Here is a 461,373-nt window from a genome sequence, read left to right on the forward strand (position 1 = left end):
CTCCCATCTTTGTCCTTTCCAAAAATGTATCCGCCATATCCGCTCATCACACTTTCTGCATAATAAATTTGATCGAATAGGGCTAAAAAGCCAAATTTACTGCCATCAGCAGTCTTTTTGGAATAGTCGTACCACTCTTCCAGCGTTTGGGGCAATTCCTTTTCTGAGATGAGATCTTTGTTGTAAAAAAGCACAGTCGTTTCGACCGCTTTTGGCAGTCCATAAAGCTTTTGATCTACCATTTGAGACTGAATGGAAGCGTCAGTATAAAGTGATTGAACGTCTTTTTTGACATGTAATTCCTTGAGTAATCCTTCCGTGACAGCGGTTCCGATTTGGTCCCCTGGCATTGTTAATACGTCAGGGCCTGTGCCGGCCGGTCCGTCCATTCGCAAATCTTCAATCTGCTTGGCATACGGTTTTTCAACGACTTTGACCTTCACATCATGCTCTTTTTCAAACGCAGCAACGGCGTCCTTAATGCCGATGCTCTTTTCTTTATCCTCCCATACAACAAGCTCTGACCCTTTTGAACTCGATTTGGCGCTGCTGCTTTCCTTTGGGCCGCAAGCCGCCAAGGATAAACTGACAGCTGCGCAGAGCATGTATACGGAACACTTTTTTGCCATTTTCATTGATTGTCACCCTTTCGGTAGGAATGAAAGCGCTTTAAAGATAATATAGCACGCCTGAGAAAATGTGTAAACAAACTATTTACCTTATAGAGTAAATTTTTTTACCTAAATAAAAAAATGACTTAGTGTCCTAAGTCATCCTTAATTCATACTCTTCCTGACGATTAATTCCGCGCCCACATATAATGTTTTTACCGTTCTTCTCTTGTCCTGCACTTGTTCAAGCAGTAATTGAACAGCATTTTTACATAATTCATGTATATCAATATGAAACGTCGTCAGAGGAGGCGAGACATACTTCGCGAAGCTGATGTTGTTGATACTCACAATGCTTACCCTGTTTGGTATGGCAATTCCTTTTTCGTTCAGGGCTTGCAGACAGCCCACTGCAATCGGGTCCGCTGCAATCATAAAAGCAGTCGGAAGCTGATCGCCTAATGTGTCGATCGCTGCTGACATCAGGCGGTAGCCGTTTTCTACAGAGAATCCGCGATGACAGAAAATATAGCGCTCGTCCAGCATGGCTTTTTCCCTCATATAGGATCTGAAGGTTTGTTCACGGATGTCCATTTCATCCTGATTGGTATTCGGATTTTTGTATGTGCCGCCGATAAAACCGATGCGCTTATGCCCCTTCTCAGTCAGGATGTTTACCGTCTTCCTTGTCATTTGTGCCAAATCGGGCCTTACCGAGTCAAAATGATCGGGATCAGGAGTTGAATCGATGAACACGCCGTTTTCAGTGAGATTTCTGAGGAAAGCCAGCTCTTCATCTGAAAATGTGCCAACGGCAATAAACCCTTCCGTATGTTCAGGAATGCTCTCGATTCCATCCGCTATTTTATAAGTGGTCATATCGACATTGAATGCTTTCGCCAGTTTCTCTACTTCTAATCTCATCGTTTTAAAATAGACATCTTCTAATTCTTCTTTATCTGTCAGCCAATATAAAAACGCAATATGTTTCACCAGCGGCCTTACTGTTTTTTTGCGGTAATTGAGCTTTTCCGCCGCTTCATAGATTTTCTCCCGTGTCTCATCAGGAACAGAAAGGCTTTCATCGTTATTTAAAACGCGGGAAACGGTTGAGATTGAAAATCCCGCTTCCTGCGCGATATCTTTAATTGTCGCCATTGTATCTGCCTCCATTATTCAGCTCGCATTGTTTTAGTAAAATATTTTACTTTCTTTATCACAAATGTCAAGTGCACAAAGCCCTCTGGCTGCCATGTAAAAAGACTGAACCATTTGCGGCTCAGTCTCAGTTGTTCGTATCATTCGGAACCGGCGGAATTGCCCGGGAAATGAGTTGGTTATTGCACATTTTCCTCGAAATATCCCGAAAGCACATCTTCCACATTCGTCAAATGCGCCAGCATGGCGGCTTCCGCCTCTGCACCGTTCCCTGCAGCCACAGCATTGTAAATCCGTTCGTGCTCCTCATACAGCCGCTGAACGGAGGTCTTCTTGGAAAACAGCCAGATTTTCCTCGTTTCCCTCATTGTTTCCAGCAGCAATGATGACACGTGATTCATCAAGTGTTTAAGAAGTTCATTTTGAGAAGCGTCCGCAAGCGCAAGATGAAATGCAAAGTCTGCTTTCTCTCCCAGCTCCCCGTCCGCTTCAATGCTGCCCATTTCCTTTAGTGCATCCTGAATTCTTTCGAGATCTGCTTCTGTCCTTTTTTCAGCCGCTAGTGAAGCCACGCCGATTTCAAGCAGTTTTCTGACCTCGAGCAGCTGCTTGATGTCCTCTTTTTTCATCAGAAGGGCCGCTGAGAGCGGCTGAGAGATTTGATTGAGCTCAAATTCCTTCAGATACGTGCCTTCTCCCTGTTTCATTTCGACAAGCCCCATCGCCTTTAGCGCAGAAAGTGCTTCGCGAACCGCTGAACGGCTGACTTGAAAGCTCTCAGCAAGCGCCTGAACAGAGTCCAGTTTATCCCCCGGCTTCAATTCGCCGTTTTTGATCATATCTAATAGGGCATCCGCTACTTCTTCATATATTTTTTTTGTTTTAATCTGTTTGTATTTCAATGCAATTCACCCCGTAACTTGTAGGTCTGGCTGTTTACGATCTATTATACTCTGTTTTGTGGGACGCCAAAAGATTTTGACTATTTTGTCAAAAAGTCTTGTACTTTGATTTTTTTCAAAATATAATGCTAGGTAACTGGTCTTATTACCCAGTCATCAGATGATCATATCATCTATAGAAACCGCTTACATATGGCGCCAGTTTATGTTTCAAGGAGGGGTTTGGGATGCAATGGACACAGGCATATACGCCTATAGGGGGAAATTTGCTATTATCAGCGCTTGCCGCACTTGTACCGATTATTTTCTTTTTTTGGGCACTCGCGATTAAACGGATGAAGGGGTATACAGCAGGCTTGGCCACATTGGGAATCGCCCTTATCATTGCTGTATTGGTTTATCGGATGCCGGCGGAAAAAGCGCTGATGTCCGCGACACAAGGAGCCGTATACGGATTGTTGCCGATCGGCTGGATCATTGTGACGTCTGTTTTTTTGTATAAAATCACTGTGAAAACGGGACAGTTTGATATCATTCGCAGCTCTGTTCTCTCGATTACTGATGACCGACGGCTTCAAGCTCTCTTGATCGCTTTTTCATTCGGGGCTTTTTTAGAAGGGGCAGCAGGCTTCGGAGCGCCGGTCGCCATTTCTGCCGCGCTGCTGGTCGGTCTCGGCTTTAATCCTCTTTATGCTGCGGGGATCTGTTTGATCGCCAATACGGCGCCGGTTGCCTTTGGGGCGATTGGGATTCCAATTACAGCCGTAGAAGGGCCGACAGGGATTCCGGCGATGGAGATTTCGCAAATGGTCGGGCGGCAGCTGCCGTTTTTATCCGTATTTATTCCTCTTTATTTAATCATCATCATGAGCGGGTTCAGGAAAGCCTTGGAGATCTGGCCGGCGATTCTCGTATCTGGTGTTTCCTTTGCTGTTGTTCAATATCTCAGTTCCAATTTTTTAGGGCCTGAGCTGCCCGATGTTTTGTCAGCTCTTGTTTCAATGGCTGCACTTGCTGTGTTTTTGAAATGGTGGAAGCCGAAAACAACATTCCGGTTTGCCGGTGAACAAGAGTCGGCCGCCTCAATTGAAACGGCGCGCACAAATCCGGCGGCGCCTGCATACAGCGGCGGACAGATTTTTAAGGCTTGGTCGCCATTTCTGCTGCTGACGGCGATGATTTCCGTATGGGGCATTCCATCTGTCAAATCTGCACTAACCGGGCATTATGAAGGCTCTGCGGTGTTCTTGAAGTGGCTGAATGCTGTTGGAGAAAAACTGACTTTTGCCCCCGGTGTGCCTTTTTTGAACAATCAGATTGTCAATGCTGACGGTACGCCGATTGAAGCGGTTTACAAGTTGGAGGTGCTTGGTTCGGCCGGCACCGCGATATTGATTGCCGCAGTGCTGTCAAAGTTCATCACGGCGATTTCGTGGAAAGACTGGGGAACCGTTTTTAAAGAAACAGTCCAAGAATTGAAGCTTCCGATTTTGACCATCGCTTCTGTCGTTGGTTTTGCCTATGTCACCAACTCCTCGGGAATGAGCACGACACTCGGGATGACACTCGCGCTGACAGGTTCGATGTTTACCTTCTTTTCGCCCGTTCTCGGCTGGCTCGGCGTCTTCATTACCGGTTCGGATACTTCCGCCAACCTGCTGTTCGGCAACCTGCAGAAAGTCACCGCATTATCAGTCGGCATGGACCCCGTTCTGTCTGTGGCCGCCAACTCTTCAGGAGGTGTCACAGGAAAAATGATTTCGCCGCAGTCGATTGCGGTGGCGTGCGCCGCGGTAGGACTCGCCGGAAAGGAGTCAGATCTTTTCCGCTTTACCATTAAACACAGTCTGTTTTTGCTGCTGCTCGTTTGTATCATCACCTTTTTGCAGCATCACGTATTCAGCTGGATGATTCCTTAAAAAAATCCTCCCGTCTAGGGAGGATTTTATTTATATCGCTTTCTCGCTGCTGATGACGGAATATTCATTTGATCGCGATATTTTGCCACGGTGCGTCTCGAGATTTGGATGCCGTGTTGTTCATACAGCAAATCGACAAGCTTTTGATCTGAAAGCGGTTTTGTTTTGTCCTCTTGATTGATCAGGTCTTCAAGATGCATTTTGACTGCATAATTCGACGCATCTCCCTCTCCTGAAGCCTCGGCTTTTGCTGAGAAAAAGAGTTTCATCTCAAACAGCCCGTAAGGCGTTTGTATTGTTTTCCCTTTAATGGCACGGCTCACAGTTGATTCATGAAGGCTTAGACAGTCCGCCACCTCTCTGAGAGTCAGCGGCTTCATTGCGCTTCGCCCTTTCAGAAAGAAATCCTTTTGGCGTGTGATCAGTTCATTGATAATTCTCGTGATTGTCTGTTTTCGCTGCCGCAGCGCGCGGCTCAGCCAGCGCCACTCCTGATATTTCGCAGATAAATAGGAGACAGTATCCTGACAGGAGCCGGATGATAAAAGCGTTCTATACTGCGGATGCAGATCGATCTCGGGAAACGAGCGGGTATTCAGTTCCGCTGCAATGTGCCCGTTTTTTACGGTGATAAAAATGTCAGGCTCAATATACACATCTTGCTCTGGCCGGGCAAACAGAAGGCCAGGTCTAGGATGAAGAGCCGCGATATCATCTGAGATATCTTGAATGGTATGAAGCGGAATTCCCGTCTCTACTGAAAGCGCTTTCCATTTTTTTTGCGCAAAAGCATCAAAATGAGCTGAAACCAGCATTTCCGCTTGTTCATTTCTGTTCGGCAGCCGCTGTAATTGAAGAAGGATGCATTCCTGCAAAGATCTCGCACCGATTCCAGCCGGTTCTAATGACTGGAGTTTTGCCAAAACAGCCTCCGTTTCCTTAGCCGATACAGATAGGCGCCGTGCTGCCTCCTCCACATCTTCTTCCAAGTACCCGTTTGAATCAAGCGAATGAATCAGATAATTAAAAATCTTTTTTTCAGTGTTGGTCAGATTCATATCGAGTGACTGCTGTTTTAACGCATCCTGCAATGTTTTTTGCGGATCACTTAATTGAAGGCCCGCTTCCTGTGCATTCATCCTGTTTTTGTTTGTTTTATGGTAAGATAGTGGCGGTGTGTCTGTTTCCTTTCGTTCAATAAGAGGGTTTTCCAGTGAGAGCTCATCAATGTACTCGGCGAGTTCTGCCGAATGATAGCCAAGCAGCGTGATGGCCTGCCTGAGCTCCTGTGTCAGTTGAGGCTTTAATACTTGTACTTGCTGAAGTTTCATATCCATCTTGCTCACTCCCCTTTCTTCATTGTACATGATTGAGATCACACCGTATACATTTATGAAAAAGGAGCTGCCAAAGAAATGTCTGAACTTTTTTCCGTCCCTTATTTTATTGAGAATTTAAAACAGCATATTGAAATGAATCAGTCTGAGGATAAAATCCACGCGATGAACAGCTACTACCGTTCCGTCGTCTCAACACTAGTGCAGGACCAGCTGACAAAAAACGCAGTTGTCCTGAAACGGATTCAGCATTTAGATGAAGCATACAACAAAGTCAAACGTGGAGAATCAAAATAAACCTTCCGCTCACATGTGAGCAGGAAGGTTTTCCTTCTTTGAGGCGTGCTGGATGAGCCGGGTGCCTGGCACTCCTTCCATCCAGGTATGAAAGTAATTGGCGTTTTTCCCATAGGAATTATCAATGACCGTGTTTTCTTTTTGAAGAAGAGAGGACAAGATGTGTCCGTGCAGCCTTGACGTTTCCACCGATTCGTAACGGCTGAAAAACCGAATGGCTTTTTGGACGATATAATTCGTGTATTTTCCCCATATATACGCAATGGGCAAAGGGTTGCCTGCTTTTTTGTTCAGGACGTTCAGCGTTTGGAGAAAAGCAATCGTCCGGCGGTCTGAAGCTGACAGCATCGTGCGCCAGTCGTAGCTTTCCGCTTCTGCGTGTTCCTGAAGCTCTTGGTTTGCTTCATGATCTGTTCGGATAAATCTCAGCTTTTGATTGGACGGCTGCTGCGTGGGAATGACCGGATACAGCTGATGAGCCATATCAGGCAGAAGCTGAATCTGATTTCTTGAAAAATAAGACTGTGCCGTAGCATAGGAGGCTTTTTCCCTTGTCATGATGTGAAGGTTCGCATGCTTAGAAAATATCTCTGCCGTCCGTTTGAGGTTGTCTTTGTTTTGAAAATAAATCGATTGCGGCAGGATCACAATTTTGTGGTTCGGATAGGTGTGGACGATTTTCTCTCTAAAGCCTTGATAATACGGATACAGATCCCCGAAGTTTCCGCCTCCCTGGCAGACGATGATGAGATTAGGATCCAACTTTCGCCCGACTGGAAAATTGTCAGGATTCCAGCGTTTTCTGACCCGAATCCCGTGTTCTTTAAAGAAGGCTTCTGTTCCTTTCATAATAAATAAATCCCCTACATTCCCATATAGAGGATAGTCAGCATATATAATCTCTGATTGTTTCGGAATGACCTCGAGCAGCCCGGACAGTTTCTGTTTCAGGCTGATCATCGAATGCTTGCTGTCCATTTCTTCACCTCGGCAGTTTGGAATAAGTGCAGTAGCACTTCAATGACCCGGTCTTGCTCATCTTCTGTCATATTGGACCCCGATGGGAGACAGATTCCTCGCTTGAACAAATCTTCGCATACGCTTCCTGTATCTTCATGAGAATAAAATAAAGCCGGATCGAACAGCGGCTGGGTATGGAGCGGCTTCCACAGCGGACGGGCTTCAATGTTTTCTTCAGCAAGACGTTGAACTACGTCATATGGGCTGATTCCGTTATCAAGTGTGAGCGTGGTGAGCCAGCGATTGGATATGCCTGCTGCGTACTCCGGCATAAAGCGGACGCCGTCTATGTGACCGAGCGCATTTTTGTATCTCGTGAAAATGGCCCTTCTTTTTTCCACTCGCTCATCCAGCACCTCAAGCTGGGCAATGCCGACGCCGGCTAAGATATTGCTCAGCCTGTAATTATGTCCTATTTCACTGTGCTGATAATGAACAGCCGGCTCTCGTGCCTGCGAAGCGAGAAATCTTGCTTTTTCAATTGCTGCTTCATCATTTGAAACGAGCATCCCTCCCCCTGATGTGGTAATGATTTTGTTCCCGTTAAATGAAAAAATGCCGAAGCGCCCGAAAGTTCCGCTTTGCTTCCCTTTATAGACTGTGCCGAGAGATTCGGCTGCGTCCTCAATGACAGGAACTCCGTATGCATCACACAGGCTTACGATTTCATCCATTTTCGCACTCTGCCCATATAGATTGACGGCAATCACCGCTTTTGGCAGTGTTCCATTTCTTTTCGCTTCCTCCAATGCTCTTTCAAGGGCTGTCGGCGACATATTCCACGTATCAGGCTCAGAATCAATAAAGACGGGCACCGCTTTTTCATATAAAATCGGATTGGCGGTTGCTACAAATGTGAAGGACTGGCAAAACACGCTGTCACCTTCTTTTACCTCAAGTAAACGCAGCGCGAGATGAATCGCCGCCGTTCCTGAGCTGACCGCAGCTGCTGCTTTTACACCGACTCGTTCTGCAAGGTGTTCTTCAAATGAATTCACGAGCGGCCCAAGCGGCGCGATCCAGTTTGAGCGAAAGGCTTCTGAAATATAGTGCTGCTCCCTGCCGCTCATATGAGGGGGAGATAAGTAGATTTTTTTATGCATAGAATCATCCTTTGTTTGATGTTTGAATAGAAGAAATGATGCGTGCCGGAGCACCGGCCGCCGTTACCCTGTCCGGTATGGGACGGATCACCGCGGAGCCGGCTCCAACAATGCTCCAAGCCCCGATTGTGATCTGCGGTATGACGGATGCACCGGTTCCGACGTGAGCGCCTTCCTGAACGGAAACCGCTCCTGACAGCGTGGCACGCGGGGACAGATGAACGTAATCGCTGATTTGATTGTCGTGCTCTGCCACTGCACCCGTATTGATGATGCAGTGGGCGCCGATGCGCACATCCGCCTGAATGATCGCGCCCGCCATAATCACTGTCCCTTCCCCAATGACAGCCGACCTGCTGACGATGGCTGACGGGTGAATCAATGTAATAAAATCGTCTTTCCTCAGTCCCAGTCGCTCCGCCAGCTGTTTTCTGACACCGTTATTTCCAACAGCAATCAGAAACAGCACATCAGGAATGAGCCTGCGCAGTTCAGTAACGGCTTCCGGCGGTCCTGTGTACCATTCTTTTCCGCCTTCGAACGTTTTGAATTTATCATCCAGCACTGCGGCTAAGCGCGTATCTGAGCGGGTGTTTATCAGCTCTCTGATCACCTTTCCGTGACCGCCGTCACCCACAATGGCCACATTTTTCATGAGGACACATCTCCGCTTCCGGTAAACCGTTCCGCGGTCACATGATTGGTTTGCTGAATCCCTTCTGAAACAAGGACCTTTCGCACCGTCAAACATAAAATTTTCAAATCGAGAAAAAATGACCGGTTGTCAACGTACCAAACATCTAATTCAAATTTCTTTTCCCAGGAAATCGCGTTTCTGCCATTGATTTGCGCCCAGCCTGTGATACCCGGCTTCACCTCATGGCGCCGTGCCTGTTTTTCTGTATAAAGAGGCAGATAGTCCATCAAAAGCGGCCGCGGCCCGACAAGGCTAAGATCGCCCTTCAGGACATTCAGGAGCTGCGGAAGCTCATCAATGCTCAGCTTTCTGATCAGCCTGCCCGTTTTCGTCAGCCGGACTTCATCGGGCAGCAGATTTCCCTCACTGTCCCGTTCATCCGTCATTGTCCGAAACTTATATAGGGTGAACGGTTTGCCGTGCAGGCCCGGCCTTACTTGCTTAAAGAAGACAGGTGATCCTATTTTCAGCCTGACAACGGCGATGGTGAACAGAATGATCACACTCGTACAGCACAACAAAAAAATGGCGGCCGTCAGATCAAAAAGTCGTTTCAGGATCAAAGATTCACAGCTCCTTTCGTTTTTCGAAACCGTTTTAATACCAGCTGTCTTTCCTCTTTTGTACAAACGAGCATAAAAGCGAAAACAGCGTAGCAAAAGCTGACTGTCACTCCCGTCGCTATCAGTGACGGCCAGCCGTCAATCTTCACAACGAACTGAATTGCCTTACAGACCGTCCAGGCAAACACAGCGGCTGAAAGAGGCCCGATGATGCCTTTAAAGAACACGTGCTTTTTGTAGCCTGTAATGCGGGATACGTAAAGCGGCGTAAAGATGGCATTTTTTAAAATAAGAGAAATGGCCCCTGCCAATGTTATGCCGTACAGACCGAGATGAGCCGGCCCGCTCAGCGTGACCGCCAGCACCACATTCACCGCACCTAACAGCAGGGTAACAATCGCCGGTGTTTTTTGTTGATTAAAAGCGGTCCATATATAAAACAGCGGCATAAAGGCGAGGCTGACAACCAAGTATCCGGCATGAATAAATAAAAGCGGTGCTATCGACGAAAAGGACGGTCCGAGCCAGATTGTCAGAAAAGGTCCCGCCAATCCGCCCAATAAGGCAGCAGGAAGTGCAAGCAAAAGACCATTGAGCCTTACTGCCTTATTGGCGTAATTCATCAATCCTTCCATATCGCCTTTTGAATAATATGAAGTCATGATAGGCGCAAACAGGGATGCGACCGTTCCGGCCAAGCTGCGCAAAAGCAGCGGAAACTGGATAATCGCCGCGTATTTCCCGGATGCGGACGCCCCCAGCATCAAATTGGCGGTTAACAGATCAATCTGCAAAAAAAGCAGGACGCCGATTTGATTGACGGAGCTCCATGCGCCAGCTTGAAACAGCTCCTTGCTTGTGCGGAATGAAAGATCCTTCATACGAAACGAAAACCACGGAATCAGCTTTTTGAAGAAATAGAAAGACAGCACAGACGCCATGACAGCACCAGCTAAAGCTGCAAGCTGGATCTGCCAGATTTTCGGCGCAAAGCATGCAAACAGGAGCAGCACAGACAGCACCCGTATAAGCATTTGCACCGCCTGAATGGAACTGGTGATATAAAGGCGGTTGGCATAAAATGGTGCAGCGCCGAAGCCCGCCATCAGAAATGTTAAAATAAACAGCACACTGCCGATTAAAATCGACAAACGCACATCAGCCAAAAGCGCTTGCGGCACATTCATGACGCGGTCAATAAAAAAAGCCGAACCCGCAAGCGGCAGCAAGAGCAGCAATGAAATCAAAACAGAGGCCGCTAAATAATTGCTGATATACGCATTTGCTTTCTCCCGCTCTCCCCTGTGGGCAGCAACAGAAAAGAACCGAACGACAACCGAGCTGAGCGCCACGGTAATAATCGAAAAGTAATTAATCACATTTTGTGTCAAGTGAACAAAGCCAAACGCTTCCACACCGAGCGTTTTGACAATAAAAGGCGTCATCCAAACCGATAGGAAAACGGACAAGAGAAAAGCCGTGAGATTAGCGCTGAAGTTTATTGTGAATTTCATGCTTGCTTCGCACTGCCTTTCATTGTCCCCCGATGCTCGAAAAACAGCTTGATGAGAAAAGTGAGCCGCCATTTACACAGTGCTAATACCAAGCGCTCTCCTCTTAATAATTTCTCATGCTGAAACGGTGTATGTCTGACAGCCTGTCGCACCATGTCATAGGATAAAATCTGTCTGATCTTCTTTTTGATGTCTTTCGGCGAATTCGGAGAAGCACAGGCATTTGCCAAAAGCATCGGAAGCTGGTGCCTGCAAATGTACACATTCAAATCTTCTTTGCATGCGCCTGCTAAGCCGTAGTGATTGTAGAATGCGATTTTAGCCTGATATTGTTTTTGAAGATGTTCATCCATCGCCGGCTTATAAGGAATTTCTGTCAGGCTGTTCGGGTTTTCACGATAGATGTACAAGCCTTCATCCAGCATTTTCACCCGCTCCGCTTCGCAAAAAGCGGACAAATTGAAGGGAGAGTCTTCAGCAAAACGGATGTCTTCATCAAACATCAGATTCGCCCTATCAAAAAGCTCACGGCGGTAAAGATAACGCCATACATACCAGATAAATCTCGTTTCGTGAGCATGTTTAAGCTGTTCAGTCATTTCTGGTTTCGTCAGCACGCGGTTTGTCTCAAGCTGCGGCGGCACATATGTCCGCCTGTCCGATGACTGCTTGTAAAAACCGCATCCGACGATGTCGAGCCGATTTTGCTCCGCTTCTTCAGCCAGCCTCTGGAACATGGCGGAAGATGCATAATCGTCTCCGTCTACAAAGCCAATATAAGTGCCCCGCGCGGCCTTTATTCCCGTATTTCGCGCTGAACTAAGTCCGCCGTTTGCCTGATGAATGACCCGGATTCTCGCATCCCGTTTTGCATAGTCCTCTGCAATTTCGCCTGAACGATCCGGTGTTCCATCATTCACGAGGATGATTTCAATATCAGAAAGCGTTTGGCAAAGCAAAGAATCAATGCACTCCCCTATGAATGGTTCAACATTATACATCGGGACAATAATGCTGACGAGCGGGGTCATTGCGCTTCACCGCTGATTTTGTCACGCAGACCTTTAAAATACACATCTCTCGGAAAGCCTGCACGGGCTGTTTCTTTTGTTAAAAGCTCATTGACTGCGGCTGTTACGCGCTCTGGCTCCGGATGTTCTATCAGCTTCATGAACGGGATGTCTTTAAGCCATTGATAGCCCTCCATCACCTTATGGTCAAAGGAGCGAATGACAACACACGGCGTTCCTGTCAGCGCACAAAAAATCATGCCATGAAGCCTGTCAGTGACGACTGCTTCTGCGCTTTGCAGCTTAGACCACAGCGCTTCAAGTTCTTGTTCGCGTGTATCGCGGCTGACCCGGCGCCCGATCGTTGTCGTAAAGGATTTAATCTCGCCGAATTCCTCAAATAGCGCAGCCTTGACCCGGTTCCTCTGGTCCTCCTGAAGCACGCTTTCCTGATCCTCGCGCAAACACATATAAACCCCTTCGCGTTCTGCGGGGGTCTTGCTTCTGTCTAAATACAGCACCATGTCCGGCTGCTTCAAAATTGTCTTTTCTTGAAAATGCTGTTTCATAAATTGATACGTTGTTTCATCCCGTGCCATGAGCAATAGGCCGGGGTGCGCATTATAAATTTTCTGTGCCCGTTTCAGCTCTTTGCGCCCCTTTTTCGTGTCAGAAAAATGAGCCGTTGCCGGAAGCTGGACAACCCGATAGTCACGGAATGTTTTAATGATGAAGCGGCGCGTCCACTCCTCATAACGGTATAAATCCCCCATATTTCCGCCGCCGATGATAAAGACCATATCCTCCGGATGGCGCGAGCGGATCAGGCTTTTTGCTGATTTGTAAATGTCCTTCATATCAACCTCGACGATGTCAAAGTCCGGGTATTCTTGCTCAAGAAATGCCTTGCTGGCATAAGCAATTGCGTGATCTCCCAAATTGTCATGGGACGGCAGCAGGGTCAGTATGATTTTTTTCTGATGTGCTGCGGCCTTTACCGGTTGATCTGCCGCTCCCAGCCAATATTGGGACGGGTATTTGACCTTTAGCAGCAGCCATTCTGCAAAATTGATTTTCAACGATTGTAACGACATGTTCTCACCCTCTGTTTCTCATTTTGTACTCGATCACCCGCTGATACACAGCCGATGCCATAGCGACGAACGGAATCATTCTGTATTTCGCCATCAGAAGCAGGCATGACCGTTTTGCGTCAAAAGGAGCGGTACCCGTTTTTGAAAGACTTTCTTGAAACACCGGGTCCGCGCATATCACGCCAACATTTCTAAGCTTTTCAAACAGCCGGCGGCTGCCGCTCGTTTTCCATTCATTCAGCATACAGATGCTGCTGTGAAGAACGATAAAGGTATCAAGCTCCTTGCGATACTCCTCCAGTTTGTTGTTCTCCTGTAAAAACGCCGCATTCGCCTCATACAGCGCAAGTCCTGATTCAAACAATTTTTTCTGATAGCGCTGCACAATGGAGGAAAGGTGAATTCGGTAATGATAGAGCGGCGTTTTTACGTAGGAAACTGAGCGAGCGAAAAAATGAGCCCTGAAGCTGAAAAACTGATCCTCGACATGCTCCAGCTCGCCTCGGAGCGGAAACGACAGCCGATGGGCTTCAATCATGCTTCTTCTGTACAGTTTGTTCCATGAAAACCCTCTGACCTTCCCTTCGAATAACGCCTTGATATAGTGCTCCTTCGGCTGATCCTGATAGGTTTGGGCAATGTCTGAGTCCATGGTTTTGCCAGTGTCCTCAAACTCTGCGGCGTAATTGCAAATGACCAGATCAGTTTCTTCGCCTGCTGCCCGGAGCATCTGCTCGCAATAATCAGGCTCAATCCAATCGTCTGAATCGATAAACGCGATAAATTCGCCGCGTGCTGCCTCAATGCCTTTATTCCGAACCGCACCGAGACCCTGGTTCTCTTGATGAATCACCTTGAACCTGTTGTCCATATTGGCGTATTCTTCTGCGATATCCGGGCTTGCGTCTGCTGAACCGTCATTAACAATGATGATCTCTATATTGTCCACTGTCTGGTTCCGCAGTGATTCGAGACACGTTCTGATATATGTTTCTGTGTTATAAACAGCGACTAACAGACTAACCGCAGGTGTTTCCATAATGACCGGCTCCTCTTGCATAAATTACCGGGAAAAAATCGTTCTGTAAGGCAGAACGGATGAATCAACCGGCATAAGCAAATAACTGTAAAGAAAATAACAAACAACGATAGCGATATAGATAAGGGCGTTCGATTTTTCATCAAATATCCTGACGAAATAAGGGACTAAGATCATTTGATACAGACCGAAATAAATATTGAATCTGGCAAAAATCACGTCCTTTGTGGCCAAAAGGCCGAACAAAAAACCAAGCAGGCACAAATTAACGACAATATCGATTTGCGGCCACAGACTCCGTAATCGTTCTTTATAGCAAAATGCAAGGAACAGCGGCAGAACCAAAACAGCGATTTTGATCACATTCATTCCATTTGTGTTCGTCATGAGCCATTTTTCATAATGGCTGTATGAGCTGTTTTCAAGTACAACGACAAACACAGAAATAAATTTTTGATATAAAAATGTCATTCCGAGAAATAAAGCGGATAGGCCGAATATCGCCGGTGACCAGGCTTTTCTTCTGACAATAAAGTACACTGGAATCATAATCAGCGCCGACGAATGAAAGAGCGAGCTGACCAGCACAATCAGGAAATATCGCTTCCAGTTCCCACTGATGATATAACGGATCGCCCAAAACAAAGCAGCTGCCACCATGTATTGCCTGATGCCGTTAAAAGACGCGTAGTAATGAAAGGTTCCCAAAAACAAAAAGACACTCAGCTCAAACGGCCTGCCATAGTCGGCGAGTGTCTTCATAATAAAACTGTAGGTCACGACTGCCACCGTAAAATACATGATTTGAGGATCTTCCGTGATGAAATTCATCAGCCAAAGGAGTGCGGTAAACCCCGGATCTGTCGCTGTTTTCGCTGTGCCGAAACCGAATATCTGCCACACATTTTGATAATCGCCCGCCAATTCGTACAGCAGCGTGTACGTCTGAAAATCCGTGCCGACTCGATAGCGGAGACCTGACACGAGCACAAGTGAAGCGAGCGGAATCCAGATCAAAAGCTTATTCGGCCGATACCCCGTGGCAAGCGAATCGTCACGGCCGCCGCACATTTTAGCGAACCAAGACCAAATAAATACAATCCCCATATTGACGGCATATACAATCATCGGTTATGGTCCTTTTCCGTGCTGATGTTGTATACATTCAGCAGCGCTCCTACATTTTGCTGTGCATCGTAGCCAAGTTGAGCGAGTGTTTCTTTGATGAACTCACGCTTCGGCCTGCCTGCGGCGGCCGCCCTTGCAATGGTTTCAGCCCAGACGCTGATCGGCTCAGAAAGACTTAATCTTGTGACAAGCCCGAGACCGGCGTCGACTTTTTCTGTAATGCTGTCTGAAATGATGCATGGAAGCCCCGACGCCTGCGCTTCCACAAGCACAACCGGCAAGCCTTCGTACAGAGACGGCATGACAAATACATCGAATGTTCGCATCAGTTCATGGATCCGTTCTTCCGTGCCTAAAAAGAGGACGTCTGATAGCAAATTCTGCTGCCGCGCCTCCTCCTCTATCTCCCCGCGCAACGGCCCGTCTCCCGCCAGAACGAGCTGAAAGCGAACGCCTCTTTCCTTGAGATGTGCGGCAAGCTTCAGCAGGAACGCGTGGTTTTTCACTTCATGAAACCGGGCCACATGGCCAATGATGAGCCGGTCGGCTGCAATGCCGCGTGCTGCTTTTTCTTCATCAGCCGCCTGCCCATTTGGGGCGAACAACTCAAGGTCAATCCCGTTAGGAAGAAGGTGAACACGCTCCCGCTCCATGTTGGACTGTCCAAATAAAAACCTGCCCGCATCCTCTCCGCAGGCACACAGCGCTGTCGCATTTGCCAAAATGAGCCGCCTGAACACGAGCAGCTGCAAGCGATCCTTCCAATTGAAGCCGGTCTTCCAAGACGTATTGTGGGAATGGCATACCCTGATCGGCACTCCGGCGAGCCTTGCCGCAAGGGCGATAAAACCCGTTTGGAAATCCGTGTGCGCATGAACGGCGCTGAACGGCCCGTTTTCTTTTATCGCGTTTCTCACATTCCTCACAAATGTAAGGGGATTGCTTTGCCCAATGCTCGGGACATAAAAAAGCCGCCCGCCTAAAGATAAAATCTCTTCATCGTAAGCGCACGGATCATTTCGATACGTTAAAAAATCAAATTGCACTTTGCTTTTGTCCATTTTCCGATATAAATTCATCACCATGGTTTCCGCGCCGCCCCTGTTCATGCCACTGAGAACATGGAGCACGCGTTTTTGGCTGCTATTCATGCTTGACAAGCCCTTCCTTTTGGTTCATTACTCTTTTTTTGTGGTAGCGATTCATCACGGCTGGAGGCATAAACGCGCGGATTAACGGTTTTGCGATATATATGTAATCAGATAAAGGAAGCTTCAAGCGTCTGCACGCCTGATAGACAAGAATGGCATTGTCGATTGAATACGTAAATGACCGCCGTTTGAATGCATCGCTGTCTTCCCTCACTTTATACAAGGCTTCCTGAAGATTATAGCCTCTGAAGCCCTCTTCAAAAAAGCGAAGCCACAAATCAATATCTTCCATTCGTCTCGTCCGCCGCACCGACCGGTAGCCTTTCAGCGTGCGATAGGCACTCGCTCTCATCATAATCGTGCCGTGGCAAAATGGGGTCCCTTTTGCCATGATGCCCGGCTCCGGAACAGAAGGCAGAATGCGGGTGCCTCTTACGCCAAATTCATCAAACACAAGCATGCCGGTGCCAACCACCTGATAGTGTCGGTGCTTTTCTAAAAACGCGACCTGCTTTTCCAGACGGCGCGGAAACGAAAGGTCATCTCCGTCCTGACGTGCGATATAATCGCCTGTCGCATGCGAAAGACAATGATTTAATGATGCGGCAAGCCGCTTATTTGTTTTGTTTCGAATCAGTTTGATGCGGTCGCTGTAATGAGCGGCATACTGCTTCGCGATGCGGAGCGTGCCGTCTGTTGACGCATCATCGCACAAAATCAGCTCCCAATTTTTATAGGATTGGCTGAGTATGGATTCTATGCTTTCTGCCAAAGTGCGTTCGCAATTATAAATGCCCATAATGACAGAAACTTTCGGTCCTGAGTTCATACGCTTTTCTCCTTTGTATCCATATCCATGTACGCGGAATAAATATCTGCCATTTCTTCCACCGTTCGCGCCTCCGAGAAGCGCAAGGCTGTTTTTCGGCCTTCCTGTCCCAGCTTTCGGCAGAGCTCCGGCTTATGGTAAAGCTGTTCAATCCGGCGGGCAAAAGCAGCACTGTCACCGATTTTGACCAGAAAACCGTTTTCTCCGTCGCGGATGATTTCCCGATGCCCGCGATTATCCGTGGCGATCGCCGGTTTTTCTGCCGCCATTCCCTCAAGCACATTCATGCCGAGGCCCTCTCTAATGCTGGATGCGACAGATACATCCGCAAGCTGAATCAGCTCATGTATGTCGCTGCAAAAGCCGTAAAAACAGACATTGGCGGAGGCGCCAAGCTTTTCAGCCAACGTTCGATACGTTTGTTCCATTGCCCCTTCCCCGGCAAACACAAGGCGGAGCGAGGGAATTTTTTCTTTTAGCAAGGCTGCGGCTTCAATTAACAGCTTCTGGTTTTTGTTCAGATTGAGCTCAGCCGGATAAACCAATATAAAATCATCTTCACGGAATCCGTGCTTTTCTCTGAGTCTTTGCTGCTCTATCGGACTGACAGGCCGGAAACGCTCGGTGTTGACGCCAATGCCGTGAATTTTCTGCGTCCTTCCGCCCGGCCTTTGAAGTCCTTTCGCCCGTTTATAATCCTCTTCATTAATCGTAATCAGGCAGTCCGTATATGCTGAAAGCCATTTCTCGACCGGATAATAAAGAAGCCAATTTTTCATTGGTGCTCCTTTGCAGAAGTGAAATCCGTGCGCTGTATACAGCACCTTTGTTCCGTGCCGCCGTGCCTGCCTCGCCGCCAGTCTGGCGAGAACGCCGCCGACCGGTGTATGGCAATGGACAATGTCGTATGCATAGGTGTCAATCACTTTCTTCAACTGCCTATAAACAGCCAGGTTCTGAGGGTCAAAAGGTGACCTGCGAATCGGGATGGAGAATTTCTCATCCACATACGGCAGCTTGGTTTGTCCGTTCGCGGCGACATGAACCTCCCAGCCCATTTGTTTGAACCATTTAAAATAAGGGAGGTGAAAGGCCTTAAAATGATAATCAACAGTCGCGCAAAACAATATCTTTTTCGTCATTTTCACTCCCCCTAATGAACGCTGGCAGCCGTCATTTCTTCTGATGTATTGATTGCCGCAAACAGCCTCGCTCTCAGGTCGGCTTCCGGCAGCTCATGAAAATCCTCGATAAAGCGCATCAGCACCGGCCAATCGCCGTCCACCGCTTTACCGATGTGAATTTTTGGAAATATTTGTTCAGCATGGACTTCATTTTTGTTCAGTAATTCTTCATACATTTTTTCGCCCGGACGAATGCCTGTGAATTCGATTGGAACCTGCTCAGTCGTGTAGCCGGACAAATGAATGAGGTTTTTGGCAAGATCCACAATCTTTACGGGCTCTCCCATATCGAGAACGAAAATCTGACGCCCTTTCGCCAGTGCCCCAGCCTGAATCACAAGCCTTGATGCCTCGGGAATCGTCATGAAATAGCGGGTCATTGCCGGATGTGTTACTGTCACCGGGCCGCCTTTTTCAATCTGTTTTTTGAAAATCGGAATGACGCTGCCGCGGCTCCCGAGTACATTGCCGAAGCGAACAGCGACAAATTTGGTTCTGCTGACTTTCCCAAGATTCATAATAATCATCTCTGCGAATCGTTTTGTCGCCCCCATTACATTGGCTGGGTTCACCGCTTTGTCCGATGAAATCAGCACGAATGTCTCTGTTCCCGACATATCGGCTGCTTCCGCGACATTTTTTGTTCCGATAATATTGTTTTTGACCGCCTCTTCAGGATTATGTTCCATTAAAGGCACATGCTTATGGGCAGCTGCATGATAGACAACATGCGGCTCGTATTTTTTCATCAAGGTAAACATTTTATCGCGGTCCTGCACATCAGCGATTTCCGTATGGAACACAATGTGTTTGCCGAATCGTCCGTTCAGCTCTGTATAAATCGAATGAATGCTGTTTTCCCCATGGCCGAGCAGAATAATTTCCTTAGGCTGAAACGCGCTGATCTGGCGGCAGATTTCCGAGCCGATTGATCCGCCCGCTCCCGTGACGAGAACTGTTTTTCCTTTGATGCGGTTCGAAATTTCGCTAGTGTCGAGGGTTACCGGCTTTCTGCCGAGCAAGTCCTCAGCTTTTACATCTCTGATTTGTCCGGCAGTTCGTGTGCCAAGCAGCATTTCATCAAAATGAGGCATAATTTTAATGCTCACTCCGGTTCGCACACATTCTTTATATAACACCTGAAGCTCATGGGTGCGGAGTGAAGGAATGGCAATAATAATATAATTAATTTTGAGCTTTTGCACCGCAGGCATGATACTTTCTTTTCCGCCGATTACGGGCAGCCCCATAATTTCTAATTTATGCTTCGTTTGGTCGTCATCAATAAAAGCGACAGGTATGATATCAGGTTCATCTTTCGAAAGCAGCTGCCTGACCATCAGAGTCCCACCTGAGCCCGCCCCGATAATCAGCGCGCGGGACGAGGCGCAGCGTTTTTTCCTGATGCTTTCGTTTAATACTCTGGATAAAATACGGGTCCCTCCAATAGACAAAAGCTGAAGCACCCAGCACGCGGTTAACAGACGGAAGAACATCGTATGATACACAGCATACTGAATGATACCGGTCACAGCGGCGGAAAGCGTAATGCCCTTAAGCAGGACGATCAGCTCGCCAAGTCCGGTGTATGTCCACACCTGTTTATACTGATTGAACAGGAAAGCACACACATGATAGCTGAGGAGCAAGCTGACAGCGGTAAGCAGTAATGCTCCGGAGTCATAAAATTGATAGGAATCTTTTAAAAATTGATATCCTGCAATAACTGAATTTAAAACGAGGTAAGTATCCAGCGCAATAATCATTGACAGTCTTCTCCGGTAACTCAACCTTTTCCCCCCTAATTCTTTTATCGGTTTAGCTGCGGCGGTTTTCGTCTCTCCAAAAAATCGGCAGCAGCTAAACCGACAATACGTCCTATGTATATATGAGATAAGTGGGCATTTAACCCATCCTCACGCCCCGCCAGCGACGACCAGCATCTAAGGCAGCAACTTCAGCTGCCCACAGCAGAGCCGAGTGCCTCCATTGATACAGGTCAGGAGACATCACCTTTACAAAAACTAGTAGGAATAGTGTTCCGATTTTTTCATTTTCTTTTTGTTTAAAAGAGCGCCTAACAGCTTCGCATTGGATTGTTCCAGTGCATCTTTTGCTTTCAGAACGGTATCGGTTTTTGTTTTTCCGCTTAAAACGACGAGCACGCTGCCGTCTGTCTGATTTGCTAGAATCTGAGCATCTGCAACAGCCAAAAGCGGAGGGGAATCAAAGATGACGAGGCTGAATTGTTCATAGATCTCAGATATTAAATCTCCCATTGCTTTTGAAGACAGCAGTTCTGCCGGGTTTGGCGGGGTCGGCCCGCTTGTCAGTACATATAAGTTATCGATCGGCGTCTTTTGCACCGTCTCACTGAGTGAAGCATTGCCGACCAGCACATTTGTCAGCCCGGTTACATTATCAACCTGAAACGTCTGATTGATGGTCGGCTTTCTTAAATCGGCATCCACCAGCAGTACTTTCTTTTCCTGCTGCTGCGCAAAGACAGCCGCAAGATTCGCTGCACTGAACGATTTACCTTCACCAGGCACAGAGGAGGTGACGAGGATAGATCGCAAGCTGGTCTGGACAGATGAGAACTCAATGTTTGTCCGAATGGTGCGATATTGTTCCGCAACAACTGATTTATTGTGTAAAACAGATATTTGAGCCAAACCTCGCCTTGCTTTCTTTTTTCTAAAGACCACTCGCTTCACTCCCCGAAATGTTTTATCCCGCGATTCCGCCCTTTGTGGACATCAGGAACGGAGCCTAAGCATGGCAATCCGGTTCTCTCGCTGAGCTGCCGTGCGCTTTTGCACGTATCATCGAGAAAATGCAGAAAAAATGCCAGTGTAATGCCGCCCATGACAGCAGCGCCAAAAGCCATGACCATATTTCGCAGCCTGGCCGGCTTGATCATCGGGCTTTCAGAAGCCTTCGCCTCTGATAATATATGTACGCCTTGTACATTCATTCTTTCATCTACTTCTTTTTCAAACTTGTTCACTAACGTGTTCGCAATCTCAGCCGCTTTCGCCGGATCGTGATCCTGGACGGCAACGTTGATAATTTCTGATTCATTTTCACTGCTGGTGATTACTTTTCCTTTCAGCGAGGAAGCCGATTCAGATAGGTGCAATTCCGCCTTAACTTCTTCCATCAAGGCAGTGCTTTTCATAATCGATTGGAACGTGCTGCTATACTGAAGATTTCGCTGGATGTCACTGAGATTCGAGTTTTCTTCACCGTCTGATTCATGAACCAGCACCTGTGTCGACGCCTGGTAGGTCGGTGAAATGACCTTAAATTGCACAAAACCCATCATAAGGGTGACGCCGATTGTGATGAGCAGAATCAGCACGAATCTGTGTCTGACAATCGCATATAATTCTTTGAAACTCATATTCTCATTCATGTATTCATAGCCTTCAGCCTTCCCGCGGCTGGCTTCCCGCGCCCCTTTCTGTTAATGATTGGATTATAAAAGAAAACGTTATTATTTAAAAATTGCAAAATAAGCCAATAAGTTCTCTTTAGAGAACAAAATCATGATTTTCCTCTAATTTACTGCACTTCCCTTATTATTTTAAATTTTATAAAGAACGAAAAATTCCTTATAATGAACGAAATAACGACAGGAATAGAGGAGAATTTCATATTATGATTGGAAGAATTATCCGTTTGTACCGTAAAAGAAAAGGCTATTCTATTAATCAGCTGGCTGTTGAGTCAGGCGTATCCAAATCCTATTTAAGCAAGATTGAAAGAGGCGTTCACACGAATCCGTCCGTTCAATTTTTAAAAAAGGTTTCTGCCACACTGGAAGTTGAATTAACAGAATTATTTGACGCAGAAACAATGATGTATGAAAAAATCAGCGGCGGTGAAGAAGAATGGCGCGTACATTTAGTGCAAGCCGTACAAGCCGGGATGGAAAAGGAAGAATTGTTCACTTTTACGAACAGACTCAAGAAAGAACAGCCCGAAACTGCCTCTTACCGCAACCGCAAACTGACGGAATCCAATATAGAAGAATGGAAAGCGCTGATGGCGGAGGCAAGAGAAATCGGCTTGTCTGTCCATGAAGTCAAATCCTTTTTAAAAACAATGGGAAGATGATGATCGGTTAAAGGGCTAACGTTCGCATCTTCAGGGGAAATCTGTTTATAATGGGGGAAAAAGGGAGAGAACACAATGACTCATCAAATAGTAACGACTCAATACGGCAAAGTAAAAGGCACAACGGAAAACGGCGTACATAAGTGGAAAGGCATCCCCTATGCCAAGCCGCCTGTCGGACAATGGCGTTTTAAAGCACCTGAGCCGCCTGAAGTGTGGGAAGGTGTCCTTGATGCCACAGCGTACGGCCCTGTTTGCCCGCAGCCGTCTGATTTGCTGTCACTGTCGTATGCTGAGCTGCCCCGCCAGTCCGAGGATTGCTTGTATGTCAATGTATTTGCGCCTGACACTCCAAGTCAAAACCTGCCTGTCATGGTGTGGATTCACGGCGGCACTTTTTATCTCGGGGCAGGCAGTGAGCCATTATATGATGGGTCAAGACTTGCAGCGCAGGGAGAAGTCATTGTCGTTACACTGAACTACCGGCTGGGTCCGTTTGGCTTTTTACATTTGTCTTCGTTTGATGAAGCGTATTCCGATAACCTCGGACTGCTTGACCAAGCCGCAGCGCTGAAATGGGTGCGAGAGAATATCTCAGCGTTTGGCGGTGATCCCGATAACGTAACAGTATTTGGAGAATCCGCCGGCGGCATGAGCATTGCCGCGCTGCTTGCTATGCCTGCGGCAAAAGGCCTGTTCCAGAAAGCGATCATGGAAAGCGGCGCTTCCCGAACGATGACGAAAGAACAAGCGGCAAGCACTGCGGCTGCCTTTTTACAAGTCCTTGGGATTAATGAGAGCCAGCTGGACAGATTGCATACTGTAGCAGCGGAAGATTTGCTAAAAGCGGCTGATCAGCTTCGGATTGCAGAAAAAGAAAATATCTTTCAGCTGTTCTTCCAGCCCGCCCTTGATCCGAAAACGCTGCCTGAAGAACCAGAAAAAGCGATCGCAGAAGGGGCTGCTTCCGGTATTCCTCTATTAATTGGAACAACCCGTGATGAAGGATATTTATTTTTCACCCCGGATTCAGACGTTCATTCTCAGGAAACGCTTGATGCAGCGCTCGAGTATTTACTAGGGAAGCCGCTGGCAGAGAAAGTTGCCGATTTGTATCCGCGTTCTCTGGAAAGCCAAATTCATATGATGACTGATTTATTATTTTGGCGCCCTGCCGTCGCCTATGCATCCGCACAGTCTCATTACGCCCCTGTCTGGATGTACAGGTTCGATTGGCACCCGAAGAAGCCGCCGTACAATAAAGCGTTTCACGCATTAGAACTTCCTTTTGTCTTTGGAAATCTGGACGGATTGGAACAAATGGCAAAAGCGGAGATTACGGATGAGGTGAAACAGCTTTCTCACACGATACAATCAGCGTGGATCACGTTCGCTAAAACAGGAAACCCAAGCACCGAAGCTGTGAATTGGCCTGCGTATCATGAAGAAACGAGAGAGACGCTGATTTTAGACTCAGAGATTACGATCGAAAACGATCCCGAATCTGAAAAAAGGCAGAAGCTATTCCCTTCAAAAGGAGAATAAACATGGGGAAAACAGGATACATTGGTGCTGCCATTGTTGTGGCAGCTTGTATCATTATTTTGTCGGCTGTGGTATGTTTACGGGACACAGTCTATTACCAGCCTATGCGCTGGACTGGCATCATACTGTTTTTCGCAGGAATTGTGATGGTTCCCGCATACTCAGCAAAAAAAACCCGGAAAAGAGAAGTAATTCTCTTTTCCGGGTTTTTATGTTTATTATAATCTTCCCGCGCGAATATCGTCTGTCATTCCCTCATAAGGAGCCTTCGAAATCACTTCTTCGTTGTCGACTCCTTCATTTTTCAGAAATGTAATTTCCGCAAATTCAGGTACAACGTATTTTGGATACGTTTCATATTTTTCGCGGGATTCTTTCATCAAATCAATGTGATCATTTTGGTAGCAAACCGTAATTTCAGGATGTTCATGCACCCATTTCGGGAAGAAAATAATGCCATGCATGCGTTTTTCATTTGGCATAAAGTTTAATGAAACATCCGTGCCAGTCGGCTCTGTCCAAGACACTTTATATACGCCTTCTGTCAGTTTGACAATATTCACTTCCTGATCCCGAACCCAGCGTCCGGCAACCATTCCGCTATGAATTCTATAATCAATTGTATGGTCGTTTTTAATATAAATCTCGTATTCCCATCCGTTTTCATACGTATAAATCATGTGGCTTCCGATAAAGTTTTCCATCTTACACACTCTCCTTAGTCTTTTACTGTACTTCATAAATGTCTAGTCGAACGTAATCAGGGGTTCTTTCTGCGGAACCGATAAACAAGCGGTCATGGAGCCATTGATAGACTTTACTGCCTGTTTCAAACGTCGGTACCGTACGAAAATAAACATGCTCCGGATCAATGATTTCCCCGGCTGCCGCTTGTTTTCGAAACGGCTCGCTGACTTGCCGTATTCCATTGTTTTCAATGTAAATCAGTTCATGATCTGCTGTTTCAATCACATACCTGGCAGATAAATCGGTTCTGCCGTCAGTGCGAATCATTTGTGAATCGGCACCGCCCGGCAAAATATGTCCCTTTACTTCCCCGGTTATTGTTCCCGAACGAATCGGAATGAATCGTCTCAGTCCCAGGCCTGTCTCACCAATCGTAATAGGCGGATCAACCTTGATTTCTAAAGAGGCGAATGGTTTTAAAACCGGCTTCTTCACGAGAACCACCTCACCTTCAGAAAAAATCATGTAACTATTTACATGTTTACTTTAACACCATTGCAGTTAACTGTCAAACAATAGGAACATAAAAAAACAAGGACTGTTTGAAGACAGTCCTTGTCTGAAGCTAGCTTTGATAAGCAAGATATGTGCTGACAGTGCTTTTGGCAAGACAGGCAGAGGAATCTATAATCGGAATCTCACTTTGAATATGATCTAACACCGCATTTAAATCCGTGCAGGCTGAAATGATGATGTCTGCATGCTGACTGATTTCTTCATATAGCGTCTGCCACAATGCTTGTGTATGCTGCATATGATTTGGCTGTTTGATTGCGGCGATAAGCTGGTTCACAGCCTGCTGCCAATAGTCCTTGTGAACAACTTCTTTTCCATTTGCCTTCAGAACTTTTTGGTAGATGGCGGATTGGATGGTTGGCTCTGTTCCTAAAACCACCGCTTTTTTTGCGGGATGCGGAATCTCTTTTATCGTTTCCTCAACGATATGCAACATAGGAACCGACAATGCCTGTTGAATCTCTTCATAGTAGACATGCGCCGTATTACAAGGCAGCGCAATGAAATCAACGCCTGTTTTCTCGAGCTTTACCGCCCCGTCGATAATCGCTTTTTTCATCTCAGCATGGTCAATTGGACGATCTGCATAGAAGGGTGTCGGGCATGAATAGATCATCATGTGCGGGTAGTCAATATCGTTTGAAGCCCCATACAGCTTCTGACAGTAATCAATCACCTTATCAATAAACGGCGAGGTCGATTTCGGCCCCATTCCGGCTAATATTCCGATCATCAAATTCATTCCTTTCTACTTCGTACGGACCGCTTCTTCCTCTGAGCCATCCTCATAGAGAATAAAGCTTTTCGCAGCATCCTCACCTAATGTAAACTCGACTTCAACAGACAATGCTCTCAGAAAGAAACGGGTTTCCGAGGAAGGAAATAACTCCAGTCTCAGCTGTCCGGCGATCTCCAAATAAAGCCGTTCATTCTCGGCAGTCACCTGTGCAGCCGTCCCATCCTGCAACAGGTAGCCGCCAACATAGCGGCTGTATATCGCCGTATCAATTGCTTTTTTCTTTTTATCAGCAGGACGTTCCGGGACCTCATATGGCTGGCCAAATAGAATATGTTCCGCCGCCTTCAGAATCGCTTGTTCATATTCAGTATCCTCTTCCTTATTACTCAAATAGATCAGTGTTTTACGATGATCGATATATCGGATCATCAACGTCGAATAGCCAGGCCATCCTCCGCTGTGGCTGACAATCCGCCCTTTTTCAGGACTATTTTGCAGTACCCAGCCAAAGCCATAATCAATTGTTTCTCCATTGTTGAGGCGCACTGGAGAAAACGCGGATTCCTTAGAAGCCTTGCTGATGAAATCGTCCTCATATAAAGCCTGATCAAATCGAAACAAATCGCTTGTGACAGAGTTCACCGTCCCATCTCCCTGTATGCCATCGAGATACACAACATAGTTCGTTTCCTCCAGCTCATCAGGGAGGACGTATGTTTCGGAATGTACATCATACACATATCCATATGCATAATGATCAATTCGCTCAGGCGAAAGCCTCCTGTTATACACTCTTGTTTCATTCATGCCTGCCGGTAAAAAAATACTTGTTTTCATAAAATCCGCATAGCTCATGCCAGATGCTTTTTCAATGATAACCGCCAGCAGCACATACCCCGTATTGCTGTACATCCAGCCTTCATTCGGTTCAAAATAACCAGATAGCCCCTCATTCATCAGCATATCGACAATATCCTGATTCACCGCAATCTTGTGCGGATCCCAATTGGCAAAAAACCAACCCATATAATCAGGAAGCCCTGACGTATGGTTCAATAAATGCCGAATCGTTACACCCTGGTACGGAAAACCGGGCAGCCAGCGATCCACTTTATCTTCATAGCCAAGAATCCCCTTCTCCTCCAGCAAGATGATTCCCAATGCTGTAAAAGGCTTTGACAAAGACGCTAACTCAAACAAAGAGTTGGTTTGCAACGGGCGTTTTTCCGTCATTTCCGCATAACCAAAAGAGTGATGATATATAATATCGCCACCCTCCGCAGCCAGAACCGTCCCGTTAAACTGATGTTTTTCGCTTAATGTCTCAAATAACGTCTGAAGATGCTTTCTTTTATTCTGCTTCATTCCTCCACCTCCCATATCTCTGTACGTTACTAAGCTACTAACGTTTCAAATATTTTGAAGATAATAAAAAAAGCTGATCAATCCTCAAACAGGAAAAATCAACTTTAATATAGCGGTATTAGATCTGTATGAATCAAAAAATCCCCTTTTATGAAGTCGGGGAAGGAACTCTAGCGGCTGCAAAATGGGTTCTCGTAGTCGCTTGAATGACTCCGGCGGCAGTACTCCTCATTGCAACTGTCACCGTATCTCCGGCGTTTAACTGAAGAATTTCAGTTATTGCTACGACTGCCGGGATGTTCCCTGCTTGAGATTTGTTATTTCCGCCTACTACATTTTGATTTACGAGAAATACGACTTCTAAGTTGAAGTCAACAATTGCATTCGGTTGAAACTCAACTGATGCATTAAGAGAATACACGCCTGCTGTTCTCGGTGAAAATGTAGATGTGTTAGGGTTATATTCATTCGCCAAATCAAATTGCACATTTTGAAAAAAGACTCCGGCAGCTGCATTTGCAGCCACTGACAGATTAGTATCGCTGGTGGCTCGGAAAGCAGAAATAGGCTGGTTACTATTTGCTGTAATTGGTGCGAAGAGCTGGTTTTGTTGAGCTGGTGGGGTATTTCCATTTCTGCCTTGCATGACACTTGGTGATAAAAGAGGTTCCGGTCGATCGTTCCTCTTAATCCATTTAGTTGGACGTGGCGGCATAACTTTTTCCTCCTTATAAGCCTTACGCTTCTATCATTTGTTTGCTAGTGAATACATTATTATATTGATCGTTACAGACATTGAAACGGTATCTGCCCGACTGTACTCAAAAATAGAAATAACAGCAGCATGTTCCCAAAACAGATTACTGTTTCTGATCCAAGAGGCATGCTGTACTAAGGCATTAGCTAACCTTATATGAAAGACCTCAGTTAGAGATCCTTTTTAACCCATCACATACACCTGCCGTTCACTATTATTTAGTGAAATGAGATATTATGATATTTTCTGAATTGTGATTAAAAAGGCAACTTTATGCCCATGCGACAGATTTATAAAAAATCGGAGAATGAAAAGAAACAGATAGATATTTTAGTTCTTTAGGCCTGTAGTCCGCAAATCCTTTTATGATTTTCTATCAAACAAAAGAGGAAAATAGACCAGTTGCAATCCAAACGAGAGTCTAATAGAATGAGGTCGAAAAGTAAATCGAGCGGGTTTGTTACTGATAAAGCAGGCAAGACCTAAAATGTGTAAAGGGCAAAGTGTATACTTTGACGTCACCCCTTACATATTTTAGGTCTTTTTTTATTGTGCGTAACTAACTTGCCATCTTCAAACAGGAGGGCTGGAAGAAGCAGACCGCTAACACAGTACATAAAAAAGGAGACATGAACGATGAACATCAAAAAGTTTGCAAAACAAGCAACAGTATTAACCTTTACTACCGCACTGCTGGCAGGAGGCGCAACTCAAGCGTTTGCGAAAGAAACGAACCAAAAGCCATATAAGGAAACGTACGGCATTTCCCATATTACACGCCATGATATGCTGCAAATCCCTGAACAGCAAAAAAATGAAAAATATCAAGTGCCTGAATTCGATGCGTCCACAATCAAAAACATCTCTTCTGCAAAAGGCCTGGACGTTTGGGACAGCTGGCCATTACAAAACGCTGACGGCACAGTCGCAAACTATCACGGCTACCACATCGTCTTTGCATTAGCCGGAGATCCTAAAAATGCGGATGACACATCGATTTACATGTTCTATCAAAAAGTCGGCGAGACTTCTATTGATAGCTGGAAAAACGCTGGCCGCGTCTTTAAAGACAGCGACAAATTCGATGCAAATGATTCTATCCTAAAAGACCAAACGCAAGAATGGTCAGGTTCAGCCACATTTACATCTGACGGAAAAATCCGTTTATTCTACACTGATTTCTCCGGTAAACATTACGGCAAACAAACACTGACAACTGCACAGGTAAACGTATCAGCATCAGACAGCTCTTTGAACATCAACGGTGTAGAGGATTATAAATCAATCTTTGACGGCGACGGCAAAACGTATCAAAATATACAGCAGTTCATCGATGAAGGCAACTACAGCTCAGGCGACAACCATACGCTGAGAGATCCTCACTACGTAGAAGATAAAGGCCACAAATACTTAGTATTTGAAGCAAACACTGGAACTGAAAATGGCTACCAAGGCGAAGAATCTTTATTTAACAAAGCATACTATGGCAAAAGCACATCGTTCTTCCGTCAAGAAAGTCAAAAACTTCTGCAAAGCGATAAAAAACGCACGGCTGAGTTAGCAAACGGCGCTCTCGGCATGATTGAGCTAAACGATGACTACACACTGAAAAAAGTGATGAAACCGCTGATTGCATCTAACACAGTAACAGATGAAATTGAACGCGCGAACGTCTTTAAAATGAACGGCAAATGGTACCTGTTCACTGACTCCCGCGGGTCAAAAATGACGATTGACGGCATCACGTCTAACGATATTTACATGCTTGGCTATGTTTCTAATTCTTTAACTGGCCCATACAAGCCGCTGAACAAAACTGGCCTTGTGTTAAAAATGGATCTTGATCCTAACGATGTAACCTTTACTTACTCACACTTCGCTGTACCTCAAGCGAAAGGAAACAATGTCGTGATTACAAGCTATATGACAAACAGAGGATTCTACGCAGACAAACAATCAACGTTTGCGCCAAGCTTCCTGCTGAACATCAAAGGCAAGAAAACATCTGTTGTCAAAGACAGCATCCTTGAACAAGGACAATTAACAGTTAACAAATAAAAACGCAAAAGAAAATGCCGATATCCTATTGGCATTTTCTTTTATTTCTTATCAACATAAAGGTGAATCCCATATGAACTATATAAAAGCAGGCAAATGGCTAACCGTATTCCTAACCTTTTTAGGAATATTGCTGTTTATCGACTTATTTCCAAAAGAAGAACATGACCAAAAAACAAAAACAAAACAGAAGCCGGACTACCGGGCGGCATATCATTTTACGACGCCGGATAAATGGAAAAATGACCCTCAAAAACCGATCTATTTTGATGGCAAGTATCATTATTTCTATCTATATAACCGGGATTACCCAAAAGGCAACGGCACAGAATGGCGCCATGCCGTCTCAGAGGATTTGGTGCACTGGACCGATGAAGGCGTGGCGATTCCGAAATATACAAACCCGGACGGTGACATTTGGACCGGTTCCGTCGTGGTTGATAAAGAGAACACAGCCGGCTTCGGGAAAAATGCGCTTGTCGCGATTGTGACACAGCCCTCAGCCAAAGACAAAAAACAGGAACAATATTTGTGGTACAGCACAGACAAAGGAAAATCATTCAAATTCTACAGTGGCAACCCCGTTATGCCTAATCCGGGTACAGACGATTTCAGAGATCCGAAAGTCATATGGGATGACCAGGATAACAAATGGGTCATGGTCATGGCTGAAGGATCAAAAATCGGCTTTTATGAATCCGATAATCTTAAGGACTGGCATTACACAAGCGGATTCTTCCCAGAACAGGCGGGAATGGTGGAATGTCCCGACCTCTACATGATGCGGGCAAGCGACGGAACGAATAAGTGGGTTCTCGGTGCCAGCGCGAATGGCAAACCGTGGGGCAAACCAAATACGTACGCCTACTGGACCGGAAGTTTCGACGGAAAAGAATTCAAAGCGGATCAGACTGAAGCCCAATGGCTTGACTATGGCTTCGACTGGTATGGCGGTGTGACGTTCGAAGACAGCAAAAGCACAGATCCATTAGAAAAGCGGTATGCGCTTGCCTGGATGAACAATTGGGATTATGCCAACAACACCCCGACAATGAAGAACGGCTTTAACGGCACAGATTCTGTCATACGCGAACTCCGGCTGAAGGAGCAGGATGGAACATACAGCCTCGTCTCACAGCCGATTGAAGCTTTGGAGCAGCTGACTGTTTCAACTGACGAAATAGAGGATCAGGATGTGAACGGATCAAAAACATTGTCGATAACAGGTGATACGTACCAGCTTGATACGGATCTTTCTTGGTCCGAGCTAAAGAATGCAGGCGTCAGGCTCAGAGAATCAGAAGACCAAAAACGCCATATTGATGTCGGTATTTTCGCTGAAGGCGGCTATGCTTATGTCAATAGAGCAGCCACAAATCAGCCTGACAAAAGCAATACCTATGTCGAAAGCAAAGCTCCTTATGATGTAAGCAAACGTAAGGTGCATTTGAAAATACTTGTCGATAAAACAACGATAGAAGTATTTGTTGGCGACGGGAAAACCGTTTTTTCAAATGAAGTCTTCCCAAAGCCTGAAGATAAAGGAATTACCCTTTATTCTGACGGCGGCACAGCCTCCTTCAAGAATATAACAGTGAAACACTTTGATTCGGTTCATGAATAAAAACAGGGGCAGCGCAGGCTGCCCTGTTTTTTTATTAGGAGCGGTATTCTCTGTTACATATTGGGCATTGTAAGAAATATAAGGCTGGTTTCAAAGGAGGAAGCGAATGTCTAAACAAGGAAATTTTCAAAAATCAATGTCGCTGTTTGATCTGATTTTGATTGGGATGGGAGCCATCTTTGGATCAGCGTGGCTGTTCGCTGTCAGTAATGTCGCTTCAAAAGCAGGGCCCTCCGGCGCTTTTTCCTGGATCCTCGGAGGAGCCATTATTTTGTTAATCGGGCTCGTATATGCAGAGCTCGGAGCCGCTCTGCCCCGTACCGGAGGCATCATTCGATACCCCGTTTATTCACATGGCCACCTTGTCGGCTACTTAATTTCGTTTGTCACGATTGTCGCTTATACAAGCTTGATTTCAATTGAAGTGACAGCTGTGCGCCAGTATGTGGCCTATTGGTTTCCCGGCCTGACCATTAAAGGGTCTGATTCGCCGACCATTTCCGGCTGGATCTTGCAGTTTGCCCTATTATGCTTGTTTTTCCTGCTAAATTATTGGAGCGTCAAAACCTTCGCTAAGGCGAATTTCATCATATCGATTTTTAAATATATTGTGCCGATTACCATCATTATTGTACTGATCTTTCATTTTCAGCCGGAGAATTTATCTGTTGAAGGATTTGCACCGTTTGGGTTTACAGGTATTCAGGCTGCAATCTCGACAGGCGGCGTCATGTTTGCGTATCTCGGCCTGCATCCGATTGTATCTGTAGCAGGTGAAGTCCAAAATCCAAAACGCAATATCCCGATCGCTTTAATCATTTGCATCATCGTTTCAACCATCATTTATACTGTTTTGCAGGTCACCTTTATTGGTGCAATCCCGACAGAAACACTGAAACATGGCTGGCCGGCAATTGGCCGGGAGTTCTCATTGCCGTTTAAGGATATTGCGGTCATGCTCGGATTAGGCTGGCTTGCAACGCTTGTCATTTTAGACGCCATTCTGTCTCCCGGAGGAAACGGGAATATCTTTATGAATACGACATCCCGCCTTGTTTACGCCTGGGCGCGTAACGGCACATTATTTGGCATATTCTCAAAGGTCAATAAAGATACGGGGACACCCCGCGCTTCGCTTTGGCTTTCGTTTGCCCTGTCTATTTTCTGGACACTTCCCTTTCCTTCGTGGAATGCGCTCGTCAATGTCTGTTCAGTCGCGCTCATTCTTTCATATGCGATTGCACCCATTTCTTCAGCCGCGCTGAGGGTCAACGCGAAGGACTTAAACAGGCCGTTTTATTTAAAGGGAATGAGCATTATCGGGCCGCTTTCCTTTATATTTACAGCGTTTATCGTGTACTGGTCAGGATGGAAAACAGTCTCCTGGCTGCTCGGTTCACAGCTCGTGATGTTTTTGATCTATCTCTGTTTCAGCAAATATACGCCTAAAGAAGATGTCAGCCTTGCTCAGCAGCTGAAATCAGCCTGGTGGCTTATCGGGTTTTATATTATGATGCTGATCTTTTCCTACATCGGTTCTTTCGGACATGGTTTAGGGATTATCAGCAATCCCGTCGACCTCATTTTAGTCGCGATCGGCTCACTTGCGATTTATTACTGGGCAAAGTATACCGGGCTCCCAAAAGCCGCCATTGATTACGATAAATAAAGAAGCAAGAGGTTTTCTTGCTTCTTTATTCTTTACAAACATACATACACGCGATAAAATGAATGAGAGTCAGTCATTATTGGAGGTGTTCCTCATGCCAAAACAAACATCGGGCAAATATGAAAAAATTCTGCAGGCGGCCATAGAAGTCATTTCTGAAAAAGGCCTCGACAAGGCTTCTATTTCTGATATTGTCAAAAAGGCCGGCACTGCCCAAGGAACATTCTATTTGTATTTTTCATCTAAAAATGCCCTCATACCGGCCATTGCAGAAAATCTTCTCACCCATACACTTGATCAAATCAAAGGTAGGCTGCATGGGGACGAGGATTTTTGGACCGTTTTAGATATATTAATTGATGAGACTTTTCTCATTACAGAACGCCATAAGGATATTATTGTCCTCTGTTATTCCGGGCTTGCGATCGACCACTCCATGGAAAAATGGGAGACGATCTATCAGCCTTATTATTCCTGGCTTGAAAAAATCATCAACAAGGCCATTGCAAACCATGAGGTAACGGAAGGTATCAATTCAAAATGGACGGCCAGAACGATTATCAACTTGGTCGAGAATACTGCGGAACGATTCTATATCGGATTTGAACAAGATGAAAATGTTGAAGTGTATAAAAAGGAAATTTTCACTTTCTTAAAACGGAGCTTAGGCACTGCTTAAAAAATGACTGGGTAACACCGCTCATTTTTTAATGCCCTAAAAATGACTGACGTTCATTCATAAAATAGAGAGGTGTTTCATTTGAATTGGGTTCTTGTTTTTATTGCAGGGCTTTTAGAGGTTGTTTGGGCCTCTTCCCTCAAACATGCTGATTCGCTTTTGGATTGGATCATCATTTTTATCTTAATCGCGGTCAGCTTTATCCTGTTGATCCGCTCTTATCAAAAAATCCCGATGGCCGCGGCGTACACTGTGTTTGTGGGAATCGGAACCGTCGGAACATATCTGACTGGAATTGTTCTGGGCGAATCCTTCTCAGCAGCCCAAATGTTCTTTTTAGCTTTATTGCTGGCTGGCATTTTAGGAATGAAATTATTTACGAAAGAAAGCAAATCTCAGCCGGGAGGTGAACAATAATGGCATGGTTTTTATTAGTGATTGCCGGCATAGAAGAAATTATAGCTGCCATTGCCATGAAATATATAGACGGAACAAGAAAAAAATGGCCGATCATTGTGATGACAGTTGGATTCGGCTTATCCTTTTACTGCCTTTCCCAAGCAATGATGGTCCTGCCTGCCGGAGTCGCTTATGCCGTCTGGACTGGCATTGGAAGCATTGGCGTTTCGGCGATCGGGCTCATCTGGTTTAAGGAGCGGTTTCAGCTTTCACAGGTGATTTCACTTTGCCTTATTCTAGCCGGCGTCATCGGCCTGCGTCTTACGTCATCTTCATAAAATAAAGGCATATACAGCTGTATATGCCTTTGCCATTAAGCTTCGTGATGTTTTTGAAGATGAAGCGGCGGCGGGATGAGCCAGCCTTTGTTTTTTAGCAGCCTTAAGTATTTTGCGCCGGTTGCCGCTTTCGACATATGAAATTGCCCAAACATCATGGCAATATCCTCACGAATCGATTGCCCCATCATTTTACTGCATGTCACAAGACCTGCAGCATTTTGTGCTGCCGCGGAGGCCGCCACATCCGGATCGAGAAACCGTGCGCCAGGCGGAATGTCGTTAAGATCTGCTGTCGGCGGTTCAGGAGAAGCCGGCGGCAGCGCCACCCCGTTTTCTTTCAAGATCGTGCTGACCTGTTTGATTTCATCTTGGCATTTCTCAATAGACTCACGAAGCAGCTTCTTCAGGTCGTCATCACCGACATGATTCAATAGCATTTGGTAATTGCCGACCATTTTATTGCCCGCCATCACATAACTCCATAAGCCGAATACCTCACCATAATGCATCGGTTCATCCTGTGGATTTCCGCTTAAAATACCCATGTTCATCCTCCTCGCAAATTCAATATCGCACACATTCCATAACGTGCCCGAGAGAAGGAAAATTTATGTTGCAGCAAGAAAATTTATGAACCAAAACAAAAAAGACAAGAGCGGCAAATCGCCAAACCCTTGTCTTTCCTGTTGTTCTATTGGACGCGCTCGGAGGGATTCGAACCCCCGACAGACGTGGTACCGGAAACCACCGCTCTATCCAACTGAGCTACGAGCGCAGAATGACTGCGTTATGAGAACGTCAGCACAACTTATTATACGATAATTCCATTCAAATAACAACCCTCTATTTCGAGAGGCCGTTTTTTAAATAGACAAAGCATCTTAATTGGCAATCTGACATACGATGGTTTGAACCCCTGTATTTTTGGGGAAAATGGGAAAAAGAGACGACTTTGCATATCAGGCCAGCTTTTTGTTTGACCTTTATTGACCAAAAATGTATCATGTAACTACATACTTACCTAAAAGGTGAAGGAGGAGCATTATGAATTTAATACCTACAGTCATTGAACAAACGAACCGCGGGGAAAGAGCGTATGACATTTATTCTCGTCTATTAAAGGATCGTATCATCATGCTTGGATCTGCGATTGATGACAACGTTGCGAACTCCATCGTGTCACAGCTTTTATTCTTAGCAGCAGAAGACCCTGAAAAAGAAATTTCTCTTTACATCAACAGCCCGGGCGGCTCTATTACAGCCGGTATGGCGATCTATGATACCATGCAGTTTATTAAGCCGAAGGTATCTACAATTTGTATCGGTATGGCTGCGTCAATGGGCGCGTTCCTGCTTGCAGCCGGCGAAAAAGGCAAACGCTATGCGCTTCCAAACAGTGAAGTCATGATTCACCAGCCACTTGGCGGTGCGCAAGGTCAGGCGACAGAAATTGAAATTGCCGCGAAACGCATTCTCTTGCTTCGCGACAAATTAAACAAAGTCCTTGCTGAACGTACTGGCCAGCCGCTTGAAGTGATCGAACGCGACACAGACCGTGATAACTTCAAGTCTGCTGAAGAAGCGCTTGAATACGGCCTGATTGACAAAATTTTGACTCACACAGAAGACAAAAAGTAATAACACAACCTGCAAGAGCTGCGTCTCTTGCAGGTTTTTTTCATTTCAAGGAATTGACTCCCTTAAACACTTTTTATTCTATACTGCTCCCATTCCTCATGTAACAGCTCAAGCGTCAAATCATTCGTCTGTCTCACAACTAGATCAGCACCAAGCATCGGCTGTCCTTGACCGACACCAACCGCAAACATCCCCGCAGATTTGATTGCAGAAATGCCTGCTTCTGCGTCTTCTATTGCCGCGCAATCAGCAGGGGAAACATCGAGCATCGCTGCAGCTGTTAAAAAGATGTCAGGATCAGGCTTCCCCTTCGCAAGAGTCGTCGGATCAACAATGGCATCAAAATCATCGATAATTGCCAAACGTCTTAAAATCTTAGGAGCATTGCGACTTGAAGATGCTAACCCGATTTTTATATTTTCGTTTTTCAATTGACATAGGAGCCTGCCAATCCCCGGTAAAAGATCTTCCGGCGTCAATTTGCCGATCAACGTTTGATAATCGTGATTTTTCCGATGCATAAGTTCTTGTTTCTCCGCATTTGTATACTTTGTTTCCGCACCGCCAGAGATCAATATGCTTTCAAGTGACTCTTCTCTGCTGATTCCTTTTAGCCTTTCATTCATGTCTCTGTCAAAGGGGATATTGATTTGTTCTGCGATGTGCTTCCAAGCGAGAAAATGATATTCAGCAGTATCTGTTATCACTCCGTCTAAATCAAAAATGACCGCTTTCATATACTAATGCCCATCACAGCTTCATAAGGTTTGAGGCTAATACTCTTTAAGTCAGCCCGCTCCTGCGGATAGTTTGAAATCAGCACTTTCCAACGCTCATAAATCAGTTCTGGAGGCGCTTCGAACAGAGCCTTTTCTTCCGATAAATTCACAACGACAAGAAGCTTTTCCCCTTGATATTCTCGAAGGTAAGAAAAGACCTGCGGATCATTCTCCTGCAGCAGCTGATAATCGCCATATATCATAATCTTATATTGCTTTCGTAATTGAATGAGCTTCTGATAGTAAAAGAAAATAGAATCTTGATCTTCCAAGGACTCTTTCACATTGATAGCTTGATAACGGGAATTTACCGGTATCCACGGGTCTCCGGCTGTGAATCCCGCATGTTTTCCGGCATCCCACTGCATCGGTGTTCTCGCATGATCCCTTCCTTTTATCATCACGGCTTTGACAAACTCTTTTTCTGACATCGTTTTGTTTTCGACGACTAGTTCACGATATGCATTCTTTATTTCAAGATCATCATACATCTCCAGCGGCATATCGCTGTTGACCATGCCGATTTCTTCTCCCTGGTAAATAAACGGCGTTCCTTTCATGCCGTGCAGAACCGTTGCAAATGCCTTCGCACATTCCTTACGCAGCTTCCCGTCATTGCCCCAGCGGGAAATAACCCTCGGCTGGTCATGGTTCTCAAAATACAGGGTATTCCAGCCGACATTCATTAACCCGGTCTGCCACCTTGTCATCGTCTTTTTTAAAGCAATCAAATCAAACGGCTTGATCTGCCATTTCCCATTTGGCGAGTTTTGTTCTGTATCAATATCCATATGTTCAAATGTAAAGATCATATTCAGCTCTTGCCTGCTTGCATCTGTGTACTTTTTCGCCTCTTCAATATCAGAGCCGTTTGCCTCTCCGACTGTCATGCAGTCGTAATGAGAAAGCACTTCCCTGTTCATCTCTTGAATAAACTCATGAAGACGTGGGCCGTTAGAGTGATAACGGCCGACAATATAGCTGCGGCTGTGATCCGTTTCGTAGTCCGGAAAATCGGTGTATTTAGAAATAGAGCCGATCACATCCATCCGCCAGCCGTCAACGCCTCTATCCATCCAGAATCTCATTACATCATAAACTTCCCGGCGAACGGCTTCGTTTTCCCAATTTAAATCAGGCTGTTTTTTCGAAAAGTAGTGCAAATAATACTGCCCTGTTCCTTCATCGTATGTCCACGCTGAACCTGAAAAGATCGATCCCCAATTATTCGGCTCTGAGCCGTCCGGTTTAGGATCTTTCCAAAAATAATAATCCCGGTAAGGATTGTCCTTCGACTTGCGGCTTTCAGCAAACCAAGCATGCTCATCTGATGTGTGGTTCACGACCAAATCCATGACGATTTTCATTCCGCGTTTATGGGCTTCATCAATCAGCTGAAACATATCTTCATTTGTCCCAAACTTTTCATACATGTTTTTGTAATTGCTGATATCATATCCGTTGTCATCCTGCGGGGAATCAAATACCGGGGAGACCCAGATGACATCCGCCCCGAGATTTTTGATGTAATCCAGCTTTTGAATCACACCTTGCAAATCCCCGAATCCATCTCCATTGGTATCATAAAAACTGCGCGGGTAAATTTGATAAACGACAGCTTCTTTCCACCATTCACTCATTAGGCGTTCTCCTTTCACATCGTCCCTGTAGGACAACTGGTTCCTCATAAACGTTCATGTGCAGCGGCTCGCCTTTTACAAGCTCAAAAATAACGCGCTTTTCGTCAACCGTCACATTGATTAATCGGTTTCGATAATTGATGTTGAATGAATATTCGTCCCATTCTTTCGGCAAAAACGGAGCAAATGACAGCGTCTCATTCGCGGTGCGCATGCCTGCAAAGCCATGAACGATTGCCAGCCAGCTACCCGTCATTGAAGTAATATGCAAGCCTTCTTCCGTATCATGATTGTAATTATCAAGATCAAGCCTTGCTGTGCGCTTATATAATTCGAGCGCTTTCTTTTCCAGCTTTAGTTCGGCTGCGAGAATCGCATGGACAGAGGGCGATAGGCTTGATTCATGAACAGTCATCGGCTCATAAAATTCAAAATTTCGCCGTTTTTCTTCCATTGTAAAACGGTCATTAAAAAGATAAATGCCTTGGAGAACATCTGCCTGCTTAATAAAATTGGAGCGGAGAATCTTGTCCCATGACCATTTCTGATAAAGAGGCCGCTCCGCTGGATCTAATTCATCAACTGCTTGCAGGCCTTTGTCCAAGAACGTGTCATGCTGAACGAAAATTTGCAGTTCTTCACTATACGGATAGTACATGTGCTGGATGATTTCTCTCCAGACTTTCAATTCTTCTTCCTGCACATCCAGAAGGCGGCGTTTCTCAGCTGAGATACTTTCGAGACTTTGTAGAGTATACTCCAACGTCCAAGCCGCAATGACATTCGTATACCAATTGTTGTTAACGTTGTTTTCGTATTCATTCGGCCCTGTGACGCCATGGATCATATACTTGTTTTTTCGTTTCGAGAAGTGAACACGGTCGGCCCAAAATCTGCTGACTGCCACAAGTACGTCTATCCCGTATTCTTCCATATAGTCACAGTCGTCTGTATAATTGATATAATTGTAGATCGCATAACAGATCGCTCCATTGCGGTGAATTTCTTCAAAGGTGATTTCCCATTCGTTGTGGCATTCATCACCTGTGAACGTCACCATCGGATAAAGTGCCCCCTTCATCCCCAATTTTGCGGCGTTTCGTTCGGCAGCCTCCAACTGATAATAGCGATACAAAAGCAGGTTTTTCGTCACCTCCGGCTCGGCTGTCGCCAAATACATCGGAACGGCGTACGCCTCAGTATCCCAATATGCGGCACCTCCATATTTCTCGCCAGTAAATCCTTTCGGCCCGATATTCAAACGGGCATCGTCCCCGTAATATGTCGAGAATAACTGAAAGATATTGTAGCGGATTCCTTGTTGTAGCTCCTCATCTCCTTTAATTTCAATGTCCGCTTTTGCCCATCTTTCCTTCCATCGATCAGTGTGCCTCCGTTTTGCTTTTTCATAGCCGTTCTCAACCACATCCGCCAAAAGCTCCTTGGCTTTCGTTAAAAGCTCTTCCTCCCGAAAATCACGGGAAGTCGTGACAATCACAAACTTTTTCAATGATGCCTTCGTTTGATAACTATAGCGATTCTCGACATACATTTCAGTCGTTTTAAAGCTTTCATGGACAAAACCCTCCGTCTCGTTTGCCATTGCGGCTAAAACCGTGAAGCGCGGTGTTCCAAATGGATTTTCGATCGTTTTTGCCGCTAAATGGCCGCTGTGAGAATCAGCACCTTTCGCTTCCTCCTGCCAAAACTGTTCTTGATAGTTAGAATCTTCATTTGCCACATTTCCATCCAGGTAAGGAACAAGCGTAATGACAGCATCTTCCGTCAGGCACTCCGCTTCATAATGAATCGCACAGAGTTCTTTTACAGCCAGGCTAAGAAACCGCTCTGACCTGATTCTGACGGTTTTATCTTGAATGCGGACAACAGCGCTTCGCCGCAGAATCCCCTCTTTCATATTGAGTTCTACCTCAAATGATTCGATTGGGTTTTGATGGAGATCGATTTTTTCACCGTCAACATATAAGCCTATGCCCATAAAGTTCATCGCATTGATCACTTTTCCGAAATATTCCGGATACCCGTTTTTCCACCAGCCGACTCGCGTTTTGTCGGGGAACCACACGCCTGCAATATATGTGCCTTGGTGACTGTCGCCTGAATAGCCTTCTTCAAAATTCCCTCTGACCCCCATATAGCCATTGGCAAGAGACGTCAGGCTTTCCAGCAGACGTGTATGCTCCTTATTAAATGTATTTGTTTTGATTTTCCATTCATCAATCTCAAATAACCGCTGATTTATCATCATTTCCTCCCGAATGTAAGTTTCCATTATCACGGCGGGTTTTGGTTAAATATCTAAATGCAAAAGAGATCATCAAAGTAACGCCACACGAATGGATCATCAATACAGTAATCAAATCAAAATGAACCATGCCGATAGCAGCTGCCGCAAATGCCGGCAGTGCTGATGCGCAAATTGCTATAGAGGCCGCTTCCTTGAATGATGCAATAGAAACCATGTTTGATATTTTTGTGATCCAGAGACCTCCGGCAAGAACAAACGTTAACAAAAGCTGGATCATAGAAACCACCGCATATGCCAGCATCATGATCATCGGCTTATACTGTGCCAACCATAATGTATCGATCAAAACCTCTACATCATGGGCGTTTGGCTTCTCGAGCTTTACGTCCATTTTCGCATAGCCAACAGAAAACCCCGTTCCGTCTTGATCGGTGATCATCAGTTGATCAGGTTGAAATATGATGGCGTTTTCAAATCCAGTTACTTTCAATCGCCCATTTTCACCGCTTGTCTCATATTCATGCTTCATATCGACTGCCATCACATTCTGCCCATCTTCAATCTTCTCAGAGCTCTTCCCGCCTGTTAGTTTTCCGTTCCTGATTTGAAAACCCTGCAATTGGTCAGCAAATTGATCATTAACTCCTTGAATCGCTGACGGCATGAAAGATGAAACGCTGAAGCGATCCATTTTCACAAACGAAACCGCTAACGGCGCCATTAAGCAGGCCGTTAAAAACAGAAAGAGAAAAGAGAGCTGCAGCCAGCTGAAGGTATTCCCGTAACGGCAAACACCTGATGGGGATGCAGCCGCCTTCAGGCAGCGGATGATAAAGCTTTTATTCTCCAGATTCTTCATTGGCATTACCCCTTTGTTCCGCCGGCTGTCAAACCGGACACAAAGTTCTTTTGGAGAAAAAAGAATAGAACGCATATCGGCAGTGCGGCTAGTATGGCACCGGCTGCAAATAGAGCGACTTTTTGCTGCTGCGGATTTGAAATAAAGGATTGTAATCCTACAGCAATGGTCAGCCTTTCCGGTGAGCGAAGCAGAAATTTCGCCAGCAAATAATCGCCAAACGGTGCCATAAACGCCCAAAGCGCTTGCACCGCGAGCATTGGCTTAACAAGCGGCAGAACGATTGAAGCGAAAATCCTCAGATGTCCCGCTCCGTCAATTCGCGCGGCTTCATCAATTTCTCTCGGCACAGTATCAAAATAACCTTTCATCAGCCACGTGTTCATCGGAATTCCGCCGCCGATATAGATCGCTGTTAAAAACCAGTATTGATCAAGTGCGCCTATCAGCATCGCCAAGACATAAAAAGCAGTCAGCGCCGCCATTGTCGGCACCATTTGAATGATTAAAAAGAATATCAGGCTCTTTTTTCTGCCTGCAAACCGATAGCGGCTGTACGAGTACCCGGCAAGTGTCACAATCGTAACCTGCAAAACCATGACCGATAGCGCGATGACAAGTGTATTGCTGTACCAATTGAGATAAAGCGTTTCGTCAAATAGCCGTTTAAAATGATCCAATGTCCAAGAACCCGAAAAATCGAGCTGAAAAGCCGCCGAATTCCCCACACGGAATGCTGATGATGCCGTAATCAGCAACGGATATATAATGACAATACTTAAAAGCGTCAAAAAGAAATACGTACAGATTCTATTAAGTAATCTGGCAGTTCTCGCGTTCACCTACATAACCTCCTCATTGCCAAAAGCATTCGATTTTTTGAAGGCAATCAGTGAAATTCCAATGACAATGAAAGAAATTAACAGTGTCACAGCCGCCGCAACAGAATATTGGGGTGATGTGCCTGTTGTCAGTTTATAAATCCACGAAATTAAGATATCGGTCGATCCGGCCCCGGCTCCCGCACTGCCTGGCCCTCCCTCATTAAATAAATAGATGATCGAGAAATTATTGAAATTAAACGTATACTGAGTAATCATCACGGGTGCTGTGGCAAATAAAATCATCGGGAATGTAATATGCCGAAAACGCTGAATAAAAGTGGCCCCGTCAATCTTTGCCGCTTCATACAGTTCACCTGGAATCGCCTGAAGTACTCCCGTTACCATGACATAAATATATGGAAAGCCGAGCCACGTTTGAATCATAATGAGGGCTGTCTTTGTCCAGAAAGGATCGGTCTTCCACGCAATCGCAGGCAGCTCGACAAACGGCAGGTGATTGAATAGTGGAATCACCTGTGCATTCACCGCTCCTATGCTGTCGTTAAACATGTTGGAAAAACTCATGATTGTAATAAAAGCCGGAACAGCCCATGGAAATAAGAAAATCATTCGAAATATCCGCTTGCCTTTTATAAAATCCTGATTGACGAAAAGGGCCGTCACAATACCTAAAATGATTTGCAGCGTTGTTGCACAGATTGTCCAGATGACCGTCCAGCCCAGTACATTCACAAATGTTTCACGATAGGAGCCAAGGAAAAAAATATTTAAGAAATTTTTAAACCCGACCCAGTCAATCAGACGATTAGGCGGAATATGATAAAAATCATAGTTTGTACATGCAACAAACAGAGTCACCAAAACCGGAAAGATAATCACAAACACCATCATGATATATGCCGGCAGTGTAAATAGATATGGAAACCCTTTATCGCCCGCATGACAGATCATATCCTTGGCTGTTGTATTGACCTCCAAACCCGCCGCTTTCATAGCGGCGGTCTTACGCGAATCATGAATATTAAAGATATAGAACATGAGGAAAATCACCGTCACGATCAATTGCAGCGTGCCTTCAATCAGCATAAACAGCGAGTGGTCTTCACCGGGAACACTTCCCAATGTCATCAATCCGGTTAGCGCCTGTATACCGAAAACGCATAATTCAAAAGCAAACAAGCCTGTGATGGCAAGAAATAAGAGCCCCTTTGACAACTGCTGATTCGCAATCTGCCCAAGTCCTGGAATGATCGATAAAAGCCCTGCCTTTCGTTTTTGCTTTGCAAGTGTGTGATGTTTATTCATTTTTTTCCGCCCTCTATTCTTCCGGACGCTATCCCGCCGTTTTATTTCACATACTTTTCTTTAATATTTTCCTTTATGACGTTTACAGCATCATTCGCTGATGTTTGTGTCGATTTTTTTCCTGAAGCTGCATCAAAAATCAAACTTTCCGCCCCTGTCCATACCTCAGCCATTTCCGGAATATTTGGAGTCGGCGTTGCTGTTTCATATTGTTTAATCACAGCTGACGTCAGTTCATTCTTTTGCTCATCGGCTTTCTTCCTTGCAGCCGTGTTGGCCGGAACTTCGTTTGTATCCTCATAAAAAGCGTAAGCATTGGCATCATTTGCAGCATACTCAAGCCATTTTTCAGCCAGCTCGGGCTCTTTTGTATATTTCGAGGCAACCCAGCCCTTCCCGCCAGCAAAAGGGGCGTATTCTTCTCCATTTGGCAATGTCGGAATGGGAGCCGCTCCGTAGTTCAATTTAGCCTCTTTATAGTTGGCAGCTGACCAAGGACCGCCAATGATCGCAGCCGCTTTGCCTTCTAAAAACATCTGCTGAATAAAGTCGTCTGCGCTTGAATTGTCTTGCATTCCTTTCGGCCAATATGTCTCAAACCATTTCTCCGCATATTTCACCGCTTCTACAGCCCCTTTATTGTTCAGGCCGATGTCCCCGGAATCTGTGCCGTTTTTTCCAAACACATATCCGCCGTATCCAGCCAATAAGCCGTACGACATATAAAAGTCAGTCCATTTTGCTAAAAATCCGGTCGATTTTCCTTTTTCCGAAGCAAACGCGAATCGAGGATCTTCCGTTAACTTTTCAAGGTCTTTAAATGTTTTTGGCGCTGTTTTTAAAAGATCTTTGTTGTAATACAAAATAATTGTCTCAATGACTAGTGGCATTCCGTACACTTTGCCGTCAACTGTCACCTGCTGCATTTCTTTATCACCAAAGCTTTTTGTGTTAGATGGCTTAATATCAAGTAAATGTCCTTGTTGTCCCAAACCGCCGATCCGGTCATATGCAGCAAGCATAACATCAGGCGCATTACCCGCCGGGCCATCAAGAGGAAGCGCTTCTAACTGTTCGAACATTTGCTTTTCAACAATTTTTACTGTGACATCATTCTCTTTTTCGAACTTTGCTTTTATGCTTTCAATGTATTCTTTATACGTTTCTTCGACAGACACAGTCAGCACCTTTTTACCATCAGAGCTTGCTGGATTTTTTGAATTTGAGCAGGCGGCAAGGCCGATTGCCAGGAATGATGCCGCCAATATGGCGAACCCCTTTTTTAAAAGAACCATCTCTTTTCCCCCTTCTATTTACGAAACTATAACAATTGTATTGCCCTATAGAAAGCGGTTACAACAACTTTCGATTTGTTACCGATAACAGAATGTTATACAGGGGCGGCAGCACTCAAAATCAAAAATTCTCCCGGCTGAACGGCAATGACATCGTGATGCTGTAGCGGCTGCTCTGTCCATGCATCACAGATTTTCTTATTCCTTTCAATATTCAACTCTCGTAAACTGACATATTGAACCGCATTCCCTTGATTAAAGAAATAAATCACTATTTTTTCATCAAGAGTCCGTGAAAAGCTAATAAAATCGTTTTGGTCATCCAGCAGATTCCACTCAAGATGTCCTTCAGTCAATAAAGTGCTTTCCTGCTTGCGTAAAGCAATTAACCGTTTCATAAATTGCAGCATGTCTTGGTTTTGCTTCTCCTTTTCCCAAACCATACATTTCCGGCATAATGGATCATTTTCGCCGTCCAGCCCGATTTCCGTTCCGTAATAAATGCATGGTGAGCCTGTCTGGGCAAACATAAAGGCCAGCAACGCGCGTGCTTTCTTCTCATCATTGCCGCATCTGGTCAAAAGGCGCTTTGTATCATGGCTATCCAGTAAATTAAACATCACCTCATTGGCCTGCTTCATCCCATTCATCAAATGTGCATTGACACGGTGAGCCATACGTGAAGCTGAGATCGTCCGGTCAGCAAAGTATTCAATCATAGGCTCTGTAAAAGGGTAGTTCATCGCCGCATGAAATTCATCCCCTCTAAGCCAGGGTTCGGCAGAATGCCAGATCTCACCTAAAATATAAACGTCAGGCTTTTCAGTAGATACAGCCTGTCTGAATGTCTTCCAAAACGCGTGATCCACTTCATTTGCGACATCCAAACGCCAGCCGTCAATGTCAAATTCCCGAATCCAGTACAAAGCAATATCAAGCAAATATTTCTGCACCTCGGGATTAGCCGTGTTTAGCTTCGGCATATCAGCTGTAAAAGCAAATTTGTCATAATTGTCGTCTGTGACGGGAAAAGAGTGAATATGGAACCAGTCCTTATAGCGGGATTGATCTCCGTTTTTGACGACATCCTGCCATTGCGGAGACGCGCTTCCTATATGGTTAAAAACCGCATCAAGCATAATTCTCATCCCCCGCTGATGCAGCTGGCTGACCAATGTACGAAAAAGCTCCGGATCCCCAAAATGCGGATCAATAGAAAAGTAATCCAGCGTGTCGTATTTATGATTAGAAGGTGCGGAAAAGATCGGCGTCAGATAAAAGCCGTTCACCCCTAAATCCTCTAAATAATCAAGCTTGTCAACAATCCCTTGCAAATCTCCTCCAAAAAAATCATTGACGCCCGGGTCCTTGCTCCCCCACGGCAATGCATTCTTCGGTGACAAGTCTTCTCTTCCATTTGCAAAACGCTCCGGAAAAATTTGATACCAAACCGTTGACTTGACCCATACAGGCGCTTGAAATGTATCAGCCTCGTGAACAAACGGAAATTTAAAGTAATAATGAATCGTTTCCAGTGTTTTTTCGTTATAAGGGCATACACCCGAACTTCCGAAAAAGATGTCTTCATGATCGTCTGTTACAACAAACGCATATTGTAAACGCCTAAATGGCGGCACCACTTCAGCAAACCAATAGTCATGCATTTCTGTTGCAGCAATTTTTCTCATCGGCTGCTCGTTTGCCGACCATTTGCCGTCGTTGTACTCATAGGGATCACCCCAAATGAATCGAATGTGATCTGCATCACCTTTTTTCGTCCGAATCTTGATATGCACAGTCCGCCCATCATAAGAATAAGCATCTGTGCTGAATGGCTGGTGGTGAATCGCTGCATATTCCATCATGTTTCCCCCTTTGATTTCCGTTTTATTGAAGCCGGCTCATAGTTTGAAAGTATCATGATGAAATTGTGGGAACAATCCTTTTCACCCTGTTACCGATAACAGAATACGGCGCTTACAGCGTTGATTCTCGTACAATTAACTCTGGTTCAAAAAATAGACTTCCTTGTGCAGCACCGTCTTCATTCATTTTTTTCAGCAACATTTTCGCACAGGCTTCCCCCATTTCAACAACAGGCTGTCTGACCGTAGTCAAGCGCGGCGAGGAGATGCGATCAAGAAACACACCGTCATTCCCGGTAACCGCAACGTCTTCTGGAATTCGCTTTCCAAGGGATTGCGCCGCACGAATGACGCCGAGCGCGATTCGATCAGATGCGCAGACAAATGCGGCCTGATTGTCCATGGATTTCAGCAGTTCTCTTGCAAGGCCTTCACTTTTCTTAGAACTGTTGTCGATCCGAAACATATTTGATTTTTTAAAGCTTTTATTCATCGCCCGTATATACCCCTGTTCTCTTGCACGTTCGAAAGGCTCATCTAAATCAATGCCAAAAAAGACAACTTCCCGCTCCCCCAGCCCCATAACATGGCGGGTTGCCATAAAAGTGCCTTTCTCGTTATTCACATCGATAAAGTCATAGCCCATTTCATTTTGTCCAAATACGACGAGCGGCTTCTCAAACGCTTTTATTACACCTTCAAAATCGTTCTTTCTCAAGCCGGTGGCAATAATGCCGTCACATTGGCCAATATTAAGAGAATTTCTTGTCACAAGCTGGAGAGCATAGTGATTGCGATCCAGCTCCCTGCTGATTCCTGTCAGCAGGTTCATGTAATATGGTTCTGTCGTATCCATTTCCTCAAGTATCAATAGTTTCACAACCTGTGTTCTGTTTTGCACGAGCGCTCTCGCCGCATAATTAGGGATGTAATTCAGCTCTTTCATCGCAGAATGAACAAGCTTTTTCAATTCATCTGTCACCGTCTCAGGGTGATTGATCACTCGTGATACCGTCATTTTCGAAACATTTGCTTTTTTCGCCACATCTGACAATGTTGCCATTTTCATCCCCTCCTTATCTGTGCTTATTATCCAAACTAGTGATAAAGTCCTCTATTACTGTTAAATATACGATGCAGGCAAAAGAGAAATAAAAAAGAGATTTCCCTTAAGGAAACCTCACTTTTTTAAAAACACTCGATTTTTCATGAATTCATACGCTAGGTGGCAGACTCATTCTCTCCACTTCCATGAGAAAGTCTCTTTTTTAAATTTCTGTCCACTTTTTTTCTAAAATCGGATAAGAATAATTTTGCATTTGCTCAATTAACTCATCCGGCCGAGACGAGCTGTGAATCAGTTTTAGGTGCGATTCGTTAGAAAACCCTTCTTGAATGCTGTATTTCACCATTTTCATCATTGGTTCAAAATATCCGTTTACATTGTACAGTCCGATTGGCTTTTGGTGGATGCCGATCTGTGCCCAGCACAGCACTTCAAATAATTCTTCATATGTACCGAAGCCGCCCGGCATCGAGATAAAGCCGTCCGCCAGCTCGCTCATTTTAGCCTTTCGTTCATGCATCCCGTTTACTTCAATCAGCTCAGTCAGATTCTGATGGACAACCTCCCCGCTGAACAAACCGCTCGGCATGACCCCGATTGCAGTTCCGCCGTTTTCCATAATCGCGTCGGCAATCGTGCCCATCAAGCCGACGCGGGAGCCCCCATAGACAAGGCCGATTCCCTGCTCAGCCATATACACGCCAAGCTCTGCCGCTTTTCTTTTATACGCTTCATTTCCCCCAGGGTTTGATCCCGCAAATACACAAATGGTTTTCATCTTGTCATCTCCGCATCTATATATCGTGTTAAACATTCAAAAACACACTATATATTGTCCCATCTTCATGTGATAATATCAATATGAAATACATAAAGAATGCAGGAGTGATGAGGTTGCAGCTGGCTGATGCAGAAAAATGGATGAAAGAGTTTTACGAGAAACGAGGCTGGACAGAATACGGACCTTTTATTCGCGTCGGTTTTTTAATGGAGGAAGCCGGAGAACTGGCCCGGGCTGTCAGGGCGTATGAAATCGGCAGAGACCGGCCGGATGAGAAAGAATCGTCACGCGCTGAGCAAAAACAAGAATTGATTGAAGAAATGGGAGATGTCATCGGAAATATCGCCATTCTTGCTGATATGTATGGTGTCTCTTTAGAAGACGTCATGAAGGCCCACCAAGAAAAACTGACAAAACGATTTGAGCATGCATAAAAAAGCGGCCGCGATGGCCGCTTTTTTTAACCTGTGATTTCATCATGGTGATCAAAGAAATGCTGCTTTCCTATTTTGTGAAAAAGGCCTGTTTTATGCAGCAGCTCCTTCGGCTGCGATTGCAATCCTACAATCATCAGCTTTCCATTGTGGCGCTTAATTCGATTCATAATGTTCCCAAGCACCGCTTCAGCTGACGTATCCATATAGTGCACCTTATTCATGAGCAGAATGAGGGTTTTCGGTTTTTTCTGTACATGCTCCAGCAATGACGATTCAAGGGAATCAATTGATCCGAAAAACAGCGGCCCTTCTATGGCATACATGCTGACAGATGGATCTTCTCTCTTCGCCAGAACAGGATGCGATTCCTGATTGTGGATGCGGGTCGCTTCGCTCATTCTTCTGATAAAGAACACAAATGCAAGCAGCAATCCGGTTGCCACACCGATGATTAAGTCAAACAGAACCGTAAGGGCGAAGGTCGCCGCCAAAATAAAGGAATCAGCATTTTTCAGTCTCAGCATGTTTGCGACTTCCTTGCGCTCACTCATATTCCATGCGACCACCATCAGAATCGGTGCCATACTGGCGAGCGGCACATGGGACGCATAAGGCGCAAATACAAGCAAGACAAGGAGAACGACTACGCCGTGAACGACGCCGGAAACTGGGGAAACCGCTCCGTTTTTTATATTGGTCGCCGTTCTCGCAATCGCTCCTGTAGCCGGGATTCCGCCAAACAGGGGCGCTGCCATATTCGCAATCCCCTGGCCGACAAGCTCCTTGTTGCTGTCATGCTTTGAGCCCTTCATGTTATCAGCAACCATTGCGGACAAAATCGACTCAAGTCCTCCAAGAAGCGCGATGACAAGCGCAGCCGGAAACAGCATGACCATTTTATCCAAAGTAAGCTCGGGAAACTGAAATTCAGGCAAATGGCGGGGGATTTCTCCATAAGTTGACCCAATCGTTGCCATGCGGTCAGGGAAAAAGACAACCGCGACCACTGTGGAAATAAGAAGCGCCAACAAAGCGCCCGGCACTTTAGGCATCACCTTGGCGGACACAAGCAAAATGACGAGCCCGATCACAGCTGTCAAAATGGCATACACGTTAAAGGTGCCGAGCTGCTGCACAATTTCAAACATGTTGTGATGAAAGTTCTCATGTTTTTCAACATTTCTCAATCCGAGAAAATTAGCGATTTGTTCCGTAAAGATCAGCACGGCAATTCCGGCTGTAAAACCGACGATAACGGGTTTGGGCACGAATTTCATTATTTTTCCGAGCTTAAACAGCCCAAACAGTACCAGCATCACTCCTGCCATAAACCCCGCAATCAGCAGATTTTCCAAGCCGTATTGCATGATAATGCCGAATAAAATCGGGACAAAGGCGCCCGTCGGACCGCCAATCTGATATTTTGATCCTCCAAACAAAGAAATACAAATCCCTGCTATAACAACAGTGTATAGCCCATATTCAGGCTCGACTCCCGAGGCAATGGCAAACGCCATTCCTAAAGGAATTGCCACGACACCTACTACGATACCTGCAATCAAGTCTTTCTGAAATTTCTGCAAATTGTATCCCTTGAATCTCCCTGAGAATCGCATATTTTGTTATAACCTCCCTTATGAGTGATTGTTTATAAGCTCAGTTTCATAACCGTTAATGACCACATCAAGTTTTCCTGTTTCAGGATGAATGACAAGTCCGTGAACCGGCACTTTTTTCGGAAGCAGCGGATGATTCTTAATCATGTTCACACTGTGGGAAACGCTTTCTTCCACGCTATGAAAACCGGTCAGCCACGTTTTCAAATCGAGTCCGGCACTTGTCAGCAAATTCAGGCAACTATCCTCCACCCCGCGTTCCTTTGCTTTCTCAAGAATCGAGGACGCATTCAGCCCTGACATTCCGCATTCATGATGGCCGACAATGCATACCTCTTCAGCCTGCAATTCATAAATCGCGACCAGTATGCTTCGCATCACGCTTCCAAATGGGTGAGAAACGATGGCTCCCGCGTTTTTTACAATTTTAGCATCACCGTTTTTAAGCCCCATTGCTTGCGGAAGAAGTTCTGTAAGCCTTGTATCCATACAGGTGACAATGACGAGCTTTTTCGAAGGAAACTTTGTCGTTTTGTACGGTTCATACTTCTTCTCACTGACAAACCGCTGATTGTGTTCCAAAATTGATGTTAAAGAAACCATTTGATTCATCTCCCATCCATATGATTTTGCAAGCCTTCTTACCCAGCTTACAGTAAGGAATTATAGCATAGGAATAAGCCAAGAAAAGGCTTTCAGAAAAAGACACTATAATTGGACTGTAGAATCAAAACATAAACATTTATATCTTTCAAAGATAATAAAATTTATATTTAATGAATCCTATAATCCGGCTGCAGCTCGCATATTGATGATTTGTCTGACAAAAAATATGGGTGAATTCTGATAATTAAAAAACTTTTTTAAGCAGATTTAGCTGTTCGATCTTCATTTTAAGTTCAAAAGAACCAGAAACTAAAAAAACGCAGCTATATTTTTAACACCTATTTATTTCCGATATAATGAAATAGACAACAGCCATAAAGGGGGAGCCTTGTTGAAACCATTTGTATTTATCACAAAACCGATTCCTGAAGAGATTGAAGCATTCATCGGTGAACATTGCCGTTATGAAGTATGGCAGGAGGATACGCTTCCGAGTGACGTGCTATTTGAAAAATTAAAAGAAGCGGAGGGGCTTTTAACATCAGGGACGTCCGGCCCGTCAATCAATCGTGAGTTGCTGGAACACGCGCCTAAGCTCAAAGTGGTCAGCAACCAATCAGTAGGCTACGATAACTTCGATATAGAAGCAATGAAAGAAAGAGGAGTCGTCGGTACTCATACACCTTATACACTGGATGACACAGTTGCAGATCTGGCTTTTTCACTGATTCTGTCTTCCGCCAGACGTGTTGCCGAACTGGACCGTTTTGTCAGAGCAGGAAAATGGGGAACCGTGGAAGAGGAAGCGCTTTTCGGAATTGATGTTCATCATCAAACGTTAGGCATTATCGGCATGGGCAGAATTGGAGAACAAGCAGCGAGACGCGCCAAATTTGGTTTTGATATGGAAGTGCTTTATCATAACCGACATCGCAAACAAGAAACAGAAGACAGCATCGGCGTTAAATATGCAGAGCTTGATACATTGCTGGAGCAATCTGATTTTATTCTTCTCATTACGCCGCTGACTGATGAAACCTATCACATGATAGGAGAACGTGAATTTAAGTTGATGAAGGATTCAGCAATTTTCGTCAATATTTCCCGGGGAAAGACAGTTGATGAAAAAGCACTGATTCGCGCTCTTCAGGAAGGCTGGATCAGGGGAGCCGGCTTAGATGTATACGAAAAAGAGCCTGTCACGCAAGATAATCCGCTCCTGCAGCTGGATAATGTCACGCTGCTTCCTCATATCGGTTCAGCAACAGCTAAAGTGCGCTTCAACATGTGCAAACAGGCCGCCGAAAATATGATCGCAGCCATTCAAGGACAAACACCGAAAAATCTCACAAGAGAATTTCAATAAATCAAAAATCCGGTCTGATAACAGACCGGATTTCATATTACATACGCTGAAGAACAGCACGCTTATAAATATGGCGGGTGACGATATAATAAAGAGCTTGGAATACAAAATAAATGAAGATGACAATTACGGCCTCAAGAAATAAATTGGAATTCAGCATATTACTTAACGCTGCATACGCAAAGCCTGCGTGAATCGTACCTGCGATAAATGGGATGAAGAATAAAAATCCTATTTGCTTTCCAAGGATCGAGTGAATCTCTTTGTCCGTAACCCCTATCCTTTTTAAGGCTAACACCTGCACTCTCGTATCTTCTATTTCCGTAAACATCCGCAAATACAGCATGCTTCCTTGCACGATAAAAAACAGCACGCTGACAAACAGACCAATAAACAGCATTAATGCAACTCCCTGCTTCACAATTTGATAACTAGGAGCACGCGTTTGAAAATCAGATGTATGTTCTTTCGGCACCATGTTTTCAAGCTTTTCAGAGACATCCACCGTCTCCTGCCAATGCTCAAGCTCATAACCTACCATTCTCATCTGTTCCTTCAGCGGCACATCCTGTGACAGACTGTCAAAGCTCTTTTCGCTGACAACCAATAAACGGCTGACTCCATCGACAGACATCAATATCCCTTTGTTTTGCTGCTTTTTCATGACGTAGGAAAGGGTTTTTCCTGACTTCATATGAAATGCTGCTGTTTCCCCTTCTCCAAATGTGTCTTTCACCATCATTTGAAAAGAAACATTAATAAATGCTTCATTTTCTTGTAAATGAATAACTGGGAACCCTTTTTCCTTTGCGACTTGATTATAGACTTTTTCTGAAATCAGCAAAGCTTCCGCTTCCATCTTCTTATTTCCATACGGCAAGTCTGACTGAAAAGTGACAGGAATCCCTGTGGCATCCACCTTATACTTGATAACAGCATGAGCTTTTTTCAATGTATTCTCAGCCGTCTCAGGCTTCATGACCTGAAAGCGGGAAGCATCCTTTTCCACCCAGGAAACAGACTGAGGAATGCTTTGCTCCTCCTGCCTTTGTAAATCGGAATAAAACATATAGATGACACCTGTAGCTGTTAATATGACCGCTGTAATGACAGAGGTTAAAAACAGCATGCGCGCATGATCCTTCAGCCTGAATATCATGTTGGAACGCACAATGATATTCGTGCCTTTGTAGAAGCTGTGTTTCTTTCGGTACAGCATGCGGAAAAACGCAACACTGCTTTGTGTAAAAAAGAAATACGTGCCAACTAACACTAAAATCAAAATTGGAAATACCCGAAACATCATGTCAATTGCATTGGCTGTTGCAGATAGATAATAACCGCTGCCAAGACATAGCAAAGACAATACAGTGAGCCATTTCGAATAAACCGGCAAACTTTTCGGCTTTTTGGCCGATTTAATCAGTTCAATGATTTCCAGCTTCCGAATCCGTCCCAGTGATAAAATGAGCAGCGTCTGAAACAGGATGAGAAAGCCTGCAATTGTCATCACAAACGCTTTCGGCACAATGGCAAACGAAATCGGCACCTTCACGCTGAGCATCCATGTCATGATCATAAAAAACAGTTTTGAAAATAACAGGCCTGCTCCAATGCCGGCCGCAATCGCCGCAAGAGAAATAAGTGACTGCTCATAATAAATCATCTTGCGAAGCTGCTGCTTTGATGTGCCAAACAGTGTCAGCAGCCCAAACTCTTTCTTTCTTGCCTGCAAAAACGCTGAATTGGAATATGTGATGAAAAATATACAAAACACAATGATGACGACAAGAGCTGCGCTCAAGCATGTTTTGACAAGGCTTCCGCCATATATATTGTCTTCATTGACATCAGGATGAAAAATAAATGATGTGAAGACAAAAAACACCGAAACGGCAAACACACAGCTTAAAAAGTAGGCCACATACCGTTGCAGATTCCCAAGAATGTTTTTACGGGCGATAGTTCTCAAATTCATGAAAATCGCCTCCCAACACACTCAAGGTATCCAATATACTTTGATAAAACACCTGCCTGTTTGTTCCTCTGTGAATCTCTGAAAAGAAACGTCCATCTTTAATAAAAACAATTCGTTTACAGAAACTTGCTGCTGTGGCATCATGCGTAACCAACAGAATCGTCGCTTCCTTTTCCTCATTCAACTGAGCCAGTGTGTTCATCACTTGCTTTGCCGATTTTGAGTCGAGGTTTCCTGTCGGTTCATCGGCAAGAATGAGCGCCGGATTGTGAATAATCGCTCTGGCACAGGCTGCCCGCTGCTGCTGTCCGCCCGACACCTCATATGTGCGGTGATCGAGAATGTGCTTGATTTGCAGCGTATCCGCCAGTTCATCCAATCGGGCTTCCATTTCTCTCAGCTTTACCTTATCCAATGCAAGCGGCAAGAGAATATTTTCACGAATCGTCAGCGTATCAAGCAGATTAAAGTCCTGAAAGACGAAGCCGAGTTCTCTTCTGCGAAACAAAGCCAGCTCTTGGTCCTTTAACGTTTTCGGCTGAATGCCGTTGATCATCATCTCGCCCTGGGTCGGCTTATCAATGGTAGCCAGCAAATTCAAAAGCGTGGTTTTTCCGCTACCCGACGGCCCCATAATCCCGACAAATTCTCCTTTTGACACACTGAGATCAAAGGCGCTGAGCGCTTGGTATGATATTGTTCCTTTATTTGAATAGTACGTTTTCGATAGGTTCGTTGTTTGCAACACGTTCATGTTCTGCTCCTCCTTTTTCTCTATTATAAAAAGGAAGTCAGCATCCTCCCATCGAACTTTCTTGCAATTCCCCTCCCCAACCTTACAATGCTGTCACATTCACGAGGGTGTCACTTGAAAACACGATGGTCATCACAGTGCCAGCCCCTTCTTTTGATTCCGCATACAGCTTATGGCCGAGACGGCTGCACACCTGTTTTGCTAAATAAAGGCCCATTCCAGTTGCCTCTTTCATGGTTCGTCCGTTTTCTCCGGTAAAAAACGCGTCAAAAATCCGCGGCAGATCCTGCGGCGGTATGCCGATTCCTTCGTCGGCAACCGACAATCGCGTCTCATGTCCCTGTGTTTCAATCCGGATTGTAATAGAGTCTCCCACACCTTGCTTTGAATATTTTAAGGCGTTGAAAAGGATTTGCTCAACAACAAAGGAAAGCCACTTTTGATCACTGGAAATCTGAACGGCATTTGGCGGCACATGTAATGTTGGAAAAAGGCGCCGTTTAATAAACTGACGTTTTTCCTGATTGATCAGTGAACGAACCATTTCTGCCAAATCAAAGGTTTGCGGTTTTACATCAAATGCAAATTCCTCCAGCCGGGCCGTTTGCAGCATCATATCAAGACCGTGGCGAAATCTCTCATTCTCATCCTCCAGCTCCTCTAAAAACGTCGGAAAAGAGGATGAAGTTCCGTTTTTCCCTTCCTGAATCATTAAGGATATGACGGATACCGGTGTTTTCATATGGTGGACCCATTGGTTGGTGAAGGTATAATGCTGTTTTTGCTGATTGATATATTGTGAGAGCCTGCTTTCGTATTGTTGCCCGAGTGCGTTGATCATCTTCGTCCAAAGCGCTTGCTCTCCTGTTCTTGGCTTTCGGGCTTTCAAAGACTGTCCGATGTCATTCGAAGAAGAGGCTTGTTCTGCAAGCTTTTTAACATAGGTGAGAAAGGAAAATTGCCGAACATAATCAGCAGCAAAACCTGCGGCTAAAAGAGTACCGGGCAAAATCCATATGTACATCATATTTTCTTTGGAAGGTTCTGCGCCGCTCTCTACAATGCTTAAATACGCAATCAGCATGGCGGACCCTATCCCTAATAATGAAAATAGAATAATGGCTAAGCGGTCGATGAGATAAGTCTTTAACACTCCGCTTCATCCTTCCGATTGACTTGAAATTGATAGCCTTGTCCTCTGATTGTGGAAATGCAATCTGTCAGTCCTGCATTCTCCAGTTTTCTCCGCAGCCGGTTGACATTGACCGTTAACGTATTGTCATCGACAAAATCAACGTCATCCCATAACGCCTCCAATAGTTCATCACGAGAGACAATTTTTTTATGCTCCCTCACAAAAATCGAGAGAAGCTGGAATTCTTTTTGGGAAAACAAAATCCGGACGCTGTTCCATTCGGCCTCATTCTGATCAGGATAAATCGTTAGCCCGCCAAGCTCCACTATTCTGGATTCCTGCGGCAAAGAGGGCGAGTATTCACCATATGTGCGGCGCAGGACGCTTTTGATTTTGGCCACCACTACCTCTAGATGGAACGGCTTTGTGATATAATCATCGCCGCCATTTTCAATCGCCATTACCTGATTCAGCTCATCGGTCCGTGCCGATATAAAGATAATCGGCGCATTGGAAATGGTACGGATTTGCCTGCACCAATAAAACCCGTCAAAAAAAGGAAGATTGATATCAAGCAGCACAAGATCAGGCTTCATTTCTGCAAATTCCAATTTTATATCATTCAGCTGTTCAGCAATTTTCACTTCATATCCGTATTTTTGAAGATGACCGCCCAGCAAAGAAGCAATTCGCTCATCATCTTCCACAAGCAAAATCCGATACACGTTGATCCCCCTTATATGTACATCACGATGATTTTTCTAGAAGATTCCAAAATTATTATAGCATGTGCGGAATAGTAAATCGGTCTTTTTCTTTTTGTTATGATAGAATGATAAAGGTAAAATTTTCATAATAGGCAGGTGTCGTGATGAAGAAAATCATGCTGTTTCTGGCAATTATGTCAATTCTTTCAGCATGTCAGCCCAACTATACCGGGAAATACATAGAAATTGGGGATACACTAACTGACTATACCAAAGAGTGCTTTAAAGAGAATGAAATTCCTTATAAATACGAAAAGGGAAAACTGTATATCCCAGAAGACGCATTTGATACAGCAATCTACACTTGTTCATAAGAAAAAGCTTGCAGATAACCTGCAAGCTTTTCACGTTACAAAAAATGAGTATTTAATTTCTCTTCAAATTCTGAAGGGCCAATGTCACTTTTTTGAATGTCACTGCCGTTTTCATGAATCGTAAAATGGCGCTCTGACATGACCATCCTTCCGCTCGGCGTCAGCTTTGAGGCAAGCGGGGATTTGTTAAAAGGAGATTTTTCATGAGAGTGAATGATGTCCTTCATGTTATCTAAATCACCGAGATCACTCTCTTCAAGAGTAAAGGCGTACCCGATTTGCCAGCCTTCTCCCTTGTCCATCAGCAGAACATGGCTGCCCTTTTCTGTCTCTTCTCTTTTGATTCGGAATGACCCGACTGGTGACTGTACCGTTTCTCCGGAAAGCGGTATCGGCTGGAGCGCCAGGTTGATGCCGAAGCCGATATCAACGAGGTAATCGCCGTTTTCCGCAGACAGCCATACAGCAGCATGCGTCCCTTCTAGTGCCCATCCCTCTTGATTGCCTGCATAAACCGTTCCTCGAATGAGCTTCACATGAAACCCGGCCTCACGCAAGACAAAATAAAGGAAACCATTTAGATCGTAGCATAGGCCGCCGTGCTGATCTTTGAGCAGACGTCGCCATAGCTCTTCTTTTGTGATCTTATAATTCTCTTTTGCAAGTACGGCACGGTTTTCGAATGGAAAACGGTATGCCATTGCTTTGAGAAAAAGGGGAAGATCGCCGAAGCTGACATGATCTTTCTCCCAGCCAATTTTCTGAAAGCAGTCTTTTAGAAAGTCACTCATTTTTATCACCTAAACTTCTTCTTGAACGTAAGCAGCCAGCTTCTCCAGCGCCTCTTGTTCATCTTCTCCCTGGGCAATCAAGGTAACCTCAGTGCCTGTGCTTACCGCAAGGCTCATCAGCCCCATGATGCTTTTGGCGTTTACTTTTTTCCCATCCTTCTCTAGAAACACATCTGACGTAAACCGGTTTGCTTCTTGTACAAACAAAGCAGCAGGACGTGCTTGCAGTCCTGTCTTTAATCGAACTTCCACTTTCTGTTGAACCATAAGATCTCCCCTTTTCTTTACGGTTATTTTAAAGTGACGGTTTGCCCTGTCCGCAGCTGTTCTGCGATTTCGTCAAGTTTTCTCAGCCTGTGATTGATCCCTGATTTGCTGATTTTCCCGCTTGCTACCATTTCCCCCAGCTCTTTCAGCGTCACTTCCTGATAATCAATCCGAAGCTGCGCAATTTCCCGAAGTTTTTCAGGCAGCGCCTCCAGGCCGATTCTTTCATCGATGTATTTAATATTTTCCACCTGTCTCAGCGATGCGCCGATTGTTTTGTTTAAGTTGGCTGTTTCACAATTGACGAGGCGGTTGACCGAATTTCTCATGTCCCGGACGATTCTGACATCCTCAAATCGCAGAAGCGAATTGTGAGCGCCAATTACGTTTAGAAACTCTGTAATCTTTTCAGCCTCTTTTAAATAGGTAATGTAGCCTTTTTTCCGTTCAAGCGTTTTGCTGTTTAACTGAAACTCATTTAACAGGTCACATAATGAATCGTTATGCTCCTTATAAAGAGAGAAGATTTCTAAATGATACGAGGAGGTTTCCGGGTTATTGACCGAACCTCCTGCCAAAAATGCTCCTCTCATATAAGAACGCTTGCAGCATCTCTTTTTGACCAGCTCTTTCGAAATACTTCGTTCAAACACAAAATTCTCCCCGAGTATTTTTAAATCCTCTAAGATCGCTTTTGCATTTTCTGAAAAACGCACAATATAGACGTTATTCTTTTTCAGCCGCATTTTCTTTCTGACCAGCAGCTCGACCGACACATCATATTGTTTTTTCAGCAATGTATAGATGCGGCGGGCAATCGCCGCGTTTTCAGTTTGAACATCGAGTACGAGATGGCGGTTTGTAAATGATAAAGCTCCATTCATCCGAATGAGTGCAGACAGCTCGGCATTAATGCAGCAGTCCTTCACTTCCAGATTCGTTAATTCTTTTTTTGTTTCTGATGCAAATGACATATAGCCACCTCATTTCAAGGCTTCATTCTTTCAGTAAATCAACAAGAAGAGAGGCCACTTTATGTGTATCGTGACGTATTACGTCATTTTTATACGTTACAATTTGATCTCTGATGACTTCAAGCCCCATCGCTTTCAGCTCTTCGATATCAAAATCAACAGGACGCGCCGATTCCATTTCGTACTTACGTTTTATTTCGTCGGGAATGTCTTCACTGTTCACTAATATCGTATCAATAAAACCGCAGCCCATATGCTGATTGAGCGCTTTCACATGATCAGCAGCGGTGTAATGGAGCGTTTCGCCGGGCTGAGTCATCACGTTGCAAATGTATACTTTTTTCGCCGGCGCCTTTATCACTTCTTCCCCGATTTTTGGGACGAGCAAATTGGGAAGAATGCTTGTATAGAGGCTTCCCGGGCCGATAATAATCAAATCCGCTTCCCTGATCACGTCTATTGTTTCCGGCAGCGGATCAATCTGTTCAGGCGTGAGAAAAACACGCTTAATACGCTGTCCGTATTCCGGGATCGTTGACTCGCCTGAGACCACGCGGCCGTCTTCCATCTCAGCATGCAAAACAACACTGGCATTGGCAGCCGGCAAAACCTTTCCTCTTACATTCAGCACCTTGCTCATTTCAGTGACAGCGTGAAAAAAATCACCGGTTATATTTGTCATCGCTGCCAAAATCAAATTCCCGAGAGAATGGCCTGTTAAGTCATTCCCTTTATTGAAGCGGTGCTGAAAAAGATCTTCAACAAGCGGCTCCACATCGGATAAAGCGGCAAGCACATTTCTGATGTCTCCGGGAGGCGGAATTTTCAGTTCATTCCGCAGACGGCCAGAGCTTCCCCCATCATCGGCAACTGTTACAATGGCCGTGATGTCAACAGGTTTATGCTTTAAGCCCCTAAGCAATACAGAAAGACCTGTACCGCCGCCAAAGATTGCGATTTTCGGCTTTTGTCCCATCTTATTTCCGGCTTCTCTTTTCAATGTCCCGGTGAGTAACATGAGTATAGTAATCCTTTTTGAAATAATCAGCTAAATTCTCGGCTAATGTCACAGAGCGGTGCTGGCCCCCTGTGCAGCCGATCGCAATGACAACCTGGCTTTTTCCTTCTCTTTTGTAAGATGGAAGCATAAAGCTCAGCAGATCAATTAATTTCTCATTGAACTTTTGTGTTTCATTCCACTTCATGACGTAAGAGGAAACCTCTTTATCCTTGCCAGTCAGCGGCCGCATGCTTTCGATATAGTACGGATTCGGCAAAAATCTGACATCAAAGACGAGATCTGCATCAATTGGAATACCGTATTTAAAACCAAATGACATGACATTTACGGTAAATGTCTCTCCTTGGTTTGTCGCAAAGTGCTTCACAATTTTTTCACGCAAATCACGCGGCTTCATGTCAGATGTATCGTAAATGATTTGAGAGCGGCCTTTTAATTCCTCAAGCAGCTCTCGTTCCAGCGCGATGCCTTCAAGCGGCAGGCCAGTCGCTGCCAGCGGATGCGAGCGTCTCGTCTCTTTATATCTTGTGACGAGAATGGAATCCTTCGCGTCCAGGAATAAAATTCGCGGTGTGATCCACGGATTTTCGGCCATTTCATCCAGCGCTTCAATCAGCCGGTCAAAAAATTCGCGGCCGCGCAGATCCATCACGAGCGCAACTTTGCTCATTTTCGAATTTGATTCCTTCATCAGCTCTAAAAACTTCGGAAGCAATGAAGGCGGAAGATTATCGACGCAGAAATAGCCGAGATCTTCAAAGCTTTGGATCGCGACAGTTTTCCCCGCTCCCGACATTCCGGTTATAATGACAAGCTGAATATCATGTGATTCACTAACACTCATCTTTCTCCCCCCTGACTTGTCTTTCTATTTGATGTGCTGCGGGTCTAAACGATAACTGAGCAGCTCAAATTCCGGTGTATACGTAAATGTGCCGTGCAGCAGCCCTTGTCCCTTCATCATAAAATCAAGGATATGGCCGTCTCCAGGGGCCATAGGCAGGTTCTGAATGTCATTGACATCGTGCCACTGCAGTTTGCCTTCCTCTGATTCTGATACATTTTGTCCTGTATATGAATCAGCGACAAACGTAAACATCATCCACTCGGAGACAATGTGGTCACCGTCTTTAATAATAAAGGTAAAAACGCCTTTTAATTGAGGATTTATGATATAGATACCAGTCTCTTCTCTGTACTCTCTGATGACGGAGTCTCTGACTGATTCTCCGCTCTCCATCTTGCCTCCCGGCGCGACCCACCATCCGCGTCTCGGCTTTTGAAGCAGAAGAACTTTGTCATCCGTCTGAAGCACACAATTTGTCACTCTTTGCAAGTACGTCACCTAACCTTCGTCCTGTCATCGTCTCTTTATTATACCGCTTCAAGATGCCTCCCACAATGAAGAGACATTGACAATCTTTTCTTCTATTTTACAGCATATTCATTCCTTAATTCAGATGATTTTGCTGTAACTGGCATTCATCTTTTATTTATGGACAAAAAAAGGACACGGATAACTGGAGAATCCGTGCCAAAAAAGTGTATTCATTATAAAAAGGGGGTCAATTACTTTATTAATCATAACCGAAAAGCATTACACATGTGTTACAGCGGAATTAAAACCCAGTAACGTAATGTGAAACTCGTATGACAGCCCTTTTTATTTTAAGGTTTTCAGCGTTTCTTGGAGCTCTTCGACATAATGCTGTACGCTTTGTGCCGCAATACTTCCGTCTCCTGTAGCCGTTACGATTTGGCGCAGTGATTTTTCGCGAATGTCTCCGGCAGCGAAAATCCCTTCAACCTTTGTCTCCATGCGGTCGTTTGTTTCGATGTAGCCTTCTTCATTCGTAATGCCCAGATTCTCAAACGGTTTAGACAGAGGAAGCATGCCAATGTAAATGAATACGCCGTCTGTTTTGAATTCACTTTCTTCACCGGTTACCGTATCGACAAGCGTTACGTTACCGACTTTGCCGTTTTCCTCATGAATTTCCTTCACGGTTTTGTTCCACAGGAAGTCAACTTTTTCATTATCAAATGCTCTCGCTTGAAGAATACTTTGAGCACGGAGTTTATCACGTCTGTGAACAATTGTTACTTTTGAAGCGAAACGAGTCAGATACACGCCTTCTTCAACCGCGGAATCTCCGCCGCCAACAACAACAAGCTCTTTGCCTTTAAAGAAAGCCCCATCACATACTGCACAATAAGATACACCGCGTCCGCCCAATTCTTTTTCGCCAGGCACACCGATTTTTTTATATTCCGCACCAGCAGCAATGATGACAGCACGGGCTTTATATTCCTTTGAACCGGCTTTGACTACTTTGTACTCTTTGCCGTCAACGACTTCTTTAATATCGCCATAAGCGTATTCAGCGCCGAATTTTTTCGCGTGTTCAAACATTTTGTTAGAAAGCTCAGGCCCAAGGATACTTTCGAATCCAGGATAGTTTTCTACATCTTCCGTATTGGCCATTTGTCCGCCAGGAATTCCTCTTTCAATCATTAATGTCGATAAATTCGCTCTTGATGTGTATACAGCGGCCGTCATCCCAGCAGGGCCCGCGCCGATTATAATCACGTCATAAATTTTTTCTTCTGACACACTATTCACTCCTTAAACCATCTTTTCAAGTTTGGGCTCTTTCTTATATGATAAGAATCCCCATCAAACGTATTCCTTACCCATATCCTATAAAATCTCATGGTGATACGCTATTTTTTTGCTCAACACGATTAAATGTATTCGAAAAGGGTATATGTTAATAAAGAAAGAGCCTTCTGTTTATAGAAGGCCCTTGTCATATTTATTATTGAACAACACGTCTTACAACGCCTTTAAATGCTTTTTTCCAGTAAACGTTGCTCATTGAGTCAACAGATACACCGTGAGAAGTATTGTCGTTTAGGAATGTACCGTTACCTAAGTAGATTCCTACGTGTCCATTCGTTTTGTAAGTGTCAAAGAACACAAGGTCTCCGCGCTTCATATCCGATGCGCTGACAGCTTGTCCTCTGCCAACTAACGTATCAGTTGTTGTTCCGCCGACAGGTCCAAGGTTAACACCTGCAGAAGCGTATGCCCAGCGTACGAATGATGAGCAGTCAAAAATACGGTTGTTGATATCAGACTGAGTGCGTCCGCCGCCAAACTTGTATGGAGATTGTCCTACAATGCTTGAACCAATGCTGATCGCGCCTTCAATTCCGCCGGAGTTGCTGATAACAGTACCGCCTGAATTGCTGTTTGAGCCGCTGCTCTTCTTAGAAGATGAGCCGTTAGACGAACTGTTTGATGAACCGTTAGAAGAATTGTCTGAAGAATCATCAGATGAGCTTGCTTTTGCTGATTCAGTTGTAGCCGTTTGGCTGTCATCTGTTTGTGTTTCATCAGATACTTTTTGTGCTTCTTCCTGCTTTTTGATCAAAGCAGCCGCTGCTTCTTGTTCTTTTTTGATGCGTGCTTGTTCAGCTTCAGTATTTGCTTTTTGATTTGCAAGTTCAGACGCCTCTGATTTTAATTCAGAAATCGCTTTAGCCGTTTTCTTTTGGCTTGCTTTTGCTTCGTCGAAAAGCTTGTCTTTTTCATTAAGCTGTTTATCAAGGTCTTTTTGCATTGTTTCTAATTTAGCCAATGCAGCTTGAACTTCTTTCAGCTTGTCATTCAAATCCGCTTCAGAATCTTCGAGCTTCGCTTTATCCTGCTCTTGCTGTTTGATTAAATCTTTGTCTGCGTCCACAATAGATGAAACCGCAGTCGCACGAGAGATAAAGTCACCAAAGCTTGTTGATCCTAAAAGAACATCTATGTATCCTTGAGATCCGCCGCTTTCCTGTAAAGAACGAACGCGTTTTTTCAGGATTTCATTGCGTTTTTCGATGCGTGCTTCAGTTTCTTTAATCTCTTTTTTCAGTTTTTTGATTTCTTCTTTTGTTTTATCATTTTCTTCTTTTTTATCTTCGATCTTGTTGCTTGTATCAAGCGCCTTAGCGTTAATGTCTTTCAGTTCTTTTTCAATCTTTGATTGATTTTCCTGAAGCTCAGTTAATTCTTTTTCCTTCGCTTCAATGCTGGAAGCAACCTCAGATTGCTTGCTTTCGATTTTTTGTTTCTTTTCATCTAATGTTTCCGCCGATGCAGTTTTACTTGTAAATGGGATCAAAAAACTGCTTGTCCCGATGACGGAAGCCAAACCAAGTGTAATTAAACTCTTTCTCACTTTTTATATCCTCCCTTTTACTGTGAACCTGTCCTCATTTGGAATCGTATTTTGAACATCAAGTTTCGTTCCTCATACTCTACGAGGAATGATGGTTGTTTATGGTTAATTATTCTGTGTATCTCTTATTCTGGTTGTATAGCGTTTATTTCACATCATATGTAAAAAACACTAATTCCTTATGTACGAGAATCATTATACCATCAAGTTTCGACAAATTAGCGATAAATTTTATTACATTTATGTTTCAAACAGATGTCAAGTTACACATCATTTGTCATTTTTCTTAAGCGTGTAAAAAAACTGTCGATATTATTTTCTTAATATAATCTATCAAACAAAAAAAGAGTCGATTAAATAAATCGACTCTTTAAAATTTACTATTCTAGAATATCATCAATATATTTCATATATTTCGTCAAAGTTGCCGGAGAGATGCCGAATCGGGCCGCTGTGTCTTTTTTCGTGTCTTGCTTGCCATGGGCTTCTTTCCAAATATAACAGATGGCTGCTGCCCAGCCTTTCTCATTTTTCAACGGAGCAGCTGCACGAATTTGCTGGATGACATGGAAAACCCAGCAGCTCATGACTTCTGTTTTCATCTCTTCTTTTTCAGCTTGCTCTAATAGTTTGACCGTTTGATAGGCGAAAAGTGCATCCTCTGAAACGTCAGCAGCCGCAGAATTTCCATTTAGAAGCAGCTTTACAAAATGATTTTCAAAAGGAGCGGTTATTCTCTTTGAGCGTATCACCGCTTCAAGATGCTCTGTTTCTCCCTTTGTGCTGCTGATATAATAGGCTGCGAGACGCTGTTCCACAGATGAAGGAAGAGCTTCCCTCCGCTCAATCCAAGGCGCCGGGCGGTCTTCGCCGGGATATTGCGACTCGACTTTTCTCCAGATCGTCTCGGCAAAGTCGGTATGTCCCGTAAAATAAGCAGAGCATGAAAGCCAGTAAAAGAAGGTGTCGTCACCTTCAAAGCCGGTTTTATATAATGATTTGAGCCATTTATATCCGATCTCGTAGCGGCCGACAAGCGCCAAAGTAGCACCCAATTTATAACGCTGCTCCATTAGCATCGGATAGACATTGGAGAGCTGATCACTCAATTCCGCCACTTTTTCGTCTTCTCTTTCATAATAGTAGAAAACGAGAAGATTGCATAAGGCGTGAAGATTTCCTTCATTATGAGAAAGCACTTCATAAGCGGTTTGCTTCGCTTTTACAACGTTTCCTGAATAGAAATAGGCAAGCGCGAGATTGTTGTATGCTGACCAAAGCTCCGGATATTCAGCTGTGATTTCCTCAAGCGCCGCAACCGCTTCAGCAAGCTGGCCGCTTTCCAGCAATGACTTTGCCCGATCCTGTTTCACCAGCAGTTCATCCTGATCATACAAAGAATCCTCAATGCCGTCGTCTCCTAAATCGAGCAAATCAAGCAGACTATCGTTTTCTTCGGCGAATTCACCATCCGGGTCCGCATCAGAATAAGCGGCCGCTTCTTTATAAGCTTCCTGGAAGAGCCCCAGATGGGCAAAGTTATTCGCTTTAAAGTAATGGCACTCCGGCATTTCGGCCTCCAGATTTGCCATGATATAGTCAAGAAGATCGTTCGACTCTTGATACTGGCCCATTTCCGAATAAATGACCGCAAGCTGTGAAAGCATCTCTGAATCCTCCGGCTCCAAATGAACCGCGCGCTGAATCAGTTTGCTTGCCCGTTTTAGATTGCGCTCTTTATACGCTTTCAAGCCTTTATGAAAAAAATATTGTCCATCTTGAAGCAGCTGGACAATTTGTGCGTGATTTTTATGTTCAGAAGTGTGTTTTCCCACAACTACCCTCCGTTTTATACAATATTACCGTCAGTAGTATACCATAAATCGCAAGCCCCTCAATAGTTCAAAAGGAAGGATTGGGAAAATCCCTCCTCTTTTTTATTGGCTGATTCGACCAAAATTTACCCGGCTTTGTTTTCTAAGTCCGCATTCATTTTCAGCTGCTGTTCAGCAAAATCCCTATAAAGACCATGGGAAGCCATTAACTCATGGTGTGTTCCACGGCCGGTAATTTCCCCTTTTTCAACAAACAAAAGCTGGTCCGCATCTACAACGGTAGATAGGCGGTGAGCGATAACAATCGTTGTTCGGCCCTCCATCAGCACCTCAAGCGCCTGCTGAACTGATTTTTCAGATTGGCTGTCGAGACTTGAGGTAGCTTCATCGAGCATAAGAATGCTTGGGTTACGGAGAAGCGCTCTCGCAATCGCGATTCTTTGCCTTTGTCCGCCTGACAGCATAATGCCGCGTTCGCCCACTTCTGTATCAAACTGATTCGGCAGCTCCTTTATAAAATTGAGCGCATATGCCATCTCCGCGGCTTTTTCGATCTCAGCATCCGTCACATCACGTTCTAACCCGTAGCAAATATTTTCTCTGATTGTCCCGGACATTAACGGGCTTTCCTGCGATACATACCCGATATGCTCCCGCCACGATTCAAGTGAATAAGTATCAATCGGCTCGTCCCCCAGCAGAATGGCCCCTGCAGTCGGAGAATAAAAACGTTCAAGCAGCTTAAACAGCGTCGTTTTCCCCCCACCGCTCGGACCGACAATCGCTGTGACTTTACCTGCTTCAATGACAGCGCTGATTTCTTTTAAAATCAGCTGATCAGGCTTGTATCCAAAAGACACGCGATCAAGCTGAATAGGGAGATGCGCATTTTCAATTTGTTTTCCTGTCACTGTATCTTCCTCTTCCTCTGCCAAAATCTCAATCATTCGTTCTGTTGCACCGATTGATTTTTGCAGCTGTGTGAAAAACGTTGTAATCTGGCCCATCGGCATTATAATTTGAAACAAATATAAAATAAAAGCCACGAGCGCTCCCGCCGTGAGTTCGCCTGAAGATACCTGCATGCCGCCATATCCGATCACTGCGACAAGCGCTGCCATTAGCACGAGTGAGATAAGCGGGCCGACAAGTGATTGAACCTTAGCTTCACGAACGCCAAGCTTAAATAATGAGGAAATCCCCATTTTCCCGCGCCCGTATTCGACATCCTCCGCATTTGAAGCTTTGACAAGTCTGATTTCCGGGAGAATTTGATTAAGCAGGCCTGTAAAACGGGCTGTTTCATCTTGCGTTTCCCGTGAAATGGAGAACATTTTCCGTCCAATCGGCACCAAAATAAGAGCGGCCAGCGGAACGACCACTAACACAAGCAGTGTCAGCTTCCAGTTCATAATAAACAAGATTGTCAATGATCCAATGACAGAAATGATGCCTGTAATAAATCCGCTGATATGGGTTGTAATCAATTCTTTGACAACCATCGTATCATTCGTTACACGGCTGACTGTTTCTCCGGAAGCATTTGTATCGAAATAAGAGACAGGCAGCTTAATTAATTTCTTCCATAATAAATCCCGCAGCCCGGAAATGATTTTTTGTCCATTATAGTTAAGCGCATAGGTGGCATAAGCGCTTAAACCCGCCTGAACGAAAAACACCAGCGCGATCAACCCGATTTGCGTGCCTGACAGATTTGACATAGAAAAACCATCGACAAGCTGCTTTGTTAATAATGGAATGAGCAGGCTGACCAGTGTGGTTACAACACTGAGGGCAAGCGCAAAGGCGAGCTTTCCATAAGAAGGATTGGTCCGTCTTACTAAGGAAAAAAAGGGTTTCAATTTACTTTTAGATTTTTGTTTCTGGTTTGACATATATTTTCCTCCTGTTTCAGCGTTCAGAAAGGTGAAAAGTCATAGCAAAAGGATGATTTTTACTCTTTCTCAATCATATCAATGGCGAGAGACTTTTTCAGTATATTTTTGCCGTGATCAAAATAAAAGATCTCCCACTCATTGTTTGAATAGGAGATTTTTTATGTTAGACATCTTTCACTGGCTTCTTTTTTCTGTAGGTCAATGTTACATCCTGCTGTCGCAGGTCTTCTATTATCATTTTGTATCGATCAACTTTTGCAGTATGTTCTTCTTTTATCATCTCAAGGGCGGCTTTTCGTTTTTCGCTATTAGACTCAAGCTCTTTTTTTATTTTTTTTACAATCAACCCTTTTTGCCCTTTGATTTCCTCTTTTAATGAAGACTCAAATTTCTTTGTCAGGCTGAGAAAGTCGTTGATCGGTTGATTGAGAGTGCCCGCTTTCCCCTTCATTTCATCTTGGGTAAGAAACATATAGGTCGTTGATACAATTTCTGTTTCACTTTCTATAAATAAGGAAGTCACTCTTCATATTCCTCCTAAGGCTGAAAATCAAATAACTGAGAAATCATTTCTTCTTTTTCAAACAGCTTTTCAATACTCTCACGGATATTTTTGATAAAATCTCTTTTTTCTGTTGTCTGTTTTTTTAATTCAGCAACAATTCCATCATTTGCAGGAAGCGCACCTGTGTGGAATGATTCATGAACAGAGATTTTCTCCAATTTATCGAATGTGTGGCTGAAACCAGCTGCAAGCCGGAATTGAAGATCGAAGGCATAATGCGAAGGGTTTTCTTCCATATGATGAATCGCCGTGATGATCGCCTGCTTTTTGTCTATAAAGTCTTCATCGATTTCCTGACTGTAAACCTTCTGGTACTTAGAAATCGCATCTTCCATATCTTCAACGATTTTCATACCGTTTTGATAGATTCTGACAGCGGATGAGAGATTGACTTGAATCGTTTCTCCCGAGCCGCTCTTCCCTGTAAAATAAATATCGGAGCCTTTATAGCTGAAGCCTTTTTCCTTTGACAAGGCGTTGAGCATTTGAACGATACTGTGGCCGTCGATGATAAGTTTTAGTGCGTCTTTTGTTTCTGTGTCGAGTGTTTTCAATGAGGACAGAATTGATTTTACGTAGTCAACTATTTCACCAACGTCTTTTAAAGCTTGCATAAATTGGCCATGCTTTAGATGGTCAATGAAATGTTCGTACCGTGATTCTATGCCTCGCATACTCGCATTAATATTCGTTAATTCTTTTTTAATGACTTTCTTTTGCGTTTCATCAATATAACCATTTTCAGCTAACTGATCTACGACCGGTCCGCTGTTTCTCAACAAGGTATGAAGAAAACCTAAAAACGAAGGCAGTTCTTCTTTTATTCGGCCATACATTTGCTTAACATCATCAAAATGCTCATATAGGACACTTACTTTCTTTAAAGCGCCGTCTGTGTTTTTCACTTTTTCAATCAGGTCTATGTCTATCCCGCTGGCTGCCTTTATAAAACCGTTCAAGCCGTCTTTTTCATAGTCATCCTTATATTTTTGAAGGAATTTTTGAATTGACCTCACATCTTCGTCAGGAACCCCATCCATAATATTTCGGATGCCTTTTACACTTGTATTTGTATCTGCCATCTTCACATCACCGAATGTAATGAAATCGGCCTTGCCGCTGACTCCGTACAGCGGGTCGTCTTTTGAGATGCGTTGGGTGATGTTTGCTGTTACGCCTTTGTCTTTGTAATATTGGGTGATGGCTTTTTTAAGGTCATCTTTTGGAATTGAATTTAACTCTTTAAATGTATTCACTTTGAACTTCTTAATCATTGTGTACCTTAAATGATCATCTGCTTTTAATAAGTGATCTACACTTATTTGAGCTCCGTTCACTCCATAAACCTCATCATATTCCCCATCTATTAATTGCACCATTACTTGATTATTATTGGCAAGTGAATGCCCCATACTATACGTTTTTAAACTTTCATCCTTGCCAGCTTTCTTTTTGGCTTCTCTAGTAAACTCTTTCGTTGCATTATATTGGCTATCATCCATTCCAAGAAACAACCCAAAAAAATTATAAGTCCAGTCTTTATTATCTGCGCTACCTTCAGAAATAATTTGCAACTGATTCACTTCGTGCTTCTTATCTACAATATGAATAGCAGTACCATCATAGCCAGATTCTTTATTCTGGTGTACAAGCTCTTTAGATGTATAAATTTCAATATTTTGCGTGAGTTCTTGATGAGTTTCTTCCTTATAGATTCTTCGAATGTCTTCTTCAAAGTCTTTCTTAGCTTCTTGTATTACTTTGGGATCGGAAGAAGCGAATTTCTGTTTATAACCGTATTCTAAATTTATAAGACGTAGTTTTATATTTTCATTTTCAAAAATATTTTTATTTCCCATCTTCCCTCTCCTCTAAATTGAAGGTAACAGAGTTTAATATTTTTTTAACCTTTTTTTCATAGCCTTTTGGATTTTGCTTACATGTCTGTACATTTGCTGAGCAGCTAAACATAAAAGAATATTCCATCCCTAAATAATCTTGTTTTTTTGATTTTATATAACCAAGATAAATATAAGACGGGCTCTCTTGGTTATCAAAGTTTTCTTGTTTTGAAGCAAAATAAATATCCTTATCCTTTGCTTCTATTTTTTCAAATTTACCTTTGTATTCATTTTTACCACTAACAATGTCCAACATGGTCTCAGGGTTGTTTATAAATGATTCATTTTGATAGAACTTTAATGAAGCATTCATTACTATATTCGTTTTATTATTAATACTGTCGAAAAACAGTGACTCGTTTGTCTTTGAAGTTTCAGAGTCGGAATACTCCCCATCTTCCGGAAACAACATCCTAAACCCTTTCAGCTTAGATTCCAGCAAATAATATCCTGGTTCCTCTTCTTTTGTTGACACCATGTACTCTCTCGTTTTCTCGTCCTGAAACGCAGGTACTTGAGGCAGATCCTTGGGATCCATGTCTTTTGGTTTTACCGCTTCTGTTTTATTGTCATTTGTGGTGTTTTTATCATTGTCATTCATACTGCATCCTCCTGTCAGGGCAAGTAATAAGCTGAAGCAAATAAAGATGATCTTTTTCATTACGAACCTCCACGGTTTTTGTGAGAATAGTATTCTATTTTTATATCAAAAATAATTCTATTGACCTGGTTAAGAGATGATTATTTCATCCTTTTTCATGTTACATCATGGCGGAATTTGGATAAATAGGAAATCAGACTCGGTTTTGATCTCCTTTTATTAACTAATCATATATAACACCTCATATAAATCTAAATACCTATTACTTTTTTCACAAAACAAAAAGAGCCGTATCATACGGCTCTTTACTCTTCTTTCTCAGAATGGCGTTTTTTCAATACGTCAAGCACATCATCCAGCGGCAGGGATTGTTCTCTGAGCAGGACAAGCAGGTGATACAGCAGGTCTGCCGCTTCCCATTTGAGTTCCTCGCGGTCCCGATTTTTCGCGGCGATGATGACTTCGGATGCTTCTTCTCCGACTTTTTTCAAAATCTTATCGACGCCTTCACGGAAAAGGTAAGTGGTGTAAGCCCCTTCAGGCATCTCCGCTTGGCGTTCCGCGATCACGCGCTCCAGTTCGTTCATGATGTCGAATCGGCCTGCGGCCTGTTCTTCTGTTTGTTCCTTCGTAAAACAGCTGTAGCTGCCAGTGTGGCATGCCGGGCCGGATGGCTCTACCAGTACGATCAATGCGTCTTGGTCGCAGTCATACCGGATACCTTTGACGGCTTGCGTGTTCCCTGAGGTTTCTCCTTTATGCCATAACGCTTGGCGTGAGCGGCTGTAAAACCATGTTTCCTTCGTTTCCAGCGTTTTTTCGTACGATTCCTTGTTCATATACGCAAGGGTCAGCACTTCTTTGCTTGCCGCATCCTGCACGATGGCAGGAATTAATCCGTCCTCGTTAAAACGCAGTTCATCTGCCTGTTTCATCTCACATTCACCCCGTATTCTTTCAAGTATGATTTTACTTCTTTAATCGATGTTTCTTTATAATGAAAAATTGAGGCGGCCAGCGCGGCGTCAGCTTTTCCTTTTGTAAAAGCCTCAAGCATATGCTGTGCGTTTCCCGCGCCTCCCGAAGCGATAACAGGGACGGGGACAGCTTCAGAAACAAGCTTTGTCAGCCTGTGGTCGAAGCCTTTTTTCTCACCATCAGAGTCCATGCTTGTCAGCAATATTTCTCCTGCACCGCGTTTGACGCCTTCTTTTGCCCACGCGGTGACCTCCCAATCTGTTTTCTTTCTGCCGCCGTGCGTATAGACCTTATATGTGTCAGATTCTTTATCATACTTGGCATCAATGGCAAGAACGATGCATTGAGAACCGAAAAACTCGGCTCCTTCTGCAATCAGCTCAGGGCGGAGAACAGCTGCCGTGTTCACCGACACTTTGTCCGCTCCGGCACGCAGTATCGTTTTCATATCGCTGAGCTGATTGATGCCGCCGCCGACTGTAAACGGAATGGCAAGCTTCGCGGCAACCTGCTCCACAACGTCAACCATCGTCTTGCGTCCTTCATGCGAGGCGGAGATATCAAGAAAAACAAGTTCATCCGCACCTTCCCGGTCGTACACTTCAGCGAGTTCAACTGGGTCACCGGCATCCTTCAATTCGAGAAATTGAATTCCTTTGACAACGCGTCCTTCTTTGACATCAAGGCATGGAATAATCCGTTTTGTGATCATTTGCGCTTCACCCTTTCAAGCGCCTCACACAGCGTAAACTGATTGGTATACAGCGCTTTTCCGATGATCGCTCCAGAGACGCCGTCCGCCTCATAGCGGGCGAGGGCTTCGAGATCCGTGACGGAGCTGACTCCGCCTGAAGCGATCACTGATTTCCCCGTTTCCTTCGCAAGCTCGACCGTGCTTTTAACATTGGGGCCTGACAGCATTCCGTCTGTCGCGATGTCAGTAAAAATAAAGACTTCCGCACCTTCATTGGCTAGCTCTTTGCCCAGTTCAGTTGCCTTAAGGGTTGATGTTTCCAGCCATCCCTCTGTTGAAACAAAACCGTTTCTCGCATCCAGTCCGATTGCAATTTTCTCGCCATATTGTTTCAGCATTTTTTTGACAAACGGAGGGTTAGAAACTGCTGAGCTTCCCAGGATCACCCGATCGACTCCTGCTGATAAATATTCATAGACGTCTTTTTCGGAACGGATCCCGCCGCCGATTTCGACTTTCAGGTTCAGCTTTTGCGCAATCTCAATCACATGGCGGTCATTCACTCTTTTCCCTTCTTTGGCTCCGTCGAGATCAACGAGATGGATCCATTCGGCACCCTCTTTCGCAAATAACGCAGCCATGTCGTACGGTGAATCGCCATATATCGTTTCCTTATTATAATCCCCTTGAACAAGGCGGACACATTTGCCGTTTCTCATATCAATTGCCGGATATAATGTAAAAGCACTCATTTTTTCACCTTCTGTTCTGCTGCCATTTTCGTAAATTGGGTTAAAATAGACATTCCGACCGTGCTGCTTTTTTCCGGATGAAATTGGGCGCCGAAGACGTTTCTTTTTCCGACTACAGCAGGCACTCGCACACCATAATCGGCGCTTGCCAGAAGCGCATTCTCCTCCATCCCATCAATGTAATAAGAATGAACGAAGTAAGCGTAGCCTTGTTCTGTTTCAGACAGCAGCGGAGATTCATTATGAAAAGAAAGACGATTCCAGCCCATATGCGGAACCTTCAGCTTGTTTCCTTTTTCATCTTCTGCTTTTAGCCTGACTGCTTTACCTTTTAGCAGCCTGAGCCCTGAAGCAGTGCCGTTTTCTTCGCTTTCTTCAAATAAAAGCTGCATGCCGAGGCAGATCCCGAGAAGCAGCCTTCCCTCTGAGACCATATCGTGAATCAATTGATCAAGCTTCGTGTAGCGCAAATTGTCCATCGCGTCTCCAAATGAACCGACTCCCGGCAAAATGAAGGCATCAGCTTCTTTCAGCTCCTCCGGCTTTTCAGAAACAAAATACGGCACGCCGACACGTTCAAGCGCCTTTGAGACACTGTATAAATTCCCCATTCCGTAATCTATCACGCCGATCATTTACAGCATCCCTTTCGTTGACGGTATTCCTTTAACACGCGGATCGATCGTTGCCGCTTCATCAAGCGCGCGTCCCAGCGCTTTAAAAACGGCTTCAATCATGTGGTGGGTATTTGTGCCATAATGAACAATGACGTGCAGGTTCATTCGAGCTTCGAGCGCCAGCTTCCACAAAAATTCATGTACAAGCTCCGTATCGAAAGTTCCGACTTTAGCAGCCGGGAAATCAGCGCGCATTTCTAAGTGCGGCCGGTTGCTTAAATCAATCACAACTTGAGCAAGTGCCTCATCCATCGGCACAAACGCCGATCCGTAGCGTTTGATTCCTTTTTTATCGCCCAACGCTTCGAGCAGCGCCTGCCCTAAGCAGATGCCGATATCTTCAGTCGTGTGGTGATCATCTATATCAACATCGCCTTTTGCGTTAATGGAAAGATCGAATTGGCCGTGTTTCGTGAATAAATCCAACATATGTGTCATAAACGGCACATCTGTTTTGATATCCGCTTGTCCCCCGCCGTCTATTGTAAATGCCAGCTCAATATCTGTTTCGTTTGTTTTCCTGACGCGTTCAGCTTTTCTCATTTAGAAATCCTCCGTTCTCTCGCTTCAATTGATCTGGCATGGGCTTCTAGCCCTTCCAGTCTGGCAAAAGCCGCGATGCTTTCGGCATGTTCTTCAAAGGCTGATTGACTGTAAGAAATAATGCTCGATTTCTTTTGAAAATCAGTTACGTTTAATGGACTTGAAAATCTGGCTGTTCCGTTTGTCGGAAGCACATGGTTCGGTCCGGCAAAATAATCACCGACAGGCTCAGGGCTGTATCTGCCTAAGAAAATTGCACCCGCATGTTTGATACTCCCAAGAAAAGCTTCCGGAGACTGTGTTATGATTTCTAAATGCTCTGGCGCGAGTGTATTGACAGTCTCAATCGCTTCTACCATTGTTTCCGCCACATATATACAACCGTAATCTCTCACTGAAGCTTCCGCTATTTCTCTTCGCGGCAAGGTTTCCAGCTGCTTACTCACCTCGGCTGAAACAACCTCGGCCAGCGCTATGGAATCTGTGACAAACACACATGAGCTGAGCTTATCGTGTTCCGCCTGTGACAGCAGATCGGCTGCAATTTCGCTCGGAATCGCTGTTTCATCAGCCAGCACGACGATTTCACTAGGTCCGGCAATCATATCGATATCGACATCGCCGAACACTTCCCGTTTGGCAAGCGCGACATAAATGTTGCCCGGACCCGTGATTTTATCCACCGGCTCAATGGTTTCTGTTCCGTATGCTAACGCCGCAATCGCCTGAGCGCCGCCCATTTTGTAAATGTCTTTTATGCCCAGCTCGGCTGCAGCAACCAAAACTCCAGGAGACAGCAGACCGTCTTTTCCCGGAGGCGTGACGAGAACGATTCTTTCAACGCCCGCTACAAGCGCCGGAATCACATTCATCAAAACAGATGAAGGATATGCGGCCGTTCCCCCCGGCACATATACACCCGCGGAATCCAGCGCCGTCACTTTCTGCCCCAGCATTGTGCCATCCTTTCTGTGATAAAACCAGGAGGATTGCAGCTGTCTTTCGTGATATTCCCTAATATTTTCGATTGCCTGCCTAATCACCTGAAGAAGACGTGAATCCAGTGAGGTGTATGCCTCCTCAAATTCTTCTTTTGTGACCAGCGGGCTGTCTATTTCGATGCCGTCAAATTTCGCCGTGTAGCTGCGAACCGCCTGATCACCGTTTGCTTTAACATCTTCAATAATGGACCGGACCGTCTTTCTTTGCTCTTCCGTTCCGGCATCGATGGAACGCTTGAGAGAAAGCCGTTCCGCTCCGCTGATGGTTTTGATCTTCATTTTGCCGTCTCTCCTTCCACAACGAGAGATAGGCGGGATGCCATTTCGTCAATCACATCGTCTTTCATGCGATAGCTTACCGGGTTAACAATAAAGCGAGAGGTAATGTCACAAATGTGCTCCGTTTCAACAAGCCCATTTTCTTTCAGCGTCTGTCCTGTGGAAACAATGTCCACTATCCGATCTGCAAGCCCAATGAGCGGAGCCAGTTCAATTGAACCGTTGAGCTTAATAATCTCGACTTGTTCTCCCTGCTCTCTGAAATAACTGGAAGCCACATTCGGATACTTTGTCGCGATTCTTGGCGCTACGCCGCTCCAGTCTGTATTCGGAAGTCCAGCGACAGCTAAGTGGCATTTGCTGATTTTTAAATCCAGTACCTCATACACATCGCGTTCCTCCTCCAGCATGACATCCTTGCCCGCAATTCCGACGTCTGCCACGCCATGCTCCACATACGTGGTTACGTCCATCGGCTTCGCTAATATGAAACGAAGATTTTCCTCCGGCACATCGATGATCAGTTTTCTCGAATCTTCAAACTCCTCAGGGAGCCTGTAGCCTGCCTGCCTCAGCAGCCCTGCCGCTTCTTCAAATATCCGGCCCTTTGGCATCGCCATTGTGAGTAACTTACCCATTTTGCTCTTCCTTTCTGGCACCGATAAAATAAGTGACGTTTGCAAAAGATTTTGTCATCTGGTCGATATTTTCTATTCCCGATAAATCTTGAAGAACCACTTTGTTCCCTTTCATGCGTTCTTCATTCGCATAAGCGATGGCTTGCGCCCGCTGCTCTTTGCTGAAAATAACAGCGTCTATTTCACAAGGTTCGTCCTTCATATGAAGGGCTTCAATCAGCCGGTCGATCCGAAGCCCGAAGCCTGTTGCCGGTGCAGGTGAATCAAAATGGCCCAGCAGCTTGTTGTAACGGCCGCCGCTTCCAATGACAAAACCGACATTCTCGGCGTACACTTCAAATAAAATCCCTGTGTAATAGCTCATGTGGCTGACCATATTCAGATCCAGGCGGACATTTTCCGTACATCCGTAATCCTCAAGAATGTCCCACAGCGCCTTCAGCTCATCAACCACGCTTTTTCCTTGCGCAGAATCGACGATTTCTTCGGCACGTCCGCATACTTCTATACCGCCCCGCAGTTCAAGGAGCTCAAGCAGCCTGCTTTTATCAATGGAGGAAAGCGGGAGAGACTTGACATGCTCTCTGTAACCGACGTAGTTCTTTTCATATAAGAACCTCCGCAGCACATCAGCTCGTTCAACGTTCCCGAGCACCTCAACAAACAAAGCATCCGCAATGCCGGCATGGCCGATGGCAATTTTAAAGGATGCCAGCCCAGCGTTTTTCAATGCCCCGACGACTAAAGCAATGACCTCCGCATCCGCACTCGTCGTGCCGTCACCGATTAACTCCACTCCAACCTGCTCGAACTCAGCCGGACGTCCGCCTTCACGCTCCTGAGCCCTGAATACATTTGCCGCATAGCCGACTCTTAGCGGATGACCGTGTTTCAGAAGCTTCGATGCCGCCACCCTTGCAATTGGCCCCGTCATATCCGGGCGAAGCACCAATGTCTTGCCGTCCTGATCAAGTAGCTTAAACAGCTGCTGCTCTTCAATTGCTGACTGGACGCCAACGGTATCGTAAAACTCCAGTGTCGGCGTTTCCATAAATTGATATCCCCATTTATCAATCAAATCGGTTAACGATCGTCTCACCTTTTTTTTCGTTCCGTATAAACCGGGCAGTGTATCTCTCATGCCGTGCGGTTTTTCAAACATAAACATCAACCCGAGCACCTCCGCTGTTATCTTATGAAGGAAAATTCCGAATCCTTTAGTTCGCTAATATGATAATATGTTAGCAGATGAAAGAATGAAAATCAACGCTTAACTTCAGTGAGGATATTTTTAGTTCAAATATCCTTCTCCTCATTATGAAAAAATCATGAACAATGTATTAAAGGTACGTAATATCTCAAATTCTTTATGTTTGGCATGCTATAATACAAATCAAATAGAGAACAAGGAGATAAAGATGAAAACACTGCGAACTCTATGTGTCCTGATGATTCTTTCAGGCGTTATTTTTTTCGGACTTAAAATAGATGCAAAAGATATAGATATTCCTTTTTTGAACAGCCTTAAAAAAGTGGTTTCTGATAGCGATACAGGTGCGAATAGCAAAAAGGAGCTGAAGGGAAGCGCAAAACCGCTGGATGTCATCCTTTACAATCAAATGGACGCACCCCGGCTCTATAACGGCTGTGAAGTAACAAGCCTTGCGATGGTGCTGAATTACGCGGGATACGACGTGACAAAAAACACCCTGGCAAATCAGGTTGCCACAGTGCCTTTGACATACAGCAGCGGATTAAAGGGTGATCCGAATGACGGATTTGTCGGGGATATGGCGAATGGCCCTGGTCTCGGTGTCTACCATCGACCGATCTATCAGCTGGCGAAAACCTATGCGGGAGACAAAGTGTCTGATCTGACTGGAAAAAGCATTTCTGCTGTTTATGAACAGCTTGAAAAAGGCAATCCAGTTTGGGTTATTACGACAGCCAACTTTACGCCAGTTGACAACATGCAGACATGGAAAACACCAAACGGAACGATAGAGATTACGTACAGCGAACACAGCGTCGCCGTTACGGGATATGATGATAAATATGTGTATCTCAATGATCCGTATGGCTATAAAAACAGAAAAACCGATAGAACAAGCTTTGAAAAAGCGTGGAAACAAATGGGCAGCCAGGCCATAGTTATTCAAAAGTAAACGCCTGAAAGCCGCACTATGCTCTATCCTGAGCAAATACGACAATATTCATGCTTTTTGTTTCAATCGGTAAGATCGATTCATTTTCCATTTATCATCCAGAATTGTCTTTACTTTCAGGCTATCTGTTTTTATGATTAAAGCAGATTCAGCCTTGCCCCGATCTATGTGAGAGAAGCCGGTGCAAGTCGCTGACGCTTCTCTTGCAAAAAATGAAAGATATCCGGGGAGGATTTATCATTGAAAAAATTCGTGTCTATCCTATTTATGTTCGGTTTGGTTATGGTGTTCAGCCAGTTTCAGTCATCAACCGCTTTTGCAGCAGACAAAGTGGTTCACGAAACAATTATCGTACCAAAAAATACAACATATGACGGGAAAGGACAGCGGTTTGTGGCAGGGAAAGAATTAGGCGACGGAAGCCAGTCAGAAAACCAAAACCCTGTTTTTCGTGTGGAGGATGGAGCAACCCTGAAAAACGTGGTGCTTGGCGCCCCTGCCGCTGATGGCGTGCACACTTATGGAAACGTTAACATTCAGAATGTGAAATGGGAAGATGTTGGTGAGGATGCGTTAACGGTGAAGAAGGAAGGAAAAGTGACGATCGACGGCGGTTCTGCTCAAAAAGCGTCAGATAAGATATTCCAAATCAATAAAGCCAGTACATTCACAGTGAAAAACTTCACGGCGGACAATGGCGGGAAGTTCATTAGACAGCTTGGCGGTTCAACCTTCCACGTTGATGTGATCATCGACAAGTGCACCATCACAAACATGAAGGAAGCGATATTCCGGACGGACAGCAAAACAAGCACGGTCAAAATGACAAATACACGCTACTCTAATGTCGGTCAAAAATGGATTGGTGTTCAGCATATTTACGAAAACAACAACACTCAATTTTAACAAAAAAAGTCCGCTGATGTTATTCAGCGGACTTTTTCAATCTTTCTTGCATTTCTTCCTTCGTATAGATGATCCTCATCGGATTTCCGCCGACAAATGCGCCGGCAGGCACGTCTTTATGGACAAGTGTTCCGGCGGACACAACTGCGCCATCTCCTATTTTCACCCCGGGCAGAATGGTCGTGTTGGCACCAATCATCACTTCGTCTCCGATCAGAACTGTGCCGATCCGGTATTCGTGAATCAAATACTCATGGGCCAGAATGGTCGTATTGTACCCGATGATTGTATTTGTTCCGACTGAGATCTTTTCCGGAAACATGATATCTGGCATCACCATGAGGGCAAAGGATGTCTGTTTTCCAACCTTCATCCGCAGAAATGTACGGTACAGCCAGTTTTTCATCCCTATAAACGGCGTATATCTCGCAATTTGAATGACAATGAAATTTTTGACGACCTTTAAAAAAGGTACCGTTTGATAGACATGCCACAGTGAGTTGGCCCCCGAGACCGGATGACGATCTGTTTTTCTCACAGATTACTTCACTCCAACGATTTGTAATAGATCACTCATTTTCTCAAGCATAAAATCCGGCTCATGCTTCGCCAGCATTTCTGGCCCTTTAATCGTCCATGCGACTCCTGCCGTTTTTGTACCGGCGTTTTTGCCTGCCAGCACATCATGGTAATTATCACCGACCATAATGGCTTCCTCGGGCTTGCTTCCTAACTGTTTCAGCGCTAACAGCACAGGCTCGGGATCAGGCTTTGCATTCGTCACATCATCAAGGGTGACAACTGTTTCAAAGAATTCGCCGATTCCCGTGAGCTTGAGGCCCATATTGACAGTATCTCTTAATTTTGTTGTCACAATTCCTAATGTAAAGCCGGCTTTTTTTAATGCATCCAGGGTCTCATATACCGTTTCATATTCAGTCACGAGTGAATCATGCATGTCATGATTGTACGCTCTGTACATAGCGATCATATCCTCGCATTTATCAGGGTCCATCGAAGAGAACGTTTCAAAAAGAGACGGTCCGATAAACGCAAGGACATCTTCTCGTTTATACTTGCTCGGATAATAATGCTCCAGTGTATGCAAAAAGGACGCGATAATTAATTCATTCGTATTAATAAGCGTTCCGTCTAAATCAAACAGAATCGTCGTTACTTGTTTGTCACTCATATTGCTTCCTTTCCAACCGCTGAGGGTTTCCACTTTTTCCATGTATGCGCAATAGCCATTGTCAGCAGAACTGCTGTGGTGACACGAATCAAAAGAAGCGGCCAGACCGGTATGCCGAGCGGAATAAAGACAAGTGTATCTTCCACGACCGCATGGCAGGCAACGAGAAATATAAATGCCAATGTCATATCCCGCCTGCTCACACCGTCATCCTCGACAGCTTTGATCATGACACCCGCTCCGTAGGCCAGACCAATCGTCAGTCCCGCCACCATCGTCATAGACGTATTTTTATTCATGCCAAGCAGCTGCGTAAACGGAGACAGCCACCTGGAGAACCGATGCAGCCAGCCTAAATCTCTTAAAAACTGGATGATGATCATCAGCGGTATGACAATTGTCGCCAACTGCAAAACACCAAGTCCGGCTTTCGTTAAGGCTTCTGCCAGCATTGCCAGCCAGCTGTCTGGCGCCACGCTCTTCGCAGCGATAAAACCGTACTGCGCCGTTTCCTGTCCGCCATGCCAAATGAGGTTGATGACGATGGCTGACACAGCGGCTAAACCGATGCGCACGGCCAATATGACGCCAATTCTGATGCCAACCTTTGCGGCAACTGTCGATTCGATAATCAAGTTATGACAGAATGAAAGCATAACAGCTAAAATAAAGACTTCTTTCACAGATAAATCCAATGTTAAAATCCCGGCAATTCCCGCATACAGATTCAGCATATTTCCCAGTACAAGCGGAATGGCCGCTTCACCAGAAAGCCCGAAGAGACCCATTACCGGTGTGATCAGCCGTACAAGCCAATCCATGACAGGGGTATGCTGAAGCAAAGTGACCAATAGCGTTACCGGGAAAATCACTTTACCCAGCGTCCATGTTGTTTGAAAACCTGCTGCAAGACCGGCCAGAAAGATTTTCTTCATCCCTCATCCCCCTTTGTTGACGTCTACTCCGCGTACCGCTCCTTCGAGTATCCGTTGACGCGTCTGAAGATGATGGCTGCCACAGCCAAAACAATCAATACGATTGAAATCACCTGAGCGATGCGAAGTGAATCAGTCAGCATTAAGCTGTCAGTCCGCATTCCTTCAATAAAGTATCTTCCGATTGAATACCAAATGATATAGATCAAGAACATCTCGCCTCTACGCAAATTCGCTCTGCGCAGCAGCAGTAAAACAATGACGCCGACAAAGCTCCATAGTGATTCATATAAAAAAGTAGGATGATAATATTGCCCATTGATATACATTTGATTGATGATAAATTCAGGCAGGTGCAGGTTTTCTAAAAAGGCTCTGCTGACAGCCTCGCCGTGCGCTTCCTGATTCATGAAGTTCCCCCAGCGGCCGATCGCCTGGCCGAGCAAAATGCTGGGCGCGGCAATGTCCGCAAGCTTCCAGAACGAAAGGTTTTTCACTCTCGAAAACACATAACCCGTTAAAATGGCGCCGATTAATCCGCCATGAATGGCAATGCCGCCCTTCCAAATCTTAATGATTTCTCCCGGATGTGCCGCATAATAATCCCATTCAAAGGCAACGTAATAAATTCGTGCGCAAATAATCGCAATTGGAATGGCAAACAGGACAAGATCAATAAACGTATCTTTCTGCAGCCCCCGTTTTTCACTTTCCCTAATCGCAATCCACAGCCCGAGCAAAGCACCGAGACCAATAATGATTCCGTACCAATGGACGGCTAACGGCCCCAGCTGAAATGCTATCGGATTAAGTGGTTCTATCGCTTCATTCATTTAACGCCAACTCCTATTCTTCTTGTTCACCGTCTTCAATGACGTCCGCCAGCTTGTTGGTAAATTGTTCAGCGGCATTCAGCCCCATCCGCTTCAATCTGAAGTTCATTGCTGCCACTTCGATGATGACTGCAAGATTTCGGCCTGGACGGACGGGAATCGTCAGTTTTGTAATTTCTGTATCAATGATTTTCATGGTCTCTTCCTCAAGTCCGAGCCGGTCGTATTGCTTGCCCTGCTCCCAGAGTTCAAGATTCATGACAATCGTGATTCGTTTATTGCTTCTGACCGCGCCAGCGCCAAATAGCGTCATCACGTTGATAATGCCAAGGCCCCTGATCTCAAGAAGGTGCTCAATTAATTCCGGAGCGTTTCCCACAAGAGTATCCTGATCCTCCTGCCGTATTTCAACGCAATCATCGGCAACAAGGCGATGCCCTCTTTTCACAAGCTCCAGCGCTGTTTCGCTTTTTCCGACGCCGCTCTTTCCTGTGATCAGCACGCCGACACCATATATATCGACAAGAACGCCATGAATTGCTGTGGTAGGCGCCAGCCTGCTCTCAAGGAAGTTGGTTAAACGGCTTGACAGTCTTGTCGTTTTCAGCGGCGATCTGAGGACAGGCACCCCATTTTTCTCGGAGGCGTCAATCAGCTCCTGCGGGATGGGCATATCTCTAGAAAGAATAATAGCTGGTGTTACATCAGTGCACAGAGAATCCATTCGCTGTTTTTTCTCCTCTTCAGGAAGCTGTTCAAAGAAAGAAAGCTCTGTTTTTCCGAGAAGCTGCACGCGCTCTCTCGGGTAATATGTAAAATATCCGGCAATTTCAATGCCTGGTCTTGATAGGTCACTCATTGTAATCGGGCGGTTAATTCCTTCTTCTCCGCTGATTAATTCCAAATTGAACTGTTCCATTACGTCTTTTGTGCGAACCTTTGCCACGATATGTTCCTCCTGTTCCGGGCTGCCCCGAGCTTGCTCACAATACTTTCATTTTATCACTTTCAGGCTTGAACCTAAAACAGATTTTATAAAAGGCGGGAAAACACCTCAGCTGGTCTAGATCACTAGTCTGAAAAAGAGTAAAATAAAGGTATTCAAATTCCAGAAAGGCGGATCATCTATGGCAGAGAGTCTTCTTATCAAAGACATTGCGATCGTGACAGAAAATGAAGTAATCAAAAACGGCTATGTCGGAATCAATGACGGAAAAATCAGCACAGTCTCAACAGAACGGCCCAAGGAGTCATATTCAAAAGAGATTCAAGCACCTGCGGATTCCGTTTTGCTTCCCGGCATGATTGACATTCATATCCACGGCGGCTATGGCGCAGATACAATGGATGCAAGCTTTTCTGCGCTCGACATCATGTCGTCAAGACTGCCCGAAGAAGGCACGACGAGCTTTTTAGCCACAACGATTACCCAAGAGCATGGGAACATTTCTCAAGCGTTGGTGAACGCAAGAGAGTGGAAAGCGGCTGAAGAGTCCTCTTTATTAGGTGCAGAACTGCTCGGCATTCATTTAGAGGGCCCCTTTGTTTCGCCTAAAAGAGCCGGAGCGCAGCCAAAAGAGTGGATTAGGCCTTCGGATGTTGCGCTTTTCAAAAAGTGGCAGCAGGAGGCTGGCGGACTGATCAAAATTGTTACACTTGCGCCGGAGGAGGATCAGCATTTTGAACTGATCCGCCATTTGAAAGACGAATCGATTATCGCGTCCATGGGGCACACGGATGCCGATTCCGCATTGCTGTCGGATGCCGCAAAAGCAGGGGCGAGCCATATGACTCATCTGTACAACGCGATGAGCCCGTTTCATCACCGAGAGCCCGGAGTGATCGGAACGGCGCTGGCCCATGATGGGTTTGTGACAGAGCTTATCGCCGATGGCATTCACTCCCATCCTTTAGCTGCAAAGCTTGCTTTTTTGGCGAAAGGCAGCAGCAAGCTCATTTTAATTACCGATTCCATGAGGGCAAAAGGCCTGAAAGACGGCGTATATGAGTTCGGCGGCCAAAGTGTGACGGTAAGAGGACGAACAGCTCTTCTTTCAGACGGAACCCTTGCCGGTTCGATCCTCAAAATGAACGAAGGCGCACGGCATATGCGTGAGTTTACAAATTGCTCTTGGACGGATATAGCTAATATAACTTCTGCAAACGCGGCCAAACAGCTGGGCATCTTTGACCGAAAAGGCAGTGTGACTGTGGGAAAAGATGCAGATTTGGTGATTGTCAGCAGTGATTGCGAGGTGATTCTCACCATTTGCCGCGGAAACATTGCATTTATATCCAAGGAGGCTGACCAGATATGAAAGTAATGGAATGTCAAACATATGAAGAGCTAAGCCAAAAAGCAGCCAGAATAACGGCAGATACAATCAAAGAAAAACCTGATGCCGTTCTCGGTTTAGCGACGGGCGGCACACCGGAAGGCACGTATCGCGAGCTGATCCGCCTGCACCAAACTGAGAATCTCTCATTTCAAAACGTCACTACAGTTAATTTGGATGAGTACGCCGGACTTTCAAGCGATGACCCGAACAGCTATCACTTCTATATGAACGACCGTTTTTTTCAGCATATCGACAGCAAGCCTAGCCGGCATTTTATACCGAATGGAAATGCAGACGATTTGGAGGCCGAGTGCAGACGGTATGAACAGCTAGTCGAGTCCCTCGGCGGCACTGACATTCAGCTTCTCGGCATCGGCAGAAACGGACACATCGGCTTTAACGAACCGGGAACGTCTTTCAAGTCACGAACTCATGTTGTGACATTAAATGAACAAACCCGCCAGGCGAATTCCAGATATTTTCCTTCCATAGACAGCGTGCCAAAAAAAGCACTCACAATGGGAATTCAAACGATACTCTCAAGCAAGCGCATTCTGCTGCTCATTTCTGGAAAAAGCAAAGCGGAAGCTGTTCGTAAGCTGTTAGAAGGAAACATAAGCGAAGATTTTCCCGCATCTGCTTTGCACCTGCATTCCGATGTTACGGTTTTGATTGATCGTGAAGCCGCGTCATTAAGACCTTGAAAGGAACATGCTGACTTATGAATATCAATAAACAATCGCCTATTCCGATTTATTATCAGATTATGGAGCAATTAAAAAACCAAATTAAGAGCGGAGAGCTGCAGCCGGATATGCCTCTTCCTTCTGAGCGCGAATATGCACAACAATTCGGGATCAGCCGGATGACAGTTCGCCAGGCGCTTTCTAATTTAGTTAATGAAGGCTTGCTCTATCGCCTGAAGGGGCGGGGCACCTTTGTCAGCAAGCCAAAAATGGAACAAGCACTTCAAGGGCTGACAAGCTTTACCGAGGATATGAAAAGCCGCGGGATGACACCGGGCAGCAGGCTCATTGATTATCAGCTTATTGATTCGACTGAGGAACTCGCGGCTATATTAGGCTGCGGGCACCCCTCCTCTATCCATAAAATCACTCGGGTGCGGCTGGCAAATGATATTCCGATGGCGATTGAGTCCTCACATATTCCGTTTGAGCTTGCGGGTGAATTAAACGAATCGCATTTTCAGTCGTCGATCTATGATCATATTGAAAGGTACAACAGCATACCGATTTCCCGTGCAAAACAGGAGCTTGAGCCAAGCACTGCCACCACGGAAGAAGCGAACATTCTTGGTATTCAAAAGGGAGCGCCGGTCCTATTAATCAAACGAACAACATATCTGCAGAACGGAACTGCTTTTGAGCATGCAAAATCTGTATACAGAGGCGACCGTTATACATTTGTCCACTATATGGATCGTCTTTCATAAAAAAAAGCCTCCAACCCTTTTTAAGGATTGGAGACATGGCGAAAATCAAACTGGTCTGGTGCTGGACGATATGTCTCTTTTTTCGTCTTGAACTTCCAGATCGGTGATTTCGTTTTGCCGTTAAAACTGTCTTCCACTATAATGTACCAATAATAAACAGACTGCGGTTCAAGATGATCCCAGCGGAATTCAGCTGTATCCCCGCTCTTCACTTGCTCCCGTTTTCCGAGCTCTTCATTGGTATATACGTTACATTCAAAATAATCGGTTTCCACCTTTTTGATTCTTGGTTTCAAATCAAGCGAAAGGGAAAATTCATCCTTGTTGCCATAGGTATCCGTATCATAGTAATTCTTATCCTTTACATACGGAGAATACGTCGATACGTGCACCATGTCATTGGCCTGGTCAAATTGAAGCAAACGCAAATACCCTTGACCGCCTTCTGGCCCGCCCTGATAATCGGCCAGCATTTGATGCACAAGACGATCCGGTTTCCCATCACCATCATCATCCAGCTCATCTGTTTTTCTCATCGCACTATGATAATGCCCGCTCAACACCATCACGACATTCGGGTTCGGCTTTACGATTTCTTTGAATATTTTCTCTCCGATCGGGCTTCTGTTTCCGCTGACCAGCAAATACTCATGAAAAGCTAAAATGGCCATCCGGTCAGGGTGTTTCTTCAGCACCTGATTCATCCACGCGATGTCTTCATCCGTAATGCCCCATCCCATGTACAGCATGATATAATCATTGCCGTTGCTCGAAATCAGGTCATAATGTCCGCGGTTATTTTTATAGGAACCGCCATAATGCAATTTTTTATCAAAACGATCGCTGCCAAAATATTTGCCAAACGCCCTGTAGGAGCCGTCCTTATGCCCGACATCGTGGTTGCCGGCCAGCACGCCGTAAGGTATTCCGCTCTTATCCAGAACGGACATTGACCGATCAGCGTTTTTCCACTGTCTGATATCGGCGGAATCATCTACAATATCACCCGTGTGGAACACATATTTGATATTGAGCTGCTTTTGATTATCTTTTATCCACTCGGTCTGTTTATCAAAAATATGCGGATAGCTTTCGGCGTAATACTGTGTATCAGACATCCAGACAAATGTGTACATATCCTTCGCAGGGGGAATTTCATCCTGTACAATCACATTCATTTTCGACTCCCGTACAAAATCGGCGACAATCACAGACGCTTTTAGCGTAAACGGTTTGTCATCCTTCGCGACGAAGCTGTCAACTGGCTGCCATTCGTTTGTCCGATAATTCCAAGCATACATCGTCACCTTTCTCCCCGGCAAAGAACTGCCCTTCCAGACCGCTTCTGCCAGATCATTCTCATCAATTGATGGATCAACCGTCACTTCAAAGCGATGATAAGGGAAAAGCTCTTTGTTTTCTGTCGATACTGTTTTTCCATCAGCAGCTGATACCCGCTCCAATTCTTGATTCGTAAATGGGGTCTCCCTTTCCGGCACAAAGCTTTTCGGCGGTTCAGTCAGTGACGCGTGCTTAAATATTTTCACATGATTGCGCGCTGTATATTGAAATCCCCTATAAAAACCAACATCCATGGCATCATTCGTCGGATCTTTCACCCGTACAGAAAGCTTGGCCTTATGCGTGTCGGCTTCGGTGTCTATAACCTCCGGCTGGTCCGGATGCTCTCGTTCGGTTTTAAATATCCTCTCAATCACAGTTTTATTGCCCGCGAGATCCGTTGCTGTCACTTTTAGAGAATGTTTTCCCGGCAAAAGGTCAGAAGATGACGTATGATATGGGAGTGTAATGCTTTCTCCATCTAAAGACGCTTCCGCTTCCTCAATTTTGCTCCATTTATCATACATATCCGCCTGCAGGATAAGGTTTCCTTTATACGTTTGCCCCTCGGTGATATTCGGCTCAATGTGAGGTCCTGAATTATCTACCCGTACAACCAGGCTGACATTTTCCTTCCCGTCGCTTGCTTGAATATGGTGAGCGCCTTCAGAAAGCTTTGATGTATCCCACTCCAGCAGCTGTGATGTAAATAGTCCGTCAGGCAGATTGAACTGAAATTGCCAGCTTTTATTTGAGCGCTGATTATCGCCAATAAAGAGTTCCTTCTCAGGGGACACCCTCTGATCCCTGATCACCGTTCCATCTGATAACACCAATCGGGCGTTTTTGACTAAGAAGTCATCACGGTTTTCAGCCGTATCAAACGGAGACACCTTCGAACCCGATCGTATTGTAATACGCTGCAGCTGCTTCCCTTTCCGAAGCAGTGTCTCTGGCAATGGAACAGAATAGGTGCGGTATTTATTTGTTGTATCATCGAACACCTTCAGCACTTTGCCTTCCATCGTTACCGCGTTTTTAAAATAAAGGTTCGTTTTCCTCGTATCGAACGCAAAATATACTTCTTTTTCCATCGCGGGCTCTGTCACTTGTTTTTTCCCGTCAATCCACAGCTTAATGCGGTCAGCTCGCCCTTCTGTCGTGGCTTTGAGAAATTGAGTTCCCGACAGCGTGTCTCTGTTTTCAATATTCATCCGCAGACCGTGCGACTTGCTTGTTTGTTTAATATCAATCATTTTGACCGGCGTTCTCGCTTCATTGATCCCGTCCCCGGCCGCCACATAATACTCTAGCTGATCCTTCCCGATCAATTCAGGCGAATACACAATATAATGGTAGAGATTATCGTTGCGGTCTTTTTCAGCAAGAATTCGCTTAAACGGTTTGTTCTCATCCGTCCGGTAGTAAAAGGCCGCTGTTTTCACTAGACTTCGGTCCCGTATGTCAGCCCGCAGCTCAATGCTTTCAGCAGGGCGGACAGACTTGCGGTCAGTCAAATCCTCAATGACCGGCTTTTCTTTATCGAGCTTGATTTTCCGTTTCTGCTCGGGCACCTGTGCCTGTAATACGGTTCCGGGAGACGGATTCTTTTCCCCGATTGAAATGTTCAGAAGTTCTGCGGTTCCGTTCAACGGATACTTATAAAGCACTGATGACAGCCGGCGCAGCGCATGTTTCCGATAATGCGCAACCGAAATGTCCTTTCCTGTATTCGTTGATATCACAACGGCCCGCGGCCTCGTATTGGCCATACCCTCTGTCTCGTCTATCACCGCGAGATTTTTTCCTTCTTTTAGTTGTGTCTGATAATAACGATTGAAATCCTCTGACGTCAATTCTGGATGCCCGGCAGGCTTCAGCCAGACGACAAACGTTTCGCCGGATGGTATCAAGATCCTTTCATCAGGTCTCCAAATCAGATCGGAGTCAGGCCCTTCTTTTGGATAGCGGTAACGGATATGGTAGTCTTTAAAATCAATCGTTCTGTCAGTCGTATTAAAAATCTCAATAAATTCATAACCGTCTGCGCGTCCTATATTCTTCGTATCAACCGCCAGCTCTGTGATCAGAAGCTCCGGAATATGGGCAAGGTCAGCCTGGTATCCTTCAAGCTTCAGTTTCTTCGTCTCCGACTCCACCCGCTGCTTCCCATTCGACATCACAATGTAATACTCAAGCTCGCTGTTCCAAATCAAACGTTTTGGAATTTGTGCCAAAAACTTGCGGACCGCTCCGGGGGTCGGGTCCATCGGCACCATTTTGTAGCCCAGCTCATTACTTTGTTTATAAAAAAGAAAGGCGGAAAATGCTTGATACGAATTATCGCGAACTTGAGCCTCAATCATTAGATTGCTTCTCATTTCAGCTTTCACATCAATTTGAGGAGGATTTTCAAGCAAGGGTATGTAATGAGGCGTTTGCAATAGTTCCTGCTGTACAACTGGAAAAGCTTTCGATTCATGATGGCCGCCAGACAAAACGGAAAGAAGAGACAGTAATATAGAAGCAATAACCGTGTATTTCCTCATCAAAGCACCTCCCTTTTCATGTATTTTGCGTCTGAACAGGGAAGCTTATGAGTTCATTTTTAAACAATGTCCAATCTGACAAAGCAGATGGTATACGACATATACGTGGGACTGCTGAACAAAAAGCGAACACTTTACTTCACAATTTTTTAAGGAGGCTGCAGAACATGTAAAAAAGCTGCCTTTGCAGGCAGCTTTTTTTATTTTTTTCTAAGCGGCTCTAAAATGCCTTTTTGAATCAGCAAATGGAAGACCGACAGGATAACGGATGCCCATATCGCGGTGCCGAAGCCGTCGATTTGAAAGCTGTCACCCATAATGGACGCGGTCATCATAAGCGTGATGGCGTTAATCACAAACAAGAAGAGTCCAAGCGTCACCATGGTGACCGGCAGTGTAAAGATAATTAAAAGCGGTTTAATCAGCACGTTTAAGATCGATAAAATGAGGCTGGCGATAATCGCTGCCCCAATGCTGCTGATATGGATGGAGTCAATATATCCATCAATGACGATTAATAACAATGCATTGACTAAAATGCTGACTGCCCATTTTACCATGTCATTTCATATCCCTTTCTGACGGGACGATAAAAATCCAAATGATATAAATGAGCAAAACCGGCAAAACACTTGTCATAATGGCTAAGATGACAGTTATGACTCTGAGGAGTGATGCGTCCCAATTGAAATATTCCGCGAGACCTCCGATAACACCGGCGATTTTCTTATTTTTTTCTGAGCGATAAAGCTTATTCATTCGATCACCTCTGTGAGTACTTTAGTTTGATGGCGCCTGTTAGTGATTCTGAGAAGACGGTGATGTTTTGATCATGTGCCTGATTTGAAGTGAACATCATTTCTTTTTGAATGGTATCATTTTTTTCCTTCAGCATCTCAACATCCATTAATTCATGGGACAGCGAACCAAGATTGCTTTTCAGCTCTGCCTTCACTGCGAGATCGTCCGGAATCGCAAGCTCCACACTTCCAGTCGTTGTTTTTGCATAAATGGAGCGGCAGTCTGATTCTGTTACGTTAATCGCAATATTTCCGTTAAAGCTTTGAACGTCAATGGATTCGCTTTTCCCTCGGAGATCGATCAATCCGTTAATGGTTTCCGCTTCTATCGTTCCGCAGCTGTGGCTGGCGAGCTTAATTTGCCCGTTGGCCGTTTCAGCTATGGCTTTTTCGGCTGTTAAGTGCGAGAACGACAGCACGCCGTTTGTCGTTTTCGCTGAGAACTCTTTTACATGTAAATGTTCCCCTCTGACCGGACCGTTAAACAGCTTCACTCGAATCTTATCATACTCCTTCTGAGGAATATACAAAGTGACATTCGTTTTCATCGTCTTTTTCTCAGTACGGATAAAAAACTTATTACCTTTGATTTCACATTCAATATGCTGAAGAAATGCGTGTCTCGCCGCATCCTGGCTATCAGCGCGATATACCTTCGCCTGGCATTCCGCTCTGATATCGTCATCTTCCCAAGGGACGATATTCACGCTGCCGTTGGCAATTTGCAGCTCAACACTGGAAAAGTCAGTATCTTTAAATTGAAAAATGTGCTGAACATCATACGCATGGCCAAAGTTTAAATCAAGGTCAACTTCCTTGACCTTTTTCACAGCAGAATCAATCCAGTCAAACAGCTTGGCTCCTAAAGACGGCTTGCCGCTTTCTTTTTTTGCCGTTGTAAATGGCTCTTCCTCGTCATGAACATGAACTGAGAGCGCTGTGATTTTTTCTTCTTTTTCCTTGTAGTCGCTGTCAAGCTTTTCAATCAGTGTCAAAGCTTCTTGTGCTGTAAGCTTTCCTTCCTCAACAAGCTTAAGGATTCGTTCCTTTTCTTGCTTCATTACGATCTCCTCCCCATTGTCTACTTATGCTGCACGCAGGACCTTAATGCCCTGAATCACATTCCAAATGATAATGCCAATGACAACTAAGAAATAAATAACCGCTCCCCCGATGATTACAAATACAGGAAGCAAGCTGTCTCCATCAATCGCAACGGCTCCACCAAGTAAAGCAATAAAAAGGAACAGCCAGCCGACAAACGGAACAATGTGAGAAATAAGAGAGCGTATCGCATGGCGTTTTGTTTCTTTCTCATTTACAACAAAATAAGCCACAATCGGCACAATGATTGGCGCAATAAACACACTGAAATAACAAAGTGATGCAATAATAGCTTGATTACGGTTCAATTCATTCCACACTCCTATTGTGAATTGTCCATGACAAAAGATCAGGGACGTTTTACTTATTTATACGTTTAAAATCTCTTCAGGTTTCAAATTCATTCTTTAGACATGCTCCGATTTACGGAAATTGGATTTTAAAAAGTTTTAGAAGTAGAATCTTCCGGCTATACCGATTACAATATGTAAAAAGCTTACGGCAACCAAGGAGGCTGGACAAGCAATGGAGAAAGATCCCAGTGACTATACAGTAACACAAGAATCAGTGTTAAAGCTGATTCATGAACAAAAAAGAATGAATCGTGAAATGATCGCCGAGCTTGAGCAGATTCACGGACCCTTCCCGATTTCTCACGATATCCAATATATAAAAGTGCTGCTCGACAGCAGCAACACGCATATTGTTCAAGATTTAATGAGTGTAAGTAAGCAGCTGTATAAGAAGACTTTGTAATTGCGGAAAACATATCATTCATTATAACTGAAACAAAGCTAAAGGTTAGATGACAATATCTTGCCTTTTTTGTTTTGAAAAAACAAGTGATTCCCTGGCTGTCACAAAATGATTGTAACAAAAAAAGCCTGCCGGCACATCCAGTTAATGGACTCTGTCGGCAAGCTGTGACTATCATAAAGAGATAGCCGTTCAGAATTAACGTAACAATTGAAGCACGTTTTGCGGCTGTTGGTTTGCTTGAGCAAGCATCGCTTGAGAAGCTTGAGAAAGAATGTTGTTCTTTGTGAACTCGCTCATTTCTTTCGCCATGTCAACGTCACGAATACGAGACTCAGCAGCAGTCAGGTTTTCACCAGAAGCGCTTAAGTTATTGATTGTGTGCTCTAAACGGTTTTGTACCGCACCAAGTTTAGCACGTTGATTTGAAACACTTGTAATTGCACTATCGATTTTAACAATCTCAGTGTCAAAACTAAAATCATCCGCTGAAACATCGATACCTTTTACTCCTAAAGTTGTTGCATCCATGTTGCCAATTGTAACATTAATATTTTGGCCAGCATTTGCACCAATTTGGAATGTAAATCCTGCTGTTACACTACCGTCTAAAAGTTTTTTTCCGTTAAATTCCGTACGTTGAGAAATTCCATCGATCTCTTCAGTTAAAGCATCCATTTCATCTTTAATTGCAGTTAAATCTTCAGTTTGCTGTGTACCTGTGTTTCCAGCTTGAACAGTAAGTTCACGCATACGTTGAAGGATTGCATGGGTTTCAGTCAATGCACCCTCAGCTGTTTGGATAAGAGAAATTCCGTCTTGAGAGTTTTTAGAAGCCATTTCAAGACCTCTGATTTGTCCTCTCATTTTTTCAGAAATCGCAAGACCCGCTGCGTCATCTCCCGCACGGTTGATACGAAGACCAGAAGAAAGTTTCTCCATGTTTTTTGAGCTCGCACTGTTGTTTGAAGACAAACGGTTTAGTGTGTTAAGCGCTGCAATATTGTGGTTGATTCTCATGTGAAAAATACCTCCATGTGTATATGTTTTTGAAATCAAAGACTTCCTTTTCTTTGATTTCTGGCGTATCAGATTCCAATAAAGCTTCTAACCTATGTAGATTCAGTTATTGCTTAAGGATGCCTTTAAGCCCCTTAATAGGGTTTGTCTGCTTAATTTGGAAATCATCATCCGCCTTTCAATTCATATATCGACAGCAATTTGTAAATGTTTAGGCGTTTTCCCAAAGAAATTTTACCCAAAGACGATTCTAAACCTATTATGCCGTAAAGAAAAAGCTTGCCTGCTAAGCCCAAGGATGGACTTGCTGACAAGCTGTCCCCTCTTAACAGAGGGTTTTAAGATGTAGCTGTTTCTTTCGCTTTCAAGAGCGATTTCATGCGTGTTTTGTCACGTTCGATAACAGGCTTCAAATAACGGCCTGTATACGATTCTTCCACTTCAGTGATTTCCTCAGGCGTTCCTGACGCGACAATGGTTCCGCCCCCGGCTCCGCCTTCCGGGCCCAAATCCACAATGTAATCGGCCGTCTTAATGATATCAAGGTTATGCTCAATAACCAGTACAGTGTCTCCGTTGTCTACCAACCGTTGCAGCACGACAAGAAGTCTGGCGATATCGTCGACATGCAAACCTGTCGTCGGCTCATCTAAAATGTAGAGCGTGCGTCCGGTCGAGCGTTTGTGCAGCTCTGACGCGAGCTTCACGCGCTGCGCTTCTCCGCCTGACAAGGTCGTCGCCGGCTGGCCGAGCGTAATATAACCTAAACCAACATCATAAAGGGTTTGGAGCTTGCGTTTGATTTTCGGGATATTTTCAAAGAAAGAAAGAGCATCTTCAACCGTCATATCAAGCACATCAGAGATGCTTTTTCCTTTGTACGTCACTTCAAGCGTTTCACGGTTATAGCGTTTGCCGTGACACACCTCGCATGGAACGTATACGTCAGGAAGGAAGTGCATTTCAATTTTAATAATCCCGTCTCCGCGGCAGGCTTCACATCGTCCGCCCTTCACGTTGAAGCTGAAACGGCCTTTTTTATAGCCGCGGACCTTCGCTTCATTTGTCTGCGCGAATACATCACGAATGTCATCAAATACGCCGGTGTATGTCGCAGGGTTGGATCTCGGCGTTCTTCCGATTGGCGCCTGGTCAATGTCAATGACTTTGTCTAAATGATCCAAACCTTTAATCTCTTTATGGCTGCCGGGCTTCGCTTTCGCTTTATGAAGCTTTTGCGCCAGCGCCTTATGCAAAATTTCATTAACGAGTGTACTCTTTCCTGAACCGGAAACACCTGTAACTGCTGTAAACGTCCCAAGCGGGAACTTGGCATTCACTTTTTTCAGGTTGTTTTCTGATGCACCTTTAATTTCAATGTAACGTCCGTCCGGCTTTCTTCTTTCAGGAGGCAATGGGATAAACTTTTTCCCTGATAAATAGCTGCCCGTTAATGAGTTTGGATCTTCCATCACTTCTTCCGGCGTACCCGCAGATATCACCTGTCCGCCGTGAATGCCGGCTCCAGGTCCAATATCTATTAAATAATCTGCTGCCATCATCGTGTCCTCATCATGTTCGACAACAATCAGCGTGTTCCCGAGGTCTCTCATATTTTTCAGAGCGCTGATCAAGCGGTCGTTATCACGCTGATGCAGACCGATAGACGGCTCATCTAAAATATAAAGCACACCGGATAAACGCGAGCCAATTTGAGTCGCCAGCCTGATGCGCTGCGCCTCTCCCCCGGACAATGTACCCGCTGCCCTGCTCAATGTCAGGTAATCGAGGCCGACTTTGTCCAGAAAGCTTAAGCGCTCCACAATTTCGCGCAAAATCAAATTGGCGATCTGCATATCCTTCTCAGAAAGGGTGAGATCTTTAAAGAAGGCAAGTGCGTCGGCGACAGACAGTTCAGTAATTTTTCCGATGTGGCGGCCGTCAATCAGTACGGCAAGCGCCTCTTTCTTTAACCGATAGCCTTTGCACGTCGGACAAGACTTCTGAGACATATACTGCTCCATTTGCTCACGGATGAAATCGGAGCCTGTCTCCTTATAGCGTCTTTCAATGTTGCGCAATACGCCTTCAAATTGAATTTCACCTTCGCGGATTTGTCCAAAATCATTTTCATATCGGAAATAAATCAGGTCATCTCCGCTGCCGTACAGTACTTTATCCAGTTGATGCTTCGGCAAATCTTTGACCGGCACATCCATATCAATCCCGTAGTGGGTGCAGACTGCCTCAAGCAGCTGAGGATAATATTGTGAGCTGATCGGTGCCCAAGGGGCGACCGCATTCTCCTTCAATGACAAATCTTGATTGGGGATGACAAGATCGGCATCCACTTCAAGCTTCATTCCGAGACCGTCACACGTCGGACACGCCCCGAACGGACTGTTAAACGAAAACAGACGCGGCTCAAGTTCACCAATTGAAAATCCGCAGTGCGGACAGGCATGATGCTCGCTGAACATCAGCTCTTCCTCACCGATGACATCGATCATAACCCGTCCTTCACCTAAACGGAGCGCCGTTTCCAATGAATCTGACAGCCGGGCTGCCACGCCTTCTTTCACGACAATCCGGTCAATGACTACCTCAATGGAATGCTTCTTGTTCTTTTCTAATTCGATATCGTCGGAAAGCTCGGCCATCTCGCCGTCAATTCTGACTCTGACATAGCCTTGTTTTCTAATCTGTTCAAGCACTTTGACATGAGCGCCTTTTCGGCCCGAGACAATCGGCGCCAGCACCTGAAGCTTCGTCCGTTCCGGATATTCCAGAATTCTGTCCACCATTTGCTCGATGGTCTGGGATGTAATCTCAATTCCGTGCTCCGGACAATGAGGCTTCCCTACTCTCGCATATAAAAGACGCAGATAATCATAAATCTCAGTTACCGTACCGACAGTAGACCTCGGATTGCGGCTCGTTGTTTTCTGATCAATGCTGATGGCGGGAGAGAGCCCCTCAATTGCATCCACATCAGGCTTATCCATTTGCCCTAAAAACTGGCGGGCATAAGCAGACAGCGACTCGACATACCGTCTCTGTCCTTCAGCATATATCGTGTCAAAGGCAAGGGAGGATTTACCTGATCCGGACAAACCGGTGACAACGACAAGCTGATCTCTCGGAATCGTTACATCTATATTTTTCAGGTTATGCGCCCTGGCTCCCTTCACCTCTATCCGATCCATAGCCATTTGTTCATCATCCTTCCGCTTTTAGCTCTAAAAGTAAATCGCGAAGCTCCGCGGCTCTTTCAAAGTCAAGCGCCTTGGCGGCTTCCTTCATTTCATGCTCCATCTGTTCAACGACTTTCTGGCGTTCTTTCTTCGTCATTTTCGACAGCTTCGGCGCGGCTTTTGTTTTGTATTCCGCTTTATCCTCAGCTGCTACTGTGGCACGAATGACATCGCGAATTTCTTTATTTATCGTTTTCGGCGTAATGCCGTGCTCTTCATTAAACCGCTCCTGCTGCTCGCGGCGGCGTTTTGTTTCATTAATCGCAATTTCCATAGACTTCGTTATTTTATCGGCGTACATAATGACGCGGCCTTCCGCATTTCTCGCTGCCCGTCCGATGGTCTGGATCAGCGACCGCTCCGAACGAAGGAAACCTTCCTTATCCGCATCCAAAATCGCAACAAGGGATACTTCGGGGATGTCCAAACCTTCCCTCAGCAGGTTGATGCCGACAAGCACATCGTACTTGCCAAGGCGCAGGTCGCGGATAATTTCAATCCGTTCAAGCGTCTTGATCTCAGAATGCAGATAGTTTACTTTAATGCCGATTTCCTTTAAATAATCGGTCAGATCCTCTGACATCTTCTTCGTCAAAGTTGTCACAAGCACCCGTTCATTCCGCTCGATTCTTGCTTGAATTTCGCCGATCAAGTCGTCAATCTGACCTTCGATTGGACGGACGTCAATAAGCGGGTCAAGAAGCCCCGTCGGACGAATGATCTGTTCGACCATTTCATCTGTATGTTCAATCTCGTACGGCCCTGGTGTTGCTGATACATACACGATATTGTGCATATGCTTTTCAAATTCCTCAAAACGAAGCGGACGGTTATCAAGCGCTGATGGAAGCCGGAAGCCGTGATCCACGAGCACCTGTTTCCGCGCCTGGTCTCCGTTAAACATGCCGCGCACCTGAGGAATTGTCACATGCGACTCATCCACCACGATCATAAAATCGTCTGGGAAATAATCAAGAAGCGTATACGGCGTTGAACCTGGAGGCCGCAGAGTCAAATGTCTTGAATAGTTCTCGATGCCGGAGCAGAAACCCATTTCACGCATCATTTCAAGATCATATCTTGTCCGCTGCTCTAAACGCTGCGCTTCAAGGAGCTTTCCGTTTTCGTGCATGACCTTCAGCTGCTCCTCAAGCTCCTTCTCGATATTTTGAATCGCCTTCTCCATTTTCTCGGCCCGCGTTACGAAGTGGGATGCCGGGAAAATCGCAACATGATCTCGGTCGCCGAGAATTTCTCCTGTCAGCGCATCCACTTCCCGAATCCGTTCGATTTCGTCACCGAAAAATTCAACTCTGATACAATGCTCATCACGGGATGCCGGAAAGATTTCCACTACATCCCCGCGCACACGAAATGTACCGCGCTGAAAGTCTATATCGTTGCGGGCATATTGGATGTCTACAAGTTTTCTGAGCAGCTCATTGCGCTCAATTTCCATTTCAGTCCGCAGTGACACGACCATTTCCCGGTATTCCTCAGGCGAACCGAGGCCGTATATACAAGACACACTCGCAATAATAATGACATCTCTGCGCTCAAACAAAGCTGATGTGGCGGAGTGTCTCAGTTTATCAATTTCATCATTAATACTAGCGTCTTTCTCTATAAATGTATCCGTTTGAGGCACATACGCCTCCGGCTGATAATAATCATAGTAGCTGACAAAATACTCGACAGCATTGTTCGGAAAAAATTCCTTGAACTCACTGTAAAGCTGTCCAGCAAGGGTTTTGTTATGGGCAATCACGAGAGTCGGCTTATTGACTTCTTTAATCAAATTAGACACCGTAAATGTTTTCCCAGTTCCTGTCGCACCCAGCAGAGTCTGATGCTTCTTGCCCTCCTGAATTCCTTTCACAAGCTTTTCAATGGCTTTCGGCTGATCTCCCTGGGGCTGATATTTCGAGACTAACTCAAAGCGATCTTTCACAAAAATAAGCCTCCGTTTCTTTAACGAAATCTTCCTATAGATATAGTAACACAATGGAAAGCAAAATCACTAAAAATACGAACTAAAGTTCGGTGGTTTTTTATTTCCAGCTGTTTTTGTGTATAAAAAACCTGCTTTTAAATCGTAAAAGCAGGTATTCAGTCTTTATATTCATTATGTCCGATTTATTCTTCTTTTTTCTCTGCAGCTTTTTTGGCCATGTACAGTCCGCCAGCCACAAGAGACACAACATCCAATCCTACAATAAAATACGTTTCTGTATAGCCTTTTAAATAAGAGGCAAACAGCAATGCAGCTGTTAAAGCGATCGCCACATAATGATTAAAGGTGACTCTAGTAAATAGAACAACAAGCATAAAAGGGAAAAACATTGCAAAAACGGCTTTTGTAATCAACAAAAACCCTCCTCAGGGATTCTTCATCTGATCTGATTATAGTAAAAAATGAAGAATCGGACAATCGTGCATTCACTCCCTCTCCTACACCATACCCCTTTTCAGCCAAAATCAATCACCATATTTGCATTTTGGTGCCGGCCAAAACTTATTCCATGGTGCCGCTGTTCTAATCAGCGGCACTTTTTTTATTACATCATCAAGTCCGCCGCCAGATTCCGAGAATAAAAGAAAATAGGCATACAGTACCAGTACGGCCGCATTTTTCAGGATAATATAACCAACTTAACTATTCATTTTATTTAGGACTTTCTGCGTTTGACAGCATTTTCCTGAAAACCTACAATTGAATGATAGTGTTCACTATCATTTTTTAAACACAGGCTCCGCAATAAAAAGACTAGAGAGAAAAACAAAATGAATGAAGAAAAGAGGGGTTTCAAATATGTATTCTGTTTTATTTCGCCAGGCAGAAGAGTCCAGCCAGCTGGCTGGAGCAAAAGGAATGAATTTGATTAAATTGACCAAACACGGTCTTCCTGTTCCGGACGGGTTTATTATTCAAACGAATGCGCTCGCACGTTTTATGGAGGACAACCAACTTCAAGAGACTAGTGAAAACGTCGAAAGCGGGATCATTTCCGGAACATTTTCGGTTGAGCTGAAAAATGAGCTGACTAGTTCCTTTTATAAGCTTAGAGAATCATATCGATCCGTAGCCGTGCGTTCTTCGTCTGCCTCGGAAGATTTAGAAGGCGCCTCATTCGCGGGTCAATATGAAACCTACTTAAATATCAAAACAGAGGAAGAGTTTCTGGCTAAAGTGAAAGAATGCTGGGCCTCATTTTTTTCTGGGCGGGTCAGCAGCTATAAGAAAAAAATGAACAATCAAATCGCAGAGCCGTTAATGGGAATAGTCGTTCAGGGGCTGATCGATTCAGAAATGTCAGGTGTTATCTTCAGCCGCAACCCTGTTACCCATGATGATAGAGAGCTTTTAATCAGCGCCAGCTACGGGTTGGGTGAAGCTGTTGTTTCAGGAAGTGTTACCCCAGACACGTTCATTGTTAATAAATCTTCGTTTGAGATTCAGAAAGAAATAGGTGCAAAGGAAATCTACATGGAGTCTGCGGCAGAAGGAATTGCTGAAAAAGAAACAAGTGAAGACATGCACAGCCGTTTTTGCCTTACAGATGAACAAGTGATTGAATTGGCTGAAATCACAAAAAAAACCGAAGACCTGTACGGATATCCTGTCGATATAGAATTTGGAATTGCTGATCATCAAATATACCTTCTGCAAGCTCGCCCGATTACAACCATTGATCAGGACAAAAAAGCGGCAGAAGAAAAACGCAGCTTCATGATTACCGACACTGATATGAATGATTTCTGGCTTAACATGGAGTCTAATATTGAAGGTCCGGTGAGTCCGTTATTTTCATCCTTCATCGTGCCGGCGTTGGAATATGGCTTGAAGAAGAGCATGCAAAAGTTTCCGATTGGTGTAGTTGTTGATGAAGTAAAACTTTATCGCGGACATATTTATTCCAAAAACCAAGGCGGACAGCAGTCTCCTTCTGAAGACTGTGGCAAAGAGCTTTTCCCGATTTTATCGGAGCATATGTATGACATCATCAATCACACATACCTCCCTTTTTACCGGACACTGGACCAGCTCGCACAAACTGAGCATACCGCAGAAAGCGCACTGGATGCTTTTCAAAAACTAAAGGCCTTTTATCTCACGGCTTATGAAGAGCACTTCAATATCGTTTTCCCGCAAATCCTTTTAACAAACAAACTGCAAGCGATGTATCAGGACATTCAAGGAGAGTCCGAAAACGCTCATTTTTACGAGATGCTGACAGGAAAAATGAACAAATCACTGGAAACGGACCGTTGCTTATGGCTATTTTCTGTGGAAGTTCAGGAGAACCCGAACCTTCTGACCATTTTTGAAAACAACAAGCCTGAACAGCTTCAGGAGAAATTAGAACAAACAGATGAGGGGAGACACTTCCTGAAGAACGTCCATGAATTCTTGCAAGAATACGGATGGAGATCTGTTAAAAGTCATGATCTGATTGAACAAATCTGGGTGGAAAATCCGTATTTCGCTCTGGCTAATATTCAAAATTATGTCCGTAATGGCTATCATTTTGACAATGAATTTCAGAAAACGAAAGAAAAACGAGAGAAATTATACAATGAATTCTTGGAAAACATAGAAGATCCCGGTTTGCGCACCGAATTTGACCGCTATTATCAATGGACACTGAACTCTGCAAATATAAAAGATGATCACCACTTTTATATTGACGCCATGCTGGATGCCAAGGCGAGAATCTTTCTGCTGAAGATAGGTGAATTGCTGGCGGAAAACGGTGTCATTCAAGATCGTGAGGACCTTTGGTTCTTATATGACGACGAAGTGGAACAAGCGCTTCTTCACCCTGTATCCCTGCAAGAAAAGGCTGAAAAACGCAGACGGATTTTTCATGAGTATGAGCTGGCCCAAGCCCCTGCCTACCTCGGCACCCCGACAAAAGAACAGCTCAAAGCAGCTGAAGAAATTGTCGGCGCTGTGATAGAGGATGAAAAAAACACAGAGAATCATATTTTTGGCATTGCGGCATCAAGCGGCATTGCGACAGGTCCGGTGAAAATCATTCGGGACGCCAATGAATTTTCTCAATTCGCGCCTGGGGACGTACTCGTTTGCAAGATGACCACACCGCTATGGACCAGCCTGTTTCAAGACGCCAAAGCGATTATTACAGACACAGGCGGCATTTTGTCTCACGCTGCGATTATTGCTCGTGAATACGGCATTCCAGCCGTTCTCGGCACACGCACGGCAACCGAAAGACTGCGAGACGGTGACATCATCACTGTTGACGGAAGCAGCGGCAAAATCACAGTTGTCAACCGGTCCTGATGCGTCCCCCTCTTTCTTATACAAGCGGGGCGGGTGTATACTTGTCCTGCCAGTATATTCGTGAGGTGAAACGTATTGAGACCGACAAACAAGAGAATCCTTGACGCTGCCATGCAGCTGCTCGTCAAAAAAGGATATCGCGCAACAACTACAAAAGAAATTGCAGAAAAAGCAAATGTAAGTGAAGCGACGATTTTCAGGAACTTTAAAAACAAACAAGGACTAGTTGAGGCTTTGCTTTCTCAGCATTCTTCAAACAGAGGCAGCATTTGGGAACAAACAGAAGGGGATTTGTACAAAGACCTGCTTCATATCGGAACCTGTCTCTTGGAGGAGCTCGAACATAGAAAAGATATCATTAAAATCAGCTTTCGTGAACCGGCCTTGTTTCAGGATGTCATTAACCACGTCACTGAATATCCCCAATCTATGAAACAGCTATTGGTTGATTATCTCAAAACAATGGGTGAGAAAGGGGTTATTCAGACAGGAAATGAAGCGGAGAATTCCGACGTATTCATGTCGATTATCTTCGGTTATTTCATTCACCGTCTCCACTTAGGAGACCGGGTCATATCAATGCCCCAGGAAAAAATGCTGGAGCACAGCACAGCTCTATTTGTCAAAGGAATTTCTGCTGATTAACTCCTTGGCATAATAAAAAGGAGGATCCCAATGAGCTCAAGAAAAGAATGGGCGCTGATCGTCTCGCTATTATTGGGGGCCATTCTGGCTCCCATTAATTCAACGATGATCGCGGTCGCGCTCTCATCAATTTCCCATACGTATAACGAGTCCATCGCAAGCATCACTTGGGTGGTTACCGTTTATTTAATCGTGATGGCAGTCACACAGCCGATTGCAGGAAAGCTCGGTGACATGTACGGCAATAAAACAATGTACTTATGGGGAGTCGGCCTTTTTCTAATCGCATCTCTAGGCTGCGCCCTTTCACCGAGTCTGCTCCTGTTAATTGTCTTTCGGGCATTGCAGGCTGTCGGCGGGGCATTGCTTACGCCAAACAGCATTGCCATTATCCGGCATGTTGTTTCTGAAAAACGCCTGCCGAAAGTGTTTGGATTTTTCGGACTGGGCGCGGGACTTGGTGCAGCACTCGGGCCTTTTATCGGCTCTATACTGATTGACAGCTTCAGCTGGCATTCGATTTTTTGGGTCAACATCCCGTTCCTCGCCATTGCTTTATTTACGGCATTAACGATGTTTCCTCAATATAAAGAAAATAAATCTGACGCGCCGCTGGATATCATCGGCTCTCTCTTGCTTGCAGGCAGCATCGTTTCAATTATCCTGCTGACGAAAAATGAGGCTCCATGGGGATATGCGGTATACAGTGTATTGATACTTCTTTTTGTTCCGCTTTTTTTCAGAAGAGAAAAACGTACCCAGCACCCCATCATTGACTTTGCACTGTTTAAAAGCTCAACCTTTACAAATGCGAATCTATCAGTCTTGTTAAGCAATTTGATGATGTATGCCGTCTTATTGATTATGCCGTTATTTATGACGAACCAATTTGGGCTTAATACGTCTAACAGCGGGATGGCGCTTTCTGTATTTTCGATCTTCATGTCAGCCAGCAACTGGGTGGGCGCGCAGCTCCATCACAAATGGGGAGCCAAAAAAATCATTTTTCTTTCATTTGCCATGATGGCTGGTGCGAATCTATTATTTTTGCTGTTAAGCAACTCGCATTCTGTCTTGTTCCTCATGCTCTCTCTTATCCTTGGCGGGCTCGCTTCCGGAGTCGGTCTGACCAGCATGCAGGTTTCATCCCTTGCCACAGTAGACCCCGGTATGTCAGGAGTGGCATCTGGGATTTTCTCGACCTTCCGTTATTTCGGAAGCATCATTTCATCAGCCTTAATTGGCCTGATTTCGGGATATCACACCCTATTTATGATTCTCTTTGCTGTATCCATCATCGGCGTTTTTGTTTCATTGGGCATCAAATCTGATGAAACGGCACGGATAGAAAAAAGCTCAGCGTAACACAAAACAGCCCGGCATCGCATCTTCCTGCGGTGCCGGGCTGCCTTTTATGATCCAGAAGCGGCTGCTTCGTCTTCACGGTCATCCTTTACGAAGAGGATGCCCAATTCATGATGTTCTCCTTCATAAGAAGCTCGCTGGTCAAAACGAATTTCTCCATTCAAACCGATAATTTCAAGCTTCACATATGCACGGTTATGCTGGAGCGCTTCATAGAAATCAGAAACGTTCTTAACCGGTATGCCATTGACTTTCGTAATGATTTCCCCGATTTTCAATTCCAGATCCTCAGCCGGCGTATTGGGGATAATCCCAAGCACCATTAAGCCCTGATCCCTTTTCGAGAAATAAAACGGAGCCGCGTTATCATTCACTCTTTGCTTTATGGACAGAAAAATACGCCCTAACAAAGCAGTACAGACCGCTGCACCCGCAAGCGGCGTCCACAGTAGGCTCGCTGCACCGAGAACTGCGACGGCAAGACCGAGAATACAAACGCGTTTCGCTGTGATCCTTATACTCGTTTCAGGCAGCGATCCCTGTACCCTTTGTCCAAATCCGACAAAGTAAGGAATCCATAGAAAATGGAATGAGCCGCCGGGAACAGTAAACACGGGCCACCAGCTAAGGTGCGATTCTAAACCATTACCGGGCACGAGAAGGAACAGCGGCAAAAGCCAAACCCGGTTTGCCAGCTGCTGTCCGATCGGCAAACCGCGGCTGCTTACGACAAGTGCCGGTGATGTTCTCACATGCGCAGAACGATAAGCAACCGCTCCTTCAGTGATAATCAGCAAACCTAGAAACACAGCCACAGCCGGCCAAACAACTGCAAATCCTTGCGGAAATCTCTCCAGAAAGGGCTCCGCCTGATATATTTGCAGTCCAAAACCTATCAGCATACTCACACTGACGATATATGCAGCAGACATCCAGTTTGCGCGAAGAGTGAACGCTGCCGCTGCAGTGATAACGGCAATAATCGCAAGTAAACCGAGAGGAATCGATATTCCGAGTCCACCTAAAATAACTGACAAAAGAAGACCTGGAATCAGTCCCTTTGTATATGTAAATTTCAGATCATCATAAATATCTGCTATTCTTGTATGAAAGGTTTTTCGTTCCCGTTTGATTCTTACATAGCCGAAAGCCAGGGTTATGATGATAAAAAACCAGAAAAGCGGGTGTAAGAAGAACAAGCCCGCGCTTTTTAACAGTTCAATTCCCCATTGAACAGACACTATCTCTCACCGCCTCAAGCCAAACATGTTACTCATATTCTATCAAATATTAAATGGCTTGGATATCCTCAGGAGAGTTTATCTCTCTTGCGTCATCCACAGCGTGACATTCGATAGTGAAAAATCCTTTAAATAGTGGTTTACATCCACATCCAATAACCCGCTGATTAGATGCATCGACCTTTTTATATCTGTCAGATTAATTCCTAATCGCTTATGGTTTTTCATTAAGTAGTTAAAATAATGTTTGGCGCATTCCTCATTAATGTCATTTACTGATTCGACATTGGTGTAATTGACCAAATATCTGCTGAACAGCATAAGAAGACTTAGTGCTTTTGTAGCTGAAAATGTTACGTCTTGTGTTCTGTCTTTTAATTGTTCCACTAATTCATAATATTTTTTTTCACGCACAATACTTGCCCTCTTCAATTGTGAACCCCCATTTTCTTTATACAGATAAGCACGGGCCAGTATAAGCAGCAGTACTGGAGTGCTAACAAGCATTCTCGCTAACGTTACTCTTTAAATACCTGTCGTTCAGCTGCCATTAACCTGATTACTGTTCTTTTTAGAACCTTCTTATATTGTATGAAGTAAACAAAGACTAGGCAACTTGCAAAAGTTTCATTTTAAATGCATATTAACTCGTTAGAAAGTCTCTCTCATATATTGATATCGGGTAATAACAGTCCTTTATAAATGTTTATTTGTGAAAATTTTTTTAATTTCTTGTCAAAAACTCGTTTTTTATGTGACTTATGATCCATAATCTCTTTAAGTACAAAGAAACAGGAGATGGGATACCATCTCCTTTAATTGACAAATAATGATTTCAATGCTGTTTGAAGCTGCAAATCATTTTTTTCATCTGATTTTTTCTTTTCTATCTGCTGATTTAATGTCTCTGCAGTGCGAGTGTCGATCACACCGGTTTTATTCAGCTTGTTTTGATCCTGAAAAGCCATAACCGCTTTTTTCATGTCTTTGCTGAAATAGCCATCCTCACGTCCCGGATCAAAGCTGAGACCTTTTAACAATACCTGCGCATGCTTGACGTCTTCATTGTTCATGTCCACTTTAAGCGGCTCTTTCAGCTGTAAGGGCCCGGCGGAAAAATAATCAGGCTGCTTAATCGCAATGGTCGGTTCAATTCCTTTCTTATGAATCCAGTTTCCATTTGGCGTCAGCCACTTGTAAAGCGTTAATTTGATGTTGCTGCCGTCCCCCATTGGCACAGCCTGTTGAACCGTTCCCTTTCCAAAAGACGTATCGCCTACAACATCATAATGGCCAGCTTCCTTTAATGCGCCGGCAAGAATTTCTGATGCAGAGGCACTTCCTTTATCCGTAATCACATTGACAGGGTACGCTTTTTTATGGGTCAATGTTGAAAAATAACGTTTTTTATCCCCATTGCGTTCAGCAATCTGAATATACGGCTGATCCTTTGTAACGAAATGCTTAAGAATTTCTTCCACACTTTGAAGATATCCGCCCGGGTTGCCGCGTACATCAATGACAAGTCCTTCTATTTCTTTTTTCTCAAGCTCCCTCAGCGCTTTTGCAAAATCCTCTGCGGTGTGCTCAGAAAAAGTAGAGATGGCAATATATCCGACAGAATGCCCCTGTACTTTTTTCTCTGATGCAAAAACCGTTTCGAGCGGAATCTCAGCTCTCTTGATCCGGAATGACAGCTGCTTCTTCGTTCCAGGCCGCTGAATCTTCATTGAAACGCTGGACCCTTTTTTTCCTCTTATTTTTAACACAGCGTGGTTTAAATCCTTGCCGGCCATCGATTCTCCATTGATGCTGATAATTTCATCATTAGGCTTCAACCCGGCTTTTTCCGCTGGCGATTTCTTGAATGGGGAAACAATAATAATTTTGCCGTCTTCCATGCCAACCTCAGCCCCGATGCCTTCAAATGAGGAATCAAGAGAATCAGAAAATTGCTTAGCTGTCTGCTTGTCCATGTAAACAGAATAAGGATCATTTAGCGTAGACAGCATTCCCTGGATGGCTCCCTCGAGCAGCTTTTCTCTATCTACTTTTTCTACGTACTCATTCGAAATTAACTCATACGCTTTTTCGATTTTGTCCATAGCTTTATCCCGTTCAGAGTCAGCTTGGGCCGTCGCGGGAACTGCTGCAGTCTGGGGCTTATCCATCTCAAGCAGGTTGATTCCCGCATATACACCGGCGCCTCCGAACAGCATGCTCCCTGCTGCTATCACAGCCATTATTTTTTGATTCATCCTTTACTCCTCCTGTATGCCAGACTGTCTTTACCAAAACCTAGAGATAGTATATGTAAAGGATGGAGATTTCATGTAATCATAGAAGAAAAAGAAGGCAAATGAAAAGCCGTCCCGAAAGCGGAACGGCTTTTTCACTTTATACTCGCAGAAACTTGCGGATGGAAGTCAGACTTCCCCATACTCCAATTACTGCGCCGATTGCAATCAGCACTAGCGAAACTTGGAATACAAATGGATTATAAGGAAGAAGAGAGACAAATGATCCTTGAACCTTTGGAACGACCCATCCGATGACGTATTGGTAAGTGCTCAGCACCAGTGCAATCGGAATCACAGAACCAAATACGCCTAGCAGCAATCCTTCAAGGAAAAACGGCCAGCGGATAAACCAGTTTGTCGCGCCGACAAGCTTCATGATTTCAATTTCTTTTCTTCTTGCGAAAATTGTAATTTTAATGGTGTTGGAAATTAAGAACATCGCCGTAAATACCAGGCCGATAATTAACGCGATTCCAATGTTGCGGGAAACGCCGACCACTTTAAACAAACGGCTGACCTCTTCTTTTCCATAAGTGACTTTATAAACATGATCCATTTTTTCAATCTTTTTCGCCACGTTCGGTGTATCATGCGGATCTGTCGTTTTGACGACAAACGCATCATTAAGCGGGTTTTCCTGATCCTTCATTGTCAGGGATTTTCCGCTGTCACCAAAACTGTCAACCAGCTGGTCAAGCTCTTTTTCTTTAGATGAAAAAGTGACACTCTGTATGCCCTTCAGTTCCTTAATATCGTTCTGAAGCTTGTCCTGTGCCTTCTGATCTGCAGTCAGATCAATCAGCACTTTGATTTCAACTTGTTTTTCTGCATTCGTGGCCATGTTATTCAAATTCAGCATAATCACTAAAAACACGCCGACTAAAATCAGCGTAACGGTTACAGCACTAATGGATGCAAATGTCATCCATGTGTTTCTCCCGAGAGATTTAAAACTCTCACGCAAGTGGCGCCCGAGAATTTTAATCATATGAACCATACTCCCCTCTTGACTCATCACGCACAATGATACCATCTTCGATTGCAATGACACGTTTCTTCATGGTGTTTACGATTTCTTTATTATGTGTCGCCATCACGACTGTTGTCCCGCGGTTGTTAATTTCCTCCAGCGTCTTCATGACTTCCCAAGACGTATCCGGATCAAGGTTTCCTGTCGGTTCATCAGCAATGACAACATCAGGGTTGTTCACAATTGATCTTGCAATAGATACACGCTGCTGCTCCCCGCCTGAAAGCTGGTCAGGAAATTGTCGCGCTTTATGCTTCAGCTGCACGAGATCAAGCACTTCAAGCACCCGTTTCTTAATGACAGACGGCTGTTCTCCAATCACTTCAAGGGCAAATGCCACATTTTCAAAAACAGTAAGTTTCGGAAGAAGCTTGAAATCCTGAAAGACAACGCCTATTTTTCGGCGCACGAAAGGAATCTCTTTTTCTTTAATTGTCGCGAGATCTTTATGATTGATTAAAATTTGTCCTTTTGTCGGTTTTTCTTCTCTGTAAATCATTTTAATAAAAGTAGATTTACCTGCTCCGCTCGGACCAACAACATACACAAACTCGCCGGGATGAATGGTAACAGAAATCCCATTGAGCGCTTTTACGCCGTTCGGATAGGCTTTATATACTTCCTTCATCTCTATCATGAAATCACCTAATCTTTTATATCATTTTATCTATCACACGGTCATACTCTTCGAATGCATTCGACAATTTATGACCCATTCATTTGTAAAAAGATGAAAAATCTGAAAGTTCCCTTTTTCAATACACTTCATTATACGTCAAATTTAGACATAATACTATTACAGTTTCTTTTCATTCATATTGTCAAGGCATAAAAACATCCTTGCCGGCACTCGGCAAGGATGTTTTTATCTTACTTTTTTTCTGACAGCCATTTGGCAATAACAGCGGCTTCGTTATCCTCTACAAGCCCCTTTGGCATATTGCCGCGGCCGTTTTTAATAATGCTTTCAATTTTGTGTTCATCGTATTTGCCTCCGACCTCTTGGAGATTAGGCCCTGACACACCTTCTAAATCCTTGCCGTGGCAGCCTACGCAGCTTTGCTGATATAATTCTTCCCCTTCAGATGCAGTGGCTTCCGTCTTGCTGCCGGTGTCTGCCTTCTCTTCTTTTGCATCGTTTGATCCGCAGGCAGCCAACAGAACAGAAAGCGCAAATCCAATCATTAGTATCGATAACTTTGATTTCATGTTGAGAAGCACAACTCCTTTACGATCTCTTCCATATTATAACCTCGTTTAAGCGCGTTTGAAACCCTCGCCCAGCACCTCGCTCGCGTCTGCTACAATCACAAAAGCTGACTCATCAATCTGTTTGACGATTTGTTTCAATTTGGTGAATTCAGTTTGCCCAACCACGCACATTAAAATCGGACGGTCATCGTCAGTATATCCGCCGACTGCAGAAATTTTTGTCACGCCTCTGTCAATCTTCTGTAAGACAGCCTCCTTGACAGCCTGCTCCTGCTTTGTAATGATGAGCGCCATTTTTGAACGATTAAAGCCGACTTGCACAACATCAATGGTTTTGCTGGACACATAGACGCCAAGCATGGCATATAAGCCTTGCTCAATATTAAATACGATCATAGCCGTAACAACGATCATTCCGTCAATGATGGCGAGACACTTCCCCAATGACAGACCGGAGTACTTATGAATGATCTGTGCAGCCAAGGCTGTTCCTCCCGTCGACCCTTTCCCTAAGTACACAATACCAATTCCGATACCTATCCCGACACCGCCAAAAATCGCCGCCAAGAGTTCATGATGAGTGGCGGGCTGAATATCCCTTGTCAGAAACACGACTAGCGGCAAAAACACAGAACCTGCAAGCGTCTTTAGTCCAAATTTCCCGCCGAGCAAAATGACGCCAGCAATAAATAAAGGGATATTAATAATCCACTGTACATACGCTGCTTCAAAACCATATGATTGTAAAATCGTACTGATCCCGCTGACACCGCCGGCGGCAATCTTGTTCGGAAGCAAAAATACATTAAAGGACACGGCCGTAATCGCTGCTCCTATCAATATGTATACATAATCCCGCAAAATCCACAATGTTTTATTCCGTACGTCCATCATATATCCTCCGTTTCTTCCAATGCTCTCCGATAGCATTTTAATCCTTCCCTGATTAGATGTAAATAACACCCAAATACAGTGGTAATATGCTAAAGCAGCAGTGAAATCAAGGATATAAGGAATAAAAAAACACACCCGTATGCATCAGGTGTGTTTTTCAGCTTATGAAAGCTTAGAACGCAGGTAGGCATCAATAAACGTATCAATGTCACCATCCATTACAGCTTGAACGTTCCCCATTTCTGTATTAGTCCGATGATCTTTTACCATGGAATACGGATGGAATACATAAGAACGGATTTGGCTGCCCCAGCCGATTTCTTTTTGTTCACCGCGAATTTCATCCAGCTCTGCCTGCTGCTCTTCAATTCTGCGCTGATACAGCTTGGCCTTCAGCATTTTCATGGCTCTTTCACGGTTTTTAATTTGTGAGCGCTCCGTTTGGCATGTCACAACTACGTTCGTCGGCAAGTGAGTAATCCGAACGGCTGAATCCGTCGTATTGACGTGCTGTCCGCCCGCGCCGCTTGCACGGTACGTGTCAACTTTAATATCCTCCGTACGAATATCAATATCAATTTCATCGTTAAATTCAGGCATGACTTCACATGAAACGAAAGATGTGTGGCGGCGGCCTGATGAATCAAATGGTGAGATCCGCACAAGACGATGGACACCTTTTTCTGCTTTGAGATACCCGTAAGCGTTATGTCCTTTGATGAGCAATGTCACTGACTTGATTCCAGCCTCGTCACCTGGAAGGTAATCGAGTGTTTCTACTTTAAAGCCGCGGCGCTCTCCCCATCTTGTATACATTCTAAGAAGCATAGAGCCCCAGTCCTGTGACTCTGTACCGCCAGCACCAGGGTGCAGTTCTAAAATCGCGTTATTTTTATCATACGGTTCGCTGAGAAGAAGCTGAAGCTCAAACTCATTGAACTCTTTTGTTAATGATTTTAGTTCTTTTTCAAGCTCAAGCTGGAGATCAGTGTCGGGCTCTTCTTTCAAAAGATCATGAGTCATTTGTAATTCTTCGTGGGATTCATTCAATTTTTTATACGAATTGACATAATCCTTTAAACCGTTTGCTTCATTTATAACCGTTTGAGCTTTTTGCTGATCATTCCAGAATTCCGGATCAGCCATTTGTTCATCTAGCTCAGCAATGCGGGCCTCCTTTGATTCGAGGTCAAAGAGACCCCCTAAAGTCCGCTAAACGAGAAGCCATATTTTCGAGCTCTGCTCTGATTTCTGATAATTCCATTTCATTCACCTCATTAAAAGATCCGCAGGCGCCTGCAGGCGCCGCGGTCAGTAAACTTGCCGGGGCGAACTATTCAGTACGGCCGCAGCAATTTTTATATTTTTTCCCGCTTCCGCAGTGACATGGGGCATTTCGGCCGATATCAACCACTTTGCGAACCGGTGCTTTCTTCGCTTTTTTGTTATCGTCGCCTTCTTGCGGCTGATGAGCTGTTGTTTGGCCTTGTACAACCTCTTCACGCTCCAGATTATTTTCAATCTCAGCTTTCATCACAAATTTTGCGACTTCATCCTCAATTGATTCAATCATATGCTCAAACATCGCAAAGCCTTCCATTTGATACTCACGAAGCGGGTTCGTCTGCGCGTAAGCACGAAGGTGAATCCCTTGGCGGAGCTGATCCATCGCATCAATATGATCCATCCATTTAGAATCAACGGCACGAAGAACGATAACTTTTTCGAATTCGCGCATTTGCTCTTTGCCGAATTGCTCTTCCTTCTCATTATATTTTGTGATGATGCGATCCATAATGAGCTCAAGCATTTCATCCGGTTCTTTGCCGAAGATATCGCTCTTCTCAAGCGCACCTTCATCAAGATAAGTTGTGTTGATAAGATCAACTAGACCGTCAAGCTTCCACTCCTCAGGAAGCTCTTCTCTTGGCGTATAGGCTGCAATTGCGCGTTCGAGAGAAGACTTGATCATATTTTCAACGATTTCACGCAGGTTTTCAGAGTCAATGACTTCAAAGCGCTGCTTATAAATGACCTCACGCTGCTGGCGGAGAACATCATCATATTGCAGAAGCTGTTTACGCGAATCGAAGTTATTGCCTTCGACACGTTTTTGTGACGATTCAACCGCGCGTGATACCATTTTGCTTTGGATTGGAGTAGAGTCGTCCATGCCGAAGCGGTCCAGCATCGCCATTGTCCGCTCAGCTCCGAATCTGCGCATCAATTCATCTTCCATAGAAAGATAAAATTGAGTGATCCCCGGGTCTCCCTGACGTCCGGAACGACCTCGAAGCTGATTGTCAATCCGGCGTGATTCATGTCGTTCTGTTCCGACAACAGCGAGTCCGCCAAGCTCTTTTACACCTTCGCCAAGCTTAATGTCCGTTCCGCGCCCCGCCATGTTAGTCGCAATCGTAACTGCGCCTTTTTGGCCGGCCTCTTCAATGATCTGCGCTTCACGTTCATGGTTTTTGGCATTTAACACTTGATGCGGAATTCCTTTGTTTTTAAGCAGCTTAGAAATCAATTCAGATGTTTCAACGGCAACCGTACCGACGAGAACAGGCTGTCCCGTCATGTAACGCTGTGCGACATCCTCCGCAACTGCCTTAAACTTTCCTTCCATCGTGCGGTAAATTAAATCCGGGCGGTCATCACGGACAACAGGCCTGTTGGTAGGGATCGTGACAACCTGCATGTTGTAGATGTTGCGGAATTCTTCTTCCTCTGTCTTAGCTGTACCCGTCATACCGGCAAGTTTTTCGTACATCCGGAAGTAATTTTGGAACGTAATCGTCGCCAAGGTCATGCTTTCGTTTTGAATCTCAAGCCCTTCCTTCGCTTCAATCGCTTGGTGAAGCCCCTCACTATAGCGGCGGCCTTTCATCAAACGTCCCGTGAAGGAATCAACAATAACAACCTGTCCGTCTTCCACTACATAGTCAACGTCCTTTTGCATCGCAACGTGAGCTTTTAAGGCCTGGTTGATATGGTGGTTGAGCGCGACATGCTTCACATCAAAGAGGTTATCGATGCCGAACGCTTTTTCCGCCTTCGTCATTCCTTCTTCAGTAAGCTGTACAGCTTTTGTTTTGATATCGTACGTGTAATCCTTCTCCGCTTTTAACGTACGGACAAAAGCATTTGCCTGTACGTACAGCTTAGTGGATTTGGCAGCTTGTCCAGAAATGATAAGCGGTGTTCTCGCTTCATCAATTAAAATAGAGTCAACTTCATCAATTACCGCAAAATGAAGCGGGCGCTGAACCATCTGCTCTTTATATAGAACCATATTGTCACGCAAATAGTCGAAGCCAAGCTCATTGTTTGTAGAGTAAGTAATATCAGCGGCATAAGCTTCCCGTTTTTCGTCTTTTGACATTGAGTTTAAATTCAAACCGACAGTCAGACCGAGAAACTCGAAAATTTTCCCCATTTGCTCAGCGTCACGGCTTGCCAAGTATTCGTTGACAGTCACGACGTGTACGCCTTTACCTGTTAACGCATTTAAATAAACAGGCAGGGTAGACGTTAATGTTTTCCCTTCCCCTGTTTTCATTTCCGCTATATTTCCGTCATGAAGCGCCACGCCCCCCATGAGCTGGACTTTAAACGGAAACATGCCTGTTACGCGGCGTGAAGCTTCTCGAACAACAGCGAAAGCTTCAACAAGAAGATCATCCGTTGTCGCCCCTTTTTCAAGACGCTCTTTAAATTCAATTGTTTTATGTTTCAACGCGTCGTCAGAGAGATTTTCATAGTCTCCGCGAATCGCATCAATATCGTTAGCAATTTTTTCGTATCTATTCAGCGTACGTTTTGTTGGATCAAACATTTTATTTAAAATTCCAAGCATTTATAACGCTCCTCTATCTTCACATGCCTATTTTAGAGGCATGTATAAATAATTTACTAGTCCATGTATACCTCTCATTATCATATCATACCTTTTGGTATTTCCAAAGAATTTGCAAATAAGAAAAACAAAAACCTTCCGCGGACATCACGGAAGGCTTCTCTTCATTATTCAGTCGGTTCAATTAAGCCATATTTCCCGTCATTTCTGCGGTACACGACATTTGTAAGGTTTGTTTCCGCATTTGTGAAAACAAAGAAATTATGGCCGAGCATATTCATTTGCAAGATCGCTTCTTCACTATCCATCGGCTTTAAATTAAAGCGTTTCTGACGGACAATGTCCAAGCTCTCCTCCTCTTCTATGTCATCCTGAACCGCAATATCTGTATCAGAGCCAAGACCGTTTGCCAATAAATATTTTGGAGAGCCCTGCTCACGGAATTTACGGTTTACTTTCGTTTTATGCTTACGGATTTGACGTTCCAGTTTGTTTGTTGCGAGATCAATTGCGTTGTACATATCCTCGTTATGCACCTCGGACCGAAGCGCCAGATCTGTCATCGGAATCGTAACCTCAACCTTAGACTCCTTGTCATTGTAAAACTTCAAGTTGACGTTCACATCAGCATCCACGCTATGGTCAAAATAGCGCTCCAGCTTGCCGATCTTCCTCTCGACATGATCCTTTAACGCGGGTGTCACTTCAATATTTTCTCCTCTGATGTTATAGTTCATCAAAGAACGCCTCCCTTTTATTAAGGATATGTATCTATTTCTCTTTTACCCTTTACAATTCCTGCTGAAACATAAATCTTTTGTGAAAATTCAGTGAACTTTGTCGAATTTTGTTTGTATTTGCTCTGTTATTGGCGGTTCGGAGGTATATGTATATGCTGATTGAACGAAACAAATACCTCACACACGCCTAATTGATTAAAAAAGGTTCCATACATTGATGAATAGACAGCATCCATTTTCTATAATGAATCAGAAAATGTTCCTTTAAATACTCACAGAACTCATGAGAGGGAAAAGAGAAAGAGACCAATTGATCAAACTCCGCAAAAATTTGGTCAAATGCTTTAACACAAATTTCAGCACACCGCGAATCCATAATGAAGAGAAGTGTTGAATGTGTTGAATCCAAATAAAAAAAGGCTTGGATCAGATCTTGGTAGATCCGATCCCCTTCTGTTTTTGATAAATTCTCTTCAGCATCTATCAAATAACACAACCCCTCTTCGATGGTAAAAAGAAGATGATAATAAGCTGATAAAAGCGTATAATCTTCAATGCTCTTCAAGGCACTCACCTATTTACGCTTGTCATAATATGTGCCGTCAATCGTAATGTTGTTATAAGGGTTTAAATACGTCGTATGCATCACACGTTTTCTTTTCATCTGCTGAAGTTCTGTTGCGATTGACTGCTTCAGTCTTTCCATTTCCTTCACAATCAGCTGATCCCATGTCAAGATAAGTTTCATCTGCTTTCGCTCTTCTTCTGAAAGCGGCAGAGATATCTCCTGAATCAGTTCAGACCGTGTAGCCACAAAGTCTTCAATTTGCTTTAAAAGTTCATCGCTTTCCGGCGTATTTTGTATGTGTGACAGCATACTCTTCGTCTCAGTGTATAGTTGATCTATATTATTCATGCGATCCCGCCTGATCCGTGCCGGTCCTTCCGTTCACTTTGAATGGCTTGTTTCCAAGCATCGCGAAAATCTGTTACATAACCTTCAACCTCAGCCAGCATGCCCGTATCATTTTTGATATTTGCCTGTACCAATCTGCGATACATATAATCGTACATCGCACCCATAGAAGCGGAAAGCTCTATGTTACGGTTAAGTGTAAAATTTAATTCCTGAATAATATTTTGCGCTTTAATCAGATTTTCATTTTTACGTTCCATATCATCATTCTCAATGGCCTGAGCGGCAAGTCTTATAAATTTCAAACAGCCATTATACAGCATAAGCGTCAGCTCACCGGGTGTAGCCGTATTCACTGAATTTTGCTGATAGGCTGTATAAGGATTTTGGATCGCCATGTGTCATCCTCCAAATTACATTTATTGTGCTAGAAGCTGTGATAAATAGGACGATTGTTCGTTCATTTTTTGAATCGCAGAATCCATTGCACTGAATTTTGTATAATAGCGGTTTTCTATTGTGGTCAACCGGTCCTGCATTTTGGTGATATCAGTGCTGATCGTGTTTAAATTTTTACCGATTGAGTAGTCATTGGTTCCCATTGTCGAGTTACCGGCTTTTGCTTCAATGCTTTTCACCGTACTTTTCAGTGTGTCACCGATACGTTTCATAATCCCTTTATCACTATAAGCACTGCTGTTCGACCCACTTGTAAATAAAGTGGCAACGCTTTGCGGATCTTCTTGTATTTTGGCTTTCAGTTTGTCTTCATTAATCTCTAAATGTCCCCGCATTTGGTAAGCACTTGAGGTTGTTATGCCGAATTCTGTCAATTGATAGGTTTTCCCATCCGCATTAACTTGAGTATAAAAGTCAGTCCGCATTTGGTTCGTGCCGGTGCTTATGCTGGTATCATTTTTCAGCAAACCGCTTTTTGCCTTCTCTTCCCAGAGTTCTATCTCTTTATCGGACATGGCTTCTTTTTGTTCACTCGTCAGCGGCGCATAGTCTCTGTATTTTTCTTCTTTCAACTTTTCATTCAGGCTGTCAACCAGTTCATTGTATTTATTCACAAACTCTTTAATTTGGTTGTAAATCCCGTCAACATCAGTAGATACAGATGTGGTAACAGGGCCTGTGGCTGCAGTTGTATTTTTGATCGAATAAGTAACGCCATTCACTGTGAAGTTGTTTGACAGCTTCTCCATTTCAAAGCCGTTGATGGTGACTTTTGCATTCGTTCCTTCTTTGTAAGCAGTAATCTTATTATCAGTGTCCAAAGAAAAACCTAGCTGGCCAGACATAAAATCTGCTGTAGCAGAGTCTGCTGCTTGTATACTGCCTCCTGCACCAGTTGCTTTAGAAGAAAACGCAATGGTTTCCACATACTCTGTACCATTCCAAATTTTATCTTTAAAAGCTGATACTCCTAGATCTGAGCTGTTAAGTTTAGAAATCACATTATCAATCGTATCAGCGCTCGTCACACTAATGTTCACTGTTTTTGCGGCTGTCTCACCAGGCGCAACAACGTTAAATGCCAAATTATAATCGCCTTGTGTGTATCCTGTATAATTGTTTGCCTTATATGTCGCAGCAGTTGCCAAACTTGCTACTTCAATAGTAGATGAAGAGTTTGCTGCACTTGCAGTTCCTGTAGCAGTTAACACAGATTCGTTTGAGCTTGTTACGGTTTTACTCTGAAACGTACTCGGATATGTCAGCTTATTATTAGACATATAATCTTGGAATTCTTTTATTTTCGAGTTTACTTCACGATAGCTATCACGCTGCCATTCAAGAGTCTGCTTTTTTTGTGTTAGCTTATTAAGCGGTGCTCTTTCTGTCTGCATCAGCTTTGATACAATATCATCTATATCCATTCCTGACGCCAGACCTGTTATTCTCGTGACCATTTCAAACCACTCCTAATCTACTTTTTTTCATCTACAAATAACCCAAGAAATTCAGTCATAGCCGCATAAAAATCAAGCCACCGTTTTGGTGGAATTTCGCGGATCACTTCATTTGTAGAGTCCTCTATTACCTTTACATAGTATTCATTTAACTTGTCATGAAGCTCGAACTTCAGATGAACTTGCGAAGGTTCCAAAAGCTTGTTCATTTCCCCCACCATTTCAGCAAGATTGGTATATGAAACTTGATGAACAGGAACCTCGTTATCATTATCTTTCTGATTATGTATTTGAGTATCATAACGATCCCAAACAGGTTGTAACGTAGTGAGCCTTTCAATGTTCAATTGATCATCCCCTATGCCCCAATCTATCGTTTATATCGACTAAATGGAGATAAGATTACACATATTTTTGGAAAAAATTCTTCTGTTTTAGATTTCTTGTTTGGAAATGCATTTATAAAAAGTTAGTGGAGAATCCGGTTATTATATCACGAGTTAGTGACAGCAAGGGGGAAGTATTCGGAGCTAGAAATATTAAATAAAAGACCTTGGCGTTGCCAAGGTCTTTTTTAAAATTAACGTAATAATTGAAGTACGTTTTGCGGTTGTTGGTTTGCTTGAGCCAGCATCGCTTGAGAAGCCTGAGAAAGAATGTTGTTCTTTGTGAACTCACTCATTTCTTTAGCCATGTCAACGTCACGGATACGAGACTCAGCAGCAGTTAAGTTTTCAGAAGAAGCACTAAGGTTGTTAATAGTGTGCTCTAGGCGGTTTTGTACCGCACCAAGTTTTGAACGTTGGCTTGAAACACTTGTAATTGCAGTATCGATTTTAGCGATCTCAGTGTCAAAACTGAAAGTAGCTGATGACACATCGATACCTTTTACTCCTAAAGTTGTTGCATCCATGTTGCCAATTGTAACATTAATATTTTGGGTAGCATTTGCACCGATTTGGAATGTAAAACCTGCTGTTACACTACCGTCTAAAAGTTTTTTTCCGTTAAATTCAGTACGTTGAGAAATACCATCGATCTCTTCAGTTAAAGCATCCATTTCATCTTTAATTGCAGTTAAATCTTCAGGTTGCTGTGTGCCAGTGTTACCAGCTTGAACAGTAAGTTCACGCATACGTTGAAGAATCGCATGAGTTTCAGTCAATGCACCCTCAGCTGTTTGGATAAGAGAGATTCCGTCTTGAGAGTTTTTAGAAGCCATATCAAGACCTCTGATTTGTCCTCTCATTTTTTCAGAGATCGCTAGACCCGCTGCGTCATCTCCCGCACGGTTGATACGTAGACCTGAAGAAAGTTTCTCCATGTTCTTTTGTGCTGCACCATTGTTTGAAGACAAACGGTTCAGTGTGTTAAGTGCTGCGATATTGTGGTTAATTCTCATTGTTTTGTTCCTCCCTGAATATGTTGTTTAGGCACGTCCTTGTGCCTTATTTTTGTAACTGGCGGAGTCATTTGCGCCTCCTTCCGGCTACATCATTAATATCGGATTGTCTCTGATTTTGTTAATACAAAAATAAAAAAATCCTCACTTTTTTTGTGAGGATAATGCGGAGATCACATCGCTGGATAACGCTGCTGCACGGTTATTTTCTTCCTGAATGGTCAAGTAAATTTCTTTCCTGTGAATATCAATATGCTTTGGGGCGTCAATTCCAAGCTTCACTTGATCCCCCTCAACCGCAATCACTTTCACTTCAATATCAGCACCTATTTGAATCGCTTCGCTTATTTTCCGCGATAAAACTAGCATGATTCTCCTCCAATCGGATGCTTTGTCGTATATGAGGAGTCGTGTAAAACGACTTGCTTAGCCATCATGTTCTTGCGATTCACAATAATGGGAGCCAATAAATTAGCAGTAGATTTTTCGAATGGCTCTGCCATAGTCAATATTGTCATGACTTCTACGTCTTGAATATTATCGATATCCAAAAGTTCAGCAGTTGATTCATCAAGGTCAAATTCATAATTCTTAAAAAAGATAAACGGACTTACAACGATGAACGCAAGATTTTCTGAAGTGACGGACTGCAGTGCCACGAATGGAGAGTCTTCTGAAAGCGGAAGTATGACAAATTGTTTTTCTTCTAAAAAGCCTGGAATCCCGCTTTCAAAAAGAATGATTTGTTCTTCTTTTATGTTCATTTGGCCATGGTACTTCGTATGAATGATCATTGTTCACGATCCTTTTCTTTTTACTTTTCGGGTGATTCTTTCGGGTATTCTACATCTATATTTAAATCAGGGTATTGGAGCATGTCAACCTTAACATTTCCTGGCGTATATTCAACAATTGGCTTATGCGGCTCAGCCTGAATAACAGGCTTTCGCGGCGTAATCTGAACATCAAGCTGTGACGGAGTATATTGTATTTTCACCCTAGATAGAGAAGGAGCATAATTTTCACCTAATTGAATTTGGTGCATTTCAGAGTTCCTCCTTGCTTGTGAAGCGATTGGGTTCCCTTTATTTTCAATTCTCATAAGCTCGTCGCCTTCTTCTGCAGTGCGCGCTATTCCCTCCATTACATCCTCATGCCCTTGTTGGGCGGCTTCTTCAATTCTCTTGAATACATGCTTTCTGTCTAATTCTTCCCATGCTTGTGTCTGGTCAATCGTGAGTTTTCCAGGTGTCACCGATATTTCCATTTCCGCACTCGGCTGTTCGATCTCTAGATCAGATTGAGGCTGCTCCATTTTTAAGCTGGCAGGCGTCGTTGTTAAACCAATTTTTCCTTGAACACTATGCATAATCAATCTGGGAATCTGCATCACTCTACCTCCTGAACTATAAAAAAAGCGAACTCCTGAGAGCCGCTTACTTTAAAAAGTCAATCAATGTAGGCTGAACAATTTGCGCATTAACAGCCAGAGTAGCCCTGTGAACGCTTTGCTGCGCAATAAATTCAGTTATTACTTCTTCCAGTTCTACATCTTCATTGTCTGATAACACTTTTGTAGCTGTTTCTTCTTGAGCTGAAAGTCTTGTATTAACCAGTTCAAGACGATTATATCTCGCTCCAAGATCAGATCGTTCAGCGCTCATGCCGTCAGAAAAATGATCAATATCATCTAAAACACTGTCCATGCCATCTAGCGAACCAGAATTTAGTGCTTTCTCAAAAGAATCAAGCATTTCAAATACATTCTGCCCGCTTTCAGAAGTGCCTCCAAAAGCTGACTTTGGATCTGAATTCACTTTCAATGACATATTATTTGATATATTGACTACGACATCAGCTGTATCAGAAATTGTATAAGTTCCGTCCCCGTTATCTGTAACCGGAGGCTTATCTGAATTTGTGCCATTAAAGATATATCTGCCGTTCACTTGTGTATTCGCAATATTTAAAAGCTGTTCCTTTAACTGCTTTACCTCTACGCCAATCGCTTGCCGCTCCGACTCGCCGTTTGTATCATTTTGAGCTTCAACCGCTAATTCTCTGACCTTTGACAAGATGTCAATTCCTTCTGTAATGTTTGTTTCTGTGTTTTCGAGCCAGGTAAAGGCTTGAGAAGCATTGCTTTTGTACTGCTGCACTTGAGACAGTTGCGTATTATACTTTAAGCTTTTCATTGCTACTACAGGATCGTCGGAAGCTTTTGAGATTTTTTTCCCTGAAGAAATCTGCGACTGGAGTTTATCCAGCTTCGAGTAGCTCGAACCGATATATCTCAGTGAGTTTTGCTGTATCATGCCTTGTGTTACTCTCATGTGACTCTACCTACCTTCCTCCAACACCCATGCCGTTGATCACTTTATCAAGTAATTCGTCTTGTAAAGTCACCATTCTTGCAGCTGCATTGTATGCGTGTTGGAATTGAATCATATTCGTCATTTCTTCGTCTAAAGAAACTGCGCTCATTTGCTGACGGTTTATGTCAGCATCATTCAGCTGTGTTTCTGTATTAGACGCCAGTCGATTAGCCTCTTGAGCTTCGATCCCTAGCTCGCCAATCAGACCCGCATAATAATCTAAAACACTAGTTTCTTTACCGTTAATGGTTATTTTACCGGTTAAAACATTTGCTAATTTTGTAGCATTTGCGTTATCGTTGGCTGCACCAGTCAGTGAGAAAGCAATGTTTGCGCCTTTTGAATCTATTATGCTGTCAGCCACTTTGATCTTGCCCGCCGCGCCCTTGGCAGGTTCAGTTTCACCGCCAGTAAAATCAAAAAAGTCTCCACCTTGTTCACCGCTCTTGGTCACACCATTTCTGTGCACTTCATTGAAAGCTTTCGCGAATTCAAGCGCCATATTGTCAAGATCAGAAAGCATTTCCGGGTATACGCCCTTTTCTTGGCCGTCTGCTGTTATATACCCGTAAGACTCTATAAATCCTAAAAGGGATCCCTTGCTGCTAAAGGACTCCGCCTGCACAGCTGTATCCCCGATTGAAATACTTGATACTAACCCAGTTTCATTATCATAGTTGGCTGCAAGTTCTGAAACCTCGTAATTTTTACCGTCCAAAACAGTTCCTAGCGACTGTTTATTTTTATCAAGGATTTCAATTGATACAGTTCCTCCAGCAGATGCAAGTGCATTCCCGCCTGATTTGTTGTAGCTGACTTTGATATCAACCATTGAGGATAATTTATCGATCAGCAAATCTCGCTGGTCATATAAACCATTCGGAAGAAGCCCGACCGGCTCTACTTGTGCAATTTGCTTATTTAAACTGTTTAATTGAGAAAGCAGAGAATTGACATCCAACACAGTTGTATTTAGCTCTGCTTTTAAATTCGATTGGACATTTGTAAGTGATTCAGAAATATAATTAAACGTTTCAGCTACAGCTTGTCCTTTTCGAGCAACAACAGAACGTGCACTTTCTTCATTTGTATTATTCGATAATTCCTGCAGAGAATTCCAAAACGAATTGAGCACACTGTTCAAGCCGCTGTCATCCGTTTCATTTAAAACGCCTTCCATTTGGGACAGCGCTTTGGCCTTCGTGTCATAGTATCCGGCACTGTTGTTTTGAAGACGGTATTGGTAGTCAAGAAAGATATCTCTTATTCTCTCAACTGATTTTCCTTGAACGCCCGTACCCATTTGTCCCGCTGTTTTTTCTGCGTTTTTAGATACAGCAGGGAAATAGTCGGTTGCCTCCAATGAGACCCGCTGTCTTGTATAACCATCAGTATTGGCATTTGCCACGTTATTTGCAGTAGTGCTTAAAGCTGCCTGCTGAGCGCTTAACGCCCGCCTTGCAGTTTCAAGCCCCATAAAGGTAGATGTCATTTTCTGAATTCCTTTCTGCTAAGCTTTTGAATCGAACAGTTTCATTTGGCTGCTTTTCGGCAGCTCAGCTTTAATTGATTTGCTGTAATTGAAGTTATTTTCCTTAGGAACCAGCATATCGTACGAAATAGAGATGAATTGCAGCGCGTCTCTTGTCAGCTGCCTATTCATCTCATTTACTTTTTTCAGACGTCCGAGAACTTGAGAAAGAGATTCGTATAGTTGTTCCAGCTCTTCCTTTTCACTGCCTGAGGTTTTGGCGATACATGCGGAAATAGTATTATTTTCGCTATATCCGAGAAAGGCCGAAGTTGTTTTGATCCGGTCATCTTCTGTCTGCGTGATTGCTTGAATATATTTTTGCTCTTTTGTCAAAATGTTAGAAAGCTCTTTTGTTTTGCCGGCTTTGAGCGCTTCCGTCTTTTCTTCAGACAGCGTGAGCAGGTGCTCATGCAGAACGCAAAGTCGCTTCAATTGTTCAATAATTGCCTTCGCTGACATGGGCTTTCTCCTTTTTTATTGCTTTTTATAAAAATTAATTATATTTTTCGCGATATGATTTGCGTCTACTTTGTATGACCCGTTTTCAATTTGCGCTTTAAGCTGCGCAATTTTTTCCTGTCGTGAACCAGTGACTGCGTCGGATGCATGTTGCATTTCTTTAGCCTGTGATGAAATTTCAATTTTATCTTGAGGCTGTGCAGCAGTTTTTTGCACCGCTTGCTTATCATAATTTTTTTGATATGGATTAACGGATTGTGTTCCAAATTGATTGATTTTCATAGGATTCCTCTCGCTTTCCGTTGCAGTCTTTAAACAATCTTAACCCTTTTATCGACTGCGTTTTCAGTTAGTTTAGGGAATCAGCTGTTTTTGGTATTATAGGCATAGTATGTGTCTTTTTTACTATTTTCTTTCTCGATTTTCAGAGCATCCTCGTGGTTCAAATGATCCATTTGATCCTTAATATCGGACTGGCAAGCCTTGCAGAACTTGCCTTCTCTAATCGATGTCCCGCACCTTTCACAAGGGTATGCCAAATTAGGAAGATGAGTGATCTGAATTCGCTTCTGCCTGATGAATTTCAATATCAGCTCTTCTTCCACACCTGTTTCCTCAGTTATCCGGCTCAAAGTTGATTGCCGGTTTTCCTGTTTTCTTAAAAATTTATAGACAGTCTCAAATGATTTTTCTTCTTCCTTAATACACGCCTGACATACAGTTTGCAGCTTTGTTTTTAAAAATAAAGCATTGCATTTCGGACAATTAGCCAGTTCTCCCATCTTTTTTCTCCTTATTAGATAATATGCCTGTGTCAATTTCTAGTGATTATATCGGCATAAAAACAGAATCATTTAGCTTCTGATCAAGGTAAAAGATGACACTGAAGCGGCTTTTCCTTTTTCTAATAAGCAGCGGGCTGCGAAGTGCAAGGTGGCGCCTGTTGTATAAAGATCGTCTATTAAAATGATATTCATACCTTCTGCTGAATTATTTTTTGTATCAAAAATGCGCTCTGACAGCAGGCGTTCTGTTTTCTTTTTCTTTGACTGTTTCTCATTATTCAGGCGAATGAGGGGATGGTGGGAAGGCCGGTCTAAACATTCTGCCAAGAGCTGTGCCTGGTTAAATCCGCGCTCTTCTTCCCGTTCCTTGCTCAGCGGAATAGGTACAAGAACAAAATGCTTATCGGGGTAAACCTTAGAAAAGGTTGAAGAAAAATCACTTTTAAATGCATTTATGATTTCTGCATCTCCTCTAAATTTAAAACGGGAGAGCGTTTCTTTCATCATATCATTATATGTGTAAACTGAACGGTTTTGACGCAATAGCAAACTGTCTCTGATCCTTGTTCTCCACACCTCGCAATCCCTGCATACGGCATGAACAGATTGAGGTCTGCCGCACAGGGGGCAGATATGTCCTGTGATTTTCTTTAATTTGCTTCTGCAAGAATAACAAACCTTTTCATCAGGCTTTAGTAAAAAAAGGGCTCTCCATGTAACATCTTGAGAAAATTGCGAATCACATAATAAACAGATCAGTTTATGAATGCCTCCTCCTGCTTCGTTTGACATAAATCGCTTGGACTCTCTGAAACTACTGCAGCAGATTCAGCCAAAATGACAAGCATTGCTGTGTTTTTTTGTTTATCTACCAGCTCAGCTTTCGTATATGCGATCTTTTTAAAATCAGTAACGTAGGATGGACTCACTTTGTTTAAAGAAAGTGCCAATACATCGTTTTGGCATACTTGGCAAGTACAGGCCATATGAAGCTGGTCCATATATCGGTCGAGCAGTTCTTTCATTACGATTTCTTTTGAATTGACAAGCATTTTTACAGCTCCTCATCATCGGTTATATGAGTATACTGTACCACGTTTTCAAATAATGGCTAGTCTGTACATTCAACTTTTGCTGCCAATTCATTCATTTCTTTTATATGCTTTCTTGCATCGAGCATACTCTTTGTTTTGCCGAAGTGAAAGAAAATGACATCGCCGTCCGCATATTCTTTATGCCGGCCGGTTCTTCCTGCAATTTGAACAAGTGCGCTTTCCGTAAAGATAGGTGATTCCGCTCCTAGTACACCCGTTTGCACCTTGGGGACTGTGACGCCTCTTTCCAGTATTGTTGTTGTGATTAATAGATCGAGCTGACCATCTCTGAATTGCTGCACTTTCTCCTTTCTATGCTTGTCTTCCGCGTGCACAGATGCGGTTCGGCAATGAACACCTCTAAAGCACGCAGCAGCCTTTTCCAGAATAGAAACGGAAGGAACGAATAAAAAAACAGGCCTCCCTTCTTTTACATGAAACTCTATCCATCTTTTCACCGCTGGCGGAATTTTATTTCGGTTTAATTTCTTCTTCCAGTTTCCACACCATACAAAGCGCGGTTCGGGTAAAGGTTTCCGGTGGTGTCTTGCGGGGATGCGAACTGAATGTAACTGTCCGTTCAGTGCTTTTCTTTTTAATTCTTTAGGAGGTGTTGCACTTAAATAAACGAGGGTGCTGTTTTTCTTTCTTGCTTTTTGAACAGCGAATTGAAGGGTTTGATCAGCGGAATATGGAAAAGCGTCAACTTCATCAATGATCATAACATCGATTGCATCTTTATATCGCAAAAGCTGATGCGTAGTGGAAATCATAAGCGGAGATAGCCGCCCTTTGTCATCGCTTCCTCCGTAAAGCGCTGAAATGTCAGCCCCCTGAAAGGCAGCCTTGAGCCTTGGAGCAAGCTCTAATACAACATCGGTGCGAGGTGTTGCAATACATACACGCAGTCCTTGATTTAACGCTGATTCTATACCAGGAAACAGCATTTCTGTTTTGCCAGCGCCGCAAACCGCCCAGATGAGGAGCTCTTCTTTTTTTGATATTGTTTCAATTAAAACATTGGCGGCTTTTTGCTGTCCGCTTGAAAGCTTGCCGTCCCATGTCAGTTTAATTGACTGCCAGTTTGGTTCACTTTCCTCTTCCCATGAATATAAAGGAACCTCCTCACTCACTCTGCCCATCATGACACAGGAACGGCAATACAGCTCATTCTTTCCAGATGAGTGATAAAAAGAATAATACCGCTGATCAGTTTGGCCGCACCTATTACATCTATATCCCCGTTTATTTATGGATATAGAATTTTCAGCAGTGATATATCCATTCTTGATATGCCATTCAATCATCTCATCGGAAAATGAGAGCTCAGTCCTGAGCAAATGACGGCTTCGAAGCGTCTGCTGCAATTCTCTAGAAAAGGAACTGTTTTTTTCAACTGGCACATTCACATAGCACGCCTCCTTTCGAGACAGTATGCCTGAATGAATATTTTCTGTCCAACTATTAAAATAAGAATATAAAAAAATCTCCGCTCTAAAAACGGAGATTTGGCCTTATTTAAAACACCAGCAAATTCCTAACGCACCTTCACCCAAATGAGTGCCGATTACCGCGCCAAAATAGCTGTTATAAAATTCAACATGAGGATATTTTGCAGAAAGCTCTTCAATGATTTTCGCTGCTTCTTCCTCTCGATTAGCGTGGATAACAGCAGCTCGCATAGGCAACCCTTTACTCGCATCTTCGTCTAAAAGCTCATAAATTCGCGAAATTGCTTTTTTACGTGTGCGAATCTTCTCAAAAGGCACAATTACCTTATTGTCAAAATGAAGGATAGGCTTTACCTTTAGAAGACTACCAATGAAGGCTTGGGCGCTGCTTAATCGCCCGCCGCGCTGAAGATGAGCTAAGTCATCTACCATAAAATAAGCACGAACTGTTTTTTTCATTTCTTCCAGTTCTTTTATAATATCTTCCGGCGATGATGCTCCGTTTTTAATTAATTCAGCAGCTTTAAGGGCATAAAAGCCTTGAGCCAAGCAACTGATCTCTGAGTCAAATGGATACACATCAATATTGTCGACCATCGAATCAGCCGCTGCTGCACTGCTGAATGTTCCGCTGATCCCGCTGGAAAGATGGATACTGATAACCGCATCATAAGACTTGCCAAGCTCTTCATATAGCGCAACCAACTCGCCGATTGGCGGCTGAGAAGTCGTCGGGAGCTCATTATGTTTTTTCACTTCTTCGTAAAAGCTTTTCCAGTCCAATTCAATTTCTTCACGGTAAGTCTCCTCCCTAAAAACAACCTGGAGAGGGACCATATGTATCTGATGTTGTTCACGCATTTCTTTCGGAATATATGCCGTGCTGTCTGTTACGACTGCAATATTCATAGCTTCGATACCTGCCTTATTGCTTTATAACTCTATTGTAAGGGAAACGGCAGCCTAAAAAAAGACCTGCCTAGAAAAAGGCAAGTCTCCTATTATACTATCTCATTTCTACCCAGCCATTTTTAATGGCGACCACAACGGCTTGCGTCCGGTCGTTTACATTCATTTTTTGTAAAATATTGCTTACATGGTTTTTAACGGTTTTCTCACTGATAAACAATGATTCACCAATTCCGCGGTTGCTTTTTCCGTCTGCAAGCATCTGCAAAACTTCACATTCCCGCCTAGTTAAAATATGTAATGGTCTGCGGATTTCAGGGTAAACCTCATGTTGAGGGTGTGCAGAAACTCCGCTTGTTGCAAGACGGCGGAATTCGTTAACGAGGTTATGAGTAACCTTCGGATGAAGGTAAGATCCGCCCTCAGCCACTACTTTAACCGCTTCAATTAATGTATCAGCATCCATCTCTTTCAGCAGATAACCTCTTGCACCTGTTTTCAGGGCATGTGTTACATAATTTTCGTCATCGTGAATTGATAGAATAATTACTTTAGATTCAGGATACAGCTCTACAAGCTGTTTTGTAGCTTCCACACCATTTACGTTTGGCATATTGATATCCATGATCACAACATCAGGATGATAGTGCTCAACAATACGAGCCGCTTCGTCTCCGTCATCACCTTCGGCTACCACTTCAAAGGTAGGTTCAAAATCCAATATCCGTTTAACACCTTCACGAAATAACTGATGGTCGTCGATAATAACAATGTTTACTTTAGTCACAAGCCACGCCTCCTTGTATTATTGTTCTATATACTCTAGCATTCGGTCAATATGCCTTTTGGCTCTATTTTACAAATCATAGTCAAAGAGATAACGGAACCTTAATCATAATAAATGTCCCAAGACCTATTTTCGAATCTATTGTCATCGTTCCTTCCAATAAATCTACTCTTTCTTTCATGCCCAGCAAGCCGAATGATTTGTTTTTCTTCTCTTTCGCTTCCTTCAGGTCGAACCCTTTACCGTTATCTTTTATCATTAAAATCACAAAATCCTTTGTGATCTCAACTTTGACTGTAATTTCTTCAGATTCAGAATGCTTTAGCGCATTAGACACAGCTTCCTGTGCGAGCCTGAAGAGCGCAACCTCAAACTGAGGCGCTAGCCTCTGATCCTCTGTTTCTCCAATGCACTGAAAATGTATTTTGACCTTCCCGTTATATTCCTCGGTTGTATATAGATATTTTCTTAAAGTTGGAATCAGGCCTAGGTCATCAAGGGCCATCGGTCTTAAATCATATATAATCCTTCTCACTTCGTAAAGGGCATTCCGAACATTTTGGCGTAGATTTTTAATTTCTTGGAACCCGTCCTCTGCGCCCCGGTCACGGAAAATCCGCTCGATTAATTCCGATCTCATCATAACATTCGCCAGCATTTGAGCGGGTCCGTCATGGATTTCTCTTGAGACTCTTTTTCGCTCTTCTTCCTGAGCCTCAATAATTCTTAAGCCGAAATCCTGTTTTGCCTGAGCATCAGCAAGAAGCAGTCCAACTTCGCGCAAATCCTGATTCAAGTAGTTGAGCACAACTGTAATTTGGCTTACTAATGATTCTGACCGCTCAATGATTTCCTGAAGCCCTAGCAATCTGCGCTCCAAATCGTCCCGCCGTTCGCGTAATTGCTTCTCACGCTGCTGGATCATCGTCAATTCTACCTGCAGCTTATGGGCTTTTTCATAAGCATTGCGGATTTCCTCTTCACTGAATCTATGAAAATTACGGCTGACCTCGGATAAACGGTTTCTCGCATGGCGGGTTTGCACTTCAAGTTTATCGCCAAGCTCGATCACTTCATACACCTGCTGTTTAATTTGTTTCAGTTCTTCGACCAGCTGTTCATACTGCTGGCGTGACTGCTCCCCGATTTGAAAAACCTCGTCCTTGCTCCCGTCAACGGTTTTCAGCATCTTCATCAAAATAGAATCCAGCACTTTGGAATCCATCTTTGTTTTATTCATAATTTCCCTCCGTCACGGCGTTGTCATATATTTTTATTATAAATGTAATTGATCTGCAAATTATGTCGAATTATAATGAAAGAATGCGTATATTCTAGAAAAAAACATTTTTATATACTATCTACTCTTTATGATACCAAAATACGCACAAAAATTCTAAAGACTGTACGAATTTGTATAGGCAGTCTTTTATGCTTAGCAGGAGGGTCAGCTAGCATGCTGCACAGCTATTTTACTGTGAAAGAAGCAGGAGAACACGAGATTGTTATAGAAAAATCGCGTTTTATCTGTCATTTAAGCCGTGTTTCTACCGAACAAGAGGCACAGGAATTTATACAGAAAATAAAGAAACAGCACTGGAATGCGACTCATAATTGCTCGGCTTATGTTATTGGCGAGAATGATCATATCCAAAAAGCCAATGATGACGGGGAACCAAGCGGTACAGCGGGAGTGCCGATGCTCGAGGTTTTAAAAAAACGCAGGCTGAAGGATACTTGCGCCGTCGTTACACGCTACTTCGGAGGCATTAAGCTTGGTGCTGGCGGATTAATTCGCGCTTATGGGAAATCAGTGTCTGAAGGATTAAATCATATAGGTGTTGTAGAACGGAAGCTTATGCGAATCATGCATACTTCTGCAGATTACACATGGCTTGGCAAGATTGAAAATGAATTAAGGGAGTCACAATTTCTGTTAAAGGAAATCCATTATTCAGAAAATGTTGAATTCGAAACATACGTCGAAGAAAAAGAAACAAACGCTTTTTCTGAATGGATGACAGAACTGACAAATGGAAAGAGTGATATTAAAGAGGGAGAGTTGACGTATCTTGAAAAAGCCGTCAATCACATAAAGGAGACTGAATAATGGCTGAACGCGTTAGAGTGCGTGTGCGAAAAAAGAAAAAGAGCAAACGCAGGAAAATTTTAAAAAGAATTATGTTATTGTTCGCCCTTGCACTATTGGTAGTTGTAGGGCTTGGCGGGTATAAACTTTATAAAACCATTAACGCTGCGGATGAATCGTACGATGCCCTATCCCGCGGGAATAAATCAAATCTTCGCAACGAAGTTGTGGACATGAAGAAAAAACCATTTTCTATTTTATTTATGGGAATAGAGGATTACGCGACTAAAGGACAAAAAGGGAGATCAGACTCTCTTATTGTTGTTACCCTGGATCCCAAAAATAAAACCATGAAAATGCTGAGCATTCCGCGTGACACACGTGTGCAATTAGCCGGTGACACAACCGGAAGCAAGACAAAGATCAATGCCGCTTACAGCAAAGGCGGTAAAGATGAGACAGTTGAAACTGTTGAAAATTTCTTGCAAATCCCGATCGATAAATATGTCACAGTTGATTTTGACGGATTTAAAGATGTGATTAATGAAGTCGGCGGTATTGATGTTGACGTGCCTTTCGATTTCGATGAAAAAAGTGATGTAGACGAAAGCAAACGGATTTACTTCAAAAAAGGCGAGATGCATTTGAACGGCGAAGAAGCCTTGGCATATGCCCGGATGAGAAAACAGGATAAACGCGGAGACTTTGGCCGTAATGACAGACAAAAACAAATCTTAAACGCGCTGATTGACCGAATGTCAAGTGCAAGCAACATTGCTAAAATTGATAAAATCGCAGAAAAAGCCAGCGAAAACGTTGAAACCAATATTCGCATTACTGAAGGTTTAGCGCTTCAGCAGATTTACAGCGGCTTTACCAGCAAAAAAATCGACACATTGAGCATTACAGGTTCTGATTTGTATTTAGGGCCTAACAACACATATTACTTTGAACCTGATGCTACAAATCTCGAGAAAGTCAGAGAAACGCTTCAAGAGCATTTAGATTATACTCCTGATACAAGCACTGGCACTTCCGGTACCGGAAATGCAACAGACGGGACTGACAGCTCAAGCAGTTCTGGCAGCACTGGCACAACAACTGACGGGACGACGAGCGGAAACAGCTATTCGAATGACAGCAGCACAAGCTCGAACAACAGTACAACGAATTCAACAACTGATTCATCCTATTAAAAAATGCCCGGTCCTTTTAGAGGATCGGGCATTTTTACGCAGAAAAAAACTCCGGCACATAAGCCGGAATTTTTAATTCCTTTTCACCAGCCGTTTATAAAACTTTGTAAACGGCTTAAATTTTTCATTCACGAGTCCTGTCACTTCTGCTATGATTTGCATAAAAATAATTAAAATGAAGATAATAAACAAAGAAAGCCAAATTGTGGCACTTTTAAGTACAATCGCACTGATACTGAAAATAAATCCAATTAAATAAATAACTAAGACCGACATCCGATGTGAAAGGCCAAAGGCCATCAGTCTATGGTGAATATGCGACTTATCAGGCGCTGAAATCGGCTGTTTGTTTAATATTCTCCTGATGATAGCAAATGTTGTATCAAAAATCGGTACGCCTAATATAATAATCGGGATAACGATACTGAACAATGTGACACTTTTATACAGGCCTAATAATGAAAGAATCGAAATACTATACCCTAAAAACAGTGATCCCGTATCTCCCATAAAGATTTTTGCCGGATGGAAGTTGTAAAACAAAAACCCCAGCGTGCTGGCAATAACGACTAATGAGAGTGACAGAATGAGCACTTTTCCGCCGGATAGCGCCATGACAGCGATCGTTGACAGGCCGATAACAGAAAGACCGGCAGCAAGGCCATCCAATCCATCAATCAGGTTAATTGCGTTCGTGATGCCGACAATCCATAATACCGTCAGCGGATAAGCCATCCATCCTAACTCAAATCGTTCTGTTAAAAAAGGTACTGAGAAAAAGTCCATTTTTAAGCCGGTGCTTACAATCATAATGGCTACACCTAATTGAATCAAAAACTTAACTTTTGCACTTAATTGATATTTATCGTCAAGAATACCTAACACAATAATGATGAATGCTCCGACTGTAATTGCCGTCATCCTTGTTTCTGTGTAAATACCGGATGCAAGCACGCCTGCAACCACCCCGATAAATATGGCCAGCCCGCCCATGCGGGGCATGATTTTGTCATGTACTTTTCGATTGCTGGGCTGGTCAACTGCACCTATTTTAATCGCAATCCTTTTTACGATTGGGGTCATGATTAAAACTGTCAGCAGCGAGACAATAAACGCAACAACAATGCGGATCATGCGTTCGTCAAGCATAAAGAAGTCTCCTTTGGAATTAAATGAAGTCTTTATTTATATAGAGAACCGTTCCTTCCATTATACCTTCTCCTTAGTTATTATAACAAGCTTCATCAAAAAGAAACACGTATAATCAAAAAACGCGCATCCCAATTTATAGGACTACGCATGTTTTTGAATCCCTGTATATTTCATAATTTGTCTAAATAAGCAATTCCAATCTTGTGTGCGAGCGATGTTTCGGCGCATTTCTTTATAGGTTTCGTCTCCGTTTTGTCCGAGAACTTTTTCACAAGCTGCTATAAAATCAATTGGATGATCACCTTCTACATATTCGTATACATACGGCTTTTGCATTTTTGAGGTTGACGGGAGATTAGAGCCGACGACAGGTTTTCCTGCCGCTAAAAATTCAAATAGTTTCAGCGGAAACACAGCTTGATTATACGATGATTTTTTATAAGGCATGATGCCAATGTCGATAAGCTCCATAAAATGCGGAACTTCTTTCGGATCTGCCGGGCCGGTCCATATGACATTGGGAAGCCTCAGCAGCTCTTGAAACGAAACGTCACCATTGGTGGCATCCGGGCCAACCCATAAAAATGTCCAATCAGGCTTTTGCAGGGCGGCTTCTTCAATCATTTTAAAATCGAGCTTCGGTTTAATTCCGCCGATAAAACCTAACACTGTTCCTTCTCTCCCCTGCAGTATACTGCGATCGGGAGCTTGTTTATTTGCAGAAAACAGCTCATACTCCACACCGTTTTCCACAGTATGAACCTTTTCTCGTCCTGCAGTCAGTTTTTTATCTACTTCCTTGTGAAGATAATCTGATGAACAGGTTATTGAATCTGCTCGTTGTATAATTCTCAGCTCTGCCGATTTAATGACTTTTTGCCGGAATTCAGACAGCAGATTTGATCGGCCGCTGATCGGCGCCGCCCATAGGTCACTGCAGTCATAAATGACCTGATCCCAAGGATACAGCGAAGACAGCAGCGGGAATCCCGGAAACGTGTACCATAAACAGCAACGTTCACCGTTTTCAGAAGCAGGTGCAAGCTCATCGAGTAATGGGGAGAGCTTATGTCTGTAAAAGACATCTGTATATCGTCCGAAACGAAACATTTTATTCTGCAGCAGGTCTTTGACAGCGAATTGCCTGATGCCAGAATGGACTTCCTGAAACTCTTTCCCTTGGGCACGCGGAGCCGGACATACCCAAATAACTTCCTTCGTTTCCTCCTGAGCAGCTAAAAATTCTGCCAGCCGGTGCCTTCTGTATCTCAATTGGTCTTTTCCCCATTCAGCAGTGGCAACGATGACATGAATGATTGCTTCTTTTGTTTCCACCTTCATCACCTTTTCTCTCTGTTTGCGGCTATAATCTTTTTTTCACCGCGTTTTTTGCATATTGAACAAAACACCATGTTGCTTTCATAAAATGAAGCCGTTCGATCTCCCTGTAGACAAACCACGTTTTTTTCGCAGCCTTCCATTTGTTGCTGGAAATTGAGTTATTGACAAGCCGATATTCAGCCAGGCATTCATTCATTCCATAGGCAGTAAATCCTTTTTTTAAAAGAGACAGCCATGTGGCTAAGTCCTGTCTCGTTCTGATATTCGGCATTTGGATCTGTCCCGTTTGCTCCCTGTCAATCATCACCGTCAAGCAGCCGATAATTGTATTTTTCAGGGCGTCATCGTACGTCAGGCTTTCCGGCGCATGAATAAATTTATCGAGCGGGGTCCCGTCCTGCGCCATTAAGCTGTAGCCCGTGAAAGAAAACGCACAGGAGCGCTCCATCATAAACTCAAGCTGCTTTTCCAGTTTGTCTTTTTTCCATTTGTCATCACTGTCCAAAAATGCTACGTAGCGCCCTTGAGCGCGTTCCAACGCTTTGTTGCGAGCAACCGCAGCTCCGGAATTCTCTTCCAAATACACCACATGAATTCTTTCGTCTATTTTTTCATACTGCTGTAAAATGTCGCGGGTCCCATCCGTTGAGCAATCATCCACGATAATCATTTCCCAATGAGGATGGCTCTGATCTAATACCGAATGAACCGTGTCTTCAATATAGTCACGCGCATTATAGGAAGGTGTAATGACAGATACGAGAGGTTTCCAATTGGTCATGATCACATCTCCATCGTATGATTTTAAAAGGATTCCCTGAAAAATTCAGGAATGACAACGAACATAAAGGCAATCGTAAGGCCAATCATAACGCCGAGAACTGCTTTCTTTTTCGGAGACATTCCGCCGCCTGCTGTCTCACTTACGGTTTCGGAATCAGTAACACTTGCCGCTTTCAGGTTAAGCTGTGTGTTTTTGAGCTCATATAAAAATCTCTCTTTATCCACTTTGGAATCCTCGCTCACCGACTCGCCTTCAAGCGCGTCTATGCTGCTGCGGATGACGGCTTCTCTTTCTGCATACAGCTTTTGATCATTTTTGAGGAAGGTGGAGGATATGGCGTTTAAGACAGATTCCGTTCTATCCTTATCCTCGTCGCTATAGCTTAAAGTCAGTAACGATTTGGATTCCGTTTTGATTGTAAGCTTCTCTTTGATCTCTGCTACATCTTCATCCTTTTCATCAGGAAGCGCCTCCTTCAAAAAGGAGTCGCTCTTTAATAGAAGCGGAATCTCTTCTGTGCTGTTATAAACCGGATGATCATAGCTCCCTACAGCCAAAGTATCTTCAGCTGTATAGCTCTTTTGATCAGCAATCTGTGACGGCAGGATATACCCCGCCGCACCTAATATAATTGGCACCGCTATGATCCAAATGATATTTTTTTTTATGCGACGGGCTATTCTTATCAATATATCGTTCATATAAGTCTCCCTGCTTTTTGTAGTCTGTTTATCTGTACATCGGCTCAGGCATTTGTCTGGATCGCCTTAACACATTCACGGCGGCGATGACGAGCGCCATAAACACCCAATGGAAAAATAAATTTGAAACAGAGCTTGGGCTGATACTTGATACCAGGAAACTGACCATAGCGGTAATAAGTCCTTCTGTGATCAGTTTTGACTGATTTTCTAATTTTCTTTCATAAAACTTGTAAAGCACCCATATGAGGTAGGCATAAACGGACAGATATCCCAGCATGATGAACAAGCCAAAATTAGCAAGAATTTCAACAAGCCAGTTATGCACCTCTGCCACATTGTCAGTATCATATACAGCATAATGCTCAAGATAATAGGATACATTTCCTGCTCCGACTCCGAATCCGTATGAATCAAGGAAAAAATGCCAAGCGTTTTTCAGCAGATTTGCCCGAGCCACATTTGATGGAAGCCTGTCATGAAATGAATGTAGCGTCTGCGGGGCCAGAAACAGCTCCCAAAACTTTGAATAGATTTTGCTGGCGAAAAGAACTGCGAAAAGAGCAATTCCCGCCGCCGACAGCCATATAGCCATTTTCTTTAAAACAGGCGGCAATACAATGAAGATGTAGACAGCAATACCTGCAAAAATACCCAGAAGGCTGGCTCTTGAACCAGTGGCAAAAATTAAATACAACGCACAGAGCGAGAGCACAAGGCCAAATGCCTTGATGTATCCATTCTTACTGTTTTTCATCATCGTGATGTAAAAAAAGAAGCTGATGGATAAAAAGGTCGCAAAGTCATTTTGATTAAAAAAGACCGATGTCGGATAATGCTGCTTATACTCCGGTCCGCTGTACAATGTGGAACTCGCAAGATGATGGTGGGTGATATGATTGTAAAAACCAATGATCATCAGAAATACCGTCATCACCAGCCAAATGGCATAAACAATCATCAGCCGCTCCATTTTTTGCACGTACATGACAATAAGATAAATGAAGAAAATTCCCATTGCCAATAAGGCTAAATACTTGAGGCCAACTGTTACCGACTTGGCCCACAGCAGAGAAACAAGGCCATATATAAACCAAAAGGCGAAAAAGAGCAAAATCCCTTTTACTTGCAGCCCATGCCATCTTTCAATATGGGTTCGATTCCGAACCATGCCGAAAATATGAAGGCAACCCGCTGCAATGAGCAGAAGCCGGTAAAGGAACAAACTGAAAAATCCAAGATGAATAGCGAAAAATGCATTATTTAAAAAAGTGCAGGCGATCAAAATATAGATTACAGCCATAAAGAGCCGTTCTTTTGTTGTAAATGCGGTTGCAAGCGTCAGTAAAAACAGGCCAATTGCCAACACCGCAAGCACAGCAGCCATCTGCATGAAACCTATATCTTTGTGGATGGCTTCCAGCAATAGGACGACTCCAAATATAGCAGCGGCCAGTAACGCTAGCGTATGGACCGCTGATCGTTTGATACTCACATGTTTAACCCCTTTCCTGATGTTTCAGGAGCCAGCGGCCGAGCCTAGCAGCCGGCAGCTTCAACCAAGTAACACTTTTTCTTTTTATAAATTGACGCTTCCCAAGTCTTTAGCCAATTCTTCAAGCGGCAAGCCCGGAAAATACTTGTCAGAGGGTTCCGTTCCCCGAACAGCGGGACGGCCGATAGAGTGATAAATGTATCCGGCTGCCTGCATCTCTTCAAGTGAAAATAAATTTCTGCCGTCGATGATGACTGGCTGTTTTAAGAGGGTTTTCACTTTTACAAGCTCCATTTCTTTCACTTCCGGCCAATCCGTTAAAATCAGGCATGCATCAGTGTCTTCAATCGCAGCATACACATCTGTGTAATACTCGACCTGTTCGCCAAGGATCGCTGAAGCTTCAGGAATAGCAATCGGATCGTATGCTTTTACATGGGCGCCCAGCTGCTGCAGCATTGGGATAATATCAAGCGCTGGAGCGGATCTCACATCGTTCGTATTCGGTTTGAAGGCTAATCCCAGGACTGAAATGGTTCTCCCTTTGACGCTTCCCATAACAGTCAAAAGTTTATCTACAATATGAACACGCTGCTTTTCGTTTGTTTCAATGACAGCTTCGATGAGCTTGAATGGATAGCCTGCCGATTTTGCGATTTGAAGCAACGCGGTTGTATCCTTTGGAAAACATGAACCGCCGAATCCAATACCCGCTTTAAGGAACTTTCTGCCGATACGGCTGTCAAGACCAACACCATCAGCAACTTTTGAAACGTCTGCGCCGACTCGCTCACAAATGTTTGCGATATCGTTGATAAAGGAAATCTTTGTCGCCAGAAATGCATTCGCGGCGTATTTAATCATTTCTGCACTTTCTAGGTTTGTTTTAATGACAGGAGCATGGAATGGCTGATGAAGTTCCTCAATGATGGCAGCGGCTTTATGACTTGTTGAACCAATCACGGCACGCTCCATATTCATCGTGTCATGAATCGCTGACCCTTCCCGAAGGAATTCAGGGTTAGATACAACATCAAATGAGTATCTCCCCTTTGAGGCTTTTTGAACGATAGATTGCACCAGTTTCCCTGTTCCAACCGGGACTGTGCTTTTATTTACGATCACTTTGTAGCCGTTAAGATGCTCACCGATTGTTTTCGCCGCCGCTTTGACGTACGTTAAATCAGCTTCACCTGTTTTGGACATAGGCGTTCCGACTGCAATATAAATAATATCTGAGGCCCGAATGGCAGACGGGATATCGTTCGTAAAGGTCAAGCGCTGATCCAGCACATTTTTTTCAACTAAGTCTGCAAGCCCTGGTTCATAGATTGGGATTACCCCATTTTTCAGACTTCTGATTTTTGATTCATCGATATCACAGCAAACAACTTTATTGCCGATCTCCGCAAAGCAAGTGCCTGATACGAGTCCTACATAACCTGTTCCAATGACAGCTATTTTTTTCACAGCGCTCATCCCTCTCCTGTAAAATGATCTTCCTATTTATATTGGTCGCAGTTTCTTACGATTAAACGGACGTTTTCGTGACCGTCTGATACTGATGATGCAAGGCCTTGGCGTTTTTTCCTGCGTCAAATTGAGCCTGCACGGTTTCATACAAGTCATCTGCTATTTCCGACTTCCATATTTGCTCATGTTCGTACCGAGTGATAGCTTCTGCCAAGGCTTGAGCGGATTTCGGTTTAATCAGCAGATGTTGGTGCTTTCCGAATAAAGACGACACTCCGCCAACATCCGTACAAATAACAGGAACCCTTAGCGCCAGCGCCTCAATCACAACAGTCGGCATTCCCTCACTGTAAGAAGGAAGTACGAATAAGTCTGACGCAAGTAAATAGTCTCTTACCTGATGATTGGGGACTTGGCCTGTGACGATATGCCCCTTCTGCGTCAGCGTCGATTTTGCGGGACCATCCCCGACAAAGACTGCCTGAGGTGGGTCCTGCAGCGATTCGATCGCTTCAGACAGTTCAAAAATGCCTTTCTCTCTGACCAGCCGGCCGACATAGACAGCCAGACGCTGATCGAGCGGGAGTCCGAGTCTTTTTCTGATTTCCTCTTTCGTCTCCTCATTCTCCTGAAAACGGCTGAGCTGTATGCCGATTGGCAAAACCGAGCTGTCAAAGCCCGAAAGCTTTTTGGCTTCTTCCTGAAGCTTGTGGCTGACTGCTAAAACAACTGACGCAGAACCTACGGCACGCTTGAAGGCTTTAAACGCTCCTTTGCTGTAATGCGGATAGACATTCACATCACTACCATGCAAGGTCAGGACATAAGGAATTTGCGCTGACTCTGACACGACTGCCGCAGCCCCGCCCGATGGCATGGCAAAATGAGCATGGATCAGATCCGGATATAGGTCGCGCTGTTTCATTGTTTTTAAAACGGCTGATGCGATTCTCCGATGAGGCTGCGCCCACTTCAGCTGGCCGGGAACTGCCCGATAGAAAGGCCGGTAAACCGGTATCCCCTTTCTAATCTCATACTCCGGTCTGGCATCCTTTTTTCGATATGTCTTTTTCAGCATGCGGACAGGCGCTGAATGAAAAGGCCGTGGGCATATCACAGTGATATCAAGCCCGAGTTTTTGCAACTCTTGCACCTGTGTCTCATGAAACACACCCTCTCCGGGTTTCATACTGCTCGGATATACGCTTGTGATCCACAAAATCTTCATGACAAACGTCCTTTTCTTAGTAGTTTGCTTTTCGTTTGAGGGTACGCTTTTACCAAAAGAAAGAGATAGCACAGCGCCCCGGCCGCAACTGAAATGGCCAGCCGCATTTCTGCCTGCATACTGAAGTGTTCGGTACTGAGACTTACACCAAACGCGATGATGCCCATCGCCGCAGTAATCAGAAATGGCTTCATAATCGATTGGAAATAAGCTGAAAGGTTAAGCTTGATGACATATGCCAAAAGCCAGCGCCCGATCAGGAAATTAACAACGCTGATAATGGCATACACCCATGCGACTGTCAGCAGGCTTCCCGTCTGTACAGCTGCAAACAGTGATAATCCGTACAGCAGCAGCACGCCGGAATCCCAATAAAACGCTAAGTCAGCTCTTCCTTTAGCCAGCAACACAGATCCATTTGGATTCATAAGCACTCTTAGTATTCCGACAATCGCCAGAACATTTAGGATCGGAACAGCAGCAAGCCACTTTTCTCCGAAAACCGCTGTGATAAAGGCGTCTGACACAGACACGAGCCCGATTAACAGCGGAAACGAAACAAGCGCCAGCATTTTTGTCATATTCAGAAAGCCTTCTCTGATCACGCTATTTTCATATTTGTTTTTTGCGAAAACAGGGAATGCCACCCGTGTGACAATCGGATTGATCTTCAAAACCGGAATGGTGACAATCTGATAAGCGAGGTTATAAATTCCCAATGCTTCAGCACCAATAAACCGGCCGATCAAAATCATGTCGATATTTGCTCCCAGCCTGTTCACAAGACGGGATGAAAGCTGAAAGGCTCCAAAAGAAAAGAAATCCTTCATGCCTCTCAAATCAAAAACAAAAGCAGGATGCCACTTTTTTCGGTATACAGCCCAATATAAAATCCCTTTACTGGACTGCAGCAGGACTTGAGAAATCACGTACGCCAAAATCGCATCCATCATAAAAACCGCTATCGCTAAATATCCGAATGACAATACATTTGAAAAAATCTCTATTTTGCTTAACGTATTAAAATGCAGCTGCTTTTGCAGCATATACTGATACTGCTGTCCAATTGGCGCGATCAAAAACATAATCGCCAGAATCCGAACCAGAAACACCAGCTCTTCTCTTTGATAAAATCCCGCAATGACAGGACTGCTCACATATAAAAGAACAAACAGCAAAACGCCCGTCATAATGTTAAGCCAATACAATGTTGACAGCTGGCGCTCAGTCGCGTCGTCTCTCTGAATTAATGCTGCGCCAAAACCCATATCGAGCACAATCTGGGCGAAAACTGTAACCGTTGTGATCATGCCGACAAGCCCAAATTCTGTTAAGGTCATCATATTTCCAAGCAGGGCAAACTGAACAATTTGTATGATTGTAATACACATGGTTGAAATACTTGTCCACTTTGCACCACTCATGATTTGTTTTGTAATACTTGGCATCATATTCCCTACTTCTTTTTAAGCTCAGATTGATGGTGAATAATGGAATCCCGTTTTATCTTGCACCATCACCCGTCCAAACTACTTTACAAGTTTTTAACATAATTTTTAATTCTAAAGTGAAAGTCAGATTGCGAATGTAATATAAATCAAATATCAGCTTTTCCTTCGGCGTCATATCGTAACCGCCGTTCACCTGAGCCCAGCCGCTCAATCCCGGTTTAACAGCCAGACGCTGTGTAAAGCCTGGAATCTCATTCTGGAATTTTTCCGTAAATACGGGCCGTTCCGGACGAGGGCCAATCATACTCATATCGCCTTTCAGCACATTAAACAGCTGAGGAAGCTCATCAATTCTCGTTCTTCTGATAAAAGCTCCGATCCTTGTCACCCGCGGATCTTGCTTCTGTGCCCAAACCGCTCCAGACTTCTCGGCATCTATTTTCATGGAACGAAGCTTATACAGCTTAAATGGTTTCCCGCCTTTCCCTACGCGTTCCTGCGTATAAATGGCAGGCCCCGGCGTCTCCAAACAAATCAATATTGAAAATACCGCAATCATTGGCAGCGCAATCGCCAACCCAATGAGCGCAAACCAAATATCCATTACGCGCTTTATTGCCAAATAACGAGCCGTCTTTTCAGATAATGTAAAAGAATGTATTTGCTGAACTGAGAATTCACGACTCACATTCATGCTTTTCTCTGCACTCACTGACACACACCTCACGATTTGTTTGGGATGTTATGATGACCTATGCCAGTCAGTTTAGCAGACGGATGTTAATTGGATGTAAATGGTATGTTAAGAAGTGTGAATTACGTGTTTTTTCTGATAAATGTTGTTAATACTCTTTTACTATTTTATATACAAGTCCTATTTGTTTTAATCATTTCATATAAAAAAGAGACAAATCTGTGATTAGATTTGTCTCTTTCGATTATCTGTAATAAGATACTGTGCCGTCATGAATAGCTTGTGCAGCTTTATCTTTATAAACCGCTTGCTTCAATTTACTTGCATCTGATGCATTAGTGATAAAGGCAGTTTCAACTAAAACACTCGGCATTTTAGAATATTTAATAACATAGAAAGCAGCTGTTTTTACTCCCCGGTCTCTCGTTCCAAGATTAGCCGCTAACTTTGGTTGAATTTGTTCAGCCAGTCTCTTGCTATTTGCGGCTTGATATGTTGTATCGTAGTACGTCTCACTTCCATTTGGTGATGAGCTATCATTAGCATTTGCATGTATACTGATAAATAAATCTGCTTGTGCAGAAGCTGCTTTATTTACTCTCTCCTGTAAAGAATAAAAAGTATCATTAGATCTTGACAGTACTGGGAGAGCACCTGAAGCATTTAGCTTTGTATTGACTCTTTTCGCTATATCAAGATTGACTTCTTTCTCAAGGAGTCCATTGCCGATTGCTCCTGAATCTTGATCACCGTGACCCGGATCAATAAAGATTGTTTCACCTACAACTGGATTCTTTAGCTGATTAGCAACCTTGGTGCTTACGGCAGGAGTGTTTCCGATAATCGTAAAGTTTGACATGTTTTTACTTCCAATAATTTTACGGGCTCCTGTAGATAAATTTTCACCATTTGTAAGGATAAGAGATTGCTTCTTCTTAGCTGCCAGTGTAGCTCCTGCAATAGAGTCAGGGTAGCTGAATCCATTGCTTACATATACGGTGCTTGTTGATAAATTAAGTTTTTGTACGATATTTGCAGCAAGCTCATATCTGTTTGAACCGCTAATTCTTGTAGGAGAAGGTAACTTGTTGTATACCGTATTGCTGATACTTCCAGTGCCTCCTACAACAACGGTACTCGAAATTCCCTTATCTTTTATCACAGACGTTGTCGCACTATTTATAGAGGTTTTATTTGTGAAAAGAATTGGATACCCGTTTTTCGCTGCATAAGGAATGACGGCCGGAGCGTCTGCATATAAGAAGCCATTCAAAATAACAGCTTTTGAAGTCGCACCCATCGCTTTTGCCACCCGTGCAGCCGTATCATAACGGTTGCTTCCTGCAATTCGTTTAATACTTATCCCCAAGCTTTTAATCTGGTTAGCAGTGTTAGATGAAACAGCAGGTGTTCCGCCTACAATAATTACATTTTTAGTCTGCATCTCTTTCAATCTTGTTTTCGTTTCATATGAAAGCTTATCAGAATTAGTGTAAAGCAATGGCGCATTCTTCTGGTAAGCAAGGGGTGCTGCTGAAATAGCATCTGCATAGGAACTCCCACCAACAATTACAGCTGTACTTGCTGTTGAATACATTTGCTTTGATATTTGTACAGCAGTGCCGTATCTATTGCTTCCCCCGACTCTTTTCACTGAATTATCGGCCAAAGCTGTTGGCACAAAAAGTATGAGCCCCAGAAAACACATTGTTAGGACTTTTATATAAGAACGCAATTGATTTCCTCCTTAAATGGCGTTATATCCTAAAATAATCAATAACTTGTCAGAGTTGTACCTGGATAGTAAAATTTCAAAATTGAACTATATGAATCTCCAGCTTCTGCTCTTGCTTTTGCTCCATATTGACTCATTCCGATCCCGTGACCATATCCTTTACCGCTGATTGTGTACTTTGAAGTATCTTTTTTTACAGTCACATAAGTACTTTTAAATACAGTCGCTCCAATCATTGTTCTTAACTCACTTGTTGGTACACTAATGGTTGTAATTTTGCTCAAGTTATAGGAGCCAGTACTGCTTTTAACAAAATACTTCACTTTCATCGATGCTGTTTTTGCACGCTGCCCTTGTGTCGTTCCACTAAAGCTTAAATCGTCAATACTTGCAATTTTGACAGAATCAGCGCTTGTTTCTTTATTTTTCAAGATCCAGTTCTTAACTCCGGAAAGTCTTGCAGAATCAGTTTCAGTCGCTGAAGACCACCAAGAAGAAGGCTTCGTTAAGTCCAAAGATTTCGTATCTAGCTGTTGTTTTGACAAAGTAAGCGTCCAGCCTATTTGAGGATCCTTTGTATCTTTTTTTGCAATCAAGTAAGGTACACTTGACGACCACACTTCATTACTAGCTTCTGTGTAACCACCATTACTGGAAGAATAAGCTGCAGTTATAAGAGATCCATTATATTTCAGAACTTTCCCCTTCGTTTGCTCTACCGCTTTATTGGTATTCGAATTCCAACTGTAGCCACCATAAACTTGAAAAGCGGTTGTATCAGGTACAGTAGTTCCTGTTTTTGTTATTGAGTAGGTTCTTGCAGCGACAGTCTGTGCTTTAAGAGCCTCAAGTGACCAGCTAGCAGGCATTTCATTCGGAATTACTCCTTTTAAGTAATCCTCAAATGGAATATTCTCATTTACCGGTCGGATATATTTAGTAGACTCAATAGAGAAATTAACCGTGCCAAGATACTGCTTTCCATCAAGACTAATTCTGTTTGAAGTAGAATAGTTTTCTGGTTTAATTCTTAGGGAGTTTCCGTAAGTTTTGATGTTTTCAAGGTTTAATTTTCCGCTGTTGATTTTTAGATTATAGGTGCTACCGTCAGCTAAATAAAATTCATCAGCAAGTGAATTTTCAACTTCAGCAGAAATTGAACTGGTACTTCCAATAAAGTCGTATGCATATGTGGCTTTATCTTTCGTTATACTTTTAGCCGCAGCCGGAACGCTATCTTGTTTAATAAATAAAATTTGGCTGTTTTTCTTCGAGGCAAGCGAAGCGCCTATCAGTACGTCTGCATATTTTGTCCCGTTCGTCATTACGACTTTATCAGCCTTCAACTTTAGTTGCTTAATTATATTTGCCGTAAGTTCATATCTGGTTGATCCAGGAATCCTTTGCACAGTTGAAGTTTTTTTAATTTGGTTTTCTACACTATCACTGACGCTAAATGAACTGCCTATAATGATGACTTGTTTTGGCAAATCATAATCCGGAAGCTTGTCTTTCTCTGTAAGCAAAATAGGGTATCCGTGTGCTGCTGCATATGGAGCAATGGCTAAAGCGTCTTGAAATACTCTTCCGGTTACAACGATCGCTTTATCATAGCTGCCCATTTGCTTTGCAATATTTTCTGATAAGACATATCTATTTTTTCCGCTTATCCTTTTCACAGCGCCATATGATTTCAGCTTGTTTTCTACATCTTTTGAAATGCTTCGCGCTCCCCCAATGATTAAAATATTATCAGGGTTAAACTTAGCAATTTGTCTTTCAGTAGTTTTTGTTAACGTGTCAGGCTGAGTAAATAAAACTGGTGCGTTCAGTTTTTTCGCCAATGGAATAACAGGCAATGCATCAATAAAAATATCTCGGTTCACCAATATCACTGTATTAGGATTTTTCCACTGGCTGTTGGATGCAAGAGTCGCAGTTTCGTATCGTGAAGCGCCTGCAAAACGATCCGTAACAGCAACATTATCTCCAGTTACTTTATAAAATCCTGTTGGCGATAGACTGATGCTAGATTTATTTCCAATATAATTTGACAATTTAACTGAGATGTTTGAGTCTGCTGCAAAAGAAACTGATGGAATCAATAATAAGATTGCAGCAAGTGAACACACTATCAATTGTTTGCAAGATTTCAAAATTTCAGGTTCCTCCCTATATCTTAGTTGGCACGTTCAATATCTTTTAACAGAAGCTGACCCTCATCATTTTTTTCATATGTAATCGTGACCTTATCTCCACTGTTAAACTTATCAAGATCACTTGTCGATTCTTCAGTGATATCAAGACTAACCGGCTCATTATCTACTGTTACTTCTATTGTATGAGTATCAGCTAACCCTACATAAGTACCTTCTTTTGTTTCAATGTTACTGTCTGGCGATACATCTTCACCTTGACTCTTTTGACTATTAACCCCGCAACCCGAAAGAAGCAATATAAAGAACAGTAAAGCAATAAATTTTTTCATTTTTTTCACCTCATTATATTTTATCGTCAACCTATTTTATATTTTAAAGAAAAATTAAGAAACAATGAAACTTTTTTTTATAAAAAACGACTATTTTAGGATTTCATTCTTGTATTAAATAGAGTTGTATTTATTGGAAATTTAACTCATAATGAAAGTAATTTAACAGACGAGGTGCAAAGGATGAGAAACGAACGCAGAAAAAAGAAAAAAACTTTATTACTGACAATTTTAACGATAATCGGACTTCTTGTACTCGGAACTGGCGGCTATGCATACTACTTATGGCATAAAGCAGCATCAACCGTGGCAAGTATTCATGAAAGCATTGATAAATCTAAAAAGAGGGATAAAGAGGTCAGTATCAATAAAAAAGATCCTTTTTCCGTCTTAATCATGGGTGTGGATGAACGCGACGGCGATAAGGGCCGTGCCGATACGCTCATTTATATGACCGTTAACCCAAAAACGAATACAACCGACATGGTCAGCATTCCGCGTGACACGTATACAAAAATTATCGGAAAAGGCACAATGGATAAAATCAACCATTCATACGCTTTCGGCGGCACACAGATGACGGTAGACACTGTTGAGAACTTCCTCGATGTTCCGGTTGATTATTTTGTGAAAGTGAACATGGAAAGCTTTAGAGACGTTGTTGATACACTTGGCGGCATTACAGTTAACAGCACATTCGCGTTCAGTTATGACGGTTATTCGTTCGGCAAAGGAGAAATCACGCTGAACGGAAAAGAAGCGCTCGCTTATACCCGGATGAGAAAAGAAGATCCGAGAGGCGACTTCGGACGCCAGGACCGCCAGCGCCAAGTCATCCAAGGTATTATTAATAAAGGCGCTAATATTTCTTCCATCACGAAATTCGGAGATATGTTTAAAGTTGTTGAAGATAATGTGAAAACGAACTTGACCTTCGATAACATGTGGGATATCCAGTCCGATTACAAAGGTGCGCGGAAACATATTAAACAGCACGAACTAAAAGGTACAGGCACGAAAATCAATGGAATTTACTACTACCAAGCTGATGAAAGCGCCCTTTCCGATATTACAAAAGAGCTGAAGGAAAGCCTCGAAAAGTAAAACAAAAAGAAGCTTCGCACAATGTGCAAAGCTTCTTTTTTATTTGCCTGTAAATGAATCCGGTTGTTCTTTCCGGTACCCGTAATGAAACAGCAATTCTTCCACAATCCGGCGAGAAGCCTCTCCATCTCCATACGGATTAGAAGCCTGGGACATTTTCTTGTACTCATCAGGATCAGTTAACAGCTGTTTTGCCAGCCGATAAATGTTTTCCTCATCCGTACCTGCAAGTTTCAGCGTTCCCGCTTCCACTCCTTCAGGCCGTTCCGTCGTATCACGCAGAACAAGAACCGGTTTCCCGAGAGATGGGGCTTCCTCCTGCACGCCGCCCGAATCTGTCAATATAAAATGCGATTTCGCTGCAAAGTTATGGAAATCAATCACCTCTAAAGGTTCAATCAGATGCACTCTGTCAGAATCACCAAAATGCTTCTGAGCCGCTTCCCGGACAACAGGATTCAGGTGCACAGGGTAAACGACTTGTACATCTTCAAATTCCCCTACAATTCTGCGGATGGCCTTGAACATGTTTTCCATTGGCTCACCCAAATTTTCCCGGCGGTGAGCGGTCAAGAGAATCATTTTATCCTCACCCACCTGATCGAGAACAGGATGTGAGTAACCATCCCTAACCGTTGTGTTGAGTGCGTCAATCGCTGTATTGCCCGTTACAAAAATAGAGTCGGCCTTTTTGTTTTCTTTTAATAAATTGTCTTTCGCCTGGCCTGTCGGAGCAAAATGCAAATCAGCAATCGCCCCTGTCATCTGTCGATTGAGCTCTTCCGGAAACGGGGAATACTTATTCCCTGTACGGAGCCCCGCCTCCACATGACCGACAGCAATTTGATGGTAAAAAGCGGCTAGGCTTCCGGCAAACGTCGTCGTCGTATCACCATGGACAAGCACAATATCGGGTTTGATATCTTTAAACAACTCATCCAATCTTACAAGTGCGTTAGACGTAATCTCTGCCAGTGTCTGCCGCTCCTTCATAATGTTCAAATCGAAGTCAGGCTTGATGTGAAACGCATCTAACACCTGATCGAGCATCTGTCTGTGCTGTGCAGTTACCGTTACATAGGAATCTATTTCAGGATATTTTTTCAATTCAAGCACAAGCGGTGCCATCTTGATCGCTTCAGGCCTGGTCCCGAAAACGGTCATCACTTTTAGTTTTTTCATATTTGTCACCTGATTTTCTGCTATAGTAAATAAATTCATACTACATATTCTACATGAAAATGCATCATTTTAAATCATTTCATTCTTGATTCAAATAAAATGCTATAAGTTTTAATATTAAGGATAAAGCTTGTTTAAAAATGGTTTATCCTATATCATAAAAATGTGTAAAAACATAATGAAAAGGGTAAATAGAGAATAGTTTAACCATAAATTTTTTCGATCATAAGGAAGGTGCCTTTTAAATGAAAAAAGTACGTAAAGCGATAATTCCAGCAGCAGGCTTAGGAACACGTTTTCTTCCGGCTACGAAAGCAATGCCGAAAGAAATGCTTCCTATCGTTGACAAACCTACCATTCAATACATAATTGAAGAAGCTGTTGAAGCCGGTATTGAAGATATTATTATCGTAACAGGAAAAAGCAAGCGTGCGATTGAGGATCATTTTGATTACTCTCCTGAGCTTGAAAGAAACCTAGAAGAAAAAGGAAAAACTGAGCTGCTTGAAAAAGTGAAAAAGGCTTCTAACCTGGCTGACATTCACTATATCCGCCAAAAAGAACCTAAAGGTCTCGGACATGCTGTCTGGTGCGCGCGCAACTTTATCGGCGATGAGCCGTTTGCGGTACTGCTTGGAGATGATATTGTTCAGGCTGAAACACCAGGGTTGCGCCAATTAATGGATGAATATGAAAAAACACTTTCTTCTATTATCGGTGTTCAGCAGGTGCCTGAAGAAGAAACACACCGCTACGGCATTATTGACCCGCTGACAAGTGAAGGCCGCCGTTATCAGGTGAAAAACTTCGTTGAAAAACCGCCTAAAGGCACAGCACCTTCTAATCTTGCCATCTTAGGCCGTTACGTATTCACGCCTGAGATCTTCATGTATTTAGAAGAACAGCAGGTTGGCGCCGGCGGAGAAATTCAGCTCACAGACGCCATTCAAAAACTGAATGAAATTCAAAGAGTGTTTGCTTACGATTTTGAAGGCAAGCGTTATGATGTTGGTGAAAAGCTCGGCTTTATCACAACAACTCTAGAATTTGCGATGCAGGATAAAGAGCTTCGCGATCAGCTCGTTCCATTTATGGAAAACTTATTAAACAAAGAAGAAATCTAAACAAAAAGGCTATTGGACAGTCATCCAATAGCCTTTTTTTATTTCAACATCAAAGTCTTCATTATCGACTGCGAAGACCTGATCAACGGCCTGCCGCAAAAATTAATAATCCCAGACAAGCACACTGATTGTAGAGTTAAATAAACTAAATGAAAACATAAATACAAACATGCAGATTAAATAGTAAATATATTGTATTCAATGCAAGCTAAGTAAACACCACTTGCTAAAAGAACAATGACTAAACAATCAGCATTACAAAATAATTAAATAAATTTGAAGCAATTACAACAGAAGGCAGTGAACTGATCGGAAAGTTCATTTTGGCTACCATATTAATCCCTTTAACTACGCTGTTGGATTTATCAAGAATTGTCGGGCTAATAGAAAACCACGGAATCAAACCAGCCAGCATTCAAACGATAAAAGGCACTTCTCCGATACCTGTTATGACCAGCTTACTGTTGCGCATCCCAAATACAAACCAGTACGCCATCATTAGAATAAGGGGATTTAAAACCTGCCATAATACACCAAAATAATTGATTTTTTGGATCTTTCGGTTAAAGAAATTTAAAAGTACCAGTGAATATTGTAACAAATGTTGAGTTTTTTTCACTTTTAAAAAGTAAAGAGAAGTCTCGCAGAACTTCTCCCAACATTTGAAGTGTCAATATAAAACAAACCAACCTCATTTAGCAACTTTATTATTATCTAATTCCAAAATAGCATTATAAATACGATTCCTATTATTTTTATCAGTATATGCAAAAAAGTTATCTACTCTTTTTCTATACTTATCTTCCATACGACTATTGTTTTTCATATAATAGATAACTTTATCCACTAAGCTATTATGATTTTCTAATACATCACCAAACCCCATTTTTTTATAATCATAATAATCAAGTTTAAAATGGTATGACTTTTCGTATTGATAATAAATAACAGGTTTTTTCTCATATGCAAAATCAAACGCAACAGATGAAAAATCAGTAATCATTATATTAGAAGAATTAAATAGCATTTGATAGCTGCTGTTATAGTCGGCAAACTCCACATAATCATGCTTTTCAAAGTCTACAATCTGTTGCTGAATATCTGGGTGAGGAAAAAAAGTTATTTTATAATTATTTTTCTTAGCAAATTCGATTAGCCGTTCATCATTAATCAAAGCATTATACCTAGAAAAATATTCACTATCTTTAAATTTCGGGTTGTACGGTCTTACTCCTTTTGCCTGATCTTTCGGTAATACAATATCTTTTCTCCAAGTCGGCATTATTAGAAGTTGCTTTTCTCCCTCACTCTTCTTAAGATTATCGTATCTCGGAAATCCACCCAACAAAATATTCTCTTTTTTATAGTTGTAATTCCCTTTCACAATAGACCGATATTCAGGTTTGGCAGAAGTGACTAATAATTTGATATTCTTGTTGTATTTGTTTAACCATTCAGAATGATCTGCCATTGTTATTCCGTGCTGTAAAAAGATAAACTCAAAGTTAAATAAATCTCTAAAATAAATCTCCATATTAAAAAATGGATTTACAACCCATATATCTGCATGTGTCGATATTACTTTGGAAGAGGATAAGGTTAAAATTTTATGTCTAAAAGATCTGTATGGTATAACCTTTCCATATTTTTTGATTCTGTCGTAATCCTTGCTATCTTTTTTTATTATAAAGTATTTTTTTACCCCATCATTCTTGTTGATTGCATATTTAAAGAGGTGCTCGGCATTATCATCAGCTTTGTCTTGTCTGTCTATGAATAACCATACTGGTTTTCTATTAAAAATAGTGAAAACATGGTGTACCATTCTTGCCATCAGTGCCTTCTTAATCGCTGATTTTCGTTTTTTTGATTTTTCCCCTGATTTATGTAGGGATTTTAAGAAACGAAACTCTTTTATAAATCTATTTTTAAAATTGTTTTTTTTGAACATTAATTTTTTATAATTATAATAAAAAATATAATCTTTTTTAGCTACATAAGTATTATATAAATCGTTTGACAAACCTGAATACTTGAAAAAACGAAGTTTTGTCAACTTCCTTTTTTTACCCTTAGTTATAAAAAATTCAATATGATGATTATCTGCTAGATGACCTTTGGGAATATCTATTGAAAAACCGGGATATTTTTTTATTACTTCTCCTAAACTTATATAATCATTATGCTGTCTTTTTATATTCTTTGCTTTTATTTTTGTTTCGCCAATTTTAGCATAAAACTTAAAACCTTTAGAATTAAACAGCGAGCTCCAAAAGCCTTCTATGTGAATGGAATCCTCATTTTCTTCTAAAATTTCAATAGTTAAAGTTTGATCCGATAATTTCGAAACAATTTTACCTTCTCTGTATAAATAATAATCCTGTTCAGTTTCTCTTTCATATACATACCTACTATAATTTTCACCGTGCTTTATTTTTAAAGCATGATATAAATAGAAATGGCTGACACTTTTTGTTTCAATGATGACATCGTCGTCAATATACGACAATACTTCTCGAATCAATGTTAAAAATTCACTGTATTCATTTTCGTCTAAAGGTGTTTCACTGATATCCTTAATCAATAATTTCCACTTCAAATCATGCATAACCATATATTGAAGAAATAAAGGTATTTTCTGTTCATGATTTTTTATAATATCGATTAAATTCTTTGAGAAAGTGATAAGTGAATGGTTAAACCAATTCTTATTTGCTTTAGCAGTCTGCATGGCAGATGATCCATCTTCTCTAACTCTATAATGGTATTTTGCCTCTTTAACCAGACCATACTTTTTCTTTTGCGATATGATTAAATTAACTAGTTTGGCATCTTCACCTATTTTACAATTTTCATCAAACCTGATATTTTTCAAGGCATCTTTTTTTATAAATGTAGAACAACAATGAGTTAATATATGATGCGGTTCTTTTTCTACATCCAAAATTCTTGTAGAAGAAAACTTATTATTTAGATTATGTTCTCCAGTTCTTCCTTCTGCAAAAAAAATAGGGATTGCTACAATATCAATTTCATTCTTATGTTCGTCAAAGAAGTTTAAAACATTTTCGAATGTTCCTTCTGAAACTAAATCATCCGGATCCAAAAATTGAATATATCTTCCTTCAGCATACTTTAAACCATAATTTCGAGCACTGCTCACTCCGCCATTCTGTTTCTTTGCATAGACAATGTTATTGGGATATTTCTGAGCATATTCTTTACAAATGATTTCACTTTTATCGGGGCTATCATCATTTACCAGTATTAACTGAATATTCTCAAAACCAACAGTTTGGTTAATGATACTTTCTATAGCTTCAGTGAGATACAACTCAACATTATAAATCGGCATTATAACACTGAAATCATAGTTAAAACTTTTTTCGTTCATAAAAGATTACTCCTAACATAATGTTATATGAATAAGAATTCGGGTAAATAAAAGTAAGAAACAAGAGAGTACTAATTTTTGAAAAACAATTTTAATTTAGTAAAATGTATGAAAAGCATTCCTTACCTTTTTTTAAAAACCCTTGTAAGCAAACTTTTAAAAATGTTCACATGGTTAAGTTCTAAAGAATCATTTGGTGTTTTTAGTACAAAGTCAAATGCAAAGGCCCAAATCGGTATTTTGACAACAAAACCAGCATATCTAAAATCTCTTAATGTATATCCCCATACTTCAATTGTTTTTTTCAGTTCTTTTCGTTTGCATTTTTTTAATCTTTTAAAATATTTTATATATATTCTGTCATTTTCTTTCATCTCATAATACTGGTTAATAAAGTGCCCTGTTAATTCAAGTCTAAGCCCTTTTATTTTTGCCGAAGTAACAGTACATGAACTATGCAGTACTCTTTCTTTTTTTATATTTTCAAGAGCTTCTGTATTTTCTTTTAATAAGTGAAACATAAATTCTTTATAGTACATCGGCATATCTTGTTCTTTTATAAATTGCGGGTCAATAAATTTTAAAACTTTAATAAAATCATCAACAAAAACTCTTTGTTCTTGTTGATCTAAAACAGACTTATAAACATCTCTATAGTTCGGATATAAAAACAGTTTTATATGATATACAATTAAAAATTGCAAATAAGGTAAAACTATATCATATTTGTTGAATGAATCCATCAACAAAGTCATGTAACATTCATTCAACAAATATGTGTACCTTTTTTTGTTAAACCATGAACGATCAACTAAAGAATCCTGTTCTTTCCGTTTTCTATAAAAATACTTTCCTTCTGCAACTGCTCCGTATCTTTTTTCTTTCAGTAATAACTGGTTAAAAAAGATAGCGTCTTCCCAAAACTTTATAGATTCATCAAACTGGACGGTACGATTTAGTGTATGTCTTCTGTAAAAAGTGCCGCCAATATAAAAATGAATAGCTTTATAATCGTTGAGAATATTTATAACTCTTGTTCCTTTTTCAAATCTATTATTTAATTTATGTCCCCCTTCTTTTTCACCTGTGTAATAAACAGGTAATACCGCAATATTTACATGTTCGGAATCACAAAAAAAATCATAAACACTTTGCAGCGCATTTTGAGAGAATGCATCGTCAGAATCAAGAAAACCAATAAATTTAGATCTTTCGCTTACATTTGATAATCCACAATTTCTTGCAGCAGAAGGTCCAGAGTTTTCAATTTTCATGATTTTAATATTATTAGGATATAGATTTTTAAAGGATTCACAAATTTGAGGACTGCTGTCAACACTACCATCATCTATTAATATCAGTTCTATATTTTCCTTAAATCCAATTGACTGGTTAAGGACACTCTCTATTGAACATCTTAAATAATTTTCAGAATTATATATTGGTATAATTATAGAAAACATGTGTTTGTACCTCTTTATTTAGAAGTTAAAGGATCGTTTCAATTACTCTTTTAGAAGCCTTGCCTCTTCTAAATTACAAAATTTATTATAAAAATCCTCATAGTTATGATCTATATAAGGATTATGTAACAACTCTTTTACCGTATCTATAAGTTCTTCACTTGTTTGAAGCAAGTTTCCTGGCGTTTTTTGCTGAAAATTAAAGTAAAAACCTCTGATAGAGTCTCTATAAGCCGGGAGATCATACACAAAAAATACAAGGGTTTTTTAAAAATTCATATTATCAAAAAAGACAGAAGAATAATCCATAATCAATAAATCACTAATTAAATATAAATCTCGAATATCTTTATTTAAAGAAACATCGTTCACAAAATATTTATATTTCCCTAATTAAATTGTTCTGAAACTGGATAATACCATTCTTACCAATAATAACCACAGAGTCTCCAAGGTTCTCTCTTCATTTCCTCTAATCAAATTAAAGTTAAATTTATACTGGCCAGCTTTCTTAAAATTCATTATCCCGCAAAGTTGGTGCATATAAAATTATTTTTCTTTAATTCCTTATTTGATAATGTAGAATGTCATTTCTCGGATAACCAGTTTTCAAAATTTCCTTTTTGAAATACACGTATGAAAGTTTAGTCGAGTAAGCATTAGTGAAATTAAATAACCCCATTTTTTGGCTTCCTGCAGAAATTCTGTTTATACTTTTCAGTTGTGGTTCCGAGCATGTGCACTTCGCCATATCATTATCTAGTTTTTTACAGAGTGCCGTTCCACGTTTGCACATACAATGTGTTTTAGGGTTTTGGATTCCATAAAGGCAGCAGCTGTTTTCAATCCTATATTTAGCTGCAGCCATGTACCAAATCCACTTAAGAGAAAACCTTTTTATAGCAGATATTCGTAAATTGGTAGGGGATTGTAGCTAAACTGTTTCCAGAATAGCTTTCAAATAAAATTAATTTATTGTTTCTCGACAGAAGGACAAAAATTTCAAACAAAACTGAATAAACTCTAACTAGTAAACTTCTGCAATTGGTTATAATAAAAATTTCATCAGTGAACTCCTTAAAGAGTGAAGATTAATATTTACGCAAACAAGAAAAAAAGAAGCAACTGAATTTACTTCAAGCCTCTTTTAGTTAGTACTTCTATAAACTAGCCATATCTTTTCTGATTTGGGTAGTTGAAATGCCTGCTGTTCTTGTAAGGTAAATGGCCTCATAGTATCCCTTTGTAGACAATCGTACGATTAAGTAATCCCAGGTTCTTTTGCTCTTTCCAGTAGCTTCATATGTCCGTAGTGAAATAAATCAAACATTCCGTACGTATCACTTTCTTCATTAGATAACATCACCTTCCAACCGTTTCCAACTGAGCGTGCCAGAAAAAACAAAAATCCTTAACTGATTGTTTATCATTTCGACATATTTTTTACGTTCCATTAATAATAAACAATAATAGCATATGTTCCTATAAAAGTTAAGGCTCTTTAAAAATGTAAATCCTCATCACTTTTTGACAATATCGTTGCATTGATGTGTATTTTTTACAGATCTGATATCTTATCTATACTCATTACAACAAGTTTTCTATTCCGGAAGAGTCAATTCTTTTTGTCGCGTTTTTAAGTGTAATGATTTTCTTTCTGCTGCGTCATTTATTTTGTACGCCCTCCTCATATTAATTCATCGTCAAAACGTGAAGGAATTGTAATACGTAGTTCCTAAAAATTTTCGTGGTAAAATTTAGTGAAGTCTTTATCAGGCTAAGGGACTTTATCTAAACTACGAATTACACATGTTTTTTTATAGATATATAGATGAAAAGGAGGGTTGATATGATATAAACGAAAATCAATTAGATAAAGGAAAAACTGAACACTTCTGAAAAAAGTGATAAGTTTCTTTCACTATATCCGCCAAAAAGAACCTAAAGGTCTCGGACATGCTGTCTGGTGCGCGCGCAACTTTATCGGCGATGAGCCGTTTGCGGTACTGCTTGGAGATGATATTGTTCAGGCTGAAACACCAGGGTTGCGCCAATTAATGGATGAATATGAAAAAACACTTTCTTCTATTATCGGTGTTCAGCAGGTGCCTGAAGAAGAAACACACCGCTACGGCATTATTGACCCGCTGACAAGTGAAGGCCGCCGTTATCAGGTGAAAAACTTCGTTGAAAAACCGCCTAAAGGCACAGCACCTTCTAATCTTGCCATCTTAGGCCGTTACGTATTCACGCCTGAGATCTTCATGTATTTAGAAGAACAGCAGGTTGGCGCCGGCGGAGAAATTCAGCTCACAGACGCCATTCAAAAACTGAATGAAATTCAAAGAGTGTTTGCTTACGATTTTGAAGGCAAGCGTTATGATGTTGGTGAAAAGCTCGGCTTTATCACAACAACTCTAGAATTTGCGATGCAGGATAAAGAGCTTCGCGATCAGCTCGTTCCATTTATGGAAAACTTATTAAACAAAGAAGAAATCTAAACAAAAAGGCTATTGGACAGTCATCCAATAGCCTTTTTTTATTTCAACATCAAAGTCAGTGTATGCTCTTCATTATCAACTGCAAAAGCCTGATCAGCTGTATTCACAAGAAAACGCTTCTTGCTGCTGTCATACAATACATCGCTATCACTCAAGGATAGTGACGCCGGGTAGATAGGAGAAATGTTATGAAAAATAAGCTCTGATGCTTTATCATTCTCCAGCACATAGCTGATTTTTTCATGATCAAAATCCAGCTTCTTTCTGCCGTCAGCTGTATCTCCCTCAGTGTATTCATTCAATTTCGATTGGATGGTGCTACTTCTGTCTCCTAAGAATTTCAGGAAGTGTTCATAGGAAGATGCTGCAGTTTGTGGGATATAAGGCGTAAAGTCAGCAGCCCGCAATTCAGCATGTTTCACGTTTGTTGCAACAGCCCTCTTCTTCACAAAATAAGATTGTCCGTTAAACTGTATTTTCGCTGCTTGTTTGCCTTTTGCAGCTACCGTCACCTCTGTACCGAATGGCAGTGTAACGTCAGCCTTCTGTTTCAAACCCTGATCCTTATAAGCAGCCGCTTTTTCATTTGCTATAAACCCTTGCTTATTGACTGCGGTTAAGCGTTCCTCCGACTTGCCCTTTGCATCGCCATGATGGTTCTTCACTTCATTTTGCGGAATAGCGCCAAACGAAGCAATTGTACGAAGCGGGGCATTAAAGAACATCGTTCCCGCCATGAAGACAGTCAGAATAGACAAAATAGCAATTTGAACAGCATTAGCCAGTGATTTTGGCTTTTTCTTTTTTTTGCGGAGACGGTCAAGCGCTTCAGGATCTTCTTTCTTCCGCTCTTCCGTTTGCTCCTTTTTATATGTCTCTTTTTCTTTTTTCGATAGCTTATTAAACCAGTCAATAAACGCTTTGTACTCTTTCACAACCGTTTTTGTTTCATCAAACATACGAAGCTCGCCATAGTGCATCCAAGCAACGCGGTCACACATCTTTTCAATCTGGCCGATGGAGTGGCTGACAAAGAAAATCGTTTTTCCTTGCTTTTTAAACTCATTTATTCTGTCTACACACTTCTGATAAAACGTTTGGTCCCCTACAGAAAGCGCTTCGTCAATAATTAAAATGTCAGGGTCAATATGCACGGAAATCGCAAAACCGAGACGAGATTTCATCCCGCTGGAATAGTTTTTAACCGGCTGATTAATAAAATCGCCAATCTCGGCAAATTCAACGATGCTGTCATACATATCATCAATTTCTTTATTGGTTAACCCCATCATCAAACACTTGAGCCGGACATTGTCCCGGCCCGTTAATTGGTTATTTAAACCGGCAGCAATCGCAATCAGCGACGGCTGGCCGTTCATTTCAATTTCACCGCTGGTCGGCGGAATAATTTTAGCCAGCAGGTTAGACATGGTCGATTTTCCTGACCCGTTTATTCCTACAAAGCCGATTGTCTCCCCTTCATACACGTCAAAGGAGACATTCCGCACAGCAAAAAAACCATTATCCTTAGCCGGAAAAAACAATCCTTTAATCTTGTCCGATTGTTTTTTATACAAATGATACTGCTTTGAAACATTTCGAAACGAAACTTTTAGTTTCATCGTACAATCTCCTTACGTATTAAAGAAAGTCAACAAACTTGTCTCTGAATTTCATATGCAGGATGGAACCTACTAACAATAAAAGGAATGTGAACAACCAAAAGTACAGCGTGTACTTCATGTCATGGAAAAACCATGCTCCATCTAAGAAGCTGTTCCGGAATCCTTCAATAATATAGAATAGTGGATTCAACTTCAGAACAGGCACTAATTCGGGGTGGCTTTGACCGAGTTTCGCATTAACATCCCAAAAAATTGGCAACAAGAAAAACAAAAGTCTTGTTACGGCCTGCAGCAAAAATTGATAATCTCTAATCAGCACACTGATCGTTGAGTTAAACAAACTAAACGAAAACATAAAAGCAATCATACAGATGAAGTAATAAATATATTGTAACCAATGCACACTCGGGAACACACCATTAACTAGGAGTACAATGATATAAATCACCATCATGATCATATAACTAAATAAGTTAGATGCAATGGCCACGGACGGTAGAGAACTAATCGGGAAGTTCATTTTAGCCACCATATTAATGCGCTTAAATACACTATTTGATCCATCAAGTATAGTTGGACTGATGAAAAACCATGGGATTAATCCTGCCAGCATCCAAATAATAAAAGGCACTTCGCCCGCTCCGGTTGTCACAGGACCGCCCTTTCTAATCCCCATACCAAATACGAACCAGTAGGCCAGCATTTGGATAAGCGGATTTAAGAACTGCCATAAGACACCTAAATAATTCATTTGATATTTAGACTTGGTTTCATAAGCCGCCAATCTTAAAATTAAAGGAAATGACGTTATTTGCTCTCTGAGTATACGCAACAAATCATTCATTTTTTATCTTCCTTAGACTTAATTGTTTTTGGGAATCTTTCTGTTTAAAAATTTGAAAGCACCGCTGATTATTGTAACAGATCCTGCATTTTTTTTCACTTCTCAACAAGTATCTAAAAAGCTGCCGAAATATCGACAGCTATACATTTTATAAAATAACCTAAATTATTCAGCTTTAAATACAGTATTAACAACCTTTTCAGATGAACGTCCTGACTCTAAATAGCAAAACTTATCATAGAAAGGACCAAAAGAAACCGGAAGCTTATAATCAGGCGATGAGATCTGCTTGATAGCCTCAATCGTTTCTTCAGTAGTTTTTACCAAAGGACCAGGAGCTTCTTTTTCAAAATCAAAGTAGAAACCACGCAACTTATCCCGGTAAGTTTCGATGTCAGGGACAAAGAATAGCATTGGCCGTTTTAAATTTGCAAAATCAAAGAATACTGAAGAATAATCAGTAATCAGCAAATCAGAAACCATATACAATTCTCGAATATCCTCATAAGCAGAAAAATCATATGCAAATCCTTCAAAAGGACCTAAATCAAAATTCTCAGCTACCAGATAATGCATTCTTAAGATTACGATATATTCATTTCCAAGCTCTTGTCTAAGTTGATGCAAATCTAAATCGAGATCGAACTTATAACGCCCTTTTGCATAGAACTGATCATCTCTCCATGTAGGGGCATATAAAATAACCTTTTTATCACGAGGAATATTTAACCTACTCTTTATCAATGATATTGTTTCCTCATTATTATCATTATGAAGAAAATCATTTCTAGGATATCCAGATTCAATCATTGTCTTGTTAAACTGGAACGCCCGTGTAAAGATCTCAGTTGAATAACCATTTGGGGAAATCAAGTAATCCCAATTAGAAGCTTCCTTGATAAAATTCCTTTTATATTTTTTGGTGTTTGTACCAGGCATATGGACTTCTTCCATATCCATTGCAAGTCTTTTTAAAGGCGTGCCATGCCATGTTTGTAAATATGTTGTATGACTAGGTTTCGGAATCCATAATGGAAGCCGGCTGTTAACAACCCAATACTCAGCTCTTGCCATAGCGAAGAGCCATTTTAATGAGAGGCGATTAATGTAAGGAATCCCCTTTTCATCAAAAGGCGCTGAATATTGTTTATTTACACTCCAATACATTTTATACTCAGGATGGTTTTCCCGCATATATTCGTAAATCGCTCTCGGATTACAACTGTATTGTTTCCCGTTAAAACTTTCAAAAATGACTGTTTTCCTTTTAACTGGCATTCTGCTAGCCATCACGAATAGAGATTTGTATGTTTTAGTGATTAACTTGTTTCTCATTTTTGTGATCTTTTTTAATTTTGATACTAATCTCTTCTTCTTTCCTTTAATAAAGTATTTAATCCTTGTTTTCAGGCTATAGTCGTTTACTCTGATACCTAGAGTCTGCTTTTTCTTTTTCTTAAAGACTTCATAACGAACTGGTGCGTTGTTTGTTTTAATAATACTTACTAATCCTTTTAATTTGTTTTTTCGATCTCCTAAAACAAGAGCAGTGCTGTTGAACTGAATATCCGTTCCTTCATCGTCATTGCATATATACTCCATAAAAAGACGATAAACATAACGTTTTTCATTTGAGAAAGGAATTTCTTTCAAAGGCACTTTAACTTCAAAATCATACAGTTCCGGAACAAAACCATCTGCTCTCATGTTTTCAAGGCCATGTGTTTTTCTATCTAGTTTGATTGGAAATTTTTCCTCAATAGGTGTTTCTCCACCCTTTTTTAAAATAAGGTTCAAGTTTTTTATCCGATATTGATTTTCGGAACTCAGGTACCCCGCATAACCTGTTATGCTTATTTCTTCAGAGCTAATCTCGATTTGATCAAATCTGATGATTTTGGCCTCTCTTTTCAACTTAATAGAAAAGTTGCCTTTATCAGTTGTATAAGGTAAAATCAAAAGTTCTGTGGTTTGATCGACATGAAAGGCGCGCTCAATTGAATTTACTTCAGCAGAAAGACGCTTCAAGAGTGGTTCCTGCTCCGCACCTTCATATTTTTTTCGAAATTCGACATAAAAATCATATGTTTGTCCCATTTCAACAGGCATAGGCAAAACATGAGCATTTATCTCAGTTTTATACTCTAATGAGCCAGTGTTTTGAAGCGGAAATTCAGATTCCGTTCCTGAACGTCTCTCTTTCAGCTTTAAAAATAACTGGTAATCCTCTAAAAATTGGTGTTCTGAATCAATTGAGATTAACAATTCAAGACTTCCTAAATTGTTTTTCAAGCTTTTCAAAATACATTTAATCACAGTGTTTTCAATCATTACTTTTTTCTGCTCCTCTGTATAAAAGCTCTTTCCTTTTTGCTTCCTTTTATTAGTGTCAACTACTAAGGACATTACCCAAAATATTAACTCTCTTTTATTTCCGTGACCCTCCAAGAGAAATTGCCTTTAACTGTTGTATAGGGCTCTACTCTATAGCCATTATTAGTATCTATACTGTTTCCTGACAATTTTGTTTCTTCACTCGAAAGTCTTCGCATTGTTTTAATATGGCCATTTGCATTGAAAACAATATAAAAATCAATAACTTGGGTTTTATTAGCAGCTATCTTTTCAATATTTACATCTTTTTCGAGATCAATTACAAACAGTTGATCATTTTGTAAGTTTGTTGAAATAATTTCAGCCTTATTCTTTCTGTCCAAGCCCACTAAACTTATTTTTTTAATATCATTATGATCAAAATTCTCAATGTCAATTTCTATTTTAGTTTTATCAAAATCCTCAGTATAGGAACTAATAGAAGGATCTTTTTTTCCAACCTTTTTAGAGAACTTCTCTCTTTCTATTCGCACCTCAATCATCTGATTAAGAGCAAAAGCCCAATTTTCAATATAGTTGGGTCTTGAATATTTTTCAGCCATTTTAAAAGCTTGTTCTGAAAATTTTTGATGAGTACTTTCATCTTTCATCAAAGAGATAATAGCTTGACCCAATTTCTCTATATTATACTGTTCAATGACATATCCATTTGCTTCGTCAGTAACTAAGCTCCTTGCTCCGTAATCATAATCGTATGTTACAACTGGACATCCATTGCTCAGTGCCTCCATATTTGATAGACCGAACCCTTCAAAATGAGAGGTTGAAATGGTTAGCCAAGCTTTTTGAAACTCTGAGTCAGGGTTATCCGTATAACCTTTCAAAAAGACATTGTTCTGCAGTTTGGTATCTTCAATTTCTTTTTTTATTTTTTCGAAATCTTCACCCGATCCGAATATATCAAGTTTTGCTTCAGGAATTTCTTTCACGACTAAACTAAATGCTTTTACTGCATGTATCAGATTTTTCATAGATGCAAGTCTTGAAATAATGACAGCTTTGTATTTTTCACTCGGCACATTCAATACAGCGGGATCAAGAGGCTTATCAATTGTATGCGGAGTAAAGAAAAACGTCTCTTGTTCCCCTGAAATCAATTTAAAATCTTCTAGCTGCTCCTCAGTTATAAAAAAGACAGCATCCAAATTATACATCTGACTAAATACTTCTTTATAGCGACCCTTAATTTGATATTTATTGCTGCCGTAATGCTTGTTATGAATAATTGCTCCATAATAGGAAGAAGGTGATTTTTTCACTTTAAAGACATGTTTGTCTTGCGGTCTGCTGTCCACTAAAAACAACTTAGGTTTATCATTTTGTTTTTGCAGATATTCTATCCAATATTGACGCAGTTCCGATTCATCTTTTACTTTTATCTCATCCTCAAGGGAGTACCAAATAATATGAGATAATTGAACATCTTTTTCTTCATTGTTCCATACATAGAGTTTGTCTAAATATACTTGATTTTGGTCATTAATATATTCCTGCAGATACATCTTGTTTAGCTGCACATCATAATGAGTAACGAGAACTAAGTTTCCGTTCTTCGTATATTCCTCTCTCTTTATGAGCTGGTTTTTATCATTCCAATAGTCGACGTACCGGATAGTTTCTCCATCTCCGTAGTAAACTACAGACATTTCATTGTTCTTCTTACCAAACAATCTTGACACAGTTTTTGCAAATTTCCCCATTCCAACTTGCTTTTTTATCTGGTCAAGGCCTATCCTTTCTTCGTATGATCTTTTCCCATTTGTTCTAACACTTAAAAAATCATCGAATAGATTAATAACACTTGTGAATTTTTTATCAATCTTACCGTTGCTGTACAATTCATCAATTTTTGAAGACAACTCTAAATCAAAACGAAACGTTAAGAAAAAGGTGTATTGGTTACACTCTTCTCCAAATAATTTTGAACGCAATAATAATGATTTCGTCAGACCGCCATAATTACTTGGCAGTCCACCAGAGATAAAATAATAATCCATGTCAGGAATTTGTTTTATATTAGATTCACTCACCGCATGTAAAGACAATTTTTTACTCCCTTTCGGCATCTAGAATATATGATCATTGAAATTTATATCTACCCGGATACTTTAGTCACAAAAATCAATGTAAGCATCAAAAAGTACTTCTTATTTCAATAAGAAGTACTTTAATTAGATATTGAACCAATGATATCAGGATCCTAAATTATAAACCAGCAATTTCCTCTTTGATCTTTGTTGTAGAGATGCCTTCTGTTCTTGGGAGGTAAACAACCTCACACTGATCTTTGAGAAAGTCAAATTTACCTTCCCAGTCATCCCCCATAACAAAAACATCAATATTATGATCAATAATATCTTGCTTTTTTTGCTCCCAATTCTTTTCAGGAATTACTTCGTCCACATATCGAATGGTTTCTAAAATTAATTTACGGTGCTCATAGCTGTGATAAGCTTTTTTTTGCTTTTGTAAATTGAATTCATCCGTTGAAATAGCAACAACTAAATAATCACCAAGCTGCTTTGCACGCTCAAGCAATTTAATGTGACCCCAATGCAGTAAATCAAAAGTTCCATATGTGATAACTTTTTTCATTTAAAGAAACGCTCCTTCCTAATGTTAAACACTATTAAAAACACTACTGACGTTAGCGATTAAATTCTAAAAACCTGTTTGTATTCCTTATATCGACATATTTCTCGTATGTCTTCACTGATCATTAATTATAGCATACCGCCTAAAAAAGGTTAAGTACTCATGAGGAGAAAAACATTCCAAAATATGTAATTTCACTCAGACTCCATTGGCACCAAGGTCTGTTGTTCATTCGTTCATTCAATTGTAAAATTGGAAACATATTTAAATTTAATGTAAAGATAATGTTAATCCTTTGTTGAAGATTTATGTTAAAATATAAGGTAGCTTGATTTTGCTTTTAGAAACTCTCGGTTTTTAACTATATAAATAGAATCTTAAAGGAAGGAGGAGCCAGACATGCAAACAGAGACTATTCACAATATTCCTTATGTTAACAGTAACTTAACATCATTTATCGATTACCTAGAGAAACATTATATTGATCAAAAGATTGGTGCTGTCATTTCCACAGTCAACCCTGAAATTGCATTTGCAGCTATTAAAGATCGGGACTACTTTGATGTACTATCTTCTTCAAACTTCATTTTGCCTGATGGGATCGGTGTAGTCATGATGTCACGTTTGACTAACAACAGGCTTCAGTCCCGAATCGCAGGCTACGATGTTTTTAAAGAACTTCTTGGCGTTGCTAACAAGAAGAAAAAACGCATATTTCTGTACGGTGCGAAGAAAGATGTTATAAAAGGTGTTGTATCCAAAATTTCTTCTGAATACCCAAACATTAAAATCGCAGGTTATTCAGACGGTTATGTTCAAGATCGCACCCTAGTGGCAAAACAAATTGCAAGAGCAAATCCTGACATGGTATTCGTAGCTTTAGGGTATCCTCATCAAGAGAAGTTCATTCATAACTACAGACACTTGTTCCCTAAAGCCATATCTATAGGTCTAGGAGGAAGCTTTGATGTATTTAGCGGTAATGTCAAACGGGCCCCTTCCTGGATGATACGTTTAAATTTAGAATGGTTCTACCGTTTAATCTTGAATCCATGGCGATGGAAAAGAATGCTTAGCATCCCAAAATATGCTTTAACGGTTTTAAAAGAAGAAAAAAACAAAAAAACTTTCTATCCAAAGCCTGAAAAAGATCATACAAAACAGATTTAAAAACGAAAACTTTCAAATAAATGGATGATAAAAATGAAAATAAGATCACTACTGGCGAATTGCTATTTGTATTTTTTATCAGCAATCGCCTTTTTTCTGCAATGGGTGAAACCTGAAAGCAAAGTGACCCTCCTGATCTCATTCGAAGCAAATGCAAAAGCGATTCTGGAGGAATATGAACAAGGACAATACTCTTACAAACTTAACATCCTGTATACCCAACAGGCCTCTTCTATTGCCGAGAGCTTCCCGAATGTAGATGCATATTTAATACAAGAAAAAAACCCTATCCATCTCATTAAAGCTGTATACCTAATGTTTAACAGTAAAGTGATCATAACAGATAATTACTTTCTATTAACAAGTGTGTTAAATAAGCGGAAGCAAACGAAATGTATCCAAGTATGGCACGCAAATGGCTCACTCAAAAAATTTGGTTTGGAAGACATTACAAACATGCAACGGACGAAAACTGATATTAAAAGGTTCCAAAAAGTATACAGTTCGTATGATTATTTAACTGTTGGCTCAGAAGAGATGGCAAATATCTTCAAGAAATCATTTGGAATAAAGGATAACCAATTATTAAAAATAGGTGTACCTTTAACAGACCCTTATTACCGAGAAAACAAGAAAAAAATTTCAGATACTCTAAACATACAAAGAAAAAAAATAATCCTCTATGCACCGACATTTAGAGATTATAATATGCAATCAATTCAATTGCCTTTTACAGAAGAACAATTAATTCATCAGTTAAAAGAAGAATATGTTTTATTTGTTAAGCTGCATCCCGCCATTCAGAACAATATTGATATTAAATATTCCAGTGATTATATTAAAGATGTTTCTAACTATGCCTTGTTTGATCTACTCATGGCTGCAGACATATTAATCACTGACTATTCTTCTGTTCCCTTTGAATTTTCGATTTTAAATAAACCCATTCTTTTTTATACTTATGATTTAAAACTTTATCAACAGAAGCGGGGATTGGTTGATAATTATCTTTCCATAATACCTGGAAGAGCCTGCTATGACAGTGAATCATTAATAAATGAAATTCAAACCCCATTTAATTATTTCAAAATAAAAGTTTTTTCCGATAGATGGAATAAGTATTCTGAGGGGAATTCAAGCCAAAATTTATTAAATTTCATCGAAAATTTAATAAGCTAAATGATGACACTTGTTCAAAACAGAACAAGTGTTCTTTTTTCTCTTGACTACCGAACGTATGTTTGCTTTAATGTAATTAGTTGCTTATGGCAGCAAATAATAATAGAGGTGGTAAATTTATGAGAAAAAAAGAACTGTTTGATTTCACCAACATCACGCCTAAATTATTTACTGAACTACGTGTAGCAGACAAAACCGTACTTCAATCATTCAATTTCGATGAGAAAAACCACCAAATTTATACAACCCAAGTCGCAAGTGGATTAGGAAAAGACAACACCCAAAGCTATCGCATAACTCGTTTATCTCTTGAAGGTTTACAATTAGACAACATGCTGTTGAAACATGGAGGTCATGGTACAAATATAGGAATTGAAAACCGTAATGGCACCATTTATATTTGGTCACTATACGATAAACCAAACGAAACAGATAAAAGTGAATTAGTTTGTTTCCCATATAAAGCAGGCGCGACTTTAGATGAAAATTCTAAAGAACTTCAGCGATTCTCGAATATGCCTTTCGATCATAGGGTTACACCTGCTCTTGATATGAAGAATAGACAGTTGGCAATTAGACAATACGATACAAAAAATAATAAACAGTGGGTGACAATCTTTAACCTGGACGATGCAATAGCAAATAAAAACAATCCTCTTTATACTATTAACATTCCTGACGAACTTCATTATTTACAAGGTTTCTTTTTAGATGACGGTTATTTATATTGGTATACAGGAGATACAAACAGCAAAAGCTATCCGAATCTCATAACTGTATTTGATTCCGATAATAAAATAGTGCTGCAAAAAGAAATTACTGTTGGCAAAGACTTGTCCACTAGATATGAGAATAACTTCCGTGAACCGGAAGGGATCTGTATGTACACCAATCCTGAAACTGGGGCAAAATCATTAATGGTGGGAATTACAAGTGGAAAAGAAGGAAATCGTATAAGCAGAATTTATGCATACCATTCTTATGAAAACTTCATGAATCATGTACCTATGCTTCGATCCCCTTTATTAAAAACCGTGGGGCACCAAGATACACCTCCAGAAAGATTTCAACCATTTATGCAAACCTTCATTTTAGAGTATAATGCTCAAAACAAAAAATGGATGGTTCCGACTTCAGGTTATTTACCATCTTACACATCAAATTTAGTCCGAAATATTACTATCAATGCAGATGGAAACTTGCAAGTCACATTAAATGAACGCTATATTAGTTTACTGCATCAATCGATAGAAGGAGATTTCCGCTTAAAACAAAAGGATATCCGAATGGGATCCTGGTATTTTGCCGGCGGAGAAAAATCAAATGTGCTTGAAATAGGTTTTATGAAAGGGAGTACAAAAATCAAACCTGATGATACAGCCATCTCAAATGCTTCAAGAATGAGTATTTTTATGATTGTTGCGGACAAGATTGAGGTGTGATAAACAAATAGGCTGTAGCTATTTAATAGCTACAGCCTATTTGCAACTTTCTAAGTTTTTTATTGATATTCCGGAACATCAAAGTAAAGTGTATAGCCGTCCAGCAATGAATACAGGCTGTACATGCGGTTTACTTGTTTGTACGCCCAGCCGATGTCTGTTGCGTATTGATGTGTCGCTGTAGCTGACCATCTCATTTTGTACAGTGTGTCCTGATTGTAAGCTGTGTTGTGGATATACGATGAGCCTATGAATTTAGCTCCGCCGATAATGGCCGCTTCTGGTGTGAACCAGCCCTGTTCGTACGCATATTTGGCTCCGTAGTAATTCGGATTGCTGTCGTATGCTCCAATTCCATACATGTTGTATACGGTTTTTCCGTTATAGGTTAATCCATTGGCTAAAGCGGATGTCCCGTTTCCTGTTTCCAGAAGAGCGTGTGAGATTAAATACAGTTCGTTGATGCTATATTGATTGGCGGCATCGATAAATGCCTTTGCTCTCCCTGTCAGGATGCCTTTACCCGCAAGCACTTTCTGATTGACCTCAGTAACGCTGAGGCCCGCTGTCTGTGACAGCTTGAGAAATTGGAAGTAGTATTTGCTGTCTCTGGAAAAGTTATTCGGATCCACGTATTGAACTACTTCATCACTGCTTGCGTTTCGCCAGCCCAAATTGATCTTAGCCCAGCCGTTTATCTGTCCGATGATTTTCACTTTATCGCCTTTTTTAAATTGGCCGATCACGTTTGTCGGGCTGACTTCCGGCGTTGACCGGATATTTAGTACATCAGCCGTAACGGTTGATGTTGCTGTATTAATGTACGTGAGCGATACGTAAGCCGCTCCGTCTGTTTGCGGACTTACTGTCATTTGTTTTTGGACCATATCACGAAGCGAGAGATTGTAATTTGTTTTCATGATTTGCGGGCCGTTTTTGATCTTCACGATAGATGATGTCCATCCGTATAATTGTTTTAGCTTCGTTGATGCCACAGCAGCTGTATCATTGCCTGTGAACTGTTCGTTTACGCTGATTTTATAAAGCGTATTGCTTTTCGTTGTGTAGCTCGGAGTTAAACCTTTTGATTTAAGATAGGTTAACCCATTGTTCAATGCAGTTTTGCTGCTGAGCTGTGTTGTCACGATTTTGTATTGTGTATATGCAGTCTGGCCTATTTTTGATGTTGTGACTGCTATTTTATTTTGTTTGAAAAATGTTAAAACGCGGTCAATCTCTTCTTGGCTGATGATAGCTTCAGTTGTGATTTGGTAGCTGCTCGCAGCTGTCTGACCGGTTTTCTGGCTTGCTGCTGATATATGATTTGATTTGAAAAACGTGAGTGCCTGATTGACTTTCGTTTGATCAAGCAGAAATTCGGTTGTGATTTTAAACGTGTCAGCTATTTGTTTTTTGACGGATTTCGCAGAAGCACTCAGCTGATTTTGCTTTAATATGTTCAAACCCTTTGTGACTTTTGCTTGATCTGATGTTTCTTCTGAGATGAGCTGATATTGATTTTCTGCTGTTGATCCAGCTGCTGTTTTTGCAGCTTTTACTTTTTTCTGAGCAAAGAAGGCTGCTGCTTTGTTTGCTTGCTGCTCGCCTAAAATCTTTGCCGTCGTGATTTGATAAGCTGCAGACGTTGTCGTTTTTTTGACGTTGGATGACGTGTAATGCCATTTTTTCTTTTTAAAGAAAGTGTCTATTTTTTGGAGCTGCTGTTTTGTTATACCCTTCATATTCACGGTATATGATGTGCTTTTTCCAACCTGTTGATAACTGCCGGATACGCCGGTGTTTTTCTTGATTTGGCTGATGGCGTTCTTTACTGTATTCAGCCCTTTGAAATAAGCTGATTGGACATTGTATGACTCAACGGTTGTTTTTTGATTGATGGACTTGTAGCTGCCTGTGATGCCAGTGCTCTGTTTCAGCTGCTGCAATAGAGTCTTGGCATTCGCTTCACCTGAAATGGCGGCAGTTGTGAACGTATAATAGGCTTGTCCTTTCACCGTTTCCTTTAATGATGCATGCAGCCCCGATTCCTTTTGGAAGGCGTTTTTGATCTGCGCTGCTCTGCTGTCTCCCACGATTGTGCCAGACTGAATGGTTGTGACAGACACCGTGTGTGTGATGGGCTGATACGAGCTTTTAATCCCCGTTTGCTTGGCCAGGCTCTGGATAAGCGCCTTGACTTTTGTCTCATCAGCAATGTCTGATGTCATGACATTCATATAGGGCTGAGCTGCTCCGTAAGCTTTTACAGCGCCAGCCACTCCCGTCTCCTGTTTCAGCTTTGCTAGGATAGTGTTGGCCTGTTTTTCTCCGGAGATGGCACCTGACGAGATGGTGACATATGGCTGTTTGCTTCCAACAGGACTTGACGTTCCTGTAATCGATGTCTGTTTGGCGAGTCCGCTCAGTATTGCTTTCGCTTCTGATTCGCTATGAATGCCTGAGGCGGAAATTTGGTAGGTCGTTGTTGTGCCTGAAGCCTGATAGGATGCATCCCAGCCAGTATCTTTTTCCAGTTTGGCGACAGCTTGTGAGGCTTGGCTTTCTGTACTGAACGTATTCGACGGCTCTACTTTATATAGTGAGTAGTCGGTATACGCGGCTGCATGGGCAGAACCAGATATGGCAAAAAAGGCAAGGGACGCGGCGGATAGAAGCATAGGTGCGATTAGTCTCTTTTTCATTCCTTCTCCTCTTTCTTATTCTATGAGTATATAAAACTAGTTTATTTATCGGCACGCGCATGCTTCATTTATAGGTGAATCACTTCCATTTTCTAATAAAAAAAAACTTAATCTCGAAGTGAGATTAAGTTTAAATATGAGACACGATAAGGGTACAAGTTCCTTTTATCGTAAAATCGGGCATTTGAGCCGGCATAATAAAGTGATCGCCTTTTTTGAGCGGACATGTTTCGCTCTCATACATCAGCAAACCGCTTCCTTCTATCACGCTGCAAATCAGAAAGGATTCATCCTGAGCCATTTCAGCTTCGCCATTGATGTCCCATTTATACACCGAAAAATATTCCCCTTGGACAAATGTTTTAATGGTTATTCCTTTTCTTGATTCGGTCGATTCATCAATATACCCGTCCACATGGGGAACGGTGGCCGCATTGACCGCTTTGGCAAAATGAAGCTCTCTCGGACTTCCGTTGCTATCAACCCGGTCATAATCGTACACCCGGTATGTGGCATCTGAATTTTGCTGAGTCTCTAAAACAAGGGCCCCCTTGCACAATGCATGCAGCGTTCCGCTCGGCACATAATAAAAATCACCCGGTTTAATTTTGATTCTTCGCAGCAGGCCCTCCCAGTCACCGCTGTTGATCATTGTGACAAGTTCGGTTTTTGAGCGGGCCGTATGCCCGTAAATGATTTCTGCGTTTTCCTTACAGTCGATAATGTACCAGCATTCCGTCTTGCCGAGTTCTCCCTCTTCGTTTTCTCCGGCATAGTAATCATCAGGGTGAACTTTAATTGACGTATCTTCCCTCACATCCAGCAGCTTTGTCAGAAGCGGAAACCGATCCCCCTCTACGCCGCCGAATACTTCACGGTGCTCTTCCCAAAGCTCGATTAATGTCTTTCCTTTATACGGGCCATTTGCAACAGTGCTCGGTCCTTTTGGGTGAGCGGAAATGGCCCAGCATTCCCCCGTTGTTTCTGAAGGAATACTGTATCCAAATCTATCTCGTAAAGCGGTTCCGCCCCAGATTTTTTCTTTAAACACAGGCGTTAGAAAAATCGGTGATTGCGTCATGATCCGTACCCCTCCCCTGTAAATAACTGATCATCATTTTCCCGGTGCGCCCCTCTTACAAACGCCCGTATAAGCTGTCTTTTTTCCGATGACAACATATGTACAAAGCATCATCTTTTCACTACCCCTTCAAAGAAAACGCTTCCTTTCTATTATATCACGTTGAAAAGAAGCTTTGTTTCAGCCTATTCCTCGATAAGAATAATTCTCCTTTTTTGATACAAATTAATAAAAACCGTCAATCTGTTTATGAAGGAGAGAAACTATGCAAATCGACTCTGATCTCCAGAACAATATAGAAACATTGAAAAAAAAGTTGGGGCAAAATGACGATATCATATTTTATACGTTTTCTTTCGGAGACAGCAGACAGAAGGCGTGCCTGCTGTATATTGACGGTTTGACAGAGAACAAGCTTCTGGCGCAATACGTCATTTCTCCATTACAAAAAGAAGCGCCAGCCAAAAAAGAAGGCCTGATTGAAGATTTATCCGCTTTTTTTTTCGGCTATCGCCACAGTGTTGTTTCCTCGATAAACGAAATTCAGCAGCTCGTTTTTTTGGGCCAAGCGATTTTGCTCGCAGACGGTTACGACGGAGGGTTGGCATTTGATACAAAAACGATAATGACTCGCAACCTTGAAGAGCCTACATCTGAAGTCTTGGAACGCGGGCCAAAGGTTGGTTTTATTGAAAAGCTGCGGACAAACACGGCGCTTTTGCGGGAGCGATCTAGTGACCCTAATCTCGTCATTAAAGAAATGACCATCGGCAAAAGGACGAAAAAAAAGGTAGCTGTCGCTTATATTCAGGATATTGCTCCTGATTATGTCGTAAAAGAAGTGTTTAATCGGCTAAAATCCATCATAACAGATGATGTGCCAGAATCAGGCTCACTTGAACAGCTCATTGAGGATGAACCTTTTTCGGTCTTTCCCACAATATTAAGCACAGAACGTCCTGATCGTGTAGAAAGCTCGTTGTTAGAAGGACGGGTTTCGATTTTAGTAGATGGTACACCATTTGCATTGATTGTACCGGCAACGGTTGATGAATTTATTCATTCACCGGATGATTACAACCAACGCTGGTTTCCAATGTCTCTTATTCGTTTGATTCGCTATACGAGCATTCTGATTACTATTTATTTGCCTGGCTTATATATTTCTCTCGTTACCTTCCATACCGGGCTTTTGCCGACGAGAATGGCCATTTCGATTGCGGGCAGCAGGCTGAATGTACCTTTCCCGCCTTTTGTTGAAGCCTTTAATATGATATTCACGATAGAACTGATCAGGGAAGCCGGGTTAAGGCTCCCAAAGCCGATCGGACAGACGATTGGCTTTGTCGGAGGGGTTGTTATCGGACAAGTAGCCGTACAAGGCCAAATCGTCAGCGCACTAATGGTCATTGTTGTATCCATTACCGCATTGGCATCCTTTACCGTTCCATCATACGCTTATAACTTCCCGCTGCGGATTATTCGTATCGCGGCAATGATAAGTGCATCAGTGTTGGGCATGTATGGCGTCATCATGGTCTTTCTGCTAGTAATTGGCCATTTAATGCGTTTGAAAAGCTTTGGCCAGGATTACATTATTCCGATAATGGCACAGCCCGGACAAGACTTGAAAGACACAATTATTCGCGTTCCCACCCTATTTTTAAAAAGAAGACCTACCCGCAAAGGCACAAAAGATAAAATCAGACAAAGGTGATGGCTATGAGGCAATCAGAGGACAAGCTTACATTCATGCAGACGCTTATTATGGTAAGCAGTACAATGATCGGTTCTGGTGTCTTAACCCTTCCCCGCTCAGCCGCTGAAACCGACAGTCCGATTGGATGGATCATGATCCTGCTGCAGGGCGTTATTTTTATTATTTTTGCTCTGCTTTTTTTGCCTTTTCTTCAACGAAACAGCGGGAAAACGATTTTTGAGCTCAACAGCATTGCAGCCGGAAAATTAATTGGTTTCTTATTGAATTTATTTATTACCCTTTATTTTATCGGTATCGTATGCTATCAGACGCGGGTTTTGGGCGAGGTTGTCGGATTCTTTCTTTTAAAAAACACACCGATGGCGGTTGTTGTGATCATTTTTCTGGCGGTTGCCATTTATCATGTTGCTGGGGGCGTGTACCCCATTGCGAAGGTATATGCGTATATCTTTCCTATTACCATTATTATTTTTCTCATGCTTTTGATGTTTAGCTTTCGTTTGTTTCAGTTAGATTTTATCCGGCCCGTTTTTGAGGGCGGCTTTCAAAGTTTTTTTTCTTTATTTCCTAAAACTCTTTTATATTTTTCCGGATTTGAAGTCATATTTTATCTCGTTCCCTTTATGAAGGATCCAAAGCAGGTAAAAAAAGCTGTCGCTTTTGGCATTGCTACTTCGGCTGTTTTCTATAGCATTACATTGTTTATGGTCATCGGGTGTATGAGTGTGGCTGAGGCAAAAACAGTGACGTGGCCGACCATTTCACTCATTCACGCATTAGAAATTCCAGGGATTTTTATTGAACGATTTGACCTGTTTTTACAGTTAACGTGGACAACGCAGCAATTTGCATGTATGCTCGGCTCCTTTAAAGGGGCGCATATCGGATTAACAGATATCTTTCACCTGAAAAATAAAAACAATCCATGGCTGCTTACTGCATTGCTGGCTGTTACATTTTTTCTATCAATGTTTCCTGAAGATCTTAATGCCGTGTTTTATTACGGTACACTTCTCGGTTATGTATTTCTAGGTGTGATTACAATACCATTTTTCATCTGGTTTTTAAGCTGGATACAGAAAAAACTGGGGAGGGGTCAGCTGCAATGAAGACAATGCTGAAACTTTTTGCAATGTTTCTGATGCTGCAGATGCTCTGCGGATGCTGGGATGTCAAAGATATTGAAAAACTGTCTTTTGCCAGAGGGCTTGCGATCGATGAAACGGATGACCATCAGTATAAATTAACGTATCAAAACCTTCTTCCCCAAAGTGAAGACAGCCAAGCAGCCGGAAAACCCGAATTTGTCAATGTGACGTCCTACGGAAAAACCGTCTTAGAAGCAGTCAGTGATGTATCCATCAAGGACCCTCCTATCTATAGCGATCATTTAAAAGTCATTCTTTTGGGAGAAAAGCTAATGAGGAATCAAAACATTGATCAGGTCTTCAACCATTTCATCCGGGATGATGAGCTGCGGCGCAGCAGCTATTTGATGGCTGCCAGAGGGAAAGCCGGAGATGTTTTTACGAAAGGAAGTCTGAAGCAGCAGCAGCCGATGCCTTCCGAAAAGCTGATTGAACTCACCAATAACAGCGGGTATAACGGAAAGATTATGATGCCGCTTCGGATCGGCAGGGCCTCTATCTATTGCCAAAATAGCTACAGTTTTCTCATCCAAGCCGTGAAAAACCAAAAGGGAAAAGCGAAGTATGACGGGGCAGGCATTATCAAAAGCGGCAGCAATAAACTTATCGGATTTCTTTCAGCTGATGAAATTCAGACTTTGACATGGGTTATGGGGACGATACGAGGTGGTGTTATGCCGACGACAGATAAAGGGCATCCGATTACGTTTGAGATTAAAAAGTCAAAATCTAAAATTAAGCCGGCCATTGAAAATGGAAAGCCTGTCTTTCAGGTGTCTGTCAACACAAGGGGGATCCTGACAGAAGACCAAAACCCGAACGAAAATTCCTTTCATAAAAGCTATTTGCACAGGCTTGAGAACATTTTTGAGAAAAAGCTTGAACGCGATGTAAAGCAGGTAATGGATAAACTGCAGCATGAGTATAAAACCGATCCAATCTTTTTATCTGACTACATTCGGATTCGCTACCCTGAATATTGGAATAACGTAAAAGGACATTGGGATGACATATTTTCTGAGGCAGATTTTAAATATGATATTTCGTTCAAAATCATTAACTTCGGCACAGTCGGGAAGTAAACTCTGAAAAAGGGTGCGCATGATTACGCACCCTTTTTTATGTTCCAACAGTCTGCTGTTTTCCAGCAGATCCTTCCTGTCCGTTTTTGTCACGTAAATCCTGCTCAATTTCTTCAAGGCTTTTTCCCTTTGTCTCTGTCACTTTAAAACGGACGAATAAGAAAGCCATGATACCGATTGTGGCATAAATCAGGAATAAATAACTGATTCCGATCGCTTCCATTAACATTGGATAGGTTAGTGAAACAATGAGTGTCCCAACGTGCAGCATTAAGGTTGAAACACCAGTCCCGATTCCTCTGACGTGAAGCGGGAACAATTCAGGAAGCATCACCCAGACAACCGGTCCCCAGCTGACCGCAAAGACAACAATAAACACACCTAAACAAATGACGGTCGTCCATGAGGCAGCCGGAGTGTCATCGAAAAAGAGATTTACTAAAGCGAGAACGAGCAAACTGATCACCATGCCCGCATTCCCGAATAGCAATAACGGCTTTCTTCCGATCTTGTCGATAATTTTAATCGCTACTAATGTCATGACAACATTGACTGTGCCGATTCCGACCGTGCCTAAAATCGAAGCGGAGTTTCCGAATCCGACGTTTGTAAAGGTCTTTGGCGCATAGTAGATGATCGTATTCGTTCCGATAAATTGCTGCAAAAATGCCAATCCCAAACCGGCAATCAGGGCTGGGCGCACCCATGGATCGAACAGCTCCTTCAGGCCGCCTTCATCCTGCTTCTCCGCTTCTTTTATATCATGTATTTCCTGGTCAATATCAGTTGTGCCACGCAACTTTTCAAGAATTTTCTTCGCTTTGTTTTCTTCGCCATTCGTGAACAGCCACCGCGGACTCTCCGGCATAAACAAAATGCCAATGAGCAGGAGCAGTGACGGCACAGCAGCCAATCCAAGCATCCAGCGCCACGCTTCGGCATCGGCAAATATGTAATTGACAATGTAAGAAAGAAGGATGCCGACCGTGATCATCAGCTGATTCAGTGATGACAGCGCCCCGCGTTTATGTTTTGGTGCCAGTTCAGATAAATAAAGCGGCACGATAGTCGTCGATGTTCCGACTGCAAGTCCCAAAATGATGCGAAACAGCACCATGACTCCCGTATTTGGGGCCAGTGCCACACCAAGACCGCCTATACAAAACAGCAGCGCGGCCGCCATAATTGCTTTTTTTCTTCCGAAACGGTCAGTCAGCTTGCCGGCCGCTCCTGAGCCCAATATCGCCCCAACCAGCAAGGAGCTGACAACAAGACCTTCTGTAAACGCGTTTAAGCCTAACTCCTTTTTCATAAATAAAATAGCTCCGGAAATCACTCCGGTATCATAGCCATATAACGCGCCTCCAAGAGCTCCGAAAAAATAAAGCCATATATTTGACTGCTTTTTCATAAAGATGACTCCCTTTCTCCATCAGCTGCAATGACATTGTCTGTGGGATTTTTTTAGAAATCTTTTAGCCTCTTTTTCCGGCCATTAAACCTTTTTATTTTGCTGATCATAAGTTTTCCAATCATTTACTTGTATTTTTTTCAATGTCGCCGAAACATTTTACCTGCTGCGGCGTCCAATATAAGGTGATTCAGCACATCATCGTTATCAATTTTCAAAAACAAGAACTTATAAATATAGGAATATTTATCGAAAAATGTCTTTCGAGGAGTTGCCCCATGGCAAATAGAATGGTACGCTTCAAATATTAAAGAAACGTGAGGTATTGATATATGGAAGAACGATCACAGCGCAGAAAGAAAAAAAGAAAACTAAAAAAATGGGTGAAAGTTGTTGCCGGATTAATGGCTTTTTTAGTCATTGCGGCAGGCTCTGTCGGCGCCTATGCTTTTGTAAAGCTGAACAATGCTTCTAAGGAAGCTCACGTCAGCCTTGCACGCGGAGAACAATCTGTAAAACGGATCAAAGAATTTGATCCTGGAAAAGATTCTTTTTCTGTATTGCTCTTAGGAATTGATGCCAGGGAGAAAAACGGCGAGACCGTCGATCAGGCAAGAAGTGACGCGAATGTGCTGGTTACATTTAATCGGAAAGAAAAAACAGCTAAAATGCTGAGCATTCCGCGTGACGCCTATGTAAACATCCCAGGCCACGGGTATGATAAATTCACACATGCTCACGCTTACGGCGGCGTTGACTTGACTGTGAAAACAGTTGAAGAAATGCTGGATATTCCCGTCGATTATGTCGTAGAAAGCAATTTCACGGCTTTTGAAGACGTCGTAAACGAGTTAAATGGCGTCAAAGTAACTGTAAAAAGCGATAAAGTCATTCAGCAAATCAAAAAAGATACAAAAGGTAAAGTCGTCCTTCAAAAAGGAACACATACGCTTGATGGGGAAGAAGCGCTCGCTTACGTAAGAACACGTAAAGCGGACAGTGACCTTTTACGCGGGCAAAGACAAATGGAAGTGCTGAGCGCCATTATAGATAAATCAAAATCATTGAGCTCAATTCCGGCTTATGATGATATTGTGGATACGATGGGGCAAAATTTAAAAATGAACTTATCTCTTAAAGATGCCATCGGCCTGTTCCCGTTCATCACTTCATTGAAATCAGTTGAGTCTATTCAGCTGACAGGTTATGATTATGAACCTGCCGGAGTTTATTATTTCAAATTGAATCAGCAAAAGCTGCAGGAAGTTAAAGAAGAGCTGCAAAACGATTTAGGTGTATAATGAACGGGATGGCGATTACGCCATCCCGTTTTACATATTTCCTTGTTGAAAATTATCAAAGTAACGATTAGCCTTAATTTATATGGATTATGTTTCACAGGCAAGCTGAACATACTACACGAAGCAGCTTCATTTTTAAGGAGGTTCCCCTACATATGAAATGTATTGCGATTGATCTAGACGGAACATTACTGAATAAAGAAAGCGTCATTTCTGCGGAAAACAGAGAGGCGATCAAGCGGGCCGTTGATGCCGGCATCCTCGTCACCATTTGCACGGGAAGAGCGACATTTGATGTAAAAGCGCTGCTGGATGACTTGGATATCCCTATCATTGCAGCTAATGGCGGTACAATCCATGACACGGGTTACCGTTTGATCAGCCGGACATTAATGGATCAGGAAGCCGGTAAAGCGATTGCTGATTACTTACTTTCAAAAAACATTTATTTTGAGGTATATACAGATGACCATCTGCTTTCTCCTTTTGACGGCGAAGCTAAGCTGCACGCGGAGCTTGACATTCTAAAGAGCGCAAACCCAAACGAGCAGACGGATGAATTGTGGCAGGGAGCCATGACTCAATTCAAACAGTTTGGCATTAAACCAATCCCTCATATCGAATCGGTTTTTGACGGCGGTGAAAACATTTATAAGCTTCTTTGCTTCTCTTTTGATATGGACAAGCTGAAACAAGCGAAGGAAGAACTGAAGCATCATAAAAAACTGGCGCAAACTTCTTCCGGAAAACATATTATCGAAATTCTGCCGGCCTCGTCAGGAAAAGGACGCGCGTTAACAAAGCTGGCTGACATATACGAAATTGAAACACAGGATATCTATGCGATCGGCGATAGTCCAAACGATTTATCCATGTTTGAAGTCGCCGGACACCGTATCGCCATGGAAAATGCGATTGATGAATTAAAAGAAAAAAGCACCTTTGTCACAAAAAGCAATGACGAAAATGGTGTGGCCTACTTTATAGACCAGCTTCTTTCAGGACAATATGCATAAAGAAAAGACTCCAGAGATTGGAGTCTTTTTCTTTTATTGCACCCGTATACTTCCTGCGTATTTATCCTTCCAATATGTGCTCGTGTTCATATTGGTGATGGTCACGCCGTTTGATAATGTGACATGAACAACTTGTCCGTTTCCGATATAGATGGAGGGATTTAAGCTTGTTGATTGAAAGAACACAATGTCTCCCGGCTTCAGGTCCGCCTTCTCAATCTTAGTTCCGGCATTGTACTGGCTTGTTGCGTATCGAGGCAGGGAAATACCGGCTGCTTTCTGGTAGACATATTGGACAAATCCAGCTGTATCAAATCCTGTCTCAGGTGTTACTCCGCCCTGTTTGTAAGGCACTTCTCCGACATAAAGCGTCGCTTCGGAAACAATCGGATTTTCTTTCGGGATTGTCAGGTTGTCAAATCGGCGAATACCCGTCATCTTCGATTTCCAGTAATCCTCTGACAAATAGGAAATGGTTACTTTTTCTGACCGGCTTGCCTGAATGAACCTGCCTGCGCCTGCATAAATGCCTGCATGTGAAATTCCCGTTTTATACGTATTGCTGAAATAGACGACATCACCAGGCTTTATGTTCTGAGGGGCTACCTTTTCGCCCACTGCCCACTGCTGTTCGGCTGATCGCGGCAGATAAATGCCGAGTGCCTGTTGAAACACATATTGCACAAGCCCCGAACAATCAAAGCCCTCTGACGGCGTGCTTCCGCCAAACACATATGGGACACCGATATATTTTTCGGCCTCCTGAACGACAGGAACATCAGCCGTTGCCGGATCGGCAGCGATTCGTCTCGCTCCGATATAAGTTCCGCTCCAATAGCTGCTTTTTTTGTAATTGGTGATGATAACCCCTTTTGACTGTGTACTGTGAACCATTTGGCCGTCTCCGATATAAAGGGCGTCATGTGTCGGAACAGTTCCGGTGCTTCCCTCTTTCTTGAAAAACAAAATATCACCCGGCTTCAGGTTTTCCGGCTTTACAGCTGTTCCGGTTTTATACTGGTCGTTTACAGATCTCGGCAGATGAATATCAGCCTTACTGAACACATATTGTATCAATCCTGATGGATCGAAACCCTCTTTCGGCGTTTCCCCGCCATATTTATACTGATATCCAAGCAGGTTTTTTGCTTCGCTGACAATCAATTCTGATGATGTATCAGCTTCCGCAATCTCCGCTTTTGTCATAATTGGAACCAAAAAACAAATGATAACCGCCACAAGCAAAAACTTCTTCCAGTTTGCCAGTGTGTTCACTTTTATTATCTCCTCCTCTTTTTGCAGTTTTAACATCGGTATTTTTTTGAATATGTTAAGAGACTTTTTGATATTTTTACAGAATGAATATGCTGGGCAAATAAAAAGAGAGTGTCTCCTCAGACACTCTCTTTTTTGAATTATTTATTGGCGTTTACCGGTTCTTCCTGCTGTTGGATTTTATTCATTTCCATATCAATCTTCTGTTTTTCCTGATCTGTCAGCTGATCATTGAATTTAAAAGCTGACATAAACATGAACACGATGGCTACGGCAACAAACGGCCAGATGGCTTTGACAAATTTCATCTTTATCACTCCGTTTATTTAGATTTTAGTTTGTCACTATGATCAATATCAAACGTCAGTTTTCCGTCTTCTACTTTCCAAGCGAAATTAGAGTCTTTCGTCAGTTCGCGAATAATGGTTTTCTGTTTAAGGCTGTCTTTTTTCACAGGTGCAGGTGTCGCTTCATGGATGTCGATCGGTGTCACTTCAAAGCGGCCTGTTCCATTTTTCTTCAGGTGATACTGAACCAGTGCACTGTCTCTTGTTCTCGTCCAGCCCTGGTCAAAGACAAAGTTGCCGAGGCTGTAGAAAATGACGGTTCCGTTATATACTTCAATCGGTTCTAAGACGTGCGGATGATGGCCGACGATGATGTCAGCTCCCGCATCAGACATGGCTCTTGCAAGCTGGCGCTGGCGGTCGTTTGGATCATTGTCATACTCTTGGCCCCAGTGTGACTGCACAACAACAATGTCCGCATGTTTTTTCGCTTCTGAAATCATAGGGATGAAGATTTCAGGATCTGCGGGCAGCACGCCCGGCGTATTCTTTTTAGCCGCGAAACCTTTCCCGGACACATCGGTAAAGCCGAGCGTCGCAATCGTTACCCCGTTGACTTTCTGGTACGAAATTTTCTTTTTCGCATCACTTAAGCTGTATCCCGCTCCAACGATATCAAGGTTTTGCTTCGCAAATTCTCCAAGCGTATCTTTCATGCCCTGAACGCCGTAATCCATTGCGTGGTTGTTTGCGCTGTTGAGAACCGTGAAATTCATATCCTTCAACACTTTCACTGATTCCTTATTCGTCTGCAGATGAATCTCTTTATCTGCTTGTTTATAATTCTTTTGATAGGTTACCGGGTTTTCAAAGTTTCCTGCTACATAATCCGAGGCTCTAAAGATCGGTTCAACATATTGAAAAATACTGTCTGCCCCTTTTTGCTCCGTTACTTTTTCAACATAGCGTCCCATCATAATATCGCCTACAAATGAGGCTGAGAGTACGTCGTCAGAATACGTTTTGACCTTCGGCGTTTCCGCTTTTCCCGCCCACATGAAAGCGAACATAAGGACAAAAACGATCGGAATGGCAATAAATACGTGCTTATTGGTTTTCTTTTTTTGCTGTTTTGTCAGCTTTAGCAGCTTTTCATGAAAGCTCAGTTCTTTTTTCATCGTTTGACACACCTTACATTAAATTAAGTAGTAAACAAACATGATAGCAAAGGTCGCTCCGCTCAATAGCAGCGTGCTTCCGAACGTAATGGTTAAACCTTGTTTCTGAATGGTATTGGCAATTAAACCTGGCACGATGATGCCGATTCCTCGAAATTCTGCGATTTCAAATGGTACAATCGGGTATAGAAAATCAAACGCGATTTTTAGGACGATCCCTGTTATCAGCATGGCAGCGAACTTTCTGCGTCCGTACAAAATCATAAATTTGGATAAACCGTATTTCACGATAACATAAGTGAGCAAGCTCACTAGCAAAACAAGTAAAATAAAGACCGGCTGATTAAACACAAGTCCTAAATATCCCGGTACAACAAGTCCTGCCGGCACGATCCCTGTTTTTTCCGCAAAAATTAAACTGAGTAGTACACCTAAAATTAGTGCGATGTATAAATCTGATCCGAACATGTTTGCATTTCCCCCTAGCTTACGAGCTGCTTAACCTTGTATTCGTGGATTTTTTCAATTAAAGGCTCTGCGGCACCATGAATATTGCCGACGCCATATATGACACGGTTGTGCATTCTTTTCTTTAACAATTCCATAATTTCATCTGTTGACTTATACTCGAGATCATGCAGTTTGTCTGCAGGAATTTTGCCTTCTTCGTAGGCTTTTACGATCGGTTCTGTTGTTTCACCGATTAAGATCAGTTCACTTGCTTCAATATAAGGCAATACGTCATTTGCGAATTGCTGTGTCCGATCGACACGGTCTGCGCGGCAGTTCATGATGATGATCGGATCATCGGTCGGGTAACCGATTTCTTTTACACGTTTCCATATATTCAAAGTAGAAGAAGCGTCGTTTGCGGCAAACCCATTAACAAAGTGCCCAGGCTCGCTCGGACTGATCAGCGGAAGAATTCTCATTGCTCCCGGATCTGGCGGCGCATTCAGCATTCCCTTAAATGCTGTTTCTTCGTCAATGCCGAGTGCTTGAGCCACACCCAGCGCCAGAGAAGCGTTATCGGGGAATACCATGTATTCAAATTTACGTAAATACTCATCTGTAATTTTTGAGTTATCAGCAATGATGACTTTTGTGTTTCGTTCTTTTGCTTTTTGTTTAAAGAACTCGGTATATTCACTATCTGTAATGACAAGATGGCCATTATAAGGAATTGTAGCGGTAAACGCTTCTGCAATTTCATCAAGCGTCGGCCCCATGACATCCATATGGTCTTCTAAAACATTCACAATGACGCCGATATTGGCCTGCAGAAGTTCTTCCTGAAAGATGATTTGATAATCTGGGTTAACAGCCATGCATTCACTGACAATCGCGTTAGCCCCTCTTTCTACTGTTTCTCTCATGACTTCTTTTTGCTCTCCGATATTCGGCCCCTGAGGTTTCCGTTTAATCGGCTTTTCCTCCGGTGTGTCCCAGTAAATCATTCTTGCATCTGTTCCTGTTGTTTTTCCAACAGTCTTGTAACCGGCTTCTATTAATATTCCGGTTGTCAGCCTTGTCACAGTCGATTTTCCGCGGATGCCGTTAATATTCACCCGAACAGGGAGGGCATCAATGTTTTTCTGATGTCGTCGTTTTTCTAATATTCCGATGACCAGTATGACAGCACAGGCTATAATGAGTAACCACATTGCTTTTCGACATCTCCTTCTATATTGTTGTAAATTCATTCATCAGTATATAGAATCACTATGAATTCTCAATCGGCATTATGTAACATAATCTTCCCTAATCGACTAAGCCAAACTTCTCTTTTGAAAGAGATTTTATACCTACAAACTGTTTTCTATTTTTGGAAAACAGCAGGACTTATACCTTATCACTTTTTTAAAAAATCGAAGAGAATGCGCTTTCATTTTTCTCCTGATATCCTTCTGGACGTATAGTCACATCCTGCTGTTTGTATTTAATATGCATTTCAAATCAATCTTTTTTTCAGCCTGTGTTATCAAGCATCTCCTGCTATCATGCGTGTTTCCGGTTCTTATGAACACAAAATAGTTTTATCCTGTTTCTTAAGGACAAGGTCATAATGTCATCCTTTCTGCATGGAATAAGCAATATTAGGCCCATTCCAAAATGACTAAGGAGGTTCGAGATGAAAACGCTAAACATACGAGTCCGAATTCTCTAACATAATTAAACATTTTCTGGGATGATAGTCTTTTCTGTTTCTCACCATTTACAGGTCTAAACGCATGACTTTGAAACAATTTTAATAAAACTTAATATTTGTTCATGAAATCTTCATCCATATTTGTGAAAACTTTGTCAAAAAAAGAGTGAAAACCTTAAATTTTTCAATTATATATACAATTTACAAGTAGATTTCTTTTGATATTTTTATTGCCAACTTCGGATTGTTCATGATAATCTATCTATGTAAACGGTTACATAAACAAGGAGGAGCTGTTTTGGCTACAATTAAAGATGTCGCCGGAGCGGCGGGCGTTTCAGTTGCGACGGTTTCCCGCGTCCTGAATGATAACGGCTATGTACACGAAGAAACGCGAACGCGTGTCATAGCGGCGATGGCGAAGCTGAACTATTACCCGAACGAAGTCGCCAGATCTCTATATAAAAGAGAATCCCGACTGATCGGACTTTTGCTCCCGGATATCACAAACCCTTTCTTCCCCCAGCTTGCCCGCGGTGCGGAGGATGAATTGAACCGGGAAGGCTATCGCCTTATTTTCGGCAACAGTGACGAGGAATTAAAAAAAGAACTTGAATACCTTCAAACCTTTAAGCAAAATCATGTCGCAGGCATTATTGCCGCAACAAATTACCCGGATCTCGAGGAATACAGCGGCATGAATTATCCAGTCGTTTTTCTGGACAGAACACTTGAAGGGGCTCCTTCTGTGTCTAGTGACGGCTATACAGGAGGAAAGTTAGCCGCCAAGGCTATCATTCACGGAAAAAGCCAGCGCATTACGCTCTTGAGAGGGCCCGCTCACCTGCCGACCGCTCAAGACCGATTTAACGGCGCTTTGGAAATCTTAAAGCAGGCTGAAGTTGATTTTCAGGTCATTGAGACGGCTTCATTTTCAATTAAAGATGCACAATCGATGGCGAAGGAGCTGTTTGCCGCTTATCCAGCGACAGATGGTGTGATCGCGAGTAATGATATTCAAGCCGCTGCCGTTTTACATGAAGCATTGCGGCGCGGAAAAAACGTGCCGGAGGACATTCAAATTATCGGCTATGATGACATTCCGCAAAGCGGACTTCTGTTCCCGCCACTTTCTACAATTAAACAGCCCGCATATGATATGGGGAGAGAAGCTGCCAAACTGCTTTTGGGTATCATCAAAAAACAGCCGCTGGCAGAAACGGCAATTCAAATGCCTGTCACCTATATAGGAAGAAAGACGACAAGAAAGGAAGATTAAGATGCGTAATATTTGTGTGATTGGTAGCTGTTCTATGGATTTAGTGGTCACCTCTGACAAACGCCCAAAAGCCGGTGAAACGGTTCTTGGCACGTCATTTCAGACTGTGCCGGGCGGCAAAGGAGCAAATCAGGCCGTTGCCGCAGCCAGACTTGGGGCTCAAGTGTTTATGGTCGGCAAGGTTGGAGACGATCATTATGGAACAGCTATTTTGAATAATCTCAAAGCTAACGGCGTTCGCACTGACTATATGGAACCGGTTACACATACGGAAAGCGGAACCGCCCATATTGTGCTTGCTGAAGGTGACAACAGCATTGTCGTTGTCAAAGGCGCGAACGATGACATCACCCCAGCGTATGCGTTAAACGCGCTCGAACAGATTGAAAAGGTCGATATGGTTCTGATTCAGCAGGAAATCCCAGAAGAAACGGTTGATGAGGTGTGCAAATACTGCCATTCTCACGATATCCCGATCATGCTAAACCCGGCACCGGCCCGCCCGCTCAAGCAGGAAACAATTGATCACGCCACCTATCTGACGCCGAATGAACACGAGGCTTCGATTTTATTCCCTGAGCTTACCATTTCTGAAGCTCTGGCGCTTTATCCGGCAAAGCTCTTTATTACGGAAGGAAAACAAGGCGTCCGCTATTCGGCTGGCAGCAAAGAAGTGCTCATCCCGTCCTTTCCTGTTGAGCCCGTTGATACAACCGGAGCCGGTGATACGTTTAACGCAGCCTTTGCCGTGGCCCTGGCTGAGGGAAAAGACATTGAAGCCGCATTGCGGTTTGCCAACCGTGCCGCTTCCCTTTCTGTCTGTTCCTTCGGTGCCCAAGGCGGAATGCCGACAAGAAATGAAGTAGAGGAGCTGCTGTCATGAAAAAACACGGTATACTGAACAGCCATCTTGCCAAGCTTCTAGCTGACCTTGGCCACACTGATAAAATTGTCATCGCGGATGCCGGACTGCCGGTTCCTGACGGCGTTTTGAAAATTGATCTTTCACTGAAGCCGGGCCTTCCGGCTTTCCAAGATACAGCGGCAGTACTGGCTGAGGAAATGGCGGTCGAAAAAGTCATTGCTGCAGCTGAAATAAAAGCATCCAATCAGGAGAATGCGAAATTTCTAGAAAATCTTTTCTCTGAACAAGAGATTGAATACCTTTCACACGAGGAGTTTAAGTTGCTGACAAAAGAAGCAAAGGCAGTCATAAGAACAGGAGAATTCACACCATATGCCAACTGCATCCTGCAGGCGGGTGTGCTTTTCTAGAAAGGAGGATGAAACATGCAGATTGAAATGAAAAACATTCATAAAGCATTCGGAAAAAACCAGGTGCTGTCAGGCGTTTCCTTTCAGCTCATGCCTGGCGAGGTTCACGCATTAATGGGAGAAAACGGCGCCGGCAAGTCCACGCTTATGAACATTTTGACAGGCCTGCACAAAGCAGATAAAGGTCAAATCAGCATAAACGGAAACGAAACGTATTTTTCCAATCCGAAAGAAGCGGAACAGCATGGAATAGCCTTTATCCATCAGGAATTGAATATCTGGCCGGAAATGACCGTTCTTGAGAATCTATTTATCGGTAAAGAGATATCCTCCAAGCTGGGCGTCTTACAAACAAGAAAAATGAAAGCGCTAGCAAAAGAGCAATTTGACAAACTCTCCGTCTCTCTTTCTCTTGATCAAGAAGCCGGCGAATGTTCCGTCGGACAGCAGCAAATGATCGAAATCGCAAAAGCGCTTATGACAAATGCCGAGGTAATCATTATGGATGAACCGACCGCAGCGTTGACTGAACGTGAAATCAGCAAGCTCTTTGAGGTTATTACAGCGTTAAAAAAGAACGGCGTCTCAATTGTCTATATTTCGCATCGCATGGAAGAAATTTTTGCGATTTGCGACAGAATTACCATCATGCGTGACGGAAAAACGGTAGATACAACAAACATCTCAGAAACTGATTTTGATGAAGTCGTCAAAAAAATGGTTGGACGGGAGCTGACTGAACGATATCCAAAACGCACTCCTTCTCTCGGTGACAAAGTATTCGAGGTGAAAAATGCCTCCGTAAAAGGGAGTTTTGAGGATGTCAGCTTCTATGTGCGTTCCGGTGAGATCGTCGGTGTTTCAGGATTAATGGGAGCCGGCCGGACAGAAATGATGAGAGCGCTGTTCGGCGTTGACAGGCTGGACACGGGTGAGATATGGATCGCTGGGAAAAAAACGGCTATTAAGAACCCGCAGGAAGCCGTGAAAAAAGGTCTCGGCTTTATTACAGAGAATCGCAAGGATGAAGGGCTCCTGCTCGACACCTCGATCCGCGAAAATATTGCCCTGCCCAATCTGTCCAGCTTCTCACCAAAGGGTTTCATTGATCATAAGCGGGAGGCTGAATTTGTCGATCTGTTAATCAAACGCCTCACTATCAAAACAGCATCACCGGAAACGCACGCACGCCATTTATCAGGAGGAAACCAGCAAAAAGTGGTGATAGCCAAGTGGATCGGCATCGGACCGAAAGTGCTTATCTTGGATGAGCCAACGAGAGGTGTGGATGTTGGTGCCAAACGAGAGATTTATACGCTGATGAATGAGCTGACCGAACGCGGCGTCGCTATCATCATGGTGTCATCAGAGCTGCCTGAAATTCTGGGAATGAGCGATCGGATTATCGTTGTCCATGAAGGCAGAATCAGCGGAGAAATCCATGCGCGAGAAGCAACACAAGAACGAATTATGACACTTGCCACGGGAGGGCGGTAATATGAAAACGGAACAACTGCAAACAGAACAAAAACGGATTCACTTCGACGGAGTCATGCAAAAACTCGGCCCGTTTCTTGGTTTATTTATTCTCGTTATCATTGTATCTATTTTAAATCCCAGCTTTCTTGAACCGCTGAATATTTTAAACCTGCTTCGCCAGGTCGCCATTAACGGATTAATCGCGTTCGGGATGACCTTTGTCATTTTGACAGGCGGCATTGATCTTTCTGTCGGCGCTATTCTTGCCCTGTCCAGCGCTTTAGTTGCGGGGATGATTGTGTCCGGTGTCGATCCGGTTCTCGCGATCATCCTTGGCTGTATCATTGGTGCCGTACTAGGCATGATCAACGGATTATTGATTACTAAAGGAAAAATGGCGCCCTTTATCGCCACGCTTGCGACCATGACTGTGTTTCGCGGACTGACGCTAGTGTATACAGATGGAAATCCGATTACCGGACTTGGCACAAACTTCGCTTTTCAGATGTTCGGACGCGGTTACTTTTTAGGCATTCCTGTACCGGCAATTACGATGGTTCTTGCCTTTGTCATCCTTTGGGTGCTTCTTCATAAAACACCATTCGGACGCCGAACGTACGCTATCGGCGGCAACGAAAAAGCCGCGCTCATTTCAGGCATCAAAGTGACGCGCGTGAAAGTGATGATCTATTCTTTAGCCGGGCTTTTATCCGCTCTTGCAGGTGCCATATTGACTTCCCGCCTGCATTCGGCCCAGCCGACTGCGGGAGAATCGTACGAACTTGATGCTATCGCGGCAGTCGTCTTAGGAGGAACAAGTCTTTCCGGCGGCCGCGGACGCATTGTCGGCACGTTAATCGGGGTGCTGATCATCGGCACACTTAATAACGGACTTAATCTGCTTGGCGTCTCATCATTTTATCAGCTGGTTGTCAAAGGGATTGTTATCTTAATTGCGGTATTGTTAGACCGCAAGAAGTCAGCTTAGGAGGGTTTTCACATGAAAAAGGCTGTATCCGTCATTTTAACGTTATCATTATTTTTGTTAACCGCCTGTTCGCTTGAGCCTCCCCAATGGGCAAAGCCGTCAAACTCGGGGAACAAAAAGGAATTCACCATTGGCTTGTCCGTCTCAACGCTTAATAATCCTTTTTTTGTCTCATTAAAAAAGGGTATCGAAAAAGAAGCTAAAAAACGGGGAATGAAAGTCATCATTGTTGATGCACAAAATGATTCATCGAAACAGACGAGTGACGTGGAAGATTTAATTCAGCAAGGTGTTGATGCATTATTAATCAACCCGACTGATTCTTCGGCGATCTCAACCGCAGTAGAATCTGCAAACGCAGTCGGTGTGCCCGTCGTAACAATCGATCGATCTGCCGAACAAGGAAAAGTTGAAACCCTCGTTGCTTCAGATAATGTAAAAGGCGGTGAAATGGCCGCGGCATTTATTGCCGACAAACTTGGAAAAGGAGTAAAGGTGGCAGAGCTTGAAGGCGTCCCCGGCGCATCTGCCACACGGGAACGCGGCTCAGGATTCCATAACATCGCAGACCAAAAGCTCCAAGTTGTCACAAAACAATCAGCTGACTTTGACCGCACGAAAGGCCTGACTGTCATGGAAAACCTGCTGCAGGGACATCCTGATATCCAAGCTGTTTTTGCTCACAACGATGAAATGGCGCTCGGTGCTCTCGAGGCAATTAACAGCTCGGGGAAAGACATATTGGTGATTGGTTTTGACGGCAATAAAGATGCGCTCGCTTCCATTAAAGACGGAAAGCTGTCAGCCACCGTAGCTCAGCAGCCTGAATTAATCGGTAAATTGGCTACAGAAGCAGCAGATGATATTTTGCACGGAAAAAAAGTGCAAAAAACAATATCCGCGCCTCTCAAACTAGAAACACAAAAATAATTGTCTGATGTTTAGGAACCTGCGATAACGTGAATAGAGATATAGAATGAATTATTTCTCTTACGTGAGGAGAGGAACGGCATGAACAAACCAACAAAAATATTTTCAACATTAGCACTTGCGGCTGGAATGACTGCGGCGGCTGCTGGCGGCGCTGGAACGATCCATGCTCAACAGCCAGAAACAACGGTAAGCATTGATGATTTATACAGTTATCCGATTGATTCTTATTTGGTATCAGCAGAGGCTCTAAATGTCAGAACGAAGCCTTCCGCATCAAGCCAGAAAGCCGATACACTGCACTTAGGAGATAGCCTAAAGCTGATTTCCTTCTCAAATGCTGACTGGGCAAAGGTTCAGTATAAAAACGGAAAAATAGGATTTGTATCCACTCATTACATTGTAAAAGCAGCGACAACGGTAAAAACCAAAACAAAAACGAAAGTATATACATCCGCTGACGGAAAGAGCATTAAGACTCTTCCAGCAGACACAAGCGTTTCTTTTTTAGGCTGGAGTAAAACGAATAAAGGCGGTTTTGATTTTGATTGGGTATTCGTTGATTACGGTGGTGCGACAGGTTATATGAAAACAAAGGATTTACACATGACAAAATAACTGTGAGGGATTCCGCATTTATGCGGAATCCCTTTTATTATAAATTGATTTGTCACATTCCCAAGATATTTCTCAGGAAATATTGTCGTATGCTGTGTAGAAACCTTACATGATCATCGACATTTTTGTTCACGCTAAAAAGCGGAGGTGTAAATATGGATCAATTTGAAGCAGCATATAAATCGTATAAAGCCCGGCAAACAACTGTCGACCAGGAAAATGTTCCATCTGGAAAAGAAGAAATTATTGCGGTTAGAAGAAATGAGGAAGACAATATTATCGCAGTGAAAACCAATACAGGAAGAGAGCTCGACTACCCTACCGCGCTGTCAGAAGCAAAATCAGGAAAACTCGCTCATGTTGATGTCTTCCATAAATACGGGCGTGACATTTTGCGAAGTGAACCGGACGGCATTAAGGAAAATAACCTTTCTGAGCTGCCGGATTTTTAAACAAATACAGCCCTGCCGTATGTTCGACAGGGCTTTCTTTTAAACAAAAGGCTGCTGGATGTATTCGGCTAACCGTTTTGCACTGTGAGAAATGTCCTCTGCAGCTGCATAATTCACGCCATAGAACACATATGGAGGCAGATACTTCATGCCAATCAGATTACTCGTGGCCTGAAATGGTTTCAATAGCTCACTGATCGAGTAATGATTTGCTCCGCCCGCTTGATATTTTTCCGCTTCGCTCCCTGTTGATACAGCCAGCATCAGCTCCTTGCCATGCAAGGCATTTCCTTCTGAACCAAAAGCCCAGCCGTAAGTCAGCACAAGATCCTGCCATTTTTTCAAGAGCGGCGGAGAACTGTACCAATAAAGCGGAAATTGGAAGACAATCCGATCGTATTGCTCGCACAGCTGCTGTTCTTTCGCAACATCTATCGCTTCATCTGGGTATTCCTTATAAAGATCCCGTACTGTGATATTGTCATGTTTACTCAATTCCTCAGCCCACGCCTTATTGACAACTGAGGTCTCCATATGAGGATGAACTGCCAAAACCAATATTTTCATCAGACCACACCTTTACTGTTTTGATGTTATTTTATCTAAAATCAGGAAAAGAGCCAAATAAAAAGAAAGCCCTGCTAAAAGGGGCTTTCTTTTTTTCTTTTATTCAGGGCTTCCTTCAGTTGTTTCGATATCTTTCGCAAAATCAGGGTTATCCAGATTCGCATTAAAGAAATCCGCTGTGTTCGGAAGTCTGAGATTCATGTTCATTTTTTGAGAAATCGTAACCGTGCAATCCTCAAGCACATAGTCAAAAACGTGTCCGCCTGAATTGCGTCCTTCGTCAATGAAGTGCAGGTGATAGCCAGAAACGGCGATTCCGTTTGCATAAGCTGGTGTCAAGAAACCTACGATCGTTCCTCTCACGTTGTCGAAGTTGAAAATCGGCTGTGTTTTGACCGCTTCAACCATTGGCACGTAAGGTTTTTCTTGAAGTTCTACCGTTCTTGTCTGCACCTTTTTAAACAATCCGTCAATACGAATTGCATAAAATAAGTTTCTGCTTGGCAGCATGCTGTTGATCTCTTTTTCAAAGTCTTCGCGTGTCATTTTCGCATCAATTTTGTGCGTCATGTCCGGTGTAAAGAACGTAAATGAACAGAACGGAGAACGATCCCCGGTTTGGACTGGTGTCGCAGTTCCGTCTGAACGGAGACGGTAAAATTCGCCGTCAAACCCAATCAGCTCTCCGTCAAGCTTGTTAAAGGTTCCGATACCGAAGTCTCCATATTTCGGAATCTCTGACAGTTCAAAATCCCCGTCATATACTCCGTCTAATAGAGAAGTCATTGTTGATACTTGATAAATCTGGCTCACAGGCTGATCTTTTTGACCGCGGCTGAGCACTTGAATGTTGCTTTCTCGTTTCATATTCCCTTCACTCCTTTTATTTAGTGCTGTTCATAAAACAGTGTCGTGATGCGCAGAGTGCTAGAGAGCTTTCGTTTTCATGAGTTCTCCGAATTCTTTCGGAAGCTTGTCACTTGCTAAATTAATGTTATCACTGTAGTCAACCGGGACATCAATGATGACAGGACCTTCAGCGTTCATGCCTTGACGCAGAACATCTGCCAGCTGGTCTGGTGATTCTACGCGCAAGCCAGTTGCTCCGAAGCTTTCCGCATATTTCACGATATCGATATTTCCGAAATCGACCGCAGATGTACGGTTATATTTTTTCAATTGCTGGAATGCAACCATGTCATATGTGCTGTCGTTCCATACAATGTGTACAATTGGTGCTTTTAGTCGTACCGCTGTCTCTAATTCCATTGCTGAGAATAAGAAACCGCCGTCACCAGAGACAGAAACCACTTTTTCTCCCGGTTTCACCAATGAAGCGCCGATTGCCCAAGGAAGCGCAACGCCGAGTGTTTGCATACCGTTACTGATCATTAATGTTAACGGCTCGTAGCTGCGGAAATAACGTGACATCCAAATGGCGTGCGAACCGATATCGCAAGTTACTGTAACATGATCATCGACTGCATTACGCAACTCTTTAACGATTTCAAGAGGGTGCGCTCTGTCTGATTTCCAATCGGCAGGCACCTGCTCACCTTCATGCATATATTGTTTTAAATCAGAAAGGATTTTCTGCTCACGCTCTGCAAATTCTACTTTCACAGCATCGTGTTCGATATGATTGATCGTGGACGGAATATCACCGATCAATTCAAGATCAGGCTGGTAAGCATGATCAATGTCAGCGATAATCTCGTCTAAATGGATAATTGTCCGGTCTCCATTGACATTCCAGAATTTCGGATCATATTCAATTGGGTCATAGCCGATCGTCAGAACAACATCTGCCTGCTCTAGCAGTAAATCGCCAGGCTGGTTGCGGAACAAACCGATACGGCCAAAATACTGATCCTCTAAATCTCTAGAAAGGGTACCGGCAGCTTGATATGTTTCAACAAATGGAAGCTGAACCTTTTTCAAAAGCTTGCGAACCGCTTTAATTGCTTCCGGTCTTCCGCCTTTCATGCCGACCAAAACGACAGGAAGTTTTGCTGTTTGGATTTTTGCTATGGCCGCACTGATTGCATCATCTGCTGCAGGACCGAGTTTTGGTGCTGCAACAGCACGCACGTTTTTCGTATTTGTGACTTCATTCACAACATCTTGCGGAAAGCTCACAAAAGCGGCCCCAGCCTGCCCTGCTGACGCTATCCTAAACGCATTTGTAACAGCTTCCGGTATATTTTTTACATCTTGAACTTCTACACTGTATTTTGTAATCGGCTGGAATAGCGCCGCATTATCCAAAGATTGATGTGTCCGTTTTAAACGATCTGCACGGATCACGTTTCCAGCAAGCGCAACGACAGGGTCTCCTTCAGTGTTCGCTGTCAACAGGCCTGTTGCCAAGTTAGAGGCACCCGGTCCTGATGTGACTAACACGACTCCCGGTTTTCCAGTTAAACGGCCGACTGCTTGGGCCATGAATGCTGCGTTTTGTTCGTGCCGAGCAACGATAATTTCAGGTCCTTTATCTTGTAAAGCGTCAAATACCGCATCAATTTTTGCACCTGGAATGCCAAATACATGTGTGACACCTTGCTCCACCAAGCAATCAACAACAAGCTCCGCCCCTCTGTTTTTCACAAGGGATTTTTGTTCTTTTGTTGCTTTTGTCAACACCCTCACTCCTTATTATGCATTTTAAACGTAAAATTTTAAATATCTTGTGATAAGTTTCACTATACACTCTTTGGAAATTGACCTCCAATATCGATTCGCCTTATGATTAATATGTAATACGAATTATTAACCTATGGAAAGGAATGCATATTGAATGGAGCTTCGCCATCTTCAATACTTTATCGCAGTAGCCGAAGAGCTTCATTTCGGAAAGGCTGCCCGGCGGCTGAACATGACGCAGCCTCCTCTCAGCCAGCAGATCAAACAGCTGGAGGAAGAAGTCGGAGTTACGCTGCTGAAAAGGACAAAACGATTTGTCGAGCTTACCGCAGCAGGAGAAATCTTTTTAAATCATTGCCGCATGGCATTGATGCAAATCGGACAAGGAATTGAACTGGCACAGCGGACGGCCCGCGGCGAGCAAGGCCTTCTCGTAATCGGTTTTGTCGGATCAGCTACATATGAATTTCTGCCGCCGATTGTCCGGGAATATCGTAAAAAATTCCCATCTGTGAAAATAGAACTGCGTGAAATATCCTCGTCTAGGCAGCAGGAGGAGCTACTAAAGGGCAACATTGATATTGGTATACTTCATCCTCCCTTACAGCATACAGCTTTACATATCGAAACCGCCCAAAGCAGCCCTTGTGTTTTAGCTTTGCCTAAGCAACACCCATTGACTTCTAAGGAATCAATTACGATTGAGGATTTAAGAGATGAACCAATTATTACTGTTGCTAAAGAAGCATGGCCTACTCTATACATGGATTTTATTCAGTTCTGTGAACAAGCGGGCTTCAGACCCAACATTGTCCAGGAAGCCACAGAATATCAAATGGTGATTGGTTTAGTCAGTGCCGGAATTGGTATGACATTTGTTCCTTCCTCAGCCAAAAAATTATTTAATTTGGATGTTACTTATCGAAAAATGGACCAAATACAGCTTAATGCCGAATGGGTTATCGCTTACCGCAAAGACAATCATAATCCGCTTATAAAGCATTTTATTCATATTTCAAATTGTCAGCAGACAAGAACTAAAGAGAGTGATGCAGGTACATGAACGATACTTGCAATCTCTTTTTTCTTTTGGGATTCTTATGGAAATTTTATTAATTTAATATAATCGCTTAGTACAACTTCATATCAGTATACGTATACATACAGTACAAATAGTTGGCAAGGACATTAGTAAGCGCAGGACATTAGTTTGATTTTAAAAATGATAGATAGAGAGGTGAAGTAAATTATTGAGTTCACCGGCATATTCACATTGCTCGCTTTTTTCGTAACAATGATTTTTATTTTCTGGAGACCAAAAGGACTAAATGAAGCTATCCCCGCCACATTTGGCGCTTTAATGGTTTTATTGTGCGGAAGTGTGTCATTGGCAGACTTAGGGGAAATCGGAACAAAAGTCACGGGTGCATCGGTTACAATCCTTGCCACTATGATTATGGCCATTGCACTAGAAAGCTTTGGTTTCTTTTATTGGGTGGCTGCAAAACTGCTCCAACAATCCAAGGGTTCAGGCATCAAGCTTTTTTGGCTAACCAATTTGCTCTGCTTTCTCATGACCATTTTCCTTAATAATGATGGGAGCATTTTGATCACAACTCCAATCCTTTTGCTTGTACTAAAATATTTAGGTTTAAAAAAACATCAAAAAGCCCCATATTTATTAAGCGGTGTTTTAATAGCCACAGCCTCTAGCGCACCGATTGGCGTAAGTAATATTGTTAATTTAATTTCTCTCAAAATCATTGGAATGGATCTATATCTTCACACTGCCATGATGTTTGTCCCTAGTATGATGGGACTCATTTTTATGACTTGTCTACTGTTTATGTTCTTTTATAAACGTCTTCCCAAGAGCCTGCCAGATATACCGAGCCATTTTCAGTCTCTGCGGCATAGAAGGTACCATCCTCTTCATTCGCCATCAGCTCCTTTACCAGAACGAAATCAAACAAAAATCATGTTGTTTGTGCTTGCATTTGTTTTTCTCGTCAGAATGAGTCTATTTGCAGCATCATATACCGGTATTTCTGTTCCTCTTGTCGCTGTCATCGGATCTTTTATCCTGTTGAGCTGGAGATGGATTTATTTCAAAACTTCCCCAAGAGACTTGTTATATAAATCGCCTTGGCACATTTTTATATTCGCTTTTACTATGTATGTCTTAATTTATGGTCTGCATAATATTGGATTCACAGAGTTACTTGTGAATTATTTTGAACCTGTGGTTTCTGGAAGCCTCGCCCACGCAACTTTCGCATCAGGTATCTCTACTTCAGTTTTTTCTAATCTCTTTAACAACCATCCAGCGTTAATGATCAGTACTTTTACCTTAACTGAAATGACCCTGAATCCTTCAACAACAAAAATCATCTACTTGGCAAATATTATCGGCAGTGATATCGGTTCATTATTATTACCTATGGGAACATTAGCAACGCTTATTTGGATGCATATATTAAAACAGCATGATGAAAGTATTTCATGGGGCGAATATATAAAAACGACCATTATCATCATTCCGCTGACTGTTCTTTTTACGTTGACATGTTTATATTTTTGGATCAGTTGGTTATTTCTTTAGCACAGTATGTAACGAAAAACTGCCTTCTGCTATTCAAGAGGGCAGTTTTGTATACACTAGGGAAGATGCATTGTTTTTAGATGATTTAACTTCCAAATGATTGGCTCTCCACTTGCGTTAATAAGCTCAATGATATTATTAGAGACATCCTTTAATAGACCAACTTTTTCTGGCACCTCTCCCATATCAAATATGACCAATTCACCAATATTTTTTTTGATCTGCTCCTCAAAATTACGCACAAGAGGAACTTTAGAAGGCACGACCGGCAATTGTGAGTTGTCAAGAGTATACGGTGTTTGTTCAGTTGAATAAGGGGTAAACCATTTTAAATGATGCATAGATATAAAAAGTATTTTAAATACGGGTGAGAAAAATACAATATAATCGTTTAAAACATTTGTAACATATCCATGTATCGATCGACCCCCAGTTACATAAACTTCAATAAACTGGCCTTTGACCTTGTTTAATGTATTTCTATATGAAAAAGCTTGAGTTTCTGCCTCTATCATTGGATCTTCCGGATTGATCAAAAATGGCTTCTCAGTACTGGTCATTATTTTCGCCTTGTTCATTTGATGAAGATGCAACAAGGGAATATAAAGATAATTGCAGCCATCAAAAATAACAAAAATATCCTGTCCGATATCTATGAGGGTGCCGACAAACCTTGTATCTCCTGAAATGACAACCTCAACATCTGTGTTAAGGAATTGATTCAAACCTTTCACGATTCTCCTCCTTTAACTGAAAAAGGGCATCACTTAATCTGATGCTCCTCCATTATCTATTAAAATTTACGTTTCCAGTGATAGTCTATCGTTCTGACAATCGTTTCATAGCTATAATCTTCCTTTTGTTTTCCTGAACTTTTTAAGGAACTTGAATAACCTGGTGATCTTGGTGATCGTTTAGATGATTTTGATGAACTTCTTGAACCTGATGAGCTGTAAGACTTTGATGATTGATAATCTGAAGATTTTGATGATCGTTTAGATGATTTTGATGAACTCTTTGAACCTGATGAGGTGTAAGATTTTGATGATTGATCATCTGAAGATTTTGATGAACTCCTTGAACATGACGAACAATAAGATTTTGATGACTGATAATCTGAAGATTTTAGTGATCGTTTAGATGATTTTGATGAACTTGATGAGCTATATGGCTTTGAAGAAATTAACGAACTGCTGTACACTTCTTCTTCTTTTTGATCTGTATCATTGCTGTTTTCCTGATTTTGATGCTCTTTCTTTTCATCCTCTTTTTTGTACGACCCTTTTGGGCCTAAGCTGATGCTTTTTATGTGAAAAGGATAGATGCGAAGCACCTCTTGATTTTTCACTATTGTATAATGGCCGTCGGCATTATCTACAAGGATACCCTCAATGGCTTCCGGACCTCCACGATTAATTGAAACCCATTTATGAGTCAGACTCTTAAAAACCTCGCTTAAATAATCAGCTTCCAAGACACCTGATGGCGTATGCCCTTCTATTTTCAAATCGTGCTCATGTTTACTTATACTCTTTATGTGATGGATATTAAAATACACTACCCCATCCTCATTTGTGTTTAACGCAGCGTAATCATCTCCCAGCCAGACCAATCTTCCTTTTTTAGATTCCGGACCCCCTTGATTAAATTGAACTGATTGGTTCATCAATTGTCCGATTAAGCTATGAAAATCGTCAGCGTCGGGCATTTCCTCAGTCTCAATTGTTGTGTTGCTATTATTGGTATCCTCAGTAATACTTTTCACATGATCCAACTGATAATAAATTATTTTTTTTTCAGCTTGTAAAGCAATATAATCTGATTTTACAGCAGCTAATTTTCCTTTTTTAGATTCCGGACCTCCACGGTATACAGTAACAATTTTATCTTTCATTGAATGCAAAAAGTTATAATAAGATATTTCATCATTTGAATGATACTTCGTTCTCCTCTTGCTCATTCAAGTTCCTCCTAGTCACTTATACATAGATGATAAACATATTGCATATATACGTGTCACGTTTATTTGTTGAACTAATTCAATCGCCTAATTGTCGCTTTTTCAGCAGAATACCTATTTTCACACATTCATAAAATACTTAAATTATTTTTGAGGTATTGTGAACGGTTTTTAATATATTCACAAATCACATCCGGCTCACGGTCAAGACGCTCAACATCATTCTTTTTATATGGGTCCATCAAGATAAAAGGCCTAATCCGTTCATACATCGCCATTATTTTCGGTTCCATATATTCTATCGTAAAAAGCGATTGGAGCGTTTTTTCTAACAGCCGCTTGTAGGACTTGCGAAACTCGGATTCATCCAATATCCGGGCGGTTAGTGTATTAAATCCTTGAATTCTTACATAATCGGCAGCCATCCGCTCTCCATGGATATCCCTGCCCCAGGTCGCATCATAATCCCAAGGAATCACCTCAAATAATCCGGTTTCCCCGCTTCTGTATAATGCGTAGTTGTGGACAAACCCGTCATAGTTCGAGGTGAATACAATACCGGCAAGCCAGCGCAAATACTTATCGACATCCACGTGTTTTGTCACTTCTGACTTAAACTGAGCTTTAGGGACAGTATTAATTTTAAAAATCATATCCTGTAAATAAAAATCATCTTCCACAGTCCCTGTCTTCTTTTCATATCCAAGCTCCAGCGACGTCTTCGTTTCCTTTTCCAAATCGCTCATCAGAGAAAAATTAGCATCATCATCCACCGCGTAAAAAATCGCGCCATCAGCCAGCTTCCTTTTCGCCAAATAATATTCATCTACGGATTCAAGTTCAAGATAAACCCCTTCATTCTTCCCGTTCACCTTTACAAACACAAACTCTGCCTTTGGAGACAGTGTCCCTAGCTCCGAGAAAAAATCCAGAGACAATTTGTTTCTCATCAAGGAAGGGTCTTTATACTCCGCATTTAAGTGAATCTCTCGCGCGCCTCGGAATGTTTTCGGCTGATAAAAGGAAATATGGTATGACTTCTTTTTGAAGTCTCTGATATGTGATCCCCGATAAGCGATATCAATATCCAGCCTTTTTTGATTTACCTTCATCACAGCTGGCACCGGATCATCGTCCCATATATCCTTTTTTAATTCACGCAAATCTTTTGGATGAACAAACAGCTGATAAAGCGGTAAATTGGATTGATTCTTCATCCATAATCCTCCTTACAAATTTTAGGCTTTTATTTTTATAAGATCTCAGCGGAACACTTATACACTTTTTAAAACCGCGCGTACTATGAGGGTAGTAAGGATCTTCATCCTTAACATCATTTTTAAAAGGAGGATTTCAAATTGGGCCACTATTCCCATTCTGACATCAAAGAAGCGGTGAAATCCGCAAAAAAAGAAGGTTTAAAGGATTATTTATATCAAGAGCCTCATGGAAAAAAACGCAGTCATAAAAAGTCGCACCGCACTCACAAAAAATCTCGCAGCCACAAAAAATCATTCTGTTCTCACAAAAGATCTCGCAGCCACAAAAAATCTCGCAGCTTCAAAAGATCGTTCTGCTCTCACAAAAGATCTCGCAGCCACAAAAAATCATTCTGTTCTCACAAAAGATCCCGCAGCCACAAAAAATCTCGCAGCTTCAAAAGATCTCGCAGCCACAAAAGATCTCGCAGCTTTAAAAAGTCATGCCGCACACACAAAAGATCTCGCAGCTTTAAAAAGTCATGTCGCACACACAAAAGATCTCGCAGCTTTAAAAAGTCATGTCGCACACACAAAAGATCTCGCAGCTTTAAAAAATCATGCCGCACTCACAAAAAATCATATCGTTCCCATAAGAAACACTACAAAAAACACGATGATTATGACAGCAAAAAAGAATACTGGAAAGACGGCAATTGCTGGGTAGTCAAAAAGAAATACAAATAATCTAAGTTTTCATTGTTTCAATAGGCTGCCGGCGGAGGTACGGAAGCCTATTTTTTTATTTGCCCTGTATTAGATATATGTCATGACATAACATATGCAACCCGCATCATTTGGTTTCCTTTAAACCATTTCGTTATAATCAAGGTATCCTAACGATAAAGGCGGTTGTTGCTATGTACATATTTCAAGCTGATCAGCTTAGTGCCAAAGACACATACAAGCTATTGTCAGGTACCGTTATTCCCCGCCCCATTGCATTTGTGACAACACTTTCTTCAGGAGGAGCGGTCAATGCCGCGCCTTTCAGTTTTTATAACGTCGTCAGCTCAGATCCTCCGCTTCTCAGTATTTCTGTTAACAGGGCGGAAGGACGCCAAAAAGATACAGCGCGAAACGCAGTGGAGAACGGAGAATTTGTCGTTCATGTCAGTGATGAAGCCATCATTGAAGATATCAATGAAACAGCTGCAAGCTTAAGGCCGGATGAAAGCGAGCTTACACGCACCTCGCTTCATCCTGTTGAAAGCAAAGCTGTTTCAGTTCCCGGCATTAAGGAAGCCCGCATTCGCTTTGAGTGCAAATTAGAGCGGCATATTACCTTTGACAATGATCAAGGCATCACTACAGCAGATCTGCTCATCGGAAGAGTTGTCTGCTTCCACCTAGATGAAAAGGTGTATGATGCAGAAAAGGGATATATTTTAACGGATGAATTAAAGCCTGCCTCACGATTGGCGGGAAATCACTATGCCAAGCTGGGGGAAGAATTCACACTGATTCGTCCCAGCTGAAGAGAAGGACTATTTAAATAGAAGAAACTAGTCAAAAAGACCTTATGATTACATAAATAACGCCTGTAAAAAAACTGAAAAAGTATCAAAAAAAAGAACACCCAGAGTAAGCTCGGGGTGTTCTTTTATGAAACGTTTTTCCTTTTTCTTCGTATAAAGGTAGATGAGGAGGAATTGGAATGACAAACTTTTGGATTTTAATGCTGATCGCTATTACCATCAGTCTCGCCTCTCAATTTTTTATAAAGAAAAAATACGGTATTGATAAATCCGGCTGGCGATATAAGCATGTCAGCAATACACACAAATGGATCGAAATTACTTTACTTATTTTGTTTGTGTTTTCACTCTCCTTTTTTCCAGTTGAATATTTGCTTCTTTTATTTTTTATTGTGATTGACTCAATACGAATTTTTATGGAGTGGCATTATAGACCTGAAGATAAGCAGTATATGTACCACATTGTAGAGGTCTCCCTTATGTTTGTGCTTTTGATTTATATTTGTACCCTATAGTTATTTAAATCCCCACAGCCGCTCCGTCTCCCCGAGGATCGGCTCCGCCTTGGAGAAAGCCTTCTTCATCAACTTTGATTGCAGCAGCGTGTCCCATCAGCGGATCATAGTCACCGACAACCTCCACGAGATGCCCGCTGTCTTTCAGTTTTTGGATTGTTTTTTCTGTGAATCTTCCCTCGACTCTGAGACCTTCGTATTCCTCTCCCCACGTTCTGCCCCATACCCAGCGTGGTTCGCTGATTGCCTGCTGCGGATGCATTCCGTAGTCCAGCATTCGGGTAATGATGGCCGTCTGGGTCTGAGGCTGGCCTTCGCCGCCTTGTGTGCCGTACAGAATTTTTGGCTTTCCGCCTTTACAGACCATAGCCGGCATCAACGTATGGAAGGTGCGCTTTCTCGGTTCAAGCGTGTTGACATGATTTTCATCCAGTGAGAAAAATGATCCGCGGTTTTGCAGTAATATGCCTGTATCACCGGCAGTGACTGCCGAGCCAAATTCAAAGTACAGGCTTTGAATGAATGACACTGCGTTGCCATCCGCATCGATTACGGCCGCATATGCCGTATCACTTCCCACCGGCCTGCTTTCTGCCGGTACTGCCAGATAGCCGATTTCTTCTGCCAATTGTTTTGCATAACGTTTGTCCAAAAGCCTTTCAAGCGGAATGTCAGCAAACGCAGGGTCAGTCAAAAAGGCATTCCGATCTACAAAACTCTTTTTCAACGCCTCCACAAGCACATGATAATACTCAAATGAACCCTGCTCGATTTGGGTGAAATCATAGTTTTCCAAAATGTTCAGTGTTAATAAACCGGTAAATCCCTGAGAATTCGGCGGCGCCTGATACACACTGTATCCTCGATAATCACTTGATACAGGCGCTGCCCACTCACCCCGATGCGCTTTAAAATCATCGATTGTCATGTAACTGCCGTTATTTTGTAAATGTGAGACAATCCGCTGAGCGAGATCTCCTTCATAAAATGCGCTTCTTCCTTTTTCAGCAATCACATTCAGACTGTCTGCAAGCTCTTTTTGCACAAACCGCTCTCCCGGGACAGGTGCTTTGCCCCTTCTCGTGAAGATGTCAGCCGTGTAAGGCGTGGAAGCCAGCAATTCAATATTCTTTTCTGTGTGACGACACTGATCAGCTGATACAGGAAACCCATTTTGGGCATAATCGCGTGCGGGCTCCAATACATCTGCAAGAGACAGACGCCCGTACTCCTTCAGGACCGCATCCCAGCTATCAACCATTCCCGGCACGGTAATGGCACTGTCAATTCCCCGCAGCGGAATCGCGCTTTTTCCCTTACATACATCTCTCGTTACGTTTTTTCCTGAACGGCCGCTGCCATTGTAGACTTTTACTGCCTTTGTTTCCTGGTGAAAGGTTAGCCAAAAGGAATCCCCGCCAAGTCCGGTCATATGCGGGTACACAACCGCCAGGCAAGCACTCACCGCAACGGCGGCGTCAAACGCGTTGCCTCCCTTATCCAGTATGCGGTTTCCGGCTTGAGAAGCGAGGTAATGCGGACTGACGACCATTTGCTTTGTACCGATGACAGATTTGTTCATCACAAGTCCCCTTTTTTAAGAAATTTTCTTCAGTATAGGGAGCCTGATTTTTCACATCTACTGATCCGGCAGAAAAACTGACGAACTTTCTTCTTTTCGCAAATAATAAGATATTTCCGCATTCATTTCGAAAACAAATGAAAAATTATTATTTCGATACGTAACTTTTATGATAAAATGATTGCTAAAAGGCTACGAAAGCAGGTGGAGCAATTGAGTCATGAATATCAAATCCCCAACCTTGTACTTGATGAGACTGATAAACAAATTCTCACGATTTTGCATGAAGAAGGCAGAATTTCTTATACGGATCTTGGCAAAAGAGTCGATTTATCACGGGTCGCCGTCCAGGCCCGTATCAACCAACTAATTGAAGCCGGTGTTATTGAAAAATTCACCGCTGTCATCAATCCCGCTAAAATCGGCATTCATGTTTCCGTGTTTTTCAATGTCGAGGTAGAACCGCAATTTTTAGAAGAGGTCGCTCTTAAGCTTGAGGAAGAGCCTGCGGTCACCAGCCTTTATCACATGACAGGCCCGAGCAAGCTGCATATGCATGGGATCTTTGCCAACGATCAAGAAATGGAAGAATTTTTAACAAAACGGCTGTATCCATTGCGAGGCGTCGTCAGTGTTGATTGCCAGATGCTGATCAAACGATACAAAAGCCGTATGGGAATGAAGCTGTAAAGGAGAGAAACGAATGAAAAACCATCCTTATCGGGATATGACGGCCGCAATGGTTCGCACCGGCATATTAGGGTTCGGCGGCGGACCTTCCGTGATTCCGCTGATCCGCCATGAAGCGGTCAATAAATATAAATGGATTGACGATGATGAATTCGGAGAAATATTAGCAATCGCTAATGCGCTTCCCGGACCGATTGCCACCAAAATGGCTGCTTATCTGGGCTTTAAGCTAAAAGGCACATTAGGTGCAGTTGTGGCGACCCTCGCCCACATTCTGCCTACATGTCTTGCGATGGTGGGCTTATTTGCGGCTGTAAATGTGTTAAGCCATTCAGCAATTGTTGCAGGCATGATCGGTGCCGTCACGCCGGTAATTGCGGTAATGCTCGGAATCATGGCGTACGAGTTTGGCCAAAAAGCGCTTAAAGGTTTCGGCTGGGTTACCGGCATCCTGTTTTTTATCATCGCTTTTATCGGCCTGCAAACTTTACAGATTAATCCCGGCCTGGTCATTATCATTTTCTTAGCGTACGGGGCGTTTCATTTTAAACTGAAAGACAAAATCACAAATAAACATTCAAAAGATAAAGGAATGTCAGCCTCATGATATCGATCTATTTATTTATGGCGTTTTTTATCGCAAACCTACTGGGATATGGCGGCGGACCTGCGTCTATCCCGCTAATGTTTGAAGAAGTCGTAAACAGATACAGCTGGCTCTCAAACGATCAATTCTCAAATATGCTCGCACTTGCGAACGCTTTGCCGGGCCCGATCGCCACGAAAATCGCTGCGTATGTCGGCTACAGCGCAGGCGGGTGGCCCGGCTTCCTAATTGCCCTGATCGCAACCGTCGTACCGTCGGCGCTCGCATTGATCGTCCTGCTGCGCATCATCCAGCGCTTCCGCCAATCACCTGTCATCAAAGGCATGACGCTGTCCGTCCAGCCTGTCATCGCGGTCATGATGCTCATTCTTACCTGGCAAATCGGCGCAGACGGCATCAAAGCGATCGGCTGGATCCAATCTATTATGATTGCGGGGATCTCCCTCCTTGCCATGACAAAATTCAAAATGCATCCGGCATTTTTGATTATCGCGGCGTTTTTATATGGGGGCCTTGTGATCCCTCATTTATAGAAAAAAGCACCTGGATAGGTGCTTTTTTATTTTGGTCCAGAAATGCTTTTTGATATATGGTTCTCATGCCCTGTATATAGGAATCACGTGTAAAACGTTCGCAAAACATGTGTTTCAAGGTCAGCCAGGCGGACAGGGATCGGCAGCCTGCTTTCTTGATTGATCAAGCTCATCGTGATCTGATAGCTGCTGTCTAAATCAATATAATTACCGCAAGACAAGAAAATAGGCTTCACGTCCCGCCGCGTTCGCAGCGCCCGTCCATATACCTCACCGTCATTGAGAATATCGGTGTATGCGCCTACTTCATTTTCAGGCGTCACGAAATCGCAGCCTTTGATTTTGAGATAGGTTTTCGCTATCCCAATCGTCGGCTTATTGAGAAAAAAAGCCGCATGAGTGGCAACGCCCATATGGTTGTAATGCAGATATCCGTTGCCATCAAACAAGAAGACATCCGGCTCCATCTCCAGCTTTTTCGCCGCCTCGATGATCAAAGGCAGCTCACGAAACGCAAGAAAACCGGAAACATACGGCACGCTGATTCTCCCCATGCTGTGCACTTTTTCAATGACTTCTTTTGTATCAGCGTCAATCACGATAATACTGCACACTCCGTATGGTTCTCCGTTCTGCTCCCAATAGGCGAGATCGACGCCTGCGCAGGTGTTGATGGAGTCTGGATGGATCGTGGGGGATAGGTTGATACGATTTCTAAGGGATTGTTGTGTTTGAACAAAATCCGATTCATCTTTTAGATGAAAATCGTGAATTTGATGTATTTCCATTTTACTTGTTTCCCTCTCTTCGCGCTCAATTGTCCTGCATGTCGATTCTAGCAATGACACCAAATTATATCATTGAAAAAAGCAGATAGTATAATCTGCTTTTTTATTAATATTCATTTTTCATTTCTTTCATAAAAATATAATCCAATTGTTTAATTAATTCTTTAAGTTCAGTACACATAATATCCTCTAAAGGATTTTCCCAATCTTCGTTTTTTATCAGTTCAATCCCATAGCTTCCGGCTGGATCACCTTCTGGGTACCACCCTACGTCAAGCAGCAAATTTTTTGTCTTATGAGAAATCTGCAGGAGATCTTGATTAAAGTCAAATAACCAAGCATCATCATTTGCCTCTAGCTTCTTAGGATCAGTATCGTTTAATGTAATGTAATCAACAGTCCAACCAGCCGGTATCTTTAGCCTTAAAAAATTGGGAATCTGTTGGCTTAGTGGCTGCAAACCCTCTAAAACCCCGCTTCCCACACTCCAGATTTGATATTCTAACTCTTCTAATAATTGTTCTATTTCATCAAAAGACTCATCTTCATAAATCTTATCTATTTTTAAGCCAGCTACTTTGATATGGTATTGATTATTTTCATATACTGCCTTCATAACAGCATTACGTTTTTCATTTTGTAGTATTAGTAATTCACATTTTTCTTGCATTCTTTTTTCTGAACATAAATTGTTCAGAACTACAGACCAGCCATTACAGATTTTTAATGGCTGCAGTTGAGAAATATGGTTTCTTTCCATCCCGCTTCTCCTTGTCCTTCATTGGCCAATCTTTAAAAAGCCTCATGATTGTAAAAAAACTTGCCGATAACAACACGGCAAGTTTTAACTACAGCAATTCTAATACATCAGTAAACAAGGCATCTCCTAATGTTAATCTCCTGTTGAAAGGCTGTATATGCGGCAATTCACTCCACTCATACACAGTATCGTAGTAATCATACAAATAACTGAGTTCAATAAATCCTTTCTCATGCATTATTTTATTAATATAGTTCGTTCCTGGGTGCGCCCCAAATAAATACACTAATTATTCATATCTTTAGGGGGGATAAAAGCGACTAATTGACCTTCAGGGTATATACCTTTCCATCCACAAGGCCATCCACCTGCTTTATACACTTGAAACATTTTCTCAAAAAGATTGTCGTTATTACCGTTTACTAGACGATTGATTGCACATTTATACAGATCTGACTCTACTTCTTCAGCAATATCCCAAAAATCCATAGGAATGAAATCTTCAGAATAGTTATCATCAGAATTGAAAATATTCGACAATTCTTCATCTAATGTTTTTAAGCGCTCATCACTTAAAATTATACCCAACAACTGTCCGCTTTCATTTGATTTTACATCTTGCCAAACTACTTCAACTTCATCAGTATCTTGAGACCATGCTAATTGTTGCGCTATCTCAAAATCTTCTATAAGTGTAATATCAGACAAATTCCGATTATTATTCTTAAATAATTCTCCGTGTTTAATAAAGTCAATTACCTCTTCCACTAAATCACTATATTTACCGTAACTACTCATTTATTTAACCACCTTTCCCATAATTCCTCTGTAGCTCCCCCACCTCTTTGCCAAATAGGGAGCTTTTTATTTTGACCCCTTTTATAAAATTTTTCTACATTTTTGATTTTCGATTTATAAAGAGGTATTCCTTTTTCTACCCCTAATTTTAGTTTTTGCTGTAATTCATAGACTTGTTGTTCTAAAACTTCAACACTTTCATTAATGTCCATTTTATTTAACTGTTTTTTTACAACATTATTATAAACACTATGATAACCTCTATGTCTAGACAAAGTACTTATTGCCTCTGCAGGGATTGGTAAGAAAATACCATTCGATGCATGATTTGTTTCCATTCCAATTTTTTTAATTATAGGATGGTTATATAGTTCTCCAGGAATAATATGTTGGGCTTGGTATCCAGTCCATTTTGACGACCGCGGTAATCCCATAGATTCTAACAAGTTTTTCCCAAGTTCAGTTGAATCACTTTTTGTTGTATGACCCGGTCGTCCCGGTATTCTCCTCTTCTGCTCTATCATCGGACCCTTAGTGCCTTTACCTCTACCCACCATCTTCACAACCCCAAGATCTTTCACAGCTTTCGTTTTCACATCAGCGTGAACAATTGGGAAAGTTGTCCCATCCGGTGTAACAGTCTTGTGGACACGAATTTTTACATTCGTCGGCACTTTGAATTCTTTTACTTGATCTAGAATCTTTTTCCCTTTTTCAACTTTTGCTACTTGTGGCGATTTTGCAAGCGGGATGCCTTTATCAATGTGTTTCGCCAATGCACCAGCACCAACCAAACTCAATGCCGCTTCCAGCGCACCCGTTTTCCGCTTCTCCTCAGACACTTTGTTTCCAAACATATCTCTGCCTGTCACTGCTTCTGAGAATCCGTTTGACGCAACAAGGCCGTATGCGCCCATTTCTGTCATTTTGAGAATGTCTAAGGATTTGCCGGTTTTGTAGGCATCTAAAGCGTGTTCAGCCGCGATAGCAGCTTTTCCGGTTTTGTAGATGGCTTTTCCGCCTTTGAAGGCCCGGCCTGCCCAGCCGACGACTGGTATAAATCCGGCTGCAGCCATAGCTCCTGCTGTCACACGTTCTGCGGTGGAGAGTTTTTCTCCGGTAACCGGGTCAACGCCTTCAGTTGCTCTTTTATAATCATAATAGCCAGTGACTTCTCCAGTAAAGTTGCAAACTCCATCCCATGTTTTTTCGTACCATGGTTTGTTTGCTTCTTCCTCGGCTTTTTCCTGGAGACGTCTTGCTTCTGCTTGCTGGGTTTTTGCATCGATATAGGTTGTTCCTTGATTTTCTACTTCAATGACGCTTTTGTAGACTTCATTGCTGTGGAAGGCTTTTTTGTCATAGTACATAGGAGAAGCGCTCTTCCCGTTGCTGGTGGCCTGCATGAGAACGGAATATTTGGTGAGCACTGCGTTGTCCAGAGATTCTAAATTTTGATATTCAGTGGTCAGGGATTCATCAAGCTTATCGACAGCTGTGATCGTGTCACGTCTGATTTTTTGGGCATCGCCCATCTTATCTGCATAGTCATCAAGCGTGTACATGTCGAGATCAATAATATCGCTGATGCCTGACAAAATAGAATCGATTTCTTCTTTATGGGCGGAGACTATCTCTGAGGCTTTCAGGTCTCCATTGGGCAGCTCATGATCTAAAAAAGAAGTTTCTACATATGAATCATTCAGTTCTTGATCTTTAATATCTCCTGAAATGCCATTTAAAAACGCAATTTGAGCAGAGACAAGCGTCAGCCAGCTGTCTACGATTTCCGCCTGTCCCTGAAAAAAATCTTTAATATTGTCCGCGCCTTTGCCTTTAAAATTATCGCCTAAATCTGCAACTCCCTGAAATGCTTTTTTCAGCGTGTTCAGTTGCTCTTCAAGCGTCTCATATTGCTTTTTTCTGCTCTTCGCTTCTTCGATTAAAGATTTTGATTCAAATACTTTACTCATCGCACTGCCCTTTCTTTTCTATTTTACCGCTATCGCCTCGTCCTGCTCTTTGAGTGAATCTACATTATCCTTTGTATCCTCGATATTTTTCTGTACCGCTTTTTTGTAATCTCCGAGCATGGTTTTGATGTTCTCCTCACGCTCATGATATTTTTTCGTATAATCGAGTTTGTTTTTTCCATTGGACCCCGCGGCGCCGATTGATACGTCAGCAAGCGCATCTTTGACAGAATCTAATGTTTTGATTACAGTATCGTATTTCAATTTAATTTCTGACATAAAAAAGATCACCACAATTTAATAGATTTAATTTGATTAACAGCATCCTCCAAGAATTCTTCACCCTTAGCAAGAGTATGACCAGCAAAATTCGCTAGCTTTAATTCTTTGTCATAGAGAAATTTCATAGATTCCAACTGAATAATCTCCATCTGAATCGAAGCCATATACTCGTTATATTTATCATTCACAATCTTAGATGCTTCCAATTTCGCCTCTTCTCTTCCCTTGTCGAAATCATCGGCTTTTGTTCCCGTCCAATGCTTGCCCAATTCAGGTTTCACAATTTCTTTGATTTCAGTGATTGCCTCTTCTTGCAGTGTGTCTATGTCCTTTTTTGCTTTTTTCAGTTTTTCGATCTTGTCTTCCACGTCGGAAATTTTTCCGTTGAGCGAACTTTTGATATCCGCTAGCATACTTTCATAACCCATCTGAATCACCTCTTAATACTCAAAAAGTCGTATGGAGGGGCTGATGAAGATAGACTTTTCCATACTTTATTTCCATATATTATATTTTAAAATAGCCAGAAGGCGGCTTAAATAGGGTAAATGGCTTAATTTAGGCATATAACGCTCTTGAAATGTAGGTATTTGATCTTGTTTTTGTTCGTTATACAGCTAATAAAAGCGTTTTATAAAATGAAATCACCTAATGTCATAGTTATAAAGGCACTTGAAAGAGGCAGATGTTGTTGATCTGCCTCTGTTCATGTTTATGTTCTTCATCGGTTCGGCCACGTCTGATTTTGTCTTTTGGCTTATATTATTTCCCGCTTCTGATCCTATTGGCATCAGGTGTGACCCTTTGGATCAAAAGCTTGTATTAGCTGCAGTCCCAGTTGTACAGAACGTTTGAAAAGTCTTTTTTCCTTAGATCTTCAGGTGTGATGAAAAAATTGGCGATGCCGACGTCTCCCCACATTGAATCGATATCATCGTCTGAATCAATTTGTAAAAGCATGATGGTGTGTTCTTTATATGCGTATTCCCGCGGATCATGCTGGGTAAAAGAAGCGTATCCGCCAATTTTATGGCCAAATCCGTTTTCAGCCAGTTCATTGTAAACATCTTCTTCATCCTCGCCGAACTGGCCAAAGAACTCCATTGTTTCCATGCCCGTATACTGCTCAAATTGAAAATCTGTAGGCAGCACCCATTCCGAAGATTTCACAGGCTCGACTGCCGCTTCTGATAAAATCGGAAAATCACATTCGCCTGTGCCAATAAATGAAAAATCAGAAACAAGCTCGTCTTCGTTTTCTATGATATTTTCAAAATAGATCACTCTAAAATTCTTTTGTTCACATTGATCGTCAAAATTCAATCCATAGACATCATCATGAACAGAAATGTAGAACTGCAGGATACCCGAAGAAGGATAGCCGCCAAGCTGGGGAATGTGCGAGAAATTAATCTGTGCCAGAAGCTTCATCGGCTGTCCATTTTCATCAGTCGGGTATATTTCATGCTTGGGGAAATAGGGGTCACCGGCAATTTTGCTGTCATATCGTCCTGTTTTCCCTTTTTGGACATTCAATTTCACGTATTCTTTCGCTGATTTCTCCAGCAATTCGCGGTACGTTCTCATTTTTTCAGGCAAATGATTCATCAGATGACTCTCCTTTTCCGGCATCTCCAATTATTTTTGGAAGGTTTTATTTTCTGGTTTTCTTCTAATGTTTTTCAAACGAATGTTTAAAGAAGCCCTACTTCTGTATAATTTTCCAAACAATAGTTAAATAGTAGCAAATGTATTCAGCACCCCGCAATAGATGAAAAAAAAGACTGGTGCGCAACCAGCCTTTCTTTTTCAATTATTGAATTGAACCCGACGGCACAACCGCCTTTCGTCCGACAGAATAATACTCCACTCCTGCAGCCAAAGCCTCATCCAATGTGTAGCAGTTTCTGCCGTCAAATATGAGCGGCGTTTCCATCAAATCCTGATAAGCCGCTAACGGGAATTGTTTAATGTCAGCCCAGTCGGTTAAAATCATGACGGCGTCAGACCCTTTGACAGCTTCCTCGATCGTCTCTTTATATTCAACAGCTTGCGGGAGAACATGCTTTGCATGGCTAACTGCAATGGGATCGTAGGCTCTGATACGGGCGTCGAGCGCAGCGAGACGGTCTGCAATAACAATTGACGGCGCTTCTCTCATATCGTCGGTATTCGGTTTAAATGACAGGCCTAAAAGGGCAATCGTTTTTCCCGTCACCCCGCCGAGCCTGTTCAGCGCTTTATCAACCAGCATCGCCTGCTGATTGTTGTTGACTTTGATAACCGATTTCAGCAGTTCAAAATCATGCTCGACATTGCCGGCAATTTGCACGAGGGCGTTTGTGTCCTTTGGAAAACAAGAGCCGCCGTAGCCTATGCCCGCTTTCAAAAACTGGCTCCCGATCCGCTTATCCTGTCCCATCCCGTACGCGACTGCTTCAATATCGGCGCCGACCTTTTCACATATATTCGAAATTTCGTTTATAAAACTGATCTTAGTGGCCAGAAAAGCATTTGAGGCATATTTGATCATCTCGGCGCTTCTGATATCCGTTTGGTAAATCGGGATTTGAAACGGACGGAAGAGCTCCTCCAGCGTATTTGCTGTTTTCTCATCGGCCGTCCCGATCACGATCCTGTCACCATGAAAGGTATCATAGATCGCCGACCCCTCACGCAAAAATTCTGGATTGGATGCGACCGAAATACTGACAGGCTCCGCTAGATGTTCAGTGATCAGTCCATTAATCAAATCGTTTGTCCCAACGGGCACTGTGCTTTTCGTTACCACGACTGTATCTCGTTTGACATGCTTTGCGATGCGTTTGGCCGCATCTGTAATTTGCTCCAGATTGGCGTGCCCGTCGCTTTTCTGCGGTGTGCCGACCGCTATAAAAATGATGTCTGCCTGTGCCAAGCCTTTCTCATAGCTCGTTTCAAAGTTCAGCCGTCCATCAGCTGTATTTTTTCTCATCAGCTCTTCAAGACCTGGTTCAAATATGGGGGAAATGCCCTTTCTCATTTCATCAATCTTGTGAGCGTCAATATCAATGCAGGTTACATGATGTCCAATCTCAGAAAGAGAAACACCTGTCACAAGACCGACATAGCCTGTTCCGATGACTGTTATATTCATTGTTTCCCTCCAACAGTTAAATTGCTGCTTTGCAGCTTCCGTAATATCGTATGAGAACATCCTATCATGAATGCGAATGATCTCCCGCATAGCCTGTCGGGTACAGCCTGTACAGATTTCTGAAATGTGATTCAACCATACAATACACTATTATATCGCTCTCAAAAAGAAAGTGGTGAAATGAGAATCGGCTGTTAAAAAAGACCAAACAATTTTCTTCTTTTGACCGGTTGCGGAGGCTGTCTGAAGATGGTCTGATTCCGCAGGAGAAGCTCTGCATTTTCCTTCAGCATGTAAGGAAGATCCGGGCCGAACTCTTTCTCTAGAACATAAAGGGCCTCTTGAGTGTGAAAATTTCTCATTTTCACATTATGGGCATCTGAGGCTACGAAATGGATCAAATTGGCTTCAACCAGCCGGAGAGAAAATGCTTTCAGCTGCTTGCCGAAGGTCCCCGCAAGACTTCCTGAAGTAATCTGAGATGCTGCTCCTTTTTCCACAAGATGATACAGCAAGGACGGGTTTTCGCGAATTTCCCTGTTGCGTTCAGGATGGGCGATAACCGGAATATATCCTTTCAGCTGCAAATCATAAAAAAGCTGCTCCGCATATCGGGGAACGTGATCAAACGGAAACTCAATCAAGATGTGTTTTGTATCATTCAGCGAAAGCAGCTGCTGTTTGGCAAGGTCTTGTTCCACCTCGCCGTAGATTCTGATTTCCTGTCCCGGAAGCACATGTAAAGGAATGTCTTCTTTGATTAAACGTTTGTTTAACTGATCTGCTGCTTCTCTGACTGCGGCTGGCTCGTTTTTATACACACCGTTGTTATGATGAGGTGTCGCAATGATCGTCCGGATTCCCTGACGAACAGCGGCTCTTGCCATTTCTATGCTGTCGGCCAAATCACCTGCCCCGTCATCCATTGCGGGAAGAATGTGACAGTGAATATCGATCATGTCCTAGCCCCCTTTTTTCGCAAAAATAAATAACGGGCACGATGCACGTTATTTATTTTGCATGAAATTGTCCTTGTTTCCGTAATATCCGTATTCAGAGTGCTTCGAAAGCTTTTTGCCGTTCATAATCGCCCCGAGGAGCTTGCTTTTGCACGTTTCAAGCGCCTCTTTCGCTTTTGCGGCTTGTTCTTTTTCTGTTTTCCCGCTTGAAATAACCAGAACAGAACCGTCTGCCACGTTGCCTAAAATCTGTGCATCTGCTACGGCAAGAATAGGCGGCGTATCAAAAATGACCATATCATATGCCGCACACGCTTCGTATGCAAGCTCCTTCATCCACTTCGAGGAGAGAAGCTCGGCCGGGTTTGGCGGGATCGGGCCGCTCGTCAGCACGTCAAGATGTTTTTCATTCGATGCTTGTACAGCCTGCTCCATAGAGCTTTTCTTTAATAAAACAGATGTTAAGCCAACCGTATTTTCAAGAAAAAAGGCCGTATGTACTGTTGGTTTTCGCAAATCAGCATCAATCAGGAGCACTTTTTTTCCCTGTTGGGCGAATACGACAGCCAGGTTGGCGGCCGTTGTCGATTTTCCTTCCCCCGGACAAGCCGATGTAATCATGACTGATTTCATTTGCCGGTCCACTGAAGCAAATTCTATATTCGTGCGAATCGTCCGATATTGTTCAGAGTTCAAGGATTTCGGCTCTGTCATTGCAATGACATTTCTCCGCATCCACGAGCCTCTGCTTTTTCTAAGCGCCAAAATGTCCACTCCCCGTTTTTTCAGATTGGAAACCCTGTAAGGTCTTTGCTGTTTTCTGCTCATTCGCAATGGTGGAAACTGTCCCTAAAACAGGTATGTCCAGCAAGGATTCGAGCTGCTCTTCCGATTTGATCGTATTATCCAAATGCTCAAGCAGGAAGGCCAGTCCGATGCTTCCCGCCAATCCTGCCGCAAACGCGATGGCAATGTTTAGAAGCGGCCTTGGCGATACAGGGGACGGATGTTCTGAAACCTCGGCTTTTGACAGAATGCTGACATTGTCAACATTCATAATGGATGTGATTTTGTCTTGAAAAACAGATGCTATAGTATTGGCAATATGAGCCGCTGTTTCCGCGTTTTCATCCCTGACTGATATGTTGACCACTTGGGAGTCCTGTTCGCTGGATACGGTAATTTTGTCATTCAGTTCTTGGGATGTCATCGACAGGCCCATTTCTTTAATGACTTCATCTAAGATGGCAGGGCTCTTAATGATGACATTGTACGTATTGATTAACTGAAGATTGGTTTGGACATCGTTAAATTGGACTTCTTTTCGTTCATTTTTCGATTGGTTGACCAGAATCTGAGTTGAATTTTCATAGATGGGTGTAAGTGCGAAGAAACTAATGAGTCCGCCGGCAGCAGTGGCAGCTGCGGTTACAATCATAATCAAAAGTATGCGTTTTGTTAACGTTGATAATATCTCTTTTAAGCTAGTAGATTCTCCCATGATACCTCCAAATCTCTTATAACATCCTTTTCCATTTACGATTATACAACGTTGAAACCGCATTTCTCCAGCTTTTCACGTGACATAATTCGACATTTTTTTACAAAACGATATGTTACTCTTTTTTATGTAAGCGCTATATTTACTGTGTTGACAGTGCTGTCTCATTTTCTCTTATTCGTGCAGTCACGTAATCTCGCATAAAAAAATCCCGCTAAAGGCGTGCGGGATTTTTATGTTGCATATCCATTTTTAATATGAGAAATCAAATTTTCAAGCATTTCCTTCGTCGTCATCTCAGATGACTGCTCACCAATTTCATGTGCATGCATCAAAATTTTCAGAAATTCTTCTTGATTCAATTTCTTTTCACTCATCTTTTTATTCCTTTCAGCTTCCATTAAGTTGAAAACACGATTATTATATGATGCTGGTTATCAATTTGCAATCTCTAATACATCATTCGACACATCCCATTTTTTATGTCCTTTTTTAGGAAAAACTTTTTAAGGCCGATGTGTTGCGATATAATAGAGAAATTGGATCTTTTTATTACGTGACTCGGTTAGGAGCGATAATCATGCTTCAGAATATGATTTCCAAAGACGATGTGCTGGCATCTGCTGAACAGTTAAAAGAACTTCTTCCTTACAATGAGGAAAATGTTCAGCTGATCAAAAAAGCCCTTATTTTATATCGGCAGGATTCAGTCTATCGTTTACAAGCAGTGAGTCCGACGGAAGTTACGGCTTACGTGCAGGATGTTGTGCCTGTGCGGGTCACATTGAACTTGTTTGTCATAGTCAAAAGCGGCTGTTCATGTCCGTCCGGAAGAATCTGCCGCCATATGCTGGCTGTGTTTTTATATGTATATGCAATGTTCGAGCGAGTGGGTACTTTTACAGAGTATTGGCTGGAGAGGGAAAAGCTTGAGGAAAGCAAAGAGCTCGTCCGCCGCCAGTTTCAGGAAAAGGTGCTGCCTAATGAAGAATCGCTTTCAAGCTGGCTTGCTTTTTTTGATTCAGAGTTTTCTCTCTGGCAGGCACGTACGCCAGAAGGCAGCCAAAACATGCAGGGCCTCTATTACGGCTACCTGTCCGCATTAAAAAAACATGCGCCGAACAAGCCGGAGCTGAAAAGCCTGTACCAGATTCATTCCGCGATCGCGGTTTGGCTTCGCATGTTCACATTGATTGAAGCGGGCAAGCTGAACCCCGAACAAGATTTTTATTCCCTCAATCCGTACGTTGAACAGCTGATGGATACAATCTACAGCTCTATTGATAAATTAAAAACGTACGCGCTGTCTTTTGCGCTTGATCCGTTTTTGGATAAAACACCGGATGTTATCCGACCTTTGCTGTTGAAAGAAGAAATTTTCCAATATGAACGCATCCGTGTCTTTGGTGAAATTTGGAGTGCGCTGCTGTCGCGGCCAAAATGGGTGCAACGTGAACAGGAAATGTTGAAAAAAGAAGCAGGTCGGCGTTTTTCTCCCGAATTGCAATTCGGGCGCCTGCATTTGGAATTCCTGCAAAAAAATGATGACGTTATTTTTGCGGAAGCGGATCAATTCCCGCCGGAAGCGCTCCCTTATACGTTCCAATGGCTGAGTGAAATGACTGCCAAGAAGGACTGGAAACGGCTTAAAACATGGTACCAGCAAATTGAACCAATTGCGATGGGTTATACGAAGCTGGATAAGCCGTTTAAAGAGATTCGCGATGTGATCGGCGAGCTGTTCCTTCTGTTGAATGCCTATGTGAAGCAAACCAATGATCAAGCGCTGTTTGAGCGCTTTGCCGCGGGCTGTCTGCCGTATACGTTCACAGAATACAGCCATCATTTATATGAGAAAAAACGCTATGCCGAGTGGATTGAAATTCATAGCCTTGTCGGCTTTTCCATCAATGAAATGGATAAAATGATGCTCAAGGAAATTGCAGCGAGCGACCCTGAGGCGCTTATACCGGCTTACCATAGAGAAGTGGCTTTTTTCATTGATCAGAAGAACCGCAGCTCGTACAAGGAAGCCGCCCGGTATTTGAAAAAATTGCGCACCCTGTACAAAAAAGCGAAAAAGCAGAAGGTGTGGGAGCGGTATATTCAGCTACTGAGCTCGCATTACAAGCGCCTGCGTGCGCTTCAAGAAGAACTGCAGAAAGGAAAGTTGATTGATGGCGAGTCTTAAAGAAATTCTCATCCACGTCGAACAAATGGAAGATGGGTCATTTACGCTCTCAGCCTTTGATGAAAATGAGCAGCCTCTTCCCTACAGCCATATGAAAAAGCATTTGTTCCAATGGCATGAATCCTCATTTTACGGAACCTTTCTAGAGGATGTCAGCTTCATCGGGACGACTGCTGTCCTGCTATCTCCATGGATGACTGTAGAGCTTCTCGGCAAAAACTCGTTCAACTCATTCAGCTCCGTGCAGCTTACAGAAGAAACCGAGCCGCTGATCGAGGCGGCATCGACCATCTATGAATTTATCGCGGACGGCGATTTTCTGCCTGACTATGACGCATGGACAAACGGTGTTTTTCGCTGGAAGGACCGCGATAATATACTGGAAGGCTTTACTGCGGAATGGTTTTCCGCTGCCGTGCAGGATTACATCCAATACGACGATGACCTGCGGGAGAAATGGGAACATATCAAGGAGAAATCGCCTGCTGTTACGACATTCCGCGGCCATTTTCTTGATGAAGAGGATTTTCTGGAAGGCATTGGCTGGATTGACGACCAATCTCCATTTACTGTCGGCTTGCGCTTAAATGAACCGGACTTTGACGGAGACGAATGGAAGATCGAGATGTTTTTACGCGATAAAAAGAGCGGCGCTGTAGAATTCTTTGACGGACTGAAAAGCCTTAAAAAATCGTGGCAAGCGTACAGCGATAAAATCGTGCGTGAGCAGGACCGCTTTCACAGAACGGTTCCGTGGCTGTCGTTTGATTCCGGGACAACGCTGATCTCGGAGGAAGAAGCCTGGATCTTCCTGTCAGAAGCAAGTGAGACGCTTGTCGATATGGGGGTAGAAATCCTCCTGCCGTCCTGGTGGCAGATTGTCAGAGACAGCAACATGATGCTGAAAGCAAAGGTGTCTTCCTCCCCGCGCGGCGAGTCATTTGTCGGCATGAATGCACTGCTTGATTTCAACTGGCGGTTTGCTACAAATGGAATTGAACTGACTGAGGCTGAATTTAATGAGCTTGTCGCCAGCAACAGGCGCCTTGTTAATATCCGCGGGCAATGGGTTAAAATCGATCCGCAGTTTATCAAACAGATGAAACGCCTGATGGAAAAAGCAGAATCAGAGGGACTCCACATGTCTGATATTCTGGCGCGCGAGCTAATGGATCAGCAGGAGGGCGGACTTGAGGATTCGGATCTGATTGATACATCCGCTTTTGCCGGCATTCAGTTTGATCTGTCTAAACAGCTCAGGTCACTGATTCGAAAGCTCACTGCCGCGGAAAACCTGCCGGAGCACGAAGTCAGTCCTTCTTTCAAAGGAACGCTCCGCCCTTATCAGAAATACGGCATGAACTGGCTGCTGTTTCTGCGGGAAAGCGGTTTTGGCGCCTGTCTGGCTGACGATATGGGGCTTGGGAAAACGATTCAAATGATCGCCTATTTCCTTCACGTGAAGGAAATAGGCCGGCAAAAAACGCCTCATTTGATTATTGCGCCGACATCCGTACTTGGCAACTGGCAGCGGGAGCTTCAAACCTTTGCCCCTGATCTGTCTGTCGCACTCCATTATGGGCCGCGCCGGCCAAAGGGTGATGATTTCGCCGCGCATTATGAAAACGCAGACGTGGTGCTCACTTCATACGGTCTGTCACATGCCGATACTGAAGAGCTTTCTTCTGTGACATGGAACACGATCTGCCTTGATGAAGCGCAAAATATTAAAAACGCGCATACGAAGCAGTCACGCGCAATCAGGAAGCTGAAGGGTCTTCACCATATCGCGCTGAGCGGCACGCCGATGGAAAACCGACTGACTGAGCTGTGGTCTATTTTTGACTTCATGAATAAAGGCTACCTCGGCAGTTTGACCGGCTTCCATAAACGCTATGTGCTGCCGATCGAAAAAGACCGGGACGAAAAGAGAATCGGACAGCTTCAGCAATTAATCCGGCCATTCCTTCTCCGCCGGACGAAACGGGATGAAGAGGTCGCGCTTAATCTTCCTGAGAAGCTGGAAGAAAAAGAATTTATCCCGCTGTCAGCCGAGCAGGCATCCCTTTATGAGCAGCTCGTCAAAGACACTTTTGACCATATGACATCCCTGACCGGCATGCAGCGAAAAGCGCTGATCCTCAGCATGCTTGGACGGCTCAAGCAAATATGCGATCATCCCGCGCTTTATTTAAAGGAAGAGCAAACCGAGCTGCTGGCCGGCAGATCAGTCAAGCTCGAAAAATTGCTGGAACTGATGACAGCGATCCGCACCCAAAACGAAAGCTGCCTGATTTTCACGCAATACATTCAGATGGGGAACATGATGAAGCGGCTGCTTGAAAAAACGTTCGGGGAACCTGTGCAATTTTTAAATGGGAGTCTCTCCAAGCAAGAGCGGGATACACTCGTTGAGAAATTTCAAAGGAAAGAATATCCGACACTGATTCTTTCACTCAAAGCTGGAGGCACCGGACTTAATTTGACCGCCGCCAATCACGTCATCCATTATGACAGATGGTGGAACCCGGCGGTTGAAAATCAAGCGACTGACCGTGCATACCGCATAGGCCAGGAGCGCTTTGTCCACGTTCATAAAATGATTACGACGGGAACAATCGAAGAAAAAATTGATGTCATGCTTGAATCCAAGCAAACCCTGAACGATCAAATTATCCAAAGTGAAAACTGGATTACCGAGCTTTCCACACAGGAGCTTGAAGAATTGTTTACACTAAGCGCTACAGCGCAATAATCATGACTAAAAAAGCTGGCTCTTTTAGAGCCAGCTTTTTTCCGTTCATAGCCGTCACGCCGAATTTCCAAAAAATCCGTTACGCCGGTTATCAACAGGATGCGCTTTTGGAGCAGCACATATACCTACAGCAAATGTTTTATCATATGTGCGACACCGTCTTCGTCATTGGTTAAGGTGACAGCATCGGCTATTGATTTGATGTCTTCCCGGGCATTGCCCATCGCTACACCTTTTCCCGCAGCCTCCAGCATCGATTTGTCATTTAAACTGTCACCTACAGCAGCGGTTTCCTCGAGCGGAATATTCAGCTGTTCCGCAAGCCTCTTCAGCGCCTGCCCCTTGGAAGCTTTGCGGGAAGAAAGCTCAAAGTTGTGCTCAGCCGAACTGACAAGCGTCAAATCTTCGGCATTCTCATATCTTTTCCAGCCTGCCTCAAGCTTTTCTTTGAAGAAAGAAAAGCCGAGAATATTGTAAAAATCGATTGGCTGATCGGCTTCAAACAGCTCTTGAAAGGAGTTAATGTAAGCAAAGCCCGATTGGCTGTATTGCACCTCGGCCGCCTGCTTAAGGACAGAAAGATCCGCTTCCGGATTTGCGCTTCTGAATCTGTCCAGCTCAACATCAAGAAGTTCTCTGCCGTTTTGCGGAGTATAAATCGCTGAACCTGTGAATACCTCATAATAATAGTTTTCCGACTCAAGCCATGAGAGAATGTCATACGCCCGTTTCTTATCAATCGTTTCGTGATGATAAAGCCTGCCGTCGGGATCGTGAATGACGGCGCCGTTTGCACTGATGACCCATGTTTTGATCCCCAGCGGTTCAAAAATTGACTTGACGTCAAAATGAGCGCGCCCAGTTGACACCACCACTTCAATGCCATCCCGCTGCGCCTGCCGCAGTGCGTTTTCATTTTCCAAGCTTACCTGATGCTTGCTGTTGAGTAAGGTTCCATCTAAGTCAATCGCAATTAATTTCACGTTTGTCAGTCCTTTCCTTCATCCTGCTCTGTCACGAGAAGCTCAACGCCGTTTCGGTCAAGCAAGTCACAAAATGCCTGATTCGGCAGCCTGTTTGTAATCAAGAGGTCGATTTCATTCAGTTCCGCATACTGATAAAAACTGGTGCTGCCCAGCTTCGAATGGTCTGCAAGCGCGATGACCTGCTTTGCCTGCTGTATCATTTTCCGCTTCACCATGCCATCCTCTTCATGCGCAATTGTAATGCCATGTTCGGAAATACCGACCACACCAATCAGCGCTTTATCAACATGGTAGCTTGAGAGTTTTTCAATCACAGAGGACCCGTACAGAAAGCGGTGCTCCTTTTCCAGCTTGCCTCCCAGCAGATAAATTTCAATTCCCTCTTTATCGGACAGCACATCCGCAAGATTAATCGAATTGGTGATTACCGTACAATCAACCGCATTCAAATGCTTTGCACATGCCTGAACAGTTGTAGAGGCGTCTAAAATCACCCGGTCACCATCATGAATAAGCGATGCTGCAAGCCTGCCGATCTTATTTTTTTCCTCAGACACTGTTTTCAGGCGGCCGGAATAGCTTTGAATTTTCTGATGCACAGTCGGCAAAATGGCGCCGCCTCTTGTGCGGATGATGGCATTCTGTTCCTCAAGTTTCACAAGATCTCGTCGCGCTGTATCCCTTGACACTTGCAGGAGCGTACAGATCTGCTCCGTTGTAATTCGGTTATGCTGTTTTAAAAAATCCAAAATCGCTACTAATCTTTCTTCTTGGTACACGCCCTCATTCCTTTTCTCAGCAATCATTTATAAGCAATTATAAGTTTTTATTTAATTTTATTCAACATTAATAAGTGATCTTAAGTAAAAATGCGTCGAGAGAACCAATTTTTCCTAAGTAGACAAAAAGAAAGAACCAGTCTGGTCGACTGGTCAATTTTGAGGGGATGATGCGAAGATCCGGATAATAGTGAATGGATAGATAACGGGAGGAGCAAGGGGTGTCAATCAGCAGCTTTTTCCCGGGGTTTAGGGTCCATAAAACGAACAGTGTCAGCCAACACTTCTGTTACATACACGTTAACGCCTTCCGCGTTTTCATAGCTTCTTGTCTGAATCCGTCCGCTTACGCCGACGAGAGAACCTTTTTGGCAATACAACGCCGTGTTTTCAGCTGTTTTTCTCCAAAGTGTGCAATTGACGTAATCAGCTTCGATTTCACCTGAAGCATTCTTGAAGCTGCGGTTCACCGCGAGCGTAACATGTGCAACTGCCGCACCGGCGGAAGTGTAGCGAAGATCAGGATCTTTTGTAAGACGGCCGACAAGCATGACCTGATTGAACATGCGATTCCTCCTCTCCTTGCGGTTGTATGTATTGTAAATGATGCAACAAGAAAAGAAAAACGCTTAAAAATGGCTTTCAGCCTCTGTTTTTATCTTTTGTTTTCATTTTTCCTTCAGCTAAAAACATCTTTTGCTTTTTTCCTTTAAAGAAATATGTACTTTTTAAAAAACGGAAAAAGATTTGCTTTGTCAGCCAGTTCTGCGTATTCATGCGCACATAGGAAGAGCCATCCCACGCAAACCACTGAAAGCTCAATTTTTTTTCCGGCATTGACAGCTTGATTTTATACTGCTCCATGCCATCTTGTGTTTCGTATAAAAAACTTATTCTTCCTTTTTTGTTCAAATGAACCTCAAACACTTCTTTACGGCTTAACATGTATGTTACTTCCTTTTGAATCAAATGGCTTTCAGAAGGAGCGCCGTCAATATAAATTTCTTTTAAACGAAATTGATTCATACCACATCTCTCCGTAATCCATAGTCAGTTACAGTATAATGAAAAAATAGAAATTATTAAATGTTTCGCTCATACAAAATTCTTTTGCCCCAGCATTGCAGCGTTTTTTCCTCGAAAACGTTTATGTTATAATGGAAGGCAAGAAAACTTTGGAAGTAATCGGGGTGAGAAGAAATGAAAACCTTTAAACTGGTTGACCTGAATGTGGAACGAGTGGACAAGGAAGAACAATCAATTGAACAGTTTCCCCTTATTGACGGACTGATTATAAATAAAGAAGACGGTGAAAATCACTGGCTGATTGAGGCGCTTGTACAGAAAGAACATCTGTCTTTTTTTGAACAGCTGCAAAACAGCCAATCTGAAGCCAAAGTATTTGTAACGATCACGAAAAAAAGCAATCGCCCCGCCCAGCTGACAGCAGCAGTGAAAAATATCGTCAAGCTGGAAGAAAGCATCCAGGTTTTACTCTATGGACAAATGGTCACAAGAAAACAGCAGGGCACTGAAACCATTCTCGAGTCCCTTGTAAAAGAGGGCTATACAGGAACAAAACTCATTGAGGCATTTAAGCAAAAATTATAAATATGAGGGGGCATGTTCCCCGAAACAGACACAGAACCGAAGAGCATCACAATAGACTTTTTGAATAAATATGTTCTGCATGAAAAAAGCTGCCGTTTTGAACGGCAGCTTTTCTTTTCGTGCTTTCACTCTTGCATATTTAATTTGTATGGCCAAAAGAATCAACCAATTCCCCTTTCACAACAAGGCGCCCTTCAGTTTTGACAGCCTTGTCACATGTGATTAACGTAATCTCTTTTTTGTTTGTCTCCTCAACTACATCTGCATCCATTTCCGATATGATGTCTTTAGATGTTACAGAATAGATATAATCCTTTTTAAAATCCGTGATGACAATTTGGGCACCTGTTTTTATATTTTCCAGAGGTCCGAACAGAAGATTCTTTTGCTTCAAATGATGGCCCGCCAACGGATAATTTCCCTCACCCATTTTTTGATCCGGGCGCATTGTTGCCGCCCCTATCAAAAGATTTTCATTGGTTGTGCCTTTTACGATCGGAAGCTCCAGATCGACACTTTTAATTGTTATCCGCCCGATAACCGCTTTTTGATCGTGATTAAAGCCGGCCTTTACAGCATCCATCAACTCAGGCGGCTCGATTGAATCAAATTCATATTCCGCTTCTCTCTCATTATTTTTTTTCAGCTGCTCCACAGTTAAGGCCGATTCACTCTGGCTTTTGCTAAGATAAGCTATAATTCCACCTTTGATATAAGGAGAAGAGATCAGCAGCAGTCCGAAAAGGATGAACACCGTAATGATCATTTTCTTGTACATGCAAAAAACCCTTTCTTATGCATCCTTCTAAAAACGCTTCGTGTCACTTTTCAAAAAAGCACCTGATCGATTCTTCGATGATCAGGTGCCTTCAACTTTATCCTTTTCTTTGTTTCTTTCTTGAGGCAACAGCTAAGCCTCCGCCTGCCATAAGGAGCAGGATACCGATCATTGCTGTCAGCATGCTGTCTGTATCTCCGGTTTTTGGAAGGGTTTTGTCTGTGTTCGACTGACCATCCGAGCTGCCATCTGTACCATTGGTATTCGGATGATCTCCATCATCTTTTCCATTTCCACCCGGTGCAGGTTTATCAGGATGATCATGTTTATCAGGCGCTGGTGTTTTCACTTTTTGATTAGAAACTACGATCTCAACAGCTTTTGACTGTCCTTTTTCAATTGTGAATTCAATCGGTGTTTCGTCAAGTTTGTAACCTTCGGGAGCCTTCGTTTCAATCAACTGGTAGCTTCCCGGCGCAAGGCCTTTTACAGTGAACTGCCCATTTTGATCTGTTTTCCAGAGTTCAGAAAGCTCTTTTCCATACCCGTCAGTTTTTACAGGCTTGCCGCTTTCGTCCAATAACTTGAATTCAGCGCCCTCCAAAACGGTATTTTTATCGTCTTGATCCACTTTTTTCACATTTACGTCACCTGGTGCCAATATGTTTTCCGCGGTGATTTCGACTGTTTTCGTGTCTGTGTTTGTGATCTTGAACGATATAGGAGTTTGGTCCAACTCATAATCTTTAGGCGCTTTTGTTTCAACAAACTGATATTCGCCAGCTTTAAGGCCGTGCACCGTGATTTGTCCTTTGTCATCGGTAACCAAACCGGACTTCAGCACTTTGCCGTTGGCATCTGTCAAATTGAACTCTGCGCCTTGCAGAACTTTACGTTGATCATGCTGATCCACTTTTGTGAGGACAACCCGGTTCTTCGTATTAACCGCTGTTACTTCAACTTGTTTAGGTTTGCCGCCGTTTTCTGCCTTAATGGTGAATGGCACAGGGATGGCGGATAATAGATACCCGTCTGGCGCCTGTTTTTCGATAAATTGATAGCTTCCCGGCGCTAACCCGTCAACTTCAATTTTGCCGCCTTCTTTTGAGACTAGATCGTCTCTCACTGTTTTCCCATTGCTGTCCGTGATTTTGAATACCGCGCCTGCCAAGCCTTTTCCATCTTGATCTTCCTTCATCAGCTGAACCGATCCTTGATAGTTCACGGCGATCCCGGCATCTGCGGCTTCAGGCTTTCCTGCTGCAAATTCTGAGATGGTAAACTCTATTTTCTCCGTGTTCAGCACATAACCGGCTGGCGCTTTCGTTTCAACAAAGGCGTAACGTCCCGGCGCAAGGCCCGAAGCCTTTACTTTTCCATCTTTATCGGAAGTCAGCTCTTCTTGAACCGTATTTCCTTCCTCGTCGACAATATTGAATACTGCACCTTCAAGCTTCTTGCCTTCAGCATTTTCCTTCGTCAACTCAACGGAGCCTTTATGGTTAGTAGCGATCCCGGCATCTGTAGCTTCAGGCTTTCCTTCAGAGGAATCAGAGATCTCAAACTCAATTTTCTCTGTATTCAGCACATAGCCCGCTGGCGCTTTCGTTTCAAAAAAAGCGTAGTGTCCCGGTGCAAGGCCTGAAGCTGCGACTTTCCCATTTTTATCTGAGGTCAGTCCTTCTTGAACCGCATTACCTTCCTTGTCGATAATCTTAAAGACGGCTCCTTCAAGCTTCTGGCCATCGGCATCTTCCTTCGTCAGCTCAACAGAGCCTTTATCGTTAACGGCGATTCCGGCATCTGCGGCTTCAGGCTTTCCTGCTGCAGATTCTGAGATGGTAAATTCTTTTTTCTTTGTATTCAGCACATAGCCGGCTGGCGCTTTTATTTCCACAAAGGCGTAGCGTCCCGGCGCAAGACCCGAAGCCTCGATTTTACCGTCTTTATCTGAAGTCAGCTTCTCTTGAACGACCTTTCCATCTTGATCGACAATGTTGAATACTGCGCCTTCAAGTTTCTGGCCTTCAGCATTTTCCTTCGTCAGTGAGACTTTTCCTTGATAGTTGGTCATTTTCCCTAAATTAACGTCGGACACTTGATTCTTTTCATTCTTTGCGACTGAGAAGTGAATCGCTTTTGTATTTACGATAAAGCCTTCAGGAGCTTGTGTTTCTGTCAAGCGATAGTAGCCCGCCGGCAAACCGTTCATTTCTACTTTTCCGTTTTTATCAGATTTTATATCTGTTCGTATGAGAGTATAGGTGCCGTCATTTGATTTTTTCTCCAGCTTGAAAACAGCACCCGCCAAAGGATTGTTTTGTTCGTCTTGTTTGATAAGCGTCACCTTGTTCTGTTGATTTATGACTTTGTGCAGCGCTCCTGTCTTGGAGGAGTTGCTGTCTATCTTAACAGAGACTCCTTTTGCATAAGCATCACTGATGGTATATCCGTCAGGCGCTTTGACTTCTTTTAATACATAGGAACCGTAGCGAATATTTCCGAATGTAAGCTTCCCGCCGGCATCCGTCGTACCAGTGCGGAGGAGCTGTTTGGAGTCCTCAGACCATAACTGGAATTCTGCTCCTTCAAGAGCTTTATCGTCCTCTCCAGTCTTAAAAATCGTCAGGCTTCCTTTTTCTCCGGATCCGGAACCGTCGCCGCTTGAAATGGCAACAAAGATCGAGCTGCTGTTTTCTTGAGTCTGCTCCTTCACATTTGTTCCTGAAATGGACACCTTATTTTTAACGTGGCCGTTCGTGCCGGCTATGTTAATCAGTGACCGGTATTTGATCACATAGGCGCGGTCAATTTGTTTATAGCTGCCTATGAATTTCAGGACAAACGATTGTTCACCTGTTGTATTGTCCGTTTTGATGTCTAACGTGTAGTCTTTGTCTTTTTGAAGCTCGACATCTCCCGTGGTCAGATTTCCGCTGCTGTCTTTGACCACTCCGTTTTCATCATATTTTGCTTGATACACTTTAAAAGAATCCGCATCTAATATTTGATTTTCATCCGGCGTGTCAGTAACTTTTACGTCATCCAGCGTTGATTGGCTGGAGTTGACATTGATGTTCCAATCGATGTAGCTTCCATTTTGTTTGCCGCCTTTGAAAACCAGGCTTCCTCCGTTCGCAACTGAAACAGAGCCTGTTAACGTGCGGTCTGCATAGCCGTCATTATAGTAGGTTGCCTTGTTTGTATACTGATTCTGATCAATGACCTGTCCTTTGAGTGATGTCTTAAACTCAATCAGATATGGTACAGAATCGCCTGTTTTAAGGTGTACCGTCAGCGTGCGTTCATTTTTCGCAGAAGGCTCTTCGACATCATACTTGGAAGGATCAAGCGCGTCTCCTTCTGTGATCGAGCCGTTTTTATTGATCGTATAACTCTTAACGACAACGGAACCCGGCACAAATTGCTGAGGATCTGTTATGGCATCTTTGATATAAGGGTTTTTCGTCGGCTCGCCGTTATAGTTGACGCCGATTTTCCACGTGATTTCCTTTGAAACCGCGTTGTATGAGCCGTTTTTAAACCCATTATTTGAAGTCTGATGATTCGGCGTAAAACCGCTTGATACCTTATTCGTGCGCTCAGTGCCGTTTTGATCAGTCCATGTCGACTGAGCTGTATTCTTAACGCTTTCGTTAGAATAATCGGCATTGAATGTTGTCGTATAAGTGATCTTAAATTGACTGTCTGTTTTTGCATAATCCCCGATCAATGCCAAAGTAAAGCCTTTATGATCAGGTTTTTTTGTTAACGTGTAGTCTTTGTCTTTCTGTAATGTTTTGTTGTTCGTTGTGTCTTGAAGCTTGAACGATTCATCAAGCAGAACCATTCCGCCGCTTTCAAATTGATCATCCAAAGTCCAATTGTTCATCAAGTATTTATTTTTATTAACTGTAATCGTCCAATCAACCGTCTTCTTCTCATAATCAACGTTTGAATATCCTTTGATGAGATTTTGCTGAATGGCTATTCCAGAAGCTTCTTTTGAATCCCCTGTTCCGGTTACAACGCTATTGGTGTATGTTGTAGATTTATCAATGATCACTCCGCTGTTGACCTTTGTTTGATATATGATTTTGTAAGCGCTGGTTACGTTTTTATTAAATTTGATTTCAAATCCGCTTCCATTATCGATGAGCGTGTAGTCCTCGCCTTCCTTTAAAGGCGTGCCCGCTTGCTCGCTGCCATTCTGACCAAAGGTAATAGGAATAACCTTCAAAGAATCTTTCACAAGATGCAAATCACCAGTTCCAAAAGCATCTTTAATGCTGGCCTTGGATTGGTCGATCTGTTTCTCACCGTAGTTGTATGCAAGAGCCCAGCTGAATGTTTGAGATTCTCCATCATAGCCGGTCGATGATTTCGCGATCATTTTTCCATACTTGGCTGCAACAGTGGCTTCTGCAGAAATGGGTTCCAGGTTGTCTCCGCTGAATGCCGCCTTATTTGTCAGCGTTATATTTCCGCCTTCACTCGGCTTCGCACCATTGTCAATGTCGGTTTCGTATACAAGGCGGTAGGCTGAATCAATTGTCCCGTCAAATGTGACATTTCCTTTTGAATCAACACTGTAGCCGGAAGAAACTTCATTTCCTCTGCTGACAGAACCATCAATGTTCACATTGAGTTCATACACTTTAACTGAACGGTAGATTACGCCATCTGGAAGGCTTTCCGTGAGTTTGGCATTTTTGACTTGATCCAACTTTTTATTGACATCGACCGTCCATGTTACTTTACCAGGGTTGATGCCTTTATCCAGCACACCTGATTTATCAATGGTTTTACTCACATTGGGTTTAAAATAAACTGTTGTTTCAGGAGTATCGGAATTTACAGGGAATGGAATCTTTTGTGTTGTCGAACCTGTTATTTTTTTCTCGTTGAACTGCGTATTGATAACCAATGTGCCTTTGACATTAGAACTGTCTTTTACCTCGCCGTTAAATGTCATCACCACATGTCCGTTCGTATCAATAGAAAATGTCCCGTAGGTGGTGTCTCCGGCGCCTAACGGCAGGTTCACAATGTCATTATGCATAATAAATTCTTTAGGCAAATCAAATTCATATTTATCGCCGGCATTGATCGTTTTTCCTAAATTGTCGGGAATAGCCCAATCAATTGAAATTTTCACCGGAGAATTCGTATTGGCGCGATTGCCCTTGTCATATGGCTTTCCGTTTTCGTCCGTCAATGTCACGCCGGTTAAAATGTTTTGCGTGATTTGTTTTTCTTCAGTTTGCAAGCTTTTGAAAGCTGATTGACTTGAGGATGACACTTTTTTTGAATCATCACTCTTAGAGGCTTCGCCGCTCTTAGAGTCATCTGACGGCTGCTGTTCTTCCTCTTTTTGATCCTTGCTGACTGAAGGTGCAGGTTTGTCATCTTTCCCTTCCTGATCACCCGCAGTATCAGAAGAGTCGTTTTTTGGCTCTTCCGCCTCGGCATCTGGTGTCTCCTCTTTCTTAACAGGAATGATCACCTGCTGGGTTTTGCCTCCCCCTAGCTGAAAAAGGGCTGCTGCTGTATGTTCATCGTCTTTTACATCTGCAGTAAACTTAGCTGGCAGTGTAATGGTCCCCTTGGCATCAGGAGAATCCGCGGATGCAGTTGTTAATTTTACTGTCATGGTGCTGCTGCCCGCCGGCACTTGATAGCTGCCGATCACCTGATCAGCAGATTTGATCTCACCTTCTGCACCTTTATCAAATGTAAAGCTTTTAGGTATCTCCACATTGATTTCCTGTTTGCTATCTGCTTCTTTATCTTTTTTCAATGACCATTCATATGTCAGTGTCACTTCATCCCCCGGCGTTAGTGCCGGTTCGTTTCCTTTTGATCCGTCAACAATCTGGCTCTTTGCGTCCTTAACTGTTACCGAATCGAAGAATTGGCTGTCACTTGGCGTTACGTCCACAGCCTGTGCTGTAAGAGTATAGCTGGCGATCTGGCTGAAGAAGAAAAAGATGGCAAGGCTTATGATCATGACGATCCGCCCGCTTTTTTTCAGCCCTAAGGGAAAACTCCTCGTTCTCAACTTTTCATTCCTCCCTTTCTTATCTATCTTTCACTTGCCGATTGATCCGCGAGACCATAACATCATGTCTCATCCCCCAAAAAGAACTGCTAATACCGAATGAGTTTCAAAACTAAGATTTGCCATCCGAACCAAACTACATTGTATGAAATGGAACTATACAATTTCTGTACAACTCAGAAATCATGTATGATTGAAGTGAATTGGAGAGAGTTGAAGTTTCACCCAGGAGACATATGGCGAGGGCCTTCCCTTTAAGTGCACAAAAAAACCAGTGTGCATCGAAAGGCAATCGACACATACTGGTTTGGAGTTCTTTAATTAATTTGATCCTTCATTTGTTTGTAACGCTGATATTCTTTTATCGCCTCTTCTACCTTCCCGTTTTTGTTGAATAGCTGCAGCTTGTATTGCATAATTTTATGATCGCATGGCTCAATTTTCTCGGCTTGCAGGCAAATGTCCATCGCTTGATGATCGTTCATTTCATGAATATGATAATCGATCAGTTCATAGGCCTTTCCAAGCCAAAGCTGGGAAAGACGCGTCTTTTCCGGTTCTGCCCAAAGATAACCGTGCTCCATTAGGTAATGATTCTGATAGGACATGAAAATATCCATGTGCAGATGTAATGTAGCCGTATTGAGCGGCGGCGCCCCTTTTAGTGATTTTTCCCATTCGACAACATCGATTTTTGCGCCTGAAAGCCGAAGAATATATCCAGTATCAGTCTTCTCGATAGTTTGGCTGAAAGGGATCTGGCTGAATAATTTTCGTATTTGGTAAATGGTGGAGTAAAGTTGGGTGCTTGCTTTTGAAACATCGTAATGAGGCCAAAAAAGATCGATTAGCATATCTTTACTGACCACATGGCCTTGATTGTGAAGCAAAAATAAGTATATTTCACGTGCTTTCGACGTTCTCCACTTGACTGGAATGCTTGTTTTGACATCCTTTAAGGTTTGATGAAATTGCAAGCTCCCAAAACATTGGATGGAAAAATGCGCCTCGGTATTTTCTGCATTTTGTCTGAGCATATTATTCGTTTTGATTCGTTCAACAGTTGTCTCAAGCCGCTTGTATATGACAGGCTTCAGCAAATAATCAATGGCATTCAGCTCAAACGCTTTGATAGCAAACTCATTATAAGCCGTGATGAAAACGACTTGGATGTTTTCATTCATCGATTGAATCGCCTCAGCAAGCTCAATGCCGTTTACCCCCGGCATTTCAATATCAAGAAACACCGCATCTACAGCAGGAGTCTCAGGATGCTCTAAGGCCTCAACCGGATCTTGATACGCCATAATAGATTGAAAGGCGTTTGTTCGTTCAAGCATTTTCTTAAAATGAAGCAATGCCAAGTGCTCATCATCAACAATTAACGCTTTCACAAAACATCCCACCCTATATGTAAAATCGAGATATCAGTAAATAACTTCTATTATATCATGACAAATAACCCCTTTATCTGGATTCTTTTTCTTTCTATTGTAGTTTTTGAAATTTTCCACTTACAATATTTATAAAAAGGTAGGAATTTAGAATGAGCCTATTTGAATAAAGGAGCTATGATATGAAAGAAAAATTCATCTTTACTTCGATTATTTTCGGTTACGCTGCATTTTTTATGGTTTTCATTGCCATTGACCATTTTTCCGGAACAACGCTTCCTGCGGCAAGGCATGGCTTCATGAACCTTGAGAAGTGGGATTTTCAGAAGGATGGGAATGTACAGCTGAACGGAAAATGGACATTGTATCCAAATCAGATTCTGTCACCAAAAGAGATCGCTTCAGCAAAAGGAAAAGATCCCTTAGTCGTTGATGTCCCCAGCAATGTGAAGCTAGCCAAGCAGGGTATCAATGTGGATTACGGAACGTATAAGCTGACCATCAGATCAAAGCAAGACAATCAGGTTTTTGGGATCAGCACGTCGTTTATTTACAGTGCCAATCGCATCTATTTTAATGGACAATTCATTGGCCAAAGCGGCAACCCTTCAAATAAACCTGATTTTGCGGCACAAAACCGCCCATATACGAGCTTTTTTACGCTTCACAAGGGTGACAATGAACTTGTCGTACAATTTTCGAACTTCGGAAAAACGCCGGGATGGGGAATCGCAAAGCCAATTACTTTTGGCACCCAGGAGCAAATAGTGCGGGAAAATAAAATTTCCTTTCTTAATGATACAATCATGATTACAGCTTTTTTCATTACCGGATTATATTTTCTGGGCTTTTTCCTGCAAAGAAAAAAAGATAAACATTTGTTGTTTTTTTCTGTTATGTGTCTTCTGTTTTCGTTCATTATTCTGATGATCGGAAAAGAGCGGATTATATTTCTCCTTTATCCGTCAATTTCATTTTCATTGCTAAATTCATTGAGGGCCATCTCTACAGTGCTTGTCAGCATTGCGGTTTTTCTTTATCTCTATTTTGCTTACAGAGAGATTGTTTCAAAGCGTTTTATTCGCATAGCCACCGTTTCTTCCGGGCTGGTCTTAGTCACAGATTTTTTAACTGTCGGTTTTATCGGCCATGCCTCGTACATCTTACATTCTGTGCTAGCCGTCTCGACCTTGGTTTATATTACATATATTTTTACGATTGCTGCGATCCGCAAAATGGAAGGAAGTCTGTATCTGACCATCGCCTCTATATCAATGAGTGCTTTTGTCATTTTAACCACCATTTCAGCTTACAGCGGCAAAACAGCCTTTTCTTTTAATTCGATTTATTCATTGCCAACAGTTATCGCTTTGCTGGCGATCGTTCTGCTGATGGCGCAGCAATTTGCCGGAGCATTCCGTGAAAATGAAGTGCTGTCGTGGAAATTGCTCAGAAGTGACCGGCTAAAGGATGAATTTATTGCCAAAACATCACATGAATTCAAAACACCGCTGAACAGCATCATTAATATATGCCAGACCCTGCTGGCCGGCAAAGGAAAAAGAACGATAGAAGAAGAGAAAGAAAACATGCAGCTCGTCATCCGCATGGGCTACAGGCTGTCCAATCTGGTAAATGACATCCTGGATTTAGAAAAAATAAAGCAAGGCATGCTTCAAATCCACCCGGTTCCTGTTGATATTTATACTTTAGTTTGTTCGGAAATGAATTTCTACAACCTCTTATCAAGACATAAAAACTTAAATATCATGAACCATATCCCAAACGATCTTCCTTTGGTGCTCACAGATGAAAACCGCTTCCGCCAAATATTAACCAATTTAGTAGACAATGCAATCAAATATACAACAGAGGGCCAAATCACACTTTCTGCTTCAAGACTGAACGATAACATGATCAAAGTGACAGTAGCAGATACAGGAAGCGGCATTTCAGAAGCCGATCGCCAAACCATCTTTGAGTCTTTTCAGCAAGCCGAAAAGAATAAAGACGATGGTGCCGGTCTTGGCCTCAGCATTGTCAAACAGCTGGTTCAGCTCCAAAACGGAGACATTTGGGTCGAATCAGAAGAAGGAAAAGGTTCTGCATTCCATTTCACCTTGCCGATCGCCCAAAATGAATTTGTCTCTGAAACAAAGAAACGTCTTCCTGAATTACAATCCGAGAGAGATCTATCAGATATCTCATTTAGCACGCCTTATTACTCTGAGCGTATTGACGCTCCAACCATCCTGATTGTCGATGATAACATTGACAGTTTAAAAATTTTAAGTGATATGCTTGAAGGTGTGCCCTACAATGTGATTGCTGTGAAGAACGGAAAGGAAGCATTAGAAATCATCTCTTGCACGAAGCTTGATCTGGTTATTTTGGACTTGATGATGCCGGATATGACTGGTTTCGAAGTCTGTATGAAAATTCGCGAACGATTCAGCATGGTTGATCTTCCGGTTCTGATCATTACAGCTGCCATTATCGGCCATGACAAATACAAGGCTTTTCATGCCGGAGCGAATGACATTTTGCAAAAACCTTATCATTACTCTGAATTTATGGCGCGTATTCAAAATCTGATCATGATGAAACATACAGCAAATCAAGCCACAAGAATGGAAATGGCATTTCTCCAATCGCAAATCAAGCCTCATTTTCTTTATAATGTATTAAACACGATTATTTCTCTCACTCATTTGGATATTGAAAAGGCCCGGGAGGTAACAGAGGAATTTACCAACTATTTAAGAATGAGTTTTGACTTTCAAAATACATCAGCCATCAGTTCCTTCAGACATGAGCTTTCGATTATCAATTCCTATCTTTCTATAGAAAAGACGCGATTCGGTAATCGGCTTGAGGTTCTTTTCGATATAGATGAAGACATTGACTTTATCCTTCCGCCTTTAATGATTCAGCCCTTGGTGGAAAATGCCGTTCTTCACGGTGTCAGTAAGAAAAGAGGCGGAGGATGGATCAAACTGACAGCTAAAAAACAATGCAAAAATGAGTATTACATCAAAGTAGAGGATAACGGTGCCGGAATAAATCCGGAAAAACAAATAGATCTCTTATCAACGAATTTTGATCGCAGCGTCGGGTTGAAAAATATCAATCAGCGGCTGAAACATTTTTGCGGAAGCGAGTTGATGATCACCAGCACTCCGGATGCAGGCACCTCTGTCTCAATGCTCATTCATCTCGCTGAAACAACAGGAAGCCCTAAAGAACTGAAGGACACAGAACGAACCTAAACGAAAATTGAGATAAAAAAAGACGCCGTTTCTAACGGCATCTTTTTTATTCCGGCGACTTTGCTTGCTGCTTCAGCAGGTCTCTGATTTCTTTCAGCAGCTCCTCCTGCGCATCCACCGCTTCCTCCGCAGCCTCTTCTTCTGCTGCTTCTTTTTTGCGCCTTAACCCATTCAAAGTCCGAATGACGATAAAAATGGAGAACGATATAATTAAGAAGTTCACAATCGTCTGTATAAAGCTTCCATACTTCACTACAGCATCGCCAAACGTAAACGACAGGCCTGAAAAGTCAAGCCCTCCCAGCAGCAAACCGACCAAAGGCATAATGATATCATTTACTAGAGATGTGACGATCTTTCCGAAAGCGCCGCCTATCACAACACCAATCGCAAGGTCTACGATATTCCCCCGCATGGCAAAGGCTTTAAATTCATTCCACATACAATCACCTGCTTTTCTATATTTGTAAAGAAAAAAAGACAAATGTGCCGCTGGCCATCTGCCTTTTTTCAATTATTCTCCGAGGGCAAAAGTCAGTTCTACTTCGCAAACGACTTCGCCATCAACTGTGGCAACGCCTTTTCCGCGCCCGATTGTGCCGCGGGCACGAATGATTTCAACCTCAAGGTGAAGCTGGTCACCAGGCTTGACTTGTTTTTTAAAGCGGCAGTTATCAATGCCTGCAAAAAAAGCCAGTCTGCCGCGGTTTTCTTCTTTAATCAACATCGCAACAGCTCCGACTTGAGCGAGTGCTTCTACGATTAATACGCCGGGCATAACTGGGTACTGAGGAAAATGTCCGTTAAAGAACTCTTCATTAGCGGTTACATTTTTATAGCCTTTTGCCCGTTTGCCCTCTTCAACTTCCGTAATCCGATCCACAAGCAAAAACGGATAACGGTGAGGAATAATTTCTTTAATTTGCTGAGTATCAAGCATTGTCTTGACATCTCCTTCATCTGCATTAGTATGTATAGCAATCATCAAAGATCCAATCTGTACATTTGAAAAGTATATTATGAATTAATCTCTTTTTCAACCGCGCTAAAATGTAACCAACTGTCAATGAGAGCCGTCAAAAGTTATGATATGATAATTATAGATTTTACCAATAGCAAAGAGGTAGGAAAATGATTTCGAAGTTTATTGAAAAAAGAATGCTAAACATGTTAGACGAGTGGTATTCAGCAATGAGCAAACGCAAAATGAATCACGTTTGCACACTGAAAGAGAAAATTGACCAGCACCTTCCGAAGATCAAAAAGAACACAAAACTTTGGATGCGTTATCAATTGTTTCAGGCCCGCCATCAGCTGCTTTTTGAAAACCAGAACGGGCTCGATTCATTGTTCGATGACCTATATGGCCTGGAAGACAAAATGGATGATGAATTGAAATATTATCTGTATTTTTTCTCTGGGTTATATGAGATGGTAAAAACAGCTCCGAAACATGCAGTACATCATTTTAAAAAAGCTGAACAGTACCTGGCCGCCATTCAAAATACGTTTGAAGCCGCTGATTTATATTATCAAACCGCCGGCGCCTATTACTTGATGAAATCACCGCCGCTTTCCATCCAATACGTCAAAAAAGCATTACACATCTATTTGCACCAATTCGGCTATATCAAAAAGGTAATCACCTGTAAGCTTTTGCTCGCCGTGAATTATATTGATCAAGAGCACTATGAAAAAGCTGAACAGCTTTTCAAAGAAATCATTAAGAAAACCCAGCAACTACATGACGAAAACCTGCTATGCCACGCTTATTATAACCTTGGCTTTTTAAAAGCGACCGAGAAAAAAGACCAGGAAGCGCTTCTTTACTTTAGAAAAGTATTAAAGAATCAAGAATTTGAAATGAATTCACCAGTCTCATATCTTCATTGTGTGTACGAGTCTGTCAGAGCGCTTTTTAAAACAGGAAACATCACAGAAGCTAAAGCCGTCCTTCAAAAAGGAAAAGAATTATCTGAAAAGGTAGACATTCAAACCATTTATTTAAAATTAAAAACGCTTGAAGCCCTCTACACATCAGCCGAAGACCCCTATGATCAGCTGCTCGAATATGTGCTTGAATTAGAAAAAATCGAGGCGTGGGTGGATTTAGAAGTGCTGTTAGAAGATATTACGGAATACTACAAAAAAAAGGACGATTTCGAAAAAGCCGCTTTTTTTATCATGCGCGGCTGATTGAAAAACGCCCATTTTCTTATTATCTGACTGAATTGATTAAACCGAGCATTTGATCTCCCATTGTGATCGTTCTGCTGTTCAGCTGATATGAACGCTGGGACGTGATCAAATCTGTCATTTGTTCTGAAATATCGACATTGGACATCTCAAGTGAGCCCTGCTGCATGCCGATGTTTTGTCTATTAGCGCCGTTCAGCTCTTCAAAAGCTGCCGCATTATCAATAGAGAAAAGGTTATTCCCTTCGGATTTCAGCTCTTGAGGGTTATTCACTTGGACAACGCCAAGATTAAACCGCTGAACCGCGTTTCCGTCAGATGCGGTTAAGGTGCCGTTCTTATTGATGGTGATATTCTTCATTGAGCTGTCGATGTTCACTGTATTGCCGTTCTCATCAAGTACGGGATACCCATTTCCAGTGACGAGCTGCAGCTGGTTGGCATTCGTAGCGGACGGCGTTACATACAGCGCCCCGTCCCTCGTATACTGGCGGTTTCCATTTACATTTACCTGAAGATACTGGTATGGAGACGTAAATGCGATATCCAGATCGCGATCCGTCTTCTGAATGCTTCCTTGATCAGAGACAAGGCGTGAATTCATCATCGCTCCGACGCCAAGGCGCAAGCCGGGCGGCGTTTTTCGGGCTTTTGCCACTTCCTCGTTTTTTTCATCAACCTGATCGAATTGCTGTCTGACAAGCTCAGAAAAATTCGTATCTTTTGCCTTATAGCCGGTTGTGTTGCTGTTTGAAAGGTTGCTGCTGATTGTGTCAATCTGCTGCTGCAGCTGGTTTAAGGTTGTTGATGCCGTTAGCATTGACCTGAGCATAGTTGATGTCCCCCGTTTTTTCTTCCGTTATCTTAAATTTTTCCGATTTCATTTGCTGCTTTATCCATACTTTTATCGTAAGCCTGAATAACCTTCTGATTAGCCTCAAACGATCTGTACGCTTCAGTCATTTCTGTATAGGCGCTTGTCACATCCACGTTTGAAAGCTCTGAGACGCCTTGTTTTAATGAATAGGATACCTGATTGTTTCCGGCAGCGCTTGGCAGATCATTCCCGTCCGCCGTGCTGTACAAATCGTTTCCATCCCGTTTAAGATTTCGGACATCTTCCGCCATTCTGACATCAATCTGGCCGGCTGTGCGTCCGTTCGTTGTCACAGTACCGTTTTCAGACACAGTGAAATTCTCATTATCAACAGTGATTGGCTGGCGATCCGTCGATAAAATAGGGCGTCCGTTGATCGTCAGCTGATTGTTCTCATTTAGTGAAAATGTGCTGCTTTTTGAATAACGGATTCCATCCGCTGTTTGAACCGGATAAAAAAGAGCAGCTTTTTCATTGGTTTCCGCATTCATCGGAACTTGATTTTCGATCAATGCAATGTCTGTAGGCTGGTCTGTGGACTTCAGGCTTCCCTGTGTAAAGAGAGGCTTGAGCTCCTGCATATATACTCCGGTATTCACGGAACCGATTTCCGTCCTTGATGTCCCGGCCGGAGATTTTGATTCTATTCTGCTGAGCAGCATCTCAGGGAACGCGCGCATAGAGCCTTGATCAGCTTTATATCCTGATGTATTTGCGTTAGCAATATTATTTGAAAGCATTTCCGTTCTTCGCTGCTGGGCAATCATTGCGGATGTTGCTGTATATAATCCTTTTAACAAATTTCCCACCTCTAAAAATGGCATTTTTTCCAGTTGTCATATAGGAACATTCGTTCTATAATAAAAACTCAGTATTTTATCCTATTATCGTCATTTAACATCTTTTCGTGAAGGCTTTTCATAAAAAAACCTCATTCTTTTTCAGAATGAGGTTTGTGAAATCAGCTTAGTTTGCGTTTAGGAAGCTTGTCCATATTATCAAGCATGACACCTGTGCCGATGGCTACGCAATCCATAGGATTTTCAGCAACGAGGACCGGTACCTTCAGCTCTTCGGCAAGCAGCTGGTCAAGGCCGTTTAAGAGCGCGCCTCCGCCGGTAATAATAACGCCGCGGTCAATAATATCAGCAGAAAGTTCAGGCGGTGTTCTTTCGAGCACTTGTTTCGCAGCCTGAACAATAACAGCGACAGATTCACGAAGGGCTTCTTCAACTTCTTTACTGTTTACTGTAATTGTTCTTGGAAGACCGGAAACCATGTCCCGTCCGCGAATGGAAATTTCCTCGTGACGTGCGTCTGGGAAAACAGTTGCGACTTTAATCTTAATATCCTCCGCAGTACGTTCGCCGATCAGCAGCTTGTACTCGCGTTTGATATAATTTAAGATTTCCATGTCAAACTTGTCCCCAGCCATTTTAATAGAAGAGGAGGTGACAATATCGCCCATTGAAATAACCGCGATATCCGTCGTCCCGCCTCCGATGTCTACAACCATGTTACCGCTTGGCTGGAATATTTCCATACCCGCGCCGATAGCGGCAACTTTAGGTTCTTCTTCAAGGTACACATGTTTCCCGCCGCTTTTTTCTGCAGCTTCTTTAATTGCTTTTTGCTCAACGGATGTAATATTCGTCGGGCAGCAAATGAGCATGCGCGGCTTTGAGAACAGGCCTTTTACATTCAGCTTGTTAATAAAATGTTTCAGCATTGCTTCTGTTACTTCAAAGTCAGCAATAACTCCGTCTTTCAGCGGGCGAATCGCAACAATATTCCCAGGTGTACGTCCAACCATTCGTCTTGCCTCTTCGCCAACCGCCAGCACTTTGCCGCTGTTTTTATCAAGTGCAACAACGGAAGGTTCATTCAGAACAATTCCTTTACCTTTAACATGGATCAGTACATTTGCAGTACCGAGGTCAATACCAATATCCCTTGCAAACATCTATTTATATCCTCCTTGAAAATCTGTTTCACAGTAAATATCCACATTGTGCCCTAATTATATATATTATCATAAAATATAGAAAAAAAGTTGGAAGCACAATAAGTTCTTTACAAATTTTTGCGGATGTTTTATGAACGATTTCAAGAAGGCAATGCCAGGTGATTACGATTGCTGAACAGGCTCTCCTTCGAGAATTTCATCTTTTTTATATTTGAGCTTTGTCGCTTCTCCTCCTCTTAAATGCCTGATGGATTTATGATAATCGAGTATTTCTTTCACTTCGTTTGCCAAGTCGGGGTTAATTTCAGGCAGACGCTCTGTTAAATCCTTGTGTACTGTACTTTTGGAAACACCAAATTCCTTCGCAATGACACGAACGGTTTTCTTTGTCTCCACGATGTACTTCCCTATCTTGATTGTTCGCTCTTTGATGTAATCGTGCACACCACTCGACCTCCCTAAAATGGATGTGAGAAGTGTGAAATGAGATCCGTATTCTGTAAAGAGTCGTTCATTATGCCGCTTCTTCGTTGTATGGTTTTAAAAGTAAGTTTGTGAAATATGCCCACGATCCCTCACCTCAAACACTCTCTTTGTTAGGTTTGTAACAGTGTATTAGCATTCTTTTGGGAATATGCTAAAAACTCAATAAGGACAAGGGGTGAAACGAACTTTTTCAGATTCATCAAACTATTTCGCGTCACTAAATTTTCATCTTTACAACTATTGATCGCTCCTGTAAAATGAAATAAGCAATTAGTTACTTAGGTAAGTTTTTTAGAAGGAGACCGACATGTCCTACGTCAACAGACACCTCATTCATCAAATCAACCAAAGCGCCCGCCTGATTGCCAAGAAAGCCAATGAACAGCTGGAGCCATTCGGCCTTTATTCATCTCAATGGTCAGTTTTATATTGTTTGCGTACGATCGGACCAATGACTCAAAAAGAGATTTGGTCCTATTTAAATGTGGAAGCGCCGACTGTGACTCGGACGATCAAACGCCTGGAGGAGAACGGCTGGGTTCAGAGACGGCAAGGTGAAGACAAACGGGAAAAACTTGTTGTCCTCACAAAAGAAGCCGAGAAAAAATACGAAGAAATCAATGTGAAAATGCTGAAATTCGAGGAAGAGCTGCTTGCTGATTTCCGGGATGAAGACAAAGAAGCTTTTTCTCATTTATTCCGCATGTTTTTACAACAATGAAAATAAGGAAGTGACATACATTTGAAAAAAGCGGATGCGATATGGACCAAGGATTTCATTATGGTCCTGCTTGTCAATTTATTTGTGTTTGTGTTCTTTTATACATTTTTAACTGTATTGCCGATCTATACACTGCAAGAGCTTGGCGGCACAGAATCACAAGGCGGGCTTTTAATCAGCCTGTTCCTTCTGTCTGCGATCATTACACGGCCTTTCTCCGGAGCCATCGTTGAGCGTTTCGGGAAGAAAAGAATGGCGATTGTATCAATGGCGCTCTTCGCCCTATCATCTTTTCTGTATATGCCGATTCATAACTTTTCCCTGCTGCTCGGATTGCGGTTCTTCCAAGGGATTTGGTTCAGCATTTTAACGACTGTTACAGGTGCAATTGCCGCTGATATTATTCCAGCCAAACGGCGCGGTGAAGGGCTTGGATACTTTGCCATGTCTATGAACCTCGCTATGGCGATCGGGCCTTTCCTTGGCCTGAATTTGATGAGAGTGGTAAGCTTTCCTGTATTCTTTACAGCCTTTGCGCTGTTTATGGTTGCGGGCTTACTTGTTTCGTTCTTGATAAAAGTGCCGCAAAGTAAGGACAGCGGCACGACTGTATTCCGTTTTGCGTTCTCGGATATGTTTGAAAAGGGCGCACTCAAAATTGCGACGGTCGGTTTGTTTATTTCTTTCTGTTATTCAACAGTCACATCATATCTGTCTGTATTCGCCAAATCAGTTGACCTTTCGGATATCAGCGGATATTTCTTTGTTTGCTTTGCGGTGACAATGATGATTGCGCGCCCGTTCACAGGGAAATTGTTCGACAAAGTCGGACCGGGCATTGTCATTTACCCATCAATCCTGATTTTCTCTGTTGGACTCTGCATGCTGTCCTTCACACATAGCGGCTTAATGCTTCTGCTTTCAGGGGCGGTTATCGGTCTTGGCTACGGATCAATCGTTCCTTGCATGCAAACATTGGCGATTCAGAAATCTCCGGCTCACCGCTCCGGTTTTGCAACGGCAACGTTCTTTACCTTCTTTGACAGCGGAATTGCTGTAGGATCGTATGTATTCGGATTGTTTGTAGCATCTGCCGGCTTCTCTGCCATTTATTTAACAGCGGGGCTGTTCGTTTTAATTGCTCTGCTTCTCTATACGTGGAGCCAGAAAAAACCTGCAGAGGCTGAAGGAAAAGTGTCTATTGCAGAATAAATTTCAGGCTGCCGGGAAATCCCGGCAGTCTTTTTTGCATATAAAAAACGGCGTCCCTCTCGGTTGAACGAGAGAACGCCGCTTATAGCAATTATTCAATGACAGGCCGCGCAGGAGAATCAGGATCTAACGAAAAATCATAGGACGCTTCATCACGAAACATCGGATCGGCATAAATGGATTGCTGATCGTTTTTTGTTGCTTTTCGATACGAAGAAAATGAATCATATTCTTTCTTTTTCCACATCCATATGCCGTCTTGATCCGCTTCCTTATGGTACACGTTATGTTTGACCGTATTTCCTTCATTTTCTGTAAAATCGTTTCCGATAAATAATCTGGAATCACCGGCCGTCAATATATTCTTTTCAATTGTGTTGTTTTTCGTATCGTACTGCAGCAGCAGCTGTCCGCCGTACAGTCCCTTTGTGTCATTCCGGTACATAATATTGCGGGCAATCAGAGAATTGCTGGTGCCGCCCCGCTTTTTGTCATATCCTCCGATTGAAATACCGGTGTACGCATTGTTGTACACTTTGTTGTCTGTGATCTGAATGGCATTTGCATACTTTCCTTTGTGTTCAGACGTTGCTTCAATCCCAATATCGTTATCGTAAACTGTGTTGTTCTTAATGTCGATATCGTGTCCTCCATCGACATAAATCCCGCCCGCTGAGTATTCATCTCCATAAGCAGGATTGCCGTAAGTCGAGTTTTGATAAACTGTATTGTTTTCTACGACTCCGTTTCGCACGTAATCGTTTTTATCCGCGGTTCCCTCATAACCAATTAGATCAATCCCGATGTTATTATTGTTGCGGACCACATTGCCTGCAACAGTGAAGCCGTCGATATTACCGTTCAGCACAACTGCTTCACTCGCTCCAAGCGTCAGATTCTCAACTGTATTGTCCTCGATTTGGATGTCTTTCATGCTGCCAGTCCCATAAACTGCGATTCCGTGAGCATTTCCTTCATCCGCAGTTGTCTTAATACCCCGGATGTGATTATCCTTAATGGCGATATGACTGCTGGACCCTGATACATAAATCCCTATAGCAGTTGCTTCCTCAGATGAAACAGAAAGATCTTGAATTGTTAAACCGCTGATGGCAATGTCATGTTTATCGTGAATACGAATAAGCGGTGTTTCATATTCAGCGTCCGCAACGGATTCACCGCTAATCACGACGTTTTCATTTTCATAGTTTCGGAATGTGATAGGCTTTCCGTCCGTACCGCTGTGCTTTACTTCAAGGGTCTCATGATACGTGCCCTCCCGAATCATGACAGTTGTGCCGGCAGCAGCCTTCTCAGATGCGTGTGCCAATGTACGAAACGGCTTTTCTTTTGTTCCTTCATTTTGATCACTGCCATTTGGCGAAACATACAGATAATCCCCAGATCCTTCCTCATTCGCTTTTGTCTTATCATAAACGAAAGCGAGGATGACAGACGTTAAAACACCCGCCAAAAGAACAAAATACCATTTTCTCATTTTCGATTCCCATTTCGTTTTAGAATAGATTCTAAAACCATTATAAATGTTCTATTTATGGAAAACCATTCAAAAATATGAAAATATACCGTCTAAATAGATCTTATTCAGCCTGGCTGACCTGCGCATGTTCAACCGTTTCAATTGCCAATGATACAGGCGGGTGAACACGCATCAGAACAATGTAGAAAAGAAAGGAGATTAGCACACCTACAAACCAAGAAATATCGTATAAGCTTTTCAATGCAGGAACATACATGCCAATCAGCGAAATCAGCGCCCCTAACATTGTGGCTGCAAACGCACGGTAATTGTAGCCCTTCCAATACACATACCTTCCTGTTTCGGAATACAGGTCATCTACCGAGAGCTCACGTTTGCGAATGATAAAATAGTCGGCCATCATCACGCCTGCCACCGGTCCAAGCATGCCGCCTATTAAGCCAAGAAACGCATACACGCTTGTCGCGCTCTCCATCAGCTTCCACGGAACCGTAAATAAAGCGAGCAACGCTGTGATATAACTGCCACGTTTGAAATTGATATATTTCGGCAGGGCATTCGCTATATCATAAGCGGGCGATACGATGTTCGCCGCGACATTTACAGAGATCGTGGCGATGCAGAGCGTGATCACGGACAAGACGATGACATAAGGGTTATCAAACCGCGCCAAAATATCGACAACATCCCAAATCGGCTCTCCGAACGCGACCTGCGAGCCGGAGGTCACCGTAATACTTGCGAATGCGAACAGCGCAAACGTTCCCGGCAAACCGTAAAATTGCCCTTTGATTTGCTCTTTTTGTGTTTCAGCAAACCGTGTAAAATCAGGTATATTTAAGATCAATGTCGCCCAGATGCCGATGATGCCAGTAACTCCGGCAGCAAACGGCCAGAATGTTTCTGAAAACGTATGAAACTTTCCTGGTTGAGAGTATATCGGGCCCAATCCTCCGGCAATATCAACGGCCCACCATACCATGCCGCCAAATACCAGATACACTAAAGGCCCTGCCCACACCTCAAAACGTTTAATCGACTCCATGCCGTGATGCAATACGAGTAAATGAATGGCCCAAAAGAATACAAAGGAAAGCAAACCAGATAAGTGAATGCCGAGAATGTTCCACTCGCCGCCAATTTCTCCCCAGCCCGGCCACATATTCAAAAGCAAAATGTTCAATGCCGTGCTACCCGCAAAGGTCTGGATGCCAAGCCACATGATAGCTGTAAACGCCCTTAGAAGCGCGGGGATATTCGCGCCGTATATCCCGTAAGAAGCCCGAATGATCACGGGAAACGGCAGCCCGTATTTTGTCCCCGCATGGCCGTTTAAGGCAAGAGCGCCAAATAGGATAAGTGATGCCGTAATAATGATCGCCAGCACCTGCCAAGGCGAAAGGCCGATCGCAATTAATCCCCCCACCGTCGCGTAGGTCGGTATGTTATGTATACATCCCATCCAAATGGAGGCAAAGTTCATTGCTTTCCACGTCCGTTTTTCCTGTCCCAAAGGCACCAGATCTTCATTGCTCAGCCTGTTGGATTGCTGCTGACTCTCTTTTACTTTCATAGCCGGCTCCCCTTTCCATATTGTCTATATGTCATCACGTTATGTTTTTTGACATTAGATGTCACTTAATATAACTGAAGAGTCAGACAATAACACTGGCTATGATATACAATTTTCCCGTTTGTATTTGAACAGCTTAAACAAGAAAAAGAGACAGACCTCAGAGCCCGTCTCTTTCTTAAGATGCAGTTTTCATTAATGCAGCAAATCTCACAGCCATTAAAAGGCTTGCTCCGCCCGCTATGATCATAATGATTCCCATCATATCAAAATGGGCTGCCGTGATTTCTTTACCAAAAAGAATGCCAAGGATCACCGAAGACAAAATTGATCCTAGATAACGGCAGGTTTGAAACAGGCCTGAAGTCGTTCCTACCATGTTGGAAGGACTCGTTTTCAGCATCGCTGCCTGAAGCGCGACATTGCCCAGTCCGTAGCCTATACCCAAGAGCGACAGAATGAGCCCTTTACCGATGGTCTGGACATTGATAAAAAAGATGGTTAAGAGCACGGCTCCAGCCGTCATCAAAAGCGCTCCCGCAAAGATCGGCTTGACGACACCAGATCGGTCGATCCATTTGCCGGTTAGAGGTGACACAACGATGCTCATTCCAGACATAAACAGCATAAACAGGCCGCTCGTTTGAACAGAAAGATGCATTTCATCCTGAAAGTAACTTGGCAGACCAAAAAATAAACAATAGAAGAAAACATTCAATAAAATAAACTGAACATACACGGCTGACAGGTTACGTTGTGTTTTAAACAGACGGACATCAATAAACGGCTTATCCGTTTTCAGCTCGCGCCAGACAAACGCACAGAGCAGAAGCAAGCCAAGCACACCTTCAACCGCATGCGGCGACGTGCTGAACGACAGCAAAAAGGATAGAAGGAAAATGATTCCCCCGGCAAATAAAACAATTCCAAGAATGTCGAGCTGCTGAATAATGGTTTTGATTCCTGCTCCTTTTTTCTGATCTTTCGGGAACATATACAGGCCCAATAAGAAGCTGAGGATAATAAACGGCAAATTAACGATAAAGATCGCCGGCCAGCCTCCCCATACAATCAAAAACCCGCCGACTGTCGGCCCCAGCGCCGTCATGGCGGACGCAAAAATAGAGAGTACAGCCAAGGCTGAAGCTTGGCGCTCCTGAATATGATTCCGAATCAAGCCGACACCTGACGGATAAATCGCACTGCTCCCCACCGATTGAAACAGCCGCATGACCAATAATGTCATAAACGTCGGCGCAAACGGCGCCCCGATGGCAGAAACCGCAACAAGAATAAGCCCGAATAAAAACAAGCGTTTCCGCCCAATCAAATCACCGAGCTTTCCCGTTACGGGCTGAGCCACGGCACTCGCCAAGTAAAACGAGGAAATCAGCCAGGAAACCGTTGTAAACGAGAGGTGAAACTCATGCTGGATGCTATGGAGCGCAAGAGAGATCATAGACGAGTTCAGAGGATTCAGCATTGTTCCCGAAGCCACCGCTGTTAAAAAAACAGCCCGGCTTTTTTTCGATAACATCATTTCACTTGTTCCAGAAACTCTTCCGTTGTCCGCGATTTACCGATTCTAGGGAAAATAAAGCGCAGTGTGGCTTCATGCTCTTCATCGCTAAATGTGGACATGGCATCTGTAATAAAAATCTGCTGATAGCCAAGCTGAAATGCCTCCCGTGCTGTGCCTTCCACCCCGATATTCGTTGCGATGCCGCACAATACAATCGTATCAATGCCGCGACGTCTCAGCTGCAAGTCTAAATCAGTGCCAAAAAAAGCACCCCATTGCCGTTTTGTCACAGTATAATCGCCATCCTGCACACCGATTTCCGGAACAAATTCGGCCCAGTCCGCCGGCATTTCCCCTGAACCTCCCTGCGCAGGCTCATCCGTTTGCGGCTTCAGGGCGTCCGCTCCATCATGAAAGGCTACATTTACAAAGCTGATGAACCCGTTATGTTTCCGAAATTTATCTACGAGCTTTTTCGCGTTCGGGACAACCTGGCCGCTTTGATCAATCGGTACAATTCCCTTTTGTAAATCAATGATAACCAGTGCTGTTTTTTGAAAATCAATGTTGAGTGTATTCATCATACGTCTCCTCCTGATACTGTTAGTGTTTCTCACATTGCATATTTTACTCTTCACACTGCCTAAGTTCTTTTATGATGCTTGTGAAATTCTCAGAAGGAGCGTTTTCTCATGATTTTTCTTTTATGTAGTAGTAACAGGTTGTGCATACGAACAAACCGGCAAGCACAGTAATCATAAGGGGCGTCATCGCTTCATCACCTGCCTGCTGTCTATCGGTTCCTGCCTGAAAATGCCCATGAATTTGCGGCGGTCCATCCAAAGCAGGATAAGACACATAACCATTAATATCGTGCTAAGATCCTGCACGCCAATATCAAAACAATAGTTAATCAAGACGATGTTCACAATAATGGGCATAAAAATAACCGCCCCTAATGCAGCCGTTCGCGGAATCAGTAATAAAACAGCTGCCAGGATTTCACCAAAACCTATAAATAGTTCATAGACATGAGAATAACCGAAAAATGTCCACGCGATCGTAAACCCCTTCCCGGCAGCCGCCTCGATTTCAGGCGTCACCTCGCCAAACTGGCCAATCACCACTTTCGCCAGACCGTACACGAAAAAATTAAAGGCTAAAAACAATCGGAACGTCGCGGGAATCGACTTGCGTAACGCTCTCCTCAGCCTGCCGCCTTTATTCATCATACATCCCCCTCAGTGTATTATTTGATATAGTACACTTAATACAGTATAGAGTATTCTAATTAATGTCAATTCCCTTTTCTGCTCATATGAATAGCTTCTTTTATAGATATAAAGTCTTATATCGTAAAAAATGCCGTTCTCCTTTCTTTCCGTCCCTCGATAACATTCCTTAAAAACCATGTCAGGAAATCTTACATGAAAATGTTTTATCATTCTTTTTTCTCTATAATGAAGAAATATAATAATTGCTTTTTATTCTGAAAGATACGGAGGAATGAGACATGCAAATGGGCGATACAGTTTTTATGTTCTTTTGCGCTTTACTCGTGTGGCTGATGACCCCGGGATTAGCGTTATTTTATGGAGGAATGGTAAAGAGCAAAAATGTGCTGAGCACTGCCATGCACAGTTTCTCTTCCATTGCCATCGTTTCCATCGTTTGGGTGCTGTTCGGATATACACTTGCCTTCGCACCAGGCAATTCAATCATCGGCGGACTGGAGTGGGCCGGCCTCAAAGGGGTCGGATTTGATCCGGGAGATTACAGCGATACCATCCCCCACTCGTTATTTATGATGTTCCAAATGACGTTCGCCGTTCTGACTACAGCGATTATTTCCGGGGCCTTCGCAGAGCGGATGCGATTCGGCGCTTTTCTTTTATTCTCGGTTTTATGGGCCTCTTTGGTTTACACACCCGTAGCGCACTGGGTATGGGGCGGCGGCTGGATCGGCCAGCTTGGGGCGCTCGATTTTGCTGGCGGCAATGTTGTTCATATTTCCTCCGGTGTGGCAGGACTTGTTCTTGCCATTGTGCTCGGCAAACGGAAAGACGGTACAGCGTCTTCTCCGCATAACCTCATTTACACCTTCTTAGGAGGAGCTTTGATTTGGTTCGGCTGGTTCGGCTTTAACGTCGGCAGCGCTTTGACTTTAGATGGTGTAGCCATGTACGCCTTCATCAACACAAACACCGCGGCTGCAGCCGGGATCGCCGGCTGGATCTTAGTAGAATGGATCATTAACAAAAAACCGACAATGCTCGGAGCGGTATCTGGCGCAATCGCCGGGCTTGTCGCCATTACGCCGGCTGCCGGATTTGTCACACCGTTCGCTTCTATTATTATCGGCATCATCGGCGGAGCTGTTTGTTTCTGGGGAGTATTCTCGCTTAAAAAGAAATTCGGATACGACGACGCGCTTGACGCCTTTGGCCTGCACGGGATCGGCGGCACATGGGGCGGAATCGCAACAGGATTATTCGCAACAACCTCTGTTAACTCAGCGGGCGCAGATGGGTTATTTTACGGTGATGCAAGCTTAATCTGGAAACAAATCGTCGCCATCGCCGCCACTTATGTTTTTGTATTTATTGTCACTTTCGTTATTATTAAATTTGTAAGCCTCTTCCTTCCCCTTCGCGCAACTGAAGAAGAAGAGTCACTTGGGCTTGACTTAACGATGCACGGGGAAAAAGCATATCAAGATTCTATGTGAGGAGTGACGCTATGAGCGGTCAAATGTTCAAGGTAGAAATTGTAACGCGTCCGGCAAATTTTGAAAAGCTGAAGCAGGAACTCGGAAAAATCGGAGTGACCTCTCTGACTTTCTCCAATGTACACGGCTGCGGCCTTCAAAAAGCACATACGGAGCTCTATCGAGGGGTAAAAATAGAAAGCAATGTATACGAGCGTTTAAAAATAGAAATCGTGGTCAGCAAGGTTCCTGTTGATCAAGTGACAGAGACCGCTAAAAGGGTGCTGAAAACGGGATCACCGGGTGACGGTAAAATATTTGTCTATGAAATCAGCAATACGATCAACATCCGCACAGGCGAAGAAGGACCTGAAGCACTTTAATATCGGTACGAGATTCGGACACTCCGGATCTCTTTTTTTGTGCACAGAATCCCCCCAGAAACCGCGATTCCTCTTCGAATTCTCTTCAAGCGCCGTTATTTCAGACAATCTCTATTTTTATTTGAAACTTTTCATGAGTAAGATTAGTCTACTAAATATAAAAATGTAAAAGGTGATTATTTGAACTACGAAATTTTTAAAGCAATCCATGGACTATCTCATCACAATTCAGTTCTCGATTCCATTATGGTCTTCATCACGGAATATGCCATTGTCGCCTATGCCCTTATCCTATTGGCAATCTGGCTGTTTGGGAACACACAAAGCAGAAAACATGTGCTATACGCAGGCATCACAGGAATTGCAGGCCTTGTGATCAACTATTTGATTACGCTTGTTTATTTCGAACCGCGCCCGTTCGTTGCGCATACAGTGCATACACTGATTCCGCATGCTGCGGATGCTTCATTTCCAAGTGACCACACGACAGGTGCATTAGCGATTTCTATTGCGATGCTTTTCAGAAACCGCAAAATCGGCTGGCCGCTTGTCATTTTTGGGCTTTTGACAGGCTTTTCGAGAATTTGGGTGGGACATCACTATCCGGTAGATGTATTGGGCAGCCTCGTTGTCGCCATCATTATCGGGTTCCTTTTCTTTAGATTTTCAGATCTGCTTCGCCCGTTCGTCGATTTGATCGTGAGGATCTATGAAGCCATCATCAATAAACTGACGAAAAAACCAACCGATCAAAATTTCTAAGAAAGACAAAAGCCGGCGTCTGAAATCAAGACAGCCGGCTTTAATATTTCTCATACATCTCTTGTTTTCTTCGCTTCGCCAACACATATAAACCATAAAACAACCCAATTCCAACAGCATCGATGAGCACATCCCGGATACAACCATTCCTGCTGAAGAAGAGCTGAAGAACTTCTGTGAAAAAAGCAAATGCGAACGAGCCGGCTGCAGCTGATCTTATGCTGCCCCGCTGTTTCCACAGCAAATATGTCAGCACAAAGAAGGAAAACGCATGTCCGATTTTTTGAATAAACGCTTCAGGTACAGTAAGCTCAGTAAAATCCATAACTAAAAATTGAGACAGATGAGGGTGCGGCTGAAAATGAAAAGCCACCGTTTGCGATACGACCATGCCGCTGAAGCTTTCCGTACAGACAGAAAGCAGGATAAAAAAGATCCAGCCTGCGAGCAATAGGCGGTTCATGACATAACCTCCTTTATAACGTACGTGTTTACATGTAACTACATAGACGGTAAAACAAAGCAAAAAGTAACAGAAAAAAACGCCCATCACAAGGATAGACGTTTTCTTCATTAAGACTGTTCAGTGTCTTCTGTTGTGCTGCTTTCTTTGGAACCAGATTTGTCAGTTGAATCATCCTTTTTCTCACCGGATTTTTCTTCTGTTCCTTTTTCAGTTGATCCGTCCTTTTTCTCGGAAGATTGCTGAATGGATTCTTCTGTTTCTTGGGTGGCAGCTTTTTCTTCAGCAGCTGCTGCTTTTTCAATAGAAGAAACTGGTTTGTCCATAAAGTTTAACGGATTCAATGCGACCCCGTCTTTACGGATTTCAAAGTGCACGTGGTTTCCGCTGTCTTCACTGTAAAGGTTCTTGCCAGATTTTCCGATCACTTGATTTTGTTTTACTTTGTCACCTTGCTCCACACTTACTTCGGAAAGAGATTGATACACAGTCGATAAACCGTCTGCATGTTCTACTTCCACAACATATCCCAGCACTGGATCTTTTTCAGCTTTAACAACCGTACCGCTCAGAGAAGCAGAAACATCGAAATCTTTTCCGTCTTTCTCAGCTAAGTCAATTCCTTTGCTTAGGCTGTACGTGTTATTATAGGTAACGAGTGCTGCTTCTTTCTCTTCTTTTGCGGCATCGGTTTCATAGAACTTTTTCACAACAGAAACGTTTTCAGAATCAACAACCGGCATTGCGACATTTTCCATTGACTTTCCTACTTCAACTGCATCGTCGTTGTTGTCATATGCGGAGTTTCCGCCGTTATCAGCCAACTGATCCTTTACCTCATCATTTGATACTGATTGATACCAAAGGACAGCTGTTAAAATGACGGCCGCACTGACTAAGTAAATTGCAGGGAACACCCAGCGTTTACGAAAAAACTGCTGAAGTTTTTTGACTTGAGAAGTTTTCTTTTCTTCCTCTCTCATTGTTTCATCACCTCAGCAACATTCTGAACACTTTTCTGAAAATATATACAACCTATCCAAAAAAACTTTTTTAGATGTAGTTTGCACAGACTGAACGAAAATATGTATTTTTTTGAGAGGAGTGCCAAAAACATATGAACATGACATTGCGTCTTGCTGAAAATAAAGATCTGGAGGCTGTTGTGGCGATTTATAATTCAACGATTGCTTCTCGAATGGTAACAGCCGATACCGAACCGGTAACTCCTGAAGATCGGATGGAATGGTTTTTGGGACATACAGAGTCACGCCCGCTCTATGTTGCCGAGGACGAAAACGGAAACGTCGCTGCCTGGATCAGCTTTGAAACATTTTATGGAAGGCCAGCCTATAATAAAACGGCGGAGGTCAGCATATACATTGACGAAGCATGCCGCGGTAAAGGTGTTGGATCATATTTGCTTCAAGAAGCGCTCCGCATTGCGCCGGATCTTGGCATCCGCTCACTTATGGCCTTCATTTTCGGGCATAATAAACCAAGCCTGAAGCTGTTTGAAAAGCACGGGTTTGCAGAATGGGGATTATTCCCCGGCATCGCCGAAATGGACGGGAAAAGATACGATTTAAAAATTTTAGGGAGAGAGCTTTCATGATTAGTCTGGATAAAGATGAAAACGAAATTGAAAATCATAATGAAGAAAATAGCCTTGTTGAACAGGAGACTGCACCTGTTGAACAGGAGACCCGCCAGCTGAGCGCCTCTGCTGTCAAGTCGCTATCCGACATTGCCAAGTGGGGCAAAATTTCTGGCATCTTGTTAATCATTATGGGATCGCTGGTCACTCTGACCGCCTTGATGACAGTGATTGGCGCCATCCCGGGCGTACTGCTCATTATTTCAGGCGTATTTTTGATGCGCTCAGCAAAAGCAGCCGCGGAAGCCGACGGAACTCTTACCGGCGCCGCGGGTGAAAGCATGCTTGAGAACTATGGAACGTTTATTAAAATGCAGCTGTTTTACGCAGCATCCAGTATCGCCATGGGCCTGATTGGCATCATTTTGGCCATTTTCGTGCTGGTGGTAATCGGCATTGCTGCTTTTGAGAACACGCCTTCGTATGATGATCCGGATTCCTATTATTATGAGGATGATCCGGTGTTTGAATAATGATGAGACAGGACAGGGCATGAGTTCCATATAAACGGAACCATGCCTATTTTATTTGACTATTCAAAGCAGGCCGGCGTAAACACCAAATCCTGAAGCAAGCATACAATAGACATCTCTAGTAAAGGAAATCAACAAAGCAACGCTGTTACCCAGAAATGAATATCAAAAAAACGGATGAAGTCCGAATCAATCCGAAACCGCACTTTTTATTTCGGGTGTCTGCATGCAAAAAAACACACCCGGATCGTCTGGAAAATCTCAACAATCCGGGTGCAGCTCTTCTTTAATACATTTTTTTGCGTCTGTCTTCCTCAGTCAAAAATTCAACAAAACTCCGCATCGCAAAAGGCTCTTCCTTTATTTGTCGTGCGTAAGAGCTTTTCCGCTCTTCTGAAAGGATTTCGCTTTTTTTGATCCTGTTCAGCATATAGATGTGAACTGTTTTTTGGATTTGTTTATGCTGATAGCCTGCCTCTTTAAAAAATGCGAGCCCGAGCGCCGCCAAAAGGGCGAATATGCCTGCGCTGATCAGGGACTCCCTGTCAGCTGAAGCATGAAATAGAAAAGCAGCTAAATTAAAGAGAGAGAATGCAGCAAGCGGAATAGCAAGAAAACGGTAAATGACGGTTTTTTTCATGAAAGGCTGTACGGCCTTTTGAATTTTTTGCATTTCTGTTTTGACGAACCCCGGCATTTGTTCGACTCTGTAAAAGTTCATATAATCCTCCCCCTTTATTTGATGTTTCAAGCTTCACGAACGTTATCATATGTGTTTATTTTAACGCAGGTGCAAGCTGGTTTTAAAGAAATCTGCCCGTATTTTTCACGAAGAATCTGGATCGCCGCTCTTTATTCTTTTAAAATGTGAGTGTTATAATTTGTAATGGGAATCAGATCACTGTTATTCATGGAATACTAATGGCAATCTTCTTGATAAATATGAATGAGCGGGGTTACAAAGTGAGTATTTCTTCCATCCTTTTATCACTTTTTTTCATTTTAAATATTCTTTTGGCCATCATTGTCATCTTCAAAGAACGGCGCGATGCCAGTGCATCTTGGGCGTGGCTGCTTGTTCTTTTCTTTATTCCCGTTTTAGGCTTTATTTTATACTTATTATTCGGCCATAATCTCAGACGCAAGCATTTGTTTCAATGGGAAGACCGGAAAAAGATTGGAATTGAAAGGCTGCTGAAGCATCAGCTTGAAGATTTAGAAACCAAGCAATTCCAGTTTAACAACCGGGCAACCTTTGATAACAAAGATTTAATTTATATGCTGATTATGAATAACCATGCTGTGTTTACAGAGGATAATTCAGTTGACGTCATTACAGATGGACGGGATAAATTTCAGCGGCTGCTGAGTGACATTTCAAAGGCTAAGGATCATATCCATTTACAGTATTATATTTATAAAGGCGATGAATTAGGCAAAAAATTGCGGGACGCTCTCATCCAAAAGGCGAAAGAAGGTGTTCAGGTCAGAGTGCTTTATGATGAACTCGGGTCCAGAACGCTGAGAAAAAAGTTTTTTAAAGAGCTTCGCGAGGCTGGCGGGCATGTGGAGGTCTTTTTCCCGTCAAAGCTCAGGCCGATTAACCTGCGGCTGAATTACCGGAACCATCGAAAGCTTGTGATCATAGACGGTATGACCGGTTATGTCGGAGGCTTTAACGTCGGAGATGAGTATCTAGGGCTTAATCCAAAATTCGGTTATTGGCGGGATACGCATATCCGGCTGCAAGGAACGGCCGTGCACGCCATCCAAACACGGTTCATCCTTGACTGGAACCAAGCTTCTCATCACCATACGCTGACATATATTCCAAATCACTTTCCTGATTACGGCCCAAAAGGCAACGTCGGGATGCAGATTGTCACAAGCGGCCCTGATTCGGAATGGGAACAAATTAAAAATGGCTACATCAAAATGATTTCAAACGCCAAGCGTTCCATTTTGATACAAACACCTTATTTTATCCCAGATGCAAGCCTGCTGGATGCTTTAAGGATCGCTTGCCTTTCGGGCATTGACGTTAACATTATGATTCCGAACAAGCCCGATCACGCCTTTGTATACTGGGCGACACTTTCGTATATCGGCGATCTGCTGAAAGCCGGAGCCACTGTCTATATTTACGATAACGGCTTTATTCACGCGAAAACCATCGTGGTGGATGACGAAATCGCGTCAGTCGGCACAGCCAACATTGATGTCCGAAGCTTCAGGCTGAATTTTGAGGTTAATGCATTTATATACGATATCACCATTGCTAAAAAACTGGTTTCAACTTTTAAAGAAGATTTGCTAGTATCCAGAAAATTCACCTATGAGGAGTATCTGCAGCGCCCGTTGTGGATTCGAATAAAAGAATCCGTCTCGCGGCTGTTGTCGCCGATCTTATAAGATGCGCCAAAAACCCCCGGCCTTTACGGCCGGGGGTTTTCCTGATGGTCACAGTAAATGATGATCGCATCCCGCAAAAAAGCGGCAAGACCTTCTCCATATTGATTGATTGAATCGGTAAATCGCTCGTCAGTGATATACACTTCCCCGAGTCCTCTGAAAATGTCGAGTGTGCAATCGTAATGATATTGGCAAATATGATCGCGAAATGCCCCCACAGCGGCCTGAATCTCTGCATCATCGGGCCCATGCTTCATTCGAGCCGCAATTCGTCTGTAAATCGAATCAAATTCAGCCATGATCGAGCTCCAATCATCTGCCGAGTATGCAGATGTCCTTTTCTCTGTTTCTTCTGCGATTTCCTTTCCATACAGCTTTCTGACTTCATCAGCGTATGTCTGCTGGTGCTCTTCAATGTCTTTCATGCTTAATCCGGCAAATAAATCCCTCTTATTCATCGTTTCCCCTCCATCAACGGACAAAAGCGTCCTGTCAATTGTTTGAATCATCTCATCCATTCTTTGTTTTTTCTTCATCAATATCTCCTTTTGCGACTGAAGTGCCGCTTTCCGGTCAAAATTCGGATGATCCAGCATCTCTTTAATTTCATCCAAACGAAACCCGATTTCCTTGAAAAATAAAATCTGTTGCAGTCTTTCCAGGTCTGCGTCACTGTACAAACGATACCCAGCATCAGTAAGCGCTGAAGGATTCAGAAGCTCAATATTGTCATAGTGATGAAGCGTCCGAATGCTAACGCCTGATATCTCCGCCACTTGTTTAACTTGATATTTCATACATAACACCTCCTCTTTTTTATCGTAAACAATCACGCAACGTTAGGGTCAATCCCCAAAATGTTATTTTCTATATACAAAACTTCTCACAAATAGTGTATAAAAGAAAAGTGAGTATTTTTTTGTAAAGGGGAGCCAGTATACATGAATCCTGAAACAATGAACAAAACCCTCATCAGCATTTCGAAATGGGGAAAAGCTACAGGCATTTTATTTATTATTATGGGCGCAATTACCGCGCTTTCAGGCGCGTTCATTTTTCTAATCGGTGCCGTGCCAGGCGTACTGCAAATTATTTCCGGTATCTTTTTGATGAGGTCAGCTAGGGAAGCAGGCCAAATGGCTGAACACAATAGCGGACAGTCTGAAGACTTAATGCTGGAGAATTACGCGAAATTCGTAAAGATGCAAGGGATTTATTTGATCGTAAGCATTGCTGTATCCATTCTTGCGATTATCGCCTTCTTCATCTTTTTAATGCTTGGGATTGCTGATGGCCTTTTCAGCGATACGTACAGCACTTATTAATGAGAAAAACCCGGAGCTGGCTCCGGGTTTTTTATTATTCCGCTTCGCTTACTACTGTGAAACGTTCATTTTTATGTTCGGGATGTTCAAGCTCATCCAGTACAGCAATCGCATAATCTGCATAGCTGATATAGCTGTTGCCTTTTGCATTTACGATGACATTGTCTTTTCCTTTTTGGTAAGAGCCAGTCCGTTTTCCTGCTGGATCAAAAAATGCCGCAGGACTGAGGAACGTCCAGGAAATGGAGTCTGTCTGCTGCAAATCTTTCAGGTTCTCGCCTTGATTTGATGCAGTTGGCAAATATTCTTTCGGAAATTCCGGCGTATCCATTAAACGGGTTGTTTTGGCTTCATCAACAAACAGGCTTCCCGCTCCGCCAACAACAAGCAATCTTGTGTGCTTCGCGTCCTTTAAGATGCTGATGAGTGCTCTTCCTGCTTCAACATGAAGATGTTCTTGGCCGGGTGCTGCTCCAAAAGCGTTTACGACCGCGTCGAAAGACTTGATGTCTTCCGCAGTCAGTTCAAACACATCTTTCTCTAAAACCGCTACGTCCTGCTCCTGCACTTTTGAAGCGTTTCTGACGATGGCTGTCACTTCATGGCCTCTTGTTTTCGCTTCTTTCAAAATCTCGTTTCCCGCTTTCCCGCTTGCGCCGATAATACCAATTTTCATTTTTCATTTCCTCCTTATTTGTAACAATTTTAGTTACATGTTAGCGGTGAGAAGTCATCCCTTTTGATTAAAAGAGATGATTCATAACATCTTTTAATGACTTGCTTGCCAGTTCATTTTCCATCGCTCTTTGCACACTTTCAAACGTTTCATCCAGAGCGTTCTGAATTTTTTTCCCTACCGGACATTTCGGATTCGGGTTTTCATGAACCGCAAAGAGTTCTTCTTGCTTTTGGACAGCCCGGTACACTTCTAAAAGAGAAATATCAGCAGGATCTTTTTTGAGGCTTGCACCCGGCACCCCGGCGCGTGATGTGAGAATATCAGCTTTTTTCAGCAGGCTGATCATTCTTCGCACAACTACCGGATTCGTGTTGACACTGTCTGCAATGATTTCTGAAGATGTTTTTTCATCCATCGAGATGAGGGATAAAATATGAATGGCAACAGCAAGACGGCTGTTAATCATGTTTTTTCACCACCGTTGTAACTATAATAGTTACATTTGATTCGTTTGTCAACATCTAATATACACTAAATACACGGGTTTTGTGCACCGTTTTTAGTCAATAGAACGGCCGGATGCACTCCGGCCGCGTCTTATCAGAATAAGAAATATCTTTGTCCAAGTGGGACATAATCGACAGGCTGACAAGACAATTCCTCCCCGTCAGCAAAGACCTGATAGGTTTTTGGATCAATCTCAATCTTCGGCAAAGCCGAATTCAGCTTCATATCCAGCTTGCTCAGCTTTCTGATATTTTTGACTGGAGAAATCCTTTTTTCCAGCCCTAAGCTTTCCGCCACACCACGCTCTATGCTTGCCTGAGACATAAATGTAATCGAGGTTGAGCGGTTGGCTTTTCCGTAAGACGCATACATTTGGCGCATGAAAACCGGTTCAGGAGTCGGGATGGACGCGTTCGGATCTCCCATTTGCGCACGTGCAATCATGCCGCCCTTTAAGACCAGTTCCGGTTTTACGCCGAAAAATACCGGGTCCCACAGAACGAGATCAGCAAGCTTCCCTTTTTCCACCGAGCCGACCTCATGGCTGAGCCCGTGCGTAATTGCCGGATTAATCGTGTATTTGGCAATGTACCGTTTTGCGCGCACATTGTCATTTCCGTTTTCGCCGGCAAGAGCGCCGCGCTGTTTTTTCATTTTATCGGCTACCTGCCATGTTCGGATGATCACTTCACCGACCCGCCCCATCGCTTGGGAATCCGATGATGTCATGCTGATCGCACCGATATCATGGAGAATATCCTCCGCGGCAATCGTCGCCGCCCTGATTCTGGAATGGCTGAACGCCACATCTTCAGGCACTTTCGCATCTAAATGGTGGCAGACCATCATCATGTCAAGATGCTCATCCATCGTATTAACGGTATAAGGAATGGTTGGCGTTGTAGATGACGGCAGAATGTTCGCGTAAGAGGCGAGCTTCATAATATCCGGGGCATGGCCGCCGCCTGCACCTTCAATGTGATAAGTATGAATGACCCGGTCCCCGATTGCGTCGAGCGTGTTTTCCAAAAAGCCCGCTTCGTTAATCGTATCGGTATGGATGGCAACTTGAATATCAGCCTCGTCCACGACTTCCATACACGTTTTAATGGCGCTTGGCGTCGTGCCCCAGTCTTCATGAAGCTTAAGGCCGATGGCGCCTGCTTCCACCTGCTCGATCAGCGGCGCTTTATCGGATGCATTCCCTTTCCCTAAGAAGCCGACATTGATCGGAAACTCCTCGGCCGCTTCCAGCATCCTCGCCATATACCATGCGCCGGATGTACAAGTTGTCGCTTTGCTGCCTGTCGCGGGTCCAGTTCCGCCTCCCAAAAGGGTTGTCACACCTGATGAAAGCGCAACTTCCATCTGCTGAGGACAAATAAAATGAATGTGCGTGTCCACTCCCCCGGCTGTTAAAATTTTGCCTTCACCGGAAATCACCTCTGTACCCGCTCCGATGACCATGTGCGGATCGACTCCATCCATGATATCAGGATTTCCGCTTTTTCCGACACCGACAATCCGGCCGTCTTTCACACCGACATCCGCTTTGACAATGCCTGTGTAATCCAATAGCACGACGTTGGTGATAACCAAATCCAAAGCGCCGTCCTTCCCTGTGATTCTGCCGTTTTGGCCCATGCCGTCGCGGATTGTTTTTCCGCCGCCAAAGATCATTTCTTCACCATATACTGTGAAATCCTTTTCGACTTCGATCCATAAATCCGTGTCGCCCAATCTGATTTTATCGCCCGTTGTCGGGCCAAACAGTTCCGCATATTCCTCCCGTGACATTTTCATCGGATTACACCCTCCATCCAGCCGGCTTGTTTTAAGTTGGCCAACGTTTTTTCTTTGCCGCGTTCATCGATAAATGTGTCGGCCATTCCGTTCAGCCCTCTAATTGTCTTGCGTCCTCTGATTTCCACTAGTGAGACCGTTTTCTGCTCTCCCGGCTCAAAACGGACCGACGTGCCTGATGGAACATCAAGACGCATGCCGATCGCCAGCTCACGGTCAAATAATAAAGCCCCGTTGGCCTCCGCAAAATGAAAATGCGAACCGACTTGAATGGAGCGCGATCCGGTGTTTTTTACCGTTACCTCCCGTATCTCACGCCCTTCATTAATCGTAATGGTTCCCTCAGCAATTTGAAATGCTCCCGGCTTCATGACTTCACCTCCGCAGAAATTGGCTGATGTACCGTAACAAGCTTTACTCCATCCGGAAATGTGGCCTCCACCTGAATGCTGTCAAGCATCTCAGGGACACCCTCCATCACATCTTTTTCCGTTAATACATGGCGGCCGGCTTCCATCAGCTCTGCTACTCCCTTCCCATCACGTGCGCCTTCCATAATAAAGCAGGTGATATAAGCAGCAGCCTCAGGATAGTTCAACAGAACGCCCCGCGCCTTTCGCTGTTTGGCTAATTCCCCCGCTGCAAAAATGAGCAATTTTTCTTGTTCAACCGGTGTCAGTTTCATCTGTAATCCTCCTTCTTTTGTCATATAAAGCGGATGCGGTTACTACGAATTTGTGGAGCATGCAGGCGGGACATCACCTCCCTTTCTTCGAGAATGGGGATCATACGGTAGGGTGCCTTTCAAAGCGGCATGCCGTTTCTTCATCAGCCTTGCCATGGTCAACAACCGTTCCCCTGTCGATCACAGAAAGATAGTCAGCACAGATTAACGCGTTTTCCAGACTGCGCTCGACTAAGATAACAAATGTCTTTTTTTCTGGAAATTTCTATAATAACTTGTCTGACTAGTTCGACAATTGAAATCTGAATTCCTTCCAATTGTTCATTAAGTAAAATATTTTTCGGATTTACCATCAGCGCTCTGGCAATTGCAAGCTGCTGCTGTTGACCGCCTTTTCGTTTTGAACAAACGTTTGATTAAAACAAATAGCCCCCCTGTTTAGCCGAAAGCAGGCCTATGAAGTGGATTGGCCGACTCCATTTCGGCCTAATACAGCGACAATCTGCCCCGGGTGAACCTCCATGCTAAGAATGTGCTAAACCATCGATTGATCATAACCAGACGTTACATTCCTGATGGCAGCCCGTTGTTTTGCTCCGCAACCGGAAGCATGGCATGGAAGCCAGTCTGAGGCGCCGTCCTCCACGATACCGAGAACCCGACTATTGCCATTAACTCCTTATCATGGACGGTCACTTCGCTGATCGCCACCGTTCCTCTTAACGAGTGAAGAATTCCGGCCCTCATTGAATGAATCCCCGCTTGTGTCGATATCAACTGTTTTTTCGCACTCCCGCTGGCTTCCGACACTTTCTTCGGTGCATTACATTCCGTCATCAAAACCCCTTTGTTTGATTTCTCCAAATGATGTTATAAAACTTTACAACTTATGTCATTATTATATAGAAGAGGCCTATTAATTCAAATAATATTTAAAAAATTTAGTTACCTTGACCAAATCAGCTTCTTTTTTTGTTATATTTATTCACATCAGAAAAAGCGAACAAAAAAAGACAAGAAACATTTCGTTTCCTGCCTCTTCCGTACGATTAATCTTTATCTGAAAATTTATCCTTGGCTTTCCCGATATCCTTTTGGATTTCGCCTTTTGCCTTATCTTTTTTGCCTTCAGCCTGCATGTCCGTTTTGTCAGCCATATCTCCGACTTTATCCTTCACTTCTCCTTTGGCTTTATTGAAGCCGCCCTTCATTTTGTCTTTTACACTATCGTTACCCATGTTAATTCTCCCCTCTCAATTATGTGTGTACTTGTTACCTTCCCGATCTGAGAGGCAATAAACATTCTAATGTTATTTATCGATTTCGTAGCGCTCTCCGTAACGGAGCACTTTGTATATCGCCAGCCCGTCTGATGACTTTTTCTCCGAATATCGGACCGGCAGCAGGGCAAAAAACACATAATACGTAGAAAAATAGACAAACTGATAGAAAAACACATTCGGCTTTAATACACTGTGTATAATCAGCAGATTGATTGCAAAAATCGTGATGAGGTTAAACAAGCAGCCCCCTGCATACACGAGTGCATTTGAGAATCGATTATCAATTTTCAACTCCCCGTACCGGCAAAAAGAATCGATAAAATAAATCGTTCTGAACCGTATGGGTCCAATTTTAAGCAGCGTTTTTCCCATGCCTATATCCAACGATCCCTTTCCGCCAAAAATAAAAGCCATAAAGCTGTGCCCTGAAACATGTATAATCTGTACAAGCGGCAGAACAATGAGGAAAGACCACAGAAACTTCACCATATCATTAAAACCAAACATTGAATTCCCCCTCACATGCATATCTGCATCTCAAAACGGCTTTTGTTCAAAAAACAGTGCTGTAGCGATTTTTCCTGTTCTCCCCGGAAATAAACGTTCCGATGCTCCCCTTTTTTTGCATAAAAAAAAACCATCTGCCAGCAGATGGTTTTGTCTCATACTTCATATAAACAATCGTTCCTTTGAATCATCTCTCTCATGCTGACCGCTTTTTCATAAAAATACACCGCTTCTTTATATTGTTCGCGATGACTGAAATAAGAGGCTGCATCTAAAGCAAATTCTTCAATATATACATACAGGCCCTTTTCTTCCATATAATCAAATACTTCTTGAATCATATCCAAATTGACAGATTCCACATATAATGCCTGCAGAAATTTATATTTTGCCAGACTGAAGAAGTCGTTTCGTTTTTGGGCAATGGCAATCCCTTTTTCATAGTACCGTATCGCAGCTTCGCTATCTTGTTTTTTGAAAAGAACGCGAGTCAGGCTGAAGAGCGCTTTTGGAAGCTGTTCCAGCTGATAATCCTCGAAGACAGGAAGCGCTTTTTCAAAGTATTCGGCGGCCTGATCCAGCTCCCCCTTGTCATCATAGCAATTCCCAATATTATAAAGGGCTGATCCGATCAAACGGGGCTGTCCTTCCAATAAAGCAAGGCGATACGCGTCATCTAAATGTTCAAGCGCTTTTTCATAATTTCTGTAGTCTATGTAGTTTCCTGATATGACGAAATGGCATTGAATTCTTCTGACTCTATAAAAATCGTGAGCCTTATACGTCTCCAGCGCCTGTACAGCGTGGTTCATGGAAAAGTGCGTCTGCTTCATAATATAAAAGACTTCCGCCACTTTAAAATGAAATTCCGCTCTTTCAATTTCATCTTCTACAAACGCAAGCATCTTCTCAGCTTTCCGATAAAAGGATATAGCCGAGATGTAATTGTTCTGTTCAAATTCGTACATTCCTCTAAACAAGTGAAAATAATACTCAGATAATCCGGAGATGCTGTCCTGATTACTTTCCAGCGTTTTGATCAATTCACGATATTGAAGCTGAGATTCCTCGTGCAGGTCAGGCTTTACATAATCCAGCATAATTTGGTGACGGTAGCTGATCAGCTGATAATATAGGAGAAGCAGCTGATCCTCTTCCATCTGTTCGATATCTAGATCAATTTCTTCCTTCAGCTTTACGGCATCAGCCACTTGAAATGCTAAAATGTGCTTATACCACTTATTGATTTTCACTCCTACTTGAGATGACGGGATCTCGTACGCGGCCATGCCCCTCCAACCCTTTCTATTTTCTAATTGGTTATATTTTATCATAATGTATGGCTTTGGAATTAAATTTTCTTACAATGATTCCTTCTTTATGCCTATCCTTATATATTTCGGTTTTTATACGTATTTTTTGCACTCGGATTCTAATAAAAAAGCTTACCGGACAGTGCCGATAAGCTTTTGACTTCAAATTAACCGCCAATATAAGACATTTCCACTTTCTTTTTGCCAGATGCTTTTGATAGCGTACGATCGACTGAATACTGATCGATCCGATTTTTCCATACTGTCCCGATCATTTCTGATAGTTCGTCATCACTTAATTCCTGGCGAACCGGAGCTCTGAGGTCAAATCCGCTTGAAGCGAATAAGCAGGTAAACAGCTCTCCTCTCGCAGAAAGACGGGCTCTGTTGCAAGATCCGCAGAACGCATCAGATACAGATGATATAACACCGATTTCTCCGGAGCCGTCCAAGTAGCGGAATCTGGAAGCCACTTCTCCTATACAATTAGGCGCTATCGGCTCAACCGGCATGTGTTCATTGATCAAATCTATGATTTCCGCCTTTGTCATGACGTCTTTCTTTTCCCATTGGTTGGTGTTGCCTACGTCCATAAATTCAATGAATCTCAGGATATGCCCTTTTTCTTTAAAATAACGGGCCATAGGCAGTATATCTTTTTCATTGAGGCCCTTTTGAACGACCATATTGATTTTAACACCGAGCCCTGCTTGCTTCGCCGCTTCAATGCCTTCCAGCACCTTGCTGACAGAAACACCGCGCCCGTTTATCTTCTTAAAACGCTCGTCTTCCAAAGAATCAAGGCTGATCGTAACCCTTTTCAGCCCAGCCTCCTTGAGCCTCTTTGCATAAACAGGCAGCAGTGATCCGTTTGTCGTCATCGCGATGTCACGAATACCCGGTATGCGGGCCAGTTTTTTGATTAACTCCGGCATATCCTTTCTCATGAGGGGCTCTCCGCCGGTCAGGCGGATTTTTTCAACGCCAAATCTTGTGACAAACAATGTCGCAAGCCGTTCCAGCTCCTCAAATGAAAGCAGCTCCTCTTTCTTTAAAAAGGGATAATCCGGGCCGAATAATTCGGCGGGCATACAGTACGTGCATCGGAAGTTGCAGCGGTCTGTAACAGAAATGCGAAGGTCTCTCAGCGGTCTGTTTCTTTTATCCAACATCTGACGCGACTCTGTAATCATAGCTACAGCCCCTTCCTACTCCCTGATTCTATCAGGGTGTGTATATACATTAAATGATCCGTTTCTGACAAATCCAATCGCTGTGATATTCAATTCTTCAGCCATTTGAATCGCAAGCTCCGTCGGGGCCGATTTGGAAATGACAATCGACACGCCGATTTTGGCCGCTTTTAACAGGACCTCTGATGAGATTCTGCCGCTGAACACAATCAGTTTGTCGCGTACGGACATCCCGTTTAGAAGGCAGTGTCCGTATAGTTTATCAAGTGCGTTGTGCCGACCGATATCGGTGCGCATCAACAGAAGCTTCTCTGTGTCGCAAAGCGCCGCATTATGGACGCCTCCCGTATCCTGAAACGTCCCGCTCCCTTGCTGCATGTCTTTCATAAGCGCCATACATGCCTCAGGCGATATCTTGATTTGGCTGACAGCCGTCTTGGCTGTTTTGACATCCTGCTGAAAATAAAAATGACGGCCCTTTCCGCAGCATGAGCCGATCACCCGTTTCGTATAATCCTTTTGATCCAATGTCTCAGGGTGAACGAGGTCGACATATACAAAACCGAGACTTTCATCTATTGTAAACCTTTTAATTTCTTTTTGAAATCGTATAACACCCTCTGATGCGAGAAATCCGATGACAAGCTCTTCGATATGCTCAGGCGTACAAACGAGCGTCACAAATTCACTGCCATTCAGTATCACTGTCAAAGGGAATTCCGTCACCATCCGGTCTTCTACTTTCCTTATTTCCCCTAGTTCATAGCGCCATACATCCCTGACCGCAGTTACTTTATCGTTCAATGTCTCTTCCCCTCCGCAATGTTCCTGCCTTTATATTTTTTCACACTCCTCGGATTTTGTCGAATTCTGAGACACAAAAAGAGCCCTCTATATAAAGGGCTTTCACAGGATGTGATGACGGCGGTGTTTAGGCAGGGCGCCTAAGCATTTAGCCTCCATTCCTTTTACCAATGTGCATTGACAACGAACGCTGGGCTTGTCGACACGCTGAGAGCCCTCTATAGAAAGGACTCTATGGTTGATTATACTGATTCTTTTTCAGAACCGTAAACAGCACAATAGCTGCGATCAAGGTGAGAATGCTGACAAAAAAGAAGGCTGCCAGTTTTAGAAGAACACCAAGCAATATGAATGCAACGGTGGCTATAAGAAAAATCATTCCTAATAATTTCATATGTTCAACCCCTTTTTAGGGTATCATTCCCGGCCAAATTGTTTTTAAACCAATAAAAAAAGGCGCCTGGGGGAGCGCCTGATCTTTAGGTTCCTTACTCAGTAAATTTTTGTGCTTCTTTTTCCCAAGCCTGTTCGAACTCATCCGCACTGTTCGCTGAAATATATTCTCCGCCGCCAGCGACAGCTGCTTGTTTCATCTCTTCATTACCCTTGACATCAAAGTTGAAGCCAATGATGTTTACAATCGTATCCACATTTGATGCACGGAGCTTTTCGATTTCCGCCGCAGGGTCTCCGCCGCACGTTTCTTCACCGTCAGTGATTAAATACACCACGTTTTTCCCGTCTGCGTCAAATGCTTCAAATTCTTTTCTTGTGTCTGCAAGTGCTTTGGCAATCGGTGTCCATCCAGTCGGCTTGAGCTCACTCAATGAATTGTCAAACAGAGACCCTTCATATGGATGAAGGCCGTAAATGGTTTCCGTCGTACTGCACGAAAGGGCTTTACCGGACAGTTTATTGTTCCCTGCATGCCCGAAAACGCGAAGCATAAGATTTGTATCCTTCGGAAGGAGTTCGGCAAAAGATTTTACTGATTTTTTGGCAATGTCTATTTTGCGCTCTCCTCCTGTTTTTTGAACCATGCTTCCGCTTCCGTCAAACAAAACAGCTACATTTGTATCAGCCTGTTTCTCAGCGGCAAAAGACGGGGAGGCAATGGAAACAGTCAACAATCCAATGATACCGGCAGCCAGCAATTTTTTCATATGATTACTTCCTTTCTTTTTCATATTTTCCAACTATATGTTGGATTCTTCTTTATGCTAGAATACGAAAATGCAAAAAGATATAGGACATGCTGCCTTTTGTGCTGCTTTCACGATCTGTCCAAAATCGCTTGAAATGCCGTTCATTTTTAGCCATTTCCGCCCAGAAAGCATAAACAGATTGTGTGATCATTCATTCTTTTTTCGCCTTGATTATGACAGAAAAACGGAAATCTGCTACTATGCTACAGGCAGATAGCTAATTAGTTTTGAAGTTTTTGTTACATACAAAAAGAGGCTGACCATCACCAGCCTCTTTTTTCTTATTTAGATAACATTAGTGATTGCTGAGTGAAAATTTTCTCAACATCTTTTTGGGTATAAGCCGGGAAGTATTCACCGCCGCCTACTTTCGCAATTGCGTTCAGCTGGCCTTTGTATCCCTCTTTATAATCAAAGCCGATCACATTAACAGTGATATTGTCTTTTTGCAGTTCCTTTGCTGTTTTAATCGGGTTTCCTCCGCACGTTTCCTCACCGTCTGTCAACAGATACACCACTTTTTCCCCTTTTGCATCAAGCTGGTCAAAAGAAGATTTCGCCTCGTTCAGCGCTTTGGCAATTGGCGTCCAGCCAGTCGGCCCAATTGTATTGAGAGAATTGAGGAAGCTTTGCTCGTTAAAGCTTTGGAAGCCGTATACGTTGCGAATGGCTTCACATGACTGAACTTTTCCGGAATTTTTATTGTTTCCTTCAGAGCCAAACACGCTCATTTTCACCTGAGTTCCTTCTGGCAATGAGCTCGCAAACTTTGAAATTTCTTTTTTGGCTGAATTAAATTTAGATACACCATCTATTCTTTTCGCCATACTTCCGCTGGCATCAAGCAAGACCGCCACGTTCGCCGGCGCTTTAGCCTCCGTTTCTGACTTTTCAGCTGCAAAAGCAGGTGAAGTTAATCCAAAAAGCAATCCTGTCATCATGATCAGTGAAAATCTTTTCTTCATGTTCGTACCCCTTTACCAATTTGTTTCTGCGTGCAGATGTTCAACGCTGAACATAATCTATCGTAATCAACAAAAACCGAGAAATAAATAGGGCGGGCTTCCCCATTGCTGTTGTTTACTTTTGCATAGAAACCTATGTTTTTATTAGTGATTTCCACCTAACGCCCCTATGAAAAGAGAAGATTGTCCGCCTTTCGGCTTTCGTTATATGAGTCTGTCGAAGTCTGTCGACAAATGTGGATGACTTTACCACAATCTCAAAGCCTGAAATCAGGAAAAAAGGACTGATCCTTAAAGACGGTCAGAAGCTCCTCTAAACCGTTTCAGCTGCTCTTAGATAAAAGACATTCAAGAACAGAAAAAGACGCCCAAAGAGCGTCTTTTTCTACTTTTTCGCCATATATTTATTCAAAAACGCATCTGCCTCAGAAATTTGTGTGCCTTGGTAATAGTACTTTACAATGTCATCAACCGTTTTGCCTTCTTTGGCCATAAAATTCGCTCCGTATTGGCTCATCCCCACACCGTGGCCAAATCCTCTCGTCGTGACTGTAATTGTGTCTCCATTCCGCTTCCATTCAAAATCGGCGGAGTTGAGACCCAGCTTTTCACGTATGTCTCTTCCTTTCAGCGTCTTGCCGTTAATGACGGCAGTTGCGACCTGGTGGCCCGGTGTCTCGCCGGTAATCTTCCCTACTGCGCTAGATCCATCCAGCTTGACGCCAAGCTTTTGCTGAAATTCTGCCGCTGTAAAGGTTTTCGTTGCCTTATATTTCGGAGACTTTTTATCCCATGGGCTTTTGACGCTTTTTAAATATGGGATAGCACTTGTCCAATAAGCTTCTGCATTCTCTGTGTAGCCGTTGCTTGTGGAGAAAAAGGAGGCTTCAATCGGCTGGTTGTTGTACGTTAAGATTTTGCCTTGCGTACTGGCTACCGCAGCTGTGATTTTCTTCAGTTTTGTCTCATAGCTTGTGCCCCACTGTTTTTTCAGCTCCGCTTTGTTTTTATACACCTGGAACATCTGTGTATCATCCACCAGTGAGCCTTTAGGAGCCTCAACCGCTGAATTTGACACCATCAGTCTGACAATAAATGTTCTGGCGGCGAGGGCCTGGGCTTTCAGTGCTTCAGATTCAAAGGTTGCCGGCATTTCGGAGGCGACGACTCCAATCACATACTCTTCAAGCGGAATGTTTTCTACGGATTGATTTGCGGTTCGATAGACGGGAATAGAAACAGGTGATGCTTTCAATGTTTCTGCTCCTTTCGATGCTGGTTTCGTGCTTACTGCTGTCTTTTCTGATTCTACACTGGCCCCCGCTTCCTTATTATGCTGGAATGGTATAACCAAGAGTGTCGGAACCAAGAGAATCAATGCACATAGTACGGATAGTGTGATTGCGAATTGTTTCATATTCAGCTGCCTCCTGCTCGGGATTCGACTCTAGTCTAGTCTATGGGCAGGGACAAGCTAATATGACTCTCGTTTTGGACAGAAACTTTATTTGTCATTTACGTATTCTTTTTTGCTATTTTGCGCATAATGATGATAATACACAAAAAATAAAAAACCAGTATGCCAGAGTGACATACTGATTTTCAAGTAAGTTTATGCATTTAAGTCAGAAACGACTTCTTTATTCTCTTGCTCAGAAGCAGACTCATCATTTACACGTTCGATGTCTGCGCCCAGAGCGGCAAGCTTCTTATGGAAATCAACGTAACCGCGGTCTAAGTGCTTCAATTCAGTAACACGTGTGTGACCTTCAGCCACTAACCCCGCAAGAATCAGCGCTGCACCTGCACGCAAATCAGTCGCTGCAACTTCAGCTCCCTGAAGCTGTACAGGACCGTTAATGATGACAGAACGTCCTTCAATCTTGATATCACCATTCATACGGCGGAATTCTTCCGCATGCATAAAACGGTTTTCAAAAACGGTTTCTGTAATCATGCTTGTGCCGCTTGCACGAAGCAGAAGCGCCATCATTTGTGACTGCATATCAGTCGGGAAGCCCGGGTGAGGCATTGTTTTGATGTCAATCGGTTTAAGTTCTTTCGGGCCGATGACACGCAGGCCTTCACCTTCATCCTTAATTGTTACACCCATCTCTTCCATTTTTGCAATTAAAGAGGTGAGGTGTTCAGGAACCGCTCCTTTTACTAATACGTTTCCTTCAGTAATTGCAGCAGCAACCATAAATGTGCCCGCTTCAATACGGTCAGGAATAATATGGTGTTTTACGCCGTGAAGCTTTTCGACTCCTTCAATTTTGATGGTGCCGGTGCCAGCTCCGCGGATTTTTCCGCCCATGCCATTGATATAGTTTGCTAAATCAACGATTTCGGGTTCTTTTGCCACGTTTTCCAGCGTTGTTGTTCCTTCAGCTAGAGCGGCTGCCATAATCAGGTTCTCTGTAGCTCCTACACTTGGGAAGTCCAGATAAATTTTTGCGCCTTGCAGTCGGCCTTTTACTTCAGCTTCAATGAAGCCATTACCGACTTTGATTTCTGCGCCCATTGCTTCAAAACCTTTTAAATGCTGATCAATCGGTCTGGAACCAATTGCGCATCCGCCCGGAAGTGCAACTCTTGCATGACCTGTACGCGCAAGAAGCGGCCCCATGACAAGCACAGACGCACGCATTTTACGAACATATTCAAAAGGTGCTTCAGTTTGCAAAGCGTATGAAGCATTTACAGTCACTTCATTATTTTCAAAATGCACATCTGCTCCTAAATGACGCAACACTTCGTTAATTGTATATACATCGGAGAGCGTAGGTACATCACAAATTACGCTTTTTTCTTCACTTGCTAATAAAGATGCAGCGATAACAGGTAAAACGGCATTTTTAGCGCCTTCAACTTTGACTGTGCCGTTTAACTTCTGACCGCCGCGGACGATGATTTTTTCCAAGGTATTCCCCTCCGCGTCCCTAAATTCTCTATATTAATATTCAGTCGTAACGATTGGTGTGCCAACCGTAACGGTATGTTTTCCGCCCATTCCTGCACTTCTAAGTGCAATTTGCAAATTCATTTTATGTTTCGAGGTCATAATGTACTCTTCCCACTCATCTGTAAACGCAGAAATAGAAACGAAATTTGGCTCAACTACATGTTCTACTGATCTTGCTTGAAATTCATTTAATAACTGATTTGCTTTTTTTTGCAAAACAATATTCATATTATCATCTAAGTGACCATTTAGACAAGTAAAAATAACTACTTTTTCTTGGAATATCCCAAGTGTCTCCCGTTCAAACTGTTCATATGTATCATTCCAGCTATCCGGTGTCTCTAGACTCATTTGCTCATATAATAAATACGAAGTTGGATTGTGTTTTTTGAGGGTTGTGACAAGCTGCAGTCTAAAAGAAGTACGAATTTTTTTGTCAGTATATGTGCCAATTGCCTTTATCATTTTATCTTCCCGTGCAATCACCCAATCATATTGACGATACTCTGATTTTAAACGTTGCACTTTTTGATAAAATTCTTTTTCGGTCAGTGACATGTTTTGTTTTGCATGCAATGTCCACTTATCTATTGACACATCTTGGCGTTCCATCCCCTCTGCCATTTGTGCTAACGGCGTTAATTCACTCGCATGAATGGTATGGAAAACAGCAATGACGAAGCTTAACATGACGGAAATGATAATAGCGTGGCTTACTTGTTTTTTCTTCATGTTCATCTCTCCCCCTTATCCCCAGTTTTACCGGAGGCAAGAGGCGCCATACGTAAAAATCTTCGTCAAAACTCGAGCTATTCGCTTCAACCCGCTTCTCCCAACCATTTAATGATAATAATGTTCAAAACCTATTAAAATAGATAGGGAAGCTGCTGTGAATAATTGAGGTAATCTAAAAAGAAATTGGCAACGGCCGTTCCAATGGCAATTGTCAGCAAAATCATCAGGAGTCTAGCCTGCACGACTTTGCCTTTTTTGATTAACGGATCTATATTGACGGCTTGCAACGCCCACCAAGTCACTGCTATAAAAATCAGGTGAACGACAATGCCGATTGCAGCCTGCTGTCCCAATACACTCATCTATTACACTCCTTTCTCTGCGTTCATACCCTTTCTTATTATATAAGAAGCACAGATAAAGATGATACATTTTATACAGAACGGAATAATCAGCCAAATCTAGGGCTAATCCCCGCTTAAAGTGCGATTCTTTTACATGGTATACTTTATTGGAAAGGAGCTGGCAAATGTGAATCATTCTTTTTTTCAGCCTGAAAAGCAATATGGTGAGGACCTGCCAATTTTTGATCAGGAATGGGAAGCAATTGCATTCTATTATGATTATAGACAGTCACAGATTGAAGAACTGAATGAATTGTGTCAGTTTTTTAACATTTCTCTTACCTATACGAGAGAAAGCCTTGAAGAGCTTGAAAACCTTTATTTTCAAAGTATACAAGAGCTTTTGCTTGCTGATTGGAATCTTCCTATTGAAGAATTCGAGAAAATGATCAGTGTTTATCTTATAGATTGCGTGATTGCCCGCCATGAAGATGCTGAATGGGTTGTAAAACCTTATCCCTATAAAGACGGCGCTTATACACTTGGCTTTAGAAGACATCGCAAATCGTGGCATACAATGAATGCCTGTGATGGTTTATACCTGCGTCCAAAAGAGGATCGCCCGCTGTTATCGCTGTTTGATTCTCTTGTGCGTTCATAAAAAAATCCTTCTCTTTATGAGAAGGATTTTTTCTTATTTCCCTGCTACATCCAATCTGTTCAAAGCCCGCTGTAACGCAAGCTCAGCCCGACGAATGTCAGTATCATCTGATTGAGAATTCAAACGCTCCTGCGCCCGCTGGCGTGCAGCTTCAGCGCGCTCTTTATCAATGCCTTCCGCTGTCTCGGCAGCCTGGGCAAGGATGGTGACCTGATCAGGACGGACTTCTACAAATCCACCGCTGACAGCAACCATTTCAGTCTGTCCGTCTTTTTTCAGGCGGACAGCGCCGATTTTAAGAGGAGCCACGGTTGGAATATGGCCTGGCAAAATACCGAGATCGCCGCTTTCGGCTCTCACACTCACCATTTCGATATCCGCATCGTATACTGGGCCGTCGGGAGTAACGATATTGACTTTAACGGTCTTCATGCTTTTACCCTCCTAGGACCAGATTAAACTTCTACACCCATTTCTTTTGCTTTCTCAACAACTTCTTCAATACGGCCTACAAGACGGAACGCATCTTCTGGAAGATGGTCGTATTTACCGGCTAAGATTTCTTTGAAGCCTTGTACCGTCTCTTTTACAGGCACGTAAGAACCTTTTTGTCCAGTGAACTGTTCAGCCACGTGGAAGTTCTGAGAAAGGAAGAACTGGATACGGCGTGCGCGGTGAACGACAAGTTTGTCTTCCTCGCCTAATTCATCCATACCGAGAATCGCAATGATATCTTGAAGCTCTTTGTAACGCTGAAGCGTTGACTGTACTTCACGCGCAACCGCATAATGTTCTTCTCCGACAATTTCAGGAGCAAGGGCGCGTGATGTAGATGCCAACGGATCAACCGCAGGGTAAATACCCATTTCAGTTAATTTACGCTCAAGGTTTGTTGTCGCATCCAAGTGAGCGAACGTTGTTGCCGGCGCCGGGTCAGTGTAGTCATCGGCAGGCACGTAGATCGCCTGGATAGATGTAACCGATCCAACGTTCGTAGACGTGATACGCTCTTGGAGCTGACCCATCTCAGTTGCAAGCGTCGGCTGATAACCAACCGCTGAAGGCATACGGCCAAGAAGGGCTGAAACCTCTGAACCCGCTTGTGTGAAACGGAAAATGTTATCGATAAAGAACAGTACGTCCTGTCCTTGTACATCACGGAAGTGCTCAGCCATTGTAAGGCCTGTCAAAGCAACACGCATACGTGCGCCCGGCGGCTCGTTCATTTGTCCGAATACCATGGCTGTTTTGTTGATAACGCCAGAGTCACTCATTTCGTAGAAAAGGTCGTTCCCTTCACGAGTACGCTCTCCTACGCCGGCGAATACAGAGATACCGCCGTGCTCTTGCGCGATGTTGTTGATTAATTCCTGGATTAATACGGTTTTACCTACACCGGCACCACCGAACAATCCGATTTTACCACCCTTAATGTAAGGAGCAAGCAAATCAACAACTTTAATACCTGTTTCAAGAATTTCAACTTCTGTTGAAAGCTGATCGAATGAAGGCGCCTGTCTGTGAATCGGATCCTTTTTCGCATCCGCAGGAACCGGCTCATTCAAATCAATATTTTCTCCGAGAACGTTAAATACACGTCCAAGTGTTACATCACCAACCGGTACTGAGATTGGCGCTCCTGTATCTACAGCTTCCATACCGCGCTGAACACCATCTGTAGATGCCATTGCAATTGTACGGACTGTATCATCACCTAAATGAAGAGCGACCTCAAGCGTTAAATCAATACCTACTTCGTTTTCACTTGCAGCTGGCTGTGAAATTTTAATCGCATTATAAATTTCAGGCAAGTGACCGTCTTCAAAACGCACGTCGACGACCGGTCCTAATACCTGGCTAACGCGTCCTTTCTTCATCGCTATCCCTCCTGACAAAATCTTTCTATTCTAAAGCGGCTGCTCCGCCGACAATTTCCGTAATTTCTTGTGTGATGGCTGCTTGGCGAGCGCGGTTGTAAGAAAGCGAAAGTGAATCGATAAGTTCCTTCGCGTTGTCTGTCGCATTTTTCATCGCCGTCATTCTTGCAGCGTGCTCACTTGCTTTACTGTCAAGAAGCGCACCGAAGATTAAGCTTTCTGCATATTGAGGAAGCAAAACCTCCAGAACCTCCTCTTCAGATGGTTCAAATTCATAAGACGCCGTTCTTTTTCCGCCGCCGCTGCCCAAATCAGATAACGGCAGAAGTTTTTTCTCCGTTACTTCTTGAGTAATGGCGCTGACAAAATGGTTATAAACAAGGTGCAATTCATCAAACGCACCGTCTATAAACATTTGGATCGTTTGACGGGCAAGATCTTTAATTTCTGTAAACGTTACTTCATCCCCAAGTCCTGTTAACTCGGAAATGATCGGAATCTCACGTTTCTTAAAGAAATCACGGCCCACTCTTCCGATGGCAATCACCGCATACTCATCCTTAGACTGATGACGTTCTTGCATGGCCTGATAAGCACTCCGTAAAACCGAACTGTTAAAAGCGCCGGCAAGACCGCGGTCAGACGTAATGACAAGGTATGCCGTTTTTTTCACTTCTCTGCTGAGAAGCATCGGGTGCTTCACGTTGCCGGAAACTCTTCCGACGTTTGACACAACCTCTTGGATTTTATCCATATATGGCACAAATGATTTTGCATTGTTTTCAGCACGATTCAGCTTAGCCGCAGATACCATCTGCATGGCTTTTGTAATCTGACTTGTTTTTTTCGTTGACGTGATCCTTGACTTAATATCGCGTAATGAGGCCAAAGATTTCACCACCTTTTCTCTTCATCTGCGTAAAAAGAGAGAAAAAGAGAACCTTTTTCTCTCATCAGCATTCGAGTTAGTTGCTTGGTGCAAATGTGCGTTTGAAGCCTTCGATTGCAGCTTTGAAGTCTTCATCAGCAGGAAGGTTTCCTGTTTTCGCAATTCCGTCAAGCAGGTCTTTATGGTTTTGGTCAAGGTACATGTAGTACTCTTCTTCAAAACGTCTGATATCCGCCACAGGAATATCATCGAGATATCCTTTTGTCAGCGCATAAAGAATGGCTACTTGCTTTTCAACCGGAAGCGGCTTGTTCAGATCCTGCTTCAGCACTTCAACTGTACGCGCACCGCGGTTCAGTTTTGCCTGAGTCGCTTGGTCGAGGTCAGAACCGAATTGAGCGAATGCTTCCAGCTCACGGTATGACGCAAGGTCAAGACGCAAAGTACCTGATACTTTTTTCATCGCTTTGATTTGCGCTGAGCCGCCGACACGGGATACAGACAATCCGGCGTTGATCGCTGGACGTACGCCCGAGAAGAACAAATCAGATTGCAGGAAGATCTGTCCGTCGGTGATGGAAATGACGTTCGTCGGAATATAAGCAGAGATATCTCCGGCTTGTGTTTCTACGAACGGCAGAGCTGTAATTGATCCTGCGCCTTTCGCGTCGCTAAGCTTTGCTGCACGCTCAAGCAGACGGGAATGAAGATAGAATACATCCCCAGGGAACGCTTCACGGCCTGGCGGACGGCGAAGAAGCAAGGACAGCTCACGGTAAGCAGCCGCTTGTTTAGAAAGATCATCGTATACAACAAGAACGTGCTTGCCGCTGTACATAAATTCTTCTGCCATTGTAACCCCAGCATACGGTGCCAGGTACAGAAGCGGTGCCGGCTGTGACGCAGACGCCGTTACAACAATTGTATAATCAAGCGCGCCGTGTTTACGCAATGTTTCTACTACGCCGCGGACTGTTGATTCTTTTTGACCGATCGCAACATATACGCAGATCATGTCTTGGTCTTTTTGGTTCAGGATCGCATCGATCGCAACAGATGTTTTACCTGTTTGACGGTCACCGATGATCAGCTCACGCTGGCCACGGCCGATTGGAATCAGTGCATCGATCGCTTTGATACCGGTTTGAAGCGGTTCATGAACGGATTTACGGTCCATAACGCCTGGTGCAGGGCTCTCAATCGGACGAGTTTTGCTTGTAAGGATCGGGCCAAGTCCGTCTACCGGCTGGCCTAACGGATTTACAATACGGCCGATTAACTCTTCACCAACAGGAACCTCCATGATGCGGCCTGTTCTTTTTACTTCGTCTCCCTCACGGATCTCACTGAAAGGTCCTAAGATGACGATACCTACGTTTGATTCCTCAAGGTTTTGAGCCATACCCAAAACACCGTTTGAAAATTCAACAAGTTCACCGGCCATACAGTTGTCAAGGCCGTGCACACGTGCAATACCGTCACCGACTTGGATGACTGTACCTACGTCTTGAACTTCAATATCAGATTGATAATTTTGTATTTGCTGTTTTATCAGCGTGCTAATCTCTTCAGCTTTGATGCTCACTTAGGTTTCACCCCTTCTATCGATTTTCCCCGGCTAATTGACGTTCAATGCGCTGAAGCTTCCCGCTTACGCTGCCGTCATAAATCCGGTTTCCAATGCGGACTTTAATGCCGCCTATTAAATCCGTCTGCACTTCATTTCTGATTCTCAGTGAAGCGACTCCGGCTTTTTTTGCAAACACTTGTGATAATGGTAAAATTTCAGCATCCGTCAGCGGTTTCACTGAATATACGATTGCGTCTTCTGTTTGACGGGCCTCATTTGCGAGTTTGATAAACTCATCTGTGAGCTCAGGCACAATCGCGGCACGATGGCGGTCAATCAAAAGAAAAATCGTATTAAGCACGGACTGTGACAAAGAGCCAAATGCATTTTGGATCAGCTCTTTTTTCTTCGCAGCCGGCACCTTCGGATGGTTCAACACATCATTAAGCGCTTTTTCATTTTGAAATACTTGTTTTACAACAGTTAGCTCTTCTTCTACTTGATTCAGCTGAGCGGACTCATTGGCTATATCAAAAAGAGCTGATGCATATCGTTTAGAGACAGCTGATCCACTCATCGGCTTTCTCCTACCTCTTTAAGATAGTCCTGAATCAATTTCTCTTGCGCTTGTTCATCCAGTTCTTTTTCGATCACTTTCGACGCAATCATGACAGAAAGAGACGCTACTTGCTCACGGAGAGCAGAAACCGCCTGTTCTTTTTCCTTCACGATTTCAGTTCTTGCTGCTTCTTTCAGACGTTCAGATTCTGCACGTGCAGCCTGAATAATCTCTTCTTTTTGCTTCTCTCCCAGTTTCTTTGCGTTTTCGATAAGAGTTTGGGATTCCTGTCTTGCTTCTTTTAAAAGAACGCGCTGCTCTTCAATAAGCTGCTGCGCTTCTTTATTTTTTTCTTCAGCAGACGTAATTTCTCCAGCGATGTGGTCTTCACGCTGTTTCATTATGTTTAATAGCGGCCCTAAAGCGTATTTCTTCAGAAGCGCTAATAAGATTAACATAGCTAACAGTTGGAACAGGATATCTCCGCCGTTAAACGACAATCCTAGTTCAAGTGGTAATTGAGACATCTACTACGGCAACTCCCTTCTGCAGGTTTTTCTTTGCTGATCCAGCAGCCGCACTTGTCTCTTTTCAGCCGGCAAGGCGGGATGCTTATCAGACATAAAGCAATGGCGAAGGTTCTCTTGGAATGATCTTCGCCATTTTTAGTTCATATAAGGCTTTTATGCTTAGCCAAAGAACGCTAAGAATGCGATAACGACAGCGATAATAGGAAGGGCTTCAACTAATGCGATACCCATGAACATAAGAGTTCTCAGTTCTTTACCTGCTTCCGGCTGACGGGCAATCCCCTCTACCGTACGTGAAACAATCAAACCGTTACCAATACCTGCACCAAGTGCGCCTAAACCAATTGCAATCGCAGCTGCTATTAAATTCATGAAAAAGTTCCTCCTTTAAAATGTTATCCGTTTGGATATAATGTTTTAATGATCATGACTGATTTTATGAGACATGTACACCATCGTCAGCATTGTAAAGATAAATGCCTGGATAGCACCAATAAATAAACTGAATGCTTGCCATGCCAGCATCGGCAGAATGGCACCGATTGTACCGACAAGACCGAGAGCCACGCTTTGCGAATAATGGCTTGTTGCTAATCCCGCAAGCAGGCCGAGAAGAATCTCACCAGCGAAGATGTTACCATACAGCCGCAAACCTAGAGTCAGCGTATTCGCAAACTCTTCGATGATTTTCATCGGGAGCATGAATGGAACAGGTCTTAAATAGTCTTTGGAATATTCCTTGAGCCCTTTCATCTTCACACCATAGTAGTGGGTTAAAGCAACAACCATCACGGCTAGCGTTAATGTAATGGCAGGATCGGCTGTCGGAGACTTCCACCAGAGCTCATGTCCGATTGTAATAGAGAACGGCAGCCCCAGCATATTCGACACAAATATGTACATCAGCAATGTGACACCAAGTGCCAAGAAGTTAGCCCCTGTTTTTAAATCCATTGTACTGCCAATAATATTGCGGACGAAATCAACAATCCATTCCATAAAGTTCTGGGCTTTTCCGGGACGGATCGAAAGCGTTCTTGTCGTCAATATAGCAATCAATAAAACAATCACACTCGCCACAGTAATCATCAGAATGTTTGTCAGATTAAAAGTAAGACCTAGAAATTCTATAGTTCTGTAACCATGATTCAAAGGGTTTTCACCTCTCTTCCATTGATGAACGTTTAAGCTGGATAAAGGAATCTATCATAATGACAGGGTATATTGTCATTAATCCAATAACTGTACTTGCCATATGAAAGTATTCGGGATTTTTATAGGCAACAGCCACAGCAAGAATCGCATTGCACCACCGCGCTGCGCTCCCGAGAGATCGTATGGACTTTCCTTTCACAACAGCTCTGTCAAAAGCATTCATTCTTCTGACGAGCAGTAAAAAATTAAACAAACTGAAAACAGTTCCCAGAATAAGGCCTAAAAAAACGGTTTTATACGCTGTTAAACCATAACCCAGTACATACACTGCCAAAATGAACAATAAATATTTGCGTTGTCTGCTAAATGTAAGCTTGGGATCGTCCATCAATTATCTGTCTCCTGATGAAAAAATAATGTATAGCTTGGATACGGCAAAAATCAGCGGTTAACCCTTAGTAGAAGACCTTTTTTGACCGGCAAAACGGGCCTGTTCGAAAAAATCATTCATCCGCAAGCCTTGCAGGGATGCTGTTTCATTCGCTTAAATAAATCCTCATAATACGGGTTTGCTGAGAGGATTTACATTGAGGATGAGGACTATAATGAAAGCTATGAAAACCTTCTCATAATACCCTCGTTTAGCATACAATAGCCCCTAACATGTGTCAATCTGTTTAAAGTTAAAAAACTTTTTATACTTTACGTCTCCACAGAATGTTCACATTTTCACCTATAATTGTATACAGATTCACCGAATAGCAAAAAAATGGATAAAAAAATGAAACCCCCTTTTGGGGATTTCATTTTTTATTTTGTTCCAAACATGCGGTCACCCGCATCTCCGAGACCTGGAACAATATAACCTTTTTCATTTAATTTTTCATCTAGCGCCGCAATGTAAATATCAACGTCCGAATGATGCTTCTGCAATTCTTCCACACCCTCCGGCGCTGCTACAAGACACATGAAACGGATATTTTTCGCACCGCGTTTTTTAAGGCTGTGAATGGCTTCAACTGCGGAACCGCCTGTAGCGAGCATCGGGTCAACCACGATGAATTCACGCTCTTCCACATCAGAAGGAAGCTTGACATAGTATTCCACGGGTTTTAAGGTTTCTGGATCACGGTAAAGGCCGACATGTCCCACTTTTGCCGCAGGAATCAGCTTTAAAATGCCGTCAACCATTCCCAATCCTGCTCTGAGGATAGGAACCACTCCGAGTTTTTTCCCTGAGATGACTTTCGACTTCGCAGCCTGAACCGGTGTATTGATATCCACTTCTTCCAGAGGAAGATCGCGGGTAATTTCAAATGCCATGAGTGTGGCCACTTCATCTACTAACTCTCTAAAATCCTTCGTACCTGTATTTTCATTCCGTATATATGTCAGCTTGTGCTGAATTAAAGGATGATCAAATACATAAACCTTTCCCATACTGTGTTTCAGCTCCTTTTTTATTGTCCCATCAACAATTACACACTTCTATTGATTCTACAAAAAAAGACATTGAGTTTCAAGAACATCGTCAAAAAACCCGCCGGGCATAAGCCCAAGCGGGTTTTAGGATCTTAATAATCTAATTCTTTATATAAAGGAAATTTATCAGTCAGAGCAGCTACACGCTGTCTTGCTTCTTCAAGTTTTCCTTCATCTTCGTGGTTTTTCAATGCAAGCGCAATGATAGCACCGACTTCTTCTAATGCGTCTCCGTCAAAACCGCGGCTGGTTACAGCAGCTGTACCAAGACGGATGCCGCTTGTTACGAAAGGTTTTTCAGGATCATATGGAATCGCGTTTTTGTTAGACGTAATACCGATTTCATCAAGTACATGCTCCGCAACCTTACCAGTCAGTCCGAGCGAACGAAGGTCAACAAGGATAAGGTGGTTGTCTGTTCCGCCTGAAACGAGCTGGATGCCCTCTTTCGTTAAGGCTTCAGCCAGACGTTTCGCGTTTGAAATGACGTTTTGCGCATATGTTTTGAAATCGTCCTGCAATACTTCACCGAATGAAACAGCTTTTGCGGCAATAACGTGCATCAGCGGGCCGCCTTGAATTCCAGGGAAGATCGATTTATCAATTTTCTTGCCAAACTCTTCACGGCAAAGGATCATACCGCCTCGAGGACCGCGAAGTGTTTTATGTGTTGTTGTTGTAACGAAATCAGCGTAAGGAACCGGGTTTGGATGAAGGCCTGCCGCAACAAGTCCTGCGATATGTGCCATATCCACCATGAAGTAAGCGCCGACTTCATCAGCAATTTCACGGAATTTCTTAAAGTCGATTGTACGAGGATACGCACTTGCTCCTGCTACGATAAGCTTCGGTTTATGAGCGAGGGCTTTTTCACGCACGTCATCGTAATCAATATATTGAGTTTCTTTATCTACGCCGTACTCAACAAAGTTATATTGAACACCGCTGAAGTTGACTGGGCTTCCGTGTGTTAAATGGCCGCCGTGGGAGAGGTTCATCCCAAGTACAGTATCGCCTTGCTCCAAAATCGTGAAGTACACTGCCATGTTTGCTTGTGCGCCTGAATGAGGTTGAACGTTTACATGCTCCGCTCCAAAGATTTCCTTCGCGCGGTCACGGGCGATATCTTCAACGACATCGACGTGCTCGCATCCGCCGTAGTAGCGTTTGCCCGGATATCCTTCTGCGTATTTATTTGTCAAAACAGATCCTTGTGCTTCCATAACCGCTTCACTTACAAAGTTCTCAGAAGCAATCAATTCGATCTTAGTCTGTTGGCGTTCACGCTCATTTTTAATGGCGTTAAACACTTGTTCGTCTTGCGCAGGTAAATGTTTCATCAGCGAGATCCTCTCCTATCCGTATCCTGTTCTTTGTTTTTACCATCACTATTGTACATGGTTTTTAAGGCCGATGTAAAAGATTTTTTTTAAAAAATCTAAATTTTTATTGGTAAAAACGAATATTAATAACTTAAATTTAATTTAAAGTTCGGAATTTATTCCACTGTCTTAAAATAAAAGAAAAGACTGGCTATGCAGTCCTTTCATTCGCACTCATAAACCGCCCGCACTCCGCCGATTAGTTTCGGACGTGTACGCGCCAATGTCACATGAGCTGAACCGAGGCTGTTTTGAGAGACACGCACAGGGACAGCCACCGGCTTCAGATGCATGCCAATAAACGTATCGCCTATATCAATTCCGGCGTCAGCCTGAATGGTTTCAACAAGGACAGGAGACTTCATCTGCTTAAACGCATAAGACGCCATCGCGCCGCCCGCTTTTGGAACGGGCACGGCAGAAACGGTTGGAAGCCTGAACAGCTTGGCTGTTTCTGCTTCGACGACAAGCGCTCTGTTTAAATGCTCGCAGCATTGAAACGCCAGATGGATTCCCGTTTTTTCCCGAAGCTCAGCAAGTCCGCTGTAGATGCTTTCAGCGATATCTACACTGCCCGATGTGCCGATCCGGCTGCCGGCCACTTCGCTCGTGCTGCATCCAAGGACGAAGAGCTGATCTTGTTTCAATTCCGCTTGGTCCTGAAACTCAGACAGCATCGTCTTCCACGTTTGTTTCAACTCATTCATTAAACAGCACCCCTACAGGTTTTTCTCTTCATAATCTGAGATTTTTCCAATACGCGTTTGGTGTCTTCCCCCGGTAAACTCAGTAGTCAGCCAGATTTTTGCGATTTCCCGAGCCAAACCAGGTCCGATCACCCGTTCACCCATCGCAAGGATGTTTGTGTCATTATGCTCCCTCGTCGCCTTCGCGCTGAAGGTATCGTGCGCCAGCGCGCAGCGAATCCCTTTTACTTTATTAGCGGAAATGCTCATGCCGATGCCTGTCCCGCAAATTAAAATGCCTCTGTCAACTTCGCCGCTAACCACTTTTTCGGCCACCGGAAAAGCATAATCCGGATAATCGACAGAGCCGCTGCCGCAGTCACAGCCCATATCAATATATTCAATTTGCAATTCGTCCATTAACTCTTTGATTTCATTTCGAATGTGAACGCCGCCATGATCCGATGCAATGGCTACTTTCATCTGCTTTTCCTCCCAGCGTGTGTGATGCGGCCCGCCCGCTTTATTGACCGCGCAGCCTGTCCGCTCTTTGATTCACACCATATGATGTGCTTTTCACTATATTCTACTCCTTCACGCAGGATTTGCAAATGACCTGTTTGCAGATTTTCTGACAACTTATCTACGGTCTTTTTTCAGCTGTTTTGCCAGCTGCCGAAGAAGCTCTTCAAGCTCATCTCGCGTTTGTTTATAGATGTCAATTGAGCCGCCGAACGGATCGATGACATCACCACGGCTGCCTGTGACATATTCTTTCAACGTAAACACTTTATCACGATAACGTCCAAATTGGCTGGCAATGATCTGTTTGTGCTGATGGGTCATAGCCAGAACCAAATCAGCGGATTCCATATGTTCTTCAGTTAATGGAGAAGACACATGATTAAGGGCAATGTGTTTTTCAAACAGCGCTTCGACTGCATGAGGCGTCGCTTTCCCATTAGGCGAAGCAAACACGCCTGCCGAGCGGACATTGACATTCAGCCCTTCCATTTCTGCAATTGATTTAAAAAGCGCCTCAGCCATTGGGCTGCGGCACGTATTTCCAGTACAGACAAAAATAATATCCATGTCAGTCACCCCTTATTTTTCTCTATTATATATGAAGAAAAAAGAAACGGCGACTTCGTTTCTTTTATTGGTATATTAAATTGGCAAAAGCAGCTTTAGTCCAAACACGATTAAAATGATGCCCCCGAGCGCTTCGCTGTATGTGCCAAGCCATGACTGCACTTGTTTTCCGACCAGCAGGCCCAGCCATGTCAACATCATGCTGAACAGCCCGAACAGGGTAATTGTGAGGAGCGGATGCGAGCCGTATATCCCCAAGCTCAAGCCGACGGAAAAGCTGTCAAGGCTGACGCCGATGGCAAACAGCAATAAGCCCGGCCCTGCCGGTGACATGAATCGTTCTTCTGACTGTTTAAAAGAGGCCATAAGCATTTGAACCCCAAGAACAAAAAGCAGCGCCCCACCGATATAAACCGCTAACACGCCGAGGAGCCCTGACAGCATGTTACCGGCCGCCATCCCTGCGAGAGGCATGATGACGTGAAAGAGGCCGATGATGAAACCAATATAGAATATCTGCTTCTTTCTAAGTTTGACCATGCCCATTCCAAGGCCGACAGAAAAAGCATCCATCCCTAAAGCAAACGCCATGATGCTTAATGTAATCAGTTCGCCTATAAACAAATCCGACATACATAAATAACCCCCTTGGACACGCCCCGCTTTTTTAGCCTATGCGTGTCCAAAAAGGGTTAGAACATCTGACTGCTTTCAGCGAATCACTCTTCCTCCGGCAGCTTTCATCAGCCTGTTCATAATAGCAAGACCGACACCTGTATCCGGAAAGGATTCCGCTATAATGAAATCCACCTTATTCTCATCAAAGCTGCGCAAAGCATCATACAGCCCTGCCGCAACAGTCTCAAGCTGAGCCCGTCTTCCGCAGCTCTTCACATAATCAGCGGAATAAACGCCCGCGTTTTCTTCTGTCGTCAGGACGCCGACCCGTCTTCCGCCCTGTTGATATTCTTGAATGAGGTGCTGAATGCGCTCTGGGCTGCCTTCGCAAATGGCCAGAGGCGCTGTCGGCGCATAATGTGTATATTTCATCCCTGGAGAAATCGGCTTCACGTTTTGGTCGCTGAGCCCTTTATCCACATGGATCGGCCCGATCACCGCTTCAATTTGTTCCTTCGTAATGCCGCCAGGACGCAAGAGAACAGGGATGTCGTCCGCACATGAAAGCACGGTTGATTCGACCCCGATTCCGGTAGGGCCTCCATCCATAATACCGGCTATGCGGCCATCCAAGTCGTGAGCCACATGCTCTGCTTTTGTGGGACTTGGCTTGCCTGATAGATTGGCGCTCGGTGCTGCAATCGGCAGTCCCGATTCGCGAATCAATGCAAGGGCAAGCGGATGATCCGGCATTCTAATGGCAACCGTTTCAAGACCTGCCGTTACACGAGGTGAAAGCGCATCAGGTTTGCAAGGCAGAATGAGCGTAAGTGCTCCCGGCCAAAACCGTTTCATCAATGTTTTCGCCTTTTCCGGCGCCGGGCCCGTTAAATCCTCAAGCTGGCTGATATCCGCAATGTGGACAATCAGGGGATTATCGCTCGGCCGCCCTTTCGCCTCATATATTTTTTTGACGGCATCCGTATTTTTTGCGTTTGCGCCTAGGCCATATACTGTTTCTGTCGGAAAGGCAACGACCTCATTTTCTCGGAGCAAAGCGGCTGCTTGTGCAATTTGTGGATCATTTGTGGATAACTCGTCAGTTACATCCACAAACCATCTTTTCGTTTTCATTTCTGACCAAACTCCTTATTCACAACAATAAAACGATTGTTTTACGCGTGTAATCCTTTTGAAAGTATAAAAGATGTCCTGTAATAAAACAAGCGTTATCCACAAATTGTGGACAACGCTAATAAAGAAGTGGATAAGTATGTGTATAAACTGCACTTATCCAGACGCTTTTTTCATCAAAACGGCTCCTTCTGTTTGCCGCGATTCACAGAAGTGATCAGAAGAAAACAGCTCCTCCGGTACACTCTCAGCTCTTTCAAAACCCATGGCCGTCAGAAAGTCCGCAGAGGAATGCTGATTTGCTACTAGGTACACGGTTTTGATCTGATGCTTTTCGCACAGCACCTCCATGCTTTGAAAAAGCGTGACGATGTGGCCTTGGTGAAGCTTGTCCGATATGACAAGTGATCGCAGCAGCCCCTGGTCACAGCTTATTTTTTCAATACCGAGGCATCCGGCAATGTTTTTCTCACTGTCCTCCAGCATAAGAAATTGAGTGAAGCCTTCTTTCACGCCTTCATAGCTGGTTTTTGCCTGTTTTAAAAATGCCTCGAGCACATCTCCGTCTTTTTCCCTTGCCACCCGCAGTTGATAAAACATCCGTTCACCCCGTTTTTGCGTTCTTTCTTCCAATCTATGAGGCAAATCTATTTTTAGACCAGATGATTAGGAAAAAAGGTCGGAAATCCATTCGACTAAAAAGAATTTCACTTCTGTGCCGTCTTCTTTTTCTTCGTTCTCTTCTTTTTTTGCTTTTTCCGCTTTAGCGGTTACGTCCTCAAGCACTTTTTCAGTCTGCTTTTTTGAGGCTTCTTTATCTTCTTGTTCTTTGACGGCTTCCCCGTTAGAAAAATCGAGAAAGCAGAGGGGCGGGAACAGCACACACCACCAGTTGGCGCCGTCTCCGTTTCCAAGCGTAATCAAAATCGCTTCATACTCACCGGCAGGATATACCATGTTGCCGTAAAGCTTTGTCGGAAACGAGATTTTGTCAAAATCAACGGATATCGACTGATTCGCTCCTTCTTTCTCCATTGCTTCCTTTGCAATTGCTTTGATTTCAGGCAGCTTTGAACGAATCACGCGACGCGCTTCTTCAATAGAAGTAATATCCTTTACCCAAGTTGTGATTTCTTTATTCACCGCGTCTCTTATATGACGTTTTAATTGCTGGTCTTGATCACTATCGCTGTTTGCCAATATTCTCAAACGAATCGCCTGATCCGGTATGACCACCGGCTGATTTTCCGATTTTTGTGCCGTCTCTTCTTTTGCCAGCCCTACGAGCGCTCCAGATAATAAAAGAAAGATATATATACAAATGATTACTGTTTTTTTCATCGGTCCCCACCGTTCCTCTCCGCGCTTTGTTTCTAGCCCTATTATGGACAAGGAGAGCCGGGGGTAAACGTGCAGGGTGAAAAAAATCTAGCAAGCTGTTAATCTTATTTATGGTACGATAGTGTTTTAGGAGGTTTAAGATGAAATACAATTATACAGTGCTGTTATCAGCATTCACGATGTCCGTTCTTTATTCAGTAATTTATATTCATTCATTTATCATTGCCGCTCTCATCACAATGGCATTTTATTTTCTGTTTCCTTATTTGATCTTCGCACTGCCGCTTCAAATCATGATGAATAAAAAGCCGAAACGGTTCAGCCCTTTGTATCTGCTGTATTACCTTGTCGCTGCTTTTATTGCCAACGCGATCATTTTCGGCGTGCTTCAGCCTTCGGGACAATCTTTGTTTCAAAATACAGCCTTCTATCTTTTCGCTGTATTAACAGCTCTTATCTATTGGATATGGGACTCTGTTTTACTGCAAAAAAAGGAAGCCTAAGAGGCTTCCTTTTTTATTAAAACAAAATCGTCAGCAAATAACATAGAATGGAAGGTATCGCCGCAACAAAGAAAGCGGCCGCCATTTTCATGCGAGATGTACGGCCTTCTTTGGTTTCTGAATGGTAGTTTGCCCGCTGATCGCTTCCGCTTACAGCCAAACCCGATGTAATGATCGCGAGCCCCACTAAAACGAGAGACGCAACGCCAAAAATCGCTTCATATGAAAGAGCCTGCGGAAAAATGGTGCCAATCATGCTCTCAATCGCAATGAGCAGGATTCCTGCTGTCAGGGCCTTTTTCATGTTTACATCCCCTTTGCTGGTGTTAAACAGCTTGATCCATTCACTCGCCAGCAAGCTGCTTATTTATTTTTATGAATCAGAGCGCATATGGTTCTGTCTTTTCCATTAATATCTTTCAGCACTTCCACTTCCGCTCCCTTAAACGCCTTGAGGATCAGGTCTTTGACCGCCGCTCCCTGTTTCCAGCCGATTTCAAAAACGACAAATACTTTATCCTTCATGACAAGCGGAATGTCTTCCATAAACCGCTTATAAAATTTCAGCCCGTCTCCGCCATCGGTGAGCGCGTGCAGCGGCTCATGAAAACGGACAATTTCCGATAGATCAGCCATTTCTTCCTCTGATATATATGGCGGGTTTGAGACAATGATATCCGCTTTTTTTCCCGCCTTAATAAAAGGCTCAAGCAGATCGCCCTGATAAAAGCGCACATTTGCTCCGAGTTGTTCTGCATTGGCAGAGGCGACTTGCAGCGCCTCTTTCGAAATATCGACCGCCGACACAGAAAAGCTTTGGTTTTCAAGCGCAAGCGTGACGGCTATTGCGCCGCTCCCTGTACCAACGTCAACAACTTCAAGCTTGCCGTCTTCAGAAAAGACACTCCGATATTTTTCAAGCAAATGACAGACAACTTCTTCAGTTTCCGGCCGCGGGATCAGCACATCATCATTCACCATAAATTCCCGTCCATAAAAAAACTCTTTTCCTATAATGTATTGAACCGGCACGCCCTCTTTATGCATCTCAACGTGACGCTTAAAGCGATACAGCTCGTCTTCACCAATCGGTTCCTGTAAGCTTGCGAGCAGTTTGCTTCTCTCCATTCCGGTATCATAAAGCAATAGGAGCTCGGCAGCATTTTCTTCTCTTCCCGCTTCGGTTAAATAAGAAGAAGCCCATTTCAGGGCTTCGAATATCGTCTTCATCTTAACTTTCCGACTGCTGAAGCTTGCTTGCCTGATCTTCAACAATCAGCGCTTCAACCACTTCGTCAAGTTTTCCTTCAAGAATCTGATCAAGCTTTTGAATCGTCAAACCGATTCTGTGATCCGTCACACGGTTTTGCGGGAAGTTGTATGTGCGGATACGTTCAGAGCGGTCACCAGATCCGACTGCTGATTTCCGTGTTTGATCATATTCAGCCTGAGCTTCCTGCTGAAATTTATCATAGATTCTGGCACGGAGAACCTTCATTGCTTTTTCTTTGTTCTTAATTTGAGATTTTTCATCCTGGCATGATACAACAACACCTGTCGGCAAGTGAGTCAGACGAACCGCAGACATTGTTGTGTTAACGCTTTGTCCGCCCGGTCCGCTTGAAGCAAACGTATCGACACGGATATCCTTCTCATGGATGTCAACCTCTACCTCTTCTGCCTCAGGAAGACATGCTACTGTTGCAGTGGATGTATGGATGCGTCCGCCTGATTCTGTTTCCGGAACACGCTGTACGCGGTGGGCGCCGTTTTCATATTTGAGTTTAGAATACGCGCCGCTTCCCGTAATCATAAAGATGATCTCTTTGTAGCCGCCCGTTCCGGTTACATTCGCTTCCATGACCTCTGTCTTCCAGCCCTGAAGCTCGGCATAACGGGAATACATTCTGTACAGGTTACCCGCGAATAAAGCGGCTTCCTCGCCTCCCGCAGCCCCACGGATCTCCATGATAACGTTTTTATCGTCATTAGGATCTTTCGGGATCAGGAGCACCTTCAGGCGTTCGGACAGTGTTTCCGTTTCCTTCTGAAGTTCAGAAATCTCTTCCTTCACCATGTCGCGCATCTCAGCATCCAGCTTCTCTTCAAGCATCGCTTTTGCATCAGCCAGCTGTTCTGACGCATCTCTGTATTGTCTATATACGTCAACTGTTTCTTGTATATCAGATTGCTCTTTTGAATATTCTCTTAGCTTTTTCGGATCGTTGACTACTTCTGGATCGCTTAAAAGCTCATTTAATTTTTCGTATCGTTCTTCAATTGATTTTAAACGGTCTAACACGGTCTTCACCTCTGTTTTCCTGTGCGTAACATTCTCATTATAGTATAGTGATTAACCCCAGTCAAAAGCATTTCAATCCCAGCTGTAAAAGCCCCCTCTGCTATACTGGAATTCGAGGAGGGATGATGTTGCTGAAATCCATACATCATATTGCAATCATATGTTCAGATTATGAAAAGTCGAAAGCTTTCTACGTACATAAGCTTGGTTTTCAGGTGATTCAAGAAACGTACCGCGAAGAGCGCGGCTCCTATAAGCTTGATTTGTCGCTTAACGGCTCATATGTCATTGAGCTGTTCTCGTTTCCCGATCCGCCCGAACGACAAACCCGGCCTGAAGCCGCAGGCCTGCGCCACCTCGCCTTTACAGTCGGCAGCTTGGATAAAGCAGTCCAGGAGCTTCATGAAAAAGGAATCGAAACAGAGCCAATCAGAACAGATCCGCTGACCGGCAAGCGATTCACCTTCTTTTTTGATCCTGACCAACTTCCATTAGAGCTGTATGAACAATAACAGTTTTTGAAGAAAAAAAGGAGATACCCACTTTCTTTGCCGAATCTTTTCTTGTTTTGTCTAACGGGAAGGGAACCTCATTCTATGGTCGAATACCTAGCTTAAAAGGAGGTATGGGATCATGAATACAAATATGGTAGCAAGTGAACTCGGCGTCTCCGCAAAAACGGTGCAGCGGTGGGTGAAGCAGCTGAATCTTCCGGCCGAACGCAATGAGCTCGGACACTATTCGTTCACGGCAGAAGACGTGAAGGTTCTAAAATCCGTTCAAAAACAAATCTCTGAAGGCACGGCGATTCAGGATATTCATCTGCCGAAAAGCGCTAAAAAGCGCACAGGCTTCCTTGTCCAAAAAACAAATAGCGACACTGAACGAAGAATCGAGCAGCTTGAACAAAAGCTGGACACCCTTTTACAGCAAAAGCAGGACGAAAGCGAATTGATGGCAAGGTTGTCGGAACTGGAACGCCAGCTGAAACAAAAAGCTGATGAAGGTGTATCTTACCAGCTGCTTCAGCACCGCAGAGAAATCGATGATATTCTTGCAGATCTGCAATCACTGACCTCACAAATGAAAGAATTCACCGCTCAGCCGATCCCCGAGACCGCTGCTGCTTCTGAAAAAACCAAAACAAGAAAAAAACCGCTGCTGTCACTGTTCAAATTTCAAACCTAAAGCAAAAAGCTCCCCGTAAAGGGAGCTTTTTTTGTTACGCAGTAAGCGCGATAATGATTGGAAGTGAAATCAATGACAGAATCGCACTGACCACAAACGCAGTTGCAGTTTCTTCTTCTTGTTTCTCGAAACGAGTCGCAATCATGGCTGCAACGGCAGAACCAGGGAATGCAACAAGAAGGATTGCTTTTGTTGTTTGGTCAGCCGGAAGTCCGATAGCAAGAGCGATCAGGAACATTAATGCAGGCTGAACCGCAACTTTTAGTAACGCAATACCGATAGCCGGCATACTGAGTTTAATTTTACGAATACCAACGGTAACACCGACAGCAAAAAGAGCAACACCAGATGTTGTGCTTCCAAGCTGATCAAGCATTTTAACACCCAGCTCAGGAAGAGTGAAATTGAAAACCAGCACCAAGATCATACTGATTAACGGAGCAGCTGCAAGAGGCTCACAAAGACCATGCAGGATTGATTTCCCTGTCATCTTCCAGAAGCTGTCGCCACTCTCTTCGTTTTTCTTAGAAGACTCACCAACAGTAGCGATAATGATCGCGAGCGGATCAAGAATCGCGTTAACCACGATACCTGTGACCGCGATCGGAATCGCAACTTCATTCGCTCCGAATAAGCTTCCCAATACCGGGATACCCATAAATGCGAATGTCGGCTGTGCAGAGTTCAAAGAAAATACAGATGAGTTCGTTAAATCATACTTGAATATAAATCTGCAAACCAAAAGAATGATGATATAGAAACCAACAATCCCAATAATTAAAGAAATCATTAAAGGTACTTGTGATAAAAATTCACTTCTGGAAGTTGTCAAAATACCAGCGATAAAGTGAGCTGGAAGTGCGTATTTCGTTACTAACGTACTTACCCCTTTTGCCGACTTGGCATCATAACTTCCAAAATGTCCTGCAAACCAACCCAGCACGATAACAAAGAAAATCGGCGCCAGGAGGATTAAGATATCTAAGATGCTCAAAATATTCTCCTCCAAATCCTATGTCCGTATACTTTAGCTTTAAAAAAAGCTTTCCCTCGGACGAAAAAATTTACTCGCTAATTATTTCGCGATGACTTTTTTGTATTCAGGTGTCCACATTGCATCAAGTACCGCTTGTTTCACATCTTCAGGCTGACGATTTGCCACGCCATCTTTAATTGCTGCTTCAGCAACGGCAATCGCAACTTGGATAGAAACCTCTTGAAGCTTATCAATGCTTGGAAGCAATCCTGCTCCAGGTGTTTCAAGATCAACCATTTCAGCAATCGCATCAGCAGTTGCAGCAAACATAGCAGGTGTAATGATACGCGCTTCAGCTACAATTGAACCAAGTCCAAGGCCAGGGAACGCGAATGCGTTGTTAGATTGTCCGATTTCATAAGAAACACCGTTGTATTCTACATTGTCAAATGGGCTTCCTGTTGCAATAAGCACTTTTCCGTCAGTCCATTTGAACAGATCTTCAGGAACAGCTTCAGCAAGGTGAGTCGGGTTAGACATCGGCATGATAACCGGACGGTCTACGTGAGATGCCATTTCTTTTACAATTTCCTCTGTGAATGCACCTGAAACCCCTGAAGTACCAATCAAGATTGTTGGTTTCGCTTGACGAACCACTTCATCGAATGGAATTTGACCTTTTTCATCGCGCTTCCAGTCTTTCACTTCATCCGCATTGCGAAGGTAAGGTTTTTGGAAATCAAGGATGCCTTCGATGTCTTCAGTCAGCAAGCCTCTGTAATCAAGTGTGTAGAAACGTTTGTTAGCTTCTTCTTCAGATAATCCGGCTAGCACCATTGTGTCACGGATTTGGTCAGCAATACCGATACCAGCAGAACCAGCACCGAAGATAACAACACGCTGATCTTTAATAGAAGCGCCGGTTTTCTTCATAGCGGCAAGCACACCTGCAAGTGTAATCGCTCCAGTACCTTGAATATCATCATTAAATGTCAGGATTTCATGATTGTATTTTTTCATGATGTTGCGTGCATTTTTGTTGCCAAGGTCTTCCCAGTGAAGAAGCGCTTTAGGGAAGAATTTCAATGCAGCTTTTACATAAGCGTCAATGAAAGCTTCGTAGCGTTCACCTTGAACACGTTCATGCTTGTTACCAATATATAAAGGATCGTTTAGAAGTTTTTCGTTGTTCGTACCGACATCAAGCACAACCGGGATAACACGGCTAGGGTCAATACCAGCTGCAGCAGTGTAAACAGCCAATTTACCGATTGCGATATTAATACCGCCTACACCCCAGTCACCGATACCGAGAATGCTTTCGGAGTCAGTAGCAACGATAAGATCAATATCGCCTGCTGTCGCATGAAGGTTTTCAAACGCTTTTTCAATACCGTCAATGTTATCGATTGACAAATAGATTCCTTGAGGTCTTCTATATTCATGGCTGTATTCCTGAATCGCTTCACCAACTGTTGGCGTGTACACAACAGGAAGCATTTCGCGAAGATGGTTTTTCAGCAATTTATAGAAAAGAACTTCATTGCGGTTTGCAAGATCACTTAAGTAAACATTTTGACGAAGGCGGTCAGGCTGCGCTTGGAATTGCTCGTACGCGCGTTGTGCTTGTTGATCAAGAGAAAGTACAGTTGGCGGCAGAAGCCCTTCTAAGCCGAGTTCTTGTCTTTCTTCTAGTGAAAAAGCAACGCCTTTATTTAAAGTAGGAATAGATAAAACTTCTTTTCCTCTAAGAGTTGTTTCTAAGTGGCCTTCTTTCGTTTTTTTTATGTTATTCAAGCAAATCTCCTTCTTTCTTGAAATAGTTAACCAAGTTAAGTAATAACCCATCTAAAATATGACCGATCATGATCTTTATGCGACTTTGTGACAATTATTCGAACAATGTCTCAAAACTATTTACATTACGTAAGCTATTGTATGCCTGTCAAAATCAAAATTCAAGGGAAGAAAATTACTTAATTTTTTAATATACTTATTTAAATTTTTTAATTGCATATTATCAGAATATAAAAAAAACACCGGTGTTTTTAGCCGGTGCATTCTATCTTTATACCCATGTTTTGGACTATTTTTTAGATTTACCTGGGACTTCGTGATGATGTCTGCATCTTGCTTCATATGATTCAGATGCACCAACCAAAATGACCGGATCATCGTAAGAAGCAGGTTTGCCGTCAATGAGGCGCTGTGTTCTGCTCGCCGGTGATCCGCAAACAGAACAGACGGCTTGCAGCTTTGTCACACTTTCCGCAATCGCCATGATATTCGGGACGACACCGAACGGCTCTCCCCTAAAATCCATATCAAGGCCTGCTGCTATCACACGGTAGCCTTTATCGGCAAGAGATGATAAAACCTCAACAATTTCCTGATCAAAAAACTGCACTTCATCAACCGCAATCACATCTGTACTTTCACTGATGTGATCCCAAATGTCCGCAGCAGACGAAATGGCATAGCTCGTCATCGATGTTCCATTATGGGAGACAACAGCAGCTTCGCTGTATCGGTTATCAATTACAGGCTTAAATACCCTGACTTCCTGCTTGGCATAAGTTGCTCTCTTCACTCTTCTGATCAGCTCTTCAGATTTCCCCGAGAACATGCTGCCGCAAATCAGCTCAAGCCACCCGCTTTGTTTCATTATGTACATAGGCTTCGCTCCCCTCTCTCTGCCAGCTGTGTTTTAGACAATATAAAAAACAGGCAAGACTGCTGCTTGCCTGTTGAGAAATCTATTATTACTTAAGACCGTATTTTTTGTTAAAGCGATCAACACGACCATCAGCAGAAGCGAATTTTTGACGGCCAGTGTAGAATGGGTGGCATTCAGAGCAAATCTCAACGCGTACCTCTTCTTTTACTGAGCCTGTTTCAAATTCATTTCCGCAAGCGCATTTAACTGTTGCTTTTTTGAAATTAGGATGAATTCCTGCTTTCATTGTATCCATCTCCTTCCGCCCTGAATCCCGTGTGGAAACAGAGTTATTATTTCGGAGCATTGTCCGAAACGCATATGAGAAAATTATATCAGTGATTTACTTCTTTTGCAAATACAATTTACCTTCTTGCGGATGATAGATTTGCCTGTTTCCATTCTTGATTGAGAATATCGAAAAATTCCTGGTTTGTTTTGGTTTTTTTCATTTTTCTCATGAACTTTTCTGCGAAATCAGGTGAATCAGACATCGTTTTGCGGATAGACCATAAACGATCAAGATGCTCTTTAGGCACAAGCAGTTCTTCTTTGCGCGTTCCTGAACGGCGGATATCGATGGCAGGGAAGATGCGGCGCTCGGCAAGAGAGCGGTCAAGATGGAGTTCCATGTTGCCTGTTCCCTTGAATTCTTCATAAATGACATCATCCATACGTGAACCTGTATCAACCAGAGCCGTAGCAAGGATGGTTAAGCTGCCGCCCTCTTCGATATTTCTCGCAGCCCCAAAGAAGCGTTTCGGACGGTGGAACGCCGCTGGGTCAATCCCCCCGGAAAGCGTTCTTCCGCTCGGCGGAATCACTAAGTTGTAGGCGCGGGCAAGCCGTGTGATGCTGTCCATCAGGATAATGACGTCTTTTTTGTGTTCCACGAGACGCATCGCACGTTCAAGCACAAGCTCGGCCACTTTGATATGGTTTTCCGGCACTTCATCAAACGTTGAGCTGACGACATCCCCAGCTACAGAGCGCTCGATATCGGTTACTTCCTCAGGTCTTTCGTCAATTAAAAGCACGATCAGCTCTGCTTCAGGCTGGTTCGCTGTAATGCTGTTGGCAATTTCCTTCAGCAGCATCGTTTTTCCGGCTTTCGGCGGCGCAACAATCAATCCGCGCTGTCCAAATCCAACCGGCGCCATCATGTCCATAATTCTTGTAGACAAGAAGTTCGGCTTTGTTTCAAGCACCATTTGGCGATCTGGATAAAGTGGCGTAAGAGCCGGGAAATGCACACGCTCTTTTGCAGATTCGGGATCATCCCCATTTACTGCTTCAACGTGCAAAAGTCCATAGTAACGCTCATTTTCTTTTGGCGGGCGAACCTTGCCTGATACTTTGTCTCCGTTCCGCAAATCGAAACGGCGGATTTGTGAAGCTGAGATGTAAATGTCTTCTGAGCTTGGAGAGTAGTTGATCGGTCTCAGGAAGCCGAAACCTTCAGACTGGATGATCTCAAGAACGCCTTCCATAAACAGCAGATCTTCCTGTTCTGCATTCGCTTTCAGAATGGCGAAAATGAGTTCTTTTTTTGTCAGTTTGCTGTAATAGGAGATTTTATAATGTCTTGCAAGTTCATAAAGCTCTTTCAATTTCATATTTTCCAAAGAGGAAATAGATACGTCTTTCATAAAAACACCACGCTTTTCATAGTCAATATCTTACTCTGAACATGTCATCTGCTGCTTTTGCACAACATCCGCCAAAGCACATTCTTTTTTTAACATAAAGGAACTTCTATCGGTAACACTTCCACCCATGATCGGCGCTTTTGTTAAAAGGATTGTCTTAATGAGTTTTGAAGGAAGCGAGGACAAAAACATGAGAAGATCAATACTTATATCGTCTGTATGCGGTAGAAATTGAAACTTTCCTAGTGCTTAAAAGAAGGTATTACGCAGTAAAATTCGCAGCACTCTTTATTTTTACCTTATTTCAAAAAATTATTCAACTGAAATAAGGTTTTGACACGGAATTGATAGAGTTGACGCTTTTCTGCAAAAGTTAAAGCGGGCTCACACCCGCTTTTTCTGTTTGTTATGGACGGATTACAAGATTTGGTTTCTTTTTCAAGCTATGTCTGCCGTCAACGAAACGAACAGTGCCCGATTTTGCACGGATAACTAAGCTTTCAGTTGTACCGACAGAGCCTTTGAATTGAACTCCTTTTAACAGCTCGCCGTCAGTAACCCCTGTAGCTGCAAAAATCGCGTCATCACCCTTCACAAGGTCTTCCATGCGAAGCACTTTGCTTAAATCAAGGCCCATTTTGTGACAGCGAGTGATTTCTTCTTCGCTTTGCGAAAGAAGTTTACCAATGATTTCTCCGCCGAGTGCTTTTAGCGCAACAGCGGAAAGCACACCCTCGGGAGCGCCGCCTGATCCGAACAGGATATCAACGCCCGTGTGGTCGAAAGCCGTGTTGATGGCGCCTGCGACATCGCCGTCATTGATCAATTTGATTCTGGCGCCGGCCTCACGAAGCTCGGAAATGATTTTTTCGTGTCTTTCTCGGTTTAAAATTGTGGCAACGACGTCCTCAACGTCCTTGTTTTTCGCTTTTGCCACCGCTTTAAGGTTGTCAATGACAGGTGCTTCGATGTCAATGCAGCCCACCGCTTCCGGACCGACTGCGATTTTTTGCATATACATGTCAGGAGCATTCAGAAGCGTGCCATGGTCTGCGACCGCGATAACCGTCAGCGCGTTCCAGCCGCCGCTTGCTAAGATGTTTGTGCCTTCAAGAGGGTCAACCGCGACATCAACCCGAGGGCCGTACCCGTTTCCGAGTTTTTCCCCGATATACAGCATCGGCGCTTCGTCCATTTCCCCTTCACCGATTACAACGGTCCCTTTCATCGGCACTGTATCAAAAACGTCTCTCATTGCACTTGTTGCCGCTTCATCAGCCTCATCTTTTTTCCCCCGGCCCATCCATCTTGCTGATGCCAATGCCGCAGCTTCGGTTACACGTACCAATTCCATTGATAAACTTCTTTCCATTTCAACACGATCTCCTCTCACAAGAAACCATTATGAATTTTGAAGCTGTTCTATTTCTTCGTCAGTCATTCTTTCACGCCAAATTGTCGCTCCAAGCCCCTCAAGCTTCTTCTCAAGGCTGCTGTATCCGCGGTCAATATGCTCCAGTCCCGTAATTTCCGTGACGCCGTCAGCCATCAGTCCGGCTACCACCAAGCAGGCTCCGGCACGCAGATCGCTCGCCTTCACTTTTGCGCCTTGAAGCTCGACAGGACCTGTGATGATGGCAGATCTGCCTTCTACTTTCATATTGGCACCCATTCGTCTCAGCTCATCAATGTGCTTGAATCTTGCCGAGTAGATGGTGTCTGTGACGACACTCGTCCCTTTCGCCCTTGTCAGGAGCGCCGTCATCGGCTGCTGTAAATCAGTCGGAAACCCCGGGTATACGAGGGTTTTGACGTCAACCGGCTTTAAGTTCTTCTGCCCGCCGACAATGAGAAGCTGGTCGTCGCTTGTTTCGATATGATAGCCCATTTCTCTCAGCTTTGCCGTTAACGACTCTAGATGAGTGGGAATGACGTTATCGATAATGACTTCCTTGCCCATTGCAGCCCCTGCAATCATAAATGTCCCGGCTTCAATTCTGTCCGGAATGATCGTATGCTTGCAGCCGTGCAGTTCCTTCACGCCGTCGATTCGAATCACATTGGTGCCCGCACCTTTGATTTTGGCGCCCATGCTGGTAAGCAATGTCGCGACGTCAATGATCTCAGGCTCCTTGGCAGCGTTTTCGATGATCGTTTTCCCTTCTGCCAAAACAGCGGCGAGCATAATGTTAATCGTTGCCCCAACACTTACGACATCTAAATAAATCCGTGCGCCTCTCAGCCTTTCAGCTCGCAAATAAATGGCGCCTTGTTCATTGGTTACTTCAGCTCCGAGTGCTTCAAAGCCTTTGATATGCTGATCAATCGGACGGGGCCCTAAGTGACAGCCGCCAGGCAATCCAATGACCGCCTGCTTGAAGCGGCCGAGCATCGCCCCCATTAAATAATATGACGCGCGAAGCTTTTTTACTTTCCCGTTAGGAAGCGGCATGCTGATCATCGACGTAGGGTCAACAACCATTTCCCCATTCTCAAAATGCACGTTGCCACCGATTTCCTTTAACAGGTCACGCAGCGTTTCAATATCTGAAATCTCTGGAAGCCCTTCAATTGTCACCTCGGAATTTGCCAAAATGGTTGCAGGTATTAACGCAACAGCGCTGTTTTTAGCGCCGCTGATATGTACTGTACCGTTTAACGAGTCACCGCCGGCAATATTCAACTTTTCCATGATAGTCTCCTTCCATAAGAAGATAGCTGCGGAGCTAAATAAAATGTCATTTTATTCTGTCTCTGCAAATAAAGCTCATGTCCAAAATCTAGCCAATTCGAAGAGAAAGAATACAACACATTGTAAAATATCAGGAAGAAAATAGCGAAGCTTTGGGGGGTACAGGTTTCAAAAGATGCACAGAGACCCGCCGGCTCGAGAGACATCGTCGTCATCCGGCAAAAGCAGTACGCATACCCTTCATTCCGATATCAGCTTCTGCAGCCCAATGATTCCTTCTCTGTAAAGCGGCGTCAGCATCTGAAGATCCGCTGTATCAGGTCGGTGAAATACAAAGGCCGCGGCAAACAGGCATAAAGCTGTTTGCCGCCCCTTTCATTATTTGTTCCAGTCTGCCAGGAATTGTTCGATTCCTTTGTCTGTTAACGGGTGTTTAGTGAGCGCATGAATGACTTTCAGCGGCATTGTGCCGATATGAGCCCCTCTAAGAGCAGCTTCTGTCACGTGCTGCGGATGGCGGATTGACGCTGCAATGATTTGCGTGTCAAGGCCGTGAATGTCAAAAATCTGTTTAACTTCTGAAATCAGGTCAAGCCCGTTGTGGCCGATGTCATCTAAACGTCCCAGGAATGGAGATACATATGTTGCCCCCGCTCTGGCAGCAAGAAGCGCCTGGTTGGCATTGAAGATCAATGTAACGTTTGTTTTGATGCCTAAGTCAGTAAGTGCTCTTACCGCTTTTAAACCGTCAGACGTCATTGGGATTTTCACCGTAATGTTCGGAGCGATCTTCGCCAGTTCTTTTCCTTCCTCGATCATTTCCTCAGCTTTCAAAGAAATAACCTCTGCGCTTACAGACCCTTTCACGACGTCTGTGATCTCGCGAAGACGGTCGTGGAATGATACGTTAGCTTCCTTTGCTACTAAACTAGGATTCGTCGTTACACCGGCGAGAATTCCTAATTCATTCGCTTCTCTAATTTCATCGATATTGGCTGTATCAACAAAGAATAACATTTTCAATAAGCCTCCCTGATTAAGAAATTTTCTGAACTGTGAATATGATTGCGCTTTCTAAAGATAGACGGAAAACCGCCTGTCAAGCTGTCAGGCGGCTATAAAAAGTTCCAATTGAATTAAGCTTGGTTTGAAGAACCAAATTCACGCATTTTACCGATAACTGTTTCTTTGATCGCTTCACGAGCTGGTCCAAGGTATTTACGTGGATCGTACTCGTCAGGCTTAGCTGCCAATGTTTCGCGAACAGCTTTTGCAGAAGAAATTTGGTTTTCAGTATTCACGTTGATTTTAGCTGTACCAAGTGAAATTGATTTTTTGATGTCAGCAGTCGGAATTCCAGTACCGCCATGAAGAACTAGCGGAAGGCCAGTTGATTTTCCGATCTCTTCCATTTCTTTGAAGCCAAGGTTTGGCTCACCTTTGTAAGGGCCGTGAACAGAACCTAATGCAGGTGCAAGGCAGTCGATGCCAGTGCGCTCAACAAGCTCTTGGCACTCTTTAGGATCAGCGTAGATTACGCCTTCAGCGATAACGTCATCTTCTTGTCCGCCTACTGTTCCAAGCTCAGCTTCTACAGATACTCCGTGGAAATGAGCAAGCTCAACAACTTTAGCAGTTGTTGCTACGTTTTCTTCAAATGGATGGTGAGAAGCGTCGATCATTACAGATGTGAAACCTGCATGAATCGCTTTCGCACAAGATTCAAAGCTTGAACCATGGTCTAAGTGAATCGCAACAGGAACTGTCACTTTGTACTCTTCCATAAGTGCTTTTACCATAGCAACGACTGTTTTGAAGCCGCCCATGTAGCGTCCCGCACCTTCGGAAACACCAAGGATCACTGGAGATTTTTCTTCTTCAGCTGCTTGTAAAATCGCTTGAGTAAACTCAAGGTTGTTTAAGTTAAATTGTCCTACAGCGTACCCTTTTTCTTTAGCTGTATTCAACATTTCCGTCATAGAAACTAAAGGCATGTCGAATGTCCTCCTTATGTAGCCTGATTGTCTTCTAGCGAAAAAAGCTTTCCACCCTAGCATGACCCATATATTGCTGTCATATGTAAATACTCAGATCGCTTTTTCTCCATAACTAGGATACCAACTTTTCGACAAATCGGCAACATAATGACATGATTCATTTGTTTCTTCTTTTTGTCAGTTAGACTTCAGGGGCAGATATTTTTTGACGGCGTCTCTGATTTCGTCGATGTCAAACGGCTTGGCAAAGTGCGTCAGAGCGCCCAATTCCTTCGATTCCTGGATCATGTCGAGCTCTCCGTATGCCGTCATGATAATGACCCGGATGTTTTCGTCAATGACCTTCATCCGTTTTAAGATTTCGATTCCGTCCATGCCGGGAATTTTCATGTCCAAAAGCACAAGGTCGGGCCGTTCTTTTGTCACAATGTCAAGCGCCTGCAGGCCGTTCGCAGCCTGAAACGTCTGGTAGCCTTCTTTATTGAACACTTCATTTAGCAAAATACGAATGCCGTATTGATCATCAACGATTAAAATTTTTTCATTCATCATTTTACACCCCAATATTATGATTTTCGTCAAAAGTAAGCAGTATTGTATGTATTCTGTTTGATTTTCCTATTTCCTTTAATTATAATAGTCTACTTTACGACATTTTCTGAGCATTTTCTCTTTTGTTGTATACTGATATTGTACGTTATAAAGGAGGATTCACTTATGTTGAAAATATTCACGACGCAGTTAACAGGTATTTTTTCCCGCATTCAGGATAAGGAATCTGACGCGATTGAAGATGGGGCGCGGCTGCTTGCTCAAGCGGTGATCAGCGGGCATTCCATTTATTTATACGGAGCGAATGAGCTTCAGGGCGTCTTTTATGAGGCCACCGAAAGCAAAGAACCCTTCCCATCTGTCAAAGCCTTTCCAGAAAGCGCTGAGGAAGTGACAGAAAGCGACAGGGTGCTGATGTTTTGCTCAGGGACGGGCACAGCCGAAGAACAGGCGCTCGCAAAAGAGCTTTATGAAAAAGGTGCGGGAGTCGTATGCGTATCGCCCGCAGCCAAAGACAGTGCGGGAATAGAACAGTATTGTGATGTGCATATTGATTCTAAATTAAAAATGCCGCTTGTTCCGGATGAAGACGGCACCCGTTACGGGTTTCCCTCTTTAATGACAGCACTGTATGTCTATCACGCTTTATCGTTTACACTAAAAGAAATTCTGCAAGAGTATGCATAATATCTTATTGTACATGCTGGAACTTGCCGGAAACAAATAAAAAAGACTTGCCCGCTTTTGACAAACGGCAAGTCTTTTTTATTACTTCTGATTTGCAGCTTCGACAGACGCTCCGATAAAGCCTTTGAATAGAGGCTGAGGTCTTGTCGGTCTTGACTTGAACTCTGGGTGGAACTGAGAAGCCACGAACCAAGGGTGGTCTTTCAGCTCGATGATTTCAACAAGGCGTCCATCAGGGCTTGTGCCTGAGAATACGAAGCCTTGCTCTTCCATTTGCTGTCTGAATTCATTGTTAAACTCATAGCGGTGGCGGTGGCGCTCGTACACCACTTCATCCTGATACACTTCAAAGGCTTTCGTGCCTTCTTCAAGCTTACAAGGGTAAAGGCCTAGACGAAGCGTTCCCCCGAGATCCTCCACATCCTTTTGTTCAGGAAGAAGATCAATGATCGGGTATTGAGTTGACGGATCAATTTCCGCTGAGTGGGCACCTTTTAAGCCCAATACGTTTCGTGCGTATTCAATAGACGCCACCTGCATGCCCAAGCAAATGCCCAAGAACGGAATGTTGTTTTCGCGCGCGTATTTTGTCGCGACGATTTTGCCTTCAACACCGCGGTCTCCGAATCCGCCCGGCACAATGATGCCGTCTGTTCCGCTTGTGAGTTCTGCGATATTGTTTTCTGTCACTTCTTCCGCGTTGATCCATTTCACTTTTACATCTGTGTCAAACGCATAGCCCGCATGGCGGAGAGACTCGACAACAGAAATGTATGCGTCAGGAAGCTCAACGTATTTGCCGACAAGGCCGATTGTAATCGTTTGAGACAGGTTGCTGACTTTGTTAACAAGCTCTTTCCATTCGGACATTTCCGCTTCTTTGCATGCCAATTTCATGTGCTCGCAAACAAGCTTGTCAAGCCCTTGTTTTTGAAGCTCCAGCGGAATGGAGTAAAGGTTGTCCGCATCTTCACATTCAATAACCGCTTTTGTATCGATGTCGCAGAAAAGCGCGATTTTATCTTTCATATCTTGAGAAATCGGCATTTCTGTACGAACGACGATGATGTTTGGCTGAATGCCCAAGCTGCGCAATTCTTTTACGCTGTGCTGTGTCGGTTTTGTTTTTAATTCGCCAGCAGCTTTAATGTAAGGTACAAGCGTACAGTGGATGTACATTACGTTTTCACGGCCGATATCGCTCTTCATTTGGCGGATCGCTTCAAGGAATGGCAGTGATTCGATGTCTCCGACAGTACCGCCGATTTCTGTAATAACAACATCTGCGTTGGTCTCTTTCCCTGCGCGGTAAACACGGTCTTTCAATTCGTTTGTGATGTGCGGAATGACCTGTACGGTTCCGCCAAGGTAATCTCCGCGGCGTTCTTTTTTAAGAACTGTTGAATAGATTTTACCTGTTGTCACGTTGCTGAATTTATTCAGGTTAATGTCGATAAAACGCTCATAGTGACCAAGGTCCAAGTCTGTTTCAGCGCCGTCATCCGTTACGAATACTTCACCGTGCTGGTACGGGCTCATTGTTCCCGGGTCAACGTTGATGTATGGATCGAATTTCTGAATCGTCACGTTCAGTCCGCGGTTTTTCAGCAAACGCCCTAATGAAGCTGCTACAATACCCTTTCCAAGTGAGGATACAACTCCCCCGGTTACAAAAATATATTTCGTCATTTCGTTTGCTCCTCTCTTCGCTCTTAGCTACATTTTTAAAATGTACTATTTTATAAAAAATCATTTAGCCTTTTAAATGATTTATAAGAAAAATGAGGGGTGAAAATAAGAAAGCTCCCTTTCAATTTCTTGAAAGGGAGCATAACGTACTATGTTCTCTCTTCGTTTTTGAAGAGCCCAAAATACATACTACATAGTTCGACTATGAAAGTCAAGATCGTTTTGAAGATGAAATCTGATACTATTTAATTTCCTCTTCTTCATCGTCATAGTCTTCATCATCTTCATCAATAATATCTTCTTCGATCTCAAGATCGTCGTCGTCTTCATCAAGATCTTCATCGTCAAAATCGTCGGCTTCAAGATCGAGTTCTTCCTCAACTTCATCCAAATCAAGGTCGTCTTCGTCGATCTCTTCAAACTCGTCAAGATCAAGATCTTCTTCGACTGCTTTCTTCGCTTTTTTCTTTTTCGCCTTGACTGTCGGCTGAGTTTCTTCATCAAGCTGATCATACGGATACCAGCTGCGAAGCCCCCACGTCTGGTCAGAAAGCGCCAGGAAGCGGCCGTCAATGTTTAAATCTGTATAAAATTGAGCGATGCGGTCTCCAAGCTCTTCTTTTTTCACGCCGAGCAAAGATGCGATTTCATTTAAAAGCTCCTGAAAAGGAACTGGTTTTTTATGTTCTTCAAATAATTCGTGAGCGATTTCAACTAAAGCCATTTCCTTTAGCTCTTCCTGTGAATATTGTTTGATACCCAAGGTCGGACACTCCCTTTCTATTACTTATATGTATCTGTTTTATCAATAATGAAAGCGATTTTGTATCGTTCTTATACAAACCATACCTCTCATTATAAACAAAATAAAACAGAATATGCTACCCTTAACAGCGTTAATTTAAATAATTTTACAAGAGTGATCCGACTGAGAGATGTTTTCCGTTAATCCGCGAGCATTCTGGAGATGACCAGTCTTTGAATTTCTTGAGTGCCTTCATAGATTTGCGTGATTTTTGCATCACGCATATAGCGTTCCACCGGATAATCTTTTGTATAGCCGTAGCCGCCGAAGATCTGCACGGCTTCGGTCGTCACCTTCATCGCCGTATCCCCAGCCATCAGTTTGGACATGGCGGAAGCTTTTCCATATGGAAGGCCCGATGATTCTAACCACGCAGCCTGATAGGTCAATAGCCTTGAAGCTTCTATCATTGTCGCCATATCCGCGAGTTTAAAAGCGATGCCCTGCTGCTCGGCGATCGATTTTCCGAATTGCTTTCGCTCTTTTGCATATTGAAGCGCCGTATCAAGCGCTCCTTGGGCGATGCCTACGGCTTGTGCAGCTATGCCGTTCCTGCCTCCGTCAAGCGTCTTCATCGCGATTTTGAAGCCTTCTCCTTCTTCTCCGAGACGCTTTGATGCGGGCACCACACAATCTTCGAACATGATTTCCGTTGTCGGTGAAGAACGGATGCCCAGCTTCTTTTCTTTCTTGCCTGTAAAAAATCCTTCAAAATCCTTTTCTACTATAAAAGCGGTAATGCCTTTTTTCTTTTTCTCGGGATCGGTGACGGCAAAAACAATGTAAATATCAGCAACGCCGCCGTTTGTGATAAACACTTTGGAACCATTTAACACATAGTCATCGCCGATTCGTTCAGCTGTTGTTTTCATGCTGCCGGCGTCAGAGCCAGACCCTGCTTCGGTCAAAGCGAATGCGCCGATTTTCTCTCCGAGGGCCAGCTGTGTTAAGTACTCTGTCTTCTGCTCCTCCGTCCCAAAGGCAAACAGCGGCCAGCTGCAAAGAGAGATATGGGCGGAAAGCGTCACACCGGTGGAGGCGCACACTTTTGACAGCTCCTCCACCGCGATGACATAGGCTAAATAGTCACTTCCGATTCCGCCGTAATCTTCAGGCCACGGAATTCCCGTCAGCCCCAGATTTGCCATTTCCCGAAACAGCTCGCGATCGAAGCGTTCTTGTTCGTCTCGTTCTGCCGCTGTCGGGGCCACCTCATGCTTCGCAAAATCGCGCACCAATTTTCGTATCATCTCATGTTCTTCTGATAATGAAAAATTCATTGCTTCTCCCCCATTTTCAGATCAGCGCCTAAAACGGATTGAGCCAGAAGCTCGACGACGTCGTACGTTTTGACTTGATCTTCGGCTTCCTTCGCCTTTGTGCCGTCCCCAAGCATTGTGAGACAGTACGGACAGCCGGAACTGATCACCGATGGGTTGACTGCGAGCGCTTGCTCTGTCCTGGCGACGTTAATCCTGTTGCCTGTTTCTTCCTCCATCCACATTAATCCCCCGCCAGCTCCGCAGCACATGCCGGTTTCCCGGTTTCTCTCCATTTCAACAAGCTGCACGCCCGGAATAGCTTTCAAAATCTCTCTCGGCGGATCATAGACTTCATTGTACCGGCCCAAATAGCACGAATCATGGAAGGTAATCGTCTCATGAAGCGGGTGCTGCGGCTTTAATTTTCCGTTTTTCACAAGCTCGGCCAGCACTTCTGTATGATGATAAACCTCGCCTTCAAATCCGAAATCCGGATATTCGTTTTTAAATAAATTGTATGCATGGGGATCGATCGTAACGATTTTTTTGACATCATTTTTTTCAAATTCAGAAATATTCTTCTCAGCCAGCTCTTGGAACAAAAATTCATTTCCGAGGCGGCGCGGCGTGTCTCCTGAATTTTTTTCTTTATTGCCGAGGATCGCGAAGGTCACGCCCGCGTGATTGAGCAGCTTAGCAAAGGAAATTGCGATTTTCTGGCTTCTATTGTCGTAAGACCCCATGGAACCTACCCAGAAAAGGTACTCAAATTCTTTGCCTTCTTTTTTCATTTCTTTTACAGTCGGAATCTCAGCATCCGGCGCCTCGTCACGCCAATTTTCACGTTCCTTGCGGTTGAGTCCCCACGGATTCCCCTGCCGCTCAATACTTGTCATTGCGCGCTGGGCGTCACTGTCCATTTTTCCTTCTGTCAGTACGAGGTAGCGGCGGAGATCGATGATTTTATCCACATGCTCATTCATGACCGGGCATTGATCCTCACAGTTTCGGCAAGTGGTGCACGCCCAAATTTCTTCCTCTGTAATGACGTCGCCGATCAAGCTTGGATTGTAATCAAGCGCCGCTGCGGCTTCCTGCGATCCGCTGCCCGCTGACGCCGCAGCCAGCTGATTGCCTCTCGTATGCCGAAACGCTGCTGCGGGCACCCATGGGGAGCGCGAGGTGACGGCAGCGCCTTTTTCCGTGAGATGGTCTCTGAGACGCAAAATCAAGTCCATCGGAGAAAGCATTTTTCCGGTGCCTGTTGCAGGACACATATTGGTACAGCGGCCGCACTCGACACACGCGTACAGATCAAGCAGCTGAGACTGTCTGAAATCCTCAATTTTTCCTGCTCCGTAGCTTTCTTTCGTTTCGTCGGTAAAATCAATTTTTTCCAGTTTTCCGGCAGATTCCATTCTATTGAAAAAGACGTTTGCCGGGCCGGCGATTAAATGGGCATGCTTCGACTGAGGCACGTACACTAAAAAGCTAAGCAAGAATAGGAGATGGATCCACCATGCGATATAGAAAATCACCGCCGCGCCTGTTTTCCCGACACCGCTAAGCATAAACGCAATACCTGAGGCAATTGGCTCGCTCCAAGAAAGCCCATGCTCATGCCAAATCAGATTCATCCCGTTCCCAAGCAGAACAGTCAGCATTAACCCTCCGATGAAAATCAGAACAAGTCCGGCTTTGAAACCGCGTTTCAGCCTCACGAGCTTTTCGATATAACGTCTGTAAAATGCCCATCCTACAGCAATTAAAATGAGAAACGTAACAATTTCCTGAAAAAAGGTGAAGGCGGGATAGACCGGGCCAAGCGGCAGATTCCGGCCGGGAGCCAGTCCTTTGATGATAAAGTCAATTGCTCCGAACTGAACCAATATAAATCCGTAGAAAAACATGACGTGAATGATTCCGCTTTTCTTGTCCTTGAGCAGTTTTTTCTGTCCGAATACATTCACCCATATGGCGTGAAGCCGTTCCTTGAACCGTTGATCAAATTGTTCTTTCTGGCCGAGCTTGATGTAGGCCAGTCTCGTTTTGACCAAGTACACAAACAAATAGACAGCGTAAGCGGTTACAATCAGAAATAATAATGCATTTGCGATGAGAAAGCCGCTCATTCCAATTCCCCCTTTTTACTGATAAAGACCGCGATCCCCTACCCCCGAATCTGTATAAGATTATCTTTATGATAAATAATGAATGAGTGTTCAGTCAATAATTAAATTCCTGCTGTTCGGGCACACTACCATTACTACGGAAAGGAGTGCCGGTATGAAGGTATTTATCGTGATTATGATCATTGTCGTTATTTTCTTTGCCTTGATTCTGCTTGATATCTTCATGGGCCGTGCCGGATACAGAAAAAAGGCGTACGAGCCTGTTTTTTCAAAAAAGAAGAGTGACATCGAATTGATCCACTGCGGCGCTGATCTCGTTGAGCGGATGATGAATGATATTCGCCAGGCCGCCTCTTCTGTTCACATGATGTTTTTTATTATGAAAAATGATGAGGTCAGCCACAATATGTATACCTTGCTGAAAACAAAAGCCCAAGCTGGCGTCTCCGTTTATTTGCTTCTGGATTGGGCGGGCTGCCGGGCAATTAAAAAAACGGCGCTGCAGACGATGAAAAATGCCGGCGTCCATGTCCATGTGATGAATCGTCCCCGTTTTCCTTTTTTCTTTTTTCACATGCAAAAACGAAATCACCGGAAGATTACGGTGATAGACGGAAAAATCGGTTATATCGGCGGGTTTAACATCGCCGAAGAATATCTTGGAAAGAAGGCGAAGTTCGGCAATTGGGAGGATTATCATCTGCGCATGATGGGAGAAGGCGTACATGATCTTCAAACGCTTTTTGCTTCTGATCTAAAACGAAATACCGGAATCGAACTGGGTTCGGATGTTTGGCCAAAGCTTCAGCAAGGGACTATTTCTCACAAGATATATGCGACTGACGGTTATTCCCTTGAAAACATATACTTGGCCAATATTGCCCAAGCGAAGAATCGCCTTACGGTTTGCACGCCTTATTACATTCCATCAAAGCCGCTTCAAGAGGCCCTCATTAACGCAAGAAAAAACGGCGTATCCGTGAGAATCATTGTACCGATGAAATCAGACCATCCGCTGGTACGAGAAGCGGCTTTTACGTATTATTCGGAGCTCTTGGATGCCGGCTGTCTTATTTATCGTTATTATCAAGGGTTTTATCATGTAAAAGCCCTCATCATAGACGACCATCTCAGCATTATCGGAACAGCCAACTTCGATAAACGAAGCCTGTTTTTAAATGAAGAGGTGAATGTCGAAATTGATGACGAAGCGTTTACAAGTGAAGTCTATGCCACGATTGAGGAGGATATGAAAAAGTCGGAGCGGCTGACGATGGAGGATTTCAGCAAGCGCACATTCAGGCAGCGCCCGGCGGAATGGCTCGGCAGGGCATTATCTTATTTCTTATAAAGGAGAGTTCCTATGATTTTCAGATTCGGGTTCGTTTCAAATGCGATGAGCCTTTGGGATGCGTCTCCCGCTAAAACATTGACATTCGCGCGTTATTCAAAGCTTTCAAAGACTGAAAGAAAAGAAGCGCTTCTGACTGTGACAAAAGCCAATTTGCGCAATACGATGAGAACCCTTCACTATATCATCGGACACGGCATCCCTTTGTACCGTTTTTCCAGTTCGATTGTGCCGCTGGCTACGCATCCCGACGTGATGTGGGATTTTGTAACACCGTTTCAAAAAGAGTTTCGGGAGATTGGAGACCTTGTTAAAACCCATCAACTGCGAACAAGCTTTCATCCAAATCAATTCACTCTGTTTACGAGCCCGAAGGAATCCCTCACAAAAAATGCGGTAACCGATATGGCGTATCACTACCGCATGCTTGAAGCCATGGGCATTGCTGATCGCTCCGTTATCAACATTCATATTGGCGGCGCTTACGGAAATAAAGACACCGCCACTGCACAATTTCATCAAAATATAAAACAGCTGCCGCAGGAGATCAAAGAGCGGATGACACTTGAAAATGATGATAAAACATATACAACGGAAGAAACGCTTCAGGTCTGTGAGCAGGAGGATGTTCCGTTTGTCTTTGACTTTCATCATTTTTACGCCAATCCAGACGATCACGCCGACCTGAATGAAGCACTGCCCCGCATGATCAAAACGTGGGAGCGGATCGGCCTTCAGCCAAAGGTTCACTTGTCTTCCCCAAAATCGGAACAAGCGATACGCAGCCATGCCGATTATGTTGACGCCAACTTTTTGCTGCCGCTGTTGGAACGCTTTAGGCAATGGGGAACGAATATTGATTTCATGATTGAAGCAAAGCAGAAAGACAAGGCGCTTCTCCGCTTGATGGATGAATTAAGCTCCATCCGCGGTGTCAAACGCATCGGGGGCGGTGCGCTGCAATGGAAGTCATAAATGTGCAAAAATAGGTTTACGACTTGTCAGCTTTGGGAACTTAGGCTATATAAGACAACAATCGATGGAGGAGAAAGATCATGAAAAATATCAAGTCTCTGAAAGTAGCCGCACAGGCCTTTACTTTAAGAAATTTGATTCATCTTTATAAAATGTGCCATTCCGGAAGCCACGAGGTTTATATTTATTCAAAGAAAACGATGTGCAAAATCAAAAGCTTAATTGAGCTTGAAACATTCCGCATGGCTCATAATGAAAAGGAATATCTGATCGTAGTTGAAGGAACAAAAGCATCACAGCTCATTGAAAAATTCCAAAATCTCATCGAGCCTGCTGAGAGAGAAGCGCTCTAACTTACATACAAAAAAGGATAGACATCTGTCTATCCTTTTTCTTATGCTCTTACATAATGGAGCTGAACCGCTTGTCCAAATTGTTTTGTCCCTTTAAACCGCAGTTTTGTTTCATTTGTTAGTTCGTGAAACAGCGGGATGCCGCTTCCTAAAACGACGGGAATAACAGTGATGATGAATTCGTCGATGGCATCTTCTTTCATAAAGTCATTCACAAGCTCTGCCCCGCCAGCTATCCAGATGTTTGAGCCTTTTTCCTGTTTCAAACGGGCAGTGAAAGCTCTGGCTCCCTCATTGATAAACGTCACATGTTCATCTTGATAACTGTCGGGCGATCCTGTAAAAACATAGCAGGTTTTATCCTGATACGGGAAAACCGGTGTTAGCACTTTAACGTGCTCATATGTGCTCCGCCCTAAAATGACTGTATCAACAGTCTGATAAAAATCACTGTAGCCGTTGTCACCTTCACCTTCAAATTCATCCAGCCAATCGATGCTTCCATCTTCTTTTGCGATCATCCCGTCCAATGAAACAGCAATGTACAGCACAGTTTTTCTTTCCATGTTCTCCTCCTATCGATGCACCATTTGCCCGAATTGCGCTTGATGCAGCCTGCTGTATAGGCCTCCGGCTTCGATCAGGTCTTGATGGCGGCCTTGTTCTTCAATACCGTTGTTTGTGACGACTACAATTGTGTCCGCGTCTTTGATCGTCGCCAGCCTGTGGGCGATGACAAGCGTCGTACGCCCCTCAGACAACTCTTGAAGCGCCTTTTGGATCGCAGCTTCCGTCTCTGTATCAAGGGCTGAGGTGGCTTCGTCGAGAATCAAGATCGACGGATTTTTCAAGAACATCCTTGCAATTGACAGACGCTGTTTTTGCCCGCCGGAAAGCTTCACGCCTCGTTCGCCAATCATAGTATCCAACCCATCGGGCATGTTATGGACGAGCTCTTCCAGATGCGCCTGCTTCACAGCTTGCCAAATGTCTTCTTCTGATGCGCCTAATCGGCCGTAGGCGATATTTTCTCTAAGCGTGCCCGAGAATAAGAAAACGTCCTGCTGCACGACGCCAATCTGCCCGCGCAACGAAGAAAGCGTCATGTCTTTTATACTGATGCCGTCAATCGTAATGTCGCCCTCCGATGCTTCATAAAAACGCGGAAGCAGACTGCAAAGCGTTGATTTCCCCGCACCTGACGGACCGACGAACGCCACCGTTTCCCCCGCTTGAATGGATAGGTTGATGTCATTGAGGACATTGTGATGGCCATCATAGCCAAACGAAACATGTTTATAGCGGATATTGCCCTTCAGGCCGGAAACATCTCTCGCATCAGGTGAATCCTGAATGTCCGGCTCTGTCTCCATGAGCTCCATATAGCTTTTGAAACCCGCGATCCCCCTCGGATACATTTCAATAATGGCATTAATTTTGTCAATAGGCCTGAATAGCACATTTGTCAGGAGCACAAACGCCACGAATTCCCCGTACGATAAGGAGCCGCGAATGACAAACCACGTCCCGCACAAAAGGACAAACAGCGTGACAAACCGGGTCAGCATATAGCTGATTGAACCGTTTTTCGCCATGATTTTGTAGGAAGAAAGCTTTGTGACACGAAAACGCTGGTTGTTGACGGCGAAGCGTTCTTTTTCAAACGCTTCATTTCCGAACGCCTGCACAAGCCGGATGCCGCCGATGTTATTTTCTACACGCGCGCTGAAGTCTCCGATATCCTTGTTCAGCGTGGTAAATGCTTTGGTCATTTTTTTGTTGAAATAAAGCGCTAGCCAAATGACGATCGGCATAATGATAAACGTTAATAAAGCAAGCTGCCAGTTAATAAACAGCATCACTCCGAACGCCCCGAGAATGGTCATGACCGCAATGAATAAGTCTTCCGGACCGTGATGGGCGACTTCACCGATATACATTAAATCGTTCGTGAGCTTCGACATCAGCGTTCCCGTCTTGTTGTTGTCGTAAAATTTGAACGAGAGCTTTTGCAAATGGTCAAAAAGCGACTTTCTCATATCAGTCTCAATATTGATACCAAGCATGTGTCCCCAGTAGGTCACGATATACTGAAGAGCCGAGCTGAGCGCGTACACCGCAAATAACCCGATTGAGGTCGCGATGATCAGTCCCCAGTCCCTGCCCGGCAGCAAGGTATCAATAAAATAATTGACGATCAAAGGAAAACTCAGCTCCATTAAACCTCCCGCGATCGCTGAGAAAAAGTCGAGAAAGAACAACGTTTTATATGGTTTATAATATGAAAAAAATTGCCGCAGCACCCTATCTTCCCCCAATGTATAAATAACTGATAATATTTCTCAATTATACTATACACGGGCTGTTTTGAAAGATCAGATTTCTTTTTTCTTACAGAACACCTGAAAACAGGCGGGCAAATGACTCTTTTGTCCGGTCAGCCACGCCTCTTTTATAAAAGCCGACAGGGCTGAGCTTTTCACTTTCCTGCATATCCTCTTCAAAATGGGCCTCAAGGGTTCGGATCGCTTCGGCATCCGTGAAGAACACATTCACTTCAAAGTTGAGCTGAAAGCTGCGCATGTCCATATTCGCGGTACCGACGGAGGCGAGATCGCCATCAATGATCATGACTTTTTGATGCATGAAGCCTTTTTGGTAGGAGTACACTTCAATGCCCTCAAGGAGCAGCTCCGGGAAATAGGACCTCGACGCGTATTGGGTCAAAAAGCTGTCGTTCTTCTCCGGCACCATAACCCTTACCTCTACCCCCTTTGTCGCCGCTGCTTTTAGCGCCGTGCGAATGGATTCATTGGGGACAAAATAGGGCGTGGCGATCCATATTGATTTCTGCGCTGAAGAAATCATTTCATAATAAAGGTCGCTCATGCTTTCCTTCATGTCAGGGCCTGTCGCGACAATTTGATAAATGCCTCCTCCTTCCACGGGAACCGGGGTATTGTACTCCTCTTGATCAATTAGCACTTCATTGGAGACATATTCCCAATCCAGCATAAAGATAGCGTGGAGCGTTTGCACAATTTCCCCCTCAAGCCGCAGGTGTGTATCTCTCCAAAATCCGATGTGCGGATCTCTGCTGATATATTCCTTCCCGACATTTAATCCACCCACAAAACCGGTTTTCCCATCGATGATCACGATTTTCCGGTGATTTCTGAAATTCAGCTTCTGGTTGAAAAACCCGTATTTCAGCGGAGAAAACGGGACGATGTCCACCCCCGCTTGTTCCATTCTCATAATATCTCTTCTTGCCAGCTTCATGCTTCCTGCCGCATCGTATAAAAACCTCACCTCGACACCCTGGCGTGCTTTTTCCATCATAATGTCCATCATGCCGCGTCCGAGCATGTCTGATTTAAACATGTAGTATTCAATATGTATGTAAGATTCCGCTTTTCTCATTGCTTTGAAAATGTCCGGGAAGGTTTCTTCGCCGTTTTTCAGCACTTTGATGTTGCTTTTCGTATTGATATTCATATGGGCAGCCCTGATGGAATAGGTAAAGAACCTCTCTTGATTGTCCTTCAGCCCTGTCACTTCGGGCGTTTCCTCCTTGTCAAACAGCTTCCTGAGCTTTTCCCTGTTGTACATTCGTTTTGTCTTAAATAGCTTTCCCTTTACATAAAGCTGTCCCGAAAACAGATAAAACACGTAGCCGACGATTGGAAAAAAGACAAGAATGTGGATCCATAGCAGCGTGTGCTGCGAGGTGCGGTTTTCAAGAATTAATGAATAGATGCTGAACAAAATAATGCTTATATAGCAAAGCAATCCTCCGTAAAACTCAAGCCTGGAAACCGGAAAAAACCAGATGACATATGCCCCGATGAGCATCATATATAAAAAGAAAAATTCCAGTCTCCTTTTCAGCATCCTGATTCTCTCCAATCTGATTCAATTACCTCTGTATTACCTCTTTTTTCTAATCGATAAACCTTGTAAGTAAAAAACCTCTCCGCCAAAGGAGGAGAGGTTTAGAGAAAACTAACTGTCACGGAATTCATCCGCATCGTTTCTGCAGAAATAAAGCAAGACTATTGGCAACGCCGAGTGAAGCCTGATGATACAACATGAGCGACAGGCCGAACCCGCTCAGCACTCCGGCAAGCGCCGAAAAAGAGGCGGCGCTGTGACTGCAAATACGGTGGATAGAGTGAATTTGATACCCATTCTGATGAGCGAAAATATATAAAACGGGATATTGATCAGAAAGATATAAGGAGTTAGTCAGGCTGAGTCATAATCTGCTGTTCCGCCGGTTTAAAATGAGTAAAATCCGTTTTATTCTTGATGTTATTTCCAAATACAAACACAACAGGATTCCCGGCCGCCCAGCCATTACCTTGGCAGAAAAAACCCCCTCTTGCAAGGGGGATTTTCACGAGCGTTTCCGATATACAATGTAGCTGCGGGTCAGATACTTGAGCGGCAGACTGAACACATGAACCAATCTCGTAAACGGCCACAGGATAAAAACGACGTATCCTATCACAATATGAAACTTAAACCATAGCGGGACACTCTCCATCAAAGAGGCGTCAGGCCTGAACAAAACGATTTCCCTGAACCAGGGCCCGACTGTGGTCCGGTAATCAAATCCTTTCGAATCAATGTTGAGAAACGTGGCCGCAACGCCTGACAGCATCATGAACAGCAGCAGGAGGAGCGTAAGGATATCGGATGGCGAGCTCGTTTTGCGGATTCTTTTGTCAAACAGCCTTCTGTACGTCAGGATGACAAGTCCGGTACATGCCGCAATGCCCGCCGGCAAGCCAGCGCCAATCGCCATTTTGTGATACATATGCTCTGAAATGCCAAGGGAAGCATACACGCCTTCTGGGATCAGAATCCCCATGACATGCCCGCCGACAACGCACAGCAGTCCCCAGTGAAAAAGTGTGCTGCCCGCCGCAAGTTTTTTCTTTTCTAACAGCTCGCTTGATTTCGCCGTCCAGCCAAATTGGTCATGCTGGTAGCGGTAAATATGGCCGCCGATAAAGATCGTCAATACAATGTATGGCATAATACCCCAGAGGATCTGCCCGCTCATGCCTGAACAGCCCCTTCAACGCTTTCACGTACGCCGATGGTTTCAAGCGCGGCCAGCAGCACGTGCAGCAGTTCAGCGTATATACTGTCATTTTTTTCGAGACGGGATGCCAGCTCCCTCACATTGGACAGATATTTCTCAAACACGCTTCTCGCTGCTTCAATTTCTGCAGCCGCAGCAAATTCCAGCATCAGCGGCAGATAATCAGGCAGCTCTTTCTCTGTCGGCAGAAAACCGGATTGCTCGTATGTGTTTTTTAAATGCAGCAATTCAATGCCGCGTTCCCTTTGCTCGCCCGAGTTAAAGTAGGTGACATACATATTTGTTTTTTTTCCAAAGTCGAACGTATAGACATAGTGTTCAATCAGCGCTTCCGGTGAAAAGCTGGCTGACGCCTCGAAAAAGTGCAGCAGCTTCTCCCGGATTTGCCGGTTGCCGATTTCATGGATAAGAGCCTTCCATTCGGGAATCTCGGCTCTCCACTCTTCATCCGGATAAGAGAGAAGAGAGGAAAGAGCGGAGAACGTAATTTGCCGGTCTGTGGTGTTCATCTTGTTACACCTCATTTATCAAAAGTTAGAAACAGGAGCCGGGGCCGCCTGAAAATGATAAGCCGCAGCTCCCTTGTTCAGCATATAAATCTGAAACTTCTTCTCGATGACTGCTCGGTATCACAAAGCGGTCATCATATTTGGCAATCGCAAGCAGCCGATACATATCTTCAATTTGCTGTTCTGTTAAGCCGACACTGGAGATCAGTTCCGGGTCGATTGATTTATTCGTCTGGATCGCTCTCATATACTGGCGCATGACAGACATTTTCTTTAACGTTGACCGAATATGATCCGTATCACCGGCCGTTAACAGCTGCGCCAAATAGTCTATCGGTATTCTCATTTGGTCGATAGCCGGAAAAATATCTTCCGCGGATTGCCGGCTGCCTTTTCCTTCAAAGAGATTCATAATCGGACTGAGCGGCGGAATGTACCACACCATTGGCAGCGTGCGGTACTCAGGATGAAGCGGCAGCGCAATCTTCCAGTCAATGATCATTTTATAGATCGGCGATTGCTGCGCAGCCTCTATCCATTCAGCCGGAATGCCTTGTTCTTTTGCCAGTTTGGCAACCTCAGGATCATTTGGGTCAAGAAAAACGTCCAATTGTGAATGGTAGAGATCCTTTTCATTTTCAACAGATGCCGCTTCCTCCACTTTGTCCGCGTCATACAGCATGACGCCGAGGTAGCGGATTCTGCCAACACACGTCTCAGAGCAGATGGTTGGCAGTCCCGCCTCCAAACGCGGAAAGCAGAGTGTGCATTTTTCCGCTTTGTTCGTTTGCCAGTTAAAATAGACTTTTTTATAAGGACAGGATGAGACGCAATATCTCCATGAACGGCATGCGTTTTGATCCACAAGCACAATGCCGTCCTCCTCGCGTTTGTACATGGCGCCGGATGGACAGGATGAAACGCACGCCGGGTTGATGCAGTGCTCGCAAATACGGGGCAAATACATCATAAAGACCTCATCGAATTCTGTTTTGATCGATTCCTCCATCTTTTGTACGTTGGGATCTTCAAGTCCCGTTATGTGGCCGCCCGCGAGATCGTCCTCCCAGTTCGGTCCCCATTCGATATTCATGAAATCCCCCGTCAAGGACGATTTCGGGCGTGCTACCGGCTGGTGTTTTTTCTGCGGGCTGTTCGTTAATGTTTCATAATCATAGTTCCAGGGCTCATAGTAATCATCAATCGACGGCTGATTCGGATTATAGAAAAGGCCTGCAAGCCGATTGGTTTTCGAGCCCGATTTCAGCTCGAGCTTTCCTTTTTTCAATGTCCAGCCGCCTTTATATTTGTCCTGGTCCTCCCATTGCTTCGGGTAGCCGATGCCCGGCTTTGTTTCTACATTATTGAAGTACATATATTCCGCACCGGAACGGTTTGTCCACGTGTTTTTGCAGGTGACGCTGCACGTGTGGCAGCCGATGCATTTATCCAAGTTCATGACCATACCGATTTGCGCTTTAATCTTCAAGCCAATCGACCTCCTTCAGCTTGCGGATGACGACGTTCAGGTCGCGCTGATTCCCTGTTGGCCCATAATAATTAAAGCCGTAGCTGAGCTGGGCATAGCCCCCAATCATCTGGGTCGGCTTGACGTGTATCCTTGTAGGGCTGTTATGGGTGCCTCCGCGGTTATTTGTCAGCTTTGTGCCGGGCACGTTGATGTGGCGGTCCTGGGCATGGTGCATAAACGCCATTCCTTTAGGAATCCGATGAGACAAAACGGCTCTCGCGACGACAACACCGTTTCGGTTAAAGCATTCAATCCAATCGTTGTCTTTGATATCCGTGTCCTCTGCATCATCTTTATTCATCCACACGGTCGGCCCGCCGCGGAACAGCGTCAGCATCGGCAGAGAATCAAAATACATGCTGTGGACAGACCATTTATTATGCGGCGTCAAATAATTGAGGACGATTTCTTTTCCCTCTTGATCAGGCCGTTTGCTCAGAAACGGGCGATGCTGGAGGATCGGTTTGAATGTCGCCATCGTTTCACCGAATTCCATCATCAGTTCATGATCGACATAATAGGATTGTCTGCCTGTCAGCGTCCGCCACGGAATTAATTTTTCAACATTCGTTGTAAACGGCGAATACCTGCGCCCTCCTTTTTCAGAGCCGGAAAACGCTGGAGACGTGATCACCGTTTTCGGCTGGGCTGTAATTTGTTCGAACGTAAAGCATTCTTCCTCGCGTTCTTCCGCCAGGTCTTTCAGCTTCAGGTTCGTGATGTTTTCAAGTGATTCCCATGCTTTTACTGCGACCTTTCCATTCGAAGTGGATGATAGGGTTAAAATCGCTTCTGCTGCCTGCTTTGCTTCACTTATATTTGGACATCCCTTTGCCACACTGTCCGAGGTGATTTCTCCCAATCTCTGTTTGAGTGATTCATATTCATCGGCTATTGACCAGCTCATCCCTTTTGTTCCGCTCGGCTTTAAAGCAACGTTCGGACCAAGTGCAGTCATTTTATGAAAAATGTGTTTGTAATCCCGTTCAACGACTTGGATGTTCGGCATCGTTTTTCCCGGAATGGCTTCACATTCGCCTTTGCTCCAGTCATTGATTTTGCCGAATGGCTGGGCCAATTCCTGCATGGTGTCATGGAGGAGCGGCGTCGCAACCACTTCTTTCACCGGCTCCATATCGACTTCTTCTGCCAGATCGGAAACAGCTTTTGACAGCGCCTTGAAAATATCCCAGTCTGACTTCGATTCCCACGGAGCCGAGATCGCAGGAGCAAATGGATGAATGAACGGATGCATATCTGTGCTGCTGAGATCGTGTTTTTCATACCATGTCGCCGCCGGCAGCACGATATCGGAATACAGCGCCGTACCGGCCATTCGGAAGTCCAGATTGATTAACAAGTCGAGCTTTCCTTCCGGGGCCTGCTCCCGCCATTTGATTTCTTCAGGGCGGATGCTGTCGCTATCGTCATTCATTAAACCGTTCGTCGTCCCCAGCAAATGCTTGAGAAAATATTCATGCCCTTTTCCTGAGCTTGAGATCAGATTTGCGCGCCATACGAAAAGATTTCTTGGGAAATTCACTTCATTATCAGGATCTTCAATCGCGAATTTCAGTTTTTTCTCTTGGAGCTGTGAGGCCACGTACGCACCTACGTCTTCGGGTGTTACGGCCCCTGCTTTTTCAGCTTCTTTATACAGATCGATGCCATTTTGATTGAAAGTCGGGTAAGACGGAAGCCACCCCAGCCGTGCCGCCAGCACATTGTAATCAGCGTGGTGCTTGTAGCGGGATGACGCAGCAATCGGTGATGCCAAATCACTGATCGGCTGGTCCTCATAACGCCACTGATCTGTCGCAAAGTAGAAAAATGAGGTGCCGTTTTGCAGCTTGGGCACGCCTTCCCAGTCCTTTGCAGTTGCAATCGTCTGCCACCCTTCAGCAGGTCTGAGCTTTTCCTGCCCCACGTAATGGGCCCAGCCTCCGCCGTTTACGCCTTGGGCGCCTACAAGCAAAACAAGATTTAACACCGCTCGGTAGATCGTGTCGGAGTTGAACCAGTGGTTAATGCCGGCCCCTACGATAATCATGGACCGGCCGTCTGTATCGATCGCATTTTGGGCAAACTCTCTGGCAATCTTAACAACAGCTTCTTTTTTGATTCCTGTCATTTGTTCCTGCCAGGCAGGCGTAAACGGCTCAGGATCATCATAGGAGACAGCCGATCGTTTACCGATGCCCCGGTTCACGCCGTAGTTAGCCAGTATCAAGTCAAACACGGTCGTGATGTACGTTTCTTCACCGTTTAGGTTCATTTTTTTAATAGGAAGATCCCGCTCGAGCACTTTGTTTCCGTCATTTGAAAAATACGGGATGCGCACCGTGCCGATTTCGTCCTCTATTCCCAGCACAGAGAGACGGGGTTCAATCGGTTCCCCGGTTTCTTCATCAATCATGTGCAGGTTCCATTTCTGTTGCCCGTCCCAGCGCGAGCCCATTGTCCCTTGGGGTATGGCAAATGAACTTGTCTGTTCATCCCAAACCGCAGGCTTCCACTGATCATGCTTTGTCTGCCGCCCGATGTCCTTCGCATGCAGAAACCGTCCCGCTGTGTATACGCTATTTTCTTTTGACAGGGTGACGAGAAATGGAAAATCAGTGTATTGCTTCGCGTACTCAATAAAACGTTCAGTTTCTTGGTTCACGTAAAATTCCTGCAAAATGACGTGACCCATCGCCATCGCAAGCGCCCCGTCAGTCCCTTGGCGAATACTCAGCCAGTCATCCGCGAACTTTGAGGATTCCGCAAAATCCGGACTGATCGAAATGACCTTAGCGCCTTTATAGCGGGCCTCCGCCAAAAAATGTGCGTCAGGCGTTCTCGTTAACGGAACGTTGGAGCCCCATGTGATGATATAGCCGGAATTGTACCAATCACTGCTTTCCGGAACGTCCGTCTGGTCACCCCAAATTTGCGGGGATGCCGGAGGAAGATCCGCATACCAGTCATAAAAACTGAGCATAGGGCCTCCGATTAACGACATAAACCGGGAGCCTGATGCATGGCTGATCATGGACATGGCCGGAATCGGAGAAAAACCGACGTTTCGGTCAGGCCCGTATTTCATCACTGTATACAGCAGAGAGGCTGAAATCAGCTTCAGCACCTCCGGCCATTCAGCGCGTACAAAACCGCCTTTCCCTCTCGCCTGTTTATAGGACTTCGCTTTTTCAGGGTTTTCGACGATCGATTTCCAGGCTTCCAATGGATTTTGATGCGCCTGCAGTGCCTCCCGCCATAAATTGATCAGCACACCGCGCACGTATGGATATTTCACACGCAGCGGGCTGTAGATATACCATGAAAAACTGGCCCCCCGCGGGCAGCCTCTCGGTTCAAAATCAGGCATATCCGGGCCTGTTGATGGATAATTCAAATTTTGCCCTTCCCACGTGACAATTCCGTTTTTGACATAAATATTCCAGCTGCAAGACCCTGTACAGTTAACGCCGTGGGTGGAGCGAACGACTTTGTCGTACTGCCATCTGTTTCTGTATACATTCTCCCAATCGCGATCTTCGCGGGTGGTTTGGCTATGTTTATTTGAATGGTGTTCGATAGGAGAGAAATAATTCAATCTCCTAAACAACGGACTCCTTTTCTTTTTCTTCATGAGAGTTCACTCCTTCCGAGTCAGGTGATGCTAAGTTCACTATAAACAGAGACAGCGTGTTTCCTTGTGAACTATGTCACACACTCTGCTTTTTTCACAAAATGTTCACACAAAGGAGAAGGAAGGCTGAGTTCAGGCAGGACGCTTGGGTCATTAGCTGCCTTTCATTCAAAGATCAAAAAAAACCGGCTCTATTTAAGAACCGGGCTCAGCGTTTTCATCCTGTGATGTATGCAGATACCGCAAAAATAATTGATAGGAACAAAAAACATTTTGCTGAAGCATAGCCAAAAAGTTCATTTGCAGCTGCGGATGATAAGACATCATTTTCTTAAATATGTAATATGGGATGTTGAGAATCAGAATGTCTGAAGTGGCATTGACTGAGATAAAGGGCGATAAATAAAGCCCGCCTTTTTCATCAATCGGAAACACATCGCCTTTTTCCCACAGCGCAACGGTTTTCGACCCTTCAGGGAGCCTGCTGTCCATGAAACGGACACTGCCTTTTAATACAATATAAACAGATTGAGAATGAAGAAAAGATGGAGACTGATCACATGAGCCGCGGATAAACGTGCCGTTTTTCAGCAAGGTTTCGACAATGGATAGAGGCACTTCATTAAACATAGGAAGTTGTTTCAGAAATAATAAATAGTCACACTGATTCATAGGAAAACCTCCTGTGCTAAGGATAGCTTTAGTGTAGCTCGACTGAGCCTGTACAGCAGTGATGTATTTCACAGCCTGTATGATGAATGTCACTTATCAGGAGGGTGACTGCATTTATAATGATAGAAAAAAGGAGGATTTCGATGAAGGCGCTGATTCCGAAGCAGCACGGCGCGTGGGCGATGCTGCTGATCCCATTTTTACTCGGCATGGCCAAGGGAGGCCCCGTTATTTGGCATATTCCGCTCTTCCTAGGCTGGCTTTTCCTATACTTAGCGGTTTATCCCGTTACGCTTGCCTTAAAAAAGAAACAAAGCAAACCATATCAAAAGTGGATGTGTTATTACGGTTTTCCCGCCTGCTGCTTTTTGATGATCTCGGTCTTTCATAAACCGCCTCTCATCTGGGTGGGCGTTTCTTTACTGCCGCTGTTTTTCATACATATGTATTTTGCCCGCCGAAAAAACGAACGGGCCCTATTGAATGATGTTGCAGGTGTCTTGTTCTTTTGTTCGGGCGGGTTTGCGAGCTGCTGGCTGGGGATGGGAACCCTCGACGGCTGGGCTTGGTTTATTTTCTTGCAGTCTGCTTTATTTTTTATCGGGAGTTCCTTTTATGTGAAATCGGTGATTCGTGAAAGAAAAAACAGGACATTTGCATACTGGTCATGGGGATATCACCTGCTGCTCCCCTTTTTATCCGCTCTTTTCGGAGCAGGATGGGCGTTTCTCGCTTTTATCCCGAGCAGCTTGCGGGCATGGTTTTTTCATGGAAGGGATTGGCCCGTAAAAACGATTGGCATTCTGGAAATCGTGAATGCCTGCTTCTTTCTTGCCGTCATGTGCCTGTTTATCACAAGGTAAAAAAACAAGGACACCGCTGTCCTTGTTTTTTCAGTCAATATTGCAAATCTCCAGCGGGCAATTTTCACACTCAATCTCACATCGTAAATAGTCCCGCTTGTGCAAAATAATTTTTCCGGATTCGTCTATCGAAATAACCCCTTTTTTGCGGAGATCTCCCAGCATACGGTTGATGCTTTCCCGTGCAGCCGCGCAAAACTTTGCCAAATCCTGATTTGTCAGGACAATGTTAATCAGAATGCCGTCGCTTCGCTCCACTCCGTAGCTGTTTGATAAACGGATAAGGGTGGAATAGAGCGCCCCCTTTTTGCCATGAAGAAGCAGATCCCTGATTTTGGACTGAATCTTCCGGAGGTGCGTGCTCATCCATTTCATGAACTCAAATGTCAAAGCGCCGTTTTGGATTAATTCTTTTTCCAGCTTATTTTTATTAATGACGAGCACCTCGCCATCCTCTAGCACTTTTGCACTGAGCATATACCTCGGTTCTTCAGTGAAAAGTGTTAATTCTCCGACGATATCATGCTTTTGGCAGATTCTAAGCGTCAGGTCTTTTCCGTCAGATGTCAGCTTGCCGATTTCAATGAGTCCTGATTGAATCAGATAAAGCTCTTCTGCATCCATTCCTTCTCGAAACAAATACGTGTGTTTTTCCATTTTTCTTTTCGTGCTGATCGATTCCAGCAATTCATGCAGATCGCTGGAAATAAGATCACTATCAGATGGTCGAACAGAGAGAAAATTCATGAGCTCACCTCGAAGAAAGTCACGTTGTGTGTTTATTGTAACGTGAATTGATTTGTACCCATCGAGAAAAAACTAACAATCTTGTGAATGCCCCAGTGTTAGTTGATGCTCTGGCTGTTTCTCTCCGTGTGTGTTTTCATTCTTTCCTGCCAATACATCCATATGACAAGGACAAAGCTGGCTAACGCCACCTCTGAAAGCGCCATAAACCCGATCGCGTACTGGCCTGTTGCCTGAAATACACTCGCCAATATGAGCGGAGGAAAAAAGCCGCCTAAACCGCCCATGGCAGACACAATCCCATTGGCAATCCCCGCTTGCTTCGAAAAATAGAAAGGCACCAGTTTAAAAACAGTTCCGTTTCCTATGCCTGAGCAGACGGCCACGGTTAATGATCCAAACGTATAAAGGCCGATTGTCGGCGAGAACGATAGGATAATGCCTGATAATGTAAGCCCGGCAAAAACAAACATCAAGATGCGGAGCGGGCTCATTTTATCAGCCAGGAATCCGCCTGCAGGCCTGAGCAGCGTAGAAACCGCAATAAAGCCAGCCGTCCGCAAGCCGGCATCTGCAGGATTCAGCCCAAAATGCTCCACCAGAAAGTTCGGCAGATAGATAGTGAAGGCGACAAAGGCGCCGAACGTAATAAAATAAAACAGGCTCAGAAACCATAGCACATGATTTCGGTAAACGGCTTTGATTTGAGTCTTAACAGAAACTTTGACCTTCTTCTCATGCCTGTCACCGAACAAAACGTGCAGTAAGGCAAAGACAGCCAGCAAAACCAGATACATCTGCACAGTTGATTTCCACCCGACGGCTTGAGCGATAACCGGCGCTGCAAATGTCGTAACGGCTGTCCCGATATTTCCTGCACCGTAAATCCCATTGACGACACCGTGCTTTTCTTTCGGATAATATTTCGGGAGGGAGGTCACTCCAATGGAAAACACCGCTCCCCCGATCCCTAAGAAAAAGCCGCCTGCGATTAAATCAAACAGAGAATCCGCGATACTGATCCAAAATACAGGAAATAAAAGCAGGATGAAGCTGACCATAAACATGAGCCGCGCGCCAAACCTGTTCGTTAAATACCCTAAAGGAATGCGGAGAAGCGATCCGAGGATCACAGGAATCGCCGTCACCAAAGAAATCTCACCCTTGCTTAAATGAATATCTAATGTGATTTGGGAAATGAGTGATGAAATCAGCACCCAAACCATAAACCCTGCCACCAAGCTTAATGACTGTAACGATAATTGAATGTGTTGACGGTTGATCATTTGGCTTGCCCCTTTCAATGATTCAATAATCAGTCTTATCATACAAAAACTCGGCAAACAGGATTGTGAATTACATCACACGTTTTTCTCATAAAAAAAGGACAAAGCCCGAAGACTTTGTCCTTTTGATCGTGATTACATTTTTTCCGGAGCCGATACGCCGATCAGCTGAAGCGCATTGTTCAGCGTAATTTGCGTTGCCTTCATTAAAGCCAGGCGCGCGCGGCTCTTCTCTTCATTTTCAGGGTCGATGACTTTCTCTGCGTTGTAGAAGCTGTGCAGAGCAGAAGCCAGATCATAAATATAGTTTGTGACACGGTGCGGAATTCGTTTTTCCGCTGCTTCCGCCACTGCCTCTGGGAAGCCGCCGATCGTTTTCAGCAGATCGTATTCTTTTTCTGATTGAATATGGCTGAAATCAAGATCTGCCGCCGGTTTAAGTCCCAGCTCTTCCCCTTGGCGAAGCATGCTGCAAATACGGGCATGCGCGTATTGTGCATAATACACAGGGTTTTCGTTAGATGTTGATACAGCAAGATCTAAGTCAAAATCCATATGGGTGTCCGCACTTCGCATTGCAAAGAAGTAACGAACGGCATCCAAGCCGACTTCTTCAATCAGGTCACGCATCGTTACGGCTTTACCGGTCCGTTTGCTCATTTTCATTTTCTCGCCGTTTTTGTAAAGGTGAACGAGCTGAATGATTTCTACTTCAAGCGTTCCTTTTTCATAGCCCAGCGCTTCGATTGCCGCTTTCATACGAGGGATGTAGCCGTGGTGATCGGCACCCCAAACGTTGATCAGCTTATCAAAGCCGCGGTCAAGCTTGTCCTTATGATACGCGATATCAGGAAGCAGGTACGTGTACGTGCCGTCCTTCTTGATCAATACGCGGTCTTTATCATCGCCGAACGTCGTGGAACGGAACCAAGTCGCGCCGTCTTCTTCATAGACGTGGCCTTTTTCACGGAGCGCTTCAAGCGCCTTGTCGATTTTTCCATTTTGGTACAGTGAAGTTTCTGAATACCACACATCAAACGGCACACGGAAGTTTTCCAAGTCCTTACGAAGCTTTTCCAGCTCGTATTTCAGGCCGTATTCACGGAAAAACGCGAGGCGTTCACTTTCCTCTTCGTTAACGAAACGGTCACCGTATTCCTCAGCGAGACGCTTTCCGATCGCAATGATATCCTCGCCGCGGTAGCCATCCTCCGGCATCGGTTTTTCCAATCCGAGTGCTTCAAAGTAACGGACTTCAACAGAAAGCGCCAGATTGTTGATTTGGTTTCCCGCATCGTTAATGTAGTATTCACGGCTCACATCGTAACCCGCTTTTGAAAGCACGTTGCACAAGGAATCGCCGACAGCCGCCCCGCGCGCATGCCCGAGGTGAAGGTCTCCCGTCGGATTCGCTGATACGAATTCTACCTGAACTCGTTCACCGTTTCCGATGTTCGTTTCCCCATATGCTTCCCCTGCTTCCAGTACAGACGGAATCAGCTTTGTTAGATATTGATTGTTCATATAGAAATTGATAAAACCCGGGCCGGCGATATCCAGTTTTTCAATCGAAGCCTTTCCTTTATCAAAATGAGCGACAATCTCTTCAGCGATTTGGCGCGGCGCTTTTTTTGCGACTCTTGCCAGCTGCATCGCCATATTCGTTGAGTAGTCGCCGTGTGTTTTATCTTTCGGTGTTTCTAAAACAACATTGGGAATCTGGCTTTCTTCAGCCAGTCCCGCTTTCAGAACGGCCGCTTTGATTTCTTCTTTCAGCACGTCCTTCATTTGTTCCGCAATGTTCATGCGTGAGTTCCTCCCTCATACGTGATCGTCATATTATGTAAATGCTCCTGCTCGTCTCCGACATGCATGTCATATGCGATGCTGATACGGCCTTTTTCTTCATCGAGATCAGATTGAATCGATTTTGTGCTTGTTTTCAGCTCAAGCTCACCAAATGACATTTTATATTTAGCAATTGTGGAAGCTCCCGTTACGAAACGCTGATTCATTTTGACAGCGCCTGACCTCATGACCAGGACTTCGCCTTCGCTTACTTTCACAATCGTTTTGACTTTGCCTAAGTCGTGTTCTTCATAATAAGATAGATACACTTTATTTTGTTTTACATAGTAAAATCCGGTGGTGCGGAATTCGATGACTTCTTGGTTTCCGTCATCCTCGATCACAGACTTCACATGGAGTGTTATCGGTGTCTCTTGCTTCATTCTGACACGTCCTTTTCATCATTCCACTTTGACTTGAATAGTATAATCATTCGGTTTGTAAACTTCAACTGCTTCTATCTTACCATCATTGCTCATCAGATTTGAAGATAAACCTCATAAAAAGCATTTCCTTATATAGAAGAGAAAATCATATCACTAATTACCTTTAGGAAATGTTACATTTTTCCGAAATCTATCATTTCCTTTTCACATTTTTTTCAAATTATATGTATTGAATTAGTAATTTGATAGTTTTAAGATAAAAGTACAACATAGATCTGCTAGAAAAACAAAAAAAGGGAGGATTCAATTATGAAAAAAGCTGTCATTGTAGAAAACAAAGGTTGTGCAACATGCTCGATCGGAGCCGCTTGTCTAGTGGACGGTCCTATCCCTGATTTTGAAATTGCCGGTGCAACAGGTCTATTCGGTCTATGGGGGTAAGATCTCCCAAAGGGCATAGTCATTCTACTATGCCCTTTTTAAGTAAATTACAATTTTTAACTAAAATCTACCTCTTGGATATACATACACAATCGCTTTTCATTTGAATCATATGTATAGGGGATGGTATTTTGTTTATAGAGCAGATGTTTCCATTTATTAATGAAAGTGTAAGAGTTCACCAGCTTCCTGAGGGCGGCGTGTTAGAAATCGACTACTTGCGCGATAATGTCTCCATTTCTGACTTTGAGTATTTGGATCTCAACAAAACGGCTTACGAGCTCTGCATGCGCATGGATGGCCAAAAAACAGCTGAGCAGATTTTAGCTGAGCAATGTGCAGTGTATGATGAATCACCGGAAGACCATAAAGATTGGTATTACGACATGCTCAACATGCTCCAGAACAAGCAGGTTATTCAGCTTGGAAACCGGGCCAGCCGCCATACAATCACCACGAGCGGAAGCAATGAATTTCCGATGCCCCTGCACGCCACCTTTGAACTGACGCACCGCTGTAATTTGAAATGCGCCCACTGTTATTTGGAAAGCTCACCTGAAGCGCTCGGCACCGTGTCGATTGAGCAATTCAAAAAAACGGCTGATATGCTGTTTGATAACGGTGTATTGACATGCGAAATCACAGGCGGAGAAATTTTTGTCCATCCAAACGCCAATGAGATTCTTGACTATGTGTGTAAAAAGTTCAAAAAAGTCGCTGTCTTAACAAACGGAACACTCATGCGAAAAGAGAGTTTGGAGCTTTTGAAGACTTACAAGCAAAAAATCATCGTCGGCATTTCTCTTGATAGTGTCAATTCCGAGGTCCATGACTCCTTTAGAGGGAGAAAAGGCTCTTTTGCCCAAACTTGTAAAACGATAAAATTGTTGAGTGACCACGGTATATTTGTCAGAGTCGCCATGTCTGTCTTCGAAAAAAACATGTGGGAAATCCACGATATGGCCCAAAAGGTTCGGGATCTCGGGGCGAAGGCGTTCTCTTACAATTGGGTTGACGATTTCGGAAGAGGCAGGGATATTGTCCATCCAACGAAAGACGCCGAGCAGCACCGCAAGTTTATGGAATACGAGCAAAATGTGATTGATGAGTTTAAAGATCTGATTCCGATTATTCCCTATGAGAGAAAACGTGCGGCAAATTGCGGCGCTGGCTGGAAGTCCATTGTGATCAGCCCGTTCGGCGAAGTACGTCCTTGCGCCCTCTTTCCAAAGGAATTTTCATTGGGAAATATTTTTCATGATTCCTATGAAAGCATCTTTAACTCCCCTCTCGTCCATAAACTGTGGCAAGCGCAAGCGCCGCGGTTCAGCGAACATTGCATGAAAGACAAATGCCCGTTCAGCGGCTATTGTGGAGGCTGTTACTTAAAAGGGCTGAACTCTAACAAATATCACCGAAAAAACATTTGCTCTTGGGCGAAAAATGAACAATTAGAAGACGTGGTCCAGCTTATTTAGGAGGGAAACGATTTGTCACCAGCACAAAGAAGAATTTTACTGTATATCCTTTCATTTATCTTTGTCATCGGCGCAGTCGTCTATTTTGTCAAAAGCGATTATCTGTTTACGCTGATTTTCATTGCCATTGCCATTCTGTTCGGGATGCGCGCGCGGAAGGCTGACTCGCGATGAGCATTTTGGATATACACGATGTATCCGTTTGGTATGAACGGGACAACGTCATCTTAGAACAAGTGGATTTACATTTAGAAAAAGGCGCCGTTTACGGGCTGCTAGGGGTAAACGGCGCCGGAAAAACGACACTGATTAATACGCTGACAGGCGTGAACCGCAATTTCAGCGGGCGCTTTACACTGTGCGGAATTGAAGCGGAGGCTGGCATGCCGCAGAAAACATCAGATCAGCTGAAGACTCACCGTTACTTCGCCGCCGATTATCCGCTGCTATTTACAGAAATTACGGCGAAGGACTATGTGTCTTTCGTCCATTCGCTTTATCAAAAGGATTTTTCAGAGCAGCAGTTTGCCAGTTTGGCCGAGGCCTTTCATTTTTCGAAATACATCAACAGGAGAATTTCAGAGCTGTCCTTGGGGAACAGGCAAAAGGTTGTATTAATGACAGGCTTATTGCTGCGCGCTCCCCTGTTTATTTTGGATGAGCCGCTCGTCGGTTTGGATGTGGAATCGATAGAGGTCTTTTATCAGAAAATGCGCGAGTACTGTGAAGCAGGCGGGACCATTTTGTTTTCTTCTCATCTGCTCGATGTCGTGCAAAGATTTTGTGATTATGCGGCTATTCTTCACAACAAACAGATCCAAAGGGTCATTCCGATTGGAGAGGAGACCGATCTGCGGCGGGAATTTTTTGAGGTGATCGGCCATGAATAACATAATCCCCATCATGTCTTTGCTGTTCAAACAGCTTTACAGCCGGCAAGGAAAAAAGGACGCCATCCGCATTGCCGCAGGCCTTGTCATTCTGGCCGTGTTTGAAATCGGGCTGATCCGCCAGGCCGGCATTGATGAATCGGTGTTGCGCAAAACGTATGTCATACTCGCGCTTCTCTTAATGAACGCATATATGGTGTTTCTTTCTGTGACATCTCAATGGAAGGAATCTTATATGAAACTGAGCTGCCTGCTGCCGATTTCTTCACGGAGCTTTTGGCTCGCCCAGAGTGTCGTTTTGTTTGTCGATACCTGTTTGAGAAGAACTTTATTCTTTTTTATTTTACCGCTGTTCTTATTTGGAAACGGAACGCTGTCAGGGGCGCAAACATTGTTTTGGCTCGGCAGGTTTTCGTTTTTTACCGTTTACTCCATTATTTTCGGAGTTGTGCTAAGCAACCACTTCGTCAAAAAGAAGAACTGGATGTTTCTGCTGCATGCAGCGATATTCGCCTGTGTATGCCTCAGTGCCGCTTTGATGCCGGCCGCCACGCTCCCGCTTTGCGCGGTGCATATGCTGTGGGCGGTGGTCATTGACTTTCCTGTCTTTCTGCAGGCGACCCCGCAGCAGAGCAAGATGCATTCATTTATGCGGCGATCTGAATTTTCGTTTTACAAAAGAGAATGGAACCGATTTATCTCTTCTAAAGCGATGCTGTTAAATTACGCGGTGATGGCGGCGTTCAGCGGCTTCTTTTCGTTCCAGATGATGAACACCGGCATCTTCAATCAGCAAGTGATTTATATCGTGATTTCCGCGCTTTTGCTCATCTGCTCGCCGATCGCCCTTTTGTACTCGATTGAAAAAAATGACCGGATGCTGCTCATCACGCTTCCGATCAAGCGGAATACGATGTTTTGGGCGAAATATCGCTTTTATTCAGGCCTATTGGCAGGCGGATTTCTCCTTGTCGTGATGATTGTGGGTTTCATCAGCGGCCGTCCGATTTCAGTTCTCACTTTTTTGCAGTGCATTGAGTTGCTGCTGGCGGGAGCTTTTATCAGGTTAACTGCGGATGAAAAAAGGCCCTCCTTCAGCTGGCAGACGGAGCAGCAGCTATGGAGCGGTTTCTCAAAATATCGGTCTTATCTGTTTTGTCTTCCCCTATTCTTAGCCACATTAGCCGGCACCGCTGTATCCTTGGCGGTCATTCCGATAGCCGGTCTGGTCATAGTCTATTACCTGCAAAAACAGGATGGTGGTTTCTTTGATACAAGCAAAAGAGAACGGCTTGGAAGTTAACCTGCTGAAGACTCATCAATTTTCAACTATTTCAATCGCCGCGAGCTTTCTGAAACCGATCGAAAGCGCGGTGGAACCTGAGGAAGAAACAATTTATTTTTACGGCGCCGCCGCATACCTGAAGGAGCAAATCATTGACGCTTTTGGTTATGCTGCCGGCAGCCGTTTCATGTACTCAGCGAATCTCTTTTTTGATCAGCAGCTGAAAACCTGCGGGGCCCGTTTGATTCACCCATTATATAACGGGAATCTTCATGTTGATGCCCTGATGAAAACTTTTGCAGACTTGTCTTTCCCTTCTTCTCTTTCATTCGAGGCAGTTGAAAAGGCCAGGAATGAGCTGCTGCTGAGAATCGAAAAGAAATTCACTGATCCCTTCTCCTACTCGGCGGCGCGCTTAGCTGAGGAGGTCTTCGGAAACCCGATGTACGGCACAGGCATGTTTGGCCAGAAAGACAGGATAAAGGCGATTCATCCTAAACGGTTTCTCGACGCAACGGACTTTATCGTTGATTTAGTGTCCCAGCAAAAACAGCTGAACATATTGGGACAAGTACAAGCATGTGATGTTCGGGGACATGCCCCGCAAACGTCCGCTGTAACGTCCGGAAGAATACCCGTAAACCGGCATGTTTTTGAAACAGAGACACGCAGCGCTGCAGGTCCTTCCGTCTTGACACTCGGATTTGACTGCGGAGAGATGAAAGATGCCAGCGATTATATCAAAATACAGCTAATAGACGGATTACTGGGAAAGTACGGCCATTCCGCTTTATTCAAGCACTTCAGAGAGAAGGATCTGGCAGTCTATCACGTTATCACCCGTTACGATGTCATGAACAATTTGCTGCTTGTTTCAATATGTACAGATCAGCTTCATGAGAAAGACATTCCCCCGCGCGTTTTGGAAGCTGTCTCAGCTTTTCATACAGATGAGCGGGAACTAGAACAGGCAAAGCAGTTTTTACGCAATGAATTGCTGCTGCAATTCGATTCTCCCGAAGGTCTATTGGCCTATATGGGGATCCTGCGCCGCTTCTCCTGCACGAAAGAAGCCTTGCTGGATGGCATCTCAGCGGTTACATGCCGCGATGTATTGCAATTCATAGCGACCATCAATTATATCGGAGCTCATGTAGTAAGGGGATGAAGAGATGGAAAAGAAAGCCTTTTTTCAACAGCTGGATGAACGAACCGATATCAGATACACAGACAGCGGACTAAAAATATTCAGATTGAAATTCCCCCGCGCCCACCTGCGGCTGTGCAATGTAAAAATCGATTTTGGAAGCCGGGATGTATGTATACGGGCAGAATCCGGTGATACACTGCTTCCGTATGGCACAGCGCATTTTTTAGAGCATCTTCTCTTCTGGCATAACGGCCGCAATCTGTACAGTGATTTTTTTGCGCATGGCGCGCTTTTAAACGCATTCACTACCTACACAGATACCAATTTCATGTTTACCTCATTACCGGATCGGCTCAGACAAACGATCCCCATCCTGCTTGATGCTTTATGGAACCACTCATTTGACAAGAAGATTGTCGCTCAGGAAAAAGCTGTGATTACAAGCGAAATTCAAACAGCACACCTTAACCATCAGCTCTCATATCATTATCAGCTGATCAGCATGCTTTCGCCCTCCTCACCAGCTGCCGTTTTCCCCGCAGGCAGAATCGAAGATATTGAGGCGCTGGACATCAGTGATTTACAAAAAGCCTATAAGGCTGCCTACCAAGCCCAACGGATGACACTGTTTTTGATTGGGGGCTCAGAAAATACAGAAACGCTTTTGCCTCCTCACCTCCAGCTGGAAAAGCGCCCGGATTATCATGCTGAAAGAAAAATCATTCCGTCATGCCCTCCAGCCCTCTCACAAAAAATGGTACTGGGTGATGAGGAGCGGATGGAAGATACATGGACCGGACTGCAGATCGGCGCACTTCCCGGGCAAAACGATCTGTTGTCGATAAAGCTTTATTGGGATATCGCGGCTCGTATTCTATTTCAATTAGATTCACCGTTTTTTCAAGAGATTCAGCAAACGTACCGTCTGGAAATCGATCGCTTGTCAGCCGAGACTTATATATATGAGGATGGCGGTTTCTTGATCCTTCACAGTCAAGGGACCCATTCTTCAGCTTATATCGATGTGGCTTCATACTATGTCACACAGAAGAAAGAACAGGTTGCCGCCTGGCTTCAATACGGCAAGGACTCTTTGACAGACGCGATCATTTATGACAGCGATTATGTGCGTAAATGCTTCGAGTGGGCAGCCGAGTGTGACAGGTGCGATTGCTCGTTTCTTGACATGTACCACATCATACAAGATATGGATACGCAGGTTTTCTTGTCTCTCATTGATGCATTGGCATCTTCTAACAAAGCGATCATTCACGTTTCTCAGAAAGAGGCGATCAGACAATGAAAAAAAGCACTGTCTTTACCCTATTATTGCTGCTTATAGGTATGGCGGCTTATTCCTTCGGCTGGGTTCAGGCCGTTGCCGAAGCCGCCGCCCAATATGTACAGATGATCAACAATGATGCTGTGCGGCTCGGACTGCTGGCTTGTACCGCTGCCCTCCTGATGCTGCCTGCTTTTCTCTATCTTCACTATGTCACCCAATCCGTGAAAAACATGACAGCAGCTTTTCAGAAACTCACACAGTCTCATCAAAGCTGCTGTGACTTTCAGCAACACAACTTGTGCAGCCGATATGCAGAAGACGTCAAATTGCTGCGTGACAGCTATAAAAACGTCCGCCAAACATACGTGATGGCTGCCGTGTTGTGCCAAGTCATCATATTCGGCTGCATGTTCGAAATCGTTAAAGCCGTCCCTTTCCGCCTTCACACGCCTCCTGCCCTTTCAATGGGACTTGCGATGCTACTGATCCTGTATTTATTGTTTTGCATGCGAACGTATTTGCGGCAGCTTTTCCGGCACGGCAGCCTGTTCAGAAAAGTGTTTGCGGGAGCGCTGGCAGCAGCCGGGATTTGGTGGATGCTCAGTTTCTCTATAAGTGAACTTCTGTTTCTGATTATCCTGGGTGCCATCCAGCAAATCGGATCATTTATTTATAAACGATTCTCTTATCGCAGCACCGCTTCTCTTGATCTATAAAATAGCTACATCGCAATCGCAGACGGACCCGCGCCAACCGGGATCACCGTCACGGCTGTATAATCACTTGTGCGGTACACGGTCACAGCATTGTCGTTGGGCTGTGCCGCATAAATATACTGTTTGTCCGGCGTTACGGCGAGGTCAAAAGCGCCGGGGAGAGACACGTTTGCAATGATCCTCTGTCTGGCCGTATTAACTACATATAAGTTATTAATGAGAAACGGTTCACTATATGGCTCTAGAAAATAAGCTCTAGTACTATCGAGAGAAAATACAATCGTCATCAGCGTTTCAAATAAACGGCTGAAGTCCCCTCCCCTGCTTAATGGAGACAAACTAATCTCCGTTACACCTTTCGGCCACAACTCACCATTCAACACGTACGCAAAATTTCCAGCGTAAGGAGTTGCAATTAAACTGGGAAATTCAAATGAATCTATGATACTTTCTACCAACTGCCCAGTATTTACATCATATTTATCAACCGACCAACTGCTTCCATTAGCGGTATAGACATACTGTCCATTCGGATCAAGAGCAAAGTCTAAAGCGCCGGGTATCGGAATGACATCAATGACCGATTGAGAGGCCGTGTTAATCACATATATAGATCCGGCGGCCATCACGTATGCGAACTCATCTGTTGGATCAAATTCGATTTTTCTCGGCCCTCCTCCAACAGTAATGGTATTTATGATAGTTAATGTTTTATTATCAATCACTGAGACAAGGTTGGTATTTCCATGGAGGATATACGTGAATGCTTTATCGAAAGTAACGCCTAGATTAGTTGGCACAGCAGAAAACGGGATTGTTTTTACAACAGTGTTTAAATCTGCATCAATGACCGAAACCGTGCTGTCTCCAGTATTGGCAGTAAACACATATGATTGAGGGTCTGGCGATGGCGGTAAAACAAGTGTCCCGGCCACCGTAAGCGGACTGCCGTAGAAAGGCGGTACAATGAGAAGATCTTCCACTGTCATTTGACTAAAATCAGGACAGCGGTCAGACTGTGCTGCATAATAAACAACTTGATCAATCTCTTCGGTATGAATCACCGAAACAGCCCCGTCTCCTTGTCCATATTGATTTCGTACAGGCGACACACTGACAAGAAGCGTAATGGTCCCTTGTACTCTCACGGCATATCGAACACCGATATCTTCTGGTTCCGGCCCAGTCTGGATTAAGCAAGGCTCACTGATACAGGACAAATTGTCTGTACTCCATGTAACAGCCGCTGACGCTTCTGCCGAATCAACCTTGAAGCCCTCAGGGATATCTATCGGCACTTGAAACGGCGCTTCCCGGCTAATTTCCTCATCACAAAAACAGAAACAATTTTCCTGTAAAGCAGAAAGATCATTCTTTTTCATGATTTCACGTCCTTTTAGAAATGCACAACATGCAGCGGTTAAATCGTAATGGCACCCGGTGAAACCCCAAGAGATATCACAGTTTCCTCAGAATAATCATCTGTGTTGTAAACAATGATGCTCTGCTCTATAAAACGAGTTGCATACAGAAAATCGCCATTCGGGGTAAACGCATAGTCTGTTGCTGATTGCGGAAGATTTCCAATTACACCTGCTCCATTCGGACTGACAGAATATAAATTGCCAGTGAAGCTGTCATGTAAATACACCTCTGATCCACTCGTAAACATTACATATAGCCCGTCAGGCTCCAGCTCTTGGGTATCCCTGATCGTAAACGTATTTAAATCAATAACCGTCAAATAATTGAATAAGAATTCTTGTTCTAATACATACGCATACCGCTCCGTAGAATCTGTTTCTATGGATGATACGATAAGCTCTCGTTCAATCGTTCCTAAGACTTCACCGGTAGATAAGTCCACTTTTTGCACTAACCCAAAATTAAGAACATAGGCGAACAACCCATTGGGGTCAATTGCAATATCAAAACCTTCTACAGGAATAGACCTCTCAACAGTCAACGTATCAATTCCAATCACATAAATGGCAGTACCGGTGAAAACATAAGCAAACTCATGATTAGGGATAAATCTAATCAATCGAGGCGGCTGATCCAGCAATATAGTTGCTGTCACTGTTAATGTGTCATAATCGATGACAGAAATCACATTATTGTTGGGATGTAAGACAAACACAGCGCTTTTATCTGGCGTAATTTCAATACCTGCCGGATTGTACGGAAGAGCAATCGTTGTCACAACAGTATGGGTGTTTGTATCAATCACAGAAACTGATTGATCATTTGGATTCGCTGTAAACGCGTAGACGGGTTCCGGCTCCGGTACAAGCACAATCGTCCCCGTCACCGATAAAGGACTGCCGTAAAACGGCGGAACAACAACAAGGTTCTCAATCGTGATGTCACTGATATCCGGGCAATCATCCGGTTCATCGGAATAATAGACGACTTGATCGATTTCTGCATTGTGAATGACGGAAACAGCCCCGTCCCCTTGTCCATATTGATTTCGCACAGGTGAGACACTGACGAGCAGCGTAACGGTTCCCTGCAGGCGCACTGCAAATTGAACACCGACCTCATCAGGCTCTGGCCCCGTTTGAATTAAGCAACGGTCACTGACACAAGAAAGGCTGTCTGCATTCCACGTCACGTTTGCAACAGCTTCAGCCGGATCAACGACAAATCCTTCAGGTAATTCAATCGGCGCTTGAAACATGGCTTCTCGGCTTGCTTCTCCCTCACAAAAACATAAGCACTCTTCTTGTTCTGCTCCTGCTTTTTCTTTAAAGGAAAGCTTATTTTTTCTCATTTCTTCACTTCCTTTTCAGACATACACTGCTCACGCAGATATAACAGAATATGGAAGAGTAACGTGTTTGCTTGTACAAATTACTGAGGGTAAACGCTTCTTTTTGAAAATATATCTCCAAACATGCGGTGTAACGAAAGAAAAAATTGCGGTTTTTTTGCGCTTCTCACAAGAATGTTGATGATAAAATATGACATATATAGAATTATGAAGGGAGGGATTTGCAAACGTGACAGGTGTCATATCTTCTTCTTCCATCGGAGAAAAGATTAACGAATGGTATATGTACATACGCCGATTCAGCATACCCGATGCAGAATATTTGCGACGAGAAATCAAGCAAGAGCTGGATCAAATGGAAGAAGATCAAGACCTTCATTTGTACTATTCACTGATGGAGTTTCGGCACAACCTAATGCTTGAGTACCTTGAACCGTTAGAAAAAATGAGGATTGAGGAACAGCCGAGACTGTCTGATCTGCTGCTTGAGATTGATAAAAAACAGGCTCGTTTAACTGGTCTGCTTGAGTACTATTTTAATTTCTTCAGAGGCATGTATGAGCTGGACCAGCGGGAATATCTGTCGGCTATTAAATTTTTCAAAAAGGCCGAAAGCAAGCTGATATTCGTTAAGGATCGGATAGAGAAAGCTGAGTTTTTCTTTAAGATGTCTGAATCTTATTACTATATGAAACAAACGTATTTTTCAATGGACTATGCACGGCAAGCATATGAAATATACAAAGAACATGAAGCTTATAATATAAGATTGCTGCAGTGTCATTCTTTATTTGCCACCAATTTTTTAGATTTAAAACAGTATGAGGATGCCATCTCACATTTTCAAAAAGCTTATTCTATGGCAGAAGCTGAAAAGCAGCCCCAATTAATGGGGAGAACTTTGTACAATATCGGGCTTTGTAAAAACAGCCAAAGCCAATATGAGGATGCCATACCTTATTTCAAAAGAGCAATAGCTGTTTTTGAAGAATCAAATATTCTTCCTTCCTTACCTCAAGCGTATTTTTTAATTACACAGATCCATTATAAATTAGGAAAAATGGATAAAGCTCATGAATATCATAGTAAGGGAATGGCTTATTCACAAAAGGCCGGAGATGTAATATATTTATCAGAGTTTGAATTTTTGAAATCTTTATACTTATCAGGCCCTGATGAAGAAGCAATTCAAGGATTTTTTAATTTTCTCGAAAGTAAAATGTTGTATGCTGATCTTGAAGATTTCGCTATTGATGTGGCAAAATATTATCATGAACGTAAAAATTTTCAAAAAGCTTCTGCTTATTTTTTGAAGGTGGAACAAGTAAGGCAACTTATTCAAGGAGGAGTGAGTTTGTATGAAATTGAAGTCTAAACTATTACTCTCTTGTCTGGCTCTAAGCACTGTGTTCGTGGCAACAACTATTGCAAATGCACCTACACACCAAATTGAAGTTGCACAACGAGGAATGATCTAAACCGCCGTCCATCGGCGGTTTTTTTGTCCCCTCTTACCCAGTCTCCCAATCCATGCTATGATTTTTTCAATAATCTTGAAGAGAGTGGAAATGCAGCATGTCTCTGGAAAGTGTGAAAACCCACTTTACACAGTGGAATGGAGAAAATGATGTGACGGAGTTCAAAACGTCGAGTGCGACAGTTGAACAGGCAGCTGAGACAATCGGCGTAAGCCCGGCTAGAATCGCCAAGTCCCTGTCCTTCAGAGGGGGAGATCAGGCGATTCTGATTGTGGCAGCCGGCGATGCCAAGATCGACAACAAAAAGTCCAGGCAAACATTTGGCTTTAAAGCAAGAATGCTCTCTCCTAATGAGGTACTGGAGCAGACAGGCCATGAAATTGGAGGAGTTTGCCCATTTGGATTGGCTCATGATCCTGAGGTTTATCTTGATGTATCGCTGAAACGGTTTGAGACTGTTTTCCCCGCATGCGGCAGCAGAAACTCCGCTATTGAATTAACACCGGAAGAATTGTCTGAATTTTCTTTCTCGAAAGTGTGGATTGATGTTTGCAAAGACTGGGAATAAAAAAACATCCAGACATCGTCTGGATGTTTACTTATTTCACAAACCCAAGCAGCATTTCACGGATGATTTTGCTGGCTGTGTTTGCCGTTTGCTCTGAGTGGTCATACACAGGTGCGACTTCCACTAAATCAGCGCCCTTTACGTTTACCTCTGAACGCGCAATTGCATGGACGGATGCAAGCAGTTCTTTAGACGTGATGCCGCCGGCGTCAACCGTTCCTGTACCCGGTGCGTGTGCAGGGTCTAATACGTCAATGTCAATTGTGACATAAACCGGACGGCCCGCCAGCTTCGGAAGCACCTCTTTCAGCGGTTCAAGCACTTCAAATTTTGAGATGTGCATGCCGTTTTCCTTCGCCCATTCAAACTCTTCTTTCATGCCGGAACGGATTCCGAATGAATACACATTGTGCGGTCCGATCAATTCTGCCGCCTTACGGATCGGCGTGGAGTGAGAAAGCGGTTCTCCCTCATAATCAACACGAAGATCTGTATGTGCGTCAAAATGGATAATCGCAAGGTCTGGGTATTTCTTGTACATCGCTTTAATGACAGGCCATGACACGAGGTGCTCCCCGCCCATACCCATTGGGAACTTCCCTTTTTCTAAAATGCTGTCCACGTACTCTTCAATCATATCCAGGCTTCGCTGCGGATTTCCGAACGGCAGCGGAATGTCGCCGGCGTCAAAGAAGTTCAAGTCAGCCAGATCGCGGTCTAAATATGGGCTGTATTCCTCAAGGCCGATTGACACCTCACGGATTCTGCTTGGACCAAAGCGTGAGCCCGGGCGATAGCTGACTGTCCAGTCCATCGGCATGCCGTAAAGAATGGCGTCCGCCTCTTCCCACTCGGGACGGCTCGCGATAAATACTTTTCCTGAATAAGCTTCATCAAATCTCATCTATAATACCCTCGCTTTCCTGTAAAAAAGCGCAAGATTCGCTCCTGCGCCATACCTTCATTATTTAATCAGGTCACTCACAAATTTCGGCAGAACAAACGCCGCTTTATGAATATCTTTTGTGTAATATTTCGTCTCAATATCGAAGAAACGGCTGTCTTCCACTGCAAGCGGATCATATTTTTTCGAGCCAATTGTAAATGTCCACAAACCGCTTGGATATGTCGGAATGTTCGCCGTATACAGCTTCGTAATCGGGAAGATTTCCTTCACGTCGCGCTGTACATTTGTGATTAATTCCGGTGTAAACCATGGGTTGTCCGTCTGTGCGACAAAAATGCCGTCTTCTTTCAGCGCTTTAGCGATTCCTGCGTAGAATCCTTTTGTAAACAGGTTTACAGCCGGTCCGACTGGTTCAGTCGAATCTACCATGATGACGTCATATTGATTTTCAGATTTTGCAATGTGCATAAATCCGTCATCTACCTGCACGTCAACGCGCGGATCATCCAGTTTGCCTGCGATAGAAGGAAGGAACTTTTTAGAGTATTCGATCACCTTGCCGTCAATATCTACAAGTGTCGCTTTTTTCACGCTTGGGTGCTTCAGGATTTCTCTGATAACGCCGCCGTCACCGCCGCCGACTACGAGAACGTGCTCCGGATTTGGGTGCGTGAATAATGGGACATGCGCCACCATTTCGTGATAAACGAATTCGTCTTTTTCAGATGTCATCACCATGCCGTCCAAAAAAAGCATGTTGCCGAACTCTTCTGTTTCCACCATTTCTAAATGCTGAAACTCCGTTTGTTCTGTATGTAACGTCTTGTTAACCTTCATCGTAATGCCAAAGTTTTTCGTCTGCTTCTCTGTGTACCAAAGTTCGCTCAATTGTCATCTCCCTTTCGAGGCTGTATTCATTTATTGTAAGCGTCTTATCAGCTTTTATTCTCGGTTGAAATCTCATTTTCACCTAAGGAAAAAGTATAGAGGATGGCGGGGAAAAAGTAAAGATGCGTCCTGTTCTGCGATGTTTAAAAACGATCTTTTTTTCTCATAATAGTAGAAACATAAAAAAAGGGGGAACCCGTTGTGGATGCAATGACAAATAAACGGCTGAGACTGACGCTGAAAACCGTTCGCGCCTTTATCTTTTTAGGGGCTTTTGCGGCCTTGGCGGCAGCTGCCGTGTTTATGACTGTCATTTTGATAGCCAAATACCAGGGCGCTCCCTCGGTGCAAGTGCCGCAATCCACGATTTTGTATGCGAGTGACGGCTCAAAGCTCGGGGAAACGAACTACGGCGAAAAGCGCTATTGGGTCCCCTTAAAGGACATGAATCCGACGATCGTAAAAGCGACAGTGGCGATTGAAGACCAGAATTTCTACGATCATCACGGCTTTGATTATAAACGCATGGCCGGCGCGGCGCTTGCTGACCTCAAAGCATTTGCCAAGGTTCAGGGTGCAAGCACCATCACCCAGCAATATGCGAGAAACTTATACCTTGAACACGACAAAACGTGGAAACGGAAATGGAATGAGGCGTTCTACACGATCCGTCTGGAACAAAACTATTCTAAGGACGAGATATTAGAAGGCTATTTAAATACGATTTACTACGGACACGGCGCCTACGGCATTGAAGCAGCTTCCCGCCTGTATTTCGGCAAGCATGCCAAAAACCTGACGGATGCGGAGGCGGCGCTTTTGGCAGGTATCCCGAAAGGCCCTTCCGGCTATTCACCGTATGTCAATGAGACGAAGGCCAAGGAACGCCAGAAAACGATTGTGCGGATGATGGAAAAGCAGGAGATGATCAGCCAGAAGAAAGCGGATGAACTGATCAAGGAACCTCTTTCCTATCAGCCTTTGAATAAGCAAGTTTCCAAGAGAAAAGCTCCTTATTTCTATGACAATGCGATGAGAGAACTGGAGAAAAAGCTCGGCATGACACGGGAGCAAATTGAAACGAGCGGGTTAAACGTCTATACAACGGTGGATAAACGGATGCAGCGCATCGCCGAGGAGACCATTACCGAGACGGTTAACGCGGGATCTGACATTCAAGTCGGGTTTTCAGCCATTGATCCCCGCACCGGAAACGTTCTCGCCCTTGTCGGCGGCAGGGATTATCAAAAAAGCCCGTTTGACCGGACGACACAGGCGAAGCGCCAGCCTGCTTCGACGATTAAGCCGTTGCTGTACTATAAAGCGATTCAGAGCGGATTTACGCCAGTCACTTTGATGAAAAGCGAAGAAACCGAGTTTCAAATTGATGCAAAGGGAGAAACCTATTCTCCAAGCAATTATAACGGATACTACGCCAACAAGCCGATTACGCTTCTGCAGGCGCTGGCGCTTTCCGACAACATTTACGCTGTGAAAACGCATCTTTTTCTCGGCACGAACAAACTTGTAAAGACGGCAAAGGAATTTGGCATTACCGCCCATCTTCAAGCACTGCCGTCCCTGGCACTCGGCACCGAACCCGTACGCCCGATTGAGATGGTCAACGCCTATGCCATGCTCGCAAATGGCGGAAAGAAAATCGAACCGACTTTTATTTCAAGGGTAACGGACGCAGCCGGCCACGTGCTGTACGAAAACCCGAATCAGCATAAACAGGTGCTTGATGAAAAAGCCGCTTTTGTCACAGCGAGTATGATGACAGGCATGTTTGATACCGATTTAAATGGATATACGTCGGTTACGGGGCGAACGATAGCCAACCGCCTGACAAGAACGTATGCCGGAAAATCAGGAACCACAAGCGCAGACAGCTGGATGATCGGCTTCAATCCGAAGCTGGCCGCAGGTGTTTGGACCGGCTATGACAAAAACAGCACCATCGACTCGGTCGAAGAAAAAAGCTATGCTAAAACCATTTGGGCGGACTTCATGGAGGACGCGCTCAAAGGCGAACCAGAAACCGCGTTCAAGCCGCCAAAAGGCGTAACCGGTGTGTACATTGATCCGGAAACAGGCTACTCATCAGGTCCCGGCTGCGCCACTAAGCATTACACATATTTTGTGAAAGGCACAGAACCAGCAAACGTGTGCTACGGGGCAGAACCCGCAAAACAAACAAAAGACCGGCTTCCATCCAAAGAAAAGCCCGCTTCCGAGAAAAAGTGGTGGGACAAATGGCTGGGGCGACATCATTGAAAATAACCCGGCTCCTCGGAGGCCGGGTTATTCGTATGGTTCCTTCATAATCGATGGAAGAATGTTAGACAATCGAGCTGAACAATCAGTTTTGGGATAAAGTGGTGAATTTCTCATTTCTTCGACGCCGGCTTTCATCTTCCAGTCGCCGACTCATATCCCCCTAAAAATGAAAAACCCCGAGTCTTGTTTCGGCTCGGGATTTTCCATGTCCTATTTCTGTATCACCAGTTTACTCAATGTTTACGAAAAATATCTCAAATACTTTAAAAGTTCACAGAAAATTCACAAATTAATTGCCTTCCGGAAGCAGGCTCGTTTTTAACTCATCTGAGGAACGGTCCCATAGGCCCTGATCATGCTTTTTCAGAAATTCGCCTAGTACACGCTTCGAGCTGTCGTCCATTTTATCAACGATGATTTTCCGTTTCATGGATTTATCCATCAAATTCACATGCTCAGGCAGCGACTTGTAGCCTCTTCTGATGCTTCTGTCGACCGTCATTTCACAGGCTGTCACACCAGCGTAATAAGGCCCCTCTTCTTTTCTGTCAATCGTTACCCACACAAGCCAGTATGGTTTTCCGTTCGGAACTTCTTCTTTATTCGGGAGAAATTTAATTCCTTTTTCGACGGTGCTGCGGGCATGCATGGCGCCGATGTCTACGAACGCTTCTTTTTCCTCTACATCAACGAATACGGGAGAAATGTTATCAAGGCTGAGTGCCCCTACGCCAAAACCGCCGTGTCCGTCTGTCGGATCACTTTTGATAATATTAAACCCGATTGATTTTTTCTTTTTTTCTTCCATGAAGTTCTACCTCCTACAAAAGCGGTTGAAATATCGCTGAAAACAGCTTTAAAATCGAATCTCTTCCTGCATTGAGCATCGGCCACAGCACGTAAGATCCTAGCGGTGTCACAAACAGCACCAAAAATACGATAAAGCCGTAGCTCTCCGCCTGCGTCATTTTGGCACGCACGCCTGACGGAACGAGATCTTCTATAATTCGATAGCCATCGAGCGGAGGAAGCGGCAGCAGATTAAATAAAAACAAGACAAGATTCAGCTGTATCCAAATAGAAAAAAACTGATCCAGCCCCGTGCTGAACGCCGCAAGCATTTCCATTCCGTACGCATGCATCAACACTAACAAAAAGAAACCAATAAACGCAAGAATCAGGTTACTGACGGGCCCGGCTATAGATACGAGCACACCGGCAAGCCGGGGTTTCTTAAAGAAGCGGCGATTCACGGGAATGGGGCGCGCCCACCCGAAGCCGGCCACCAAAATCAAAATGGTTCCGAACGGATCAAGGTGTTTAATGGGATTCAGCGTCAGTCTTCCTTGTTTTTTCGCCGTATCGTCACCGAATTTGTATGCGACATAAGCGTGGGCAAGCTCGTGCATCGTAAACGACACAATTAGCGTGATGACGAGGTATGGCATTAAAGATAACGGATAATATAAAAAACGGTCCAAGTGAGATATCCCTCTTTCTCAAAATGCAAGAATTTACTTTATTCAGTATACTATAAGAAGCCTCTTTTTCTAAAGAGAGGAAACGAGATAAAGGAGGATTCAGCACCCATGCCATACGTAACTGTCAAAATGCTCGAAGGCCGTACAGACGAGCAAAAACGCAATCTTGTCGAGAAAGTAACAGAAGCCGTAAAGGAAACAACCGGTGCTTCTGAAGAAAAAATTGTTGTCTTTATAGAAGAAATGAGAAAAGACCATTATGCCGTCGCAGGCAAACGCCTGAGCGATATGGAATAATCCCTATAAAGCCGGCGCTTCGCGCACCGGCTTTTATTATCCCTATTGAGCCAGCTTCGCAATAATCGCCAAGAACGTCTCTTTCTCTTCGGCTGTTAAACGTTCAAACATGCCGTCAATCAGCTGCTGGCGGTTTTCGATCATTTGTTCAGCCGCTCCCCGGCCCGATTCAGAAAGCGTAATCCATACAGTGCGGCGGTCATTATTATTTCTGGATCTCTCAATAAACCCTTCCTGCTCTAAATGATTCAGAGCTGTGGTCGTGGCTGAGGGAGACAGTGTGACCTCCTTCAAAATATCCTTTATGGTGCAGCTCCCATGTCTGTATATGATCCGCAGAATAAACCCTCTTACATTATTCACGTGTTTCGGAACGGTGGCTTCATCTAATTGCTTCGTGCTTTTCAAATATTTTGTAAGTGCGTGATCCAGCAAATTTGCTTCCAGTTTGTCATGGTCCATGTCAATTTCCCCATTTCGAGATGCATTCATAACATACGAACGATATGATTTACTTATTATTTTACTGATTCCGAATAGGGAAAGTCAAAAAAGCAAAATGTGAATTCACAGCTTTTATCCTACATGCCTCGATTTTCCACCTGTTTCACAAGCTTATCTTTGAATGTCTGAAAAGAAACGTGTTCATTCTGCTGATGTCCGAATCGGCGGACGTTTACCGCATTCTCCTGCTCCTCATGATCTCCAAGCACCAGCACGTACGGAATTTTTTGCACCTGCGATTCTCTGATTTTATAGCCCAGCTTCTCATTGCGCTCATCAATGCCGGCTCTTATCCCCACCTGCTTCAGCTCCGCCTGCACTTTTCTGCAATAGTCTAAGTGAACGTGCGAAACCGGTATGATTTGAACCTGGATCGGTGCGAGCCAGACTGGAAAAGCCCCGCCGTAATGCTCGATCAAAATGCCGAAGAAACGGTCGATTGAGCCGAAAACCGCTCTGTGGATGACAACGGGACGAACCTTCTCATTGAGTTCGTTGATATATGTTAAATCAAATTTTTCCGGCATTTGAAAATCAAGCTGAATTGTCGCGCATTGGTGGCTCCGTTTCAGGGCATCTTTTATGTGGAAATCAATTTTCGGCCCGTAAAACGCCCCATCACCTTCATTGATCTCATAAGAGAGGCCAAGCTCCTCAAGGACGCGTGCTAAGGCACATTCCGACGCTTCCCAAAGGCTGTCATCGCCTAATGAATCCTCCGGGCGAGTCGAAAGCTCAACTGAATACTCGAAACCAAATGTCCGATATACCTCATCAATCAACCGAATCGCTTCTTTGATCTCACTCTCAATCTGATCCTCCCGAACGAAAATATGGGCGTCATCCTGACAGAACGTCCGAACGCGAAGCATTCCGTTTAAAGCGCCGCTGTATTCATGGCGGTGCACCTGTCCGAATTCCGCCATGCGAATCGGCAGATCCCGATAAGAATACAGGCTGTTTTTAAAGATGAGCATGTGGCCGGGGCAATTCATCGGCTTCATTGCGAATCTTGTATCATCCACTTCTGAAAAGTACATATTGTCGCGATAATGGTCCCAATGGCCTGACTGCTCCCATAACCGCTGATTCATCATAAACGGCGTACGCACCTCATCGTAGCCGGCATTTGTTTGCAGCTCACGCGAGAAGCGCTCCAGCTCATTGCGGACAATCTGCCCTTTCGGCAAATAAAACGGCATCCCCGGCGCTTCTTCAGAAAACATAAACAGCCCTAACTGTTTGCCGAGCTTGCGATGGTCTCGTTTTGCCGCTTCTTCCAGCATATGCAGGTGCGCATCCAAATCTTTTTTCTTTTGAAACGCAACCCCGTACACCCGCTGCAGGACTTCATTTTTGCTGTCTCCGCGCCAATAAGCGCCTGATACTCTTGTCAGTTTGAACGCCTTGATCATCCCTGTAGAAGGAAGATGCGGCCCGCGGCACAGGTCAACGAATTCCCCTTGCTGGTACAGTGTGATATCCTCCCCGCGCGGAATATCCTTTAAAATCTCAAGCTTGAGCCGCTCGTCTTTTTGTGCAAACAGCTCTTCAGCTTCTTCGTAAGAAACCTCTATACGTTTGATTTCAAGGTTCTCATTTATTATGTTTTTCATTTCTTTTTCGATGGCCTCTAAGTCTCCTGATGCCAAGCTTTTCCCCAGCTTCATGTCATAGTAGAAGCCGTCTAGAATCACAGGCCCTACCCCCAATGACACTTCGCCGTACAGCCGTTTTACTGCTTGGGCCAGCACGTGCGCTGTTGTGTGGCGAAGCACCTGCAAGCCTTCTTGTGAATCGAGTGTGACAATCGAAAGCTCAGCATCCTCCTCCAGCTTGAAACTGAGATCAACAAGCTTGCCGTTGACCTGACCTGCAGCCGCCCTCTTTTGCAGACTGGAACTGATAGAACCAGCCGCTTCTTTGATTGTGATGCCTTTCGGATATTCCTTGATCTGTCCGTCCGGAAGCTGAATGTGTACATGTTTACTCATTTTAAAACACTCCTTATTCATTGTTGTATATAAAAAAACACACCCGTCCCGCAGATAGGGACGAGTGTGTGATTAACCCGTGGTTCCACCCAAGTTCCCGACAAATACGATATTGTCGGCTCGGTGCTGTAACGCAGCATAGACGGCATTGGTTACTTCAGTTCCCCAATGCTGCTCCAAGGCGGTAAATGATATTCCTAAGCTGGGAAGCTCTCACCTTTCCTTCCCTCTCTGAAAACCGTAACTATCATTCATGTCCTTTTCATCGCATATATTCTATTCATAAAAAAACACACCCGTCCCGCAGATAGGGACGAGTGTGTGATTAACCCGTGGTTCCACCCAAGTTCCCGACAAACGCGATGTTGTCGGCTCGGTGCTGTAACGCAGCATAGACGGCATTGGATACTTCAGTTCCCCAATGCTGCTCCAAGGCGGTAAATGATACTCCTAAGCTGGGAAGCTCTCACCTTTCCTTCCCTCTCTGAAAACCGTAACTATCATTCGTGTCCTTTTCAACGCATTTATGTAGTTCATATAAAAAAACACACCCATCCCTCTAAAAGGGACGAATGTGTTGATCATCCGTGGTTCCACCCAAATTCCCGACAAACGCTATGTTGCCGGCTCGGTGCTGTAACGCAGCATGACGGTATCGGATACTTGATTTCCCCGATACGGCTCAAAGGCGGTAAGCTGCTTTCCCTGCGTTAGGAAGATCTCAGCTGTCCTTCCCTCTCTGGAAACCGTAAAAAGCATCTCGTGTCCTTATCAGCGCCTGTTGTTTCAATAATTTTTTATATCTTACTATATATTCCCACAAAGCGCAATCAGTGATTTACATTTTTTTCTGACGCGGCAGTCCCGTTATGGGCAGCCAGAAACAGCCATACAAGCAATGCAGCGAGGCTGTATGCCGCTCCCATCATCAAAAACGTAAACCCGGCACCGGCATACCAAGTGGCGGACAGATGAATGATCACCCCGGTTATCGCTACGCCGACCAAGGCTCCGATTTGCCGATTTGCATTTAACGCCGCACCGGCGATATTCGCATGTCTTTGCCCGGCAGCCTGCATGATCACAGTTGTCATGGCAGGAACTGTAATACCGGTACAGAGGTTCATAACAGACATCAACACCGCCAGCTGCCAATAAGGAAAATCCGGAGAAATCAGCACAAACAACAGCAATGCAATGATACAGCTGACCGCCATTGATACAAACATAAGCTGCCCGGCTTCAAACCGATTCGCCAGACGGGCAAACAGCAGATTGCCGATCACGAAGACCGCCATCATCGGCAGCAGCTCAACTCCAGCCATAAAGGAACTTGCACCTCCTGCTTCCTGCAAAAAAAGGCTGAGCATAAACATGCCGCCAAAAAGGGCGAAATTCAGCAAAAACCCGATAAATTGGGCAGCTGAGAAGCGGCCGTTTTTGTATAAGGACGCCGGCAGGATGGGTGCTTTTGCAGAAATTTCCCGCAGCAAAAACAGCACAAATGCCAAAATCGCTGCAGTAAATGCTACAAGAATCACTGGCGAGCGCCAGCCCGCTGAAGGCCCCTGTATCAAAGCATAGGAAAGAAACCCGAGAGCCATCATGCCAAGCAGATGCCCGATGATGTTCACGCGGCTGCTTTTTCCCGGAACGCGGCTGAGGATTCGGTAAGCAGAAATGAGCGCAGCAGCCCCTATTGGCACATTGATCAGAAAAATACTCTGCCAGCCCGCCAACTGTACCAGCACTCCCCCGATAAAGGGCCCGAGGCCTGAAGCGGCGGAAACAAGCGCGGCCCACAGCCCAAACATTCTCGCCCGCACCCGCTCATCAGGGTAAGAGGCAGCCAAAAGGCTGAGTGAGCTTGGCATAAACAATGCTGCCCCAATTCCCTGTATGAGACGTCCGGCAATCAGCATCTGACCATTTATAGATGCAGCGCATAGACAGGAGGCCAGAACAAAAACGGCTAGACCCAAGATATAGATCGTCTTCGAGCCGAAACGGTCAGCCAAGGCTCCGCCCGCCAGCAGAAGCGACGCAAAAGTAAGAATGTACCCGTCCACAACCCACGTTACACCTGAAAGTGACATTGAAAGAGTGCTTTTCATATCAGCCATCGCCACATTCACAACGGTCACATCAAGAGTTGCCATGAGGAAACCAAGTGCGAGCACGATCAGCACGGATATGCCTGTTGATGATGTTGATTCTTGTATAGACCCGCTAATTTTCATTACAATTGCCCTTTCACTTGCTTGATTACCCAATCATCTATTTTTTCAAGATCATACAATTCCCCGACCCTGTCCATGACATGCTGCAAGGACTCTTCTCTCATGAGATTAGCCCATTTATCCTCGATTTCCGCCATGACTGTCTCCAGCACACATTGACTTTCACCCTCGAATACAGATTGCAGCAGGCCTTTCCCCTGATACATCGAACCTCTGCCTTCGACCGCTTGATAAACATCATAAAGCGTAATGTCAGCCAAAGGCTTCGTCAGGGTAAAACCGCCCTTCGTCCCTGGTAAGGATTCTGCCAAACCGGCTTGAACTAATGTTCTCATCAGCTTCTTCAAGTAAGACGGAGACACACGCAATCGCTGGCTTATAGCCTCTGACGTCAAAGAAGCCTGTACCGGCAGCCGTGACAGTAACAGCAGCACAGAAACCGCCTGCTCCATTCCTGATTTCATTTTCATCCTATTCACTCCTGATTCATTATGGATAACTATTATCCATAATGAATCTCTTAGCAGCTTTTGTCAATAAAAAAAGCAAAAGAAACGATTCATTTCTTTTGCTTGGTATGGTTAACAAATCTGCTTCAGTTCCTCTATGTATTGAAGCGCTTCGTCATATTCTTCATTTGTATATTTTTGCTTGCTTTTGATGGTAAAGACTTTTTCTTTCTTTTCCTCATCCTCAAGCCCGTCAAAGTAAAGGATCGTGGAAACCAGCTCTAAAAACCGTGATGAACGGCTGTTTACACTGTCGATATAGCCTTTCATATCCGGCATGTCCAGATCAGCATGGTCTAAAAATGCGGAGCCTGTCTCAGTCAGCGAATACCGGTATTGAAAGTAGCCGCCTTTTTTTTCCTTCACCTCATGCAGAAATCCAAGGTTGCACAGCTCTTCAATCTGGAGCGTCAGTTCCTCTGAATATGGTCCGTAAAAGTGAAAATCATATTTCTCATAGAAAGGAAACTGCATTTTCTTAGCGATATAAATCATTTTCTGCAGCTTCTTTCGCCCGATGATTTCTCCAGAATCCGAGAACACCTTCATCAGTTTTGCATGTTCTTTCAACAAATTCCCGACATCTCCTTTTTCCTTCTTTCCAATTTCTATGTCAGTCCCAGCAGCTGCCGGATTTTCATTTTCGCTTCCGGATGTTTAGTGCCGTCACAAATCAAGTCCTTTGGATAGTACAGCTTGTGGTCCGTCCGCCGTTTACCTGAGATGGATTCCACAATAGCCGACTGCCTGGACAGCTCTTTAATTTGGCCGTTTTGCGTCAAGAGATGGATCGGCAGACGCTCCTCTTCCTCTCCCGGTCGGTAAAAATCGTATGGCAGATCTGATGAAGAATCAACGACCAAATAATAGCTCGGATCGATCCCCGCCTCTTTGAACAATGAAGTCAGCTCAAAATAAGCCGACATTTCTTCATTCGGATTGAATTCAACGTATTGGAAAAGCTGGCGGTTAATGAATCTGCGGCACAAGTCGGATAAAATCGCGTCTTCTTCATCCTCCCAGGCCTGGAAGTAATACAAAATAATAGATTCATCCAGCTTTACATAATCCTCCAGTGTCAATTTCCCTTCAAAAATAGAATAGAAATGAACCGGAGCGTGAGTGAAGACATAGCCTTCATCGTGCAGCTGCTTCGCCCTGTGAAGAATCTTCGTTAAAATGACCTCTGCACTTCTGGTCACAGGATGGAAGTAGACCTGCCAGTACATTTGGTAACGGCTCATGATATAGTCTTCGACAGCGTGCATTCCGCTTTCTTTAATGACGATCTGATCCTCGCGCGGCCGCATCACCCGAAGAATCCGCTCCATATCAAAATGGCCGTAGCTGACGCCCGTATAATATGCGTCGCGCTGGAGGTAATCCATGCGGTCTGCGTCAATCTGACTCGAAATCAGGCTGACCACTTGCTTGTTTTTATATGTTTTGGCAATGACTTCAGCAACATCCTGAGGGAAACCCGGGCTCACCTTTCTGAGCACCTGATTAACCTCCGTGTCTCCCAAAATGATACCTCTTGTAAAATCCTCGTGGTCAAGGTGAAAGACCTTTTCAAATGAATGCGAGAACGGCCCGTGCCCGAGGTCATGAAGCAGCGCCGCGGCCAAACAGAGTTCGCGCTCACTGTCATCCCATTCAGGGCGGCCTTTAAAGACGTCATCAACCATTCTTCTGACAATTTCATAGACACCGAGAGAATGGTTGAACCGGCTGTGCTCAGCCCCATGGAACGTCAAATAGGTCGTGCCGAGCTGCTTAATTCTGCGGAGACGCTGAAATTCACGGGTTCCGATTAAATCCCATATCAGCTTGTCCCGAACATGAACATAGCGGTGCACCGGATCTTTAAACACTTTTTCTTCTGATAATTTTCCATTTGGATACGCCATCGTCATTCCCTCTTTTTTTTAGCCGTGTTTCTATTATATCGACTCTATTCTTTGAAAACATCCTTGAATTTGCCCGGCGATTTGTTCCATCTTCATGAAAAACACATCTTGTGAAGCAAAAAAGCCTGACCTGAGGGCCGAGGCTAAGAAAAAATATGTTTTTACTTTTTTATTTTCTTTTTTACTTTGTCAATCAGCTCATCCTCTGTCGGAGCTGACAGCGGGCGATTGTTCACAAAAGCAAATGATTTTTTCCGTCCGGGCCCGCAATAAGATTGGCATCCTACCTCAACCTTTGCGTCCGGGTCCACTTCTTTCAAACGCGGCAGCAATGTTTTGATATTAGTGGCTTGGCAATCATCACACACTCGAAATTCATTAGCCATGACGTACGCTTCCCTTCATTTCTATGTTCATCTATGTGAATAACCTAAAATCACGTTTCAAAAAAAATCACATCACTCTTCATTTTACAAGGATTCGACTGTTCCTGCAAGCCGCTCCATCCTTCGTATCTCCTATTCTTTCAGCCAATTTGTATAAATATTTTCCAACCTGGACATTCTAATACCATGAAAAGAAAAATGGGAGTTGAGATAAATGACAAAACAGCGACAAGACGCTTGGTCAGAGGAAAACGATCTGCTTTTAGCCGAAACAGTGCTTCGGCATGTGAGGGAGGGCAGCACTCAGCTGAACGCCTTTGAAGAAGTCGGCGATAAATTAAACCGGACATCCGCAGCCTGCGGATTCAGATGGAACGCAGTGGTCCGCCATCAATATGAAAAAGCGCTTCAGCTTGCGAAGAAACAACGAAAACAGCGGATGAGAGCGCTCGGAAACGGGCAGCCTGCGAAAAAAAGATTATTATATCAGCCTCCTGCCGTTGATCCTGAAATCATTCAAGAAACCGCTGCAGAAGAGCCGGTTAAAACGGAAACACCATCTGTCGAAAATGAGCAACCTTTAATGTCTGGCGAACATATGCCTTTTGTTGATGAAAGCTTTAAGGAAGAGTTAGCTAGTCTATCACACTTATTGTCTCCTCAAACGCCTGCAGCTGCGCCTGAGATGACGATGAATGATGTGATCCGCTTCCTGCAGAATTACGAAGGCAATAACGAGCAATCATCAGCATTAAAAATGGAAAACGAGCGTTTAAAGAAAGAAAATCAGGAATTGCAAAACAAAACAGAGCAGCTAGAGGCAGAAGTTCGAAAGCTTGAAAAAGACCAAAAAACGATCCAAGAAGATTATGAAACCTTGGTGAAAATTATGAACAGAGCCAGAAAGCTAGTTTTATTTGAAGAAGATGAACATGCCTCTCCGTCCTTCAAAATGGACCGGAACGGCAATTTAGAAAAATTAGCGGAATGACATAGAAAAATCCCAAAACGGGCAGCTGTTTTGGGATTTTCGCCATGTGCAAAATCCCCTTTTCTATTGAGAAAAGAGAATTTCCTCATTTTGCAGCCGGACCAGCTATTCTTGTAAAATGAGGCCAAGCTTATGTGAATCTATTAAGACATGTGAGCTGCCTCGGCCGTTTTTTGTTTTCGAGGCGCAGCAGAAATGACCAAAAGCCCCAGCATCATAAGCGCAATGCCCAGCCACGAGGAAGGCGAAAGCATTTCCCCTATGAAAAACACGCCAAGCAATGAAGCCGTCAGCGGTTCAGCTAAAGACATCGTGACCGCCGCCGAGGCCGGAACCCCGGTAAGCCCTTTCGCAAACAAAAAGTATGCGGCACATGTTGCAATTAACCCGATGTAAAGGCTTGTTCCCAGTCCTCTAGGGGTCCATATCCACGAGATATCTGACTGCCATAATAGCGGCGTCAGCAAGATGGCGCTGATCATGAATACAACGGCGGAGGTCGCTCGAGGAGGCTGGGTTTTCATCATCGCTTTACTGATGAGCGTATAGCCCGCAAAAGAAGCACCCGCTCCAAGCGCCATAAGAACACCAGCCACATCAATCCGAACATTGGAACTGTCGGAAAACAGAAGCCAGCAACCCGTTAAAGCCAGCACAGTCGCAATCCACCAGGAGTTTCGCGGGCGTTTCTTCAATACAGCCCATTCGAGGGTCCCGGCAATGATAGGCGCACTGCCGATGGCAATCACAGTTCCCACTGCAATTCCCGTTTCTTTAACCGCTGTGAAAAACAGCGGCTGGTAACACGCCATACAAACAGCGGCTAAAAATACGAGCGGCCATGACCAATTTTTCACGTGAAGCTCCCGGCTGATCCAAACCGCAAGTAGCATGGCGCTTCCTCCTATTAATAACCTGAACGCTCCAAATGCCAGCGGTGTGGCGCTTTCTGGAGCCAATGCCTGAACGGTTCCCGTGGTCCCCCAGAAAAAAGCCGCAATCAATACAAAAAGGCTGTAAATATTCCCTTTCATCTGCCTCTCCCCTTTAATATGGATGCTGATGTCATTTTATCGTTTTTCTTTTTGTCACGGTTATCTGTATGTAAGAAGGATTTATCTGAAAATAAGATTATTGGGGTAAAATGCCGCTTGAGATAAAAAATGCATGCCGGCATATACAGCCGGCATGCGAAGAACGTTCACCCAAATACCTTTGCATTCCGCTCAGCCATCCGGGCGAGGTTTTTCTCAAATTCCATTTCCTCATCAATGGACAGTCCAGCTGAATAAAGATGGGTGCTTAACGCTTTTAATTCCGTCAATAAAGCGAACATTAAGTCTTGTACGGAGATGTCTTTTTGCAGAAGCTCACTTAAGGACGCCATCGTTTCCGGACGTATTTCCGGATAGACGCCTTTTTTATCGTTTTGTTTGTCTTTCAGCGCCGCTTGATAGAATCGTCTGATCAAGTCGGCCCTTTCACTGCCGCTTTTATCCGCACAGAGATAAATTTGAACAGCGACTCCGCCGCGAACGCGTCTCTGAGAGATGCCGGCGAACTTTTTGCCATTTATACTGAGGTCATAGCTGCCGGGACAATAAGACCCTTCAATTTCATAGGCTTCGATCTTTGCATTGTACGGTCTCAGCATTCGTCTCATCAGCTCAACCATCGCTTCATATCCTTTGTCTATATCGATGCCTTTCTTTTCGTCCTCGAATATGAGAGAGATATTTAAAACACCGTCATCCAATACGACGGCAAGACCGCCGGAATTGCGTACGATCACACGGTATCCTTCACTCTCCAGCAAGGAGATGCCATCCTGCAAAAACGGGAGGCGTGTATCCTGTATTCCAAGGACAATTGTATCGTGGTGCACCCATGAGCGCGCTGTCGCCGGCGACACGCCTTTTCCGACGGACATGCACAGCGTATCATCCATTGCGAAGGATTGCTTCGCATCAAATAAAGGGCCGAGACTGGATTGGTCAATGACTCTCCATTTCGGCTGCATCAGTAAATCAATCGGTTGGTTTGCCATCTATGTAAAACCCTTTCATGTTAGGCTTATTGAACGAAAACTATTATATCATTTCAGCAGCTGTGATTGATAATTGCTTTTCAGCATCGTAATAAAAATTTCTTTATTTTTTGTATTCTCCATGAGAGGAGAATGAATGTAAGACAGCTTGCGCTTTAACGAGAAATCTTTAATATGCAGAATTGAGATTTCACGGTGGATCAAATCCTTATGCAGTACGCTTCTGGATAGAACCGAAAGTCCCATGCCGTTAATCACCGCTTCCTTTACACCTTGATTGCTGCTGATGGTGAACATTGATTTCGGCCGAAGTCCATTTGAACTGAGTACATGATCGAGATATTCTCTCGTCCCGGAGCCTTTCTCTCTTGTCACCCACGCTTCGTTCTGCAAATCGCTGATCGAAATCTCTTTCCGCCCGGCGAGCGGATGCTGATTTGGAGCGGCAATGCACATTTCATCCTCCATGAACGGTTCAATTTCCAGCTCATTCTCGTTTGTATGTCCTTCAATCAGCCCGATATCAGCCTGAAGCATCCGCACACGCTCGCTGACCTCCTCTGTATTGCCAATCATGACATCTAGATTCAGCTCTGGATACAGCTTTTGCAGCTGGGCCAATAGCGGCGGAAGAATATACTCACCGATTGTAAAGCTTGCAGCTATTTTCAATTCACCCTTCACATAGTGATGATGCGCATAGATTTCAGCCTTGGCTTGTTCGTAGAGAAACACCATTTGCTTTGCTCTTTGATATAAAATGTCTCCTGTCGGCGTTGTCGTAAAGTGTTTTGGCGACCTGTTCAGAAGAGCTGTTTGAAATTCTTTCTCAAGATTTTTGATATGCAGACTGACGCTGGGCTGGGAGATCATCAGCTTTTCCGCCGCTTTTGTGAAGTTTTTTTCTTCTACCACCGCTATAAACGTTTTCAGCACGTCGTAATACAAAAACCCCACCCCTGTCATTAATGAAATATATGGTTATGATTAGTTTTCTTTATTGTACTCATATCATCCGTCTTGGTAAAGAAGGCTATACGGAAGCGCAAAAAAGGCAGCCCTCGGTCGAGAGCTGCCATCGTCTTCAATTTTATTACAGTGCTTGCGCCGCTGTAATTAATGCGAGATTGTAAACATCTTCAGCGTTACATCCTCTTGAAAGGTCGTTTACAGGCATATTTAAACCTTGCAGGATTGGTCCTACCGCTTCAAAGTTGCCCAAACGCTGAGCGATTTTATAGCCGATGTTTCCTGCTTCAAGGCTTGGGAATACGAATACGTTAGCGTCCCCTTTGATCTCGGAATCCGGCGCTTTTTTCTCAGCTACAGATGGAACAAATGCAGCATCAAATTGGAATTCGCCGTCAAGTGTCAGTTCAGGCGCTTTTTCTTTTGCGATTTTCACTGCATCCGCTACTTTTTCTGTTTCATCAGATTTTGCTGAGCCTTTTGTAGAGAAGCTGAGCATTGCCACGCGAGGCTCAATGTCGAACATTTTTGCCGTATTGGCACTTTCGATCGCAATCTCGGCAAGGTCTTGGCTGTCAGGCGCAATGTTAATCGCGCAATCTGCGAATACGTATTGCTCTTCTCCGCGAGCCATGATGAACACGCCTGAAGTCTTTTTCACGCCTTCTTTTGTTTTGATGATTTGAAGAGCCGGGCGGACAGTGTCAGCTGTCGAGTGAGCAGCTCCGCTTACGAGTCCGTCTGCAAGGCCTTTATACACCAGCATTGTACCGAAGTAGTTCTCGTCTAATAACGCTTTACGAGCCTGTTCTTCTGTCGCTTTGCCTTTACGGCGTTCTACGAATGCTTGTACAAGGTCTTCCATGCCTTCATATGTATGAGGATCATAAATCTTAACGCCGTCCAGCGTAAGGTTCAATTCTTTTGCTTTTGCTTGGATCTCATTTTCATTGCCGATCACAATCGGATTCAGCACTTTGTTTCCTGCAAGCTTGCTGACCGCTTCTAAAATACGCTCGTCTAAGCCTTCAGGAAATACAATTTTAACGTCTTTTCCAGCTACTTTTTCTTGCACTGTTGAAAATAAATCTGCCACAATAAAACCTCCTCAAAAAGTTACAAAAACGCTTTCTTTTACTAGCATACTCTTCTTCCAATCAAATTCAAACAGCCAACTTTCATTATAGCGCTTTCATAAAAAAATCTTATTTTTCTAACTAATTTAAGTGACTCAATCTTCCCTTATAGGTTCTTCTATTTTTGATGGAGTTATACGGAAGGGATGTTCAAGGTTTCTCCACAGTAGAATCGGATAAACTATGGTATAGTGAAGGCAATCATGAAAAGATAATGGGAGTGAAGATAAATGAGTGAACAGCAAATGACGAATGAAGCGGCAAAAACGCTTGACGGCTGGTATGCGCTTCATGATTTCCGCACAATGGATTGGGCTTCCTGGAAGCTTCTGTCCAGTGATGAGCGCCAATCTATCATACATGAATTCACCGGGTTGCTTGAAAAATGGGGCGTAGCCCAAAAAGAAGGAAAAGGATCGCAAACTCTTTACAGCATCGTCGGCCAAAAAGCTGATTTTATGCTGATGATCCTTCGTCCTACAATGGAAGAATTAAATCAAATTGAGCTTGAATTCAACAAATCAAGACTTGCTGAGTTCACCATTCCGGCATACTCCTACGTATCAGTGGTAGAGCTGAGCAACTACTTGGCAAGCGGTGACGGCGATCCTTATGAAAATCCGCATGTGCGCGCTCGCCTTTACCCTGAACTGCCGGAATCAAAATATGTATGCTTCTATCCAATGGATAAAAGAAGATCCGGCAACGACAACTGGTATATGCTTTCAATGGAGGAACGCAGAAACTTGATGAGAAGCCACGGTTTAATCGGCCGCAGCTATGCGGGCAAAGTCAAACAGATCATCACCGGCTCTGTCGGCTTTGACGATTACGAGTGGGGCGTTACATTATTCAGCGATGATGTCCTTCAATTCAAGAAGCTAGTGTACGAAATGCGTTTTGACGAAGTCAGCGCTCGCTATGGCGAATTTGGTTCATTCTTTGTCGGCAATCACCTTTCGCTTGATACACTTCCTCAATTCCTATATGTATAATATCCCCTCCCGTCCTATCCGGCGGGAGTTTTTCAATCCTCCTTTATCAGAATTTAAATAAAATTTGCTATTTTCTTCGTTTTTTCTTACGATGTAGATAATAATCCAATTTTTTCAAAGGGGTGCAGTTATTTGTCAAAACGAACCGCATTTGTTATGGGAGCCAGTCAAGGGATCGGGAAAGCAATCGCTTTGAAATTAGCAGACCAGCATTTTTCCCTCGTCATTAATTCGCGAAGTTTGGATAATATTGAATCTGTCAAAGAAGACATTTTGGCCAAGCATCCTGAGGCGAGCGTCATTGTCCTTGCGGGCGATATGTCTGACCAGCAAACGAGAGCGGCCATTTTTCAGGAAATCGAATCTCAATGCGGACGGCTTGATGTTCTGATTAATAATATCCCGGGCGGCGCGCCTGATACATTTGATAACTGCAATATAGACGATATGACGGCCACGTTCACTCAAAAGACCGTTGCCTATATTGACGCTATCAAGCGTGCTTCCTCACTGATGAAACAAAACGAGTTTGGCAGAATCATCAACATTGTCGGAAATCTGTGGAAAGAACCCGGCGCCAACATGTTCACAAACAGTATGATGAATGCCGCTTTAATTAACGCCAGTAAAAATATTTCCATCCAGCTTGCTCCTCACAACATTACTGTCAACTGTCTGAATCCTGGTTTTATCGCTACAGACCGTTATCATCAATTTGTGGAAAATGTGATGAAAAAGAACAGCATATCCAAACAGAAAGCAGAGGAACAGATTGCTTCCGGGATTCCGATGAAACGGGTCGGATCAGCCGAAGAAACCGCAGCGCTCGCCGCGTTTCTTGCCTCTGAGGGAGCCTCCTACATCACGGGACAGCAAATTTCCGCTGATGGCGGCAGCATGAAAAGCATATAAAAAACATCCCGCTTTTTAGCGGGATGTTTCTTGTAATGACCCGAACGACAGGTTCAGCTTTTGAATCCGCATGACAAATTCCATCAGATCCTCCTGCTTCGACACCATTGATATTCTGACATGTCTTTTTCCGTTGCTTCCGAAAATTTCGCCCGGTGTGACGACGACATGGGCATGCTCCAGCAAGTAATCGGAAAATTGGTGAGATGTCTCAAACGTATTCGGAATTTCAGCCCATACGTAAAAGGTTCCTTTTGGCTTTTCCATCTTCCAGCCCAGTTCCTTTTCACAAAGCGCCGTAAAAAAGTCAATTCGTTCCTTATAAATTCGTTTCAACGATTCCGTATGCTCCGGATCTCCAGAAAGCGCCGCACTCGCTGCCTGCTGCAGCCCGCCGAACATGCCGACAAATACATGATCCTGAAATTCATTGACGGCCTGAATGATCTTTTCGTTCCCAACCGCAAACGCCATTCTCCAGCCGGCCATGTTAAATGTTTTTGAAAATGAATAAAGCTCTGCTCCGACAGTTTTGGCATCCTCTGCCTCAAGAAAGCTGGCCGGTTTTTGATCGAATTCAAACGCTCCGTATGCAAAATCATGAATCAAATGGATGTTATGCTCTTTTGCAAAAGCAGCAGCTCTTGCATAAAAAGCCGCATCAGCCACAGCTCCAGTGGGGTTGTTCGGATAGTTTAAAAACATAAGCTTCGCTTTTTCCAGCACGGCTGGATCAATCTTTTCAAAATCCGGCAGATAGCCATTTTCTTCATACAGCGGCATTTCGTAAAGCTCAGCTCGCGCCATCGTAATCCCTGATAAATATTCAGGGTAGCCTGGATTCGGGACTAAAGCGATGTCTCCGGGATTGAGCAGGCATTGTGTCAGCACATACAAACCGGCTTTCCCGCCTCCGAAAAGCGCGACCTCCGTTTCAGGATTGATTGTCACGCCGTATTCTCTTTTATAGAAAGCAGCGATCGCTTCCTTTAAAAAAGGATAGCCCCTGAAAGGGCCGTATCCATGAAACGAAGGATTCAAGGACGCCTCCCGCAAAGCCTCCACAATATGCGGCGGAGTGGGAAGGTCAGGGTTCCCCTGTCCGAGATTAATGATATGGGCCCCCGTTTTTTCCAATTCCTTTACCTTTTGAAAAACGAGAGAAAACTCCTGCCTTGGAAGTGTCTTGATGACATCGGACGGTGTTATTTCCATCTAAAAGACTCCTTTTTGCTCCGTTTTGTTATCCCGTTCCAAAAACGATTTGTTGACGAGCTTCGTATGCAGAAACAAACCGCATACGATCACGACAATCAGCCCCATAATGACCGGAGCGCTTAGGATGTTAATGAACATTGAACCAATAGAAATGCATAATCCGATAGACGCTTCAGCCACTGAAAAAATGCGCCCTTGAATCTGGTTTGCCGCATTTTCCTGAACCTTCACTTTTGCAAGCACTTCCCCGTATTCCATCGCGATGAAAAAGAGGATCGCCGCGATGACAGAAACAGCGAAAATCGGCGTGAATAAAAACAGCGCCAGCGAGACAATGGATAAAACGGTAAAGTACGTCAGGCCTCTATTATTGTTAAATCCCCATTTGCCGACAAGCGCCGCTCCGATAAAGCCGCCGAAACCGATGCAGAATGTGAGAATAAAGTTGCCGATTTCCCCGTCACCCAAAAAGCGGCTGACAATCGGAAAATAGCTGTACACAACTCCCCACAGCAAAGCCATTGTAATCATCGTAAACATGGCGTTTAATACCAATGCATTGGTTTTGATTTCCTTGAGTCCTTCCTTAAAAGACTGAAAGGCCTCTTTAATGTTTTCAGATTGAATCGGCACAAATTGCAGCTTGATACGGCTGATAAAAAATGCCGAAACCAGGTATGTCACACCGTTAAAGGCAACAGCCAGCTCTACAGATCCCCCTAACAGAAAGAGCCCTCCGGCAGCCGCCCCGACGATAATGGAGATGGTTGTCGCTTTTGCAAATAACGTGTTGATGCTTTTAATATCTGATTCCAAGGACGACATGACAGCGAGACGGGCGGGATTAAAAAACACGCCGCTTCCATAAGAAATAAACAGCAGGGCCAGAAAAATCAGCGGATACTCGCCTTTTGGAAGAAATGTGAGCCCCAAAAAGATGATGCCTCTGATGATATCCGTCCACAGCATGATCTTAATTCTGTCTAACCGGTCGACCAGAACCCCCAAAAACGGCTGAAACACCATCGGAATGCTTCTGACCACGATGACCCCGGACGTCACCCAATAATCGTGATAATATGTAGACAAAATGAGCAGGGCAGGGAGAACACAATAGTCTCCCATGAACGATAGCGCCTGCCCGTAAAGCAAGTATTTAGAGTTGGGTTTCAGCTGTTTCATACTGGCAGCACATACTTTGCCGTCAGCTTTGCATGCTGCTGAATTTGTCTGATTGATTCAGCCACATCCTGTGAATTACTGCCTTTCAGTTCAAATGCAGCAATGGAATTGAAAGCTTCAAACAATGTCAAATCAACTGAAGTGCCTGGTGCTGCGGCCGAAAAAGAAACGATTTCAGTATCCCCTTTTAAAAGCCCGTCCGGAATATCGATCGCTTCAATGACCAAATCCTCAGCAGTTTCAGGAATCTGGCCATTTTGTTTGAAATGCTGCGGGTACAAATGGCAGTCGGCAACATAATAAGGCTCTTGATCCAATAATCCGTCCGGCAGATCGGCGTCTTTTCCGAAACAGAGGACATCTAATAATAATTGCGCCATATCAAGGCCGAAAACCTTTTTAATGTTAGGGATCATATTCCAGCCGGCAAATCTGGCTGCCGATTCAATTAAACCCGGTTCTCTGTTTTTCATTAGCTTGATCTCTGTATGTGTTGCGCAATTTTGCAGGCCAAGCCCTTCATTTGCCTTTTTGGCAGCTTCGACAATTTTCTTTTTTGCCTCTTCATCCAGAATGGACGGCGTAATGTGGGATGTCTCTGTAAACCCGATTTGCGGCGTTTTATCATGAATGGCGATCGGGAAATACTCACCGTCAGCCATGATGCCTTCTATACTGATATAGTCGGAGTACCCTTCTGTTTGATACCAGTCTCCGTACTCACCCTGTAAAAATTCTTCAGCGATAAACGGCGCTTCAAACGTAACCGCCTTTGGCACGTTAATTGATTTCAGATAGTCATTGACTCTGTTAAATTCATCTTCTGCCGTCTCAGTGTCCGTAATCAGCGTTACACCGATTGAACTCGCTAAGTATGTAGGCTTTAAGATAAGAGGTGTGCCGATCTCTTCAAGAGCAGCACGGAAATCTTCGAGAGTTGTGACTCGTTTGTTTTTGATCGATTTGACTCCGGCCTTATTAAAAGCGTCCCTCATTTTATTTTTATCTCTGGCATTTTCGGCTGCCTGCACGCCGGCACCTCTCAAGCCCAGACGTTCACAGGCTTTCGCCATCGGAGCAATGAATAATTCATTGTTTGTTGTGATGGCATCCGCCCCAAACATTTCGGCAACCTTGACGATTTGCTCGACGACCTCTTCCTCAGGCTTGTTATGATCCTCATGCGCCCAATAAATGGAATCAGGATGCTCAAAATCAGCTAAACTCTTAAAATAGTCTTTATCTTTTATGACCGCGACCGAGTATTTTTCAATCAATGCTGCATGGGAGGCTGTAATTGCAAAAGGTCTTGGAATAAAGCTGACCAGGTTATATTTTTCAGCAGCGCTTTTATAAAACATGTGCGGCGGGCAGCCTCCAAGATCAGCGATGACCAATACTGTTTTTCTCTCCATATGTAAAACACTCCTTCTCTATTGTGCGGTGTATCCTCCGTCTGCGGTGATGGCGCTTCCGGTCATATAGCTTGATAAATCCGAGGCTAAAAACAGCATTACGTTTGCGATTTCTTCAGGTTTCCCAAGCCTCAGCAGCGGATTTACCTTCGCTTTTTCTTTTTTGATCTCTTCAAGTGTGCCTTCGTTATTTTCAAGGAATGATTTTTCATTCAGCGGTGTGTCGATGATCCCCGGGCATACGCAGTTCACGCGAATGTGATGCTTCGCATAATCAACGGCCATTGATTTAGTCAGCTGCAAAACCCCGCCTTTGCTGGCGTTATAGGCAGGAATATCAGGCCATGCCACGAGTCCGCCGACAGAGCACGTATTAATGATGTTGCCCTTGCCGGCGGCCAGCATATGCTTGAGTGCATGTTTGCTCATTAAAAACATGCCAGTCAAATTGACTTGCAGCACCTTGTTCCAATCGCTGAGCTCCATCTCGTGAATGGGCGCCACGATTTCGATGCCTGCATTATTAATCAAGACATCGAGTCCGCCAAATGTATGAACCGCCAATTCAACTGCGTGCTGGCAGGCAGCTTCGTCTGTGATGTCCGTTTGCACAAAGTGCAGCCTGTCATTATTTTCTTTTCGTACCATTGCTTCTCCCTGCGCTTCGTCAATATCCGCCACAACCACATTGGCCTGCTGGGCCAAAAAAGCCTGAACCGCAGCATAACCAATGCCTGATGCGCCTCCTGTTATGAGGACGGTTTTATCGGTGAGGTTCATGATCATTCATCCGCCTTCATTTTTTTTGCTTTTGCTCTGTTGTAGCGCGGCGGGAAGAAGATATTAATCGATTTTGATTCTTTTTCCGAACGGTTGATGGCACCGTGCTCTTCACGAGGCTCACAGAAATAGGCTGTGCCGAATTTCATCTCGACTGTGCAGCCTTCGACCGTCATGTCATAGCCGCCGCCGATGCAGATGCCGATTTGTTCATTCCGATGTTTATGGAAAGGCATTTCTCCGCCATTTCCAGGGATTTTGGCAAGCATAATTTCTACCCAATCCTCAACAAAGAACGTGACTTCCATGCCTGGCAGCAGGTCTCTTGTTTTGAAAATATCCAAAAAGTAGTCCTCAGGACTTGTATATGTTTCATCAGCTTTCAGCCGCTTGATATCAATAGCAATCACTTCTTGGTCTGTGTCGTTTCTTGCCCCGTGAGGCACATGCGGCGGCGCGATATAGGCAGATTCCAAGGCTGTCATTTTTCTTGTCACATCTCCGACAGTCATCATCAGCTCGCCAGAAACGACCATGCCGATTTGGACCTCCTTATGCTGATGGGGTTCAACATTGGTATGCGGCGGGACGTAAGACATTAATACTTCAGTATCCCCTCGTACGGTTGAATACTGCCTCACTCCGTTTTCCCATTCAATTAATTTCGGTGTCGGGAAATAAAGCTCCTGCATATCTTCTTTAGTTTTCATCATCAACGTCTCCTTTTCCAAATAATGACCAGCTCATTGGAATGCTTTTGAATGTTTTTACAAAGGTTAGCCCGTACTTTTGCCGTGCAAGCTCATTGGTTAAGGCAATGTCATACAAACCTTCTTTTACTTTTCTTGCGGCTTGACTGGTTGAATTGACTAGTTTGAAACGAACATCTTTGCGGGTAAAATATTTTATTAAATTAATAGGTGAAGGATGTGAAACAATAACAGATGTATCAAGCATATCGTCTCTGAATTCAAAATCAGGACGAACAGCCAGGCCGTACATCGGTGTGTCGCACCTGAAGATCTGCAATAGCTGCAAATCCGGCCTCATGTAGAAATGCTTAATGCCATCGTAAGCATGTGGGACGATGGTATATTCCAGTGGGCTTTGGAGCGTCCTTTCGATGCATGATTCAAAAGTATCATGCAAGGACAATTTACTGTTCAGCCCTTGTAGAAGAGTAAAATTGGAAATGAAATGCTTTGCTGCGTACTCACTGCTTGTCCCCTCAGGGCCGAGCGTGTTGACTGTAATAAGTTTGGATAGTGAATCAGTTCTTTTTTTTGTCTGAATGCTATTATCCAATATAATCATGAGCACCAACCAATCTTTTAAAATTTTAAGTAAATTTTATCCAGCGGAAATTGAACTGTCAATGTTTTTTGAAAATATTGATAATTATTCCCATACAAACAAAAAAACCCTTTAAAAAGGGTTTTTAATTATAGGAATTTAGAAACTTTGTTTATTGAGATAAGGACTGATCGGCCTTCTGCTCAAGTTTGCCGTACTTTTTATATGCGAATACACTGAGCACAAATCCGAGGACTGTGATGGCGGCGCAAATCAATCCGACAGCTGCATAGCCGTATGCTACATATACGGGTCCCATTAAAGCAGAACCTAATGTCACGGCCAGATTCGAGGCGAGGCTGTAAAACACCATGACTTTTCCGCGATGACGCTCTGAGCAGTCACTCAAAATGGTGCTGAGCAGCGTCACCGTCAAACTTTGCATTAATCCCCAAATAAATAGGCTGGCGATTAACAGAAACATTGACGCCGGCGCATATGGTAAACACGCCAGCAGTACGCTGATGACCCCCAACGCAATCAAAAGGGAGCGCATTTTTCCGATGCGGTCGGCTATCTTTCCTGTAATCACACTCATGGAAAACCCGATTCCATAAATCATGATAAATAAGCCCGCAGCCGTGTTTCCTCCGGTAAAAACGTCCTGAAGATAGGTGCCTAAAAAGGAATACATACCGTAAAAACCAATCATATTACAAAAGGTTATCGTGATATAAACAGGTACACGAGGAACTTTCAGCGCATCCCGGAATGTTCCTGCCGGCTCTTCTATTTCTTCCTTGCCGCTGTTTTTATGTTGGGCATGGCGGCGCATTTCAAGGAGAATCAGCAGGACAACTAAAACACCCATCAGGGCGAAAATCCAAAACGTCCATCTCCAATGCAGGACGCCGCCGATAAATGATCCGAGCGGCACTCCGAAAATCAGCGCCAGCGACCAGCTTGAAACGATCAGTCCCATCACCTTGCCCCGGTATGTATAAGGAACACGATCACCGACAACTGCGTAAGCGGTCGGAACAAACGCTCCCGCAGCCAATCCCGAAAGCGCCCGGCCTAAAAAGAAGAAAAAAATATTTTGAGCCAAAGCGCATATCACCGTTCCTATGATAAAGATCATAAGCCCGGCCAATAAGCTCAGTTCTCTGGAGTATTTATCGCCTAATGGAACCAAAAGCGGCGCACCGATAAAAATCATAATGCCGTAAATACTGATAGATAACGCAAGGACGCTGACATCTGAACTGAAGGCTTTTGCTAAATCCGGCAGCAGCGGTGAGATCACAAGCTCTTCAGATCCGGCTGCAAATACCCCCATCGTTAAAGCCAGTGCCAACAATAACGGAAAATGATGTTTTGTTTTGATGTCATTGTTTTGATTGCTGTTCATTCTTTCTCAAACACCTCTTCCATAATCTTCTTATCATAAAGTTGTATTATAGTTTAGCATTGTTTTTTCACTATTTACAATTCGAACGAAATATTTATAAGTTTTATTATTTTCATTTAAATCCCATTATATATTTCTGTATTCCATTCTAAAAATACATGAGGATGTAACGCGTAAAAAAAGCTCTCCGGCCTCCCGGAGAGCTTTTTCTATTGCGCCTCTGTCTGCTTTTTTTCAATCGGTTCATGATTTATACGCTTTTTGATGCTTAGATGATAGTATGCATAGCAGAAAATAATGATAGGCACACCGCAGTATAAGCCGATTCTTTGATCCGGAATGAAAATAAGGCTGATCAACACGCAGCCATATAAACAAAATCCGAGAATCGGGACTAGCGGATAAAGCGGCGTTCTGAACTCCAGATCATTCACATTTCCGCCTTCAGCAAGGAAACGTCTGCGAAAGAAAAATTGCGACGCACAAATGGACATCCACGCGACAACTGTCACCATGCCTGAGATTGAGATACACCATAAATACACTGTTTCTGCGGCCATGACACTTGTCAGCAGCGAACAGCCTGAAATGCCTAGCGTAATCAGCAGGGCATTCATCGGCACGCCTTTTTTTGTCAGTCTGGTGAGAAAGGATGGACCCATTTGATTTGATGAAAGTGACCACATCATGCGCGACGCCGCATACAATCCCGAATTAGCAACAGATAAAATGGCCGTTAAGATGACAAAGTTCATGATATCTGCCGAAAATGGGATGCCGATTTGATCGAGTACCGCTACAAACGGGCTTTCAATCACCCCCGCCGTTTTGTACGGAAGGATGGCAACCAAGACGAACATAGCGAGCACAAAGAAAAACAGCGTGCGCCAAATGACATTTCGAATGGACTTTGGCAGTGTTTTTTCCGGGCTTTCACTTTCCCCTGCCGCAATGCCGACAAGCTCCGTTCCCTGGAACGAGAAGTTCACCATGACCAGCGTAAACATAACGGCCAGCACCCCATTAGGGAAAAGCCCTCTATCAGTCATAAAGTTAGACAAAAAGGGTGTCTCCTGTGTGCCTTTAAAGTCAATCAAGCCAAACACAGCGGCACCGCCAATCACAATAAATAATATGATCGCCGCCACTTTGATGCTTGAAAACCAAAATTCCATTTCTGCAAAGCTTCTGACAGAGAGCGCATTAATCAAAAAGATGACGATGCCGAACACGAGGCACCATATCCAGATCGGAACGGAGGGCAGCCACCTTTGCATCAAAATGCCTGCTGACGTCAGCTCTAACCCCACTGTATTCGCCCAGCTGAACCAATACAGCCAGCCAATCATAAAGCCTGTCGACGGTCCCAGAAATTTAGTGGCGTAAGCCTGAAACGATCCGGCCACCGGCATGGCAACAGCCAATTCTCCTAAACAAAGCATGACGAGATACATTAAAAATCCGCCGATGATATAAGCCGCAATGGCGCCGAGCGGTCCCGCAAGGCTAATGGTAAAGCCAGAGCCTAGAAACAGCCCAGTGCCAATCACCCCTCCCAAAGCAATCATAAACAAATGCCTGCTTTTCATGCTGCGCTGCAATTCATTTTTATGATTCTGCATCATCCTTCCCCCTTTGGTTCTTTTGCCGTGATGGTCATCCGGTAGCTTTGCAAAAGATGAACGGTGGTTTGCTGTATGAGGAGAGGCAATACATGAAATGTGTACGGTTTATAGACTCGTTCTGTCCATTTATGGCCGTCTTTTCCGTACACGCCCATATTAATGGATGGAATATTCAGTTTGCGTATGTCTTTGAACGGAATGGTCCCAATCATATTCCACCCAGGGAAGTTCCTGATAAAAGAATCAATTTCGCCATCGGTTTCGTGCAGTGATAAAAAACTGCCGTCTGCCAAGTAGGGGAAAAACTTTTTGAAGACAAATGTTTCGCCTGTCGATTCAGCGGTTTTGTCAGCCGCTTCTTTAATCACATGCTGCAAAAGCTGATCTCTTGCGCTATCTTCTTTCAAATAGTTATGCGGCAGGTAAGGAGGTGCGTAAAATAGAATGACTTTTGCGCCTTGATCGGGGTCAAGCTTTTGAAGCTCTTCGATTGCCTGAAAGCATCTCATGCGAAGTTCAAGGTGCTCGTTGGCTTTGAATGTCTGCTCGATACACTGCTCGGGATCTATCCCCCGGTTTCTCAGCTTTTCTAAGTATTGCTCCAGGCTATACACTTGAATGTCCCATGATAAATGTTTCTTTGGCAGGTTGGCTCTTTTTACATATTCTTCATAATAATCTGATAATTTTTGTTCTGTCTCTCGGCATGCTTCCTCAGTGACTGCAATAAGCAAATCCATCATTTCTTTTGCTGTTCTTTCATAAATAAAACAATTGAAATACAAGCTGGTGCTGACAGCCGTTTGCACATTATAGGATTCCTTGTTATCACGCTGATACAAACAGGATGGTGGCAGAACCAACTCCCCTTCAACCTTTTCTGCCAGATGGATGTTATTGTGGAGACGGCTTGTGATTTCAGATGAAATGAAATTTGGGTCAATCCCTGCCAGTGTATCGCCAACATGGACTTCACGCCCGTAAATGTAAAAGCAAGGCAGCAGTTTTCCCGCGGCTCCGGTATAGATATATCTTGTCTGATCACCATCGTAAAGCGGGGTAATAAAATCCGTATTAATAGCAGCCAAATAGTGAAGCTGTTTTTCTTTTTTTAGCCGGTTCAGCTCTGAAATGCTGGCGAGAATGCCCGAATGCTGGCTCTCCTCATCGGGATTGGCCATAAACAATACATTTCCCGGCAACGTCTCAAGGTTCTCCGAAAAATGCAGAAGATTGGCTAAATGCACGGCGATGCCGCTTTGCATATCGACAGATCCTCTTCCGAACATCCAATCGCCTGATTTGGCATCCCGCTGAACCTCCTGATCGAACTCATAGCGGCTGAAATACTCGGCCAATTTCTCACAATCAAAAGCGATATCCTTTAAAGGGCCGAAATCTTCAATTCCGACTGTATCCAGATGGGCATGGTAAATGACTGTATTTCGGCTTTCTCCATGTCCTTTAATAAACGCAAAAATATTTTTGCGATTGTATGGGTCATTGGGAATGGCCTGTTCCCACACATGACTGGGGTTTTCCTGAAAATATGGATAGCTCGTGATCACTTCTTTGATGAAATCTGCTTTTGTCCCTTCTCCAACGGTGCCGTTCACGCTGCTGAGGCTGACCAGAGATGCTGTCAGCGCCTCCACTCTTTCAGCCGGATTCATGTGACTGATTTTTGTATACTGCATAAATTGTCCTCCTGATCAAAAAGTTGAAATCGTGCGATCCGCTAAAGAATCGCACGATTTTATTTCTCTCAAATCAAAAAGCTTCGGACGTTGTTTTGGCTTGCATATGAAGAATTAAGTAATCGGGACCGCCTGCTTTTGAGTCTGTTCCTGACATATTAAAACCGCCGAACGGCTGATAGCCGACAATTGCTCCGGTACATCCTCTGTTAAAATATAGGTTTCCGACATGGAAATCCTCGCGCGCCCGTTCAATGTGCGCACGGTTTTTCGTCAGAAGCGCACCTGTTAATCCGTATTCCGTGTTATTGGCAATCTCCAGCATATGATCGAAATCACGCGCTTTGCAAATCGCAACAACCGGGCCGAAAATTTCTTCCTGCATCAAGCGGGCGTTTTCATCAACATCTGCAAAGATCGTCGGCTGAATAAAGTAGCCTTTTGAATCATCGCCTTCTCCGCCGGCCAATAGCTTGCCTTCAGATTTGCCGATTTCAATGTATTTCATCACTTTGTTGTAGGATGCTTCATGAATCACGGGACCCATATACGTATCAGGATCTTCTGGATTGCCGACAGTCAGCGTTTTGGTCAGCGCCACAGCTTTTTCCACCACATCATCATAAACATCCTGATGGATGACCGCGCGGGAGCCCGCAGAACACTTCTGTCCTGAATATCCAAATGCTGAATACACGATAGAGGATGCAGCAAGGTCAAGATCAGCGTCCTTGTCGACAAGCACTGTGTCTTTTCCGCCCATTTCTGCAATTACCCGTTTGAGCCATTTTTGGCCCGGCTGCACTTTGGCGGCTCGCTCATAAATCCGGCAGCCGACTGCACGGGAACCTGTAAATGAGACAAACCGTGTCTTCGGATGCTCAACTAAGAAGTCACCGATCTCCGCTCCATCTCCCGGAATGTAATTCAGAACGCCGTTTGGCAGACCCGCTTCCTCCATGACCTCGACAAATTTTGCTGCCACTACCGGGGCTGCGTCAGCCGGTTTTAAGAGAATCGTATTTCCTGTCACAATGGCTGCCGCCGCTGTTCCCGCCATAATCGCGAGCGGGAAGTTAAATGGAGAAATGACGATGCCGACGCCAAGCGCTTCGTAATGATATTGATTGAACTCGCCAGCACGGCTCTTCACCGGAGCCCCTTCCTTGAGCTTTAACATTTGTCGCGCATAGAACTCTAAAAAGTCTATCGCTTCAGCCGTGTCCGCATCTGCTTCCTTCCACGGTTTTCCCGCTTCCTTCACAAGATAGCTTGAAAATTCATGCTTTCTTCTGCGCAAAATAGCCGCTGCCTTAAAGAGAATATTCGCGCGGTGCTCCGGTCTTTGTTTTTTCCAGGAATCAAATGCCTGCAATGCGGCTTGCATCGCTTTTTCAGCAAGCTCTTGATCCGCTGTAGACGCGTACCCAATGATCTCTTCTTTATTTGCCGGGTTAATAGAAATGATTTTGCGGTCCGTTTCAATTTTTTCTCCATTTATGACAAGCGGATAATGCTTGCCGAGCTGAGTGTTTACAAAGGCCAATGACTCCCCAAATGCAGTTTTATTCTTTGCTTCCGTAAAATCGGTAAATGGTTCGTGCGCGTATGTGACTGTCATATGTAGTCCCCCTCGTGTTATGAAATATATCTTCGCATATGAATAAAAATGCAAGAATCATGCCATTTTCTTGTCTTTTGCTGAAAAAACTTGTTGAATCGAACAGAAATTTGTCTAACAGGTGATCATCTTTCTCTATTTCCGATCTTGAACGCAAATTTATTTTGCGATTTTTGCTCTTTAGGCAAAAAACAAACGCAAAATTATTTTGCGGAGGCTTCTTAAATTAGACCCATCCGCGGAATCGCGATGCTTCTGCCGATTTTCTGATGCCCGTCATGTAAGCCGCCAAACGCATATCCACTTTATGTGTTGCCGCTGTCTGATAAATTGTTTCGAACGAGCTGACCATGACGCTTCTCAATTTTTCTGCAACCTCTTCTTCCGACCAATAATATCCTTGGTTGTTTTGCACCCATTCAAAATAAGAAACCGTGACGCCGCCGGCACTCGCCAGGATATCCGGCACAAGCAGCACGCCTCTTTCATTCAGGATCTTAGTGGCATCAATGGTTGTTGGGCCGTTCGCCGCTTCGACAACAATTGACGCCTGAATGTTATGTGCGTTTTTGGCTGTGATTTGATTGGAGATCGCAGCAGGCACTAAAATATCGCAATCCTTTTCAAGCAGCTCCTCATTTGTGATGACGTCAGTAAATAAGTTGGTGACCATACCGAAGCTGTCCCGTTTATCGAGCAAATAAGGAATATCAAGGCCGTCCGGGTTGTAGAGCCCGCCATTGGCATCAGAAATCCCAATCACCTTCGCGCCCGCATCGTGCATGAATTTGGCTAGGAAGCTACCCGCGTTTCCAAAGCCCTGTATGATGATGCGCGCGTTTTGGAGCTTGATCCCTTTTTTCTTCACCGCCTCTTCAATACAAATCGTGACGCCCTGTGCCGTCGCCGTTTCCCGTCCTTGCGATCCTCCCAAAACAAGCGGTTTACCTGTAATAAAGCCCGGAGAATCGAATTCCCGCAGCCGGCTGTACTCATCCATCATCCACGCCATAATCTGCGAATTTGTGTATACATCTGGAGCTGGAATATCCTTTGTCGGACCGACGATCTGGCTGATGGCACGGACATACCCCCTGCTCAGCCTTTCCAGTTCTCCAAATGACATTGTCCGCGGATCACAAATAATACCGCCCTTCCCGCCGCCGTAAGGAAGATTGGCAATCCCGCATTTGAGCGTCATCCAAATGGATAATGCCTTTACTTCCTCTTCATTAACTTCTGGATGGAAGCGAACGCCCCCCTTTGTCGGACCGACAGCATCATTGTGCTGTGACCGGTAGCCTGTGAACACTTTGACGCTCCCATTGTCCATTTTGACCGGAATGCGGACAGTGAGCATTCTCTGCGGCTCTTTCATGAGTTCATACATATCTCCCGGATAACCCAGCTTCCGAAGGGCTTCCTTAATGATTGTTTGGGTAGACAGAAATAAGTTAAGAGCTTCTTTTTCTTCATCTTTCGAGACTTGCTTTGCTGACATCTTTTTTCACCTCATTGTTTTTTTGGCCGGCTGTAATGTAAGCGCTTTAAAAAATCAGCCCGCCAATTCCTTTCTACATTGGATTCACCCTTATCATCATGCAAGATCCGTACCAGCTTTTAAATCCACAAAAAAAGAGACTGAAAACATCTCAGTCTCTGACTACAAATCTATCGATTAACGGGGATCAATCACCAGCTGCGTTTCAGCATAAAAACTGCCGATTCCCAAACCGTTTACTACATCGCCTTTAATCGTGTAAGTGCCTGCGCGCGGAAGGGTTTTGCGCACCATGACGAGGTCAAATTCGGATGCGCCTAACAAATCAAGCGTAAGCGGGAGTCTGACTGTTTTTCCATCGTTTAAAATCTGTGTTTCTTTCAGTGTTCTTCCATTAACTGAATCTCTTGTCGTAGCATGAAACCCGTCAGGAAATTGAAATTCTACCGCTCCGAGAGAAAGCACCGCATTTGGTTTATATGTCACTTCAATATCAGAAGTGGTCCACTCTTTCGTGCTGTTAATTGTTTTTGCCTCGATTGATGCAGACTGTGCATGAGCTTGGCCCGAAGGAAGTAAGATTGATAGTAAAACAGCTGAACTGATGAATAATGAAGATACGAATGAAGTTCTTTTTAGCATGACATTTCCCCCTAATTGATTGTTGAAATTTGGCCAGAGCGTCCTCTGCAGAAAAAGCGTTTTTTCATAATTCGCGAATTACCAGTTCTTTTTCATAAAAATTAATCTATCATCATTTTCCATGGAAGTAAATGTTTTTTAAGGAATATTAACACTTGGAATTCAATGAGAATTCCTTCCTGTTTATACAAGGTTCAAATGGACGATTTCTCTCTCTTTTTCTAGTAACATCTGCCCGACATTTTCTATCTTTTATCCTATTTTAAAAAAGGGCAAAAAAAGTCGAAGATGCCTCTGCTCTTCGATTGATCACGTTCCTATTTTTATCTGAATTCAGTGTTCCAGTTAAAACCGATCGTCTCATCATTCCACGGAATTCTTTTTTCATCAGGCTGATCCGGGTTATACGACATGGTGGTAAAATAGATAATTGTCAGCGGCGTCTCTCCCAGCACTCTATATCCGTGAGCCACCCCTTTTGGGATTAATAACAGCATCGGGTTGTCTTCGCCCATATAATAGACGTCTGTTTCTCCTTTTGTCTTTGAATCCTCTCGAAGATCGTATAGGACAACCTGAGCGTGGCCGGTTGGGAAGAACCAGAGATCATCCTGCTTCTCATGATAATGAAATGCCTTAATCACACCCGGATAGCTTTTCGACCAAGAGGCCTGCCCAAAATGCTCAAGGAGATTCTCATCGTCCCGGACCAGCTCAGCAAAAAAGCCTCTGTCATCGCTATGCTTCATCAATTTTTTCACCTTGACTCCATCAATCACACGCACTGCTCCTTTCCTGCAAATACTCATGTAACGCTTCCCGCCAGTGGCGGGGGCGGATGCCGGCTTCTTCAATGGCCCGATGGCTCAGCACAGAGTATGCCGGACGGGGCGTTTTGTTCCCGTATTCCTCTGTCGTTACAGGCAAAATGGCTGTTTCCAGCCCGCTTTCTTCCATAATTGCCGTCGCAAACTCATACCAGCTGCATATGCCTGAATTGCTGACATGATAGATGCCCGGCGGATGGCTGAACAGCTTGATGACCGCTTCTGCTAAATCCTTCGTATAAGTCGGCGAACCAATTTGATCGCTGACAACCCGAAGCTCTTGTTTCGTTTCAGCAAGCTTCAGCATGGTTTCAACGAAATTACTGCCGCCATGTCCGTACACCCACGATGTTCTGATGATCGTGCTGTCTTTTGTCGTTAATCGTATCAGTTCTTCTCCGAGCCTTTTGCTTTTGCCATAAATGGTTTTCGGATCGAGGGGATCGTCTTCCCTATATGGCTGGGTTCCTTTCCCATTGAATACATAGTCCGTGCTGATATGAACATATTGAGCTCCGATGCGGGTTGACTCAAGCGCTGTATAATAAGCGCCGATTCCGTTAATCAAGTACGCTTTATCAAGCTCTTTCTCGCATTGATCAACCGACGTAAACGCGGCGCTATTGACCACGATATCCGGCTGATAATGGCCAAACGAATGCCGTACTGAGCGCTGGTCAGCAATGTTCATCATCTTCTTTGTTAACGCAATGACCTCATATCCGGCTTGCTTCAGCTGGCGGCATAGTTCCAAGCCAAGCTGTCCTCCCGCCCCAGTTACCAATACCTTTGTCAATCAGATCACCTTCTCATCGGTCATTGTCTGTATACCACTGAATCGTACGCGCAATGCCTTCTTCAAACGTCACTTCCTGCCGCCAGCCCAGTTCATTTTTCAGCTTTGATGCATTGATCGCATAGCGCCGGTCATGCCCTTTTCGGTCTTCCACGTGGGCGAACAATTCCTCACAGCCCAGATGTTTCAAAATGACACTCGCCAGCTCTTTATTCGTGCGTTCATTTCCGCCGCCGATGTTATACACCTCGCCGTCGTTTCCTTTTTCTAAAATCAGTTTGATTGCGCGGCAATGATCCTCCGCAAACAGCCAGTCTCGGATCTGGAGTCCATCGCCATACAGCGGAACAGGTAGGCCCTGCTTCGCATGACGGATAATCGTCGGAATCATTTTTTCGCTGTGCTGATAAGGTCCGTAATTGTTGCTGCATCGTGTAATGATGGCCGGAAGCTTGTGGGTTTTCACATAAGACAACACGAGCAAATCTGAGCTTGCTTTGCTGGCTGAGTATGGGTTATTAGGAGAAAGCGGCGTCGTTTCTGTAAACGCGGGATCATCCGCTTTTAAATCCCCGTACACCTCATCTGTTGAAATATGAATCAGCTTCTTGGCTTTTCCTTTCAAGACCGCTTCCGCCAATCGGTATGTCCCCATGACATTTGTGGTGATAAACGGCTCCGCTTGGGAAATGCTTCTGTCCACATGCGATTCTGCTGCGAAGTGAATGACGCCGTCGTAGGTCTCGTCAAACGCCCGGTCGATATCCTCCTGAACGCTGATGTCCCCTTTTACAAAGCGAAAACGGCTGTTTTGCTGTAATTTTTCCATTTCCTCCGGGTGGCTGGCGTACGTCAGTTTATCTAAAACGGTAATGCGCGCATCCGTTTCCCTCAGCATGAGCTTTGTAAACGTGAGCCCGATGAAGCCGGCCCCGCCTGTAATTAAATATGATTTTGCCATCACTTTTCGTCCTGTCCTTTCCGTAGAGCCTGGTGTACAAGCTGGGAAGCGAGATAAAGCGATTCGTGAGTTCCGGCATCTACCCACCAGCCTGATAACACATCATACGTAAGCTGGCTGTTTTCGATGTATAGATTATTCACATCGGTGATTTCCAGCTCGCCGCGCTTTGATGGTGATATTTGTTCAATATATGAAAACACCTCTGCATCATACATATAAATGCCGGTAACACAAAGGTTGGTCGGTGGCTGTTCGGGCTTTTCGATAATGGAACGAATCCGCTTGTTTTTCTCATCAATCTCAGCAATCCCGAAACGTTCCGGGTCATCAACTTCTTTCAGAAGCACTTTTGCTCCTTTCCCCTGCTGTTCAAAGCGTTCTGTATAAGGCTTTAATGAATCTTCAAATATATTATCACCTAATAATAAAATGAAAGACTCTTTTTTCGTAAAGCGCTTTGCATAAGACAGCCCATCCGAAATGCCCGATGCTGCCGGCTGTACTTGATAAGTGATAGTAACGCCAAGCTCTTCCCCGTTCCCAAGCAGTTTGTAAAATTGCGGCATATGCTCCTTTTGGCTGATGAGTAAAATGTCTTTTATTCCGGCTTCCTCCAGCTTCATAATCGACCAGTATATCATCGGATACGGGCCTACAGGAAGCAAATGCTTGTTGACGGCTTTCGTTAAGGGCATAAGGCGTGAGCCGTTTCCTCCGGCTAAAATAACACCTTTCACATTAACACTTCCTTACATGCATTTTTATATCTCTTGTTCATATAAATCTTGAAGAATAGCTGTTACCCGCATAATGCCTTTGCCATCCACGAGCGGCCTTCCTCCCTTGTGCAAAGAAAGGCGAAGAGGATAGCTGCTCATAATGCGCGACATCTGATAGATGAGTGTTTCATCCGGTACAAGCTCACCTAAGCCAAGATCAAGAGCGGCGCCTTGGTCAGCAAATGTTTTGGCTGTAGCCGTTTGATGCTCAACCTGAGAAAGAACAAGGCACGGCACGCCGATGCAAATGGCTTCATATAGAGAGATGCCGCCGGCGACAATGGCTGCGTCCGCTTGTTTCATCAAACCTGCCATATCATTTGTCTGTTCGATCATCTTGTACTGCGGCTTCTTTTCGATCCGCTTTCGGACTGCCTCTTGATGCGGTGAAGCGCTCCCCATCACAAACATTATGTTTTTGTCTTTTATGTCGGGGACTTGATCAGCGGCAGCCAGCACTTTAAAAATAAGCTGCTTCGGATCACTTCCTCCTAATGCAACAAGGATATTGCGACAGTCTTTCTTAAGTGTGTAATCCTCTCTTGCGGCCTGAAAGGCGGGGTGAAGAATAAGATAGTCCGGACCTTCATAGATGCGTGTGTTTCCCTGAACGTACACCCTGCTTCTGATGTCACCGTAAATTCCGTTAATGACTGCGTCACTATATTGAATTGATTTACCGTTTTTCTCTTCAAAAAGAACAATTTTCGCATCTGTCTCCGTCTTTATTTTCTTTAACAGCTCTGCAGGCGCGCCTAGAATATCAAACAAAAGCAAATCAAGCTTCTTGCTTTTTATTTCCCGGAGAATAAATTCGTGCTGCTGCAGCTCCGGCTTTACGATGACACGCCAATGCTCTTCATGAAGAAACGCTTCAGACTCCTGATTCGTATAAAACGTAATCAAGCATCGCTGTTTGAGCCCCTCCGCAAGTCTCTTCATCCGGACAACATGGCCCATTCCCTTTTCATAGCCGCCGTCTGCGAAGATTCCAACATGCATGGCTAGTCAGCCTCTCGTTCGATTGCCGCATCGGGGTTCCGGTTCAGAAGGGTGATAAGCTCTGAGGCGGATACATCGGGGCGCTCGCCTGCTTTTTGATAGAGGGCCTTTATCGATTCATAGTCTTCCTTTGTATCAATGGTCAGCCGATATTGAGGGGCGCGAAATCGTTCCGGCGCCTCTAAAAACTGAACACGATAAAGAGCTGGATGATTCCTTATATATAACGTGACATGCTCCTGATATTGATCCTCCATATTCTGAATACGGCTGATGTCAATTAACAGGTTGGCGTTGACCACTTCGCCGCAAATCCCTAATGGGGCATTCAGAATATACGTATAATCCGATCCTTGATCAAAATGCGCCTTAATCATTACATCGAGCAGCTCCGGATCGACAAACGGATTATCACCCGTTAACCGGATGATGACTGACGGTTTAACAGCTTCTATGACCTTCACAAACCTATCGAGGACACGTTCTTCGCTCCCGCGGAAAACACGAAAGCCTTGTTTGATACAGTGCGCCTCTAATATGTCGTCAGTTTCTTTGTCAGACGTGGCGATGACAAGATTATCCCGATCCTTTTGGTAAAACGCGCTTTTCCGGACGCGGTGAACGAGAATATCAAGTAAACGACTCGATCCGAGCGGCCGAAGCACTTTTCCCGGAAGCCTTGTTGAACCCATTCTTGCCTGAATGATAAAGAGAATATCATTCATGAAACGGGCTGTCCTTCAGTAAAATGTCATCCCAGACAATGCCTGTGTCGGCCGGAATGTTTCTTACAGCCCGAACACCGCTGGTCAGCAGTTCAAAAAATCTCGGGTGCAGCCCCTGCGGCTTTTGTCCGGGCCGAAGCACTGCGATATTGTCTTCACTAAAGGCTTCACCTTTTTGAATCGGAGCTGTTGTAAAAATGCCTCTGTATGCAAAATTTCTGATTTCTCCTTCGATGGAGGTTGTTGTTTTGTAGGAACTGCCAAGCAGTTTTTCAGAGACTGGCTTTGTGATCCCCTGTTTCAGCTCAGCTTCTGTTTTCCTGATGCCATCGACCATTTCTTTCAATTCATCCGGATTTAATGCAAACGAGTGGTCGGCACCCGGCAGATTTTTATCGATCGTAAAATGCTTTTCTATCAGTTTTGCTCCGAGCCGAACCGCGGCACACGGTGCTTCTGTCGGATGCTCGCTATGATCGGAGAAGCCGATGACCGCCTCAGGAAAAGCGGCGGCAAGCATCGGAATGACGCTGAGGTTGCTGTACTCCGGCGGTGCTGGGTATTTCGCCACACAATGCATTATGGCAATTTGATTGTTTCCCTCTGCCCTGATGGTGCGCCAAGCTTCGTGAACATCAGAGATTTCAGCTCCGGCTGTCGAGAAAATCATCGGCCTGTTCAGTCGGGCGACATATTTGAGCAACGGGAGATGGTTAATTTCATAGGATGCGATTTTAAAAGCGCTCGGCGAGGTAGACTGAAGCAGATCAGCTGCCCCCTCGTCACATACCGTACTTAAAAAGATCACCTGCTTTTCGCGGCAGTAATCCAATAGCGGTAAAATCCACTCAGCAGGCATTTCCATAGATTGAACCAAAGAAAAAATAGAGACGTCCTTGCCCGCTGCCGTCTTGTACAAACCAGGATCTTTCTGGTACATCCTATCAGCTTGGAACATTTGAAACTTCACGGCATCCGCTCCCGCTTCCGCCGCCGCGTCAATCAGCGCAAAAGCCTGATCAAGCTTCCCGTCATGATTAATCCCCGCCTCAGCAATAATAAAAACAGGAGCGTCTTTGCCTACAGTTTTATTCGCGATCTGAAACGCTGCCATTATTTCGCCTCCTTGCCCGGCCAAATATGATAATAGTAATACGATTGTTCAGTGGTGAAGCCCATTCGTTCATAAAGGCGGATCGCCCTTACATTGTGAAGCTGCGTCCCCGCTGTTACCGTTCTATGCTTCTGGATCTCCGGTTGTTCTATGAGATTCGCCAATAAATGAAACGCAATACGTTTTCCTTCAAATCCCGGTTTTACAGCCATCAAATCGAGAATGCACTCATCATCTCTTGATAAGCCCTGAAGATAGCCGATGACCTCGCCATTGTGTTTAGCGACAATATTGACCGCCGCCCTTCCATTCAGATTGTTTCGTGTCCACTCCTGAAATATTTCGTTTGCTGCATCGCGGCTGAGATGAGGATCCTGAAAATATCTGCTTTTTGTAAACGAGTCTCGGGCCAGCTCACATATCGCTTCTGTGTCCCCGGGCTCAGGCGGGCCCAGTTCAAAAAATGGCGGTGTTTTGTCATAAAAAGACGGAGGCATCGCCAGCTTCAGCAAACTCCCGACAAAGTAAGAGGATGGCTGCTGTTGTATCACATGCGCAGCTCCGATATCTTCAGCCGGAACACGGACAAAGATAAAATCCGTTTCATCCATTTGGCGTACAGTATAAAAAGCTTCAAACAGCCTCTTTAGCTGCCCGGTACTATTTGCTGCAAGAAGTTTGACGTTCATGACTTTCTTCTGAAGCACCTTGCTTTCCCACAAAGAATCTTCGTAAAGCAATACACCTTGGAGCCTGCTGTTTTCATAAAGGCCGAGGGAAAATTGATACGGAACATCCAGTGTAAGCTTTCTGCTTTGGAGAAATTCCTCAATCAACTCTTTGGAGACATTTTCTTTTACCGTATACACTTAATCAGCCCCTTTTACGATATCCCGCACAGCTTCAATGACATCATCTACATCGTCGTCAGACATTGATGGATAGAGCGGGAGAGAAAGGGTTCGTTTATAGTAATTCATGGCATTCGGAAAGTCCGCTTCCTTATATCCAAATTGCTTTTGATAATACGGATGAATGTGTACTGGAATAAAATGAACGCTAGTGCCGATATTGTATTCATCCTTTAAAGCCGTAATCATTTCGCTGCGCGTAACCCCGGCCTTTTTTTCATCAACTTGCAGAACATATAGATGCCAGGCGTGCCTGCCGTCATCATGGACAAACGGCGTGATCAGCCCAGGAATCTGCTGAAAAGCGGTTTGATAACGGCCGGCAATCTCTTCTCTCCGTTTCTGCATATCATCCAGCCGTTTCAGCTGATGAAGTCCGAGGGCCGCCTGCAAATCAAACATATTCATCTTATAGCCGGGCGATTCGACTTCATAGTACCAGCTGCCATTTGAAGAATAACGGTTCCATGCGGCTTTACTCATGCCGTGAAGGCTTAGCACCCGGATCTTATCGGCAAGCCCCTCATCATCAGTCGTCAGCATGCCGCCTTCCCCTGTCGCGAGGTTTTTGGTGGCGTAAAAGCTGAATGCCGTTGCATCCCCGATAGAACCGATCATTCTTTGCTTATAAGTCGTATATACCGCATGTGCCGCATCCTCCAGCACGAATAAACCATGATTCTGGGCAATAGCCAATATTGCATCCATATCGCAGGACTGCCCGCCAAAGTGGACGGGCACAACTGCTTTGGTTCGCGGTGTGACGGCCGCCTCAAGCTTTACAGGGTCAATATTGAGCGTGTTTTCGTCAATATCCGCAAACACAGGCGTCGCTCCCGTATGAATAATCGTATTGGCAGTCGAGCTGAACGTAAGCGGAGAGGTAATGACCTCGTCCCCGGGTCCGATCCCTTTTGCTTTCAAAGCCAAAAATAAAGCTGCGGTACATGAATTCACCGCCACGGCGTGCTTCACCCCGACAAACGCGGCAAACTCTTTTTCAAACTGCTGAACCTTCGGGCCTTTAGAGAGCCATCCCGATTCAAGCGTTTCTGTAACCTCCTGAATTTCTTCCTTACCGATTAACGGCAATGAGTAAGGGAGAAAATGATTTCTTTTTTGCACCATTTCTTTGCGCTCCTATCATTTTATTCAGTATCTTCCCGCCTGTAATCAACCCCTGTTTTGGCTTTCAGTTCCACAAATAAAGCATTTGTTGATTCTGCCACCGGATAATTAGCCGCTATGAATGCCAGGCGCGCCTCTTCTGCTTTTTGATGCACGTCGGGACTTCGAAGAACCTCAACCAAGGTGTGCGCCAGTTCATCCGGCTGGTCAAACATAAAATCGCCAAGAGACTCATAATACGGATACGAGCGATTTCCGGACGATTTTCCGATCAGCACAGGCTTTTGAAACAGCATGGCTTCAAGACCGACTGTCGAGGTCTGCGTCACTGCGGCATCAACATACGGCAGCAAATCATAAAGCTCCAGCTCCTTTTTGATGACTCTGCATGCTTTATGTTTTTTCGCCGCCTCGTGATACAGATCAAGCTTGTTTTTTCCGATTTCCCACGGGTGGGGTTTAATAATGATTTGCAGCTGCTTCTGATCAGAAAGCCCCTGCAGCACACCCGAATAAAAATCTTCTGAAAAGGGCTGAGTGGCAATGAGCACAATTTTTTTAGTCGGCTGAAAAGCAAGTTTTCGATAGAATATGGACATATCCATAGGTGTTCTGTTAAAAATCTGATCGAAGCGGGGATGTCCCGTTACGAGAATCTGCTCGGGCTTACAGCCTTTTCGTATGAACCACTCTGCTTCATACGCACCAAAAACAGCTTGATAGGTTGTAAAAACAGGAATGAAGGCTTCATCTCCCATCAATGCGCCATGCTGAAGACAAATGCTGACGGCCCCTTTTCTTTGGCACATGAGAGCGAGCACCCTGCTGTAAATGTCTTCTGCCGTTCCGACAATAACAGCTGAAATCTTTTCCTGTTCAAACAGCGCATCAACTGTATCAATGGCCTCTATAAATAAAGGAATATCTTTGAAAAGCCGGTCGCGAAACGCTTGATCACCAAATGCCGGGTGATCATCATAAGGGGCGAGAAGCGAACAGGCTGTTTCGAGATAATGCTTCGAATCGCCTTTTTGGCATGAATCCGCAATCTCCCGCTTGCTAATGACAGGCAGATCACAATAATGCGGCAAACTCCATCTGGCCAAAACAGCCGTTTTTTCAGGATCAAATTGATAGTAATTTTCGTTTGAAAAACGCAGATAATCAAAGTGCAAAATGACTTTCCCTTTAACAGGTTTGTCATTTGTTTTAACGATTTTTCGGATTCTTTCTTCAAAAAACGGCTGAATCTGCCCCTCATCGATATGCTGATCCACCGATCCGAATAATTCCGGTTCTTCTTCCATCATCACCCTCAGCTCAGGGCTGATGTATTGATAAAAATTACTGATAAGCCCAAGCGGAATCCCTTTGTAGCGAAGTTTGTCAAAAAGCTCCACGTACTTCCGGTACAGCACCCAATAATTGCTTAAATAGGCCGACAAGCTCTCACCCCATTCCAAGCTTTTTTAATGATTCACGCAGCTCTCGGCAATTTCGCTGCGGAGGAAGGTTCCTGACAAATTCATTTTTTTCTGATTCAAACAGCTGAAAGTGAATCGATTGGTCGGTAATATAATTCAGGTCCAGCTCCTCATCCAGTGGGTAAAACGGATAAAAATGATTGACTCTCCAAAAGAACCGGGCATCTCCTATACGGTAAAACGCCGGGCTTTCATCCCAATAGGAGCCAAACTTCTCCTTTACCTTCTCAAGCACCGAATACCTGTGCATCACCGAGCAATGATCAATTGCGCACGGTGCGTTCCATGTCACTTGAGCGGCAGGCCTGACAGTTTCTTTTACAATGTCGCGATTCTCGTTTAAATGATAGGTTTTGGAGGCTGAGTAAATCACAGCCTTTTCAGGATGGGTATCGAGCTCCCGCACCATTTTCAGGAGGCGGTCCGGCATATAGATGTTGTCATCCGTCGCATAGGTGATATATTCACCCTCCGCCATCTCAATCGCCTGATTGATCAGTGCCGCGTATCTCGTTTTTTCTGTTCTTTCCTTCACTCCAGATATATCGCTTTGATAAAAACGCACTCGGTTATCATTCAAAAAAGGACGGATTACATTCAGCGTCTCTTCATTGGAGTTGTCATCCATAATAAACAATTCAAAATCTGAAAACGTTTGTGAGAGTATGCTAGAAATGGACTTTGCCACATAATCGCTTTTGTTATAGCTCGTCATAATGACTGATACTTTAGGCAAATCCTACACCTCCTTCTTGGAACTTCACACCTGAAACTATCGTTATCTTATGTTGCTTATGCTCAAGTTGCGCTAGGGATACAAACCAATATGCGAAAAGTTTGTGTATGTCTATGAAAAACAGCGGCTGCCCAGAGCGAAATCTGATCGGTCCGCTGTTCTTTTTCAGCATAATCCAAGCATCAGCCTCATAAGGTGAAAGAGATAAAAATCGCACCAGCGACTAAGATCGTTTTCCATCGGAGGTGAGTCATCGCGGAGCGTTCACCTATACATCCAGAACATGTTTTGAATGGTTTTCATAAAAAGGAGGAACGATATGAAACCGAAAAAAAATCAATATCAGCAAATGCAGGGATTTGATAATATGCAGGGGTATCAGCCTCAGTTTGGCGCCAACCCGTACCCGCAGCAAGGCCAAGGCCCACAAATGCAGACAATGGGGATGCAGCCAATGATGCCAATGCAGCAGGGACAGCAAGGACAACAAGGACAGCAGGGATTTGGATTCCCGGGCCAGCAGCAGGGCGGCGGTTTTCAAATTCCATCGGGGCCTACACCGTCAGGACCGGGCCAAAGCGTTCCCGGCATGCTGCCTGTTGAGGAATCTTACATCGAGAATATTTTGCGCCTGAATCGGGGAAAAACGGCCACCATTTATATGACATTTGAAAACAGCAAGGAATGGGGCTCGAAGATTTTTCGCGGCGTCATCGAAGCTGCGGGCCGGGATCACATTATTATCAGCGACCCGAAATCAGGAACACGCTACCTGCTCCTGACAATCTACCTCGATTACATTACATTTGATGAAGAAATTGCTTATACGTATCCATATTCCATGGCGTCCTATTCGCCAAGATAAGAAAAAAGCCAATCACTCATATGATGAGGATTGGCTTTTTTGTTTATAGATATTTGACGGCTGCGACAACGATCATAATCCAAGAAATAATAAACGCCACACCGCCGAGCGGGGTGATCGCTCCAAGAATGGAGATTTGCGTCACACTTAGAATATATAAGCTTCCGGAAAACAGCACAATTCCCGCAAACATCAGCCATCCGGCTGTCGTGACACTGCCTATGCCGGATAATTTATCAGCCAGAAACGCGACAACGAATAACCCAAGGGCGTGATACATATGATACTGCACGCCTGTGTGCCAAACCTGAAGATATTTATCAGGTATTTTCCCTTCTAATCCGTGAGCGCCGAATGCTCCGAGTCCCACGGCAAGCAGGGCGTTAATGGCCCCTAATATGATAAAAACTTTCATCTATCTCTCCCGCCTTTTCGTTAAACTCATATCATTTATCTTATCGCACCTGCTCCAAAATTCAATGTTTGTTCTCCGTTGACACGAGATTGTCGGATTTTCTCCTGCGCCAAAGCTGGAACTGGTCAGCCGCTATTGCAGCAAGCGTCCCTAATACGAGCCCGTTGCTTAATAGAGAAATAAATACCGGATGCAATCCCTTTAACGCAGTTTCAGGAACAAACATGATACCGACCCCTGTCAGCAGCGAGATGCCGATGATAGACCTCACCCTTTTTGATTCTTCTTTGTCATATGAATCAAATTCGGCAAAGGCCAGACCGCCCATTGCGGAGAACACAACAAAATTCACCGCAAATCCAACGGGTGACGGCAGGCTCGCAAACGTATTCATAAAAAACGGGATCACGCTGATCACGATAACCAGAATACTGCCGAGCATAAACGGTTTTTTAGAAGGCATTTTGGTCGTTTCAATAAAACCTGCGGCTCCCGAAATCGGAACAGGCGCAATAGCTCCCGTCAAACCGCTAAGCAGATGGCTGAATGAAGCGGCAAAACCGGCATGGCGTTCATGATGCTTTCCATCAGGCTGTTTGCTGAATTTTTTCACGGCGATGTCCACGACCTTCATGCTCGCCAGCATATTCACGATCAGCAAGATGGTAATAAAAATAGAAGTGATGATCAGGCCACTGTTAAATAACGGTGTCCCAAAAGGAAACAGGGAAGGCAGCTGAAACAGCCGGTCCGGCATTTCAATCGGCTTTGCCGCTCCGGCAGCCGCAAACAGCACCCATCCGCCGAACAAGGCTAATAAAATAGAATATTGCTTAAAAAACATGATGTTCGAATTTGTCATTATAAAGGCGGCAGCGATCACAACAAGCGCCAGGCCAAATACAAGACCATCCACCCCGTCCTGTCGATAACCGATTCCGAGAATTCCTTTTATAATGGGCTGACTCAGCTGCATGACAAGAAGCAATAAATAGACGCCCGTTACAACCGGAGTAAACAATTTTGCAAGTCTGTCAATGACCTTGAAAACACTTAACAAAAAGAAACATACAGCGCTTACAAGAAGAGCTCCCTGCAAACCCCGCAGTGTGTCTCCATATGTCGCAAACACAGTTCCCGTCAGCCCTGCGTAGATCGTATACACTCCCCACCACAAGCCGGCTGGGCTTTCATTGATCGGCAGTCTGTGGCCTTTCAAACACTGAATGACGGCGGCAATTCCCAGTACAAAAAAAGTGCTTTGAATCAATCTTGCAGAATCTGAGTGATCCAGATGAAACGACTGGGCAACCGCCACCGGAACAACTATCGCCGCAGCAATGATAAACGCTGTCCATTGCAGCGCGCCAAGAACCAATTTCACGTAAGCTCAACCTCTCTCTTTAAAAATCAAATAAAGACTCTCCGTTTCCATCCTCTTCCTGCTTCTCTTTTTCTTGCTTTCGATATTTGTTTAATCCCGCGCTCCCCATCATTTTTTCCATCATCAGCTGGTCTGTCGATGGCGGCGCGGCAGGACTTGGCGTAACGCTCGGCTGTATGCGGGGCGCGCTCACGTTCTCCGGCTGATCAAGCACGACATCACACAGAGAACGGACAACCGCTACATAACGCTTCAGCTCCTCATCCCGTTCAGCTGTTTTTGCTTTTTTCAGCTCCTCTTCCATCTTTTGAATTAATGCAGATATATGAATGTTCATGAAGCACCCTCCAAAAAAATAAATGTTGTCTTCCTGCATTTTATCAAATTCCTGCTGTAAACGCAGATATGAGTTTGTTATTTTTTCTGACAAACCTTGCGCGATTGACAAGCAGAAGAGATTTTTCACATAATAAATCACCATACCTTACAAAAAGGAGAAACGGAATGAACAGCATCCCCTCTATCATCAGCAAGCATAAAGCCTATTTTGCGGCGGGACATACGAGACCGCTTGAATCGAGACTGAACATTTTGCGAAAGCTGAAACAAGCCGTCAGAACTCATGAAGCCGATCTCATAGCCGCTCTCTACCAGGATCTCCATAAATCCGAGCAAGAAGCATACTCAACAGAAATCGGAATCGTCTTGGAGGAAATCAGCTTTGTCATGAAACGGCTGAGAAAATGGTCCAAGCCGAAACGAGTCAAAACGCCGCTGACTCATCTAGGCTCCAAAAGCATCATCATTTCTGAGCCGTATGGAACCGTTTTGGTGATTGCGCCTTGGAATTATCCCTTACAGCTGGCGCTTTCTCCGTTGATTGGAGCCATTGCGGCGGGGAACACGGTCGTTCTCAAGCCATCAGAATATACGCCGGCTGTTTCTGCTATTCTTTCCAAACTCATCAGCAGCGTTTTTCCGACCGATTATGTCGCTATGGCAGAAGGCGGGCCCGACGTCAGCACAGCATTATTACAGCAGCCCTTTGACTACATTTTCTTTACCGGCAGCGTAGCCGTGGGAAAAATCGTCATGGAGGCCGCCGCCAAACAATTAATTCCCGTAACCTTGGAGCTCGGCGGCAAAAGTCCCTGCATCGTCCATAAAGATGCTGACATTCAGCTTGCCGCCAAACGCATCGTCTTCGGGAAATTTACAAATGCGGGACAAACCTGCATCGCACCGGATTATTTATTTGTCCACGAGGACATCAAAACGAAGCTCACAGAAGAAATGAAGCGTGCGATCAGAGAATTTTACGGCCCTCAGCCGGAACGGAATCCGCAGTACGGCAAAATCGTCAGTGAACGGCACTATCAGCGGCTGCTCAGCTTTCTGAATGACGGCATCCCACTCACAGGCGGACAATCTGATCCCAATCATCACAAAATTGCGCCGACCATTCTCGAACAAGTGAGAGATGACTCTCCAGTGATGCAGGAGGAGATTTTCGGGCCGATTCTTCCGCTCTTTACATACCGCAATATCGGGGAAGTCATTGAAAAAGTCCAATCGCGCCCTAAGCCGCTCGCCCTGTATCTCTTCACCACAAACAAAGAAATTGAGCGCGCTGTTTTAGGAAATCTGTCGTTTGGCGGGGGCTGTGTCAATGATACGTTAATGCATGTGGCGACGCCGTATTTGCCATTCGGCGGCGTCGGGGAAAGCGGCATCGGCAGCTATCACGGGTTTGACAGTTTTAACACATTCACGCACAAAAAAAGCGTCGTCAAACAAACGAACCGCTTCGACTTCGCATTTCGTTATCCTTCCTCCAAAAACGGGCTGCGAATGATTCGAAAAATACTCAAATAAAAAAGCGCAGATCACCTGCGCTTTTTATAAATCCTTAATACACCAATCAATCGGCGCCTCTCCCATTTTCTCCAAATAGGCATTCGCCCGGGAAAACGGTCTGCTCCCGAAAAATCCGTTTCTCGCCGAAAACGGGCTGGGATGCGTCGATTCAATGATAAAATGCTTGGAGGTGTCGATCCGTTCTTTTTTCACTTGGGCATGCCTTCCCCACAAAATAAAGATAACCGGCCGCTCCCTTTCATTCAGCACGTCAATAATTCGGTCCGTCAGTCGCTCCCAGCCTTTTCCCTTATGGGAATTCGCCTGTCCGCGCCTTACTGTCAGCACAGTATTCAGCAAAAGAACGCCTTGCTTTGCCCAGCTCACAAGCGACCCGTGATTCGGGATGCTGCACCCGATGTCCTGCTGCAGTTCAAGAAAAATATTTTTTAACGAAGGCGGCTGCTTTACACCGGGCTTGACAGAGAAGCTTAAACCTTGAGCCTGTCCCGGCCCGTGATACGGATCTTGTCCCAGAATGACGACCTTGACATCATCATATGATGTATAATGCAGTGCATTGAAAATATCCCGGCTGTCCGGATAAATCGTTTGCTCCGCGTATTCCCGCTTCAGCATTTCTCTGAGCTCTTGATAATATGGTTTCTCAAACTCATCCTTTAGCTGATTCCACCAGCTGTCTTGTAAAAGCTGTTTCAAGATTCAGGCCCCCTTACGAACGATGAAGTCTGGAATAGACAGGCTCGCCATCCCAAACCATTTCACTTTTTGCTTCCCGCCTCTTCATCTCAGGCTCTTCAAGCAGGACAGCAAAGTTTTTCGTCGGCAGCTCCCCGAGTCCGTGCTTTTCACTTAAACGATCCAAATATTGCTTCCGCTTGGCGCCAAGGTCCGCAGACTGATTGTCTCCCGCGTCACTGAAGGCATAAATCACACTGGCGCAAGGGACACGCTTCACCCGGTAATCCTTGGCCACGCGTAAATAAAAATCCCAATCCCAGTAATTGTGCACATCAGCATCGAAATACCCGATTTCATCATGCAGAAAACGTCTGTACATGCTGCCCGACGGCACGTATGTAGAAAACACTCTCATATCCTCATAGTCAGCGGTATAAGCAAACAATTTCCGTGACACTGGATATCTTGTTCCGTTTTTCTCTTCAAACGAGACAATTTCCGCATCAGAATGAACGAAGTCTGCCGTTTCTATTTCCTTCGCCATTCTTTCCACATGCCCTGGCGTAAAGAAATCATCGTCATCACACAGCATAATGCAATCGCCAGACGCCTCTTTTACACCGGCATTTCTCGCAGCCACATGCCCCGAGTTCTTTTCTAAATTGATGACAGCAATCGGCAGCTCCGGATACAGTGCTTTGACCGGCACGACCGATTCCCCGGCATCATTCACAATAATAATTTCATACGGCTTCAAGGTCTGGCGGGAAATCGACTCCAAAAGCTCACACAAAGCCGGAATCCGATTATAGGTCACAATTACGATAGAAATCTTCATGATGCTCTCCTTCTCATTTTCATAGTCATGTACTATTAAAACATATATTGGACGGGAGATCAGTGGGAATATCCTACTGAAACAGGATAAGGTGATAATGAAAATACTAGATGAATTGCTAAGCCTTCTATATTGTGATACAGAGAAAATCTAACTATAATGAAAGACAAAACACGATGGAGGTTCAAGACATGTCTATGCATAAAGCACTCACCATTGCCGGCTCAGATTCCAGCGGCGGTGCTGGGATTCAAGCTGATTTAAAAACATTTCAAGAAAAAAACGTATACGGGATGACCGCCTTAACGGTGATCGTTGCGATGGACCCAAACAACAGCTGGGACCATCAGGTATTCCCAATCGATACTGATACAATCCGCGCCCAGCTTGCAACAATTACGGACGGCATCGGTGTGGACGCCATGAAAACAGGAATGCTGCCAACCGTTGACATTATCGAGCTTGCGGCAAAAACGATCAAAGAAAAACAATTAAAAAATGTGGTAATTGACCCGGTTATGGTTTGCAAAGGTGCTAATGAAGTCCTCTATCCGGAGCACGCCCAAGCCCTGCGTGAGCAATTGGCTCCGCTAGCCACTGTCATTACGCCAAACTTGTTTGAAGCCAGCCAGCTCAGCGGTATGGATGAACTAAAAACAGTTGACGATATGATCGAAGCCGCGAAAAAAATTCACGCACTCGGCGCTCAATATGTCGTCATTACAGGCGGAGGTAAACTCAAACATGAGAAAGCCGTTGATGTTCTCTATGACGGAGAAACAGCGGAAGTCCTTGAAAGCGAAATGATCGATACGCCTTATACACATGGCGCAGGCTGTACATTCTCAGCAGCCGTGACAGCGGAGCTTGCCAAAGGTGCGGAAGTCAAAGAAGCCATTTACGCAGCGAAAGAATTCATCACAGCGGCCATTAAAGAATCCTTCCCGCTAAACCAGTATGTTGGTCCTACGAAGCATTCTGCACTGCGCCTGAATCAACAATCATAAACAAAAGGGGCTGCCTTACAGAAAGGCAGCCCTTTTTAAATCACCGAAGACTTTTCACAGAAAAAACTGCCGATCCCATCGGCAGCCTGTTTATTTGATTTTTAAATTGTTTGCAGATTTCCTCAAAAATGTTTCTATCGACTGAACAAAAAGTGCATATTCCTTCATTTGTTCATATGCTCGCGTGAGAATTTCCGCCGTTTCACTGTGCGGCGTTGTTCCGCCAAGCATTTTTTTCAGCTGAAGCAGCACATCCTTATATTCTTCCCGCTTATCTTCAACTTGGTTAGCAGCCTTTTCCAAACATTCCGGTGTTATCTTCTGTTCATGTATATTCAAGAAAACAACTCCTTTTACAGAAAAAAATAGTAGGTTATCGTTGAAGAATAGCACAGATGGCTCAGATTTCACATAAGAAAATAGAAGGATTTTCTACATAAGTGTCCAAATTCCGACATTCATTTCAGATTTCCCGGTCGAACTGGCTGTTACTTCATGATTTCCCGGGAAAGGAAAATATCTTGCACTAAAGACCTCTTCTCCGTTATTCATAAAGATTTCCACAGATGACGCGTCGAGAAACATGTGTACGGTATGCAAATCCTTGATGCGGCAATGTCTCGCTTCTGTTCTTTTTCCGTCAAAGCTCTTTCGTTCCAGCGTAACAATCCCTTCGTCTTTATGGAAGGAAAACGTAGCCGTTCCGCGGATACTGATTGAAAAGCCAGACTCCGTATGAATGTCTTCCAGCAGAATCTCAGCTCTTTCAGGTTTTTCCACTGGAAGCGTACCAGATGATCCATGCATGTTGATGTGTATTTTTTTCTCATTTCTGCGCATGGCTTTTAGCTCAGGCAGCGGCTGCTGAATCAGCTTCTGGCCTGAAAGCGTCAGCTGTCTCGGCAGCGTCATGCAGTGAATCCAGTGGTAGTCAATGGTCGGATGGGACCCTTCATCCTGATCAGGCACCGCCATCCATGCAAACAAAATCCGCCTTCCCTGATCGTCTTCAAGTGTTTGCGGCGCGTAAAAATCAAAACCTTGATCAAGCTCCGTAAATTCACCATGCTTCAGTTCAGGCTTGTTATAATCGAGACGGCCGACAAAATAACCTGATTGATATACGTTCTGATAACGAAAACCGTCAGCCTCAAGCCCTTGAGGCGAAACAATCAGCACATCCGATCCTTGAAGGGAAAACAAATCTGGGCATTCCCACATGTATCCAAAATCGTCCAGCCCGTTGAAGCCCGCGCCGGTTATCGGGCCAAGAAATCTCCACTCACTCAGGTTATCAGAAGCAAACAATACAGCCTGCCCTTTCAAATTCTCTGTTTGCGCACCAATCACCATATACCATGTGCCTTCATGCCCCCATACCTTCGGATCGCGAAAATGCGCCGTGTATCCTTCAGGGAGGCGGGCGACGACACCCTTTTTCTCAAAGGACAGTCCGTCGTCAGATACAGCAAGGCATTGATACGTTTCCCGGTTTCCATTCTGATCCCTGACATTTCCTGTGTAAAACAGATAGAGCCGATCGTCTTTCGTGACAGCACTGCCCGAGTAGCAGCCGTTTTTATCAAACCAATCACTCGGAGCCAGCGCAATCTCTTCCCGCTTCCAATTCACAACATCCTGTGTCGTATAATGCCCCCAAAATTTTGCGCCGTGCCCCGTCTGAAAAGGCTGCCACTGAAAGAATACATGATAGCTGCCCTTCCAATAAATCACGCCATTCGGGTCATTCAGCAGCCCAACCGGCGGCATGATGTGAAAATGCTGGCGGTGCGGATCGCTGTTAGCGATGGGCTCTTTTTTCTCCACTTCCTCATAAGCCCGGCGACGAAGCTCCTGGTCATGTGCTGTCATTTTTTCCTCTCCTCATCCTCATTAATCTTCATGACAAATGCTGCAATGAACGCTGACACTGCTGCAATCGCCATGCCAATCAGATAGTGAATCAAGTTGCTGAAGCCAAACGGAGCCGCAATGGCGATCATCGGAATTCCCGTTAACCCGTAAGCGTTTGCAGCTACATGTGTAAAGACGACATATGCCCCACCCAATGCGCCTCCGATCATCGCGGCGATAAACGGTTTTCGGTAGCGAAGATTGACTCCGAATATGACGGGCTCAGTAATGCCGAGAAAAGCGGAAAATGCTGCTGGAAGCGCGATTTCTTTTGTCTTTGCCTTTTTCGCCATAAAGAAGACGGCAAGGCCTGCCCCGCCCTGTGCGACATTCGCCATTGACCAGATCGGCAGCAAGTAGTTTTTGCCTATATCTGCAATTAGCCCCGCCTCAATCGCATGGAAGCTGTGATGAACACCTGTCAGCACGATGAGTGAATACGTGCCCCCGAAAATCAAACCTGCGACAAAACCGGCATGGTCATACACATAAGTTAAAGCAACCGTAATCCCGGAGCCAAGCGCCCTGCCCAGAGGGCCAATCGCGATAAAAGCAACAAACCCGGTGACAATCACAGTAACAAATGGTGTAACAAGCAAATCTACCGCATGTGGAACCACTTTTCTCGTCCATTTCTCTACCTTGCTCATCACATATACCGCAAGCAGGACAGGGATAACAGTTCCCTGGTAGCCGAGAAGCGCGATATCAAATCCGAAAAGATGCATATAATCAGGTGTCGCTTCAGCCAAACCCCATGGATTCAAAAGGTTTGGATGAATCATGATTCCCCCAATGACCGCTCCCAAGTACGGGTTGCTGCCAAATTCTTTTGAAGCGCTGACCCCGATTAGAATCGGCAAGAAAATGAATGCTGCACTTGAAAACATATCAAGCAGCTGCAAAAGCGCAGAATCCTTGCTCATCCAATGAAACGCATTGATCATACCCAGCAATCCCATTAATAGGCCGCTGGCTACAATAGCCGGGATGATTGGAACAAAAATATTAGAAAGCGTTTTCGCAAATCTCGCGGCGGGATTCAGCTTTTCTTTTGCCGCATCCTGATGATTGACGTGTTCTTCACGCTCAATATCAGCTTCTTTAGAAAAGGCATCGAATACTTTATTCACAAGGCCTGTTCCGAAAATGATCTGGTACTGGCCAGAGCTGCTGAAAGCCCCTTTGACGCCATCAAGCTCTTCTACTTGTGCTTGATCTATCTTTGATTCATCTTTCATCACTAAACGCAGTCTTGTTGCACAATGAGCCGCGCTGATAATATTTTCTTTCCCTCCGAGAAGCTCAATGAGGCGTTTTGCAGTCTCTTTGTAATCCATCTATTTCTCCCCCTTTTATTTAAACAAAAAAGACCTAAAATTCGCCAACGAATAAAGGACACAGCGATCCTTTTTCATTTACGCAAATTTTAGGTCTTGCCTGCTTTACCAGTCACAATCCCGCTTATTCAGATTAAGAATACGCTTTCATCATAAATCATGACAGCGTTTCCGTCAACTATTTTTTTAGTTAAATAGTTTGATAAAACATCTAGACAAAAATTCGTAAAAATTAATTGTGAAATACTTCACAATATTATGCTATACTATGCTCAATCATGAAAGAAAGCAGGAAAAGACAATGGAAACTCAAGCATTGCAAAAGGTTGAACAGTATGCTTTGAAAAAACAAAACATATTCGCTTCAAGCAAAATCCGTTATGTGCTTCGGTCCATTTTGGCCAGTATGTTTATTGGTTTTGGCATTACAGCCGCAAGCAAAACAGGCAGCTATTTCTTTATGGCTGATTCTCCGTTTGCCTTTCCGGCAGCTGCTGTCACTTTCGGGGCCGCTATTCTGCTGATTGCTTACGGAGGCGGAGATTTATTTACCGGCAACACCTTTTATTTCACCTACACCGCGCTCCGGAAAAAAATCAGCTGGCGCGACACCCTATACTTGTGGATGTCAAGCTATGCCGGCAATTTAATCGGCGCCATTTTGTTTGCCATCCTGATCAGCGCGACGGGACTTTTTGAGGAGCCTTCTGTTCATTCCTTTTTGATTCATTTGGCAGAGCACAAAATGGAGCCGCCGGCTTCCGAATTGTTTTTCAGAGGAATGCTGTGCAATTGGCTTGTCTGCCTCGCCTTTTTCATTCCAATGTCTCTCAAAGGGGAAGGAGCAAAGCTTTTTACCATGATGCTTTTCGTTTTCTGCTTCTTTATTTCCGGCTTTGAACACAGCATTGCCAATATGTGCACATTCGCCATCTCGCTTTTGATCGAGCACCCTGATACAGTGACACTGATGGGAGCAGTCAGAAACTTAATTCCCGTTACGCTCGGCAATCTGACCGCGGGAATAGTTATGATGGGCTGGATGTACTACACACTGAATCCTGATCAATAAAAAAACTTCCAGAGATCACTCCCTGCAAGTCAAGGCGGTTATTCCGAGAGATCTTGAAGACGCTGGACATGCAGCGTGATATAGCCGGCCTCGGATTCCGGCAAATGTAATTGATATTCATTTTTCAAAAACTCCGCCAGCTCCAGCGCACATTGATAGGCGAATGAATACTTTTTTTGGATGAAATAAAGCATCTCCTCGTCCATACGATGGAGCGCTTCATTTGATTCCAACCGGCTGACCGCGTATCGCAAATGCGTGACAAGGCGTTGATAGGAAATGCTGTTTTCATCCACCTTTCGATTAAAGTATTGTTCTATTTTCTCTATCATTTCTTTGATCATGGTCGTATGCTTCAGCGCCGAATACATGCTCTCCGCATCCATCTTCGCCGTATGGATGTGAAGGGCAATATAACCCGCTTCATCTTCAGGCAGAGACACGCCCAATGTCTCTTTTACATGTCCGATCGCCCACAGGCCGATCTCGTATTCTTTTTTATAGAGCGCCTTTATCTCATGCAGCAATTTATTCTGCACAAGCAGCCCATTTTGAATCCTTTCGATCGCAAAGGACAAATGGTCGGAAAGCGCGATATGAATGTGATCGCTCAGCGGCGCCGCGAGCTCTCCTTCCGCATAGCTGATGATATCCTCAGCTATTTCTATATGCTCCTCCGGCAGTGTTTGCAGGATTTGTTTGAACTTTTCATTCTCGTCGCGCACGACAAAGATCTTTTCCACTTTATTCATAGGGATGAGATCATTTTTCTTTTTTTGAAAAGCGATTCCCGGCCCCATCACGATTTTTTCCTGATCATCCTCTTTTATTAAAGCCGCATTGTTGTTTAATACTTTATAGATTTTCAAGAGGTTATCTCTCCCGCCAATTTGCTTTTGACTGGGATTTTACCTCCTTTTGACCGCCATGTAAAGATGCGGGCCCGCTCTCTCCTGCTTTGGCGATTCCTTGAAGGCTTGCAAACACCTTCTTTTATAAAGCGCGGCGGCTTTCGCTTTCTGCTTTTCTTCCTCATTCACAGCCATCCGCCATTCATAAAACGAAACGAGTCCTGCGGCCTGCACCGCCGCCTTTCTTTGGTATGTACGCTGAGCCGAATAAACCGCAGCAGCCGCAGTTTTTCTGTCTGGCGTCACCCAGTTCATCAAAAAGACCATCCACACCCGTAAAGATACAAGCAAACGTTTCATAGAAAAACATCCCTCCGCTTCTTTTTGGCAGGCAGCCTTTTTAGCAGCCCGTTTTCTCAGCCGCAGCCCGCAAGAAAAGACGGCCGATTTCTTTTCTCGCAAACTAGCGGCTCTAGCAAAACTCATGACTCTATGATAGACCGTGGAAAGAGAATTCTTTGTCACAATATGAGTGAAAAAACCAACTAGTTTTTAGAAGTTTTGTTGAAAGCTGAAAGAATTGAAATGAAAATTGGAGAACCGCTTTGAAAACTTTATACACAAGTTATCCCAAAGATAAGAACAACTTAATCACAAGAGATATCCACATGTCCACAAACTCTATCTATATTTTGTATACGAACGTATATTCCTAACTATATATATACACAGGTTTATTCACTTATACACAGGGTTCTGTGTATAACTCCTTCGTTATACACAAACAAAATCCAATAAATGGTCCAAATGACACAAGGATTTTTTTGAATTTTCAAGAAATATATACTAGATCTTTCACATTTTTTCTAAATACAAAGGGGGAAACACATTGAAAAAGGGGATCATTCGCTTTCTGCTTGTCAGTTTCGTCTTATTTTTTGCCTTATCCACAGGTATTACGGGCGTCCAGGCAGCTCCGGCTTCTTCAAAAACGTCGGCTGATCTGGAAAAAGCCGAGGTATTCGGTGATATCGACATGACGACAAGCAAAAAAACAACCGTTATAGTGGAATTAAAAGAAAAATCCTTGGCAGAAGCGAAGGAAGCGGGAGAAAGCCAATCGAAAAGCAAGCTGAAAACCGCTCGCACCAAAGCAAAAAATAAAGCAATCAAAGCGGTGAAAAACGGAAAAGTAAACCGGGAATATGAGCAGGTATTCTCAGGCTTCTCTATGAAGCTTCCAGCTAATGAGATTCCAAAACTTCTCGCGGTAAAAGACGTGAAGGCGGTGTACCCGAACGTCACATATAAAACAGATAATATGAAGGATAAAGACGTCACAATCTCCGAAGACGCCGTATCTCCGCAAATGGATGACAGTGCGCCTTATATCGGAGCAAACGATGCATGGGATTTAGGCTACACAGGAAAAGGCATCAAGGTGGCGATTATTGACACTGGGGTTGCATACAATCACCCAGATCTGAAGAAAAACTTTGGACAATATAAAGGATACGATTTTGTGGACAATGATTACGATCCAAAAGAAACACCAACAGGCGATCCGAGGGGCGGAGCGACTGACCACGGCACACACGTAGCCGGAACTGTGGCTGCAAACGGAACAATTAAAGGCGTAGCTCCTGATGCCACACTTCTTGCTTATCGTGTGTTAGGGCCTGGCGGAAGCGGCACAACGGAAAACGTCATCGCCGGTGTGGAACGTGCAGTGCAGGACGGGGCAGATGTGATGAACCTGTCTCTCGGAAACTCTTTAAACAACCCGGACTGGGCGACAAGCACAGCGCTTGACTGGGCCATGTCAGAAGGCGTTGTCGCTGTTACCTCAAACGGCAACAGCGGACCGAACGGCTGGACAGTCGGATCGCCGGGCACATCAAGAGAAGCGATTTCTGTCGGTGCGACTCAGCTGCCGCTCAATGAATACGCAGTCACTTTCGGCTCCTATTCTTCAGCAAAAGTGATGGGCTATAACAAAGAGGACGACGTCAAAGCGCTCAATAACAAAGAAGTTGAGCTTGTCGAAGCGGGAATCGGTGAAGAAAAGGATTTTGAAGGGAAAGACCTGACAGGCAAAGTCGCCGTTGTCAAACGAGGCAGCATTGCATTTGTGGATAAAGCGGATAACGCTAAAAAAGCCGGTGCAATCGGCATGGTTGTGTATAACAACCTCTCTGGAGAAATTGAAGCCAATGTGCCAGGCATGTCTGTCCCAACGATTAAGCTTTCATTAGAAGACGGCGAAAAACTCGTCAGCGCCCTGAAAGCTGGTGAGACAAAAACAACATTCAAGTTGACGGTCTCAAAAGCGCTCGGTGAACAAGTCGCTGATTTCTCATCACGCGGCCCTGTTATGGATACGTGGATGATTAAGCCTGATATTTCGGCGCCAGGGGTTAATATCGTGAGCACGATCCCAACACACGATCCTGACCATCCATACGGCTACGGATCAAAACAAGGAACAAGCATGGCATCGCCTCATATTGCCGGAGCGGTTGCCGTTATTAAACAAGCCAAACCAAAGTGGAGCGTTGAACAGATTAAAGCCGCCATCATGAATACCGCTGTCACTTTAAAGGATAGCGATGGGGAAGTATATCCGCATAACGCTCAAGGCGCAGGCAGCACAAGAATCATGAACGCAATCAAAGCCGATTCGCTCGTCTCACCTGGAAGCTATTCATACGGCACGTTCTTGAAGGAAAACGGAAACGAAACAAAAAATGAAACGTTTACGATTGAAAATCAATCTTCCATTAGAAAATCATACACACTTGAATACTCATTTAATGGCAGCGGCATCTCCACATCCGGCACAAGCCGTGTTGTGATTCCGGCACATCAAACCGGAAAAGCCACTGCAAAAGTAAAGGTCAATACGAAGAAAACAAAAGCTGGCACCTATGAAGGAACGGTTATCATCAGAGAAGGCGGAAAAACGGTCGCTAAGGTACCTACATTGCTGATTGTGAAAGAGCCCGATTATCCGAGAGTCACATCTGTCTCCGTCAGCGAAGGGTCTGTACAAGGTACCTATCAAATTGAAACCTACCTTCCTGCGGGAGCGGAAGAGCTGGCGTTCCTCGTCTATGACAGCAACCTTGATTTCGCAGGCCAAGCCGGCATTTATAAAAACCAAGATAAAGGTTACCAGTACTTTGACTGGGACGGCACGATTAATGGCGGAACCAAACTTCCGGCCGGAGAGTATTACTTGCTCGCATATGCCGCGAACAAAGGCAAGTCAAGCCAGGTTTTGACCGAAGAACCTTTCACTGTTGAATAAGAAAAAGCCCTGCCGATTCGGCAGGGCTTTTTAAAGATCAGTCAGCAAACGCCTCGTGCAATAATCGATACGATCGGAGCTTATCTTCAAAATGATGCGTGATGGTCACCACCATGATTTCCTCTGTTTCATACGCTTTACTCAAAGCTAACAGCCGCTCCTTAACCTGTTCTTTCGTACCGACAATCATTCGATTTCGATTATCAGCAATTCGTCTCTGTTCATAAGGAGAATACGTATTTTTCCGAACAGCTTCATACGAAGGAACTCCCTCTAAAGGAATACCCTGCTCTCCCGCCAAAAGTGTAAAATCAAGCACAGCCCCAAGCTCCTCTGCCTTCTCCTCCGTGTCAGCACAAAGAACAAAAACAGCAACTGCCGCTCGAGGCGTATCTCCTAACACAGACGGTTTGAATCGCCTCTTATACTGTCTGACAGTACCCTCTCCGCCCTCTCCATTGATAAAATGGGCAAACATATAGCCAGCGCCAGATTCAGCTGCGAGAAGCGCGCTTTCTCCAGATGAGCCGAGCAGCCACACATCCGGAGCCGTTGAAATATGCGGCGCAGCGGTCAGATTCGGAAAACGGTGTTTGTCATCCGCCAAATCATGCAAATACATGGTCAGCTCCTTAATTTGCTGCGGATACTGATCAGCATTGCGCTTACCGCCGTCATTCAGCGCCCATGATGCAATCGGCATTCCCCCCGGTGCTCTGCCAAGCCCCAGGTCAATTCTTCCTGGTGTCAGCCCCTCCAGAACACGAAAGTTTTCAGCTACTTTATAAGCACTGTAATGCGGCAGCATGACTCCTCCTGATCCAACACGGATTCGCTTTGTTTTCGCCGCTATATGACTGATTAGCACCTCAGGACTGGACCCTGCCAGCCGTTTTGAAAAGTGATGCTCAGAAACCCAAAATCTCTTATATCCAAGGTCCTCAGCAGCTTGGGCAAGCGCAACGGTTTGCTGTAAGGCCGTTTCTGCATTGCTGCCCTCTGATACTGGAGATTGATCTAATATACTTAATGAAACCATCCCTACCACCTCATCCTCATCGTATCACTGATCCCCTATTTTTTCTCCAAAGCCGCTCACACTGCTTATCAGTGTCCCCTATCATTCGCCATTTATTTGTGAAAGCATGTCCCTATTTGTCGGAATATGTTACACGTGAAACATAAAAACCCCTCCAGACGGAGAGGTTTGCTTTAGTTTTTATTAAAGCCCTTTTCTTTCACGTAGTCATTTAAATACGTACGCGGCTTTTGCTTCATAAAGTTCAGTATTTGATCGGACCACGTTTCTTCCCGCTGCCCGTTTGTTCTTTCTCTATAGTAATCAGAAATGGTTTTGTCATACGTATTCATAGTATGACGGAAATCGTCTGTGTTCACATTATACGTATTCTCATGATAAACGGCCTGCTTTGGCAATCTCGGTTTTTTGCCGGAAAGGTTCGCAGGATGGCCTACTGCCAGTCCGAAAAGCGGGAGCACATGGTCAGGCGTTTGCAGCACCTCTGTCACCTTGTCCAGTTCATTCCGAATGCCGCCGATATAGCAAATGCCAAGCCCCATGGATTCAGCGGCAATGCTCATATTTTGCGCTGCCAGCGCCGCATCAATCAAGCTAACCATAAACATTTCTGTATTCTCGAGCAGCTCAGAAATATGTTCACCTTTTTCCTCAGCCAGTTTTTGATGGCGGTACAAATCCGCACAAAATACAAAAAAGTGTCCGTTCTTCTCAACGTAAGGCTGATTCCCAGCAAGCACGGACAGCTCGCGTTTTTTCTCAGGATCAGAAACCCCGATAATCGAATATGCCTGCACATAGCTGGATGTAGACGCAGCCTGCGCACTTTTCACTAATGTATCAATTTCTTCAGCTGTCAAAAGCTGATCAGTAAAAGACCGGATTGACCGATGATTCAAAATGGTTTCGATTGTGTTATTCATCACAAGAACCTCCTTATCACTTTTTATCATATCCGAAAAAAAGTGATCTCAAAAGTGAAATGCTCTGCACAAAAAAAGACAGCCTCTGTAAAGGCTGTCTGCACATTAAGAATTAAAAAGATAACTTCTGTATTTCGTCAGCTGCACACTTGCATTATATACAATTCCAAATCCGATTAACGTGGAAAGTGTCGAGCTTCCCCCATAGCTGACAAACAGCAGCGGAATCCCGGTAACAGGCATAATGCCGATGTTCATTCCGATATTCTGGAATGTGTGGATCACAATTAACGCCGTATAGCCAACGCAAAAGAAAGAAGCGAAACGGTTAAACGGATGTATTTTGTCTATCAGAACGACAAGCCTGTAGATTAAAAAGAAGAACATGATGACAACAATTGCACAGCCTATAAAGCCAAATGACTCACCTATTATAGAAAAGATAAAGTCAGTCGTACTCTCTGGAACATAAACCTTCAAATTAGAAATACCATTACCTAAAATACCACCAGATCCTATTGCCATGATGGCCTGGTCAACTTGCCAGCTGTCATTTGAATCTTCCTGTGTCTCATTTGAAGCAGACACCCAAGAAGTGACCCGCTTAATTTGATAGTCCTGTATTCCAACTGATTTAGCAACGTCAGGAAAGTTTATCATTACTAATAAAATTAATGAAATGAGTAAGATACCTGAACCAGCTATGATCGCAATCAATTTCCAATTTATCCCTGACATAAAAACCATTACAAGAACGATAAACATACATATTCCCGCAGTCCCAGCATCCTGCATCAAGATAAGACCTACAGGAATAACTGCGACACCCGCAATCTTTAATAACAAGTGGATATCATCCCTAAGCGTCCGAACTCCTTTAGGATTTGCTTTTCCAATAACTGAAGCAAGCATCATAATCAAACCAACCTTCATAAACTCTGACGGCTGTATTGTTATTCTACCGATTCTAAACCAACTTTTTGCCCCTTTAATAACAGGTGCAATAGACTCGGGACTGATTTTAAGAATAATCAAAGATAAAATACCAATGATAAAAATATATAAACTTAACTTTTCAAGCTGTTCTAAATCAAAATACAAAAGAACTGTAATGGCAACAGCCCCCAAAAGATAAAACACAATTTGCTGAATCCAATCCGTGTTCCCATACTGCCCAAACTGACCGGCAGCATAAATTGATACTACGCTTATAATAAAAAACACACCAAATATAAAAATCAAATCCCCCTGGTAAAAGGGGCTTTGCTGTTTCTTATATCGACTCATTCTATCCCGCCTTACATTTTCATCGGAAAATCACTAATGTTTATTATACATGAACCACGTTCAAGATGACACGTGAAGCTCGCTTCCTTTTATGTTTTTTCAGCACTTGCGGCGCTTTTTCAGCTACACGAAATATGACGTATCATAAACCGAAATGTTTCGATTGACACAAAACTTTTCAAATGAAATAAACGCCATACCAAAAGAATTTGTAAAAAACGAATGTGATAATGTGTTATGTTCCCAAATAATGTGATACCTCATATAGAAACAGCTAAAAATTCAGAGCCCCATGCCCATACATTCTCCTAGCACATTAAACGAAAAAAATAAGACGATAGATCCAGTCCATTTCTGCAAAAACACGTATCAATTTCTGGAAAACATGGTATAATAATTGTAACAGAATGTTCAAAAAACAATCACAAAACAGACACAACTCAGTTCCTCTATTTCATTTTTGTAAACGTTATCACAAAATGAAAGGAGACGGGTATGATGGACATGTTTTTTGCTTACTTATTGGTTGCCAGCGCAACGCCTCTCTTTATTTGGCTTGATAACAAAAAAGTCGCACTCTCAGCTATTCCGCCAATCATTTTAATGTGGGTATTCTTCTTCTTTTACGCAACAGAAAGCCTTTCTCCAATTGGACACACTCTCATGATTATCTTGTTTGCCGTCAACGTCATTGTCGCTCATATCGCTGCATTTATCATTTACGGCCTTCCGTATCTTCGCAGAAAACGAAGCAGCTGAAGACAGCAAAAAACCCTCTTCCAATGAAGAGGGTTTTTGTATTATTCGTTATGGCCTGAATGCTCTGAGTGTTCAGCGCCTCCAGGAGGATTTCCGTCCATATGGTCACCATGGTGATAGTGAGCCGCGAAAATCCAGATGGATCCAAGTACGATAACGATCGCGCCAAAGAATCCGAACAGCGTGTTTCCGACTTGGATCGTGCCGTTTTCGCTCTCTGTCATATGCATGAACATGAGAAGCTGCAACGCCGCCTGAATGAAGGCGAAGCCGAAGATTATCCAAAGTTTTGCTGATGAGCTCAGGTCAGTATACACTGCAACCCATAGAGCCAGCAGGGTCAAAACGATAGACAGGATAAAACCTACAATGTGTTTCCATGGAAAGTGACTGTGTTCAGCAGATTTGTTTGCCATTTTACAGACCCCCCAATCCCATGAGATAGACACCTGTAAAGATGAAAATCCATACAACATCTAAGAAGTGCCAGTACAAGCTTGAGATAAAGATTTTAGATGAAGTTTGCGGAGTTAAGCCGCGTTTCTTCAACTGAATCAGAATTCCTGTAATCCAGAAAATCCCGATTGTTACGTGAGTTCCGTGAGTTCCAAGTAAAACAAAGAATCCAGACCAGAACGCACTTGTACTGAGAGCCGCTCCTTCATGTACATAGTGAACAAATTCGTTGATCTCGCATCCGACGAAGCCGGCACCGAGAAGAAGAGTGATAATTGTCCAAATGACTACGCCTTTTAAACTTCCGCGGCGCATTTCATGAACAGCGATCCCGCAGGTAAAGCTGCTGATCAGCAGCAAGAACGTCATAATCATTACCAGATTGACTTCAAATAGTTCGTCTGGCAAGACACCTCCAGCTGTTCTGTTTTTAAGAACGAAGAAGGTTGCAAATAGTGTTGAGAACAACACAATTTCTGCCCCTAAAAAGATCCAAAACCCGAGAATATTAAGTCTGCCGGTTTCAGATTGATATTCCATAGGCGCGTTAGAATTGCCGTGTTCTGCATGTTCCATAACTCACGCCTCCTTATTCGGAAATCTTTCTTTCCGTCTCTTTTATTTCATCAACACTAATGTAGTAGCCGTTGTCGTATTCGAATGAACGCAGAACCATGCAGAGCAGGACTCCGATCAATCCGACTACGCCCATCCAGTACCATTCAAAGACAAGTCCAAAGCCTGCAAGACCGAAGGCAACAGACATAAAGAACGGTCTGCCTGAGTTGCTTGGCATATGGATTTTCTTGAATTTGCTTTCAGGGTATAATTCAGTTTTTTCTTCTTTCATATGCAGGAATGCATCTTGAGATTTGACTTCAGGAAGCACCGCAAAGTTGTAATGCGGCGGAATCGCAGAAGAAGTCGCCCAATCAAGCGTACGTCCCACACCCCATGAATCTCCGCTGATTTCACGAGTAGAGTAACGGAAGCTGTAGTAGATGTTATAGCAAAGGATTAAGAATCCTACACCCATCATGAAAGCTCCGACTGTTGAGATAAAGTTCAATGTTGTCCAGCCGTCATTCGGTCCGTATGTGTAAATACGGCGAGGCATGCCTTGAAGCCCCAAGAAATATTGCGGGAAGAAACAAATATTGAACCCGATCATAAAGATCCAGAAGAACCATTTTCCGATTCTTTCGTTCAGCTTGTGGCCGAACATTTTTGGATACCAGAAAATAAATCCGGCGAAACAAGCAAATACAGTACCCGCGATCAGCACATAGTGGAAGTGAGATACAAGGAAGTACGTATTATGGTATTGATAATCCGCTGCTGCCATCGCAAGCATAACCCCTGTAACCCCGCCGATAACGAAGTTAGGAATGAACGCAAGCGCCCACAGCATAGGTGTTGTAAAGCTGATTCGGCCTTTATACATTGTAAAGAGCCAGTTAAAGATTTTAACCCCGGTTGGGATTGAGATTGCCATTGTCGTAATTGAGAAGAATGAGTTAACGGACGCACTGTTCCCCATTGTGAAGAAGTGGTGAGTCCAAACTAAGAAACTCAATACAGAGATGGCGATAATAGAACCAACCATCGCTTTGTAACCAAACAATTGTTTTCTTGCAAAGCTTGAGATGATTTCTGAGAAAATACCAAACGCCGGAAGAATAACGATATATACTTCAGGATGTCCCCAAATCCAGAACAAGTTAGCCCAAAGCATCGGCATACCGCCTGCTTCCAATGTGAAAAAGTGAGCGCCGAACAAACGATCAAATGATAAAAGTGCTAATGCTACTGTAAGTACAGGGAACGCAAACACGATAATAACCATTGTGATCAGTGTTGTCCATGTGAACATCGGCATACGCATTAATGTCATGCCTTTTGTTCTCATTTTTAAGATTGTTACCATAAAGTTGATCCCTGTCATCAGGGTACCGATACCGGCAATCTGAAGTCCGAGGAGGTAGTAGTTCTCACCCGGCCCAGGGCTCATGTCGTTACTTGCAAGCGGCATATAACTCGTCCAGCCTGCGTTCGGAGAACCTCCGATAACGAAAGAAATATTGAAAAGCATCGCCCCTACAAAGAACGTCCAGAAGCTCAGGTTGTTCAAGTAAGGGAACGCAACGTCGCGGGCACCGATTTGAAGAGGCACAACAACGTTGATAAGACCGATTAAGAACGGCATCGCCATGAAGATGATCATGATTGTACCGTGAGTTGTAAAAATTTCATTATAGTGGTTTGAGTCTAAAAAACTGTTATTCGGAAGCGCTAGCTGGGCACGCATCATCAGACCGTCGACACCGCCGCGGAATAACATAATTACAGCAGATATAATGTACATGATTCCGAGTTTTTTATGGTCAACAGTAGTTATCCATTCAGACCACAGCCATTTCCACTTTTTGAAGTAAGTCAGTACAAAAATAATGGCAATGGTTGAAAGCGCAATGGAAACTTGTGCGCCCAGAATTAATGGGTCACCAGTTACGAAAAATTCGTCCCATTTGAATTTCATGCAGGCTTCCTCCTTTCCTGATCAATATCATTCTTCTGTATCATCAGACTTCTTAAATTCGTTTTTCTTTACGTTTTCAAACGGATCTGTTTTAGAGTGCGGTGAAACGGCTTGATAGCCAAGGCGTTTGCGCGCCTCCATCGCGTACTCAGCGTCTTGTCCGTGATCAACGTATTTCAAGTGAGTAGAAGAGAACGTTAATTCGTCCACATTTTCAGGAAGCATCAATTCATCATACTTCTCTTTTGTCAGCTTAGGAGCCTCGTTCTGAGTCTTTTTCACCCAGCTGTTAAAGTCTTTTTCTGTGACTGCATTCACATCAAACTCTTGGTCTGCAAAATGTTCACCTGTGAAGTTCGCGTTGCGGCCTTCGTAAGTACCCACTTTGTCAGCCTGTAAGTATTGATCCATCAGCATTCCTGCCATCGCATATTTTTGCCCTCCAAGCTGAGGAATCCATAGCGAAGCCATTGAATCTGCAGATGAGATTTTGAACAAGATCGGGCGGTCGACAGGAATGTTTAAGTAGTTGACCGTTTCAATATCCTGTTCAGGGTAGCTAAATACCCATTTCCAGTCTACCGAAGTAGCATAAACAACAAGAGGCTCTTTGTCTTTTGTTGCTTCAGGAGCTTTTTCTAACGAATATATCGTCTGTACTGTTGGCACAGAAAGTGCAATGACGATTAAAATTGGGATCACTGTCCAGACTACTTCTAAAAACGTGTTACCGTGAATTTCTGGGTTATAAGATCCATTATCTTTGCCTTTACGGTCGCGGTATTTTACTAAAATAATGGTAAATAGAACAAAGACGACCCCGACGATAAACAGCATAAATCCGATAGATAACAGGATTAAATCACTTTGCTGTTCAGCTACAGGTCCTTTCGGATCTAGTACTGAAGCATTGCTGCATCCCCCAAGGACGAAAACCACAGTTAACAGCGCTAATACAAGCAACGGTTTTAATGCTCTGAACAAGAAGATCACCATCCTTCCTATTGATGTAATAAATCTGAAGTGCATACTTCCTCAAAATCTTTTCTCTACTTTGTTATGCTATCAAAAACTTCACTTATTAGCTTTATTTTTTTATAAACTTCATCCCATTTTCGCTTAAATGTCATAAAATCGACAAAAATTGCTCCAACTTTATTCACATCTATCGCTTAAGATGAAAAGTTTCTAGTTATTTCCGCATATAAAGTAAAGAAAGATGATGAAGAACTAATTCTGACAAATTAAGGTTTACCACAATAAAAAACTTAGGTCAATCAAAAATTTCATTTTGTTAAACTTTCTAGATAGGAATTATTTTTTCCTCGTCTAGCATCTTTTCACACGGTTACCATTTTAACGCATCAAATATTGAAAGAAAAGGCGCAATGAAGAGCCAATATGCTCTGAATTGTCCGTATTTTTTTATGAGAGCATCCAGTTGTTTATCTTATACAAAAAAGAGGAATGATATAAGCAAATAAATAAAAAATAGGATGTGTTGCATGATGAGTTTTCTTATTTCACTTATCGTCGCTATTATTATCGGATGGCTTGGAAGCCTGTTTGTAAAAGGAGATATGCCCGGAGGAATTATCGGGTCTATGATCGCAGGTCTTATTGGCGCCTGGATCGGACACGGGCTGCTTGGAACATGGGGGCCGCACCTAGCCGGATTTGCCATTATTCCAGCGGTAATCGGCGCAGCCATTGTTGTCTTTCTAGTAAGCCTGTTAACCAGAAAAAGAGGATAAAAGCAGCAGCACCCGAAGCGTCAGCGCTTTGGGTGTTTGTTTTGCCATAAAAATCGAAAAAGCCTCAACCCTAGCGGTTGAGGCTTTTGACAGGTTTGGCGCCCAACTGGTCGATGAACCTTCTGAAGGCCTGTTTTCCCTCTGCTGTCTGCTTAAATACACCGGCGTGTTCAAGGATGCGCGCGAATACATGTCCCAGCTCTTCTTTTATGACTAGATCTACGTCCTCTTTTGTTATGGTTCTTTTTTCCATCATTCGAAGAGCCCATTCACTATGCTTTGCCGTGAGCGGATTTTGTTCTAAAGCTGTTTTCGGATCAGCAGAACATAGCGCCGCTGCCGTTTCTTTCATTTCCTCCTGTAAGCGGCCCGGCAATATCGCCAATCCCATGACCTCAATCAGGCCGATATTTTCTTTTTTAATATGGTGGACTTCTTGATGAGGATGAAATATTCCTAATGGATGCTCCTCATCCGTCCGGTTGTTCCTCAGTACGATATCGAGTTCGTACAAGTCTCCCCTGCGCCGCGCAATCGGTGTGACCGTATTATGGGGCGTATCGCCTGTATAGGCGGCAATGCCGGCTTTTTCATCGGAATACGTCTGCCACGTGCGGAAGATATGGTCAGCAGCTTCGGCGACATGACCCGGTTCGTCTCCTTGGAGCCTGAGTACAGACATCGGCCACTTCACTAAGCCTAGCGACACGCCGGGATAATCATTTAATTCATAAATGTCTTCCGCTTCTGCACGTGCCATTGGAAAATCATGCGCGCCGCCTTGGAAATGATCATGGCTTAGGATGCTGCCGCCGACAATCGGCAGATCCGCGTTTGAACCGATAAAATAATGCGGATATTGGCCAAGAAATGACAGCAGCCTTTCAAATGTTTTTTTGCTGATCTCCATCGGTTCATGTTCACCTTTTAAGACAATGCAGTGCTCCGGATAATAGACATATGGCGAGAATTGCAGGAACCATTGTTCGTCCTCAAGGATGACCGGAATGATTCTGTGATTTTGCCGGGCTGGATGATTCACGCTTCCCTCGAAGCCGACATTTTCTTTACACAGCAAACACATCGGATAATTTGTCTGTTCCTGCTCTTTTGCAGCCGCAATCGCTTTCGGGTCCTTTTCAGGCTTTGATAGGTTAATGGTCATTTCCAGCTCGCCATATTCGGTCGGCACCGTCCAATGAACATTTTTGGCGATTCTGTCAGTCCGTATATAATAGACATCCTCTGAATATTGATAGAATTCCTTTGTCGCCTGTTTTGGGCCGTATAATGCTTTTGTCTCTTCAAATTTGCGAATGACCTCGGACGGGGCAGGCACAAAACAGCCCATCAGCTTTGCGCTGAGCAGGTCACGGTACGTATCTGTATCCGCTTCCATTCGGCCGGTTTCGGCAGCCCATTTATAGATGGGAGCTAGCAAGTCCGGCAGGCTTTGTGACTGCTTGATGCTGGTGCTGGAGTTCGGCTCGGGATGTGTGATGCCCAGCGCTTCATAAAGACGGTTTCTCGTATAATCCCGATCCCAGATCGAAATCAATTTTCGTTCCAGGCCATACTCAAGCAGCTGTTCCAGATGTTCAATAATACTCATATGTCACTCCCCCTTTAGTTCTCTCGCTCCCTCTCCGATATCCGCGACATAAAAGTCCGCTCGGAGCCCTGTTTTTTCTTGATATCTGTCTCCAACCTTCTGAATAAAATCATCAACGAACTCATCTTTTACAATGCTGATGGTGCAGCCGCCAAAGCCTGCTCCCGTCATTCTTGATCCAATTACACCTTCGTGATCCCATGCCGCAAACACAAGCTCATCAAGTTCAGGGCATGTTACTTCATAGTCATCCTTCAATGAAAGGTGGGATTCCTTCATTAACTGCCCGATTTCATCTATATTGTTCTCTTTGAACATATGGGCCGTCTTAATAGCACGATGATTTTCGTATACAGCGTGCTTTGCCCGGCGTCTGTTCGTTTCATTTTGGATCAGGCTGGAATGCGCATCGAAATCAGAAGGCTTGATGTCGCCCAGTGCTGTAATATCGAGGCCTTTTTTCAGATCAAGCAATGCATCATTGCATTCTTGGCGTCTCGTATTATAGCTTGAGTCAGCCAATGTTCTTTTTTTGTTCGTGTTCGCGATGACCAGCGCGAGGCCTGAGACATTGAGTTTGCTATATTCATAGTCAAGCGTTTCGCAGTTCAGCAGCATCGCATGATGTTTTTTCCCCATTCCAATTGCGAATTGGTCCATAATCCCGCAATTGACGCCGATAAAATGGTTTTCCGCATGCTGCGCCATTTTCACAAGCTCAAGCGCATCTACTTCAGGATAAAAATAGCTTTGGAGCACGACCCCCATCAGCAGTTCAATAGAAGCGGAAGACGACAGCCCCGCCCCGTTTGGAATATTCCCTGAAAATACAATGTCAAAGCCATGGGGAACTGCATATCCCCTCTGTTGAAATTCATAAATAACGCCTTTTGGGTAGTTCGCCCAGTCGTCTTCTTTTTGATAGCGAATGTCGTCAAGGCTGCATTCCTTGATCCCCGCGTCTTTAAAGTTGTCTGAATACATCCGGACAACCCCGTCTTTTCTTTCTGCAACAGCAGCATATGTACCCATTGTCAGCGCGCACGGAAAGACATGCCCGCCGTTATAGTCTGTATGTTCTCCAATCAGATTCACTCTTCCAGGTGCGAAAAAAAACCGTAATCCCTCTTTTTCTCCGAATACACTTGCAAATATCCCCTTTAGCTCTTCCCGCATGTGCAATCACCTTTCTGGTTTTCATTTTTTATTCCCCTTATTTCTCCATAGAAAACGGCAGATCATATGCTGCTGTCCTCTGTCATACCCCTTCTTCTTTTGTTTTTTTAAAGACGAGCCATTTGCTCGCAACATAGTTGACGACAACAATGACCGCGTTGTCGAGTATTTTGGCCAAGGTTTCATTTGTATTGAACTGGCCGACAAGAATGATCATCATGCCTAAATCTATGCCGAGAGACAGGACCCGAACGCTGAAAAAAGCAGTGAGCTCTTTCAGCAGGCTCTGCAGATCATGTGTTTTTTGCTGAAACACATATAATTTATTTGTTATGTAAGCAAACAGCACGGACAAAATCCAAGCGGCGACAGTGGCAGCTTTGTAATCCACATTTATGATCTCTACCAATATATAAAAGCTGGCGATATTCACAATGGTTGTGAAAACCCCCATAATGATATACATAATTATTTCTCTATACTTCACTGATGTTCCTCGCTTTCTGAAAAACTTTTCAAAATTCTTGGCCTCTCGTGCTCTCTGTCTAAAGTAAAAAATACCGAGAGTGCGTCTAAAAAGCTGCGGAAGGTGGCCGGCTGGCCCAATACATATGATTGTTTGATGATTCCGTCGAGGACTGCACATATTATTTTAGCCGTATATTCAGGATCAATACAGGTGTCAATCAGCTTTCTCTCCTTCAGCCACTTAATATATAACACATTTTCTTCCACCCACAATTCGTACAGCCGGACATAGGCCTTGCATTTCTTTAAGACTTTATACGTCGGCATGTTCATGGCAAACGAGGTGATGTCCCACGACGGCTTATTTATGTAATAGGAATAAAGCAGTTCTGCAGCGTGTTTTGCAGCCTCGTCCAATGTCAGCGATTTCACTGACTCCCGCTCCATTTGATCAAGATACCCTATAATGATCTTTTTTTTCATCTGACGTTTTTCTAGAAGATACAGCAGAAAATCGTCCTTGCTGACAAAATGAACATAAAATGCTCCTTTGCTGTACCCGGCGGCCCTGCTGATATCTTCTACAGAAACCGGATCATACGCTCGGTCAATCAACAAATTCACGCCAGCGTCTATAAAACTTTCAAATGTTGCTTCTCTTTTAATTTGAAATTTGTTTTTTTTCATATTTTTCTCCTGGCGGTAATGATTACCCTTATCTTACACCGGATCAATCTTTAGCGGTATTTATTTCTTTGAACGGTTATGCTATTCGGTTTCCCAGGGGTCATTTTTAATAGGCTAAATGATTTATTTTCATTTACATACTATCCAGTCAGTATTTAATTGTTTATTATTATAAATAAGGTCCATTGGTTATATTAGTCATTTTTTTAGGGAATAGGTAGGTGGTTTTTCCTTCAGTTTGTGAACACCGAGCAACTATGTGTGAAATTTGTTGTACTCGCCTCATCATCGCGCTGGCTTGTCTTTTATTGCCCGCATGTTGCAGGAAAACATTTTATACAATTGGAGGTTACTATGAAAACTCATGTTAAAAAAGATTTGGACAAAGGTTGGCATATGTTAATTCAAGAAGCTAGATCCATTGGATTAGGCATTCATGATGTGAGGCAGTTTTTAGAATCTGAGACAGCATCGAGAAAGAAAAACCACAAAAAAACCGTCCGGCAAGACTAGTCCGAACAGGCGGATCTATTTACCTCTGGCTTTTCTATCACCTGATCTGAGTTTTCACCATATCCTCTATTCAAAAGCAAATCGCTGCGCTGAGCTTGAGGACAAACGGTGTGTCAGCTAACTACGACAGACAGCCGGTGATGCGATCACCTCTTGGCACATGCATTGTCATAAAGAGGTGATGCGAACATGATAACCGTGCTCTGGTAAACAGCAGCTTTGAGCTGAGAACAAGCTGCATTCGGTGAGGTTTTGAAAGCAAACTCGTTTATACACGGCCGAGCTTGAAAACCTTCGCCTGTCTTTAGACCACTGTGTTCACCTCTTCACGACTTCCTTCTTTTTTCATCCTCCAGATATTGTTCAACGCATAAATCGGACTTTCAGTACATACCTATTGGTGTACCTTTTTGCTTACGTTTAGCGAATAAAAGGAGGAAAGCCATGTACAAAGCTGATTATAAACAGATTGCTGCAACGCCGTCTTTTCAAGCTTTTTTAAAGCAGAAACGCGCTTTTATTGTTCCTTCTGCGATTTTCTTTTTTGTCTTTTATTTTTCACTCCCTGTTTTGACATCTTATTTCACCTTTTTGAATGCACCGGCCATTGGAGCTGTTTCATGGGCTTGGCTGTTCGCCATCGCCCAATTCGCTATGACCTGGATACTGAGTACTGTGTATTCCCGGAGAGCCGCTCATTTCGATCAGTATGTAAGCGCTTTAAAAGGGGATCTGAAGGGTGAACAGACATGAATATGACTGCTTTTTTATTATTTTTGGCGATTGTTGGCCTGACGCTTATTATCACGTATTTTGCCGCGAAGCGGACGAAAACGACGAGTGAGTTTTATACGGCGGGCGGCGGGCTCACCGGCGTTCAGAATGGACTGGCAATTGCCGGTGACTACATGTCTGCCGCCTCGTTTCTCGGGATTGCCGGAATGATTGCGTTATATGGATTTGATGGCTTCTTTTACAGCATCGGTTTTCTGGTGGCTTATCTCGTTGTCTTGTACATCGTGGCGGAGCCGCTTCGGAATCTTGGAAAGTACACGATGGCAGACATGATTGCCGCTCGCTTTAAAGAAAAGAAAATCCGCGGTGTCGCGGCTCTCAATACCATTGCCATCTCTACTTTTTATATGATCGCCCAGCTCGTGGGGGCGGGCGCGCTGATCAAACTGCTTCTAGGGCTGGATTATACCGCGGCTGTCCTCATCGTCGGAGTGCTGATGACCATTTATGTCGTGTTTGGCGGCATGATCGCGACAAGCTGGGTTCAAATTATTAAAGCCGTTTTGCTGATGGCCGGCACACTCGTGATTTCGATTATCGTGTTTTCGAAATTCGGCTTTAGCCTTAATACCATGTTTGAACAGATGAAAACGGCTACTCCGCTGGGCGCTGATTTTTTGAACCCCGGAAATAAATACAAGGTGCCGCTTGAGACCTTGTCGTTAAACTTGGCACTCGTGCTGGGAACCGCCGGGCTTCCGCATATATTGATCCGGTTTTATACCGTTAAGGATGCCAAGACGGCCCGTACATCCGTTGTGTCAGCGACATGGATTATCGGTGTGTTTTATATTATGACGGTGTTTCTCGGCTTTGGTGCCGCGGCATTTGTCGGTTTTGACGCGATTACGGCGGCTGATCAAGCGGGAAATATGGCGGCTCCGCTTTTAGCAAAAGCGCTCGGAGGAGACTTTCTGTTCGCGTTTGTATCAGCCATCGCCTTTGCCACCATTTTGGCTGTCGTGACAGGGTTGGTGCTGTCTGCCGCCTCAGCATTTGCCCATGATATTTACAGCCAGATCATCAGAAAGGGAGAAGCAACTGAAAAAGAACAGATGAAAGCGGCCAGATGGGCTTCTGTCGCCGTGTCAGTACTCTCGATTCTCCTTGCGATTTTTGCACAATCCTTAAATGTGGCGTTCCTTGTTGCACTCGCGTTTGCGGTAGCCGCCAGCGCAAACCTTCCGCTGATTGTGTTTACAGTCTTCTGGAAACGATTCAATGCCTCAGGCGCTTTATGGGGCAGCCTGACAGGCCTGATCAGCGCGCTTGTGCTGGTGTCGATGAGCCCTAGTGTGTGGGACCCGGCCGGAGGTGCTATTTTTACCGGTGATCCGCTCATTCCGCTGTCTAATCCAGGGATTATTTCCATCCCGCTCGGCTTTCTCGGCGCGTGGCTCGGAACGGTGCTGTCGTCTGATAAAACAATTGATGAAGATACGTTTGCAGAAATACAGGTGAAGGCGCATACTGGCGTCCATATGGAACAGGAATAAAAAAAGCTCTCTTTATAGAGAGCTTTTTCCTTACTTTTTCTTCTGCTCGTCAGAAATCGCTTTTTCAAATACATCCTTGCCGGCAGCACCTGGAATTACAGTGTCGCCGATAATAAAGGTTGGAACGGCTGTGATGTCAGCCTCTTCATAGGCGTGCTTCAAAGCTTGGCGCTGCACGTCCTGATATGTTCTTGTTTCCAGTGCTGATTTGAATGATGCACCGTCTAATCCCACTTCCTCGGCGAGCTTCGTCAAGATGTCAATATCGCCGATATTTTGGCCCTCTTGGAAAAACGCCTGAAAGACACGGGTGTTGTATTCATGTCCTTTATTGTATTCCTTCGCAAAATGGAAGCCTTCAAACGCGAGGTCTGTATACGGATGGGGCGAGACGTTTGGAAAATTGATCTCGACTCCTAATTTCTCCGCCATTGGCTGAATAGATGTCTGCCACATGTACTGTTTGGAAGGATCATTGACCGGATCAAGCTGAGGAGATGGGCTTGGGCGCAGTTCAAACGGCATCCACTCGACTTCAACATCCTTTCCTTTTATCGCTTCTTCAAAAGCGGCTTTTCCAACGAAACAAAATGGGCAAACGTAATCTGAATAAACTTTAATGTGTACTGTCATGATAATCTCCTTTCGTATAAATTGATTTTAAACTGTAACAATTAAAGTTACAACTGTTTTTTAAATAAAGAAGCCGATTAAGGCTTCTTTTATGATTCCAGCAAACGCTGGGCAATATATTCTCCTTTTTTGCAGCCGCCTGGGCATGCATATAAAGCAGAACCGATTGTTTGTGTATATTCGTTTAACGCATCCTTTGCTGAAAGAGCCTTCAGCATCGGGATAAACTGATTGTCGGGATTTTTTTGAAAACTGATAAACAGAAGACCTGCATCCATATAGCCGGTTTTCGGATCAAGTCCTTCTGTGTAAGAGAAAGCTCTTCGCAAAATTTGTTTTCCCGTAGATTTCGCTAGACTGACGTGTGAATTAGACGGAATTTGATTCAGCTTCACGGGATCTGTTTCCTTTTTCTTCCCAAAAGGCGCCCCCGAGCTTTTTCTGCGGCCGAAGGTATCCTCTTGGTCCTTAAGGGAAGAGCGGTCCCATATCTCAAGGAACATTTTGATTTTCCGAAAAGCCATATAGGTGCCGCCCGTCATCCAGTCAGGCTCACCGGACTGAACCCACACGATCGAGTTCATCAAGCTGTCATCCTCCGTGCTCTGGTTGCCTGTTCCATCTTTGAACCCGAAGAGGTTGCGCGGTGTTTCGCCATTTTTTCCTCCGCTTAAAAAGCCTTTGTTCACAAAGCGGACCTCACAAGTGCCGACCGCTTGATTTAGCAGGTTACGCAGCGCGTGAAACGCCACTTGCTCGTCGTCTGCACACACTTGAATGCAGATGTCCCCGCCTCCCTGCTTTTCATCCAGGTTGTCATTGGGCATCGCTGGAAGAGCGGCTAGGTGCTTCGGTTTTTTGTTTTTCAGCCCGAAGCGGTCCTTTCCGTCTTTTTCAAAAAAGCCAGGCCCGAATCCGAATGTGACCGTTAAGTTGGAAGGGGATAAATCAGCAGACTCACCTGTATCCTGCGGCGGCAGATATTGATTTCTCTGCTCCGCTGACATTTTCTTGCCAGATGTCAGCATCTGTGTGAGACTTGTCCAGTTTCTAAATAACGTAATGATGTCGCTTTTCTCTTTTGCTGTTACATCCAATGCAGCAAAATAGACATACGTTTGATGGGCAGTTGTGATTCCGGCCTGATGCTTTCCGTAAAACGGAACAACCTGATCATCCTCTTTTTCATCCTTTTTCGATGGCTTAGCCGCGGTCTGAACAAGCGGAGCGAGTCCGCCGAGTCCGCTGGCACCGATCGCAACGGCTGCCCCCGCCATTGCTCCCCATTTTAAAATGTCCCGTCTGTGAATTTGTTCTGGCTTTTTTTGTTCATCGCTCATGATGTTACAAAACTCCTTTTATAGCACATTCGCAATCTTCGACATGGTTTCAGAAAGAGTCGTCAGCTTAGTGCTCAGCTCTCTGATTTGCTTTTCACTTAATTTATCATAAGACGTATAGGACTGATCATTTGTTTTGTATTTTGCCATTAAAACTTCAAATTCGCTGAACTCCGTATCCAGTTTTTCCGTCAAGTCGGAGTGATCTTTTACAAGCGCGCTTTTCACTGTTTGATAAACGGCTTCGGAGCCTTCCACATTTGCCATAAGGTCGACTAAATCGATTCGTGAGTAGCGCTCTTCTTCTCCCGTGATTTTCGAAATCCCGGCTTCGTTCAGAAGCTCCATCGCGCCTGCTACAATTTGTTCAGGTGTTAATTTCAGTGATTGAATTGAACCGTCGAGCTCTTTTACATCCTTGAGAAGCTGGTCAGCTGTTGCCTTTTCCCCGGAAATATCTTGATCCTTCCAAATGGCCTTCTCAAGCTTATGGAAGCCTGTCCATTTGTCTCCTTCTTCAACATCGTTTTCTCGAGCATCAATTTTCGGGTCAAGATCTCCAAGGCTTTCAGCGATCGGTTCGATACGCTCGTAATAAACACGCGCTTTCGCATATAACGTTTTGGATTTTTCGATATCGCCGGATTTCACAGCACTCGTAAATGCTTCAGTCGCTTTGACAAGCTGGTCACTCTGCTTTTTGACATAGCCTTTATACTCATCCGCTGCTTTTGCCAGCTGATCGCTAGCCTTTTTGCCGCTCTTCTTCGCTTCTGTCAGGTCTTCTAAGGACGCTTTCAGTGACTCGGATTCTGTCTTGATTTTTGCTGTATCCGGTTTGTCTTTTTGCGCTTCTGTGTAGATTGGCTGAAGATGTTTTTCGATTTCTGTATATTCGAATGGATAGTCGCTGCGAATGTCGTTTTCAAAGGAAAGCCAGTAGCTGTTTAACTCTTTCCCCTTCTTTTCAATCTCTTTTTGGTCTCCTTTTTCCGCTGAGTCATTCAGCTTGGAAATGATGGTTTCCATTTTATTTACGGATGCGGTGATTTCTTTAGTGACCCCGCTTTTTTCAGATGAAGCTTTTTCTTTGGTTGAAGATGTGTCGTTGGCTCCGCAGCCTGCGCACAGCGCAAGGATGCATCCGGCTGATACAGCGATTTTTGTGAAATTCATTTTGTCAGTTCCTTTCTGTTTGTAAAATGTTTTGCCGCTTCTGAAACAAGCGCAATCAGTAAAAAGAGTAAAATCAACATTTGCGGAATCGTGCTGTACACAGACGGATAAATTCCTAGCACCGATACAGACGGCAGCCAGCTTTCTGCATCAGACGGAAGAATGCTCGCCAGTTGAAGGCTGTGAACGCCGGTTCCGAGAAATTTCACGCACATATACAGGACAACCGCCATTGATAGAAGAAAAAACGGCTTCAATGGAATGCGCATTCCGAGCTTGATCATCAGAACACCGACGATGACGAGAACGATAAGTCCTGCGGCAGTTCCGCCGATCAGTTCAGTGAGCGGGAGCTTCCCGACAAGCCCGATGAAAAAGATGACCGTTTCGAGACCTTCTCTTACAACTGCCAGAAATGCAATGAGCGCAAAGGAAAGCAGGCTTCGTTTTTTTAGTGCCTGTGACTTCTGGATATTGATTTTTTCTCTCCATTTATCCATTGAGGCGTTTCTGTGCAGCCACACCCCGACATACAAAAGCATGACAGCAGACAGTACGCCGGTAACGCCGCCAAGCAAGAAATTGTTTTCTCCGAATACACTGGAGGAGAACAGAACCGTGACACCGATGCCGGCTGCTAAGGAAACAGACATGCCGGCGGACGCCCCGCCCCAGATCCATGCCGAGGAGCGCGTGACCCGTGCTTTTTTTGTCATGGTTAATAGCGCTCCGATGACAAGGAGGGCCTCCATTCCTTCACGAATGGGGATCAGCGCCGCATCCCACCAGCTGTAGCTGCTTGAAGCGATCGGCTCGAGCAATTGAATCATTTCGTCAATTTGCTTTGATACCTTTTCGGGATGGCTGCCGATCTCAGCTTTCATCAGCGCCAGATTTTCCTCTGATGTCGTATAGGCTTCTTTCGATTGGGACACGACGTCTCCCTCAACGGCGAGCCAGGATGTAACTAAATTGTCGATTGAGGATGACGCTTCATCCAATTGTTTTTTTTCTATTAACTGTTTTGTGTCTTTCAAGCTGTGTATATAGGCTGTTAAGGACGCCCTTGATTGACCTGAGGATGTCTTTTTCAGCACGACAGCCTGCTGATAGGTTTCTAAATGAGACGAAAGCTCTTTAAGCTGTGTTTTGAGCTTACCTGCGTCTTGATTGATAAAAGAAAGAGAAATCATCGCGATATTCGCGTCCATTTCACTGTGAGAAGAAAGGTTTTCCTTTTTAATAGAAGGTTCTTCTTTTTTCCACTTCGTCTTAAAGGTTTCAAACGTTTGCTGTGCCAAGTCTATATCTCCGTCTTGTACGGATTTGATCATTTGCTTGTTTAATTGAATTAATGCAGCGATCGGATCATCTTCCGCTTGTGCCGCAGAACCGAAAACCATCAACAAGCTGAATAAAATAAGTGCCAGCCCCCGAGCCATCATGTTCCTCCTATAACTGAAAATGATTATCATTGTATAACATAATCATAGCCAGTTCCTGTCCTTTGTCAATTAAAATTTGAAGGTCTGAAAACCTTGATGTAAAGCAAAAAAAGCTGTCCTTTTACAGAACAGCTTTTTGAAGAAAGATGAACGATTATCTTCCTGTTTTATACGTTTGAATTTCCTCCCGAAACTTGCGTGCAGCACTCTCAGGATCCTCCGCCTGACTGATGGCGCTGATCATACTGACGCCATCGGCCCCCGCTTGGATAACAGGTGCGGCATTATCTATTGTGATGCCGCCGATGCCGACAATTGGAATGCTGATGCCTTGGCGGCGGACTGCTTCAATAAGAGATACCCCTTGTACCGCTCTCGTATCTTTTTTCGTTTCAGTCGGATAGATCGGCCCAAGCCCGACATAATCCGCTCCGTCTTCTTCGGCTTGCTTCACCTCAGACATCGTATGGGCGGAAACGCCGAGAATCATATCACCTATGGCAGCTCTTACCTCTTTCGCGTTTGCGTCTTCCTGGCCGATGTGGATACCGTCAGCTCTCAGCTTCAGAGCCAATTCCACATCATCATTGACAATGAACGGAACACCAGCTTCACGGCAGGCTGCCTGCGCTTTTTCAGCAAATTCAATCCGAGCCTCTCCTGTCAGCGCATCCCCGTCTTTTTCACGGAACTGATACAGGGTGGCACCGCCTTTTAACGCTTTTTGTACAACTGTAACAGGGTCGGCTTTCGTATTGTTTGACCCCATAATGAAGTAAACAGATAATAACTCTTTCATCATTTCCCGAGAAATACGAGTCATGAGACAGTCACCCTTTCTATAGTCGCCCAATCTTGGACGTCTTGTTCAGTAACAGTTGAAAGCTTGTTCAGCAATTCAACCTGAAAGCTTCCAGGGCCTTGGCCAGCCGTCTGCTGTGCGGCAAGCTGAGCGGCGACCCCATACGAAGAAATGGCCGCAATAGCAGCAAACAATGGATTTTCTTCCACAGCGCAAAACGCACCGACGATGGAAGTCAGCAGGCAACCGGCGCCTGTCACTTTTGTCAGCAGCTTGTGGCCGTTATGAAGGGTGTATACATGTGACGTGTCGGCTATGACATCAACTTCACCAGTTATCGCAATGACCGTGTTTAGCTTTTGTGCCGCCTGCTGAGCCAGCCGGATGATGTCGCCTCCACCTTCACCCGCATCAACACCTTTGATCAGCCAATCGGTCACGCCGACGGTATGGGCAATTTCCGCCGCATTTCCTCTGATTGCAGCAAGGCGTACCTCACGAATGATGTCACGTGCCGATTCAGTGCGGAACGGTGTTGCTCCGGCACCGACAGGATCAAGAATGACGGGAACGCCATGTTCATTAGCTGATTTTCCCGCGATGATCATCGCTTCGACTGACTCCTTGCTCAGCGTTCCGATATTTAAAACGAGTGCACCCGCAATCTTCGCCATATCGGCGACCTCTTCTTTCGCGTATGCCATAACGGGCGATGCGCCGAGCGCGAGCAGGCCGTTTGCTGTGAAATTCGTTACGACATTGTTGGTTATGCTATGCACCAGTGGGCTATGCCGGCGGACAGCAGTAAGACATTTTGCTGCTGATTGTGCATCCATGTTTGCATCATCCTTTACTATCTTTTTTCGGGGCCCATAAATACGATTTCGTATGTTCGAGCCAAGCTCTGGCCGCAAACGACAAGTACCGGTCCTTTCTCCAAATAATGGCGAGGTGCCAAGGGATGACCGGATCGACAAGCGGAATGACTTTCACTTTTTCCGGGTCAAGGCCGCGGCAGATCCGTTCCGGCAAAAGCCCGATCCCAAGGTTGGCTGATACCATCTCACTAATAAAATCCCATTGTGATGTTTCATAAATGATATGGGGCCGGAACCCAGCCTTGATACATTCCGTCATAATTCGGTTGTGCAGGACAAAATCCTCCCTGAAGAAAATAAAAGGCTCGTCCTTCAACTCACGCAGCTGACATTCTTTCTCATCAGCCAGCCGGTGGGAAGGGTGAACGACAAGCATTAAGGTTTCTTTTACGATTGTAAACGAATGAAAGATATCTTCGTTTGCGGGAAGGACCACAACGCCGATATCAAGAGAGCCGTCCCCGACACCTTCTTGGACTTTTATAGAACCGTCTTCGACTAGCTGAAAGGTGACATTCGGATAGTTTTCACGGAAATCGCCGAGCACTCTCGGGAAAAACCCCGATCCGATCATCGGCGGCAGTCCAATCCGTACGTGCCCTTTCTTGACTTCCATAATATCATTTAATTCTGACGTCAGGTTTTGAAATGATTTAATGATTTCCTGCGCCTGCACATACATGCTATGACCGGCATCAGTCAGTTCCACCTGCCTGCCGTTTCGGTAAAACAGTTCAATTCCGAGCTCTTCTTCTAAATTTTTGATCATTTTTGATATCGTCGGCTGAGAAACATAAAGGGATTGGGAAGCCTTCGTAAAACTTTTTAAACGGGCGACTTCCAAGAAATATGTTAAATGGCGGATATCCATGTGCTTCACCCTTTCTATAGACAAAAGGAATACTTCTTATTCTTAATATATATTTTACCTATAGCGAGACCTTATGTACAATAAGTATATAAGGGAGGCATCAATATGAAAAAACTGTTGCTAACCGTTATTCAAATCGCTCTGTTATTTATATTTGCTCGGCTGATTAATTGGGCGACAGCCCTTCTTCATATAAATATTCCCGGCAGTATAATAGGGATTGTGATTCTTTTCACATTATTGCACTTTAACATTATCAAGCTTGAATGGATCGAGCTTGGTGCAGCGTGGCTTCTCGGGGAGCTGCTTTTATTTTTTATCCCGTCTGCCGTCGGAGTGATTGAATACGGAGACATTATGTCGAAATTTGGTGTCAGCATTCTGCTTGTTGTCATCATCAGCACGTTTGTCGTGATGGTGTCTACAGGAACGCTTACACAACTCATTGCAAAGAGAAAGGAGAAAAAACATACGTGTTCATCGGAATTGTAAGTTTGTTTTTAACGGTTTTGGTGTATTTAGGAGCAAAAAAGGTATATCAACGCTTTCCGCGTGTTTATACGTCGCCGCTATTGGTGACGCCCGCTGTGTTAGTCGGTCTGCTGCTGCTGGTGAATGTCCCGTACGAGTCCTATAATCTCGGCGGCGGATTGCTGACCGATATGCTACAGCCGGCCACCGTGGCATTCGCGATCCCGCTATATAAATATTTCCCTGTTTTAAAGAAATACGCAGTGGAAATTATTTTGAATGTGGCCGTCGGTTCATGTATCGCGATTATTTCTACCGCTCTTATTGCGAAATGGCTTCACCTCGGCACCGGCTTAATTGACAGCCTCGTCCCAAGATCAGTGACAACGCCGATCGCGATGAACGTATCTGAAATGATCGGCGGTATGCCTGCCGTCACAGCCGTGTTTGTGATTTTAACCGCTTTGCTCGGCACAGTGATTGGCCCGATGGTCATCCGTTATTTCCGCATTGATAACGAAATTGCGCGGGGCGTGCTGCTCGGCACAAGCGCACACGGAGCGGGAACGTCTAAAGCATTTGAGCTCAGCTCTGTGTCCGGCACGATTTCCAGTGTGTCGATGATCTTAGCTGCGATTATGACGCTTTGCGCGGCGCCGTTTTTACTTTCATTTATGTAAAAAACTGTCCTCTCGAGGACAGTTTTTTTTATGTGCTTCCCCTTATTGAAAAGCTGGCGAATTCCAATATAATGTATTTGTGGATACCAAAGGAGGCACCCTGATGCACAACTTGCAGGTGAGGCGGCATTACGCCGCGTTAAAAGGATTTTATTTGTTTGCTTTTCTCGGTACGGGCAGCATAATTCCCTTACTCAGTATGTATTTAACGAAGGAACAGCATTTAAGCGGATCACAGGTCGGCTTGATCATGTCGCTGGGCCCGATTGTGATGATTTTCTTTCAGCCGTTTTGGGGCATGCTGAGCGACTATACGCAAAAAACGAAAGGCCTGCTGGCGGTTTGCACATCAATCACAGGCATCATTGGATTAGCCTATATAGCATTTGACAGTTTCCCTCTGTTTATTTTGATTGCGGCCTGTTTTGCAGCCTTTCAAAGCACGATTATTCCACTTTCGGACAGCATTTCACTAAGGTACACACAAGAAACAAACGGCAACTACGGCGGAATCCGCCTGTTTGGTTCTCTCGGCTTCGGTATCGCGGTGTTTGCCATGGGACAGGTGACGAACCGGCTGTACCCCATTCACGTGATCTTTATCTTTGGCTGTGCCTTTCTGTGCATTGCTGCCATATTGGCTTCACAAATGCCCGGCCAGCAGAAAACAACAACAAAGGTCAATATCCGCAAAGGATTCCGGGAGCTTATCAGCAACAAAACTTTCCTCATCTTTATGATCATCACCTTTACGACATTTGCTCCAAACTTAGCGAACAATACGTATTTCAGTCTTTTTCTGGACAAAAGCGGCGCGTCACTTTCCGCTATCGGCATTTTATTTTTCATCGGTGTCATTTCAGAAATTCCATTTATGAGATTCGCCCAAACATTTATAGATAAAATGGGGCTGCTCAACGTCATTATGCTGTCAGGCGGAGTCTCATTATTCAGGTGGGCACTCTATTTCACGGCGCCTTCACTATGGATCATTTATGCGACGGTCTTTCTTCAGGGAGTGGCCATCGGTTTATTTATCCCGGCAGCGCTTCAATATGTGAAAAAGATTACCCCTAGACACGTTGAAGCGACGGCGCTGACCATGTACGCCGCCATCGGCAACGGGTTCGGCAACTGGTTCTGCACATTTGCAGGCGGGTACATTTTTGACTACGTGTCGATCTTCGCAGTCTATTTGCTTTTCGGCATTCTGAGCATAGCAGGCTTTGGCCTGACATTATATTTAATGAAGGCTGAAAAAAACAAAAATACACTTCATCAGCCGGCTGTTACTTTTAAACCATAATGACTATAATGAACAAAAGAAAGGATGTGCGTTATGAACGGGCAAGAGCGAAACAGCATTTCGAAAGGGTTGCAGGTTGATATTGTATTGAAAGCAGATCAAAAAACAGGAAAACTGACGAGAGGGACAGTGAAGGATATTTTGACGAAATCAAACTTTCATCCGCATGGCATTAAGGTCCGTCTTGAAGATGGCCGCATCGGCCGCGTCCAGCAGATCATTTCTACATAAAAAAAAGCTGCCCCTGAACAGGGCAGCTTTTTCATTATTTTTTCTGCAGAAGGACCACTTTCAGGTAGTTGCCTTCAGGAAATGCCGAAATCGTTTTGAAATCCTCCGGCAGCGTAAATTCCTCAATGATGGTGTAGCGTTCGTTTTTTTCTTTAAATGCGGCATCGATAAAGCCTTTGAATTTCTTCATGCCAAAGGCGCTGCTGTTTGTAGAGGCAACAATGACACCCTTGTCAGCAGTGATGGCGATCGTTTCCTTCAGCAGGTTTTTATAATCCTTGGCCGCGCTGAAGGTGCGTTTTTTTGTGCGCGCAAAGGAAGGCGGATCGAGAATAATCAGATCAAAGCGCAAATCCTTTTTTGCAGCATATGAAAAATAGTTAAAAACGTCCATCACTTTAATGTCGTGCGCTTCGTAATCCAGCTTGTTCACGCTGAATTGCTCGATCGTTTTGGCCAGACTTCGGTTTGCCACGTCGACGCTTGTTGTTTTCTCCGCTCCGCCAAGCGCCGCTGCCACGGAGAATGCACCCGTATAAGAAAACGTATTTAAAACGGTTTTCCCTTTTGCATAGCGGTCTCTGATCGCCTTGCGCACATGTCTCTGATCCAAAAAGATGCCCGTCATGGCGCCTTCATTCAGATCCACCGCGTATTGAATGCCATTCTCCTGGATGATGATCGGGAACTCGCCTCTTCTCCCTTTCACGAAGTCATCATCTTCAACGTATTGTCCAGCTGTGTCGAAGCGTTTCTTCTCGTAAATCGCTTTATAATCAAGATCCATCTCATCCAATGCGGAAATCAGCATGTCTTTAAAGGTGTAAATTCCCTTGCTGTACCATTGAATCAGCAGGTAGCCGTCATAATAGTCGATGGTGACGCCGCCGACACCGTCACCCTCACCGTTGAACAGGCGGAAAGCTGTTGTATCTTGAGCCTCAAATAGTTTGGCGCGCGCTTGGGCCGCTTTTGTTAATTTGGTGAGAAAAAATGCCTGGTCAACCTGTTCATGTTTATTGCGGGTAAGCGTCCAGCCGACCCCTTTGTTTTGCAGGCCATAATAGCCCCGCGCGAGAAACTCGCCGCTCTCAGACACGATATCAACGAGGTCTCCTTCTTTCATGTGCCCCGCACTCCCTGCGAGAGCTTCTTTTTCGATAAGGGGATAGCCTTTTTTGATTTTGGCAGCGTGTGCTTTCTTTAGGGTGAGTAGCTTCATATATGTCGTCCTCTTTCTGTTTGCTTTCTCTTATCGTACCACAAAACGCCAAGATGTCTGCATTGACAGAAAGGAAAGGTTTTTCTACGATAGACAAAAAGAGTTTCGAGGAGGAGCAGCATGCCAAAACGAATTGACCATACAGGCATCATGGTAAGAGATATTAACGCGTCCATCACATTTTATGAAGAGGTACTCGGCATGAAATTGAAGGATCGCATCACACACACGAACGGTGTAATCGAGCTTGCATTTCTTGGCTTTGAAGACGGCCCGGAAACAGAAATTGAACTGATTCAAGGCTACAGCAGCGAGCTTCCCGCTGAAGGAAAAGTGCACCACATTGCCCTGCTGACTGATGACATCGCGGCTGAATATACAAAAGCGGAAAAAATGAACGCAAAATTTATCGACGAGGAGATCACAACACTTCCTAACGGATACCGTTATTTCTATATCGAAGGCCCTGACGGTGAGTGGATTGAGTTCTTTCAGCGGTAATAAAAAAGCAGCATAACGCTGCTTTTTTATTATTTAAACACTTACATCACATCACATTTTTATCCCCCAGATTCAACCGCACTCTCTTCCCGCCATTTTTGATGATCCCATATTCTGAAAAACGGATAGTAGATGGCACAGGTGATCAGCAGATTCACCAGTTGCATAACGGCTCCCGACACCTTTCCGCCTGTCGCCAGGTAACCTGATATGAGTGGCGGCATCGTCCACGGCACCGCGATTCCGGCCGGTCTTGCCACCAGCCCGGTGCTCATGCCGATATAAGTCGCGGTAATCGTGAGGAGCGGTGCGATGATAAATGGGACAATAAGGAGCGGATTCATGACAATCGGCATGCCGAAAATGATCGGCTCGTTGATATTAAATAGCGCAGGGCCGATTCCTAATCGTCCAAGCTGCTTCATTTGTTTGCTCCGGGAGCGCACAAGCATCGTCAGGACAAGCGCCAGCGTCGCCCCGCTCCCGCCGACATTGATCCAAATTTGAAAGAACTGAGTCGTAAAAATACTCGGCAGCGCCTCGCCCGCTTGGAAGGCAAGACGGTTGGCATCCATCGCGCCGTACCAAATCGGCGCCATGATTCCGCCAATGATGGAAGCCCCGTGAATCCCGCACGACCAAAGCAGCATCTGCACAAATTCAGCGATCAGGCTTCCGCCGAGACTGCCGCCAAGGATGGAAAGCGGTGTGCCAAGCAGGTCTCCTACGACATTGTGCAGACTCTGAAAAGGTGTCATTTCAATCAGAAGGCGCGCCAGCCACACAAGAAACACAATGATAAAGCCGGGAATCAGCGCGACAAACGATTTGCTTACCGCAGGCGGCACACCGTCTGGCATTTTGAAGACGATATTTTTTTGAATAATGTACCGATAGATTTCGGTTGAAAACAAGGCGATCAGCATGGCGACAAATAGGCCCTTGCTGCCGAGCAGCGTGATCGGGATTCCGCCCCCTACCATGATGGGTTCCGTTGAGCCACCCGGTGTAAACGGCACCTCAAACGGCGTTGCCAGCAGAAATGCGGCAATTGAAATCGCTCCGGCAGAAAGGGCATCGACACCATAGCTTTCTGCCAGCCGATAGGCGATCCCAAAAGCGGCAATCATCGCCATAATATCAAACGAAGCGTTAACAGGATATCCGAGCTTATCAGCCCACTCTTTCCCAAACACACTCGCCATGAAATCAGCATACCCCGGAATCGGCAGGCTCGTTAAAATCAAGAAGACAGACCCGATAATAATCAGCGGCATGGTCAGGATAATTCCGTCACGCAAGGCGCTGAGATGCCGCTGCCCGGCAATTTTCCCGGCGACAGGCATTATTTTTTCCTCCATCACCCGAGTGAATGTGCTCATCTTAAAAGCCCCCTTTTCTCATTGCTTTGTGAACAACCTTCGCAATGTTTTCTTTATCTTATTTTGAAAACGCTTACAAATTCATTTGGAAAATTTCCTCTTCATGCGGAAAAAATCTGCATTTTGCTAAACAACCCTGCCCATGAAAAATTTTTTCCTTCTTACTATTAATCTCTCTTTTTTTCTCCGATATATATATCAAACATCATAGAAAAAGGAGATGAACCATGAAAAACATGTCTTGCAAACTTGTTGTATCAGTCACTCTGTTTTTCAGTTTTCTCACCATAGGCCCTCTCGCTCATGCGCAAAACAACAGTGAGAAAGAGGTTATTGTGGTTTATAAAAACAAGGCCGGTAAGGAAACCATCCTGGACAGTGATGCTGATGTTGAACAGCAGTATAAGCATCTTCCCGCGGTAGCGGTCACAGCAGACCAGGAGACAGTAAAAGAATTAAAGCAGGATCCTGATATTTTGTATGTAGAAAACAACGTATCATTTACCGCAGCAGACAGCATGGATTTCAAAGTGCTGTCAGACGGCACTGACACCTCTGACAACTTTGAGCAATGGAACCTTGAGCCCATTCAGGTGAAACAGGCTTGGAAGGCAGGACTGACAGGAAAAAATATCAAAATTGCCGTCATTGACAGCGGAATCTCCCCCCACGATGACCTGTCGATTGCCGGCGGGTATTCAGCTGTCAGTTATACCTCCTCTTCCAAAGATGATAACGGCCACGGAACACATGTCGCAGGGATTATCGGAGCCAAGCATAACGGCTACGGAATTGACGGCATCGCACCGGAAGCACAAATATACGCGGTTAAAGCGCTTGATCAGAACGGCTCGGGGGATCTTCAAAGTCTTCTCCAAGGAATTGACTGGTCGATCGCAAACGGGATGGACATCGTCAATATGAGCCTTGGCACGACGTCAGACAGCAAAATCCTTCATGACGCCGTGAACAAAGCATATGAGCAAGGCGTTCTGCTTGTTGCCGCAAGCGGTAACGACGGAAACGGCAACCCAGTGAATTATCCGGCGGCATACAGCAGTGTCGTTGCGGTTTCAGCAACAAACGAAAAGAATCAGCTTGCCTCCTTCTCAACAACTGGAGATGAAGTTGAATTTTCAGCGCCGGGGACAAACATCACAAGCACTTACTTAAACCAGTACTATGCAACGGGAAGCGGAACATCCCAAGCGACACCGCACGCCGCTGCCATGTTTGCTTTGTTAAAACAGCGTGATCCTGCCGAGACAAACGTCCAGCTTCGCGAGGAAATGCGGAAAAACATCGTTGATCTTGGTACCGCAGGCCGCGATCAGCAATTTGGCTACGGCTTAATCCAGTATAAAGCACAGGCAACAGATTCAGCGTACGCGGCAGCAGAGCAAGCGGTGAAAAAAGCGGAACAAACAAAAGCACAAACCGATATCAACAAAGCGCGAGAACTCATCAGCCAGCTGCCGGGCTCCGACGCCAAAACTGCCCTGCACAAAAGACTGGATAAAGTACAGTCATACAGAAATGTAAAAGATGCGAAAGACAAAGTCGCAAAGGCAGAAAAATATAAAACACAGCAAACCGTTGATACAGCAGAAACTGCCATCAACAAGCTGCCAAACGGAACAGACAAAAAGAACCTTCAAAAACGCTTAGACCAAGTAAAACGATACATCGCGTCAAAGCAAGCGAAAGACAAAGTTGCGAAAGCGGAAAAAAGCAAAAAGAAAACAGATGTGGACAGCGCACAATCAGCAATTGGCAAGCTGCCTGCAAGTTCAGAAAAAACGTCCCTGCAGAAACGCCTTAACAAAGTGAAGAGCACCAATTTGAAGACGGCACAGCAATCCGTATCTGCGGCTGAAAAGAAATCAACTGATGCAAATGCGGCAAAAGCACAATCAGCCGTCAATCAGCTTCAATCAGGCAAGGACAAAACGGCATTGCAAAAACGGTTAGACAAAGTGAAGAAAAAGGTGGCGGCGGCTGAAGCAAAAAAAGTGGAAACTGCAAAGGCAAAAGTGAAGAAAGCGGAAAAAGACAAAACAAAGAAATCAAAGACATCCGCTCAGTCTGCAGTGAATCAATTAAAAGCATCCAATGAAAAAACAAAGCTGCAAAAACGGCTGAACGCCGTCAAACCGAAAAAGTAACCAAAAACCTTTAAGACTTGCATTCCAGGTCTTAAAGGTTTTTTACATTCTAAGAACATCGAACACAACCTTTTTCCCATCTATTGTACAGGCTTTTCATACTATTGCTATACAACCATGAACAGCATAAAATGAACGTTATTACAGTTATCACCACATATGGCGGGATTGTGACTGGGCAGGCAGGCAAGACCCAATGATGCAAAGGGAGTATTAGTGCCTAAAAAGCAGGGCATTTTAACTCTTCTTTTCGTGTTGGGCTCATAACGGCGCCTTGGACAACCCCCTATTCTCATGCTCCGTCGTCGACGCGGGCATTTTTGTCATTTTCAGCCGGTATTTCTCACTTTTTTCATTTTGATTGTCAACTTTTCATTTGATACGATGAACAAGCCGACTTTTCTTCAGCAAAGGAGGTTTTGATTGCTTGCAGAAAGAGATTGCAAAAGAATTATTGTTGCTCGCAGGAGGAAAAAACAATATTATTAGCATCAGCCATTGTACGACTCGTCTTCGTTTTGATGTAAAGGACGAGACGAAAATTGATATACATGCCATTGAGAACCTGCAAGGTGTGCAGGGCACCTTTTTCCGCTATGGGCTTTTCCAGATTATCTTCGGAGCAGGCGTCGTCAACAAAATATATAAAGAAGTCGTTCATGTATGGGAGACCGCGCCTTCTGAAGAGCCTGTCCACCAGAAAAAAGCCAGCCGGAAGCTGAACCCTGCCGCAGCTTTTGCGAAAACACTGTCCGATATTTTTGTGCCGATTATTCCGGCAATAACAGCAAGCGGCCTGCTCATGGGGCTGATCGGCATGATTAAGGTGTTTCATTGGTTCGCTGCCGGCAGCCCATGGATTAAAATGCTCGACCTCGTGTCCAGCACAGCCTTTATTTTACTGCCGATTTTAGTCGGCTTCAGTGCTGCACGGCAATTTGGCAGCAACCCATACCTAGGGGCAGTGATTGCAGGGCTTTTGACGCATCCTGATCTGCTGGACCCGTCTATGCTCGGCAGCAAAACCCCGTCTTCTTTAGACATATGGGGGCTTCATATCCCAATGATGGGCTATCAGGGTTCCATGATACCGATTCTTCTTTCCGTTTTTGTCATGAGCAAAATTGAGAAGCTATTAAAATCGATTGTGCCGAAGTCGCTTGATGTCGTGATCATTCCCTTTATTACGGTCATGGTGACAGGATGCCTCGCACTGATTGTGATGAATCCCGCCGCGTCCATCATCGGCCAGATCATGACACAATCTATAGTCTATATTTATGATCACGCCGGCATTGCCGCCGGAGCTCTTTTCGGCGGCATCTACTCCACCATCGTCCTATCTGGATTGCATCATAGCTTTTATGCAATTGAGGCAACGCTGCTTGCTAATCCGCATGTCGGTGTCAACTTTTTAGTGCCGATATGGTCGATGGCGAATGTGGCCCAAGGCGGAGCGGGGCTTGCGGTATTCCTCAAAACGAAACAATCAAGCCTGAAAAAAATTGCGCTCCCCGCTTCTCTGACCGCGTTTTTAGGCATTGTTGAGCCGATTGTATTCGGGGTAAATCTCAAATTGATCCGTCCCTTTATCGGAGCAGCCATCGGCGGTGCTATTGGCGGAGCATACGTGGTTGCGGTACAAGTTGTGGCAAATTCCTACGGACTGACAGGCATTCCGATGATTTCAATCGTGCTGCCGTTTGGCGCCGCGAATTTTGTTCATTATATGATCGGTTTCTTGATCGCAGCCGTCTCTGCTTTTATAGCTACATTGTTTCTCGGGTTTAAAGAAGAGACAGAATAACTGGATTTATTCGTTTTCATTCATAAAACGGGGGATGAAAGGACAAAAAAGCTATGAAAATTAAAAGAATCTTAAATCATAATGCTATCGTCGTAAAGGATCAAAATGAAGAGAAGATTCTCTTGGGTGCAGGAATTGCGTTTAACAAAAAGAAGAATGATATTGTCGATCCGTCAAAAATAGAAAAAACCTTTATCAGAAAAGATACACCTGACTATAAGCAGTTCGAAGAGATTTTAGAAACATTGCCTGAAGACCACATTCAGATTTCTGAGCAAATTATCTCTCATGCCGAAAAAGAGCTGAACATCAAAATCAACGAGCGCATTCATGTCGCTTTTTCAGACCATCTTTCTTTTGCGATTGAACGCCTGAGCAATGGGATGGTTATCAAAAATCCGCTGCTGAATGAAATCAAAGTCCTTTATCCAAAGGAGTTCCAGATCGGCTTATGGGCCAGAGCACTGATTAAAGATAAACTGGGGATTCACATTCCTGATGATGAAATCGGCAATATCGCCATGCATATCCACACAGCAAGAAACAATGCCGGCGATATGACACAAACGCTTGATATTACAACAATGATCCGTGATATTATCGAGATTATCGAAATTCAACTGTCTATTAATATCGTTGAAGATACCATCTCTTATGAACGGCTTGTGACCCATCTCCGCTTTGCCATTCAGCATATCAAAGCAGGCGAATCCATTTACGAGCTGGACGCAGAAATGATCGACATCATTAAAGAGAAGTTTAAGGATGCCTTCCTGTGTGCCCTAAGCATTGGCACCTTTGTGAAGAAGGAATACGGCTTTGAGTTTCCTGAAAAAGAATTGTGCTACATCGCCATGCATATTCAGCGGTTCTACCAACGGTCAGTCGCACGCTGAGACAAACAAAAAACGCTTTTGATCATCTCAAAAGCGTTTTTTTTATCTGATTTATTGGTTGATCGCCGGATTCCCAATCGTATTCCACTTCGTATAGGACATGTAATGAAAATACTCATCGCGATACGGATGTTTCGTATTGGAGTTCCAAGGCTTTTCTCCGCCGCAGAAGTGCACGATTGCCGGGTTTTCTCTCGTTTCATTATATTGCTTCCGCCCTAACAGAGTCGGTGGGGTTTTCAGCTTTAACATGATATAGGTTTGAGCGTTCCAGCGCGGATGAAGTTCATACCACTGATCATACAAGATCGCATTCAGTGCATCTTGGTCATGCAGCACAAGAAAGTCTTCGTCTGGGTGTTCATTGATAAAGTTGATGACTTTTTCTGTGATGTTTTGCTTTCTCCAGGAGTCAAAATCAATAATCATGATGCCTGAGTTAAAATACTTCCCTGTATCAGTGACGTTCATTTCTTTCAGGCGTTCATGTTGCCCCGCATCCTCAACAGCGGCTACGGTGTATGGCGCAATGTCTAAGTCCCATAGCTTAGAAATATCCTCTAGGACAAGCGCGTCACAATCGATGTAAATCATTCGTTTGATGCTTTCATCCTTAATTAAGTCGGGAATCGAAATGCGGTAATACGCGGCTTTTGTAATATGGCTGCTCTCTACCGCATGTTCATACATGTTGGTATCCACTTCTAAAAACTCAATCGGCACTCCGAATTTCAAAGTGGTTTCTTCCAGTCTTTTTTTGTTATCAGGCTTAATTCCGCCATCAATGACGTATAATTTTACCTCTCTCTCCTGATCCATGTTAGTCAATAAAGAAACGAACATCCCACCTAAATGACGAGCATAATTATCATCTGCGCATGATACGATATGCATGATTTCATCTTTCCTCAATGGTATTCATCTCCCTTTTTGTTGTACAAGTTACATACCCTTTTTCAAAAAAATAAACACGTTCTCCGACATTTTTTTAAACAGAATGTGTGATACAACAAAAAAGGTGTCATTTTTTGAAGATGCGATAAAGCCAATAAAGAATGAAAAAGCTTGCGATTGTGATGGCTTCAGCCGAGACGATATACCACGGCCATGGCCCGAGAACATCTAAGAGAGAGGATCCGCCCGGTTTTTTCGTCAAATACATATAATTCGCGCCAAGCCAGCGATCAATCAGGAAAATACAGACGCCGTACACATTAACAAGCAGGACTGTCACCCATAACGAGCGCTGGCCCATTCTGTAGGTGCCAATCACAGCCATCAGCAGACAGGATAAAAACACAGACCCGTGAGAAATAAAAAAGAGGATATATCGGATATGCGGAAATGAAAACATACCGAGGTCAGGAGTGGCAAGAGCCTGAATCGAACTGCCGATGCCGACAAAAAACAAAAATACAAACAGCTTTCTGCTTTTTGTCACTAACATAATAGCTGACAAATACACCGACAGGTCACTAAGCTGGAGAGGCAATGAAGTGCGCACCGACCACCTGCCCGTGGCGACCATCCATATTTGATAGCCGATTTGCGAACCAAGCAAAAGAAACACAAACAGAGAACGCAAAAACCGGCTGGCCCTCGGCTGCTTGACCCTCTCTTGGAACAAAAACAACAGAATGGCCAAAAGGGCGATAATCGCTAACGTCACTGCATGCTCTGTCGAAAACAGATGAAACGGATCATGCTTATAGACGGATTGAACATATTTTTGCAAAACTGCACCCCCGTTTTCGGGTTTTTGTTTATTTTGGCGTTGTTTGGGCTTTTTTTATTCAACCGATATATGGGCTTGAAGTTCACACCAGACTCTGTTACAATTCGTTTCATAGCTAATGATTCTGATAATTTAAGGCAGGCCTAAAAAATGGAACGTTCACATCAACATCAGCAGCTTCGGAAGGAAGAACACGATACACTTTCTAAGCTCAAACAAATGCCCGTCGAGTCACTTAACCTGGAAGCCATTTCGATCGCTACGAATCTGTATCGGTCTGCACAAAGGCTCCGTGTCAAAATGGAGACTGAGGTTCTTTCTTCCTATAACCTTTCTTGGACCGCTTTCTCCATTCTTTATGATCTATGGGTATGGGGAGCGCTCGAAACGAGAAAAATCGCTGAGCTGTCAGGGATATCTACAGCTACAGCAAGCAACGTGATCAAAACGCTCGAAAAAAAGAGTTTTTGCCGTAAAAGCATCGACACAAGAGATCGGCGACTCGTGTTTGTCTCAATCACCGATTCCGGCAAACAAGCGATCGAAGAACTCTACCCGGAGTTTCACAAAGGGGAAACAGAGCTCATTGCGGGAATGACGAAGGACGAACAGAAAATATTGACAGGGCTGCTTAGAAAGGTAGCTGACAATCTTCATACAACATAAGCTTTGACGGGAATCCAGTAGCGGTTTGTCTCCCTGTTTCAGAGAGCCGGCGGAAGGTGCGAGCCGGCACACAGCAAATTGTGAATTACCTCCCCGAGCTTTCTTTGTGAACCTTAAAAGTAGCAAAAGAACGGGAAACCGTTATTCGAATGAGCGGAAGACGATGTCTTCAACCAGGGTGGTACCGCGTGCATTGAGCCACGTCCCTTATCGGGATGGGCTCTTTTTTGTGTTTGTAAAAAAGGAGGAAAAATGATGAGAACATTTGAGCAGCTCACAGCGTCACAGCAAAAAGAGGTAGAAAGACAGCTTCAGCTATACATGACAGGCGCCCACGAAGTCATACCGCCGGAGGAATTAAAGGCAAAGCTCGTGAAATCAATTTCGACAGGCACACCGCTCAAAATTAAACTTGGATTAGATCCGTCTGCACCGGATGTACATTTGGGCCATACGGTTGTGTTAAATAAGCTTCGCCAATTTCAAGAAAACGGCCACATTGTCCAGCTGTTAATTGGGGATTTCACAGGAAAAATCGGGGATCCGACCGGAAAATCAGCAGCCAGAAAGCAGCTGACTGATGAAGAAGTTCAGCACAACGCCAAAACCTACTTTGAGCAATTCGGAAAAGTGCTTGATCCAGAAAAAGTCGAGCTTCACTATAACTCAAAATGGCTGAAAACATTGAATCTGGAAGATGTCATTGAATTAGCAGGGAAAATAACGGTAGCCCGCCTGATGGAGCGCGACGACTTTGAAGAACGCATCGCCATGCAAAAACCAATCTCACTGCATGAATTCTTTTACCCATTGATGCAGGGCTATGATTCTGTCGTTCTCGAAAGTGATATTGAATTAGGCGGAACGGATCAGCATTTCAATGTCCTCATGGGGCGGCATTTTCAAGAACGATACAACAAAGAAAAACAAGTCGTCATCCTGATGCCGCTCTTGGAAGGCTTGGATGGCGTCGAGAAAATGTCGAAGTCGAAACACAACTACATTGGCATTAACGAACATCCAAACGACATGTACGGAAAAACGATGTCACTGCCCGACAGCCTCATGAAAAAATACATCCACTTGGCGACAGACTTAGAGCTTGAAGAGAAAAAACAGCTCGTAAAAGACTTAGAAACCGGCGCCGTTCATCCGCGTGATGCTAAAATGCTTTTAGCCAAAACAATCGTCCGAATGTATCACGGAGAGAAAGCAGCAGAAGCTGCCGAACACTCGTTTAAAACAGTCTTTCAGGAAAACAGCCTGCCAGAAGATATACCGGCCGTAAACTGGAAAGGCGAGAAAACGATAGCGATGATTGATCTGCTCGTCAAGCTGGAGCTCCTCTCTTCGAAGAGCGAGGCGCGCCGCATGATTCAAAACGGCGGTGTACGCATCGACGGAGAGAAAATAACAGATGTTCACGCCAAAGCAGAGATAAGAGAGAACATGATCATCCAAGTCGGCAAACGCAAGTTTTTAAAGCTCCAATAGTCTGATATTCCGAAACGCTTATGACCTTTCATTCATAAGCGTTTTTTTGCAGGTATAAAGCACTGTCTTTTCAAAAACGCTCTCCATCTTGCAGGAAACTCCTTTAGCATCCCGAAATATTCCCCAACCATACATTTAGGGGAGGTTTATTTTTGATGAAAAAGCTTTTGACTGTCATGACGATGGCTGTTTTAACTGCCGGCACACTGCTCTTGCCGGCACAGAGTGTCACCCCTGCCGCACACGCTGTACAAATATCAAATAGCGAGCGCGAGCTTCCATTCAAAGCAAAGCATGCGTACTCTACCATTTCTCAGCTAAGTGAAACAATCGGCCCCAGAATAGCCGGAACTGCAGCTGAAAAAAAGAGTGCCCTATTGATCGCCTCATCAATGAGAAAATTAAAGCTTGATGTGAAGGTTCAACGATTCAACATTCCTGACCGGCTTGAGGGAACGCTGTCTACAGCAGGACACGATATTCTTCTCCAAGCGGCGTCCGGTTCAGCTCCGACTGAGGAACAAGGGCTGACGGCCCCGCTTTACAATGCGGGATTGGGCTATCAAAAGGACTTTACCGCTGACGCCAAGGGCAAAATCGCCTTAATTTCCAGAGGAGACCTGACTTATTACGAGAAAGCCAAAAATGCCGAAGCCGCCGGAGCAAAAGCTGTCATCATTTATAACAACAAAGAAAGCCTCGTGCCTATGACGCCAAACCTGTCGGGAAATAAAGTCGGCATTCCGGTCGTCGGCATTAAGAAAGAAGACGGCGAAGCACTTACCCAGCAAAAAGAAGCCACCTTAAAACTAAAAGCATTCACAAACCAAACCTCCCAGAATATCATCGGAATCAAAAAACCAAAGAACATCAAACATCCAGACATTGTGTACGTGACGGCCCATTACGACAGTGTTCCTTTTTCACCCGGAGCAAATGACAACGGCTCAGGAACCTCTGTTATGCTGGAGATGGCACGTGTCTTAAAAAGCGTTCCATCTGATAAAGAAATCCGCTTTATCGCTTTCGGCGCCGAAGAGCTCGGCCTGCTCGGCTCCTCTCACTATGTAGATCATCTATCAGAAAAAGAGCTGAAACGAAGCGAAGTGAACTTCAACTTAGATATGGTAGGCACAAGCTGGGAAAAAGCGTCTGAGCTGTATGTCAACACATTGGATGGCCAATCTAACTATGTTTGGGAATCCAGCCGTACGGCTGCTGAAAAAATTGGGTTTGACAGCCTGTCTCTGACACAGGGAGGATCATCTGATCATGTGCCATTCCACGAAGCCGGCATTGATTCCGCGAACTTTATTTGGGGAGACCCGGAAACAGAAGAAGTTGAGCCATGGTATCATACCCCTGAAGACTCGATCGAACATATCAGCAAAGAACGCCTCCAGCAAGCAGGCGATCTTGTGACAGCCGCTGTCTATGAGGCTGTGAAAAAAGAGAAGAAACCGAAAACCATTAAGAAACAAATGAAGGCGAAAGCATCTGACATTTTTGAAGATATCAAATAAAAAAAGACGGCACTTGGGTGCCGTCTTTTTTAATCCACTTCTTTCTTAATCCCCAGCATTTTCTCATCTAGGTAATGGGCAATCTCCGCGGCTTCCTTCAGCTCATCTGTTAATTGCTTAGGAACGTCATTGTTCAATTTATAGTAAATTTTATGTTCAAGGCTCGCCCAGAAATCCATCGCGATTGTCCGGATTTGAATTTCTGCTTTGACGTATTCCACACGGTTCGTTAAATTCACAGGCATCTCAATGATTAAATGCAGGCTTCGATAGCCATTCGGTTTGGGTGTCTGGATATAATCCTTTACCTTTACGATTCTCAAATCTTCATGCTGCTTCAACACATTCACGACATTATAAATGTCAGAAATAAAGGAACAGATGATGCGCACGCCGGCAATGTCGTGAATATGCTCCTTCATTTCCTTCGTCGTAATCTCACAGCCCTTTCTCATTAACTTATTCACGATGCTTTCAAAGCTTTTGACACGGGATTTTGTATGTTCAATCGGGTTGTGTCCGTGAATGAGGTTATATTCCTGGCTGATAATTGAAAACTTTGTATCGAGCGCATCTAGCGCAAATTTATAAACTAATAATTCATTTTTCCAATCTTCCATTACTGTTTTTAAATCGTCCATATGTGTTACAGATAAATCCATGTTCGTCATCTCCTTTAACGGAACTTTATCCGCTGTCCATGTACTAGACGTCCCTGTCTGCTGCAAGGTTCTATGAATTTTTTTACAAAATGCGGTCGATTGTAACAAAAAAAGACCGCACGAAACGAGCGGTCTTTTTTATTATCGGAAATAGCTGATCAATAATCCGATCGAGAGCAGGAATCCGAAAAATGTATTTGTTTGGGCTGTTGATTTCATTGCGACAATCATATTCATCGGCATTTCTTTTTGGACGAAGCCCTTCACTGCCTGAACCGGCTTAGGCACGCTTAAAAAGACGACAAACAGCCATGGGCTTGCGGCACCGGTAATCACCAAGCCGACAACCCAGATATAAGCGACGGCAAACGACGCAGCTAACAGAGTAACAGCTCCCTTATGCCCCATTAAAATCGCCAATGTTTTGCGTCCGCCTTTTTTGTCCTCTTCAATATCACGAATGTTGTTCGACAGGTTAATCGCGCCGACAAGAATCGCAATCGGGATGGAAATCAAAATGCTTTGCATATTGATCTTATCTGTCTGAATGAAAAACGAAATCAGCACAAACACCGAACCCATGCAAATGCCTGAGAATAATTCACCGAACGGCGTGTACGCAATCGGCAGCGGCCCGCCTGTATACAGGTAGCCGATCGCCATGCCGACAAGGCCGATCAGCGCAAGCCACCAGCTGCTGCTTGCACAAATATAGACACCGAGCAAAATGGCAATCCCGTATGAGGCAAGAGCTAATTGCAGAATCGTTTTAGGCTTCATTCCGTGGCGTACAATGGCCCCTCCGATTCCGACTGATTCTGCTGTATCTAACCCGCGTTTAAAATCATAATATTCATTAAATAAGTTCGTCGCGATCTGGATCCATAGGCAAGAAAACAGCATAGCCAAAAACAGCAGCAGATCAACCTTCACATAAAACATCGCCAAAACGGTTCCGAGCAGCACAGGCACAAACGATGCGGTTAACGTATGAGGACGGGTTAACTGCCAAAGGATCTGCCCCATGCTTTCTTTTTGCGGCGCTGTCTGACCCTCACCCTTATTTGTTTGGTTCATCTTCCTCTTCCTTTCTATTAAAAGGCTTACTTTTTTTCAGCCGGCAGCTTAATAAAAAACTCCTTTTGCTTCCTTATCTATCATAATGACTTCTCCCTTATTTCACAAGATACCGCAAGAAGGCGTTTTCTTTCTTATTATACGCTTCTCGCCCTGATTTCATTAGGTTTCTGCTTTCACTTGAACGAACAGGTACAGAAAAATTTTTTTAAGTACATTACACTTTTTAAAAGTTAAAAAGATCTTTTGACTCCAGGTATCTTTTCCTTTATTATGAATCAGCTCGAAACATTCCATTCTTGCCCTTGCAGGTATAAAGATTCATTTTCAAAAACATACGCCGATATATTAATTTGAGGGAGATTAGGGAAAAAATGAAACTTTTTGAGCATCTGATCGTCAAATAATCATGTGATTGTCGAAAAAACGGGAAGGGAATTTTTGATATGCTGCAATTAATGAAACAGCTGTATGAAAAACCCGCTGTCAAGTGGACATGTCATACAGGCTTTTATTTGATGATACTGCTTGTTTTGTTTTTTATGTATGGTTTTCACACCGCGAATACCGGTTCATATATTTATAACGATTTCTAATTGGAGAGAGAATAACTATGAAACTTTTACATGCTATTCAAACACATGCGGAAACGTATCCGCAAACCGATGCCTTCCGCTCTCAAGGCCAGTCGCTCACGTATCAGGAGTTATGGGAGCAGTCTGACCGCGCGGCTGCCGCGATCCAAAAACGCATTTCTGGGGAAAAGAAATCTCCTATCCTTGTGTACGGCCACATGGAGCCGCACATGATCGTTTCCTTCTTGGGAAGTGTCAAAGCGGGACACCCTTATATTCCGGTTGACCTGTCCATTCCGTCCGAACGGATTGCGAAAATTATCGAAAGCTCTGGAGCAGAATTACTGATCCATGCAGCAGGACTCTCAATTGATGCAGTCGGCCAGCAGATTCAGACAGTTTCTGCGGAAGAACTGCTGGAAAACGAAGGCGGCTCTGTCAGCCAAGATCAATGGGTTAAAGAACACGAGACGTTTTATATTATTTACACTTCCGGAAGCACAGGAAATCCGAAAGGCGTGCAGATTTCCGCTGCGAACCTTCAAAGCTTCACAGACTGGATTTGTGCAGACTTTCCAGTCAGCGGAGGAAAAATATTTTTAAACCAAGCGCCGTTCTCATTTGATTTGTCTGTCATGGACCTATATCCGTGCCTTCAATCAGGCGGGACTTTACATTGCGTGACAAAGGATGCTGTGAACAAACCGAAAGTCTTATTTGAAGAGCTGAAGAAGTCCGGGCTGAATGTGTGGACATCAACACCTTCCTTTGTGCAAATGTGCCTGATGGATCCGGGTTTTTCACAGGATCTGCTGCCTCATGCGGACACATTTATGTTTTGCGGAGAGGTTCTTCCGGTTTCTGTGGCAAAAGCGCTGCTTGAGCGTTTTCCGAAAGCGAAGATTTTTAATACGTACGGCCCGACTGAAGCGACAGTGGCTGTCACATCGGTTGAAATTACGGATGACGTCATCAGCCGCAGCGAATCGCTTCCAGTGGGCTTCGCCAAACCAGATATGAACATTTTCATTATGGATGAAGAGGGACAGCCGCTTCCTGATGGAGAAAAAGGAGAAATCGTCATTGCAGGGCCGAGTGTAAGCCGAGGCTACCTTGGTGAGCCAGAGCTGACGGAAAAAGCGTTTTTCTCTCATGAAGGCCAGTGGGCATACCGAACTGGCGATGCCGGCTTTATTCAAGACGGTCAGATTTTCTGCCAAGGACGTTTGGATTTTCAGATTAAACTTCACGGCTATCGAATGGAGCTGGAGGAAATCGAGTTCCATGTCAGACAGTCACAGTACGTTCGCTCTGCTGTCGTGATTCCTTATCAGCCAAACGGAACAGTTGAGTACCTGATCGCTGCTATTGTGCCTGAGGAGCATGAGTTCGAGAAGGAATTCCAGCTGACAAGCGCTATTAAAAAAGAGCTTGCCGCTTCTCTTCCGGCATATATGATCCCGAGAAAATTTATCTATCAGGATCACATTCAAATGACGGCTAACGGCAAAATTGACCGAAAACGCATTGGCGAAGAGGTTCTTGTATGACGCCTTACAGCTCGTTTTTATTCTTTATACTGCTTGGCATTCTTCTTCTGCCGACGATCATTCTCGGCTTAAATGGAAAAAGATTTCAAGCATACAACATGTTCATATCTATCATTATATTGGCTTTAATTTTTTCGCACGACTTACACGGGGTCATCGCGCTGTGCCTGTTTACAATATGGCAGGTGCTCCTGATCAGCGGCTATCTGGCATACCGGCAGAAAGCGAACAGCGGCTTTGTCTTTTGCGGAGCTGTTATCGCGTCGATTCTGCCTTTATTTCTGTCAAAAATATGGCCGTTTCTTTCGCACCCGCAGCCGCATCATACGCCGCATAACCTGATCAGCTTTTTAGGGATTTCATATTTAACCTTTAAAGGCGTTCAGCTGATTATGGAAGCAAGAGACGGACTGCTGAAAGAACAGCTGCCATTGCACCGCCTGCTGTATTTCATCCTGTTTTTCCCGACGATTTCCTCCGGTCCGATCGACAGATACCGCCGGTTCGTCAAGGATGAACAGAAGGCTTGGACGAAAGAAGAATACGCCGACCTGCTGTATACGGGAATCCATAAAATCTTTATCGGTTTCCTGTATAAATTTATTATCGGCTACGCGATCAATACGTACTTCATCATGAATCTTCCCGCAATCACGCACAATAAGATTCTTGGGAACCTGCTGTACATGTACGGCTACAGCATGTATTTATTCTTTGATTTCGCCGGCTACACGATGTTTGCCGTCGGGGTCAGCTACATTATGGGCATTAAATCACCAGAAAACTTTAATAAACCATTTATCAGTAAAAATATTAAAGATTTCTGGAATCGCTGGCATATGTCTCTGTCATTTTGGTTCAGAGATTATGTGTTTATGAGATTCGTATTTTGGATGACTAAGAAAAAGTGGATCAAAAACCGTATGGCCGTCTCAAACATCGGGTATTTCCTGCTGTTTATGCTGATGGGGGTTTGGCACGGGCTCGCGCCGCAATATATCATTTACGGCCTCTATCACGCCGTTCTGATGACGTGTTACAACTTTTTCGAGAAGTGGAATAAGAAATATAAATGGCTGCCGTCCAACCGCTGGACAACCATTCTCGCGATTGTGATCACATTCCATTTCGTTTGCTTCGGGTTTTATATTTTCTCAGGAAAACCATTTCATCACCACCATTAAAGGAGATTAGAAAGCTATGGATTTTAAACAAGAGGTATTAGACGTTTTAGCAGAGGTTTGCCAGGATGACATCGTAAAGGAAAATCCTGATATTGAAATTTTTGAAGAAGGTTTGCTTGATTCTTTTGGAACAGTAGAATTGCTGCTTGCGATTGAAAACCGTTTTGATATTTTAGTGCCGATCACTGAATTTGACCGGGACGTTTGGAACACACCTAACAACATTGTAAATCAGCTGTCTGAGTTGAAATAATGAAAAAGCGTTTCTTCGGTCCAATTATTTTGGCGTTTATTCTATTCGCAAGCGCCATCGCAATTCCATCTTCATGGCTGACAGGCTTCATCACCGATAAGCGTGTGAAAGAGTCAGCAACAGCCTTGAATCCGAGTATGTTTCAAGGGCTATATTTACAAGATCAGATGCTCAAAGATCCGACATATCTTCCGATTTACGGGTCTTCTGAGCTTTCTCGGCTGGACGAGTTCCACCCATCTAATTATTTTCAGGTAAACAATGAGGGATTCACGCCATACCTTGTCGGCAAAGGCGGATCCCAGTCATTGATTCATTCTTTAAACTTCGCTGCCCATATGGATCAGCTGAAGGGCAAAAAAATCGTATTCATCGTGTCTCCGCAATGGTTTATTAAGCGCGGGTCTGATGAACAGCATTTCGCGCCGAACTATTCTGCGCTGCAAGGGCTTGATTTGGCATTTAACGATCAGATCGACCCTGAAATTAAAAAGAAAATGATGAAACGCATGCTGCGCTTCAAGGCTGTGCAAAACGATGCCATTCTTTCTGAGTTGTACAAAGCAATGGTAAACGGCCAGACGTGGAAAGTGAACGCGCTGAAGCCGGCGGCGAAAGTGTATTACAGCATGCTGGAAAAGAAAGATCTGTATTATTCAACGACAGAATCATCCGGGCCAAAGCGCTATATCTCGCAGTCAGTAAAGGATAAGTCATGGTCTGAATTGAATAAACTGGCGGATCAATCAGGCAAACGCCACTCCGGTTCTAACGATTTTCACATCGACAACCCTGTCTATAAAAAGCTGAAGCCGAAAGTGCCTAAGCTGAAAGGGAAAAACAAAGGAAGATCGTATGCGGTGTCACCGGAATATGGCGACTTTGAAATGATGCTCGATATCCTGAAGGATGCGGGCGCAGAGCCTATGTTTGTCACCATTCCGGTTAACGGGAAATGGTACGATTACACGGGCTTCCCGAAAAAAGGACGCACTGACTATTACAAAAAGGTAAATAAACAAATCAGAGCGAAGGGCTTCCAGGTTGCTGATTTCTCAGGGCATGAATATGACCCGTATTTCATGAAAGACACCATCCACATCGGCTGGAAAGGCTGGGTGTATGTCGATAAAGCAATTGACGAATTTTATAAAACCGGAAAAGTCACTTCATCCTGAGCATCTCATAGGACGCGGCTGCATATTTCCTGCTAAGATTTGAAATAGTAAAGGAATCACAGCTAACTTAATAAGAGGTGTTACATCCAATGAAGATGACAGGCAATACGGTTTTAATCACAGGGGGTTCTGCTGGCATCGGGCTTGAACTTGCCAAGCGTCTGCTGGAGCTCGGCAATGAAGTTATCATTTGCGGACGCAGCGAAGCACGTCTTGCAGAAGCGAAGCAGCAGCTCCCAAACATCCATACAAAGCAATGTAATGTTGCAGACCGTTCGCAGCGGGAAGCATTGTATGAATGGGCTTTAAAGGAATATCCGAACTTGAATGTTCTCGTCAACAACGCCGGCATTCAAAAGGAAATTGACTTTAAAAAAGGGACAGAGGAACTTTTAGTGGACGGTGATGAAATTGAACTTAATTTCCAAGCGCCTGTCCATTTATCCGCCCTTTTCACACCTCATTTGATGAAGCAGCCCGAGGCGGCAATCGTTCAGGTCACATCCGGGCTTGCGTTTAACCCGTTAGCTGTTTATCCGGTGTACTGCGCAACAAAAGCAGCACTTCACTCGTTCTCGCTTACGCTCAGACACCAGCTCCGCGACACGAGCGTGGAAGTGATTGAAATGGCACCGCCTATGGTAGACACGGGCTTAAACCAAAAATCACGCGATAAACAAGGCCTGACGTACCGGGGCATTTCATCTGAAGAATATGTTCAATATTTCTTGGACGGCTTGAAGGAAGGCAAACAGGAGATTACAAATGAACGTGTTGAAGGTCTTCGGGATGCCACTCGCGCCGATTATGACAGGTTATTCGAGCAAATGAACACGCAGGAGAATTAATTTCTCCTGCTTTTTTCATATGAATTTCTTACAAATTTGAGCAAACCTATTGCGATTATTTGTTGAAGGTATACAATAGAATATAATTATTTTCAAATAAGTTTGATAATATAAACAATTTAACAGCAGGGAGATTGACCATGACTAAACAAACGATTCGCGTTGAATTGACATCAACAAGAAAACCGAAACCAGACCCAAATCAGCTTTCGTTCGGAAGAGTGTTTACAGACCACATGTTTGTAATGGACTATGCGGCAGATAAAGGTTGGTACGATCCAAGAATCATTCCTTATCAACCCTTATCAATGGATCCGGCCGCAATGGTCTATCACTACGGCCAAACCGTGTTTGAAGGGTTAAAGGCTTACGTGTCAGAGGATGACCATGTTCTGCTTTTCAGACCGGAAAAAAATATGGAACGCCTGAATCAATCAAACGACCGCCTCTGCATCCCGCAAATTGATAAAGAACAGGTTCTTGAAGGCTTAAAGCAGCTTGTCGCAATTGATAAAGACTGGATTCCAAATGCGGAGGGCACGTCCCTTTACATCCGTCCGTTCATCATCGCAACCGAGCCTTTCCTTGGTGTTGCGGCATCTCATACGTATAAGCTCTTGATCATTCTTTCTCCGGTCGGCTCTTATTACAAAGAAGGCATTAAGCCGGTCAAAATCGCTGTTGAAAGTGAATTTGTCCGTGCGGTAAAAGGCGGAACAGGAAATGCCAAAACCGCAGGGAACTACGCTTCGAGCTTAAAAGCGCAGCAGGTCGCCGAAGAGAAAGGATTTTCCCAAGTGCTCTGGCTGGACGGCATTGAGAAGAAATACATCGAAGAAGTCGGAAGCATGAACATCTTCTTCAAAATCAACGGTGAAATCGTAACGCCGATGCTGAACGGAAGCATCCTGGAAGGCATTACGCGCAATTCAGTCATCGCCTTGCTTAAGCATTGGGGCCTTCAAGTATCAGAACGAAAAATTGCGATCGATGAGGTCATCCAAGCCCATAAAGACGGCATCCTGGAAGAAGCCTTCGGAACTGGTACAGCAGCTGTTATTTCCCCAGTCGGCGAGCTGATCTGGCAGGATGAAACACTTTCGATCAACAACGGTGAAACAGGAGAAATCGCAAAAAAACTATATGACACGATTACAGGCATTCAAAAAGGCGCTGTCGCAGACGAATTCGGATGGACGACCGAAGTCGCAGCGCTGACTGAAAGCAAATAAGAAAAAAGCCGGCCCATTACAGGCCGGCTTTTTTTACGCTTCAATTTTGTTGAAAAACTGCGGCAGATACGCTTTGTGCGCCTCCAGCATTTCGTCTAAAATCTGTTTGGCCACAGTATCGGACGGGACAAGCGGGTTAATCGTCATGGCAAGGAGTGCAGTTTGATAGTCACCTGTAACTGCCGCTTCTGCCGCGACACGTTCAAAGGATTTGATTTGCTGGACGAGGCCGCGGACAGACACCGGCAGGTCGCCGACAGCAATTGGCTTAGGGCCGGTTTTCGTCATCACACAGTTCACTTCAACTGCGGAATCGTCTGGAATACTCGCTATTGCACCATTATTGATCGTGTTCACCGGCTGAATGTCATGTTTATCATTATAAATGGAGCTAATTAAGTTACATGCTGCATCACTGTAGTAAGCTCCGCCCCGTTTTTCCAGCTGCGGCGGTTTAATCGCAAGGTTTGGATCTTTATAAAGCTCGAACAGCTCTTTTTCGACCTTCTGTACGACTTCAGCGCGGGTGCCCTCCGTTTGTGATGCTTCCAGTTCGTGCTCCAGCATCTCTTTTGTTTTAAAATAGTAACGGTGATAGCCACAAGGGATAACATTGAGCGCTTTTAAGAAATCCGGTTCCCATTCGGCGCCTGAAATATTTTTCATCGTCATCGCGTTTTTCGGGTCGCCCATCGCCTCGATGACTTGCTCCTTCACACTTACGCCATCCAAGAAAACATCAAGCCCGAATACCATATGGTTCAGTCCGGCGAATTGGACTTCTACGCGGTCCACATCTACATCAAGCGCTTTGGCTACGCCCATTTTGATGCCGATTGGAACATTACAGAGACCGACGACTTTCTTCAGGTTGGAGTAGCGAAGCAAGGCTTCTGTTACCATGCCGGCAGGGTTTGTGAAGTTAACAAGCCAAGCGTTCGGGCAAAGCTCTTCTATGTCCTTTGCGATCTCAAGGATGACCGGAATTGTGCGCAATCCTTTAAACAGGCCTCCCGGGCCGTTTGTTTCCTGGCCAATCACTCCGTATTTTAGCGGAATGCGCTCATCCTTTGCTCTTGCCTGCAAAAGTCCGACGCGGAATTGAGTCGTGACAAAGTCTGCGTCTTTCAGCGCTTTTCTCCGGTCGAGCGTAAGATGAATGTCAATCGGAACGCCAGCTTTTTCAACCATCCGTTTGGCGAGTGTGCCGACAATATTCAGCTTTTCTTCGCCCTCGGGGATATCGACAAGCCATAATTCACGGACAGGCAGCTCATCATACCGTTTAATGAACCCCTCCACTAGCTCGGGCGTGTAGCTTGAACCTCCGCCAATCGTTACAATCTTCAATCCTTTTGTCATATGCTTGCTCCCCTTTGCTCGGTGATTTTTTCATATAACTCAATGATCTCTGCAGCCATATCCTTCACTGTCATTGCATTCATTAAATGATCCTGTGCATGAACCATCAGAAGCGTCATTTCCGTCTTTTCTCCGCTCGCTTCATTTTGGATCAGCTCGGTCTGATAGTGATGGGCTTTTGACAATTCTTCAGCAGCGTCTTGAAGCTTTTTCCGCGCTTCTTCTGCGTCACCGCTTTTCGCAGCGGCAATGGCCTCCATTGCGGAGCTCCTACCGTTTCCTCCGTGAAGGATGATTTGAAAAATGATTTGTTCCATTTCCTCATTCACGCGATTCACTTCCTTTCTCTACAGAGCCGCTTCTTTGTCATCTGATGCTGCAGGCGTTTGGACCAGCTCCAGATCGTTTTCTTCTTTCAGCTTCTGCTTATCCCACATTCTGAAGAACGGGTAGTAGACAACAAAGGATACGACAATATTAATGGCTTGCATGACCGCGCCGGAGACTTTTCCTCCTGTCGCCAAGTAGCCTGAAAAGATCGGCGGCATGGTCCACGGCACTGCGATACCCGCCGGTTTTGCGACAAGGCCGGTGCTCATTCCGATGTACGTAAGTGTCACTGTGACAAGCGGTGTGATGATAAACGGAAGTAAGAGCATTGGGTTCATGACGATCGGCATTCCGAATATAATCGGTTCGTTAATATTGAAGATGGCCGGGCCGACCGCAAGCTTCCCGAGCTGCTTCATTTGTTTGCTTCGAGCGCGCAGGAACATCGTGACAACCAGTGCCAATGTGGCGCCGCTTCCGCCGATATTGACCCAGATATCGAAAAATTGCTGGGTGAAAATCTTAGGCAGCTCCTCACCGGCTTGGAATGCGATCCGGTTGGCATCCATTGCGCCGTACCAAATTGGTGCCATGACGCCTCCGACAATGTTTGCACCGTGAAGGCCGCAGGCCCATAAAAGCATTTTGACGGCTTCGGCGACAAGGCTTCCTCCAAGGCTTCCTCCCAGAATGGAAAGCGGAGTCCCTAATAAAACGCTTACAATATTATGAAGGCTTTCAAACGGTGTCGCTTCAACAATCAGCCGGGCTGCCCAAATTAGGAAGATGACGGCAAAGCCGGGGATTAACGCGACAAATGACTTGCTTACCGCCGGCGGGACACCGTCCGGCATTTTGAAGACTAAATTGCGCTGGATAATAAGGCGGTAAATCTCTGTGGACACCATTGCGATAATCATGGCGACAAATAGGCCTTTGCTTCCCATGAGCGAAAGCGGAATCCCGCCGCCAACCATGATTTCTTTCGTCGCGCCATCCGGCATAAACGGCACTTGATAAGGTGTTGCTAATAAAAATGCCGCAAGGGAAATGGCTCCGGCCGACAAGGCATCAACACCGTATTTCTCGGCGAGCCGGTAGGCAATGCCGAACGCGGCGACAAGACCCATAATTTCAAAGGTCGCGTCGACTGGGTAGGCCAGTTTTTCAGACCAGGAGCTGCCAAACGTTTTTGCCATAAACTCAGCGTATCCCGGGATCGGGAGGTTGCCAATGATGAGGAAAAAGGAACCGATGATAATCAGGGGCATCGTGAGGATGATACCATCACGCAGCGCCTGCAAATGACGCTGTCCCGCAATTCTTCCCGCTATAGGCATGACCTTTTCTTCTAAGATCTGATTGACTTTATTCACATAGCCCGCCCCTCTCTATGACACATGTCCAAGCTGTTCAGCTGATTTCAGCACTTCCGCCCCGTTGCACGTGCCATAATGGACGGTATTAATGACGTCTACCGGAACCCCCTTTGACTCTCCTAATTTTTTGAGCTGTGGAAGCATGTAACGGACTTGCGGACCGAGAAGCAATACATCCGCTTTATCGATATGATTTTGTACAGAATCGCCTGAAACGGCCCAAATAGTATAGTCTTTTCCCTGTTCCTGCGCACTTTTTTCCATCTTGCTCACCAGTAAGCTAGTAGACATGCCTGCTGCACAAACGAGTAATATATTCATGTAAAAGACCCCCTAGAGTTTGATCAATTTTGTAATGTCCTGCTGTTGCTATCATCATATTATGAAATCGCTTTCATAAACACTCAGGGTTTTTCCGCAGGCAACGGAAAAAAGGTATATACAGGCTGTCAGCTCAGCATTTTTTGGTCAAACACATCCGAAAGCTCTTGATACGAACGGCATTTGACCAGCTGGTTCACCGCCGCCGGGTCATCCAAAATGCTGCCAAGCAGTTTATACATACTTTGCAAATCCGCTTTGTTCTCCTTTTCGACACAAAGCAGACAGACAAATTGAACTCGCTGACTCTCCCAATCGATCGGTTTTTTGAGCGTACAAACGGCCCAAAACGTTGTTTTCGTCTGCGGAACAAGCGGGTGCGGGATGGCAACAAGATTGCCAAAACACGTTGGCGACATGTCTTCTCTTTCAAAAATGGAATCTATGATTTCTTCATCGGCAAAGCCGCATTCGACCGCTTTCTGCCCTAAAAATTGAATCACTTCTTCTTTTGAGCGCAGATCCTCCTGAAAAAAAACGAGTTCTTTTTTTAGGTAGCGATTGGCTTTTTCCTTTTCATCACTCAGAATAGATTCTATTTTTGTAAAGTCAGTTCCGCCTAAGATTGTGTTAACCTTCAGTACGGGTACAGGGAGCTCTTTTTTAATCGGAATGGTGCTGATGACAAAATCAATTGATTCGTAGGACATTTGATCAAGACTATAATACTCAGCCGTTCCAAGAATATCGAGCCGCTTGCCGAAATGGGAACGCAGTTTTTCGCGCAGAAGCTGGGCGCTTCCAGCACCTGATGCGCATACAATGATACAGCGTTTCGGCGGACTTTTTGTTTTTTTTCGTTCAATCGCGGCGCCAAAGTGGAGGGCCAAATATCCAATTTCGTTTTCATGAATCTCAATGCCCGTTTGTTCCTTTATCACGATTCCGGCAATGATCCCGGCTTCAAAAGCGAGTGGATAATGTTCCTTGATCGCTGCCAGCATCGGATTTCGAAGATTCATGCCGTATCGGTTGCGGCTGATCGCCGGCTTCATATGCAGGGCCAAGCCGATTTTCAGCTCTTTGTCATGCAGGATGCCAAGCTTCAGTTCACGATCAACAGCTTCGATCATGGCAAGTGTCAGCTGATCGGTTTCTTCTTCTATTGAGAATGTGTCCTCTCCGCATTGTGTCATTCGTTTTGTGCCAAGGAGATGCATGGCGATGTAGGCCGTCTCGTCTTTCGGAAACGTAACGGCAAGCGCTGATTCCAGCTCTTTTACGATGGCTTCTGCAGCCTGGTACTCCTTTTGATGCAGGATATGATCCATATCTTTCGGGAAAAGAGATACATAGTTTTCCGTTCTGATCCGTTTACAGGCGATAGCAATATGGATAATGAGGTTATTCAGTCCCATGTTGGACAGAGGGATGCGGTCGTTTTTCATTTTTTTCAAGATGGCGGAACGGATGATCTCAATTTCTTCTTTTGGCAAAATATCAGCCTTTTCATTTAAAACATCTATCTCCGTTTCTCTTTCATCAACAATGTACTCCGCCATGCAGTACCTCATCTGCACCTCGTCCCCGCGCAGCTTGAAGCCGTAATTCGGGCGTGTTTCCATGACAATGCGGTAAGGCAGCAGACGTTTCTTTACTTCCTTTAAATCCGTTTGGAGTGTAGATTTTGAGATAAATAGTTCTTCAGCCAGTTCATCGAGCTTGAGATAATGGTCCGCCAGCAGCAGACGTTTCATAAGATAGGCCATTCTCTCCTCCGGCAATACCGGCAGGCCCTTTTTTTGCTGAAATACATCTTGCAGCAGTGTTCTGAATACTTGCTCGTCATCAATGCGGAGCTTGTAGCCGGAGCCCCTTACAGGTTGTACAAAGGCACCGTGGCCGCTTAGCACACCTTGCAGTTCCTTTATATCATTGCGGACTGTCCGCGTCGTTACGTTTAATTGCGCGGCAAAAAACGAACTTGTCACCGGGGCTTCAGCCGCCATCAGCAAGCGCAGAATATCACGAAGTCGCCCATGAAGCATGAGAAAAACCTCCTATCTAGTAGATGCAGGGATTCAGTGAATAGGCAGAAAGGATGATGAAGGGATGCGAAATGTATATAAATTCTATAATGGAGAGAATGGCAAGTCAATGAACATCCGGAGGACGAGAGGGAAAACTGACCTATAAAAAAACAGCCGGGGTCAGCCGGCTGTTCTAGATGCGGACATATTCTTTTGTTTAGACGCCTTGCGATCCTTCATGATTTTTCGAACAATCGGGTAAATGACCGGCGCCCATTTGATAACGGTTTTGATCATCTTTTTCAAAGCTCCGATTCTCCCTTCTTTTTTCTCAACCATTCCCCTGATTGCCTCTTCCTTAAACATGCTAACGCGACACGTACCTGTTTCCCGTCACCCAGAAACGCCATGGATAATCGCGTGCCTCCCCGCTGTTGTCAATGCCGATGCGCGGGCCGGTTGAAATTGCTTCCGGTGTGTATCCGCTTTCGATGTAAAGCGGCTGTTCCGTGATCCAGCGTCCGTAGTCATTCATCGTGACGCCAAGCGCTTTCGTCAGCTTTCCGGGTCCGTTTGTCCATTCCCTCGGACTCCTGCCCGGCCTTCTCTCCTCCATTAACAGCTGGCCTTCATGTGGCTCAATCGCCCTGATTAATACCGCTTGCGGGACATCCTCTTCCGCGGCAACGACATTCAGCAATGTATGGGTGTGCATCACATATGTATATACCCGCCCAGCTTCTGCAAACATGATCTCAGTCCGCTTCGTCCGGCGGTTGTTAAAGCTGTGGGCCGCTCTGTCTCCAGCCCCCATATAGGCCTCTGTTTCCACAATATAGCCTGACGCTGTGCCTTCGTCTGTTTCTTTTACAAGAAGGCAGCCCAGAAGCGATGGGGCAAGCTCAAGAGCGGTTTTTTGATAAAACGTGATGGGCAGCGGATTTTTTTCTCTCGTCACGAATCGACCTCTCCTTTTACCGATTTTTGTACATTGTACCATTCCCGAAGCAGATCAAAAAAAACGGCTGTTTTAAAATCTTTCCATTCAGGGAATATTGTTACCGTTCAAAAAAGGAGGGCCAACCATTGAAAGATGATCATCAAAACAAGCAGCACCGATCAAATGCCCAAGGGAGCGAGGAAACGCTTTCTCATAAGACATCCGGGAAAAACGAGTCAGAGGATACCTTAACGAATAGGCAGGGGCATCCTGTTACTGACAACCAGAATGTGAGAACCGTCGGGAATAGAGGGCCTACAACACTTGAGAACTATGATTTTCTCGAAAAGATTAGCCACTTCGACCGGGAACGCATCCCAGAGCGGGTTGTTCATGCCAGGGGAGCAGGTGCACACGGGTATTTTGAAGCGTACGGAAGCTTCGGAGACGAACCGATTTCAACATACACACGGGCCAAACTCTTTCAGGAAAAAGGCAAGAAAACACCGGCATTTGTCCGTTTTTCAACTGTGAATCATGGAAAACACTCGCCTGAAACATTGAGAGACCCGCGCGGTTTTGCTGTAAAGCTATATACAGAAGACGGAAACTGGGATTTGGTCGGGAACAACCTGAAAATCTTTTTTATCCGCGACCCGCTGAAGTTTCCAGATCTTGTACATGCATTTCAGCCTGATCCAGTGACCAACATCCAGGATGGTGAACGTATTTTCGATTTCATTTCTCAATCTCCAGAAGCGACACACATGATTACCTTCTTGTTTTCGCCTTGGGGCATTCCGGCCAACTACCGGCAAATGCAGGGTTCAGGCGTACATGCCTATAAATGGGTGAATGAGGAGGGCAGGGCCGTTCTCGTGAAATACCATTTTGAACCGAAGCAGGGCATCCGCAACCTGACACAGAAGGAAGCAGAAGAGATTCAAGGGAAAAACTTTAACCATGCCACACAGGATTTATATGACGCGATTGAAAATGGCGATTATCCAGAGTGGGAAGTGTATGCTCAAATCATGAGCGATGATGAGCATCCTGAACTTGACTTTGATCCTCTTGATCCGACAAAACTGTGGTATAAAGACGATTTCCCATGGAAACCGATCGGCAAATTGGTTCTGAACAAAAATCCGGAAAACTACCATGCGGAAGTGGAGCAAGCTTCATTTGGAACGGGAGTGCTTGTCGACGGGCTTGATTTTTCAGACGACAAATTGCTCCAGGGGCGTACGTTTGCCTACTCTGATACGCAGCGCTACCGTGTAGGCGCAAATTACCTGCAGCTTCCGATCAACTCGCCGAAAAAGCATGTCGCCACCAACCAGGAAGGCGGGCAGATGCAATATCGGGTCGATAGAGCAGAAGGACAAAACCCGCACGTCAACTATGAGCCATCCATTATGGGCGGGCTGAAGGAAGCGAAGCAAGACGGAAAAGACCACACGCCGCATGTCGAAGGTGATGTAAAGCGTGAAGCGATTGACAGAACAAACAACTTCGGACAGGCTGGAGAAACGTACCGGAGATTTACTGAATTTGAGCGGAACGAATTGATTACGAATTTGGTGAATACGCTTTCTACGTGCCGAAAAGAAATTCAGGATCAAATGATTGAGAATTTCACAAAAGCTGATCCTGACTACGGAAAACGCATAGCAGAAGGGCTAAAAAAGGTTTCCGAGAACAACAGCAACGGGCCGATCGGCACAACTGAAACGGAACAGGCTGCAAAGCAGGCTGAACAGGAGAGCCACCCATCTGATCCGTATTAACAACAGCGAACAGGGCTTTTTTTGAAGCCCTGTTTTTTTATTTTTCTATTGAAACGCTTTCAACAATTGTGTTGTACTGGAAGGAAAGGGGTGGAGAGATACGATGGAATTACAGCAGGACTTGATTCCTCAGAAAAAAACAATCGGCGCTTTAGATCACGCCGTTTTTTTATGCATGGTATTTTGTTTCTGGTTTTCAGGCTATATTTACGTTCCTGTATTCAGTCTGTATTTGGAGGATCTGCACTTTTCGTATGGCGCAATCGGCATCATTCTCGGCAGCTACGGGGTCACGCAAATCCTTCTGCGATTCCCGCTCGGCCTTTTGTCAGATATCCTGTTTTCCTTGCGCAAGCAATTGTTAATTGCCGGGTTCGGCTTTTCCGTCCTCAGCAGCCTGCTTTTTCTGATGTTTGATTCTTTCTTCTTCGTGCTGGCCGCCCGGCTGTTCGCGGGAATCACTGCTTCTATGTGGGTGATGGCGACCATTTTATACGCACATTATTTCAACAATGGCAATGCATCAAAAGCAATGGGCATCATGCAATTTTTTACCGTCATGCCTCAGTTTGCCAGCATTGTGTTCTGCGGGCTCGCCGCAGCCCATTTAGGGAGGCAGGTTCCTTTTTGGTTGGCGCTGGCAGCTTCTGCTGCAGGTCTGGTGATCTGCTGCTTTATTAAGGATCCGTCTGCTCCTCCCGCAAACCGTGACACCATTCGTGTCAATCAGTACATCAAAGATACATTGCGGCTGCCAAAGCTGAAGCTTTTCACCATCCTGTCTATGACGGCCCATGCGGTGTTATTTATGACCGTGTTTGGTTTCACACCGCTTTACATGAATCAGCTCGGAATGGGTGACGCGGAGCTGCTTTGGGTGATGAGCGCCTTTTTCCTCCCACACGCAGCCGCCACATTAAGCTTTGTTTTTCTGCGGTTCACAAGCCGTATCGCTTACTCCGTGATGCTCATTAGTTTCGCTGTCACCGGGGTCTGTTTGCTATACGTTCCTTATTCAGCTGCATTGTTCACGGTTTGCATCACACACGCCTGTATTGGGCTGGCGCTCGGCTTCGTTTTTCCTCTGCTGCTAAGCCATGTCGTCGAAATCAGTTCTGCCCGTTTAAAAATGTCAGTGATGGGGTTTTATCAATCATTTTATGCGCTAGGCATCTTCCTCGGGCCCCTTCTTGCCGGAAAAATCGCACAGCTTATCGGGCTTGCGGGAGTTTTTTATGGAGCCGGGTCTCTGGCATTTGCCGCCTTTTTTGTGATGCTCGCGCAAAAACGTAACATGATCAATTAATAGCTTTCATACCGCCTGAAGCGCCACACAGAAAACAAGGCCAGAAGCATGATGCACAGAATGGAGAAAGTGAGTGACCATCCGAAAAAATCTGCCCGCTCTCCATGAAGAAGGATATGCTCCGCCTGCTTGCAAATCTCAGCCGGAAGCCACTTCGCACCATCGGGAAATAGTGAAACAGCAAAGGAAACGGCTGCTGTGAGCCCGATCCCGCAAGCCGCAGCTGCTCCGACAGACCGGAATATCGTACTTCCGGCAAGGCCGGCGGTCACAATAAATATCACCCAAAGCGCGTAAAGGCCTAGGCTTGCGGCAAAGCGGCTGAATGATGCGTCCTCAAACAGCAGCCGAACGTAATAATAAGCAAGCCCGTATCCAGCTGCAAACGACATAATGCCGATCACGCTTTGGATGAGCCATTTACTCACGATATAATGGGCTGCCGTCACAGGCCGCGACATAATCAGCGCTGTT

451 protein-coding genes, 1 tRNA gene, 8 pseudogenes and 4 other annotated features (2 of these 464 running past the window's edge) are annotated in these 461,373 nt (G+C 44.0%); of the genes and pseudogenes, 126 read left to right on the forward strand and 334 right to left on the reverse strand.

Features of this window, described 5'->3' with window-relative positions:
* The 3 genes from ganS to lutR all read right to left on the reverse strand — a co-directional run.
* A protein-coding gene (gene ganS, locus NYE56_RS17335) for an arabinogalactan oligomer ABC transporter substrate-binding protein GanS (RefSeq protein WP_341284169.1) crosses the window boundary here: on the reverse strand, positions 1-635 show its 5' portion. Its footprint begins 631 nt before the window's first position; the window shows 635 of its 1,266 coding nt (coding positions 1-635); its start codon is at positions 633-635; its stop codon lies beyond the left edge, outside the window.
* Positions 636-776: 141 nt separating this feature from the next.
* Positions 777-1,769: a galactan degradation operon transcriptional regulator GanR gene (ganR, locus tag NYE56_RS17340; RefSeq protein WP_341284170.1), complete on the reverse strand. Its 993-nt coding sequence runs from the start codon at positions 1,767-1,769 to the stop codon at positions 777-779.
* Positions 1,770-1,948: 179 nt separating this feature from the next.
* Positions 1,949-2,671: an L-lactate utilization/bacilysin biosynthesis transcriptional regulator LutR gene (gene lutR, locus NYE56_RS17345; RefSeq protein ID WP_341284171.1), complete on the reverse strand. Its 723-nt coding sequence runs from the start codon at positions 2,669-2,671 to the stop codon at positions 1,949-1,951.
* A gap of 227 nt (positions 2,672-2,898) precedes the next feature.
* On the opposite strand from lutR, the gene lutP reads away from it, so the two are divergent.
* Positions 2,899-4,590: an L-lactate permease LutP gene (lutP, locus tag NYE56_RS17350; protein ID WP_069704026.1), complete on the forward strand. Its 1,692-nt coding sequence runs from the start codon at positions 2,899-2,901 to the stop codon at positions 4,588-4,590.
* 26 nt (positions 4,591-4,616) lie between these two features.
* Here the strand turns inward: lutP and rpoN are convergent, their stop codons facing one another.
* Positions 4,617-5,927, reverse strand: a complete 1,311-nt coding sequence (rpoN, locus tag NYE56_RS17355; RefSeq protein ID WP_031315345.1) for an RNA polymerase factor sigma-54 — start codon at positions 5,925-5,927, stop codon at positions 4,617-4,619.
* Between the two features lie 78 nt (positions 5,928-6,005).
* Between rpoN and yvfG the strand changes: the two genes are divergently transcribed.
* Positions 6,006-6,224, forward strand: a complete 219-nt coding sequence (gene yvfG / locus NYE56_RS17360; protein WP_003219905.1) for a protein YvfG — start codon at positions 6,006-6,008, stop codon at positions 6,222-6,224.
* A 9-nt stretch (positions 6,225-6,233) separates the two neighbouring features.
* Here the strand turns inward: yvfG and NYE56_RS17365 are convergent, their stop codons facing one another.
* The 15 genes from NYE56_RS17365 to NYE56_RS17435 form a co-directional block, all read right to left on the reverse strand.
* Complete coding sequence (locus tag NYE56_RS17365) at positions 6,234-7,202, reverse strand: polysaccharide pyruvyl transferase family protein (protein ID WP_341284172.1); 969 nt, start codon at positions 7,200-7,202, stop codon at positions 6,234-6,236.
* On the reverse strand, positions 7,181-8,347 hold the full coding sequence (locus tag NYE56_RS17370) for a DegT/DnrJ/EryC1/StrS family aminotransferase (protein WP_341284173.1): 1,167 nt from the start codon (positions 8,345-8,347) through the stop codon (positions 7,181-7,183). Before NYE56_RS17370 ends, NYE56_RS17365 begins: the two co-directional genes overlap by 22 nt.
* 4 nt (positions 8,348-8,351) lie before the next feature.
* Positions 8,352-9,002 carry an acetyltransferase gene (locus tag NYE56_RS17375; protein WP_341284174.1) on the reverse strand — a complete coding sequence of 217 codons (651 nt, stop codon included), beginning with the start codon at positions 9,000-9,002 and terminating at the stop codon, positions 8,352-8,354.
* Positions 8,999-9,607, reverse strand: coding sequence for a sugar transferase (locus NYE56_RS17380; protein ID WP_014480945.1), 609 nt, complete (start codon positions 9,605-9,607; stop codon positions 8,999-9,001). The genes NYE56_RS17375 and NYE56_RS17380 overlap by 4 nt, the downstream gene beginning before the upstream one ends.
* Positions 9,604-11,121: an MATE family efflux transporter gene (locus NYE56_RS17385; protein WP_341284175.1), complete on the reverse strand. Its 1,518-nt coding sequence runs from the start codon at positions 11,119-11,121 to the stop codon at positions 9,604-9,606. The genes NYE56_RS17380 and NYE56_RS17385 overlap by 4 nt, the downstream gene beginning before the upstream one ends.
* Positions 11,118-12,152, reverse strand: a complete 1,035-nt coding sequence (locus NYE56_RS17390; protein ID WP_341284176.1) for a glycosyltransferase — start codon at positions 12,150-12,152, stop codon at positions 11,118-11,120. Before NYE56_RS17390 ends, NYE56_RS17385 begins: the two co-directional genes overlap by 4 nt.
* Complete coding sequence (locus tag NYE56_RS17395) at positions 12,149-13,225, reverse strand: polysaccharide pyruvyl transferase family protein (RefSeq protein WP_341284177.1); 1,077 nt, start codon at positions 13,223-13,225, stop codon at positions 12,149-12,151. The genes NYE56_RS17390 and NYE56_RS17395 overlap by 4 nt, the downstream gene beginning before the upstream one ends.
* 4 nt (positions 13,226-13,229) lie before the next feature.
* Positions 13,230-14,264 carry a glycosyltransferase family 2 protein gene (locus NYE56_RS17400; protein ID WP_341284178.1) on the reverse strand — a complete coding sequence of 345 codons (1,035 nt, stop codon included), beginning with the start codon at positions 14,262-14,264 and terminating at the stop codon, positions 13,230-13,232.
* A gap of 24 nt (positions 14,265-14,288) precedes the next feature.
* Positions 14,289-15,392: a biofilm exopolysaccharide biosynthesis protein EpsG gene (gene epsG / locus NYE56_RS17405; protein ID WP_015714749.1), complete on the reverse strand. Its 1,104-nt coding sequence runs from the start codon at positions 15,390-15,392 to the stop codon at positions 14,289-14,291.
* Positions 15,389-16,543 carry a glycosyltransferase family 1 protein gene (locus NYE56_RS17410; protein ID WP_128738259.1) on the reverse strand — a complete coding sequence of 385 codons (1,155 nt, stop codon included), beginning with the start codon at positions 16,541-16,543 and terminating at the stop codon, positions 15,389-15,391. Before NYE56_RS17410 ends, epsG begins: the two co-directional genes overlap by 4 nt.
* Positions 16,536-17,372, reverse strand: a complete 837-nt coding sequence (gene epsE / locus NYE56_RS17415) for a glycosyltransferase EpsE (RefSeq protein WP_341284179.1) — start codon at positions 17,370-17,372, stop codon at positions 16,536-16,538. The genes NYE56_RS17410 and epsE overlap by 8 nt, the downstream gene beginning before the upstream one ends.
* Positions 17,369-18,514, reverse strand: a complete 1,146-nt coding sequence (locus tag NYE56_RS17420) for a glycosyltransferase family 4 protein (protein WP_268554990.1) — start codon at positions 18,512-18,514, stop codon at positions 17,369-17,371. Before NYE56_RS17420 ends, epsE begins: the two co-directional genes overlap by 4 nt.
* Before the next feature lie 11 nt (positions 18,515-18,525).
* Complete coding sequence (locus NYE56_RS17425) at positions 18,526-20,346, reverse strand: polysaccharide biosynthesis protein (protein WP_171518537.1); 1,821 nt, start codon at positions 20,344-20,346, stop codon at positions 18,526-18,528.
* A gap of 234 nt (positions 20,347-20,580) precedes the next feature.
* Entirely contained in the window at positions 20,581-21,264 is a 684-nt protein-coding gene (gene epsB / locus NYE56_RS17430) for a protein tyrosine kinase EpsB (protein WP_341284180.1), read from the reverse strand.
* A 5-nt stretch (positions 21,265-21,269) separates the two neighbouring features.
* The gene (locus NYE56_RS17435) at positions 21,270-21,974 is read right to left on the reverse strand and encodes a YveK family protein (RefSeq protein ID WP_021480654.1); all 705 of its coding nucleotides are present in this window, start codon (positions 21,972-21,974) and stop codon (positions 21,270-21,272) included.
* Positions 21,975-22,219: 245 nt separating this feature from the next.
* On the opposite strand from NYE56_RS17435, the gene slrR reads away from it, so the two are divergent.
* The 3 genes and pseudogenes from slrR (at position 22,220) to NYE56_RS17450 (ending at position 24,415) form a co-directional block, all read left to right on the forward strand.
* Positions 22,220-22,678, forward strand: a complete 459-nt coding sequence (slrR, locus tag NYE56_RS17440) for an HTH-type transcriptional regulator SlrR (protein ID WP_014478046.1) — start codon at positions 22,220-22,222, stop codon at positions 22,676-22,678.
* Between the two features lie 75 nt (positions 22,679-22,753).
* Entirely contained in the window at positions 22,754-24,223 is a 1,470-nt protein-coding gene (gene pnbA, locus NYE56_RS17445) for a para-nitrobenzyl esterase (protein WP_341284181.1), read from the forward strand.
* A gap of 2 nt (positions 24,224-24,225) precedes the next feature.
* Positions 24,226-24,415 (forward strand): annotated as a pseudogene (locus NYE56_RS17450) (hypothetical protein).
* A gap of 26 nt (positions 24,416-24,441) precedes the next feature.
* Here NYE56_RS17450 and padC read toward each other — a convergent pair.
* The 5 genes from padC to NYE56_RS17475 form a co-directional block, all read right to left on the reverse strand.
* A complete protein-coding gene (gene padC / locus NYE56_RS17455) occupies positions 24,442-24,927 on the reverse strand; it encodes a phenolic acid decarboxylase (RefSeq protein ID WP_003243190.1) in 486 nt (161 codons plus the stop codon).
* Between the two features lie 22 nt (positions 24,928-24,949).
* Positions 24,950-25,405, reverse strand: coding sequence for a DUF3237 domain-containing protein (locus tag NYE56_RS17460; RefSeq protein WP_187954061.1), 456 nt, complete (start codon positions 25,403-25,405; stop codon positions 24,950-24,952).
* A gap of 130 nt (positions 25,406-25,535) precedes the next feature.
* On the reverse strand, positions 25,536-26,219 hold the full coding sequence (racX, locus tag NYE56_RS17465; protein WP_326208454.1) for a broad specificity amino-acid racemase RacX: 684 nt from the start codon (positions 26,217-26,219) through the stop codon (positions 25,536-25,538).
* Positions 26,220-26,234: 15 nt separating this feature from the next.
* Positions 26,235-27,590 carry a serine hydrolase gene (locus NYE56_RS17470; RefSeq protein ID WP_341284182.1) on the reverse strand — a complete coding sequence of 452 codons (1,356 nt, stop codon included), beginning with the start codon at positions 27,588-27,590 and terminating at the stop codon, positions 26,235-26,237.
* 148 nt (positions 27,591-27,738) lie between these two features.
* Positions 27,739-28,305, reverse strand: a complete 567-nt coding sequence (locus NYE56_RS17475; RefSeq protein WP_341284183.1) for a C1q-like domain-containing protein — start codon at positions 28,303-28,305, stop codon at positions 27,739-27,741.
* Positions 28,306-28,983: 678 nt separating this feature from the next.
* On the opposite strand from NYE56_RS17475, the gene sacB reads away from it, so the two are divergent.
* From sacB to NYE56_RS17505, 6 genes are all read left to right on the forward strand, one after another.
* On the forward strand, positions 28,984-30,405 hold the full coding sequence (gene sacB, locus NYE56_RS17480) for a levansucrase (RefSeq protein WP_268554986.1): 1,422 nt from the start codon (positions 28,984-28,986) through the stop codon (positions 30,403-30,405).
* Between the two features lie 73 nt (positions 30,406-30,478).
* Positions 30,479-32,029 carry a 2,6-beta-fructan 6-levanbiohydrolase gene (gene levB / locus NYE56_RS17485; RefSeq protein ID WP_341284184.1) on the forward strand — a complete coding sequence of 517 codons (1,551 nt, stop codon included), beginning with the start codon at positions 30,479-30,481 and terminating at the stop codon, positions 32,027-32,029.
* A gap of 106 nt (positions 32,030-32,135) precedes the next feature.
* Positions 32,136-33,698, forward strand: a complete 1,563-nt coding sequence (gene aspP / locus NYE56_RS17490) for an aspartate/proton symporter AspP (protein WP_015384716.1) — start codon at positions 32,136-32,138, stop codon at positions 33,696-33,698.
* Positions 33,699-33,792: 94 nt separating this feature from the next.
* Entirely contained in the window at positions 33,793-34,377 is a 585-nt protein-coding gene (locus NYE56_RS17495; RefSeq protein ID WP_003244443.1) for a TetR family transcriptional regulator, read from the forward strand.
* An 81-nt stretch (positions 34,378-34,458) separates the two neighbouring features.
* Positions 34,459-34,794 carry an SMR family transporter gene (locus NYE56_RS17500; protein ID WP_014480966.1) on the forward strand — a complete coding sequence of 112 codons (336 nt, stop codon included), beginning with the start codon at positions 34,459-34,461 and terminating at the stop codon, positions 34,792-34,794.
* Positions 34,794-35,114, forward strand: coding sequence for a DMT family transporter (locus NYE56_RS17505; RefSeq protein ID WP_341284185.1), 321 nt, complete (start codon positions 34,794-34,796; stop codon positions 35,112-35,114). Before NYE56_RS17500 ends, NYE56_RS17505 begins: the two co-directional genes overlap by 1 nt.
* 35 nt (positions 35,115-35,149) lie before the next feature.
* Here NYE56_RS17505 and NYE56_RS17510 read toward each other — a convergent pair whose 3' ends face one another.
* Both NYE56_RS17510 and NYE56_RS17515 read right to left on the reverse strand, forming a co-directional pair.
* Positions 35,150-35,662, reverse strand: a complete 513-nt coding sequence (locus NYE56_RS17510; RefSeq protein WP_014478056.1) for a DUF3231 family protein — start codon at positions 35,660-35,662, stop codon at positions 35,150-35,152.
* A 154-nt stretch (positions 35,663-35,816) separates the two neighbouring features.
* Positions 35,817-35,892, reverse strand: a tRNA-Arg gene (locus NYE56_RS17515).
* A gap of 269 nt (positions 35,893-36,161) precedes the next feature.
* Between NYE56_RS17515 and clpP the strand changes: the two genes are divergently transcribed.
* On the forward strand, positions 36,162-36,755 hold the full coding sequence (gene clpP, locus NYE56_RS17520) for an ATP-dependent Clp endopeptidase proteolytic subunit ClpP (RefSeq protein ID WP_003228214.1): 594 nt from the start codon (positions 36,162-36,164) through the stop codon (positions 36,753-36,755).
* Positions 36,756-36,817: 62 nt separating this feature from the next.
* Here the strand turns inward: clpP and pgmB are convergent, their stop codons facing one another.
* The 10 genes from pgmB to NYE56_RS17570 all read right to left on the reverse strand — a co-directional run bounded on the left by pgmB (position 36,818) and on the right by NYE56_RS17570 (position 49,456).
* Positions 36,818-37,492, reverse strand: coding sequence for a beta-phosphoglucomutase (gene pgmB / locus NYE56_RS17525; protein WP_335449643.1), 675 nt, complete (start codon positions 37,490-37,492; stop codon positions 36,818-36,820).
* Positions 37,489-39,174 carry an oligo-1,6-glucosidase gene (malL, locus tag NYE56_RS17530; protein ID WP_341284186.1) on the reverse strand — a complete coding sequence of 562 codons (1,686 nt, stop codon included), beginning with the start codon at positions 39,172-39,174 and terminating at the stop codon, positions 37,489-37,491. The genes pgmB and malL overlap by 4 nt, the downstream gene beginning before the upstream one ends.
* The gene (gene mdxK / locus NYE56_RS17535) at positions 39,167-41,440 is read right to left on the reverse strand and encodes a maltose phosphorylase (RefSeq protein WP_341284187.1); all 2,274 of its coding nucleotides are present in this window, start codon (positions 41,438-41,440) and stop codon (positions 39,167-39,169) included. Before mdxK ends, malL begins: the two co-directional genes overlap by 8 nt.
* The gene (locus NYE56_RS17540; protein ID WP_341284188.1) at positions 41,418-42,302 is read right to left on the reverse strand and encodes a DUF1189 domain-containing protein; all 885 of its coding nucleotides are present in this window, start codon (positions 42,300-42,302) and stop codon (positions 41,418-41,420) included. The genes mdxK and NYE56_RS17540 overlap by 23 nt, the downstream gene beginning before the upstream one ends.
* A gap of 5 nt (positions 42,303-42,307) precedes the next feature.
* A complete protein-coding gene (mdxG, locus tag NYE56_RS17545) occupies positions 42,308-43,144 on the reverse strand; it encodes a maltodextrin ABC transporter permease MdxG (protein ID WP_341284189.1) in 837 nt (278 codons plus the stop codon).
* A complete protein-coding gene (gene mdxF / locus NYE56_RS17550) occupies positions 43,145-44,452 on the reverse strand; it encodes a maltodextrin ABC transporter permease MdxF (protein ID WP_015483739.1) in 1,308 nt (435 codons plus the stop codon).
* Between the two features lie 41 nt (positions 44,453-44,493).
* On the reverse strand, positions 44,494-45,747 hold the full coding sequence (mdxE, locus tag NYE56_RS17555) for a maltodextrin ABC transporter substrate-binding protein MdxE (RefSeq protein ID WP_341284190.1): 1,254 nt from the start codon (positions 45,745-45,747) through the stop codon (positions 44,494-44,496).
* A 95-nt stretch (positions 45,748-45,842) separates the two neighbouring features.
* Complete coding sequence (gene mdxD / locus NYE56_RS17560) at positions 45,843-47,612, reverse strand: maltogenic alpha-amylase (protein WP_341284191.1); 1,770 nt, start codon at positions 47,610-47,612, stop codon at positions 45,843-45,845.
* A gap of 112 nt (positions 47,613-47,724) precedes the next feature.
* Entirely contained in the window at positions 47,725-48,675 is a 951-nt protein-coding gene (locus NYE56_RS17565) for a LacI family DNA-binding transcriptional regulator (RefSeq protein WP_029318349.1), read from the reverse strand.
* A 205-nt stretch (positions 48,676-48,880) separates the two neighbouring features.
* The gene (locus NYE56_RS17570) at positions 48,881-49,456 is read right to left on the reverse strand and encodes an LOG family protein (RefSeq protein WP_003228180.1); all 576 of its coding nucleotides are present in this window, start codon (positions 49,454-49,456) and stop codon (positions 48,881-48,883) included.
* A gap of 116 nt (positions 49,457-49,572) precedes the next feature.
* Here NYE56_RS17570 and NYE56_RS17575 point away from each other — a divergent pair, with 116 nt between their 5' ends.
* Positions 49,573-49,893 carry a MazG nucleotide pyrophosphohydrolase domain-containing protein gene (locus NYE56_RS17575; RefSeq protein WP_003242570.1) on the forward strand — a complete coding sequence of 107 codons (321 nt, stop codon included), beginning with the start codon at positions 49,573-49,575 and terminating at the stop codon, positions 49,891-49,893.
* A gap of 26 nt (positions 49,894-49,919) precedes the next feature.
* On the opposite strand, the gene NYE56_RS17580 is transcribed toward NYE56_RS17575, so the two are convergent.
* Together NYE56_RS17580 and NYE56_RS17585 are read right to left on the reverse strand one after the other, a co-directional pair.
* On the reverse strand, positions 49,920-51,512 hold the full coding sequence (locus NYE56_RS17580; protein ID WP_003228175.1) for a SulP family inorganic anion transporter: 1,593 nt from the start codon (positions 51,510-51,512) through the stop codon (positions 49,920-49,922).
* An 18-nt stretch (positions 51,513-51,530) separates the two neighbouring features.
* The gene (locus NYE56_RS17585) at positions 51,531-52,124 is read right to left on the reverse strand and encodes a beta-class carbonic anhydrase (RefSeq protein WP_010886620.1); all 594 of its coding nucleotides are present in this window, start codon (positions 52,122-52,124) and stop codon (positions 51,531-51,533) included.
* 382 nt (positions 52,125-52,506) lie between these two features.
* Between NYE56_RS17585 and NYE56_RS17590 the strand changes: the two genes are divergently transcribed.
* Positions 52,507-53,484 carry a 2-hydroxyacid dehydrogenase gene (locus NYE56_RS17590; RefSeq protein WP_072557265.1) on the forward strand — a complete coding sequence of 326 codons (978 nt, stop codon included), beginning with the start codon at positions 52,507-52,509 and terminating at the stop codon, positions 53,482-53,484.
* A 37-nt stretch (positions 53,485-53,521) separates the two neighbouring features.
* Here the strand turns inward: NYE56_RS17590 and psdB are convergent, their stop codons facing one another.
* The 4 genes from psdB to psdR all read right to left on the reverse strand — a co-directional run bounded on the left by psdB (position 53,522) and on the right by psdR (position 58,076).
* Complete coding sequence (psdB, locus tag NYE56_RS17595; RefSeq protein ID WP_029725972.1) at positions 53,522-55,462, reverse strand: lantibiotic ABC transporter permease PsdB; 1,941 nt, start codon at positions 55,460-55,462, stop codon at positions 53,522-53,524.
* Positions 55,437-56,216 (reverse strand): lantibiotic ABC transporter ATP-binding protein PsdA, encoded by a 780-nt coding sequence (psdA, locus tag NYE56_RS17600; protein WP_003228167.1) that lies wholly within the window; start codon positions 56,214-56,216, stop codon positions 55,437-55,439. The genes psdB and psdA overlap by 26 nt, the downstream gene beginning before the upstream one ends.
* Before the next feature lie 82 nt (positions 56,217-56,298).
* Positions 56,299-57,369: a two-component sensor histidine kinase PsdS gene (gene psdS / locus NYE56_RS17605; protein ID WP_064671548.1), complete on the reverse strand. Its 1,071-nt coding sequence runs from the start codon at positions 57,367-57,369 to the stop codon at positions 56,299-56,301.
* A complete protein-coding gene (gene psdR, locus NYE56_RS17610; protein ID WP_047183246.1) occupies positions 57,363-58,076 on the reverse strand; it encodes a two-component system response regulator PsdR in 714 nt (237 codons plus the stop codon). Before psdR ends, psdS begins: the two co-directional genes overlap by 7 nt.
* A 146-nt stretch (positions 58,077-58,222) precedes the next feature.
* On the opposite strand from psdR, the gene NYE56_RS17615 reads away from it, so the two are divergent.
* Positions 58,223-58,432 carry a hypothetical protein gene (locus NYE56_RS17615; protein ID WP_268554972.1) on the forward strand — a complete coding sequence of 70 codons (210 nt, stop codon included), beginning with the start codon at positions 58,223-58,225 and terminating at the stop codon, positions 58,430-58,432.
* A 35-nt stretch (positions 58,433-58,467) separates the two neighbouring features.
* Here the strand turns inward: NYE56_RS17615 and NYE56_RS17620 are convergent, their stop codons facing one another.
* From NYE56_RS17620 to NYE56_RS17720, 21 genes are all read right to left on the reverse strand, one after another.
* Positions 58,468-59,232 (reverse strand): arylamine N-acetyltransferase family protein, encoded by a 765-nt coding sequence (locus NYE56_RS17620; RefSeq protein ID WP_086344361.1) that lies wholly within the window; start codon positions 59,230-59,232, stop codon positions 58,468-58,470.
* On the reverse strand, positions 59,233-59,490 hold the full coding sequence (locus NYE56_RS17625) for an HPr family phosphocarrier protein (RefSeq protein WP_003219835.1): 258 nt from the start codon (positions 59,488-59,490) through the stop codon (positions 59,233-59,235).
* A 23-nt stretch (positions 59,491-59,513) separates the two neighbouring features.
* Positions 59,514-60,464 carry a DNA-binding protein WhiA gene (gene whiA / locus NYE56_RS17630; RefSeq protein WP_003243775.1) on the reverse strand — a complete coding sequence of 317 codons (951 nt, stop codon included), beginning with the start codon at positions 60,462-60,464 and terminating at the stop codon, positions 59,514-59,516.
* Positions 60,465-60,486: 22 nt separating this feature from the next.
* Entirely contained in the window at positions 60,487-61,440 is a 954-nt protein-coding gene (mgfK, locus tag NYE56_RS17635; protein ID WP_003244450.1) for a gluconeogenesis morphogenetic factor, read from the reverse strand.
* A 1-nt stretch (position 61,441) separates the two neighbouring features.
* Complete coding sequence (gene rapZ, locus NYE56_RS17640; protein WP_003243903.1) at positions 61,442-62,329, reverse strand: RNase adapter RapZ; 888 nt, start codon at positions 62,327-62,329, stop codon at positions 61,442-61,444.
* Between the two features lie 24 nt (positions 62,330-62,353).
* Positions 62,354-62,830, reverse strand: coding sequence for an 8-oxo-dGTP diphosphatase (locus tag NYE56_RS17645; RefSeq protein ID WP_010886622.1), 477 nt, complete (start codon positions 62,828-62,830; stop codon positions 62,354-62,356).
* 318 nt (positions 62,831-63,148) lie between these two features.
* Complete coding sequence (trxB, locus tag NYE56_RS17650; protein ID WP_003228139.1) at positions 63,149-64,099, reverse strand: thioredoxin-disulfide reductase; 951 nt, start codon at positions 64,097-64,099, stop codon at positions 63,149-63,151.
* Positions 64,100-64,304: 205 nt separating this feature from the next.
* Positions 64,305-65,714 (reverse strand): peptidoglycan DL-endopeptidase CwlO, encoded by a 1,410-nt coding sequence (cwlO, locus tag NYE56_RS17655; RefSeq protein WP_341284192.1) that lies wholly within the window; start codon positions 65,712-65,714, stop codon positions 64,305-64,307.
* 380 nt (positions 65,715-66,094) lie between these two features.
* Complete coding sequence (locus NYE56_RS17660; RefSeq protein ID WP_260665266.1) at positions 66,095-67,549, reverse strand: tetratricopeptide repeat protein; 1,455 nt, start codon at positions 67,547-67,549, stop codon at positions 66,095-66,097.
* 125 nt (positions 67,550-67,674) lie between these two features.
* Entirely contained in the window at positions 67,675-69,444 is a 1,770-nt protein-coding gene (bmrA, locus tag NYE56_RS17665; RefSeq protein WP_341284193.1) for a multidrug resistance ABC transporter ATP-binding protein/permease BmrA, read from the reverse strand.
* Between the two features lie 166 nt (positions 69,445-69,610).
* Positions 69,611-69,970, reverse strand: a complete 360-nt coding sequence (locus NYE56_RS17670) for a hypothetical protein (protein WP_021480682.1) — start codon at positions 69,968-69,970, stop codon at positions 69,611-69,613.
* A gap of 14 nt (positions 69,971-69,984) precedes the next feature.
* On the reverse strand, positions 69,985-71,871 hold the full coding sequence (locus NYE56_RS17675; RefSeq protein WP_021480683.1) for a DUF6792 domain-containing protein: 1,887 nt from the start codon (positions 71,869-71,871) through the stop codon (positions 69,985-69,987).
* Positions 71,861-72,574: a lipoprotein YvcA gene (locus NYE56_RS17680; RefSeq protein WP_133954027.1), complete on the reverse strand. Its 714-nt coding sequence runs from the start codon at positions 72,572-72,574 to the stop codon at positions 71,861-71,863. The genes NYE56_RS17675 and NYE56_RS17680 overlap by 11 nt, the downstream gene beginning before the upstream one ends.
* Before the next feature lie 245 nt (positions 72,575-72,819).
* The gene (gene hisIE / locus NYE56_RS17685) at positions 72,820-73,449 is read right to left on the reverse strand and encodes a bifunctional phosphoribosyl-AMP cyclohydrolase/phosphoribosyl-ATP diphosphatase HisIE (protein WP_341284194.1); all 630 of its coding nucleotides are present in this window, start codon (positions 73,447-73,449) and stop codon (positions 72,820-72,822) included.
* Positions 73,446-74,204, reverse strand: a complete 759-nt coding sequence (gene hisF / locus NYE56_RS17690; RefSeq protein WP_326208509.1) for an imidazole glycerol phosphate synthase subunit HisF — start codon at positions 74,202-74,204, stop codon at positions 73,446-73,448. The genes hisIE and hisF overlap by 4 nt, the downstream gene beginning before the upstream one ends.
* Positions 74,201-74,938, reverse strand: coding sequence for a 1-(5-phosphoribosyl)-5-[(5-phosphoribosylamino)methylideneamino]imidazole-4-carboxamide isomerase (gene hisA, locus NYE56_RS17695; RefSeq protein ID WP_063334730.1), 738 nt, complete (start codon positions 74,936-74,938; stop codon positions 74,201-74,203). The genes hisF and hisA overlap by 4 nt, the downstream gene beginning before the upstream one ends.
* Positions 74,935-75,573, reverse strand: coding sequence for an imidazole glycerol phosphate synthase subunit HisH (hisH, locus tag NYE56_RS17700; protein ID WP_160244572.1), 639 nt, complete (start codon positions 75,571-75,573; stop codon positions 74,935-74,937). Before hisH ends, hisA begins: the two co-directional genes overlap by 4 nt.
* Positions 75,574-76,158, reverse strand: a complete 585-nt coding sequence (gene hisB / locus NYE56_RS17705; RefSeq protein ID WP_015483749.1) for an imidazoleglycerol-phosphate dehydratase HisB — start codon at positions 76,156-76,158, stop codon at positions 75,574-75,576.
* Complete coding sequence (gene hisD, locus NYE56_RS17710) at positions 76,155-77,438, reverse strand: histidinol dehydrogenase (protein ID WP_341284195.1); 1,284 nt, start codon at positions 77,436-77,438, stop codon at positions 76,155-76,157. Before hisD ends, hisB begins: the two co-directional genes overlap by 4 nt.
* A complete protein-coding gene (hisG, locus tag NYE56_RS17715; protein ID WP_015251138.1) occupies positions 77,435-78,076 on the reverse strand; it encodes an ATP phosphoribosyltransferase in 642 nt (213 codons plus the stop codon). Before hisG ends, hisD begins: the two co-directional genes overlap by 4 nt.
* A complete protein-coding gene (locus NYE56_RS17720) occupies positions 78,069-79,244 on the reverse strand; it encodes an ATP phosphoribosyltransferase regulatory subunit (protein WP_341284196.1) in 1,176 nt (391 codons plus the stop codon). The genes hisG and NYE56_RS17720 overlap by 8 nt, the downstream gene beginning before the upstream one ends.
* A 250-nt stretch (positions 79,245-79,494) precedes the next feature.
* On the opposite strand from NYE56_RS17720, the gene NYE56_RS17725 reads away from it, so the two are divergent.
* The gene (locus tag NYE56_RS17725; RefSeq protein ID WP_160244571.1) at positions 79,495-80,241 is read left to right on the forward strand and encodes a C39 family peptidase; all 747 of its coding nucleotides are present in this window, start codon (positions 79,495-79,497) and stop codon (positions 80,239-80,241) included.
* 240 nt (positions 80,242-80,481) lie between these two features.
* Positions 80,482-81,147 carry a pectate/pectin lyase PelC gene (pelC, locus tag NYE56_RS17730; RefSeq protein WP_341284197.1) on the forward strand — a complete coding sequence of 222 codons (666 nt, stop codon included), beginning with the start codon at positions 80,482-80,484 and terminating at the stop codon, positions 81,145-81,147.
* A 19-nt stretch (positions 81,148-81,166) separates the two neighbouring features.
* Here the strand turns inward: pelC and hprF are convergent, their stop codons facing one another.
* The 5 genes from hprF to hprK are packed head-to-tail and all read right to left on the reverse strand — an operon-like array spanning position 81,167 to position 85,053.
* A complete protein-coding gene (gene hprF, locus NYE56_RS17735) occupies positions 81,167-81,685 on the reverse strand; it encodes a heptaprenylglyceryl phosphate O-acetyltransferase (protein ID WP_033884605.1) in 519 nt (172 codons plus the stop codon).
* A 3-nt stretch (positions 81,686-81,688) separates the two neighbouring features.
* Complete coding sequence (gene ppaX, locus NYE56_RS17740; protein ID WP_014481021.1) at positions 81,689-82,339, reverse strand: pyrophosphatase PpaX; 651 nt, start codon at positions 82,337-82,339, stop codon at positions 81,689-81,691.
* Entirely contained in the window at positions 82,336-83,274 is a 939-nt protein-coding gene (locus NYE56_RS17745; RefSeq protein ID WP_341284198.1) for a nucleoside recognition domain-containing protein, read from the reverse strand. The genes ppaX and NYE56_RS17745 overlap by 4 nt, the downstream gene beginning before the upstream one ends.
* 23 nt (positions 83,275-83,297) lie before the next feature.
* Positions 83,298-84,107, reverse strand: coding sequence for a prolipoprotein diacylglyceryl transferase (lgt, locus tag NYE56_RS17750; RefSeq protein WP_133954018.1), 810 nt, complete (start codon positions 84,105-84,107; stop codon positions 83,298-83,300).
* 13 nt (positions 84,108-84,120) lie between these two features.
* Positions 84,121-85,053, reverse strand: coding sequence for an HPr(Ser) kinase/phosphatase (hprK, locus tag NYE56_RS17755; RefSeq protein WP_003228097.1), 933 nt, complete (start codon positions 85,051-85,053; stop codon positions 84,121-84,123).
* A 181-nt stretch (positions 85,054-85,234) separates the two neighbouring features.
* Between hprK and nagA the strand changes: the two genes are divergently transcribed.
* The 3 genes from nagA to nagR are packed head-to-tail and all read left to right on the forward strand — an operon-like array spanning position 85,235 to position 87,899.
* Complete coding sequence (nagA, locus tag NYE56_RS17760; RefSeq protein ID WP_268554959.1) at positions 85,235-86,425, forward strand: N-acetylglucosamine-6-phosphate deacetylase; 1,191 nt, start codon at positions 85,235-85,237, stop codon at positions 86,423-86,425.
* Positions 86,422-87,150 (forward strand): glucosamine-6-phosphate deaminase, encoded by a 729-nt coding sequence (nagB, locus tag NYE56_RS17765; RefSeq protein WP_335449683.1) that lies wholly within the window; start codon positions 86,422-86,424, stop codon positions 87,148-87,150. The genes nagA and nagB overlap by 4 nt, the downstream gene beginning before the upstream one ends.
* Positions 87,151-87,167: 17 nt before the next feature.
* Complete coding sequence (gene nagR, locus NYE56_RS17770) at positions 87,168-87,899, forward strand: N-acetylglucosamine utilization transcriptional regulator NagR (RefSeq protein ID WP_341284199.1); 732 nt, start codon at positions 87,168-87,170, stop codon at positions 87,897-87,899.
* Positions 87,900-87,919: 20 nt separating this feature from the next.
* Here the strand turns inward: nagR and NYE56_RS17775 are convergent, their stop codons facing one another.
* The 5 genes from NYE56_RS17775 to yvlA all read right to left on the reverse strand — a co-directional run bounded on the left by NYE56_RS17775 (position 87,920) and on the right by yvlA (position 94,001).
* On the reverse strand, positions 87,920-91,789 hold the full coding sequence (locus NYE56_RS17775) for a metallophosphoesterase (RefSeq protein WP_341284200.1): 3,870 nt from the start codon (positions 91,787-91,789) through the stop codon (positions 87,920-87,922).
* Between the two features lie 200 nt (positions 91,790-91,989).
* Positions 91,990-92,349, reverse strand: a complete 360-nt coding sequence (locus NYE56_RS17780; protein ID WP_003228066.1) for a phage holin family protein — start codon at positions 92,347-92,349, stop codon at positions 91,990-91,992.
* Between the two features lies 1 nt (position 92,350).
* On the reverse strand, positions 92,351-92,548 hold the full coding sequence (locus tag NYE56_RS17785) for a PspC domain-containing protein (RefSeq protein WP_003228065.1): 198 nt from the start codon (positions 92,546-92,548) through the stop codon (positions 92,351-92,353).
* Positions 92,549-92,552: 4 nt separating this feature from the next.
* Positions 92,553-93,650 carry a DUF4097 family beta strand repeat-containing protein gene (locus NYE56_RS17790; RefSeq protein WP_014478112.1) on the reverse strand — a complete coding sequence of 366 codons (1,098 nt, stop codon included), beginning with the start codon at positions 93,648-93,650 and terminating at the stop codon, positions 92,553-92,555.
* A gap of 24 nt (positions 93,651-93,674) precedes the next feature.
* The gene (gene yvlA / locus NYE56_RS17795) at positions 93,675-94,001 is read right to left on the reverse strand and encodes a protein YvlA (RefSeq protein ID WP_003244375.1); all 327 of its coding nucleotides are present in this window, start codon (positions 93,999-94,001) and stop codon (positions 93,675-93,677) included.
* Positions 94,002-94,218: 217 nt separating this feature from the next.
* Between yvlA and NYE56_RS17800 the strand changes: the two genes are divergently transcribed.
* Complete coding sequence (locus NYE56_RS17800; RefSeq protein ID WP_003235419.1) at positions 94,219-94,449, forward strand: hypothetical protein; 231 nt, start codon at positions 94,219-94,221, stop codon at positions 94,447-94,449.
* Between the two features lie 198 nt (positions 94,450-94,647).
* Here NYE56_RS17800 and hag (NYE56_RS17805) read toward each other — a convergent pair whose 3' ends face one another.
* From hag (NYE56_RS17805) to NYE56_RS17820, 4 genes are all read right to left on the reverse strand, one after another.
* Positions 94,648-95,469, reverse strand: a complete 822-nt coding sequence (gene hag / locus NYE56_RS17805) for a flagellin Hag (RefSeq protein ID WP_268554956.1) — start codon at positions 95,467-95,469, stop codon at positions 94,648-94,650.
* Positions 95,470-95,807: 338 nt separating this feature from the next.
* Positions 95,808-98,681 carry an excinuclease ABC subunit UvrA gene (gene uvrA, locus NYE56_RS17810; RefSeq protein WP_341284201.1) on the reverse strand — a complete coding sequence of 958 codons (2,874 nt, stop codon included), beginning with the start codon at positions 98,679-98,681 and terminating at the stop codon, positions 95,808-95,810.
* A 7-nt stretch (positions 98,682-98,688) separates the two neighbouring features.
* Positions 98,689-100,674, reverse strand: coding sequence for an excinuclease ABC subunit UvrB (gene uvrB / locus NYE56_RS17815; RefSeq protein WP_003228054.1), 1,986 nt, complete (start codon positions 100,672-100,674; stop codon positions 98,689-98,691).
* Positions 100,675-100,859: 185 nt separating this feature from the next.
* A complete protein-coding gene (locus tag NYE56_RS17820) occupies positions 100,860-101,090 on the reverse strand; it encodes a DUF2198 family protein (RefSeq protein WP_019715860.1) in 231 nt (76 codons plus the stop codon).
* Between the two features lie 445 nt (positions 101,091-101,535).
* On the opposite strand from NYE56_RS17820, the gene NYE56_RS17825 reads away from it, so the two are divergent.
* From NYE56_RS17825 to NYE56_RS17835, 3 genes are all read left to right on the forward strand, one after another.
* Positions 101,536-104,031 (forward strand): PEP/pyruvate-binding domain-containing protein, encoded by a 2,496-nt coding sequence (locus tag NYE56_RS17825; RefSeq protein WP_341284202.1) that lies wholly within the window; start codon positions 101,536-101,538, stop codon positions 104,029-104,031.
* 75 nt (positions 104,032-104,106) lie between these two features.
* Entirely contained in the window at positions 104,107-104,676 is a 570-nt protein-coding gene (locus NYE56_RS17830; protein ID WP_341284203.1) for a TetR/AcrR family transcriptional regulator, read from the forward strand.
* Positions 104,677-104,706: 30 nt separating this feature from the next.
* Positions 104,707-106,041, forward strand: a complete 1,335-nt coding sequence (locus NYE56_RS17835) for an MFS transporter (protein ID WP_341284204.1) — start codon at positions 104,707-104,709, stop codon at positions 106,039-106,041.
* A 47-nt stretch (positions 106,042-106,088) separates the two neighbouring features.
* Here the strand turns inward: NYE56_RS17835 and minJ are convergent, their stop codons facing one another.
* The 30 genes from minJ to degS form a co-directional block, all read right to left on the reverse strand.
* Entirely contained in the window at positions 106,089-107,282 is a 1,194-nt protein-coding gene (gene minJ / locus NYE56_RS17840; RefSeq protein WP_003228042.1) for a cell division topological determinant MinJ, read from the reverse strand.
* 78 nt (positions 107,283-107,360) lie between these two features.
* Entirely contained in the window at positions 107,361-107,714 is a 354-nt protein-coding gene (gene swrA, locus NYE56_RS17845) for a swarming motility protein SwrAA (RefSeq protein WP_015251121.1), read from the reverse strand.
* Between the two features lie 383 nt (positions 107,715-108,097).
* Positions 108,098-109,540: a carboxy-terminal processing protease CtpB gene (ctpB, locus tag NYE56_RS17850; RefSeq protein WP_003228041.1), complete on the reverse strand. Its 1,443-nt coding sequence runs from the start codon at positions 109,538-109,540 to the stop codon at positions 108,098-108,100.
* A 139-nt stretch (positions 109,541-109,679) separates the two neighbouring features.
* The gene (gene ftsX / locus NYE56_RS17855; protein ID WP_009968247.1) at positions 109,680-110,570 is read right to left on the reverse strand and encodes a permease-like cell division protein FtsX; all 891 of its coding nucleotides are present in this window, start codon (positions 110,568-110,570) and stop codon (positions 109,680-109,682) included.
* The gene (ftsE, locus tag NYE56_RS17860) at positions 110,563-111,249 is read right to left on the reverse strand and encodes a cell division ATP-binding protein FtsE (protein ID WP_003228039.1); all 687 of its coding nucleotides are present in this window, start codon (positions 111,247-111,249) and stop codon (positions 110,563-110,565) included. Before ftsE ends, ftsX begins: the two co-directional genes overlap by 8 nt.
* A 233-nt stretch (positions 111,250-111,482) precedes the next feature.
* Positions 111,483-111,821 (reverse strand): cytochrome c551, encoded by a 339-nt coding sequence (cccB, locus tag NYE56_RS17865; protein WP_021480707.1) that lies wholly within the window; start codon positions 111,819-111,821, stop codon positions 111,483-111,485.
* A 48-nt stretch (positions 111,822-111,869) separates the two neighbouring features.
* Positions 111,870-112,715, reverse strand: a complete 846-nt coding sequence (locus NYE56_RS17870) for a YitT family protein (RefSeq protein WP_003242677.1) — start codon at positions 112,713-112,715, stop codon at positions 111,870-111,872.
* Between the two features lie 165 nt (positions 112,716-112,880).
* Positions 112,881-113,982 (reverse strand): peptide chain release factor 2 gene (gene prfB, locus NYE56_RS17875; RefSeq protein ID WP_010886623.1). Its coding sequence is split into 2 segments (ribosomal slippage): positions 112,881-113,909 and positions 113,911-113,982, totalling 1,101 coding nucleotides; the frame shifts between segments, so codons are not numbered across the junction.
* Between the two features lie 69 nt (positions 113,983-114,051).
* Complete coding sequence (gene secA, locus NYE56_RS17880; protein WP_003228033.1) at positions 114,052-116,577, reverse strand: preprotein translocase subunit SecA; 2,526 nt, start codon at positions 116,575-116,577, stop codon at positions 114,052-114,054.
* 167 nt (positions 116,578-116,744) lie between these two features.
* Positions 116,745-117,314: a ribosome hibernation promotion factor gene (gene hpf, locus NYE56_RS17885; protein ID WP_003228031.1), complete on the reverse strand. Its 570-nt coding sequence runs from the start codon at positions 117,312-117,314 to the stop codon at positions 116,745-116,747.
* A gap of 190 nt (positions 117,315-117,504) precedes the next feature.
* Positions 117,505-117,882, reverse strand: a complete 378-nt coding sequence (locus NYE56_RS17890) for a hypothetical protein (protein ID WP_341284205.1) — start codon at positions 117,880-117,882, stop codon at positions 117,505-117,507.
* 9 nt (positions 117,883-117,891) lie between these two features.
* Positions 117,892-118,233 (reverse strand): flagella biosynthesis regulatory protein FliT, encoded by a 342-nt coding sequence (fliT, locus tag NYE56_RS17895; RefSeq protein ID WP_003242603.1) that lies wholly within the window; start codon positions 118,231-118,233, stop codon positions 117,892-117,894.
* Positions 118,230-118,631, reverse strand: a complete 402-nt coding sequence (fliS, locus tag NYE56_RS17900; RefSeq protein WP_003243747.1) for a flagellar export chaperone FliS — start codon at positions 118,629-118,631, stop codon at positions 118,230-118,232. The genes fliT and fliS overlap by 4 nt, the downstream gene beginning before the upstream one ends.
* 21 nt (positions 118,632-118,652) lie before the next feature.
* Positions 118,653-120,149, reverse strand: coding sequence for a flagellar hook-associated protein 2 (locus NYE56_RS17905; protein WP_268554950.1), 1,497 nt, complete (start codon positions 120,147-120,149; stop codon positions 118,653-118,655).
* A 17-nt stretch (positions 120,150-120,166) separates the two neighbouring features.
* Positions 120,167-120,496, reverse strand: a complete 330-nt coding sequence (gene flaG, locus NYE56_RS17910; protein ID WP_009968250.1) for a flagellar protein FlaG — start codon at positions 120,494-120,496, stop codon at positions 120,167-120,169.
* 233 nt (positions 120,497-120,729) lie between these two features.
* The gene (hag, locus tag NYE56_RS17915) at positions 120,730-121,551 is read right to left on the reverse strand and encodes a flagellin Hag (RefSeq protein WP_029725988.1); all 822 of its coding nucleotides are present in this window, start codon (positions 121,549-121,551) and stop codon (positions 120,730-120,732) included.
* 144 nt (positions 121,552-121,695) lie between these two features.
* On the reverse strand, positions 121,696-121,920 hold the full coding sequence (csrA, locus tag NYE56_RS17920) for a carbon storage regulator CsrA (RefSeq protein ID WP_033884178.1): 225 nt from the start codon (positions 121,918-121,920) through the stop codon (positions 121,696-121,698).
* Entirely contained in the window at positions 121,914-122,345 is a 432-nt protein-coding gene (fliW, locus tag NYE56_RS17925; RefSeq protein ID WP_003228007.1) for a flagellar assembly protein FliW, read from the reverse strand. The genes csrA and fliW overlap by 7 nt, the downstream gene beginning before the upstream one ends.
* Positions 122,346-122,365: 20 nt before the next feature.
* Complete coding sequence (locus NYE56_RS17930) at positions 122,366-122,941, reverse strand: DUF6470 family protein (protein WP_268554949.1); 576 nt, start codon at positions 122,939-122,941, stop codon at positions 122,366-122,368.
* Between the two features lie 46 nt (positions 122,942-122,987).
* Entirely contained in the window at positions 122,988-123,884 is an 897-nt protein-coding gene (gene flgL / locus NYE56_RS17935; protein ID WP_015714797.1) for a flagellar hook-associated protein FlgL, read from the reverse strand.
* Positions 123,885-123,894: 10 nt separating this feature from the next.
* On the reverse strand, positions 123,895-125,418 hold the full coding sequence (flgK, locus tag NYE56_RS17940; RefSeq protein WP_268554948.1) for a flagellar hook-associated protein FlgK: 1,524 nt from the start codon (positions 125,416-125,418) through the stop codon (positions 123,895-123,897).
* An 18-nt stretch (positions 125,419-125,436) separates the two neighbouring features.
* Positions 125,437-125,919: a flagellar protein FlgN gene (flgN, locus tag NYE56_RS17945; RefSeq protein WP_014481048.1), complete on the reverse strand. Its 483-nt coding sequence runs from the start codon at positions 125,917-125,919 to the stop codon at positions 125,437-125,439.
* A 15-nt stretch (positions 125,920-125,934) separates the two neighbouring features.
* Positions 125,935-126,201, reverse strand: a complete 267-nt coding sequence (gene flgM / locus NYE56_RS17950; protein WP_014481049.1) for a flagellar biosynthesis anti-sigma factor FlgM — start codon at positions 126,199-126,201, stop codon at positions 125,935-125,937.
* 80 nt (positions 126,202-126,281) lie between these two features.
* Positions 126,282-126,701, reverse strand: a complete 420-nt coding sequence (locus NYE56_RS17955; RefSeq protein WP_003227995.1) for a TIGR03826 family flagellar region protein — start codon at positions 126,699-126,701, stop codon at positions 126,282-126,284.
* A 72-nt stretch (positions 126,702-126,773) separates the two neighbouring features.
* Entirely contained in the window at positions 126,774-127,496 is a 723-nt protein-coding gene (gene comFC / locus NYE56_RS17960; protein ID WP_014481051.1) for a comF operon protein ComFC, read from the reverse strand.
* Positions 127,460-127,756 carry a late competence protein ComFB gene (gene comFB / locus NYE56_RS17965; protein WP_003227989.1) on the reverse strand — a complete coding sequence of 99 codons (297 nt, stop codon included), beginning with the start codon at positions 127,754-127,756 and terminating at the stop codon, positions 127,460-127,462. Before comFB ends, comFC begins: the two co-directional genes overlap by 37 nt.
* A gap of 59 nt (positions 127,757-127,815) precedes the next feature.
* Entirely contained in the window at positions 127,816-129,207 is a 1,392-nt protein-coding gene (comFA, locus tag NYE56_RS17970; RefSeq protein ID WP_268554947.1) for an ATP-dependent helicase ComFA, read from the reverse strand.
* 105 nt (positions 129,208-129,312) lie between these two features.
* Positions 129,313-130,158, reverse strand: a complete 846-nt coding sequence (locus tag NYE56_RS17975; protein ID WP_268554945.1) for a DegV family protein — start codon at positions 130,156-130,158, stop codon at positions 129,313-129,315.
* Positions 130,159-130,255: 97 nt separating this feature from the next.
* A complete protein-coding gene (gene degU, locus NYE56_RS17980) occupies positions 130,256-130,945 on the reverse strand; it encodes a two-component system response regulator DegU (RefSeq protein WP_003219701.1) in 690 nt (229 codons plus the stop codon).
* 82 nt (positions 130,946-131,027) lie between these two features.
* Positions 131,028-132,185, reverse strand: a complete 1,158-nt coding sequence (gene degS, locus NYE56_RS17985) for a two-component sensor histidine kinase DegS (RefSeq protein ID WP_003227983.1) — start codon at positions 132,183-132,185, stop codon at positions 131,028-131,030.
* 216 nt (positions 132,186-132,401) lie between these two features.
* Between degS and NYE56_RS17990 the strand changes: the two genes are divergently transcribed.
* Together NYE56_RS17990 and tagV are read left to right on the forward strand one after the other, a co-directional pair.
* Complete coding sequence (locus NYE56_RS17990) at positions 132,402-133,055, forward strand: YigZ family protein (RefSeq protein WP_003227979.1); 654 nt, start codon at positions 132,402-132,404, stop codon at positions 133,053-133,055.
* Complete coding sequence (tagV, locus tag NYE56_RS17995; RefSeq protein WP_341284206.1) at positions 133,055-134,230, forward strand: polyisoprenyl-teichoic acid--peptidoglycan teichoic acid transferase TagV; 1,176 nt, start codon at positions 133,055-133,057, stop codon at positions 134,228-134,230. Before NYE56_RS17990 ends, tagV begins: the two co-directional genes overlap by 1 nt.
* Positions 134,231-134,302: 72 nt before the next feature.
* Here tagV and NYE56_RS18000 read toward each other — a convergent pair whose 3' ends face one another.
* The 12 genes from NYE56_RS18000 to lytA all read right to left on the reverse strand — a co-directional run bounded on the left by NYE56_RS18000 (position 134,303) and on the right by lytA (position 148,772).
* On the reverse strand, positions 134,303-135,379 hold the full coding sequence (locus NYE56_RS18000) for an MraY family glycosyltransferase (RefSeq protein ID WP_032726968.1): 1,077 nt from the start codon (positions 135,377-135,379) through the stop codon (positions 134,303-134,305).
* A gap of 144 nt (positions 135,380-135,523) precedes the next feature.
* Positions 135,524-136,717 (reverse strand): teichuronic acid biosynthesis protein TuaH, encoded by a 1,194-nt coding sequence (gene tuaH / locus NYE56_RS18005; RefSeq protein ID WP_268555120.1) that lies wholly within the window; start codon positions 136,715-136,717, stop codon positions 135,524-135,526.
* 28 nt (positions 136,718-136,745) lie between these two features.
* Positions 136,746-137,504, reverse strand: a complete 759-nt coding sequence (tuaG, locus tag NYE56_RS18010) for a teichuronic acid biosynthesis protein TuaG (protein ID WP_003242619.1) — start codon at positions 137,502-137,504, stop codon at positions 136,746-136,748.
* A 23-nt stretch (positions 137,505-137,527) separates the two neighbouring features.
* Positions 137,528-138,208, reverse strand: a complete 681-nt coding sequence (gene tuaF, locus NYE56_RS18015; protein ID WP_017695313.1) for a teichuronic acid biosynthesis protein TuaF — start codon at positions 138,206-138,208, stop codon at positions 137,528-137,530.
* Positions 138,209-138,236: 28 nt separating this feature from the next.
* The gene (gene tuaE / locus NYE56_RS18020; RefSeq protein WP_268554943.1) at positions 138,237-139,703 is read right to left on the reverse strand and encodes a teichuronic acid biosynthesis protein TuaE; all 1,467 of its coding nucleotides are present in this window, start codon (positions 139,701-139,703) and stop codon (positions 138,237-138,239) included.
* A gap of 84 nt (positions 139,704-139,787) precedes the next feature.
* Positions 139,788-141,173: a UDP-glucose 6-dehydrogenase TuaD gene (tuaD, locus tag NYE56_RS18025; protein ID WP_014478137.1), complete on the reverse strand. Its 1,386-nt coding sequence runs from the start codon at positions 141,171-141,173 to the stop codon at positions 139,788-139,790.
* 61 nt (positions 141,174-141,234) lie between these two features.
* On the reverse strand, positions 141,235-142,404 hold the full coding sequence (tuaC, locus tag NYE56_RS18030) for a teichuronic acid biosynthesis protein TuaC (protein ID WP_335449712.1): 1,170 nt from the start codon (positions 142,402-142,404) through the stop codon (positions 141,235-141,237).
* Positions 142,401-143,852, reverse strand: coding sequence for a teichuronic acid biosynthesis protein TuaB (tuaB, locus tag NYE56_RS18035; protein ID WP_029725996.1), 1,452 nt, complete (start codon positions 143,850-143,852; stop codon positions 142,401-142,403). The genes tuaC and tuaB overlap by 4 nt, the downstream gene beginning before the upstream one ends.
* A gap of 55 nt (positions 143,853-143,907) precedes the next feature.
* Positions 143,908-144,567 carry a sugar transferase gene (locus tag NYE56_RS18040; protein WP_003242561.1) on the reverse strand — a complete coding sequence of 220 codons (660 nt, stop codon included), beginning with the start codon at positions 144,565-144,567 and terminating at the stop codon, positions 143,908-143,910.
* A 226-nt stretch (positions 144,568-144,793) separates the two neighbouring features.
* Positions 144,794-146,284 carry an N-acetylmuramoyl-L-alanine amidase LytC gene (lytC, locus tag NYE56_RS18045; RefSeq protein WP_014478142.1) on the reverse strand — a complete coding sequence of 497 codons (1,491 nt, stop codon included), beginning with the start codon at positions 146,282-146,284 and terminating at the stop codon, positions 144,794-144,796.
* A gap of 38 nt (positions 146,285-146,322) precedes the next feature.
* Positions 146,323-148,440, reverse strand: a complete 2,118-nt coding sequence (locus NYE56_RS18050; protein WP_014478143.1) for a SpoIID/LytB domain-containing protein — start codon at positions 148,438-148,440, stop codon at positions 146,323-146,325.
* 23 nt (positions 148,441-148,463) lie between these two features.
* Positions 148,464-148,772, reverse strand: a complete 309-nt coding sequence (gene lytA, locus NYE56_RS18055; protein WP_003242772.1) for a membrane-bound protein LytA — start codon at positions 148,770-148,772, stop codon at positions 148,464-148,466.
* Positions 148,773-148,955: 183 nt separating this feature from the next.
* Between lytA and tagU the strand changes: the two genes are divergently transcribed.
* Positions 148,956-149,876: a polyisoprenyl-teichoic acid--peptidoglycan teichoic acid transferase TagU gene (gene tagU, locus NYE56_RS18060; protein ID WP_014478144.1), complete on the forward strand. Its 921-nt coding sequence runs from the start codon at positions 148,956-148,958 to the stop codon at positions 149,874-149,876.
* A 39-nt stretch (positions 149,877-149,915) separates the two neighbouring features.
* Here tagU and wecB read toward each other — a convergent pair whose 3' ends face one another.
* A complete protein-coding gene (gene wecB / locus NYE56_RS18065; protein ID WP_229762642.1) occupies positions 149,916-151,058 on the reverse strand; it encodes a non-hydrolyzing UDP-N-acetylglucosamine 2-epimerase in 1,143 nt (380 codons plus the stop codon).
* A 245-nt stretch (positions 151,059-151,303) separates the two neighbouring features.
* Here wecB and galU point away from each other — a divergent pair, with 245 nt between their 5' ends.
* Positions 151,304-152,182, forward strand: a complete 879-nt coding sequence (gene galU, locus NYE56_RS18070) for a UTP--glucose-1-phosphate uridylyltransferase GalU (protein ID WP_015714812.1) — start codon at positions 151,304-151,306, stop codon at positions 152,180-152,182.
* Between the two features lie 323 nt (positions 152,183-152,505).
* Positions 152,506-152,724 carry a hypothetical protein gene (locus NYE56_RS18075; RefSeq protein ID WP_119123078.1) on the forward strand — a complete coding sequence of 73 codons (219 nt, stop codon included), beginning with the start codon at positions 152,506-152,508 and terminating at the stop codon, positions 152,722-152,724.
* A gap of 149 nt (positions 152,725-152,873) precedes the next feature.
* Here the strand turns inward: NYE56_RS18075 and ggaB are convergent, their stop codons facing one another.
* The 5 genes and pseudogenes from ggaB to NYE56_RS21355 form a co-directional block, all read right to left on the reverse strand.
* The gene (ggaB, locus tag NYE56_RS18080) at positions 152,874-155,576 is read right to left on the reverse strand and encodes a poly(glucosyl N-acetylgalactosamine 1-phosphate) glucosyltransferase (RefSeq protein WP_032722619.1); all 2,703 of its coding nucleotides are present in this window, start codon (positions 155,574-155,576) and stop codon (positions 152,874-152,876) included.
* A gap of 122 nt (positions 155,577-155,698) precedes the next feature.
* Positions 155,699-157,039 carry a glycosyltransferase family 2 protein gene (locus tag NYE56_RS18085; RefSeq protein WP_268556311.1) on the reverse strand — a complete coding sequence of 447 codons (1,341 nt, stop codon included), beginning with the start codon at positions 157,037-157,039 and terminating at the stop codon, positions 155,699-155,701.
* Between the two features lie 42 nt (positions 157,040-157,081).
* Positions 157,082-157,411: pseudogene (locus NYE56_RS18090) on the reverse strand (CDP-glycerol glycerophosphotransferase family protein).
* A 187-nt stretch (positions 157,412-157,598) separates the two neighbouring features.
* Positions 157,599-157,907: a hypothetical protein gene (locus NYE56_RS21350; RefSeq protein ID WP_419145278.1), complete on the reverse strand. Its 309-nt coding sequence runs from the start codon at positions 157,905-157,907 to the stop codon at positions 157,599-157,601.
* A gap of 393 nt (positions 157,908-158,300) precedes the next feature.
* Complete coding sequence (locus tag NYE56_RS21355; RefSeq protein WP_009968268.1) at positions 158,301-158,402, reverse strand: adenylyltransferase/cytidyltransferase family protein; 102 nt, start codon at positions 158,400-158,402, stop codon at positions 158,301-158,303.
* 506 nt (positions 158,403-158,908) lie between these two features.
* On the opposite strand from NYE56_RS21355, the pseudogene NYE56_RS18100 reads away from it, so the two are divergent.
* Positions 158,909-159,540, forward strand: a pseudogene (locus NYE56_RS18100) (UTP--glucose-1-phosphate uridylyltransferase); the annotation flags it as partial.
* Positions 159,541-159,578: 38 nt separating this feature from the next.
* On the opposite strand, the gene tagH reads toward NYE56_RS18100, so the two are convergent.
* From tagH to tagD, 5 genes are all read right to left on the reverse strand, one after another.
* A complete protein-coding gene (tagH, locus tag NYE56_RS18105) occupies positions 159,579-161,162 on the reverse strand; it encodes a teichoic acids export ABC transporter ATP-binding subunit TagH (protein WP_341284207.1) in 1,584 nt (527 codons plus the stop codon).
* Positions 161,163-161,181: 19 nt separating this feature from the next.
* Entirely contained in the window at positions 161,182-162,009 is an 828-nt protein-coding gene (tagG, locus tag NYE56_RS18110; protein WP_003227928.1) for a teichoic acids export ABC transporter permease subunit TagG, read from the reverse strand.
* A 165-nt stretch (positions 162,010-162,174) separates the two neighbouring features.
* A complete protein-coding gene (tagF, locus tag NYE56_RS18115) occupies positions 162,175-164,415 on the reverse strand; it encodes a teichoic acid poly(glycerol phosphate) polymerase (RefSeq protein ID WP_341284405.1) in 2,241 nt (746 codons plus the stop codon).
* Between the two features lie 11 nt (positions 164,416-164,426).
* Positions 164,427-166,448 (reverse strand): poly(glycerol-phosphate) alpha-glucosyltransferase, encoded by a 2,022-nt coding sequence (tagE, locus tag NYE56_RS18120; RefSeq protein ID WP_341284208.1) that lies wholly within the window; start codon positions 166,446-166,448, stop codon positions 164,427-164,429.
* A gap of 160 nt (positions 166,449-166,608) precedes the next feature.
* Positions 166,609-166,998, reverse strand: coding sequence for a glycerol-3-phosphate cytidylyltransferase (gene tagD, locus NYE56_RS18125; protein WP_003227921.1), 390 nt, complete (start codon positions 166,996-166,998; stop codon positions 166,609-166,611).
* Positions 166,999-167,397: 399 nt separating this feature from the next.
* On the opposite strand from tagD, the gene tagA reads away from it, so the two are divergent.
* From tagA to NYE56_RS18140, 3 genes are all read left to right on the forward strand, one after another.
* The gene (gene tagA, locus NYE56_RS18130) at positions 167,398-168,168 is read left to right on the forward strand and encodes an N-acetylglucosaminyldiphosphoundecaprenol N-acetyl-beta-D- mannosaminyltransferase (protein WP_032726979.1); all 771 of its coding nucleotides are present in this window, start codon (positions 167,398-167,400) and stop codon (positions 168,166-168,168) included.
* Positions 168,169-168,201: 33 nt separating this feature from the next.
* Positions 168,202-169,347 carry a teichoic acid glycerol-phosphate primase gene (gene tagB / locus NYE56_RS18135; protein WP_341284209.1) on the forward strand — a complete coding sequence of 382 codons (1,146 nt, stop codon included), beginning with the start codon at positions 168,202-168,204 and terminating at the stop codon, positions 169,345-169,347.
* A 119-nt stretch (positions 169,348-169,466) separates the two neighbouring features.
* Positions 169,467-170,789 carry a phage baseplate protein gene (locus NYE56_RS18140; protein ID WP_341284210.1) on the forward strand — a complete coding sequence of 441 codons (1,323 nt, stop codon included), beginning with the start codon at positions 169,467-169,469 and terminating at the stop codon, positions 170,787-170,789.
* Positions 170,790-170,848: 59 nt separating this feature from the next.
* Here NYE56_RS18140 and lytD read toward each other — a convergent pair whose 3' ends face one another.
* Positions 170,849-173,491 carry a beta-N-acetylglucosaminidase LytD gene (gene lytD / locus NYE56_RS18145; RefSeq protein ID WP_341284211.1) on the reverse strand — a complete coding sequence of 881 codons (2,643 nt, stop codon included), beginning with the start codon at positions 173,489-173,491 and terminating at the stop codon, positions 170,849-170,851.
* 130 nt (positions 173,492-173,621) lie between these two features.
* A complete protein-coding gene (gene manA / locus NYE56_RS18150; RefSeq protein ID WP_341284212.1) occupies positions 173,622-174,572 on the reverse strand; it encodes a mannose-6-phosphate isomerase, class I in 951 nt (316 codons plus the stop codon).
* Between the two features lie 265 nt (positions 174,573-174,837).
* On the opposite strand from manA, the gene NYE56_RS18155 reads away from it, so the two are divergent.
* Genes NYE56_RS18155 through NYE56_RS18165 form a run of 3 tightly spaced genes read left to right on the forward strand, consistent with a single transcriptional unit; the run spans position 174,838 to position 178,522 of the window.
* Positions 174,838-176,289: a spore germination protein gene (locus NYE56_RS18155; RefSeq protein ID WP_268555891.1), complete on the forward strand. Its 1,452-nt coding sequence runs from the start codon at positions 174,838-174,840 to the stop codon at positions 176,287-176,289.
* 5 nt (positions 176,290-176,294) lie between these two features.
* Positions 176,295-177,401, forward strand: a complete 1,107-nt coding sequence (locus tag NYE56_RS18160; RefSeq protein ID WP_268555892.1) for a spore germination protein — start codon at positions 176,295-176,297, stop codon at positions 177,399-177,401.
* The gene (locus tag NYE56_RS18165) at positions 177,398-178,522 is read left to right on the forward strand and encodes a Ger(x)C family spore germination protein (RefSeq protein WP_268555893.1); all 1,125 of its coding nucleotides are present in this window, start codon (positions 177,398-177,400) and stop codon (positions 178,520-178,522) included. Before NYE56_RS18160 ends, NYE56_RS18165 begins: the two co-directional genes overlap by 4 nt.
* Positions 178,523-178,559: 37 nt before the next feature.
* Here the strand turns inward: NYE56_RS18165 and NYE56_RS18170 are convergent, their stop codons facing one another.
* Positions 178,560-179,933 carry a sugar porter family MFS transporter gene (locus NYE56_RS18170; protein WP_268555894.1) on the reverse strand — a complete coding sequence of 458 codons (1,374 nt, stop codon included), beginning with the start codon at positions 179,931-179,933 and terminating at the stop codon, positions 178,560-178,562.
* A gap of 332 nt (positions 179,934-180,265) precedes the next feature.
* On the opposite strand from NYE56_RS18170, the gene tagT reads away from it, so the two are divergent.
* Both tagT and ywtE read left to right on the forward strand, forming a co-directional pair.
* Complete coding sequence (tagT, locus tag NYE56_RS18175; protein WP_014478157.1) at positions 180,266-181,234, forward strand: polyisoprenyl-teichoic acid--peptidoglycan teichoic acid transferase TagT; 969 nt, start codon at positions 180,266-180,268, stop codon at positions 181,232-181,234.
* Positions 181,235-181,389: 155 nt separating this feature from the next.
* Positions 181,390-182,250: a 5-amino-6-(5-phospho-D-ribitylamino)uracil phosphatase YwtE gene (gene ywtE / locus NYE56_RS18180; RefSeq protein ID WP_341284213.1), complete on the forward strand. Its 861-nt coding sequence runs from the start codon at positions 181,390-181,392 to the stop codon at positions 182,248-182,250.
* Positions 182,251-182,283: 33 nt separating this feature from the next.
* On the opposite strand, the gene pgdS is transcribed toward ywtE, so the two are convergent.
* The 5 genes from pgdS to pgsB form a co-directional block, all read right to left on the reverse strand.
* The gene (gene pgdS / locus NYE56_RS18185; protein ID WP_341284214.1) at positions 182,284-183,525 is read right to left on the reverse strand and encodes a gamma-DL-glutamyl hydrolase; all 1,242 of its coding nucleotides are present in this window, start codon (positions 183,523-183,525) and stop codon (positions 182,284-182,286) included.
* A gap of 140 nt (positions 183,526-183,665) precedes the next feature.
* Positions 183,666-183,833 carry an extrachromosomal elements maintenance protein EdmS gene (edmS, locus tag NYE56_RS18190; RefSeq protein WP_003227896.1) on the reverse strand — a complete coding sequence of 56 codons (168 nt, stop codon included), beginning with the start codon at positions 183,831-183,833 and terminating at the stop codon, positions 183,666-183,668.
* A 14-nt stretch (positions 183,834-183,847) separates the two neighbouring features.
* Positions 183,848-184,990 carry a capsular polyglutamate synthetase PgsA gene (gene pgsA, locus NYE56_RS18195; protein ID WP_003243306.1) on the reverse strand — a complete coding sequence of 381 codons (1,143 nt, stop codon included), beginning with the start codon at positions 184,988-184,990 and terminating at the stop codon, positions 183,848-183,850.
* A gap of 18 nt (positions 184,991-185,008) precedes the next feature.
* Positions 185,009-185,458 carry a poly-gamma-glutamate biosynthesis protein PgsC gene (pgsC, locus tag NYE56_RS18200; RefSeq protein WP_003227889.1) on the reverse strand — a complete coding sequence of 150 codons (450 nt, stop codon included), beginning with the start codon at positions 185,456-185,458 and terminating at the stop codon, positions 185,009-185,011.
* Between the two features lie 14 nt (positions 185,459-185,472).
* Positions 185,473-186,654: a poly-gamma-glutamate synthase PgsB gene (pgsB, locus tag NYE56_RS18205; protein ID WP_003227883.1), complete on the reverse strand. Its 1,182-nt coding sequence runs from the start codon at positions 186,652-186,654 to the stop codon at positions 185,473-185,475.
* Between the two features lie 783 nt (positions 186,655-187,437).
* On the opposite strand from pgsB, the gene NYE56_RS18210 reads away from it, so the two are divergent.
* From NYE56_RS18210 to NYE56_RS18245, 8 genes are all read left to right on the forward strand, one after another.
* Positions 187,438-188,418 (forward strand): LacI family DNA-binding transcriptional regulator, encoded by a 981-nt coding sequence (locus NYE56_RS18210; protein WP_268555897.1) that lies wholly within the window; start codon positions 187,438-187,440, stop codon positions 188,416-188,418.
* Position 188,419: 1 nt separating this feature from the next.
* Entirely contained in the window at positions 188,420-189,301 is an 882-nt protein-coding gene (gene rbsK, locus NYE56_RS18215) for a ribokinase (RefSeq protein ID WP_038427959.1), read from the forward strand.
* Complete coding sequence (gene rbsD / locus NYE56_RS18220) at positions 189,298-189,693, forward strand: D-ribose pyranase (protein ID WP_268555899.1); 396 nt, start codon at positions 189,298-189,300, stop codon at positions 189,691-189,693. The genes rbsK and rbsD overlap by 4 nt, the downstream gene beginning before the upstream one ends.
* A 15-nt stretch (positions 189,694-189,708) precedes the next feature.
* Positions 189,709-191,190: a ribose ABC transporter ATP-binding protein RbsA gene (gene rbsA / locus NYE56_RS18225; protein WP_268555900.1), complete on the forward strand. Its 1,482-nt coding sequence runs from the start codon at positions 189,709-189,711 to the stop codon at positions 191,188-191,190.
* 1 nt (position 191,191) lies between these two features.
* The gene (rbsC, locus tag NYE56_RS18230; protein WP_015483786.1) at positions 191,192-192,160 is read left to right on the forward strand and encodes a ribose ABC transporter permease RbsC; all 969 of its coding nucleotides are present in this window, start codon (positions 191,192-191,194) and stop codon (positions 192,158-192,160) included.
* Between the two features lie 12 nt (positions 192,161-192,172).
* The gene (gene rbsB / locus NYE56_RS18235) at positions 192,173-193,090 is read left to right on the forward strand and encodes a ribose ABC transporter substrate-binding protein RbsB (RefSeq protein WP_341284215.1); all 918 of its coding nucleotides are present in this window, start codon (positions 192,173-192,175) and stop codon (positions 193,088-193,090) included.
* An 81-nt stretch (positions 193,091-193,171) separates the two neighbouring features.
* Positions 193,172-193,708 (forward strand): SH3 domain-containing protein, encoded by a 537-nt coding sequence (locus tag NYE56_RS18240; RefSeq protein WP_151870013.1) that lies wholly within the window; start codon positions 193,172-193,174, stop codon positions 193,706-193,708.
* A 155-nt stretch (positions 193,709-193,863) separates the two neighbouring features.
* Positions 193,864-194,160, forward strand: a complete 297-nt coding sequence (locus tag NYE56_RS18245; protein WP_326208640.1) for a DUF3892 domain-containing protein — start codon at positions 193,864-193,866, stop codon at positions 194,158-194,160.
* Positions 194,161-194,199: 39 nt separating this feature from the next.
* Here the strand turns inward: NYE56_RS18245 and NYE56_RS18250 are convergent, their stop codons facing one another.
* The 3 genes from NYE56_RS18250 to alsS all read right to left on the reverse strand — a co-directional run bounded on the left by NYE56_RS18250 (position 194,200) and on the right by alsS (position 197,367).
* Complete coding sequence (locus NYE56_RS18250) at positions 194,200-194,727, reverse strand: NAD(P)H-dependent oxidoreductase (RefSeq protein WP_268548917.1); 528 nt, start codon at positions 194,725-194,727, stop codon at positions 194,200-194,202.
* A 99-nt stretch (positions 194,728-194,826) separates the two neighbouring features.
* Entirely contained in the window at positions 194,827-195,594 is a 768-nt protein-coding gene (gene budA / locus NYE56_RS18255) for an acetolactate decarboxylase (RefSeq protein ID WP_251188356.1), read from the reverse strand.
* A gap of 60 nt (positions 195,595-195,654) precedes the next feature.
* Positions 195,655-197,367, reverse strand: coding sequence for an acetolactate synthase AlsS (gene alsS, locus NYE56_RS18260; protein ID WP_014478171.1), 1,713 nt, complete (start codon positions 197,365-197,367; stop codon positions 195,655-195,657).
* Between the two features lie 157 nt (positions 197,368-197,524).
* Here alsS and alsR point away from each other — a divergent pair, with 157 nt between their 5' ends.
* Together alsR and NYE56_RS18270 are read left to right on the forward strand one after the other, a co-directional pair.
* A complete protein-coding gene (gene alsR / locus NYE56_RS18265) occupies positions 197,525-198,433 on the forward strand; it encodes an acetoin biosynthesis transcriptional regulator AlsR (protein WP_003227859.1) in 909 nt (302 codons plus the stop codon).
* A gap of 210 nt (positions 198,434-198,643) precedes the next feature.
* Complete coding sequence (locus tag NYE56_RS18270) at positions 198,644-199,972, forward strand: arsenic transporter (protein WP_024572690.1); 1,329 nt, start codon at positions 198,644-198,646, stop codon at positions 199,970-199,972.
* A gap of 56 nt (positions 199,973-200,028) precedes the next feature.
* On the opposite strand, the gene NYE56_RS18275 is transcribed toward NYE56_RS18270, so the two are convergent.
* The 3 genes from NYE56_RS18275 to cotH all read right to left on the reverse strand — a co-directional run bounded on the left by NYE56_RS18275 (position 200,029) and on the right by cotH (position 203,149).
* Entirely contained in the window at positions 200,029-200,706 is a 678-nt protein-coding gene (locus NYE56_RS18275; RefSeq protein WP_133954653.1) for a DUF2642 domain-containing protein, read from the reverse strand.
* A gap of 59 nt (positions 200,707-200,765) precedes the next feature.
* A complete protein-coding gene (locus NYE56_RS18280) occupies positions 200,766-201,932 on the reverse strand; it encodes a spore coat protein CotH (RefSeq protein WP_341284216.1) in 1,167 nt (388 codons plus the stop codon).
* A 128-nt stretch (positions 201,933-202,060) separates the two neighbouring features.
* A complete protein-coding gene (cotH, locus tag NYE56_RS18285; protein ID WP_341284217.1) occupies positions 202,061-203,149 on the reverse strand; it encodes a spore coat protein CotH in 1,089 nt (362 codons plus the stop codon).
* Between the two features lie 141 nt (positions 203,150-203,290).
* Here cotH and cotG point away from each other — a divergent pair, with 141 nt between their 5' ends.
* The 3 genes from cotG to NYE56_RS18300 all read left to right on the forward strand — a co-directional run bounded on the left by cotG (position 203,291) and on the right by NYE56_RS18300 (position 205,184).
* Complete coding sequence (gene cotG / locus NYE56_RS18290; protein WP_134154617.1) at positions 203,291-203,878, forward strand: spore coat protein CotG; 588 nt, start codon at positions 203,291-203,293, stop codon at positions 203,876-203,878.
* 173 nt (positions 203,879-204,051) lie between these two features.
* On the forward strand, positions 204,052-204,669 hold the full coding sequence (locus NYE56_RS18295) for a flavin reductase family protein (RefSeq protein ID WP_341284218.1): 618 nt from the start codon (positions 204,052-204,054) through the stop codon (positions 204,667-204,669).
* 179 nt (positions 204,670-204,848) lie between these two features.
* The gene (locus tag NYE56_RS18300; RefSeq protein ID WP_128738312.1) at positions 204,849-205,184 is read left to right on the forward strand and encodes a DUF4181 domain-containing protein; all 336 of its coding nucleotides are present in this window, start codon (positions 204,849-204,851) and stop codon (positions 205,182-205,184) included.
* A gap of 4 nt (positions 205,185-205,188) precedes the next feature.
* Here NYE56_RS18300 and ggt read toward each other — a convergent pair whose 3' ends face one another.
* Positions 205,189-206,766, reverse strand: coding sequence for a gamma-glutamyltransferase (ggt, locus tag NYE56_RS18305; protein WP_341284219.1), 1,578 nt, complete (start codon positions 206,764-206,766; stop codon positions 205,189-205,191).
* A gap of 213 nt (positions 206,767-206,979) precedes the next feature.
* On the opposite strand from ggt, the gene chrS reads away from it, so the two are divergent.
* The 3 genes from chrS to chrA are packed head-to-tail and all read left to right on the forward strand — an operon-like array spanning position 206,980 to position 208,596.
* Entirely contained in the window at positions 206,980-207,456 is a 477-nt protein-coding gene (gene chrS / locus NYE56_RS18310) for a chromate efflux transcriptional regulator ChrS (protein WP_014478181.1), read from the forward strand.
* Between the two features lie 13 nt (positions 207,457-207,469).
* The gene (gene chrB / locus NYE56_RS18315; protein WP_015251064.1) at positions 207,470-208,063 is read left to right on the forward strand and encodes a chromate efflux transporter subunit ChrB; all 594 of its coding nucleotides are present in this window, start codon (positions 207,470-207,472) and stop codon (positions 208,061-208,063) included.
* Positions 208,060-208,596, forward strand: a complete 537-nt coding sequence (gene chrA / locus NYE56_RS18320; RefSeq protein ID WP_341284220.1) for a chromate resistance efflux protein ChrA — start codon at positions 208,060-208,062, stop codon at positions 208,594-208,596. Before chrB ends, chrA begins: the two co-directional genes overlap by 4 nt.
* A gap of 83 nt (positions 208,597-208,679) precedes the next feature.
* Here the strand turns inward: chrA and NYE56_RS18325 are convergent, their stop codons facing one another.
* The 13 genes from NYE56_RS18325 to NYE56_RS18385 all read right to left on the reverse strand — a co-directional run bounded on the left by NYE56_RS18325 (position 208,680) and on the right by NYE56_RS18385 (position 219,170).
* The gene (locus tag NYE56_RS18325; RefSeq protein ID WP_341284221.1) at positions 208,680-209,384 is read right to left on the reverse strand and encodes an endonuclease V; all 705 of its coding nucleotides are present in this window, start codon (positions 209,382-209,384) and stop codon (positions 208,680-208,682) included.
* Positions 209,385-209,490: 106 nt separating this feature from the next.
* Positions 209,491-210,144 carry a hypothetical protein gene (locus tag NYE56_RS18330; RefSeq protein ID WP_341284222.1) on the reverse strand — a complete coding sequence of 218 codons (654 nt, stop codon included), beginning with the start codon at positions 210,142-210,144 and terminating at the stop codon, positions 209,491-209,493.
* Between the two features lie 285 nt (positions 210,145-210,429).
* Entirely contained in the window at positions 210,430-210,942 is a 513-nt protein-coding gene (locus NYE56_RS18335; protein WP_341284223.1) for a cytoplasmic protein, read from the reverse strand.
* Positions 210,939-212,915: a T7SS effector LXG polymorphic toxin gene (locus NYE56_RS18340; RefSeq protein WP_341284224.1), complete on the reverse strand. Its 1,977-nt coding sequence runs from the start codon at positions 212,913-212,915 to the stop codon at positions 210,939-210,941. The genes NYE56_RS18335 and NYE56_RS18340 overlap by 4 nt, the downstream gene beginning before the upstream one ends.
* An 18-nt stretch (positions 212,916-212,933) precedes the next feature.
* Positions 212,934-213,194, reverse strand: a complete 261-nt coding sequence (locus NYE56_RS18345; RefSeq protein WP_003227825.1) for a YwqI/YxiC family protein — start codon at positions 213,192-213,194, stop codon at positions 212,934-212,936.
* An 8-nt stretch (positions 213,195-213,202) separates the two neighbouring features.
* On the reverse strand, positions 213,203-213,625 hold the full coding sequence (locus NYE56_RS18350; protein ID WP_268555915.1) for a YwqH-like family protein: 423 nt from the start codon (positions 213,623-213,625) through the stop codon (positions 213,203-213,205).
* A gap of 216 nt (positions 213,626-213,841) precedes the next feature.
* Positions 213,842-213,922 (reverse strand): hypothetical protein, encoded by an 81-nt coding sequence (locus tag NYE56_RS18355; RefSeq protein WP_268556097.1) that lies wholly within the window; start codon positions 213,920-213,922, stop codon positions 213,842-213,844.
* Positions 213,923-214,019: 97 nt separating this feature from the next.
* The gene (locus NYE56_RS18360) at positions 214,020-214,805 is read right to left on the reverse strand and encodes a YwqG family protein (RefSeq protein ID WP_341284225.1); all 786 of its coding nucleotides are present in this window, start codon (positions 214,803-214,805) and stop codon (positions 214,020-214,022) included.
* 205 nt (positions 214,806-215,010) lie between these two features.
* Positions 215,011-216,333, reverse strand: coding sequence for a UDP-glucose 6-dehydrogenase UglF (gene uglF / locus NYE56_RS18365; RefSeq protein WP_163131378.1), 1,323 nt, complete (start codon positions 216,331-216,333; stop codon positions 215,011-215,013).
* Between the two features lie 194 nt (positions 216,334-216,527).
* Positions 216,528-217,292 carry a tyrosine-protein phosphatase gene (locus NYE56_RS18370; protein WP_341284226.1) on the reverse strand — a complete coding sequence of 255 codons (765 nt, stop codon included), beginning with the start codon at positions 217,290-217,292 and terminating at the stop codon, positions 216,528-216,530.
* A gap of 48 nt (positions 217,293-217,340) precedes the next feature.
* Positions 217,341-218,057 (reverse strand): tyrosine-protein kinase PtkA, encoded by a 717-nt coding sequence (ptkA, locus tag NYE56_RS18375; RefSeq protein WP_335449777.1) that lies wholly within the window; start codon positions 218,055-218,057, stop codon positions 217,341-217,343.
* Positions 218,047-218,793 carry a protein-tyrosine kinase activator TkmA gene (tkmA, locus tag NYE56_RS18380; protein ID WP_080529894.1) on the reverse strand — a complete coding sequence of 249 codons (747 nt, stop codon included), beginning with the start codon at positions 218,791-218,793 and terminating at the stop codon, positions 218,047-218,049. The genes ptkA and tkmA overlap by 11 nt, the downstream gene beginning before the upstream one ends.
* Positions 218,794-219,026: 233 nt before the next feature.
* Positions 219,027-219,170, reverse strand: a complete 144-nt coding sequence (locus tag NYE56_RS18385; RefSeq protein WP_003242876.1) for a hypothetical protein — start codon at positions 219,168-219,170, stop codon at positions 219,027-219,029.
* Positions 219,171-219,373: 203 nt separating this feature from the next.
* Here NYE56_RS18385 and NYE56_RS18390 point away from each other — a divergent pair, with 203 nt between their 5' ends.
* Positions 219,374-220,984 (forward strand): SWIM zinc finger family protein, encoded by a 1,611-nt coding sequence (locus NYE56_RS18390; protein ID WP_341284227.1) that lies wholly within the window; start codon positions 219,374-219,376, stop codon positions 220,982-220,984.
* The gene (locus tag NYE56_RS18395; protein WP_341284228.1) at positions 220,971-223,739 is read left to right on the forward strand and encodes a DEAD/DEAH box helicase; all 2,769 of its coding nucleotides are present in this window, start codon (positions 220,971-220,973) and stop codon (positions 223,737-223,739) included. The genes NYE56_RS18390 and NYE56_RS18395 overlap by 14 nt, the downstream gene beginning before the upstream one ends.
* A gap of 125 nt (positions 223,740-223,864) precedes the next feature.
* Here NYE56_RS18395 and ywpJ read toward each other — a convergent pair whose 3' ends face one another.
* From ywpJ to ywpG, 4 genes are all read right to left on the reverse strand, one after another.
* Positions 223,865-224,722, reverse strand: coding sequence for a phosphatase YwpJ (gene ywpJ, locus NYE56_RS18400; RefSeq protein WP_341284229.1), 858 nt, complete (start codon positions 224,720-224,722; stop codon positions 223,865-223,867).
* Between the two features lie 5 nt (positions 224,723-224,727).
* The gene (glcR, locus tag NYE56_RS18405) at positions 224,728-225,504 is read right to left on the reverse strand and encodes a transcriptional regulator GlcR (RefSeq protein WP_133954617.1); all 777 of its coding nucleotides are present in this window, start codon (positions 225,502-225,504) and stop codon (positions 224,728-224,730) included.
* 224 nt (positions 225,505-225,728) lie between these two features.
* Entirely contained in the window at positions 225,729-226,070 is a 342-nt protein-coding gene (gene ssbB, locus NYE56_RS18410; RefSeq protein ID WP_014478203.1) for a single-stranded DNA-binding protein SsbB, read from the reverse strand.
* A 76-nt stretch (positions 226,071-226,146) separates the two neighbouring features.
* Complete coding sequence (gene ywpG, locus NYE56_RS18415; protein ID WP_014478204.1) at positions 226,147-226,530, reverse strand: DynA interaction protein YwpG; 384 nt, start codon at positions 226,528-226,530, stop codon at positions 226,147-226,149.
* 174 nt (positions 226,531-226,704) lie between these two features.
* Here ywpG and NYE56_RS18420 point away from each other — a divergent pair, with 174 nt between their 5' ends.
* The gene (locus NYE56_RS18420; protein ID WP_003227794.1) at positions 226,705-227,115 is read left to right on the forward strand and encodes a YwpF-like family protein; all 411 of its coding nucleotides are present in this window, start codon (positions 226,705-226,707) and stop codon (positions 227,113-227,115) included.
* A 139-nt stretch (positions 227,116-227,254) separates the two neighbouring features.
* On the opposite strand, the gene NYE56_RS18425 is transcribed toward NYE56_RS18420, so the two are convergent.
* The 3 genes from NYE56_RS18425 to NYE56_RS18435 all read right to left on the reverse strand — a co-directional run bounded on the left by NYE56_RS18425 (position 227,255) and on the right by NYE56_RS18435 (position 235,348).
* Positions 227,255-227,893, reverse strand: coding sequence for a class A sortase (locus NYE56_RS18425; protein ID WP_326208686.1), 639 nt, complete (start codon positions 227,891-227,893; stop codon positions 227,255-227,257).
* A gap of 97 nt (positions 227,894-227,990) precedes the next feature.
* The gene (locus tag NYE56_RS18430) at positions 227,991-233,954 is read right to left on the reverse strand and encodes a SpaA isopeptide-forming pilin-related protein (protein ID WP_341284230.1); all 5,964 of its coding nucleotides are present in this window, start codon (positions 233,952-233,954) and stop codon (positions 227,991-227,993) included.
* Between the two features lie 317 nt (positions 233,955-234,271).
* Complete coding sequence (locus NYE56_RS18435) at positions 234,272-235,348, reverse strand: response regulator (RefSeq protein ID WP_015384861.1); 1,077 nt, start codon at positions 235,346-235,348, stop codon at positions 234,272-234,274.
* Positions 235,349-236,154: 806 nt separating this feature from the next.
* On the opposite strand from NYE56_RS18435, the pseudogene NYE56_RS18440 reads away from it, so the two are divergent.
* A pseudogene (locus NYE56_RS18440) lies at positions 236,155-237,468 on the forward strand (sensor histidine kinase); the annotation flags it as partial.
* Between the two features lie 177 nt (positions 237,469-237,645).
* Positions 237,646-238,617, forward strand: a complete 972-nt coding sequence (locus NYE56_RS18445) for a histidine kinase (RefSeq protein ID WP_341284406.1) — start codon at positions 237,646-237,648, stop codon at positions 238,615-238,617.
* A gap of 46 nt (positions 238,618-238,663) precedes the next feature.
* Here NYE56_RS18445 and mscL read toward each other — a convergent pair whose 3' ends face one another.
* Positions 238,664-239,059 carry a large conductance mechanosensitive channel protein MscL gene (mscL, locus tag NYE56_RS18450; protein ID WP_021445844.1) on the reverse strand — a complete coding sequence of 132 codons (396 nt, stop codon included), beginning with the start codon at positions 239,057-239,059 and terminating at the stop codon, positions 238,664-238,666.
* A 72-nt stretch (positions 239,060-239,131) separates the two neighbouring features.
* Positions 239,132-239,557, reverse strand: a complete 426-nt coding sequence (gene fabZ / locus NYE56_RS18455) for a 3-hydroxyacyl-ACP dehydratase FabZ (RefSeq protein WP_003221796.1) — start codon at positions 239,555-239,557, stop codon at positions 239,132-239,134.
* A 191-nt stretch (positions 239,558-239,748) separates the two neighbouring features.
* Between fabZ and rapD the strand changes: the two genes are divergently transcribed.
* Positions 239,749-240,813, forward strand: a complete 1,065-nt coding sequence (rapD, locus tag NYE56_RS18460) for an aspartate phosphatase RapD (RefSeq protein WP_341284231.1) — start codon at positions 239,749-239,751, stop codon at positions 240,811-240,813.
* Positions 240,814-240,835: 22 nt separating this feature from the next.
* Here rapD and flhP read toward each other — a convergent pair whose 3' ends face one another.
* From flhP to NYE56_RS18485, 5 genes are all read right to left on the reverse strand, one after another.
* Complete coding sequence (gene flhP / locus NYE56_RS18465) at positions 240,836-241,645, reverse strand: flagellar hook-basal body complex protein FlhP (RefSeq protein ID WP_161986305.1); 810 nt, start codon at positions 241,643-241,645, stop codon at positions 240,836-240,838.
* A gap of 32 nt (positions 241,646-241,677) precedes the next feature.
* On the reverse strand, positions 241,678-242,490 hold the full coding sequence (flhO, locus tag NYE56_RS18470) for a flagellar hook-basal body complex protein FlhO (RefSeq protein WP_015251036.1): 813 nt from the start codon (positions 242,488-242,490) through the stop codon (positions 241,678-241,680).
* A gap of 161 nt (positions 242,491-242,651) precedes the next feature.
* Positions 242,652-243,653 (reverse strand): cell shape-determining protein Mbl, encoded by a 1,002-nt coding sequence (gene mbl / locus NYE56_RS18475; RefSeq protein WP_003227776.1) that lies wholly within the window; start codon positions 243,651-243,653, stop codon positions 242,652-242,654.
* A gap of 165 nt (positions 243,654-243,818) precedes the next feature.
* A complete protein-coding gene (gene spoIIID / locus NYE56_RS18480; RefSeq protein ID WP_003221804.1) occupies positions 243,819-244,100 on the reverse strand; it encodes a sporulation transcriptional regulator SpoIIID in 282 nt (93 codons plus the stop codon).
* A 14-nt stretch (positions 244,101-244,114) separates the two neighbouring features.
* A complete protein-coding gene (locus NYE56_RS18485; RefSeq protein ID WP_010886628.1) occupies positions 244,115-244,225 on the reverse strand; it encodes a protein usd in 111 nt (36 codons plus the stop codon).
* Positions 244,226-244,449: 224 nt separating this feature from the next.
* Here NYE56_RS18485 and NYE56_RS18490 point away from each other — a divergent pair, with 224 nt between their 5' ends.
* Positions 244,450-244,863 carry a MarR family winged helix-turn-helix transcriptional regulator gene (locus NYE56_RS18490; RefSeq protein WP_003227771.1) on the forward strand — a complete coding sequence of 138 codons (414 nt, stop codon included), beginning with the start codon at positions 244,450-244,452 and terminating at the stop codon, positions 244,861-244,863.
* A gap of 21 nt (positions 244,864-244,884) precedes the next feature.
* On the forward strand, positions 244,885-246,075 hold the full coding sequence (locus NYE56_RS18495; RefSeq protein ID WP_003227769.1) for an MFS transporter: 1,191 nt from the start codon (positions 244,885-244,887) through the stop codon (positions 246,073-246,075).
* A 91-nt stretch (positions 246,076-246,166) separates the two neighbouring features.
* On the opposite strand, the gene NYE56_RS18500 is transcribed toward NYE56_RS18495, so the two are convergent.
* The 5 genes from NYE56_RS18500 to NYE56_RS18520 all read right to left on the reverse strand — a co-directional run bounded on the left by NYE56_RS18500 (position 246,167) and on the right by NYE56_RS18520 (position 251,903).
* On the reverse strand, positions 246,167-247,573 hold the full coding sequence (locus NYE56_RS18500) for a right-handed parallel beta-helix repeat-containing protein (protein ID WP_341284232.1): 1,407 nt from the start codon (positions 247,571-247,573) through the stop codon (positions 246,167-246,169).
* 103 nt (positions 247,574-247,676) lie between these two features.
* Complete coding sequence (gene pucI, locus NYE56_RS18505) at positions 247,677-249,149, reverse strand: allantoin permease (protein WP_268555929.1); 1,473 nt, start codon at positions 249,147-249,149, stop codon at positions 247,677-247,679.
* A gap of 178 nt (positions 249,150-249,327) precedes the next feature.
* Positions 249,328-250,686 carry an MFS transporter gene (locus NYE56_RS18510; RefSeq protein ID WP_268556099.1) on the reverse strand — a complete coding sequence of 453 codons (1,359 nt, stop codon included), beginning with the start codon at positions 250,684-250,686 and terminating at the stop codon, positions 249,328-249,330.
* Complete coding sequence (locus NYE56_RS18515; RefSeq protein WP_268555930.1) at positions 250,686-251,255, reverse strand: isochorismatase family protein; 570 nt, start codon at positions 251,253-251,255, stop codon at positions 250,686-250,688. The genes NYE56_RS18510 and NYE56_RS18515 overlap by 1 nt, the downstream gene beginning before the upstream one ends.
* Before the next feature lie 183 nt (positions 251,256-251,438).
* Entirely contained in the window at positions 251,439-251,903 is a 465-nt protein-coding gene (locus NYE56_RS18520) for a hypothetical protein (protein ID WP_108029075.1), read from the reverse strand.
* Between the two features lie 281 nt (positions 251,904-252,184).
* Here NYE56_RS18520 and amtB point away from each other — a divergent pair, with 281 nt between their 5' ends.
* From amtB to bcrC, 3 genes are all read left to right on the forward strand, one after another.
* Entirely contained in the window at positions 252,185-253,399 is a 1,215-nt protein-coding gene (gene amtB / locus NYE56_RS18525; protein WP_015251031.1) for an ammonium transporter AmtB, read from the forward strand.
* A gap of 11 nt (positions 253,400-253,410) precedes the next feature.
* On the forward strand, positions 253,411-253,761 hold the full coding sequence (locus tag NYE56_RS18530) for a P-II family nitrogen regulator (RefSeq protein ID WP_003221829.1): 351 nt from the start codon (positions 253,411-253,413) through the stop codon (positions 253,759-253,761).
* A 180-nt stretch (positions 253,762-253,941) separates the two neighbouring features.
* Complete coding sequence (bcrC, locus tag NYE56_RS18535; protein WP_015714854.1) at positions 253,942-254,523, forward strand: undecaprenyl-diphosphate phosphatase BcrC; 582 nt, start codon at positions 253,942-253,944, stop codon at positions 254,521-254,523.
* A 40-nt stretch (positions 254,524-254,563) separates the two neighbouring features.
* Here bcrC and NYE56_RS18540 read toward each other — a convergent pair whose 3' ends face one another.
* Both NYE56_RS18540 and spoIIQ read right to left on the reverse strand, forming a co-directional pair.
* Positions 254,564-254,986, reverse strand: coding sequence for a VanZ family protein (locus NYE56_RS18540; protein ID WP_268555932.1), 423 nt, complete (start codon positions 254,984-254,986; stop codon positions 254,564-254,566).
* Between the two features lie 110 nt (positions 254,987-255,096).
* Positions 255,097-255,969 (reverse strand): stage II sporulation protein spoIIQ, encoded by an 873-nt coding sequence (spoIIQ, locus tag NYE56_RS18545; protein ID WP_341284233.1) that lies wholly within the window; start codon positions 255,967-255,969, stop codon positions 255,097-255,099.
* Positions 255,970-256,109: 140 nt separating this feature from the next.
* Here spoIIQ and NYE56_RS18550 point away from each other — a divergent pair, with 140 nt between their 5' ends.
* The 3 genes from NYE56_RS18550 (at position 256,110) to NYE56_RS18560 (ending at position 257,406) form a co-directional block, all read left to right on the forward strand.
* On the forward strand, positions 256,110-256,601 hold the full coding sequence (locus NYE56_RS18550) for a GNAT family N-acetyltransferase (RefSeq protein WP_326209253.1): 492 nt from the start codon (positions 256,110-256,112) through the stop codon (positions 256,599-256,601).
* Entirely contained in the window at positions 256,598-257,116 is a 519-nt protein-coding gene (locus NYE56_RS18555) for a DUF5362 family protein (protein WP_341284234.1), read from the forward strand. The genes NYE56_RS18550 and NYE56_RS18555 overlap by 4 nt, the downstream gene beginning before the upstream one ends.
* A 158-nt stretch (positions 257,117-257,274) precedes the next feature.
* The gene (locus NYE56_RS18560; protein ID WP_069704036.1) at positions 257,275-257,406 is read left to right on the forward strand and encodes a hypothetical protein; all 132 of its coding nucleotides are present in this window, start codon (positions 257,275-257,277) and stop codon (positions 257,404-257,406) included.
* Here the strand turns inward: NYE56_RS18560 and NYE56_RS18565 are convergent.
* Entirely contained in the window at positions 257,403-257,837 is a 435-nt protein-coding gene (locus tag NYE56_RS18565; protein WP_341284235.1) for a YwnF family protein, read from the reverse strand. The two genes, NYE56_RS18560 and NYE56_RS18565, sit on opposite strands and share 4 nt — an antisense overlap.
* A gap of 242 nt (positions 257,838-258,079) precedes the next feature.
* On the opposite strand from NYE56_RS18565, the gene cls (NYE56_RS18570) reads away from it, so the two are divergent.
* On the forward strand, positions 258,080-259,528 hold the full coding sequence (gene cls, locus NYE56_RS18570; RefSeq protein WP_003243311.1) for a cardiolipin synthase: 1,449 nt from the start codon (positions 258,080-258,082) through the stop codon (positions 259,526-259,528).
* A 23-nt stretch (positions 259,529-259,551) separates the two neighbouring features.
* Here the strand turns inward: cls (NYE56_RS18570) and mta are convergent, their stop codons facing one another.
* Positions 259,552-260,325: a transcriptional activator Mta gene (gene mta / locus NYE56_RS18575; RefSeq protein WP_120027576.1), complete on the reverse strand. Its 774-nt coding sequence runs from the start codon at positions 260,323-260,325 to the stop codon at positions 259,552-259,554.
* Between the two features lie 144 nt (positions 260,326-260,469).
* On the opposite strand from mta, the gene NYE56_RS18580 reads away from it, so the two are divergent.
* On the forward strand, positions 260,470-260,853 hold the full coding sequence (locus NYE56_RS18580) for a DUF5362 family protein (protein ID WP_014478231.1): 384 nt from the start codon (positions 260,470-260,472) through the stop codon (positions 260,851-260,853).
* A gap of 34 nt (positions 260,854-260,887) precedes the next feature.
* On the opposite strand, the gene NYE56_RS18585 is transcribed toward NYE56_RS18580, so the two are convergent.
* From NYE56_RS18585 to NYE56_RS18680, 20 genes are all read right to left on the reverse strand, one after another.
* Positions 260,888-261,529 (reverse strand): NAD(P)-dependent oxidoreductase, encoded by a 642-nt coding sequence (locus tag NYE56_RS18585; RefSeq protein ID WP_341284236.1) that lies wholly within the window; start codon positions 261,527-261,529, stop codon positions 260,888-260,890.
* Positions 261,530-261,596: 67 nt separating this feature from the next.
* Positions 261,597-261,998: an Rrf2 family transcriptional regulator gene (locus NYE56_RS18590; protein WP_003227734.1), complete on the reverse strand. Its 402-nt coding sequence runs from the start codon at positions 261,996-261,998 to the stop codon at positions 261,597-261,599.
* Between the two features lie 134 nt (positions 261,999-262,132).
* Positions 262,133-263,842, reverse strand: coding sequence for an urease subunit alpha (gene ureC / locus NYE56_RS18595; RefSeq protein ID WP_003243090.1), 1,710 nt, complete (start codon positions 263,840-263,842; stop codon positions 262,133-262,135).
* On the reverse strand, positions 263,839-264,213 hold the full coding sequence (gene ureB, locus NYE56_RS18600) for an urease subunit beta (RefSeq protein ID WP_003227726.1): 375 nt from the start codon (positions 264,211-264,213) through the stop codon (positions 263,839-263,841). Before ureB ends, ureC begins: the two co-directional genes overlap by 4 nt.
* On the reverse strand, positions 264,210-264,527 hold the full coding sequence (gene ureA / locus NYE56_RS18605) for an urease subunit gamma (protein WP_003227724.1): 318 nt from the start codon (positions 264,525-264,527) through the stop codon (positions 264,210-264,212). Before ureA ends, ureB begins: the two co-directional genes overlap by 4 nt.
* Positions 264,528-264,721: 194 nt before the next feature.
* Entirely contained in the window at positions 264,722-264,880 is a 159-nt protein-coding gene (locus NYE56_RS18610) for a hypothetical protein (protein WP_268555937.1), read from the reverse strand.
* 211 nt (positions 264,881-265,091) lie between these two features.
* Complete coding sequence (locus NYE56_RS18615; RefSeq protein ID WP_341284237.1) at positions 265,092-265,364, reverse strand: ABC transporter; 273 nt, start codon at positions 265,362-265,364, stop codon at positions 265,092-265,094.
* A gap of 212 nt (positions 265,365-265,576) precedes the next feature.
* Positions 265,577-265,765, reverse strand: coding sequence for a stress response protein CsbD (csbD, locus tag NYE56_RS18620; RefSeq protein ID WP_015251021.1), 189 nt, complete (start codon positions 265,763-265,765; stop codon positions 265,577-265,579).
* Positions 265,766-265,837: 72 nt separating this feature from the next.
* Positions 265,838-266,317, reverse strand: a complete 480-nt coding sequence (locus NYE56_RS18625; protein WP_003244390.1) for a hypothetical protein — start codon at positions 266,315-266,317, stop codon at positions 265,838-265,840.
* A gap of 155 nt (positions 266,318-266,472) precedes the next feature.
* Positions 266,473-267,606 (reverse strand): response regulator aspartate phosphatase RapB, encoded by a 1,134-nt coding sequence (gene rapB / locus NYE56_RS18630; RefSeq protein WP_015251020.1) that lies wholly within the window; start codon positions 267,604-267,606, stop codon positions 266,473-266,475.
* Between the two features lie 191 nt (positions 267,607-267,797).
* A complete protein-coding gene (gene moaA, locus NYE56_RS18635; RefSeq protein ID WP_341284238.1) occupies positions 267,798-268,823 on the reverse strand; it encodes a GTP 3',8-cyclase MoaA in 1,026 nt (341 codons plus the stop codon).
* Positions 268,824-268,838: 15 nt separating this feature from the next.
* On the reverse strand, positions 268,839-269,627 hold the full coding sequence (gene fdhD, locus NYE56_RS18640; protein WP_268555940.1) for a formate dehydrogenase accessory sulfurtransferase FdhD: 789 nt from the start codon (positions 269,625-269,627) through the stop codon (positions 268,839-268,841).
* A gap of 232 nt (positions 269,628-269,859) precedes the next feature.
* A complete protein-coding gene (locus NYE56_RS18645; protein ID WP_021480806.1) occupies positions 269,860-270,021 on the reverse strand; it encodes a hypothetical protein in 162 nt (53 codons plus the stop codon).
* A gap of 94 nt (positions 270,022-270,115) precedes the next feature.
* Complete coding sequence (locus NYE56_RS18650) at positions 270,116-270,790, reverse strand: vWA domain-containing protein (protein ID WP_003243553.1); 675 nt, start codon at positions 270,788-270,790, stop codon at positions 270,116-270,118.
* A gap of 52 nt (positions 270,791-270,842) precedes the next feature.
* Positions 270,843-270,983, reverse strand: coding sequence for a hypothetical protein (locus NYE56_RS18655; RefSeq protein ID WP_014478246.1), 141 nt, complete (start codon positions 270,981-270,983; stop codon positions 270,843-270,845).
* A 130-nt stretch (positions 270,984-271,113) separates the two neighbouring features.
* Positions 271,114-271,797, reverse strand: a complete 684-nt coding sequence (locus NYE56_RS18660; RefSeq protein WP_014478248.1) for a vWA domain-containing protein — start codon at positions 271,795-271,797, stop codon at positions 271,114-271,116.
* 385 nt (positions 271,798-272,182) lie between these two features.
* Positions 272,183-273,214 carry a stage II sporulation protein D gene (gene spoIID, locus NYE56_RS18665; RefSeq protein WP_014478250.1) on the reverse strand — a complete coding sequence of 344 codons (1,032 nt, stop codon included), beginning with the start codon at positions 273,212-273,214 and terminating at the stop codon, positions 272,183-272,185.
* A gap of 195 nt (positions 273,215-273,409) precedes the next feature.
* The gene (gene murA, locus NYE56_RS18670; RefSeq protein ID WP_014478251.1) at positions 273,410-274,720 is read right to left on the reverse strand and encodes a UDP-N-acetylglucosamine 1-carboxyvinyltransferase; all 1,311 of its coding nucleotides are present in this window, start codon (positions 274,718-274,720) and stop codon (positions 273,410-273,412) included.
* A gap of 33 nt (positions 274,721-274,753) precedes the next feature.
* A complete protein-coding gene (locus NYE56_RS18675) occupies positions 274,754-275,494 on the reverse strand; it encodes a YwmB family TATA-box binding protein (RefSeq protein WP_268555941.1) in 741 nt (246 codons plus the stop codon).
* 134 nt (positions 275,495-275,628) lie between these two features.
* The gene (locus tag NYE56_RS18680) at positions 275,629-275,859 is read right to left on the reverse strand and encodes a DUF1146 family protein (RefSeq protein WP_003227691.1); all 231 of its coding nucleotides are present in this window, start codon (positions 275,857-275,859) and stop codon (positions 275,629-275,631) included.
* A 169-nt stretch (positions 275,860-276,028) separates the two neighbouring features.
* Between NYE56_RS18680 and NYE56_RS18685 the strand changes: the two genes are divergently transcribed.
* Complete coding sequence (locus NYE56_RS18685; protein ID WP_003243900.1) at positions 276,029-276,502, forward strand: hypothetical protein; 474 nt, start codon at positions 276,029-276,031, stop codon at positions 276,500-276,502.
* A 33-nt stretch (positions 276,503-276,535) separates the two neighbouring features.
* Here the strand turns inward: NYE56_RS18685 and NYE56_RS18690 are convergent, their stop codons facing one another.
* The 18 genes from NYE56_RS18690 to spoIIR form a co-directional block, all read right to left on the reverse strand.
* Positions 276,536-276,934: a F0F1 ATP synthase subunit epsilon gene (locus NYE56_RS18690; RefSeq protein ID WP_014478254.1), complete on the reverse strand. Its 399-nt coding sequence runs from the start codon at positions 276,932-276,934 to the stop codon at positions 276,536-276,538.
* 23 nt (positions 276,935-276,957) lie between these two features.
* Positions 276,958-278,379, reverse strand: a complete 1,422-nt coding sequence (gene atpD / locus NYE56_RS18695) for a F0F1 ATP synthase subunit beta (RefSeq protein WP_003227686.1) — start codon at positions 278,377-278,379, stop codon at positions 276,958-276,960.
* A gap of 25 nt (positions 278,380-278,404) precedes the next feature.
* Positions 278,405-279,268, reverse strand: coding sequence for an ATP synthase F1 subunit gamma (atpG, locus tag NYE56_RS18700; protein WP_003244388.1), 864 nt, complete (start codon positions 279,266-279,268; stop codon positions 278,405-278,407).
* Between the two features lie 76 nt (positions 279,269-279,344).
* Positions 279,345-280,853 carry a F0F1 ATP synthase subunit alpha gene (gene atpA, locus NYE56_RS18705; protein ID WP_014478256.1) on the reverse strand — a complete coding sequence of 503 codons (1,509 nt, stop codon included), beginning with the start codon at positions 280,851-280,853 and terminating at the stop codon, positions 279,345-279,347.
* A gap of 16 nt (positions 280,854-280,869) precedes the next feature.
* Positions 280,870-281,415, reverse strand: a complete 546-nt coding sequence (locus NYE56_RS18710; protein WP_003227679.1) for a F0F1 ATP synthase subunit delta — start codon at positions 281,413-281,415, stop codon at positions 280,870-280,872.
* Entirely contained in the window at positions 281,412-281,924 is a 513-nt protein-coding gene (gene atpF / locus NYE56_RS18715; protein ID WP_003244051.1) for a F0F1 ATP synthase subunit B, read from the reverse strand. Before atpF ends, NYE56_RS18710 begins: the two co-directional genes overlap by 4 nt.
* Positions 281,925-282,086: 162 nt before the next feature.
* Positions 282,087-282,299 carry a F0F1 ATP synthase subunit C gene (gene atpE / locus NYE56_RS18720; protein ID WP_003151167.1) on the reverse strand — a complete coding sequence of 71 codons (213 nt, stop codon included), beginning with the start codon at positions 282,297-282,299 and terminating at the stop codon, positions 282,087-282,089.
* A 45-nt stretch (positions 282,300-282,344) separates the two neighbouring features.
* The gene (gene atpB, locus NYE56_RS18725; RefSeq protein ID WP_003242621.1) at positions 282,345-283,079 is read right to left on the reverse strand and encodes a F0F1 ATP synthase subunit A; all 735 of its coding nucleotides are present in this window, start codon (positions 283,077-283,079) and stop codon (positions 282,345-282,347) included.
* 7 nt (positions 283,080-283,086) lie between these two features.
* Positions 283,087-283,470 carry an ATP synthase subunit I gene (gene atpI, locus NYE56_RS18730; protein ID WP_326208738.1) on the reverse strand — a complete coding sequence of 128 codons (384 nt, stop codon included), beginning with the start codon at positions 283,468-283,470 and terminating at the stop codon, positions 283,087-283,089.
* A 422-nt stretch (positions 283,471-283,892) separates the two neighbouring features.
* Positions 283,893-284,522: a uracil phosphoribosyltransferase gene (upp, locus tag NYE56_RS18735; protein WP_003227670.1), complete on the reverse strand. Its 630-nt coding sequence runs from the start codon at positions 284,520-284,522 to the stop codon at positions 283,893-283,895.
* 134 nt (positions 284,523-284,656) lie between these two features.
* Complete coding sequence (glyA, locus tag NYE56_RS18740; RefSeq protein WP_003227669.1) at positions 284,657-285,904, reverse strand: serine hydroxymethyltransferase; 1,248 nt, start codon at positions 285,902-285,904, stop codon at positions 284,657-284,659.
* 206 nt (positions 285,905-286,110) lie between these two features.
* Positions 286,111-286,653: a TIGR01440 family protein gene (locus tag NYE56_RS18745; RefSeq protein WP_003227667.1), complete on the reverse strand. Its 543-nt coding sequence runs from the start codon at positions 286,651-286,653 to the stop codon at positions 286,111-286,113.
* Positions 286,654-286,665: 12 nt separating this feature from the next.
* A complete protein-coding gene (gene rpiB / locus NYE56_RS18750) occupies positions 286,666-287,115 on the reverse strand; it encodes a ribose 5-phosphate isomerase B (protein ID WP_003221910.1) in 450 nt (149 codons plus the stop codon).
* Positions 287,116-287,271: 156 nt separating this feature from the next.
* On the reverse strand, positions 287,272-287,724 hold the full coding sequence (gene prpB, locus NYE56_RS18755) for a low molecular weight protein arginine phosphatase (RefSeq protein ID WP_217000356.1): 453 nt from the start codon (positions 287,722-287,724) through the stop codon (positions 287,272-287,274).
* A 75-nt stretch (positions 287,725-287,799) separates the two neighbouring features.
* Positions 287,800-288,357, reverse strand: a complete 558-nt coding sequence (locus NYE56_RS18760) for a manganese efflux pump MntP (protein ID WP_003227661.1) — start codon at positions 288,355-288,357, stop codon at positions 287,800-287,802.
* 78 nt (positions 288,358-288,435) lie between these two features.
* Positions 288,436-289,476 (reverse strand): L-threonylcarbamoyladenylate synthase, encoded by a 1,041-nt coding sequence (locus tag NYE56_RS18765; RefSeq protein WP_032727049.1) that lies wholly within the window; start codon positions 289,474-289,476, stop codon positions 288,436-288,438.
* A gap of 156 nt (positions 289,477-289,632) precedes the next feature.
* Positions 289,633-290,076 carry a GNAT family N-acetyltransferase gene (locus tag NYE56_RS18770; RefSeq protein ID WP_003244265.1) on the reverse strand — a complete coding sequence of 148 codons (444 nt, stop codon included), beginning with the start codon at positions 290,074-290,076 and terminating at the stop codon, positions 289,633-289,635.
* Positions 290,077-290,142: 66 nt separating this feature from the next.
* On the reverse strand, positions 290,143-290,817 hold the full coding sequence (gene spoIIR, locus NYE56_RS18775; RefSeq protein ID WP_268555945.1) for a stage II sporulation protein R: 675 nt from the start codon (positions 290,815-290,817) through the stop codon (positions 290,143-290,145).
* Positions 290,818-290,957: 140 nt separating this feature from the next.
* Here spoIIR and NYE56_RS18780 point away from each other — a divergent pair, with 140 nt between their 5' ends.
* Complete coding sequence (locus tag NYE56_RS18780; RefSeq protein ID WP_014665730.1) at positions 290,958-291,320, forward strand: UPF0715 family protein; 363 nt, start codon at positions 290,958-290,960, stop codon at positions 291,318-291,320.
* A gap of 16 nt (positions 291,321-291,336) precedes the next feature.
* Here the strand turns inward: NYE56_RS18780 and NYE56_RS18785 are convergent, their stop codons facing one another.
* From NYE56_RS18785 to prfA, 3 genes are read right to left on the reverse strand one after another with little or no spacing between them, the layout of a single operon-like run.
* On the reverse strand, positions 291,337-291,624 hold the full coding sequence (locus NYE56_RS18785; protein WP_003244050.1) for a DUF5316 family protein: 288 nt from the start codon (positions 291,622-291,624) through the stop codon (positions 291,337-291,339).
* A gap of 59 nt (positions 291,625-291,683) precedes the next feature.
* Positions 291,684-292,550, reverse strand: a complete 867-nt coding sequence (gene prmC / locus NYE56_RS18790; RefSeq protein WP_268555946.1) for a peptide chain release factor N(5)-glutamine methyltransferase — start codon at positions 292,548-292,550, stop codon at positions 291,684-291,686.
* Position 292,551: 1 nt separating this feature from the next.
* On the reverse strand, positions 292,552-293,622 hold the full coding sequence (prfA, locus tag NYE56_RS18795) for a peptide chain release factor 1 (RefSeq protein ID WP_335450287.1): 1,071 nt from the start codon (positions 293,620-293,622) through the stop codon (positions 292,552-292,554).
* 125 nt (positions 293,623-293,747) lie between these two features.
* Here prfA and gloA2 point away from each other — a divergent pair, with 125 nt between their 5' ends.
* Both gloA2 and racA read left to right on the forward strand, forming a co-directional pair.
* Positions 293,748-294,134: an SMU1112c/YaeR family gloxylase I-like metalloprotein gene (gloA2, locus tag NYE56_RS18800; RefSeq protein WP_003227644.1), complete on the forward strand. Its 387-nt coding sequence runs from the start codon at positions 293,748-293,750 to the stop codon at positions 294,132-294,134.
* A 121-nt stretch (positions 294,135-294,255) separates the two neighbouring features.
* The gene (gene racA / locus NYE56_RS18805; protein WP_160244522.1) at positions 294,256-294,810 is read left to right on the forward strand and encodes a chromosome-anchoring protein RacA; all 555 of its coding nucleotides are present in this window, start codon (positions 294,256-294,258) and stop codon (positions 294,808-294,810) included.
* A gap of 34 nt (positions 294,811-294,844) precedes the next feature.
* Here racA and NYE56_RS18810 read toward each other — a convergent pair whose 3' ends face one another.
* From NYE56_RS18810 to spo0F, 11 genes are all read right to left on the reverse strand, one after another.
* Entirely contained in the window at positions 294,845-295,804 is a 960-nt protein-coding gene (locus tag NYE56_RS18810) for an AEC family transporter (protein WP_003242497.1), read from the reverse strand.
* Positions 295,805-295,885: 81 nt separating this feature from the next.
* On the reverse strand, positions 295,886-297,583 hold the full coding sequence (gene malS, locus NYE56_RS18815; protein ID WP_003244309.1) for an oxaloacetate-decarboxylating malate dehydrogenase: 1,698 nt from the start codon (positions 297,581-297,583) through the stop codon (positions 295,886-295,888).
* 289 nt (positions 297,584-297,872) lie between these two features.
* Positions 297,873-298,460, reverse strand: coding sequence for a thymidine kinase (locus tag NYE56_RS18820; RefSeq protein WP_014478269.1), 588 nt, complete (start codon positions 298,458-298,460; stop codon positions 297,873-297,875).
* Between the two features lie 88 nt (positions 298,461-298,548).
* Positions 298,549-298,749 (reverse strand): 50S ribosomal protein L31, encoded by a 201-nt coding sequence (rpmE, locus tag NYE56_RS18825; protein ID WP_003151132.1) that lies wholly within the window; start codon positions 298,747-298,749, stop codon positions 298,549-298,551.
* 118 nt (positions 298,750-298,867) lie between these two features.
* A complete protein-coding gene (gene rho / locus NYE56_RS18830) occupies positions 298,868-300,151 on the reverse strand; it encodes a transcription termination factor Rho (RefSeq protein ID WP_003221939.1) in 1,284 nt (427 codons plus the stop codon).
* Between the two features lie 30 nt (positions 300,152-300,181).
* Positions 300,182-300,343, reverse strand: coding sequence for a hypothetical protein (locus NYE56_RS18835; RefSeq protein WP_003227632.1), 162 nt, complete (start codon positions 300,341-300,343; stop codon positions 300,182-300,184).
* 214 nt (positions 300,344-300,557) lie between these two features.
* Positions 300,558-301,523 (reverse strand): class II fructose-bisphosphatase, encoded by a 966-nt coding sequence (glpX, locus tag NYE56_RS18840; protein WP_341284239.1) that lies wholly within the window; start codon positions 301,521-301,523, stop codon positions 300,558-300,560.
* Positions 301,524-301,553: 30 nt separating this feature from the next.
* Positions 301,554-302,843 carry a UDP-N-acetylglucosamine 1-carboxyvinyltransferase gene (locus NYE56_RS18845; protein ID WP_003227628.1) on the reverse strand — a complete coding sequence of 430 codons (1,290 nt, stop codon included), beginning with the start codon at positions 302,841-302,843 and terminating at the stop codon, positions 301,554-301,556.
* A 378-nt stretch (positions 302,844-303,221) separates the two neighbouring features.
* Positions 303,222-303,860 (reverse strand): fructose-6-phosphate aldolase, encoded by a 639-nt coding sequence (gene fsa, locus NYE56_RS18850; RefSeq protein WP_003227626.1) that lies wholly within the window; start codon positions 303,858-303,860, stop codon positions 303,222-303,224.
* 119 nt (positions 303,861-303,979) lie between these two features.
* On the reverse strand, positions 303,980-304,837 hold the full coding sequence (locus tag NYE56_RS18855; RefSeq protein WP_003243339.1) for a class II fructose-bisphosphate aldolase: 858 nt from the start codon (positions 304,835-304,837) through the stop codon (positions 303,980-303,982).
* A 180-nt stretch (positions 304,838-305,017) separates the two neighbouring features.
* Positions 305,018-305,392, reverse strand: a complete 375-nt coding sequence (gene spo0F, locus NYE56_RS18860; protein ID WP_003227621.1) for a sporulation initiation phosphotransferase Spo0F — start codon at positions 305,390-305,392, stop codon at positions 305,018-305,020.
* A 165-nt stretch (positions 305,393-305,557) separates the two neighbouring features.
* On the opposite strand from spo0F, the gene NYE56_RS18865 reads away from it, so the two are divergent.
* Positions 305,558-306,079, forward strand: a complete 522-nt coding sequence (locus NYE56_RS18865) for a DUF2529 domain-containing protein (RefSeq protein WP_024572667.1) — start codon at positions 305,558-305,560, stop codon at positions 306,077-306,079.
* 81 nt (positions 306,080-306,160) lie between these two features.
* On the opposite strand, the gene pyrG is transcribed toward NYE56_RS18865, so the two are convergent.
* From pyrG to NYE56_RS18885, 4 genes are all read right to left on the reverse strand, one after another.
* Positions 306,161-307,768: a glutamine hydrolyzing CTP synthase gene (pyrG, locus tag NYE56_RS18870; protein ID WP_003227612.1), complete on the reverse strand. Its 1,608-nt coding sequence runs from the start codon at positions 307,766-307,768 to the stop codon at positions 306,161-306,163.
* A 241-nt stretch (positions 307,769-308,009) separates the two neighbouring features.
* Positions 308,010-308,531, reverse strand: coding sequence for a DNA-directed RNA polymerase subunit delta (rpoE, locus tag NYE56_RS18875; protein ID WP_003227609.1), 522 nt, complete (start codon positions 308,529-308,531; stop codon positions 308,010-308,012).
* A gap of 182 nt (positions 308,532-308,713) precedes the next feature.
* Positions 308,714-309,853 (reverse strand): acyl-CoA dehydrogenase AcdA, encoded by a 1,140-nt coding sequence (gene acdA, locus NYE56_RS18880; RefSeq protein WP_341284240.1) that lies wholly within the window; start codon positions 309,851-309,853, stop codon positions 308,714-308,716.
* The gene (locus tag NYE56_RS18885; RefSeq protein WP_268555949.1) at positions 309,850-311,967 is read right to left on the reverse strand and encodes a heterodisulfide reductase-related iron-sulfur binding cluster; all 2,118 of its coding nucleotides are present in this window, start codon (positions 311,965-311,967) and stop codon (positions 309,850-309,852) included. The genes acdA and NYE56_RS18885 overlap by 4 nt, the downstream gene beginning before the upstream one ends.
* A gap of 154 nt (positions 311,968-312,121) precedes the next feature.
* On the opposite strand from NYE56_RS18885, the gene cls (NYE56_RS18890) reads away from it, so the two are divergent.
* The 3 genes from cls (NYE56_RS18890) (at position 312,122) to NYE56_RS18900 (ending at position 314,646) form a co-directional block, all read left to right on the forward strand.
* Positions 312,122-313,318 carry a cardiolipin synthase gene (gene cls, locus NYE56_RS18890; protein WP_024571804.1) on the forward strand — a complete coding sequence of 399 codons (1,197 nt, stop codon included), beginning with the start codon at positions 312,122-312,124 and terminating at the stop codon, positions 313,316-313,318.
* Between the two features lie 12 nt (positions 313,319-313,330).
* The gene (gene uvsE, locus NYE56_RS18895; protein WP_268555951.1) at positions 313,331-314,293 is read left to right on the forward strand and encodes a UV DNA damage repair endonuclease UvsE; all 963 of its coding nucleotides are present in this window, start codon (positions 313,331-313,333) and stop codon (positions 314,291-314,293) included.
* Between the two features lie 80 nt (positions 314,294-314,373).
* The gene (locus NYE56_RS18900) at positions 314,374-314,646 is read left to right on the forward strand and encodes a hypothetical protein (protein WP_003227597.1); all 273 of its coding nucleotides are present in this window, start codon (positions 314,374-314,376) and stop codon (positions 314,644-314,646) included.
* Between the two features lie 41 nt (positions 314,647-314,687).
* Here NYE56_RS18900 and NYE56_RS18905 read toward each other — a convergent pair whose 3' ends face one another.
* The 9 genes and pseudogenes from NYE56_RS18905 to arfM all read right to left on the reverse strand — a co-directional run bounded on the left by NYE56_RS18905 (position 314,688) and on the right by arfM (position 326,105).
* Positions 314,688-315,212, reverse strand: coding sequence for a dihydrofolate reductase family protein (locus NYE56_RS18905; protein WP_122895642.1), 525 nt, complete (start codon positions 315,210-315,212; stop codon positions 314,688-314,690).
* Positions 315,213-315,221: 9 nt separating this feature from the next.
* On the reverse strand, positions 315,222-316,949 hold the full coding sequence (locus NYE56_RS18910) for an ABC transporter ATP-binding protein (protein ID WP_341284241.1): 1,728 nt from the start codon (positions 316,947-316,949) through the stop codon (positions 315,222-315,224).
* 88 nt (positions 316,950-317,037) lie between these two features.
* Positions 317,038-318,540, reverse strand: a complete 1,503-nt coding sequence (gene cls, locus NYE56_RS18915) for a cardiolipin synthase (protein ID WP_140600036.1) — start codon at positions 318,538-318,540, stop codon at positions 317,038-317,040.
* Positions 318,541-318,670: 130 nt separating this feature from the next.
* A pseudogene (locus NYE56_RS18920) lies at positions 318,671-318,879 on the reverse strand (YitT family protein); the annotation flags it as partial.
* Between the two features lie 166 nt (positions 318,880-319,045).
* Positions 319,046-319,717, reverse strand: coding sequence for a respiratory nitrate reductase subunit gamma (narI, locus tag NYE56_RS18925; protein WP_341284242.1), 672 nt, complete (start codon positions 319,715-319,717; stop codon positions 319,046-319,048).
* A complete protein-coding gene (gene narJ / locus NYE56_RS18930) occupies positions 319,714-320,268 on the reverse strand; it encodes a nitrate reductase molybdenum cofactor assembly chaperone (RefSeq protein ID WP_153257089.1) in 555 nt (184 codons plus the stop codon). Before narJ ends, narI begins: the two co-directional genes overlap by 4 nt.
* Before the next feature lie 25 nt (positions 320,269-320,293).
* Positions 320,294-321,757, reverse strand: coding sequence for a nitrate reductase subunit beta (gene narH, locus NYE56_RS18935; RefSeq protein ID WP_014481212.1), 1,464 nt, complete (start codon positions 321,755-321,757; stop codon positions 320,294-320,296).
* Positions 321,747-325,433 carry a nitrate reductase subunit alpha gene (locus tag NYE56_RS18940; RefSeq protein ID WP_341284243.1) on the reverse strand — a complete coding sequence of 1,229 codons (3,687 nt, stop codon included), beginning with the start codon at positions 325,431-325,433 and terminating at the stop codon, positions 321,747-321,749. The genes narH and NYE56_RS18940 overlap by 11 nt, the downstream gene beginning before the upstream one ends.
* Before the next feature lie 195 nt (positions 325,434-325,628).
* On the reverse strand, positions 325,629-326,105 hold the full coding sequence (arfM, locus tag NYE56_RS18945) for a Crp/Fnr family transcriptional regulator ArfM (protein ID WP_014478284.1): 477 nt from the start codon (positions 326,103-326,105) through the stop codon (positions 325,629-325,631).
* Positions 326,106-326,248: 143 nt separating this feature from the next.
* On the opposite strand from arfM, the gene NYE56_RS18950 reads away from it, so the two are divergent.
* Positions 326,249-326,968: a YwiC-like family protein gene (locus tag NYE56_RS18950; protein WP_268555956.1), complete on the forward strand. Its 720-nt coding sequence runs from the start codon at positions 326,249-326,251 to the stop codon at positions 326,966-326,968.
* 30 nt (positions 326,969-326,998) lie between these two features.
* On the opposite strand, the gene fnr is transcribed toward NYE56_RS18950, so the two are convergent.
* The 4 genes from fnr to NYE56_RS18970 form a co-directional block, all read right to left on the reverse strand.
* Positions 326,999-327,715, reverse strand: coding sequence for a fumarate/nitrate reduction transcriptional regulator Fnr (fnr, locus tag NYE56_RS18955; protein WP_014481215.1), 717 nt, complete (start codon positions 327,713-327,715; stop codon positions 326,999-327,001).
* Between the two features lie 98 nt (positions 327,716-327,813).
* Positions 327,814-329,001 (reverse strand): nitrate transporter NarK, encoded by a 1,188-nt coding sequence (gene narK / locus NYE56_RS18960; RefSeq protein WP_014478287.1) that lies wholly within the window; start codon positions 328,999-329,001, stop codon positions 327,814-327,816.
* Between the two features lie 135 nt (positions 329,002-329,136).
* A complete protein-coding gene (gene argS, locus NYE56_RS18965) occupies positions 329,137-330,807 on the reverse strand; it encodes an arginine--tRNA ligase (RefSeq protein WP_123374483.1) in 1,671 nt (556 codons plus the stop codon).
* Positions 330,804-331,232 (reverse strand): DUF1934 domain-containing protein, encoded by a 429-nt coding sequence (locus NYE56_RS18970; RefSeq protein ID WP_003243604.1) that lies wholly within the window; start codon positions 331,230-331,232, stop codon positions 330,804-330,806. The genes argS and NYE56_RS18970 overlap by 4 nt, the downstream gene beginning before the upstream one ends.
* A gap of 312 nt (positions 331,233-331,544) precedes the next feature.
* Between NYE56_RS18970 and sboA the strand changes: the two genes are divergently transcribed.
* The 9 genes and pseudogenes from sboA to albG all read left to right on the forward strand — a co-directional run bounded on the left by sboA (position 331,545) and on the right by albG (position 338,480).
* Positions 331,545-331,676 (forward strand): subtilosin A, encoded by a 132-nt coding sequence (gene sboA, locus NYE56_RS18975; RefSeq protein WP_003222002.1) that lies wholly within the window; start codon positions 331,545-331,547, stop codon positions 331,674-331,676.
* Positions 331,633-331,783: pseudogene (locus tag NYE56_RS18980) on the forward strand (bacteriocin-like protein SboX). Before sboA ends, NYE56_RS18980 begins: the two are co-directional and overlap by 44 nt.
* A gap of 24 nt (positions 331,784-331,807) precedes the next feature.
* Entirely contained in the window at positions 331,808-333,154 is a 1,347-nt protein-coding gene (gene albA, locus NYE56_RS18985) for a subtilosin maturase AlbA (protein ID WP_024573031.1), read from the forward strand.
* 12 nt (positions 333,155-333,166) lie between these two features.
* Positions 333,167-333,328, forward strand: coding sequence for an antilisterial bacteriocin subtilosin biosynthesis protein AlbB (gene albB, locus NYE56_RS18990; protein ID WP_003222006.1), 162 nt, complete (start codon positions 333,167-333,169; stop codon positions 333,326-333,328).
* Positions 333,325-334,044, forward strand: coding sequence for an ABC transporter ATP-binding protein (locus tag NYE56_RS18995; protein WP_123374485.1), 720 nt, complete (start codon positions 333,325-333,327; stop codon positions 334,042-334,044). Before albB ends, NYE56_RS18995 begins: the two co-directional genes overlap by 4 nt.
* Complete coding sequence (gene albD / locus NYE56_RS19000) at positions 334,037-335,347, forward strand: antilisterial bacteriocin subtilosin biosynthesis protein AlbD (protein WP_335449835.1); 1,311 nt, start codon at positions 334,037-334,039, stop codon at positions 335,345-335,347. The genes NYE56_RS18995 and albD overlap by 8 nt, the downstream gene beginning before the upstream one ends.
* Positions 335,337-336,497, forward strand: a complete 1,161-nt coding sequence (albE, locus tag NYE56_RS19005; protein WP_335450290.1) for an antilisterial bacteriocin subtilosin biosynthesis protein AlbE — start codon at positions 335,337-335,339, stop codon at positions 336,495-336,497. The genes albD and albE overlap by 11 nt, the downstream gene beginning before the upstream one ends.
* A gap of 4 nt (positions 336,498-336,501) precedes the next feature.
* Positions 336,502-337,782, forward strand: a complete 1,281-nt coding sequence (locus NYE56_RS19010) for a M16 family metallopeptidase (RefSeq protein WP_341284244.1) — start codon at positions 336,502-336,504, stop codon at positions 337,780-337,782.
* Entirely contained in the window at positions 337,779-338,480 is a 702-nt protein-coding gene (gene albG / locus NYE56_RS19015) for an antilisterial bacteriocin subtilosin biosynthesis protein AlbG (protein ID WP_341284245.1), read from the forward strand. Before NYE56_RS19010 ends, albG begins: the two co-directional genes overlap by 4 nt.
* 5 nt (positions 338,481-338,485) lie before the next feature.
* Here albG and NYE56_RS19020 read toward each other — a convergent pair whose 3' ends face one another.
* The 3 genes and pseudogenes from NYE56_RS19020 to NYE56_RS19030 all read right to left on the reverse strand — a co-directional run bounded on the left by NYE56_RS19020 (position 338,486) and on the right by NYE56_RS19030 (position 341,483).
* Complete coding sequence (locus NYE56_RS19020) at positions 338,486-339,862, reverse strand: YncE family protein (RefSeq protein ID WP_014481223.1); 1,377 nt, start codon at positions 339,860-339,862, stop codon at positions 338,486-338,488.
* Between the two features lie 38 nt (positions 339,863-339,900).
* The gene (locus NYE56_RS19025; RefSeq protein ID WP_015250986.1) at positions 339,901-341,256 is read right to left on the reverse strand and encodes a YncE family protein; all 1,356 of its coding nucleotides are present in this window, start codon (positions 341,254-341,256) and stop codon (positions 339,901-339,903) included.
* A pseudogene (locus NYE56_RS19030) lies at positions 341,253-341,483 on the reverse strand (hypothetical protein). Before NYE56_RS19030 ends, NYE56_RS19025 begins: the two are co-directional and overlap by 4 nt.
* A 2-nt stretch (positions 341,484-341,485) precedes the next feature.
* Here NYE56_RS19030 and rapF point away from each other — a divergent pair.
* The 3 genes from rapF to NYE56_RS19045 all read left to right on the forward strand — a co-directional run bounded on the left by rapF (position 341,486) and on the right by NYE56_RS19045 (position 343,302).
* A complete protein-coding gene (gene rapF / locus NYE56_RS19035; protein WP_038829812.1) occupies positions 341,486-342,631 on the forward strand; it encodes a response regulator aspartate phosphatase RapF in 1,146 nt (381 codons plus the stop codon).
* A complete protein-coding gene (gene phrF / locus NYE56_RS19040; RefSeq protein ID WP_009968329.1) occupies positions 342,615-342,734 on the forward strand; it encodes a phosphatase RapF inhibitor PhrF in 120 nt (39 codons plus the stop codon). The genes rapF and phrF overlap by 17 nt, the downstream gene beginning before the upstream one ends.
* A gap of 97 nt (positions 342,735-342,831) precedes the next feature.
* On the forward strand, positions 342,832-343,302 hold the full coding sequence (locus NYE56_RS19045; RefSeq protein ID WP_341284246.1) for a YbaK/EbsC family protein: 471 nt from the start codon (positions 342,832-342,834) through the stop codon (positions 343,300-343,302).
* Between the two features lie 31 nt (positions 343,303-343,333).
* Here the strand turns inward: NYE56_RS19045 and speB are convergent, their stop codons facing one another.
* Together speB and speE are read right to left on the reverse strand one after the other, a co-directional pair.
* Positions 343,334-344,206, reverse strand: coding sequence for an agmatinase (gene speB / locus NYE56_RS19050; RefSeq protein WP_341284247.1), 873 nt, complete (start codon positions 344,204-344,206; stop codon positions 343,334-343,336).
* Between the two features lie 60 nt (positions 344,207-344,266).
* Positions 344,267-345,097, reverse strand: a complete 831-nt coding sequence (speE, locus tag NYE56_RS19055) for a spermidine synthase (RefSeq protein WP_003227543.1) — start codon at positions 345,095-345,097, stop codon at positions 344,267-344,269.
* Positions 345,098-345,298: 201 nt separating this feature from the next.
* On the opposite strand from speE, the gene NYE56_RS19060 reads away from it, so the two are divergent.
* Entirely contained in the window at positions 345,299-347,374 is a 2,076-nt protein-coding gene (locus NYE56_RS19060) for a transglycosylase domain-containing protein (RefSeq protein WP_341284248.1), read from the forward strand.
* A gap of 292 nt (positions 347,375-347,666) precedes the next feature.
* Here NYE56_RS19060 and NYE56_RS19065 read toward each other — a convergent pair whose 3' ends face one another.
* Positions 347,667-348,185, reverse strand: a complete 519-nt coding sequence (locus tag NYE56_RS19065) for a YwhD family protein (protein WP_268555970.1) — start codon at positions 348,183-348,185, stop codon at positions 347,667-347,669.
* Positions 348,186-348,198: 13 nt separating this feature from the next.
* Positions 348,199-348,858, reverse strand: coding sequence for a site-2 protease family protein (locus NYE56_RS19070; RefSeq protein WP_047183353.1), 660 nt, complete (start codon positions 348,856-348,858; stop codon positions 348,199-348,201).
* A 108-nt stretch (positions 348,859-348,966) separates the two neighbouring features.
* Between NYE56_RS19070 and NYE56_RS19075 the strand changes: the two genes are divergently transcribed.
* Entirely contained in the window at positions 348,967-349,155 is a 189-nt protein-coding gene (locus tag NYE56_RS19075) for a 2-hydroxymuconate tautomerase (protein WP_003222038.1), read from the forward strand.
* Positions 349,156-349,197: 42 nt separating this feature from the next.
* On the opposite strand, the gene NYE56_RS19080 is transcribed toward NYE56_RS19075, so the two are convergent.
* The 7 genes from NYE56_RS19080 to NYE56_RS19115 form a co-directional block, all read right to left on the reverse strand.
* The gene (locus tag NYE56_RS19080) at positions 349,198-349,617 is read right to left on the reverse strand and encodes a MarR family transcriptional regulator (protein ID WP_003227535.1); all 420 of its coding nucleotides are present in this window, start codon (positions 349,615-349,617) and stop codon (positions 349,198-349,200) included.
* Between the two features lie 119 nt (positions 349,618-349,736).
* Positions 349,737-351,653 (reverse strand): threonine--tRNA ligase, encoded by a 1,917-nt coding sequence (gene thrS, locus NYE56_RS19085; protein WP_341284249.1) that lies wholly within the window; start codon positions 351,651-351,653, stop codon positions 349,737-349,739.
* Positions 351,654-351,706: 53 nt separating this feature from the next.
* Positions 351,707-351,928, reverse strand: a binding site (T-box leader).
* A 31-nt stretch (positions 351,929-351,959) separates the two neighbouring features.
* Positions 351,960-352,181, reverse strand: a binding site (T-box leader).
* 33 nt (positions 352,182-352,214) lie between these two features.
* Positions 352,215-352,437 (reverse strand) — a binding site (T-box leader).
* Between the two features lie 46 nt (positions 352,438-352,483).
* A complete protein-coding gene (locus tag NYE56_RS19095; protein WP_341284250.1) occupies positions 352,484-353,893 on the reverse strand; it encodes an MFS transporter in 1,410 nt (469 codons plus the stop codon).
* Positions 353,893-354,363, reverse strand: coding sequence for an Rrf2 family transcriptional regulator (locus tag NYE56_RS19100; RefSeq protein ID WP_015714902.1), 471 nt, complete (start codon positions 354,361-354,363; stop codon positions 353,893-353,895). Before NYE56_RS19100 ends, NYE56_RS19095 begins: the two co-directional genes overlap by 1 nt.
* A gap of 111 nt (positions 354,364-354,474) precedes the next feature.
* Entirely contained in the window at positions 354,475-354,975 is a 501-nt protein-coding gene (locus tag NYE56_RS19105) for a YwgA family protein (RefSeq protein WP_003227524.1), read from the reverse strand.
* Positions 354,976-355,010: 35 nt separating this feature from the next.
* A complete protein-coding gene (locus NYE56_RS19110; protein WP_003243873.1) occupies positions 355,011-356,312 on the reverse strand; it encodes an HD domain-containing protein in 1,302 nt (433 codons plus the stop codon).
* A gap of 161 nt (positions 356,313-356,473) precedes the next feature.
* Positions 356,474-356,698, reverse strand: coding sequence for a DUF1450 domain-containing protein (locus tag NYE56_RS19115; RefSeq protein WP_003222050.1), 225 nt, complete (start codon positions 356,696-356,698; stop codon positions 356,474-356,476).
* 214 nt (positions 356,699-356,912) lie between these two features.
* On the opposite strand from NYE56_RS19115, the gene rsfA reads away from it, so the two are divergent.
* Entirely contained in the window at positions 356,913-357,689 is a 777-nt protein-coding gene (rsfA, locus tag NYE56_RS19120) for a prespore-specific transcription regulator RsfA (RefSeq protein ID WP_123374207.1), read from the forward strand.
* 143 nt (positions 357,690-357,832) lie between these two features.
* Here rsfA and NYE56_RS19125 read toward each other — a convergent pair whose 3' ends face one another.
* From NYE56_RS19125 to pta, 4 genes are all read right to left on the reverse strand, one after another.
* Entirely contained in the window at positions 357,833-358,723 is an 891-nt protein-coding gene (locus NYE56_RS19125) for a carboxylate/amino acid/amine transporter (protein WP_341284251.1), read from the reverse strand.
* A 167-nt stretch (positions 358,724-358,890) separates the two neighbouring features.
* Positions 358,891-359,736 (reverse strand): octanoyl-[GcvH]:protein N-octanoyltransferase, encoded by an 846-nt coding sequence (gene ywfL, locus NYE56_RS19130; protein ID WP_014478310.1) that lies wholly within the window; start codon positions 359,734-359,736, stop codon positions 358,891-358,893.
* 48 nt (positions 359,737-359,784) lie between these two features.
* Complete coding sequence (gene cysL / locus NYE56_RS19135) at positions 359,785-360,684, reverse strand: cysJI operon transcriptional regulator CysL (RefSeq protein ID WP_014481233.1); 900 nt, start codon at positions 360,682-360,684, stop codon at positions 359,785-359,787.
* Between the two features lie 145 nt (positions 360,685-360,829).
* A complete protein-coding gene (gene pta / locus NYE56_RS19140; RefSeq protein WP_003235941.1) occupies positions 360,830-361,801 on the reverse strand; it encodes a phosphate acetyltransferase in 972 nt (323 codons plus the stop codon).
* 270 nt (positions 361,802-362,071) lie between these two features.
* Between pta and hemQ the strand changes: the two genes are divergently transcribed.
* Both hemQ and bacG read left to right on the forward strand, forming a co-directional pair.
* On the forward strand, positions 362,072-362,836 hold the full coding sequence (gene hemQ / locus NYE56_RS19145; protein ID WP_003242896.1) for a hydrogen peroxide-dependent heme synthase: 765 nt from the start codon (positions 362,072-362,074) through the stop codon (positions 362,834-362,836).
* A 132-nt stretch (positions 362,837-362,968) separates the two neighbouring features.
* A complete protein-coding gene (bacG, locus tag NYE56_RS19150) occupies positions 362,969-363,748 on the forward strand; it encodes an NADPH-dependent reductase BacG (protein ID WP_268555973.1) in 780 nt (259 codons plus the stop codon).
* Positions 363,749-363,763: 15 nt separating this feature from the next.
* Here the strand turns inward: bacG and bacF are convergent, their stop codons facing one another.
* From bacF to spsA, 23 genes are all read right to left on the reverse strand, one after another.
* On the reverse strand, positions 363,764-364,963 hold the full coding sequence (bacF, locus tag NYE56_RS19155) for a transaminase BacF (protein ID WP_341284252.1): 1,200 nt from the start codon (positions 364,961-364,963) through the stop codon (positions 363,764-363,766).
* Positions 364,964-366,148, reverse strand: a complete 1,185-nt coding sequence (gene bacE, locus NYE56_RS19160) for a bacilysin exporter BacE (protein WP_341284253.1) — start codon at positions 366,146-366,148, stop codon at positions 364,964-364,966. It lies immediately after the preceding gene.
* Positions 366,145-367,563, reverse strand: coding sequence for an alanine--anticapsin ligase (bacD, locus tag NYE56_RS19165; RefSeq protein WP_003242921.1), 1,419 nt, complete (start codon positions 367,561-367,563; stop codon positions 366,145-366,147). Before bacD ends, bacE begins: the two co-directional genes overlap by 4 nt.
* A gap of 18 nt (positions 367,564-367,581) precedes the next feature.
* Positions 367,582-368,343, reverse strand: coding sequence for a dihydroanticapsin 7-dehydrogenase (gene bacC, locus NYE56_RS19170; RefSeq protein WP_341284254.1), 762 nt, complete (start codon positions 368,341-368,343; stop codon positions 367,582-367,584).
* A gap of 2 nt (positions 368,344-368,345) precedes the next feature.
* Complete coding sequence (gene bacB / locus NYE56_RS19175) at positions 368,346-369,053, reverse strand: 3-((4R)-4-hydroxycyclohexa-1,5-dien-1-yl)-2-oxopropanoate isomerase (protein WP_341284255.1); 708 nt, start codon at positions 369,051-369,053, stop codon at positions 368,346-368,348.
* Positions 369,043-369,657: a prephenate decarboxylase gene (bacA, locus tag NYE56_RS19180; protein WP_009968341.1), complete on the reverse strand. Its 615-nt coding sequence runs from the start codon at positions 369,655-369,657 to the stop codon at positions 369,043-369,045. The genes bacB and bacA overlap by 11 nt, the downstream gene beginning before the upstream one ends.
* A 151-nt stretch (positions 369,658-369,808) precedes the next feature.
* Entirely contained in the window at positions 369,809-371,047 is a 1,239-nt protein-coding gene (locus NYE56_RS19185) for an MFS transporter (RefSeq protein WP_122895621.1), read from the reverse strand.
* A 209-nt stretch (positions 371,048-371,256) separates the two neighbouring features.
* Positions 371,257-372,669 carry an amino acid permease gene (locus NYE56_RS19190; protein ID WP_341284256.1) on the reverse strand — a complete coding sequence of 471 codons (1,413 nt, stop codon included), beginning with the start codon at positions 372,667-372,669 and terminating at the stop codon, positions 371,257-371,259.
* Positions 372,669-374,369: a M20 family metallopeptidase gene (locus NYE56_RS19195; RefSeq protein WP_268555977.1), complete on the reverse strand. Its 1,701-nt coding sequence runs from the start codon at positions 374,367-374,369 to the stop codon at positions 372,669-372,671. The genes NYE56_RS19190 and NYE56_RS19195 overlap by 1 nt, the downstream gene beginning before the upstream one ends.
* Before the next feature lie 73 nt (positions 374,370-374,442).
* Positions 374,443-375,990 (reverse strand): L-glutamate gamma-semialdehyde dehydrogenase, encoded by a 1,548-nt coding sequence (gene pruA / locus NYE56_RS19200; protein ID WP_031315430.1) that lies wholly within the window; start codon positions 375,988-375,990, stop codon positions 374,443-374,445.
* A 226-nt stretch (positions 375,991-376,216) separates the two neighbouring features.
* Positions 376,217-377,491, reverse strand: coding sequence for a glutamate dehydrogenase (gene rocG / locus NYE56_RS19205; RefSeq protein ID WP_003227482.1), 1,275 nt, complete (start codon positions 377,489-377,491; stop codon positions 376,217-376,219).
* A 177-nt stretch (positions 377,492-377,668) separates the two neighbouring features.
* Positions 377,669-378,133 (reverse strand): biofilm surface layer hydrophobin BslB, encoded by a 465-nt coding sequence (bslB, locus tag NYE56_RS19210; RefSeq protein ID WP_003227472.1) that lies wholly within the window; start codon positions 378,131-378,133, stop codon positions 377,669-377,671.
* Between the two features lie 323 nt (positions 378,134-378,456).
* Positions 378,457-378,912, reverse strand: coding sequence for a dTDP-4-dehydrorhamnose 3,5-epimerase family protein (locus NYE56_RS19215; protein ID WP_014481242.1), 456 nt, complete (start codon positions 378,910-378,912; stop codon positions 378,457-378,459).
* The gene (rfbD, locus tag NYE56_RS19220) at positions 378,905-379,756 is read right to left on the reverse strand and encodes a dTDP-4-dehydrorhamnose reductase (protein ID WP_268555981.1); all 852 of its coding nucleotides are present in this window, start codon (positions 379,754-379,756) and stop codon (positions 378,905-378,907) included. Before rfbD ends, NYE56_RS19215 begins: the two co-directional genes overlap by 8 nt.
* 13 nt (positions 379,757-379,769) lie before the next feature.
* On the reverse strand, positions 379,770-380,717 hold the full coding sequence (gene rfbB / locus NYE56_RS19225) for a dTDP-glucose 4,6-dehydratase (protein WP_015250964.1): 948 nt from the start codon (positions 380,715-380,717) through the stop codon (positions 379,770-379,772).
* Positions 380,717-381,457, reverse strand: coding sequence for a sugar phosphate nucleotidyltransferase (locus NYE56_RS19230; protein WP_014478328.1), 741 nt, complete (start codon positions 381,455-381,457; stop codon positions 380,717-380,719). Before NYE56_RS19230 ends, rfbB begins: the two co-directional genes overlap by 1 nt.
* Before the next feature lie 24 nt (positions 381,458-381,481).
* Complete coding sequence (locus NYE56_RS19235) at positions 381,482-382,501, reverse strand: PseG/SpsG family protein (protein ID WP_087614780.1); 1,020 nt, start codon at positions 382,499-382,501, stop codon at positions 381,482-381,484.
* A gap of 2 nt (positions 382,502-382,503) precedes the next feature.
* Positions 382,504-383,226, reverse strand: coding sequence for a glycosyltransferase family protein (locus NYE56_RS19240; protein ID WP_341284257.1), 723 nt, complete (start codon positions 383,224-383,226; stop codon positions 382,504-382,506).
* Positions 383,219-384,340 carry an N-acetylneuraminate synthase family protein gene (locus NYE56_RS19245; RefSeq protein ID WP_341284258.1) on the reverse strand — a complete coding sequence of 374 codons (1,122 nt, stop codon included), beginning with the start codon at positions 384,338-384,340 and terminating at the stop codon, positions 383,219-383,221. Before NYE56_RS19245 ends, NYE56_RS19240 begins: the two co-directional genes overlap by 8 nt.
* Positions 384,340-385,209 carry a GNAT family N-acetyltransferase gene (locus NYE56_RS19250; RefSeq protein ID WP_341284259.1) on the reverse strand — a complete coding sequence of 290 codons (870 nt, stop codon included), beginning with the start codon at positions 385,207-385,209 and terminating at the stop codon, positions 384,340-384,342. Before NYE56_RS19250 ends, NYE56_RS19245 begins: the two co-directional genes overlap by 1 nt.
* A complete protein-coding gene (locus tag NYE56_RS19255) occupies positions 385,210-386,379 on the reverse strand; it encodes a DegT/DnrJ/EryC1/StrS family aminotransferase (RefSeq protein ID WP_160244502.1) in 1,170 nt (389 codons plus the stop codon).
* Positions 386,380-386,399: 20 nt separating this feature from the next.
* Positions 386,400-387,824 (reverse strand): CDP-glycerol glycerophosphotransferase family protein, encoded by a 1,425-nt coding sequence (locus NYE56_RS19260; RefSeq protein ID WP_268555988.1) that lies wholly within the window; start codon positions 387,822-387,824, stop codon positions 386,400-386,402.
* A gap of 4 nt (positions 387,825-387,828) precedes the next feature.
* Positions 387,829-388,599 (reverse strand): spore coat dTDP-glycosyltransferase SpsA, encoded by a 771-nt coding sequence (gene spsA, locus NYE56_RS19265; protein ID WP_015250957.1) that lies wholly within the window; start codon positions 388,597-388,599, stop codon positions 387,829-387,831.
* A gap of 319 nt (positions 388,600-388,918) precedes the next feature.
* Between spsA and gerQ the strand changes: the two genes are divergently transcribed.
* The gene (gene gerQ, locus NYE56_RS19270) at positions 388,919-389,464 is read left to right on the forward strand and encodes a spore coat protein GerQ (RefSeq protein ID WP_123374225.1); all 546 of its coding nucleotides are present in this window, start codon (positions 388,919-388,921) and stop codon (positions 389,462-389,464) included.
* Positions 389,465-389,507: 43 nt separating this feature from the next.
* Here the strand turns inward: gerQ and NYE56_RS19275 are convergent, their stop codons facing one another.
* The 3 genes from NYE56_RS19275 to NYE56_RS19285 form a co-directional block, all read right to left on the reverse strand.
* On the reverse strand, positions 389,508-389,879 hold the full coding sequence (locus NYE56_RS19275) for a DUF423 domain-containing protein (protein ID WP_003227446.1): 372 nt from the start codon (positions 389,877-389,879) through the stop codon (positions 389,508-389,510).
* Positions 389,880-389,940: 61 nt separating this feature from the next.
* Positions 389,941-391,263 (reverse strand): purine/pyrimidine permease, encoded by a 1,323-nt coding sequence (locus NYE56_RS19280; RefSeq protein WP_123374226.1) that lies wholly within the window; start codon positions 391,261-391,263, stop codon positions 389,941-389,943.
* A 19-nt stretch (positions 391,264-391,282) separates the two neighbouring features.
* Positions 391,283-391,600: a YwdI family protein gene (locus NYE56_RS19285; RefSeq protein WP_041351304.1), complete on the reverse strand. Its 318-nt coding sequence runs from the start codon at positions 391,598-391,600 to the stop codon at positions 391,283-391,285.
* 167 nt (positions 391,601-391,767) lie between these two features.
* On the opposite strand from NYE56_RS19285, the gene NYE56_RS19290 reads away from it, so the two are divergent.
* Complete coding sequence (locus NYE56_RS19290) at positions 391,768-393,138, forward strand: aldehyde dehydrogenase (protein ID WP_341284260.1); 1,371 nt, start codon at positions 391,768-391,770, stop codon at positions 393,136-393,138.
* A 24-nt stretch (positions 393,139-393,162) separates the two neighbouring features.
* Here the strand turns inward: NYE56_RS19290 and NYE56_RS19295 are convergent, their stop codons facing one another.
* Entirely contained in the window at positions 393,163-393,840 is a 678-nt protein-coding gene (locus tag NYE56_RS19295; protein WP_341284261.1) for a uracil-DNA glycosylase, read from the reverse strand.
* Positions 393,841-393,853: 13 nt separating this feature from the next.
* Positions 393,854-394,660, reverse strand: coding sequence for a glycosyltransferase family 2 protein (locus NYE56_RS19300; RefSeq protein ID WP_341284262.1), 807 nt, complete (start codon positions 394,658-394,660; stop codon positions 393,854-393,856).
* 191 nt (positions 394,661-394,851) lie between these two features.
* On the opposite strand from NYE56_RS19300, the gene NYE56_RS19305 reads away from it, so the two are divergent.
* Entirely contained in the window at positions 394,852-395,667 is an 816-nt protein-coding gene (locus tag NYE56_RS19305) for a bifunctional hydroxymethylpyrimidine kinase/phosphomethylpyrimidine kinase (RefSeq protein ID WP_014665830.1), read from the forward strand.
* Between the two features lie 90 nt (positions 395,668-395,757).
* Here the strand turns inward: NYE56_RS19305 and NYE56_RS19310 are convergent, their stop codons facing one another.
* The 3 genes from NYE56_RS19310 to scrA form a co-directional block, all read right to left on the reverse strand.
* The gene (locus NYE56_RS19310) at positions 395,758-396,006 is read right to left on the reverse strand and encodes a hypothetical protein (protein WP_003243437.1); all 249 of its coding nucleotides are present in this window, start codon (positions 396,004-396,006) and stop codon (positions 395,758-395,760) included.
* Between the two features lie 93 nt (positions 396,007-396,099).
* Complete coding sequence (gene sacA / locus NYE56_RS19315; protein WP_341284263.1) at positions 396,100-397,539, reverse strand: sucrose-6-phosphate hydrolase; 1,440 nt, start codon at positions 397,537-397,539, stop codon at positions 396,100-396,102.
* Positions 397,536-398,921: a PTS system sucrose transporter subunit IIBC gene (gene scrA, locus NYE56_RS19320; RefSeq protein WP_003227426.1), complete on the reverse strand. Its 1,386-nt coding sequence runs from the start codon at positions 398,919-398,921 to the stop codon at positions 397,536-397,538. The genes sacA and scrA overlap by 4 nt, the downstream gene beginning before the upstream one ends.
* 301 nt (positions 398,922-399,222) lie before the next feature.
* Between scrA and NYE56_RS19325 the strand changes: the two genes are divergently transcribed.
* On the forward strand, positions 399,223-399,993 hold the full coding sequence (locus NYE56_RS19325; RefSeq protein ID WP_251233144.1) for a formate/nitrite transporter family protein: 771 nt from the start codon (positions 399,223-399,225) through the stop codon (positions 399,991-399,993).
* A gap of 38 nt (positions 399,994-400,031) precedes the next feature.
* Here NYE56_RS19325 and sacT read toward each other — a convergent pair whose 3' ends face one another.
* Complete coding sequence (gene sacT, locus NYE56_RS19330) at positions 400,032-400,862, reverse strand: sac operon transcriptional antiterminator SacT (protein ID WP_003227423.1); 831 nt, start codon at positions 400,860-400,862, stop codon at positions 400,032-400,034.
* Positions 400,863-400,901: 39 nt separating this feature from the next.
* Positions 400,902-401,204 (reverse strand): hypothetical protein, encoded by a 303-nt coding sequence (locus NYE56_RS19335; RefSeq protein WP_003222155.1) that lies wholly within the window; start codon positions 401,202-401,204, stop codon positions 400,902-400,904.
* Positions 401,205-401,733: 529 nt separating this feature from the next.
* Here NYE56_RS19335 and vpr point away from each other — a divergent pair.
* Positions 401,734-404,154, forward strand: a complete 2,421-nt coding sequence (gene vpr / locus NYE56_RS19340; protein WP_341284264.1) for a serine protease Vpr — start codon at positions 401,734-401,736, stop codon at positions 404,152-404,154.
* Positions 404,155-404,191: 37 nt separating this feature from the next.
* Here vpr and NYE56_RS19345 read toward each other — a convergent pair whose 3' ends face one another.
* From NYE56_RS19345 to rodA, 3 genes are all read right to left on the reverse strand, one after another.
* Positions 404,192-405,193 (reverse strand): LLM class flavin-dependent oxidoreductase, encoded by a 1,002-nt coding sequence (locus NYE56_RS19345; RefSeq protein ID WP_064671804.1) that lies wholly within the window; start codon positions 405,191-405,193, stop codon positions 404,192-404,194.
* 173 nt (positions 405,194-405,366) lie between these two features.
* A complete protein-coding gene (gene nfsA / locus NYE56_RS19350; protein ID WP_017696211.1) occupies positions 405,367-406,116 on the reverse strand; it encodes an oxygen-insensitive NADPH nitroreductase in 750 nt (249 codons plus the stop codon).
* Positions 406,117-406,221: 105 nt separating this feature from the next.
* Entirely contained in the window at positions 406,222-407,403 is a 1,182-nt protein-coding gene (gene rodA, locus NYE56_RS19355) for a cell shape-determining peptidoglycan glycosyltransferase RodA (protein ID WP_003227413.1), read from the reverse strand.
* A gap of 495 nt (positions 407,404-407,898) precedes the next feature.
* Between rodA and ywcE the strand changes: the two genes are divergently transcribed.
* Complete coding sequence (gene ywcE / locus NYE56_RS19360) at positions 407,899-408,162, forward strand: spore morphogenesis/germination protein YwcE (protein WP_335449901.1); 264 nt, start codon at positions 407,899-407,901, stop codon at positions 408,160-408,162.
* Positions 408,163-408,203: 41 nt separating this feature from the next.
* Here ywcE and qoxD read toward each other — a convergent pair whose 3' ends face one another.
* The 4 genes from qoxD to qoxA are packed head-to-tail and all read right to left on the reverse strand — an operon-like array spanning position 408,204 to position 412,150.
* On the reverse strand, positions 408,204-408,578 hold the full coding sequence (gene qoxD / locus NYE56_RS19365; protein WP_003227410.1) for a cytochrome aa3 quinol oxidase subunit IV: 375 nt from the start codon (positions 408,576-408,578) through the stop codon (positions 408,204-408,206).
* A 1-nt stretch (position 408,579) separates the two neighbouring features.
* Positions 408,580-409,194 carry a cytochrome aa3 quinol oxidase subunit III gene (qoxC, locus tag NYE56_RS19370; RefSeq protein ID WP_003227409.1) on the reverse strand — a complete coding sequence of 205 codons (615 nt, stop codon included), beginning with the start codon at positions 409,192-409,194 and terminating at the stop codon, positions 408,580-408,582.
* 13 nt (positions 409,195-409,207) lie between these two features.
* On the reverse strand, positions 409,208-411,157 hold the full coding sequence (gene qoxB, locus NYE56_RS19375; protein WP_003227407.1) for a cytochrome aa3 quinol oxidase subunit I: 1,950 nt from the start codon (positions 411,155-411,157) through the stop codon (positions 409,208-409,210).
* A gap of 27 nt (positions 411,158-411,184) precedes the next feature.
* Complete coding sequence (gene qoxA, locus NYE56_RS19380; RefSeq protein ID WP_010886637.1) at positions 411,185-412,150, reverse strand: cytochrome aa3 quinol oxidase subunit II; 966 nt, start codon at positions 412,148-412,150, stop codon at positions 411,185-411,187.
* Positions 412,151-412,665: 515 nt separating this feature from the next.
* On the opposite strand from qoxA, the gene NYE56_RS19385 reads away from it, so the two are divergent.
* The gene (locus NYE56_RS19385) at positions 412,666-412,911 is read left to right on the forward strand and encodes a GlsB/YeaQ/YmgE family stress response membrane protein (RefSeq protein WP_009968363.1); all 246 of its coding nucleotides are present in this window, start codon (positions 412,666-412,668) and stop codon (positions 412,909-412,911) included.
* A 70-nt stretch (positions 412,912-412,981) separates the two neighbouring features.
* Here NYE56_RS19385 and galT read toward each other — a convergent pair whose 3' ends face one another.
* The 4 genes from galT to slrC all read right to left on the reverse strand — a co-directional run bounded on the left by galT (position 412,982) and on the right by slrC (position 416,854).
* The gene (gene galT / locus NYE56_RS19390; protein ID WP_341284265.1) at positions 412,982-414,523 is read right to left on the reverse strand and encodes a UDP-glucose--hexose-1-phosphate uridylyltransferase; all 1,542 of its coding nucleotides are present in this window, start codon (positions 414,521-414,523) and stop codon (positions 412,982-412,984) included.
* 3 nt (positions 414,524-414,526) lie between these two features.
* Positions 414,527-415,699, reverse strand: coding sequence for a galactokinase (locus NYE56_RS19395; RefSeq protein WP_268555996.1), 1,173 nt, complete (start codon positions 415,697-415,699; stop codon positions 414,527-414,529).
* A gap of 82 nt (positions 415,700-415,781) precedes the next feature.
* Positions 415,782-416,165, reverse strand: a complete 384-nt coding sequence (locus NYE56_RS19400; protein ID WP_213383877.1) for a GtrA family protein — start codon at positions 416,163-416,165, stop codon at positions 415,782-415,784.
* A gap of 17 nt (positions 416,166-416,182) precedes the next feature.
* A complete protein-coding gene (gene slrC, locus NYE56_RS19405) occupies positions 416,183-416,854 on the reverse strand; it encodes a transcriptional regulator SlrC (protein WP_326208869.1) in 672 nt (223 codons plus the stop codon).
* Positions 416,855-417,208: 354 nt separating this feature from the next.
* Between slrC and slrA the strand changes: the two genes are divergently transcribed.
* The 3 genes from slrA (at position 417,209) to NYE56_RS19420 (ending at position 419,658) form a co-directional block, all read left to right on the forward strand.
* Complete coding sequence (gene slrA / locus NYE56_RS19410) at positions 417,209-417,367, forward strand: transcriptional regulator SlrA (RefSeq protein WP_003243648.1); 159 nt, start codon at positions 417,209-417,211, stop codon at positions 417,365-417,367.
* Between the two features lie 444 nt (positions 417,368-417,811).
* Positions 417,812-418,120 carry a DUF485 domain-containing protein gene (locus NYE56_RS19415; RefSeq protein WP_268555997.1) on the forward strand — a complete coding sequence of 103 codons (309 nt, stop codon included), beginning with the start codon at positions 417,812-417,814 and terminating at the stop codon, positions 418,118-418,120.
* Positions 418,117-419,658, forward strand: coding sequence for a solute symporter family protein (locus NYE56_RS19420; RefSeq protein WP_003227390.1), 1,542 nt, complete (start codon positions 418,117-418,119; stop codon positions 419,656-419,658). Before NYE56_RS19415 ends, NYE56_RS19420 begins: the two co-directional genes overlap by 4 nt.
* Positions 419,659-419,688: 30 nt before the next feature.
* Here NYE56_RS19420 and NYE56_RS19425 read toward each other — a convergent pair whose 3' ends face one another.
* The 7 genes from NYE56_RS19425 to cidR form a co-directional block, all read right to left on the reverse strand.
* A complete protein-coding gene (locus NYE56_RS19425) occupies positions 419,689-420,291 on the reverse strand; it encodes a DsbA family oxidoreductase (protein WP_014481274.1) in 603 nt (200 codons plus the stop codon).
* Between the two features lie 89 nt (positions 420,292-420,380).
* Positions 420,381-421,631: an iron uptake transporter deferrochelatase/peroxidase subunit gene (gene efeB, locus NYE56_RS19430; RefSeq protein ID WP_341284266.1), complete on the reverse strand. Its 1,251-nt coding sequence runs from the start codon at positions 421,629-421,631 to the stop codon at positions 420,381-420,383.
* 18 nt (positions 421,632-421,649) lie between these two features.
* Positions 421,650-422,807 carry an iron uptake system lipoprotein EfeM gene (efeM, locus tag NYE56_RS19435; RefSeq protein WP_086344465.1) on the reverse strand — a complete coding sequence of 386 codons (1,158 nt, stop codon included), beginning with the start codon at positions 422,805-422,807 and terminating at the stop codon, positions 421,650-421,652.
* Entirely contained in the window at positions 422,804-424,249 is a 1,446-nt protein-coding gene (gene efeU, locus NYE56_RS19440; RefSeq protein WP_341284267.1) for a ferrous ion permease EfeU, read from the reverse strand. Before efeU ends, efeM begins: the two co-directional genes overlap by 4 nt.
* 157 nt (positions 424,250-424,406) lie before the next feature.
* The gene (gene thiE, locus NYE56_RS19445; RefSeq protein WP_326208879.1) at positions 424,407-425,075 is read right to left on the reverse strand and encodes a thiamine phosphate synthase; all 669 of its coding nucleotides are present in this window, start codon (positions 425,073-425,075) and stop codon (positions 424,407-424,409) included.
* Entirely contained in the window at positions 425,072-425,890 is an 819-nt protein-coding gene (thiM, locus tag NYE56_RS19450) for a hydroxyethylthiazole kinase (RefSeq protein WP_341284268.1), read from the reverse strand. Before thiM ends, thiE begins: the two co-directional genes overlap by 4 nt.
* A gap of 7 nt (positions 425,891-425,897) precedes the next feature.
* On the reverse strand, positions 425,898-426,803 hold the full coding sequence (gene cidR, locus NYE56_RS19455; RefSeq protein ID WP_341284269.1) for a cidABC operon transcriptional activator CidR: 906 nt from the start codon (positions 426,801-426,803) through the stop codon (positions 425,898-425,900).
* 105 nt (positions 426,804-426,908) lie between these two features.
* Between cidR and NYE56_RS19460 the strand changes: the two genes are divergently transcribed.
* The 4 genes from NYE56_RS19460 (at position 426,909) to NYE56_RS19475 (ending at position 429,491) form a co-directional block, all read left to right on the forward strand.
* Positions 426,909-427,295, forward strand: coding sequence for a CidA/LrgA family holin-like protein (locus tag NYE56_RS19460; RefSeq protein ID WP_133954696.1), 387 nt, complete (start codon positions 426,909-426,911; stop codon positions 427,293-427,295).
* A complete protein-coding gene (locus NYE56_RS19465) occupies positions 427,277-427,954 on the forward strand; it encodes a CidB/LrgB family autolysis modulator (RefSeq protein WP_003227371.1) in 678 nt (225 codons plus the stop codon). The genes NYE56_RS19460 and NYE56_RS19465 overlap by 19 nt, the downstream gene beginning before the upstream one ends.
* A 103-nt stretch (positions 427,955-428,057) precedes the next feature.
* Complete coding sequence (locus NYE56_RS19470) at positions 428,058-429,260, forward strand: MFS transporter (protein WP_341284270.1); 1,203 nt, start codon at positions 428,058-428,060, stop codon at positions 429,258-429,260.
* Positions 429,261-429,293: 33 nt separating this feature from the next.
* Positions 429,294-429,491 (forward strand): YwbE family protein, encoded by a 198-nt coding sequence (locus NYE56_RS19475; RefSeq protein ID WP_003227367.1) that lies wholly within the window; start codon positions 429,294-429,296, stop codon positions 429,489-429,491.
* Between the two features lie 34 nt (positions 429,492-429,525).
* Here the strand turns inward: NYE56_RS19475 and NYE56_RS19480 are convergent, their stop codons facing one another.
* On the reverse strand, positions 429,526-430,713 hold the full coding sequence (locus tag NYE56_RS19480; protein ID WP_341284271.1) for a class I SAM-dependent rRNA methyltransferase: 1,188 nt from the start codon (positions 430,711-430,713) through the stop codon (positions 429,526-429,528).
* A 120-nt stretch (positions 430,714-430,833) separates the two neighbouring features.
* On the opposite strand from NYE56_RS19480, the gene glxA reads away from it, so the two are divergent.
* Positions 430,834-431,214 (forward strand): glyoxalase GlxA, encoded by a 381-nt coding sequence (glxA, locus tag NYE56_RS19485; RefSeq protein ID WP_003227362.1) that lies wholly within the window; start codon positions 430,834-430,836, stop codon positions 431,212-431,214.
* A gap of 46 nt (positions 431,215-431,260) precedes the next feature.
* Here glxA and celB read toward each other — a convergent pair.
* Positions 431,261-432,596, reverse strand: a pseudogene (gene celB / locus NYE56_RS19490) (PTS cellobiose transporter subunit IIC).
* Positions 432,597-432,823: 227 nt separating this feature from the next.
* On the opposite strand from celB, the gene epr reads away from it, so the two are divergent.
* The 3 genes from epr to sacY all read left to right on the forward strand — a co-directional run bounded on the left by epr (position 432,824) and on the right by sacY (position 437,464).
* Entirely contained in the window at positions 432,824-434,761 is a 1,938-nt protein-coding gene (epr, locus tag NYE56_RS19495) for a minor protease Epr (protein ID WP_341284272.1), read from the forward strand.
* Between the two features lie 427 nt (positions 434,762-435,188).
* A complete protein-coding gene (sacX, locus tag NYE56_RS19500; protein ID WP_341284273.1) occupies positions 435,189-436,568 on the forward strand; it encodes a SacY negative regulator SacX in 1,380 nt (459 codons plus the stop codon).
* A gap of 53 nt (positions 436,569-436,621) precedes the next feature.
* Entirely contained in the window at positions 436,622-437,464 is an 843-nt protein-coding gene (gene sacY / locus NYE56_RS19505; RefSeq protein WP_003244589.1) for a transcription antiterminator SacY, read from the forward strand.
* 51 nt (positions 437,465-437,515) lie between these two features.
* On the opposite strand, the gene NYE56_RS19510 is transcribed toward sacY, so the two are convergent.
* Both NYE56_RS19510 and NYE56_RS19515 read right to left on the reverse strand, forming a co-directional pair.
* Complete coding sequence (locus NYE56_RS19510; protein WP_268556006.1) at positions 437,516-438,376, reverse strand: glycosyltransferase family 8 protein; 861 nt, start codon at positions 438,374-438,376, stop codon at positions 437,516-437,518.
* A gap of 109 nt (positions 438,377-438,485) precedes the next feature.
* Entirely contained in the window at positions 438,486-439,199 is a 714-nt protein-coding gene (locus NYE56_RS19515; RefSeq protein ID WP_341284274.1) for a YwaF family protein, read from the reverse strand.
* Between the two features lie 150 nt (positions 439,200-439,349).
* Between NYE56_RS19515 and ywaE the strand changes: the two genes are divergently transcribed.
* The 3 genes from ywaE (at position 439,350) to ywaD (ending at position 442,882) form a co-directional block, all read left to right on the forward strand.
* Entirely contained in the window at positions 439,350-439,865 is a 516-nt protein-coding gene (gene ywaE, locus NYE56_RS19520; RefSeq protein ID WP_003227345.1) for a tyrZ transcriptional regulator YwaE, read from the forward strand.
* Positions 439,860-440,076: a binding site (T-box leader), on the forward strand. Its footprint overlaps the gene before it by 6 nt.
* Positions 440,077-440,117: 41 nt before the next feature.
* A complete protein-coding gene (tyrS, locus tag NYE56_RS19525) occupies positions 440,118-441,359 on the forward strand; it encodes a tyrosine--tRNA ligase (RefSeq protein WP_080344239.1) in 1,242 nt (413 codons plus the stop codon).
* A gap of 155 nt (positions 441,360-441,514) precedes the next feature.
* Positions 441,515-442,882, forward strand: coding sequence for an aminopeptidase YwaD (gene ywaD, locus NYE56_RS19530; RefSeq protein WP_341284275.1), 1,368 nt, complete (start codon positions 441,515-441,517; stop codon positions 442,880-442,882).
* Positions 442,883-442,911: 29 nt separating this feature from the next.
* Here ywaD and ywaC read toward each other — a convergent pair whose 3' ends face one another.
* The 3 genes from ywaC to NYE56_RS19545 all read right to left on the reverse strand — a co-directional run bounded on the left by ywaC (position 442,912) and on the right by NYE56_RS19545 (position 444,918).
* Positions 442,912-443,544: a GTP pyrophosphokinase YwaC gene (gene ywaC / locus NYE56_RS19535; RefSeq protein WP_003244564.1), complete on the reverse strand. Its 633-nt coding sequence runs from the start codon at positions 443,542-443,544 to the stop codon at positions 442,912-442,914.
* A gap of 141 nt (positions 443,545-443,685) precedes the next feature.
* Positions 443,686-444,621 carry a 1,4-dihydroxy-2-naphthoate polyprenyltransferase gene (locus NYE56_RS19540; protein WP_017697250.1) on the reverse strand — a complete coding sequence of 312 codons (936 nt, stop codon included), beginning with the start codon at positions 444,619-444,621 and terminating at the stop codon, positions 443,686-443,688.
* A gap of 162 nt (positions 444,622-444,783) precedes the next feature.
* Positions 444,784-444,918, reverse strand: coding sequence for a hypothetical protein (locus tag NYE56_RS19545; protein WP_003227332.1), 135 nt, complete (start codon positions 444,916-444,918; stop codon positions 444,784-444,786).
* A gap of 149 nt (positions 444,919-445,067) precedes the next feature.
* Here NYE56_RS19545 and NYE56_RS19550 point away from each other — a divergent pair, with 149 nt between their 5' ends.
* From NYE56_RS19550 to NYE56_RS19580, 7 genes are all read left to right on the forward strand, one after another.
* A complete protein-coding gene (locus NYE56_RS19550) occupies positions 445,068-445,217 on the forward strand; it encodes a teichoic acid D-Ala incorporation-associated protein DltX (RefSeq protein WP_003227330.1) in 150 nt (49 codons plus the stop codon).
* A 17-nt stretch (positions 445,218-445,234) separates the two neighbouring features.
* On the forward strand, positions 445,235-446,746 hold the full coding sequence (gene dltA / locus NYE56_RS19555; protein ID WP_015250915.1) for a D-alanine--poly(phosphoribitol) ligase subunit DltA: 1,512 nt from the start codon (positions 445,235-445,237) through the stop codon (positions 446,744-446,746).
* Positions 446,743-447,930: a D-alanyl-lipoteichoic acid biosynthesis protein DltB gene (dltB, locus tag NYE56_RS19560; RefSeq protein ID WP_014478375.1), complete on the forward strand. Its 1,188-nt coding sequence runs from the start codon at positions 446,743-446,745 to the stop codon at positions 447,928-447,930. The genes dltA and dltB overlap by 4 nt, the downstream gene beginning before the upstream one ends.
* Positions 447,931-447,946: 16 nt before the next feature.
* Entirely contained in the window at positions 447,947-448,183 is a 237-nt protein-coding gene (dltC, locus tag NYE56_RS19565) for a D-alanine--poly(phosphoribitol) ligase subunit DltC (protein ID WP_003227325.1), read from the forward strand.
* On the forward strand, positions 448,183-449,361 hold the full coding sequence (gene dltD, locus NYE56_RS19570) for a D-alanyl-lipoteichoic acid biosynthesis protein DltD (RefSeq protein WP_341284276.1): 1,179 nt from the start codon (positions 448,183-448,185) through the stop codon (positions 449,359-449,361). The genes dltC and dltD overlap by 1 nt, the downstream gene beginning before the upstream one ends.
* 89 nt (positions 449,362-449,450) lie before the next feature.
* Complete coding sequence (locus tag NYE56_RS19575; RefSeq protein ID WP_341284277.1) at positions 449,451-450,209, forward strand: SDR family oxidoreductase; 759 nt, start codon at positions 449,451-449,453, stop codon at positions 450,207-450,209.
* 140 nt (positions 450,210-450,349) lie between these two features.
* On the forward strand, positions 450,350-451,441 hold the full coding sequence (locus NYE56_RS19580) for a branched-chain amino acid aminotransferase (protein WP_341284278.1): 1,092 nt from the start codon (positions 450,350-450,352) through the stop codon (positions 451,439-451,441).
* Between the two features lie 33 nt (positions 451,442-451,474).
* Here the strand turns inward: NYE56_RS19580 and licH are convergent, their stop codons facing one another.
* From licH to NYE56_RS19615, 7 genes are all read right to left on the reverse strand, one after another.
* Positions 451,475-452,803 carry a 6-phospho-beta-glucosidase LicH gene (gene licH / locus NYE56_RS19585; protein WP_003244285.1) on the reverse strand — a complete coding sequence of 443 codons (1,329 nt, stop codon included), beginning with the start codon at positions 452,801-452,803 and terminating at the stop codon, positions 451,475-451,477.
* Positions 452,800-453,132 carry a PTS lichenan transporter subunit IIA gene (gene licA / locus NYE56_RS19590; RefSeq protein WP_014478379.1) on the reverse strand — a complete coding sequence of 111 codons (333 nt, stop codon included), beginning with the start codon at positions 453,130-453,132 and terminating at the stop codon, positions 452,800-452,802. The genes licH and licA overlap by 4 nt, the downstream gene beginning before the upstream one ends.
* An 18-nt stretch (positions 453,133-453,150) precedes the next feature.
* Positions 453,151-454,509, reverse strand: a complete 1,359-nt coding sequence (licC, locus tag NYE56_RS19595; RefSeq protein WP_003227311.1) for a PTS lichenan transporter subunit IIC — start codon at positions 454,507-454,509, stop codon at positions 453,151-453,153.
* 15 nt (positions 454,510-454,524) lie between these two features.
* On the reverse strand, positions 454,525-454,833 hold the full coding sequence (licB, locus tag NYE56_RS19600; RefSeq protein ID WP_003218755.1) for a PTS lichenan transporter subunit IIB: 309 nt from the start codon (positions 454,831-454,833) through the stop codon (positions 454,525-454,527).
* Between the two features lie 128 nt (positions 454,834-454,961).
* A complete protein-coding gene (licR, locus tag NYE56_RS19605; RefSeq protein ID WP_341284279.1) occupies positions 454,962-456,881 on the reverse strand; it encodes a transcriptional regulator LicR in 1,920 nt (639 codons plus the stop codon).
* A 162-nt stretch (positions 456,882-457,043) separates the two neighbouring features.
* Positions 457,044-457,202, reverse strand: coding sequence for a hypothetical protein (locus NYE56_RS19610; protein ID WP_009968374.1), 159 nt, complete (start codon positions 457,200-457,202; stop codon positions 457,044-457,046).
* A 28-nt stretch (positions 457,203-457,230) separates the two neighbouring features.
* Positions 457,231-457,821, reverse strand: a complete 591-nt coding sequence (locus NYE56_RS19615; protein ID WP_003227303.1) for a DNA-3-methyladenine glycosylase — start codon at positions 457,819-457,821, stop codon at positions 457,231-457,233.
* 128 nt (positions 457,822-457,949) lie between these two features.
* Between NYE56_RS19615 and katX the strand changes: the two genes are divergently transcribed.
* The gene (gene katX / locus NYE56_RS19620; protein WP_341284280.1) at positions 457,950-459,593 is read left to right on the forward strand and encodes a catalase KatX; all 1,644 of its coding nucleotides are present in this window, start codon (positions 457,950-457,952) and stop codon (positions 459,591-459,593) included.
* Between the two features lie 103 nt (positions 459,594-459,696).
* Complete coding sequence (locus NYE56_RS19625; RefSeq protein WP_341284281.1) at positions 459,697-460,899, forward strand: MFS transporter; 1,203 nt, start codon at positions 459,697-459,699, stop codon at positions 460,897-460,899.
* Here NYE56_RS19625 and NYE56_RS19630 read toward each other — a convergent pair.
* Positions 460,896-461,373 carry the 3' portion of an ABC transporter permease gene (locus NYE56_RS19630; RefSeq protein WP_341284282.1) on the reverse strand. It continues 299 nt past the right edge of the window, so only the last 478 of its 777 coding nucleotides appear in the window; its start codon lies off the right edge, out of view — the gene reads right to left on this strand; its stop codon occupies positions 460,896-460,898. The genes NYE56_RS19625 and NYE56_RS19630 overlap by 4 nt on opposite strands.

Source organism: Bacillus sp. FSL R5-0603 (genome assembly GCF_038050295.1).
In the GTDB taxonomy this organism is placed as follows: domain Bacteria; phylum Bacillota; class Bacilli; order Bacillales; family Bacillaceae; genus Bacillus; species Bacillus subtilis.

Bases quoted from the DNA above. Each gene is read 5' to 3' on its own strand.
- ganR (WP_341284170.1), bottom strand. From the start codon at position 1,769: ATGGCGACAATTAAAGATATCGCGCAGGAAGCGGGATTTTCAATCTCA.
- lutP (WP_069704026.1), top strand. From the start codon at position 2,899: ATGCAATGGACACAGGCATATACGCCTATAGGGGGAAATTTGCTATTA.
- rpoN (WP_031315345.1), bottom strand. From the start codon at position 5,927: ATGGATATGAAACTTCAGCAAGTACAAGTATTAAAGCCTCAACTGACA.
- yvfG (WP_003219905.1), top strand. From the start codon at position 6,006: ATGTCTGAACTTTTTTCCGTCCCTTATTTTATTGAGAATTTAAAACAG.
- NYE56_RS17365 (WP_341284172.1), bottom strand. From the start codon at position 7,202: ATGGACAGCAAGCATTCGATGATCAGCCTGAAACAGAAACTGTCCGGG.
- NYE56_RS17370 (WP_341284173.1), bottom strand. From the start codon at position 8,347: ATGCATAAAAAAATCTACTTATCTCCCCCTCATATGAGCGGCAGGGAG.
- NYE56_RS17375 (WP_341284174.1), bottom strand. From the start codon at position 9,002: ATGAAAAATGTGGCCATTGTGGGTGACGGCGGTCACGGAAAGGTGATC.
- NYE56_RS17385 (WP_341284175.1), bottom strand. From the start codon at position 11,121: ATGAAATTCACAATAAACTTCAGCGCTAATCTCACGGCTTTTCTCTTG.
- NYE56_RS17390 (WP_341284176.1), bottom strand. From the start codon at position 12,152: ATGACCCCGCTCGTCAGCATTATTGTCCCGATGTATAATGTTGAACCA.
- NYE56_RS17395 (WP_341284177.1), bottom strand. From the start codon at position 13,225: ATGTCGTTACAATCGTTGAAAATCAATTTTGCAGAATGGCTGCTGCTA.
- NYE56_RS17400 (WP_341284178.1), bottom strand. From the start codon at position 14,264: ATGGAAACACCTGCGGTTAGTCTGTTAGTCGCTGTTTATAACACAGAA.
- epsG (WP_015714749.1), bottom strand. From the start codon at position 15,392: ATGATTGTATATGCCGTCAATATGGGGATTGTATTTATTTGGTCTTGG.
- NYE56_RS17410 (WP_128738259.1), bottom strand. From the start codon at position 16,543: ATGAATAGCAGCCAAAAACGCGTGCTCCATGTTCTCAGTGGCATGAAC.
- epsE (WP_341284179.1), bottom strand. From the start codon at position 17,372: ATGAACTCAGGACCGAAAGTTTCTGTCATTATGGGCATTTATAATTGC.
- NYE56_RS17420 (WP_268554990.1), bottom strand. From the start codon at position 18,514: ATGACGAAAAAGATATTGTTTTGCGCGACTGTTGATTATCATTTTAAG.
- NYE56_RS17435 (WP_021480654.1), bottom strand. From the start codon at position 21,974: ATGAATGAGAATATGAGTTTCAAAGAATTATATGCGATTGTCAGACAC.
- slrR (WP_014478046.1), top strand. From the start codon at position 22,220: ATGATTGGAAGAATTATCCGTTTGTACCGTAAAAGAAAAGGCTATTCT.
- pnbA (WP_341284181.1), top strand. From the start codon at position 22,754: ATGACTCATCAAATAGTAACGACTCAATACGGCAAAGTAAAAGGCACA.
- padC (WP_003243190.1), bottom strand. From the start codon at position 24,927: ATGGAAAACTTTATCGGAAGCCACATGATTTATACGTATGAAAACGGA.
- racX (WP_326208454.1), bottom strand. From the start codon at position 26,219: ATGATCGGAATATTAGCCGGAATGGGGCCGAAATCGACCTCGCCGTTT.
- NYE56_RS17470 (WP_341284182.1), bottom strand. From the start codon at position 27,590: ATGAAGCAGAATAAAAGAAAGCATCTTCAGACGTTATTTGAGACATTA.
- NYE56_RS17475 (WP_341284183.1), bottom strand. From the start codon at position 28,305: ATGCCGCCACGTCCAACTAAATGGATTAAGAGGAACGATCGACCGGAA.
- sacB (WP_268554986.1), top strand. From the start codon at position 28,984: ATGAACATCAAAAAGTTTGCAAAACAAGCAACAGTATTAACCTTTACT.
- levB (WP_341284184.1), top strand. From the start codon at position 30,479: ATGAACTATATAAAAGCAGGCAAATGGCTAACCGTATTCCTAACCTTT.
- aspP (WP_015384716.1), top strand. From the start codon at position 32,136: ATGTCTAAACAAGGAAATTTTCAAAAATCAATGTCGCTGTTTGATCTG.
- NYE56_RS17495 (WP_003244443.1), top strand. From the start codon at position 33,793: ATGCCAAAACAAACATCGGGCAAATATGAAAAAATTCTGCAGGCGGCC.
- NYE56_RS17505 (WP_341284185.1), top strand. From the start codon at position 34,794: ATGGCATGGTTTTTATTAGTGATTGCCGGCATAGAAGAAATTATAGCT.
- NYE56_RS17510 (WP_014478056.1), bottom strand. From the start codon at position 35,662: ATGGGTATTTTAAGCGGAAATCCACAGGATGAACCGATGCATTATGGT.
- clpP (WP_003228214.1), top strand. From the start codon at position 36,162: ATGAATTTAATACCTACAGTCATTGAACAAACGAACCGCGGGGAAAGA.
- pgmB (WP_335449643.1), bottom strand. From the start codon at position 37,492: ATGAAAGCGGTCATTTTTGATTTAGACGGAGTGATAACAGATACTGCT.
- malL (WP_341284186.1), bottom strand. From the start codon at position 39,174: ATGAGTGAATGGTGGAAAGAAGCTGTCGTTTATCAAATTTACCCGCGC.
- mdxK (WP_341284187.1), bottom strand. From the start codon at position 41,440: ATGATAAATCAGCGGTTATTTGAGATTGATGAATGGAAAATCAAAACA.
- NYE56_RS17540 (WP_341284188.1), bottom strand. From the start codon at position 42,302: ATGAAGAATCTGGAGAATAAAAGCTTTATCATCCGCTGCCTGAAGGCG.
- mdxF (WP_015483739.1), bottom strand. From the start codon at position 44,452: ATGAATAAACATCACACACTTGCAAAGCAAAAACGAAAGGCAGGGCTT.
- mdxE (WP_341284190.1), bottom strand. From the start codon at position 45,747: ATGGTTCTTTTAAAAAAGGGGTTCGCCATATTGGCGGCATCATTCCTG.
- mdxD (WP_341284191.1), bottom strand. From the start codon at position 47,612: ATGATGGAATATGCAGCGATTCACCACCAGCCATTCAGCACAGATGCT.
- NYE56_RS17565 (WP_029318349.1), bottom strand. From the start codon at position 48,675: ATGGCAACATTGTCAGATGTGGCGAAAAAAGCAAATGTTTCGAAAATG.
- NYE56_RS17570 (WP_003228180.1), bottom strand. From the start codon at position 49,456: ATGAAAACCATTTGTGTATTTGCGGGATCAAACCCTGGGGGAAATGAA.
- NYE56_RS17580 (WP_003228175.1), bottom strand. From the start codon at position 51,512: ATGCGATTCTCAGGGAGATTCAAGGGATACAATTTGCAGAAATTTCAG.
- NYE56_RS17585 (WP_010886620.1), bottom strand. From the start codon at position 52,124: ATGAATCAAATGGTTTCTTTAACATCAATTTTGGAACACAATCAGCGG.
- psdB (WP_029725972.1), bottom strand. From the start codon at position 55,462: ATGAATTTGAGAACTATCGCCCGTAAAAACATTCTTGGGAATCTGCAA.
- psdA (WP_003228167.1), bottom strand. From the start codon at position 56,216: ATGAACGTGTTGCAAACAACGAACCTATCGAAAACGTACTATTCAAAT.
- NYE56_RS17615 (WP_268554972.1), top strand. From the start codon at position 58,223: ATGAAGAAAATCATGCTGTTTCTGGCAATTATGTCAATTCTTTCAGCA.
- NYE56_RS17625 (WP_003219835.1), bottom strand. From the start codon at position 59,490: ATGGTTCAACAGAAAGTGGAAGTTCGATTAAAGACAGGACTGCAAGCA.
- whiA (WP_003243775.1), bottom strand. From the start codon at position 60,464: ATGTCATTTGCATCAGAAACAAAAAAAGAATTAACGAATCTGGAAGTG.
- mgfK (WP_003244450.1), bottom strand. From the start codon at position 61,440: ATGGGACAAAAGCCGAAAATCGCAATCTTTGGCGGCGGTACAGGTCTT.
- rapZ (WP_003243903.1), bottom strand. From the start codon at position 62,329: ATGAGTGTTAGTGAATCACATGATATTCAGCTTGTCATTATAACCGGA.
- bmrA (WP_341284193.1), bottom strand. From the start codon at position 69,444: ATGTCAAACCAGAAACAAAAATCTAAAAGTAAATTGAAACCCTTTTTT.
- NYE56_RS17675 (WP_021480683.1), bottom strand. From the start codon at position 71,871: ATGGGAAATAAAAATATTTTTGAAAATGAAAATATAAAACTACGTCTT.
- NYE56_RS17680 (WP_133954027.1), bottom strand. From the start codon at position 72,574: ATGAAAAAGATCATCTTTATTTGCTTCAGCTTATTACTTGCCCTGACA.
- hisIE (WP_341284194.1), bottom strand. From the start codon at position 73,449: ATGAAACAGGCAGATGAACTGCGTTTTAACGAGGACGGATTAATTCCT.
- hisF (WP_326208509.1), bottom strand. From the start codon at position 74,204: ATGATCACAAAACGGATTATTCCATGCCTTGATGTCAAAGAAGGACGC.
- hisA (WP_063334730.1), bottom strand. From the start codon at position 74,938: ATGAGTGCTTTTACATTATATCCGGCAATTGATATGAGAAACGGCAAA.
- hisH (WP_160244572.1), bottom strand. From the start codon at position 75,573: ATGATCGGCGTGATAGATTACGGAATGGGGAATTTATACAGTGTCTCA.
- hisB (WP_015483749.1), bottom strand. From the start codon at position 76,158: ATGAGAAAAGCTGAACGCGTCAGGAAAACAAACGAAACAGATATTGAG.
- hisD (WP_341284195.1), bottom strand. From the start codon at position 77,438: ATGAAGATCAAAACCATCAGCGGAGCGGAACGGCTTTCTCTCAAGCGT.
- hisG (WP_015251138.1), bottom strand. From the start codon at position 78,076: ATGGGTAAGTTACTCACAATGGCGATGCCAAAGGGCCGGATATTTGAA.
- NYE56_RS17720 (WP_341284196.1), bottom strand. From the start codon at position 79,244: ATGTTTATGTTTGAAAAACCGCACGGCATGAGAGATACACTGCCCGGT.
- NYE56_RS17725 (WP_160244571.1), top strand. From the start codon at position 79,495: ATGAAAACACTGCGAACTCTATGTGTCCTGATGATTCTTTCAGGCGTT.
- ppaX (WP_014481021.1), bottom strand. From the start codon at position 82,339: ATGAGTGACAAACAAGTAACGACGATTCTGTTTGATTTAGACGGAACG.
- NYE56_RS17745 (WP_341284198.1), bottom strand. From the start codon at position 83,274: ATGAAGAAAATCTTTCTGGCCGGTCTTGCAGCAGGTTTTCAAACAACA.
- lgt (WP_133954018.1), bottom strand. From the start codon at position 84,107: ATGAATGAAGCGATAGAACCACTTAATCCGATAGCATTTCAGCTGGGG.
- nagA (WP_268554959.1), top strand. From the start codon at position 85,235: ATGGCAGAGAGTCTTCTTATCAAAGACATTGCGATCGTGACAGAAAAT.
- nagB (WP_335449683.1), top strand. From the start codon at position 86,422: ATGAAAGTAATGGAATGTCAAACATATGAAGAGCTAAGCCAAAAAGCA.
- nagR (WP_341284199.1), top strand. From the start codon at position 87,168: ATGAATATCAATAAACAATCGCCTATTCCGATTTATTATCAGATTATG.
- NYE56_RS17775 (WP_341284200.1), bottom strand. From the start codon at position 91,789: ATGAGGAAATACACGGTTATTGCTTCTATATTACTGTCTCTTCTTTCC.
- NYE56_RS17780 (WP_003228066.1), bottom strand. From the start codon at position 92,349: ATGGTAAAATGGGCAGTCAGCATTTTAGTCAATGCATTGTTATTAATC.
- NYE56_RS17785 (WP_003228065.1), bottom strand. From the start codon at position 92,548: ATGAATAAGCTTTATCGCTCAGAAAAAAATAAGAAAATCGCCGGTGTT.
- NYE56_RS17790 (WP_014478112.1), bottom strand. From the start codon at position 93,650: ATGAAGCAAGAAAAGGAACGAATCCTTAAGCTTGTTGAGGAAGGAAAG.
- NYE56_RS17800 (WP_003235419.1), top strand. From the start codon at position 94,219: ATGGAGAAAGATCCCAGTGACTATACAGTAACACAAGAATCAGTGTTA.
- hag (WP_268554956.1), bottom strand. From the start codon at position 95,469: ATGAGAATCAACCACAATATTGCAGCGCTTAACACACTAAACCGTTTG.
- uvrA (WP_341284201.1), bottom strand. From the start codon at position 98,681: ATGGCTATGGATCGGATAGAGGTGAAGGGAGCCAGGGCGCATAACCTG.
- NYE56_RS17825 (WP_341284202.1), top strand. From the start codon at position 101,536: ATGTATTCTGTTTTATTTCGCCAGGCAGAAGAGTCCAGCCAGCTGGCT.
- NYE56_RS17835 (WP_341284204.1), top strand. From the start codon at position 104,707: ATGAGCTCAAGAAAAGAATGGGCGCTGATCGTCTCGCTATTATTGGGG.
- ctpB (WP_003228041.1), bottom strand. From the start codon at position 109,540: ATGAATCAAAAAATAATGGCTGTGATAGCAGCAGGGAGCATGCTGTTC.
- ftsX (WP_009968247.1), bottom strand. From the start codon at position 110,570: ATGATTAAAATTCTCGGGCGCCACTTGCGTGAGAGTTTTAAATCTCTC.
- ftsE (WP_003228039.1), bottom strand. From the start codon at position 111,249: ATGATAGAGATGAAGGAAGTATATAAAGCCTATCCGAACGGCGTAAAA.
- cccB (WP_021480707.1), bottom strand. From the start codon at position 111,821: ATGAAATCAAAGTTATCGATACTAATGATTGGATTTGCGCTTTCTGTT.
- NYE56_RS17870 (WP_003242677.1), bottom strand. From the start codon at position 112,715: ATGGACGTACGGAATAAAACATTGTGGATTTTGCGGGATTATGTATAC.
- secA (WP_003228033.1), bottom strand. From the start codon at position 116,577: ATGCTTGGAATTTTAAATAAAATGTTTGATCCAACAAAACGTACGCTG.
- hpf (WP_003228031.1), bottom strand. From the start codon at position 117,314: ATGAACTATAACATCAGAGGAGAAAATATTGAAGTGACACCCGCGTTA.
- fliT (WP_003242603.1), bottom strand. From the start codon at position 118,233: ATGAATAATATAGATCAACTATACACTGAGACGAAGAGTATGCTGTCA.
- fliS (WP_003243747.1), bottom strand. From the start codon at position 118,631: ATGGCGATCCAAAATCCTTATACAGCCTATCAGCAAAATTCAGTGAAT.
- NYE56_RS17905 (WP_268554950.1), bottom strand. From the start codon at position 120,149: ATGGTCACGAGAATAACAGGTCTGGCGTCAGGAATGGATATAGATGAT.
- hag (WP_029725988.1), bottom strand. From the start codon at position 121,551: ATGAGAATTAACCACAATATCGCAGCACTTAACACACTGAACCGTTTG.
- csrA (WP_033884178.1), bottom strand. From the start codon at position 121,920: ATGCTAGTTTTATCGCGGAAAATAAGCGAAGCGATTCAAATAGGTGCT.
- fliW (WP_003228007.1), bottom strand. From the start codon at position 122,345: ATGATCATTCATACGAAGTACCATGGCCAAATGAACATAAAAGAAGAA.
- NYE56_RS17930 (WP_268554949.1), bottom strand. From the start codon at position 122,941: ATGCAGATTCCCAGATTGATTATGCATAGTGTTCAAGGAAAAATTGGT.
- flgL (WP_015714797.1), bottom strand. From the start codon at position 123,884: ATGAGAGTAACACAAGGCATGATACAGCAAAACTCACTGAGATATATC.
- flgK (WP_268554948.1), bottom strand. From the start codon at position 125,418: ATGACATCTACCTTTATGGGGCTTGAAACTGCAAGGCGGGCGTTAAGC.
- flgN (WP_014481048.1), bottom strand. From the start codon at position 125,919: ATGTCAGCGAAGGCAATTATTGAACAATTGAAGCGACTTTGCGTTCTG.
- flgM (WP_014481049.1), bottom strand. From the start codon at position 126,201: ATGAAAATCAATCAATTTGGAACACAATCCGTTAATCCATATCAAAAA.
- NYE56_RS17955 (WP_003227995.1), bottom strand. From the start codon at position 126,701: ATGGGAGAACTGGCTAATTGTCCGAAATGCAATGCTTTATTTTTAAAA.
- comFC (WP_014481051.1), bottom strand. From the start codon at position 127,496: ATGTCAAACGAAGCAGGAGGAGGCATTCATAAACTGATCTGTTTATTA.
- comFB (WP_003227989.1), bottom strand. From the start codon at position 127,756: ATGCTTGTCAATTCAAAAGAAATCGTAATGAAAGAACTGCTCGACCGA.
- NYE56_RS17975 (WP_268554945.1), bottom strand. From the start codon at position 130,158: ATGAATATTGCAGTCGTAACAGACAGCACGGCATATATTCCGAAAGAA.
- degS (WP_003227983.1), bottom strand. From the start codon at position 132,185: ATGAATAAAACAAAGATGGATTCCAAAGTGCTGGATTCTATTTTGATG.
- NYE56_RS17990 (WP_003227979.1), top strand. From the start codon at position 132,402: ATGCTGCACAGCTATTTTACTGTGAAAGAAGCAGGAGAACACGAGATT.
- tagV (WP_341284206.1), top strand. From the start codon at position 133,055: ATGGCTGAACGCGTTAGAGTGCGTGTGCGAAAAAAGAAAAAGAGCAAA.
- NYE56_RS18000 (WP_032726968.1), bottom strand. From the start codon at position 135,379: ATGCTTGACGAACGCATGATCCGCATTGTTGTTGCGTTTATTGTCTCG.
- tuaG (WP_003242619.1), bottom strand. From the start codon at position 137,504: ATGACCAATTGGAAACCTCTCGTATCTGTCATTACACCTTCCTATAAT.
- tuaF (WP_017695313.1), bottom strand. From the start codon at position 138,208: ATGAACGATATATTGATAAGAATAGCCCGTCGCATAAAAAAAAATATC.
- tuaC (WP_335449712.1), bottom strand. From the start codon at position 142,404: ATGAAGATTTTGTGGATCACAAGCGTATATCCGAGCAGTATGAAACCC.
- tuaB (WP_029725996.1), bottom strand. From the start codon at position 143,852: ATGCCAAGTATTACAAAACAAATCATGAGTGGTGCAAAGTGGACAAGT.
- lytA (WP_003242772.1), bottom strand. From the start codon at position 148,772: ATGAAAAAATTTATTGCTTTACTGTTCTTTATATTGCTTCTTTCGGGT.
- tagU (WP_014478144.1), top strand. From the start codon at position 148,956: ATGAGAAACGAACGCAGAAAAAAGAAAAAAACTTTATTACTGACAATT.
- wecB (WP_229762642.1), bottom strand. From the start codon at position 151,058: ATGAAAAAACTAAAAGTGATGACCGTTTTCGGGACCAGGCCTGAAGCG.
- galU (WP_015714812.1), top strand. From the start codon at position 151,304: ATGAAAAAAGTACGTAAAGCGATAATTCCAGCAGCAGGCTTAGGAACA.
- ggaB (WP_032722619.1), bottom strand. From the start codon at position 155,576: ATGAACGAAAAAAGTTTTAACTATGATTTCAGTGTTATAATGCCGATT.
- NYE56_RS18085 (WP_268556311.1), bottom strand. From the start codon at position 157,039: ATGTTTTCTATAATTATACCAATATATAATTCTGAAAATTATTTAAGA.
- NYE56_RS21350 (WP_419145278.1), bottom strand. From the start codon at position 157,907: ATGGCTGCAGCTAAATATAGGATTGAAAACAGCTGCTGCCTTTATGGA.
- NYE56_RS21355 (WP_009968268.1), bottom strand. From the start codon at position 158,402: ATGTTATCTAATGAAGAAAGTGATACGTACGGAATGTTTGATTTATTT.
- tagH (WP_341284207.1), bottom strand. From the start codon at position 161,162: ATGAAACTAAAAGTTTCGTTTCGAAATGTTTCAAAGCAGTATCATTTG.
- tagG (WP_003227928.1), bottom strand. From the start codon at position 162,009: ATGAATGATTTGTTGCGTATACTCAGAGAGCAAATAACGTCATTTCCT.
- tagF (WP_341284405.1), bottom strand. From the start codon at position 164,415: ATGTCCTTAGTAGTTGACACTAATAAAAGGAAGCAAAAAGGAAAGAGC.
- tagD (WP_003227921.1), bottom strand. From the start codon at position 166,998: ATGAAAAAAGTTATCACATATGGAACTTTTGATTTACTGCATTGGGGT.
- tagA (WP_032726979.1), top strand. From the start codon at position 167,398: ATGCAAACAGAGACTATTCACAATATTCCTTATGTTAACAGTAACTTA.
- tagB (WP_341284209.1), top strand. From the start codon at position 168,202: ATGAAAATAAGATCACTACTGGCGAATTGCTATTTGTATTTTTTATCA.
- NYE56_RS18140 (WP_341284210.1), top strand. From the start codon at position 169,467: ATGAGAAAAAAAGAACTGTTTGATTTCACCAACATCACGCCTAAATTA.
- lytD (WP_341284211.1), bottom strand. From the start codon at position 173,491: ATGAAAAAGAGACTAATCGCACCTATGCTTCTATCCGCCGCGTCCCTT.
- manA (WP_341284212.1), bottom strand. From the start codon at position 174,572: ATGACGCAATCACCGATTTTTCTAACGCCTGTGTTTAAAGAAAAAATC.
- NYE56_RS18155 (WP_268555891.1), top strand. From the start codon at position 174,838: ATGCAAATCGACTCTGATCTCCAGAACAATATAGAAACATTGAAAAAA.
- NYE56_RS18160 (WP_268555892.1), top strand. From the start codon at position 176,295: ATGAGGCAATCAGAGGACAAGCTTACATTCATGCAGACGCTTATTATG.
- NYE56_RS18165 (WP_268555893.1), top strand. From the start codon at position 177,398: ATGAAGACAATGCTGAAACTTTTTGCAATGTTTCTGATGCTGCAGATG.
- NYE56_RS18170 (WP_268555894.1), bottom strand. From the start codon at position 179,933: ATGAAAAAGCAGTCAAATATATGGCTTTATTTTTTCGGAGCTCTTGGA.
- tagT (WP_014478157.1), top strand. From the start codon at position 180,266: ATGGAAGAACGATCACAGCGCAGAAAGAAAAAAAGAAAACTAAAAAAA.
- ywtE (WP_341284213.1), top strand. From the start codon at position 181,390: ATGAAATGTATTGCGATTGATCTAGACGGAACATTACTGAATAAAGAA.
- edmS (WP_003227896.1), bottom strand. From the start codon at position 183,833: ATGAAATTTGTCAAAGCCATCTGGCCGTTTGTTGCCGTAGCCATCGTG.
- pgsA (WP_003243306.1), bottom strand. From the start codon at position 184,990: ATGAAAAAAGAACTGAGCTTTCATGAAAAGCTGCTAAAGCTGACAAAA.
- pgsC (WP_003227889.1), bottom strand. From the start codon at position 185,458: ATGTTCGGATCAGATTTATACATCGCACTAATTTTAGGTGTACTACTC.
- pgsB (WP_003227883.1), bottom strand. From the start codon at position 186,654: ATGTGGTTACTCATTATAGCCTGTGCTGTCATACTGGTCATCGGAATA.
- rbsK (WP_038427959.1), top strand. From the start codon at position 188,420: ATGCGTAATATTTGTGTGATTGGTAGCTGTTCTATGGATTTAGTGGTC.
- rbsD (WP_268555899.1), top strand. From the start codon at position 189,298: ATGAAAAAACACGGTATACTGAACAGCCATCTTGCCAAGCTTCTAGCT.
- rbsA (WP_268555900.1), top strand. From the start codon at position 189,709: ATGCAGATTGAAATGAAAAACATTCATAAAGCATTCGGAAAAAACCAG.
- rbsC (WP_015483786.1), top strand. From the start codon at position 191,192: ATGAAAACGGAACAACTGCAAACAGAACAAAAACGGATTCACTTCGAC.
- rbsB (WP_341284215.1), top strand. From the start codon at position 192,173: ATGAAAAAGGCTGTATCCGTCATTTTAACGTTATCATTATTTTTGTTA.
- NYE56_RS18240 (WP_151870013.1), top strand. From the start codon at position 193,172: ATGAACAAACCAACAAAAATATTTTCAACATTAGCACTTGCGGCTGGA.
- NYE56_RS18245 (WP_326208640.1), top strand. From the start codon at position 193,864: ATGGATCAATTTGAAGCAGCATATAAATCGTATAAAGCCCGGCAAACA.
- NYE56_RS18250 (WP_268548917.1), bottom strand. From the start codon at position 194,727: ATGAAAATATTGGTTTTGGCAGTTCATCCTCATATGGAGACCTCAGTT.
- budA (WP_251188356.1), bottom strand. From the start codon at position 195,594: ATGAAACGAGAAAGCAACATTCAAGTGCTCAGCCGCGGTCAAAAAGAT.
- alsR (WP_003227859.1), top strand. From the start codon at position 197,525: ATGGAGCTTCGCCATCTTCAATACTTTATCGCAGTAGCCGAAGAGCTT.
- NYE56_RS18280 (WP_341284216.1), bottom strand. From the start codon at position 201,932: ATGAGCAAGAGGAGAACGAAGTATCATTCAAATGATGAAATATCTTAT.
- cotH (WP_341284217.1), bottom strand. From the start codon at position 203,149: ATGAAGAATCAATCCAATTTACCGCTTTATCAGCTGTTTGTTCATCCA.
- NYE56_RS18295 (WP_341284218.1), top strand. From the start codon at position 204,052: ATGTACATATTTCAAGCTGATCAGCTTAGTGCCAAAGACACATACAAG.
- NYE56_RS18300 (WP_128738312.1), top strand. From the start codon at position 204,849: ATGACAAACTTTTGGATTTTAATGCTGATCGCTATTACCATCAGTCTC.
- ggt (WP_341284219.1), bottom strand. From the start codon at position 206,766: ATGAACAAATCTGTCATCGGTACAAAGCAAATGGTCGTCAGTCCGCAT.
- chrB (WP_015251064.1), top strand. From the start codon at position 207,470: ATGAAAAACCATCCTTATCGGGATATGACGGCCGCAATGGTTCGCACC.
- chrA (WP_341284220.1), top strand. From the start codon at position 208,060: ATGATATCGATCTATTTATTTATGGCGTTTTTTATCGCAAACCTACTG.
- NYE56_RS18325 (WP_341284221.1), bottom strand. From the start codon at position 209,384: ATGGAAATACATCAAATTCACGATTTTCATCTAAAAGATGAATCGGAT.
- NYE56_RS18330 (WP_341284222.1), bottom strand. From the start codon at position 210,144: ATGGAAAGAAACCATATTTCTCAACTGCAGCCATTAAAAATCTGTAAT.
- NYE56_RS18335 (WP_341284223.1), bottom strand. From the start codon at position 210,942: ATGAGTAGTTACGGTAAATATAGTGATTTAGTGGAAGAGGTAATTGAC.
- NYE56_RS18340 (WP_341284224.1), bottom strand. From the start codon at position 212,915: ATGAGTAAAGTATTTGAATCAAAATCTTTAATCGAAGAAGCGAAGAGC.
- NYE56_RS18345 (WP_003227825.1), bottom strand. From the start codon at position 213,194: ATGTCAGAAATTAAATTGAAATACGATACTGTAATCAAAACATTAGAT.
- NYE56_RS18350 (WP_268555915.1), bottom strand. From the start codon at position 213,625: ATGGGTTATGAAAGTATGCTAGCGGATATCAAAAGTTCGCTCAACGGA.
- NYE56_RS18355 (WP_268556097.1), bottom strand. From the start codon at position 213,922: ATGAAGAACATAAACATGAACAGAGGCAGATCAACAACATCTGCCTCT.
- NYE56_RS18360 (WP_341284225.1), bottom strand. From the start codon at position 214,805: ATGAATCATTTGCCTGAAAAAATGAGAACGTACCGCGAATTGCTGGAG.
- uglF (WP_163131378.1), bottom strand. From the start codon at position 216,333: ATGAATATAACAGTCATCGGAACAGGCTATGTCGGTCTTGTGACAGGT.
- NYE56_RS18370 (WP_341284226.1), bottom strand. From the start codon at position 217,292: ATGATCGATATTCACTGTCACATTCTTCCCGCAATGGATGACGGGGCA.
- tkmA (WP_080529894.1), bottom strand. From the start codon at position 218,793: ATGGGAGAATCTACTAGCTTAAAAGAGATATTATCAACGTTAACAAAA.
- NYE56_RS18385 (WP_003242876.1), bottom strand. From the start codon at position 219,170: ATGAGTGAAAAGAAATTGAATCAAGAAGAATTTCTGAAAATTTTGATG.
- NYE56_RS18390 (WP_341284227.1), top strand. From the start codon at position 219,374: ATGCTTCAGAATATGATTTCCAAAGACGATGTGCTGGCATCTGCTGAA.
- NYE56_RS18395 (WP_341284228.1), top strand. From the start codon at position 220,971: ATGGCGAGTCTTAAAGAAATTCTCATCCACGTCGAACAAATGGAAGAT.
- ssbB (WP_014478203.1), bottom strand. From the start codon at position 226,070: ATGTTCAATCAGGTCATGCTTGTCGGCCGTCTTACAAAAGATCCTGAT.
- ywpG (WP_014478204.1), bottom strand. From the start codon at position 226,530: ATGAATCAATTTCGTTTAAAAGAAATTTATATTGACGGCGCTCCTTCT.
- NYE56_RS18420 (WP_003227794.1), top strand. From the start codon at position 226,705: ATGAAAACCTTTAAACTGGTTGACCTGAATGTGGAACGAGTGGACAAG.
- NYE56_RS18425 (WP_326208686.1), bottom strand. From the start codon at position 227,893: ATGTACAAGAAAATGATCATTACGGTGTTCATCCTTTTCGGACTGCTG.
- NYE56_RS18445 (WP_341284406.1), top strand. From the start codon at position 237,646: ATGCTTGAAGGTGTGCCCTACAATGTGATTGCTGTGAAGAACGGAAAG.
- mscL (WP_021445844.1), bottom strand. From the start codon at position 239,059: ATGTGGAATGAATTTAAAGCCTTTGCCATGCGGGGGAATATCGTAGAC.
- fabZ (WP_003221796.1), bottom strand. From the start codon at position 239,557: ATGCTTGATACTCAGCAAATTAAAGAAATTATTCCTCACCGTTATCCG.
- rapD (WP_341284231.1), top strand. From the start codon at position 239,749: ATGATTTCGAAGTTTATTGAAAAAAGAATGCTAAACATGTTAGACGAG.
- flhP (WP_161986305.1), bottom strand. From the start codon at position 241,645: ATGCTCAGGTCAATGCTAACGGCATCAACAACCTTAAACCAGCTGCAG.
- mbl (WP_003227776.1), bottom strand. From the start codon at position 243,653: ATGTTTGCAAGGGATATTGGTATTGACCTCGGTACTGCAAATGTACTG.
- NYE56_RS18490 (WP_003227771.1), top strand. From the start codon at position 244,450: ATGTCCTACGTCAACAGACACCTCATTCATCAAATCAACCAAAGCGCC.
- NYE56_RS18500 (WP_341284232.1), bottom strand. From the start codon at position 247,573: ATGAGAAAATGGTATTTTGTTCTTTTGGCGGGTGTTTTAACGTCTGTC.
- pucI (WP_268555929.1), bottom strand. From the start codon at position 249,149: ATGAAAGTAAAAGAGAGTCAGCAGCAATCCAACAGGCTGAGCAATGAA.
- NYE56_RS18510 (WP_268556099.1), bottom strand. From the start codon at position 250,686: ATGTTATCGAAAAAAAGCCGGGCTGTTTTTTTAACAGCGGTGGCTTCG.
- NYE56_RS18515 (WP_268555930.1), bottom strand. From the start codon at position 251,255: ATGATGAATACACTCAACATTGATTTTCAAAAAACAGCACTGGTTATC.
- NYE56_RS18520 (WP_108029075.1), bottom strand. From the start codon at position 251,903: ATGATGAATAAAGGCGGCAGGCTGAGGAGAGCGTTACGCAAGTCGATT.
- amtB (WP_015251031.1), top strand. From the start codon at position 252,185: ATGCAAATGGGCGATACAGTTTTTATGTTCTTTTGCGCTTTACTCGTG.
- NYE56_RS18530 (WP_003221829.1), top strand. From the start codon at position 253,411: ATGAGCGGTCAAATGTTCAAGGTAGAAATTGTAACGCGTCCGGCAAAT.
- NYE56_RS18540 (WP_268555932.1), bottom strand. From the start codon at position 254,986: ATGAACCGCCTATTGCTCGCAGGCTGGATCTTTTTTATCCTGCTTTCT.
- spoIIQ (WP_341284233.1), bottom strand. From the start codon at position 255,969: ATGAGAGAGGAAGAAAAGAAAACTTCTCAAGTCAAAAAACTTCAGCAG.
- NYE56_RS18550 (WP_326209253.1), top strand. From the start codon at position 256,110: ATGACATTGCGTCTTGCTGAAAATAAAGATCTGGAGGCTGTTGTGGCG.
- NYE56_RS18555 (WP_341284234.1), top strand. From the start codon at position 256,598: ATGATTAGTCTGGATAAAGATGAAAACGAAATTGAAAATCATAATGAA.
- NYE56_RS18560 (WP_069704036.1), top strand. From the start codon at position 257,275: ATGAATATCAAAAAAACGGATGAAGTCCGAATCAATCCGAAACCGCAC.
- NYE56_RS18565 (WP_341284235.1), bottom strand. From the start codon at position 257,837: ATGAACTTTTACAGAGTCGAACAAATGCCGGGGTTCGTCAAAACAGAA.
- mta (WP_120027576.1), bottom strand. From the start codon at position 260,325: ATGAAATATCAAGTTAAACAAGTGGCGGAGATATCAGGCGTTAGCATT.
- NYE56_RS18580 (WP_014478231.1), top strand. From the start codon at position 260,470: ATGAATCCTGAAACAATGAACAAAACCCTCATCAGCATTTCGAAATGG.
- NYE56_RS18585 (WP_341284236.1), bottom strand. From the start codon at position 261,529: ATGAAAATTGGTATTATCGGCGCAAGCGGGAAAGCGGGAAACGAGATT.
- NYE56_RS18590 (WP_003227734.1), bottom strand. From the start codon at position 261,998: ATGATTAACAGCCGTCTTGCTGTTGCCATTCATATTTTATCCCTCATC.
- ureC (WP_003243090.1), bottom strand. From the start codon at position 263,842: ATGAAAATGTCACGGGAGGAATATGCGGAACTGTTTGGCCCGACAACG.
- ureB (WP_003227726.1), bottom strand. From the start codon at position 264,213: ATGAAGCCGGGAGCATTTCAAATTGCTGAGGGAACCATTACGATTAAT.
- ureA (WP_003227724.1), bottom strand. From the start codon at position 264,527: ATGAAACTGACACCGGTTGAACAAGAAAAATTGCTCATTTTTGCAGCG.
- NYE56_RS18610 (WP_268555937.1), bottom strand. From the start codon at position 264,880: ATGGTAAATCCGAAAAATATTTTACTTAATGAACAATTGGAAGGAATT.
- NYE56_RS18615 (WP_341284237.1), bottom strand. From the start codon at position 265,364: ATGACGGAATGTAATGCACCGAAGAAAGTGTCGGAAGCCAGCGGGAGT.
- csbD (WP_015251021.1), bottom strand. From the start codon at position 265,765: ATGGGTAACGATAGTGTAAAAGACAAAATGAAGGGCGGCTTCAATAAA.
- NYE56_RS18625 (WP_003244390.1), bottom strand. From the start codon at position 266,317: ATGTTTGGTTTTAATGATATGGTGAAGTTTCTGTGGTCTTTCCTCATT.
- rapB (WP_015251020.1), bottom strand. From the start codon at position 267,606: ATGGCCGCGTACGAGATCCCGTCATCTCAAGTAGGAGTGAAAATCAAT.
- moaA (WP_341284238.1), bottom strand. From the start codon at position 268,823: ATGATTACAGAGTCGCGTCAGATGTTGGATAAAAGAAACAGACCGCTG.
- NYE56_RS18645 (WP_021480806.1), bottom strand. From the start codon at position 270,021: ATGAAATTATTAGGAATGATTTTTCTTATAGCCACCGTTGCATTCATA.
- NYE56_RS18650 (WP_003243553.1), bottom strand. From the start codon at position 270,790: ATGAAAAAATTGCTGGCTGCCGGTATCATTGGATTGTTGACTGTTTCC.
- NYE56_RS18655 (WP_014478246.1), bottom strand. From the start codon at position 270,983: ATGATCACACAATCTGTTTATGCTTTCTGGGCGGAAATGGCTAAAAAT.
- NYE56_RS18660 (WP_014478248.1), bottom strand. From the start codon at position 271,797: ATGAAGAAAAGATTTTCACTGATCATGATGACAGGATTGCTTTTTGGA.
- spoIID (WP_014478250.1), bottom strand. From the start codon at position 273,214: ATGAAACAATTCGCAATCACACTATCCGTACTATGTGCATTGATTCTC.
- NYE56_RS18675 (WP_268555941.1), bottom strand. From the start codon at position 275,494: ATGAAGAAAAAACAAGTAAGCCACGCTATTATCATTTCCGTCATGTTA.
- NYE56_RS18680 (WP_003227691.1), bottom strand. From the start codon at position 275,859: ATGAGTGTATTGGGACAGCAGGCTGCAATCGGCATTGTCGTTCACCTG.
- NYE56_RS18690 (WP_014478254.1), bottom strand. From the start codon at position 276,934: ATGAAGACCGTTAAAGTCAATATCGTTACTCCCGACGGCCCAGTATAC.
- atpD (WP_003227686.1), bottom strand. From the start codon at position 278,379: ATGAAGAAAGGACGCGTTAGCCAGGTATTAGGACCGGTCGTCGACGTG.
- NYE56_RS18710 (WP_003227679.1), bottom strand. From the start codon at position 281,415: ATGAGTGGATCAGCTGTCTCTAAACGATATGCATCAGCTCTTTTTGAT.
- atpF (WP_003244051.1), bottom strand. From the start codon at position 281,924: ATGTCTCAATTACCACTTGAACTAGGATTGTCGTTTAACGGCGGAGAT.
- atpE (WP_003151167.1), bottom strand. From the start codon at position 282,299: ATGAATTTAATAGCAGCTGCGATTGCAATTGGTTTAGGCGCACTTGGT.
- atpI (WP_326208738.1), bottom strand. From the start codon at position 283,470: ATGGACGATCCCAAGCTTACATTTAGCAGACAACGCAAATATTTATTG.
- upp (WP_003227670.1), bottom strand. From the start codon at position 284,522: ATGGGAAAGGTTTATGTATTTGATCATCCTTTAATTCAGCACAAGCTG.
- glyA (WP_003227669.1), bottom strand. From the start codon at position 285,904: ATGAAACATTTACCTGCGCAAGACGAACAAGTGTTTAACGCCATTAAA.
- NYE56_RS18745 (WP_003227667.1), bottom strand. From the start codon at position 286,653: ATGAATGAGTTGAAACAAACGTGGAAGACGATGCTGTCTGAGTTTCAG.
- rpiB (WP_003221910.1), bottom strand. From the start codon at position 287,115: ATGAAAGTAGCCATTGCATCGGATCATGGCGGCGTTCACATTCGAAAT.
- prpB (WP_217000356.1), bottom strand. From the start codon at position 287,724: ATGGATATTATTTTTGTCTGTACTGGAAATACGTGCCGCAGCCCAATG.
- NYE56_RS18760 (WP_003227661.1), bottom strand. From the start codon at position 288,357: ATGTCGGATTTGTTTATAGGCGAACTGATTACATTAAGCATCATGGCG.
- NYE56_RS18765 (WP_032727049.1), bottom strand. From the start codon at position 289,476: ATGAAAACGAAAAGATGGTTTGTGGATGTAACTGACGAGTTATCCACA.
- NYE56_RS18770 (WP_003244265.1), bottom strand. From the start codon at position 290,076: ATGTTTTATCAACTGCGGGTGGCAAGGGAAAAAGACGGAGATGTGCTC.
- spoIIR (WP_268555945.1), bottom strand. From the start codon at position 290,817: ATGAAAAAAACAGTAATCATTTGTATATATATCTTTCTTTTATTATCT.
- NYE56_RS18780 (WP_014665730.1), top strand. From the start codon at position 290,958: ATGAAATACAATTATACAGTGCTGTTATCAGCATTCACGATGTCCGTT.
- NYE56_RS18785 (WP_003244050.1), bottom strand. From the start codon at position 291,624: ATGAAAAAGGCCCTGACAGCAGGAATCCTGCTCATTGCGATTGAGAGC.
- prmC (WP_268555946.1), bottom strand. From the start codon at position 292,550: ATGAAGACGATATTCGAAGCCCTGAAATGGGCTTCTTCTTATTTAACC.
- gloA2 (WP_003227644.1), top strand. From the start codon at position 293,748: ATGTTGCTGAAATCCATACATCATATTGCAATCATATGTTCAGATTAT.
- racA (WP_160244522.1), top strand. From the start codon at position 294,256: ATGAATACAAATATGGTAGCAAGTGAACTCGGCGTCTCCGCAAAAACG.
- NYE56_RS18820 (WP_014478269.1), bottom strand. From the start codon at position 298,460: ATGTACATAATGAAACAAAGCGGGTGGCTTGAGCTGATTTGCGGCAGC.
- rpmE (WP_003151132.1), bottom strand. From the start codon at position 298,749: ATGAAAGCAGGAATTCATCCTAATTTCAAAAAAGCAACAGTTAAATGC.
- rho (WP_003221939.1), bottom strand. From the start codon at position 300,151: ATGAAAGACGTATCTATTTCCTCTTTGGAAAATATGAAATTGAAAGAG.
- NYE56_RS18835 (WP_003227632.1), bottom strand. From the start codon at position 300,343: ATGTTTTTGTCCTCGCTTCCTTCAAAACTCATTAAGACAATCCTTTTA.
- glpX (WP_341284239.1), bottom strand. From the start codon at position 301,523: ATGGAAAGAAGTTTATCAATGGAATTGGTACGTGTAACCGAAGCTGCG.
- NYE56_RS18845 (WP_003227628.1), bottom strand. From the start codon at position 302,843: ATGGAAAAGTTGAATATTGCCGGCGGTGACTCGTTAAACGGTACAGTA.
- fsa (WP_003227626.1), bottom strand. From the start codon at position 303,860: ATGTTATTCTTTGTTGATACAGCCAATATCGATGAAATTAGAGAAGCG.
- NYE56_RS18855 (WP_003243339.1), bottom strand. From the start codon at position 304,837: ATGCCTTTAGTTTCTATGACGGAAATGTTGAATACAGCTAAAGAAAAA.
- spo0F (WP_003227621.1), bottom strand. From the start codon at position 305,392: ATGATGAATGAAAAAATTTTAATCGTTGATGATCAATACGGCATTCGT.
- NYE56_RS18865 (WP_024572667.1), top strand. From the start codon at position 305,558: ATGTTGAAAATATTCACGACGCAGTTAACAGGTATTTTTTCCCGCATT.
- pyrG (WP_003227612.1), bottom strand. From the start codon at position 307,768: ATGACGAAATATATTTTTGTAACCGGGGGAGTTGTATCCTCACTTGGA.
- acdA (WP_341284240.1), bottom strand. From the start codon at position 309,853: ATGAATTTTTCATTATCAGAAGAACATGAGATGATACGAAAATTGGTG.
- NYE56_RS18885 (WP_268555949.1), bottom strand. From the start codon at position 311,967: ATGAGCGGCTTTCTCATCGCAAATGCATTATTATTTCTGATTGTAACC.
- cls (WP_024571804.1), top strand. From the start codon at position 312,122: ATGAAGGTATTTATCGTGATTATGATCATTGTCGTTATTTTCTTTGCC.
- uvsE (WP_268555951.1), top strand. From the start codon at position 313,331: ATGATTTTCAGATTCGGGTTCGTTTCAAATGCGATGAGCCTTTGGGAT.
- NYE56_RS18900 (WP_003227597.1), top strand. From the start codon at position 314,374: ATGAAAAATATCAAGTCTCTGAAAGTAGCCGCACAGGCCTTTACTTTA.
- NYE56_RS18905 (WP_122895642.1), bottom strand. From the start codon at position 315,212: ATGGAAAGAAAAACTGTGCTGTACATTGCTGTTTCATTGGACGGGATG.
- cls (WP_140600036.1), bottom strand. From the start codon at position 318,540: ATGCTGAAAAGGAGACTGGAATTTTTCTTTTTATATATGATGCTCATC.
- narI (WP_341284242.1), bottom strand. From the start codon at position 319,717: ATGAGCGGGCAGATCCTCTGGGGTATTATGCCATACATTGTATTGACG.
- narJ (WP_153257089.1), bottom strand. From the start codon at position 320,268: ATGAACACCACAGACCGGCAAATTACGTTCTCCGCTCTTTCCTCTCTT.
- NYE56_RS18940 (WP_341284243.1), bottom strand. From the start codon at position 325,433: ATGAAGAAAAAGAAAAGGAGTCCGTTGTTTAGGAGATTGAATTATTTC.
- arfM (WP_014478284.1), bottom strand. From the start codon at position 326,105: ATGAATCAGTGTGACTATTTATTATTTCTGAAACAACTTCCTATGTTT.
- NYE56_RS18950 (WP_268555956.1), top strand. From the start codon at position 326,249: ATGAAGGCGCTGATTCCGAAGCAGCACGGCGCGTGGGCGATGCTGCTG.
- fnr (WP_014481215.1), bottom strand. From the start codon at position 327,715: ATGAATTTTCTCTCTGTTCGACCATCTGATAGTGATCTTATTTCCAGC.
- narK (WP_014478287.1), bottom strand. From the start codon at position 329,001: ATGATCAACCGTCAACACATTCAATTATCGTTACAGTCATTAAGCTTG.
- argS (WP_123374483.1), bottom strand. From the start codon at position 330,807: ATGAACATTGCGGAACAAATGAAGGACGTGCTGAAAGAAGAAATCAAA.
- NYE56_RS18970 (WP_003243604.1), bottom strand. From the start codon at position 331,232: ATGAAGCAAGAGACACCGATAACACTCCATGTGAAGTCTGTGATCGAG.
- sboA (WP_003222002.1), top strand. From the start codon at position 331,545: ATGAAAAAAGCTGTCATTGTAGAAAACAAAGGTTGTGCAACATGCTCG.
- NYE56_RS18995 (WP_123374485.1), top strand. From the start codon at position 333,325: ATGAGCATTTTGGATATACACGATGTATCCGTTTGGTATGAACGGGAC.
- albD (WP_335449835.1), top strand. From the start codon at position 334,037: ATGAATAACATAATCCCCATCATGTCTTTGCTGTTCAAACAGCTTTAC.
- NYE56_RS19010 (WP_341284244.1), top strand. From the start codon at position 336,502: ATGGAAAAGAAAGCCTTTTTTCAACAGCTGGATGAACGAACCGATATC.
- albG (WP_341284245.1), top strand. From the start codon at position 337,779: ATGAAAAAAAGCACTGTCTTTACCCTATTATTGCTGCTTATAGGTATG.
- NYE56_RS19020 (WP_014481223.1), bottom strand. From the start codon at position 339,862: ATGAAAAAGAATGATCTTTCTGCTTTACAGGAAAATTGTTTCTGTTTT.
- NYE56_RS19025 (WP_015250986.1), bottom strand. From the start codon at position 341,256: ATGAGAAAAAATAAGCTTTCCTTTAAAGAAAAAGCAGGAGCAGAACAA.
- phrF (WP_009968329.1), top strand. From the start codon at position 342,615: ATGAAATTGAAGTCTAAACTATTACTCTCTTGTCTGGCTCTAAGCACT.
- NYE56_RS19045 (WP_341284246.1), top strand. From the start codon at position 342,832: ATGTCTCTGGAAAGTGTGAAAACCCACTTTACACAGTGGAATGGAGAA.
- speB (WP_341284247.1), bottom strand. From the start codon at position 344,206: ATGAGATTTGATGAAGCTTATTCAGGAAAAGTATTTATCGCGAGCCGT.
- NYE56_RS19065 (WP_268555970.1), bottom strand. From the start codon at position 348,185: ATGGAAGAAAAAAAGAAAAAATCAATCGGGTTTAATATTATCAAAAGT.
- NYE56_RS19075 (WP_003222038.1), top strand. From the start codon at position 348,967: ATGCCATACGTAACTGTCAAAATGCTCGAAGGCCGTACAGACGAGCAA.
- NYE56_RS19080 (WP_003227535.1), bottom strand. From the start codon at position 349,617: ATGGACCATGACAAACTGGAAGCAAATTTGCTGGATCACGCACTTACA.
- thrS (WP_341284249.1), bottom strand. From the start codon at position 351,653: ATGAGTAAACATGTACACATTCAGCTTCCGGACGGACAGATCAAGGAA.
- NYE56_RS19095 (WP_341284250.1), bottom strand. From the start codon at position 353,893: ATGAAAATTAGCGGGTCTATACAAGAATCAACATCATCAACAGGCATA.
- NYE56_RS19100 (WP_015714902.1), bottom strand. From the start codon at position 354,363: ATGAAAATGAAATCAGGAATGGAGCAGGCGGTTTCTGTGCTGCTGTTA.
- NYE56_RS19110 (WP_003243873.1), bottom strand. From the start codon at position 356,312: ATGGCGTATCCAAATGGAAAATTATCAGAAGAAAAAGTGTTTAAAGAT.
- NYE56_RS19115 (WP_003222050.1), bottom strand. From the start codon at position 356,698: ATGGCTAATGAATTTCGAGTGTGTGATGATTGCCAAGCCACTAATATC.
- rsfA (WP_123374207.1), top strand. From the start codon at position 356,913: ATGACAAAACAGCGACAAGACGCTTGGTCAGAGGAAAACGATCTGCTT.
- NYE56_RS19125 (WP_341284251.1), bottom strand. From the start codon at position 358,723: ATGAAAGGGAATATTTACAGCCTTTTTGTATTGATTGCGGCTTTTTTC.
- ywfL (WP_014478310.1), bottom strand. From the start codon at position 359,736: ATGGCAAACCAACCGATTGATTTACTGATGCAGCCGAAATGGAGAGTC.
- hemQ (WP_003242896.1), top strand. From the start codon at position 362,072: ATGAGTGAACAGCAAATGACGAATGAAGCGGCAAAAACGCTTGACGGC.
- bacF (WP_341284252.1), bottom strand. From the start codon at position 364,963: ATGGAAATAACACCGTCCGATGTCATCAAGACACTTCCAAGGCAGGAG.
- bacE (WP_341284253.1), bottom strand. From the start codon at position 366,148: ATGAAACAGCTGAAACCCAACTCTAAATACTTGCTTTACGGGCAGGCG.
- bacD (WP_003242921.1), bottom strand. From the start codon at position 367,563: ATGGAGAGAAAAACAGTATTGGTCATCGCTGATCTTGGAGGCTGCCCG.
- bacC (WP_341284254.1), bottom strand. From the start codon at position 368,343: ATGAACCTCACCGATAAAACCGTCCTCATAACAGGAGGCGCATCAGGC.
- bacB (WP_341284255.1), bottom strand. From the start codon at position 369,053: ATGAAAACTAAAGAAGATATGCAGGAGCTTTATTTCCCGACACCGAAA.
- bacA (WP_009968341.1), bottom strand. From the start codon at position 369,657: ATGATTATATTGGATAATAGCATTCAGACAAAAAAAAGAACTGATTCA.
- NYE56_RS19185 (WP_122895621.1), bottom strand. From the start codon at position 371,047: ATGAACAGCAATCAAAACAATGACATCAAAACAAAACATCATTTTCCG.
- NYE56_RS19190 (WP_341284256.1), bottom strand. From the start codon at position 372,669: ATGCAGAATCATAAAAATGAATTGCAGCGCAGCATGAAAAGCAGGCAT.
- NYE56_RS19195 (WP_268555977.1), bottom strand. From the start codon at position 374,369: ATGCAGTATACAAAAATCAGTCACATGAATCCGGCTGAAAGAGTGGAG.
- pruA (WP_031315430.1), bottom strand. From the start codon at position 375,990: ATGACAGTCACATACGCGCACGAACCATTTACCGATTTTACGGAAGCA.
- rocG (WP_003227482.1), bottom strand. From the start codon at position 377,491: ATGTCAGCAAAGCAAGTCTCGAAAGATGAAGAAAAAGAAGCTCTTAAC.
- bslB (WP_003227472.1), bottom strand. From the start codon at position 378,133: ATGCTAAAAAGAACTTCATTCGTATCTTCATTATTCATCAGTTCAGCT.
- rfbB (WP_015250964.1), bottom strand. From the start codon at position 380,717: ATGGCAAAATCATATTTAATTACAGGCGGGGCCGGCTTCATCGGGCTC.
- NYE56_RS19235 (WP_087614780.1), bottom strand. From the start codon at position 382,501: ATGCATGTTGGAATCTTCGCAGACGGCGGCTATGAAAAGGGAATGGGC.
- NYE56_RS19240 (WP_341284257.1), bottom strand. From the start codon at position 383,226: ATGAATGATATTCTCTTTATCATTCAGGCAAGAATGGGTTCAACAAGG.
- NYE56_RS19245 (WP_341284258.1), bottom strand. From the start codon at position 384,340: ATGGCAGCGTTTCAGATCGCGAATAAAACTGTAGGCAAAGACGCTCCT.
- NYE56_RS19255 (WP_160244502.1), bottom strand. From the start codon at position 386,379: ATGGTGCAAAAAAGAAATCATTTTCTCCCTTACTCATTGCCGTTAATC.
- gerQ (WP_123374225.1), top strand. From the start codon at position 388,919: ATGAAACCGAAAAAAAATCAATATCAGCAAATGCAGGGATTTGATAAT.
- NYE56_RS19275 (WP_003227446.1), bottom strand. From the start codon at position 389,879: ATGAAAGTTTTTATCATATTAGGGGCCATTAACGCCCTGCTTGCCGTG.
- NYE56_RS19285 (WP_041351304.1), bottom strand. From the start codon at position 391,600: ATGAACATTCATATATCTGCATTAATTCAAAAGATGGAAGAGGAGCTG.
- NYE56_RS19290 (WP_341284260.1), top strand. From the start codon at position 391,768: ATGAACAGCATCCCCTCTATCATCAGCAAGCATAAAGCCTATTTTGCG.
- NYE56_RS19300 (WP_341284262.1), bottom strand. From the start codon at position 394,660: ATGAAGATTTCTATCGTAATTGTGACCTATAATCGGATTCCGGCTTTG.
- NYE56_RS19305 (WP_014665830.1), top strand. From the start codon at position 394,852: ATGTCTATGCATAAAGCACTCACCATTGCCGGCTCAGATTCCAGCGGC.
- sacA (WP_341284263.1), bottom strand. From the start codon at position 397,539: ATGACAGCACATGACCAGGAGCTTCGTCGCCGGGCTTATGAGGAAGTG.
- scrA (WP_003227426.1), bottom strand. From the start codon at position 398,921: ATGGATTACAAAGAGACTGCAAAACGCCTCATTGAGCTTCTCGGAGGG.
- NYE56_RS19325 (WP_251233144.1), top strand. From the start codon at position 399,223: ATGGAAACTCAAGCATTGCAAAAGGTTGAACAGTATGCTTTGAAAAAA.
- NYE56_RS19335 (WP_003222155.1), bottom strand. From the start codon at position 401,204: ATGAAACGTTTGCTTGTATCTTTACGGGTGTGGATGGTCTTTTTGATG.
- NYE56_RS19345 (WP_064671804.1), bottom strand. From the start codon at position 405,193: ATGGTTTCATTAAGTATATTAGATCAATCTCCAGTATCAGAGGGCAGC.
- nfsA (WP_017696211.1), bottom strand. From the start codon at position 406,116: ATGAATAACACAATCGAAACCATTTTGAATCATCGGTCAATCCGGTCT.
- rodA (WP_003227413.1), bottom strand. From the start codon at position 407,403: ATGAGTCGATATAAGAAACAGCAAAGCCCCTTTTACCAGGGGGATTTG.
- ywcE (WP_335449901.1), top strand. From the start codon at position 407,899: ATGATGGACATGTTTTTTGCTTACTTATTGGTTGCCAGCGCAACGCCT.
- qoxD (WP_003227410.1), bottom strand. From the start codon at position 408,578: ATGGCAAACAAATCTGCTGAACACAGTCACTTTCCATGGAAACACATT.
- qoxC (WP_003227409.1), bottom strand. From the start codon at position 409,194: ATGGAACATGCAGAACACGGCAATTCTAACGCGCCTATGGAATATCAA.
- qoxB (WP_003227407.1), bottom strand. From the start codon at position 411,157: ATGAAATTCAAATGGGACGAATTTTTCGTAACTGGTGACCCATTAATT.
- NYE56_RS19385 (WP_009968363.1), top strand. From the start codon at position 412,666: ATGAGTTTTCTTATTTCACTTATCGTCGCTATTATTATCGGATGGCTT.
- galT (WP_341284265.1), bottom strand. From the start codon at position 414,523: ATGAGTATTATTGAACATCTGGAACAGCTGCTTGAGTATGGCCTGGAA.
- NYE56_RS19395 (WP_268555996.1), bottom strand. From the start codon at position 415,699: ATGCGGGAAGAGCTAAAGGGGATATTTGCAAGTGTATTCGGAGAAAAA.
- NYE56_RS19400 (WP_213383877.1), bottom strand. From the start codon at position 416,165: ATGTATATCATTATGGGGGTTTTCACAACCATTGTGAATATCGCCAGC.
- slrC (WP_326208869.1), bottom strand. From the start codon at position 416,854: ATGAAAAAAAACAAATTTCAAATTAAAAGAGAAGCAACATTTGAAAGT.
- slrA (WP_003243648.1), top strand. From the start codon at position 417,209: ATGAAAACTCATGTTAAAAAAGATTTGGACAAAGGTTGGCATATGTTA.
- NYE56_RS19415 (WP_268555997.1), top strand. From the start codon at position 417,812: ATGTACAAAGCTGATTATAAACAGATTGCTGCAACGCCGTCTTTTCAA.
- NYE56_RS19420 (WP_003227390.1), top strand. From the start codon at position 418,117: ATGAATATGACTGCTTTTTTATTATTTTTGGCGATTGTTGGCCTGACG.
- NYE56_RS19425 (WP_014481274.1), bottom strand. From the start codon at position 420,291: ATGACAGTACACATTAAAGTTTATTCAGATTACGTTTGCCCATTTTGT.
- efeB (WP_341284266.1), bottom strand. From the start codon at position 421,631: ATGAGCGATGAACAAAAAAAGCCAGAACAAATTCACAGACGGGACATT.
- efeM (WP_086344465.1), bottom strand. From the start codon at position 422,807: ATGAATTTCACAAAAATCGCTGTATCAGCCGGATGCATCCTTGCGCTG.
- efeU (WP_341284267.1), bottom strand. From the start codon at position 424,249: ATGGCTCGGGGGCTGGCACTTATTTTATTCAGCTTGTTGATGGTTTTC.
- thiE (WP_326208879.1), bottom strand. From the start codon at position 425,075: ATGACTCGTATTTCTCGGGAAATGATGAAAGAGTTATTATCTGTTTAC.
- thiM (WP_341284268.1), bottom strand. From the start codon at position 425,890: ATGGATGCACAATCAGCAGCAAAATGTCTTACTGCTGTCCGCCGGCAT.
- cidR (WP_341284269.1), bottom strand. From the start codon at position 426,803: ATGGATATCCGCCATTTAACATATTTCTTGGAAGTCGCCCGTTTAAAA.
- NYE56_RS19460 (WP_133954696.1), top strand. From the start codon at position 426,909: ATGAAAAAACTGTTGCTAACCGTTATTCAAATCGCTCTGTTATTTATA.
- NYE56_RS19470 (WP_341284270.1), top strand. From the start codon at position 428,058: ATGCACAACTTGCAGGTGAGGCGGCATTACGCCGCGTTAAAAGGATTT.
- NYE56_RS19475 (WP_003227367.1), top strand. From the start codon at position 429,294: ATGAACGGGCAAGAGCGAAACAGCATTTCGAAAGGGTTGCAGGTTGAT.
- NYE56_RS19480 (WP_341284271.1), bottom strand. From the start codon at position 430,713: ATGAAGCTACTCACCCTAAAGAAAGCACACGCTGCCAAAATCAAAAAA.
- glxA (WP_003227362.1), top strand. From the start codon at position 430,834: ATGCCAAAACGAATTGACCATACAGGCATCATGGTAAGAGATATTAAC.
- epr (WP_341284272.1), top strand. From the start codon at position 432,824: ATGAAAAACATGTCTTGCAAACTTGTTGTATCAGTCACTCTGTTTTTC.
- sacY (WP_003244589.1), top strand. From the start codon at position 436,622: ATGAAAATTAAAAGAATCTTAAATCATAATGCTATCGTCGTAAAGGAT.
- ywaE (WP_003227345.1), top strand. From the start codon at position 439,350: ATGGAACGTTCACATCAACATCAGCAGCTTCGGAAGGAAGAACACGAT.
- tyrS (WP_080344239.1), top strand. From the start codon at position 440,118: ATGATGAGAACATTTGAGCAGCTCACAGCGTCACAGCAAAAAGAGGTA.
- ywaD (WP_341284275.1), top strand. From the start codon at position 441,515: ATGAAAAAGCTTTTGACTGTCATGACGATGGCTGTTTTAACTGCCGGC.
- ywaC (WP_003244564.1), bottom strand. From the start codon at position 443,544: ATGGATTTATCTGTAACACATATGGACGATTTAAAAACAGTAATGGAA.
- NYE56_RS19540 (WP_017697250.1), bottom strand. From the start codon at position 444,621: ATGAACCAAACAAATAAGGGTGAGGGTCAGACAGCGCCGCAAAAAGAA.
- NYE56_RS19545 (WP_003227332.1), bottom strand. From the start codon at position 444,918: ATGGAATGTTTCGAGCTGATTCATAATAAAGGAAAAGATACCTGGAGT.
- NYE56_RS19550 (WP_003227330.1), top strand. From the start codon at position 445,068: ATGCTGCAATTAATGAAACAGCTGTATGAAAAACCCGCTGTCAAGTGG.
- dltA (WP_015250915.1), top strand. From the start codon at position 445,235: ATGAAACTTTTACATGCTATTCAAACACATGCGGAAACGTATCCGCAA.
- dltB (WP_014478375.1), top strand. From the start codon at position 446,743: ATGACGCCTTACAGCTCGTTTTTATTCTTTATACTGCTTGGCATTCTT.
- dltC (WP_003227325.1), top strand. From the start codon at position 447,947: ATGGATTTTAAACAAGAGGTATTAGACGTTTTAGCAGAGGTTTGCCAG.
- dltD (WP_341284276.1), top strand. From the start codon at position 448,183: ATGAAAAAGCGTTTCTTCGGTCCAATTATTTTGGCGTTTATTCTATTC.
- NYE56_RS19575 (WP_341284277.1), top strand. From the start codon at position 449,451: ATGAAGATGACAGGCAATACGGTTTTAATCACAGGGGGTTCTGCTGGC.
- NYE56_RS19580 (WP_341284278.1), top strand. From the start codon at position 450,350: ATGACTAAACAAACGATTCGCGTTGAATTGACATCAACAAGAAAACCG.
- licH (WP_003244285.1), bottom strand. From the start codon at position 452,803: ATGACAAAAGGATTGAAGATTGTAACGATTGGCGGAGGTTCAAGCTAC.
- licB (WP_003218755.1), bottom strand. From the start codon at position 454,833: ATGAATATATTACTCGTTTGTGCAGCAGGCATGTCTACTAGCTTACTG.
- licR (WP_341284279.1), bottom strand. From the start codon at position 456,881: ATGCTTCATGGGCGACTTCGTGATATTCTGCGCTTGCTGATGGCGGCT.
- NYE56_RS19610 (WP_009968374.1), bottom strand. From the start codon at position 457,202: ATGGTTGAGAAAAAAGAAGGGAGAATCGGAGCTTTGAAAAAGATGATC.
- NYE56_RS19625 (WP_341284281.1), top strand. From the start codon at position 459,697: ATGGAATTACAGCAGGACTTGATTCCTCAGAAAAAAACAATCGGCGCT.